A 453547-nucleotide genomic window follows, 5' to 3' on the forward strand; every position below is an offset into this window, starting at 1 on the left:
CCCGCAGACCACCTGTACGATGTCAGTCAGTAATGCGACCGGTGTTGGGATTGCCTGACGTCCCCATCCCACAACACGCCCGCTGCTGAGCAGTGCGACGAATGATCCATTGTTACCCGTTACCGTGCGGATGTCTGTCAATAAGGCGATCGGCTCAGGAACGCTTGCGCCAGCTGAAGGGTACCCCCAAGCAACAACGCTTCCATTGCTGCGTCGTGCGGCAAGGGCTGCTTCGGCCCCACTCAGTTCCACAATGTCTGTAAGCAGTTTGATCTTGCCAGGCACGGATCCCCCGTAACCGTAGTCTCCCCATGCAACTACAGCACCATTGGCACGCAGGGCTGCAAAGGCGTAGCCGGTAGCGACTACATCAACAACGTCAATCAACGCCGCGATGGCCGCAGGCACATTACCTCCATGGGTTTGGTGCCCCCAAGCCACCACCGAACCATTAGCCCGAAGCGCAGCAAAGGCGTAGAGGTTGCCAATCACTCTGACGACATCCCTCAGTGCAGCTACCGGCTCTGGAAGTGCTGCACCCCAAGTAGGGCTTCCCCACGCCACCAGACTCCCATCACGACGTAGCGCGACAAACGCATAACCGTTGCCGCTTACCGCTACGATATCCCGCAAAGGACTGATGGGTTCCGACACCTCTCCTCCGTTTCCACTCAGCCCCCAAGCCACTACCCCACCAGTGGCCTGTCGTGCCGCAAAGGCATAGCCGCAGGCACTCAACGATATGGCATCGGATATGTCCGGTAACGAATCCCCCAGATCCCCACCACGGGCAGGCTTACCCCATGCCACCAGGGCTCCACGCTCAGTCCGTGCCGCAAAGGCCGCGTTGTTTGCTCCCTCGCCGGATATAAAATTCCCGTTCCCGCACAGGTTCTGCGGATTGATCGTCACCTGATCATCACTGATCCGCACATGCAGCAGTCGATCCGGCCGAGTATCACGGAACGTCGTACCACTGACCTCGCCCTCCTCGCCGTTATAACGCCACCAGGCCCTGACCGGCTGCCGGGTGGTTGCATCCAGCGCGGTCAACCACGCAGTCCCGCCGCCATACAGCTGGTAATTACCCCGCGAGCGCGCGCCCATCACCAGCAAGCGTCCCGTTCCCAACGAAACACGCACGTCATAAACCGCCACGCGCGAATACTGGCGACCACCGGGCTGGCGCACCACGGTGCAATCCAGCGAGATCTCCCGCCCGACGTTGGCCAACACCACCGACTGCGGCACGCTGACCAGTTTGTCGCGCCCCGCTTCTCCGCTTTCCACGCGAAACGGCACGATGGCCGTGCCGCCGCCGGCACCGCCGATCCAGCGGATCTCGCCGCTGTCGCCCACCCTCAAGCCATACGCCGCAGCAAGACGCACGGTTGCACCTACCGCTGGCACCGCGCTCGCATCGATCTGGTCGCCGCGCGCGTCGTCAATTGAGGGCGGATCGAAATCCAGCAGGGCATTGCCGACCCGCAAGGTCAGTGGAAAGGAGTAACCCAGGGTTTTGCCGTCACGCACGATGAAATAGTCGATGACAATCCGCCGATTGAGGTTGTTGGTCACAAACTGTTTAGGCACCGTGAACGGCACTTCCCTACCCGCAGTTTGCGCTGTAAGACGCAGTGAGCCACTGGTGCTGCCATTACTGCCTGTACCGCGCCAGCGATAATTCACCAGGTCTTCGGGCTGTGTCTGCAGATACGGCACAATCAATTTACAGCCCAGCGGCGGGACGGCTTCCGGATCGATCAACGACGTGCCAGGCACCGCCTCCTCCACGCGCGGCGTCACGAACAGCGGTTGCACTTCGCCCACCTGCATCTCGAACCGCAACGACTCGCGCACGTTGAGTGTCGCCTCATCATCATTGGCAACGGTGTAAAACACCGAGACCTGCAAGCCGTCGAAACGCTGGATCTCCGCGTTCGAGACATTGCGCAACACCGGCTCGTCATCCGGCACATCGCCAACCGGGCGCGGGTCTTCGTAATAGACGATGCCGCCGCCGGGACGCGTGGCCTCCCAGATCAGCGTCAACAGGTCACTGGCGGCGCGTCCCGCAAACCATGGAATGCGCACGGTGGCCCAATGCTCGTTCGGGTCCAGCGTACCGGCGGGGGCTTCATCCACCGTAGGAGCCGGCAGACGGATGGCCTCCCCCTCTACCGAGATACCGACACTCTTCGACGGCCGATCAGCCTCGCCTGTTCGCTTGAGTACGTAAGAGACACTGGCCCGGCCTTTGGCGATGGCCCACACCTTGTCGTTCGGGACAGTGAACGTCAGCGCAACGCCGACTCGCGTCACCGGCAACTCCAGCGGGCCATGATTGATCGGCGCGCCCTCGGCGTTAGTGCCTTGCCAGGTCAATGCGACAATGTCCTGCAACTTGAAGACGCTAGCGGGGGTATTGACCAGAACGTTCACATCGTCATCTTGCAACTCGTCGAGATCGATGACATTGCTGACAGGATCGGCCTCCAGCACGACAGGCGCATCCAGACGACTTCCTTTCAGATCCACCAAGATGCGGGTTTCCGCCGACCACGGTGACCGTGGATCCGGATAATTGCCACACTCATCGATCACCTGGTACACCACGATCACCCCGGCGCTGTCGCCCGCCTCCTCGATCAGTGCTTGATCGATGGTCACGACCAGCGGGCTGTAGTCAGGGTCGTCAGGGTCGCCAATATGTTTTTGCTCGACAAGGACGTTTTTCTCTACGCTGCCCCACGCCACCTTTACACGGTCGTTGATACGCATGAAGGGGTACGGCAGGATCGTGATCGGCACACCCGCCGCGGCCTCCCCGGGGCCGACGCCGTTGTCGATGATGCTTTGGAGAATGTGGTAGCGCAGGTTCTGGTTGCCGGGCGTTGACTGGTCGTCATCGAAGCCGCCGGGGCGATCCAGTTTGACGAAGAACCTTTGCAGCGGTGTTGACTCAGGTTCCTGAAACGGCCGGGTCACTCGATAAAAAACCGGATAGGCCTCCCCTCTGCGGATATGCCCCTCATCGATAACCCCTTTGATGAGTTCGTTTTCATCTTCCGGCTCGATGTCTTTACTCCAGACCGGCGCCTGCAGGTCGCCCCAGAACACCTCAAGCAGATCACCCGCCTCCATGACCAGCCAGGGAGGAACCAGAAATTCGACGCCTCCCTCCACGGCGGCCACCGGCAAACCACCGTCATAGCCCTGCACGGGAGTCTTGAGTTTGGTGATCCTTATGGGCTTGAGCGCGCTCACGCCTGGATCAGAAGACGTAGAGGCTGATGGTGATTGCGTTTTCATACAAGCAATTCCTCAAGTGACAGAAAGCCCCGGCCTGACGCCTTGGCGACTGCGGTATCCCATCACCCGAAGCTGCCGGCCAGCTACTGTCAGATCTGACAGTAGCGACAGACGGCATCCGCCACGACCTCCTGATCTCTCAAGCCTTTGGGCAAGTCCGCCCGTTTGCCAGTAAACTCCCCCCTCTTTAGCCGCCCATCATTTCCCCGCGGCCATCACCTGTTTATGTAGCGGAGTCCACCTTGCGTCTGTTCCACACCTCCGACTGGCACCTTGGGCAAAACCTGCACGGCCAGGAGCGCGATTTCGAGCATGCGTGCTTTCTCGAATGGCTGCTGCGCCAACTGCAACTGGCGCAGCCGGATGTGCTGCTGATTGCCGGGGACATCTTTGACACGGTCAATCCGCCGGTCAAAGCCCAGGAACGCCTCTACGACTTCATCGTCAGCGCTCACGAGCAGCAGCCGTTGCTGACCATCGTGATGATTGCCGGCAACCACGATTCCGGCTCGCGCATCGAACTGCCCGCGCCGTTGATGCGCCGTTTGCGCACCCATGCGCTGGGGCGGGTGTTGTGGCTGGATGACGGCCAGCTCGACGCCGAACGGCTGCTGCTGCCACTGCCGAATGCCCAAGGCGAAATCGCCGCTTGGTGCCTGGCGCTGCCATTCCTGCGTCCAGCCGAGGTGACCGGTGCGCATCTGGGCGACAACTATCTGCGCGGTATCGGTCAGGTGCATGAATGGCTGATCGAAGCGGCGAATGCCAAGCGCCAGCCGGGTCAGGCGCTGGTCGCCATCAGCCACGCGCACATGGCTGGCGGCTCGGTCTCGGAAGACTCCGAGCGCAGCCTGATCATCGGTAACGCCGAAGCGCTGCCCGCCAGCCTGTTCGGGCCGAGCATCAGCTACGTCGCCCTCGGCCATTTGCACAAGCCGCAGAAGGTCAACGGTGAAGAACGCATTCGCTACAGCGGCTCGCCGATTCCGCTGTCGTTTTCGGAGATCGGTTATCAGCACCAGATTCTCGACGTCACCCTCGATGGCGAAACCCTGGTCAGCGTCGAGCCGAAACTGATCCCGCGCTCGGTCAACCTGCAACGCATCGGCCCGGCGCCGCTGGCGGAGATCCTGCTGCAACTGGCCGACCTGCCGAACATCGATCTGCTCGCCGAAACCCAGCGCCAGCCATGGCTGGAAGTGCGCGTAACCCTCGATGAGCCGCAGCCGGATCTGCGCCATCAGGTGGAAAACGCCCTGCAAGGCAAAGCCGTGCGACTGGTACGGATCGCCGCCGAGTACGCCGGCAACCGTGGCGCCGATGGCAGCGACGACGGCAGCGCGCTGGTCGAACTGGATCAACTCACTCCGCAGGAGCTGTTCAGCCGCGCCTGGCTCGACAATTACGGCAACGAGGTCGATGAGCAGACGCTCAAGGACTTCGCCGAACTGCTGCAGGACGTACAGATGGAGGGCGAGCAGCCATGAAGATTCTCGCCATTCGCTTGAAGAACCTCGCCTCGCTGGCCGGGCCGTTCGAAATCGACTTCACCGCCGAACCACTGGCCAGTGCTGGCCTGTTCGCGATCACCGGGCCGACCGGCGCCGGTAAAAGTACCTTGCTCGATGCCCTGTGCCTGGCGCTGTTTGGCGCCGTGCCGCGGCTGAACAACACTGGCCGTGACGCCAAGGTTCCGGATGCGGACGGCGAAATCGCCACCGGCGACCCGCGCACCTTGCTGCGCCGTGGTACCGGTGAAGGTTATGCAGAGGTGGATTTCGTCGGCGTCGATGGTCGCCGTTACCGTGCGCGCTGGGAAGCCAACCGTGCCCGCGAGAAGGCCGGCGGCAAGTTGCAGGCCAGCCGGCAGAGCCTGCGCGACATCGATCAGGATCAACTGCTCGCCAGCCAGAAAGGCGAATACAAAACCCAACTCGAAGCCGCGCTGGGCCTGAACTTCGAACAGTTCACCCGTGCCGTGCTGCTGGCCCAGAGTGAGTTCAGCGCATTTCTCAAGGCCGACGACAACGACCGCAGCGAACTGCTGGAAAAACTCACCGACACCGCGCTCTACACCCGCCTCGGCCGCCGCGCCTTCGACAAGACCAAAGAGGCCCGCGAAGCGCACAAGCTGCTGCAGGATCAGGCCACCGGCGTCACCCCGCTGACGCCAGAAGCGCGGGCCGAGCTGGACGAACGCTTCAACTCTGCCCAGCAGCAATTGAAGTTGCAACAAGCGCAGCTCAAGCAACTGGAACAACAGCACAGTTGGCTCAAGGATTTGCGCCAGTTGCAGGACGCGCAACAAGCCGCAGCCGAACAATTGCACAGTGCACAGCAACAGTGGGAAGGTCTGGCGGGTGAACGCCTGAAACTGACGCGCCTGGAGCAACTCGCGCCGCAACGCCACCAGTTCGCGCGCAAGACTGAACTGGATGCGCAACTGACGCCGCTGGCGGCACAGATTGCCGCGCATACCCAGCAACACGGCGAGCTCAACGAGCGCCAGACGCAACTGGAACAGGCACTGGATGCGGTGAAAATCGCCCTGAGCGAAGCGCAGCAGCGGCACAGCGAAAGTGCCCCGCTGCTGCGTCAGGCCTTCGACGAGCAAAGCTCCCTTGCCCGCCTCGCCAAGGACACCGCACTCAGCGCCGAGGCCCGGCAGTCCGCCGAGCAAGCCTGCACCGAAGGCCAGAGCGCGATTCAAGCGTTGCAGACGAAACAGGCCGAAGTCGCTGAACGCTTGCAGAAAATCGCCGCCGAGCTGGAACAAAGTGCCGATCTGGCACCGCTCAGCGATGCGTGGAATGCCTATCGCGATCGCCTGCAACAGCTGATGCTGATCGGCAATCGCCTGAACAAGGGCCAGGCCGAACTGGCGACCCTCGAACAGAACGCCGCGCACAGCGCCGACGCGTTGGCCACGCAGAAACAGCAACTGGAATTGCTGTTCAAAGAGGCCGGCGCCGAGCCGGATGCCGTCGCCGAGCAGATCGGTATCCTCGGCAATCTGTTGCAGGACAACCGCAAACAACTGCGCGCCATCGAAGACCTCACGCGGCTCTGGGCCAGTCAGCAGGAACTGGAAAAACGCGGTGCCGAGCTGCAGCAGCGCTTGCTCGATGCGCAACAGGAACGTGAACGTCTGACCCAGGACGGGGTGAAAACCAAGGCCGAGCTGACCGTCGCCGAACAAACCCTCAACGTCACCCGTGAACTGCTCGAGCGCCAGCGTCTGGCCCGCAGCGCCAGTGTCGAAGAGTTGCGCGCGCAGTTGCAGGACGACCAGCCCTGCCCGGTCTGCGGCAGCAACGAGCATCCGTATCATCAGCCGGAAGCGCTGCTGCAAAGCCTCGGCCGTCATGATGAAAGCGAACAGGCCAACGCGCAGCAAGCGGTGGATCAGCTCAAGGAAAAACTCACTGAGCTGCGCGCAGAAGTCGGTGGTGTGATCGCCCGGCAGAAAGAGCTGTTGCAACAGCAGGAGCAATTGACCGTCCAGCTGCAGGCACTGGCGCCGAGTCTGGAGGCCCATCCGCTGGCGCCTCAGTTGCTCAATCAGGACGCCGACAAGCGTGACGCCTGGCTGGCCCGGCAGAACGATCAGTTGAACCAGAGCATCACTCAGGACGAACAACGCCAGAGCGCCCTGCTCACCCTGCAACAGGACGCGGCGCGTCTGACCCAGCAACTGCGCAATGCCGAAACCGCGCATCAGCAAGCGGCGCAGCACCTGAGCAACCAACAACGCGAACTGAGCAGCGACCGTCAGCGCCTCGACGAAGAGCTCACTGCGTTCGCCAGCCTGCTGCCTGCCGACACCCTCGAAGCCTTGCGCGTCGAGCCGGCGGCGACCTTCATGCAGCTGGATCGGCAGATTGCCGAGCGCCTGGCGCAGGTTGATCAGCAGAAAGAAGAATTGGCCGAACAGCAGCAACGCCAGCAGACGCTGGAGAAAGAACAGGATCGCCAGCTCAGCCGCGTACAGCAGTTGCAAAGCGCCGAGCAGCAATTCAGCGCACTGGCCGAGCAGCAACAGGCCTGCCAGGCGAAACTCGCGCAACTGCTGGGCGAACACAGCAGCGCCGAACACTGGCAGCAGCAACTGGAACAGGCTGTGGAGCAGGCGCGCAACGCCGAAACCGGCACGGCTGCGGAACTGCAGAACGTGCGCACGCAACGGGTGCAGATTGGCGCCGAACTCAAGGCTCAGCAAGAACGCTTGCAGGCACTGCAAAGCGAAGACGACGAACTGACGCAGAAGATTGCCGACTGGCGCGCACGCCATCCTGAACTGGATGACGGCGGCCTCGAAGATCTGTTGCGCATCGATGACACGCAGCTCAGTGAACTGCGCCAACGCTTGCAGCACAACGAAAAAGCCATCGAACAGGCCAAGGTGCTGCTGCAGGAACGTGATCAGCGTCTGGCCGATCATCAGGCGCAGCACAACGGCAATGTCGATGCCGAACAACTCGCCAGCGCCCTCGCCGATCTGCAAAACCAGTTCAACCTCAGCGAGCAACAGTGCGCCGAACTGCGCGCCGAACAGGCCGAAGATCAGCGCCGGCAAAACGCCAATCAGGCACTCGCGCAGCAGATCGCCGACGCCTATGCCGAGTACCAGCGCTGGGCGCGTCTGAATGCGTTGATCGGCTCGGCCACCGGCGACACCTTCCGCAAGATCGCCCAGGCCTACAACCTCGACCTGCTGGTACATCACGCCAACGTGCAGCTGCGCCAACTGGTCAAACGCTATCGCTTGAAACGCGGTGGCAGCATGCTCGGCCTGCTGGTGATGGATACCGAGATGGGCGACGAATTGCGCTCGGTGCATTCGCTGTCCGGCGGCGAAACCTTCCTGGTGTCGCTGGCCCTTGCATTGGGGCTGGCATCGATGGCCTCGAGCACGCTGAAAATCGAATCGCTGTTCATCGACGAAGGCTTCGGCAGCCTCGATCCGGAATCGCTGCAACTGGCGATGGACGCCCTCGACGGTTTGCAGGCGCAGGGACGCAAGGTCGCAGTGATTTCCCACGTGCAGGAAATGCACGAACGGATTCCGGTGCAGATTCAGGTGCAACGCCAGGGCAACGGCTTGAGTACGCTGGAGGTGAAATGAACACGCTGTATTCGTTCCGCCGCTGCCCGTATGCGATGCGGGCGCGGATGGCCCTGCGTTATTCGGGGGTGCCGGTGGAGATTGTCGAAGTCAGCCTCAAGGCCAAACCGGCCGCGATGCTGGCGATCTCGCCCAAAGGCACGGTGCCGGTGCTGGATGCCGATGGGCAGGTGATTGATGAAAGTCTGGAGATCATGCGCTGGGCGTTGGCGCAGCATGATCCGGACGATTGGCTGCTCGGTGGTGATTCACGGATTGCCGGGGTGATCGAGGCTAACGATCAGGGGTTCAAGGTGCATTTGAACCGCTACAAGTACGCCGAGCGCTATCCCGAGCAGCCGATGGAGGTTTATCGCGCTGAGGGGGCGTTGTTTTTGCAGCAGTTGGATGAGTTGCTGAGGGATCGCGATTACTTGCTGAGCGATCACTTGAGTCTTGCGGATGTGGCGTTGCTGCCGTTCGTTCGGCAGTTTGCGCATGTTGATCGCGAGTGGTTTGCGCAGACGCCTTATGTGCGGTTGCAGGCGTGGTTGCAAAGTTTTCTTGAGTCCGAGCTGTTCACGGCGATCATGAAGAAGTAACCCGAACTCCTGGTACCGAACTCCTTGTGGCGAGGGGATTCATCCCCGATGGGCGGCGAAGCTGCCCTGAAATCAGACACCTCGGTGTATCAGAATAATCCGGTTCGCCGGGTCTGGGGCCGCTTCGCGACCCATCGGGGATGAATCCCCTCACCACAATGATCGGGTTGTCTAAGCCAAGGCGTTGCACATGCCTAGTGCCATGCAATCCACTTCAAACGGCCCAAGAAAATCGACCTCAGCCTTGATCGGCGGATTACCGGCCAGCAACCCCTGCGAGTTCGCCCTTTCGATATTGTGCGCAATGCTGTGATTGGCCTCTATGGCCCGCGCCAGCGCACCCACCGAGCCTTGGCCGAAGCCAAGTAACGCGGCGCCATTGGTCATCAGTGCCAGCCCGGCGATGACCCAGAGTCTGTAGCCTTTCATGCGCCGCCCACTCCTGCGAGTTCAGCGCGATCAACCAGCACGTCTGCGCGGTGTTCGAACTGGATGCCGGGGTGTGCGACCTGGATCGGTGCGTCGAAGCTGTGTTGGGTTTGCGCGGCGATGCTGACAAACAGCACCAGGGCCAGGTAAAGACCGATGGCCAGGTAGGCGCCGCGCTTGGCTGAGGTAATGATTGAACTGGCCATGATGTGCTCCGTGGGCATGTTTCAGTGCCGTCAGGATCAATCAAAAAAGCCGCGGTAACCACTCAGGGTTTGCCATAGTAAACATCAGCTTGGTTGATTATTTAGCCGGTCTATTTGCGCGGTTCAAGAAACCTATCAGGCTGCGAAAAACACACGCACACGTGTAGGAGCTGCCGAAGGCTGCGATCTGTTGATTTTGCTTTTTAAAAACAAGATCAAAAGATCGCAGCCTTCGGCAGCTCCTACAGGGAGTGGTGCCAAATCAGACTTTCAGTGTTGAGCTTTGTGATCCAGCGCGGCGTAGAAGTTGGCGCTCTGTTGCAGATATTTCTGGGTATAGCTCTGGGTGTGGGATTTTTTGCTGCTGATTTCAGCGTTGGCACTGGCTGGCAATGCGACGGTGGCGGAGATGGCGGAAGCGGCGATGATCGAGAAGAGATTGAAGTTCATGGCGGTAACCCTCGTGTTCGGTTGGCTTGCTTTGCCCGGTTGGGCCGTGAAGCAAACTTAACGCTCGAGGGTTGATCGCTTGAAATGCTTTGTAGCATTACCGGATATCAGCGCGATTAATACAACGAGACAGGCCCCGCAAACCGGGGCCTGTGGCTTATTGTCGCACTATAAACTTCAGGTCGCTGGGGGCGTCCATCGGCAGTTTTTGCACGGTTTTGCCGAGCAGACCGGTCTTGGCATCGCGCTCGACGACGACAATTTCGTTGCTCTTCTGGTTGGCGATCAGCAGAAACTTGCCACTCGGATCGAGGCTGAACTCACGCGGGTGATCGCCTTCCACCGAACGCTTTTGCAGCTCTTTGAGCTGCCCGGTCGCCGGATCGATGCTGAACACCAGCAGTTGATTGGCGGTGCCACGGTTGCTGACGTAGAGGAACTTGCCATCGGCCGAGGCATGCAGCGCGGCGGCGGCTTTGTCCGAGGTCGGCTGACCGGCGGCCAGATCGACCATTTGCGTCTGGGTCAGCACGCCGTCGTGGTAGTCGAACACCGCGACCTGCGCGCTCATTTCCATGGTCAGCCAGGCATGCTTGCCGTCGGCACTGAACAGCAGATGACGCGGGCCGCTGCCGGCCGGCAGGCTCACCGAAGCGGTTTTCGCCGGGGTCAGCGGCAGGTCCGGGTTGGCCTTCGGGTCGAACTGGTAGATGAAGACCTTGTCCGCCCCGAGGTCGTTGGAGAACACGTAGCGACCATCCGGCGAGGACACTGTCGAGTGCACGTGGTTCGAGGCCTGACGCTCGGGGTTGACCCGGCTCGCCGGGTGCGCGCTCATCTGCACCACGGGTTTGAGCTTGCCATCGGCGCCGACCGGCAACACCGCGAGGGTGCCGCCCGGATCTTCCACCACCGAATAGTTGCTGACGAACAGATGGCTGGCATCGCCGCTGAGGCTCGAATGGGTCGGCTCGTTGCCCAGGCTCTGCACTTGATTGATCAGGGTCAGAGTGTGGGTCTTCGGATCGATCGAGTAGCTGCTGACGCGGCCGACCGGATCTTTTTGGCCGGGGCCGTTTTCGTTGACCACGAACAGCCGATGCTGGTCTTTGGACAGGGTCAGCCACGACGGGTTTTCGCTCTTCAGCACTTGCAGCGGCCTGGCAGCGATCTGTCCGGTGGCGCTATCGAAATTCATTCGATAGATGCCTTGGCTGGTGCCAGCGGTGTAGGAGCCCACCAGCAATTGATAGGTCTCGGCGCTGGCACTGGACAGGCCCATCGCACCGACGCTGCCGGCCATCAGCAGTGGCCAGAATTTACGCATGTTCATTGATTGTCTTCCTCGTCATCGCTGCTGCTGACTACATCACCGAGGCAGACCAGACGGTGCTCGCCGGTGGTCTTGGTGTCGTTGGCGTAGCCAATGATCAGCCAGCTCTGCAGATCTTCGTCAAACGTCGCCGCCGTAACCTGCGCCGGGGTGAACTCCCAATGCTTGGCCGTGCGGCCATCGATACATTCGATGTGCAGGTTGTCGTCTTCGTCGAGGGCGAATTCGAAGGCATGCAAGCCATCGATTTCGACCATGCCGCAGTGTTCGAGGGCGTTGAGAAGGGTTGGGGCAGTCATGGCAAACAGTCTTTCTTAGGGGGGAAAGGGCCAATGATAGCTCAATGTGATCCAGAGGCCTTATGGGAACCCTTGTGGGAGCGAGCCTGCTCGCGAATGCGGTGTGTCAGGCCATGAAAGGCTGACTGAAAGAATGCATTCGCGAGCAGGCTCGCTCCCACAGGGATATCGGCTGTCAGTTACAACGCGTCGCGCGAGGGCTTGCCATCCACCAGCCGCTGAATGCGCAACGGGTTGCCATTCTTCAGCGGTTCCGGCAGCAAGCTGTCGGGGTAATTCTGGAAGCACACCGGGCGCAGGAACCGGTCGATCGCCAGCGTCCCCACCGACGTTCCGCGCGCATCCGACGTCGCCGGATACGGCCCGCCATGCACCATCGAATCACACACTTCCACACCCGTCGGATAGCCATTGAGCAGGATCCGTCCGACTTTCTGTTCGAGCAGCGGCGTCAGTTCCGGGAAGCGTTCGAAGTCGTCCGGTTCGCCGATCATCGTCGCCGTCAGTTGGCCGTGCAGCCCCTGCAGCGCCGCGCTCAGCTCGGCCTTGTCGGCCACTTCGACGATCACCGTGGTCGGGCCGAACACTTCTTCCTGCAGCACTTCATCGCCGTTGATCAACAGGCTGACGTCTGCCTTGAACAGTTGCGGCTGCGCCTGACTTCCCTGCTGCACATTACCCGCCAGATGCTCGATGCCGGAATGCGACAGCAACTTTTGCAGACCTTTGCCATAGCTGCCGAGGGTACCGGCGTTGAGCATGGTCTGCGCCGGTTGGTCGCCAATCAGCCCGGCGACTTGCTGGACGAAGGCGCTGAACTGCGGCGAGCGGATACCGATGACCAATCCCGGATTGGTGCAAAACTGGCCGCAGCCCTGCACCACCGAAGCGGTCAGGTCGCGGGCAATGGTTTCCGAGCGCTCAGCCAAGGCTTGCGGCAGAACAATCACCGGGTTGATGCTCGACATCTCGGCGAACACCGGGATCGGTTGCGGCCGCGCCGCTGCCATGTCGCACAGTGCCCGACCGCCCTTGAGCGAACCGGTAAAACCCACTGCCTGGATCGCCGGATGCTTGACCAGCCATTCGCCAACGCCACCGCCGTAGATCATGTTGAAAACGCCTGCCGGCATCGCGGTTTTTTCGGCGGCGCGAATCAGTGCGTCGGCAACAAGTTCAGCGGTTGCCATGTGGCCGCTGTGGGCCTTGAACACCACCGGGCAGCCGGCGGCCAGCGCCGCAGCGGTGTCGCCACCGGCCGTCGAGAACGCCAGCGGGAAGTTGCTCGCACCGAACACTGCGACAGGGCCGAGGCCAATGCGGTATTGGCGCAGATCTGGACGCGGCAATGGCTGACGATCCGGCAATGGCAAATCGATTCGCGCACCGTAGAAATCACCGCGCCGCAGGACTTTGGCGAACAGGCGCATCTGCCCGCTGGTACGCCCGCGCTCGCCCTGAATCCGCCCCGCCGGCAGCGCGGTTTCGCGGCAGACCAGCGCGACGAAATCATCACCCAAGGCATCCAGTTCATCGGCAATCGCGTCGAGAAATTGCGCGCGGCGTTCGCCGCTGAGGCTGCGATAGGCCGGGTACGCTGCTGCGGCGGCTTTGGCGGCGGCATCGACTTCGGCCTCAGTCGCTTGAATGAAATCGTACGGCAGCTGTTCGCCAGTAGTCGCGTCGACGCTTTGCAGTTTCACATTGCCCGCTGCGCTGCGCTGTCCGCCAATGTAGTTGTGGCCGAGAATCTGAGTCATGGGAGCTCCTTAAAGGGTGCCGATGCTGTCCGGTTGAAAAGCCGCTGCTGCCGGGGCGATGCCGTTGACCAGCGGTGCGCCGAATTCGGCCTGGCTGATTTCAAACCGGTCGCCCGGTTGGGTGCGGATGCCATCGGCGAACGACAGGGTTGCGGTGCCGAAAAAGTGGATGTGCACGTCGCCGGGACGCAGGAACTGGCGGTATTTGAAATGGTGGTATTCAAGGTTGGCGAGGCTGTGGCACATGTTGGCTTCGCCGCTGAGAAATTCGTTTTCCCACAGCACTTCGCCGTTACGCAGGATGCGACTGCTGCCGGCCAGATGTTGAGGCAATTCACCGGTGCGCAGTTCCGGGCCGTAGCTGCAACTGCGCAGTTTCGAGTGGGCCAGGTACAGGTAGTTCTTGCGCTCCATGACATGATCGGAGAACTCGTTGCCCACCGCGAAACCGAGGCGATACGGTTTGCCGTCGTGGCCGATGACGTAGAGCCCGGCCATTTCCGGTTCCTCGCCGGCGTCTTCGGCAAACGGCGGCAACGGGAACGCTTCGCCCGGACGCACGACGATGCTGCCGTCGCCCTTGTAGAACCATTCCGGCTGCACGCCCGCCTGCCCCGCCGCCGGTTTGCCGCCCTCCACGCCCCACTTGAAGATGCGCATGGTGTCGGTCATTTGCGCTTCGTCACCGGCCTGCTGGTGCATCTTGTCCCGCGCCGAAGCGCTGCCCAGGTGCGTGAGGCCGGTGCCGCTGACCAGCAGGTGCGCCGGATCCGGGTGATCCAGCGGCGACAGGATGCGCCGGTCTTTGAGCAACAGCGCATAGTCATGACTGATGCCCAGGCCGTGGTTTTGTACTTGCTGCTCCAGAGTGCCGCCGGCCTCAATCGCGGCCAGCGCGAGATCGCGAACGCTGCGGGCGTCCTGCACTTCGCGGATCAGCCCGTTGTCGACCACGCCGACGCGGCGCTCGCCGTTAATCAATTCGAATTGAACCAGATGCATAAATTTCTCCTATTCCCTCAAAAACACCGCCGTTCCCCTGTGGGAGCGAGCCTGCTCGCGAAAGCGGTGTGTCAGTCACCCACAATGTTGAATGTGATGGCCTCTTCGCGAGCAGGCTCGCTCCCACAGGGGCCAGCGTTGTCTAGTCAGGTTCGGGTGGCACCGCGTGCACTGGCGGCGAACTGCTCGACCGGCAGCACGTGTTTGCGCTCAAGCACGCGGTAGACGATTCCGGTAAGAATCAAACCGAACACCATCACCCCGCTGAGGAAATACAGCCCCGAAGCCAGATTCCCGGTGTATTCCTTCAACGCCCCGATCACGAACGGGCCGATGTAGCCACCGAGGTTGCCCACCGAGTTGATCAACGCAATCCCCGCCGCCGCACTCGCACCGGCAAAGAACCGCCCGGGCAAGGTCCAGAACACTGCCGTGCAGGAGAACAGCGCGAACGCCACCAGGCACAGCGCCGCCAGTTGCGCCACCGGCAGGGTCAGCCACGCGCTGAAGAACAGGCCCAGCGCACCCAGTACATAGAGCACCGCCAGATGGCCGTAGCGATCATTCATGCGGTCGGAGCTGCGCGGCACGATCAGCAGACCGACGATGCCAAAGATGTACGGCACCGCCGAGACAAAACCGGTCACCAGATCGCTGCCGCCGAACTGTTTGATCAGCGTCGGCAGCCACAGGCCGAGGCCATAAATACTCAGGGTCACCGGCAGGTAGAACAGCGCCAGCAGCAGCACGCGTTTGTCCTTGAGTGCATGCAGCGGGTTGCCGTGACGGGTCTGGCCGTATTCCTGCAAATCCTTTTTCAGTTCGCCGGTCAGCCAGTCTTTCTCGGCCTGATCCATCCACTTCACGTTTTGCGGGCCATCGGGCAGCCAGCGCAGGACTGGCCAGGTCAGCAGGATCGCCGGGGTGCCGATGACGATGAACAGCCACTGCCAGCCGTGCAGGCCGAGGATGCCGTCCATGCCCAACAAGCCGCCGGACACCGGGCCGGTGATCATCATCGCGATCGGCTGGGAGAGGATGAACAGGCCGAGGATCTTGCCGCGATGGCGCACCGGGAACCATTGGGTGATGTAGTAGAGAACGCCGGGGAAGAACCCCGCCTCCGCCGCGCCGAGCAGAAAGCGCATCACGTAGAAACTGTGCGGCCCCTGGACGAACGCCATGCCGATGGTGATCGCGCCCCAGGTGATCATGATCCGCGCGAACCAGCGCCGCGCACCGAAGCGCTCAAGCATCAGGTTGCTGGGGATTTCGAGAAGAAAGTAGCCGATGAAAAACAGCCCGGCACCGAGACCGTAGGCCGCGTCACCGATGCCGATGTCGGCGCCCATGTGCAGCTTGGCGAAGCCGACGGCGGAGCGATCCACATAGGCGATCAGGTACAGCAGGATCAGGAAGGGAATCAGTTTCAGCGTGATGCGGCGAACAAGCCGCAGTTCCTGGCTCATGGGATCGGTCTCCGATTGTTGTTTTTATAGAACCTCGGGGGACGCCTCTCGTGGAAAACCGCCAGGGCCGATCCCTCCGTCGAAAACGACTATATAGTAATACTAATTACCCAACAACACTTCCAAAGCGGCGATTTTACGCTTATGTTTAGCCGTGACTCGCAAACAATAGTCTTACAATAAGAGAATCGATCATGTCTGAGAAGAAACCCACCCTGCGCTCGGCCCAATGGTTTGGCACTGCCGACAAGAACGGCTTCATGTACCGCAGCTGGATGAAGAATCAGGGCATCGCCGACCACCAGTTTCATGGCAAGCCGATCATCGGCATCTGCAACACCTGGTCGGAACTGACCCCGTGCAACGCGCATTTCCGCCAGATTGCGGAGCACGTCAAACGCGGGGTGATCGAGGCCGGTGGCTTTCCGGTGGAATTCCCGGTGTTCTCCAATGGCGAGTCGAACCTGCGCCCCACCGCCATGCTCACCCGCAACCTGGCGAGCATGGACGTCGAAGAAGCGATTCGCGGCAACCCGATTGACGGCGTGGTGCTGCTGACCGGTTGCGACAAGACCACTCCGGCGCTGCTGATGGGCGCGGCCAGTTGCGATGTGCCGGCGATCGTCGTCACCGGCGGGCCGATGCTCAACGGCAAGCACAAGGGCAAGGACATCGGCTCCGGCACGGTGGTCTGGCAGCTCAGCGAGCAGGTCAAGGCCGGCACTATCACCATTGACGACTTCCTCGCGGCCGAGGGCGGCATGTCACGCTCGGCGGGCACCTGTAACACTATGGGCACCGCGTCGACCATGGCCTGCATGGCCGAAGCACTGGGCACGTCCCTTCCGCACAACGCGGCGATTCCGGCGGTGGATGCGCGACGTTACGTGTTGGCGCACATGTCCGGCATGCGCGCGGTGGAGATGGTGCGCGAAGACTTGCGCCTGTCGAAGATCCTGACCAAGGAAGCCTTTGAAAACGCCATTCGGGTCAACGCGGCTATTGGCGGTTCGACCAACGCGGTGATCCACCTGAAAGCGATCGCCGGGCGCATCGGTGTCGAGCTGGATCTGGACGACTGGACGCGTATCGGGCGCGGCATGCCGACCATTGTCGACCTGCAACCGTCCGGGCGTTTCCTGATGGAAGAGTTTTACTACGCCGGTGGCTTGCCGGCGGTGCTGCGTCGTCTCGGCGAGGCCAATCTGATCCCCAATCCGAATGCGCTGACGGTCAACGGCAAGACGCTGGGCGAGAACACCAAGGACGCGCCGATCTACGGCGAGGACGAAGTGATCCGTACCCTTGACAATCCGATCCGCGCTGACGGCGGTATCTGCGTGCTGCGCGGCAACCTGGCACCGCTGGGTGCGGTGCTCAAGCCGTCCGCCGCCACGCCTGAACTGATGCAGCATCGGGGTCGTGCGGTGGTGTTCGAGAACTTCGACATGTACAAGGCGCGGATCAATGATCCGGAACTGGACGTCGATAAAGACTCGATTCTGGTGATGAAGAACTGCGGGCCGAAGGGTTATCCGGGCATGGCCGAGGTCGGCAATATGGGCTTGCCGGCCAAGCTGCTGGCTCAGGGCGTGACCGACATGGTGCGCATCTCCGATGCACGGATGAGCGGCACTGCGTATGGCACGGTGGTTTTGCACGTTGCCCCGGAAGCGGCGGCCGGCGGGCCGTTGGCGGTGGTGCAGGAAGGCGACTGGATCGAGCTGGATTGCGCCAGCGGGCGTTTGCATCTGGATATTCCGGATGCCGAACTGGCGGCGCGCATGGCGGATCTGCAGCCACCGCAGCAGCTACTGGTCGGCGGCTATCGTCAGCTGTACATCGACCATGTGCTGCAGGCGGATCAGGGCTGTGATTTCGACTTCCTCGTCGGTTGCCGAGGTGCGGAAGTCCCGCGTCATTCTCACTAACCCCGCAGATCTACTGTAGGAGTGAGCCTGCTCGCGATAAAGGTCCGCCAGTTGTTACACATGCTGACTGACACACCGCCATCGCGAGCAGGCTCACTCCTACATTTGCTATGCATCGGCCTCAAGATCGCCGCACGCCTGCTATGATGCGCGGCATCTCCATCGCTCAGGATCGCGCCGTTCCCCATGGATTACCGCAAACCTTCCGACCGTAAAAGCATGCACTCGCGCATTGTCCAGGAACTGGGCATGCAGATCGTCTCCGGACGTTTTTTGCCCGACGACAAACTGCCCGCCGAAGCGCTGTTGTGCGAGGAATACGCGGTGAGCCGGCCGGTGTTGCGCGAAGCCACGCGGGTGCTGGTGGCCAAGGGGCTGGTGTATTCAAAACCGCGCGTCGGCACGGTGGTCAAGGCCCGTCGCGAATGGCACATGCTCGACCCGGACGTGCTGCACTGGCTGATGCAAAGCAGTCCGCAGAATGAATTCTTCAATGTGCTGACCAGTGTGCGCAGCATCATCGAACCGGCCGCTGCCGCCCTCGCCGCCCAGCACGCGACCGAGGCTGACATCGCGGCCATCGGCGAGGCCTATCAACGCATGGAAGCCGCGCCGACGCCGGAAGCCTTGCTGCAACCGGACCTGGACTTCCACAGCCGCATCGCCGACGCGACCCATAACGATCTGCTGGCGAACCTGTGCAACATGCTTTCGGTGGCGATTGCCGAGGCGTTGAAGCATTCCAACCAGCGGCCGAATCTGCATGAACTGGCGTTGCCGCGGCACAAAGCGATTCTTACGGCGATCGAGAACCGTGATGCGCTGGGTGCAAGGCATGCAACGCTGGTGCAGCTGGATGATGCGCGCAGTGCGCTTAGCGTCGTGCTAGGCACCGAGCTCTCCTGACACACCACAAATCCCCTGTGGGAGCGGGCTTGCTCGCGAATGCGGTGTGTCAGTCGGCACAAACTTATCTGACACACCGCATTCGCGAGCAAGCCCGCTCCCACAGGGGGTCAGCGTGAAGTTCAAGGCATGAAAAAGCCGCAACCCCAAGGTTGCGGCTTTGTCGTTTCAGGCATCCGGATCAGTGAGCAAACAGCGAGTTGCCCTTCTGCCCCGCCAGCTTTTCCGGTTTGATCAGGAACTTCGCCAGCGCCGGCAGCAGCCACAGCGCACCGAACATGTTCCACAGCAGCATGAAGGTCAGCATCAGGCCCATGTCGGCCTGGAACTTGATCGCCGAGAAGATCCAGGTGCACACGCCAATCGCCAGGCACAGACCGGTGAACAGCACCGCTTTGCCGGTGGATTTCAGGGTCTGGTAATAGGCTTCCTGCAACGGCAGACCGGCGCGCAGGAAACTCTCCAGACGGCTGTAGATGTAGATGCCGTAGTCGACGCCGATGCCCACGCCCAGCGCCACCACCGGCAGGGTCGCGACCTTGACGCCGATGCCCATGAACGCCATCAGCGCGTTGCCCAGCACCGAGGTCAGCACCAGCGGCAGGACGATGCACAGCGTCGCCGCCCATGAACGGAAGGTGATCATGCACATCACCGCGACGCAGATGTACACCAGGATCAGGATGGTCAGCTCGGCCTGTTTGATCACTTCATTGGTGGCCGCTTCGATCCCGGCGTTACCGGCGGCGAGGATGAATTCAAGACCGTCCTTGTTGTTGGCCTTGGCGAATTCCTGCACCGCGTGTACCGCACGGTCGAGGGTTTCGGCCTTGTGGTCGTTGAGGAAGATCAACACCGGCGCCAGCGAACAGCTGTTGTTGTACAGGCCGTCGGCGCGGGCGATCGAGTTGTTCAGCACGTCCGGATTGCGCGACAGGGTTTCCCATTTCAGGTTGCCCTCGTTCATGCCCTTGATCATCTGCTTGGACACGGTCACCAGCGAGATTGCCGACTGCACGCCCTCGGTGTTCTGCATCTTCCACATCAGTTCGTCGATCGGCGCCATGGCTTCGTAGCGCGAGCAGCCTTCGGTGGCGGTCTTGACCATCACCACCAGCACGTCGGAACTGGTGGAGTAGTTGTTGATGATGAAGTTGTTGTCCTTGTTGTAGCGCGAGTCCGGACGCAGCTCCGGTGCACCCTGGTCGAGGTCGCCGATTTTCAGGTTCTGGCTGTACCAGAGGCCGCCGCCGAAAGCGATCAGCGCCAAAGCGATGGAGATCGGTGCGACTTTCGGGCTGGCGAAGTTCGACAGGAAGCGCCAGAACGGATGTTCGCGATTCGCGTCCTTCTTGCTCTTGGCGATGGCGCGCTTGCTGATGCCGACATAGGAAATCGCTACCGGCAGCAGGATCAGGTTGGTGAACACGATCACCGCCACGCCGATGGAGGCGCCAATTGCCAGCTCGCGGATCACGCCGATGTCGATGATCAGCAGAGTGATGAAGCCGACGGCGTCGGCGAGAATCGCGATCATCCCCGGCAGGAACAGTTGCCGGAAGGTACGCCGCGCCGCGGTCAGAGCGTTGTCCGCTTCACTCGATTGCAGGGCGATCCCGTTGATCTTCTGCACGCCGTGGGAAATGCCGATGGCGAAGATCAGGAACGGCACCAGCATCGAGTACGGATCCAGCCCGAAACCGAAGAAGTGCATCAGCCCGAGCTGCCAGACCACCGCCACCAGTGTGGTGCTCAACACCGCCACGGTACTGCGCAGGCAGTTGGTGAACCACAGCAGCAGGATCAAGGTGATGACGAAAGCGATGCCGAAGAACATCACCACCATCACCAGCCCGTCGATCAGGTCACCGACCTTCTTGGCGAAACCGACGATGTGGATCTTGACGTTGGGGTTCTGCGCTTCGAACTTGTTGCGGATCTTGTCTTCGAGTTCATGGGAGAACTGGCGGTAGTCCAGCGCCAGCAGCTTGCCCTGATCCTGCGGGTCCGGGTAGGACTCCAGCAGCGGAATGTCGACGATGCTCGATTTGAAGTCGTTGGACACCAGACGCCCGACCTGCCCCGACTTGAGGACGTTGTTGCGCAGCATGTCGAGGCTGTCCGGCGAGCCGTCGTAGCTCTGCGGGATCACTTCGCCGCCGGCAAAGCCTTCTTCGGTGACTTCGGTCCAGCGTACGCTCGGACTCCACAGCGACTTGAGGCCGGAGCGGTCGACGCCGGAGATGTAGAACACCTCGTCGTTGATCTGCCGCAGCGTCTCCATGTACTCCCTGGAGAAGATGTCGCCGTCCTTGGCTTCCACCGAAATCCGTACGGTGTTGCCCAGGTTCGCCAGATCGTTGCGGTGCTCCATCATCTTCTCGATGAACGGATGCTTGAGCGGGATCATTTTTTCGAAACTGGTGGACGGCCGAATCAGCGTGGCCTGCCAGAACAGGAAGACGCTGACCACCAGGCAGATCAGGATCACGGCCGGGCGGTTGTTGAAAATCAGACGTTCGAGGAACGTCGCTTTGTCCTGATGATGAGTGCTCAAGGAAGTCATAGCCCCGCCTTCTTATTATTGATCTCGGCGCCGTTGGGCTGCGTGGTGTGCACGCCGCCCTGCCCGGTCAGAATCAGATTGCCGTCGCCGGCCGCAGTGACCGAGGACAGCGAGATGCGGTCCGGGCGGTTGAACACGCTGAAGGTTTCGCCGTTGTCGCTGCTGCTGATCACCGAGCCGCCGTTGCCGACGATCACAATCGAGCCATCCGCGAGCAGGGTCGCGCCGGACAGACCGAACTCCAGCGCACCGCGCGCGGCCTTGAGTTCGACCTGCTGCCAGGTGCTGCCGAAATCGCTGGAGCGGTAGAGGTTGCCGCGCAGGCCGTAGGCCAACAGAGTCTGCGCCTGCGCGGTGCCGATCACGCCGAACAGCGAGCCTTGATACGGGCCCTGGATTTTCTCCCAGGTCTGGCCCCAGTCCGGGGAGCGGAACATGCTGCCCTGCTCGCCGACGATGAACAGCCCGGCGTCCTTGACGGCGGCGATGGCGTTGAGGTGGAACTGATCCTGGTTGTCGAGACGGTCGCTGACGTCTTGCCAGTTCTTGCCGCCGTCGGTGGTTTCCAGCAATGCACCGTAAGCACCGACCGCAACACCGTGATTAACGTCCTGGAACCAGACGTCGAGCAGCGGTGCTTCGCGCTTGAGGTCTTCGAACTGTTTGCTCCAGGTCAGGCCGCCGTCTTCGCTGGCGAGAATCTGCGCGTCGTGACCGACCGCCCAGCCGTGCTTGTCGTCGACGAAATACACCGCCGTCAGCAGTTGCCGGGTCGGCACCTTGGCCTGGGTCCAGGTCTTGCCCTGGTCATCGGAATAGAGAATGTGCCCGCGATCACCCACCGCCACCAACCGGGTGCCGGCGTGGACTACATCGAGTATCAGGCTTTTGGCGGCTTTGGCCGATTCGGTGGAATACACCCCGTCGGCGGGCGCTTCGGCAGCCAGCACGGGTGCCGACAAGGCAGCACAGCCCAGCAGTGTGAGGGCTGTGGCCAGCAACGCGGTGTTGCGAAACGCCGGCGGGCGGCAACGACTCATAGACCTTCCCCTATTTATTATTGTTAGGCCATTGGGCCTTAGGGCGCCGCAAGGGTGCTCGTGGTGACTGACAGGTCACAAGCATAGCCGTGAAACCCGCAGTCCAGAGCGCCTTGGGAAGCTGGCTCATCCTATCGGGCTTTGGAAACGTCTGACAATCGGCGCCACGTTATCTTTTGTTAACCGAAAGCGGCCCCTGTAACGAATGAATTTCCCTGTGGGAGCGAGCCTGCTCGCGAAGATGCCCTTGCAGTCGCCATCTTCATCGGCTGACCCACCGCATTCGCGAGCAGGCTCGCTCCCACAAGGGTTAATGGTGTTTGGGGGAATTGTGGTGGCAGATGAATACAGCGCCATTCGCCTGATGGATGCGGCAAATCTTGCGTGGGGGACTTGCACGATCGGTATTATGGTATACCATCAGACGCACAGACACTCTCAATCCCCCTACGGAGCAGCTCATGAGTTTCGAAATTCGCAAGATCGTCAGCTATGTCGAAGAAACCTTCATCGAAGGCGGCAAGGCCACTGACAAGCCAGTGACCATGGTCGGCCTGGCCGTGGTGATGAAAAACCCGTGGGTCGGCAACGGTTTCGTCGAGGATCTGAAACCGCAGATCCGCGCCAACTGCTCCGACCTCGGCGCCATGATGGTCGAGCGTCTGGTGGGCATCATCGGCGGCGCCGAGAAGATCGAGGCGTACGGCAAAGCGGCAGTGGTCGGCGCCGACGGTGAGATCGAACACGCCTCGGCGGTGATCCACACCTTGCGCTTCGGCAACCACTACCGCGAGGCGGTCAAAGCCAAGAGCTACCTGAGCTTCACCAACAAGCGCGGCGGCCCGGGCACCTCGATCCAGATCCCGATGATGCACAAGGACGACGAAGGGCTGCGCTCGCACTACATCACCCTGGAAATGCAGATCGAAGACGCGCCGCGTGCCGACGAAATCGTGGTGGTGCTCGGTTGCGCCGACGGTGGCCGCCTGCACCCGCGCATCGGCAACCGCTACATCGATCTGGAAGAACTGGCCGCCGAAAAAGCCCAGTAATCACAATAAAAAGGCATTGCAGGAGCGCTCCATGATTCGGCTCACCGCTGAACTCACCCCGGCTGGCACCAGTTACCTGGCGACCGGCCAAGGCCAGCCCGTGGTCTTGATCCACGGCGTGGGCCTGAACAAAGAAATGTGGGGCGGCCAGATCGTTGGCCTGTCTGCCCAATACCAGGTGATCGCCTACGACATGCTCGGCCACGGCGCCAGCCCGCGCCCGGCCAGCGGCACCGGCCTGCTCGGTTATGCCGATCAGTTGCTGGAGCTGCTCGATCACCTGAGTCTGCCTCAGGCTGCGGTGATCGGTTTCTCCATGGGTGGCTTGGTGGCGCGGGCGTTTGCCCTGCACTACCCGGAGCGCCTGCAAAGCCTGGTGGTACTCAACAGCGTGTTCAACCGCAGCGAAGAACAGCGCGCCGGGGTTATCGCCCGTACCGCGCAGGCGGCTGAACACGGCCCGGATGCCAACGCCGAAGCGGCGCTGTCGCGCTGGTTCAGCCGTGAATATCAGGCGGCCAACCCGGCGCAGATCGCGGCCATTCGTCAGACCCTGGCCGGCAACGATCCGCAGGGTTACCTGACCACTTATGAACTGTTCGCCACTCAGGACATGTACCGCGCCGACGACCTCGGCAGTATCCATGCGCCGACGCTGATCGCCACCGGCGAACTCGACCCCGGTTCCACCCCGGAAATGGCCGAGCAACTGGCCCGACGCATCCCCGGCGCGAAGGTTGCGGTGCTGCCCGAGCAACGGCATATGATGCCGGTAGAGTCGCCGCGCCTGGTCAACCAGACGCTGCTGGAATTTCTCGACTACGCACACTCCCGACAAAACCCTATAAAGGGGATCGTTGCATGACACTCGCACGCTTCCAGATGTGCATCGGCGGAGAATGGGTCGACGCCCTCTCCGGCAAGACTTTCACAAGCCTCAACCCGGCCAGCGCTCAGGCCTGGGCCGAGTTGCCTGACGCCGATGAAGCCGACGTCGAACGCGCCGTGCAAGCGGCGCAGACTGCCTTCGACAGCCCGGCCTGGCGCGGCCTCACCGCCACCGCACGCGGCAAACTGCTGCGGCGGCTCGGTGACCTGATCGCAGAAAACAAGGAACAACTGGCGCAGCTGGAAAGCCGCGACAACGGCAAACTGATCCGCGAAACCCGGGGTCAGGTCGGCTATCTGCCGGAGTTCTTCCACTACACCGCAGGCCTGGCCGACAAGCTCGAAGGCGGCACCCTGCCGCTGGATAAGCCCGACCTGTTTGCCTACACCGTGCACGAAGCGATGGGTGTGGTTGCCGCGATCATTCCGTGGAACAGCCCGCTGTACCTGACCGCGATCAAACTGGCCCCGGCCCTCGCCGCCGGCAACACCATCGTGATCAAGCCTTCCGAACACGCCTCGGCGACCATCCTTGAGCTGGCACGTCTGGCCCTCGAAGCCGGGATTCCGCCGGGCGTGGTCAACATTGTCACCGGGTACGGCCCGAGCACCGGCGCCGCCCTCACCCGCCATCCGCTGATCCGCAAGATCGCCTTCACCGGCGGCGCGGCCACGGCCCGGCACGTGGTGCGCAGCAGCGCCGAAAACTTCGCCAAGCTGTCGCTGGAACTCGGCGGCAAGTCGCCGAACATCATCTTCGCCGACGCCGATCTGGACAGCGCGATCAACGGCGCCATCGCCGGGATCTACGCCGCCTCGGGCCAGAGCTGCGTGTCCGGTTCTCGTTTGCTGGTACAGGACGAAATCTACGACGAGTTCGTCAATCGCCTGGTCGAACGCGCCCAGCGCATCCGCATCGGCAACCCGCAGGAAGACCACAGCGAAATGGGTCCGATGGCCACCGCGCAGCAATTGGCGGTGGTCGAAGGTCTGGTGGCTGATGCCCTTGCTGAAGGCGCGCGGTTGCGCACCGGCGGCAAGCGTCCGACCGATCTCGGTGACGGCTGGTTCTACGAGCCGACGCTGTTCGAGTGCGATCGCAACTCGATGAAGATCATGCAGGAAGAAGTCTTCGGCCCGGTGGCATCGGTGATTCGCTTCAAAGACGAAGCCGAGGCGCTGGCAATCGCCAACGACTCGCAATTCGGCCTCGCCGCCGGCATCTGGACTCGCGACCTGGGCCGCGCCCATCGTCTGGCGCGGGATGTGCGTTCGGGAATCATCTGGGTAAATACCTACCGTGCGGTGTCGGCGATGGCGCCGATCGGCGGCTTCAAGAACAGTGGCTATGGACGCGAAAGCGGCATCGATTCGGTGCTGGCCTACACCGAACTGAAAACGGTGTGGATCAATCTCTCTCAGGCGCCGATGCCTGATCCGTTTGTGATGCGCTAGGAGTCCTGCGACATGATCGAACCCGGCATTTACAAAGACGTCATGAGCTCGTTTCCGTCCGGAGTCACGGTGGTCACCACCCTCGACCCGGAGGGCGCCATCGTCGGCATCACCGCCAGCGCCTTCAGCGCGCTGTCGATTGATCCGGCGCTGGTGCTGTTCTGCCCCAACTATGCCTCCGACACCTACCCGGTGCTGCGCGACAGCAAGAAATTCGCAATCCATTTGCTGTCCGCCGACCAGACCGCTGAAGCCTATGCCTTTGCTGGTAAAGGCAAGGACAAGGCCAAGCACATCGAGTGGCATTTGAGCGAACTCGGTAACCCGATCCTCGCCAAGGCCACGGCGATCATTGAGTGCGAGTTGTGGCGTGAATACGACGGTGGTGATCACGCGATCATTGTCGGCGCGGTGAAGAACCTGATCCTGCCCGAGCAACCGGTGACGCCGATGATTTATCACAAGGGCAAGCTCGGGCCGTTGCCGACCCTGGCCTAATTGCCACACACGATTGCCAATGTGGGAGCGAGCCTGCTCGCGAAAGCGGTCGACCATTCAATATTTGCATCGACTGATACGACGCCTTCGCGAGCAGGCTCGCTCCCACAGGAAACAACTGTGATTGGAGGAATGATGAGTAACGAAAAGTACGAAAAAGGCCTGAAAATCCGCACCCAGGTGCTGGGCGAAGCCTATGTGCAGCGCTCGATCGAGAATGCCGACGACTTCACCCGCCCGCTGCAGGAAATGGTCACCGAATACTGCTGGGGCCACGTCTGGGGGCGTGAGGGTTTGTCGCTCAAGGAGCGCAGCATGATCAACCTGGCGATGATCTCGGCGCTCAACCGCCCGCACGAACTCAAGCTGCATGTGCGCGGCGCCTTGCGTAACGGCCTGAGTCGTGAGCAAATACGCGAAATTCTGCTTCAGGTCGGTATTTATTGCGGCGTCCCGGCAGCCGTGGACAGTTTCCGGCTCGCCCGTGAAGCCTTCGCCGAAGCCGACGCCGAGGCCTCCAGTTAACCCCTCGGCTGTTTAGATGCCCGTCTGGCATGGACAGCCAACTTAAAGAGCGGACCCCATGAAACGCCAGCCACTCGACGACAGCTTCAAGGTCAATCGCAACCCCGTTACCCTGCGCGAAATCGTGCTGGATAAACTGCGTAGCGCGATCATGAATTTCCAGCTCATGCCCGGTGATCGTCTGGTCGAACGCGATCTGTGCGATCGCCTCGGTGTCAGCCGCACATCGGTGCGCGAAGCCTTGCGTCACCTGGAGTCCGAAGGTCTGGTCGAGTTCGCCGATGCCAAAGGCCCACGGGTGGCGATCATTACCCTCGCCGATGCGGTCGACATCTATGAGCTGCGCTGCGTGCTCGAAGGTCTGATCGTCCAGCTGTTCACCCTGCGTGCCAAGGCCAAGGACATCAAGGCCCTGGAAAAAGCCCTCGACGAGAACCGCAAGGCGCTCAAGGACGGCGAACTGCAGCAGGTGATCGACTCGGTGCAGGGCTTCTACGACGTGCTGCTCGAAGGCTCGGGCAACCACGTTGCGGCCACTCAATTACGCCAGTTGCAAGCGCGCATCAGCTACCTGCGGGCGACCTCGGTGTCTCAGGAAAACCGTCGCGGCGCCAGTAACCACGAGATGGAAAAAATGGTTGAGGCGATCAAGAGCGGTGATCCACTGGCGGCGCATCAGGCCTGCGTCGATCACGTACGCGCGGCCGCCGCCGTGGCCCTCGACTACCTCAAGCGCAAACAGGAAGAGACCGGCGCCACGCCGAACATCACCCTGCCGATCGCGCTGAAAGAACCGCGCATAGGTCACTGACATGTTCAGCCCGAGCTTTTGCCCGAAATGCGGTGGCCCTGACCTCGGTCAGCAGGTACCGCCGGGCGATACGCACGAGCGCCTGATGTGCCGCGGCTGCGGCTACATCCACTACGTCAATCCGAAGATCATCGCCGGCTGCATCATCGAGCAGGACGGCAAATACCTCTTGTGCCAACGGGCGATCCCACCGCGTCCGGGCACCTGGACCCTGCCCGCCGGCTTCATGGAAAGCGGCGAGACCACCGAGCAGGCGGCGCTGCGCGAAGTCTGGGAAGAAAGCGGCGTGCGCGCGGAAATCGTCTCGCCGTATTCGATCTTCAGCGTGCCGAAGATCAGCGAGGTGTACATCATCTTCCGCGCCATCGCGCTGGAGATCACCGGGCAGTTCGGCCCTGAGACCCTCGACTACAAGTTCTTTGCCCCTGAGGACATTCCGTGGGAGCAGATCTATTACCCGGCGATCCGGCAGATTCTGGAGCGCTATATCGAGGAGCGTCAGGCCGGGGTCTATGGCATGTACATGGGCAATGACGACAGCGGCAAGATTCATTTCATGCGTTGATCAGCCGTCACTTGCAAGAGATACAGAGCCCGGCCCGATTCCTCGGTAGATAGGTGCTCAGTCCGGCATCGCACGAATGATATCCGCCAGATCATCTTTGGTGATTTCATTGGCTTTGAGAGCAGCGGAGATATCTTTTTTGGAGAGCGGGAAACGCTTGAAAATGTCTTTCAAGGTATCGGCATCAATATTGGCCAGCCAAAGAGGATCGATAAATGAACCGCCATATTCAGGCTTCATTGGGACCTCTTCGTGGGCAATGGCACCTTTGTGATTCAGATACACAACATAACGATCGTGCCCTTCTGGAAAGCTTTTATCGTGATATAGCGTTGTCCCCATCGGCAGGACATAGTAATTGTCATCGCCACCTTGCCCTTCGATCAGCAGGGGTTCTTTGGTTTTAATCATCTTCATAGTGTGTTCCTTTGCAGTATCGCCAAAAATCAGAAAAGCCATAAAGACTGCATTTACAAATAAAGCCGCCGTCAGCCAAAAGCCAATCTGCCTATTTGTAAACATTCTTTTTATCATAGTGCGCCTCAGTATTTCCTTCGAGCATGGCTTGTAAATCCGCAGGCATGAAAATCCCGTCCTGAGGTTTAGTCTGCGTGCGCGCAGCTTGCCTTTCCAGGAATGACAATCCACGCATTTCGCTATATTTAGACGGATTCTGCACGATTGGCTTACCCGAAATTTTGGCTCCTGCAATCGTTACAGTCGTGCAGTTATTGGTAGTTGGATGATAGTTGGACGGCAAAACATAGCGCGCAGACGTTGCTGTCTTTCTTCTCAGCTCCTTTTTCTGGGCGACAATACCGTCGAAGTGAGCGATAACGGCCTCAGCGGTTGCACTATCCAAAAAATAAACAAAGCCAGTTGTTGTGCGCCCCAAGCTGTTCTCACCCGAGATGTACGCTTTGAAGGATGTCCAAACGTTCAGCACTCCCTCCCCTTCGCTATCAAACGTCCCCCAGGTTTTTCCATAGCGCCCAAAGTCATAGGTGATGTCTTTAGAACCAACCACTACATGTAAAGCAGCATGCCCGAAAGGATGCTCTTCCTTGTCACGGGTGTAAGGGCCACCCACAAGTATCTCCATATATGCACCCGACACGACGACTTGGTTGGTTTTCGTAGTTTTCCCCGATGCGCCTGTACTTTTTGCTGCCTGTGTTGTGCTGGTAGTTTTAGTAGGCTGAACCATTAAAGATGTTCCGTATCTTCAAGTTTCGGGAATTTTATACTGCAACTTCCCCTTGGAATGTTTGCGACATGCACGAAGCCGTTTTCGTCAAGGACGCCTGTCATCAACGTTCCATCGGGGAGTGTCAGTTCGTACGCCTCGTTGGCGACAGGCTCATCTCTATCGTTCAGCAACTGAAACTCGACAAACGTCTTTTCTTTCAGGAACTGCGAGAAAAAGCTAGTGGGCGCCCCTCCACCGGATTCACCCACGAAGGTATCGGGAGACCCGGCAGTGATCGTCGCTCCGCACGCTGTCTGCGAGCCGACGTGTGCTACATCTTTTCCCAGCCCGAACACGTGAGGAGCACCGGACGTTATGGGATTACTGCCGTGAACAGGGCAGGAATAGGTGTCTCCTACCAAAGCTACAGGCATCGAGTTAACGAAAATTGGGCTCGATCCAGTGGTGATATTTCCGCCGTGACTTCCTGGATCTCCAAGTCGCGCTACTGGCTTTCCTGCCATTGTTTCTCTCCTTTGAACATCACAATGGCTGGATAGTAACCGATCCTTGATCACTCCTGAACGAGCAAAGTACGAAACGGAACCGGCTTACAGGACACGCAGCGTTTTCCGGCGCGACTCTGGTTGACGACCCTAGTCCCACTCCCTATCCTCGCGCCTGTCACGACTCATTCGTGATCGGGTTTGACGGCCCGTAATCTTCTCACGACGTGCATAGCCTTCTCTGCTCGAGCACTCCTGTGTCCGATGCATTCTTAATGGCGACTGTGCGGGGGGCATCTTCGGATGCGCCGGTGTCCGTGAGAGCCGGTCCGTCAACCCACGCACAGTTGCCACCCAATTTCGTTTGACGGCGTTTTTGTGGCAGCTCTACTGGATCTTACGGAGCTACACCCATGACGGAATCGACCATAGAAATCATCCCCTACACTTGCCGCGATCGACTCAGACAATTCCTAGTCGACAATATGTCGATAGCGCTGAGAAGAACCTTCACATGTAATCTTCAGGCAGGTGCTGGCGTATGAATACCCACATTTCTATGACCCACAACGAAGACAGCATTCCAGTGCTCCTGGTCTCAACACAGGCACCGCTGGACATTTTGCACAGCAGCGCGGCGAGCAGGTTTTTGGCAGCTACACAGATGATGGAAAGCCTCGCCAGCCTGGATATCTCAGCTGCCAAGGGTGTCGATGTGCAGCAACTCGCCCACGCAGCAGCGATTTTGCTTCGTGATGGCTGTGATGTAATGGACGTATTAGGGCGGAAGATTCAAGCACAAGGCTGAGCAAAGAATCACAGTCCTTAACCGCTGATAGCTGCGATCTTCTGATCACGAAAAAGAGCATCAAAAGATCGCAGCTGGACTCGTAAACAAGCGCTTACGGCGCCATCCCTTCCACAATAATGATCTCCGCCCTCGCCCACTCCTCGCGGTAGCTTCTCGCCTCCTGATACGCCGCCGAGCGGTAGCACGCCACCGCCTGTTCGTAGTTGTCGAATTCGATCACCACGCTGCGCTGGGGCGTCGTCTGGCCTTCCATCGCTTCGCTGCGCCCGCCCCTGGCCAAGAATTTCGCGCCGAACTTGGCGAACGCTTTCGGCGCGCGCTGGGTGTATTGGCTGTAGTGCTCGGCATCGTCGACATCCACGTGGGCAATCCAGTACGCCTTCATAGTGACCTCTTTGTTGATTTTGTATTATGGTATACCAATATTATTTGCAACCAACCCTGAGAGTCCAGCATGGCCTTCAACAGCATCGAAGAAATCCTCGAAGATTATCGCCTCGGCAAAATGGTCCTGCTGGTCGATGACGAAGATCGGGAAAACGAAGGCGACCTGCTGCTGGCCGCCGATTGTTGCACGCCCGAAGCGATCAGCTTCATGGCCCGTGAAGCACGCGGGCTGATTTGCCTGACACTGACCGACGAGCACTGCCAGCGCCTGGGCCTTGAGCAAATGGTGCCGAGCAACGGCAGCGTGTTCAGTACCGCGTTTACCGTGTCGATTGAAGCGGCGGTCGGGGTCACTACTGGCATTTCTGCGGCTGACCGCGCGCGTACGGTTGCGGCCGCCGTCGCTAAAGACGCCCGCGCCGAAGATCTGGTGCAGCCTGGGCACATCTTCCCGCTGCGCGCCAAGGAAGGCGGCGTGCTGACCCGCGCCGGCCACACCGAAGCCGGCTGCGACCTTGCCCGCCTCGCCGGTTTCACCCCGGCCTCGGTGATCGTCGAGGTGATGAACGACGACGGCACCATGGCCCGCCGCCCGGATCTGGAAGTGTTCGCCCGCAAGCACGGGATCAAGATCGGCACCATCGCTGACCTGATTCATTATCGCCTGAGCACCGAGCACACCATCGAACGCATCGGCGAACGTGAGTTGCCGACGGTGCATGGCACGTTCCGTCTGATCACTTTCGAAGACCGCATCGAGGGTGGCGTGCACATGGCGATGGTGATGGGCGATCTGCGCCGCGAAGAGCCGACGCTGGTGCGTGTGCATGTGATTGATCCGCTGCGTGATCTGGTCGGCGCCGAGTACAGCGGGCCAAGCAACTGGACGCTGTGGGCGGCGTTGCAACGGGTCGCGGCGGAAGGTCATGGCGTTGTGGTGGTGTTGGCCAATCATGAATCGTCGCAGGCGCTACTCGAGCGCGTGCCGCAACTGACCCAGCCGCCTAGGCAGTTCAGTCGCTCGCAATCGCGGATTTATTCGGAGGTGGGTACCGGGGCGCAGATTCTGCAGAACCTGGGCGTCGGCAAGCTGCGGCATCTTGGGCCGCCGCTGAAGTATGCGGGGCTGACCGGGTATGACCTGGAAGTGGTCGAGAGCATCCCCTTCAGCGAATAATCCACGCCAACCACAATTCCAACTGTAGGAGTGAGCCTGCTCGCGATAGCGGTGGATCAGCCAACATCATCGCAGAACGTCACACCGCTTTCGCGAGCAGGCTCACTCCTACAGGGTTTTGCATTTCAATTTAATTCCCTCGAGCTCACAAAAAGCCCATCCGCCAGATAACCGGTAAGGCAAAGTGCTTGCACAAAGTTTGGAATACCATAATATGATATTCCATAGACCGGACGACCTGAAAAACCGTCCGGCTACTGCTCCCGACAGGCGGGCAACAACGCAAGCCCGCTCAAAAACACAACAATGAGGGCGTAAAAATGGTGTTGAACAAAGCTGCAACCGCAATCCTTTTTGCGGGACTGCTGAGCGTGACCGGCCAGGCTGCAATGGCCGCCGAAAGCGTGAACTTCGTCAGCTGGGGCGGTAGCACCCAGGATGCGCAGAAACAGGCCTGGGCCGATCCATTCAGCAAGGCCAGCGGCATCACCGTGGTGCAGGACGGCCCGACCGATTACGGCAAACTCAAGGCCATGGTCGAAAGCGGTAACGTGCAGTGGGACGTGGTCGATGTCGAAGCCGATTTCGCCCTGCGCGCCGCCGCTGAAGGCCTGCTCGAACCCCTCGATTTCAAAGTCATCCAGCGCGACAAGATCGACCCGCGTTTCGTCAGCGACTACGGCGTCGGCTCGTTCTTCTTCTCCTTCGTCCTCGGCTACAACGAGGGCAAGCTCGGCGCCGCCAAGCCGCAAGACTGGACCGCGCTGTTCGACACCAAGACCTACCCCGGCAAACGCGCCCTGTACAAATGGCCAAGCCCTGGCGTGCTCGAACTGGCGCTGCTGGCCGACGGCGTAGCGGCTGACAAGCTCTACCCGCTGGACCTTGATCGCGCCTTCAAGAAACTCGACACCATCAAGAAAGACATCGTCTGGTGGGGCGGCGGCGCGCAGTCGCAGCAACTGCTGGCCTCCGGTGAAGCGAGCATGGGCCAGTTCTGGAACGGCCGCATTCACGCCCTGCAGGAAGACGGCGCACCGGTCGGCGTGAGCTGGAAACAGAACCTGGTCATGGCCGACATTCTGGTAATTCCAAAAGGCTCGAAAAACAAGGACGCGGCGATGAAGTTTCTGGCCAACGCCAGCAGTGCCAAAGGCCAGGCCGACTTCTCCAACCTGACCGCCTACGCCCCGGTCAACGTCGACAGCGTGGCGCGCCTGGACTCGGTGCTGGCCCCGAACCTGCCGACGGCCTACGCCAAGGATCAGATCACTCTTGATTTCGCGTACTGGGCCAAGAACGGCCCGGCCATCGCGACACGGTGGAACGAATGGCTGGTCAAATGAAAATGGCGGCTGCTGCGCCTCGTCCTGCAACGGTGACCGGGAGCGCCACCGGCGTTGCCGGCTCGACCCACACCTTCAGACAACGCTGGAAAGGTGCCGGCAATCTCGCCCCGGCACTATTGTTCCTCGGTTTGTTCTTCCTCGCGCCGTTGATTGGCCTGTTGTTGCGCGGCGTGCTGGAACCGACCCCGGGCCTTGGCAACTATGAACAATTGTTCGCCAACTCGGCGTATGCGCGGGTGCTGCTCAACACCTTTTCGGTAGCCGGGCTGGTGACGATTTTCAGCCTGTTGCTGGGCTTCCCGCTGGCTTGGGCGATCACGTTGGTGCCGCGCGGCTGGGGCCGCTGGATCCTCAATATCGTGCTGCTATCGATGTGGACCAGCCTGCTCGCCCGCACCTATTCGTGGCTGGTGTTGCTGCAAGCCTCGGGGGTGATCAACAAGGCGCTGATGGCGCTGGGCATCATAGATCAGCCGCTGGAAATGGTGCACAACCTGACCGGCGTGGTGATCGGCATGAGCTACATCATGATCCCGTTCATCGTCCTGCCGTTGCAGGCGACCATGCAGGCCATCGACCCGATGATTCTCCAAGCCGGCTCGATCTGCGGCGCCAGCCCGTGGACCAACTTCTTCCGGGTGTTCCTGCCGCTGTGCCGGCCAGGTCTGGCGTCCGGTGGGTTGATGGTGTTCGTGATGTCGCTCGGTTACTACGTCACCCCGGCGCTGCTGGGTGGGGCGCAGAACATGATGCTGCCGGAGTTCATCATTCAGCAGGTGCAATCGTTCCTCAACTGGGGCCTGGCCAGTGCCGGCGCCGCGTTGCTGATCGCGATCACGCTGGTGCTGTTCTACTTCTACCTGAAGCTTCAGCCGGAATCCCCGGTTGGCGCCAGCAATGCGAGGTAAGCCGAGATGCTCCTGACTCCCAATGCCATGAGCCGGCGGATGCGTTTCGGGCTCTACGCAACCACCGGTTTGATCGGCCTGTTCCTGCTGTTGCCGATAGTCTTCATCGTCCTGCTGTCGTTCGGCTCATCGCAGTGGCTGGTGTTCCCGCCGCCGGGCTGGACGCTGAAATGGTACGGCCAGTTCTTCTCCAACGCCGACTGGATGAGCGCTGCGGCGGCCAGCCTCAAGGTCGCCGTGTTGACCACAATCTGCGCCGTGGCCCTCGGTCTGCCAACCGCATTTGCTCTGGTGCGCGGGCGTTTTCCCGGACGGGAAATGCTCTACGGCCTGTTCACCCTGCCGATGATCGTGCCGCTGGTGATCATCGCCGTGGCGGTGTACGCGCTGTTTCTCAAGCTCGGTTACACCGGGACCATGTTTGCGTTTGTGGTCAGCCATGTGATCGTCGCGCTGCCGTTCACCATCATCTCGATCATCAACTCGCTGAAGCTGTTCGATCAGTCGATTGAAGACGCGGCGGTGATCTGCGGTGCCTCACGCCTGCAAGCGGTGTTCAAGGTGACGTTCCCGGCGATTCGCCCGGGCATGGTGGCCGGCGCCCTCTTCGCCTTTCTGGTTTCGTGGGACGAAGTAGTGCTCAGCGTGATGATGGCTAGCCCGACCCTGCAAACTCTTCCCGTGAAAATGTGGACCACCCTGCGCCAGGACCTGACCCCGGTGATTGCCGTCGCTTCGACGCTGCTGATCGGCCTGTCGGTATTGGTCATGGTGATCGCCGCCGCGCTGCGCCGGCGCAACGAAATCCGCGCCTGAGCGCCCAGGAGTACGACATGAGTGCCGTGATCAAAGACGCATCCCAGCAGAACGACAAACCCCTGGTCAGCCTGCGCAATCTGAACAAGCACTACGGCGACTTTGCCGCCGTCGACAACATCTCGCTGGACATCAAGGACGGCGAGTTCCTGACCTTCCTCGGCTCCAGCGGCTCGGGCAAAAGCACCACGCTGTCGATGCTCGCCGGGTTCGAAACCCCGAGCAGTGGCGAGATCCTGGTCAACGGTCAGTCGCTGGTCAACGTGCCGCCGCACAAGCGCGACATCGGCATGGTGTTCCAGCGCTATTCGCTGTTCCCGCATCTGTCGGTGCGCGACAACATCGCTTTCCCGTTGGCGATTCGCAAACTCGCTGCCGCCGAACGTGACAAGCGTGTCGATGCGATGTTGAAACTGGTGCAGCTCGAACAATTCGCCCATCGCCGCCCTTCGCAGTTGTCTGGCGGACAACAGCAACGCGTCGCCATCGCCCGGGCGCTGGTCTACGAGCCACGTATTCTGTTGATGGACGAACCCCTCGGTGCGCTGGACAAAAAACTGCGTGAAGACTTGCAGGATGAACTGCGCCAGCTGCATCGGCGCCTGGGCATCACCATCGTCTACGTGACCCACGATCAGGAAGAAGCCATGCGCCTGTCGCAGCGCATCGCAATTTTCAGTCACGGCAAGATTGTTGGCCTGGGCAGCGGTTATGACCTGTATCAGAATCCGCCGAACGCGTTTGTCGCGTCATTCCTCGGCAACTCGAACTTCCTCAAGCTCAAGGCGCAGGGCAATGCGGCGGCTTCGTTTGAAGGACAGTCATTGTCGATTCGCCTGACCGCCGGGCTGCACACCGATCAGGACGTGTTGTTGATGGTGCGGCCGGAAAAGGCTGTGGCACTGAGCGTGCAGCAGGCGAGCGAGGAGCCGCTGGCAGCGGGTTGGAATGAGGTGTCGGCCAAGGTCGTGGAGGTGCTGTTTCTTGGCGAAAGCCAGACGTGCAGCGTGGTGACGTCGGGCGGTACTTCGATGACGGTGAAAGCGCTGTCGGCGGCGGGCATGCCGCTCAAGGCTGGCGATCCGGTGCGAGTGCGCTGGGCCACGGCGGATGCCTGCGTCTACACCGAATGGGCTGAAAGCGACCTCAACAAAGCGGCCGGTTCTCACTGAGAATCTCGGCAGCACCGCAAATCCCCCCTGTGGGAGCGGGCTTGCTCGCGAAGGCGACGTGTCAGTCACTGTTTATGTTGAATGACACACCGCATTCGCGAGCAAGCCCGCTCCCACAGGGGTCTGGTGGTGTTCAGGCGATCGGGGTGAAACCTTCCATTGCGTCCGGCCACGCCGTGAGAATTTCGAAGCCGGTTTCGGTCACCGCGACCATATGCTCCCACTGCGCCGACAGCGAGCCATCCTTGGTCAGCACGGTCCAGCCATCCGGCATGTTCTTCACATGACGCTTGCCGGCATTGAGCATCGGCTCGACGGTGAAGATCATCCCCGCCTTGAGCTTCATGCCCTGATTGGGGAAACCGTAATGCAGGATCTGCGGTTCATCGTGATACACCTTGCCAATGCCATGCCCGCAATACTCGCGCACCACGCTGAAACCTTCGCTCTCCGCCAGGCTCTGGATCGCATGACCGATGTCGCCCAGTGTCGCGCCTGGACGCACCCTGCGAATGCCGGCGCACATGGCGTCGTAGGTGGTCTTGATCAGGTGTTGTGCTTCAGGCGTCGCCTCGCCGACCACGTACATGCGGCTGGTGTCGCCGAACCAGCCGTCCTTGATTACCGCGATGTCGAGATTGACGATGTCGCCGTCTTTCAACGGTGTGCCCGACGGGATGCCGTGGCACACCACGTCGTTGACCGAGGCGCAGACGGTTTTCGGGAAACCGTGATAACCGACGTTGGCCGGAATGGCTTTCTGCACATTGACGATGTAATTGTTGCACAACCGATCCAGCTCATCGGTCGTCACCCCAGCCTTGACGTGCGGCACCAGCATCGCCAGCACTTCGGCGGCGAGTTTGCCCGCCGCACGCGACTTCGCGATTTCCGCAGGGGTATTGATCTTGATCTGGTTTCTCATGCGCTGACGGCTTCCTGAGTCAGTTGATGCAGATCCAGCCCGCCGTTCTGTTCGGCGCGGATCAGCAAGCGGCAAATGGCGCTGTGGTCGAGGTTGGGGTGCAGCTCGGCGAGCATGCCGATGCGCATCCAGTGCTCGGCCTGCGCGTTGATCGAGCGGCTGAGCGCGGTGCTGGAGATGCGCAGGTTCTCGTGCATGTCTTCTGAAATCTTTACGATGCCCATATCCGAATCCGATACGAAGTGTATATGGATCGTATATTAGCCAAGGGACGCCCACGATTGCAAACCTTGCGCACGGCCTGCCAAATCGCGGGCAAAAAAAAGCTGCCCAAAGAGGCAGCAAAAACTTTAAGAACACGCGATGTATTGGGGTCAGGATAGACGCCGGATAATGACAGTGTCATGACAGTCAACAATTCACTGAACCGCCCCTGCCCCGTCATCAGGATGTCATCAAGCGCATCGCAGAATCCTCGCAAACCGTCTTGACCCTTCGACGGATGTTTCGCAGGGATTCCCATGAAAGAAGACGCCTCGCTGTTTGCCGCCATCGACCTGGGCTCGAATGCGTTTCGCCTGATGATCGGCCAGTCGGTTCGCAGTCGAAAAGGCTTCATGATTCAGGAAGTCAAAACCCTGCGTGAACCGGTGCGGCTGGCCGAAGGCTTCGACGGCGGTGCACTGGACGAAATGGCGCTGGATCGTGGCTGGCAGGCGCTGGCGCGGTTCGGCAAGAAACTGCGCGGCTTCGAGGCCGGCAAGGTGCGGGCCGTGGCGACCAGCGCGGTGCGCGAGGCCGACAATGCGCAGTTGTTTCTGCACAGTGCCGAACGCCATCTGGGTTTTCGCATCGACGTCATCTCCGGCCATGAAGAGGCGCAACTGGTGTATGCCGGCGTCGCTCATACCCTGCCGGGGGCGGAGGACATGCGGCTGGTGGTCGACATCGGTGGTGGTTCCACCGAGCTGATTCTCGGCCAGGGGTCGCAACCGCTGCTCACCGAAAGCATCGCCATCGGCAGCGGCAGCCTGGGCGCACGCTATTTCCCTGACGGACGCATCGCGCCCGGTGCACTGCAGGAAGCCGAGCGCGTGGCGATCCTGCAATTCGAAAAAGTCGCCCGCCGCTATCGCGCGCAGGGCTGGCAACAGACCATTGGTTCCTCCGGCACGGCGCGGATGCTGGCGAAGGTGCTCAAGGCCAATCGCTTGAATGACTTCGGTCAGGATGGCATCACCTATGGTGGGTTGTTGCGTTTGTCGCTGTTGCTGCTGAAGGTGAAGAACGTTCAACAACTGAAGCTCGCCGGTCTGCAACCGCATCGCCAGAGCATCCTCCCGGGAGGGCTGGTGCTGATGCTGGCGGCGTTCAAGGTGTTTGGCATTTCGCAGATGGTGCCGTCGGAACCGGGGCTGCGCCTCGGTGTGTTGCACGGTTTGATGAGCCATCACTGACCGATCACTGAACCCATTGTGGGAGCGAGCCTGCTCGCGAAAGCGGTGTATCAGAGAAACATTATTCGACTGACACGCCGCCTTCGCGAGCAGGCTCGCTCCCACAGGGTTTGGTGGTTGTCTCCTCAGGCCAGTTCTTTGCGCAGTTGCCGGGCAGCGTTGACCATGTGCACCAGCGCCGCTTCCGTCTCCGGCCAGCCACGGGTTTTCAGACCGCAATCCGGGTTGACCCACAACCGTTCCGCCGGAATCCGCTGTGCTGCCTTACGCAGCAGGTTGGCCATTTCCGAAGCATCCGGCACCCGCGGCGAGTGAATGTCGTAGACGCCCGGGCCGATCTCGTTCGGGTAATCGAAGGCCTCGAACGCCTCCAGCAATTCCATGTCCGAGCGCGAGGTTTCGATGGTGATCACATCGGCGTCCATGGCGGCGATGGACTCGATCACATCATTGAACTCGCTGTAGCACATGTGCGTATGGATCTGCGTTTCGTCACGCACGCCGCAGGCGCACAGGCGGAACACTTCGGTGGCCCAATCCAGATAGTGCTGCCACTGCGCGCGGCGTAACGGCAGACCTTCGCGGAAGGCGGCTTCGTCGATCTGCACGATCTTGATCCCGGCGGCTTCCAGATCCACCACTTCGTCACGAATCGCCAGCGCCAGTTGCCGCGCCTGCACTTCACGGGACACATCTTCGCGCGGGAACGACCACATCAGCATGGTCACAGGTCCCGTCAGCATGCCTTTCATGACCTTGTCGGTCAGGCCCTGAGCGTAGCGGATCCACTCCACGGTCATGGCTTGCGGGCGGCTCAGATCACCGAAGATCACCGCCGGTTTCACGCAGCGCGAACCGTAGCTCTGCACCCAGCCAAAACGGGTGAACGCGTAGCCGTCGAGTTGCTCGGCGAAGTACTCGACCATGTCGTTGCGCTCGGCTTCACCGTGCACCAGCACATCAAGGCCCAACTGTTCCTGGATTTGCACAGCGTGGCGGATTTCGCTGTACATGGCTTCGGTGTATTCGGCTTCGCTCAGCTTGCCTTGCTTGAACGACTGCCGCGCCAGACGGATCGACGCGGTTTGCGGGAACGAACCGATAGTCGTGGTCGGAAACAGTGGCAGATCGAGGCCGGCGCGCTGCTTGGCGATGCGCTGGGTAAACGGCGATTGGCGCTGGCTGTCCTGCGCAGTAATGGCCGCCACACGGGCCTGCACTGCCGGTTTGTGAATACGAGGCGAGGCGGCGCGGCTGGTCTGTACCGAGCGACTTTGGGCCAAGGCGCGCAGCACTTTCGGCGCTTCCGGCTCGCTGACCGCCTGCGCCAGCACGGCGACTTCTTCGCACTTCTGCACGGCAAATGCCAGCCAGCTTTTCAGCTCGGCATCGAGCTGGTCTTCGCGGTTCAGATCCACCGGGCTGTGCAACAACGAGCAGGACGGCGCGACCCACAGCCGATCCCCCAGACGTTCATGCGCATGCTGCAACGTCGCCAGCGCATGTTCCAGATCGCAGCGCCAGACGTTGCGGCCGTTGACCACACCCAGCGACAGCACTTTGTAGGCCGGCAGGCGATCCAGGATGGTCGGGTACTGTTCCGCTGCACGTACCAGGTCGATGTGCAAACCGTCGACCGGCAGATTGGCGGCCAGACCGAGGTTCTCTTCCAGACCACCGAAGTAAGTGGCGAGCAGTTTTTTCAGCGGATCACGCTGGATCTGGTTATAGGCACGCTCGAAAGCATTCTTCCACTCCTGCGGCAAGTCGAGCACCAGAATCGGCTCGTCTATCTGCACCCATTCCACACCAAGGGCGGCCAGCCGCGCGAAAATCTGCCCGTACAGCGGCAGCAAACGATCAAGCAATTCCAGCTTGTCGAACTCGGCGCCTTTGGCCTTGCCCAGCCATAGATAAGTCAGTGGGCCGATGATCACCGGTTTAACGTTATGACCGAGGGCACGGGCCTCTTCGACTTCTTCGAACAACTGTTCCCAGCCGAGCTGGAACTGTTGATCAACGCTGAATTCCGGGACCAGGTAGTGGTAGTTGGTGTCGAACCACTTGGTCATTTCCTGCGCATGCGCACCGCCACAGCAACTGTCGCTGACGCCACGGGCCATGCCGAACAAGGTTTGCAGGCTGGCTTTGCCGTCGTGCGGTCGGAAGCGCTCGGGAACCACGCCGAACATCAGCGAATGGGTCAGCACCTGGTCGTACCAGGCGAAATCGCCCACTGGCAGCAGCTCGATGCCGGCGTTCTTTTGCAGGTCCCAGTGGGCCTTGCGCAGTTCACGACCCACTTCACGCAGGCCGGCCTCGTTCAGTTCTCCTTTCCAGAACGCCTCTTGCGCTTTTTTCAGTTCGCGGTCGCGACCAATGCGCGGAAATCCGAGGGAATGGGCCAGTGCCATGACAAACAACTCCAATGTCTTGTTGATGGCGGCCATTGTCAGGATCAGCCTCTAGTGAGACAAACTCATTTTAATCTTGATGATCACAAGTTTCCCTCATGATCAGTTGTCGGCCGTATGCCCGCTGAAAACACGATTCGCCCTGCAGGATATTCCTCCGCAGATCAAGCTTTGAGGGACGCTGGCGACGCCCTTTCAATACTTGATGGCGCCTTGATGTAAACCCTCTGAAACCGCGCCGTTACAGGCTTCGATTCTGTTCTATGGTTAGATCGAAATGGCTGACGCAGCGGCGGGTTAAAGGTTGCGACGGATCATGTCTAAGCCTATGTTGCACGCGAGCTTTTCCCCGCGAATGGAACGCGATCAACACCACTACAAGAGGTGAAGAAATGTCAAAGGATTCACGCCCTGCCGTACTTGGGCTGATCGGCAATACGCCGCTGGTACAAGTTACCCGCTTCGATACCGGCCTCTGCACACTGTTTCTCAAACTGGAATCACAAAACCCCGGCGGCTCGATCAAGGACCGCGTCGGTCTGGCGATGATTGATGCCGCTGAACGCGACGGGCGCCTGCAACCGGGTGGCACCATCGTCGAGGCCACCGCCGGCAACACCGGTCTGGGTCTGGCGCTGGTCGGCCGGGCCAAAGGCTACCGCGTGGTGCTGGTAGTCCCGGACAAGATGTCCACCGAGAAAGTCCTGCACTTGAAAGCCATGGGCGCCGAGGTGCACATCACCCGCTCCGACGTAGGCAAGGGCCACCCCGAGTATTACCAGGACGTGGCCGCACGCCTGGCCAAAGACATTCCCGGCGCGTTCTTCGCCGACCAGTTCAACAACCCCGCCAACCCGCTGGCACACGAGTGCAGCACCGCGCCGGAGATCTGGGCGCAGACCGAGCATGATCTGGATGCGATCGTGGTTGGCGTCGGTTCCGCCGGCACCCTGACCGGCCTGAGCCGTTTCTTCAAACGGGTACAACCGGATCTGCAAATGGTCCTCGCCGACCCGGTCGGTTCGGTGATGGCTCAGTACAGCCGCGACGGCACAATGCCAACGCCCGGGTCGTGGGCGGTGGAAGGCATCGGCGAAGATTTCATTCCGTCGATCACCGACCTCAGCAGCGTGCGTCACGCCTACTCGATCAGCGATGAAGAAAGCTTCGATCACGCCCGCCAGTTGCTCAAGGCCGAAGGCATTCTCGGGGGGTCGTCCACCGGCACCCTGCTCGCCGCCGCGCTGCGTTACTGCCGCGAACAGACCGAGCCGAAACGCGTGGTCAGCTTCGTCTGCGACACCGGCACGCGCTATCTGTCCAAGGTTTACAACGACCAGTGGATGACCGATCAAGGCCTGTTGCAGCGCAAGCGCTATGGCGACCTGCGCGATCTGATCGCCCGGCGCTTCGAAGATGGCCGCGTGATCAGCGTCGGCCCCGACGACACCCTGCTGACCGCGTTCCAGCGCATGCGCCTGGCGGATGTTTCGCAATTGCCGGTGCTGGTTGAAGGCAAACAACTGGTCGGCGTGATCGACGAATCCGACATCCTGCTGCCAGTGCACGAAGACGCTGCGCGCTTCAGTCAATCGGTCTCCAGCGTGATGACCGACAAACTGCAAACCCTCGCCCCCGGTGCCAACCTCGCCGAGCTGGAAGCGGTGCTCAGTCGCGGCCTCGTCGCGATCATCGCCGATGCTTCGGGCTTCCACGGCCTGATTACCCGCACCGACATGCTCAACCAATTACGGAGATCCCTCGCATGAGTCAGCACGACGATAAATCCCAAGGCTTCGCGACCCGGGTGATCCATGCCGGGCAAACGCCTGACCCGACCACCGGCGCGCTGATGCCGCCGATCTACGCCAACTCGACGTACCTGCAAGACAGCCCCGGCGTGCACAAGGGCTTCGACTACGGGCGCTCGCACAACCCGACGCGTTTTGCCCTGGAGCGTTGCGTGGCGGATCTGGAAGGTGGCACCCGCGCGTTCGCGTTCGCTTCCGGGCTGGCGACGATTTCCACCGTGCTCGAACTGATCGATGCCGGTTCGCACGTGATCTCCGGCAATGACCTGTACGGCGGCACGTTCCGCCTGTTCGACAAGGTCCGTCAGCGCAGTGCCGGGCATCGTTTCAGCTATGTCGATCTGACTGACCTGGCGGCGTTCGAAGCGGCGCTGCAGGATGACACCCGCCTGGTCATTGTCGAGTCGCCGACCAACCCGCTGCTGAGCCTGTCGGATCTGGCCGCGATTGCGCGCATCTGCCGCGCACGCGGGATCATCAGCGTTGCCGACAACACCTTCGCCAGCCCCTATATCCAGCGCCCGCTGGAGCTGGGTTTCGACATCGTGCTGCACTCGACCACCAAGTACCTGAACGGTCACTCCGACGTGATCGGTGGTATCGCGGTGGTTGGGCAGAATGCCGAACTGGCGGACAAACTCGGCTTCCTGCAAAACGCGGTCGGCGCGATTTCCGGGCCGTTCGATGCGTTCCTGACCCTGCGCGGGGTGAAAACCCTGGCGCTGCGCATGGAACGTCACTGCAGCAACGCGCTGGAACTGGCCAAGTGGCTGGAGCAGCAACCGCAGGTCAAACGCGTCTACTACCCGGGCCTGCCGTCGCACCCGCAGCATGAGTTGGCCAAACGGCAGATGCATGGTTTTGGCGGGATGATCTCGGTGGATCTGAACAGTGATCTGGAGGGCGCACGGCGCTTTCTGGAAAACGTGAAGATCTTTGCCCTGGCAGAGAGTTTGGGCGGTGTTGAAAGCCTGATCGAGCATCCGGCGATCATGACCCACGCGACCATTCCAGCTGAAACCCGCGCGAAACTGGGCATCGGCGATGGCCTGGTGCGTCTGTCGGTGGGGGTCGAAGATCTCGAAGACCTGCGCGCCGATCTGGCGCACGCACTGACCAAAATCTGACCCTGCAACAACGACAAAGCCCGCAGCAATGCGGGCTTTGGTGTTCGAGTAGGCGGCCAGTGCTGGTCTCTGGCTTACAAGGTTTATCGGGCCTCTCACAGTACAAAAGCAACCATGGAAAAAGAGCGGTGCTTTGCTGCCTCACACGGCATAAGGGCTGGATCTCAGCGCGGAGATCTTTCTAACCGTGTACCCTTCGGAACGCGCCCCACGTCCCCTTGCTATCCGCTTGCGCATCAGTCTGCGTCTTCGCCTACACCTTTGAGGCTAGCAAAAGCCATCGAGTCGCGGGTGGTGTTTTTAGACTGATTTCCTTCAAGCGCCCCTGTGCAAGGAAGTTAACCGACTATCGCTTGCATGTTGTCGCACCTGCGCCTGCATTTTGCCGATCTATACTTTTCAGTTCGCTAACGCGGTTTCATGCAAAAACGTCGACACCCGTGCGCCCATCGAGCGCGCCCGTGCCAATTGCCAACCTGGTCAACCCCGGGCCAACGAATGCTGTGTGGCTGATGGGTCGTGGAGAAAATCATGAAACACACGCTTTTGTCAGGCGCCATTCTTGCGGTCGCGGCGACCGTGATGTTGCCAACGGTTTGGGCTGCGCAGCCGCAGGCGGTGGCCTCTGATGGTTCGGATCATGTCGGAGCCGCTGCAGTGGCATCCGATGGCTCTGATCATGTCGGTGCTGGCGCAGTGGCGTCCGATGGTTCCGATCACGTCGGCGCTGGTGCAGTCGCCTCGGACGGTTCCGATCATGTCGGCGCTGGAGCAGTCGCCTCGGACGGTTCCGATCATGTCGGCGCTGGTGCAGTCGCCTCGGACGGTTCCGATCATGTCGGCGCTGGTGCAGTCGCCTCGGACGGTTCCGATCATGTCGGGGCTGGTGCAGTCGCCTCGGACGGTTCTGATCATGTCGGGGCTGGTGCAGTCGCCTCGGATGGTTCCGATCACGTCGGGGCTGGCGCAGTAGCCTCCGATGGCTCCGATCACGTCGGCGCAGGCGCACTGGCTTCCGACGGCACCGACAAGGTCGGCGCCAATCGCTATGCCTACTCACGCGTCGGCGTCGGTTCTGATCGCGTCGCTTCGGCGCTGATGACCGGCAGCTATTCCGACCAGTTCAACTCCCCTCAGTAATCGGCGCGAGGCGACCCATTGGGTCGCCTCTCCCTCCGCCGCACTAGCACATTTGTGCTAATCGACCGCCCCGCCACCCGGCGTTATATTCCCTCGCAACCCCCGATGCTCCCCAACATTGCCGCTGTGCAGTGCGCGGGATCGTCGTGCCTGGAAATCAGAACAACACCAAGGAAGAAACACCATGAAACTGCATTCCAATCTGTGCAAAGTGGCGATCGTCAGCGCTTTGTTGCTTGGCGCCAGCGGCTGCCAGACCGCCAAACCCACCGAAGCCAGCATGAAAGAGCGCGCGCAGACGGTCATCGGCAAGCCGGTGTCGAAAATCGACAACATCCGCAGCGACAGCACCCTCACCTACTACACCGCGTACACCTCCGCCGGCGAGTACAACTGCGAGTTGCCCAGCGGCGCGATTATCGCCGTGGCGAGCATGGGCATCATGACCCCGCCGCTGTCGTGCCTGCCCAAAGGCGCCTCGCCGATTCCGTTCCAGTAAACCTTCATCCCCGGTAAAGGACTACGTTCCATCATGAAAATCCTGATCGCAACTCTCACTCTCACGGCCCTCGCTCTGACAGGCTGCGCCACGCCCAAACAATGGGAAGCCACCGGTGGCAGCAAGAACGACGGCGTGGTCCAGGTCTCCTACGAATTGGGTCAGTTCGAAAGCGGCCAGACCAACGCCGCACAAGGTCTGACTGTGGCGATGGAGCGCTGCAAGACCTGGGGCTACAAGAACGCCGAGGTGACCGGTTCCGAGAAGAACATCTGCCGCACCATGGGCCAGTTCAACTGCCTGCAAACCACCATCACTCAGGACTACCTCTGCAAGCGTTGAGTCAAACCTGCTCGGCCGGCTCGGTTTGCCGGTCGCGCAGGCTGCGCAAGGTCGCGCGCAGCTCGGCCGGGCGTACCGGTTTGGACAGGATGGCAATTTGGCGGTCGTGCAAGGCCGCCTGTATTTTCTCGATGTCATGCCCGGTGATGATCATCGCTGGCACCGCAAAGCCACGCTGGCGCCGCACCTCGTCAATGCACTCGATGCCCGTGGAATGTGGACCCAGATCGTAATCGGCGACGATGATGTCGCAATCGGTGACCAGCCCCTGCCCGCTCAATTCGCCTTGCACCACGCAGCCCCAGCGCTCGAGCAGCGCCGAGGTCGCCAGCAAGACGTTGCGATCATCCTCCACCAGACACACCTTCAGCCCGGTCAACAGGCCGGCCTGCCGCACATCGTCACGCATGACCGGCAACTGCGGCGCCACGGCCACCGGCAAGCCATACAGGGAGACCGCTGTGCCGCGCCCAAGCTGCGAGCGCAAGGCCACATCGACGCCGATCAACTGCCCCAGACGCTTGACGATCGACAGCCCGAGGCCGACGCCTTCCACGTCCTTGTCGCGCACCTGACGCACCCGATAAAACTCCTCGAAGACCTTCGGCAGATGCTCCTCGGCAATGCCGTTGCCGCGGTCATAAATCACGATGGCCAGCCCGTTGCCACGCTTGCGCACGCCGATCAGTACCGGGCGTTGCGCGCCGTATTTGAAGCAATTGGAAAGCACGTTCTGCACCATGGTCGCGAGCAACGCCGGATCGCTCTGTACCCAGTGCTGGCACGGACGCAGGCGCAATTCCACACCGGCCCAGCGTGCCGCCTCGGCGTTCTGGCGGATCAGGTCGGCCAGCCACTCGCCGAGATTGAACACTTGCAATCTGGGCAGGATGCGCCCGTTGTCGAGGGTGTAGAGGTCAAGAATCGAACGGAACAACTGCGAGACGTTGAGCAGCGAACGGTCGATGTTGTCGACCAGTTGCCGTTCCTGCTCGCCCAGACGCGATTCACGCAGGCACGCCGTGAACAGGCCGATGGAGTGAATCGGCTGGCGCAGATCATGGCTGGCCTGGGCGAGAAACCGCGACTTTTCCAGATTGGCCGCGACCGCCTCTTCGGAGGCCTTGCGCGTGCGCTCCAGCAGCAAGTGCGCGTAGAACGGAATCACGGTGCTGGTGAGCATCAACATCAGCACCATGTACGGCTGCGCCTGCCACACCGGCGTCAACCGATAGACCGCCAGCAACGCCAGCAGCGCCAACCCCGTGGCAATCGCCAGATAGCGCGAGCCGTAGCGCATGCCGTTGCCCAGGTTGACCCAGATGATCACCGCGTACAGCGGCAACGCCGCTTCACCGCCGAGCACCAGGCCGAAACAGGTGCCGGTGTAATCGTGAATCATCGCGAATATTCGTCGCGCCGGGTAATGACCCGGCCAGCGCGCGATGGCCTGGCGCAGGACAATCGACGCCAGCAGAAACAGCGTGATGTAGACCACCACCGGCAGATAGACATCGAAGCGCTGACCCGGCAATACACCGAGCACGCAGATGTAAACCATGGCAATGCTGGCGATGATGATCCGCAGATTGGCCTGATCCAGCTCGGTGTTTTTCTCGAACTTCATGGGCAACGTCCTTGTGCGACAGTCGTCAGATTCAGCAGCGGTCGGCAGGCAATCTGCGCTTGCGGTGCTAAGGTGCATGCCGTAAACCACGCTGATCCAGGGAGGGTCACGTCATGACATGCCGCATCATCATAGCCGACGATCACCCGTTGTTTCGCGAAGCCATGCGGCGCACCGTGCAGCGGTTGTTGCCCGAGGCGACTATCGAGGAGGCCGGCGACCTCGACGCCGTGCTGGCCTTGCTGCCCGACGGCAGCGAGCCGGACACACTGATTCTCGACCTGCGCTTCCCCGGCCTGACCTGCATCAGCCAACTCGCCGAGCTGCGCAAAAAACTGCCGCGCACCACTTTGATCGTAGTGTCGATGGTCGACGACGAGGCGTTGATTGGTGAGGTAATGGCGGCCGGCATCGACGGTTTCATCGGCAAGAACATTGTCCCGGATGAGATCGGTCAGGCCATTCTGGCGATCCGCGAAGGCGAAGTGCTGGTCAGGTTCGCGCCTTCCGGGCTGCTGCCGCTGGAGACCGGCACCGCCCTCACCCCGCGTCAGCAGGATGTGTTACGGCTGATCGCCCAAGGCAAGACCAACAAGGAGATCGCCCGAGAACTGGATATTTCGCCGTTCACCGTGCGCATCCATGTGTCGTCGCTGTTGCGCACGCTCAACGTGCCGTCGCGGGCGGCCGCTGCGGTTAAATATTCGGGAGGCAGCGGCGCAATTTAAATGAACCCTGCGCGTTTGGACTCACCTAACTGAAAGACCATCAGGAGGTAGCCCATGCAAATTGAACCCGTCTGGATCGTACTCGCCGTCGTTCTTGTGATCATCGAATTGTGGGCGATCAACCGCGTGCGCAAGAGCGCAGGCAAAGGCAGCAACAAAGGCGTGTGGATTATCGCCATCGTGTTCGTGCCGTTGTTTGGCCTGATTGCCTGGGCACTGGCCGGCCCGAAACACGTTACGCAGGACTGAAGGATTCTTGCGCTGTAATGCCCTGCGCGGTCAACTGTGGGAGCGAGCCTGCTCGCGATGGCTGACCGCCGGGCATCACTGCATTATGGATCAACCTGCGCCATCAACTCCGGCACCGATTCCGGCCGCTTGGCATAACGCTGCGCCAGCACCGCACAGACCATCAGCTGAATCTGATGGAACAGCATCAGCGGCAGAATCAACACGCCAATCGTGCTGCCGGCAAACAACACCTGTGCCATCGGCACGCCGGTGGCCAGGCTCTTCTTCGAACCGCAGAACAAAATGGTGATGCGGTCTTCCTGGCTGAAACCGAACGCCTTGCCCAACAAGGTCGACGCCAACAGCACCAGCCCCAGCAGGATGCAGCAGACCACCACCAGCCCCAGCAGATCGACTACCGGAATCTGATGCCAGATGCCCTCGTTGACCGCCTCGCTGAACGCGCCGTACACCACCAGCAGAATCGAGCCCTGATCGACAAACTTCAGCCAGTTCTTGTTGCGCCCGACCCACGCGCCGATCCAGCGCCGAGCGATCTGCCCGGCAATGAAAGGCAGCAGCAGTTGTACGCTGATCTTCAGGATCGCATCCAGGGTCGAACCGCCGTCGCCGTGCACGTTCAGCAGCAGCGTCACCAGCAACGGCGTGAGAAAGATCCCGAACAGGCTCGACGCCGCTGCACTGCAGATCGCCGCCGGGATATTGCCTCGGGCCAGCGAGGTGAAGGCAATTGCCGACTGCACGGTGGCGGGCAACGCGCAGAGATACAGCATGCCCATGTACAGCTTGTCACCAATCAGTGGCGACAGCAGTGGTTTCAACGCCAGCCCGAGCAGCGGGAACAGCACAAAGGTCAGGCCGAACACCAACAGATGCAGGCGCCAGTGGCCGGCACCGGCGATGATCGATTCACGCGACAGTTTCGCGCCGTGGAGGAAAAACAGCAGCGCGATGGCGATATTGGTCAGCCAGCCGAACCCCACCGCGACCTGCCCGCTGGCCGGCAGAAAACTGGCCAGCAGCACGACGCCGATCAGGGTCAGGGTGAAGTTGTCGGGCAGGAATCTTGGGCGGGTCATGGTTTGCTCATCCGGGGGTTGCCAGTACGTGATTGCGACTCTAACGTGAGTGGGAATTACCGACTAACGCCGAAGAGCCAACAGATGCCGCCTAAAGGACATGAGAAAAGCTTCCGGCGCAGCATTCCCGGGCTGCCCAGCCTGCCCCGTGCGCTGTACGGGCGCACCGAATCGCTGCCCAATCGCGCACTGACCCGGCGTCACAGCCACCCGTGGGTGCAATTGTCGTACGCGATTCAGGGCGTGCTCGAAGTGCAGACCGGCGCCGGGCGTTTCGTCGCGCCACCCGAGCGCGCGGTGTGGATTCCGGCGGGCGTGCCGCACCGAGTGTTCAGCTCGCCGCACACCGAAATGCGCAGCCTGTACATCGATTGCAGCGTGGCCGGCTGGGCGCTGGAGCGCTGTCATGTGCTGGGCGTCAGCGACCTGCTGCGCGAACTGATCCGCGCGTTCAGTCTGGTCCCGGTGGAATATGACGAGGGTGGCGCACATGGTCGGTTGGCCCAGGTGATCCTCGATCAACTGGCCGAGGCGCCGCAGATCGACCTGATGCTGCCACTGCCCCAGGACAGCCGCCTGCGACAGATCTATCAAAGCCTAGAGCAACATCCGGAACAGCAGACCACACTGCAGCACTGGAGCGAAAAATTCGGCGTCACCGAAAAAACCCTCAGCCGCTTGTTTTTACGCGACACCGGCCTGACCTTCCGCGCCTGGCGCCAGCGCTTGCGTTTGCTAGGTGCGCTGACTCCGCTGGAACGCGGCGAACGGGTCACCGACGTGGCTCTGGCCTGCGGTTATGACTCGACCTCGGCGTTCATCGCAGCCTTCCGCCAACAGTTTGGCGAGACACCGGGGGAATTTTTTCGCTGAGTTTTGTCGATATTTATCGAATTAGCACATGCCATTCGGCAAAGTTCAGGGTAGAGTTTCGCCCATCGGTAATTCTTCACACGTTTCGACGATAACCATAATGACCCACCCCTTTAGCGAACCTGTCGGCGGTAACAGCATGATCGAAGTCACTGAAGTCTCCATTGCTCAATTACGCGCGGCGCTCGAAGCCGGCCAGACCACCGCGGTTGAACTGGTGCAGGCCTATCTGGCCCGGATCGACGCCTACGACGGCCCGAACACCGCCACCGCACTGAATGCCGTGGTGGTGCGCAATCCCGAAGCAATGGCCGAAGCCCGGGCGTCCGACGCGCGACGGGCCAAGGGCGAAATCCTCGGCCCGCTCGACGGCATCCCCTACACCGCCAAGGACAGCTATCTGGTCAAGGGGCTGACCGCCGCCTCGGGCAGCCCGGCCTTCGCCGATCTGGTGGCGCATCGCGAAGCCTTCACCATCGAACGCCTGCGTGCCGCCGGGGCGATCTGCCTGGGCAAGACCAACATGCCGCCGATGGCCAATGGCGGCATGCAGCGTGGCGTCTATGGCCGGGCCGAAAGCCCGTATAACGCTGCTTATCTGACTGCGCCGTTTGCTTCCGGCTCGTCCAACGGTGCCGGCACCGCGACCGCGGCGAGCTTCTCGGCGTTCGGTCTGGCGGAAGAAACCTGGTCGAGCGGTCGCGGCCCGGCATCGAACAACAGTTTGTGCGCCTACACGCCATCGCGCGGAGTAATTTCGGTGCGCGGCAACTGGCCGCTGACGCCGACCATGGACGTGGTGGTGCCGTATGCCCGCACCATGGCCGATCTGCTTGAGGTGCTCGACGTGGTGGTCGCCGAAGACCCCGACACCCGTGGCGATCTGTGGCGCCTGCAGCCGTGGGTACCGATCCCGAGCGTCGATTCGGTGCGCCCGGCCTCCTACGCCGAGCTGGCGGTAAAGTCCGATGCACTGGCCGGTAAACGCCTCGGCGTGCCGAAGATGTACATCAATGCCGACCCCGAAGCCGGCACCAGCGAAGCCCCAGGCATCGGCGGCCCGACCGGGCAGCGGATCAACACCCGCGCTTCGGTGATCGACCTGTGGAACCAGGCCCGCACCGCGCTGGAAGCGGCCGGCGCCGAAGTCATCGAAGTGGATTTTCCGCTGGTTTCCAACTGCGAAGGCGACCGCCCCGGCGCGCCGACCGTGTTCAATCGCGGCATCGTCTCCAAGGAATTCCTGCACCACGAACTGTGGGACCTGTCGGCCTGGGCCTTCGACGATTTCCTGCGCGCCAACGGCGATCCGAAGCTCAATCGCCTGGCCGATGTCGACGGGCCGAAAATCTTCCCGCACGACCCGGGTACCCTGCCCAACCGTGAAGGCGATCTGGCCGCCGGCATGGACGAATACGTGCGCATGGCCCAACGCGGCATCACCCCGTGGGACCAGATCCCGACGCTGCCCGATGGCCTGCGCGGTCTGGAAAAGACCCGCAAGCTTGATCTGGAAGACTGGATGGATGCGCTGAAACTCGACGCGGTGCTGTTCCCGACCAACGCCGACGTCGGCCCGGCAGATGCCGATATCAATCCGGAATCGGCAGACATCGCCTGGAGCAATGGCGTCTGGGTCGCCAATGGCAATCTGGCGATCCGGCATCTCGGTGTGCCGACTGTCACCGTGCCGATGGGGATCATGGCCGACATCGGCATGCCGGTCGGCCTGACCTTCGCCGGTCGTGCCTACGATGACTCGAATCTGTTGCGTCTGGCCTCGGCGTTCGAGGCGACTGACTCGAAGCGTCAGGTGCCGCCGCGTACTCCGGCGTTGGCCCGTGGCAAATAACTAACCCGAGGCGGCAGCTGCAGCCTCCTCGGGCACGCCAGATGACCGATCAGGTGCGCGCACTTGATCGGTCCTGATGCCGACAGTCATGTTATTTCGCGTCGTCATCATCCGGATCGAATTTCATTTTCTTGCTTTCTCCCTTACTTTCAACAAGGCCGGCTTTGGGGAGCTGAAAGGTATAAAACGAAACCTGGGTGTTGTTTTTTGAGTCGCGCTTGAGCAGATACAACATGTCCTCAGACTCTGCGACCTGGCAGGCGGTGTAGCGGTCCAGGCTGCGGAAGGTCAAGGTGCGCTCCTCGCACTTCGCGGCGGTATCCAGGGCAGATTTTCTGCCCGACATCGAGGGTACGTGGACGGTCAGATACCAGGCCAGAATGGAAAATCCGGCCAGGACTGCGGAAAAAGCGAAGAGTTTGAACACGATGTTCAATTCACTTGCACGTTGGCGAAACCTCACAAGCCACAGAGGATTTGTCGGGGATACCGGCAGCCTTCCCGGCCGCTCAGTCAAGGCAATGATCAATGAAACGGCAATGACAAATGCTATGGCGAACAGTAACGCGCCGATCATCGCGCCAAGTCCTGCAGCGCCATACGCAGCAAGCTTTTGACCACTGATATTCAATCGGTCAAACGGCACATCCAGCACCAGATAATATTTTTCCAGATGAGCGTAGCCATTGAGTACGAATGCGCCGAGCATCGCCGCAATGAATAACGAAACCTCGATGCGCAAGTATTTCCGGTAGCGTTCCAACCCCTCTTCTGCACGCAACTCATTGACTGGCTGATTCAATTACGAAACTCCTTTTCGTTGCCGGACAAGGCATTCGCCCGACCCAATGAAGGCGGCGATCATACCGCTATGCGCGCATCATCAGTACAACACTTCGTTTTTCCCGAACTGTCGCTAAGAAATAAGCGATTTTTCTTACATCTAAACTCGCCGCTAGCATGGCCCTGCCTGACCCTAATTCAATAAAAGCCAGGGAGCCAACCATGCCAACCACCAACATCAATATTGGCGAACCATGGATGTGGGGCGCGTTTATCATCTTCGTTCTCGCCATGCTTGCACTGGACCTGTTCGTCTTCGGCGGACGCAAGGCACACCGCGTTTCAGTGCGGGAAGCGTCCTGTTGGGTGATCGCCTGGTGCGCACTGGCCTTGGCTTTCGCCGGGTTGCTCTGGTGGTATCTGCACGGCGAGTTCGGCGCCGAAATTGCCCAGCGCAAGACGCTGGAATTCCTCACTGGTTATCTGATCGAGCAGTCACTGTCGATCGACAACATGTTCGTCTTCGTGATGATCTTCAGCTACTTCGCCGTGCCACCGGAATTGCAGCGCCGGGTGCTGCTGTACGGCGTACTCGGGGCGATCGTGATGCGCGCGGCGATGATCTTCGCCGGGGTGTGGCTGGTGTCGCAGCTCGAGTGGCTGTTGTATGCCTTCGGGGTGTTCCTGATCATCACCGGGATCAAGATGCTGATGTTCGCCGAGCAGCAACCGGACCTCGACAAAAACCCGCTGCTGCGCTGGGTGCGCGGGCACATGCGGATCACGCAGGGCTTTCATGGCGAGCGCTTTTTCGTGCTGCAGAACGGCGTGCGCTGGGCCACGCCGATGTTCCTCGTGCTGGTGCTGATCGAGGCCAGCGACCTGATGTTTGCAGTCGATAGCATCCCCGCGATCTTCGCCGTCACCACCGACCCGTTCATTGTCTTCACCTCGAACATCTTCGCGATCATGGGCCTGCGGGCGTTGTACTTCCTGCTGGCAGACATGGCAGACCGCTTTCATTTGCTCAAGTACGGACTGGCAATTGTGCTGGTGTTCATCGGCGGCAAGATGACGCTGATGCCTTGGTTTCACATGCCGGTGGAGTGGTCACTGGCGGTGGTCGGCGGGGTGATTCTGGGATCGGTGGTGTTGAGTCTGGTGATGAGTAAAAACGCGCCACAAAACCTGTAGGAGTGAGCCTGCTCGCGATGCGTCGTGTCAGCCGACATTGATGCTGGATGTGCCGGCCCCTTCGTGAGCAAGCCCACTCCCACCCTTTGATCTCGGCCAGCTCCGGATCCTCCATCCACTGACTATCACCTGTGGGAGCGGGCTTGCTCGCGAAGGCGTCGGGTCAGCCGACAGCTTTATTGAATGTCGGCTGACACGACGCATCGCGAGCAGGCTCACTCCTACAGGTGACCGCGGCGTTACTTGTCGGACTTGATGCTGGTCCACACTCGCGTGCGCACGCGTTCGAGTTTTTGCGGTAGTGGCTGGACTACATAAAGGGTTTTCAGGGCCTCAGGCGTTGGCGTCAGGTTCGGGTTGCCGGTGATGTCTTTGTTCACCAGCGGCATCGAGTCCTTGTTCACGTTCGGGTAGCCGAGGAAGTCGCTGATCGGCGCAATGACTTTCGGATCGAGCAAGGTGTTGAGGAATTCATGCGCCTCTTCGACATTCTTCGCGCTTTTCGGAATGGCGAAAGTATCAAACCAGATCGGCGCGCCTTCCTTCGGCAAACGCCAATCGACCACCACACCGTTACCCGCCTCTTTCGCGCGGTTGCCGAACTGATAGAAGCTGCCGGAGTATCCGATGGCCACGCAGATGTCGCCATTGGCGATGTCGGTCATGTATTTGGCCGAGTTGAAGTAGGTCACGTACGGACGAATCTTCAGCATCAGATCCTTGGCCTTTTCATAGTCGGCCGGGTTCTGGCTGTTCGGATCGAGACCGAGGTAATGCAGGGCCAGCGGCAGAATTTCCGACGGCGAATCGAGCATCGCCACGCCGCAGGATTTGAGCTTCTCCATGTTCTCCGGCTTGAACACCAGATCCCAGCTGTCCACCGGCGCGTTGTCGCCGAGCGCTGCCTTGACTTTGGCCGGGTTGAAACCGATCAGTACCGTGCCGTACATGTAGGGCACGCCGTACTGGTTGCCAGGGTCATTGGCGTCGAGCAGTTTGAGCAGCGCCGGATCCTGATGACTCCAGTTCGGCAGTTTTGACTTGTCGAGTTTCTGGAATACCCCGGCCTTGATCTGAGTGTCGATGAACTGGTTCGACGGCACCACCAGGTCGTAGCCGGAGTTGCCGGTGAGCAACTTGGCCTCCAGCGATTCGTTGGTGTCGAAGGTGTCCCAGGTCACTTTGATGCCGGTCTTCGCGGCGAAATCCTTGGGCACCGACGGCAGGATGTAATCCGCCCAGTTGTACACCCGCAGCTCGCGCTGTTCGGCGTGTACCGCGCTGGCCAGCAGCGTCAGCCCACACACGGTGGCACCCAGAATGCGTTTCATCGTGACCATGGTTGTTTCCCCGGATTGCGACGTGAGATCGATGGTTTTTATGTTCTGTACACGGCAGCGGCTGTAAAGGTAGCCAAGGGCAAGCAAAGTCCAGCGTTTAGTTATGGCTTTGATTCTTGCCGACCGCGGGGTCGCGGCACAGTGGGGGATGGGCCAAAAGGGGATCGAAATGGCCAATTTGAATGACCACTGGAATGCGGAGGCTGGGCGAGGATCATTTGTGGTGAGGGGATTCATCCCCGATGGGTCGCGAAGCGGCCCCCTTTATATCTCAAAGGGCGCCGCACTCGCTGACTTCACGACTGCTTCGCAGCCGATCGGGGATAAATCCCCTCGCCACGTTGATTCTGGGTCTGCCCACGTGTGGCGAGGCAATAATACAGCGGCACCGTCACCACCAGGCCAAACAGCCACGACAGATCCGCACCGTCCACCAGATTGGCGTACGGCCCGACGTACAGCGAGGTATTGGCGAACGGCAGCTGCACAATGATCCCGATGAAGTAGGCAATGATCGCGTGCAGATTGAAGCGCCCGTAAATGCCGCCGTCCGCGCGAAAAATCGAGCTGATGTCATAGCTGCCACGCTTGATCAGGTAGAAGTCGATCAGGTTGATCGACGCCCACGGCACCAGCACCAGCAGCAACGCCAGAATCAGCCCGATGAACTGCGAAATGAAATCCGCCGAGGCCCCCAGCGCTACCACGCAGCAACCCGCCAGCACCACACTCGACAACGCCACGCGCACTTTGACGCTCGGCGTCCACTGACTGGCAAAGGTCTGGATCGAGGTGATGATCGACAGCACTGCGCCGTACAGATTCAACGCGTTGTGACTGATGATGTTGAGCAGAAACAGCACCATCAGAATCGGCCCGAGCCATCCGGTGGACTGCTTGACCGCGGCCATCGCCTCAGTGCCTTCCGGCGTCGCCAGAACCGCCACCGCGCCAAAGCTGAACGACAGAATCGTCCCCAGCGTCGCGCCCAGATAAGTGGCCCAGAACGGTTTGGCGATACCGATATCCGCCGGCAGGTAACGCGAATAGTCGGACACGTACGGCGAGAAGCTGATCTGCCAGATAATCCCCAGCGATACCGTCGCCAGCCAGCCCGTCAGGTTGAAGCTGCCGCGCGTCAGGAAGTCTGCCGGCAAGTCGTGGGCGAAGATGTAGATGAAACCGGCGAGCAGCGCGCCGCCCATCACCCAGGTGCCGATGCGGTTGAGCGTGTGGATGAAGTTGTAGCCGATCACGCCAATCGCCGTGGCCGCCAGCGCACCGATCAAAATACTCAGCGGTACCGGCACTGACGGTGCGATGCCGACAATCGATTTACCGGCAAGCACGATGTTGGAAATGAAAAAACCGATGTAGATCAGCGCCGCAAAGAACACGATCAACAATGCGCCGTAGCGCCCGAACTGACCGCGGCTCTGGACCATTTGCGGAATGCCCATGCGCGGCCCCTGCGCCGAGGCCAGTGCGATCACCACGCCGCCGATCAGGTGCCCCAGCGCAATCGCCAGCAGCCCCCAGAGCAGATCGAGATGGAACACCTGAACCACCATGGCGCCGGTGACGATGGGCAGTGGCGCGATGTTGGTGCTGAACCATAAGGTGAAAAGGTCGCGGGCCTTCCCGTGGCGTTCCGCGAGTGGGACGTAGTCGACCGTGTGATTCTCGATCAACGGATCTTGCCGGGACATCTGGGACATATGCATGAACTCGAGTTTGTCTGTTCTTATCTTTGTATGAAGCCAAACCGGGGGGACTCTGGGCCGCCCCTCAGATGCAGACCATATTATGGTATTCCAAACATTTCACAAGACTGATCCGTAGTTTGCGGCGCTAGCTGATCCGCCATCCTCACTGATACCGTGGCCTGCAGGCCAGCCGAAAGCCCAATAAACGCTGAGTTTCCGACGAAAGCACCACGTTTATCGGTTCAGCCTAAAAGCCCTTGCAAAGAAAAAATACTGGTATACCATCAGACCAACAAATACATAAAAATCGCGTCACAACACCCGAGGACCGTCCAATGATCGATGCAGCCATCTACAAACAAGTCATGGGCTCGTTTCCGTCCGGTGTCACTGTCATCACCACGCTGGACGATGACGGCCAGATCGTCGGCCTCACTGCCAGCGCCTTCAGCTCACTGTCGATGGACCCGGCCCTGGTGCTGTTCTGCCCCAACTACAGCTCCGACTCCTACCCTGTGCTGATCAAAAACAAGCGCTTCGCAATCCACGTCCTTTCCGGTGGCCAGCAAAGCGAAGCTTATGCCTTCGCCCGCAAAGGCAAGGACAAGGCGCAGGGCATCGAATGGACGTTGAGCGAGTTGGGCAACCCGATCCTGGCCAATGCGACGGCTATCATCGAGTGTGAGTTGTGGCGCGAATATGAAGGCGGCGACCACGCGATCATGGTCGGCGCGGTGAAGAATCTGATCGTCCCGGAGCAGCACACCGGGCCGCTGGTTTACTGCCACGGCAAGATGGGCGCCCTGCCCGTTCTGGCCTGAGCAAAATTTCACCCCCACACAAATTCACTGTGGGAGGGGGCTTGCTCCCGAAGGCGATGTGTTAGCCACCAGAGGTGTCGATTGATCCAGCGCTTTCGGGAGCAAGCCCCTCCCACACAGTTTTGTAGCCTCAACAATAAAAGACCCGAGGAAGCGTCATGAAATTTTCCCTGTTCATCCACATGGAACGCTGGGACGAAAGCGTCAGCCACCGCCAACTGTTCGAAGACCTGACCGAACTGACCCTGATGGCCGAGGCCGGCGGTTTCAGCACCGTGTGGATCGGCGAACACCACGCGATGGAATACACCATCTCGCCAAGCCCGATGCCACTGCTGGCATACCTCGCCGCCAAAACCACCACCATCCACCTCGGCGCCGGCACCATCATCGCGCCGTTCTGGCACCCGCTGCGGGTCGCTGGTGAATGCGCGCTGCTCGACGTCATCAGCAACGGACGTATGGAAGTCGGCCTGGCCCGTGGCGCCTATCAGGTCGAATTCGATCGCATGGCCGGCGGCATGCCCGCCTCCAGCGGCGGCCAGGCCCTGCGTGAAATGGTCCCGGTGGTCCGCGCCCTGTGGCAAGGCGACTACGCCCACGACGGCGACATCTGGAAGTTCCCGACCTCCACCAGCGTGCCGAAGCCGATCCAGAAACCCAACCCACCGATGTGGATCGCCGCCCGCGACCCAGATTCGCACAACTTCGCCGTGGCCAACGGCTGCAACGTGATGGTCACGCCGTTGATGAAGGGCGACGAAGAAGTCGTCGACCTGAAGAACAAGTTCCAGACTGCGCTGGATAACAACCCGGATGTGCCGCGTCCGCAACTGATGGTGCTGCGTCACACCCACGTGCACTCGGCGGACGATCCGGACGGCTGGAAAGTCGGCGCCAAAGCGATCTCACGGTTCTATCGCACCTTCGATGCGTGGTTTGGCAACAAGGAAGTACCGGTCAACGGCTTCCTCGCCCCAAGCCCGGAAGAGAAGTTTGCCGGGCGTCCAGAGTTTGAGCTGGAGAGTTTGCACAAGACAGCGATGATCGGTACGCCGGAAGAGATCATTCCGCGGATCAAGTATTACCAGGAACTTGGGGTGGATGAGTTTAGTTTCTGGTGTGACAACAGTCTGCCGCATGCGGAGAAGAAGAAGTCGTTGGAGTTGTTTATCAGGGATGTGGTGCCGGCGTTTCGATAAACACTTAGCCGGTTCAGCCCGGTAAATGAAAACGCCCCGATAGAGTTCGGGGCGTTTTAGTTTTACGTGGACTCATCGTCCCAAAAATTTCCGGCAGGCGCATATTGTCCATCTCGGAAAACGGCGCACCAACCAAAACTTGGGCAAAACATTTCAAGATCAATGATCTGGTAAAGGCCTTCGCCAATTTTGCTCAAGGTAATCAGACTATTGGCATAGTGGGTATATTGACCACCCGCCCCCGCGACCGCACGTCGCTCCAGCTCCTCACGATTCCAGCCCGATACGATCCCGGATGATTCAGGGACTGTATCCGAGAAGGAAATTTCGAACTGCTTTGAAACCTTGCAAAGGCAGGGAATCCGTTGCTGCCTGAGCAAATCATCGGAGATGAGGTTGTCAGGGAAATGAATGTTTAATTTCAAATGGCTCAGGCTCCGATGAGGCTTCGCTGTCCCGGCTGGCTAACATCGTAAACATGCTGCTCGCATCCCTGCCCGACAAACTGAAACTCCACCAGGTAGACCTTTCTTCGTTCCGGCGTAAAAGTACTGTTCAGCGGCCCGCAGCTATAAGTGTTGCCGGTACCCATTCCGTTGGAACGCCCCGACACCTCGAAGGGTTCGTCGGCATTGGCTTGCGTTTCCAGCTGAGGGAAATGCTTGAAGGTGGCGCTGTTGGCCGCTTCGTTGAGTTTGGCGATCCAGGCGAACACCTTGCCTCGCCCGGAATCCACCACAGTACCCAACACTTCCATTCGCCGATCGGGATCTGAAGCACGGCGGACGGAGAACTCGACAGGGTATGTGTAGCCTGTGGCTTTCATGATGACTTTGGCGTGTTGTTCATCCGTGGTGACTTTTTTTTGCTGAAGTTGGATGCCATCCTTTAAAAGACTGGGGGAAGAGTCTCTGACGTTGGAATGGCAGCCGGTTAATGTGAGCATAATAGACAGCAGCAGTCGAGACAGTTTCATGTATGAAGGCCCTACAAGGGCTATCTAGGTAACAAAAGCCAAACGCCAGGACATCGAACATTTACGCGTCATTAAGCTTAGGGTATGAAAATGCTGAATCAGCTAGCGAATTCAAGTACAACACCAATCCGCCAAATTCGCGGCTTATACGATGCGAACACCATCCGTGTTTACCAAGCTTATTCTGATGTCATTGCCGATGCAGCGCTACATCACGGCACCTTTGTTTCCCCGCCTTTCAAAATGGAACGGATGACATGGATAAAGCCATCCTTCCTGTGGATGATGTATCGGTCGGGATGGGGCTTGAAGGACACAAGACAGTCTCGAATTTTGGCCATCGATATTTCACGAGATGGGTTTGAGTGGGCACTGGCCCATAGCTGTCTCAGCCATCCGGAAGATTCCATGAGTGAGGAAGAATGGCTAAAACTGAAAAAAAAGACACCCGTCCGAATTCAGTGGGACCCAGATCGAGACATACATCTCAAAGCGCAGATAAGCCGTGCCATTCAGATAGGCCTGAGCGGAAAAGCCGTCGAGCTTTATGTCAACGAATGGATCCAGAACATAAGCGATGTCACTCCACTTGCTCATGACATTCACGAGTTGCTGCTAAAGGGCGAGATTGAAAAAGCCAAAGAGCTTACCCCAATCGAAAAACCCTATAATGCAGCAACGAGTGACGTCTAAACTACACCTTACTTTTTCATGGAATTTAGCAATCGCGCTGCAAGTTCGGACATTTCAGGAACGTCGACCTCGATCAACAACTGTAGTTTTTCCCGTGCATTGTCCGTACCTATTTCATATAGCGCGTAAATGCATTTAACTCCAAGCGCGTACTCGGAAGCAATGTACTGGTAGTGAGTCAGTGCTGCTTTAAATAAATAATCAACCGCGCCAGGGTATTTAAACACCTTCAATTCCCTGGCAATATTTTCATGACTGGTGTGCCAATCCTGAATTAACAGGCGACATAAAATATCAGCACAATCCTGTGTAAATCCAAAAACAGAACCGAATATCAGCAGGCATTCAACATTATCAGAATCTTTAATTTCGAGCGAAGCTTCCAACTCACGACGGAGATATCCATCAGGAATTTCGCCCCCAAAAAATATCTGAACCAATCTTTCCTTGGAAATTTTTTTTGACACCAAATCGATAATCAGATCCTGCTGCTCATGATTCATCGTTTAGCCTCCGAGAATGACTTTATATAATAGTTAAACATATCCAACGCGGCCCCCTTACCTAAGCCAATATTTACCTGCCCACCCTCACCTTTAAAATAGGCATTAGTCATCGTCCAACCAGAAGTAGACAACGGCATGTCGGGTTAACGGGGACAGACCACATTTTCGGAGTGCTTTCTAAACGTGGTCTGTCCCCATTTACCTAGCAGCGAAGGACGGGAGGTATTGCAGTAAGCAGATAAAACAACACCGGCGCAGGGCCGGTGTCAAATCGAGGCTGGGATCTACAGATAAATAAGCACCCTGGGTTTCCGGAGATACTTATTAACTATTTCGATTTAATGTATCCAGAAGCTTTTCAAATGCTTTAGGGACAAGATCTTTTTCCTTTGGAGAAAGCAAAATATTCATGACTTGTTCATCACAAGCACAGTCATATATATCAATGCCTATCCAGCCTTCCGACCAAAACTCTACGGTCGCCAGCTTATTAAAGCCTTCCAGCTCTATCCGCTCAAGGTTACCAAAATCCCCGTTGGCGAATGTTGAATACTCTACGGAGTAGCCTTTCAATAGAGGCTTAACTTCTTTATTAAACTGAAAAGCATCCATAACCCATCTCACTTACTATCTAGCACAGTAATATTTTTTACCTCAGGGAGATGTTCTCCACCCTGTTTATTAAGCAAATACTGCTGGGATTTACTTGCGTCCGGACCAATCATTTTATACCAGCCTTCCTTACCACCCTGCAATAATCCACCACTTGGAACATCAAACTCGACATAGACGGAACCTTTAGACGCAGCCCCCTTAAAATCAGCGGCACCGTTAGTTGAGATAAAGGTTTGCCCGCCGCCTCCCTGAACAATTTTGTTACTACTTTGCATCTGTGCCAGCTCATCAGGAGACATCCATCTCCCGACACGAGTCATGCTTACATCATTAATAGTTTGGGTTTCGCCAAGCTTCAATGCGGTATTAGCAGTACCTTTTGCACCAACCCACTTCCCACCAACCCATTCAACGGCTCTACCACCAATATAGACGGTGACAAGCCCGGTGGCCGCATCAAAAGCCATACCGCCCAACTCTTGGGCGGACGCGGTCGCTACTTTATCAAACTGCTTTTCCAACGCATGCGACGGGATCGGACTACTAATCCAGTCCTTGAACCCTAGCGCTAACCCACCTATGCCGCCAGCGATTGCACTAATCGTGTCCAAAGGTGATGACACGGCCTTCCAGATCGATTCCGCTGTCTTGACTGCCTCACCTGGCAGAGCAACAGCGTTTTTACCAACGCCAATCCCCGCTTCTCTTGCCAGAAATCCAGGGTCCATCGAAGGAGGATAAACCGTTGTAAGCTCATTGCGGTCAATGCCCGAGAAAGGGTTAACGGGGACAGACCACATTTTCGGAGTGCTTTCTAAACGTGGTCTGTCCCCATTTACCTATTTTTGGGTCCGCCTCATTAAGCGGACGAGAGGCAGACCATAGGTAGTCAGGGGGGGTGCAAAAGGGGTGCAACTTGAGTCCTGAAAGGATGCACTTGGGAGCAAAAAAGATGTAAATTGATAGAAAAAAGGGTGCAGATCGGGTGCAAAAACACCGGCGCTAGGCCTGTGTCGGAAGTGCCAATACAAGCCAAGACTTCTACAGTTCATTGGCTAGAGATATTCAATTCTGAGAATTTTTTACGAATATACTCAGTTAACCCAACCAAGTCTTCAAAGGCAATAGAGCCAAACTCAGGCTCATACTTGGCAAGATAGCTTTCAGAAGAGCACCCTAAAGATTTGGCTTTAGCCTCTACTTCCTTAATATATGCAGGCTCAACTACCCAATTCATGCCAGAGGACGCATAACGCTCACAACCTGTCAGCACCCAAGAAATCAAGCCATTATATGAACCAATCACCTCATTCAAAATAGAGATAACATATTCATTTTCTTTTTCAAATCGAAAAGCTATATATGGAGGAAATCTCGAACGATCCTCTCTTTCAAAATGATCACCCATCCAGACCTCTGGATTACGTTGCCCATACTTTCTCCACTCAAGTGCATTAAAGTCATGAAGAATATTAAGCAGCTCACCTTCCGAGTCTAAAATCCTAGTCACACCCATTACTTCAACCCCTTCAACTTATCAAAGATCGACACTCCGCCCGGGTTAATATTTTTAATATGCTGTTCCCAATCCCCTTTAGGAATAGGGTTGAACGAGGGGGTTAACGGGTCAACGGGGACAGACCACATTTTCGGAGTGCTTTCTAAACGTGGTCTGTCCCCATTTACCTCGTTTTCGGTTAGATCTGTGACCTTTCCTACCAAAAAACGAGTCTGTGACTTTTACCGTCCCTTTTACTAGTTCAGCAGATCGTTCAGTACGCCTTGTTCCCCAACTGACACAAACCCGTTATCAGGATCATCAAATTCACCAACCCGCATTATCAGCAGTCCTTTTCGCTCACCTACATACGCACACAGCGTCTGGTCTTCAGAGAGCCCGCCGCACCAACCTAGATCCAAGACGCACTCTATGTCAAAATCCTTGGGTAAAATAGCGATATAAGAACATCGTTCAGTTAAAAGAACCTCTATTGATTTACGATCCGAAAAATCGGACAAACACACAGCTCCAAAAAACCTTAACTTCCCATCACGCTCAACGATACGTTCTACCGAACGAGTACCCTGGGGCATTTCGATTCCTCGTGATTTCAACCCACCCCATAATCCCAGGTACCTAACAAGTCTCGTGTTTGGTTGCCAAGCCGAATTACCTAAGAGCAGCCAGAATGCATATTCCGGCATATTTTTAACAGCAGATTTACAAATAAAATCCAAGACTACTACCGATGCTTCATAAGACTTTTCTGACACCGTAAGACTAGCCGCCGACAACTTCAGGTCACCATGTTTGTTATCTTCATGCAGGTTGAATACCTCATTGGGAAGAGAAATATCAGATGTTCTTAAGATTTGAATTTCAGTAGTCATAGTGATTCCCGGCTTCGTCGTTGAAATGAGGCCCCCGATTTTGTGGATCCCCATCTCCATAATCATGCCCAGCAGCATCATCGCGGACTCTCACTATCCGCGTACCGCCTCCTGAAGCGGGAACCTCAAATTCATAGATTTTTCCAGGCTGCGGGTCACCTCGTTTGTCAACGCTCTGAATAACCCGGCTAGGCTGCTGACTTGTCGGAATGCCCGCTTGACGTTTCGCTTCATTAAATGCACCTCGTCGACCAGCCCCAGGAGGGCTCATATTTTCAGGAATGGTACCTTTTTCGTCCGGGCTCTTTATTGTATTCGTGCTTTTCCCGGCAGTCCTCCCAGGAAAGATTCCGGCGCCCATCTCGAAAACCACAGCGCCCAATTTTGCAAAGAAACCGCCTTCCTGTGCATTCACAACAGAAGCCATTGAACCAGCGGAGTTTAGATTCCCTCCTTGAACAGAACCTACCCAAGCGGCATCTCCACCACGTCCCTCGGTCCTCAAGTGCTTGATCAAGTCAGAAAATTTTTCATCATCGCTGGCCAGGTCATTTGCGATCTTGCGGCAAGTGTCCGGTGAGGTTTTACAAACTGCGTCACGCTCCAACTCTCGTTGTTTGTCCAGTGCTTCGTATTTGTCTCTGACCGCCAGCTTTTCCTCATCAGTGGATTTGCTGTCCATTTCGGCCAGCATCTCTTTCACCTCACGGTGATAGAGGTAGTTATAGGTCGTCGCACTCCCGGCGATGGCGGCCCCTAGCTGGGTGTTTCCATCCACTGCGGCAGCCGCTAACACGCCCGTCAGCTGCGACAGCATCACCTGCATCTGATCGTTGCCGCCCGCGAACTTCACAAGAACGTTCATCGCGGCTTCGTTCAGACCAGCGGAAGCTGCACCCGTAGCAAAATCCCCACCCAGTACCTGGGAAATCAATCCACCCATCAACGCATGTGCTACAACTTTTTCTACGCTGCCTTCGGGAAACTTGAGTGTGTTGTCGCCAACAAAATTAAAACCGGTCGCCATAGCGACACTGCTTGCTTCCCCCAGCAAGGCAGCACCAAAATTGTCACCAAAACTTCCACCACCAATGGTGGTGGAAATGCCACTGGAAATGATCGCCCGACCTGTCGTGCGGATAGCGACATCGGTAAAGTTACTGCTGGTCAGGATATTTGCTGTTTTGCTGGTTCCACCCGCAAACCAATTCGCGTCTGCATAGTTCAGTACGCCAGCCGTGAAGCCGGCGATGGCCGCACTCTTGAGGCTGTCAGCGCTGAACGTCTCCTTGAAAGCAGCGCCCAGATTGCCCTTGTTGTTGATCGTGCTGGTCACGGCGGTGGTCGCCAGAGAGGTGGCAATTACACCGCCGGCACCGCCGCTGACCAAAGCCAATCCTCCGGGGCCCATCACGAACGACATCATGATCGCAATTGCGATTTGTGCTGCCGGACCAACTCCCGAGTTCTCGTACTTGAACGACTCGTGAATCTCCTTCACCAGCCGCCAATCAACATCCCCACGCGCCTCGGCATCCTTCAACCACGCCAACTGCGGATCAGCCTTGACCATCGCATCGATGGTCTGGCTGACGGACTGCTGGTTGACATCCTTGATGTCGATCTTCAGGCCATCGACCGCTTTGATGACGATGTTGCCCTTGGCAATCATCTGGGTCTGACGCAGGGTTTCATCGGTATTACCGCGACCTTTGGACGACACCCACGCAGCATTGTTGTTGGTCTTGGTATGGCTTTCGTCATGGAGGTCTTTGACCCCTTCAAACGTAATCGCTCCACCGCTGTCCAGCGTGATGTTGTTCCCACTTTCCAGCTTGGCAACCTGGTAGAGCTGATCGCCTTTGCTGGACAGCGTCAGATCGCCGCCAGCCTTGATCTCGGAGCCGATATGCTTGATATCGGTCACCTCGTCCCGCTTCATTTTGAGCTTGCCGAAGCTGCCCTTTTTCTTCATGTCATACAGCGAGTAGTCCGTGTCCTGCGCTGCAAGAATGTTGAGGTTGTCACCCGCGACCAGATAAGCTTCGTCGCCTGCAGTCACGCGACTGGAGATCACGCTGAGGTCTTTACCGGCACTCAGCTTGACGTCGCCGCCTGCGGTGATCCCGGACATGACCTGGCTGACATGGTCCTCCTGCATCGTGAGTTTTTTGCTTTTGTACAGCGAGTGCTCCTCATCAGCAGCCGAGCCGATGGTCAGGTTCTCGGTCGCAGACATCGACACGTCACGCTTGGCATCGATCTGACTGGCGATGACCGAAAGGTCCCGTCCGGCCGTGATGTTCAGATCACGCCCGGCATCGACGGTTGAGCCGTACTGGGTAACGTTGTCGTTGGTATGCAGTCCACGCTGAGAACTGAAGGCCTTTTCAGCGGAAACCAGATTCACATCGCGACCGGCATTGATCGTGGTATCTGCGCCGCTCTTCAGAACACCACCCGTGTTGATGACGTCTCGTCCAGCCTTGAGCGTCAGATCGTTGGCCGCTTCGATGCGCGCAGCGTTGTCGATGAAGTCCGAACGCTCGTTCATGTCGCCAACACCACTCTCATGGGTGGTGACGCTGCGTTCATTGATGATGTCGCCACGAGTGGCAGTCAGCGAGACGTCACGCCCGGCGATAATGCCGCCAGCCTTGTTTACAAGGTTATTGCCTGCGAGAAGATCAAGACGATTGCCTGCTTCAATCAGGCCACTGTTGACCAGATTGTTGTCGGCGGTGGCTGAAAGGTTGTTTTTGGCGCGCAATGTTCCGGCGTTTTCCAGATCCTTGCCGGCAATGAGCGTGACATCACTGCCTTGAATCAGCGCGCCGTTAGCTGCGAGGCGATTATTGGCATTGGCCAGGTAGAGTACCGGGACAAGCACTTGCTCGCCGTTTACCACGGCGTTTTCCATCCAGACGATATCGTGAGTCAGTGCCGCGACCTGTTCGGATGTCAGGCTGACTCCCACTGCCAGATTGAGCTGATTTTTGCTGGCGATGGCGTTGTCCATCAGGTACTTGTACAGACCCTCATCGGTGGTCTGACCATCGATGAAGCGCTGGCCGGTACGTGCCACAACCGCCTGCTGGACCAAGCGCTGCTCATAGAGCCCGTCGCCCAATCGCTTGGCGCTCTTGTCAGGATCGTACCCAAGGTTCGACAGCAGATAATCCGAACCCATGAACTGCTTGAGGTCAGTCAATACCGGGTTGGTTTCTATCAGATACTTGTGTGCATTGGATGACTTGCTGGTCACCGGCAAGCCTTGTACGCGATTGATCGTGAAGTCGGTGGAGCGGCCAGGCAATGCCGTGCCACTGGTGTCGGCAGCGGGTGTGCTGACGTCGAGAGCGCTGGCCGTCGCACCCGTTTCGCCTGCCTTGTGATCAGCCGTCTTCAAGTCAACCGTACTGCCTGAAGCCTGAGCATTGTTTGCCAGCTGGATGTTCCTTGGCTGGGTATCGGTCAAGGTTTGCTGGCGATTGGCGGGGCTGATCGCGGCGCCACCCATGGTCCAGCTATCCGGACCGGTGGCGGTCGGCGTGCTGTTGCCTTGTCCGCTCAGACGGAACAAGCCGTTTTGCCCGGTGGGCAGACTGAAACCGGGCAGCGCTAACGGGTTGACTTGCTGTTGAGCCAGATCGGGTGGCAGCTGTGCGTTGATGTAAATCGGTGTCGAATAAGCGCTACCCGCACCTGTTTCGGTTTTGTTGCGGCCGGCTGCGACATAGGCGTAGTAAGGCCGTTCGACGCTGTTGCTGATTTTCTGCGTGGCATTGAGTGTGATGTTGCCGCCCGCCTGAATCACCGCATCGTAGGCGTTGGTCGAGCCTGTTACCGTAATCTCCGGGCCGGTGAGCTTGCCCCCGCCCATCAACTTGATAAAGGCACTCAGATCCGCTTCGACGTCGGGTGACGGCGTCCCACCGTTTTTCTTGTTGAACGCATCTGCTGCGGCGACTGCCCCGAAGATCTGCTTCACATAGTTCCAGTACGTGCGCTTGGTGACGATCTCCTGCTCTTGCAAACCGGTGTTATTGATAGTGTCGGCATTGGCCACGATGTTGCCGGTGGCGGCAATCGTGCTACTGGTGTTGTTCAGCGTCGACGCATTGATCGAGATGTCGCCGCCGCTGGTCATGCTGGCAGCCGCACTGCTGGCGTTGACTTTCAAACGATCGGTTTCAGCGATTTCCCACAGGCCATTTCGCCGCCCTCCACTACGGAAGTCACAGCCAACGATAGGAACCAGATTGCAATCAAGTTGCGTGATGACAACTGAACTTTTTTCTTGCTTGGTGTATTCCAGGATCGCCCGAACGTTGTTGATGGTCAGGGCATTGATGGTCAGGTTCTGAGCGCTGTAGATGTCACCGGAAGAGTTATCCAGCAGATCGGCTTTGCCAGTTCCGGAATCCCTGCCGATGTAAACGTTGCTCAGCCCGTAGAGTTGGCCATAGGAGTTATTGAGGTTCGCAACCTGCAGGCGCATGTCGCCGCCGCTGGTGATCAACGCATTGGTGTTGAGCAGTGATCCGCTGGTCAGTGTCAGATTTTGTGCCGCAGCCAGCGTGCCGAAGTTGTTGACCGCTCCGGCATTGATGGTCATGTTGGCTGCCGAGGTCAGACGAGCGCCATTGTCCAGGCGGCCACCGACATTAAGCGTGGTGTCCCCGCCGCCGGCGATACTCGATGTCGCGCTGCTGAGACTCACCTGCGCGGCACTCAGATTCAGAGTACCCAGGCTACTGAGCCGCCCCGCGCCCCAATAAGCGCCACCGAGGCCGACATTCATCCGGCCGTCACTGGCAATCAACCCGTCGTTGAGCCAATTGACGCCATTGCCGGTGAAACTGTCAGACGCCAGCAATTGCCCGGTAGCGGTCTGGGTCAGACTGTTGACATTGACGGTAAGACGCCCGGCCTGGATAACGCTGCTGTTGGTCCAGCTGTCAGCACCGATCGTCAGGCCGCCACGGGTTACCAGCGCCCCCCCTGCATTCATCAGGTTGGCGGTGGATATATCAAACGTGCCGGTGCCGACGTGCAACAGGCTGCCGCCGGTATTGAGGAAGCTGCCGGTGCCGAGCGTCAGGTCGGTGTTGGCGGTTTCCAGCGTGCCGTTGCGGTTGTCGAACAGGCCGCCAATCTGGAAGCTGGTTTTGCCGCCGCTGCCGAGGGCACGCAACTGGCCGGTCTGGTTATCGAGGCTGGCAGCCTTGATGGCAAGGGTGCTGTCGCTTTCGATGATGCCCAGGCGGTTATTCAATGCGCCGGTCAGATTGAGGTCGATCTGCTGGCCGGCAATCTGGCCGTCGTTGTCGCCGCTGTTGTCGAAGTTGTTGCCGGTGACGTTGATTTTGCCTTTGGCGTAGAGGCCGCCATTGCGGTTGTCGAAGTTGCCGGTGGTGATGACTGCATCGCCGCTTTGCGCCGAAATGCGTCCGCCGTAGTTATCGAGTCCACCCGGTGCGACGAGATTCACGCGTTGAGCCTGAATCACACCGCCCTGGCGATTGTTATTCAGGTCGTAGCCATTCTTCAGCGCACCGGTCAGGCGCGCAGAGAACGCAGCTTTCAGGCTGGCGAGGACGCCGCCACGACTATCGAGGTTGCCAGCGTCGAGGGTAAGGTCCCCGGCATCGGCAATGATCCGGCCGCTCTGGTTATCGATGTCGCCGCTGGTGGTCAGGGTCAGTGCGCCCTTGCTTTGCAGAGTGCCCTTGGCGTTGGCCAGACTGGCCGCCCGGATCTGTACATCGCCATTCTGGCTGTAGATCAAACCGTCGGCGCTGTTCTGGATGACGCCAGGCGTGGTGATCGTCAACACGTCATTGGCCGCGACGGTGCCGCGATTGCGGTTGTCCAGGCCGCCACTGAGCAGGGTCATCAAACCCTGACTGGCCAGTTGGCCGCCCTGATTGTTGATCTGTGTGGCGCGTTGCAGCAGCAGTGCGCCACCGCTGGCGAGCTTGCCGTTGGTGTTGGTCAATGCGCCGAGCAGGTCGAGGGTTACGGCGCCATCGCTGGCCGCCATGCCACCGGTGTTATCCAGTGTGGTGCCGACAAAGCTCAGGTCCTGTTTGGCACTGACACTGCCGCCGGCGTTGCCCAGCGTCATCGCCTGCATCGTCAGGGTAGCACCGCTGTAGATCGAACCACCCGCAGCGTTATTCAAAAGACTAGCGACGGTCAGAGCCTGCGCTCCGCCACTGGAAACCACGCCCTTGTCGCTGTTATCCAGGCTCGCGGCGTTGACGTTAAGGGCTTTCTGGCTGACCAGTGCACCGGCACCGCTGTTGAGCAAGTCCCCGCTCAGTGTCACATCGAGGCTGCCGCTTTTGCTGGAGAGCGTGCCGCTGTTGCGGTTGTCGAGGCTCTGGGCATTGACGTCCAGACCTTGCCAACCGGAGATCAGACCGTTCTGGTTGTGCAGTTGGCTGCCCGTGAGGCTCAGCAGGTTGCTGCTGATCAGTTTGCCGCCGCTGTTATCGATGGCCCGGGTTTTAAGGCCGATGCTCTGGCTGCTGGAGATTTCGCCGCTGCGGTTGGTGAGGTCACGCAGGTGCTGAATGCTCAACTGGCCTTCAGTGGTGATCAGGCCGCCTTCGTTGTTCAGATCAGCAGCGGCCGCGCCGAAATCAATGGCGATGGCACTGCCCAGCAGCGAGCCGTTCTGGTTGTTCAAGCCGTTGCTGTTGACAGTCAGGCCAGTGGTGGCATTGATCAGCCCCAAGTTCTGGTTGGTGAGCAGGCCGTCGAGGTTAAGGTCCAGATTCGAACGGCTGGTCAGTGTGCCGCCGCTGTTGTCGAGGCTGGTCGCTTTGACATCCAGCGCAGCCGCGGCAATCAGGCCTTTGATGTTGGTCAGCGCCTGGTCGATGCGCAGCGTCACGGCCTGGTTGCTGAGCAATTTGCCGTTGCTGTTGTCGAGGCTGCGCGCCGTCACTGTGAACGCCTGGGTGCTGGAGATCTCACCGCCGTCGTTGTTGACGTCCTCAAGGTTCTTGAGCATCAGCAACGGCGCGCCGATCAGGCCGTTCTGGTTGTTCAGTTGACCGTGATTGAGGTCCAGGTCCAGCGACATGTTGCTGAACAACTGGCCGCCCTGCTGATCGAGACCGGTGACGTTCGCGGTCAGCGCAGCAACGCTGGCAATACGACCGCCATCCTGGTTGGTCAGTTGGGTCGCCTTCAGGTCCAGCGTATCGCCACTGTTCAACTTGCCGTTGTGGCTGTTATCCAGCGTACCGGTGTGCACCACTACCGCGCCTTTGGCGCTGAGGCTACCCCCGTTGCTGTTGTCGAGGCTGGCACTGCTGAGATTGAGGCTGGCGTCGGTGACGATCTGACCACCGCGGTTGAGCACCACGCCGGTGGTGTTCAATGTCAACGGCCCGGCAACCGACAGGCTGCCGAGATTGTTGGTCAGACTCGCCGCTGTCACGCCAAGGCTGCCCTCGGCGCTGATCAGGCCCTGACTGTTATTCAGGTCACCGCTCAGGTCGAGCTTCAGGTTGCTCTGGCTCAGGAGCGCACCCGCAGTGCTGTCGAGGCTGCGGCCGGTCAGGGTCAGGTCGGTTTTACCCGAAATCAACCCCTTGGCACGGTTGAGCACTTCATCAACGGTCAGGCTCAACGCACCTTGTGCAATCAGCTTGCCGCCGTCGCTGTTGTCCAGACGACTGCCGACCAGCGTTACGTCAGCCTGGCTGGACAGCTCGCCGCCACGGTTATCGACGGCATCGACCGTCAGTTGCAGCGCCTGATTCGCCCCGACGAGACCGGCGTTACGGTTGTCGAGGCTGTTGCCGGTGAGCTTCAGCCCGGCGGTTGCCACCAGTTCACCGTGCAGGTTATCGAGGGTCGCGACGTTAGCGATAACGTCGGCTTTGCCGGCGATATGCCCTTCGCTGTTGTCGACGCTGTCGGCTTTCAGATTCAGTTCATCATCAGCGATCAGCGTACCGCCTTGGTTGACCAGTTGGCCGTCCACCGTCACCCCGAGGGTGCCACGGCTGGTGATCAGGCCGCCGCTGTTGTCCAGGCGAGCGCTTTTGGCATCCACGCTCTGCGCGGAAATCAGGCCCTTGACGCTGGCCAGCAGTTGCTCGATGCGCAGGGTCAGGTCCTGATTGCTGATCAACTTGCCGCTGTTGCTGTTATCGAGGTTTTGCGCGATCAGGGTGAAGGCTTGGGCGCTGGAGATTTCACCGCCCTGGTTGTCGACATCCTTGAGGTTTTTCAGCACCAGCAGCGGCGAATTGATCAGGCCGTTGCGGTTGTTCAATTGGCCGTGGTTGAGGTCAAGGCTCAGGGAGGTTTTGCTGAACAGTTGACCGCCCTGCTGATCGAAGCCGGTGACCGTTGCGGTCAGGGCTTTTTCGCTGGCGATGCGACTGCCGATGCCGTTGCTCACTGCGCCGGCGTTGAGCGTGAGGGTGTCACCGCTGACCAGGCTGCCGCCGGAGGCGTTGTTGACGGTACCGGTGGTCAGCGCGGTGGCTTTCTTGGCGCTGATCAAGCCGCCCTGACTGTTGTCCAGACTCTGCGAAGTCAGGATCAGCCCGCTGTCAGTGGCAATTGAGCCCGCCTGATTGTTCAGGCTACCCGTGGTGGTCAGCGCCAGCGCGCCGGCGCTCGACAAGTGACCGCGTGTGTTATCGAGACTGCCCGCGTTTACAGTCAGCTTCCCTTCGCTGCTGATCAGACCCTCGATATTGCTCAAGGCGTTGTCGAGACGAATGTCCAGATTGCCCTGTCGGGTAACGAAATTACCGCCGCTGTTGTCCAGACTCTGCCCGATCAGCGTCGAGGTACCCACACTGAACAGTTGTCCGAGGGTCTGATTGATGACCCGGGCCACAGTCAGGCCAAGGGTGGTTCCGGCGAGGACTTTGCCGCTGTCACTGTTGTTCAGGCTTTGACCGATGACGTTCACATCGACGGTGCTGGAGATTTCACCGCCGCGATTGTCGATCTCGCCGACCGTGAGTTTCAGCGCTTTTGTGGTACCGACCAGACCGGCCTTACGGTTGTCGAGCGACTGGCCACTGAGCAACAACGAACCTTGGGCGACCAATTCACCACCCTGGTTAACCAATTGCGTCACGTTGGCGTTCAGATCGGCTTTGCTTGAGATACGCCCGGTGCTGTTATCGATGCGCGTCACGCCGAGAATCATCGGCCCTGCCGCACTGAGCAAGCCGCCACGGTTATCCAGTTGTGTGCCGCTGTAGTTGACGGCGGCCTGACCATCGAGCAGACCTTTGTCGCGGTTGTCGAGTGCGCCAACGCTGAGTTGCAGGTCTTTGGTCGCGCGAACTTTACCGCCACGGTTGTCCACGGAATCGCTGCGCAAGGTCAGGCGATCCTTGCCAACCACGCTGCCGCCACGGTTGTCGAGGCTGCCACTCTGGACATCGACCGCACCTTTGGCGCTCAGCTCACCGTTCTGGTTATCGAACAAGCCAGTGATGCGCGCGGTCAGACTGCCGTCGCTGACGAGGCTGCCTTGCTGGCTGTTGTCGAGGCTGGCGGCGGTGATGCTGACATTCCCCCCCGAACCCAACACACCGTTGCGGTTGTTCAGCGCACCGATCAAACCGATGTTCAGCGCTACGTCGCCCGTCACCTGGCCATCGCTGTTGTCCAGCGTGATGGCGTTGATACGGGTGGTGCCGGCGCTGGATATCTCGCCATCGTGATTATTCAGATCGCCGAGATCGGCGCCGAGGCTGCCGTTGCTGCTGATCACGCCCTGGGTGTTGATGACCTTGCTGGCGTTCAACTGCACCGTCGAGTTGCCGAGGACGCTGCCCTTGTTCTGATTGTCCAGAGTGGTGGCTGTGAGGCGCGTGTCCTGCTGGGCGCTCAACGTACCGCCCTGGTTGCTCAGGGTTTGCGCGACGGTCGCCGTCAGGTTGCGACTGGCGATCACGCTTTTGCCGCTGTTGTTGAGGTTCTGCGCACTCAGGTTCACGTCGCCAGCGCTGTTACGGCTGTTGTCGGCGTTGACCCCGGCTTCAATGATGCCGTTGTTGCTCAGGGTTCCACCGGCGCTGAGGCTGATGCTGTCGCGTGCAGCGAGGTTTTGCTGGTTGCTCAGATCGCCTTGGGTTTGCACGTTCAGAGCGGTGCCAGCGTAGACCGGACCTTGGGCACTAAGGCTGTTGGCTTTGATGTTCACAGCAGTGGCTGCCGAGGTCTGCGCCAGGGTCAACTGGCCGTTGGCATCGATCTGGATATCGCCACCACTGGCAGCCAGGTTGCCCGCCAGTTTCACCCCGACCCCGGCCTCGGTGCCAACCAGTTTGATCGCCCCGGCATACATCCCGCCCAGCGCCGAGGAGTCAATCGCCAGTTGCGGTTTGGCGCTGCCGTCATCGGCGCGGGCCGTGACGTTCAAGGTCTGCGCGTTGACGTCGTTGCGCCCGGCAACAATCGTCAGGTTCTGCGCCTGGAGCTCAGCGTTGATCTTCGCGCTGCGGGTGATGATTTCGAAACGGTCAACGTTGTTGGCGTTGAGGCCGGCGCCTTCGATGGCGACGCTGCCCTGATCAACTTGAAAACGATCCAGCCGCCCCGCGCCATCCAGCACCGGTTTGCCGGTAGTCAGCGTCACGCGCGGCGCGTTGATGAAGCCGCAACCATTACAGGTGATGCCATACGGGTTGGCGACTATCACGCGCGCCGACTGCCCTGCCACTTCGGTGTAACCGCGCAACTGGCTCGGGTTGCCGCTGATGACTTCGTTGAGAATCGCTTGCGCCGAGCCGCTGTTTTTCAGGTTCGGGTTGCCAATGATGTGCCCGGCCAACTGGGTGTTCGAGGTCTGCGCCGAGCCGTTGTTGAGGATGACACCCTGCGCGCCGACGTTGTAATCGTGGAACTGGTTATGCGACAGCCCGCTGCCGTTGGGCGTGGCGATGTTGATGATCGGCACGCCATTGCCGGCCCGATCCAGCGCGGTGTTCGGGTTGGCCACGACAATGCCGTCGGCCTGCGCCCACATCGGTTGCCAGAACATGACGTTCGCCAGCAGGAACGCCAGCCCGCGCTTGGGCATGCCCAGAAACGACTCACGGTTTTTTACGGCCGCAGAAGGCTGGCCTGCAAGGAAGGCGAACTGACGAACATCCATGTCGATGGTCTCGAAGAATTTGAATTAGATGAAAAAGTCGAGGCGGAAATAGATCGGCGCTTCACGCTCGGTCAGCACGTCCGGGCGTTCGAGGGAATGCGCAAAGGTCACGCTGGCGGCCACATGCTCACCGCGGGCGAACAGTTCCAGCGAGTTGCTCGACATGCGTCCGTGCTGATCACCGTTGTAACGGTCGCCGCGAATCACGCCTTGGTCGTAACCGAGGCTGGTGCCGTATTCAGCGAACACCGGGCGCAGCCATTCGGCCGTGACCGGTCGGCTCCAGCGCAGATCGTTGCGCCAGTAGCCGCCGCTGTCGCCGGACAACGACTGATCCTTGTAGCCACGGATCGACGCTGACCCGCCAAGGCTGGTGCGCTGCGGACTGAACAGCACGTCTTCGCTGCGCTGGCCGGTCATCAGGCTGCTGAAGCTGAAGGATTCGCCCCATACCTTGAACGGCTGCAGGTAGCTCAGAGTCGCGGTGTATTTGCGGTAGCGTGCGTCGGGCTCGCCGGGGCCTGGATCGTGGCTGCCCTGCGCATCGAACGCGCCGATGCCTTCCTGCATGCCGGCGTCGAAGTTGACGAAGGCGCTGCCGATGCGGCGACCGTGGTTGAAGCCGAACTGCGCTTCGCTGATGCGGTTGCTGCTCAGCTTGAGCTTGCTGTCTTCGATGTAGTTGTTGGTGCGCAGGTAGGACAGCCCGGCGCTGAGCGAAGTCTTGCTCACCGAGTCGCGATGGATCACTCGCTCGGCGCGCAATTGATGGTTTTCGCTGTCGCCGGTCTGCTTGAAGTTGTAGCCGTTGGCGGCGATCTGCGAGCGGTAGTCGCTCTGGCTGTAGGTGTAGCTGAAGTTCCACCAGCCCCACGGCAGGTTGTAATTGAGCATGGCGTTGCTGGAGGTGTGCTGGTGATCGGTCATTGCGTCGTGACCGCCGCGCAGGCTCAACTGATCGGCCAGGCCCAGCGGGCTGTCCCAATCGAAAGTGGTGCCCCACTGCTGTTCACCGGTGCTGCGTTGGCCGTCGTTGCTGCGCGACAGTCCGGCCCGCCATGGCTTCTGCGGATTATTGGTGACCAGCACTTCACTGCCGCCGACGTTCTTGCCCGGCGCCAGCTCCATCTTGGACTGATTGGACGGCAGGCGATTGAGCTGATCGACCATCTGCTCGATCTCGCGCAGGTTGACCAGATCGCCGGACTTGCCGGGAAAGGCCATCGCCAGTTCACGCTCCGAAAGCTTGCTGTTCTCGGCGCCTTTCATGCCTTCAAGTTTGCCCTCGACCACCAGCACTTTCAGGTGCCCGCCGGACAGATCCTGCTGCGGCAGGTAGGCACGGCTGGTGACCAGGCCTTTCTCGATGTAATGGTCGGTGATGACCTTGAGCAACTCGTTGAGTTGCGGCACCCCGAGGCACTGGTCGATGTAGGGCTTGAGCAAGCGAGTTTTGTCGCTGTCGGACAGACTGTCGGCGCCCTTGAGCTCGATGTCCTTGATCGGGAAACAGCGGGTGTCGGTGGGCGCCGCTGGTTGCGCCGGACCGGCCTCTTTGCCGGGCAGATTTTTCAGGTCTTCAAGACGCCGCTGCTGCTCTTCGAGCAAGCGATTCTGGCGATCGCGGATCAGGTCGGTTTCACCGGGAGTGGGTGCAGCGAAGGCAATCTGGAGTGGAGACAGGCACAGCAAAGCTGCGCACAACCTCGCCGCGAGGGCGGGTGGGTACATGTTCGATCCCTCGATACGGAATGACATCAAAATAGTGGCGCGATATTAGATGGCCATCATTTTGACGTCAAACAATCGTTTCATCCTTTTGTCGGGTTTGTAACAGGGATTGAACAATCGACGCGGCTGCGGTTTTCCGGGGGGAATCCTTGGTTCAGTGCGCAACGCCCAACTTCGTCGTCACGTCCTGCGGTGCCAGTAAGCGGCCATCCGCTGAACGCAGTTCCAGTTTCCTGATCGGCTGCCGCTGTTGCGCATCAACCATCACCGAACCCGGCTCACCCGGCGCATACAGGTGCTCCCCGCCCCACTGCGAGAGCGCAACGATCACCGTCTGCAAGGCCTTGCCGCGTTCGGTCAGCACGTATTCCTTATAGGCACCGCCATCGGCGGCCGGCACGGTTTGCAAGATCCCCTGCTCGACCAAGGCCTTGAGCCGGGCGCTGAGCATGTTCTTGGCGATGTCCAGATTCTTCTGAAAATCGCTGAAGCGGCGGATGCCCTCCAGCGCATCGCGAATGATCAGCAGCGACCACCAGTCACCGATCAAATCCAGCGTACGGGCGACCGGGCAGGCGTTGCCGTGCAGGCTTTTGCGCTTCACAGGGTGTTTCTCCATCAAATCCAGCGTGTGGTTGCATCTTACAACTGTGACGCTGGAAAAGAACCACGCCACCCGCCATGGCAATTGAGCACTTGCGTACAAGTGACAGCCGCGATTTGCGCCGATAGTGATGGGCGGCCATTGCGGCATCCGGCCTTCCGAACGATCGCCCACAGCAAGGAGTTCCCATGAGCACATTCACTACCGATGACGGCACACAGATCTATTTCAAGGACTGGGGCAGCGGCAAACCCGTGTTGTTCAGCCATGGCTGGCCGCTGGATGCCGACATGTGGGAATACCAGATGGAATACCTGAGCAGTCGCGGCTACCGCACGATTGCCTTCGACCGCCGTGGTTTCGGCCGCTCCGATCAACCATGGACCGGCTACGACTACGACACCTTCGCCGATGACATCGCGCAACTGATCAACCACCTCGATCTGCGCGACGTCACGCTGGTGGGCTTCTCCATGGGCGGTGGCGACGTCAGTCGCTACATCGCCCGCCACGGCAGCGAGCGCGTTGCCGGGCTGGTACTGCTCGGTGCGGTGACGCCACTGTTCGGCAAGAAAGCCGACTACCCGCAAGGTGTCGACACCTCGGTGTTCGACGGTATCAAGGCAGGTCTGCTCAAGGATCGCGCGCAATTCATCGCGGATTTCGCCGCGCCGTTCTACGGCACCAATCAGGGCCAGAAAGTCTCCGACGGCGTGCTCACGCAAACCCTGAACGTCGCCCTGCTCGCCTCGCTTAAAGGCACCGTGGATTGCGTTACCGCGTTCTCCGAAACCGACTTCCGTCCGGACATGACGAAGATCGACGTACCGACCCTGGTGATCCACGGTGACGGCGATCAGATCGTGCCGTTCGAAACCACCGGCAAGCAAGCCGCCGCCCTGATCAAAGGCGCTGAGCTGAAAGTCTACGCCGGGGCACCTCACGGTTTTGCCGTGACGCACGCCGAGGCGCTCAACGAAGACCTGCTGGGTTTCCTGAACCGCTGATGTTCGTCGGCGCGACAACCTTCTAAGAGTAGTTGTCCGCCTGCTTCAATCTGCCATCAACGCTGCCAGTGCCAACGCGTTACCCAGCGCGGCACCACTGGCAGTGTTGTCGAAGATGCACCAGGCCGCGGCACCCTCTGCTGCCGCGACTTTCATTTGCTCTGCCAGCGCTTGCAGATAGCGCTCATCGTAGGCGCTGTGGTAGATGCGTGGCGAACCGTGTAGCCGCCAATAGCGCAAACCCGCCCAGCCCTGCGCCGAACCATCGGTAGTGATCCGCGACGGATCGACCACGACCTGGGCAATCCGATACGTCTGCAACATCGGCGCCGCCGCCACCCATGACTCATGCCGAGGCTCAAGCATTACGGCACCGGCGAAGCGTTGGCGCAACGCCACGAAAAACGCTTCGACAACTTCAGGTGTGAATGTCAGCGACGGTGGCAGTTGCACCAGCAGACAGCCCAACCGGTCAGTCAGCCCCTCGCATTGTCCGAGGAACTCGTCCAGCGCTTGATCGCAGTTCTGCAGATGCAATTCATGCGTGATCTGCTTTGGCACCTTGACCGAAAAACGAAAACCCGGCGGCACCGAGTCCGCCCAGCGCGCATAGGTCTGACGCCGATGCGGGCGATAGAACGAGCTGTTGATTTCCACACAGTTGAACTGCGCGGCATAACGTTGAAGATGCGTGCCCTCGGCCGGAAACTGCGGCCAATACTCACGCCCCAGACTCCAGCCTGCGCAACCGATGAACATCAAAAAAGCACCCTCGCCGCTTCACGCATGAAAATCTCCACGGTCTTCGTTCACAGATTTCAGGGACGGCGAAATACCTGTGGGAGCTGGCTTGCCAGCGAAGGCGTCGATACATCCACAAACGCTGTGCCTGACACAACGCTTTCGCGAGCAAGCTCGCTCCCACAGGGTTCAGCGGCGCTCACAGATTTGGAGCGCGACGAAGCGCCTACACGATTATTTTTTGCCGGGGAGGACGCTGGCCAGTACCTGTTTGGCGGCTTGCACGATCACGCCCGCTTCGTCGGGGTCGCCCTTGAGCAAGGTCGTGGCAAATTTCTTCGCCTGTTCGAGCTTGATGTGCGGCGGCAATGGCGGCACGTTGGGGTCGGTCTTGAACTCGATCAGCACCGGTACGTCCGAGGCCAGTGCCTGCTCCCAGGCGGCGGCGACGTCTTCTTCGCGGTCGACGAAAATTCCTTTCAGGCCGATGGAAATGGCGAACAGGTGATACGGCACGTCGGGAATGCTTTGCGACGCTTCAAACTTCGGATCGCCCTCCATCACTCGTTGCTCCCAAGTGACCTGATTCAGATCCTCGTTGTTGAACACCGCACAGATCCACTTCGGGCTGCTCCACTGGCGCCAGTATTTGGCGACGGTGATCAGCTCGGCCATGTTGTTCATCTGCATCGCGCCGTCACCCACCAGCGCAATCACCGCGCGCTCGGGGTGGGCGAACTTGGCGGCGATCGCGTACGGCACGGCAGCGCCCATCGAGGCCAGGCCACCGGACAACGAACATTGCATGCCGCGGCGAATTTTCAGGTCACGGGCGTACCAGTTGGCACAGGAACCCGAGTCGCTGGTGATGATCGCCTGATCCGGCAGGCGCGGTGACAGCTCATACACCACCCGCTGCGGATTGATTGGATCGGCTTTGGACATCGCGCGTTTTTCCAGGGTTTTCTCCCAGCTGTTGCGCCAGCCTTCGATTTTCTTGCGCCACTTGTGCGAAGTTTTCTGTTCGAGCAACGGCAGCAGTGCAGCGAGGGTTTCGGCGGAGTCGCCGACCAGATTGACCTCCATCGGATACCGCAGGCTCAGCATGTCGGGCTGCAGATCGATCTGCACGCCACGCGCCCGACCTTCCTTGGGCAGGAACTCGGCATAGGGGAAACCCGAGCCGATCATCAGCAAGGTGTCGCACTCGTGCATCATCTTGTAGCTCGGTTCGGTGCCCAGCAGGCCGATGCTACCGGTGACCCACGGCAAATCGTCCGGCAGCGCAGCCTTGCCGAGTAACGCCTTGGCGACGCCAGCAGCGAGTTTTTCCGCAATGGCGATCGCTTCATCCGTTGCCTGCAGTGCGCCGGCGCCCACCAGAATCGCGACTTTTTCGCCACTGTTCAAAACGTCGGCGGCGCGTTGCAGATCGGCCTCGTAGGGCAGCACTTTCGGCTTGGTGTAACCGACGCCGGAATGCGCGGTGCCGTGTGCCCGCGCCGGTGGCTCGTACTCCAGATCCTGCAGATCATTGGGCAGGATGATCGCCGTCACCCGCCGTTCGCCAACCGCCGTACGCACGGCGCGATCGAGCAGATGGCGCACTTGTGACGGCGCTGAGGCCTGCTGCACAAAAGCCCCGGCCACGTCCTTGAACATCGAGACCAGATCCAGCTCCTGCTGATAGTGACTGCCGAGCGCCGTCCGTGCCTGCTGGCCGACAATCGCCAACACCGGCTGGTGATCCATGCGCGCGTCGTATAACCCGGTGATCAGGTGCGAAGCGCCCGGCCCCGAAGTAGCAATGCACACGCCCAACTCGCCAGTGAACTTGGCGTGGGCCGATGCCATGAACGCGGCCATTTCTTCGTGCCGGACCTGAACGAATTCGATCTTGCCATTGGTTCGGGCGAGCGCGCCGAACACACCATTGATGCCATCTCCCGGATAACCAAAAATCCGCGTGACGCCCCATTGGCTGAGCCGCTCAACCAGAAAATCTCCCACTGTCGTCGTCATCTCGTTCCTCACCTGTCACCGATGCATGAAGCCTGCCCGGCGAGATATCCGCCGGGCGGTACATGGGTCTGGACAGCTTGGGAGCGCGCGAAGTTTCGATTGTTTTTACCCGACGGCGTTGCCGAGCCGCTCCCTGTAGGAGCTGCCGAAGGCTGCGATCTTTTGATCTTCAAAAACAACATCAAAAGATCGCAGCCTTCGGCAGCTCCTACAGGTTCAAGTGGTTCAACTGACAGCGGGCATGGGTGAAGGCCACTCGGCCTCATCGATTTGCGCCAGACTCAGGTGCGCCGTCTCCTTCAGAAGCAACGAGCACAGCGCCACGATGCCCAACGCGATCGCTCCGTAAACCGCCACCCCGAACGCGTTGTGATTGTTGGCGATGAGAATTGCCGTGGCCGCACTGGATGCCGTCCCCCCGCCCAGCGCCGCACCGATCTGATAAGCAGCCGACATTCCCGAATAACGCATGTGTCGCGGAAACTGCTCCGCCAGAAACGCGGGAATCGGCCCCTGCGTTGCGCCCATGAACGCACCGATGGCGACGTAGGCGGCGGTTGAAACCAGCAGGCTCTTGAGGCCGACCAGCGGGAAGAACGCAAAAAAACCGAGGGCCATGATCACCGCGCCGAGGATCATTACCTTGCGGCGTCCGATGCGGTCCGAGAGCAAGGCAAACAACGGCGCAGTGATCACAATGGCGATCGACAGCGACAAGTCGAAAACCAGCGCATCGGTGCTGCCATAGCCCAGTTGCGTGGCGTACGACAGAAAGAACGTGCTGCCGATGTAGGCGATGGTCACGTAGCCGAAAGCGATACCGGTGCACAGCAGCATGGCTCTGGGCCGTGCGCGCAGCGCTTCGAGCAACGGCATGCGCACGTGCGTCTGCGGTTCGGCGGGTTGTTCAAGCGGTTTTTGCAAGCGCGCATACAGACCGATCAGCACCAGCACGCCACCGAGCCAGAATGGAATACGCCAGGCGAATCCGGCCAGGTCATCGTGCGCCGCGACACTGACGATGGCGAACACCCCGGCACCGAGAATCCCGCCGATTCCGATGCCCATGCTGGTGAAGCTGCCCCACAGACCACGTCGCCCGGGCGGCGCCGACTCGATGCCGAACAGCGCCGCACCGCCCCACTCGCCACCGGCGGCAAAGCCTTGCACCAGCCTGAGCAGCACCAACAACACCGGTGCGCCAGCACCAAGGGTCGCATAGCCCGGCAGACACCCGATCAACAAAGTGCTCAGGCCCATCAACAGCAGCGTGATCACCAGCATTTTCTGCCGGCCGAGTTTGTCGCCGTAATGCCCGAATACCATGCCGCCAAGGGGCCGGGCAAAGAACCCGGCTCCAAAGGCGCCGAACGCCACCAGCGTCGCGGTCAGCGGGTCCATCTGCGGAAAGAACACCTTGGGAAACACCAGCGCGGCGGCGGTGCCGTATATCACGAAGTCGTAAAATTCCAGGGCGGTGCCCATGCCGGAGACGAAAAACGTCCTCAGCGCAGACGGGGAACCGCTCGTGCGATCAATCTCGGTAGCCATGTGCAATGCTCGTTTTGTTTTTATTGGAGGCAGCGATTCAGAAGCGCAGATAGCCGTTTCGGGCCAGCTGTTTGGGGTTGCCGGCGGCGTATTCGAGGACGCTGTTCTCGGTGTCGATGCCGATGGTCAGCAGAGTTTCCCAGCGTTCGGTCGCCGGCATGCTCAGATCCGGGTGGAAGCAGATCGGCGCGTCTTCGCCCGCCTCGCCGCACATCGCCTCAGCCCTGCGGCTCAGATTGCCGCTGGCCATGTTTTGCAGCGCTGCGTTGACGTGATCGAAACGCGCGTAAGTCGTCGAGGCATCGGGGGTACGCTCGCCGAGGCTCAGTTCGGGATCGAGAAAGTGGTTGGTGTGGGTGATCCAGCCTTCGGCATCGGGCCGCACCACAGCGGTGAAGACCGGCGACATTTCGATGCTCACCGCACGCGAGGTAGAGTCCTCGCGGGAGAACACGGTCAGTACCGTCGAGGCACTGACCCGTGCCGAACGCGCCAGCGCAATCGCCTCCTCAACGCTGCTGGCTTCTTCGAGGATGCGCCGCGCAATCGCGTGCACCGGCACCCCGGCCGACCCGTTGTCGCTGGCGTGATGCAGGATGTTGAAATGCAAGCCCAGCCCGGCGCTGTTGACGCCGATCTTGCCGAGCATGCCGAACTCGGTGAACAGCTTGACCGTCATACCCTTGGCCGTGGTCAGTTGCAGGATCAACCCGTTGGGCACCAGCGAATCGTGCCAGTCCCAGGTCTGAATGGTGCGTGGCGCCCTCGCGCCATTGGGGGCGAACACGGCGGTCGAGCACTCGCCTTCGGTGGACGCAGGCATCACCGCGAGTATCTCGGTGCGGGCATTCAGGCTGGCGAGCTGCCACAGCGGCACGCCAGCGCCCTCAGCAGTGGCGACGATCTCTTCGGCTAGGCTCGGGCACCAGCTTTGGAGGGTTTGCAGACTGGCTTCGCCGATGGTCTGCACCTGTGCCTGAGGCACACCGACCTGATTGAAGAAATCCAGATAGAGCTCGACGGTCTGGCGGATCTGAGCCGCCCAGGTGGCGCCAATCTGTTGCCCGCGAATCTGTGGGTTGCGGGTGTCGGTGACAAAGCAATGAACATTCACGAAAAGGTTTCCTTGGTTACTTTACAGAGAGATGCCGTCAAGGCTTGCGGCGGTAGATTTCGCGCCCGGCAAACCAGGTATTGAGCACTTGGGTGTCGCGCAGGGCCTGCGGCTCGACACTGAACACATCGCGGTCGAGGACGATCATGTCGGCCTGCTTGCCGGGTTTGAGCGAACCGATCCGGTCTTCCAGGCGCAGCACTTTGGCTGCGTTGAGGGTGTAGGCCTGGAACATCGTCTGGCGGTCGATGTCTTCAGCGGCGTTGAGCACGCCTTTCGGGCCTTTGCGGCTGACGGCCTGATAGATCGCCTTCCACGGTTCGGGGGTGGTGATCGGCCAGTCACTGGCACCGGCGATGGTCGCGCCATTCTTGAGCAGCGAGCGCGCGGGATAGGTGTACATGAAGGCCATCGCGCTGACGTAAGGCTTGACCAGATCCATGCTCGACTCGTCGGCAGCGGCCCAGAACATCTGCATCGAGGCGATCACATTCAACGCCTTGAATCGGGCGAATTCCTTTGGGTTGACCATTTGCAGGTGGGTGATCGAATGGGCGATGCCGCTCTGCCGATCCTTGCGCGCCTGCTCGATGCCGTTGAGCGATTCACGTACCGCACGGTCGCCGATGGCGTGGATGTGCACCAGCCAGCCACGGGCATCGGCGGCACTGACCAGCTCGCCGAAGTGCGCCGGGTCGATCAGCAGCTCACCGGTGTTTTTCGAGTTGCGGTAAGGCTCAAGCATCGCCGCGCTTTGCGCCGGCACTTCGGCCACACCATCGGCGAAGATCTTGATCCCCGGCAGAGTCAGGTTGCTGACCCCGAGAAACTGTTGGCGCACCTTGTCCAGCTCATCGAGGTCGGCCGGTCTGGCCTTGGAGTCCGCCATCAGCAGCGCCGCAACGTGAGCGGTGAGTTCGCCGTTTTCCGAGAGTTTTTTGTAGGTCGGCAGCACGCCGAGCGAGGTGTTGGAAACGTCACTGCCGGGGACTTCGTTGGCGAGCGGATCCAGCCACCCGGTGATCCCCAGGCTCTTGTAGTAGTTCAGCGCCGCGCGCCCGCCCGCCAGCAACTCATCAGCCGTCGGCGGCGGCAGCAGGGCCTGCACCGGGTACAGACCGGCATCGACAAGGAAACCATCCGGGCTGCCGTCGGGGTGGTGGCCGATGGTTGCCTGCTCTTCGCCTTTGAGTGCCTTGATCTTTTCAGCCGTCACGCCAGCGCGGTCGAGCATGGCCCGATTGGCCCAACCGGTGTGCAGATCCCAGCCCAGCAGCAGGATCGGCTGGTTCGCCCATTCGCCCTGATTGAAGCGCTGTTCGAGGCCGGCAATGTCGCTCCAGTAAGTCGACGGCAATCCGCCGACACTGAGGAATTCTCCACGCTGCGCCTTGCCGTCCTGACGCCATTTCCGCAGGTGCTGTTCCAGTTGATCAAGCGGCAACAGTTGCCCGTCGAGGTTGGCCTGCAACATCTGCAGACCGCCCTTGATGGTGTGCGAATGCGAGTCGATGAAGCCCGGCATCAGCACCTTGCCGTGCAGGTCGATCACTTGCGTGGCCGCCGTTTTCAGGCGCATCACCTGCGCATCCGTGCCCACGGCGAGGATCTTGCCGTTTTCCACCGCAACCGCTTGCTGCAAGGCTTGGCCGGGTTCGGCGGTGTAGACCCTGGCGTTGTGCAGGATCAGATCGGCGGACGCGAGACTTTCCAGCGAGGCACAGGCCAGTGCCGATGACACCATCAGGGTCAGTAGCTGTTTCATGAGGCTTCTCGTTATTCTTGTTAGGCTGCGAGCAAGCCTATCCAAGCCCTGGCGATAACTGAATGCCACCTCGCGCACAACTTCTGTGCCCAGCAGGAATAGATCAATGGACAAGATGAGTGCCCTGACCATGTTCGTCGCCACCGCCGAACACGGCAATTTCAGCCGCGCCGCCGATGTGCTCGGCAAGACGCCGTCAGCCCTGACCAAAGCCGTGGCGCAGCTGGAAGACGAGCTCGGCACGCGCCTGTTCGACCGCACGACCAGACGCATGGCGCTGACCGAGGCCGGACGGATTTATCTGGACGGTGCGCGGCAGGCGCTGATGCAATTGCAACTGGCCTGCGAAGGCGTCGAACAGCTCAAGCACGAATTGAGCGGCGGCTTGCGCATCACCGCCCCGCCCTCCTTCGCCCCGGCGTTTCTCAACGAAGTCTGCTGCCGTTTTCTCGACGCCCACCCGCAGGTGCATCTGGAAGTCGACTTGAGCGACAGCTATGACGATCCGGTGGATGGCGGTTACGATCTGGCGCTGCGTGACGGCCCGATCGACCTGCCGGGGGTGATCGCCCAACCTATCGTCGAGAATCAGGTGGTGTTGTGCGCCAGCCCGGCGTACCTGGCGCGCAAGGGCAAAGAGGTGTCACTGGACAACTATCAGCAGCACGAGTGGCTGATCTTCCGCCACCCGCTGCTCAACCGGCATTTCTGGTGGGTCAAGCAAGGGGACCGGCGGATTCGCCTGACCCAGCCGAACCCGCGAGTAGCCAGCGACAATTACGACTTCCTGCTGGCATGTCTGCTGAAGGGTCAGGGCCTGCAGTTTCTGCCGCAATGGAGCGCCGCAGCGTATCTGGCGCGCGGTGAACTGGTAGAAGTGATGCCCGAATACTGGCGTGAGCCAAGCGCGTTCGGCCCGTGGATCTACGTGCTGTACCTGGCGCACCGGCGCAGTACGCGCAAGGTCAAAGTGTTTATCGAATTCTTGAAGGCGCACTGGCGCCCACTGTCACAAGGGACGAATGAAAATGGATCTGCCACAGACATGGCGCCAACGCTTCGCTGATATCCGCTACGAACAACAAACCATCGGTGAATCCCGTGCCGACGTGTTCCGCCTCACGCCCGCTGGATCAGACCCGCTGTTCGTCAAATCGGAACCGCGGATTTCCTTTGCCGAATTGCCCGGCGAAGTGCAGCGCCTGCGCTGGCTGGCGGAGCAGGATCTGCCAGCGGCGCGCGTGCTCGACAGCGTCGAAGAAAGCGAGCGCTTCTGGTTGCTGATGACTGCCGTACCGGGGCGTGACCTCGCCAGCAGCGAGCATCTCGCACCGCAGCAAATTGTCTCGCTGGCGGCTAATGCCTTGCGCACCTTGCATGCGCTCGACATCAAAAACTGCCCATTCGATCATCGCCTCGATGCGAAAATCGCCTTGGCCCGCGAGCACCTGCTGGCTGGTTTGATCGATGAAGAAGATTTCGACGATTCGCGCCTCGGCCAAAGCGCCGAAGCGGTGTTCGAGCAGATGCTGGCCGCGCGCCCGCACAGCGAAGACCTGGTGGTGACCCATGGCGACGCATGCCTGCCCAACTTGCTCGCCGACAACGGTCGCTTCAGCGGTTTCGTCGACTGCGGGCGACTGGGGGTTGCCGATCGGTTTCAGGACTTGGCACTGGCAGCCCACAGCATCGCCTACAACCTGGGCGAGCAATGGCTGCCGGTATTTTTCGAGGCTTACGGAGTGCAACCGGATCAGCAAAAAATCGCCTTTTATCAGTTGCTCGACGAGTTTTTCTGAGGCGTATCTCAGCGATGCGGATGCACCGTCATCGCCACCAGTTTGATCACGATCGGCCGCACCACGAGGATGCAAAGGAAAGCCACCGGCATCGCCAGCTTGTAGGCGTGCAAGGCATTACTCAGGTAGTCGTTATCAATCCCGGAGTTGGCAGCGGTGATCACCAGCGACATCAGGAACGCCATGATCGTCGCCATGTACAACGCAAACACGTACGGCGTTGCACGCGGCGACAGCTTGCGCCTGTTGGGATACAAGGCATCGGTAGTGGTTCTTTGATTCATATGGCTTTTCCATCCATTGACAGGGAGCCGGCACCTTAGCAAAGCCCCCTGCCCTCAACTAGACGGCCCGCCACAGGTACTTTATAAAGCACAACTTACGAATCAAACCCACGCGGCGGGACACGGATGAATCTGTTGGCGGCGATTGCCAGTTTTATCAAAGTGGTCGAAGCAGGCTCCATCGTCGGCGCCGCCAAGACCCTGGGCGTCAGTGCGGCCGCGGTGAGCCAGACCCTCAGTCGCCTCGAAACGCACCTCGGCGTTCGCCTGCTGCAACGCACCACCCGCAGCATGGCCCTCACCGAAAATGGTGCGCTGTATTACGAAAAGGTCCGACGCATCGCGGCTGATCTGGAGTCGGCGCAAAGTGCGATCGTCGGCGATGAAAGCGAACTGCAAGGGCGTTTGAGCATCGCCTCCACCAGTGCATTCGGCCGCCACGTCCTGGCGCCGTTACTCGCCAGTTTCGCCGCGCTGCATCCACGCCTGCTGGTCGAGCTGTCGACCACCAACGGCAAAATCAACCACATCCAGGACGGCATCGACCTGAGCCTGCGGATCAAGCCGCAACTGGAAGACGGCATCGTCGCGCGCCGGATTGTTTCCCTGCCGTTCATCTTCTGCGCCGCTCCCGCCTACCTTGCGCGCGCCGGGGTGCCGCAATCACCGCAAGAGCTGCAACACCACGCCTGCCTCGCGTTTCGCTATCCACTGGATGGACGCTTTCTGCGCTGGGGCCTCATCCGCGACGGCCAACGCTACGACGCCCCGATCAACGCCACCGCCATCAGCGACGACATCGATGCCTTGGCGCAAATGGCAGTCAACGGCGCAGGTGTCACGCGCCTGGCCGAATTCGTCGCTGCGCCCTATCTCGAGAGCGGTCAACTGGTGCAACTGTTCGAAGATCTTCCGGGTGAAACCCACGGGCATGTCGAACCGATGGACATCTATGCATGCGTGCAGGAACGTGCAGCGATGACGCCGAAGGTCAGAGCCTTCATGGATTATTTGACGGAGCACCTGAACAGGCGCTGGCCGATGCAAGCCCGTTGATCATGCCTGGCTGATGAATGCAGCGCTCTGTCTTCAAGGCTGCAGATCACCCCCGAGCCATTGGCTGCACGCACTCATCTGCTGGCTAATCCACTCACGAAAAAGCATGGCATTGGCGCTCTGTTCGAAGGGTCGCGGTGACAGCAGGCAATAACTCGAACCGTCGCGAACGAAGCCGAACGGCGCGATCAACTGGCCGGATTTGAGTTCGTCCTGCACCATCAGAAACGACGCCATACCGACGCCCAGCCCGGCCAGCGCGGCCTGAATGCACAGGTAGAAATGCTCGTAATCGACCCGACTGCCCCCTGCCGCGCTGATCCGGGTCTGTCGCATCCAGTTGTCCCACGCCTGCGGGCGGGTCTTGCTGTGCAGCAGGCAGGCGCCGCGCAAATGATCGCCGTCAGGACGACTGGACAGCACGCAAACCGGACCGATCCACTCTTCACAAACAGTCACGGCGTGCACGGTCTCGTCCCAATGGAAATCGTCGCGGCGGATCGCCAAATCCACGCCTGAACGAGCGAAGTCGATCGGTCCGCCGGCCGTCAGCAATTGCACCTGCAACTGTGGGTGTGCGCTGTGGAAGTCAGGCAAGCGCGGGATCAACCACTTCATGGCGATGGTTGGCTCGCAGGACACCACCAGCACATCGTCGTGGACTTCACGCTGCAGGCGATAAACCGTGTTCTGCAATTGCTCGAACATCGGCGCGGTGACGTTGAACAGCAAGCGTCCCGCGTGATTGAGAAAAATCGCGCGGTTACGCCGCTCGAACAATTCGACCCCGATCGCCTCCTCCAGCAAGCGCACCTGACGGCTGACCGCGCCGTGGGTGACGTGCAGCAACTCAGCGGCCTTGACGAAACTCTGGGTCTGGGCGGCGGTGTTGAAGAAGCGAAAGGCAGCCAGCGGAGGCAGGTTCATATAGACGATGATTTCTCACAGTTTTTCGCGACTATAAATCGTTTTTTTTGCCAAAGACACTTCTCCATCATGTCGCCGCTCAGGGCCTGTTAATTCCATCCACGCTGTTGGCGGCGATGCTGCAGGCTCTGTATCTGTGAATTCAAGTAGCGCAAATAACGCGATGGAGCGTAGGGATGAATGAATTGTTTCTGGTAATCGCCATCACTGTTCTGGCGGTGATCAGCCCCGGCCCGGACTTTGCCATGGTCACTCGCAACAGTTATGCCTACGGGCGGCGCAGTGGTTTGCTGGCTGCGCTGGGCATCGCCTGTGGCGTGCAGGTTCATGTGTTCTACACGGTGTTCGGGGTGGCGCTGATCATCACCCAATCGCCGCTGCTGTTCTGGATGATGAAACTGCTGGGTGCCGGCTACCTGGTCTATCTGGGCATCAAATCCTTCACCAATAAATCTGTACTGACATTTGCCGAGGCGAGCGCTTCGGCACCCCGTGCCTGGAAGGTGTTCTGCTCAGGTTTTCTGACCAATGCACTGAATCCGAAAACCATGTTGTTCGTGGTAGCGGCGTACAGTCAGGTGGTGGAGCCAGGCAGTTCGCTGACGTTGAACTTCGCCTATGGCCTGTTCATGTCGGTCATTCATTGGCTGTGGTTCAGCCTGGTCGCGCTGTTTTTCTCCACCGAACGGTTACGCCGGCGCCTGCTGGAAAAACAGCGGCTCCTCGACAAGGTCATCGGGATCGCGTTGATGGGTCTGGCGGCGTGTTTGATCATTCCGGGGGTTGCGCAGTCTTGAGCTAGAGCGTTTATGCTGTCTGGTCTGATACCCGTCAGGTCATTCTCGGCAAGTTCACCATGAGGCCCATTTCATGAGTAAAGCGCCCTACGTACCGCCCAAAGTCTGGAAACACGAAGCCCCGTCCGGCGGCCATTTCGCCAGCATCAACCGCCCGATTGCCGGGCCGACGCATGAAAAAACCCTGCCCGTGGGCAAACACCCGCTGCAGCTGTATTCACTGGCGACGCCCAACGGCGTCAAGGTGACCATCCTGCTGGAAGAATTGCTCGCACTGGGGCACACCGAGGCCGAGTACGACGCGTGGCTGATCCGCATCAACGAGGGCGATCAGTTCTCCAGCGGTTTTGTCGAGATCAATCCGAACTCGAAGATTCCGGCGCTGCTCGACCGTAGCGCACAGCCGCCGATTCGGGTATTCGAATCCGGTTCGATCCTGCTGTATCTGGCAGAGAAATTCGGCGCCTTCCTGCCGAAAGATCCCGCCGGCCGCACGGAAACCCTGAACTGGCTGTTCTGGCAGATGGGCGCCGCACCTTATCTGGGCGGTGGCTTCGGGCACTTCTACGCGTATGCGCCGGAGAAGCTCGAATACCCGATCAACCGCTTCACCATGGAAGCCAAGCGTCAGCTCGATGTGCTTGACCGGCGCCTTGGCGAGAGCCGCTATCTGGCCGGCGACAGCTACACCATCGCCGACATCGCGGTCTGGCCGTGGTACGGGCAACTGGTGCGCAATAACGTGTATTCGGCGGCCGAATTCCTCGCAGCGCAGGAGTACACCCACGTACAACGCTGGGCAGAAGAAATCGCCGAGCGCCCGGCAGTCAAGCGTGGCCAGCGGGTCAATCGCACCTGGGGTGACGAGGCCAGTCAGGTTGCGGAGCGACATCAGGCCAGCGATCTGGACTGACGCCACATTCCCACAAAGATTTGCGCTGGACAGGGGCATCCCGGTTCACAGCAACCTTTGTGGGAGCGAGCTTGCTCGCGAAGGCGCCAAGTCAGTCAACACTGACATAACAGACCTACCGCTTTCGCGAGCAAGCTCGCTCCCACAGGGTATTTGGGTTGGATATGAGAATTTGTGAACCTCAGCAATTACATTGAGACCACACCACCACTGTCGTCAAAGGATCTGCAATGCCTGCTGGAAAACGAGAACTGGCGCGGATCGAGCGGCGCTTGATTGCCACGCTCACCGACGCATGTGAAGCCGCAAAAGCTGAAATCCAGGGCTTTACCTGGCTGACTCACACCGCTGACCTGAACGCATTGGCGGCGACCCTGAATGTCATTTGGGTGTTCGACACCGAAGCCGACAAAAACCTCGCCCTGACTGACGCCAAGGCACGCCTCTTCGAACTGACGGCCACTGCGCTGAGGGAAGCCGATATCGACCTGTCCCCTTCAGAGCGCAACGTGCGTTTCGACTCCGAGGAGGAATGCCAACGTACGCACGGTGGCAACTGGCGTGAGCGTCTGGCGCAAAATACGCGAGGGCAACGGTGACACCCTGCTTTCGATCAGGTTGGCTATCATCGCTCGCAGCAGGCTTCTCTCAGAGACAGTGAAACCATGGAACAGTCCAGACCAGATCCAGATTCCGATTGGGTAGTGCGCAGCACACAGCCGGGGCGGATAGAACGTATCGAAGCCCGGTTTGGCGGCCATGGCTACCACCCACATCGGCACGATACTTACTCGATCGGTCGCACACTCTCTGGCGTGCAAAGCTTTCACTACAAGGGCAGCCTGCGCCACGGCTTACCGGGAAACACCTTGCTCCTGCATCCTGATGAACTGCACGATGGCATGGCCGGGACCGAAGCGGGGTTTCGCTATCGAATGGCCTATATCGATCCGGCTTTGATTCAGCAGGTGTTGAAGGGTGAACCGCTACCCTTCATCGCCGGCGGTCTGTCCAGCGACCCACGCCTGTATCGCGCCAGCGAAGCATTCGTCCAGGCGATGGATTACTCACTTGATCCGCTGGAAGAACAGGACGCCCTGTTTGATCTGGCAATGGCTCTGCGCGCCGTGGCCGGCAAACCTCGCGGGCGCAAACTGCTCGATTACCCGGCAGCCGAGCGCGCAAGGGAATTCATCATGGCTCACCTGCACCAGAGCATTACGCTGGAAATGCTGGAGCACGCCAGTGGCCGTGAAAGATGGAGCCTCTCTCGGGACTTCAGAGTGCTGTTTGGCACCAGCCCCTATCGCTTCGTGACCCTGCGCCGCCTGGATGTATTGCGCACGCTGCTGCTTGACCGATTCTCACTGGTCGATGCCGCCCTGGCTGCGGGTTTTCACGACCAAAGTCATATGACCCGGCACTTCACCCGCACTTATGGGGTATCTCCGTCGCGTTGGCTGGAACGCGTCCTGGGGCAAAGGCAACTTGCAGGATCGTACAAGCATCGCCAATAACCCCTCCGCTAGGCTGACGACTTCTGTCTGATAGAGGATTTGTCATGCCACATACCAGCAAAGTACCAGCACTGCACGCCATCAATCTGGCGCAGAAATCCGCGCTGATCGATCAGCAGTGGAGCCCCCGTGTGGTCGCCGAACTGAATGACTACCAGTTCAAAGTGGTTCGCATCGAAGGTGAATTCATCTGGCACTCCCACCCGGAAACAGATGAGGCCTTTATTGTGATCGAGGGCACGCTGCGGATCGACCTGCCCCATGGCAGCGTATACGTCGAACCAGGTGAGCTGTATGTCGTGCCGCGCGGGATCGAACATCGGACGGCAGCGGAAGGAGAAGCGCGCCTGATGATGATCGAGCCTCGGGGTGTGCGTAACACCGGGCATGAAGGTGGCGAGCGCACGGCTGACAACGACGTCTGGATCTGAGCAGGAGGCGCCGTCAATCTACGATTTGACGGCGCTTTTTTTGAGTGGCGGGCCGTTGGTTGGCCGCTGATTGTACGGGCGTTTTTGTGCTGGGTTTACTGAGCGAGCGCCGCCTCAGACCACCTCTTCGTCAACCGGCATCGAAGCCAGCATTTCAGCGCGGCACACCTCAAGAATCTCGTCAGCCAGCGCGGAATCATCCGGACAGGCACGCGACAGCACAATCGCGCCGACAGCCCGCGACAACAGGTCGATCATTTTCTTCCTCCCCTCGCCCGCCACGGCGTCCGGCCCGGTTGGATATTTGTCTCCGAGGGTCTGCAGGGTGCGCTCGATCCCTTCGGCAAACGTCGTTTTCACCTCATCCGATTGACGCGCCGCGTCGCCACACAGCGCGGCCATGGTGCAACCGCTGCCACGTCCGTCGCGATGTTCTCTTGTCAAATAGACATCGATGAAGCCAGGCGCGTCGAGCGCTTCGGCACCTGCCAGCGACTTGGCGAGACTGCAGGACGCGGCTTCAGCCATCAGGTCGGCCTTGGAGCCGAAATGCTTGTAAAAACCACCGTGGGTGAAACCGGCAGCCGCCATGAGATCCGCCACACCGACGCCGTCAAAGCCACGCTCACGGAACAGCTCGGAAGCGGTCTCGACGATGTGTTCTCGATTGGCCTGCGCCTGGGCCTTGGTCACTCGCACGTGCAGTACCTCGTGTTCATTGGGAATGCTTGCGCCAATCATACATAGATGCTGGTCATAATCAAAACCGTTGACAGTTTAGATTTCGATCATCATCCTAATTGCACGCACACCGATCTCTACCAACGGGCACGGAAGAAATACCAGATGAGTAACCAGACGCTGTTCACCCCTTACACACTTGGCGACCTGACGCTGTCGAACCGCGTGGTCCTCGCACCGCTGACTCGCAACCGTGCAGGCGCAGGCTTTGTACCCAGCGAGTTCGCGGCCACCTATTACAGCCAACGCGCCAGCGCAGGCTTGCTGATCAGTGAAGCCACGCAGATTTCCCGACAAGGTCAGGGCTATCAGGACACGCCGGGGATCTACACGCCGGCACAGATCGACGGCTGGCGCCTGGTGACCGATGCAGTCCATGCCAAGGGCGGAAAAATCTTCCTGCAACTGTGGCATGTCGGCCGCGTGTCGCACGTTGATCTGCAAGAAAACGGCGCCACCCCCGTGGCCCCTTCTGCGCTACGCGCCGCCACCAAAGTCTTCGTCAACAATCGCTTTGAAGATGTCTCGGCGCCGCGCGCGCTGGAGACCAGCGAACTGCCAGGAATCGTCTCGGATTTTCGCCAGGCTGCGGCAAACGCGATTGCCGCCGGGTTTGATGGTGTGGAAATTCACGGCGCGAACGGCTATTTGCTCGATCAATTCCTCAGGGACAGCGCCAACCTGCGAACCGACGCCTATGGCGGCTCGATTGCAAACCGGGCGCGTCTGTTGCTTGAGGTGACCGCGGCCGTCGTCGATGAAATCGGCGCGAATCGCACCGGTGTGCGCCTGTCTCCGGTGTCGCCGGCCAACGGCGTCTCCAGCAGCGATCCGCAGGCGCAATTCGATTACGTCGCCGAGCAACTCGATGCCCTCGGCGTGGTTTATCTGCACGTGGTCGAAGGCGCGACCGGTGGCCCGCGCGACGTGGCGCCCTTCGACTTCGGCGCACTGCGCCAGCGCTTCAAAAACACCTACATCGCCAACAACGGCTATGACCTGGACCTGGCGACTTCGCAGCTCGCCGAAGACCACGCCGACCTGATCGCCTTCGGTCGCCCATTCATTGGCAATCCGGATCTGGTGGAGCGCCTCAAGCAGGGCGCGCCGTTGTCCGCGTTCAATCCCGCCACCCTCTATGGCGGCGGTGCGGCAGGCTACATCGACTACCCGACGCTGGCTGAATCAAGCGTCAGCGCCAACTGAGCGCGTTCTGTTTCTCACACCCTGAAAGAGAGATCCCCCATGAGCACTCGCCCTACTGTTCTGATCACTGGCGCCTCCACCGGCATTGGCGCGGTCTACGCCGAGCGCTTCGCGCAACGCGGCCATGACCTGGTTCTGGTCGCCCGCGACCAGGCACGCCTGGACGCACTTGCAGCTCGTTTGCGCAGCGAACACGACGTCTCCGTCGATGTGATCCCGGCGGACCTGACCCAACTCGCTGATCTGAGCACCGTTGAAAACCGCCTGCGCGAGGACGCCCGTATCGGCATCCTCGTCAATAACGCCGGCGCCGCCCTCTCCGGTAACTTCATCGACCAAAGCACCGACAGCGTTGCGCAACTCGTCGCCCTCAACACCACCGCACTGGTGCGCCTGGCCAGCGCCATCGCTCCACGACTGGTCAAAGCCGGTGACGGCGCGATCATCAACATCGGTTCGGTGGTGGGTCTGGCACCGGAGTTCGGCATGACCGTCTACGGTGCGACCAAGGCCTTCGTCCTGTTCCTGTCCCAGGGACTGAGCCTGGAACTGTCACCTCAGGGCGTCTACGTGCAAGCCGTACTCCCCGCCGCCACCCGTACGGAGATCTGGGATCGCTCCGGCATCGACATCAACACCTTGAGCGACATCATGGAAGTGGGCGATCTGGTGGATGCCGCTCTGGTCGGTTTCGATCGCCGCGAACCGGTAACCATCCCGCCGCTGCACGAAGCGCAACGCTGGGATGATCTGCAAGGCGCACGTCAGGGCCTGATCGGGCAAATCCGTCAGTCTGCGGTTGCCCAGCGCTACCTGGACCCACAGTGATTGTCTGGTAGCGAACACGCGCGGCGGATTCGATGCAGGCGCAAGTCACTGCTTCGAATCCGGCCCGCGATCCGGAGCAGAAATGAATCAAACCCTGGCAAATAACCACACTGGCGCGTCGACGCCATTCAGCAACGCGGCGAACCAGTCGATCACGGTCAACGGCGTGCGCTTCGCTTACCGCGACATCGGCCCTGCTATCGGCGTCCCTCTGGTGCTGTTCAACCATTGGGGCGCTGTGCTGGACAACTTCGATCCCGCGATCATTGATGGACTGGCACAAACCCGACGGGTCATTACCACTGACTATCGCGGTATTGGCGGCTCTGGTGGAACCGCGCCACTGACTGTCGGTGAAATGGCTGACGATGCCATTCAGTTGATCCGGGCGCTGGGGTTGGAAACCGTTGATGTACTGGGATTCTCGCTCGGCGGCTTCGTTGCTCAGGACATCGTCCTGAAGGCGCCTGATCGGGTGCGTCGCTTGATTCTGACCGGTACCGGTCCGGCCGGTGGCAGCGGTATCGACAAGGTCGGTTCGGTGACGTGGCCATTGATCCTCAAAGGCTTGCTGACCTTGCGCGATCCCAAGGTCTACCTGTTCTTCACCTCGACAGCCAATGGCCATCGATCTGCCGCGCAGTATCTGCAACGCCTGAAAGCACGCAAAAACAATCGCGACAAAGGCCCGACACCGAGCGCTTTTCTGCGCCAGTTGAAAGCGATCACCGCGTGGGGCCAACAACCGCCGCAAGACCTCGGACGCTTGCGCATACCCACGCTTATCGTTAACGGCGACAGCGACATCATGGTGCCCAGCGTCAACTCGATGGCGCTGGCCAAGCGTATTCCCAACGCACAACTGGTGATTTATGAGGATGCCGGCCACGGCGGCATTTTCCAGCACTGCGTTGATTTTGTCGCCAAGGCCCAGGCATTCCTCGACGCCTGACGACACGGCGCAGCAGCACCGCAACGCGCCAGCTACCCTCCTTACAACCGTCAAGAGCCGCACTACGATGAAAGCATTTCTGATTGATCGCTATGGAAAGAACACCGGGCGCATCGGCGAAGCGCCTGCCCCAGTGGTGGGTGCCCGTGACGTCTTGATCGAGGTACACGCCAGCAGCGTCAATGTGCTGGATTCGAAGATCAGCAGTGGCGAGTTCAAGCTGATTCTGCCCTATGCATTACCGCTGATACTGGGCAATGATCTGGCGGGTGCGGTGGTTGAGGTTGGCTCACAGGTGACGCAGTTCAAACCGGGGGACGAGGTTTACGCTCGCCCACCGGAAACGCGGATCGGAACGTTCGCCGAATGGATCGCCGTGGACGAAAACGCGGTCGCCCGAAAACCCGCCAATACCAGCATGGCACAAGCCGCGTCCCTGCCTTTGGTCGCGTTGACAGCGTGGCAAGTACTGGTCGAAACCGCACAACTGAAAAAAGGTCAGAAAGTACTGATTCACGCAGGCTCCGGTGGTGTTGGCAGCATTGCCATCCAGTTGGCCAGACACCTCGGCGCCTTCGTCGCCACGACCACCAGCACCGCGAACGTCGAATGGGTCAAGGCACTGGGGGCCGATCTGGTCATCGACTACAAGCAGCAAGACTTCGAAAGCGTCCTGCACGACTACGACGTGGTGTTGAACAGCCTCGGCGCGGACGTATTGCAAAAATCACTCAAGGTCCTGAAGCCCGGCGGCCAGCTCATTTCCATCTCGGGACCGCCCACTGCACAGTTCGCACAAGAACAAGGCTTGTCCTGGCCATTGCAACAGGTCATGCGCCTGTTGAGCTTCGGTATCCGGCGCAAGGCGCGCAAGCAGGCGGTCAACTACACGTTCGTCTTCATGCGGGCCAATGGTGCACAACTGCAAAAAATTGCCACGCTGGTCGAGGAGGCAATCATCCGACCGGTGATTGACCGCAGCTTCTCGTTTGCCTCGACGGCAGAGGCGTTGAAGTACGTCGAGCAGGGGCGCGCCAAGGGCAAGGTCGTCGTTACGCTCAAATGACAACGTGTCCCTCGTCAGCCGGCCGCGTTCGACTCGACCAGATGAACTTCAGTCGCACTGCGACCGGCGCACCAGGCGAGCACCGACGCAATCACCAACACCGCCGCGCTAAGTTCGAAGGTGGCTTTATAACCGCTCAGATCAAACGCCAGTCCACCGACGATGGCCCCTGCGGCGATGGCCAGTTGCACGATGGCCACGAGCAAGCCTCCGCCGGCTTCGGCATCCTCCGGCAGCGTCTGCGCCAGCCATGTCCACCAGCCCACGGGGGCCGCCGTGGCGACCAGTCCCCAGAGTCCGAGCAGCACCGCAGTCAGCAACGGCGAAGCACCGAAGTTGACCAGCGCCAGTGCAATGACCGCCATTATCAGCGGGATAACTGTCAGCGTGCGGTACAGGCCGGTGCCGAGGAATCTTTCGATCACAAAGGTCCCGATAAAACCGGCAAGCCCCAGCCCCAGCAGCATCAACGACAGGGTTGCAACGCTGACTCCGGTGACCCCCTCCAGAAAGGGCCGCAGGTAGGTGAACAGCATGAACTGCCCCATGAAAAAGACGCTGACAGCGACCATCCCCAAGGCGACCGGCCATTGCTTCATCAGCCGCAGGGCGTTGCCGCTACCGGCCTGACGCTCAAGCTTGAAGGACGGCAGACTGATCAGCAGCCACACGGCCGCCAGCGCGGCGACCGGCACCACACAGAAGAACGCGCCGCGCCAGCCTATCAACGCGCCGAGAAAACTCCCTGCCGGAGCGGCGATTACCGTCGCCAGCGCGTTGCCGCCGTTGACAATGGCCAGTGCCCGGGACACTTGGTCAGGCTGCACCAGACGCATCGCGGTTGCCGCCGACAACGACCAGAAACCGCCAATGGCGATGCCGATCAGGGCCCGCCCGAACATGAACGACGGATAGCCCGGCGCGAACGCGACCACCGTACCCGAAACGATCATCAGCAAGGTCAGACCCAGCAACAGCTTCTTGCGCTCGACACGAGCGGCGACCGCTGCAATCACCAGGCTGGTCACCAAGGCGAATGCTCCGGACACGGAAATCCCCTGCCCGGCCTGGCCCTCGGTGATGTGCAGTTCGGCGGCAATCGGCGTCAGCAGGCTGACCGGCATGAATTCTGAAGCGACTAAAGCGAAAGCGGCCAACGACATGGCCAGCACCGCGCTCCAGCCGCGTTGTTCTGTAGAAAGAGAAGTCATTGAAACTACCTGTATTGCGAGAGGCGTCCGGGCGATTGCCCGGACGCACTGTTTTTCACAGTGCCGGGATCGCATCGTCGAATCGCGTCAATCCCGTAATGGTTTGACACATTCTCCCGGTCGATTCACCTCTGCCCTAGTGCATTCCTCTTGAATGCTTGCCTGATCCTCTGAGGATGCAGGGTGGTGTATAGGAATCGCCTGTGCAGCGGATTAGAGTTCGTTCAACAGGAGTTGCCCGACATGATCCCTACCCCGCTGCGCCACCAATCACCTTTGGCGTTGAACATTGACTCGCGCGTGAGCGTAGCGGGCGACTTCGCCACGTCGATACCCGGCCTGTCGCTGTTTCGTCGCGATCAGCCGGCGCCACCGGCCGTGTGCATGATCGAGCCGAGCCTGATTCTGGTGGGCCGTGGGGAAAAGCGCTTGTGGGTCGGCGGTGAGGGTTACCGCTACGACCCTTCGCGGTTTCTGGTCACCTCGCTGGATCTGCCCGCCAATTCCGAAGTAATGCTCGCCAGCCCCGAACAGCCCTGTGTCGGGCTGGTGCTGAGACTGGATGTCGGCATGCTCGCCGAGATCCTCAGCAAAGGTGGCTTGCCTGCGAAACGGCAGCCGTCGACGAACACCGGCGCTGGCATTGGCAACATGTCTTCCGCTCTGGAAGGCGCGCTCGAGCGCCTGCTGACATTGCTCGACGAGCCTGAGGCGATCCCGGTGTTGGCGCCGCTGGTGCTGCGGGAAATCCACTATCGGCTGCTCCATACCGATCAAGGCGCGCGGCTGCGGCAGATCACGGCCGTCGATGGCCAGGGTTATCGCATCGCCAAAGCCATCGACTGGCTCAAGGTCAACTACACCGCGGCGCTGCGCATCGATGAGCTGGCGGCGCGGGTGCAGATGAGCGCACCGACCTTTCACCATCACTTCCGCCAACTCACCGGCATGAGTCCGCTGCAGTACCAGAAATGGCTGCGATTGAACGAGGCGCGCCGGCTGATGTTGATGGAGCGTCTGGACGTTTCGCGAGCGGCGTTTGCGGTCGGCTATGAAAGTCCCTCGCAGTTCAGCCGCGAATACGCGCGCCTGTATGGCACCGCACCCAGTCGTGATATCGCGCTGCTGCGTGGCGACCCCTTCGCCGCAGAAGCGCTGGGCAATACGGCCAGTTGAGCAAAAGAACACGCTTTACCGGTGAGGCGCCTCGCAGCGTTTCACCGTTTATAAAAATGCACGTCAACCGATGATCGAGCGGGTGAACCATGGAACTACGAATCAACCAGAAAACCTATCAGGTCGATGCCGACGCCGATACGCCCCTGCTGTGGGTGATCCGCGATGATCTGGGCATGACCGGCACCAAGTACGGCTGTGGATTGGCGCAGTGCGGCGCCTGCTCCGTGCTGGTGGACGGCAACGTGGTGCGCTCTTGCGTCACGCCAGTGGCCGGTGTGGTCGGCCGCGAGGTCACCACCATTGAGGCGATCGAGGCCGATGAAGTGGGCAAACGGGTGGTCTCGACCTGGGTTGATCTGCAGGTCGCCCAATGTGGCTACTGCCAGTCCGGGCAGGTGATGGCCGCCACGGCACTGCTCAAGCAGAACCCCAAACCAAGTGATGCGCAGATCGAGGCGGCGATGGTCAACTTGTGCCGCTGCGGCACGTACAACGCCATTCATGCCGCCGTGCATGAACTGGCCGGCAAGGGAGACGCCTGATGAACGTGCGTATCGATCCTGCTCAGGAAGCATCAGCACTGGCTCTGCACGAACCAATCAACGTGTCGCGCAGACGTTTCCTGGCCGGCACCGCTGTCGGCGCACTGGTGCTCGGTTTCGGCCTGCCGCTGGGCACGACTCGGGTGCAAGCCGCAGTGGCGGCCGCGACTGCCGAGCGCGGCACGCAGGTGCCGGCGTTTCTGGAAATTCGCCCGGACAACCGCGTGCGCCTGCTCTGCCCGTTCATGGAAGGCGGACAAGGTACGTTCACCGCGATGGCGCAGATCGTCGGTGAAGAACTGGATGCCGACCCGTCGACATTCCTGGTCGAAGCCGCGCCGCCCGGCGAAGCCTATGTGGTGATGGAGAACGGTATGCGCATCACCGGCGGCAGCATGTCGGTGCGCATGAGTTACCCGGTGATGCGCCGCCTCGGCGCCCTCGCCCGCGCCATGCTGCTGCAGGCCGGTGCGCAGAAACTTGGGGTGCCGGTCAGCGAACTGAGCACCGAACCCGGCAAAGTCGTGCACGCCAAGTCCGGGCGTTCGGTGGCCTACGGCGAACTGGCCGAGCACGCCATGGATCTGCCGGTTCCCGATCCGGCCTCGGTGCAGTTGCGTGATCCGAGCCAGTTCCGCTGGATCGGCAAACCGGTGAAGCGCGTCGATGCCTACGACAAGTCCACCGGCAAGGCGCTCTACAGCATCGACCTGAAGGTCGACGACATGCTCCACGCCGCCGTTCAGCATGCCCCGCGTTTGGGCATGACCGTGGGCAACCTGCGCAACGAAGAACAGGTCAAGGCGATGAAAGGCGTGCATTCCGTGCATCGTCTGCCGGGGGCCGTGGCGGTGGTCGCCGAGCGTTGGTGGCACGCCAAACGTGCAGTGGAAGCAATACAGGTCGACTGGCAAGAGCCAACGGCCGACAGCCAGGTACGCTCGATGCCTGCGGATTTTTCCAGCGACGCCTGGCTCAAGCGTCTGGCTGACGACAAAGGCCCGGCCAGGGATGATGAAAATGAGGGCGACGTGGCTGCAGTTCTGGCCAGCGCCAAGACCCGGATTGACGCTACTTACCACAACCAGTACCTGAACCACGGCCAGTTGGAGCCGCCGTCGGCGCTGGCCCGATTCAATCCCGACGGTTCGCTGGAAGTCTGGCTGCCGAATCAGGCGCCGGACATGTTCCGTGCCGACATCGCCAAACGCACCGGGCTGGATCCGTCGCGCATCACCTTGCATTCGCCATTGCTCGGGGGCTTCTTCGGTCGGCATTTCCTTTACGACGCCGCCAGTCCCTACCCGCAGGCGATCGAGTTATCGAAAGCGGTTGGCCGCCCGGTCAAACTGATCTGGAGCCGCGAGGAAGAGTTTCTGCGCGACGTGCTGCGTCCCGTAGCCGCCGTGAATTTCCGCGCCGCGCTGGACAACGACGGCTGGCCGCTGGCGATCGAAGCAATCAGCGCCACCGAAGGCCCGACCGAGGCGCTGGCCGGCAAACAGGGTGAAAAACTCGACCCGACGGCGCTTGAAGGCTTGTCGGGCAAGTCCTATGCGATCCCCAACAAGCGCATCGCGCAGATCTACGCCAAAGGCCCGGCGATGCTTGGTTATTGGCGTTCGGTGGGCAATTCGCTCAACGACTTCTTCTATGAATCGTTCCTTGACGAACTGGCTGACAAGGGCGGCAAGGACCCGTTCGAATTGCGCCTGCATCTGCTGCGCGACAACCAACGACTGACCACGCTGCTGCAAGCGGTGGGCGAGCTGTCGGGTGGCTGGAAGCGTGGGCCGTTCATCGCGACGGACGGCAGCAAACGTGCGCGAGGCGTGGCGATGGCTTCGCCGTTCGGTACCCAGACGGCGGTGATCGCCGAGGTCTCCATCGAGAGCGGTCAGGTCAAGGTGCACGACATCTGGCAGGCGATCGACCCCGGCAGCATCGTCAATCCGGCGATTGTCGAAGCGCAGGTCAATGGCGCGGTGGCGCTGGGCCTGTCGCAGACCCTGGTGGAGGAAGCCGTGTGGATTGATGGCAAACCGCGCGCGCGCAACTACGACTTGTATCCGATCCTGCCGCCTGCGCGGATGGCCCGGGTCCACGTGCGTGTTGTCGAGAGCGGGGAAAAAATGGGCGGCATCGGCGAACCACCGTTGCCCGCTGTCGCGCCCGCCGTCGCCAATGCGGTGGCAACGCTGACCGGGCAACGGGTGCGCAGCCTGCCCATGAGCCGACACACCTTCACTTGATCAGCGCCGGAGCGTCCATGAATAACAGCCGATTCGCAAGAACCGCTGGCTGGCTGGCAGTGCCGTGCCTGGTCGCGGCAGGCCTGCTGGCCTGGTATGTCACCCGCGAGCCTGTCTCGCGCCTTGAAAACAACCACACCGCCGTGGCCGATATCGACCCGGCGCTGGTCGCTCGTGGCGAATACGTCGCCCGACTCAGCGATTGCGTGGCATGCCACAGCGTGCCGGGCGGTGCGCCGTTCGCTGGCGGCCTGGAAATGGCCACACCACTGGGCGCGATCCACGCGACCAACATCACCCCGGAGCCGGAAACCGGCATCGGCCGCTACAGCCTCGCGGACTTTGACCGTGCGGTGCGCCACGGCGTGGCACCTGAAAGCCGTCGTCTGTACCCGGCGATGCCCTACCCGTCCTACGCCAAGCTCAGTGACGACGATGTGCGAGCGCTGTACGCGTTTTTCATGAAAGGCGTGGCACCGGTCAAGCAGGTGAATATCCCGAGTGCGATTCCTTTCCCGTTGAACCTGCGCTGGCCGATTGCGTTGTGGAACGGTGTGTTTGCCGATACCGAACCTTACGTGGCCAAACCGTCGCAGGATGACGTGTGGAATCGCGGCGCTTATCTCGTGCAAGGCGCCGGGCACTGCGGCAGTTGCCATACGCCGCGCGGTCTGGCGTTCAACGAGAAGGCTCTGGATGAATCCGCCACGCCGTACCTCGCCGGCGCCTTGCTTGATGGCTGGTACGCGCCAAGTCTGCGTGACGACCACAACACCGGTCTGGGCCGCTGGAGCGAACCGGAGATCGTGCAGTTCCTCAAGACCGGGCGTAACAAACATGCAGTGGTTTATGGCTCAATGACCGAGGCGTTCAACAACTCGACGCAGTTCATGAGCGATGACGATCTGACCGCGATCGCCCGCTATCTCAAGTCATTGCCGGGGGACCGTCAGCGCGACGGCCAGCCATGGCAGTACCAAACGGTTTCGGCGACGGAACGTCTGGACGCGCCCGGTGCTCATACCTACGTCACGCGCTGTGCTTCGTGCCACGGTTTGGACGGCAAGGGCCAGTCAGAATGGATGCCGCCGCTGGCCGGCGCCACGTCGGCACTGGCCAAGGAAAGTGCCTCGGCGATCAACATCACCCTCAACGGTTCGCAGCGGGTGGTGGCCGCCGGAGTACCGGACGCCTATCGCATGCCGGCATTCCGTGAACAGTTATCGGATCAAGAGATCGCCGAAGTGCTGAGCTTCATGCGCAGCACCTGGGGCAATCAGGGTGGTGCCGTTGAAGCGCAGGCGGTCAACAAACTGCGTGAACGCACGGATCCGGCCAGCAGCAGCCCGATCATCCTGCAAATGCGTTAGAGGAACGTTTGATGGAAAGCATCGACTTGCTGGTCCTGCGCACCGCGCGGGACTGGCTCGCCGCCGGCGAGCAAGTGTTGCTCGCCACGGTGGCGCGCACATGGGGCTCTTCGCCGCGCCCGACAGGGTCGATGATGGCCTTGCGTAACGACGGTCGCGTGGTGGGCAGCGTGTCCGGCGGCTGCATCGAGGACGACCTGATCCAGCGCTACACCACCGCGCATGGCGGCAGCGGCCTCAAGGACAGTGCGCCCGAGGTGGTGCGCTACGGCGTCAGTGCCGACGAAGCGCATCGTTTCGGTTTGCCCTGTGGCGGCACGCTTGAGCTGATTCTTGAGTTCAATCCCTCATGGCAGATGCTCGACGAACTGCTGGTGCAACTGGATGCCGGGCAACTGGTGCGCCGCTGCCTGGCACTGGACAGCGGTCGCGTCACGCTGGAAACCACGGCCACCCCGGAGCAATTCAGTTTCGACGGCCACCGGATGCTCAATACCCTCGGGCCGGGGTATCGGCTGCTGATGATCGGCGCCGGCGCGCTGGCCGAGTATCTAGCGACCATGGCGCTGTTCAACGGCTTCAAGGTCGCGGTGTGCGACCCGCGTGCGGAATACATCGAAACCTGGGCGGTGAACGGTGTGGAGCGGATCATTGGCATGCCGGATGACGTGGTGCGCGACTTCGCGGTCGATCTGCGCACCTGCATCGTCGCCTTGAGCCATGATCCGCGACTCGACGATCTGGCACTGCTCGAGGCCCTCCACAGCCCGGCGTTTTACATCGGCGCCATTGGTTCGCGGCGCAACAGCCAACTGCGCCGCGAACGTCTGATCGAGCATTTTGGTGAGACCCAGGCATCACTCGAACGGCTGCACGGGCCAATCGGTATCTACATTGGCAGCAAGACACCGGCGGAGATCGCCGTCAGCGTGATGGCCGAGATCCTGGCCGCGAAGAATGGCGCCAGCCTGCCGAAGGCGTTTTCGATTGCCAGAGCCAAGGCGCAACAGGGTCTGGCGCAATCGCATTGAGCCCCGTTGCTTGGCCCTGTGCCTATATCAGGCGACTTTGATCACCACTTTGCCAAACGCGCCCTTCGCCAGATGCTCGTACGCCTCGCGCGCGTTCTCGAACGGATACACCTGATCGATCACCGGGCGAATCTTGTGCTGGTTGAGGAAGACGTTCATCCGGTCGAAGGATGAGCGCGGTGCCACGGCGATACCGCGAATGGTGGTCTGGCGGAAAATCAGCGGCATCAGATTGAGTGCAACGGTCTGCCCGGTCAAAAAGCCGATCTGTGCAATGCGCCCGGAAGCCTTGGTCGCTGCAACCGACTGATTGATGCCGTTGCCACCGGCCACGTCGAGCAGCAGATCCACGCCTTTGCCGTCAGTCAGCCGCAACACTTCATCGGCCCAGTTCGGTGTCGTTCTGTAGTTCACGCCCGCGACCGCTCCCAGTTCCTTCACGGCTTGCAGATTGTGCTCGCTACTCGATGTGGCGATCACTTTGGCGCCCAGCGCCGTGGCGATCTGCACGGCAAAAATCGACATCCCGCCCGTGCCTTGTACCAGCACGGTCTGACCGGGCTGGATCTGTCCAAAGTCGACCAGTGAGTACCACGCCGTGAGCGCAGCAATCGGCAACGTCGCCGCCTCTTCGTCGCTCATGTTGTCCGGCGCGGCAACGGCGCTGTCTTCGTGGATGATCATGTATTCGGCCAATCCGCCGGGCAACGGCGAACCAAAGCAGTAGTCCGGTTCATTCGGCCCCGGCTCGCCATCCAGCCAGCGGGAATACAGATGCGAGTTGACCCGATCGCCGACCTTGAAGCGGCTGACGCCGTCACCCACCGCGACCACGGTGCCCGCTGCGTCGCTCACCGGAATCAACGGTTTGGGCACCATGTGCGGCTCGTAGATGCCGTCAACGATCGCCTTGTCGCGAAAATTGAGGGACACGGCGCCGACCTTTACCAGCAATTCGCCGGACTGTGGTTGCGGGGTCGCTGTCTCTTCCAGGTGCAGATTGTCGAGGCCGAACTCTTTCAGTAACCAGGCTTTCATTGCGAATCTCCAAAAACGGATCAATGGCTGCAAACCACCAAGGGTTTGCCTGGGCACATCTTTCGCTGTTGGGCTCGCGCAATAAATACGCAAAAAGGCACATGATTATTCTATCCTCAAGCAACAATTGAATTCCGTCAGGTCCCGATCATGGAATTGCTGCAATCGATGCGACTGTTCGCTCGGCTTGCCGAGCTCGGCAGCTTCACTAAAGCCGCCGAATCGCTGGACATCGGGCGCCCCCAGGTCACCCGTTACATCCAGGAGCTGGAAACATCCCTGGGTGTGCGTCTGTTTCAGCGCACCACCAGAAAAGTCGCGCTCACCACCGAAGGCCAACTGTTCTATGAGCGAGTGCAGGAAATTCTCGCGGATATCTCGGCCGCCACTTCGATGTTCGACCGCAGCGGAGCAACGCTCGAAGGCCGGCTTCGGGTCGATATCCCGACCGCGTTCGCGCAACTGGACTTCATCAAAAACCTGAAAACCTTCACCAGCGCCTTCCCCGGGATCGACATGGTGCTGGGCGTGACTGATCGGGCGGTCGACCTGATCGGTGAAGGCATCGACTGCGCGTTACGAATTGGCGAGTTACCGGACTCGACCTTGATCGCTCGCCCGATCGCCATGGCAACCATGGTCACGTGCGCAGCCCCCGAGTATCTGCAGGAACACGGCGAACCGCGGACACTCGACGATCTGAATGCCCATCGCGGGGTGAATTTTCTTTCCGGCCAAAACAACAGGACATTGCCCTGGCACTTCTCGGTCAAAGGCAAAGACCGCGCGTTCATCAGCAACGCCGGCATCACCGTCACCGAGTCGAATGCTTACGTGCAGTGCGGCGTAGCGGGCTTTGGAATCATTCAGGCGCCAGGCATCACCGTGGCCGAATATCTGGCCAGCGGCACCCTGGTGGAAATCCTCAGCGCCTATCGGCCCACGCCGCGCCCGGTATCACTGCTGTACCCCAGCCGCACGCACCTGGCTGCGCAAGTTCAGGTATTTGTCGAATGGCTGCAGCAGCACTTTGTGCAAATCTATCCTGATTGGCTGGAACAGTAGCGATCACGTCCGGTGGCGGGTGAATTGCTGTTCCGTCACCACGCTGCCCCACTGACTGCCCTGCTCTTCCATGGTCAATTCAAACCCGGCCGCTTCGTACAGTCGGCGCGCGGCGTCGAGGCCCTTGAAGGTCCAGAGCTGGATCGCATCAAAACCCTGCTGATCGCAAAACTCCACTGCCGCGCTCAGCAGTTGCCGGCCCACGCCACTGCCGCGGCAGCCGTCGTCGAGGATGAACCAGCGCAAATGCGCCTGATTGTTGCCCAGATCCTGGCCGTCGATTGCGATCGAGCCGACGATGCGCTCATCAAGCGTGGCTACCCAGATCTGGTTGCAGGGCTGATCGAGGCGCCCGACAAACTCCGCCGTTTCACGGGCGACGCGGCTTTCAAAGATCGCGCCGAAACCGGAATGCCGCGAATAATAATCCGCATGCATTTGCGCCACGCGGCCGATCAGCCCGGGGCGATAGCCGGCGCTGATGTGCAGGTTCGGCGTGAGTGGCCGGTCGGCGCCCAGACGGATGGTCTTGAGCGCATGCGCGTAGGTTGACAGGCCCTGCGCCACGCTCTGTTGTTGCGACGGATTGAGCGTGTCCAATGCCTTGCTGACCTGGGCCTGGCCATAGGCATGAATGTCGGCGACGGTCTGCCGGCCCTGCGCCGTCAGGTGCAGATGCTTGACCCGGGCGTCCTCGGCAGCACGCTCCTCGATCTCCCCGGCCTTGATCAGTTTGCCGACCATGCGGCTGACACTGGATTTTTCCAGGCCAAGGCTTTGCGCCAGTTGCGCAGCGCTGACGCCGTCCCCGGCCTCGATTTCCAGCAATGCGTGCACGCCGGAGGCTGAATAATCGGTCGCCGCCAAGGTGGCGCGCAGGAAACCGAACTCACGCACCATCGTGCGCGACGCTGTACGGATTTCTTCGATCAAGGCTGAAGGGATACTCATGACACATCACCGCTGAAATTTAGTTGTACCATACAACCATATTTCAATATGACGGCGCAAGAAGCCGACGACTCCGGGCGAGCGGTCGATTGTCGGCGTCGTCACAGCAGCAAACGTCAGACAAAAAAAGCCCCGCAACCGAATGAGGTGCGGGGCAAAGTATTGGTTGGTTGCGGCCAACCAAAGGAGCTCGGTTAAAACGGGTTGCGCAGCCGGGTCAGATGCAGTCCTGGGCGGCGCGTTCAAAACTGGAAGGCAGGAAGTTCGAAGCCAGCAAGTGGCGCTCGTAGATGAACACCTTGCCGCCGTTGCCGGCCTTGTAGGCTTCCAGCACGTTGTCTGCCGACACCTTGCTTGGCACCACGATCCGGTAGCTGCGCTGGGTCTGCGAAACGGTCGGGTTCAGCGCACTGCCCTGCAGCTTCGGCACCACGCAATCGGCGTATTGCGCCGGAGTCTTGTTGGTCTGCAAGGTCAGCGTCGGGTCGTTCGGTGCGGAGGCGCAACCGGCGAGCAGCAAGGAAGCAACGGCCAGGGTCGGGGCAAACAAAGCACGCATCGGGGTCATCCTGAAAATAAAGGTTCGGTTCATCTGGCAGCGATTCAGCGTCACGGCGCCGCCGCTGCCCTTTTGGTTTTGAGTGTTCAGCTGGAAGCCACCAGCGCCTTGAGCGAGGCATCGAACTGCTTCAAGGCATTGAGTTGCAGGTCACGTTGCTGCTCGATCTGCGCGGCAATCTCGTGCGCCGCTTTGTCGTGGACCCAGACCGCCGGGATCTGTTTCTCCACCGAGCCCTCGGCCTTGCCGATGTACTGCAGGTCGGCATCGTAGAAACGCGCGATAAAGTGCGCCTCGTACAGACTGTTCTGCTGGGTCAGCAAGCGGTTGAAGGTGTCCAGTTTCACCACGATGTCCGGATGCGCCAGAATCAGTGCATCGAGGTTGTCGTAAACGGTCACCGACATGAACTGGCGTTGCAGCGAGCTGAGCAACCAGTCGATCGCCAGTTCCGGGTCGGAGCTGCTGACAAAGGCGGCGCGGATTCGCGAATCCAGTGCATCCTTGGCCCCGTGCAGCGCCATGTCGTGGTAGCGCGTCAGGTATTGCAGGTTTTCCCGGGTGTTTTCGCTGTACAACACACCCACGGTCTGTGAATGCTGCAAAGTCGCGCTGCTGCCGGCGATTGGCTGAAGATGACACGCACAGGCGTCGTCGGCGTAAGACGGTGCCGTGGCTACCATGCCGCTCATCAGCAGAGCGGTCAGCGCCAGTCGGGTCAGTGTCTTCATCGCGCAATTTCCTTGAGCTGCGTTTTCAATGAGGGCAATTTTCCGCCTATTGCCAGCAAAGCTGAACTTGCGTTTCGTGATGGTCACTATTACTTCTAGCGATAGTTACCGACGATAAAGACGGGTACACACTCATCCACAATGAATAAAACAACAGTGAGGACGCCGATTTGAGAACCTTTGACCTGATCCGCGACGCGGTTTTGCAGGACTTTCGCGAGCGGGTGGCGGAATACCTGGTGCAGTACGAAAACGTGTTGCTGGACAAGGACATCACCGATGCGCAGCTCAAGCGCGATACCGCCAATCAGTTGCGTGGCTATTTGCGCGGGTTGAACACCACCCGGGTGCTGGGCATGGCGTACTGGGAAGAACTGGATCGGCGGGTCGTCGACACTTGGCTCACGCCTCACGAATGAGCGTGGACGCCGGTCGGTGATGATCGTATGCGGCGCCTGCCAAAACGGCCCCGAACGCTTACAATCGGCGGCCTTACCGACCTTCTGACAGGCTCCCCCGGAAATGCCGCTCGACCCACCAACGATGCTGACCATCTCGATCGCTCTCGCAGCCGCCGCCGCGCTGTATCTGGCGGTCGAGTGGCGCAGCATTCGTGAGCCTTCGCTGCTGTTCTGGAGCGCCGGTTTCGCCACCATCACCATCGGTTCCACCCTGGCCCTGCTGCGCAGCAACGGCTTTTTGCTGATCGGCATCTGGTTCGCCAACGGCTTGCTGGTGACCGCGCACTTCCTGTTTCTGCTGGGGGTGGCGCGCTTTACGCAGATCCGCCTGTCACCGGCCTGGTACCTGATCTTCGTCTGCTGGCTGGTGATGCTGTTGCTGCCGGACGGGCCGCTATGGTCGAAAGTCATGCTCGCCGCCAACTCGCTGCTGGTCGCTGCCTCGACGCTCAAGGCCAGCCTGCTGCTGCGCCCGCATGGCAAATCGCTGAGCGTCGGTGCGGTGCAATTGCGCTACGTGCTGCTCGGGCATGGGATTTTCTATGTGGCCAAGGCCCTGACCGTGGTGAGCCCCGGCACGCTGATCGACCTGGCTGCATTCCGTGGCGTAATCATCCAGATCTCGCTGGTCGAGGGGGCGATGGCGATCATGTTGATCGCACTGTCGATGACCGGCACCGAACGCTACCGGCGCGAGGAGCAGATCGCCCGACTGGCCGCCCGCGATCCACTGACCGCGCTCTACAACCGCCGCGCCCTAGACATGCGCGCGCCGGGCCTGCTGCGGGACGTGTCTGCGGCGCATCCCGGCGCCCTGCTATTGATCGATATCGACAACTTCAAATCGGTCAACGATCAGTACGGCCACAGCGCCGGCGACCGTTTGCTGGTGGCCCTGAGCGAAATGATCCGCGCCGAGACCGCCGATGAAGCGCTGGCCGCTCGCTTGGGCGGCGACGAGTTCGTGATTTTGCTGAGCAACGCGCCGAGTGATCACATCGTCAGACTGGGCGATGCCCTGCGCGATCAGTTTCAACGCAGCGCCGCCCAGGCATTCCCCACCGCCGAACCGGTGACGCTGAGTATCGGCGCCACCCTGTTCAACCAGCCTCCGGCCAGTCTTGCGGCATTGATCGAACAAGGCGACGCCGCGCTCTACGAATCCAAGCGCGGTGGGCGCAACCGCCTGCGCCTGACCGGGCTCACCACTTCAGGATGATCAGACCCATGACCCGTTCCGAAACGCCTCTGCAAGACCTCGCCGCCCCCGAAGGCGTCTGCTACGGCTGCGGCAGCCGCAACCCCCATGGCCTGCACGTCAAAAGCTACTGGCACGAGGACGGCGTGCACGTCATGGCCGAACACCTGCCGGAAGACAAATACTGCGGCTGGCCGGACCTGGTGTACGGAGGCCTGCTGGCAATGCTGGTCGACTGCCATTCCAACTGGACCGCGATGGCTTACCACTACCGCGCCGAACAGCGTGCACCGGGCAGCCTGCCGCGCATCGACTGCGTCACCGGCAACCTCGGCATCAAGTTCATCAAACCCACACCGATGGGCGTCACCCTTACCTTGCGCGCCAGGGTCGAAGGCGACGTCGGGCGCAAGACGCGGGTGATTTGCGAGGTGTATGCCGGGGAGGTGCTGACGGCGGTGGGCGATTCGGTGTTCGTGCGGGTTGATACCGGGCAACTGGCGGACGCGGCGCACGGGCGCTGACTCCTACAGGGCATGGTGCTCGAATTAACCCGGGCGCTGGCCCGAAAGACTGCATAACCGATTTGCGACCCACAGCAGCGATGGCAGACAGACGTCTAAACGCCTCGGCAATCGTAAGATTCACTTACATGTTTTTCCGCTTGTGGTGCACATTGCCAACCCCTTATAAGAGCGGCTCTCACTCGCGAATTGAAGGATGCACCCATGAGCAATGCCTGGAACGAAGGGTATTTCACCGACGAGGGTTACACCTATTCGTACAGCCGGGAAATCAACCCGGTGTTCCAGCGTTTTTGTTTGTTGTTGCGCGGTTTTGCCACCCTGGAAGGCAGCGGCGGTTACCACTGCGAGCTGGGCTTTGGCCAGGGTGTCTCGATCAACATCCACGCCGCCGCCAACCCGGGCAACTATGTCGGCACCGACTTCACGCCATCTCAGGCCGCGCATGCCATCGCACTGGCGAACGACTGGAACAGCCAGGCCCGTCTGTATGACGACAGCTTCGAGCAACTGCTGGCCCGCGATGATCTGCCGGCGTTCGACAGCATCAGCCTGCATGGCATCTGGTCCTGGGTCAGCCGCGACAATCAGCAACTGATCGTCGAGTTCGCCCGCCGCCATCTCAAACCCGGCGGCATGTTGTACGTCAGCTACAACTGCTTCCCGGGCTGGTCGCCTTCGGCGCCACTGCGCAATCTGTTCAGCCTGCACAATCGCTTTGCCAGCCAGACCTCGACCAGCCCGGCCAAACGCATCAATGCCGCGATGGAGTTTTCCGAAACGCTGCTGGCGGCCAATCCGAAGTACGCCAGAGCGGCGCCGGCCCTCGGTGCCCAGTTGCAGAGCATCAAGGGCCAGAACCGTCAGTACGTGGCCCATGAGTATTTCAATCGCAACTGGGACTGCATGTATTTCATCGACGTGGTCGATGCCATGACCGCAGCCAAACTCGACTACGCCACTACGGCCGTACCGCTGGACACCGTGGCTGCGCTGAATCTGAGTGCAGAAGGCATGGACTTTCTGCAAGGTATCGAGCACCCGATCATGCGCGAACAGGCGCGCGACTACTTTATCAATCAGAACTTCCGCCGGGATCTGTACGTACGTGGCGCCAATCGGCTGTCTGCCGCCGAGCAGCGCGATGGGCTGCTGAGAACGCGTTTTGTCCTGCTGCAAGCGATTGAGAGCATTCCCGGCACGGTCACTGGTCCCGCCGGCGAGGCTGCGCTGCAAACAGAGATTTACAGCCCGGTGCTCGAAGCGCTCGCTGCCAGTGCCTACGCACCGAAAACCCTGCAGCAGTTGTCGATGGCCGTCGGCTCCGTGTCTTACGACGACTTGGTGCAGGCTGTCACCGTGCTGATCGGCATGGGCGTCGCCGCGCCGTGCCAGAGCGAAGCCGCCGAAAGGCAGGTGCAGGAACATTGCGACACTCTCAACCTGCAACTGTGCAAACGCGCGCTGTTCAACAACAACATTCAGGTGCTGGCCAGTCCGGTCACCGGCGGTGGCGTACCGATCAGCCGCGTGCAGCAGTTGTTCCTGATTTCGATCAAGCAAGGCATGACCGACCCGCAAGACTGGGCGCAGTTGGCGTGGGCCGTCATCGGTGATCAGGGCGAAGTGCTGCACAAGGGTGACCAGCCGCTGCTCACGGCCGAAGAAAACCTTGCCGAGATGACCGAACAGGCCCGGGCATTTGCCCAGACACCGCTGGACATTCTCATGGCGCTGAAGATTGCTTGATCCAGATATACGCCGGACGACTGACCGCGATAGAACGCGGCCAGTCGTCTGCGTGTATGGCCCTGACTGCCGCCTCCTGAGCAATCCTGCCCCCGCCTGCCACGCAGCGCCCCGTTAAAAAAGCAAAATTGCCATGTGTTTCCGTCGTTCCTTCTTGCGTCGCACTGTTCATTGCCCGTTCCTGTCTGCCTGGAGTTTCTTCGATGCCGTCGCCCAAATCCCTGCCCTCTGCCCTGCTGGGCCTGGCCCTCGCCTGCCCGGTCATGGCCGAGGAACCCCAAAGCATGGAGTTGGAACAGGTGCTGATTTCGGCTGAAGAACAAAGCGGCGTCGACGCCTCTGTGGCCGAGGCCCAATCGCGTCTGGCGCAGGTGCCAGGCGGCAGCAACGTGGTTGACCTGCGCCAGCCGTTGCAGGGCCGGGTGGCGAGCAATCAGGATGTGCTGGCGTATCAGCCTGGGGTCTACGCGCAATCGGCGGGTAATGAAGGGGTGAAAATCTCGATCCGTGGTTCGGGGATCAACCGCGCACCGGGCGCGCACGCTTCGGGGTTGTACACGATGCTCGACGGCCTGCCGCTGACCGGCCCCGGCGGCACGCCCTACGAATTGCTCGAACCGCTGTGGCTCGACCATGTGGAGGTGCTGCGCGGCGCCAACGGTTTTGATCGGGGCGCACTGGCGCTGGGTGGCGCCATCGATTACGTCAGCCACACCGGCTATGACGCGCCGAAATTGCAGGTGCGCTATGCCACCGGCAGCCATGGTTATCAGCAGCGTCAGGTGAGTTCCGGGCAGGTGCTGGGCGACTTCGACTACTACGTGTCGCTGACCGACTCGAACGCCGATGGGTATCAGGATCACACCGCCAGCGAGAGCAAAGGCGTGATCGCCAACTTCGGTTATCGCTTCAATCCGAACCTGGAAACCCGCTTCTATTTCCGCTATCGCGAGACCGACAACGACCTCGCCGGCCGCGTGACCAAACACTCGATCGAGCACACTCCACGGGCGGCCAACCCGGCCTACGTGGCGCGCGACGACAGCCGCAAACAACCGGGCAGCACCTTCATCGGCAACAAGACCACCTACTACATCGACGACGATTCGAGCATTCAGACCGGGCTGGTCTATCACGACTACCCGATGGACCTGCGCGAAGGCCCGAACCGTCTGAAGGTGGCCTACACCGACGTCAGCGGCACGTTCGATTACAAGCGCCGCGACACCCTGTTCGGCATGGAAAGCCGCAGCACTGTGGGCCTGCGCACCACCAAACACCTGCCCAACGACGGCGCCAGTGAGTTCGTGCGCATCCCGTCCGGCAACACCGCCGCGTATGTCCCGGGCATCCGCATGCGCAACTTCACCTATCAGGGTTCGGACACCGTTCTGCACGTGGGCAACGACCTGGAAATCGCCGACGACCTGTGGCTGACCACCGGCCTCGCCGCCATTTACACCCGCCGCGAAAGCGCCGTCACCTACCCGCAAAGCGGCGGCAAGACCAGCATGAACGACTGGGATTACGCGCCACGACTGGGTCTGCGTTATCAGGTCACGCCGGACCTGCAACTGTTCGGCAACCTCAGCCGTTCGGTCGAAGCACCGCACCCGTGGTCGCTGATCTACAGCTCGAACATCCGCTTCCCGGCCGGCAACGGTGCGGCGACCGGCACCCAGAGCGACCCGATCAAACTGCAGAACCAGACCGCAACCACCTTCGAACTCGGCGGTCGCGGCGACAGCACCCTCGGCCAGTGGAGCCTGGCGTGGTACTACGCGCAGGTGCGCCACGAATTGCTGTCGGTACTGCCGGATGCCAACGCCGTCACCCCGTACGAACTCAACGCCAGCCCCACCGTGCACCAAGGCGTGGAAGCCAGTCTGCAGAGCACGCTGTGGTCAGCCGCCGACGGACGTAAATTGAGCCTGCGCCAGGCCTACACCTTCAGCGATTTCCACTACCGCGACGACCAGCGTTTCGGCGACAACCGCCTGCCCGGCCTGCCGATGCACTATTACCAGGGCGAACTGCGCCACGACTGGCCGCAGGGTTTCTTCGCGGCGGTCAACACGCAGCTGGTGTCCAAAGTCGCGGTGGATTACGCCAACAGCTACTACGCCGATCCCTACGCACTGTTCGGCGCCACCGTCGGCTACAACGCGCCGAAAAACGACTGGCAAACCTGGCTCGACCTGCGCAACCTGACCAATAAGCACTACGCCGCGACGGTGACGCCGGGGTATGACGACAAAGGCCTGGATGCGGCGCGGTCTACGCCGGGTGAAGGGCTGGGGGTTTATGTCGGGGTATCGTGGAGTTTGCTCTGACGGCATGCTCTGACCAGACAAACGCAGCGGGTCAAAACGGCCCCTGCGTCATCACCCGCGTCTCGATGATGCTGCGCAGGGCAACGACGCGCTTCTGATACAGGTCAGTCAGACACCCGACCTTCGCGCCACAGGCCTTGCGGTTTTTCAGGAAGGCTTGCTGCTCACCGATCAAAGCATCGCGTCCGCCCATCGGCAGCAGGCGTTTGTCGAGGCTGAACAGCTCGCCCATGGTGACGTCCAGATCGTTCAGCGTGCGGTTGGCGCAGACCGCTTTTTCGTCTGCGGCTTTGGCCTTGGCGCAGTCGAAACTGGCGGCGTGTGCCGAATTGGCAGCGATCAGCAGCGCACAGCCGAGGGCGGCAGCGGTCACCCGTGAAATTTCTCGAACTCGTGTCATGTCGTCGTATCCAACGTTGTAAGTCAATGGAGGTATGAGAAATGAAAAGCACCGACGACAGCAAGCCTGCAACCCCGCATAACGCACCATCGCTCGATTCCTCGGGCAAACCGGTGGATGTGGTGCGCCGCGATCTGCAGGACCGCGACGACGACACCCGCACCGTGGATGAGGTGATTACACCCACGTCCATTCGTGAAAAGGAACAGGATGCCGAGGAGCTCAAGCGTAAGACCGATGAAATCAAGCGCAAAGTCGCCGACGGCAACTGACGCAACACTCCCCGTCCTTGAAGTAGAAATTTTCATTGTCTGTCCCGGGTTTTCCTGCCCGGGACAACCCTCCCCTTGCCCTGCAAGCCGCGGTTTTACTGGCTTCATCCCTTCTGCTTCAGCAATTTGTATTCACATCCCAGCTTAATAATATTTTACCGATACCCCCCTCCTGCCTAGTCTGACCGCAAGCAAAACGGACAAGCCTGAAGCGATCCGAATCCACTTGCCTTGCCAGGAAGGATGTAGAAATGACCACTGAAATAATAAAAACAGACACGCTTGTCGTGGGGGCCGGACAGGCCGGTGTGGCGATGAGCGAGCACCTGAGCAAACTCGGTGTGCCGCATCTGGTGCTGGAACGCAGCCGCATTGCCGAACGCTGGCGCAGCGGGCGCTGGGACTCGTTGGTGGCCAACGGTCCGGCGTGGCACGACCGTTTTCCGGGGCTGGAATTCGATGATGTCGACCCCGACGGTTTCGCCCCCAAGGAGCGCGTCGCGGACTATTTCGAAGCCTATGCGAAGAAATTCAACGCGCCGATCCGCACCGGGGTCGAGGTCAAAAGCGTGGTGCGCAATGTCGGGCGTCCGGGCTTCACCGTCGAGACCTCCGAAGGCGTGATCGAGGCCAGCCGCGTGGTCGCGGCAACCGGCCCGTTCCAGCGCCCGGTGATCCCGCCGATCGCGCCGCAAGACCTACGTCTGTTGCAGATCCACTCCGCTGATTATCGCAACCCGCAGCAACTGCCCGCAGGCGCAGTGCTGGTGGTTGGCGCTGGTTCGTCGGGCGTGCAGATTGCCGATGAATTGCAGCGTTCCGGCAAGCAGGTCTATCTGTCGGTCGGTGCGCATGACCGTCCGCCGCGTGCCTATCGCAACCGTGATTTCTGCTGGTGGCTGGGGGTGCTCGGCGAGTGGGATCAGGCGGCGATGAAACCCGGTCGCGAGCACGTGACCATCGCGGTCAGCGGCGCGCATGGCGGGCGCACCATCGACTTCCGTGGTCTGGCCCATCGCGGCATGACCTTGGTCGGCGTCACCGAGTCGTTCAGCAACGGCGTGGTGACCTTCAAGCAGGATCTGCGCGACAACCTCAAGCGTGGCGACGAAAACTATCTGGCGCTGCTGGATGCCGCGGATGCCTACATCGAACGTAATGGCCTGGATCTGCCCGAAGAACCCGAGGCGCGCGAAACCTATCCGGATCCCGAGTGCGTGAAAAATCCGCTGCTCGATCTGGATCTGGCCGAAGCCGGTATCACTTCGATCATCTGGGCCACCGGGTTCGCCGTGGATTATTCCTGGCTGCAGGTTGCAGCGTTTGACGACAAGGGCAAACCGCAGCACCAGCGCGGCGTGTCCAGCGAGCCGGGGGTGTATTTCCTCGGGCTGCCATGGCAGTCGCGACGCGGTTCGTCGTTCATCTGGGGCGTGTGGCACGACGCCAAACACGTGGCCGATCACATCGCCACCCAGCGTAAATACCTCGACTACAAGGATGCCGAGCAGCGTGAAGCGGCCCTGCACTCGACCGCCAGCACCAAAGCCGCCGATACCGTCGACGCTTGATTGCCCTCTTTCGCGGCGGTGCCCGGTGCGCCGCTGATCACCTCGTCTGGAGCTGTACATGAGCAAGCCAACCCACACCCGCATCCGTATGTTCAACACCAAGGACACTTACCCGAACCAGACCCTGGACAACGATTTGTGCCAGGCCGTGCGCGCCGGCAACACCGTGTATGTCCGGGGTCAGGTCGGCACTGATTTCGACGGCAATCTGGTGGGCCTCGGGGATCCGCGTGCGCAGGCCGAACAGGCGATGCGCAACGTCAAGCAACTGCTGGAAGAAGCCGGCAGCGACATGAGCCATATCGTCAAGACCACCACCTACCTGATCGACCCGCGCTACCGCGAACCGGTGTATCAGGAAGTCGGCAAGTGGCTCAAAGGCGTGTTCCCGATCTCCACCGGGCTGGTGGTGTCGGCACTGGGGCAGCCGCAGTGGCTGATGGAGATTGATGTGGTGGCGGTGATTCCCGAGTAAGTCGGAAGACCGAGTCGCGGCCTTCGCGAGCAGGCTCGCTCCCACATTGAAATGCAATCCCCTGTGGGAGCGAGCCTGCTCGCGAAGAGGCCGGCCCAGACACACAAGGAGTTAGACCATGACCTTTTCAATCGCAGCCCGTTGCCCCGAAACCGGCCAGTTCGGTGTCGCTATCAGTTCCTCCAGCATCGCCGTCGGCGCGCGTTGCCCGTGGCTGTTGCCGGGTGTCGGCGCGGTGTCAAGCCAGAACATCACTCTGCCCTCCCTCGGCCCGGAAGTCCTCGCATTGATGGAGCAAGGCCACGCGTCCGACGCGGCGCTGGACCAGGTGCTGACGCGCAACGGCTACAGCCAGTACCGACAGATCACCGCGATCAACCACCTCGGCCAGACCGCGCATTTCAGCGGCGCGCAAACCCTCGGCGTGCACAACGCGGTCTCCGGCGAACAATGCGTGGCCGCCGGCAACATGCTCGCCGGGCGCTCGGTAATCGAAGCGATGGTCAGTGCCTTTGAGGACGGCGAAGGCCAGTTGGCCGACCGCTTGCTCAAGGCCTTGCACGCCGCCCAGGCCCTTGGTGGCGAGGCAGGTCCCGTGCATTCGGCAGCCGTGGTGGTGGTCGGCGATCAGACCTGGCCGATCGTCAATTTGCGCGTTGATTGGGCAGACGCAGACCCGATTGGCCAGTTGCAAAAACTCTGGGACGCCTATCAGCCGCAGTTGCAGGACTACATCGACCGCGCCCTCGACCCGGCCAAGGCGCCGGGTTATGGCGTTGCCGGTGATGATCGATGAACAGTGTCGGGTTGCTCAGGACGTTGGTGGGCTTCGACACCACCAGCCGCGAATCCAACCTGCAGCTGATCGAGTTCGTGCGTGATTACCTCGCAGGCTTCGATGTGCCGTGCGAGCTGATCTACAACGCCGAGCGCAGCAAGGCCAATCTGTTCGCGACCATTGGCCCGGCCGAGCACCCGGGCATCGTGCTCTCGGGGCACACCGATGTGGTGCCGGTCGATGGTCAACCATGGACAGTAGCGCCGTTTGAACTCAGCGAGCACGACGGCAAGCTGTTCGGGCGCGGCACCGCCGACATGAAGGGCTACATCGCTTGCGTGTTGGAGTTGGTGCCGGCGCTGGTCGCTGCAGAGCTGCGCATGCCGGTGCACATCGCCCTGTCCTATGACGAAGAAGTCGGCTGCCTCGGGGTGCGCTCGTTGCTCGCAGAACTGGAGCAGCGTCCAGTCAAACCTTTGCTGTGCATCATCGGTGAACCCACCGAACTGAAACCGGTGCTCGGCCACAAAGGCAAACTGGCGATGCGCTGCGACGTGCATGGTCATCCGTGCCATTCGGCTTACGCACCGCTGGGGGTCAACGCCATCGAGTACGCCGCCGAGCTGATCGGCGAACTGGGGCGCATCGGCCAGCAACTGAAGGCGCCCGAGCAGCAGGACGCACGTTTCGATCCGCCCTACAGCACGGTGCAGACCGGAGTGATCAGCGGCGGCAAAGCGCTGAACATCGTCCCCGCCGATTGCCGCTTCGACTTCGAGATCCGCACCCTGCCCTCGCAGGATCCAACCCAGGTCGCGCAGCAGTTGCAGGCTTACGCCGAGCAGCAAGTGCTGCCGCGCATGCGGGCAGTGAGTGAGCACAGCGCGATTCGTTTCAGTGAGCTGTCGGCCTATCCGGGCCTGGCTACCGATGCGCAGAGTCAGGCGGCGGAGTTGATCGCGGCGTTCTGCGGTTCGCAGGAGTTTGGCACCGTGGCGTTCGGCACCGAGGGCGGGCTGTTCGATGCGGCGGGTATTCCCACCGTGGTCTGTGGCCCCGGCAGCATGGATCAGGGGCACAAACCTGACGAGTTTGTCAGCCGCGCGCAACTCGATGCCTGCGATGCGATGCTGCAACGGATGCTGGCCTCGATTCGCGCCTGATCCTTTCGGCCTGACTGCCTGCCTTCAAGCGTGCAGTCGGGCCAATTCCTCACGGCAATGATCAACGAACAACTGCACCGGTTTGGTCAGTTGCACCCGACGCAGCCAGGCTGCCGACAAGCCCGAGCCGGTCACGGTTTCCGCCAGCGGCACGCACACCACTTTCTGCCCGTCGTAGGTGTATTCGCCGAACGGCCGGGTCACCAGAATCGAAAAGCCGAATCCACGCCCGACCATGCCGCGCACCATCTCGATCGACGGCGAGCTGAAGACGATATGCGGGGTCAGTCCGCGCTCCTCGAAAATGCTCACGAAGTAGGTACGGCTGGGCACCACGTCGAGCAGGATCATCGGCTCCAGCACCAGATCGTGCAGCGAGACTTTCGCCTGTTGCGCAAAACGGTGGTCGGCCGGCAGCAAGGCGTAAGGCTGCTGCGGCGGCATCAGCGGCGTGGTGTCGATGGTGGTGTCGAGGTCATGTTCGAAGAGCATCGCCACATCGATGCTGCCGGCGGTCAGCGCCTGCACCAGTTCCTGTTGTTCGCCATCGCGAATACGGATTTCCACCCCCGGCCAGCGCTGCTTGAACCCGGCGATCAGGCGCGGCAGGTACAGCGGCGCGACGGTTTCGAAACAGCCGATATCGATCTGTCCGGAAACCACGTCGTTGTCCGCCAGCGCGTTCTGCTCGAACTCATGCGCCACTCGCAGCAACTCCAGCGCCTTGCGATAGAACCGCGAGCCACTGGGCGTCAGCGACACACCCTGGGCGTGATGGCGGATGAACAGCTGCACGCCGAAGCTCTCTTCCAGATGCTTGATCGCGGTGGAGACCGACGGCTGGGCGATATAAAGCTTGCGCGAGGCTTCGGCGACGCTGCCGCAATCGGCGGTGGTGACGAAGTATTTGAGCTGGCGCAGGTTGTAGGCGGCCATATAAAACCTCTGCAAGTGAGACAACGCTTTTGTGGTGAGGAGATTTATCTGTTGTCAGGACATTTATCTGTAGTCAGGAGGCTCTGTGGTGAGGGGATTTATCCCCGATGGGGCGCGAAGCGGCCCCTGTTTCTAAAGTCAAAAGAGGGGCCGCTTCGCAGCCCATCGGGGATAAATCCCCTCACCACAAAACTGTGTAAATCCAGGACAGAGTGAAGCCTGAACATACCGGAGCTACGCATTACACGCGGCATATATTTTTTAAGGTCTGAAGCAACAAACTTACTAATTTATCTATCCCGGGCCTTTGCACATGATCGCTTCAACAAGAAATGCGCCGTCCGTGTCGGCGCTTACCGAAGTACGTCCACGTACTCATCCTTGCCTTGGAGTTCGTCATGTCCACCTCTGCAACAACATCCGCGCCGCTCATTGAAAAACACACGATAGGATACGTGCCCCCCGAAGATCGCCACGGAAAGGTCAGGGATCTGTTCACGCTGTGGTTCGGCGGCAACATCGCGCCGTTGCCCATCGTCACCGGCGCGCTGGGCGTGCAGTTGTTCCACTTGAATCTGGTCTGGGGCATCGTCGCGATTCTGGTCGGTCATCTGGTCGGCGGCGTGCTGATGGCACTGCACTCGGCGCAAGGCCCGCAGATGGGCATTCCGCAGATGATCCAGAGCCGCGCGCAGTTCGGCTCGCTCGGCGCGCTGCTGGTGGTGCTGATTGCCGGGGTCATGTACATCGGCTTCTTTGCCTCCAACATCGTGCTGGCCGGCAAGTCGCTGCACGGCGTGCTCGACAGCGTGCCGGTGCCGGTCGGCATCGTCATCGGCGCTCTCGGGTCGGGGATCATCGGCATCATCGGCTACCGCTTCATCCACGTGCTCAACCGCATCGGCACCTGGGTGCTGGGGATCGGCATCGTCGTCGGTTTCGGCTACATCTTCACCCATATTCAAACCGATGACTTCCTCACCCGCGGCAGCTTCAACCTTTCCGGCTGGCTCGCCACCGTGTCGCTCGCCGCGCTGTGGCAGATCGCGTTTGCGCCGTACGTGTCCGACTATTCGCGTTATTTGCCGGCCGACGTCAAGGTCTCGTCGACGTTCTGGACCACGTATCTGGGTTCGGCGCTGGGCTCGAGTCTGGCGTTCATCTTCGGTGCCGTCGCCGTGCTCGCGACCCCGGTGGGCATGGACACCATGGACGCGGTCAAACTCGCCACTGGCTCGATCGGGCCGCTGATGCTGGTGCTGTTCCTGCTCAGCGTGATCAGCCACAACGCCCTCAACCTGTACGGCGCGGTGCTGTCGCTGATCACTCTGGTGCAGACCTTTGCCTATCGCTGGATTCCGACCGCCAAGAGCCGTGCGGTGATTTCGATCATCGTGCTGCTGGCCTGCTGCTTCGCCGCCGTCGGCGCGTCGAAGGACTTCATCGGTCACTTTGTCGACATGGTGCTGGTGCTGCTGGTGGTTTTGGTGCCATGGACCGCGATCAACCTGATCGACTTCTACGCCATCCACAAGGGCAAGTACGACATCCAGTCGATCTTCCAGGTCGACGGCGGTATCTACGGGCGCTACAACCCGCAGGCACTACTGGCCTATGCGATCGGCATTGCGGTGCAGATCCCCTTCATGAACACCCCGCTGTACGTCGGCCCGGTGTCGGCGCACATCAACGGCGCGGACCTGTCGTGGCTGGTGGGGTTGCTGGTGACGTCGCCGCTGTACTTCTGGCTGGCCAATCGTGACAGCGCCTATCGGCGGCGGATGATGGGCGGGAAACTGGTGGGCAGTCACTGAGATTGATTCGATGTAAAAAGAAGGCCCGCCATGCGCGGGCCTTCTGCGTTGTGGTGTGGTATTTCTTGTTGCCCCGACAGGCACCCACGAGACAGGGAAAACTCATGCTGCGAATTCTGGGCAAGGCGTCATCGATCAACGTGCGCAAAGTGCTGTGGACCTGCGCTGAACTGCAGATCCCGTTCGAGCGTGAGGATTGGGGCTCGGGCTTCAAACCCACCGACACCCCGGAGTTTCTCGCCCTCAACCCCTGCGCCATGGTGCCGGTGATTCAGGACGGCGATTTCACCCTGTGGGAATCGAACACGATCATTCGTTATCTGGCGGGCAACTATGGCGGCGCAGACCTCTACCCCGCCGAGCCGCGAGTTCGTGCGCGGGTCGATCAGTGGATCGACTGGCAGGCCTCGGAGTTGAACCGGTCGTGGTCGTATGCGTTCATGTCGCTGGTGCGCCAGTCAGCGAATTATCAGGACAGCGCCGCTCTGGCCAAGGGCATCGAGCAGTGGTCGCAGACCATGGGCATCCTCGATCAACAGTTGCAGAAGACTGGCGCCTACGTCAGTGGCGACCGGTTTTCCCTCGCCGATATCCCCATCGGGCTGTCAGTCAACCGCTGGTTCGAAACGCCGCTCGCGCATCCGGACTATGCCGCCGTCAGCGCTTATTACGAGCGTCTGAGCCAACGTGAAGGCTTTCGCCTGTACGGCGGAAACGGTACGCCGTGACAATCAGATCAACAGATCTTCATAAAACGCGCCGAACGGTCGCTGCGGGTGGGCGATCTGGATTTCCAGAATCCACACCCCGGCATTTGGCGTCTGGTCGAAATCGCCGAGATTGCCGCCGCGATGGATCGCGTGCGGGAAATCGCTGACGCGGTGGCCCTTGATGTCGAGATTGAGTTTCCAGCCCATGGTTTCAGCCTGATCGCTGGCGTAACGGTACAACTCGACACCGCTCACGCCTTGGCGCCATAACGCCTCGACGCGCTTGAACAGCTCTTTGGACGCCGCTGCACAGGCGATCATTTCCGGATCGGAGCCGGTGGTGAAGGTTGCGCCGGCATCGCCTTCGTGCCCCTGCCAGACCACGCCCATGTCAATGAAGAAAATATCGTTGTCACCGAGCACCGGATCGCCTTCGGAACGCTCCTTGAACGCCTTCAGCGTATTGGCGCCGAAGCGAATCAGCAGTGGATGCCAGATGCGGTCCATGCCCAGTTCGGCGAGAATCTGCTTGCCCCGCTCCTGGGCTTCGGACTCACGCATGCCGGGCTTGATCACCTGGGCGATGGCGTCAACGGCGTTCCAGGTCAGATTCTGCGCGTGGCGCATCGTCTCCAGCACAAACCGCTCACCGACTGCTTCTTTACCGCTCAGGGCTGCACTCATTTGCTTGTTCCTCATGGCTACGCTGTGTAGTTTTTTATATTGCGAAACGCCGATCAAGATACAGCCATGACACAACGTGTCAATTACTCTTCCGCACGCACCACACCGCGCTCCTCCAGCAAACGCACGAACATGCTCAAGCTGCGCGACACCGTGCCCCGGCGCCACACCAGCCAGGTGGTCAGATAGCGAAAATCCGCCGCCAGCGGCCACACGCTCACGGTTGCGCTGCCAGGCATGCTCTGCAGCATTTTGCGCGGCATCAGCGCCAGCCCGGCGCCGGCACTGACGCAGGCGAGCATGCCGTGGTAGGACTCCATCTCGAAAATCTTGCCCGGCACGGCAGCGTCGGTGCTGAACCATTTTTCGAAGTGATGACGATAGGAGCAGTTGGAGCGGAACGCGTAGATGTTCTCGCCGTTCACATCCGCCGCGCGCCGCACCGGGGGGTGATTGAGCGGCGCGATGATGACCATCTCTTCCTCGAACGCCGGCACGCCTTCCAGCGCCGGGTGCAGCACCGGGCCATCGACGAACGCCGCCGCCAAGCGCCCGGCGAGTACGCCGTCGATCATTGTCCCGGACGGGCCGGTCGACAGATCCAGATCGACCTTGGGATGCAACTGGTTGTACGCCGCGAGCAGTTCAGGAATCCGCACCGCTGCGGTGCTTTCCAGCGAGCCAAGAGGAAACGCGCCCTGCGGCTCTTCTCCCGCGACCGTGGCTCGCGCCTCCTGCACCAGATCGAGAATGCGCCGCGCGTATTCGAGAAAACTCCAGCCGGCGGGCGACAGGCGCAGACGGCTTTTCTCGCGAATGAACAGGTCGACGCCCAAGTCCTGCTCCAGCTGTTTGATCCGCGTGGTCAGGTTCGATGGCACGCGATGAATCTGCGCCGCGGCGGCGCTGATGCTGCCGTGCTCGGCAACGGCCTTGAAGATTTCCAGCTGCACCAGATCCACAGTCATTCTCCAATCGTGAAAGAAACGATCTTTATTATTCAGTTTCCAGAAAACAAACGCCACCCTACTCTAGGCCCATCCACTGAACTCGCAGGAGCCAGCCATGAGCCAGATTTCCAGCCAGACCCACGCCATCTCGATCAACCCCGCCACCGGCGAACAAATCGGTCACTACGCCTTTGAATCCGCCGAAGCCCTCGACGCCGCGCTGACCCGCGCCGCATTCGGTTTCTCGAAATGGAAACGCAAGCCGCTGCAGGATCGCTCCCGCGCCCTCACCGCCCTCGCTGGCGCCCTACGCGAAACCGCCGAAGCCATGGCGACCATGATTACCCTGGAAATGGGCAAGCCGATCGCCCAGGCCCGTGGCGAAATCGAGAAATGCGCCAAGCTCTGCGAGTGGTATGCCGAACACGGCCCGGCGATGCTCGACGCCGAACCGACTCAGGTCGAAGGCGGCAAGGCGCGCATCGAGTACCGACCACTCGGCCCGATCCTCGCGGTGATGCCGTGGAACTTCCCGATCTGGCAAGTGCTGCGCGGTGCCGTTCCGGCACTGATCGCCGGCAACACTTACGTGCTCAAACATGCGCCAAACGTGATGGGCAGCGCCTACCTGCTGCGCGACGCCTTTAAACGCGCCGGTTTTGCCGATGGCGTGTTTGAAGTGATCAACGTCACCCCGGAAGGCGTTTCCACCGCCATCGCCGACCCGCGCATCGCTGCTGTAACCCTGACCGGCAGCGTCCGTGCCGGCATGGCCATCGGTGCTCAGGCCGGTGCCGCGCTAAAGAAGTGCGTGCTGGAACTGGGTGGTTCCGACCCGTTCATCGTGCTCAATGATGCGGATCTTGATGAGGCCGTGCAGGCTGCCGTCATCGGTCGCTACCAGAACTCCGGCCAGGTCTGCGCCGCGGCCAAGCGCCTGATCATCGAAGAGGACGTGGTCGAGGAGTTCACCCGCAAATTCGTCGAGGCCACGCGTCAATTGAAAGTCGGCGATCCGCTGTCCGCCGACACCTACATCGGGCCGATGGCGCGTTTCGATCTGCGTGATGAACTCGACCAGCAAGTGCGCGACACCCTCGAAGAAGGCGCCACCCTGTTGCTTGGCGGCGGCAAGGCGCAAGGCCCGGGCAACTACTACGAGCCAACCGTGCTGGCCGATGTCACCGACCGCATGACCTCGTTCAAACAGGAACTGTTCGGCCCGGTCGCCTCGATCATCACCGCCCGCGATTGCGCCCACGCCATCGCCCTGGCCAACGACAGCGACTTCGGCCTGACCGCGACGATCTACACCGCCAACGTCGCACTGGCCCAGCAACTGACCAGCGAACTGGACACCGGCGGCGTGTTCATCAACGGCTACTCCGCCAGCGACCCGCGCGTGACCTTCGGTGGCGTGAAGAAAAGCGGTTTCGGCCGCGAGCTCTCGCACTTCGGCGTGCGCGAGTTCTGCAATGCGCAGACCGTGTGGCTGGATCGCAAATAATCAGGACTCCAACACGCACTGGTGGGAGTGGGCTTGCTCACGAAGGGGCCGGCATGTTCAGCATTGATAGTGACTGACCTGACGCCTTCGCGAGCAAGCCCGCTCCCACACTCGAAAATTCCGCACACACCGCTATAGCAAGTCGGGCGCTGTTTTTTGCGGCTGCGCAACCGCCCGCCCCTTGCTCAACAACCCGAGCACCACCGCCGCCGAGGCCAGGGTAATCAGCGTAAGGATGTGCAACAGGTACTGAAACGCCGTGGCATAACCCTGCACTAGACGCTCTTTGGCCAGCCCCGGAACGGTGTTGAGCGCATGCGCCATGTCCCCCATGGTGACCCGGTGCGCGGTCTCGGCAATCAACGCCGCATCGACACTGCCTGCCACTGCCCCCGTCAGATCGGTATGCAGCAGCGAAGTCAGCACTGCGCCCACCACCGCCAGCGCAATACCCTCACCCGCCACGCGCACGGTATTGAAGATCCCCGCCGCCATCCCCGCGCGCTCTTTCGGTACGACGCTGACCGACAGACCATCCATCAAGCCCCACGGCAAACCGGTGCCAATCCCGATCAACAGCATCGCAATGACCAAGGCGGATTCTGGCTCGCCGACGTTGTACAGGCTCAACCCGTGCAAGCCCACCGCAGCGATCAGAAAACCGATCCCCGACAGGATTCCCGCCGAGACAAACCGGGTCAGCGACGCCGCCAGCATCGGTACCACCAGCATGGGCGCCGACAGCGCCAGCAACAGCAGGCCGGCGTCGATTTCGCTCAAGCCTTCCACGCCGATAAAGCGCAATGGCAACATCACCACCAGCACGATGTAGCAAAAACAGGTGCCGATCGGCAGCATCTGCACGCCGATGAAGCGCGGAAAACGCAACAGGGTCAGATCGAGCATCGGATGTTTGACGCGCTTTTCGATGATCACGAACAACCCCAGCAACAATGCCGAAGCGCCCAGCAGACCGCCCACCAGCGGGCTGCCCCAACCGCTTTCCGGGGCCTGAATCACGCCGACGGTGAACAGCGCCAGCATCGCACTGAAGGTGATCGTGCCCGGCCAATCCAGTCCCGTGGCATCCGGGTTGCGGCTTTCGCGCATGCGGGGCAGGCCGAAGACCATGGCGATCACGCCGATCAGCGCGGTGAAAACAAAAATCGCCCGCCAGTTGAACACCTCGATTAATGCACCGGCCAGCAGCGGCCCGAAAGCCAGACCGATGCCGAATGTGGTACCGAGTACGCTGTACGCGCGGGTCCGCGCATGGCCTTCGAATTCCTGCGCCAGCGACGCTGAACCGCTGGCCAACGCCGCAGCACCGGCCACGCCCTGCACCGCACGCAGCCCATCCAGCCAGTACACCGACGGTGCCAGGCTCTGCGCAATCGATGCTGCGGTGAACAGCAACATGCCGAAGCTGAACAGGCGTTTACGCCCATAGACGTCGGCCAACGCTCCCGCCGCCATCAGCAAACTGCCGAACGACAACATGAACGCATTGGTGATCCAGGTCAGGGCCACGGGACTTCCGCCCAGATCACGGCCAATGGCGGGCGTCGCCACCGCGCCACCGGTAAAACTCAAGGGCAGTACCAATGCCGACAGGCACACGGCCGCGAGGATCAGCAGCTTGTTATGCGCGCCTGGTTGATGAGCGACCGTTGTCATGTATTCATCCTTTAAAGAAATTGCCAGGCTGCGACTTTAAGGCCGTTAGATTGATGCGATAATCCCAGCAATTTTGCATGACTTTGTGAAAGGGATTCACAGATGAAATCACCCTCAGCGGCAGACCTTTGCGTATTTCTCTGTACGGCGCAGCACTTGAATTTCAGCAAGGCCGCCGTCGAACTCGGGCTCACCCCGTCAGCCCTGAGCCATTCGGTAAAGGCTTTGGAGAATCGCCTCGGTGTGCGTCTGTTCAATCGCACCACCCGCAGCGTGGCGTTGACCGAGGCCGGTGAGCGCCTGTACGCGCGCCTGAAACCGGCTTTCCGCGACATTGACGACGCACTGGAAGACCTCAACCATTTTCGCGACAAACCCGCCGGCAACCTGCGTATCACCTGCGGACGCCAGGCGTGCGAACTGGTATTGCTGCCGATCGCCAGCGAGTTCTTGCAGTCGTATCCGGACATTCGCATGGAGGTGGTCGAAAGCGAAGCATTGCTCGATATCGTCGCTGGTGGATTTGATGCGGGCGTGCGCTTTGGCGATCGACTGCAGGCCGACATGGTCTCGCTGCCGATTGGCCCGGCGATGCGTTCGGTGGTGGTCGCTTCGCCGGCATTCCTCGAACGCCATCCTGCGCCGCAAAAACCCGAAGATCTGCACGACTTGCCGTGCCTGCGCCACCGCTACCCCAGTGGCGCCCTGTATCGCTGGGAATTCGAACGCGATGGCATTGCCCAGGAAATCGAGGTCAACGGCCCGCTGACCCTGGGCGACGTCAGCTTGATGGTCGGCCCTGCACTGCAAGGTCTGGGATTGGCGTATGTGTTCGATGACATGGTCAGCGAACACTTGGCATCGGGGCGTCTGGTTCAGCTGTTGGCCGACTGGTGCCCCTACTATCCGGGCCTGCATCTGTACTACCCGAGCAGGCGCCACGTACCGGCGCCGCTCAAGGCTTTTATCGACTTCGCGCGCGAGCGCAGTGGTCACTAGGGCTTACAGATATTTCAGCCAGGCAATATCGCGGCGCCGCGATTTCAGCGCGGAAAACCAGCGCACCGCCGGGTACAGCGCAACCGCCAACAGCACGGATGCCAGCCAGATTGCCGGTACCGAGTCGAATCCGAAATGGCTGCCCTGATTCAGTCCGAACAGCGCCAGCGCCATCAGGTACAGCACCTTCAGCATGTACAGATGCAACAGATAAAAGAACATCGGTGCCGAACCGAAGACCGTCAGCCAGCGAATCCAGCGGCGCGTCTGCAGCCGTTCGAACACCAGCAACAACAGCAATCCGATGCTCACCGTCAGGGTGATGAACAGCAGCGATGGCGGGTACTTGGTGATGTTGAAAAACGCCATCAGCGTTTGCACGGTCGTGTCTTCAACCGCCCAAGGCTTTTCGCCGTATCCGTTGAGCAACCGCAGCCCGACGAAACCCAGCAGTCCGGCGATACCAGCCAGCAACAGGCACTGCTGACGAACTCCGGCGTCGGCCGCACGGGCAAACCACGGGCCCAGCGCATAACCCAGACCGATCACGCCGATCCACGGCAACAGCGGATACGAAGTGCGCAAGCGCAGACTGTCACCGACCTCGATCCAGCCCCGATCATGCAGGATCGCCCATGGCACATGCAGTGCCGACTCCAGCGCGAAATGCAGCCCGTCCAGCAGGTTATGCCCGGCAATAATCGCCAGACTCAGCGTCAGCAACAGCCAGCGCGGCAACCAGACCAGCAGCGACAACGCGATCATGCTCAAGCCAATCGCCCAGATCACCTGCAGATAGATCACGCTCGGCGGCAACTGAAACGTCCATGCAAAATTCACCAACGTGAATTCCAGCACCACCAGAAACAGCCCACGCTTGAACAGGAAGGCACTGACATCGGCCTTGCCCGCGTACTTCTCGCCGAACAGCCACGCAGACAATCCGGTCAGCAACACGAACACCGGTGCGCACAGATGCGCCAACGTGCGACTGAAAAACAACGCCGGCTCGGTGTTGGCGATGTCCATCGGGTCGGACACCTGACGATGCAACAGGAACGTCTCGCGTACGTGATCCAGCAGCATGAACAGGATCACCAGACCTCGTAACGCATCAATGGACAGCAAGCGGCCGGTCGGCAGCGGGTTGGAACGGGTACACACAATCGTCATGGAGATTTCGCCAACGAGCAAATGAATCAGGGGATCGCAACCGCACGCCCCGCCAAAAATTCACGTTACTCTATAACATTAAAATGTCGATTCCCAACCCAAACGACATTTGCCCAATCACGTCAGGCTTCTATAGTGATCAGGCGCCCCCTGCGCTTTGCGCCTGCTGTCGAGCGTTGCCCATGACCTCAACCGAACACCTGATCATCTGCGAGCATTGCGACTGCGTGTACGAAAAGGTCGTGCTCGGCAAACACCAGAAAACCCTCTGCGTGCGGTGCGGCGGCGTGCTGCAGCGCTACAACGGCTTGACCGTCGAGCAGCGGCTGGCCCTGAGTTTCACTGCGGCGATGCTGTGGCTGTTCGCCAATTTCTATCCGGTGATGAGCATCAGCATGAAGGGCCTGAAGAACAGCGCGACGCTGTGGGATTCGGTACTGGCGCTGAGTCAGGGGCCGATCACCTTCATGGCGATGGTCGCGGCGATTTCGATCATCATCGCCCCGGCGTTTCAACTGGTGCTGTTGATCTGGGTGCTGAGTTTCGCCTTGTCATCGCGCCGGGCACCGGGCTTCAAGCTGTGCATGCGCTGGCTGGAAACCCTGCGTCCGTGGAGCATGCTCGAAGTGTGTCTGCTGGGGGCGATGGTGGCGGTATTCAAACTGGCCGGGCTGCTCGATGTGCTGCCGGGTATCGGCCTGTTCGCCCTGGCGGTGCTGAGCCTGATGATGATCCGCATTGCCGGCCGCGACATTCGTGATCTGTGGGACATTCTATGAAGCGACCCGCGACCGCCAGCGAACTGAATCTGTGCCTGTGCCACAGCTGTGGGCTGGCTTGTGACATGACCGACGAGCCGCACGAGTGCCCGCGCTGCGATGCACCGCTGCATCGGCGCAAGACCAATTCCCTCACCCGTACCTGGGCCTATCTGTTTGCCGCGCTGGCGTTTTACGTGCCGGCCAATCTACTGCCGGTGATGAACACGGTGATGCTCGGCAACGGCGCCGACAGCACGATCATGAGCGGCGTGCTGGAGTTCTGGGAGGGCGGCGCATGGGACATCGCGCTGATCATTTTCATCGCCAGCATCGCGGTGCCGGGGATCAAATTCGTCGCCCTGTCGCTGCTGCTGATCACCGTGCAGCGGGGCAGCGACTGGGCGCGCCGTGAGCGTTCGAAGCTGTACCGTTTCGTCGAGCTGATCGGCTACTGGTCGATGCTCGACGTGCTGGTGGTCGCACTGGTCGCGGCGCTGGTGAAGTTCCAGGCGCTGGGCGATATCGAACCACGCCCGGGCATCCTGTTTTTCGGCATGGTGGTGGTGTTCACCATGCTCTCGGCGATGAGTTTCGACCCACGGCTGATATGGGACAATGCCCCGGACGACGAACCGCTCAGCGACGCACCACCTCAAGCAGCACCTGCAACGGATGGCGCAGCGCCCGATCCGACTGGCGCTTGACCTGACTGCGGCACGAATAGCCGGTGGCCAGTGCTTCGCCCTGATCCGCCGGGGCTTCGACCTGCCGCGCCCACGATTGCTCGTAGATCACCGCCGAGGTTTCGCGGTTGCGCGCTTCATGGCCGTAGGTGCCGGACATGCCGCAGCAGCCGGTGGCCTGCGTCGCCAGTTTCAGCCCGACTCGCCCGAACACTTGTTCCCACTGGCGAGTGGCGGCCGGCGCGTTGGTTTTCTCGGTGCAGTGTGCCAGCAGACGGAATGACCGGGCCGCGTCGGCAGCGGCCTGCTCCGGCATCACCTTGAGCAACCATTCCTGCACCAGCGCGACTTCCGGGCAGTGGTCCATGCCGGGCACTTTCAGGTATTCCTGGCGATAGACCAGCGTCATCGCCGGATCCAGCCCCAGCAGCGGTACGCCAACGTCCGCCAGCTCGCGCAGTTGCCGGGCATTGCGCAACGCCGCGCGGTTGAACGCCGAGTGGAAGCCCTGCACATGCAGCGGCTTGCCGTTGGCACTGAAGGGTGCCAGATACACCTGATAGCCAAGTCGTGAAATAAACTCCAGCAGATCCGCCAGCAGCGGCGCCTCGAAGTAACGAGTGAAGGCGTCCTGCACCAGCACCACGCTGCGTTCGCGCTGGGCCGGGGTCAGCGCCGACAGCGTGGAAACCGTCGCCGGCTGCACCTTCCAACGGCGCAGCGCAGCGTGGAAATCAAAGCGACTGAGCAACGGCACATCGACCATGCCGCCAAGACGCTCCAACTGTTTGCGCACAAAGGTTGCGCCCATCAAACCGTTGTACAGCGCCGGAATCCGCGCCATGTACGGAATGCTGTACTCCAGCGAGGCAATCAGATAATCCCGCGCCGGGCGCAGATAACGGCTGTGATACAGCTCAAGGAAACGCGAACGGAATTCCGGCACGTTGACCTTGACCGGGCACTGTCCCGCGCAGGATTTGCACGCCAGGCAACCGGCCATGGCGTCATACACCTCATGGGAAAAGTCTGCATCCTGCGCGCGGCTGTTGCGCCAGCGTGTCCACAGGTTGCGGAAAAATGCCGGACGACGGATCGCCTCCGACAGCACATCCACCCCTGCCTCGCCCTGCAAACGCAGCCATTCGCGGATCAGCGATGCGCGACCCTTGGGCGATTGCGCACGCTCGCGGGTGGCTTTCCACGATGGGCACATGGCGTCGTCGGGATCGAAGTTGTAGCAGGCGCCGTTGCCGTTGCAATGCATGGCCGCACCGTAGCTTTGCCAGACTTTTTCATCGATCTGCCGATCGAGTTCGCCGCGCAGGGTCACTTCGTCGATTTTCAGCAACGCCGCACCGGTATTGGCCGGGGTGGCGATCTTGCCCGGGTTGAACTGATTGAACGGGTCAAACGCAGCTTTCAGTGCCTGCAACGCCGGATACAGCTCACCGAAAAACGCCGGCGCGTATTCCGAGCGCAGACCCTTACCATGTTCGCCCCACAACAGGCCGCCGTAGCGTTGGGTGAGCGCGGCGACACCGTCGGACACCGGACGCACCAGCGCCGCTTGCTGCGGATCCTTCATGTCGAGAATCGGCCGTACGTGCAACACACCGGCATCGACGTGGCCGAACATGCCGTACTGCAAACCGTGGCTGTCGAGCAGTTCGCGCAGTTCGGCGATGTACTCGGCCAGGTGCTGCGGCGGCACTGCGGTGTCTTCGACAAACGGCTGCGGCCGCGCTTCGCCGGCAACGTTGCCCAGCAAGCCCACCGCACGCTTGCGCATGCCATAGACCTTGTTCACCGCCGCTTGGCCGACGGCCAGCGTATGCCCCAAGCGTTCAACTGTTGCGTCGCTGCTCAGATGTTCGAGGAAGGCTTCGACCCGGCGTTGCAGATCCTCTGGATCGTCGCCGCAGAATTCCACCAGGTTGATCCCCAGCGTCGGCCGCTCGGCACTTTCCGGGAAGTACTCGGCGACGCCGTGCCAGACGATGTCCTGCATCGCCAGCAGCAACACCTTGGAATCCACGGTTTCAATCGATAGCGGCTTGAGCGCCATCAGCGCCCGGGCATCGCGCAACGCATCCATGAACCCGGCGTAGCGAATATTCACCAGCATCGTGTGTTTGGGGATCGGCAAAACGTTGAGCTTCGCCTCGACCACAAAGCCGAGTGAGCCCTCGGCGCCGCACAACACGCTGTTGAGGTTGAAGCGGTTGTCGGCCTCGCGCAGGTGCGCCAGGTCGTAGCCGGTCAGGCAGCGGTTGAGATCGGGGAAGCGCTGTTTGATCAGCTCGCCCTGCTCATCAATGATCTGCCGTGCACAGCGGTAGACTTCACCGACGCGATCTTCACGGGCGCACAGCGCTGTCAGTTCGTCTTCCGCAAGCGCTGCGCCGTGCAGGCGTTCGCCGCCACGCAGCACCATGTCGAGTTCCAGCACATGGTCGCGGGTCTTGCCGTAGGTGCAACTGCCCTGGCCGCTGGCGTCGGTGTTGATCATGCCGCCGACGGTGGCGCGGTTGGAGGTCGACAGCTCCGGGGCGAAAAACAGCCCGGCTGATTTCAGCGCGGCGTTGAGCTGATCCTTGACCACCCCGGCCTGCACCCGCACCCAGCGCTCTTCGACGTTGATTTCCAGAATGCGGTTCATGTGCCGCGACAGGTCGACGACGATGCCGTCAGTCAGCGACTGACCGTTGGTGCCGGTGCCGCCGCCGCGCGGAGTGATCACCACTTGCTGATAAGCCGGTTCGGCGATCAGCCGTGCGACTCGCGCCACATCCTCGGCATCCTTCGGAAACACTGCCGCTTGCGGCAGACGCTGATAGATCGAATTGTCGGTGGCGAGCACCACGCGACTGGCGTAATCGGCACTGATCTCGCCACGAAAACCACTGGCTTTCAGGGCTTTGAGGAACTTCTGGTAATCGGCGGTCAATGCAGTGGCGGGCGACAGCTGGGCAATCATCGGTCGGGAAATCTCGGTCAAAATCGGGCCGTGTGGCGGTGAACAGTTGTGCGCAATGAATGATTGCGTCACGCTCCCGCCATCTCATGGCGCTTATGTTCATTGCTTGGCGCTATCGGGACAAACGTAAAATCGACCCGCAATCCATGACTAAAACGAATGAATCCGCGAACCCTCACCCCTTCCATGTCGTTATTGCTGGCCTTCGAGGCTGCCGCACGCCATGAAAGCTACACCCGCGCCGCCCACGAACTGTCGCTGACGCAAAGCGCGGTCAGCCGTCAGGTGCAGATTCTGGAAAAGATGCTCGGCATGCGCCTGTTCAGTCGCGAGGGCCGGCAAGTGGTGCTGACCGATGTCGGGCGCATGTATCAGCGCGAACTGGCCGAAGCCCTCGGGCAGATCCGCAGCGCGACGTTGCAGGCCATGGCGTTCGGTTCCGGCATTCACAGTTTGCGTCTGGCGACGCTGCCGACCTTCGGCTCGAAATGGCTGCTGCCGCGACTCAAGGACTTCTACACCGCACACCCCGGCATGACCGTGCACTTGCATTCGCGCATCGAAGCGATCGACTTCGACACCAGCGAAATCGATGCGGCAATCTGTGTCGGTGCGGGGGACTGGCCGGGGCTGAGCGCCCTGCCCCTGCACACTGAAGAGCTGGTGGTGATTGCCAGTGCGCAGTTGTCGCCGGCCGAACGCGCCGACGCCGAGCAGCACATCGCCGGGCAGTTACTGCTCAATGTCAGCAGCAACGCCCAGGCCTGGGCGGAATGGTTCACACATCATGGTTTGCCACACCGCAGCATGCGCATCGGGCCGAGCTTTGAAATGACCTCGCACCTGATTCAGGCGGTCCGGGCGAATATTGGTGTGGGGCTGGTGCCACGGATTCTGGTGGAGGATGAATTGCTTAACGGCGAGCTGCAGCAACTGGGGGAGCCGATCACCAGCCGCCGCAGCTACTACCTGGTGTATCCGCCGCGTAATGAGGCGTTGCCGTCACTGAAAGCGTTCAGGGATTGGCTGGTACGATCGTTATGACAGATCGTCTCGCCCGAGCAACGTTCACCGCTTGGGAGGTGGTGGAGCGCTAGGACCACGGGCAGTTTGCGGCGAGTTCCTGTCGTTCGAGCCAAGGTAGCGTGCCACATCTGGCGGCATGGGTCTCGGTGCTTCGGCGGTCATGGCTGGCTCTCTTTTATGGTGGTGAATTCAACCCACTGAACTTTCGACGAATCTATCACCAACAGGTCGGCGTCAAAAGGCTTGGCAACGCCATCGTCACCCAACCATTTCGGGCTCTGCATCACAAACTGTCCATTCGCAGGTTCGGCAGGCCATTCACAAGGCCAGCCAAACAGGCGCCTTTCGTCGTTCAAATGCAGCGTAATGAGCCGATCGTGGCGTGCAAAGGTGCTGTACCACTGGCTGGGAAATGACGTTTTTCTGGTTACATTTCGAAACCGTAACCAAGCATGCAACTTGTCATTTGAAGCGAGATTGCAGGAAAGAAATCCGAGCGTCACTGACACAAAGAACGCCCATATTGTCTGCGCCTTGCCATCCCATATTCCTACAGAAAATCCCTTCGTCCCCACCCATAGACAGATTGCACCTATCCCCAATACAGCCCCATGAATCACAAACGTAAAGATCAACGCCTGCACAATCTGCCCAAACGTATCAGGCCGTTTGAACGCGGTGAGCGTGTAAAAAATCCAGGTCGAGACAAATCCGGGAATCAGATACTGCAACAACGGAATAACTTCTTTGACCAGATCATCCATGATCCGTGGCTCCTTGAAAGGCATGCCCCTCCGGTTACCGGGCGGCACTCAAAAGCCTAGCGCACACTGGGGATACGCCTCGTGCCGATCTGTCACAGCGCATTTCGCAAAGCAAAAAAAGCAGAAACCATTGATCCGGTTTCTGCTTTTTGTGGGGCTGGCTTTTGCAGCGGAGGCTGGGCTTTACAGGCAGTCACGCACCGATTTGCGCAACGACCCGGACTTGGCCCATGGCGGTCCCTGATACAGGGAAACGCGGCTGCCGTCCTTGTATTTGATGATGTCGAGAATCTCGTCGGCGGTGACGAGGCTCGGTGCCTTGATCCGGTAGCCGTTGGAAATGGACGTCTGCGTGGTCTTCGGAATGTCCTGCTGCCACAACGGCAACAGGCACGCGGCATAGTCTTTAGGCGCTTTGGTGGTGGTTTTGCTGAGATTTGGCTCGCCCGGCACCAGCGATGCTGGCAATGAGCAACCCGCCAGCAATGCCAACGCCAAACTCCCGATCCATATCCGCATGGTGTTTCCCTGATCTGAAAAAACGCGAATGTAACGTGTAACCGGGTGTACATCCAGCGCGGCACGTCGCCCACAAGGGAGATTGGACAAATATTTACATGCATGCGGCCCGGTGGCAGACGAGCTGCGCATCATCGAAGAAAAATGCGACTACTCTGTTCTACCGAGAATGTTCCGGAGGTGATCATGCGGCTCAATGAATACGAACACGAACTTCAGCGCGACCTGCAAGCCGTTGCATCGGATCTGAGATGGTCGGCGGTCGACCTCAAACGCATCGCCGAACAGCTGCGCAAGAGCGGCAATGAAGCGGATGCCCAGGCGGTACTCAGGTCCTGCGAGGTGCTGCAAAGTGATGAAGAACGCCTGCAGCTGTATGCCAGGGAAGTGAAGACGCGCTCCATCAGCCGGACCAAAGTCCACTGATACCACCCCCTGCCCCCAACAAAAGCCCCGGCAATCACCGGGGCTCTTTCGTTACATTTGCTTCAACTTGCAGTGTGACTTCGCGCTCGCACCGAGCGTTTTCTGTAACCCGGCAACGCAGCGGCATAGGCCAGCGCCTCCTCTCTGCTACCGAACGACGCAAGCCGATCGCCTTGAGTACAAACCCGCCACGGGCCGTTGTTCACGCTGAGTACGTCGTAGCCGTTCATGTGCATTTTGTTCAAGACCGGAATGCTCATGGGTACCTCCTTTTTGCCGACGGTGGATTCAGCTCTGCCTTTTTAACTTACACCCGGATGCCGCAGTTGTGCCGACCGGGTGTCGCCATCGCGATGCGCCAAGGCTCTGGCACTTTCCGCCAGGCCAAACACTCAAAACCCCGAGGGAACATTTGAATCCGGGCCCGGCTCGAATATTGCAGTTTTATTTCATTTATGTGACACGCAGTAAACAGGTAACAGATGAAAGTACGCGCCACCGTTATTTGCGAGCAGGATCGACACGTTCTCCTGGTGCGCAAACCCCGCTGCCGCTGGACATTGCCCGGCGGCAAGGTCGAGCCTGGGGAAACCAAAGCCGGGGCGGCGACGCGCGAGCTGCAGGAAGAAACAGCACTGGATGCCGAGCAGATGTTGTATCTGATGGAACTGCACAGCGGCAGCACCCAGCATCATGTCTACGAGGCGTCGGTGCTCGATCTTGAGCAGTTGCGCCCGCAAAACGAGATCACCGAATGCATCTGGCATCCGCTGGACGCGGTGCAGAATCTACCCACCAGCGAGGCGACGTTACGCATCGTGCAGGCGTTTCAGCGGCGCTTGTAAGGCATCAGCCGGCGAATGCCCGGCGCCCGGCGCTCATTTCCGTACGCAATTCGCCGATGAAATTGGAAATATCACGGATCGTCACCAAGTGTTCCGGTGAGACGCCATTGAGCAACAACTCGACTCGCCCGGAGTCAGGCTCATACACCTTGATCCGCAACAGTCCCTGCTCCACTTGTGTGCATTCGCATTCAAGCGACGGAAAGCCGGATTCGACAATCCGGCAGATGTCGGCAATGGCTAACATGGGCGCACGCCTCGCAGGCGATGAGTCGGTCGACCGATTCAGCATAGATGAGCGATCAATAATCTGCCGCCCAAGCAAGTGCCAACCCGATCACATTTTTCGCCCAGCCTCAGTGCGCGTCATGATCCCAGATCCAGTTCCACATCCCCGGCAACTGCACCGGCTGCGAACTCTGCTGAACCGTGCGCGCCAGCGCCGCTTTCTGCAGCGCCGCGTGATCATCGTAGAACGGTTTGTCCGCCAGTTTCACGCCAGTGGCGGCGGCGCTGTCGAGCAGGATTTGCAGGTATTCGCGGGTATGCCGCGCGGTGTAGCGGTTGAGGTCATGAAAGGTCACCACTACCGGAATCACCCCGTCTACGGTCGGAAATTCGCCGAGGGCAATGCGCTCGCGGACTTCCGATAGCTGGCGCAGCATATTCGCCCGACGTCGGGGACTGGCGTTGAAGCCCCAGATCTTGCCGTCATTGGCGCTCAAATCGGTCAACAACACGTGCAAGCCATGCTGGCGATACGCGACGAAGGTGCGCTTGTCGTAATTCCAGAATGGCGGACGCAGCAGGATCGGTGCTGCTCCGGTGATCGCGGCGATATCCGCCGTGCCGTTGCGCAACGACTGCTCCAGTTCTTGCGGATCGAGCGAGCGATGGTTGGTGTGCCAATGGGTGGCGGTGTGGAATCCGAGGATGTGCCCTTCGGCGTGCTCGCGCCGCATGATGCCGCGACCAATGTCACTGTTACCGGCGCGAGGCGCGCGGGTCTGGACGAAGAACACCGCTTTGATGTCCGGTTGCACCGGGTTGACCTTGAGGCTGTCGAGCACTGTCGCCGACGGATTCCAGAAACTCGAGGCGCTGGGGCCATCATCGAAGGTCAGCAAAAAGCGCACCGGCGCCTGGGCCTTGAGCCGGGTTTCGGTTTGCGCGGTCATTTCGATCGGCGCGGCAATGCAGCCGGCCAGCCCAAGCGCGATGGCCGCTGCACAGAGAAGATTGAACGCGTATTTCATGTTTTGCCTTGCGCCTGGCCGTTGCGGCCCTGTTGTCGACTGGCAAAACTCCCTCGCCCTGATCCATCCCTGCGCCCGGCTCCGCGAGCCAGGTTTGGATAGGTTACACAGGCTTTGGTTCCGGCGCTCGCTCAGTCAGCCAGAGCCTGTTGAAACGAGGTATCGATGACCCCGGCGGTGGCCAGCGGCGCCGGCAGTGCCTTGACCTTGAACAGGAAGTCCGCGGTGCCTTGCAGGTCGACCGCCGCCTGCTGATCCACCGGCCCGACAGTCATGTGCGCCTGACGCAACCAGTGCCGTGAAACCTGCTGATCGAGATTGGCTTTCTTCGCCCACAGGTCCGCGTATTCGTCGGTGTGGCTGTCGACCCAGGCCCGCGCCTGTTTCAAACGCCCGAGAAAATCGGCAATCGCGGCACGCTTGCTGTTGATCGACGGCGCTGACGCGGCAATCGCGCTGAGGCCTGGCATCAGGTTTTTCGCGGTGAGAATCGGCCGCGCACCGGAGAACACGATTTGCTGGGAGATGTACGGTTCCCACACCGGGAACGCGTCGATGCTGCCCTGTGGCAATGCCGCTGCCGCATCAATCGGCATCAATTTGACGAAGTCGACGTAGTTTTCCGGCAGACCGCCCTGCTCCAAGGCGCGCAAGGTCAGTTGCTGGCTCCAGGCGCCGGGCCAGTAGGCGACTTTCTTGCCCTTCAGATCCGCGATGGTTTTCACCGGCGAATCTTTCGGCACCAGCAAGGCGATAGTGTCCGGGTTCTGCCGCGACACACCGATCAGTTTCACCGGCGCCTGTTTGGCGGCGAGAAACAGAAAACCCGAATCGCCAAGAAAGCCCAGATCCAGCGAGCCGGTCTGCAACGCCTCGGCCAGTGGCGCGGCGGCCTGGAAGTGCTTCCAGTCGACGCTGTAAGGCGCGTCTTTCAACACGCCGGAAGCTTCGACCGAAGCGCGGATGTTGTAGTAGTTCTGGTCACCGACATGCAGGACCAACGGCTCGGCGGCGTGGGCAAGCGGTGCGGTGAATAACGCGGTCATCAGTGTGCTGCGGAGCAAACGAGAGAGCTTCATGGGAGGTCCTGCGACGGGATTTTGCATAGACCATAACGCTGTTGATAAACCTATTTTAAATTCGATTAATGCATAAGCTCATCGCCCGGGATGCTCACTGTCCGCTGCGCAACAGTGCCTTGCCACAATGTTTCCCAAGCAACAGTTGAAAGGCGCTAAAACCGGGGAAAACCCCGTAAACATGGGTCGAAACACACATGGCACAGAGCCTGCAATATTCCATTCATGCAGGACGCAGCCGATAAAAATATATTTTTGGACATAACAACCAGTGCCTTTGCCGGAGCGCCCCATGACATCGTTCTTACCGTTTACCCGCCTCAAAACGCTGCTGGTCGCCAGCGCCATGGCATTGAGCCTGCAACCGCTGGCCGAAGCCGCCGAAGCGCCGCCTGCGGAAGTCCATCTGGATTACGCTTACTACTCACCCGTGAGTCTGGTGCTCAAACATTTCGGTTTTCTCGAAAAGGCCCTGCCACAGTCCAAAATCAGTTGGGTGCTGAGCCAGGGCAGTAACCGTTCACTGGAATACCTGAACAGCGGTGGCGTCGATTTCGCCTCCAGCGCCAGCCTTGCCGCTGTGCTGAGCCGGGCCAACGGTAGCCCGATCAAGTCGGTCTACGTCTACAGCCGCGCCGAATGGACCGCATTGGTGGTACGCAAGGGTTCGCCCTACCAGAGCGTCGCCGACCTCAAGGGCAAGAAAATCGCTGCCACCAAAGGCACCGATCCGTACCTGTTCACCCTGCGCAGCCTGCAACAGGCCGGGCTGAAGAAAGACGACGTGGAACTGGTGCACCTGCAACATCCGGACGGGCGCACCGCGCTGGAAAAAGGCGATGTCGACGCCTGGGCCGGACTCGATCCGCACATGGCCGCCAGCCAGGTGCAGGCCGGTTCGCGTCTGCTGTATCGCAACCCGGCGTTCAACAGCTACGGCGTGGTCAGCGTCACCGAGCAGTACGCCAAGGAGCATCCGCAAACCATCGACACCGTGATCAAAGCCTACGAGCAGGCGCGGGACTGGGCGCTGAAAAATCCCGACGAGTTCGCCGCGCTGCTTGCCAAGAAATCCGGTCTGCCGCTGGACGTGGCCAAACTGCAGTTGTCGCGCACCGACCTGAGCAGTCCGCAACTGACCGCCAACGATGTGCAAGCGTCGAAAGCTGCGGCACCGATTCTGGTCTCCGAGGAACTGGTGCGGCGTGGAGTGAATGTCGATCAAGTCATCGATCAGTTGCTCGACAGCGGAGTGCAGCAAGCCGTCGCCCGCCAGTAATCGACCAGACTCACAGCCCATCCGCGCCCGGCGCGGATTCGCTGTGAGCGGAGCCCACGTATGAGCACTCGCAGTAACGAACTGCCCGCGCCGCCTCGCAGCTTGCCGAGGCCGCGTCCTTCATCTCTCAACCCGACATGGCGCCGGCGCCTGAAAGGTCTGGCCCTGCCGCTGCTGATCGTGGTCGCCCTGGAGTTCATCGTGCGTCTCGGCTGGCTTCCGTCCTATCAAATGCCGGCGCCCAGCGAGATCGCCCTGACCCTCACCGACCTCGCCGAAGGCGCCCTGTGGAAACACATCAGCGCCAGCCTGTTGCGGGTGTTGCTCGGTTTTGCAATTGGCGCCAGCCTTGCGCTGGTGTTCGCCGCCTGGGTCGGCCTGAGCCGTGAGGCCGAGGCGTATCTGGAACCGACGTTCGCCGCGCTGCGTTCGATTCCGAGTCTGGCCTGGGTGCCGCTGTTGCTGCTGTGGCTGGGCATCGATGAAACCTCGAAGATCGTGCTGATCGCCATCGGCGCGTTCTTTCCGGTGTACGTCAACGTGGTCGCGGCGATTCGCAACATCGATCGCAAACTGGTCGAGGTCGGGCGCATCTATGGCTTCAGCCGCTGGCAACTGGTGCGGCGGATTCTGCTGCCCGCCGCTCTGCCCGGCCTGTTCACCGGACTGCGCAGCGGCATGAGTCTGGCGTGGATGTTTCTGGTGGCCGCCGAGCTGATCGCCGCGACCAAGGGCCTCGGTTATCTGCTCAGCGACGGCCGCGAAACCTCGCGCCCGGACATCGTGCTGGCGGCGATTATCGTGCTCGCCTTGCTCGGCAAACTCAGCGACGGTTTGCTCGCAGTGCTGGAACGCCGCTGGCTGATGTGGCGCGACACCTTCACCGGTCAGGAGGCGCAGGATTGATTGGCCAGAGCCAACTATGCTGAAAGCGTCCACCCAGAGATTCGGCGCATGTGCGGAAGACTCTCGCAGTACCGCGGCATTCACGACTTCGTCGCGGTGCTTAGCATTCCCGATGCGCTGATCAATCACGTCGGCGACGCTGCGCTGGAGCGCTACAACGCGGCGCCGACCACGTCACTCGCGGTGCTCCATCAACATGATCAACGCCTGTATGCCGACAACCTGCGCTGGGGCTGGCGCCCGCACTGGGCCAAAGACCGCGCGGCGCCAATCAACGCGCGCGTGGAGAAAGTCGCCCATGGGCCGTTCTTCCGGGCGATCTGGCGTCATCGGCTGATCGTGCCGGTCGACAACTGGTTCGAATGGGTCGACGGCCCGGATAAAACCCGACAGCCGTGGCTGATCCGTCGTGCCGATCAAGGGCCGGTTTTCTGTGCGGCCATCGGACAGTTTCCGACACCCGGCAGCGATGGTCGGGACGACGATGGATTCGTGATCATCACCGCCGACAGCGTCGGCGGCCTGCTCGATATTCATGATCGAAGACCCGTGGTCTTTCGCGCCGACATGGCTGCCGAGTGGCTCGACAGCGCCACGCCTGTTGAACGCGCCGAACAGATGCTCCTGTTTGAAGGCGAACCCAGTGATGCCTTCGCCTGGCACAAAGTCGGCAAGGCAGTCGGCAATTCACGCAATCAGGGTGCAGGGCTGATTGAAGAAGTGGCTTAAAGATCCACGTTCTCACGCGTCTACCTTGTAGTTGACGCAAGATCTTTACAGCTGGTGTTTCATTGTTGAGACAGCCCGAGAAAAACAGTCGTTTGAGCGAACCAACCGCCTGTCTGACATTTCAACCGTCATACATACATTTACATGCACTACGGATAGCATGCGCGCCGCATTTCCATTTGGCATACCAGTTGACCAAAGAGTCAGCAAAACCAGGAATCCCCTACAACTTTAACAAGCCTTGCAGAGAACTAAGTTGCGCGACGATTTTGCAATCAAACAGGCCAACGGCCTGGAGTGTATTTATCTGTCCATGACAGAACGCTTTCAACTCGACTGTTTTATCGGCCACTACATCAAGACCCGAAACCTGCGTTCAGTGCCGGACATCGAACGCGTCTTGCGCACGACCCTCCAGAGCTATCCCGGGCACCCACCGGTGATGGTCAACGAGCTCAATGCGTGGCTCGACAAGACCCTGGGCTATCGGGCTTCACACCCGGACTTCCCGCACCTGGAAGACCTCTGAAAAAAAGCAGCCCCGCTATTGCGGGGCTTCTTGCAGATGGCTCTCAGAGTTTCACGTCAGGCCCGGTGAGCTCCTTGCCATCGTCGTGCTTCCACGTCTGTTCCTTGCGTTTCTCACGCTCGATTTCTTCTTCGCTGGGCTCGTCTACTTCTTCATCTTCATCCGCACGCTGTTGCTCGGTCGTCATGTGCACCTCGCTTTGTCGCAACTAGTCATCCAACAAGCGTAGAACAGTTTTTTCCCTCCAACTTACAGCCACCAGCGCAACAAAAAGAAAAACACCATGCTCAAGAGCATGCTGAGCAAGGTATTGCGGGTGTACAGCACCAGCCCGATCGCTACGAGCGAACTCAGCAAATACGGATTATCCCACTGCAAATTCAACTGTTTGTCCGGCATGAACACGATCGGCCCGCAGATCGCTGTGAGCATTCCCGGTACGGCAAACCCGAGAAATTGCCGTGCGTTGCTGCTCAAGCGCAGCGGCAGGCGCGGTTCGAGAAACACGTAACGGTTGAGGAACACCAGAATCCCCATGCCGAAAATCACTGCCCAGACCATCATGCACGCCCCCGATACAACTTGTTGCAGACAAATCCTGCGGTCATCCCAGCCAGGCCCGACAACACCAATGCCGAGCCCCACTGCCAATAACTGAACAGCACCGAGCAGAACAGCGACACCGCCACACACACCACGGTCGGCACGTTACGCACCACCGGGGTGATCAATGCGATGAAAGTGGCGGCAATCGAGAAATCCAGCCCCAAGTGCTCAAGCCCGGGAATGCTGCTGCCCAGCACGATGCCGGCCAGGGTGAACAGGTTCCAGGCGATATAGAACGTCAGGCCGACGCCCAAGGCGTACCAGCGGTTGAACTGCTGACGGTCATGCTGACTGGTCAGGGCGAACAGCTCATCGGTGAGCAAAAAGCCCAGGCCGATGCGCCAGCGCCCGGGCAGCGGCGAAATCACTGAGCGCATGCTCATCCCGTACAACAAATGCTGCGAGGTCAGCAACAGCGTGGTCAGCAGGATCGAGAAAATCCCGGCACCCCCCTTGAGCATACCGATCGCCACCAGTTGCGCGGCCCCTGCAAACACGATGCTCGACAGGCCCTGCCCCTGTAACGGCGTGAGATTGGCTTCGATCGCCATGGAGCCGGCCAGCAGCCCCCACGGCGCCGTCGCCAGTGATAACGGCATGATCGCCGCAGCGCCGCGAAGAAACGCACGGCGCGGCATAAGTGAGTCAGACATAACGCTCTTCAACCGAGGAAACGGTCGCAGACTCTGCCAGCAAGTGCCCCTTCGTGGCTTGAACAATCTTGCGCACTTGCGCTAAATCGCAGCGCCCCAGCGTCGCTGTCGGCGTACCATGGAGGCCTTCACAACCACGTCAGGGAGACGACATGCTGTACCGAATCGCAGCCGACGGGCTGGTGCTGTTCCATCTGTCATTCATTCTGTTTGTGCTGTTCGGCGGGCTGCTGGTGCTCAAGTGGCCACGCCTGATGTGGCTGCATCTGCCGGCCGCTGCATGGGGCGTGGCGGTCGAGGTGTTGCACCTGACCTGTCCGTTGACCTACTGGGAAAACCTGATGCGCCACGCCGCCGGGCAGACCGAATACGCCGGCGGCTTCATCGAGCACTACATCTGGCCGATCATCTACCCCGCAGGTCTGACGCCGCAGATCCAGTTGGCGCTGGGCAGCGTGGTGCTGGTGATCAACCTGCTGGTCTACGGGCGTCTGGCCCGTGCGTGGAAACTGCGCCGCGCCAGCCGTATTCCGTTTTAACGCGCGGCGGGTTTCAAGGTTTCCAGCCAGGCTGGATCCAGGCGCTTCTGGTCGATCTCTAGGCCCAACGCCTGCATCCGCTCTTTGTGCGCTTCGACTTCCCGGTGCAACTGCGCATGATCGCTGGAGTTACCGTCCAGTTCGTGCATCTGGGTCAGCCCCAGATGATAGAAGCGCAGCACCTTCATCGCGGTCGGATCGTTCTGTTCCACCGCAGCGGTCACCTGATGCATCACGTTGGTCACGCTCATCAGACTGCGTTTGAGCCGCCAGCTGTAGACCGCCGGTGCCATCCACGGCTGCTGCCAGAACTGCCCGCGCAGCAGCGCCGCCGTCAGCAGAAACGCGACGAACACCCCGCCGACATTGAACCGCAGGTTATCCCCGCCAGGCTCGCCGAACAGCGCTACCGCCGCCGTCGAAAGCACCATCGCCAGCACCAGGAACAGCACGGCAATGATCAACGTGCTGCGGCGCGTCTGCTGGCGAAACGTTGCTGGGTCCATCGGCTGGATCTCAAACATCAGGCATGACTTCCTTGAGCGATAAAAAGGGCAATGGAAAAAACTCGCTGCGCATTATCGCCTCTCTCGGGGATTTAGCTATGCTGGGGGCCCTTTTCAACTTTTCAGCGTCCAACGGGGACATGGCGGTACAGCGCAGATCTTGCCATCTTCATTCATGGATACACACTATTCGGATGCCATTTGCCTGCCACTGGAATGACATCGTTTTAAGGATCATTGCATGACCCAACGACACGTAATCAACGCCTCGGTCAGCCCGAAAGGCAGCCTGGAAACCCTTTCTCAACGTGAAGTTCAGCAACTGAGCGAAGCCGGCTCCGGCAGCACCTACACCCTCTTCCGCCAGTGCGCCCTGGCCATCCTCAACACCGGCGCGCATGTCGACAATGCCAAGACCATCCTCGAAGCCTACAAGGACTTTGAAATCCGCATTCACCAGCAGGATCGCGGCGTGCGCCTCGAACTGCTGAACGCCCCGGCCGACGCGTTCGTCGACGGCGAAATGATCGCCAGCACCCGCGAGATGCTGTTCAGCGCCCTGCGTGACATCGTCTACACCGAAAACGAACTCGACAGCCAACGCATCGACCTCAGCACCTCGCAAGGCATCAGCGACTACGTGTTCCACCTGCTGCGCAACGCGCGCACCTTGCGTCCGGGTGTGGAACCGAAAATCGTCGTGTGCTGGGGCGGTCATTCGATCAATACCGAAGAATACAAATACACCAAGAAGGTCGGCCACGAACTGGGCCTGCGCAGCCTCGACATCTGCACCGGTTGCGGCCCCGGCGTGATGAAAGGCCCGATGAAGGGCGCGACCATCGCCCACGCTAAACAGCGCATCCACGGTGGGCGCTACCTCGGCTTGACCGAGCCGGGCATCATCGCCGCCGAAGCGCCGAACCCGATCGTCAATGAGCTGGTGATCCTGCCGGATATCGAAAAACGTCTTGAAGCCTTCGTGCGTGTCGGCCACGGCATCATCATCTTCCCGGGCGGCGCCGGCACCGCCGAAGAGTTCCTGTACCTGCTGGGCATCCTGATGCACCCGGACAATGCCGGCCTGCCGTTCCCGGTGATCCTGACCGGGCCGAAACATGCCGCGCCGTATCTGGAGCAACTCGACGCGTTCGTCACCGCCACCCTCGGCGATGCGGCGAAGCAGCACTACGAGATCATCATCGACGACCCGGCCGAAGTCGCGCGGCAGATGACCGCCGGCCTCAAAGCGGTGAAGCAGTTCCGCCGCGAGCGCAACGACGCGTTCCACTTCAACTGGCTGCTGAAGATCGACGAAAGCTTCCAGCGTCCGTTCGATCCGACCCACGAGAACATGGCCAACCTCAAGCTGCACCGCGACCAGCCGCCCCACGAACTGGCGGCCAACCTGCGCCGCGCGTTCTCCGGGATTGTCGCCGGCAACGTCAAGGACAAGGGCATCCGCTTGATCGAAGAGCACGGGCCGTACCAGATCCGTGGTGACGCGGCGATCATGCAACCGCTCGATTCGCTGCTCAAAGCCTTCGTCGCCCAGCACCGGATGAAACTGCCGGGCGGCGCGGCGTATGTGCCGTGCTATAGGGTGGTGGCGTAACACACGTTCAGGCACACCCAAAACCTTGGGAGCTGTCTTGCCAGCGATCAAAGCAAGACTTCCATTGACATGCGGCGCCCTAAACGCCGGATGCCAATGGATTTTCCCGACAGACCTCTAACCTAATGAATAATTTTGTACTCCGTAAAAGGTGCGTCCACTTCATTTCCGCCCAAATTCACCACATAGGCAAACTTAGCGCCCTGCGGGCCTGCATGTTCTAGCAAGTCTTCGCGAGGTACTTTTATCTCGATAGTCTCCGAATAAGGAGTGGTACCGGAAAATCTTTCACCGATCCACGTGCCATCTAAAATAACCTGAACGAAAAATGGAATGTGATCACTCTCCGCCAAAAAACCCGGCGGGATCTGTGCAGTAGCACCCTCAGGGACATCGGTCATTTTTACGATGCCGCCTACAGCTTCTTTGATTACAAGTTGTTCAAGATTCTTAGCCATTTCTTTATTCCTCTAAAAACAGGTTGAGCACGCGAAGGTATCGCTGCGTAGCCATTAGGACCCTGCCGCCGGAGGTCCACAACTGTCAGAAATTACAGGCGGGGCCTTTATTCCGACCAACGGCAACCTCGACTTCACCGCACCAGTCTCAGAGCCAACGCCTTCGCCTGTGACGCCACATCCGTCACCGCCGTACTCTCCCACCACATCCCTCGCAACGGAGGGCCCATGGCGAACAGCCGGTTCGCTACCTGCCCGTGTTCGTTCAGCACCGCACCATCAATCGCAGCCGCGATCCCCAACGCCAACGGCCCCGACCGCACCAGTCCGCGCGCCAACAACTGCTGCGGCAATGGCCGCGCGACCCGACGCCAGTCATATTCAATGCCGCTGGAATTAATCAGCGCTGCGCCATGAACTAAGCAGGTTTCAGCTTCACCACGGCGACGAATGCGAATGCTCACGCCGCCCTCCGCGCCAGGTTCTAACCCTTTGAACGACGCTGCCTGAATCCGCAACCGCCCTTCGCCCTGCAACCGCTCGACCAATTGGGCACTCAGCGGCGGCGACCGGTGATGATGACTCTCCCACCACGGCCGCACATGGCGTACGAATTGTCGACGCTGCACGTCAGTCGCCTGACTCCACAGCCGTCCGATATGGGCCCGCACCGTGTCCAGCGGCGCCTGCCAATCGATGCCCTGAGCGATCGCATCGCGGCAATGCCTGCGCAGCTCGCGCAACAACTGTCGAGGTGTGCGAATGCTCTGATCTTCGGCAAGAAAATCCACCCACGCCGGCGGTTGCCGACGCACATGGGGCAACAGTCCGTGACGGGAAAACACTTCAATCGGCCCGCGATGACCGGCCTGCTCCAGTGAAACCACGGCATCGACCATGGTCAGGCCGGAGCCGATGATCAGCACAGTCGACTGCGGATCGAGCTGACGCATCGCCGCGACATCCCACGGATCAAGCGCTGCGGCATTCAGGCCGCTGGACTCTTTCTGCGGCGTGCGCGCGGCGGGGAACATGCCCGTAGCGAGCACGGCATAGGCGCCGCGCAGAGTCTGCCCATTGCTCAAGCTCATTTGCACCGAATCCGCATCAGTTTGCAGATCGACGACTTCAGCGCGAACGTGCTCGACGGTCGAACCATGCTGCGCACCAACGACGCGCGCCTCGGCCAGACGCCGCTGCACATACACGCCAAACAGCCCGCGTGGAGGGAACAGCTCACTGATCGGCACATCCTGCTCGGCAGATTCCGGCCAGCCACCGGCAGCGATGTGCGCGGTCAGCCATTGAGTCAGGTCATCGGGGTTATCGGGGTCGACACTCATGCGCGCCGCATTGCTGTTGAGCGTGTGGCCCAGTTCGACGGCGCTGTAAGCTTCGCCACGGCCGAGTTCGGCGCGCGGTTCGATGATCAGGATCCGACGCTGGCCGGGCAGTCGCAGCAACTGCACGGCCAGCATCGTGCCGCTGAGGCCACCGCCGATGATCAGGATGTCTGCGTTCTGACTCATTCAAATCACCACATTGCGCACAAAGCGCACCGCCACCGGCCCGTCATTGCGATAGCCATGGGGCTGGTTGCTGGCAAACATGAAAAACTCGCCGCTCGCAATGGTATTGGTCACATCACCCACCGTTAGCGTCAGGCAACCTTCGAACACATAAATCTGCTCGCTCCAGCCATCGGCGTCGGGTTGCGACGGATAGACCTCCCCCGGTTGCAGACACCATTCCCACTGTTCGACTTCACGGGTGGCGGTGGCCTTGGATAGCAGTACCGCTTTGCTCCCGGGAATCACCCCGGCCCACGCCACCTCGTTGATGCGGCTGGTATCGCGTGCGTCTGGGGCCTGGATCAGGTCGCTGAAGGCCACGTCGAGCGCTTCGGCAACGCGATCGAGAGTGGTCAGGCTGACATTCTTTTCCCCGGCCTCGATCGCCACCAGCATGCGCCGACTGACGCCGGACTTTTCCGCCAGCGCGGTCTGGCTCATGTCGGCAGCGTGGCGCAGGCGCCGGACGTTGTGACTGACGTGTTGCAGGACGGACGCCCGTTGGCTGGAATCTTTGTGCACTATATTGCTCACTCGGTGGGGTTGGGCAGTATACTGCGCAACGTTGGGCGCATTGTGCGTCCTGCCTTTTATAGTGCGCAAGGACATGACGTCAGTGAACAGCTCCCCCACGCCTCTTCGCTTCTCCCGTTTCAGCAAGGCCGAGTGCGTGCTGGTGCTGATCACCATGGTCTGGGGCGGTACGTTTCTGCTGGTGCAACACGCCATGACCGTCAGTGGACCGATGTTCTTTGTCGGCCTGCGCTTTGCCGCTGCGGCCGCCATTGTCGCGCTGTTCTCCTGGCGCCACTTGCGTGAACTGACCCTGTTCGAGATCAAGGCCGGATCGTTCATCGGCGTGGCGATCATGCTCGGTTATGGCTTGCAGACGGTTGGTCTGCAAACGATCCCGAGCAGTCAGTCGGCATTCATCACCGCACTGTACGTGCCCTTCGTGCCGTTGCTGCAATGGCTGGTGCTGGGCCGTCGGCCGGGGTTGATGCCGAGCATTGGCATCATGCTGGCGTTTACCGGTTTGATGCTGTTGTCCGGGCCGTCCGGGGCCGCGCTGAACTTCAGCCCCGGCGAAATCGCCACGCTGATCAGCGCCATCGCGATAGCCGCCGAGATCATTTTGATCAGCACCTATGCCGGTCAAGTCGATGTACGCCGGGTGACCGTGGTGCAACTGGCGGCGACCTCGGTGCTGTCGTTCCTGCTGGTGGTGCCGACCGGTGAAACGCTTCCGGATTTTTCCTGGACCTTGCTGGTGACCGCGCTGGGACTCGGCGCGGCGAGTGCGGCGATTCAGGTGGCGATGAACTGGGCGCAGAAAAGCGTTTCGCCGACCCGGGCGACGTTGATCTATGCCGGTGAGCCGGTGTGGGCCGGGATCGTCGGGCGAATCGCCGGGGAGCGCTTGCCGGCGATTGCGCTGGTGGGTGCGGGGTTGATTGTGGCGGCGGTGATTGTCAGCGAGCTGAAGACCAAGGGTAAGGTTGTCGAAGAAGACGCGGAGCTGGAGCGGGAGACCCAAGGTTAATCCGCAATATCTTTAGTGCCTGAACCGTAGCTATCGCGAGCAGGCTCACTCCTACAATTGAAATGCGTTTCCCCTGTAGGAGTGAGCCTGCTCGCGATGAGGCCATTCCAAGCAATATCCATCTACCTGAAACAATGCCAAACAGAAAATTCCAGACTACTTTGTAGGATTCTGAGACATCCTGGCGTTTGGTAATCAGGGAGCTGGCACGTATGATGCTTCACAAACTTCCGCAGATTAGAAGCCTATGTCCCTGATAGTTCTACTGCTTCTGCCATTCATTGGCAGCTGTCTGGCAGCGGTGCTGCCACACAACGCGCGTAATACCGAATCCCTGTTGGCAGGTCTGGTCGCTTTGATCGGCACCGTGCAGGTCGCGCTGTTGTACCCGCAAATCGCCCACGGCGGGGTGATCCGCGAAGAATTCATGTGGCTGCCCAGCCTCGGTTTGAATTTCGTCCTGCGCATGGACGGCTTCGCCTGGTTGTTCTCGTTGCTGGTGCTGGGCATCGGCGCTCTGGTCTCTTTATATGCGCGTTATTACATGTCGCCGGACGACCCGGTGCCGCGCTTCTTCGCCTTTTTCCTGGCGTTCATGGGCGCCATGCTCGGGCTGGTGATCTCCGGCAACCTGATCCAGATCGTGTTCTTCTGGGAGCTGACCAGCCTCTTCTCGTTCCTGTTGATCGGCTACTGGCACCACCGCTCGGATGCCCGGCGTGGCGCTTATATGGCGCTGATGGTCACCGGTGCCGGGGGACTATGCCTGCTGGCGGGGGTCATGATCCTCGGCCATGTCGTCGGCAGCTATGACCTGGACAAGGTCCTGGCCGCCGGCGATCAGATTCGCGCACATGCTCTCTACCCTGTTCTGCTTCCTCTCATCCTCATTGGCGCGCTCAGTAAAAGCGCCCAGTTCCCCTTCCATTTCTGGCTACCGCACGCGATGGCGGCGCCCACTCCGGTTTCGGCCTATCTGCACTCGGCGACCATGGTCAAGGCCGGGGTGTTCCTGCTTGCGCGCCTGTGGCCGTCGCTGTCCGGCAGTGAAGAATGGTTCTACATCGTCAGCGGCGCCGGTGCGTGTACGTTGTTGCTCGGCGCCTACTGCGCGATGTTCCAGAACGATCTCAAGGGCCTGCTGGCCTACTCGACCATCAGCCATCTGGGCCTGATCACCCTGCTGCTCGGCCTGAACAGCCCGCTGGCAGCGGTCGCTGCGGTGTTCCACATTCTCAACCACGCGACCTTCAAGGCGTCGCTGTTTATGGCCGCCGGGATCATCGACCACGAAAGCGGCACCCGTGACATCCGCAAACTCAGCGGCCTGATCAAACTGATTCCGTTCACCGCCACATTGGCCATGGTCGCCAGCGCGTCGATGGCCGGCGTACCGCTGCTCAACGGCTTCCTGTCGAAAGAAATGTTCTTCGCCGAGACCGTGTTCATCAACGCCACCGCGTGGGTCGAAGCGGCGCTGCCAATTGTCGCGACCATTGCCGGTACCTTCAGCGTCGCCTACTCGCTGCGCTTTACCGTCGACGTGTTTTTCGGCCCTACCGCCACCGACCTGCCGCACACCCCGCACGAACCGCCGCGCTGGATGCGTGCGCCAGTCGAGCTGCTGGTGTTCACCTGTCTGGTCGTCGGGATCTTCCCGGCGCAAGTGGTCGGCCCACTGCTCGCGGCTGCCGCGCTGCCGGTGGTGGGCGGGACGCTGCCGGAATACAGCCTGGCGATCTGGCACGGTCTCAACGCGCCGATGATCATGAGCCTGATCGCCATGTCCAGCGGCATCGTGGTCTATCTGCTGCTGCGCAACCAGCTCAAGCGGGGCCGCTTCAAATACACGCCGCTGGTGGGTCGCTTCAACGGCAAGCGCCTGTTCGAGCGCAGTCTGGTGCTGATGATGCGCATGGCCCGTCGGGTAGAACGCCGACTCGGCACCCGCCGCCTGCAAATGCAACTGTTCCTGATGGTCTTGGCGGCAGTGCTCGCCGGCCTGATCCCGATGTTGCACAGCAGCCTGAGCTGGGGCGACCGGCCGAAGATTCCGGGTTCCATCGTGTTCGTCACCCTGTGGCTGCTGGCGATTGCCTGCGCCCTCGGCGCCGCGTGGCAGGCCAAGTATCACCGTCTCGCCGCCCTGACCATGGTCAGCGTCTGCGGGTTGATGACCTGCGTGACCTTCGTCTGGTTCTCGGCGCCGGATCTGGCCCTGACGCAACTGGCGGTGGAAGTGGTGACCACGGTGCTGATCCTGCTCGGTCTGCGCTGGCTGCCGCGACGCATCGAAGAAGTCTCGCCACTGCCGTCGAGCCTGCGCAAGGCCCGCGTGCGCCGCTTGCGCGACTTGCTGCTGTCGATTGCCGTCGGCGCCGGCATGGCGCTGCTGTCCTACGCGATGCTGACGCGGCAAACGCCCAACGACATTTCCTCGTTCTACCTCAGTCGCGCCATGCCCGAGGGTGGTGGCAGCAACGTGGTCAACGTGATGCTGGTGGACTTCCGCGGCTTCGACACCCTCGGTGAAATCACCGTGCTGGTGGCCGTGGCGCTGACCGTGTTCGCCCTGCTGCGACGCTTCCGCCCGCCGAAAGAAAGCCTGCAACTGCCGGCCCAGCAACGCCTGCTCGCGCCGGACGTGGTCACCGATCTGGTCAACCCGCGCAGCGCCAGCGACACCGCGCTCGGCTTCATGATGGTGCCGGCGGTGCTGGTGCGCCTGTTGCTGCCGATTGCGCTGGTGGTGTCGTGCTACCTGTTCATGCGCGGTCACAACCAGCCGGGCGGCGGTTTCGTCGCCGGACTGGTGATGTCGGTGGCGTTCATCCTGCAATACATGGTCGCCGGCACGCAGTGGGTCGAGGCGCAAATGAGCCTGCGACCGCTGCGCTGGATGGGCACCGGGCTGCTGTTCGCCACCGCCACCGGTCTCGGGGCGATGGCGGTTGGTTATCCGTTCCTGACCACCCACACCTGGCATTTCGCCTTGCCGCTGCTGGGCGAGATCCATATCGCCAGCGCGCTGTTCTTCGATATCGGCGTGTACGCCGTGGTCGTGGGCTCGACGCTGCTGATCCTCACCGCCCTCGCCCACCAATCGGTGCGTGGTCACAAGACCGCGTCGCTGCCCAAGTCCGTCGCCAGCAAAGGAGCCGTCTGATGGAAGAAGTCATCGCAATCGCCATCGGCGTGCTCGCCGCGTCCGGCGTGTGGCTGGTGTTGCGGCCACGGACATTTCAGGTGGTCATGGGCCTGTGCCTGCTGTCCTACGCGGTCAACCTGTTCATCTTCAGCATGGGCAGCCTGTTCATCGGTAAAGAACCGGTGATCAAGGACGGCGTGACCCAGGACCTGCTGCACTACACCGATCCGCTGCCGCAGGCCCTGGTGCTGACCGCCATCGTCATCAGCTTCGCCATGACCGCGTTGTTCCTGGTGGTGCTGCTGGCGTCGCGGGGCCTGACCGGCACCGACCACGTCGACGGCCGGGAGCCCAAGGAATGATGGCGATGACTCACCTGATCGCGGCACCGATCCTGCTGCCGCTGCTGACCGCCGCCATCATGTTGATGCTCGGCGAAAAGCACCGACCGCTGAAGGCGAAAATCAATCTGTTCTCCAGCCTCGTCGGCCTGTTCATTTCGGTGATGCTGCTGCAGTGGACACAAACCACCGGCGTGCCCGGTTCCATCGGCGTGTACCTGCCGGGCAACTGGCAGGCGCCGTTCGGCATCGTGCTGGTGGTTGATCGCCTCTCGGCCTTGATGCTGGTGTTGACCGGGATCATCGGCGTCAGCGCCCTGCTGTTCGCCATGGCGCGCTGGGACGGCGCGGGATCGAGCTTCCACGCGTTGTTCCAGATTCAGCTGATGGGCCTGTATGGCGCCTTCCTCACCGCCGACCTGTTCAACCTGTTCGTGTTCTTCGAAGTGCTGCTCGCCGCCTCGTATGGCCTGTTGCTGCACGGTTCGGGTCGGGCGCGGGTATCGTCGGGGCTGCATTACATCTCGATCAACCTGCTGGCCTCGTCGCTGTTTCTGATTGGCGCGGCGCTGATCTATGGCGTCACCGGTACGCTGAACATGGCCGATCTGGCGCTGAAGATTCCGCTGGTGCCGGAAGCCGACCGTGGCTTGCTGCATGCTGGCGCGGGGATTCTTGCGGTGGCGTTTCTGGCGAAGGCCGGCATGTGGCCGCTGAACTTCTGGCTGGTGCCGGCCTACTCCTCGGCCAGTGCGCCGGTGGCGGCGATGTTCGCGATCATGACCAAGGTCGGCGTCTACACCCTGCTGCGCCTGTGGACGCTGCTGTTTTCCAGTCAGGCCGGAGCCTCGGCCTTCTTCGGTGGCGACTGGCTCATCTACGGCGGCATGGCGACCATCGCCTGCGCGGCGCTGGCGATTCTGGCTGCACAGCGTCTGGAGCGCATGGCCAGCCTGAGCATTCTGGTGTCGGCCGGGATTCTGTTGTCGGCGGTGGGTTTCGCCCAGCCAAACCTGATCGGCGCGGCGCTATTCTATCTGGTCAGCTCGACCCTGGCACTGAGTGCGCTATTCCTGCTGGCGGAGTTGATCGAGCGTTCGCGTTCGGCCAACGAAATCCCGCTGGAGGATGAAAGCGAGTTGCTGCCGCGTCCGCAGGAATCGCTGCAACCGCCCAAGGGCATCAACCTCGACGACGAGCAGAAAGCCGTGGTCGGTCAGGTCATTCCGTGGACCATGGCGTTTCTCGGCTTGAGTTTCATTGCCTGTGCGCTGCTGATCATCGGCATGCCGCCGCTGTCCGGATTCATCGGCAAGCTTAACCTGATCGGTGCGCTGCTCAATCCGCTGGGGCTGGGCGGCGAGGCACCGATCTCGAACGCTGCATGGGCGTTGCTGGCGCTGCTGATCCTGTCCGGACTGGCCTCGTTGATGGCATTCGCGCGCATGGGCATCCAGCGTTTCTGGACGCCCGAGGAGCGCCCGTCGCCGCTGCTGCGCAAGCTTGAATGCGCGCCGATCTTCCTGCTGCTGGGATTGAGCATCGCCCTGACCTTCAAGGCCGAGCCGCTGCTGCGTTACACCCAGGCCACCGCGGACGCGCTGAACAACCCGCAGCAATACGTGATGGCGGTGCTCGGCACCCGCGCCGTTCCCAGCCCTGAAGCCAAAGCGGCGATGCTGGAGGTGCAGCCATGAAGCGCGTATTTCCGGCACCGTTGCTGTCACTGGCGTTGTGGGTTTTGTGGCTGACGCTGAACCTGTCAGTCAGCCCGGGCAACCTGCTGCTCGGCGCAATCCTCGGCTTCGCCGCACCGTTGATGATGCGCAAGCTGCGCCCGAAACAGGTGCGCATCCGCCGTCCGCTGACGATTTTGCGCCTGTTCGTGATGGTCGGTCGTGACGTGATCCTCTCCAACCTGATCGTCGCCTGGGGCGTGATCAACGCCGGTCGCCGCCCGCCGCGCTCGCGCTTCGTCAAAGTGCCGCTGGACCTGCGCGACGCCAACGGTCTGGCGGCGCTGGCGATGATCTGCACCGTGGTGCCCGGCACCGTGTGGTCGGAGCTGGCGCTGGATCGCAGCATTCTGCTGCTGCACGTTTGGGATCTGGATGACGAGGCGCACTTCATCCACCACTTCAAGACTGCCTACGAGCAGCCGTTGATGGAGATTTTCGAATGAGCCCGCTGCTGTCGAACGCGATTCTGCTGACGCTGTTCCTGTTCTCGCTGGCAATGGTCCTGACCCTGATTCGCCTGTTCAAGGGGCCGTCGGCACAGGATCGGGTACTCGCGCTGGATTACCTGTACATCGTCGCCATGCTGATGATGCTGACCCTGGGCATTCGTTATTCCAGTGACACTTATTTCGAGGCAGCGCTGCTGATCGCGCTGTTCGGCTTCGTCGGCTCGTTTGCCCTGGCGAAATTCCTGCTGCGTGGCGAGGTGATCGAATGAATGCTGAATTATCGCTGTGGGTGGAGATTCCGGTGGCGATCCTGCTGGTGCTCAGCGGGGTGTTTGCACTGATTGGCGCGACCGGATTGCTGCGCATGAAGGATTACTTCCAGCGCATGCATCCGCCGGCGCTGGCCTCGACAATCGGCGCGTGGTGTGTGGCGCTGGCGTCGATCATCTGCTTTTCGGCACTCAAGTCCGGGCCGGTGATGCATGCCTGGCTGATTCCGATTCTGCTGGCGATTACCGTGCCGGTGACTACGTTGCTGCTGGCGCGGGCGGCTTTGTTCCGCAAGCGCATGGCCGGGGATGATGTGCCGGCTGAGGTGAGTAGTCGCCGCACCGAGAGTGGTAGTTAGTTTCTACATCCAGGGTGTCTGAACTGGCCTCTTCGCGAGCAAGCCCGCTCCCACATTTGGAATGCATTTCCCCTGTGGGAGCGGGCTTGCTCGCGAAGAGGCCGGCATTGCCAACACATGAACCGGGTCAGACCCAAGCCACCGCCAACAACCCCGCCCCCAACACCAGACACAGCGGCGAATACACCCAGGTATCCAGCCGCGCAAACCGCGACCCCTTCACTTCCTTGAAAAACCCCACCAGATTCGAATCGCCGATCGCCCGGGCGAACATCAATAACGCAATCGCACTGATCACCCATTGCAACGCTTTGTGATGCACCGCCGGCATGCCCCAGCCGACCCGCATGCACACCAGCGCGGCAATCACCAACAATGCTGCCGCTACCAGCAAGGTAATCCAGCCTGACGGTTTGAACGCCGGTCGCACCGTCGCCACCAGTCCTCGCACCGGCACTTGCGGTACCGCCGCCACCGCCGCCCATTGCCCACCCAGCGCCCAATACACGTGTACCAGGCTGATTGCCGCAAATATCGTCACCAGCCATTGAGCCAACACAAAGGTCATGGTCGAGAATCCTTTCGAGGGATTTGAACAAAACATCCTAGTCGGCATTTTTTGAAGTGCACGACCGATCAGCGGTACGGTAAAGTGCCGCCCCATGAAATTCACCCGTTCCGATCGTTCACTGCTGGCCTGGATGCTTTATTGCTGCGTCCTGTTCAACGTGTTCGCCTGCAGCATCGGTCACGGGCAAATGGTCGGGATGCAGCTCAACGGCATCGGCGGCCAGTTCTGTACGGTCGACCCGGCCACCCAAGCGCCACTGACCAGCAATCCCGGCGAAGAACAATTGCCGACCCTGTCCAAGGCGTTTGGCTGCCCGCTGTGCTCGGTCGGCGGCGGCATGGGTCCGGCGTTCAACTCCAGCCTGACCCTCGCGGTTCTGCCCGAGCAACACAGCCCGCCGCTGGCGCCCATCGTCAGTGCCGACCTTCCTGCCCGCTTCACCTGGCCTTCGGCCAACCCTCGCGCCCCGCCGCTCGCCTGAGTGTCTTTGCCTTTTTGATTTTTCAGCTCACTGCGCCAACGCGCGGCGTTCGCCTGTGCGCTGATTCCTAGACAAGCATTCAGGATTCAACGATGAAACATATTCCTCTGCTGGCGAGCCTGTGCGGCTGCCTGTCCCTTAACGCCTGGGCGCAATCCACCGTAGACCTGGCGCCGATCACCATCGACGGCGAATCCACCAGCGAACCAGGCCTGAGCCTCGATCAATCCAGCGGCATGGCCTCGCGCCTCGGCTTGAGCGTGCGCGACACACCGGCCTCGGTGGCCGTCGCCAACCGCAACGACATCGAACGCCACGGCGCACAAAACTTTCAGGACGCCGCCAACACCCTGCCTGGGGTCAATGCCAGCGCGCCGCCAGGCTTTGGCGGATTCGTCTCCTATCGCGGTTTCACCAGCAGCCAGATCACCCAGATGTTCAATGGCGTCACCGTCTCCGGCGGCCTCGCCCGGCCGGTGGATTCATGGATCTATGATCGAGTCGAACTGGTGGGCGGCCCATCTTCGCTGATCAACGGCGCAGGCTCGGTCGGCGGCTCGTTGAACTACGTGACCAAACTGGCGACCCGCGACGAACAAGCCGCCGAAGGTCGCGTCAGCTACGGCAGCTACGACACCACCGAAACCGCGTTCGGCCTCAACCACGCGCTGACCGACCCGAGCGCCGACGTGCAGCACTACGCGCGGCTCGATGTCAGCCACAACACCAGCAACGGCTACATCGACCGTCAGGAGCGCGATGCCTGGAGCGTGGCGTTCTCGTTGCTCAGCGACCTCACGCCGGATCTGTCGCACACCCTGGCCCTGGAATATCAGGACGAACACGAAGACAGCCCGTACTGGGGCACGCCGGTGCTCAACCCCAAAGCCGGCGAGTTGAAGATCGACAAACACAATCGCTTCAACAACTACAACGTCGAGGACGGGCGCTACGAACAGCGCACGATCTGGGTGCGTTCGATCATCGATTACCGGATCAACGACAGCACCACTCTGCGCAATACGCTGTATCACCTCGACAGCCAACGCGACTACCGCAACCTCGAAACCTATCAGTACAACGCCGACAACACGGCGGTGAACCGCTCCACCGCCTATCAAGTGCGGCATCAGGGTGAGCAGAACGGCAACCAGTTCGAGCTGCGCCACGACAACACCCTGTTCGGCCTCGACACCACCTGGTTCGGCGGTTTCGAGTACAAGGTCAACCAGACCACCAACTCGCCGTTGAATATCAAAGGCGCAAGCACGGAGGATCCGAACAACTACCGTCCGGGGCATTTCTACGACATTCCCGGCACCAACCCGACACTGATCAGCGACAAGACCAACGAGGTCACCACCAAGGCGCTGTTCGTGGAAAACCGCCTGGCACTGACCGACAAACTGGCGTTGCTCACCGGCCTGCGTTACGACGACATCGACCTCGACGTGACCAACCACCGCACCGTGACGGCCGCCAATCCCAAGCACCTCAAACGCAGTTGGGAACCGGTCACCGGACGCGTCGGCCTGACCTACCAGTTCATCCCATCCGCCAGCGTCTACGTGCAATACAGCACTGCCGCCGAGCAACCGAATGGCACGCAGGACTTCGATGTTTCCACCGGCAAGCAATGGGAAGTCGGCAGTAAGTTCGACTACCTGGAAGGCCGTGGCTCGGCGACGGTTGCCGCCTACACCATCGAGCGCAAGGACTTCGCCGTGACCGATCCGCTGGACCCGACCAGCAGCATCCCGGTAGGTCAGCAAACTTCGAAAGGCATCGAGATCGCGAGCTCCCTGCGGATCACCGACAAGCTGTTGGCCGAAGGCAACTTCGCCTGGGTCGATGCGCAATACGACGACTTCACCGAAAAGAACGCCGCCGGCGCGGTGGTCTCACGCAAGGGCAACACGCCGACCAACGTTCCGGATCGGGTCGGCAATCTATGGCTGACTTACGATTTTTCGCCGCAATGGCAAGGTGGGGTCGATGCGCGGTATGTGGCGTCGGTGTATGCGGACACGGCGAACACCATGACCGTGCCGTCGTACACGCTGTTCGGCAGCTTCCTCAGCTACAAGGTCGACTCGCACACCACCGTCACCGGCCGAGTGCGCAACCTGACCAACGAGGTGTATGCCGAGTTTGCGCATGTGTCGCCGGCTTACTATCTGGGTACACCGCGCACCTTTGAATTGGCGGTGCAGACGAAGTTCTAAAAGCCGGAAAGCTTCGCGAGCAAGCCCGCTCCTACAGAAAAACACGTTCCAATTGTGGGAGTGAGCCTGCTCCCACAGGAGAGCGCGTTCCAATTGTGGGAGCGGGCTTGCTCGCGAAGAGGCCAGCAGTCTCAACGTTTATTTCAGATCAGCCGCCACCTTCTCCGCCACATCCTTCGGCACCCACGCCTGCCACACCTCCGGATGCGCCTTCATGAAGGCCTCAGCCGCCTGCCGTGGCGCGGTGTGCTTCTCGCTCATCTCGGCCAACGCCTTGTTCAGCGGCTCGATCGGGAAATCCACCTTGCTGAAGAAATCCGCGATCTGCGGATACTGCTTCTGGAACGGCGTAGACACGCCAATCGACAGCTTCGATGCCAGCGAACGGGTCGGTTTCGGATTGGGGTTATCGGCATCGGTCAGGGTCTTCCACGCCTCGGCATCGAACGGTGGCTCTTCCAGCTGCACCAGTTTGAATTTGCCCAGCAATGGCGTCGGCGACCAGTAATAGAACAGCACCGGTTTGCCCCGACGGATCGAAGAGCTGATCTCGGCATCCAGCGCCGCACCCGAGCCACTGCGGAAGTTGGTGTAGTCGTCCTGCAGCCCGTAAGCGGTCAGTTTCTGCTTGTTCACCACTTCCGAGGTCCAGCCGATCGGGCTGTTGAGGAACCGACCCTTGCTCGGATTTTCCGGGTCCTTGAACACATCTTTGTATTTCTTCAGATCACTGACACTGCGCAGGTCCGGCGCCAGCGGCTTGATGCCCTTGGCCGGGTCACCCTTGATCACGTATTCCGGCACCCACCAGCCTTCAGTCGCACCCTTGACCGTATCGCCGAGACTGACGACCTTGCCCTCCGCTTCAGCCTTGACCCACACCGGACTGCGCCCGGCCCACTCTTCGCCAATGACCTGAATGTCATTGTTGGCCAGCGCGGTCTCAAGCGTGATGGTGGTGCCCGGCAGCGTATCGGTCGGCAGGCCATAGCCCTTCTCGACGATGATCCGCAGGACATCGGTGATCAGGCTGCCGCTTTCCCAGTTCAGGTCGGCAAAATGAATCGGTGCCTGTGCCGCCGCTGCCGGCTGCGCGGCCGTCAGCACACCGAACGAAACCACGCTGGCGGCCAATAGCCGTCGAATTCCTTTCATGCTTTGCACCTCGTGCTGTTCACAGCAATAGCAGGATGGCCTGGCAGAAGACCGCAAGCCTCTGAATACTCAGTCAACTGACTGTAGCCGAGGTTCCTGCTTTTTCCGGGGGCCAATCCCGGCGAGGTTATGTTTCAGACTTTTCCTGCAAGCTTTGCAGCTCGCGTCTGACCATGCTGGCGTATTCCGCAGGCCGCAAGGTGTAGATCTGCGCTGCCACCCAGTTCAGCCACGCGCCCTGCAATTCGGCTTTGGCGTTGAACAGGCGCAATGCCTCCTCACGCGCACGGTCAAGGTTTTGCGAATGGAAGTCGGCGCGACTCACACCACCAATCACTCGCTGGCCTTAAACGTGATCAGTTCGCCCTTGCGCCACTTCGCCGCTTTACCGGTAACGGCTTTCAGGGTCTTGGTCAGGCCTTCCTGCAGTTGCTGGTTCGCGGCGAACACCGTCACCACGCTGTGGCCTTCCTTGAACAGGATCGCGTGGCCGTCCGCTGTATCGACAAAGGCGTAGTCGCCCAGGCCGTACACCGTGAGTTTGATTTCGCGAAAGCGGATGTCCATCTTGCCGCCTTCACGGCTGGGCAGCACGGCCGCACTGAAATGATCGCCGACCTTGAGCTTGAGCCCCGGTTTGTCATCGACTACCAACGCACTTTCAGTGTCGATCTCGGCCACGTAAATGCCTTCGGCGTTCTGTTCGGTGATGTAAACAAAACGCGACTGGAACAGCTTGACCAGCTTTGCACGCAAATCACCCAACACGAACAAAGCATGCATATCGAGGTTACTGACTGCCAAAGAAACATCCCCACATCTGAAAAAGTACCCGGCGCCAAAACGCGCACGGCAAAAAAACGGCCAGGCCGATGCTGTTACCGAATGACTTCAGTACACCTGAAACAAGCGGAGCGCCCATACATCACAAGTTCGCAAGACTACTGGAAAGTCAGGCGAGAAACTTGCCTCGACGTTCGCCAGGCCTTGAAGGAAAAATCTTCATTGAAGCGCAACGAAGACTGACTACAAACTTTAGGGAAAAAACTGACGAAAAAAAGCCCTTTTCCGACATATCGCCGGTAAAAAATTGCTTTAGATAGGCACCTGTCGCCAGCAGACACTGGCGATTCTAGAGCAGCGATGCTGCTTCCGACTACCCGAACCGACCTGTAACCGTCGGCTATCTCATGAAAAGGACTTCATATGTGCACTCTGACTCACTTTGCCCAGCCCTCCAAACCAGTCATGGATACGCCTTTCGTGCTGCACGGCACTGATTTGCCGGAACTTGCGCAATACGCACAAAGCGTTCAGACCCCACGATTTCAGGTGGTCCCGGCAGGTAACGCGTTCTTTCATATCAAGGAATCTTCCACCGGTCGTGTAAGAGGTTTCCGCGAAGACCACAACGAAGCGTGCGCCCTCGCCCGCTTGCTTGAATCACGGATCGAACTCTTGTCCAACGGCTGCCTCAGATAAAGAGCGAGCGACAGCGCCATTCCGGCACACGCAAAAAGGAGTACACGATGGAACTGCCTGCATATGATCTGAAAACCCTGTTCGACCAACTGGGCCTGCCATCGGAAAACGGGGCCATCGACGATTTCATCGAAGCACATCCGCTGGATGCCAACACCAAGTTGATCGATGCCGAGTTCTGGACGCCGCAACAGGCGCAACTGCTGAAGGAGTGGCTGCGCGCCGACGGCGAAGAAGCGGTGATGGTCGATGAATTGAACGTACGCCTGCACGACGGACGTTAATAAATGTCAGTGCAGGCTGTCGCCAGGCTCGGCCATCAGTTGCGCGAGCCAGGCAGCCTTGCACTCCTCCGCCTCGTCGCGACTGGCGAACGCGGTGCCACGCCGCTCACCATTGAGCAACACCACCCAGCAGACGCTCTGGCCCATCGCGCGCAATCCGGCGGGCACACCACTGCCAATCATCACCGCGACATCGACTCTGCACATACTGACCTCTCGATTTCATTAGCTACCTAACTAACGGCCATGTTAATGACTTCATCGCAGAGGAAACAGCAACGCCCGTGCACAGATTCATTGCGCGAGCGGTAACAATCGATCAGTGCGGATTCTCCGGCTTGTAACCCAGGCGCAGACCGCCCCAATGCCGGCCCTTGACCATGATCGGCACCGACAAGTCGTGCATCAGCTCCCCGGTGTCACGGGTGTAGGTCTGCAGCAACACCGCCTGTTGATGGCTGCCGCAGCGGATCCCGGTGCGGTCGGCGAACTTGCGTTTGGTACGATTACCCACCGCGTCGATCTGCTGGTCACCAGTCAACGGCTGACTGAACGCCAGGTTGTGCGTCGGCACATAACCCTGCGGCGTGCAGGCGATGGCGAACACCAACCCCTCATGGCGCGGCAGCAACGGCTCCTGGATCGCCGGCAGCACCTGATCGGTGTAGCGGTCGAAACGGGTCTGAAACTTCGCCGGCTGCGTCCCGGGAATCGGTTGATATTGACGGTCGAACAAATCCTCAAGACTGATCCGCCCCTGCTCGACATCCGCCTCGAATCGCGCCGCAATCTGACTCGCGCCCTCACGCGCCAGGTCATAGACGCGCTGGTGATAGTCATCCAGACCGACTTCGGCCAGACGCTCGCTGATGGTTTCCGCCTGCCCTTCCATCTGCACAGCGGCCTCGGCCAGACGCCGGGTTTGTTGATCGCTGATCGCCAGATCACTGCGCATCTGCTCGATGGCCTTGAACAGACTGTCGAGCTGCTCGCGATTGGTTTCCGCGCCACGGGCGATTTCACCGACCTGGGTTTCCACCCCAGCCGCCAGCCGCGCGATGTTTTCCAGATGCTGGCCGGTGTTCTCGACCTGCTCGACACCGGTCTGCAGATCGCTGGACAGCTCGCGGATCTGCTCCACCACTTGCGCCGTACGTTGCTGAATATCGGCGACCATCTCCCCGACCTCGCCGGTCGCCGAGGCCGTCCGCGCCGCCAGACCACGCACCTCATCCGCCACCACCGCAAAACCACGGCCATGCTCACCCGCCCGCGCCGCTTCAATCGCTGCGTTGAGGGCCAGCAGATTGGTCTGGCTGGCGATGGACTGAATCACCAGCGTCACCCGTTGAATGTCATCGCTGCGCAGGCTCAGGGCTTCGATCAATTCACGGCTGGCGTTGGCGCGTTGACTGAGTTGATGCATGCGCGCAATCGAATCCACCAGTTCGGTGCGCCCCGCCGCGCTGCTGTGATGCGCTTCGCTGGCGGCGTCCAGCGCTTCACGACTGAGCTGCGAAGTAGCGTGTTCGGTGGCGATCATCACTTCGGCGTTGCTGACAATCTGCGCCGCCGCATCGAGTTGCGATTCGAGTTTGCTCGCCAGTTGCTTGACGGAAAACGCCACACCGGCGGCTGACAGTGCGTTATGACTGGTGGTGTAGGAAAGATCGCGGGTGAGTTCGGAAATCGCGCTGCCGGTATCGACAGGCGCAGCATCAGGGGTGACACGCGATCGCAGGCGCGGCAGCCAGACGATCAGCACCGCCAGCGGCATGCCGATGTACAGCGACCATCCACCCAGCGTCATGCCGGCGAGCAACAGCATCAGGGCGATGCTTTGCAGGGTCGGAGCGATCCAGCGGTTTTTCGGCAACAGCACTGGTGCGGGCAAAGCCCCAACCAGAGATCCATCTCTCGTCATATCAACACCCCACGCTTGTTCTCATTGTTGTGACTGCATTAAACGCCACTAGAACGCCATTATCCATGGTCCGTTAGTCGTGGAGTCTGCAGCAGGTCAATGGAACGGCGCGCAACATATCGCAGACGAGCAAAAGCAAAGATCGCAGCCCCGTCAGCTCGTGTAGGAGCTGACGAAGGCTGCGATCTTTTGCAGGCGCCCCCGATTCAGGGGGCAGCCATGGAATCAGGCCTGACGCTGGTGCTTGTCGATCTGCTCGTGACGCTCTTGAGCTTCGATGCAGTACTTGGTGGTCGGGCTGATCAGCAGGCGTTTCAGGCCGATGGCCTCGCCGCTGTCGTCGCACCAGCCAAAACTGTCTTCCTTGATGCGCTCAAGGGCTTGTTCCAGTTGCGGCAGCATGCGCTGGTCGCGATCGATCGCGTTCACCAGCCAGGTGCGCTCTTCTTCAACCGAAGCCGCGTCCGCCGGGTCGGCCGGAGTGTCCAGGCTTTCGATGGCGATACGGTTTTGCTCAATGCGCTCGTGGGTTTCGACTTTCATGTTCTGCAACAGCTCAGTGAAGAAAGCGTGTTGCTCGGCATTCATGTAGTCATCTGCCGGCATGGCCAGCAACTTGTCCTTTGTCATTGATATCTCTATAAAAAAACGTGCATTAAGGCGAAATAGGGAGCGTTCCGGCGAACCGTGTCCGGTCGACGAAAAGGCATCGTTTATTGCAAACGCCACCCGGCACTCAATTTACGAAGGGGCGGCAGTCTAAGGCCCGTTTGAGGCCTCAGCAACTGTAAATACCGGGAATTTGTCCGACAACAGCCGTAAACAGCTCTGACACAGGCTTCATGGCGGTCATCGGAGTGCGTTTATAGCAAGAAATTCAGTCGAGCGGCTGTATATAGAAGACAAACGGCTAGCCGCTGGTGCCCTCATCGCGAATTTTTCTACTCCCGGTGCATCGTTTCAGCCAAGCAGAACCCCAAAAGCCCTCCTAACATCAGCCACAACCCAGCACTTTGTGTGATTTGATCAGCCTGAAGGAAGACTTATGCCCCGCCCCGATCTGCCGGCCAACGACGAGCGCCCCCTCGCCAGCCCCCCGATCAATGCCGAGCGTCTGCTGCAACTGATCACCGACGAATACGACACCCTGCCGCGCCAACTCAAGCGCATCGCCAGCTACATGAGCCAGCAAAGCGACCGGATCATGGTCGATCGCATCAGCGACATCGCCCGGGAATGCGAGGTGCATCCGTCCGCCATCGTGCGCTTTTCGCAGCGCTTCGGCTTCAGCGGCTTCAGCGAGATGCAGGCGCTGTTCCGCGCCGCCTACACCCACAAAGCCTCGCCGGTGCACAACTACCAGCAACGCATCCGCAGCATGATCGCCAACCAGTCGCAGCAAGCCAGCGACGGCGACCTCGCCCGCGAATGCATCGACGCCACCCGCTCCGGCATCGAACGCCTGGGCCGCGAACTCGACGACGTCGCGTTCGAAAAAGCCGTCGACCTGATCGTCAACGCCGACAACATCTATGTCGTCGGCGTACGTCGCTCCTTCGCCGTCGCCGACTACCTCGTTTACAACTTGCAACACACTCACAAGCGGATTCATCTGGTTTCCGGACTGGGTGGCAGTTATCGCGAGCAGATGCGCAGCGTGCGTAGCGGTGATTTGGTCATCGCCATCAGCTTCACCCCCTACGCCAAGGAAACCCAACACTGCCTGCGCTACGCCCGCCAGCAACAGGCCAACACCCTGATCCTCACCGACAGCCACCTCTCGCCTTTGGCCAAAAACGCCAACAGCCTGCTGCTGGTGAATGAGGGCAGCGCACTGGCGTTCCGTTCGCTGAGTGCGACGTTGTGTTTGTGTCAGGCGCTGTTCGTGGCGGTGGCGTATCGACTGGAATTGAATGTGGATGAGATTCACGAACAAGCCGGTTTTGACGACTGACATTTGCCTCAGGCTCGGCTAGGTTATGCCTTCCCACCGGTTCGACTTGAAGGAACGCGTCATGAAACTGATCGGCATGCTGGACTCCCCTTACGTGCGCCGCGTGGCGATCTCCGCCAAACGCCTCGGCATCGACCTCGAACATGAATCGGTCTCGGTGTTCCGTCACTTCGAGCAATTCCAGCAGATCAACCCGGTGGTCAAGGCGCCCACGCTGATCCTCGACGACGGCGTGGTCCTGATGGATTCCACCCTCATCCTCGACTACCTCGAAGCCGCCAGCGGCAAAAGCCTGCTGCCGAGCGACCTCCAACAACGCGCCCACGCCCTGCGCCTGATCGGCCTCAGCCTCGCCGCCTGCGAAAAAGCCGTGCAGCTCTACTACGAACGCAACCTGCGCCCGGCCGACATTCAATACCAACCGTGGGTCGAACGCGTCGAAGGCCAACTCGCCGCCGCGTTCACCGCCCTCGAACAGGAACTGGAAAAAACCGGCCTGCCCACCGACGGCACCCTCACACAGGCCGGCATCAGCCTCGCCGTCGCCTGGAGCTTCACCGACCTCGTAGTCCCCGACCAGATCGACACCCGCCGCTACCCGCACATCGCCCAATACACCGCGTACGCCGAAACCCTCGAAGCGTTCGTCAGCACCCCGATGACCTGACCATGAGCACCACCGACACCGCCGCCCCGGCGTTAAAGGAAATCTTCAACGCCGAGCGCCTGCAACACATCGCCAGCGAAATGAGCGCCGTGTACCCGGCGTTCAAGGCCAAGGCGTTTCTCAAGCACGCCAACCATGGGCTGGCCGAACTGTCGGTGATGCAACGCATGGCCCGCGTCAGCGAAAGCCTGCACGCCGTGCTGCCACTGGACTACGAAGATTCCCTCGAAGTTCTGCGCGAACTCGCCCCCCGCCTCAACAGCGGATTCGTCAGCATGTGCCTGCCGCACTACGTCGCCAGCTACGGCGGCCACGCCTTCGATACCTCGATGCAAGCACTGAAATACTTCACCACCTTCGGCTCCTCCGAATTCGCCATCCGCCACTTCCTGCGCAGCGACCTCGAACGCTCGCTGGAACTCATGCACGACTGGACCCAAGACCAAAACCACCACATCCGCCGCCTCGCCAGCGAAGGCACCCGCCCCCGCCTGCCCTGGTCATTCCGCCTGGAAGCCGTGCAAGCCAACCCGCAACTGGTTGCCGGAATACTGGATCGGTTGAAAGCCGACGAGAGTCTGTACGTGCGCAAGTCCGTGGCGAACCATTTGAATGACGTGACCAAAGAGCATCCAGAATGGGTGCTGGACACGATTGAAGGCTGGCCACTGGAGAACAAACACACGGCGTGGATTGCCAAGCATGCGCTGCGCAGCTTGATCAAACAGGGCGATCTGCGCGCGCTGACGGTGATTGGCGCGGGGGCCAAGGCTGAGGTTGAGTTGCTGGATGTGCGGGTTGAGCCGGCGGCGGTGAGGTTGGGTGAGGCGATTACGTTGTCGTTTACAGTGAAGTCGACGGTGGCGCATGAACAGCGGTTGGTGATTGATTATGCGATTGACTATGTGAAGGCGAATGGCGGGGTTTCGGGGAAGGTTTTTAAATTGAAGACGGTGGAGTTGGCGGGGTTTGGGGAAGTGGTTGTGGGGAGGCGTCAGGTGATTCGGGATTTTACGACGCGGAAGCATTTTTTGGGGCGGCATGGGGTTAGGGTTTTGGTTAATGGGGAGGTTTTGGGGAGTGCCGCGTTTGACATCGTTGCTGGATGAGGCCGTGTGTGGATTCGTTAATCTGGCAATACTCGGACTGATAGAGAGTTACGGGTGGGGCGGCTTTCGGCCAATAGCCGAACCTCAAGGTATCTAAAAAAATCAGTAGCGACTCAGGCAGACGGTGACAGACGGTGACAGACGCCATCGTTTGCCTCACTCCCGACGACAGCCGGGTGTCACTACAACGGAGGCCCCACGATTCGACAGAAAATTTAGCCTCAATGATTCTTTCTATTCCTGTGGAAATACGCCAGCGGACATGCTACCAAATAGACTTCGACGGGACATTCGGATAACGCTATCTCGCAGAATTTTTACGCATCGTCGCAAGCGTCGACGAAAGGTCTAATTGGCGGCATGGAAAATAGAAATTTAAATGGGTGATTTGGCCGCGCTACCTTAACTATCAAGGATTGAAGTATGGAAACAGAAATTGCTTCCGAAAAGAGCGACGAAATCACCGCCACCTGTGAAAGCGATCAACTTCATCTTACGTTAGACCTGTTGCTGTCAGAGATACAAAACAACAAGACAATACTTAAAGATAATGTGTTTCGAAAAAAACTAAACACACTATTTAAAGAGTCAAACTCTAGAAAGCTTATAGCTTTAGACAGCAAAGAGCCTCTTGAGCTATTAGCCTTCCCAATTGATATCGACGCAGTATTACAACACTTAAATCAAGATATGCGCGATGATTGGTTCGTTGACGTACTGCAGCACCAAGATTTATTTTCTAACAAGTTACAACTGCACGACACACTAAAGTCACTCCTGCTTGAAGAAAATGGATGTTACTTAGGCTGTGAAAGACAGGCGTACGACATCCCCAAAAAAGGGCTAGGAGTTCGTTATTCACTAGAGACCGACTTCTATGATCGCTTCATATATCAAGCTATTTGCTCTTATTTGATGCCATTTTATGACCCGCTATTATCTCATCGGGTACTAGGCCATAGATATAACAAAAGGCGATCGTCCGAAAAATACATATTTAAAAGCCGTATCGATTTATGGAAAACCTTCGAGGGCGTAACGAAAACAGCACTTTCTAACGACCAATCGCTGCTAGTCACCGACCTAATTAACTATTTCGAGAACATTTCCCTAACGGCCATACGTACATCTTTTGAAATAATGCTTAAACAAGTGAGCGCATCAGGACCTGAGAAGACTTTAATTCGAAATGCAATACATACGCTATGTACACTTCTGGCAAGATGGGGATACAACGAGAGACATGGACTCCCTCAAAATAGAGATGCCTCTTCCTTCATTGCCAACGTAGTACTCAACGCAGTTGACCAGAACATGGTGGCTTTGGGATACGACTACTATCGGTATGTGGATGACATCAGGATAATTTGCTCTTCACCGCGAACAGCCAAAAAAGCGCTTACAGATTTAATAAATCAGCTCCGAAAATTCGGAATGAATATTAACTCAGGAAAAACCGCGATTCTTACAAAGGATACTTCAGACTCCGAAATCGCCGAATACTTCCCAACTACCGACGATAGAACACTTACAATCGACAGCATGTGGCGTTCCAGAAGCAGAAGAGTTATAGCAAGATCAGCAAAGTATATATATCAGTTACTAAAAGAATGCATAGACAACAAGCAAACTCAGTCACGACAGTTTCGATTTGCAGTGAATCGTCTAATTCAACTGAGCGAAGCGAAGATCTTTGATATCCACACAGAGATTTCAGACGATCTGAAACTGCTAATAATAGAAACGTTAGAAGATCACGCTGCCTCTACAGACCAATACTGCCGACTTCTTTCAGCCCTAAACTTAACAGAAGATGACCACGGAAAAATCACTCAATATTTGATGGATGATGAAAAATCCATTCATTCCTGGCAAAATTTTCATCTTTGGTTGTTGCTTGCGAAGAACCGCTACAAAAGTGAAAAAATTCTTCAGTACGCATCCGCAAAAATACAGACGGACGTTCTTCAAGCGGAAGCATCCGCGATCTTCATATACCTCCGCTGCGTTGATGAAAGTTCTGCATTAATTCCAGTCATCCCGCAATTCAAAAGTACATGGCCTTTTTACCACCAAAGAAATTTTTTGCTTGCCACTAGCGAATTTGGCAGGGAAGACTTACGACCTTTAATATCAGAGTTAAAAACAAAGATAAAGGGTACTGCCACGCGAGCGAGATCTCATTTCAAAGAAGGACGGCCTCTTACAGAACGCGAACCAAGAAGCCCAATGGAACTATATGAAGAGATAAGCCCATATGACTAAAAAGGCTCTAATTTTCATCAGGGATTACACAGATCAAGGAAAGGACAGGTTCTTTCTTTGGTCTGATAAAGTCCTGAAAGAGGTATCTGCTGAAGATACCTCTTCTCAAACAGAAGAGCTGGTTTGTCATGATTACTGGCTTATAGCCCCAATACTTTTCAGACTAACTGGGAGGCTCCCAAACATAATTACAGACGTTGAAGAGTTGAGGATTTCCATCTCTGGGAAGAGATCCGAGAGAGAGCAAAAAGAAAAGATAGACATCACCAATGCACTTCAAAGTCTTATACCCAAAGAGACCATACAAAAATATCTCGCGATTTTTAACAGGAAAGAAGAAATCTGCGAAGAAACTCTTTCCGTGTTCGCCGATGCTCTCGTATCGTATTCTAACCAAGTTGAAGCCGAGGCAAAACGCGAGCAGGAATGGGACAGGCTAATCCAAGTAGAACAGCCTGTCGCGCGCTACCTGATAGGTTCTGCTGCGGCTGGAATAAATATAAGCACGGAAGTACTCAGAGGCCACAAGAATAAGATAGAATTCGATTTTTACATGGCCCTAAAGCACTTTTCGTCCAAATACAGTGTGCCTCTGGAGGTCCCATCAGATGAGGATGTAGTGGAATACTTAGAGCCTCGCGGCTTTGATTTTTCTGGCGTAAATGTAGATTACGTACTCAATTTTGTCCCAATGCAGGACGAATATGCTGACGACTTATTAAATCTAAGAAAAATTCATAAATCTAGGATGGTATTGGCGGCAATACCGCTTAGCCAGAAAAAAATTTTCCCAATAGTAGATTCATTCGGTTCGATTACCTCGCGCATTTACTTTAAAGACCCATCATTGCAAAATCTTGCTAAGCAACACCGAGACATACTGGTCCCAGATGAAGGAAAACTCTTCTCCTACGTCGATTACGATCAGTACGAGGCCGGAATTATGGCCGCGCTATCCGGCGATTCACTACTTACGAAACTTTATGCGGAAGGTGATCTCTATGAAATAGCGGCGAAATCTATTTTCCGGGATGTAACAAAACGAAAAGAGGCGAAGCGGCTATTCCTATCTTACGCGTATGGAATGAGGCATCGTGACTTAATTGATGCGGCGTACGGGTACGGTGCAGACAGACAACATGCAAAAGTTTTTTTTAAACAATTCTCTGAATTTGAGGATTGGAAATCCAGAGTTTACACTCAATTTGAAACAGAGGGCAAAATTGGAACGACTCTTGGCAACCATATTAAGCGGGAGCGAACGGGAGTTTTAAGTGAAAAGGAGAAAAGATCTTCAATCAGCCAGCAAGTACAAGGTACCGCATCACTTATTTTTAAAAAGGCTTTAATTACGATGAGCGGTGATCCACGAGTCGAGCTAAAAGTGCCAATGCATGATGCCGTGCTTTTCCAGCATCAGGCAGGTTTTGACCCGCAAGTCGTAGTCAAAATTTTTGCAGAGGCTATGTCCAACCACTTTGAACACAAGGTGACAGGAAAAGCATCGTTGGCGCCGTTTGGTCCTCCTCCAGAAGCAGTCCAGATTGCCTAACGAATGAAAATAACAAAGCCTATGCTGGCTCCTTGTTTTTTGTGGCGCCAACAATCGACCGTTTCTGGTGCGGACCTTCGTTGAAGCCAGCGTTGACGCGGTAGCTGTCAAAGATTATTACTCACAACAACGCCACTGAAAGATAGGCAAGAGAAATGTCTCCTGCCGGTCTACTACCAACTCCCGTATGGTATGCCGAATTTATCGACATACCATTTGGACTTTTCACTGACAGGATACGCGTAACGCCCTTGGATCTTACCTTGACCAGGCCCCAGCGGTTCAATCTCTGCCTGTGCTCTGGCGACCTTGACAGGACGATGGCACAAGTCCCGAACAAAGACTTGTACAACGCCCCCTGGAGCCAACCCTAGATAAATAGATGCGCTATAGCTGGCCTGTTCCTCTGGTGTTTCCGGGCAGCGCTGACTGACCGATTGCACCATCAGTTGCCTCGCCTCTTCAGGCACATCCACCCAAACCTCATAGGTCTGCCGCTCGACAATGGATTGCCAGCGCACGTAAATGCGTTTGGGCAAGTCTGCGCCAATCACTGGTTTCGCAGCCGCGCCCACCGCATGCCAACCGCGCGCGGACTCTTTGCCATTCTCTGGTTCACCACCAGCGGCTGTGCCTTCGCCCGTGCGCGTGAATAGCTTGCCGTTTATGTCTTCGACGGCACTGTCCTCAACCCAAACCTTCATGTAATAGGGTTCGGTGAACGCAAGCTCCCATGAATCGGCTTTCGGGTCGTTTTTTACGGAAAGCGGAGAGGCAGACTGGCAGCCGCTCAGTAACAACATGCATACCGCCACAATGCATAGTTTCATTGGTTTACCGCTTACCAACTCCCGTAAGGGATGCCGAATTTCTCGATATATCGCTTGGACTTTTCAGTGACAGGATAAGCGTAACGCCCTTGGGTTTTACCTTGGCTTGGTCCTAGCGGTTCGATTTCAGCTTGGGCTTTAGCCACTTTGATTGGATGGTGGCAGGAGTCTCTAACCCACACTTGTACGACACCTCCGGGAGCCAATCCCAGGTAGACCGAGGATATATAGGTAGCTTTTTGGTCCGGGGTTTTCGCACAGCGCTGGTTGACCGAGGTCAGCATCATTTGTCTGGCTTCTTCGGGTATATCCACCCATGCGCGATAGGTCTGAGGCTCCACGATGGACTGCCAGCGAACGAAAATTCGTTTTGGGAGATCAGCGCCTACCACGGCTTTAGCGGATGCACCCACTCCGTCCCAACCTCGGGCCGACTCTGTACCGTCTTCAGGCTGCCCGCCCGATGCGATTCCACCGCCAGTGCGTAGAAACGTCTTGCCCTTTATGTCTTCCACGGCGCTGTCTTCTACCCAGACCTTCATGTAGTCAGGTTCGGTAAAACCCAGCTCCCACCATGGAGATTTAGGGTCGTTCTTTGCTGAAAGCGGATCGTTTGACTGGCACCCGCTGATCAACAGAACACAAAGCATCGTTGTAAGTAGTTTCATCAGGCGACGATTACCAACTCCCGTACGGAATACCGTACTTGTCGATATAGCGCTTGGCCTTTTCACTCACAGGGTAGGCATAACGACCACCGTTTTTCCCCCGCTCCGGACCCAGCGGGTCGATTTCGCCTTGCGCTCTAGCAACCTTGATTGGTCGGTGGCATGAATCCCTCACCCACACCTGAACAACACCACCCGGAGCGAGCCCCAAATAAACTGAAGCCATGTAACGCGCTGTTCTTTCGGGCCTTTCCGGGCATCGTTGATTTGTGGAGGTCACCATTATTTGTCTGGCCTCCTCAGGGATATCCACCCACGCTTGCCAAGTTTTCTGCTCGACGATCGATTGCCATCGGACATAAATGCGGATGGGTAGATCGGCACCCACCACTCTTTTTCCGCTGCCTCCCACCCCTGTCCAGCCGCGGGCAGACTCAGTACCGTCTTCAGGTTCTCCGCCAGCAGCAGTCCCCCCGCCGGTTCTGAAGAAGACTCTGCCGGTAATATCCTGCACCGAACTGTCCTCCACCCAAACCTTCATGTAATCGGGTTCAGTGAAAGCCAGTTCCCACCATTCGGATTTAGGATCGTTTTTGGCCGAGAGCGGATCAGCAGACTGGCAACCGGTCATGAACAAAGTAAGAAGTAAGGTGACGATTAGTTTCATTACCAGAGAGTCCAGTCAGGTACATGGGGATGTTGCACACGAATCATGTCTTCGGTGGGTGCGTTGATGTAGACGGCTCGGATACCACTGCCATCCCTTCTTCCAAGTGGATGATTCCAGTTAGCTGACATATGAATGTATTTCAACTTCAGCAATTTCTCCTCATCCTGAGTCGTGCTGTAGTCACCCGCCACAAATCGATCACACAGTGCCTGCAGTTCTGAGGGCACCGCCAGAGCGGCCGTTCCGGGAATCTCGTTGAATCGAACACCCTTTTCCTTTGCGAGGCTATACATCACTCGCAGGTACACCCTCGACAACAGACCGCTCACAGGACGTTTGAGTTGTACGGCGGCATAAACACGCTTCCTGCGAGGGCTGAGCCGATCTTGTTGATCTACAGGTAGGAGAAGCGCCTCAGGAGTAACAATCTCCAGCATGTCTTCAAACCAGCCTTTGGAGACCCACTGATTTTTCAAAGCCACAGCATCCCGGTAGATGGACGTGGTAGATACATCGGTAAACTGCGAGACCTCAAGCGTTTGCATCGGACTGACGAGTACACACTCCTCAACCTCATCGCGGTAGCCACCACCAATATCGGAATGCACACCTGGAAGAGTGATTTCCAGGTGATCGGCTTTGACGCGACTCAATGCAAAGTTGGCCCGACACTCATCACGCGCGGACAGCTGAACGACATCAGTAAAAAAACGACGGTCCAGGTAAAGCTTGATGCCCGTGGCGACTGGACTCTTTACATTCCCCAGATTGGACCAGCCAGCAATCGAAGGCACGGTGTCGAACAGACCAATGAATCCCATATTGATACTGCTTTTGTACTGGTCAATGAAGGTTCGACTGAAGTCACTCGCATTGCTGCGGAATATATTCCCTAAGGGGCCCTGTTTTCCGCGAACGACTTCATTTGCAAAGTGCCGTGCCGCCGCGGCGCCTCGACTGAAGCCGAACGTATCGAAAGTCAGAGACGTGATTTCACTGTTTGGATTGTTATCCAGAACATCTTCAATACGCGATTTGATCTCTTCAAAAGAGTGCTGGACACGTCCCGCAACACCCGTATCACCTCGACCTGTGCCAGCGCCGAATTTACTGTCCTCTTCACCTGACCGGGTACCGATCCCCTCGACGTAAATCATGCGGAATGCTTGCTTGTGCGAACCATCGCCCTCCGCCTTCTGAGGTGCGAAATAGAGCTCACTCAGTTTTTGCACATTGCTGATGTCGTTGGCGTAGCTGCTATCCGGATCACTCATGTACGGCTTGCAACTGGCATCGATATCCTGCGGCGCAATGGGATGATGAGCACCGCAGAGCACCCCCGCAGCGGAGTTGTTTGCGTTGTTACCAGTACCATCAAAGAAAACCCCAATCCTCAACGCAATGCCGATTTTCTCGGGCTCGCGCGCAGGTTCTTTCCCGTGCTTCTCATACTCAGCCCAACGCTGGGCATGGATGTCGACGGGTTTGGCTTCTTCGTAGCGGTAGTTTTTCGGGGGGTTGGGAACGTAGCCACTCAATCCTTGATTCCTTGTTCTGATCCTTGAAGAACGGGCCGAAGGGTGACAGCCGAGGCTTGGGGGCGCAAGGCGTGGCTCTGTGCCAGCACAGTTGAGAAAACCGTCTGTGTCGAAGGCTTCGCTGACGTAGGCAAGAATGGATTCGGTGTCGTACTTCAGATCATTTTTTAGCTTCAGAAAAGTCAGCCCAGCCCCCAATTAATGAGACCTACATTTAACGACCACCCACTGGATGACAGCACCATATCTGCATCTATGCCTATAGCAAAATAAATCTCTGCCGATAAGGAGAACTACCGAATTTTCGAAGAACAAAGGAGCACTAACATGGGGTACGATCCGATCATGCAAATGATGTTAATTGCATGCATCATCGCAGTAAGCATAGCCTTTCTATACTATGTTTTTTACTGGTGGCTTGTCAGGAAAACCAAGTACCTTCCGACGCGCCTGGATGATATTGGTTGGAAAAAAGCTGATTATTGGTGGATTACAATTGGAGCTTTTGGATTTGTCATCCAATCAATCCAAGCGGGAACTGCGATCAATCAATCCACTATAAACATGGAAGAAAGCATCGGTCGGCTCACGAGCCAAAATCTCAACATGGCAGCTGCGAGGCTTAGCGACCCCCCGATTTGTCTCCCACCGTCAGCAAACAATCACGTGACAGCTCTTTCCAAAGAGCTGGCTTCGGCGTGCGAGGAGTTTAGAAAAATCAGACCTGATGAGCCGACTAAAACGCAAATTGACTTGAAAATCGTCCGTTATTTTACCGATGAGAACAAAGGAATAATTAGATTTAACAACCCTTTGATAAAAGAAAGATTTGACGACCTAATCCAAGATCACGCCAAATATGTAATACAAAGCGACTCAATTGAGAAAGCAAGATCCGACTTCAGGCACTTCGAAAAAATCTTTGACATAATAAAATACGCAGCGTCAATTTTACTCGGTGCGGCAATCGCGTTGAGACTTGCAAAAGTCACGGGAGAAATAAGACTTAAAACAGACCCGATAAAAGAACAGCCACCCACAGATATAGCACTAAAGCGACCTGAAAAAGAACAAATACAGTTTGATTAATAGCTGACGGACAAAAACAACTTTTAGTAACCGGCAGCACTCCACTGTGGCGACGCTTACACCTTCGCCACAGTTGGCTAATGCCTATCCCTGTAATTCGACGTTGTCGAGGGCCTGGTTTACGGCGAGTTCGCCGAGCATGACGACCTGGGCGATACCCAGTGCGGTTTTGCGGTGGGAGGTGTCGAGTGTGGCGGCGAAGTTGTTGAGCATTTCGCTGGCGGAGCCGAGGGTTTCGCTGGCGTTGGCGAGCAGGGATTCGGTGTCGCACTTCGGGTTGGCGAGGTACATGGGTTCGGGTTTGTGCGGGCTGGCCATGATTTGGGTGGCCGGGGACAGATAGTGATCGAGGGCACGTTCGGCGGCTTCGTGGAGCTTTTTCGAATCGAGGGATTCCTAGGGCGATGCGAGGTCGGTTTCTGGCGGGTTGGGTGTTGGTTTGATCATGGTGAAGCTCCTACGTCAAAAAAAGGGAGCCATCACTCTCGCTACCAAACGAGGGTGGCGGCCATGCGCAGGTTGGTAGACCGGGACGTAGAAAACCGGCGCGCCCGAAGACGCCCTGTGCATGACCACCATGAAGCCGTGTCGAACAGACACTGCGGAACATGATGCTTATGCAATCTACGAGAACTCAGGGCTACCAAACCCGATCACTGTTTTTCAGCGACCGACAGACGATAGAACCCGCGCCCTAGACGCACAAGCCGGCGGATTCTGGCGTACTCGTAGGCGATGGCGCAAGGCGTTGTAGGGCGTCGGTGGTAACCGCAGGCTTCATATAAACATTCCGAATATTTCCTGTTTATCCACCGGTTGAACGGGCTACCGATCCAGCACCCACCCGGCAATGATCGGAATGCACTGTTCCGTTCAAAAAAGTCATTTACGCACCTACCTCGCCATCCCCCATGTCGCTAGAGTGCAGCGCTCTTTTCAACTGGCTGACGTACTGATGAATCTGTGGTTTCGATTGCTCTGCATGCTTTTTCGCCGGCCGTGGCGCAAGCCGGTCAATGCGCTGGAATCCACCGTGATCCCCATGCGCGTGTGGCCGCTGGATCTCGATTTGAATCGGCACGTCACCAATGGTCGCTACTTCACCATGGCTGACGTCGGGCGCATGGATTTTGTGTTGCGCAGTGGCGCGTTTCGGGTGGCGTTGCGCGCTAAAGCGTTGCCGATCGTTGGCGATACCTGGGGCAAATTTCGGCGTGAGCTGAAGCTGTTTGAAGCGTTTGAAATTCACAGCCGGATGCTTGGCTGGGACGACAAATGGAGCTTCATGGAGCATCGCTTCGTGAGCAAGGGACGGGTGATCGGCGTGGTGGTCATGCGTGGGCTGTTTCGTTCGGCGAAAGGCACGATTGCGCCGGGTGAGTTTGTCAGGGAGTTGGGATTGCCTGAACAGTCGCCGGAGATGCCGGAGTGGTTAACGTCGTGGTCGGCGAGTTGTGATCTGATGAGCCGTCAGCTTAGGGGTGAGGAGGTTTGAGTCATCGGGTGCCTGGATGATCGTGTTTATGGATGCAGCGCGGTGTCGTTTGGGCTGGCGTCTTCGCGAGCAAGCCCGCTCCCACAGGTTCGCGGTCAGGCTCGGGAACTCGTTTTGACTGGGCTGGCGTCTTCGCTAGCAGGCTAGCTCCCACAGGTTCTGCGCAAGGCTCGGGAGCACGTCTGGCTGGGCTGGCGTCTTCGCGAGCAAGCCCGCTCCCACAGGTTCGCGGTCAGGCTCGGGACTCGTTTTGACTGGGCTGGCGTCTTCGCTAGCAGGCTAGCTCCCACAGGTTCTGCGCAAGGCTTGGGAGGGTGTCTGGCCGGGCTGGCGCCATCGCGGGCGAGCCCGGCTCCCATAGGAATTGGGGGATGGCTATTGTCGGTGGCGGGTCATGTTGATCAGGGCTGCGCGTCTGCCGCCCGGTGCCGGGTGCTCTTCGATGGAGAACGGCACGAAGCCGAGTTTCGGGTAGAGCAGCAACCCTGCGGTGTTTTCGTTGAAGCAGGACAGCTGCACTTCCCTGGCCTGATACTTTTCAAAGCCGACCGCGGTCATGGTTTCGACGATGTAGCGCGCGACGCCCTGACCACGGGCGTAAGGCGCGACGATGACGTTGCCGATGCAGCAGACGCCGTCGTGCTCGGCACGGTAGAAGTTGGCGAAACCGACGAACTCGCCGTTGGCCAGAAAAGCCGGAGAGTCGAAGCGCTGGCTAATCGCGGTGTGCATCTGTTCTTCCGTCAGCGGGTACTGCGCTTTCGGGAACATGAAGTACAACTCTTGGACGCCCTGGGGAAAGCCGCACAGGGTTTTGACGTCGTCGGCCGTTACGGGCCGGTGGGTGAAGTTCATCGCTGCCCTGCCCTCACTGTTTGCCTGCGGCCAAATGGTGCGCGACCAGCGCATTGGCATGGCCGTGGCCCATGCCGTGTTCTGCCTTGAGCCACGCCACCAGTTCCATGTGTTTCTTGTCGGTGATGCCGGCGAGCAGGTTCAGCCAGTGATCGATGGGCTGGCCGTATTTCTTTTCGATGGAGGGGAAGTACGACGCCGGGCCTTTTACCTTGTTGTCTTCGCTCATGCTGCAAGCTCCCTTGGGTCACGACGGAGGGTCGGCGACGCTCCTTGTCGGCAGATCATAGAGTGGACGCGAAGTACGATTGCGGCAACTTTCCCGTCCTGTCAGACGCCACAAAAAACTGTGGGAGCGAGCTTGCTCGCGAAGGCGGTGTGTCAGTCAGCGATGATGCCGGCTGACACGACGCCTTCGCGAGCAAGCTCGCTCCCACAGGGATTGGGGGTTGAATAGGAAAGAGGTTATTCGGTGCGGCCCGGCAACATCCGAACCAGCGTGTTATCCCGCACCCAGTAGTGGTGAAACAGCCCCGCCGCCGCGTGCAAGCCGATCAGCCAGTAGCCGGCGCTGCCCAGCGTTTCATGCCAGTACTTGAGCTGTTTGGCGAAGTCCGGGTCGATGACGACTGGTGCCGGGACGTGGAAGCCGAAGTACGGGAACGGTTTGTCGGCGGCGGCGAGCATCAGCCAGGCGAGGATCGGCGTGGCGATCATCAGCACGTACAGTGCCAGGTGCATCAGGTGCGAGATGCCGGTCTGCCAGGCTGGCGGCTTGGGAGTGATCGGCGGGCGTGGGCTCAAGCGGCCGAGCAGACGCACCCACACCAGCACGAAAATGCTCGCGCCGAACAGGCCATGGAAGCCCATCAGCAGGCCGCGCGCTTCGCTGCCCTTGGGCATGAAGCCCTTGATTTCGACACAGGCATAGACGCCGACGAACAGCGCCAGCATCAGCCAGTGCAGGGTGATTGAGAGTTTTCCATAACGGGTGACGGCGGTGTCGCGAGTCATAACGTGCCTCGTGATTGTCGTGAGCGACGGTCTCGTCGCAATGGCAGGGCGAACCGATTGCACCACCCTGCCCTTGCAGCTTCAAGACCCTGCAGATTGCCCGCTCATTATCCTCACTTCACCTGCAAATTTTGTGAAAAAAACTTCGCTATCTCATTCAACGCATCGCCTCAGTTGTGCAGCAACGCAGCGGCGGATGACACCACCAGCAACACCGCCAGAATCCGGTTCAGCCACTGCAACTGCGCCGGATTGCTCAACCAGCGCGCAGCACCGCGACCGAGCAACGCCCACAGCGCCAGACACGGCAACGACACCAGAAAGAACGCCAGGCACAACGCGTTCAAGCCCTGCCCTTGCGCGGTAAATACGCTGATCACCGCAATCGCCATCATCCACGACTTGGGGTTGACCCATTGCAACAGCGCGGCGCCGAGCAGGCCCAGTTCGGCTTTTTCCTCGCCGGCGGCGGGATCGATGGCGGTGGCCGGCGCCGTGAAAATCTGCCACGCCAGCCACAGCATCCAGCCCATCCCCAGCACACTGATCACCGGACGCACGCCGGGCAGCATCAGCGTACTGGCGCCAGCGCCGGCCACCCAAACCAAAGACGCAGCGCCCGCCCCCGCGCCGAGAATGATCGGCAGGCACGGCCGCCAACCGCGTCGGGCGCTGGTGCTGAGGACGATGAGGTTGGTCGGCCCCGGTGTGATCGAGGCAACGAAGGCAAAGAGGATGAACGCAAGCATGGTACGGCCCTGTAGAAAGTCAGGGCCTACTCTGGCGGTTGCGAAGTGTGGCGGTCTTGAACGTTTGTTCAGCGTCGAAACGTGCCAATAGCGCGTTGCTGATAGGCGCCCGGCGTGATGCCGTAGGCACGCACGAACCAGCGGCCCAAATGGCTCTGGTCGGCGAAGCCGAGGCGGCTGGCGACTTCCACTGGCTGCATGCCGGCCGCAAGCATTTGCCGGCCACGACTGAGGCGCAGCTGGATCAGCCACGCGTGCGGCGCGAGTCCATAAGCAGCCTTGAACGCGCGGGTCAGGCGAAAGCGGTCGGTGCCGCAGACGTCGGCCAGGGTTTGCAGGCTGATGTCTTGCTCGTGGTAGGCCACCAGATAATCGCGTGCCTGCCGGGCGATCAATGGCGCGCGGTTGGCAGCGGTCGGTTGCGGTCGCCGGTACAGGTGAATCGCCAGTCGCTCCAGCAACGCATCCAGCGCCACATCGCGCACCATGCGCACGTCCTGCTTATGCAGCGCATTGAAGGCAAACAAGGTGGCCCGGGCCAGTTCGGGATCATCGTTGAGCACACTGCCGATTCCCGGCAAGCCGCTGCCGTAACTGCCCAGATGCAAACCGTCCAGCGCCTGCTCCAGCCATGCCGGTTGCAGGTAGAGCATGCGATAGGTGAAACCGTCCGGGCTCGGTGCATCGCCGTCATGGATGTCGCCGGGTTCCAGCATGAAGACCTTGCCCGGCGTGCTGTCATGCCGCGCCCGACGGCTGTTGAAGCGCTGCACGCCTTGCTCGGTGAAGCCGATCAGGTAGGTTTCGTGCCAGTGCGGATCGTAGGCGTGCGCGTGCCCGGCGAAATGCGCGTGCAGGGTTTCGATGCCGGTTTCCCGGTCGCGGGCAAGGTCGATCCAGTTGCTCATGGCGTGCGTACAGTGGTGGGCTGGAGCCAGTAATCCACAATTGGCGCGTTGAGGCTAGAAGGTTTGTGCATTTCAGATCGAGCGTTGATTGACCCGCGCCATAAGTTGCTCGGCACTTTCCTTGCGCTCGGAATAGCGATCCACCAGAAAATCCTGGCGCTCGCGCAGCAGCACGGTGAACTTCACCAGCTCTTCCATCACATCAACCACGCGGTCATAAAACGCTGAAGGTTTCATCCGCCCCGCCTCGTCGAATTCCGTGAACGCCTTGGGCACCGAAGACTGATTGGGGATGGTGAACATGCGCATCCAGCGCCCCAGCACGCGCAGTTGATTGACCACGTTGAACGACTGCGAACCGCCGCAGACCTGCATCACCGCGAGGGTTTTGCCCTGGGTCGGACGTACCGCGCCGAGCTCCAGCGGAATCCAGTCGATCTGCGCCTTGAACACCGCCGACATCGCGCCGTGACGTTCCGGCGAACACCAGACCTGACCTTCCGACCACAGCACCAGCTCGCGCAGTTCCTGGACTTTGGGATGGTCGACCGGGGCGTCATCCGGCAACGGCAGACCGGACGGATTGAAGATGCGCGTCTCGGCACCGAAGTGCTCCAGCAAGCGTGCGGCCTCCTCCACCAGCAGACGGCTGAAGGAGCGTTCGCGGGTCGAGCCGTAGAGCAGCAGAATGCGCGGTTTGTGTTCGTGCGAAGGTGATGTGATCGGGCCTTCGAACAGCGTGTGATCAAGATTGGGCAAGTGCTCTGACATATGTCCTCCGGCTCAGAGGGAGCCGATGCGATCCAGTTCGCGCTGAAGCTCAACGCGGCTGAGTGATTTGAAAGGAAGACCGAGGAAGGTTGCGCAGCGCCGCTCGATGATCGCCAGCGTGGCACGGAACGCGGCATCCACTGCGGCCTCGTCACCGCTCACATCGGAGGGATCTTCCAGCCCCCAATGACATTTGATCGCCGGGCCGAAGTACACCGGGCAGGTTTCGCCCGCTGCCTTGTCGCAGACGGTGATGACGATGTCCGGCGGGTTGCCTTCAAGGGCGTCGTTGCCTTTGCTGTACAAACCGTCGATAGCGATACCGGCTTGTTGCAGCGTCGTCAGGCTGCGCGGCAACACCTGGCCTTTTGGGAAACTGCCGGCGCTCACCGCCTCGAAACCCTCGCGTGCCAGATGATTGAACATGGCTTCGGAAAGGATGCTGCGGCAACTGTTGGCCGTGCACATGAACAGGACACGCATGGATAGCTCCGGGGATAGTTGAAGTTCAGCAGCACGCGGTTTCGCGGGCAGGACGGCCGTCCATGTTGTGCAAGCGACAGGCATTGTCCTTGAGCCAATCGGCGTTGGCCGTGGCCGTGACCTTGAGGATCTGGTGAACCCAATCCGGCAGATCCGGGTTGAGCCGGTAATAGACCCACTGACCCTGACGGCGATCGAGCAACAACCCATTGCTGCGCAGTTGCGCGAGGTGGCGGCTGATTTTCGGCTGGCTGTCGTCGAGGGCGCACATCAGCTCGCAGACACACAGCTCACCCTGCTCGGCAATCAGCAAGGTGGCGCGGACGCGGGTTTCATCGGCCAGGCTTTTGAACAGTTCGGTGGGGGTGAGCATGGGGGGCGGGCTCGAACATATGGAAAACCGAATATACGGATATCCATATATTATTCAACCCCAGATGCGATCCCTTGTAGGAGTGAGCCTGCTCGCGATAGCGGTATGTCTGTGAAGCAGAAGTCGCCTGATACACCGCTATCGCGAGCAGGCTCACTCCTACAAGGGAATTGTGTGGGCAGGATCAGTCGCGCAACAGGCCTTGCTCCGCCTCGCAAAGGCCGACGACATAGTCCCAGACCACCCGCAGCCGCACCGACTTGTGCAGCTCGCGCCGGGTGCTGATCCAGTAACTGCGCTCGATGCTGTCATCCGGCAACAACGCCACCAGATCCGGATCCGACGCGGCCATGTAGCAAGGCAACACCGCAATGCCCAATCCCGAACGTGCCGCTTCCTGCTGGGCGATGACGCTGGTGCTATGGAACACCACGCGCGGGCTGCGGCAGAAGCTGTTGAGGAACATCAGTTCCTGACTGAACAGCAAATCATCGACATAACCGATCCACGCATGCCGCGCGAGGTCTTCGCGGCTGCGCAACGGCGGTGCGTTGTCCAGGTAGCGTTGGCTGGCGTAGAGCGCCAACCGATAGTCGGTGAGTTTGCGCGTGACCAGCATGTCCGCTGCCGGGCGCTCCAGATGAATGCTGATTTCCGCCTCGCGGTTGAGGATGCTGACGAAGCGCGGCACGGCGACCAGTTCCACTTCCAGCCCCGGATAACGTTCGAACAGGCCGATCATCCGGCTGGCGAGAAACTTGATGCCCAGCCCTTCGGTGACGCCGACACGGATCTTGCCCAGCGGTGCGGTGGACTGGGTGATTTCTTCCTGGGCCAGCAGCGCGACGTTCTCCATGGCTTCGGCGTGCTTGAGCAGCGCCTCGCCTGCCGGGGTCATTTCATAGCCTTGGGCGTGCTGGACGAACAGCGCGGTGCCGAGGCTTTTTTCGATGGCCTCGATGTGTCGGGCCACGGTGGCGTGAGTAGTGTTCAAGCGCCGGGCAGCGGTGAGCAGGCGGCCGCTGCGTTGCAACTCCAGAAAGAACCGCAGGTCATTCCAGTCGAACATGGGGGGTCCTTGTCAGCTATCGTCAATCCAGGCTGTTTGAAAACGCACAGCGGCTGCGCAAAAACTAACATTCTTTTAACGAAAGCTAACAACTAGAGTGTCCGACAATAAAAACAAAAAGCGAGGTCAGGGAATGCAGACTTCCCTTGAAGAATACGACTACATCGTGGTCGGCGCCGGCCCTGCCGGGTGCCTGCTGGCCAATCGACTGTCGGCAGACAAACAGCAGCGGGTGTTGCTGCTCGAAGCCGGCGGACGCGACAACTACGCATGGATTCACATCCCCGTGGGTTACCTGTTCTGCATCGGCAACCCGCGCACAGACTGGTGCTTCAAGACCGAAGCGCAACCCGGCCTGCAAGGTCGCAGCCTGAGCTACCCACGCGGCAAAGTGCTCGGTGGCTGCTCCTCGATCAACGGCATGATCTACATGCGCGGCCAGGCTGGTGACTACGACGGCTGGGCCGCCGAGGGCAATCCGGGCTGGGCCTGGAACGAGGTGCTGCCGCTGTTCAAACAGAGCGAAAACCATTTTGCCGGCGCCGCTGAATTTCATGGTGCCAAGGGTGAATGGCGGGTCGAGCAACAGCGGCTGTCATGGCCGATTCTCGACGCGTTTCGCAGTGCCGCCGAACAGAGCGGCATCGCCAGCATCGACGACTTCAACCAGGGCGACAACGAGGGTTGCGGCTACTTTCAGGTCAACCAGAAGGCCGGGGTGCGCTGGAACGCGGCCAAGGCTTTTCTCAAACCGATTCGCGAGCGGGTCAATCTGACGGTGCTGACCGGGGTTGAAGTGGATCGGGTGCTGCTGGAAAACGGCCGTGCTTCAAAAGTCAGCGCGCGTCACGAAGGTCAGGTGAAAAGCTTCAAGGCGCGCAAGGAAATCGTCCTCTGCGCTGGCGCCGTGGGTTCGCCGAGCATTCTGCAACGCTCCGGGATCGGCCCGAGTCCTTTGCTGGAGCGTCTGGGCATCGGGGTGATTCATGAGTTGCCGGGGGTCGGCGGCAATCTGCAGGATCACCTGCAACTGCGCCTGATCTACAAACTGCAAAACGCCCGCACCCTGAATCAGATCGCCGGCAGCGTGTGGGGCAAGATGGGCATGGGCCTGCGCTATCTGTATGACCGCAGTGGGCCGCTGTCGATGGCGCCGAGTCAGCTCGGGGCGTTTGCCCGATCCGGGCCTGAGCAGACTTCCGCCAACCTTGAATACCACGTGCAGCCGCTGTCGCTGGAGCGTTTTGGCGAGCCGCTGCACAGCTTTCCGGCGTTCACCGCGTCGGTGTGTGATCTGCGTCCGCAGAGCCGTGGCCGCATCGACATCCGTTCGGCAGACCCGCAGGACGCACCGCTGATTCAACCGAATTACCTCAGCCATCCCGAGGATTTGCGCGTGGCCGCCGATGCGATCCGCCTGACCCGACGCATCGTCAGCGCCCCGGCCCTGCAAGCGTTCAAACCGGTGGAATACTTGCCCGGCGACAACCTGCAAAGCGAGGAGCAATTGCACGAAGCGGCCGCGCGCATCGGCACGACGATTTTCCATCCGGTCGGCACCTGTCGCATGGGCAATGACGCGGAAGCGGTGGTCGATGCGCAATTGCGCGTGCATGGCGTGCCCGGCCTGCGCATCGCCGACGCCTCGATCATGCCGCGCATCACCTCGGGCAACACCTGTTCGCCTACGCTGATGATTGCCGAGAAGGCGGCGCAGTTGATCCTCAACCCAACCGCTCCGAACTCCACCCTTGTAGGAGCGAGCCTGCTCGCGATGACGGAATAACGTTCAACATTTCCGTTGGCTGATACACCGCCATCGCGAGCAGGCTCACTCCTACAAGAACTGCGTCAATTCAAGACTCACCCGGACACGCAACACCAGTGGAACAACAAAAACAATCACTGTGAGGGATACCGATATGTCAGAACACGCTCAGCCGCTGGACGCCGCGAGCGGCGCCAGCACCAGCAATGCCACGCAGAAAGTCATCTTCGCCTCGTCTCTGGGGACGGTGTTCGAGTGGTATGACTTTTTTCTCTACGGCGCCCTCGCGGCGGTGATCAGCAAGCAGTTTTTCGCCGGGGTCAACGACACCACCGCGTTCATCTTCGCGCTGATGGCATTCGCCGCCGGGTTTATCGTGCGGCCGTTCGGGGCGCTGGTGTTCGGTCGGTTGGGGGACATGATCGGACGCAAATACACCTTCCTCGCCACGATCATCCTGATGGGTATCGCCACGTTCTGCGTCGGCCTGTTGCCGACCTACGCCAGCATCGGCATTGCCGCGCCGATCATTCTGGTGGTGCTGCGCATGCTTCAGGGCCTGGCGCTGGGCGGCGAATACGGCGGCGCTGCGACCTATGTGGCGGAACACGCGCCAATCGGCAAACGCGGTTTCCACACCAGCTGGATTCAGTCCACCGCGACCCTCGGCCTGCTGCTGTCGTTGCTGGTGGTGCTCGGTTGCCGCTACTTCACTGGCGATCAGTTTGAAGTCTGGGGCTGGCGCATTCCGTTCCTGCTGTCGATCGTGCTGCTGGGCATTTCCACCTGGATCCGCCTGAGCCTGCACGAATCGCCGGCGTACCTGAAAATGAAAGAAGAAGGCAAAGCCTCGAAAGCGCCGATCCGCGAATCCTTCGGCAAATGGGAGAACCTCAAGGTTGTGCTGATCGCGCTGTTCAGCATCAACGCCGGGCAAGCGGTGACCTTTTACGCTGCGCAGTTCTACGTGCTGTTCTTCCTCACCCAGTTCCTGAAAATGGACCCGGCGGTGGCCAACAGCCTGCTGATCATCAGTGTGGTGATCGGTGCGCCGTTCTTCATCATTTTCGGCTGGCTGTCGGACAAGGTCGGGCGCAAACCGGTGCTGATGCTCGGCCTGCTGCTGGCGACGGCGCTGTACTTCCCGATTTTCAAATCCCTGGCGCATTACGCCAACCCGGCAATCGATCAGGCCAGCCGTCAGGCGCCGATCACCGTGCTGGCCGATCCGGCGACCTGCACCTTCCAGTTCGACCCGGTGGGCAAGGCCAAATTCGACAGCCCGTGCGACAAGGTCAAGACCTTCCTGGTCAAGCAGGGCCTGCCCTACTCCAGTGTCGCCGCTCCGGCCGGCAGTGGCGTGCAGGTGAGCATCGGCGACGTGAAGATCGACGGCTACGACGAATCCGCCCTGCGCGGCGCGGTGACCCTCGCCGGCTACCCGCAACAGGCCGACCTGCAACAGATCAACAAACCGATGATCGTGGCGCTGATCGTCGCGCTGATCATCATCTCGGCCATGTGCTACGGCCCACTGGCGGCGCTGATGGTCGCACTGTTCCCGACGCGCATCCGCTACACCTCGATGTCCCTGCCGTATCACATCGGCAATGGCTGGTTCGGCGGATTCCTGCCAACGGTGTCGTTCGCGCTGGTGGTGTACACCGGGGATATTTTCTATGGGCTGTGGTACCCGGTGCTGATTACCGGGGTCAGCCTGGTGGTGGGGATGATTTGTCTGCGGGAAACGAAGAATATCGATCTCGATAAGAACTGAATCTGAAACATGATCCTTTGGTAAAAAAACCTGTGGCGAGGGGATTTATCCCCGATGGGGTGCGTAGCGCCCCCCGTGAAAAAGGGGACTACTACGTAGTCCATCGGGGATGAATCCCCTCGCCACAATTAAATCTCTTCCTCCAGGAACTAAGCGTCAGCCTTGATCACCTCGAACTTCACCTGATCCGGATAAAACGCCACATAGTCACGAATCGGCGCGACCGAGACTTTCGGATTTTCGTAAGTCCACACCGCATTCGCCCCCTCATGCCCCGGCACTTGCAGGCTGAAGTAATTGGCATCGCCCTTGTACGGGCAGTAACTGGTGTGGTCGGTGCGGGCGAAGTATTTCTCGTCGATGTCTTCGCGGGGCACGTAGTACACCGGCGGGTAGTTGGCTTCATGGAGAACCAGCACGTGAGAGGACGCCGCGACCTGGATGCCGTGGAATTTCACCAGCAGGCAACCGGGGAGTTCTTCGAGGGTGATGACGGGATTGAGGCCGGTGGTGCTCATTGGGGTTCTCCAGGGACAAATGAACAGTGGCGAGGGAGCTTGCTCCCGCTGGGCTGCATAGCAGACCCAAATCCGGAAATCGCGCTGCATCAGGTATAACGCGATTTCAGGTTTTGCGACGGCTTCGCCGCCGAGCGGGAGCAAGCTCCCTCGCCACAAGCGTCAGGTTGGCCCTGTCATTTCACATCAAACCACGATATCAGTCGCCACCGCCTGCCCTACCACACCCACGGCAAAGTCAACCTGCCCCTGCCCGGTCAGATCGACCAGCAGCCCGGTCTGACCGTTCTGCGCGTAGTAAGTCAGGATCGCATCGCCCGCGTGGCCGGTGAAACTGCTGACAAAGTTCAGTGACGCCGCCCCCGTGGCAAACGCGGCGATGCCCGAGAGGTCGATCTTGTCCACGCCGCTCTTGAAATCCATGATCCAGTCCGCCTGGTTGTCGGTCGAATCGCTGGCTGCGCCGAACACGAAGGTGTCTGCGCCCTCGCCGCCCCACAGCACATCCGCGCCGCCACCGCCGTAAAGGATGTCGTTGCCGGCTCCGCCGAACAGATGGTTGACGGCCGAGTTGCCGATCAGCAGGTCATTGCCCGAACCGCCAACCGCATTCTCCACGGTCACGCCATAGGCAATCGATACGTTGCCGACCAGCCCGCCAACGTCAGAGAACGAACCCTCATTGAGGTTGATCTTCTGGTTTTGGGTGAAGCCGGAGAAGTTCAGCGTATCGTTACCGCCACCGTCCCACACTGAGAACACAACTTTCGACGCCGCCGACGTGGCGCTGTAGAAATCGCGGCCGGCGTTGGAGCCGAAACCGTAGGTGGTGTCATCGGCGCGGGTTGCATAGTTGGCGCCGTAGAGTTTCTGCACCGCCACGATATCGTCGAGCAACGGCGCCGAGGCGTAGGCGCCGCTGCCGTCCTTGCTGAAGTTTTGGTCGGTGTTGGCTTCGCTCCAGTAGCTCATCAGGCTGTAGCCACGGGTGTCTTCGGCGTACTTGGCGTCGTTGTAGGTCGGGCTGCCGTTGCCGGCGTTGTAGGCGCCCGGGTGCGACAGGCCAAGGGTGTGGCCAATTTCGTGGGTCAGGGTCTGACGCCCGTAGTTGTTGGTGTCCGGGGTCTTGTTGACCTGATATTGATTGTTGATCAGGTACCACGACTGACCGTCATAGCTGCCGCCGCTCGGCAGGTAGGCGAACGCTGCGCCGCCGGTGCTGACGTCGTAGTTGCCGAAGGTCATGTGGCCGTCGCCGCCCTTGCCTTCAGTGAACGTGACCTTGGCCACGTCGGCCCAGGATTGCATGGCCAGTATGGCTTGAGCCTTTTGCTGAGCGCTGAACTGGCTGAAGTTGCCGAGGTTCGGGTTGTAGTTCGCCGGTTTCTCGGTGAGGAAGGTGTAGGTCAGGGAGATTTTGCCGTCACCGTTCTTGTCGTGCCACGACAGGTTTTTGCGCAGGATTTCGTCGGCTGCCTGGTCGGCGGTAAACGACGGTTTGCCGTTCACCAGTCCGACGCCACGGTCGTACAGGTGGCTGAAGGCGTTCACTTCGTCATAGGCGCTGCTGGATTTTGCTTTGGCTTGAGCCATGGTGGGACTTCCTTGTTTCAGAGTTGGCAGTACGCGTCGAGCACGGCGATCCACTAGCGAGATCGTCCGGTCACTCGCGTTTCTGAGAAGCCCGTTGAACCTGACACGGGCGTCAACTGCCTTGCCAATCGATTTCTCGATAGCCGCTGGCGACGTCCCGGTAATACCGGTCATCTCCGGCAATGTTTTGATCTGTATATCCATACAGATAAAAGTTGCCCCGAGCGCCAACTGCGGCCATCCTCTGCACCTCCAGTGAACTGATCGACGACGGTGGTTATGCGGCTGTACCTCTGTGAAAAACCTTCCCAGGCCAAAGACATCGCGGCCGTGCTGGGCGCCAGGCGTCGGGGCGACGGCTGCTGGCTGGGAACGGACGTCACGGTGACCTGGTGCATCGGCCATCTGCTGGAAACCGCGCCGCCGGATGCCTACGACGCGCGCTACAAGCGCTGGGTGCTGGCGGATCTGCCGATCATTCCGGACAAGTGGAAAATGACCGTAAAGCCGCGCACCGCCAGCCAGTACAAGGCGGTCAAGCGCCTGCTCGGCGAGGCCAGCGAACTGATCATCGCCACCGACGCCGACCGTGAGGGCGAGATGATTGCTCGGGAACTGGTCGAGCACTGCCGCTATCGCGGGCCGATCCGCCGCTTGTGGCTGTCGGCGCTGGATGAAGCGTCGATTCGCAAGGCTCTGGCCGCGCTGAAACCGGGGGCGGAAACCTTCAGCCTGTATCACTCGGCGCTGGGACGCTCGCGGGCCGACTGGCTGATCGGTATGAACATGAGTCGCCTGTTCACGTTATTGGGCCGTCAGTCCGGCTATCAGGGTGTGCTGCCGGTCGGCCGGGTGCAGACGCCGACACTGCGGCTGGTGGTGGATCGCGACCGCAGCATCGCCGACTTCGTGCCGGTGCCGTATTGGGCGATCGATGTGCAACTGCTGCACGATGGCACGCCGTTCACCGCGCAATGGCGTGCGCCCTCCGACGTTTGCGACGATCAGGATCGCTGCCTGAATCAGGCGCTGGCCCAGCAGGCAGCCGCCGCTCTGAACAGCGCCGCCAGTGCGCGGGTGGTCAAACTGCGCACCGAACGCATGCGTGAAGTGGCACCGCTGCCGTTCGATCTAGGCACCCTGCAGGAGGTCTGCTCGAAGAAACTCGGTCTCGGCGCCCAGGAAACCCTCGACATCGCCCAGGCCCTTTACGAAACCTACAAAGTCATCACCTACCCGCGTAGCGATTGCGGCTTTCTGCCGCTGAGCCAGCACAGTGAAGCGCCGGGGATACTGGCGGCACTGCGTCAGGCCGACCCGAGCCTTGACGTGTTGAACGGTCACCTCGACCCGCAGCGCCGCTCACGGGCGTGGAACGACGCCAAGGTCAGCGCCCACCACGGCATCATCCCCACCGCCGCGGCGAAAAATCTCGAACGCCTGAGCGGCAAACACCGGGCGGTCTACACGCTGATTCGTGCGCGTTATCTGGCGCAATTTCTGCCCAATCATGAATACGATCGCACCCAGGCCGACTTCGATTGTGCCGGTGAAGCCTTGCGCGCCGTCGGCAAGCAGATCATCGAACCGGGCTGGAAGCGCGCCCTGCCCGAAGCCCTGGCCCCGGCCAAGGGCCGCGAAGCGCCAGCCCCGCAAACCTTGCCGGCGCTGAGTCAGGGTATCGATTGCGCCGTGGCCGGCGTGAACCTCAAGGATCTGTGGACCCAGCCGCCGAAGCCCTACACCGAGGGCGATCTGATCAAGGCGATGAAGAACGTCGCCAAACTGGTGGAAGATCCGCTGCTCAAACAGAAACTCAAGGACACCACCGGCATCGGCACCGAAGCGACACGCGCCTCGATCATTCAGGGCCTGCTGGATCGTGGTTATCTGGTGAAGAACGGCAAGGCGCTGGCCGCGACGCCGGCAGCCTTCAGCCTGATCGACGCCGTGCCCCGGGCGATTGCCGATCCCGGCACCACCGCCATCTGGGAACAGGCGCTGGACATGGTGCAGAGTGGCGAAATGAGCCTGGAAGAGTTCGTCACCAAACAGGCGGCGTGGATGAGCAAGCAGGTCAGCCGCTGTTCTGCGCTGAGCCTGACCATCAGCGGCCCGCCACCGGCCGGCAAGGCTGCTGCGCCGTGGAAGAAAAAGCGTAAATCGACCCGAAGCAAAACTGCCAGCGCAGCCAAACGCACAGCGAAGTAATGATCAGTCCTGTGGTGGGGGATTCTGTGGTGAGGGGATTTATCCCCGATGGGCTGCGAAGCGGCCCCAGCTTTTACTTAAACTAGAGGACTGCTGCGCAGTCCATCGGGGATAAATCCCCTCGCCACAAGGTGTGAGTTCACATTATCGGGTTCATCACCGCAGGGAGTTAACCCAATGCCCACCATCGAACTGCACCCCGCCCACCGCGACGAACTGCAAACCATCGAAAACCTCATGCAGTTCTACATGTACGACTTCAGCCAATGGCTACCACTGAAACTCGGCGAACATGGCTTCTTCAGCATTCAGCAGAAAGACGATTACTGGCGCAATCCCGCTACCCAACCGTTCCTGATCCGCGTCGACGGTGAACTGGCCGGCTTCGTGACCGTGGATAACGACACCCACATCGACGGCGCCGAATACAACATCGGCTACTTCTTCCTCACCCGGCGCTTTCGTGGCCAAGGCGTCGCGCAGTTTGTCGTCTCTGCCCTCTTGAGCCGTCTGCCCGGTCAATGGCAGATTTTCCACATCGACGCCAACCTGCCTGCGCAGCGCTTCTGGGCCAGGTTGATCCCCGAATTGACTGGCGGCGCATTCACCCGCCAACAGCGCGCCGTGGACGGTTACCCCTGCACCTTCTACGTCCTGCGCGCCCCCGCATCCGTTGCCTGAACGGAACTTTTCTCATTCCAAAACCGCTTTGTCCGACAATATGTAGTGAGCAAAAATAATCACTACAAAACCGTTGACGGCACCGTTTTGCTTTTGCATGATGAAGACGTTCCCTGATCGGGAACATCGGTAACACGCTTGAGCAAACTCGTCTGACCGCCGAGTTGTTTTTTCCGGATACACGCTGCCCACAAGGCAGATTGAAGAAGCTGACCTGGCCTGAACGTCCAGTACAAGGACGAGAAGCGCTGGCGAAAATTCTCAAGACGCTTGTGGTCGACCCTGAAAACGTCGTCAAGGAGCCTCCCGGTTTTCGCTGCTTCTCCTCGTTGTGACGCTATTGCGTAGCAGTTATTCAACACGACTACATGCAACAGACGCATGACCCCGTACTTCACACGGGCGACCGCTGACGTCCTGGTTTCGGTGCCAGGGATCAACTAACCGATGGGCTACCTGTATTAGCGAATCAACTTTGAAAGATCACCAGACTGGTCAAGGGGCAAACATCATGAATCTGAACAATCAACCTACTATCGAAGAACTGGCTCGTATGTTCGCTGCACAAAAAGACAGCCACGACAGCCACATTCTCTGGATCAGCAAGTCGGGTCAGGTGCATATCGACTGCCTGTCACCCCACGCTGGTGAAGAAGAATTCGACCGCAGCCACCAGAACCTGCTGGCCCGCCTGAAGATGTACCGCCGCGGCCACGGTTATGTCGGCAAGAAAGCTGCGGCCGACAAGGACTTCATCGGCAATGTGCTGCAGACGCTGAAACAGGCGTGGGATTCGATGCAGAACAAGAATGAAGTTCGGGTGATTGACCGGTTCTACTGATTTACAACTTCAATAAATAAAAGGGGCCTGCTTCCAACAGAAGCAGGCCCTTTTTATATCCGCAATTCACCACACAATCCTGTGGGAGCGGGCTTGCTCGCGAATGGGCCGGGTCAGTCACCATCACCTCAACTGAGACACCGCATTCGCGAGCAAGCCCGCTCCCACAGGGGGGCTGTGTCGTTGATCAGGTTTTTGTTTCCAGTATCAGATTCATGAACGCCAGCGCCGCCGCACTGTGGTAATTATTCTGCCGCCGCAACAACGCCGCCCCACGCTGCGGCGCTTCGTTCTCGACGCTCAAGCGACGCAACGCCCGGTCTTCGCTGGCAATCGCTTCGGGCAACATCGTCGCCATCGGCGAATGCCGCACCACCTCCAGCAACGTATTCACCGAGTTCACCTCGATCCGTACCTGCGGCGTGATCCCCTGCTGACGGAAATACTCATCGATCGATAACCGGGTGATGAAATCTGGCGCCAGCAAGGCGAAATCCAGTTGCGCAAGATCACTCGATGTCAGCACCGCGCTGCTGTCGTACAGCGGATGCTCGCGCCCGACCATGATCCCCAGGGTTTCAGTAAACGCCGGAATACACTCGATGTCCGGGTGGCGCACCGGGGTAAAGGCAATCGCGATGTCCAGCGAATCGTCCGCCAGCCCCGCCTCGATGTCGTCCATCGACAGCTCGAAAATCTGCAGATGGATACCCGGATAGCGCGCCGCAAAATCGCGAACCAACGGCCCGACCAGATAGGCCATGAAGGTCGGCGTCATGGCCAGCCGCAGGCTGCCACGGGACAGATCCTTCACGTCATGCAACGCCCGCTTGCCCGCCTCCAGTTCCACCAGCACGCGCCGCGCACACTCAATGTAAGCCTCACCGGCATCGGTGGGTTTAACGGTGCGTGAAGTGCGGTCGAACAGATTCACCCCGAGGCTTTCTTCCAGTTGGCGGATCTGTTGCGACAAGGTCGGCTGCGACACATGCAACGCCTCCGCCGCCCGGGTGAAGCCGCCGTGATCGGCCACGGCCAGCAGATATCGCAAATGTCGCAGCAGCATGGGATCACCATCTATAGGCAGGACTTATGCGAAGTATTGTATATCGGTCTTGGACGCTATGGATCAATCGGCAGAAGATGGCTCCCACACAGCAAGCCAACCTTGAAAGGAGTGACACCATGCAACAGTCCCACGCCTATAACGATGCCAGCCTGGCCCTGACCACGCGCATTCTCGACATCAAGGCCCGCAAGAATTTGTCATGGCAGGATCTTGCCGATGGCACCGGCCTGAGCCTGGCCTACGTCACCGCTGCCCTCCTCGGCCAGCACCCGCTGCCACAAAACGCCGCGCAAGTGGTTGGCGACAAACTCGAGCTGGACGCCGACGCCGTTGCCGCCCTGCAGATCATCCCGCTGCGTGGCAGCCTCAGCGGTGTGCCGACCGACCCGACCATCTACCGCTTCCACGAGATGATCCAGATCTACGGCACCACCCTCAAAGCCCTGGTCCACGAGCAGTTCGGCGACGGCATCATCAGCGCAATCAACTTCAAACTCGACATCAAGAAAGTCGAAGACCCGGAAGGCGGCTCCCGCGCCGTGGTCACCCTCGACGGCAAGTTCCTGCCGCTGCGTCCGTTCTGATCCGCCGCGGCCCGCACCCCGCGTGCGGGCCCATCCAAACCTCAATTGCCAAGTCGTCACCACATCTGCCTGGAGGCTGCCCCATGCACAAAATTCTGTTGACCCTGACCCTGCTCGCCGGCCTTGCCGCCCTGGCCCAGGCTGATGAAGAGGCGATTGCCTACCGATACGGCATGACTCTGGATATTGCTGAAATCGTGAACATCACCCCGGTAGCCGACGTCTGCGGCGTTGTACCGGTCGAGATGACCTACCTCGACAGCCACGGCGCAAAACACATTCTTCAATACAGCGAATTCGGCACCGGCTGTTCGAACTGAGAGGACAACACCATGAAAAACCTGATCGAAGGCTTCCTGAAGTTCCAGAACGAGGCGTTTCCGCAACGCACCGAGCTGTTCAAGCACTTGGCGACCACTCAAACCCCGGGCACCTTGTTCATCACCTGTTCCGACAGCCGCGTGGTGCCGGAACTGCTGACCCAGCAAGAACCCGGCGAGCTGTTCGTGATCCGCAACGCCGGCAATATCGTGCCGTCCTACAGCCCGCATCCGGGCGGGGTTTCGGCAACGGTGGAATACGCGGTGGCGGTGCTTGGGGTGACGGACATCGTGATCTGCGGCCACTCGGATTGCGGCGCGATGACCGCGATTGCCCAATGCAAATGCATGGATCACCTGCCCGCCGTCAGCGGCTGGCTGCAACATGCCGAGTCGGCGAAAGTGGTGAACGAGGCGCGGCCGCATGCCAATGACGCGGCGAAATTGAGTTCGATGGTGCGGGAAAATGTGATCGCGCAACTGGCGAATATTCAGACCCACCCGAGCGTGCGCCTGGCCCAGGAGAAAGGCCTGCTGAATCTGCATGGCTGGGTGTATGACATCGAGACCGGCTCGATCGATGCGCTGGCGGCGGATCGGCGCACGTTTGTGCCGCTGGCTGAGCAGCCGGCGACGTGCGCCGTTCAGGCAAACGCCAGCGCAGCCGCCTGATACAAGTCCGCTGAGGTGAAGAGGAACTTGTGGCGAGGGGATTTATCCCCGATGGACTGCGCAGCAGGCCCGATCTCTTGGGGCCGCTTCGCGCCCCATCGGGGATAAATCCCCTCGCCACAGGGCCGGTGTGCATCAATGGGATAACGCGTTTTCAGCGCTTTACGCTGAGGTCGATCTGGGTCATGCGACTACGCACCGTAAACACCCCATCCCCCGAAAGAATCGCACCGCGCGCAAACAAGCGACCGCTCTCCCAGTTCGAAAGCCCCAGTTCCGGCTTGTTCAGCGCGTACTGGCCATCGACCCAACGGGTAATCCCGTTACCCACAAACGGCGCGTTCACAGCGTTGTAAAAACGCTCTTGCGCAGCAGCATCCTCGCTGATCAGCGACACCGTGAACTGTGGGCTGTAGCGGTTGAACAGTGTGATCGCCTGATCCAGCTCGTCGACAATCATCAGGCTGACTTCCGGGGTTTCTTCCCATTCCCACTCGCGGCCCAGTTCGGATTCCGCCAGCGCTTCGGCCAAAGCTTCGGTCTGATAACCCTCGGCGCGATAGACCTCGACTGTCGCGTTCTGCCACTCGGCCGGCAGGTAACTTTCGCTGCCTGCGACGATGTGCAATTTGCAGCCCTGACCGCGTGCGGTACCGGCCTTCTGCAGCGCATCGAGGAACAGCGGGATCAGCTCGACGGCACGATCACGTTGAATCAGGCAGACGTTCAGCGTGTTGCAGACTTTGCGATCCAGCGAATTACGCACCACGGCGGCGAAGCGCGTGGCGTCGGCGTCACGATCGGCAATCAGCCACGCGCCACCAGTGCCGTGCAGGCTGACCGCCGTGCCCGCCTGCTGGGCGATGCTGCCCAACTGGCTGACCGCGCGGCCCGAACCCCGGGCCACCGCCAGCGACAAACGCCGGTCGGCGAACATCGCCCAACCGGCGGCGTGATTGACGCTTTCCACCAGCGACACCGCACCCGCCGGCAAACCAGCATCGGCCAGCGCCGGATTCAGCGCGTGAGTGACGATTGCTTGCGCGGTGCCCAATGCATCGCTGCCGATGCGCAGCACCGCGGTGTTGCCGGTGCGCAGTACACCGGCGGCATCGGCGAACACGTTCGGCCGTCCTTCGAACACGAAAGCCACGATGCCCAGCGGCGACACCACTTGCTCGACCTTCCAGCCGTCGTGTTCGACGCTGCTGATGACCTTGCCGCGCGTGGCCGGCGCATCCCGCCAGGCGCGCAGACCGGCGATCATGTCGCGGCGCATGCGTTCGTCGGCGAACAGTCGGGTGGTCGAGCGGCCACGGGCCTTGGCGCGTTCGATGTCGGCCAGGTTGGCGGCTTCGATCAGGTTCCAGCACTCCGCGGTTTCCAGGCGTTGCGCGAACAGATCGAAGAAGTGGCTGATGGCTTCGTCGGAGACTGCCGACAATGCAGTGAATGCCGCTTCAGCACGCTCGATTGCCACCGCAGCCGCTTGTTGATCGACCACCGGAATCAGCAACAGCTCGCCACTCACCTGCTCGACCAGCAGGTGGTCACCGGGCTGAAACCGCGCCGCCAGTTCGGGGCTGACCACGGTCACGCGGTTACCAGCGAAAGGGATCGGCGTGCCAGCGACTAGACGTTCGAGCGCAAGAGACATGAAGCGGATTCACCATATGAGGGGCGGCCGGAAAATGTATAGGAACTGCGCTCTCCGAGGCAACACAAAACCCTTGTGGGAGCGAGCCTGCTCGCGAATGCGGTGGGTCAGCGAGAGATGCATCGACAGGCACGACGCTTTCGCGAGCAGGCTCGCTCCCACCGGGTTTTGCAGTGTTTGGAAGATTGGGTCAGAACACCGACCAGCCAATCCGCGAACTGAGCATCTCCAGCGCCGCCATCCCCGCCAGCGAGTTGCCGGCAGCGTTGAGTTCCGGCGACCACACGCACACCGTGAACTGCCCCGGCACCACCGCGACGATCCCGCCGCCTACCCCGCTCTTGCCCGGCAGGCCGACGCGATAAGCGAAGTTGCCGGCCTCGTCGTACAGGCCGCTGGTGGCCATGATCGAGTTGACTTGTTGGGTCTGGCGCCGGGTCAGGACCTGTTCGCCGCTGTGCTTGCAGAAACCGTCGTTGGCGAGGAAGCAGAATGCGCGGGCCAGATCGATGCAGTTCATGCGCAGTGCGCAGTGGCTGAAGTAGCTGCGCAGCACCGCTTCGACGTCGTTGTGGAAGTTGCCGAACGATTGCATCAGGTACGCCATGGCCGCATTGCGGGCGCGATGCTGGTATTCGGACTCGGCGACCTTGCCGTCGACGATCACCTGTGGATTGCCCGACAGGCGCCGCACGAAGTCGCGCATCGACAGGGCTGGCGCGGCGAAACGCGACTGGTTGATGTCGCAGATCACCAGCGCCCCGGCGTTGATGAACGGATTGCGCGGGCGCCCGCGTTCGAACTCCAGTTGCACCAGCGAGTTGAACGGCTGGCCGGACGGCTCGTGCCCCAGGCGCTCCCAGATCGCCTCACCGGAATGCTCGATCGCCTGCACCAGGCTGAACACCTTGGAAATACTCTGCACCGAGAACGGCGTCTCGGCGTCGCCGGCGCAATACATTTCGCCGTCGTTGCCATACACGGCGATGCCCAGCTGATTGGCCGGCACGGTGCCGAGGGCGGGAATGTAATCAGCCACTTTGCCCTGCCCGATCAAGGGCCGGACAGCGTCAAGAATCTCGTTCAACAGCGCTTGCATGCCGGGTTCCGAAGTCTCGCCCCATGGGATTGCGGGGACACTGGGGCTAGACGCTGCGCAAGCTTGCGGAATCACACAAACCCCTTTGTAGGAGTGAGCCTGCTCGCGATAGCGGTGTATTTGTGAAGTTGATCTTTCTGATACACCGCTATCGCGAGCAGGCTCACTCCTACAGGGTTGTATGTATGACTGCGATTCAGTGTGCGCCGTCGAGACCGGCGAGCAGCGCGCTGTCGCGGCTATAGATATCCGGCGCATAGCGCACCTGCCCATCCTTGCCGACCTGCGCCGTCCAGTAGGTCATCAGGATCGGAACCGGTGCCGACAGGCGGAATTCGTGGGTGCTGCCGGTGGCGAGCAAGGTGTCGGTGCGCGTACGTTCCGCCGGGGTCAGCAACAGGTCGCGCAGTTGCATCGGGTGCTCGACCCGCACACAGCCGGAGCTGAAGGCGCGCGGGCCTTTGTCGAACAGGGCCTTGCTCGGCGTATCGTGCAGGTAAACCGCGAATGGGTTGGGGAAGCGGATCACCAGTTGCCCCAGCGGATTACGCGGCCCGGCCTCCTGGCGCAGCATGATGTTGCCGGGGTTGTCCCAGTCGATATCCGCTGCGGCCAACGGCTGGCCATGGGCGTCGAGCACCTGCAGATTCTGCCGGCTGAGGAAGGTCTGATCCTTGCGGATCGCCGGCAGTTTGTCTTCCTTCCAGATGGTCGGCGGCACGGTCCAGGTCGGGTTCAGGGTCAGACGGGTGACCCTTGATTTCAGCAGCGGGGTCTGCCGCTCGGCGCGACCGACCTGGGTACGGGTCTGCCAGACCGGCACGCCGGCCTGATATAGGGTCAACTCGGCGGCAGCGACGTTGACCAGCAAACCGTCGGGCTCCATGTCCTGCGCCAGCCAGCGGAAACGTTCAAGGTTGACGCGCAATTGTTCGCGGCGCGTCAGCGGGCTGATGTTGAGCTCGGCAATCGTCCCCGGCCCGACTACCCCGTCGGCCTGCAACGAATGGTTGGCCTGAAAGCTCTTCACCGCTTCCACCAGCACGCCCTCATAGGCATTGCCGGGCGTACCGATGGCGTGAGTCAGATAGCCTTCGTTGAACAGGCGTTGGGCCAGTTCCGGCACGCGTTTGTCTTCCATCGCCGGGCGCAGCAACGGGCCGTTGCCCACCGACTGCCAGTGCGGCAAGGCCTGCAGCCGCTGGCTGGCGTAGAGGTGGCGCAGGCTCTGGTATTGCGCCAGACGCGGACGCGCCAGATCGAACGCGGTCTTGATGTCGTGCAGACCGGGCACGGCGATCGCCAGCAATTCCGCCTGACGATCACGCGGGGTGTCATCGGAATGCCACAGCGGCTCGAAATGCGATTGCAGCAGACGACCGTAATGCAGGTCCTGCAGCGCTTGCAGATACGAGCGGCTGATATCGATATCGGCACACAACTCGCCGTCCTGCGGCGGATTGGCCGCCACCGGGTAGCGCTTGGGATTGAGGCCATCATCGGCCAACAGCTGCAACTGCGCGCGCAAGGCCGGCAATCGCCCGGACTCGCTGGCCCACACCGGCAGCCAGTCCTGCTGCTGATAAAACGCCTGCAATTGCGTCAGCGCCGCGCCGCTCAGGTGCGCGGCAATCGCCGGGCACGCCTGGGGCAAACCGATCAGCACCGCTTGCAGCGGACTTTGCGGCTCGAGCGGCATTTCCGCCGGCGGCGTCGGCAGGGTCTGCAACGGTGGCAGCGGCTCATCGGCGCAAGCGACAAACGGCGCAGCGAGCAAACAAATGCTCAAGTAGCATGCGTACTTTTTGAACAACTGCTTTACTCCAATCCGTGGCCGTCTGAATGACGGTCAACCTTACATCAGGTGCGCTGAACAGTCAGGCTCGAAACAGGGGTCTGTCGGGTATGACTGGGAGTCAGGAGCCAAAGTGCCAAATAAGTAGCAAGTGAGGACACTTTATAAATGTTGACGTATTTGCGCCGACTTCTGCTGACCACCGCGACCCTCGTCGTCGTGAGCAGCCCAGCTTTCGCCGCCGGCAAACCATCGCCGGTTCTCTTCACCAGCCTCGCCCACGCCGCGCCGGAACTCAATCCCCAAGCGCTGAAAGGTGCCTTGAGCGCCATGCAATGCGCAGTGAACAATGGCGCGAGACCCTCACGCCACTTGGCGATCATCGACTATTCGCAGCCCTCCACCGCCCGCCGGCTGTGGATCTTCGATCTGAACAGAAAGAAACTGGTGCTGCGCGATCTGGTCGCCCACGGTTCAAATTCCGGGGAAAATTTCGCTACCCAGTTCTCCAACCGCGAAGGCAGTTACCAATCCAGCCTCGGTCTGTTCCGCACCCAGGAAAGTTACGAGGGGACCCACGGTTATTCGCTGCGCATGGACGGTCTGGAGCCGGGCTTCAATGACCTGGCCCGCGACCGGGCCATCGTGATCCACGCCGCCGACTACGTGAATCCGTTGTGGAGCAAGCGTCAGGGCCGTATCGGTCGCAGCCAGGGTTGCCCGGCGGTGCGCCCGCAAGTGGCGAAGCAGGTGATCGACAAACTCAAGGACGGCCAGTTCATGTTCTCCTGGTACCCGGACCAGCGCTGGCTGAAGTCCTCGCCGTACCTCAACTGCCAGCCGCAGCAAGTGGCGAGCATCTTGAGTACCCACGCCAGCTGACGATCAGGGCGACGACCATCAGCGCCGCCGCAACCCCGAACGTGTAGTGCAAGCCACTGCCGATGACCTCGGCCGGGGCTTGCGTCGGGTCACCCGTAGCGAAGGCGAACACCGCGCCCATGACCGCCGCGCCGGTGATCAGTCCGAGATTGCGTGACAGCCCGAGCAGGGCCGACACCACGCCGCGCTGATCCTGACTGACCGTCGCCATCAACCCGGTATTGTTCGCCGCCTGGAACAACGCGTAACTGCTGGCAACCACAGCCATCGGCAGCAGATACGCCGGCAGACCGAGACTCATCGGCAACAACGCCAACAAACTGCAACCACCGGCCAACCCGAACAACGCCCCCGGCACCACCCGCCGCGCACCGAAGCGATCCACCAAACGCCCCGCCGGCACCCCGCCGCACGCCGCCAGCAGCGGCCCGACCGACAATGCCAGGCCGACCACGGTGCTGCCCAGTCCCAGGCCCCGGCTCAGGTAAAACGGCCCGACCACCAGCGTGGTCATCATCACCGTCGTTACCAGCAACGTTAGCGCCAGGCTGCTGCTCAGACGTGCGTCGGCAAACAATGACAGGCGAATCAGCGGCGCCCTGGCGTTCATCTCGACCGCAACAAACACCCCTGCCCCGCACAGGCTGACCAGCAGCAACATCAGCGTGTAGCCATCGAGCGTCATCGCCAGCGCGTAGGCGGCCAGCGTCAATACCAGCACCACGGTGCCGAGGTAATCAAACGCGACTGCCGATTTGGCCGGGCGATCCGCCGGCAGATATCGATAAACCAGCCACGCGTTGAGCAGGCCCAACGGCACGTTGAGGACAAAGATCGACGGCCAGCCGACATGCGTGATCAGCAGACCGCCCAGCGATGGCCCGAGGCTGGTGCCGGTGGCCGACATGGTTGCCAGCAAGCCCATCGCACTGCCCGCCCGCGCCTTGGGCACCGCATCCGCCACCAGCGCCACCGTCAAGGCGAACATGATCGCCGCGCCAAGGCCCTGCACGGCCCGCGCGCCGATCAACCAGCCCAGCCCCGGCGCCAGCGCACAGCACAGCGAAGCACTGGTAAAAATGCCGATGCCGATCAGCAGCAGGCGTCGCCGCCCGAACACATCGCCCAGACGCCCGACACTGACAATCAACGTGGTGACCGCCAGCAGGTAGGCCAGCACGATCCACTGCACCTGTTGAAACGTCGCATCGAACGCTGCAGCCAAGGTCGGTAATCCGGCATTGGCGATGCTGGTGTCCAGCGACGGCATCAACATCGACAGCGCCAGACTGGTCAGCGCCCAGCGGGCTTGAGGGGGCAAGGGGGATCCGGGCATCGGGCGCTCCTGGTGCAAAGGTCAGACGGCATAGCCTGCGTCTCGACAAGGCAAGGCGCAAGACGCATGCTTTGCACTTGATACCTGCACGGAACGCCATGTCATGAGCACACCGGATCTGAACCTGTTGATCACCCTCGACGTGTTGTTGCGCGAAGGCAGCGTCGCCCGCGCCGCGCACATTCTGCGGTTGAGCCCGTCAGCGATGAGCCGCGCCCTGGCCCGGCTGCGCGAAACCACTGGCGATCCGTTGCTGGTGCGCGCCGGCCGAGGTCTGGTGCCGACCCCGCGTGCGCTGGAATTGCGTGAGCGGGTCAGCGCTCTGGTGCAGGAAGCCGAGGCGGTGTTGCGCCCCGCCGAAGTGCTCGATCCCGGCCAGTTGCAGCGCACCTTCACCCTGCGCAACACCGACGGTTTTGTCGAAACCTTCGCCGCCGCGCTGCTCGCGCGCATCGCTGAAGAAGCGCCCGGCGTGCGCCTGCGCTTTGTGCAGAAAGCCGACAAGGACAGCACGCCGTTGCGCGAAGGCCGGGTCGATCTGGAGACCGGCGTGGTCGACGACAGCACCGACCCGACGCTGCACAGCCGCATTCTGTTTGAGGATCACTGGATCGGCGTGGTGCGCGAAGGCCATCCGTTGAGCTCGGGCAAGATCAGCAGCAAACGCTTTGCCGGCGGCCAGCACATTCTGATCTCACGGCGCGGGCGCAGCAGCGGCCCGGTCGACGAAGCGTTGCTCGCCGCAGGTCTGACGCGGGATATCGTCACCTCGTTCGGCGGCTTTTCGGCGGCGCTGACGCTGGTCCGCGAATCGGACCTGATCGCCACGGTTCCGGAGCGTCACACCAGCAAGCTGCGCATGGGCCTGCACAGCTTCGCCCTGCCCTTCAGGATGCCGCCGATCAGCGTGTCGATGCTCTGGCACCCGCGTATGGACGCCGACCCGGCGCACCGCTGGCTGCGCAACTGTGTACGGGAAGTCTGCGTCTAACGCGCATCGCCGCCGGCCGGTTTATAGAACAGGAATTTGCCGACCGCGGCGGTCTTTTTGTACTCCTTGGCCCAGCTCGGATGCACCTGGCGATCATGGAAGTACAGTGCGCCATGGGTGCGATCCGGCAACTGGCGGTTGAGCGCCTTACCGGCGATGTCCTTGGCCAGGGTGTATTCGGCGTCTTCCTTGACCTGATCGGCCTTGCCATCGCACCACCAGGAGAACTGGCAGCTCTTGGTTTCCGAACCTTGCTTGACGACTGCACACACGGTGTCGGGGAAGCCGTCATGGCCGAGGCGGTTCATCACCACGTTGGCCACCGCCTCCATTTCCAGCGTGTCACGGCCTTTGGCTTCCCAGTAGATACTGCGTGCCAGGCAGGTGATCGGATCGTCCAGCGGCGCGGTGCCGGCGGGGTCAACCGCCTGCACTTCAGTGGGGGTGATCGCTTCGGATTTGGGTGCTGGCGCCGCGCTGACTTTGTCGGCGGCCTTTTCTTCCAGCACCTGGGCTTTCTCTTCGGCCTTGGCCTTGATCGGGGTCTGATCGGTGGCGTTCACAACGCCGGCCATAAGGGTTAATGCGAAACAGCCAGCCAACCATTTCAATCCCATGTCAGTTCTTCCGGCAACGCCCGTTCCGGGCAAGGTGTTTCGTGGGGGAGACGCCCGGTTCCCGGGGCCTTCGGAGAGTGTAGACGGCAAATACCGACGTAACGTTCCACAGAAAAAACCGCTCGATGAAGAAAAAGACATTGCACTGACCGGGGGCCTTTCGCGCATCATGAGCGCACTCAGCTCAAGGGAGATTTCCATGCGCTTCATGCCATCCGTCTTGCGTTTTGCCGCGCTGTCCGTGGGCCTGGCTGTGGCCGCCTCGGCCATGGCTGCCGACGAGTCGCAACTGATCGAGTCGATCAATGCCTACCGCAGCCAACCGCAGCGTTGCGGCAGCCAGGCGTCCAGTGAACTGCCACCGCTGTCGGCCGATCCACGGCTGAGACTGCCGGCCGCCGGTGCGGTCGATCTGCAACAGGCCATGGCCAGCGCCAGTTACCCGATGGTCAACGTGCAGGCGATCACCCTCAACGGCCCACGGGATGCAGCGTCGGCGATGAAGGCGATTGAGGAAAGTTTCTGCCAGGTGGTGCTGGACCCGCAGTTCGTCGATGTCGGGGTCAGCCGTGCTGATCGTGACTGGCGTATTGTGCTGGCGCGACCTCTACTGTCGGCGAAGCTCGGCGATGCGCAAAGCGAAGGCCAGAAGTTGCTCGAACAACTCAACGCCGCCCGCGCCCAGCCGCGCCAATGCGGCGGCCAGGCCTTTGCCGCTGCCGGGCCACTGGCGTGGAACGCGAGCCTGGGCACGATCTCCCAGGATCACAGCCGCGACATGGCCAACAACAACTATTTCGACCACAAGGACCGCGACGGCCGCACACCCGGTGACCGCGCCGAACTGGCCGGCTACAGCGGGCAACTGGTCGGCGAAAACATCGCCGCCGGGCAAGACACCGTGCGCAAGGTCGTCGACGGCTGGCTCGCCAGCCCCGGCCACTGCGCTAACCTGATGAACCCGCAATACAAAGAACTCGGCGCCGCCTACGCGACCGATCCAAAGAGCAGCGCCGGGATTTACTGGACCGCGATGTTTGGGGCGCAGTAACTCCCAAAAACACTAGTGTTCCCTGTGGGAGCTGGCTTGCCAGCGATGAGGCCAGCACAGTCAACCATCGATGTCGTCTGACCTATCGCCATCGCTGGCAAGCCAGCTCCCACAATGATTGGCAGTGTTCTCACCTCTTCCAATAACCCCCATCCCCTGTGGGAGTTGGCTTGCCAGCGATGAGGCCTGCACAGTCAACCATCGATGTCGTCTGACCCATCGCCTTCGCTGGCAAGCCAGCTCCCACAATAATTGGCAGTGTTCTCACCTCTTCCAATAACCCCCATCCCCTGTGGGAGCTGGCCTGCCAGCGATGAGGCCTGCACAGTCAACCATCGATGTCGTCTGACCCATCGCCATCGCTGGCAGGCCAGCTCCCACAATGATTGGCAGTGTTCTCACCTCTTCCAATAACCCCCATCCCCTGTGGGCGTTGGCTTGCCAGCGATGAGGCCTGCACAGTCAACCATCGATGTCGTCTGACCCATCGCCTTCGCTGGCAAGCCAGCTCCCACAATAATTGGCAGTGTTCTCACCTCTTCCAATCAGCCCCCAGCTCCCACAGGTTAATCAGTCATCCGAAGGATGGGGAGGCACAAAAAAAACCGGAGCCATGGCTCCGGTTTTTCAGGGTCAGTGGGTTCTCATCCCCGCTGCATACATCGCCAGTTTCAGTACACTCGCCACCACGGCGAGTGACACGACACTGCCGAACCAGATCAGCAACAACCAGCCCAGGCGCTTGTACCAGCGGCTGGTTTTGACCTCACGCGAATCAATGGTAGCCATCGCCAATCCTCACTTTGCCGCGGAATACGTAGTAGCTCCAGAAGGTGTACATCAGGATCACCGGCAGGATGAACAGTGCGCCGATCAGGGCGAACAACTGGCTCGATGGCGGTGACGCCGCGGCCCACAGGCTCACCGATGGCGGGATGATGTTTGGCCAGATGCTCAACGCCAGGCCGATGTAACCGAGCAGCATCAACACCAGAGTGAACACGAACGGCCAGTGGGTGTGACGCTGACGCAAGGTACGCAGCAGCCCGAACAACGCCAGCAGTGCCAGCACCACCAACCCGGCGAACACCATCAAGTGCCCGCTGGTCGACCAGCGAGTGGCCAGCTCCGGGTGCAACTTCAGTGTCCACGCACCAATCACCACCACCATCGCCGTCAGCAACCACGCCAGCGGCCGGGTGAACAGACGCATCCGCGACTCGAGCATGCCTTCGGTCTTGACCAGCAACCAGGTGCTGCCCAGCAGCGCATACGCCACCACCAGACCGACGCCGCACACCAGCGGAAACGGCGCCAGCCAGTCCAGGCCGCCACCGGCAAACTGCCGATTCACCACGGGAATGCCCGACACGTAGGCGCCGATCGCCACACCCTGGGAGAACGTCGCCAGCAGCGAACCGCCGATGAACGCCTTGTCCCACCAGTGACGCTTTTGCGCTGACGACTTGAAGCGAAACTCGAACGCCACGCCACGGAAAATCAGCCCGCAGAGCATCAGGATCAGCGGCAGGTACAGCGCCTCCAGAATCACCCCGTAGGCCAGTGGAAACGCGCCATACAACGCCGCACCACCGAGCACCAGCCAGGTTTCGTTGCCGTCCCACACCGGGGCGACGGTGTTCATCATCACGTCGCGCTCCTGCTCATCCGGGATCAGCGGAAACAGGATCCCCAGGCCCAGATCGAAGCCGTCCATGATCACGTACATCATCACCCCGAAGGCGATGATCACACCCCAGATCAACGAGAGATCGATACCTTGAATACCCATGACTCAATGCTCCTTCATCGGGGCGGTCGCCGCTGAAATAGGCCGGCGCGGGGTCTGCAACTGATCGCCCTCCGGCGGATGTTCGTGATGCGGCTGCGGACCCTTCTTCACCAGTTTCATCATGTAGCCGATGCCCACGGTGAATACCGAGCAGTAGATCACCACGAACAGCAACAGCGAGGTGCTCATCTGCGCCACCGAGTGGTGCGACGCGGCGTCATGGGTGCGCATCAGGCCGTAAACCACCCACGGCTGACGCCCGACTTCGGTAGTGATCCAGCCGGCCAGCAACGCGATCAACCCGCTCGGCCCCATCAGCAATACCAGACGCTGGAAGCCGCGATGCTGATAGAGCTTGCCGCCACGGCGCAGCGCCAGACCGAGCACACCGACAAGGATCATCAACATGCCCAGCCCAGCCATGACGCGGAAGCTCCAGAAGATGATGGTCGAGTTCGGCCGGTCCTCTTTCGGGAAGCTCTTGAGCGCCGGGATCTGCTTGTCGAGGCTGTGAGTCAGGATCAGGCTGCCGAGGTACGGAATCTCCAGCGCATATTTGGTCTTCTCCGCCTGCATGTCGGGGATGCCGAACAGCACCAGCGGCGTCGGGCCGTTGTCGGCGTTTTCCCAATGGCCTTCGATGGCGGCGATTTTTGCCGGTTGATGTTCCAGGGTGTTCAAGCCGTGGGCGTCACCGACCACCGCCTGAATCGGTGCCACGATCAGCGCCATCCACAACGCCATGGAAAACATCCGGCGCACCGGCGCGGTATTGTTGCCGCGCAGCAAATGCCAGGCCGCCGACGAGCCCACGAAGAAGGCCGTGGCGACGAACGCGGCGATCGCCATGTGCGCCAGACGGAACGGAAACGACGGGTTGAACACAATCGCCAGCCAGTCCAGCGGCATCACCCGCCCGTCGACGATTTCGAAGCCCTGCGGCGTCTGCATCCAGCTGTTGGAGGCGAGAATCCAAAAGGTTGAAATCAGCGTGCCGATAGCGACCATCACCGTGGCAAAGAAGTGCAAGCCACGGCCGACGCGGTTCCAGCCGAACAGCATGACCCCGAGGAAACCGGCCTCAAGGAAGAACGCCGTCAGCACCTCATAGGTCAGCAACGGCCCGGTGATGCTACCGGCGAAGTCGGAAAAGCCGCTCCAGTTGGTGCCGAACTGGTACGCCATGACCAGCCCCGAGACCACGCCCATGCCGAAGTTGACGGCAAAGATCTTCGACCAGAAGTGGTAGAGATCGCGGTAGGTGTCGTCACGGGTTTTCAGCCACAGGCCTTCGAGTACCGCGAGGAAACTCGCCAGGCCGATAGTGATCGCCGGGAAGATAATGTGGAACGAAACCGTGAACGCGAATTGAATTCGCGCCAGGTCCAGTGCCTCCATGTTGAGCATGATGATGTCCTCATCCAGGCTGAAAAGCGGCAGCACGTCGCCGGGCCACCGCCAGGCGCGAACGCCTGCAGCCAGTGAAATTGTCAGTGTTTTTATAGGTTGCGGGTCAGGCCAGCGATGACGGGATCAGGTTGCTGACCTTGGCCGCTTCGAGGCGAATCGCGACGAATTTCGAGGTCGGCGTGTAGGTCCGGTCGCCGTAGCTTTCCAGCGGCACCAGCGGATTGGTTTCCGGGTAGTACGCCGCGGCCTGACCGGGCGGAATGTCGTAGGCGATCAGGGTGAAACCGCTGACCCGACGCTCGCGCTCGTCATCCCACAGCGCCACCAGATCGACCTTCTGCCCCGGTTCGAAACCGAGGCGCTGGATATCCTGTTCGTTGGCGAAGATCACGTCGCGCATGCCGTAGACCCCGCGATAACGGTCGTCGAGGCCGTACAGCGTGGTGTTGTACTGGTCGTGGGAGCGCATGGTCTGCAGGATCAGATCCGGCTTGACCGGCAGGTTGCGCACGCCTTCGCTGATCAGGTGTTCCGGCAGCACGCACGGGGTGAACTGGGCTTTGCCCGACTCAGTGTTCCAGACCCGATCCGAGGCGTCGTTGCCGAGGTGGAAGCCACCCGGGGTCAGCAGTTTTTCGTTGAAGTTCTCGAAGCCCGGAATCACATCGCCGATCAGATTGCGAATGCGCCCGTAGTCGCCCACCACCCACTCCCAATCGATTGGATGCTTGCCCAACGTGGCGGCGGCGATTCCGGCAATGATCGCCGGCTCGGATTTCAAGTGCGCCGACTTCGGTTTCAACTGACCGAACGACAAATGCACCATGCTGAAGGTGTCTTCCACGGTCACGCCTTGCGGGCCTTCGGCCTGGATGTCGATGTCGGTGCGACCGAGGCACGGCAGGATCAATGCGTCGCGACCGGTGACCAGATGGCTGCGGTTGAGCTTGGTCGAAATGTGCACGGTCAGGTCGAGTTTGCGCATCGCTTCGTGGGTTCGCGGGGTGTCCGGCGTGGCTTGGGCAAAGTTGCCGCCCAGACCGATAAACACTTTGGCTTCGCCACGCTCCATCGCACCGATCGCCATCACCGTGTTGTGGCCGTGCATGCGCGGCACTTTGAAGTTGAAGCGTTTTTCCAGCGCGTCCATCAGCTCCTTCGGCGCCAGTTCGTTGATGCCCATGGTGCGGTCGCCCTGCACGTTGCTGTGACCACGCACCGGCGACAGACCGGCACCCGGACGGCCAACGTTGCCGCGCAGCAGTTGCAGGTTGATGACCTCCTGCAGGGTCGGCACCGAGTGCACGTGTTGGGTCAGGCCCATGGCCCAGCACATGATCACGCTCTTGGCGCGGCCATACATGCGCGCCGCCAGTTCGATGTCGTGCAACGGCACGCCGGACTGCTCGAGGATGTGCTCCCAGGTCGTGGCGTCGACTTCTGCCAGGTAACTGTCCAGACCCGAGGTGTGCTCGGCGATAAACGCATGGTCGAACACCGGTTCGCCACCGCAGGCCTGGGCTTCACGTTCCCACTGCAGAAGGAATTTGACCATGCCGCGAATCATCGCCATGTCGCCACCCAGGGCCGGGCGGAAGTACGCGGTGTTGGTCGCTTCCCAACCGTTGCTGAGCATCTCGATCGGGTTCTGCGGGTTCTGGAAACGTTCCAGGCCACGCTCTTTCAGCGGGTTGATGCACACCACCTGCGCGCCGCGTTTCACCGCTTCACGCAGCGGTTCGAGCATGCGTGGGTGGTTGGTGCCGGGGTTCTGGCCGATGACGAAAATCGCGTCGGCATGATGCAGATCCTCGTAGACCACGGTGCCCTTGCCCACGCCCAGCGTCTCGCCCATGCTCACCGCACTGGCTTCGTGGCACATGTTCGAGCAGTCAGGAAAGTTGTTGGTGCCATAGGCGCGGACGAACAACTGATAGAGAAACGCCGCTTCGTTGCTGGCCCGGCCCGAGGTATAGAACTCGGCCTCGTGCGGCGATTTCAGACCCTTGAGGTGTTCGGCGATCAGCGCGAACGCGTCTTCCCAGGTGGTTTCCACATAACGGTCGATCCGCGCGTCGTAGCGCATCGGGTGGGTCAGACGGCCCTGATATTCCAGCCAGTAGTCGCTCTGCTCGGCCAGGCTCGATACCGTGTACTTATTGAAGAACGCCGGGTCGACCAAACGCCCGGTGGCCTCCCAGTTCACCGCTTTGGCGCCGTTCTCGCAGAACTTGAGCATGCTCGCACCGGGTGCCTCACCCCAGGCACAGCCCGGGCAGTCGAAGCCGCCGTTCTGGTTGGTCTTGAGCATGGCGCGGATGTTTTTCAGGGCGTTTTCACTGCCCAGCCAGCTTTTGGTCAGGCTGATCACAGCCCCCCAACCGGCAGCGGCACCCTTGTAAGGTTTGTAACGGTCGACTTGTGACATGGGACATCTCCATGACGATGCACACAGGCATGAACCTGATCTTGGTTAAACAGCGACGGCCGACTTTGCACAGCAATAAAGTGGTCGTTTCAGTTGCCGGAGCAAGGATATGAACCGTTACAAAACATTGTCTAATCGCTATTTATGACCACATTATCGAAACCCTCTATCACGGCGAAAAACCCTTTATTTACGGGGCGTTGCGAAACTAAAGCGGTAACTTTCCAGAGAAAATAATTGATCATCGACGCGCTCAATCAAGCAGTCATAAACAGTGATTGGACGAGATCTGAAGTTGCCCATAATCTGCGCTAACCGGTTCCGTCCATGCGGACTTCCCACTTCTGCGAGGCTGTCATGTCAGAGCGTGTCTTGATCGATGGTTACAACCGCCGCGTCGACTATCTGCGCATGTCGGTCACCGACCGCTGCGACTTCCGCTGCGTGTATTGCATGGCCGAGGACATGCAGTTTCTGCCGCGCCAGCAAGTGCTGACGCTGGAGGAGATCTATCAACTGGCGCAGAGCTTCGTGGCGCTGGGCACGCGCAAGATTCGCCTGACCGGCGGCGAGCCGCTGATTCGTCCGGGCGTGGTCAAGCTGTGCGAGCAGATCGCCGCCCTGCCCGGCCTGCGTGAGCTGTGCATGACCACCAATGGCTCGCAGCTGGGCAAACTCGCCGCGCCGTTGTTCGACGCCGGGGTCAAGCGGCTGAACATCAGCCTCGACAGCCTCGACCCGGATCGTTTCAAGCAAATGACCCGCACCGGTGATCTGGCGCAGGTGATCAGCGGCATCGATGCGGCGCGCAAGGCCGGTTTCACCCGAACCAAACTCAACGTGGTGGTGATGCAGGGGCGCAACGATCAGGAGATCAACGATCTGGTGAGCTTTGCCATCGACCGCCAGCTCGACGTCTCCTTCATCGAGGAAATGCCGCTGGGGATCATCAGCGAACACAGCCGCGCCGAGTCGTTTTTCTCCAGCGCCCAGGTGCGCGAAAAAATCGCCGAGCGCTACACCCTGATCGACTCCGCCGAGTCGACCCAGGGCCCGTCGCGCTACTGGCGGCTGGCCGAGGCGCCGGACATTCGTCTGGGCTTTATCTCGCCGCACAGCCACAATTTCTGTGGCACTTGCAACCGCGTGCGACTGACCGTCGAAGGGCGCCTGCTACTGTGTCTGGGTAACGAGCATTCGATGGATCTCAAAGCCGTGCTGCGCGCTCATCCGGGGCAACCAGAGCGGCTGGAGAAGGCCATCATCGAAGCGATGAAACTCAAGCCGTATCGGCACAATTTCGAAGTGAACGACGACGTTCAGGTCGTGCGCTTCATGAACATGACCGGCGGCTGAGCCGCCCTCACCCTGCGTAACCGGGATCGCCCAGCATGATCATCAGACCCAAGGTCAACCAATTCGCCATCCTCTTCACCCTGAAGGGTTCGATCGCCAAACGTATCGCCCTGCGCACCTTGATGGTCACCCTGCTGGCTTCTGCCATCGTGCTGATTGAAATGCTCCACCCGAGCAACTTCACCAAGGTCAACGCCACGCCGTTCACCCTGCTCGGGCTGTCACTGTCGATCTTCATGAATTTTCGCAACAACGCCTGCTACGACCGCTGGTATGAAGCGCGCAAGGCCTGGGGCGATGTGCTGGTGCACATTCGTTCGGTAATTCGCGAAACCCATGTCATCCGAGAATCGGCGCAGCGCAAGCCGTTGCTGCTCAACCTCTGCGGGTTTGCTCATGCGTTGAACGCGCGGTTGCGCCGGGAAAGCGAAGCGGCGGCCAGCAGCAAGTGGATCACCCCGCAACACGATGCGCAGGTGCCGGACTACAGCGGGCGGATTCTGCAGCAGGTCGGCCAGCAATGTTCGGATCTGCATCAAAGCGGTGAACTGAGCGAGTGGCGCTACATGCTGCTGGCCAATCACCTGACCAGCCTGACTCAGGCACAAGCGGTGTGCGAGCGGATCAAAAACACCCCGCTGCCCTTCCCCTACACCTTGCTGCTGCACCGCACGATCTACCTGTTCTGCGTCCTGCTGCCGTTCGCCATGGCCGAACCGCTGGGCTGGCTGACCCCGCTGTTCACGGCGATTGTCAGCTACACGTTCTTTGGTCTGGATGCGATTGCCGATGAACTGGAAGACCCGTTCGGCCGCGACGAAAACGATTTGGCGACCGACTCGCTGGTGCGCACCATCGAGCGTGACATTCTCAGCGAACTGGGCGAAACCGACCTGCCGCCGATGTTGCTGCCGGTGGACTATGTGCTGAGCTGAGCTCGCTCCCTCTGTAGGAGTGAGCCTGCTCGCGATAGCGGTCGCCCAGTCAGTAAAGATGTTGACTGTGCCGCCGTCATCGCGAGCAGGCTCACTCCTACAGGTTCCAGGTACACCCCGCAGAATGGCTGATCATCACAAATCCAAATGTGGGAGCGAGCCTGCTCGCGAAGAGTGCCTGTCAGTCAACATTGATGTTGTATGACACGCCGCCTTCGCGAGCAGGCTCGCTCCCACAGTTTTGATTCGTGTTGGGGTCAGAAGAGTTCACTGAAGGGAATGAAGCGCAGCTCATCCCCGATGTTGTGAGTACTGTTTTCCGGCACCTCAACCAGCCCATCGGCCCAGGTCGCTCCGAGCAAAACGCCGGAACTCTGGTTCGGATACAACACCGCACTGCCCGCCTCCAGCCGCACCCGCAGATACTCTCGACGGCTGCCCGCCTTGCTCCAGGCGAACCCGGCATTCACCGTAAAGCTCAACGGCATGACCTCTTCCACGCCTTGAATGCGCAGCAGATACGGTCGCGCCAGCAGGCCAAAAGTTACCAGCGCCGAGGTCGGATTGCCCGGCAGGCCAATCACCGGCACCGTGCCGAAATGGCCCACGGTCAGCGGTTTGCCAGGCTTGATCGCCAACTTCCACAGCAGCGGTTTGCCGTCCTCGCGCAGCACCTGCCCAAGGCAATCGGCATCGCCGGCAGACACCCCGCCGGTGGTCAGGATCAGGTCAGCCGCCACTTGCAGTTGCTCAAGTTTGAGCCGCGTCTGCGCCGGACGATCCGGCAGGATCCCGGCGTCGATCACCTCGCAGCCCAGTTCCCTCAGCCAGTGGCCGAGCAACACGCGGTTGCTGTTGTAGATGCTGCCGGGACGCAGCGGCAGGCCCGGCTCGACCAGTTCGTCACCGGTGGACAGCAGCGCCACGCGCGGGCGACGCACCACGTGCACCTGTGCCAGCCCCTGCCCGGCGGCGACCGCCAGTTCGAACGGCCCGAGGCGTTTGCCGGCGCGCAGCAGGATGTCGCCGACGCGGTTTTCCTGACCCTGCGCGCGAATGTTCTGCCCCGCCTTCAACGGCTGCAAAAAACGCACGCGGCCGTCCTCCAGCACTTCGACGTTCTCCTGCATCTCGACGCAGGTAGCGCCGGGCGGCAACGGTGCGCCGGTAAAGATCCGCGCGCAGGTGCCGGGCAATAGCGCGTCCGGTGCCAGACCGGCGTAGACCTTCTGCGACACCTTCAGCGGCTGACGATGCAGATCGGCCAGGTTCAAGGCATAACCGTCCATGGCGCTATTCGGCCACGGCGGCAAGTCGAGCGAGGCGACCAGATCACTGGCCAGCACCCGCCCACGTGCCTCGTCGAGCGGCAGAATTTCGCTATCGGCCAGACGTTGCTCATTGGCCATGCCGAGCAACTGGTCGAGGGCGTCCTCGACCGGCATCAACCCTGCCTTGCTCATCCGCGCGGCCCACAGGCAGCGACTGATTTGAGGTGCGGCACAAAGTTGCACGGGCGGTGGCGGTTATCCAGTTGCTCGGCGAGGATACCTTCCCACGCTGTGCGACAGGCACCGGTCGAACCCGGCAGGCAGCACACCAGCGTGCCGTTGGACAGCCCGGCCAGCGCGCGGCTTTGCACGGTCGAGGTGCCGATGTCGAGAATCGAAATGGCGCGGAACAACTCGCCAAACCCGTCGATCTGCTTGTCGAGCAGACAGGCCACCGCTTCCGGCGTGCTGTCGCGCCCGGTGAAACCAGTGCCGCCGGTGATCAGCACCACCTGAATGCTGTCGTCGGCAATCCAGTGCGCGACCTGGGCGCGGATCTTGTACAGGTCATCCTTGAGCAGGTTGCGTTCGCTCAAGGTATGACCGGCCTCCAGCAAGCGGCTGACCAGCAATTGGCCGGACGTGTCGCTCGCATAATCGCGAGTATCGCTGACGGTCAGTACGGCTATGTTCAGGGGGACAAACAGGGCATCCGCTTTCGCACTCATGGGAATCTCCGGCAGTAGTCAATCAGATTGCCGAGCAGCCTAAGTGCCACTTATGAGTACTGTCTAATCACTCTGGCCAACCACATTATCGAGCTGCTCTATCGGCGCCGTTGACCTCGGCCAACGCCTTTGAAACCATGGGCGATAGAGCTGATCGATAGGCTTTTCAATTCTTCCGATTGGACGCAGATACAGGCAGGTGAGATCGTCACACCTCGCGTTTTTCGTGCGCTGCGCGCATCTGCGTCAGTACTCCATTCAATTTCTCAACGAGCAGGTGCCTTCGTGGACATCAAACAACTCAAGTTCCTGATCGCACTGGACGAAACCCGACACTTCGGCCAGGCCGCCGCCCGCTGCCACATCACCCAGCCGACCCTGTCGATGCGCCTGCGCAATCTGGAAGATGAGCTGGATCTGGTGCTGGTCAATCGCGGTCAGCGCTTCGAGGGTTTCACCCAGGCCGGCGAACGGGTACTGGCCTGGGCGCGCACCCTGCTGGCCGCGCATGACGGTCTGTTCGCCGAAGCGGCGGCGTGCCGCGGGCAACTGGTCGGTAGCTTGCGCCTAGGGCTGGTGCCACTGAGCAATTTCAACCCGGTCAATTACATTCAGAGTTTGTCCGGGACCTATCCCGAGCTGAAATTCAGCCTGTCGTCGGGGAGTTCCGACGAGATCATCGCCGGTTTGGGCAACAACCAATTGGATCTGGGCGTGTGCTACCTCGACCACGTCAACCCGAACTATTTCGATTTTTTCGAGATCGGCGAAACCCGCGTCGGTCTGCTTTACGACAACCGTCACTACCATTTCGAAGGCTCGGAAATGAGCTGGGAAGACGCCGCCGAACTGCCGCTGGGGATGATCACCACCGGCATGCATTACCGCAAATCCATCGACCTGAGCTTCCGCAGTCGCGGGCTCAATCCGCAGCCGATCATGGAAAGTGATTCGACCTACCAGTTGCTGCAGGCGATTCACCAGGGTTTCTGCTGCTCGATCATGCCACTGGACAGCGGGCTGGAAGAGCCGATCGAACACCTGTCGTTCATGCAACTGCCGGATGCCAGCGTGCTGGCGCCACTGGGGCTGGTAATGCGCAAGACCGAGCCGCGTTCGGCGATAGCCGAGAAGTGTTTTGCCGAGGCGCGCAAGTTGTTCGGGGTTGAGTTGCCGGTTGCTTGAGTGATCTCTCCAGACATTGATGCTGGCTGTCAGACCGTCTTCGCGAGCAAGCCCGCTCCCACAGGTTAAATGCATTTCAATTGTGGGAGCGGGCTTGCTCGCGAAGAGGACCGCCCAGCGAATACACATTTCGGATATAACAGCGGTGATCGACCCACCCAATCACCAGATCAGAACAAGCGATTGGACGCACTTTCACCACCCCCGTAGCCTGAACCCACTTCAGCGCTTCGGGACTTTTCAAGATGCTCTGCCACGTCGAATCCAACACTGAACCCAACGCCCCCGCCCCTCAACCGTCACAGGTGGCGTTTCGCGAATACCTGCCGCACGCCCTGCTCTCGCACGCCGCCCTGGCTGCGGAAATTGCCTTGGCGATCACCTTCAATGGCCTGAGCCAGGCGGTGATGATGGTCTCGCCCGGCAACCTCGAAGACTTCATCCGGGGCTTCGCCCTGAGCAACGCGATCATCGACAGCGTCGACGAGATCTACGACATCCGCTTGAGCCATTTCGATCAGGCCTGCCAGGCCGATGTGCAGATTTCCAGCCGCGCGTTCTGGGCGCTGAAAGATCATCGTCGGCAGATGGCCGGCACCAGTGGTTGCGGCATCTGTGGCGTCGAGGCGCTGGAGCAGGCGTTGCCGCAACTGCAGATCCTGCAACCCTGCGCCCTGCCGCCGGCCGCGCATTTTGACGGTATCCGCCAACGCATCGAACAGGCTCAGCAACTGGCCCGCAGCAGCGGCGCCCTGCACGCGGCGCTGTACTTCGATGCCAGCGGTGAGGCGCTGTTGTGCCGCGAAGACATTGGCCGGCACAACGCCCTCGACAAGCTGATCGGCGCGATGCAAATCGCTGACGTCGATGCGCGCCAGGGCTTCGTGGTGGTCACCAGCCGTTGCAGCCTGGAGCTGATCCACAAAGCCGTGCGCGCCCGACTTGGCACCCTTGTCAGCCTGTCCGCACCCACCGCGTTGACGGTGCGTTGGGCGCTCAAGCATCGACTCAATCTGATCCACGTGCCGCACCGCAACGCCCCCCGAATCTACAGCCCGATCCAGGAGCTTTTGCCATGAGCAACACCCTCACCCACCTTGATGATCAGGGCCGCGCCAACATGGTCGACGTCAGCGACAAAGCCGCGACTCGCCGCGAAGCCACGGCGCAGGCCTGGGTGCAGATGCGCCCGGAAACGCTGCAGATGATCCAGGCCAACGGTCACCCCAAGGGCGACGTTTTCGCCGTGGCGCGCATCGCCGGAATCCAGGCGGCCAAACGCACCCACGAACTGATCCCGCTGTGCCATGCGCTGCTGCTCAGCTCGATTCACGTTGAACTCAAGGCCTGCGAACCGGACCGCGTGCAGATCACCAGCACCTGCCGCCTCACCGGCCAGACCGGCGTCGAACTCGAAGCCCTGACCGCCGCCAGCGTCGCCGCATTGACGATCTATGACATGTGCAAAGCCGTGGACCGGGCCATGGTCATCGGCGACATCCGCCTGCTGAGCAAACAGGGCGGACGCTCCGGGCATTTTCAATGGGAGAACGCGCAATGATCCTGATCAACTACTTCGCCAGCTACCGTGATCGCCTCAATCTGGGCGGGGAAAAAATCCCCCTGAGCGACGATCTGACCTGTATCGAGGACGTGCGGCAGATGCTCATGGCCCGTGGTGAGGAATGGCGCGAAGTGCTTGGCGCCGGCAACCTGATGTGTGCGTTGAACCAAGAGCTGTGCCAACCGAGCGCGGCCATCGAGGACTTCGACGAGATCGCGTTTTTCCCACCGGTCACCGGGGGCTGAGCATGACGGTTCGAGTTCAGTACAAAAGCTTCGACGTCGGCCAGTTGACCGCCGACCTGCATGCGCGCAATCCGCGGATCGGCGCGGTGGTGAATTTCATCGGCTATGTGCGTGATCTGAACATTGGCCAGAGCGTGAACGAGCTGTTTCTCGAGCACTATCCGGGCATGACCGAAAAGGCCCTCGAACAGATCGCCGACGAGGCGCGCGAGCGCTGGCCGCTGCTGGGTGTGGAGATTGTGCATCGGGTCGGCGCACTGGCGGTGAGCGAGCCGATCGTGTTTGTTGGCGTCAGCAGCAAGCACCGGCACATGGCGTTCGAAGCCTGCGCGTTCATCATGGATGTGCTCAAGACCCGCGCGCCGTTCTGGAAGCGTGAGAGCACAGCGCAGGGTTCGCATTGGGTCGAGGCGCGGGAGAGTGACCAGAATGCGGCGTTGCGCTGGAGTCTGGCGCATGCCTGATCCTGCGAGGGAGCCTGGCGAATCATCGCACCGTCCCGCTGGGGCGCTAAGCGGCCTCAAAAAAGCGGGACTGCTTCGCAGCCCGGCGGGAGCAAGCTCCCTCGCCACAGGTTCAGCTTACCGATAGCACTTTTTCATAAAAGCCTGATTAGATAGCGGCTCCGACAGCATCTACCGCAGGAGCCGCGTTTGAACCCCTCATCTGAAGACCTGCCCAAACCCGCTCCCGTCACCCTGCGCCAGGCCTGGCGCTTCTGGCTCAAGCTCGGCTGCATCGGTTTCGGCGGCCCGGCCGGGCAGATCGCGATCATGCATCAGGAACTGGTCGAGCGCCGGCGCTGGATCTCCGAGCGGCGCTTTCTGCATGCACTCAACTACTGCATGTTGCTGCCCGGCCCCGAGGCCCAGCAACTGGCAACCTACATTGGCTGGCTGTTGCATCGCACCTGGGGCGGGGTGATCGCCGGGGCGCTGTTCGTGCTGCCGTCGCTGTTCATCCTGATTGCGCTGTCGTGGCTGTACATCGCGTTCGGCGATGTACCGGTGGTGGCCGGAATTTTCTATGGAATCAAACCGGCGGTGACCGCGATCGTCTTGCACGCCGCGCACCGTATCGGTTCGCGGGCGCTGAAAAACAGTTGGTTGTGGGCGATCGCCGGGGCGTCATTCGTGGCGATTTTTGCCTTGAATATGCCGTTCCCGCTGATCGTCCTCGGCGCGGCATTGCTCGGCTATTTTGGTGGACGCTTGGCGCCACAGCGCTTCAACAATGGCGGGCAGCGCAGCAGTGCCAAATCCTTCGGCCCGGCGCTGATCGATGACGACACACCGACACCTGAGCATGCGCGATTCAGCCTGCCGAAACTGTGGCGTCTGCTGCTGGTTGGCGCAGCGCTGTGGTGTTTGCCGATGGGCCTGCTGACCGCGCTGTTCGGCTGGGATGGCACCTTCACGCAAATGGGCTGGTTCTTCACCAAGGCCGCGTTGCTGACGTTTGGTGGCGCTTACGCGGTGTTGCCCTACGTCTATCAGGGCGCGGTCGGGCACTACGGCTGGCTGACGCCGACGCAGATGATCGACGGCCTCGCCCTCGGCGAAACCACGCCCGGGCCGCTGATCATGGTGGTAGCGTTTGTCGGTTTCATCGGCGGTTATGTGCAACCGACGTTCGGTGCGGAACATGCATTCGCCGCTGGCGCACTGGCGGCGACGCTGGTGACCTGGTTCACCTTCCTGCCCTCGTTCCTGTTCATCCTCGCCGGCGGACCGCTGGTGGAATCGACCCACAATGAATTGAAATTCACTGCACCGTTGACCGCTATCACCGCGGCGGTGGTCGGGGTGATTCTCAACCTGGCGTGTTTCTTCGCTTATCACGTGTTCTGGCCCAACGGATTTGCCGGGCACGCGGATCTGTTTTCGATCGGACTGGCGCTGCTGGCTGCGTTGGCGCTGTTCCTTTTCAAGCGTGGAGTGATCGAAGTGTTGATCGTTTGCGCCCTTGCCGGGCTGGGCTTTCATCTGATGCGCTGAATCCTGGCCTGCGAATCTCCCGTTTACACGCCCGCGAATTCCCCCTTACTATCCGGGCACACCGGTCGGCGGGCCTGCCCCGCCACCGACGTTTTCCGCCAACGGAAACACGCGTTATGAGCACGTCACCACAACAACCAGAAACGTTGAACGTCTCTCGCTCGCGCGCCCTCTCCCACGGGGGCTGCGTATGAATCGTATCGTCAATCTCCCCATGGCCCTGCGCCGTTCCAAGCTGCGTCACTCCGCACGCCCGCCGGATATCGCCTGCTGATTTCCATCAGTCAGAGAAGATCCATTGTGGTGAGGGGATTCATCCCCGATGGACTGCGCAGCAGTCCCTATCTTTTTGGCCCGCTACGCGCGCCGTCGGGGATAAATCCCCTCACCACAGGTTCAGTGTCACTTCCGACTGCCGGGCATTAGCGAAATACTTTTTTCTTTTTGATATCCCTGCCAGGACACCCACGCCTATTTACCGCGTCGTGTCCGGCCCGATTCTGCGCGCCCATGCGGCGCTATCGTGAGTGATTGACCATGAAATTCGCAGCCATCGAAGACGCACGCCTGTTCCTTGAACAGAACCCCGATATCGACATGATCGAGCTGTTCATCCTCGACGCCAATGGCGTGCCACGGGGAAAGCTGTTGCACCGCGAGGAACTGCTCGCCTTATACGAAAGCGGTCGCCCGCTGCCCAGCACCATCCTTGGCCTGACCGTGCAGGGCGAGGACGTGGAAAACTCCGGGCTGGTGTGGGACGTCGGCGACATCGACTGCCGCGCCTACCCGCTCGAAGGCAGTCTGGTGCGCCTGCCGTGGCGGCAGATTCCGACCGCTGCAGTGCAGGTCAGCATGCACCCGAGCGAGGGAATGCCGGCGAGCATCGCCGACCCGCGTCATCTACTGATCAAGGTGATCGACGGCCTCAAGGCCGAGGGTTATCACCCGGTGATGGCGTGCGAGCTGGAGTTCTATCTGCTCGACGCCAAACGCGATCACAACGGTCGCCCGCAACCGGCGCTGGACGCCGACGGTGGCCGACCGCGACACACCCAGGTCTACGGTTTGCGTGAACTGGAGCAGATCGAACCGTTCCTCGCCGACCTCTACGGCGCCTGCAAACTGCACGGCATTCCGGCGCGCACGGCGATCTCCGAATACGCCCCGGGCCAGGTGGAAATCACCCTCGAACACGGCGACGCGTTGCTCGCGATGGATCAGGCAGTGCGCTACAAACGCCTGGTCAAAGCGGTGGCGCACAAGCACGGCATGCAAGCGACGTTCATGGCCAAGCCGTTCGATGATCTGGCCGGTACCGGCATGCACATGCACGTCAGCCTTGCTGATGGCGAGGGGCGCAATCTGTTTGCCGCTGAGGACCCGGCGGGCACCCCGCTGCTGCGTACGGCGATTGGCGGCATGCTCGCCTCGCTGCGCGATACGTTGCTGCTGTTCTGCCCCAACGCCAACTCCTACCGGCGCTTCCAGGCCAACAGCTACGCGCCATTGGCGCCGACCTGGGGCGTCGACAACCGCACCGTCAGCCTGCGCGTGCCGGGAGGCCCGGCCAACACCCGGCACATCGAACACCGCATCTGCGGCGCCGACGCCAACCCGTATCTGGCGGCGGCAGCGATCCTCGCCGGGATCCATCGCGGGATTCGTGAAAATCTTGATCCGGGCGCGCCGGTCGAGGGCAACGGCTATGCGCAGGCCAAGGAATTGCTGCCGACCGATTGGCTGACGTCGCTGCAGGCGCTGGAAAATTCGGTGTGGGCACGGGATGCCTTGGGGCAGGAATTTCTCGGGGTGTACCTGGCGGTGAAGCGTGCCGAGTACCGGCAGTTCATGGCCGAGGTGGGTGAACAGGATTGGCGCTGGTATCTGACCGAAGCCTGAAGCCTCACCACTAACCCCTGTAGGAGTGAGCCTGCTCGCGATAGCGGTGTGTCATTCAGCAATAATGTGTCTGACATGGCCTCATCGCGAGCAGGCTCACTCCTACAGGGGACCGCGTACAACCGAAGAATTTGTGTGGACACCGACATGACCCATCGCTGCAATTCCTACTACACCGCCACCCTCAACCAGGACACCGACTACCCGACCCTGCAGGGCCGGCATCAGGTCGATGTGGTGATCATCGGCGGCGGTTTCACTGGCGTCGCCACCGCCGTCGAACTCGCCGAAAAAGGCCTGAAAGTCGCCATCGTCGAAAGCCACAAGATCGGCTGGGGCGCCACGGGACGCAATGGCGGACAAGTCACCGGCAGCCTCTCTGGCGACGGTGCGATGCGCAAACAGATGCGCCCGAAACTCGGTGATGAAGTCGACGATTTCATCTGGCACCTGCGCTGGCGCGGTCATCAAATCATCCGGCAGCGGGTCGAGAAGTACGGCATCCAGTGCGACCTCAAACACGGCCATCTGCACGCCGCCTACAAGCCAAGCCACATGGACGGTTTGCGCCAGGATTACGACGAAGCCGTGCGCCGGGGCATGGCCGACGAGGTCAGCCTGCTCGACCGCAGCCAAGTGCGCGACCTGCTGCAAAGCGATCTCTACCACGGCGCAATCAAGAATACCCGCAACATGCACTTGCACCCGCTCAACCTGTGCATCGGCGAAGCGCGGGCGGCGGAAAGTCTAGGTGCCTTGATCTTCGAGAACAGTGAGGTGTTGGAGATCATTCACGGCAAAACCCCAGGCGTGCGCACCGCCCATGGCCAGATCGATGCCAATCAGGTGATGCTCGCCGGTGACGTCTATCACAAGCTCGAACCGGGTCAGCTCAAGGGCAAGATTTTCCCGGCCATGGGCGGCATCGTCACTACCGCGCCGCTGGGTGATCTGGCGCGGCAGATCAACCCCGAAGACCTCGCGGTGTACGACTGCCGTTTCGTCCTCGACTACTACCGCCTCACGGCCGACGGGCGCCTGCTGTTCGGCGGCGGCGCCAACTACAGCGGCAAGGATTCACGGGACATCGCTGCCGAACTGCGCCCGTGCATTGAGCAGACCTTCCCGGCGCTCAAAGGGGTGCAGATCGACTACCAGTGGAGCTGCGCGATGGGCATCGTGATCAACCGCATCCCGCAACTGGGCAAGCTCTCGGACAACGTCTGGTATTGCCAGGGTTATTCCGGACACGGCATCGCTACCACCCACATCATGGGCGAAATCATGAGCCGCGCGATCACCGGGCAGATGGAACAGTTCGACACCTTTGCGCAATGCCAACACATCCGGGTACCGATGGGGGATTGGCTGGGCAATCCGTTGCTGGCGGCGGGGATGTGGTATTACCAGATGCTTGAAAAGTTGCGTTGACCGGACTGGCCCCATCGCTGGCAAGCCAGCTCCCACAGTGTCCGTGTCGTACTAAACCTCATGTACACCACCAAAACCTGTGGGAGCTGGCTTGCCAGCGATGGGGCCATCAGCCTCAGCACAAAATCTCAATCAGGCAACTGCTCCACCACAATCCCCAACCGCCGATAATCCTCAACACTCCCCGACGCCAGGTGCCGCTCGGTAATCAGCGTATGCAGGCGCGTGCACGACGCCACCACAAACGGCTCCACCGCGCCGAGCTTGTCCGCCGTGGTCACCGCAATCACCCGCGTCGCGCTGTCGAGCAGCGCCTGTTTCACAGGCACTTCATCGAAGTGCAGCGAGGTGATGCCCACCTCCGGGTGAATCGCACAGACCCCGGTAAACGCCAGATCCGCCTTGATCCCGGCCAGCATGCGCACCGCCTCGTGCCCGCTGGCCGACATCGTGCGCGGGTTCAGTTGCCCTCCGGCCAGAATCACCTTCACGCCCTTGTATTCGGACAAGGCAATCGCTGTCATCGGCGCGGCGGTCACCGCAGTGATCTGGATATCCGCGCGCAACGAGCGCGCCACCTGCAACGCGGTCGAACCGGAATCGAACAGCACAATCTGCCCGTCCTCGACCTTTTGCGCCGCCAACTGCGCCAGCCACACTTTTACCTCATCGGTCTCTTCCAGGCGGGTGAAGTAATCCTTGCCGCTGTCCTTGGGCCTTGGCAGCGCCCCGCCATGCACGCGCTGCACCAGCCCGGCGTTGTCCAGTTCGGCGAGGTCGCGGCGGATAGTGTCTTCGGACACGGCGAAGTGCTGGCTCAACTCGGAGGCCATGACCTTGCCGTCGCGTTCGAGGATCAGGAGGATTTTCTGCCGGCGCAGGGATGGCAGTTCGGTGACCGAATGATCGTGCATGGTTTTGCCTGTTTATGCTTGTAGTTGCAGGTTTTGCCGAGACTAGCGAAAGCTTTGGGCAAACACAAACCGGCGGGTATCAATTGTTTCGATCATTGGAATCAACATGCCGAATTTTTTCTTTGCATTCAGCCTGTTCAGAATGGCCTCACTTTAAAAAGGCTCAGGATGAACAGCTGATGAATCTCAATTTTGCGTTTGCGTGCATGATCGTGGTGTCTTTTGCGATTGCGTTGGGCCACGCCTGATCCGTCACACCGACGCCGCCAGATGCTCACGCAACCATTTGTGTGCCGGGTCGCGATGCGCGCGCTCGCCCCAGAACATCGCCATTTCGTAGCCCGGCACCGGCAACGGCGCATCGACTACCTGCAACGCCGGGTTGTCGCGAACCAAGCGTGACGGCAGCATCGCCACCAGATCGGTACTCGCCAGCACCGACATCACCATCAGAAAATGCGGCACCGACAGCACCACTTTGCGCGCCAGGCCGACCTCGGCCAGCGCCTTGTCGGTCACCCCGAAAAAGCCCCCGCCCTCGCGCGACACCATCACGTGTTCCAGCGCGCAGAATTGTTCGCGAGTCGGCTTACGCTTCAACCCCGGATGCCCGACGCGACCGGCCAACACGTAATGCTCGGTGAACAGCACCCGTTGATGCAGATCCAGCGGCGCCTCTTCGGTGATGTGCAGCGCCAGGTCAAACACGCCCTGCTCCGCCTGCCTGGCCAACTGTGCCGGCATCAGATCGAGCACTGCCAACCGCGTGCCCGGCGCCTGAGTGCGCAAACCGCTGAGCGCTGGCAGCACCACCGTCGATTCGCCGTAATCCGTCGCCGCGACTTTCCAGATGTGGCGGGCCTGAGCCGGATCGAACGCGCTGGCCGGCGCCACCGCGCGTTCCAGTGCTTCCAGTGCCTCGCGCAACGGCTCGCGCAGCTTGGCCAGGTGCACGCTCACTGACGGCTGCGACAGGCTCAACCGCTCTGCGGCGCGGGTTACGTTGTGTTCTGCCAACAACACGTCTAGGGTCAACAGCAAGTTGATATCCAGACGTCGTAAATTATTCATGGCTATACCTGACATATCAGACATTCATTTCCAATATACCGATCAAGGATTGATCCTGCCTGCATTCAACCAAGGAGTTGCCACATGAATGTGCTACTGGTCTACGCCCACCCCGAACCCACTTCGCTCAACGGCTCGCTCAGGGACTTCACCGTCCAGCGCCTGCAAGCCGCCGGCCACACCGTGCAGGTCTCCGACCTGTATGCGATGAACTGGAAAACCACGATCGACGCCGATGATGCCCCCGGTCGCGATGAAAGCCGGCCATTCCACGCCTCGATCGATTCGAAACTGGCTTACCAACAGGGCCGGCAGTCCGCCGACATCGCCCGCGAGCAGGAAAAACTGTTGTGGGCCGACGCGCTGATCCTGCAATTCCCGCTGTGGTGGTTCACCATGCCGGCGATCCTCAAAGGCTGGGTCGAGCGCGTGTATGCCTACGGATTTGCCTACGGTGTCGGCGAACACTCCGATGCGCGCTGGGGCGAGCGCTACGGCGAAGGCAAGATGAAAGGCAAACGCGCGATGCTGCTGGTCACCACCGGAGGCTGGGATTCTCACTACAGCCCGCGCGGGATCAACGGGCCGATTGATGATTTGCTGTTTCCGATTCAGCACGGCGTGCTGTTCTACCCCGGTTTCGACGTGGTGCCGCCCTTCCTGGTGTACCGCGCCAGCCGCATGGATCAAGCGCGGTTTGCCGAGACCTGCGAGGCGCTGGGCACGCGTCTGGATGAATTGTGGAGCACGCGGCCGATAGCGTATCGGCAGCAGAATGCCGGGGATTACGAGATTCCGGCGTTGACGCTCAAGGATGATATTGCTCCGGGTGAGGAAGGCTTCGCCGCCCACACTTTGTAAAGATCACTGAACCTTTGTGGCGAGGGAGCTTGCTCCCGCTCGGCGACGCAGTCGTCGCAAAACCTGCGATTTTGGTACACCTGAAACACCGCGGCATCGGGGTTTGGGGCCGCTGCGCAGCCCAGCGGGAGCAAGCTCCCTCGCCACAGGGGGATGTGCTTCAGACTTCCTCCCGCGCCCGCCGCACCTGCACCAACAACGCCGGCGCAAAGTGCAGCAGCACCATCCGCGCCAAGTGGTGAGTCAGGATAAACACCACATTCAGCCCACCGGCAAACGCGACAATCGCAATCGTCTCGATCGCCCCCGGCATGTACGCCAGCCACAGCGACAGCGGATCACTGCCTAGCCAGCGCGCCGCCACTTCGGCAAACGCCGCCGCGACCACGATCATCAAGCCGACCGACACCAGCGCCGTCCGCCCATGCCGGCCCAATTCCGCAAGACCGAGCCCCTGAAAACGCGAGCCGATCCGCACACCGAGAATCAGCGACGCTAGATTCAGGCTCCAGTCCGGCATGTGGAAGCCGTGCAGCCATCCTGATTTCACAAACACCGCAGTGAGCAGAATTGCCGTCAACATGAACGGCGCAGGCACGCCGATCACCAGCAGCAAGCGCCCGAGCACCACGCTCAGGCCAATCAGAACGAATACGGTCAACGCCATACCCGTGCTCAACGGAGCGCTTTCAACCACTGTCAACGAGGCTTGCCCGGGAATCAAAAAGCTCACCAGCACCGTGATCAGCAACAAGCGCATCAGGTGCACGATGATGACCTTGCTCGAGGCCTTTTCCGACTCCAGCAAATCGAACACTGCCGCCAGTGCGCCGGGGTACACCGCGAGTAGCGCATCGGTGCGATTCCATCCCGCGCCGCGAGTCAGCCACCATCCGGCGAGGGCGATCTGTACAGTCAGGCATAGAAGCAGGACGCCGAGGCTTGGCAACATCGCCGAAGCCGTCGCACTGTCCCACGCTTCGAACATCAGCCCGGTGGCGATGCCCAGCGTGACCTGGATGTAGCCCAAACCATAAGGCGTCGCAGGGGCAAACCCGAACTTGGTGGCGACCAATGCGGTGACAAGAATCGCCCCCAGCAACAGGCCATGAGGAACACCGCTGACCTGCAATGCAGCGCCAACGGCGGCCGCGATCAACAAACACAGAATCGATTTCATATTCTTCGCCTTCCTGGCTATTCAACTGACCCGACATCAATCCCATGTAGGAGCTGCCGCAGGCTGCGATCTTTTGACTTTGATTTTTAGAAGCAAGATCAAAAGATCGCAGCCTTCGGCAGCTCCTACAGGGGGGTATTCCTTCTTACGTGCGCAACCGCCCAATCGCCCGCCGATACTTCTCGACCCGTTCCAGATCCTCCCAATTTGGCGAGGCAATCCGCGACAGGTCGCTGTTCTCTTCCAGATCCGCCAGTTTCACCACCCGGCCAATCGGGTTCTGCGCCGCGCGCTCGACGAAATCCTCGTAGGACTCGCCCGGCACTTTGGTCACCGACTCAATCGCCGTCAGCACCTCTTCGCTGAAACCTTCCTTACGCAAATCATCGAGGCTGATGCCGCAATCCTCGACCACATCGTGCAGCACGGCGACGATGCGTTCTTCCAGCGTGGTCATGCGCAACATGACTTTCAGCGGATGCAGAATGTACGGCGCACCGCCCTTGTCGACCTGCCCGGCATGGGCGGTGGCGGCGATGGAGATAGCGCGTTCGAGAGTCTGGGTCATGGAAGTCTCCGTGGTTTAAACGCCATAGCGGCCGCCAACGTGGATGTTGCGTTTGAGCCAGTTGCGGATCGCTTCAAGCCGTCCGGTTGGCTTCGCTGGCCCGGAATGACGTTGAAGAATCAGCGAGACCACGGTGGACTGATCGGCTTTTGGATGGGCATCGATCAACTCGGCAACCCACGCGCAGTCAGCCTTCCTCAGGTGTTCACGCCACTCGCCCGGCCAAGCGTCCAGCTCATCCAGCGCCAACCACCGCGCACCGCCGTGTTCCATGTGCCCGCCAGACATCGACTGCTCGAAACAGAAAGGCGAGTCTGGCTTTGCAGGGTCAATGTGAAACAGATAGATGTCGTGAAAGGGGTGTTGCGAGGGGAGCGCGTTATTGCGGCTGCCGATTTCGATCATGGGCAATGTTCCAATCCTTGGGCGCTGAATGTTTCCGATTGTTTCGCAGTGTATGCCGCGGGAGCAAATCAAAAACCCGATGGAACCTCCCTCCTCCACGCCTTCTCGAAACTATAAAGCGCCAAAAGCTTCGATCAGACCCGGCGCCCCTGAAGAGGAAACCCCGATGAACGTTCGCCTCCTGCTTCTGATCGCCACCTTCGCCGTCATCCCCACCTGCGTCATGGCCGAGGGCTGCGACGTCCAGACCCAATCCTCCAGCGCTTCGGTGCCAGCGGTGGAAACCCACAGCTGCTACGAATACGAAGGCATGCCCGTCAGTTCCATCGACTGGTCGTGCAGCAATGAAAGCAAAGATATGCTCAACAGTAAGAAAACCAAGGTCGACCACTGTGCCGACCACTATCAGGCCACGTGTATCGCCACGATCACCCAGGAATCCCTGGCCAACCCGCACTCCACCAGCAAAGACAAAAACGCCAAGGCGCTGAACATCCCCGATAACGCCCAAGTGACCACGTATTACTACGACGTGGATCATCTGGCCCAGGCGCGAATTGATTGTGAGAATGGTGGTGGGCATTGGAAAGCAAAGTAAGCGTTTGATATCTGTGTTTGCGACAGGCAAAGAAAAGCCCGGCTCTAAAGACCGGGCTTTTTAGTGCGCGACATCCGTTAACCACCGCCGTTACCCCCACTGCTGCTACCGGACGGTTGACCCGCGGAGCTGGGCTTGGAGGCAGAAGGCACCGGCCCATTGTCGGTCTTGCCACCATCCCCACCTTCAGGTAGCGAATTGGCATCCGGATCGGCATGGGTGGCAGGGGACGCCGGGTCGCGAGTCTGGCTGTTGCCGTCGTTTGCCGTTGGGGTGGGCATATCGCCGGCCGCGATCGCATACAGCGAGCTGCCGGACAGCAACGCCGCGAGGGTAAACACCGCGATTTTATGGTTCAGCATGGTGGCTCTTCCTCTGCGTGGGGAGTTACAGCATTGGAAGAAGGTGTGTGGCGAAGGTGCGGTGTGTCGGACGAATGGTTGTCGCCCAGTCATTTCGCGCAGTTTCGATATCTGAAAACTTCGTAGGAAAACACTTCATGTGGCGAGGGAGCTTGCTCCCGCTGGGCTGCGAAGCGGCCCCAAAACCGGATGGTCCGTTTTGCTAGCGGTACCGTCGAGTCAGTAAACGTGAAGCGTTATAACTGATTAAAAGGCAGATTATTAGTTTTTCATTTAAAAACCTGTCAGTAATGACAGGTTAGAAAAAACGGCTACTGCGATAACCTATGTTTTCGGCAAGATCAATATTTATCGTTCAGGAGATTATCCATGAGTGCGTTATATGCCTACTACAATAAGTCCAACGAGTTTTCTGCCCATTGCATAATAAAAGTTGGACTCATGAGAGGGGCAGAGGCGATGCATTTTGAAGGTGAGAGCGTTTCATGCACGGAGGAAATAAAAGAGGGTTGGTATTACGATGAAAATAGTCAAAAGTTCATCACTGCGCAGGAATTTGAAATCAATCGCGAAAAATACCGGACTTCACCTGATCCCAAGACACTCCCCCCTATAAAAATAAAGTTGCCAGAATACCCCCCTCCATCATCGGATAATAAAGATACTACCTGGAGAAAACCCTAAGCACGAAAAGCAATAACTTCGAACTTACTGATCTATAAAAAACTGCTCTACACGCCTTAAAGAAGTACCGCTGTCTCTTTCGAGTTCAGCGGTACACTTTCAGCAAACATGCTCAAGCACAATTAATTAAATTGAATTTCAAAGTGAAACAAATCAAAAATTCGCCGGCGTATTAGCACTAATAATCTCCGCCTCATCCGCCCCGATATTCCGGAACTTATGCGGCAACGTCGTAGGAAAATAATACCCATCCCCGGCATTCAACACGCTCACCTGCCCATCCACGGTCAACTCAACAGTGCCGCGCGTAACAAGCCCACACTCCTCACCTTCCGCATGCACGATCGGCTCTTCCCCGGAGCTCGCGCCCGGAGCGTACTGCTCACGAAGCAAGCGCATCTGACGGCTCGGCACCGAGGCGCCAATCAGCAGCAGGCGCAGGCCGTGGCGGCCGAGGTCGGGTTGTTCGTTGGCGCGGAACACGTATTGGTGTTCGCGCGGGGGCTGGTCGAAAGTGAAGAAGTCGGCCAGGGACATCGGGATGCCTTCGAGCAGCTTTTTCAGCGAGCTGACGGAAGGACTGACGCGATTCTGTTCGATCAGGGAGATGGTGGCATTGGTCACGCCGCTACGCCGGGCCAGCTCGCGCTGGGAGAGTTTGTAGCTTTCGCGTACTAGTTTGAGTCGAGAACCCGTATCCATGACAGCCTTATGTGAGTAGTACTTAAGGGTAATGGGGGTGGGTGGCGGGTGCCGCGCAAGGCGCGCGGATCACGTTGCTCCCGTGTCCCGGAACCGTGAAAGGCGGCTATTAAATCACGTTTGCCGGTGTTGCTCAGCAGGTTCGATGGACGGTGGGGCAAAAGTCCTTCTGGCCTTGTTAATACAGTCACTGTGGGAGCGAGCCTGCTCGCGAAAGCGGTGTGTCAGTCGACAACGATGTTGGTTGATATGGCCTCTTCGCGAGCAGGCTCGCTCCCACAGTTGGATCACTTTTGTGTCAGTTGGCTTTGTGGCGGTTGTCAGGGAGTCATCGCTGGCAAGCCAGACTCCCACAGGGTTTGCAGTGTTTCTGTGGGAGTGATGGTGCCTGTACTGGCGCCATCGCGAGCAGGCTCACTCCTACAGTGGTCACCTTGGTGTTTCAGGTAAAAAACCGGCGGGGTCTTGGGGGCCGCCGCCGGGGAGGTAACTAGATGCCGAAACGGTCGCGCAGCGAGTAGTAGACGGCGCCGAGGGCGGTCAACGGGGCGGAGAAGGTGCGGCCGCCGATCATTGGCATGTGCGGGAGTGAGGCGAAGGCGTCGAAGCGTTCGGCGTCGCCGCGGATCATTTCCGAGATCAGTTTGCCGGCCAGGTGCGAGCAGGTGACGCCGTGGCCGCTGTAGCCCTGCATGTAATAGGCGTTTTTCTCGATGCGGCCGAACTGCGGCATGCGTGACATGGTCAGCAGGAAGTTGCCGGTCCAGCGGTAGTCGATTTTCACGTCCTTGAGCTGCGGGAAGGTCTTGAGGATCTTCGGGCGGATCAGTTGTTCGATGTCGTCCGGTTCCCGCGCGCCGTAGACCACACCGCCGCCGTACAGCAGACGGTTGTCGGCCGTGAGACGGTAGTAATCCAGCAGGTAGTTGCAGTCTTCGACGCAGTAGTTGTTGGTGATCAGGCTGCGCGCCTGCTTCTCGGTCAGTGGCTCGGTGACGACGATCTGCGAGCCGCAGGGCATGCTTTTCGCGGTCACGCGGTTGTCCAGACCTTGCGGCAGGTAGGCGTTGCCGGCGATCAGCAGATACTTGGCGCGCACCTGGCCTTTGGCGGTGCGCACGACGTTCGGCTCGCCGTACTTGATTTCCACGGCTGCCGATTGCTCGTAGATCTTGCCGCCCAGACGCACGATGGCCGCGGCTTCACCGAGGGCCAGGTTCAGCGGGTGAACGTGGCCGCCCTGCAGGTCCAGCAGACCGCCAACGTAGGCGTCGGAGCCGATTTCGCGACGGATATCAGCGGCATCGAGCATCTTCAGGTTCTTGTTGCCGTAACGTTCCCAGCTGCGCTTTTGTTCCGCCAGGCCGTTGAGCTGTTTCTTGTTCATCGCTGCGAAAATGCCGCCCGGGCGGTAGTCGCATTTGATGTCGTATTCCTTGATCCGCGAACGGATGATGTCGGCGCCCTCGAAGATCATGCTGCCGAGGATTTCCGCCGTCTTGTCGCCGTAGCGTTCTTCGATCACATCGACGTCGCGGCTGTAGGAGTTGACCAGTTGCCCGCCGTTGCGACCGCTGGCGCCGTAGCCGACTTTCGCCGCTTCCAGCACCGTGACTTTATAACCGGCCTCGGTGAGGAACAGCGCCGAGGACAGGCCGGTGTAGCCGGCGCCAATGATGCAGACATCACACTCGACCGACTCTTCAAGGGTCGGGAAGTCGATGACTTCGTTGCGGGTGGCGGCGTAGTAGCTGTTGACGTGTTGTTGTTTCATTTTATTGTTCTCCGAGGGTCGCTCATCAGAAGCGACCACCGCTGTAGAAAATCAGAGCTTGATCCAGGTCGCTTTCAGCTCGGTGTACTTGTCGAACGCGTGCAGCGATTTGTCGCGACCGTTGCCCGACTGTTTGAAACCACCGAACGGCGCGGTCATGTCGCCGCCGTCGTACTGGTTGACCCAGACGCTGCCGGCCCGCAGGCCACGGGCGAAGGTATGCGCCTTGCTCAGGTTACTGGTCCAGACGCCGGCGGCGAGGCCGAAGATGCTGTCGTTGGCGATCTGCAGCGCTTCTTCAACGGTGTCGAAGGTGATCAGCGACAGCACCGGGCCGAAGATTTCTTCGCGGGCGATGGTCATCGCATTGGTCACGCCGTCGAAGATCGCCGGTTGCACATAGAGGCCACCGGTTTCTTCGAGGGTGCGCTGGCCGCCGGCAATCAGCTCGGCGCCCTGCTCACGGCCGATGCTGATGTAGCGCAGTACGTTGTCCAGTTGACGCTGATCGACCACCGCACCGACGGTGGTCGCCGGGTCGAGGGCGTGCCCCGGTTTCCACGCTTGCAGCGCTTCCACCAGCAGCGGAATGAATTGCTCGCGGATCGAACGTTCGACCAGCAGACGCGAACCGGCAGTGCACACTTCGCCCTGGTTGAAGGCGATGGCGCCGGCTGCAGCCTGGGCGGCCGCGCGCAAGTCCGGAGCGTCGGCAAACACCACGTTCGGGCTCTTGCCACCGGCTTCGAGCCAGACGCGTTTCATGTTGCTCTGGCCGGCATAAATCATCAGTTGCTTGGCAATCGCCGTGGAGCCGGTGAAGGCCAGCACGTCGACGTCCATGTGCAGCGCCAGCGCCTTGCCGACGGTGTGGCCGAAGCCCGGCAGCACGTTGAACACGCCTTTCGGGATGCCGGCATCCAGTCCAAGCTGCGCGATGCGGATCGCGGTCAGTGGCGACTTTTCCGAAGGCTTGAGAATGAACGAGTTGCCCGCGGCCAGGGCCGGGGCGAATTTCCAGCTGGCCATGATCAGCGGGAAGTTCCACGGCACGATCGCGGCGACTACGCCGGATGGCTCGCGGGTCACCAGACCGAGTTGATCGTGCGGGGTGGCGGCAACTTCGTCGTAGATCTTGTCGATGGCTTCGGCACTCCAGCGGATCGCGTTGGCGGTCGCCGGGATGTCGATGCTCATCGAGTCGCTGATCGGTTTACCCATGTCGAGGGTTTCCAGCAGCGCCAGTTCTTCCTGGTGTTGCAGGATCAGATCGGCGAAGCGGATCAGGATGCGTTTGCGCTCGGCCGGGGCCTTGTGCGCCCATACGCCGGAGTTGAACGACTGACGGGCGACTTCGACGGCGAGGTTGGCGTCGGCTTCATCGGTGCTGGCCACGGAGGCGAGAAAACGGCCGTCGACGGGGCTCAGGCATTCGAAGGTGGCGCCGCTGATCGCCGGGCGATATTCACCGTTGATGAACGCGCGGGATTCGATGGTCAGGGACTGGAAGCGTTGTTCCCAGTCGTTGCGTGTGGTTGTCATTGTTGTGGCTCGACAAGGGGGTGGATGACGGGCAAACACCCGTCAATCGAATTGGGTAACCGAATCCCCTGTGGGAGCGGGCTTGCTCGCGAAGGCGTCGTTACATCCAACGTCTTCATTGCGAGATACTCCGCTTTCGCGAGCAAGCCCGCTCCCACATTGGGTCGGTGTTGGTCTGCAAATCAGACGGTATGCAGATACCAGTTGTACTCAAGGTCGGAAATCGAGTTCTCGAACTCGGCCAGCTCGCTTTCCTTGCACGCGACGAACACGTCGATGTACATCGGGTCGATGTACTTGGCCATGACTTCGCTGTCGTCCAGCTCGCGCAGTGCGTCGCGCAGGTTGTTCGGCAGGCTCTGTTCGTTCTGCTCGTAGCTGTTGCCTTCAACCGGCGCGCCCGGCTCGATCTGGTTGGTCAGGCCGTGGTGAATGCCGGCCAGTACCGAAGCCATCAGCAGGTACGGGTTGGCGTCGGCACCGGCCACGCGATGTTCGATGCGCACGGCGTCAGCCGAACCGGTCGGTACACGTACCGCAACGGTGCGGTTGTCGATGCCCCAGCTCGGCGAGTTCGGCACGTAGAACTGCGCGCCGAAGCGGCGGTACGAGTTGACGTTCGGGCACAGGAACGCCATTTGCGCAGGCAGGGTCTCCAGCACACCGCCGATCGCGTGTCGCAGCGCGGCGTTCTGCTCGGGATCCTCGCTGGCGAAGATGTTGTTGCCTTCTTTGTCCAGGATCGAAATGTGAACGTGCAGACCGTTGCCCGCCTGGCCCGGATACGGCTTGGCCATGAAGGTGGTGTCCATCTCGTGGTCATAGGCGATGTTCTTCACCAGACGCTTGAGCAACACCGCGTAGTCGCAGGCCTTGATCGGGTCGGAGACGTGATGCAGGTTGACTTCGAATTGCGCCGGGGCGCTTTCCTTGACGATGGCGTCAGCCGGAATGCCCTGCTCTTTCGCGCCTTCGAGGATGTCTTGCAGGCAGTCGACGTATTCGTCGAGATCGTCGATCAGGTAGACCTGAGTCGACACCGGGCGCTTGCCGGACACCGGCGAACGTGGCGACTGCGGACGGCCGTTCACGTTGTCCTGGTCGATCAGGTAGAACTCCAGTTCGAACGCGGCGCAGATGGTCAGGCCCAGTTCATCGAACTTGCGCACCACGTTGGCCAGCACTTCACGCGGATCGGCGAAGAACGGCTCGCCCTCGATCTCATGCATGGTCATCAGCAACTGTGCGGTTGGGCGCTTCTGCCACGGCTCGATGCTCAGGGTGCCCGGGATCGGGTAGCAGATGCGGTCGGCGTCGCCGATGTCCAGACCCAGGCCGGTGCTTTCCACCGTGGAGCCATTGATGTCGAGGGCGAAGAGCGAGGCCGGCAGGTTGATGCCTTTCTCGTAAACCTTGTGAAGACTGGTGCGCTCGATGCGCTTGCCGCGCACCACACCGTTCATGTCTGCAATCAGAAGGTCGACGTACAAAACCTCAGGATGTTTCTTAAGGAATGCGTTTGCTTCGTTGAGTTGAACGGCACGCAGAGGGACCGACATGATGCACCTATTTAGCTGTTAATTATTATGTTCACCGCTGTTTCGCCGAGCCAGTCAATCCGAAAGGCAAAGTGAAGTCAATAGCGAACACCTGGCCGCTCAGCGTTTATTTTTCGGGCTTTTTTTAACACTCACGTGCCAATGCAGGCGCCGCAAGGCCTGAAATCATGAAGATTGGATGAGCGGCGTTTAGAATTTTTTACATGGCAGTTGTTAATTAAAATCAACGAGGCTAAGCTCCGGAAAAGCTCGTTCAAGTGTCAAACTTCGAGGTGAATAAAAATGGCATTCAAGCCATTGATCGGCGTTACTGCGTGCGTCAAACAGATTGGCCTGCACCCCTATCACATCAGCGGCGACAAGTACGTACGTGCTGTCAGCGTTGGCGCTCAGGGTCTTCCAGTGGTCATTCCTTCCCTTGGCAAACTGACTGAAATCGAAGACCTGCTCGGTCAACTCGACGGTCTGTTGCTGACCGGCTCACCCTCGAACGTGGAACCCTTCCACTATCAAGGCCCGGCCAGCGAACCCGGTACGGATCACGATCCGGCGCGGGACGCCACTACCCTTCCTTTATTGCGTGCAGCCATTGCGGCGGGCGTTCCGGTGCTCGGCATTTGCCGTGGCTTCCAGGAAATGAACGTGGCCTTCGGTGGCAGCCTGCACCAAAAGGTGCACGAGCTGCCGGGCATGCTCGATCACCGTGAAGCCGACAGCCCGGACGTGGCCGTGCAATACGCACCGGCGCATGCCGTGAGCGTGTTGGCGGGCGGTGTGTTCGAAGCGCTGGCGTTGCCGGGCGAGTTCCAGGTCAACTCGATTCACAGTCAGGGCATCGACCGCCTCGCGCCCGGCCTGCGTGCCGAAGCGGTGGCGCCGGATGGCCTGATCGAGGCGATCTCGGTCGAGCACAGCCCGACCTTCGCCCTCGGCGTGCAATGGCACCCGGAATGGCAGGTGCTGGACAACCCGAACTACCTGAAGATTTTCCAGGCGTTCGGCGAGGCCTGCCGGCAACGGGCGGCGCGACGCCACCAACGCTGACATAACCCAGGATTTCAAAACTGTTTACTGCCCCCACGGGGTCGGCGGCGGCGCGTGTGCGCATCCGTCATCCGTGACAACAACAAACCGTAATAACAACAAGTACGACCCAGGCAGCCAGGACGGCGGCGCCGAACAAGCCGGATCGGTACGGGTAATGCCAGTCAGTAAACGCATTTCCCCTGTGGGAGCGAGCCTGCTCGCGAAAGCGGTGTATCAGCAAACAATGATGTCGACTGACACTCCGTATTCGCGAGCAGGCTCGCTCCCACAGGTTCTGCGTCCTGGCTGACTGACATCCGTACAGGCTTGCAATCCACTTAAGCCCGGCCACGTTGGCCGAGCGAACGAAACCTGTTGGGAGTTTCACATGGCAAACGCCTCCAGCACTTACCGGAAGGCACTTGAAGGCCACCAGCAACCGAAAAAGGTTCTGGTGAAAGTCGACCGTGTCACCAAGAAGTTCGACGAAACCACGGCAGTGGACGATGTGTCCCTGGAGATCCATCAGGGCGAAATCTTTGCCTTGCTCGGCGGCTCCGGTTCGGGCAAATCGACCCTGCTGCGCATGCTCGCCGGTTTCGAGCGGCCGACTGAAGGGCGGATTCTGCTCGACGGCGTGGACATCACCGACATGCCGCCCTACGAGCGGCCGATCAACATGATGTTCCAGTCCTACGCGCTGTTCCCGCACATGACTGTGGCGCAGAACATCGCCTTCGGCCTCAAGCAGGACCGTTTGCCGGCCAGCGAAATCGACGCCCGCGTCGAAGAGATGCTGCGCCTGGTGCACATGACCCAATACGCCAAACGCAAACCCCATCAGTTGTCCGGCGGTCAGCGCCAGCGTGTCGCCCTCGCCCGCTCCCTGGCGAAACGTCCGAAGCTGTTGCTGCTCGACGAGCCGATGGGCGCGCTGGATAAAAAGCTGCGCTCGCAGATGCAACTGGAACTGGTGGAGATCATCGAGCGCGTCGGCGTGACATGCGTGATGGTGACCCACGACCAGGAAGAAGCCATGACCATGGCCGAGCGCATCGCGATCATGCATCTGGGCTGGATCGCCCAGATCGGCAGCCCGGTCGACATCTATGAAGCGCCGGTCAGCCGCATGGTCTGCGAATTCATCGGTAACGTGAACGCCTTCGACGGCACCGTGGTGGAAGACCTTGAAGGTCACGCGATCATCCACAGCCCGGACCTGCAGCAGAAGATCTACGTCGGCCACGGCGTCAGCACGTCGGTGCAGGACAAGTCGATCACCTACGCGATCCGCCCGGAAAAAATGCTCGTCAGCACGCTCAAGCCAGAGACCCGCTACAACTGGTCCGAAGGCAAGGTGCATGACATCGCCTACCTCGGCGGCCACTCGGTGTTCTACGTCGAGCTGCCCGGCGGCAAGATCGTCCAGTCGTTCATGGCCAACGCCGAACGCCGTGGCGCGCGTCCGACCTGGGACGACAAGGTCTACGTCTGGTGGGAAGACGACAGCGGCGTGGTACTGCGCTCATGAGAACCTTCAATCAGCAATTCCTGCGCCTGGTGCCCAGCGGGCGAAAATTCGTCATCGGCATCCCGTTCATCTGGCTGTTCCTGTTCTTCATGCTGCCGTTCTTCCTGGTGATGAAGATCAGCTTCTCGGAAGCCGCGCTGTCGATCCCGCCGTACTCGGAGATCTACACCTACGCCGAACAGAAATTCCAGCTGATGCTCAACATCGGCAACTACACCATGCTCGGCGAAGACGAGCTGTACCTGTCGGCCTACCTCGGTTCGCTGAAGGTCGCGGCGCTGAGCACGCTGATGTGCCTGGTGATCGGTTTCCCGATGGCCTATGCGATCACCAAAGCGAGCAAGGAAGCGCAAAACGTCCTGCTGCTGTTGATCATGATGCCGACCTGGACCGCGATCCTGATCCGTGTTTACGCGTGGATGGGCATCCTCAGCAACAACGGTCTGCTCAACGCGTTTCTGATGTGGACCGGGCTGACCGATCACCCGATCGAGATCCTCAACACCAACACCGCGGTGTATATCGGCGTGGTGTATGCGTACCTGCCATTCATGGTGCTGCCGCTGTACGCCAACCTGGTGAAACACGATGGCAGCCTGTTGGAAGCCGCGTCAGATCTGGGTTCGAGCAACTTCAACAACTTCTGGAAAATCACCGTGCCGCTGGCCAAGAACGGCATCATTGCCGGCTGCATGCTGGTGTTCATTCCAGTGGTCGGCGAGTTCGTGATTCCGGAACTGTTGGGTGGCCCGGAGACGCTGATGATCGGTCGCGTGCTGTGGCAAGAGTTCTTCAATAACCGCGACTGGCCGGTGGCGTCTGCGCTGGCGGTGGTGATGCTGTTGATCCTGATTGTGCCGATTCTGCTGTTCAACCGCAGCCAGGCCAAAGAGATGGAGGCACGGGGATGAAACGCTTCGGTTTTTCCAAGTTCATGTTGATCTTCGGCTTGATGTTCATCTATCTGCCGATGCTGATTCTGGTGATCTACTCGTTCAACGCCTCAAAACTGGTGACAGTATGGGGAGGCTGGTCAGTGAAGTGGTACGTCGGCCTGCTCGACAACACGCAACTGATGGGCTCGGTGGTGCGCTCGCTGGAAATCGCCTGCTACACCGCGATTGCCGCCGTCGCACTGGGCACCCTCGCCGCCTTCGTCCTGACGCGAGTGACGCGCTTCAAGGGTCGCACGCTGTTTGGCGGTCTGGTGACGGCGCCACTGGTGATGCCTGAGGTGATCACCGGTCTGTCGCTGTTGCTGCTGTTCGTGGCGATGGCGCAGTTGATCGGCTGGCCGCAGGAGCGTGGCATCGTCACGATCTGGATCGCCCACACCACGTTTTGTGCCGCCTATGTGGCGGTGGTAGTCTCCGCCCGCCTGCGGGAGCTGGATCTGTCGATCGAAGAAGCCGCGATGGATCTGGGGGCCAAGCCGTTCAAGGTGTTTTTCCTGATCACCATTCCGATGATCGCGCCGTCGCTGGCAGCGGGCGGCATGATGTCGTTCGCCCTGTCGCTGGACGACCTGGTGCTGGCGAGCTTCGTCTCCGGCCCGGGTTCGACCACGCTGCCGATGGAAGTGTTCTCGGCAGTACGTCTGGGCGTGAAGCCTGAGATCAACGCCGTGGCCAGCCTGATTCTGCTGGCGGTGTCGCTGGTGACCTTCCTGGTCTGGTACTTCGGTCGCAAGGCAGAAGCCAGCCGCAAGAAGGCGATTCAGGAAGCGATGGATCAGACCGCGAACGAGGCGTGGCAGCCTCAGCGCGCAGCCACCGCCTAAGCAACACCGATGAACACTGTGGTGAGGGGATTCATCCCCGATCGGCTGCGAAGCAGTCGCCAAACCATTGCATGCGGTGTCCCTGTTACACCGCAAGTGCCTGGCTTGGGGCCGCTTCGCGACCCATCGGGGATAAATCCCCTCACCACAGCAAGCTCCCTCGCCACAGGTTTTATGTGCACCGATTTTTTATGTTGGGTTTTTGAATAAAAAAAATGGAGTTTCACCGATGAAAATGCTTGGCAGGACTCTGCTGACACTGTCCTTAATGGGCGCAATCGCCACGGGCGTCCAGGCCAACGACAAGGTGCTGCGTGTTTACAACTGGTCCGATTACATCGCGCCGGACACCATCAAGAAGTTCGAAGACGAGACCGGCATCCAGGTGACCTACGACGTGTTCGACAGCAACGAGACCCTCGAGGCGCGTTTGCTGGCGGGTAAATCCGGTTACGACATCGTCGTGCCGTCCAACAGTTTCCTGGCCAAGCAGATCAAGGCCGGGGTCTATCAGCCGCTCGACAAATCCAAGCTGTCGAACTGGAAGAATCTCAACCCGGTGCTGCTGAAAAACGCCGCCGCCAGTGATCCGGACAACGCTCACGCGTTCCCGTACATGTGGGGCTCGATCGGCATCGGCTACAACCCGGACAAGGTCAAGGAAGTGCTCGGCGCCAAGGCCCCGACCAACTCTTGGGACTTGCTGTTCAAGCCGGAAAACGCCGAGAAGCTGAAAGCCTGTGGCATCAGTTTCCTCGACTCGCCGACCGAAATGATCCCGGCCGCCCTGCACTACCTGGGCTACCCGGTGAACGACAAGGACAAGGCGCACATCCTCGAAGCCGAAGCACTGTTCATGAAGATCCGCCCGTACGTGGCGTACTTCCATTCCTCGAAGTACATCTCGGACCTGGCCAACGGCAATATCTGCGTGGCGGTCGGTTACTCCGGTGACGTGCTGCAGGCCAAGGCCCGCGCGGTGGAAGCCGGCAACAAAGTGCAGATCGACTACAGCATTCCGAAGGAAGGTGCCGGCAGTTTCTACGACATGGTCGCGATCCCGCGCGATGCGGCGAACGTCGAGAACGCCTACCTGTTCATGAACTTCCTGATGCGCCCGGACATCATCGCCGAGATCACCAACAGCAACGGCTACAGCAACGCCAACTCGGCGGCGACGCCACTGGTGGACGAAGCGATCCGCAACGACCCGGGTTCTTACCCGTCGCAGGCGGTGATGGCGACGTTGTATGCGGTGCCGGATCAGCCGATTGCCACCCAGCGGATCATGACCCGCGGCTGGACCCGGGTGAAGCTCGGTAAATAACTGACACCGCCCCCTGTAGGAGCTGCCGAAGGCTGCGATCTTTTGATCTTGCGTCTAAAAAACAAAGTCAAAAGATCGCAGCCTGCGGCAGCTCCTACACAGGGATGTGGCGTAGCTTTTCCGTTCACGCAGCGCCTTACCACCGCTGCACCCTGCAATGAACGGCCTCACCTGGCTCCCTCGGCTCAGGTGAATTTCAGGCGCCCTCGGGCGCCTTTTTTTCTGCGCTCAATTCAGCGGCCAATCCTGAAGGATCCGGTAGCGGCCCTTGTGCGATTCGAACAGGGCGAAGCGCTCGGCACGCAGGAAGAATTCCGGCGGTGTGGCGGCTTCCGGTTCCGCTGCGCGGTAGTCCCGGGCCAGGGTCAGGTGCGGGCGAAACTCGCGTGGTGATTCTTCGAAGCCGAACGGCAGCATCGCCTGCTCCAACGCATACACCAGACGCAACAACCCCGGCGGTGCCTGCTCCGGCGCCAAAGACAGAATCCCGGCCCGATGCCAGACCTGCAGACGATCCAGCGCAATCTTCAATGGCTCACCCGGCGTGCGCACCTTGCCAGCGGCTTCGCAGACTTCATGGATCTGCGCCAGCGGTACGGCACCGAGGAACAGCAGCGTCAGGTGAAAGTTATCCGCCGGCACCGCCTTGCCGGTGCGCAACCCCAGCTCGCCGCGCCACTGGGCAATGGCCTTGCGTTGCGGTGGTGGGCAGTCGAGGGCAAAAAACAGTCGCTTGAACGGTTCATCCCTGCGCGCATCATCGGTCATGTGCCAACTCCTTCGCTCGTCGATCAGCCGATTCTACACAGGCTTCTCTGACGACTAGCGACGCCCGGCTATAGTTCAAGGATTGCCATCGAACCGGAGGTCGCCATGCGCGAGATCCTCAGCAAAGAACCGTGGTGGGCCCGGCCACCCAGCCCAGGGCAGGATGAAAGCGAGCTGGAATGGGGCTGGCTGGTGCATTACAGCGAAGGTGAACCGCGTTTCGAATTCGTCCGCGAACGGCCCACGGAAGAAGAAATCCGCCACCGCAAAAGCTGCCGGATCACCCCCTCTCCAGAGTGATCACCCTCCCATGTGGGAGCGAGCCTGCTCGCGAAAGCGTCCGCATTCAGCCTCACATTGCCTGACACGCCGCTTTCGCGAGCAGGCTCGCTCCCACACTGGATTTGTGGCGTGCCCATGATCGTCGCCATCCGCAAAACCCTGTGGGAGCGTGGCTTGCCCGCGAAGAGGCCGGCACATTTTGCAAACCCGCTGACTGACACACCGTCATCGCGAGCAGGCTCACTCCTACACGGAATCTGGTGAGTTTCAGGATTCAAGAAGGTTCTTGAAGCCCCCAAAGATCATCCGCTGCCCATCAAACCCCATTGGGTTGACGTCCGGTTGCATGCGCGGGTCTTCCATCATTTTCGCCATGCCGGCATCGCGGGTGGCTTTGTCGGGCCAGATCAGCCAGCCGGACGACACCGTCTCGCCGTCCTTGAGTTTTACCGCCATCGGGAATGACGTGACTTTGCCTTCCGGCACGTCATCGCCCCAGCACTGAACCACCTCCTTCGCTCCGTATTCCTTGAACAGTTTCGCGGCGATCTCACAGTGTTTTTTGTACTGTTCGCGATTGGCATTCGGCACGGGTGCTACAAAAATATCGATGTAAGCCATGATCACTCTCCTTGCACGTTGGGTTCGATCTGCCGGGTAGTCGATTGCGGCGGTTGCCATTCGACACGATTCACGCCCTGCCCGACCGACGGTTGTTCGCCCCCGCCAAGGCTGCCCTCGACCTGCCCGGCGATATGCAGGGTTCCGGCCATGACCCCGGTGGTCGGGTTCTGCAGCAGTTTCGCCCAGGCCTTGTCGAACGTGCTGCCCAGGCTGCTGCGAATCAGCGCTTCGCTGTCGGGCCGGTCGTTGGCCTGGATGATCGCGCGGATGCCCGCCACGCCGATCGAGATCACCCCGCCGACCAACTTGCCCGCCGCAGCCGCCACGGCGCTGGCGGCACCGCGTGGAGCCATTTCCGCCTCCATCCGCTGGCTGGCGCGTTTGGCCACGGGGGCCATGCCGGCGTCGGTCGAAGCGATGCCCTTGCTGCCGCCTTCGGTGTGGATCTTGTCGATCAGCGCGGCATACGCCGGCAAGGTGTTCAGCGGCTCGGTGCTGATTATTTGATACAGCGACGCATCCCGCGCCGGCGGCGGGCCGAGGGCAATCGCCGGGACCTTCTGCAGACGCCCGTTGAGCTGGGCCACCGGCACACCGTAACGCTGGGCGATGAGCGGCATCTGCCGGGCCATCAGTTGCGCGTAGAACGCCGTGGCCTGACCGAGGATCGCGTCCGGATCGATCTCCACCGCCACCGGTGCCAGCACCCTTTCCTGATATTGCTCAAGCAGATAGCTCGCCAGGCGCTTGGCCGAAGCGTCCTGTTCGCCGCCGGCACTGATGGTGTACCAACTGACCTTCATCGACAGCCATTCCTGGGTCCAGTAGCTGCTGAACCACGGAATGAAATTTTCTTCAGTTTGCTGATAGACGCGAGTGCGCCAATGTTCCATCGAACCCCGGGCAAATACTTTGACTTGCTCGGTGGATTGCTGCGAGGCGCTGACGATGTCGCGATCGATCTGCTGCCAGGTCGCCGGGGACACCACCACCGCTCGCGGCGCCACCGGGGCCCGCGCCGAGGAGGCGCAGCCAGCCAGCAGACACAGTGCGGCGACGACCAGCGCACGCAGGTTCACGGTGGTGGAGTCCTTGAATGGAGGAAAACAGATTTGAGTATAGGTGCGGGTATTGGGCCATTTGTCGGTTGTGGCCAGGCTGGCCCCATCGCGAGCAGGCTCGCTCCCACAGGGGAACGCATTTCAAGGTGGGAGCAAACCCACTCCTACTGGGGAGAACATCAACCATCAACGCCGTCGATATTCACCATCGCCACGATTGCCTTCCGCCCGCCGCCCGGCGAAGGCACGATTCACCCATCCGAGACGCAACGAGGAGTACCCATCATGATTCGCACCATCACCCTCTCCGTGAGCTTCCCGGTGTTCGGCAGCAACTACTACGACCAGCAGGTCGTCTCGCGCAAGACTCAAGCGCTGCTGTTCAACGAAGATTTCGACAATGTGCTGATGCCCGCCGCAAGCAATCACTTCAGCAATGAAGTGGTCGGCATCAACGATCAGTTCCGCTTTCTGAGCGACATACTCGCCACCCATTTGCTGGATCTCGAGGCCACCGCGCCTGCGCATTCCAGCGTCCGGGCGAGCGCTCATTTTTAATCGCCGAGGGCGTTCCCGTTGCGCGAACGCCCTTTTGATTTCTACTCAGTCATCGTCGCGATCACGATCGTAACGACGCCCGTCGCGACGACCATCGTCGCGGTCATCCCAACGCCGGTCATGGTCGTAATAGCGACCGTGATCACGGTCGTAATGTCGTCCGTGGCGATGATCATCATCAAAGTCCGCCACACAGCCAGCCAGCAAAACAGCGGCGGATATCGTCAACAGCAAGGTTGTTGCACGCTTCATTCAAACTTCCCTAACACCAAGGTCTTGACCACGGAACGGCTGTCACTGCCCGCGCCTTCAGGACGCAGTGCGCGCAGCCGCTGATACGACCGGACAAAAGGACTTTGATTCACTGCCCGACCACGACCGTTGATCGGCCCGCCGCCAGCATCCGGGCAGCGGCGAAATGCCACCTATACTGCTGCTTAGCGACTCCCACGCAACGGATCTGCGCCTCGATAACAACAAGCAGAGGTGGACCATGGTCTGGCAGCAAATTTACGACCCGTTCGGCAACCCGTTGATCTCCACGCTCATGGCTGCAGTGCCGGTGGTGGTGATGCTCGCGGCGCTGGCGTTCTTTCACGTCAAGGCGCATCTGGCCGCCCTGTTGGCGTTGGCGTCGGCCCTGCTCATCTCGATCTTCGCCTTCGGTATGCCGGCGAGCATGGCCGGCTCAGCCGCGCTGTTCGGCGCGGCCAATGGCTTGCTGCCGATCGGCTGGATCGTGCTCAACATCATCTTTCTGCATCGCCTGACCACCGAGAACGGCTCATTCAAAGTGCTGCAGGACTCCCTCGCGCGGATCACCGATGACCGGCGTTTGCAGTTGCTGCTGATCGCCTTCTGCTTCGGCGCGTTTTTCGAAGGCGCGGCCGGGTTCGGCACGCCGGTGGCGGTGACCGGGGCGATTCTGATCGGCCTCGGTTTTTCGCCGTTGGCCGCCTCGGGGCTGGCGCTGATTGCCAACACCGCACCGGTGGCGTTCGGCGCCCTCGGCACGCCGATCATCACCTTGGCCAAGGTCACCGGGCTGGACGAGATGGAGCTGTCGATGATGGTCGGTCGGCAGCTGCCGTTTTTCTCGGTGCTGGTACCGTTCTGGCTGATCTGGGCGTTTGCCGGGTGGCGCAAGATGCTGGAGATCTGGCCGGCGATTCTGGTGGCCGGGGTCAGCTTCGCGGTGCCGCAATTCCTCGTGTCGAACTTCCACGGGCCGATGCTGGTGGACGTGATCGCCGCACTGATTTCCATGGCCTGCCTGACCCTGTTTCTGCGGGTCTGGAAACCGGCGACGGTGTACACCTCGGCCGCCCTGTCCGGGCGGGTCGACAACTCCCGGGTCGAGGAAGAAAAAGTCACTGCCAGCGCCGCCTTCCGCGATCAGGCGCGCCCGGCGGTGATGCGTGCGTGGATGCCGTGGATCATCCTCACGGTGTTCGTGTTTGCCTGGGGCACCCAGGGCTTCAAGAACATCTTCGACGTGCGCCCGGCGCTGGATCCGGTAACCCATTCGGTGAAACTTGATGCGCAAGGCAAACCGCTGAATGAGGCCAATCCGATTTTCTCGCCGGCGCTGACCTTTACCACCCTGCACCTGCAAGTGCAGAAAGTCCCGCCGGTGGTGCCGGCGCCGAAAGCCGAAGAGGCGATCTACAAGTTCACCTGGTTCACTGCCACCGGCAGCGGCATCCTGCTGGCGGCGATTGTCGGCGGGCTGCTGATGGGCTATTCGATCCCGCAACTGATCAAGCAATACCTGCGCACGTTGTGGGTGGTGCGCTTTTCGCTGATCACCATTGCGGCGATGCTGGCGCTGGGGTTCCTCACGCGTTATTCCGGACTGGACGCCACCATGGGTCTGGCGTTTGCCGCGACCGGGGTGTTCTACCCGATGTTCGGCACCCTGCTCGGCTGGCTCGGCGTCGCGTTGACCGGTTCGGATACGGCCTCGAACGTGCTGTTCGGCGGACTGCAACGAGTGACCTCGGAACAGCTCGGCATCAGCCCGGTGCTGATGGCAGCGGCCAACAGTTCTGGCGGGGTGATGGGCAAGATGGTCGATGCGCAATCGATCGTGGTCGCCTCCACCGCGACCCGCTGGTATGGGCATGAGGGCGAGATTCTGCGCTACGTGTTCTTCCACTCGATCGTGCTGGCCATCCTGGTGGGCGGGCTGGTGACATTGCAGGCGTATGTGGCGCCGTTTACGCACATGGTGGTTGGCGGGAATTGATCACAAACCCTGTGGGAGCGGGCTTGCCCGCGATGGCGGTGTGTCATTTAAGCGAAAGGCTGACTGACACGACCTCATCGCTGGCAAGCCAGCTCCCACAAGGTTAAGCATTGCCCAGCCAATTGATGAGCCATGCGCATAACTCTATAGCGCAAATCCGCAAAAACCTTTTCCCCTCCGCGCAGGTCATTCCAAGAACGAGACCGGTAAACATGCCGGCGCGCCCGTTTGGGCCCTTCAATCCCTGCCGTCCTGATTAAGCCAGAGAGGAATCGAAGCATGACGATTTCCCGACGAAGATTCCTGATCCTCGGCGCGGTGACCGCCACCGCGTTTGCAATGCCCCCCTTCATTAGCCTCAAGGCCTACGCGGCCAGTCTGGAGCAACCCGCCATGGCCAAACTGACGATCAACGTCAACGGTAAACCCCAAGCCCTTGAGGTGGACAACCGCACCACCCTGCTCGACGCCCTGCGCGAGCACCTGCACCTGACCGGCAGCAAAAAAGGCTGCGACCACGGCCAGTGCGGCGCCTGCACCGTCATCGCCAACGGCCGCCGGATCAACTCCTGCCTGACGCTTGCGGTGATGCATGAAGGCAGCGAGATCACCACCATCGAAGGCCTGGGCATGCCCGACAACCTGCACCCGATGCAGGCCGCGTTCATCAAGCATGACGGCTACCAGTGCGGCTATTGCACGCCGGGGCAGATCTGTTCGGCGGTGGCGGTGCTCAAGGAAATCCGCGAGGGCATTCCCAGCCACGTCAGCCCGAGCCTGACCGAAGCCCCGCAACTGATCGCCAGCGAATTCCAGGAACGCATGAGCGGCAACATCTGCCGCTGCGGCGCCTACTCGAACATCATCGAAGCCATCACTGAAGTCGCGCAGGTGCCAGCATGAGAGCGTTCAATTACAGCCGCGCCGATTCCCCCGCCGCAGCCGCAACGCTGGCGGCGCAGATTGAAGGCGCGAAGTTCATCGCCGGTGGCACCAACCTGCTGGATCTGATGAAACTCGACATCGAAACCCCGTTGCACCTGATCGACGTCAACCACCTGGGCCTCGATCAAATCGAAGCTACACCTGAAGGCGGATTGCGCATCGGCGCGCTGGTGCGCAACACCGATCTGGCCGCTGACAGCCGCGTGCGCAAGGATTACGCGTTGCTCTCCCGCGCCCTGCTCGCCGGGGCCTCGGGCCAGTTGCGCAACATGGCGAGCACCGCCGGCAACCTGCTGCAACGCACCCGCTGCCCGTACTTCTACGACGTCAATCAGGCCTGCAACAAACGCCAGCCCGGCAGCGGCTGCGCGGCGATTGGCGGGGTCAGTCGGCAATTGGGGCTGATCGGCGTCAGCGACGCCTGCATCGCGACCCACCCCAGTGACATGGCGATTGCCATGCGCGCCCTCGATGCGCAGGTTGAAACGGTGAAGCCGGACGGCAGCACACGCAGCATCGCCATCGCCGATTTCCATCAACTGCCAGGCAATACGCCGAACATCGAAACCAGCCTCACGCCCGGCGAGTTCATCACTTCGGTAACCCTGCCGGCCCCGGTTGGCGGCACGCACATTTATCACAAGGTGCGCGATCGCTCGTCGTACGCTTTCGCGCTGGTGTCGGTCGGTCTGATCCTGCAAAAGGACGGCAGCGGCCGTGTGGCGGTCGGCGGTATTGCGCCGAAACCGTGGCGGGTCGAAGACGCCGACGCGTTGCTGCCCAAAGGCGCAAAAGCCGTCAGCGAACGCTTGCTCGACGGTGCCACGCCAACCCACGACAACCAATTCAAACTGACCCTGGTCGAGCGCACGCTCGGCTCGGTGTTGGCGCAAGCGAGGGATGAAGCATGAAGTTCGACACGCCCGCCACCACCAACCCGATTGACCAGCTCAAGGTCGTCGGCAAACCCACCGACCGCATCGAAGGCCCGCTGAAAACCAGTGGCCAAGCGCCCTACGCTTACGAGCAACATCAGGCCGTGGCGAATCAGGCTTACGGTTTCATGGTCGGCTCGGCCATCGCCAAGGGCCGCATCAGCCACATCGATCTCGACGCTGCACAAGCCGCGCCCGGCGTGCTGGCGATCGTCACCGCCGCCAATGCCGGCAAGCTCGGCAAAGGCCAATACAACTCGGCGCCGCTGCTCGCCGGGCCCGAGGTACAGCACTATCATCAAGCCGTAGCGCTGGTGGTCGCCGAGACCTTCGAACAGGCCCGCGCCGCAGCGCAACTGGTCAAGGTCGATTACGTCGCGGCCAAAGGCGAGTTCGAGTTGGCCAACGTGCGCGACCAGGGTGTCGAAGACGACGAATTGCCCGACGTCACCCACGGCGATTTCGACAAGGCCTTCGCCGCCGCGCCGGTGCAGTTCGACCAGACCTACACCACTCCCGATCAGTCCCACGCGATGATGGAACCGCACGCGACCCTGGCCGCGTGGAAAGGTGATCATCTGACCTTGTGGACCTCCAACCAGATGATCGCCTGGAGCGTCGGCGACGTCGCCACGACCCTTGGCCTGCCCAAGGAAAACGTGCGCCTGATCTCGCCGTACATTGGCGGCGGCTTCGGCGGCAAACTGTTCATTCGTGCCGACGCAATCCTCGCCGCCCTCGGTGCGCGCCTGGCCAACCGCCCGGTGAAAGTCGCCCTCGCCCGCCCGCAAATGGCCAACAACACCACCCACCGCCCGGCCACGATCCAGCGCATTCGGATGGGCGCGACGACGGACGGCAAGCTCAGCGCCATCGCTCACGAAGGCTGGTCGGGCAACCTCAAGGACGGCAAGGTCGAAGTCGCCGCGCAGCCGAGCCAGTTGCTTTATGCCGGGGAAAACCGCCGGGTGACCATGCGCCGGGCGCCACTGGATCTGCCCGAGGGCAATTCCATGCGCGCGCCGGGTGAAGCGCCGGGGCTGATGGCGCTGGAAATCGCCATGGACGAAATGGCCGAACAGCTCAAGCTCGACCCGGTGCAGTTCCGCATCCTCAATGACACCCAGGTCGACCCGGTGAAAACCGAGCGTCCGTTTTCCCAGCGACGCCTGATCGAATGCTTGCAGACCGGTGCCGAGAAATTCGGCTGGAACCAGCGCAATGCTACTCCCGGCAGCCGTCGCGAAGGACGCTGGCTGATCGGCATGGGCGTCGCCGCCGCGTTTCGCAACAACCTGCTGCTCAAATCCGGCGCGCGGGTGCGGCTGGAGCGCGACGGCAAGGTCACGGTGGAAACCGACATGACCGACATCGGCACCGGCAGCTACACAATCATCGCCCAGACCGCGGCCGAGATGATGGGCGTGGACCTGGCGGACGTCAGCGTGCATCTGGGGGATTCGACCTTCCCGGTATCGTCCGGCTCCGGTGGCCAGTTCGGCGGCAACTGCTCGACTGCCGGGGTGTATGCCGCGTGCATGAAACTGCGCGAAGCGGTGGCGACGAAGCTGGGCATGAGCGGTAGTGACGTCGAGTTCGCCGACGGTCAGGTGCGCGCCGGCGGCAAGACCCTGCCGCTGCGTGATGCGGCAAAAGATGGCGTGGTCGAGGCCGAGGACAGCATCGAGTTCGCCGACCTCGCCAAGCAGTATCAGCAATCGACTTTCGGTGCGCATTTCGTGGAGGTTGCGGTGGATGCAGCGACCGGCGAAGTCCGCGTGCGGCGCATGCTCGCGGTGTGCGCGGCGGGACGGATTCTCAACCCGAAAGCCGCGCGCAGCCAGGTGATCGGCGCGATGACCATGGGCGTCGGTGCGGCGCTGATGGAAGAGCTGGCGGTGGACAAACGGCTGGGCTTTTTCGTCAATCATGACCTGGCCGGATACGAGGTGCCGGTGCATGCCGACATCCCCCATCAGGAGGTGATTTTCCTCGATGAGACCGATCCGATTTCATCGCCGATGAAAGCCAAGGGTGTGGGGGAGCTGGGGATTTGCGGCGTGAGCGCAGCGGTAGCAAATGCGATCTACAACGCCACCGGGGCGCGGGTGCGTGAGTATCCGATTACGCTGGACAAGATCCTCGATTCGTTGCCGGAGATGACCTGAGCAACCTGGAAAAGCCCCTCACCCTAACCCTCTCCCAAAGGGAGAGGGGACTGACCGAGTTGTCTTATGCGATGCGCCGACATGAGAGATCGCGTCGATTATGGACTCAGCGTAGTGCTCACAGACATCCCCAATCGGCCCCCTCTCCCTCCGGGAGAGGGCTGGGGGGAGGGAACCGCGTGACTCGGATCGCAAATACTGCTCAGCACTCACCTGCTCCATCCACTCCACCACTTCACCGTCCAGCACTTCGGCAATCGCAATGTGCGTCATCGCCGTGGTCGGCGCGGCGCCATGCCAGTGCTTCACCTGCGGCGCGATCCACACCGTATCGCCGGGACGGATCTGTCGAACCGGCTGACCCCACTCCTGCACAAAACCTGAACCGGCGGTGACGATCAGCGTCTGACCCAACGGATGGCTGTGCCACGCCGTGCGTGCGCCGGGCTCGAAGGTCACCGTGGCGCCGCTGACACGCGCGGCATCGCTGCCCTTGAACGGCGCGTCAACACGCACAGTGCCGGTGAACCAGTCTGCCGGGCCTTGGGCCGAGGGTTGCGAGCCGTTGGGAGTAACAATGACGCGCGGGGATTCGTTGGCCTGGGCCTCACCCGCCAGTAAGGACAGGGTCAGTGCAGAAGCGGCAATCGGGTTCATGGCGATGGTCTCCGGTGATCAATAGCCGCACTTTAGCGAGCCGTACTCTTTAGATAATCGACTAGAATTCGAAAAAACTTATGCAGGACACTCATCAATGCTTCGAGAAAACGCCAGTGACCTGCTCGCCTTCCTCGCCGTGGCCCGCGAGCGCAGCTTCACCAAAGCCGCGGCCAGACTCGGCGTCTCGCAATCGGCGCTCAGCCATACCATCCGCGCCCTTGAAGCGCGCCTGGGCCTGCGCCTGCTGACCCGCACCACGCGCAGCGTCTCACCCACCGAGGCTGGCGAACATTTACTGCAGACCATCGGCCCGCGCTTCGAAGAGATCGAACAGGAACTGGCGGCCCTGAGCAACCTGCGCGAAACCCCGGCCGGCCGGATCCGCATCAGTGCCACCGACCATTCGCTGAACTGGCTGTTGCGACCGGTGCTCAAGGAATTCCTGCCCCAATACCCGGACATCGCCGTCGAGGTGATCTGCGATTACGGTTTCGTCGACATCGCCGGACAAGGCTTCGACGCCGGCATTCGGCTGGGCGAAGACGTGGCCCAAGGCATGATCGCCACCCGCATCGGCCCCGACATGCGCATGGCGGTGGTCGGCTCGCCGGCCTATTTCGCCAACCGTACACACCCGCAAACGCCAAGAGACTTGACTGACCACGCCTGCAACAACCTGCGTCTGCCCACCAACGGCGGGCTGTACACCTGGGAATTCGAGAAGGGTGACGAAAGCCTCAAGGTACGAGTGTCCGGGCAAGTCACGCTGAATGGCGTCTACCCGCTACTCGACGCCGCAGTCGACGGTTTCGGCCTCAGCTACATTCCGGAAAACATCGTCGCGCCGTATCTGGCCGACGGGCGTCTGGTGCAAGTGCTGGCAGACTGGTGCCCGACGTTTGCCGGTTATCATCTGTATTACCCGAGCCGACGGCAGGCGGCGCCGGCGTTTGCTCTGTTGGTGGAGGCGTTGCGTTATCGCGGTTGACCGCCTACCCCAGCAGCGCAATCAACTGATGCCGCTGCGCATCGGTGAGCATCGGCCCGAATCCGGCGCCAGCGTTGTCGGCCATGTAGCGCGGATTGCCGGTGCCGGGAATCACGCAAGTCACCGCCGGGTGCGACAGCAAAAACTTCAGCGCCAGTTGCGGCCAGCTGTTGACCTGCACGTCCGAGACCCAGGCCGGCAACGGCTTGACCTTGAGACGGGCGAGCAACCCGCCGCCGCCAAAAGGCCGATTGCAGATCACCGCCACCCCGCGTTCACGGCACAGCGGCAGAATGCGTTTCTCCACGCCACGGTCATCGAGGGCGTAGTTGATTTGCAAAAAATCCAGTTGTTCGGCCTTGAGCACTGCTTCGACTTCATCGTAGGCCGACGGCGTGTAATGGGTGATGCCGATGTAGCGAATGCGCCCCTGTTCTTTCCATTCGCGCAGGATTGGCAGATGGCTCTGCCAGTCCAGCAGATTGTGGATCTGCATCAGGTCGATGCGTTCGGTGCGCAGCAGACGGAAGGATTCCTCCATCTGCGCGATACCTTCCTTGCGCCCTCGGGTCCAGACCTTTGTCGCCAGAAACGCGGGTGAACGCGGTTCGTGAATCGATAGCAGCTCGCCAGTAGTTTGCTCGGCGCGGCGATACATCGGCGAGCTGTCGATCAACGTGCCACCCTTTTTGAACAGCTCGTCGAGCACTGCTGGCAATAGCTTATAAGCCGGATCGCCGGGGGCAACGTCAAAGCCGCGATAAGTGCCCACGCCCACTATGGGCAACAGCTCGGAGCTGGAAGGGATGGCGCGGGTCTGCATGGTCTGGTCTCCTGACTGGCTCGGCGAAGTGGCAGTCGGCGTGATGGCAGTGGCCAACGCCCGGTCAAAGGTCAGGACCGCCGAAACCCCGGCAGCCAGCGTGAGCAAGCGGCGCCGGGAACAACCCTCAGTGTGGCTCATGCGGGTTCCCCTGCTGCGTGAATCTGTTGCACCTTGTGTGCGACGACGGCCAGCCGGATTCGCTGGACTACACTGCGACTGCGAACACCCGCGCCCCGTTAAAGTTAGTCGAATGTCCAGAAAACTGATGTCACTCGTCGCCTTGCTCATCGCCCTCTACCTGTTGCTGTGCGGGGCGCTGTTCATTTTTCAGCGCTCGCTGATCTATTTCCCCCAGCCTGACAACGCCGTGACTACGGAAGATTCGCGGCTGAAACTGGCGATGCCGGAGGCCGATGTGTGGGTGACCACGCGCGCGCATGCCGGGCCAAAAGCGCTGATCTACTTTGGCGGCAATGCCGAAGATGTGTCGCGCAATCTGCCGTCGTTCAGCGAGGCTTTTCCCGACTACGCGGTGTTTTTGCTGAACTACCGGGGCTTCGGTGGCAGCGGCGGCTCACCTTCGGAAGAAGCGATTGCCGAAGATGCGCTGGCGCTGTTTGATCAGGTGTACGCCAGCCATCCGCAGATTGCCGTGATCGGCCGCAGCCTGGGATCGGGGGTGGCGGTGCGGCTGGCGAGTCAGCGTCCGGCGACCAGATTGATTCTGGTGACGCCGTACAACAGCCTCGAAGAAATTGCCGTCCGCCAATACCCGTGGTTTCCGGTCAAATGGTTGCTCAAGGATCGCTTCGAGTCGGGCCGCTATGCCGCGCACATTCGCGTGCCGACGTTGCTGTTGGCGGCCAGCGATGACGAAGTGATTCCACGAGACAGCACGCAGCGGCTGCTGACGCATTTCCCCAAAGGCGTGGCGACGCTGCGCGTGGTGCCGGATTCGGGGCACAACTCGATTTCCGAGCGGGTGCAGTATCTGCAGTGGATGCAGGAAGTGCTTGATCGCTGATAGCCGATTATTGCGTTGGCTGAACTGGCCCCTTCGCGAGCAGGCTCGCTCCCACCTTAATAATGCAATCCCCTGTGGGAGCGGGCTTGCTCGCGAAGGCGCCAGTGCGAACAACACAAAATCCAAGGATCGCCCTCCCCTTCATCACCCACCAAAAAAGCCAGATGGCCAGCATGAACCAAGTGCAAAAAGCCCAGTCCTAGTGGCGCCGTATTCCGCGGCTCCCCACTTCAGCACTGTCCTTTTCCCTGAGTCTGCCGTCCCATGCGCCATGTCGTTCGCTCATCACGCTTCGTTTCGCTGTGCCTGCTGATCCTTGCCCCATTGTTCACCGAGACCACCCACGCCAGCGAGGAGCGGCAGCTGGTGGCCGCGATCAACGACTACCGCGCCCATCCGCAACGCTGCGACCGCCGCCCGGCCCAGCGCCTGGCGCCACTGTCGCTGAAATCGAATCTGGCGCTGCCGATCGGCTATGGCTACGGCGGTGGCTTGCGCGAGAGATTGAAATCTTCGGGGTATTCGGCGGTGGCGGTACGCAGTATCCGCATCATTGGGGCCGGGGATGCCGAGGAAGCCTTCGAACAGCTGCAAGACAGCCACTGCAGCGCACTGCTCGACGCTCAGTACGCCGACATCGGCGTCAGCCGCTCCCGTGGTGAATGGCAAGTGGTGCTGGCGCAACCGGTGCTCGACAGTCGTGTCGGCGACAACCGCAGCGTCGGCAAGGCCTTGCTTGCGCAGGTCAACGCCGCCCGGGTACGACCACGGATGTGCGGGCGCCAACGCTTTGCCGCCGCCCGCCCCCTGAGCTGGAACGCCGCGCTGGGCGCCGCCGCACAAGGCCACAGCAAAGCCATGGCCTACGGCAACTACTTCGCCCACCGCGACCCGGACGGCGATATGCCGGCAGATCGCGCGCGGGCGGCGGGTTATCGAGGTCGGCAGATCGGCGAGAATATCGCCGCCGGCCAGAGTTCACCGGGCAAGGCGATGGCCGGATGGCTGGCCAGCCCCGGCCATTGCGCCAACTTGATGAACCCGATGTTCACTCAGGTCGGTGCCGGGTTCGCCAGTGAGGCGCGCAGTGATGAAGGGGTTTACTGGACGATGGTGTTTGGCGCGCCTTGATTCGCTTGAGAGCTTTTCAGTGACGCTACTGGCCCCTTCGCGAGCAAGCCCGCTCCCACACTGGATCTGTGTTGTTCACAAATCCATGTGGAAGCGGGCTTGCTCGCGAAGAGGCCGGTACAGACACCTCAATCGCTTGCGCCGCCTCCCGGTTCAGTCCAGTTCGGTGTGATGCGAGAAGTTACAGCGCAGTAGAAACAGTTGCGCCCTTCGACAAAAAGGGCGCTGGAGTCTGGTGTAAAACGACCGGGGTTCAGACCGGAGAAATCGTCGCAAGCATTCCGATCAGAATGGTCAACGTCAGAAACCCACCGAGGAAAATCGCCATCTTGTTCATGCTGCTCTCCTTAATGTTGAGCTTGCGGTGCACCGGGCGCTTCGGGATGAAGGGCTGCCGCGGGTGACCGAATTGCCGGGCTATTCTGAGCGCCTGACTGAGCCGGTTACAGAGGCAGATCCAACAGAAAAATACGGATCAGATGCCCATCTGATCCGCTCCGGACATGATCTGGTATTCAGATCGGCACACAACGGTTCGTGATCCGCCGCTTTGAACTAGAGTGATTGCCGTCGCGCGCAGAACAATAACAATCCCAGGAGTGGTCAATGTCCGAACTGAACCTGCACCCCAACGCCGCCGAATCCCTAAAGCACTGGCACGAGATGATCCGCACCGGCAATCTCAAGGCCTTGCCCGAACTGCTCGACCCGAACGCGGTATTCCGCTCGCCCATGGCCCACTCGCCTTACCCCGGCGCGCCAGTGGTGACGATGATCCTCAACACCGTGTTCGACGTGTTTGAAGATTTCAAATATCACCGCGAACTGGTGACTGCCGATGGCTTGAATGTGGTTTTGGAGTTCAGCGCCAAGGTGGGGACGAAAGAACTGAAGGGGATCGACATGATTCGCTTCGATGAGAGCGGGAAAATTGTAGAGTTCGAGGTGATGGCGCGGCCGTTGAGCGGGTTGCAGGCCCTCGGCGAAGAGATGGGGCGGCGGCTTGGTGCGTATCTGGCAAGCGCGAAACCAAAGTAGGATCAGGCGCCACAAAAAAAGCCCACTGACCGTTACCGGTTCAGTGGGCTTTTGCGTATCTGGCGTCTAGTTACAGCGCCATGTCACGTGCAGCATTTTCCTTCGGTGCGTCAGCTTTTTCAGCTGCAGGTGCAGCCGGGGCAGCAGCCTGACCGATCACCGGTGGAGTTGGCAGTTCGAGGATCTTGGCGGTGTACGCCCACTCTTGTGCCACTTTGGCCGGATCGCTGTTCAGCTGAGTGCCGTAGCTTGGAACGATCTGGTGCAGCTTGGCCTGCCACTCAGGGGTGGCGACTTTGTCTTTGAAGACTTTCTGCAGCACGCTCAGCATGATCGGTGCAGCGGTCGACGCGCCTGGCGATGCGCCCAGCAGGCCGGCGATGGAGCCGTCTTGTGCAGCAACGATTTCGGTGCCCAGTTTCAGCACGCCGCCAGCGGCTTCATCACGCTTGATGATTTGCACGCGCTGGCCGGCTTGCCACAGACGCCAGTCTTCGGCTTTGGCGTTCGGGAAGTATTCCTTCAGCGCGTTCAGACGATCTTCATCCGACAGCATCAGTTGACCGGCCAGGTACTCGACCAGCGGGTATTCCTTGATGCCGACCTTGGTCATCGGCCAGATGTTGTGGGTGGTGGTGCTGGTCAGCAGGTCCAGGTACGAGCCTTCTTTGAGGAACTTGGTGCTGAAGGTCGCGAATGGGCCAAACAGGATGACGCGCTTGCCGTCCAGAACACGGGTGTCCAGATGCGGAACCGACATCGGCGGTGCGCCAACCGAAGCTTTACCGTAGGCCTTGGCCAGGTGCTGCTCGGCGATGGCCGGGTTATCGGTCACCAGGAACGAGCCGCCGACCGGGAAGCCAGCGTATTCCTTGGCTTCAGGAATGCCCGACTTCTGCAGCAGGTGCAGAGCGCCGCCACCAGCGCCGATGAACACGAACTTGGCGTCGGTTTCGGTCTTGGTGCCGTCTTTCAGGTTTTTGTAGCTGACGCGCCAGGTGCCGTCGGCGTTCTTGGTGATGTCTTCGACTTCACTCGACAGCTTCAGGTCGAAGTTAGGCTTGGTCTGCAGGTAACCGGCGAACTGGCGGGTGATTTCGCCGAAGTTCATGTCGGTACCCAGCGGGCTCCAGGTGGCCGCGATTTTCTGGTTCGGGTCACGCCCTTCCATCATCAGCGGGACCCACTTCTTGATCACAGCTGGGTCTTCGGAGTACTGCATGCCGGCGAACAGCGGGCTCGCTTGCAGGGCTTCGTAGCGCTTTTTCAGGAACTTGATGTTGTCATCGCCCCACACGAAGCTCATGTGCGGCGTGGTGTTGATGAACGAGCGAGGGTTCTTCAGAACGCCTTGCTGAACCTGCCAGGCCCAGAACTGACGGGACACCTGGAACGCTTCGTTGATCTCGACAGCTTTCGGGATCGTCACGTTGCCTTTGTCGTCTTCCGGGGTGTAGTTCAGCTCAGCCAGGGCCGAGTGACCGGTACCGGCGTTGTTCCAGCCATTGGAGCTTTCCAGGGCGACGCCATCGAGGCGCTCGACCATTTCCATCGACCAGCTTGGCTCCAGCTCATTGATCCACACACCCAGGGTGGTGCTCATGATGCCGCCGCCGATCAGCAGAACGTCGACTTTCTTTGCTTCTGCAGCATTGGCGGACGACATCCCCATCGCCAAAGCCAGCCCGAGCAAGGCTGTGTTCACTTTCTTAAACATCCGTTGCACCTATGATAAAACGCCTTCCGCCCGCCGCTGTTATCTGTATGCGATCCGCTTTGATGACGCTCAGGCTCGCGTCGCAGATTCCGGCACACTTCAATTTTGACGGGTGGGCACACAAGGCCGACGTACCGCATCGACCTCAGTTAATGTCCCTTCTGAACTGACTTCTTATCATTATTGGCTTCAGCTACTTGAGCGACAGGGATTCCGTCAGCCCGCCCCAAAGGCAGGCAAACCGAATAAGGTCAAACCAAGTTGGCGCGAAGAATATCACGTCAGGGCAAACCCGCGCGTCTGTTCCCGACTTGAGAGTCTTTTTCCGCTGTGGGCGTTATCGGCCGGTATGGGCTGAACATGATCCCGAAACCTGTGGTGGCTGGGCTGGCCCCATCGCGAGCAGGCTCGCTCCTACAAGGAATGGGCTGCTCGCGATGGCGGCGTTACAACCGAAACCGATCCACCGACAACGCCAACGCCCCCGCCAGACTCGACAGTTCATCGGTGGTATTGGCCGTCTGCCCGATCACTTTACTGTTGCCCTCGGACATCCCGGCGATCATTTCCACCTGATGAGCGATTTCGTTGCTGGCCTGGCTTTGCTCGCCGATGGTGCGGGTGATGTCGTTGACCAGTTGCGTGGTGCTGAGGGTGGCGTCGAGGATTTCGCGAATCGCCCGTTCGACTTCAGCCGTGACCGCCATGCCCTTGTCGACTTGGGCCACGCCGGCCTCCATGCTGCTGACCGCCTCCCGGGTGCTGTTTTGTATCCGTGCAACCATCGCGGCGATTTCCTGGGTTGAGGCACTGGTGCGTGCCGCCAGGCTGCGCACTTCGTCGGCAACCACGGCAAAGCCCCTGCCCTGCTCGCCGGCCCGCGCTGCCTCGATGGCGGCGTTGAGTGCCAGCAGGTTGGTCTGGTCGGCGATGCTCTTGATCACCTGAATGATGTTGAAGATGCCTTCGGATTCCTGATCCAGCGTACGGATCACCTGCGCCGACTGTTGCGCCGAGCGAGCGATGTCGTCCATGTCGCTGACCACCTGATGGATCACTTGCCCGCCGCTCTTGGCCAGCGACTCGGCCTGATTGGCCATGCCCAGCGCGCGTTCGGCATGACGAGTGATTTCCTCGATGCTGGCGGTCATCTGGCTCGCGGCGGCGGCCATGGTGCCGGCCGCGGCGCTTTGCTGTTGACTGCTGTCAGCGACCTGATGGCAGCCGTGGCTCAGTTGCTCGCTCATGCCGCTGACCCCATGGGCGTTGCGCCGAACGACGTCGATCATGTTGCGCAGGTCGCGCTGCATGGTCGCCAGACTGCGGATCAGCGTACTGGCCTCGTCCTTGCCGGTCGGCTCGCTGATCGGTTCGCTGAGGTTGCCGTGGGCAATGCTTTGCGCGATCTGGTTAGCGGATTTCAGCGGCCCCATGATGCTGCGGGTCACCCAACGCCCTTGCCCCAATAACAGCAACAGACTGGCGAGCAACACCACGCCGAGGGCGATGTTGGCGTTGCGAATGGCGTTTTCGGTGGCCTGGCTGGTGTCACGGGTGTTGCTTTCGATCAGTTCGCTGAGGGCCGCCATCTGCTCTTCGAGCTGACTGAAGGCCGCATTGAACGTGCCCAGCTCCCGTTGCGCGCTGTCCGGGTTGTCCAATGCCAGGCCGACAATGCGCTCGGCCGCTGCAATGTAGGTGTCCAGGCTGGGTTTTATGTGTTCCAGCGCAGACTTGATCGTCGGGTTGACCGGCAATTTGAGGTTTTCTTCCAGCACTTCGCGAAAATGCGTGGCGTGCTCGTTGATCGAGTCCCGCACCTCTGCGGCCGTGCCGGTACTTTTGCCCAGGCCGACCAGCATCGCCGAGTACACGTCGGCCCGCAGCGCGTCGTGCATCATGTCGGCTTCCATGTGATTGCGCAGCGCGGTCATGCTCACCGCGTTGTCGTTCACCGCTGCGGACATGCGCGTATTCCCCACATAGCTGACCAGACTCACGATCAGCGCCGTCAACAGACTGGTGGCAATCAGCAGCAGCAAACGCAATTTGATCGACACGGTGGGTTCCTCCCCTGAGGCGCGCCGGAATGCGCCTTTCAGGATTTCAGTTAAGCTTATTTGTGCAGATGTGCCGCTTCAGAGCGTTTCAGCAAGTATCCGCGTGTTCGGACGGAACTCCGGCAAAGGTCGCACCTCTGAGATTATGTAGTCCTTCCTTTTTGCTTCGCGCTTGTGGAGGAACATCGTCATGCGCAAGTTAGTGCTCATTTCTTCTCTCCTGCTCTGCCTCCCTGTCGGCTCGGCTCTGGCCCGTGTCGACGCCGGCGATGTCGCCACCTCGGCGGGCGTTTCCGCGTCGCTGTACTCGACCTTCAAGGATCACAAAATGGTGATCCCGGCGCGCGACGACCTGTCAGCGTTCGTCGCCAGCGGCGGGGCCATCCGCGGGGTTTATCTTGAGTCGGTACTGCAACAGGTGCGGCACGACAACCCCGGCCTCAATGCCAGAGATGAAGACCTCGCCAACGCGATTCTGGTGCATTACGAAGGCCTGAATCAGTAGTTGCCAGGGACGCAGCGGCCGATGGACGGCAGCTGAGGGCGCATAGGCAAAACCGTCTGACGGCCTCTATGATGGAGGCCATGACGACTCTTGCGCCTCCTGCGCCTTTGCGCTCACCCTGCCCGCCCGGCGCCTGCGATTGCGGGCGCGACGCGTTGCTGGAAACGCCGGGCACGGATCTGCGCATTCTGCGCCTGACCCGCGAGCAGGAAAAAATCCTCCTCTCCCGGCTGGAACAACTTAAAGACCTTGCGGACTTGCGGCATCTGCAACAGCGCATGCACGAACAGTTGGGCCTGCGGGTGGAAATCTCCCCGGGCTTTCATGAAGTGCGCAGCATGCTCGGCATCGAGATTCAGATCGAGGCGCTGCCGGGACTGTGCCGCAAGACCCGCAAGTCAATTCCGGCGGCGATTCGTCGGGGCTTGAACAACCACCCCGAAATCGCCTTCGAACTGCTCAACGCTCACGACTTGCTGCGCGACACCTGATCATTTTTTCATGCCAACCCGTTTGCGCATCTCGGCAGTGATGCTCTGGCGGGTTTTCTTCAGGTCGGCCCACGGCTCATCGCCGACTTCGTTCAGACGCTCATGGACATTGCTGATGTTCCACTGATTGCCACCCTTGATCTCCCCTACTTCTTCGCGAAACAGCGGTACCGACACCGGCAGTCCTTCACGGGTGCGCGCCGCGTAGGCACAAATGGTGGTGGCGCCCAGACCGTTGCGCAGGTAGTCGATGAAGATCCGCCCGACACGATTTTTCGGCCCGGACACCGCGGAAAAGCGTTCCGGCAACAGCTTGGCCATGTGACTGACGATCGCATGGCTGAAATCCTTGACCTCGTCCCAGCCATGCTTGCGGGTCAACGGCACCACCAGGTGAATGCCTTTGCCGCCGCTGGTCTTGAGAAACGCCTTGAGCCCCAGTTCATCCAGCACGGTCAGGGTGAGCGCCGTGGCTTCGACCATGCTTTTCCACGGCAGCGCAGGGTCTGGGTCGAGATCGAGGACGAAGCGGTCAGGCTTGTCCAGATCGACGGTGGTGGCGTTCCAGGTGTGCAACTCGACCGTGCTCATCTGCACTGCGCCGATCAAGGCCTCGGCATTGTTGATCAACATCACCGGTTGCCCGGTAACGTCCTTGTCCAGCGTGGTGATGCCGGGAATCGCCAGGCGCTCGGCGTTTTTCTGGAAGAACAGCTCGCCGGCAATGCCGTCCGGCGCCCGCACCAGCGCAACCGGGCGATCCTTGAGCTGCGGCAGGATCCACTCGGCGACGCTGGCGTAATACTCGGCCAGTTGCATCTTGGTGGCGCCGCTGACCGCATCGATCACCCGGTCGGGGTGGGTGATGCGCACCTTGCCGCTGGCCAGCCCCAGCTGGGACGGCGCCGGTTCGGCTTTCTTCGGCTCAGTGGCTTTCTTTGATTCTGCAGTTTTCTTCGTCGAGGCAGCTTTTTTCGACGGGGTGGCTTTCGCTGAAGTCTTCACGGGTTTCGCGCGCTCCTCGGTAATTGACTTGGCCGGTTTGTCATTGCGCAGCCCATGGAACACAGCGTGGCGCACCGAACCGTCCTTGGTCATTTCGGCGAATGCCACTTCTGCCAACAGATTGGGTTTGAGCCAGTGCACACCTTTGGCCTCGAAGCCGCTGGGCGGATTGACCACGGCAGCCTTCTTCACCTGCAACGGCTTGAGCTGAGCGAGGATGCTTTTCAGTGTGGTTTCGTTGAAACCGGTGCCGACCTTGCCGGCATAGCGCAACTCGCCACTGTCGCGATCATGCAGGCCCAACAACAGCGCACCGAAAGCACTGCGCGCACCTTTCGGATCGGTGTAGCCGACAACCACGAATTCCTGCCGATGCTTGCACTTGAGCTTGATCCAGTCGCTGCTGCGCCGCGACACGTAGGGCGAGCCGAGGCGTTTGCCGATCAGCCCCTCCATCTGCATCTGGCAGGCGCTGTTGAGCAGTGCGTCCGCCGTTTCATCGAAGGCTTCGGAGAAGCGCAGCAACGGCTGCTCATGCCCGCCGAGTACCGTGGACAACGCCGCGCGGCGCTCCTCGACCGGCACTTCGCGCAGGTCAACGCCGTTGAGGTAGGGCATGTCGAACAGGTAGTACATGATGCTGCCGCTGCGCCCGGCTTCGAAGGCGTTTTGCAGCGCCTGAAAGTCCGGCACACCCTGCTCGTTGGTGACCACCACTTCGCCGTCCAGCCATGCCGATTCCAGCCCCAGCTCAGCGAGGGCTTGCGCCTGTTGCGGCAGTTTGTGCGTCCAGTCGTGACCGTTGCGGGTGAAGAGTTGCACCTGGTCGTGATCGATGCGCGCCAGGATCCGGTAGCCGTCGAACTTGATCTCGTAGCTCCACTGCCCTTCGGGTGCGCTGTCGACCAGGGTCGCCAATTCCGGCTTGAGTTGCGCCGGCAGTTTGGCCTTGCGCGCACCAGTGAGTGTCCCGGATGCCGCTTTGCGCGGTTTCGCCGGGGTCTTTTTCACGGGTTTGACTTGTTCGGCGGCGAGCTTGGGTTTGCTGATCAGGGTGCGTTCGCTGAGCACGCTGTCCGGCTCGGCGCTGAGCACATCGTAATCGTCCTGCGGGCGCGCCGCACTGTCCTGATGTTTGATCAGAAACCAGTTTTCCTTCTTGCCCGGCATGTGCGTGCGCACCAGGTTCCAGATCCCGGAGAGCTTTTCGCCTTGCAGCTCGAACTTGAGTTTACCCTTGGCATAGGCCTTGGCCGGATCCTCCTGCGGAATCCATACACCGCGATCCCAGACAATTACATCTCCGGCGCCGTAATGCCCTTCGGGAATGCTGCCCTCGAACGTCGCGTAATCCAGCGGATGGTCTTCGACGTGTACCGCCAGACGCTTGACCTTGGGATCGAGTGACGGCCCCTTGGGCACCGCCCAGCTCTTCAGCGCGCCATCGAGTTCGAGGCGAAAGTCATAATGCAGGTGCGAAGCGTCGTGCTTCTGGATGCAGAACTGCAGCGCATGTTCACTGGCCTTGCTGCGGCCACGGCGTTTGACCGCGGCGGGTTCCGACGTCGCGGAAAAGTCGCGCATACGATTGTAGTCGTCGAGGTTCCTGTTCATGGCGCACCTGCCTTGTGTCAGCCAATGCGGGTCACGGTCAGCGCGACCACGGCGATCCGGTCCACGCGCTGGTAACCGGGGTTCAACAACTCTTCACCGAACACGTCGGGATCCAGCTCGCGATAGGTCCAGCCGAATCGCGTCGAATCCAGGCGCGGCACCACGGTGTCGAAAAAAGGATCGCCGCCATCGACCATCGCCACGCCGGTGTACAGCAACAAGGAGCCACCGGGTGCCAGCCGATTGAGCGCCTGCTCGACGATACGCAGCGACAATCCGGCGCCGAGCGAGCCACCGCCATGCCGATAAGCACGCCCGGCCGGGTCAGCCATGTACGGCGGGTTGGCGACGATCAAGTCGAAGTTGCCTTCGGTGCCCTGCAGCACATCACTGGCCTGCACCTCGACATTCGCGACTTCGGCCAATGCCGCGTTGATCGCAGTCAGGCGCAGCGCGGCGGGATTGATGTCGACCGCCAGCACCTGCGCTTCACGCCGTGCGCGGGCAATCAGGATGGCGCCGACGCCGGCGCCGCAGCCAATGTCCACCGCACGCTGAATCGGCGCGAAGCTCTGTTGCAGATGCGCGTGAATCAGCTGTGCAAACCGGTAAGTGTCCGGGCCGAAAAACACCGAATCGGCGGCATCGGTGGGAAAGCCGGAATGCACGAACAACAAGTCATCAAGACTCGACCAGCGCACCCGGCTTTTCAAGCGGCCGTCGTAGACGTCAATCACTCGCGCATCCTGCAACTGCCGCTGTTCATCGGCGGACAGCAAGCCAGGTTCGAACGGACGCGACCAGCCGAACACGTCGCGCAGGGTATCGGCGACCTGCCCTTCGTCACGCTGGTTTACGCGCTGATGGGTCAAGGGCGTCGGCGTGATGAAACGGTAGCCGTCAGCCTGCAAGCGCCGGCCGAGTTGTAGCAGCGTCAGGTCGTTGGCGGACAGTTGTTCTTCCTGATTCATGGGGATTTCCTTAACGCAGACTGGATTTGAGTTCGATGAAGCGACGCGTCGCCAGAAGCCCCGCCGGGTGGGCATGGCGGGCCGGTGCCAACCATGGGATCAGCGTGGCCATTTGCGCGTGACCGTCCTGACCTTGCAGCGCAGATGTCAGGCGCTGCACATCGGGATCGTGTTCGGGCACGGCGGCGTCCGGGGTGGCGACCTGATGGCTGCGTCGTGGCGCTTTGCGTTGGTCGGATGGGGTCCAGTCACCGGCAATCCAGTCGTGCAGCAGCTGCTTTTCATACGGACTGAACACGCCGAACATCGCCGCACCGTCGCCGTCGATCAACTGCCAGAAACGGCTGGCTTGCGGATCTTCATTGCGTTTGATCCAGCCTTTGTCCTGCATTGCCTGCAGGAAACCCGGTAGCTGTTCGGGAGTGGCCAGCCACTGATTGACCGTTTTGCCTTCGAAACGGCAGTAGTCGGAATGCATGTGCTGACCGAACGGGCGCTTGCGCTCTAGCATCGCCAGCACTTCCTGCTCCAGGTCAAAACCTTCGATGATTGCGCGGCTGCCCTGCCCCAGGTCGTTGAGTCGATAGCCCAGCGATACCCGGCGCAGGAATTCGCCGCGATCGGCTTCCAGCGGCAACAGGTCGAGCACCGACTGCACGGCTTTTTGCGCATGGCCGGTGCTGGCATTGTCGATGGTCACATGCAGGGTGAAGTAGTAAGGATCAATGCCCAACTCGCTAAGTTCATAGGCACTGATCAGCAAGTGCAGCGGCAGTTGTTCGTAGCCGAGGTTGTAGCCGATCACTTCCGGCAGCAAGCTTTCGCCACAGGCGCCAAGTGCCAGTTGCAGTGCACCTTGCAGGTAGCGTTCATCGGCGATGGCGCTGGCGTCCTGCAAACCGTGCTCCGCGAGCAGTTTGCGGTAGATCACTACGTGGTTTTGCGCCGGATTGCCGTCGCCCAATTCTTCCAGATAGGTACACAGCAACCCGTCGAAACGCGGGTCGCGCCACTGCGGCAACAAACCGTACAGCCACGCGCCATCCACCAGTTTGGTCGGCGCCACGGCTTGCAGAAAGTACAACGCGTGAGCCTTGTTGCGGAAGAACTGGCGCGGTCCGCCGGCCTGGCGCTGTTGCAGGTAATCGGCGTACTGCCGGGCAACTTCTGTGCAGTGCTCGGCGACCCAGCCCTGCCACGCCGACGGATCCTGCGGAAGTTCTTCGGGCAACAGCGCGGCGCGCTGCAACTGCTCGGCGAGAAAATCCTGCGCGAGGGTTTCAGGCGCATCCTCAAGCAGCAGTGCCTCATAAATACGCCGCAGGTCACCGTCGGCAGTGATGGGCTGTTGCTGCGCGCTCGGCGCCTGCAGAGGGGTCAGGGCAGTCATGTCAGTGTTCTCGTTCGGTTGGCCGGTCAGGGCGTTGTTTCACGCCTCTACATCAGCAGAGCAACCGCTACGGAAAAAAATTCAATCGACATGAAAATCGCCCTGACGGACGGAGCATCGTGGTCCCGGCAAGGGCTGCCCGAGACCGCGATTTTTGACGGTGCTTCAGGCCCGACCTTTGGCCTGAGCCTCCAGGTGCACCTGCAATTGCGGGTCGATCTGCAGCGCGGCAGCCAGTTCATCCAGGTAGTTGCGTTCGGCGTCTTGCTGATCGTCCACCAGGATCACGCTGACCAGGTACATCTCGGCGGCCATGGCCTGGTCGCCGTTTGCAGCCGTGGCGACTTCGTTGGCGTCCAGCGATTTGGCGACTTCGCTTTCGAACCACTGCTGCAATTGCGGATCGTCGGTGTGCTTGCTGATTTCACTGTTGATCATCTGTTGTTCCCGGGGGTCGATCTCGCCGTCAGCCTTGGCTGCCGCGATCAGCGCCCGCAGCACAGCATGCCCGTGCTCCTCGACTTCGGGCCCGGCCAGCAGATTTGCGGTTGGCGGAATCTGTTGTGGCGCCGCCGACGCCTGACTGCGCTGCCAGGCCTGATACGCCTGGAAAGCCATCATCCCCAGAGAGGCCAGTGCCGCATAATTGGTGCCTCCGGAACGGTTTTGCGTACCGCCGCCGAGTGCTCCGCCAAGTGCACCGCCCAGGCCACCACCGCTACCGCCGCCGAGCAAACCACCGAGCAAACCGCCCAAACCGCCCAGCCCTCCGGACTGCACCGCACTGCCGCCGGGGCCTGCACCGCCACCCAACAGACCGCCAAGCAAACCGCCCAACCCACCCAGCCCACCGCCGGCCGAACCAGCACCTTGTTGTCCCGCCGAGGCCTGGCCCCGCAGCAGTTGTTCGAGCAAATCGCTGGTGTTCATGATCTCGTCCTCAGCCATTGGCAATAAATGCGTCAGGCAACAATAGACCGCCGACGCCGGCGCGCCAGCACCGTCTGGCTGACGCTGGCAGATTTCGCCGAGGTATTTTTTGTGCGGGCAGCTAAGATTCAAAGGTGGTGAACCTTATCCCGGCCAAACCGGTCGATAGCTGCAACCCCGACCCGGTTTGCCGGCGCCCTTTGCCCAAGGGTGATACCCGGCATGCTTCATTTTCTGGAGAACGCCCCTGTGATATCGACCGTACACATCGCCAGGCTCAAAGCATGGGGCGCCCATGGTTTTACCGCGACCGGCGTGGTCACAGCCTTTCTGGCGACCCTCGCCCTGCTGGAAAACCAGCCGACTCACTGCCTGATGTGGCTGGGCGTGGCATTGATCGTCGACGGTCTCGACGGGGCGTTGGCGCGTAAGGTCAATGTGCAGTCGGTGCTGCCGAGTTTCGACGGCTCGATCCTCGATCTGGTGATCGACTACCTGACCTACGTGTTCATTCCGGCGCTGTTCATCTATCGCTACATTCCCCTGCCCGACTACACCCTGCTGCTGAGCGTATCGCTGATTCTGGTGTCGTCGCTGTTCTGTTTCTGCAACGTCAACATGAAGAGCAAGGACAACTATTTCGTCGGTTTCCCCGCCGCGTGGAACGTGGTTGCCCTGTGCCTGTACATCATCGACCCGGGGCCGTGGATCACCTTTCTGACCATCATCGGTCTGGCGCTGCTGACCGTGACCCGAATGAAGTTCCTGCATCCGTTCCGGGTACGCCGGTTCATGCCAATCAACATCGCGGTGACGGCCATCTGGCTGCTGTGCAGCCTGTCGCTGGTGCTTAATCACCCGGTGATCAATCCGCTGGTGATGGGTTTGTGGTTGCTGGCGTCGGCGTACTTTCTGGGGATCTGCATCTGGCGTACGGCGCTGGAATGGTTTGATCGGCCGCACCTGAAATAGGCCTGATCGCCACACCTAAAACCTGTGGGAGCGGGCTTGCTCGCGAATGCGTCTGTCCAGTCGATAACTCTGTCTACTGACCCACCGCATTCGCGAGCAAGCCCGCTCCCACAGGGGTTTGGCATGGTTCTGAACATTCAGCGCTTGGTAATGACCACCTCCAGATACTCGCTCGGCACCACCAGCGACTTCTCTCCCACCCGGTTCGAGCGGTTCAGCAGATCCGCCAGATCACTCTCCAGCGCTTGCCCGCTTTCCGGCGGCAATGCCGCAAAGGCCTTGTGCACCGGCCCGTACCAGTGACGGAAAATGTCGATGAAATGCGCCGCCGAGCGATAGCGGAAATTGAAGGTGCGGCGGGTGACCTGCAGCAGAAATTCGCGCTCATTGAAGTGGCTGTGCAACCACGCTTCAGTGCCCCAGTTCGACGGCGGCTGGGCCACGGCGGGGGGTGGCACGTGGCGACCAAGCACCTTGAACATCTGGCCGACGAAGCCTTCCGGCGTCCAGTTTGCCAGACCGATGCGCCCGCCCCTTCGGCAGACCCGCGCCAGTTCCGCTGCGGCAGTCGCCTGATCCGGGGCAAACATCACGCCAAAGGTCGACAGCACCGCGTCGTAACTCTCGTCGGCGAACGGCAACGATTCGGCATCGGCGACCTGAAAAATCACATCAAGATGCTCGGCCCGCGCCCGATCCTGTCCACGCTCCAGCAGCGCCGCCACATAGTCGGTCGAGGTCACCTGACAACCACGTCGCGCCGCCGCCAGAGTCGCATTACCGTTACCGGCGGCGACATCCAGCACTTCCTCATCGCAGTGCAGGTCGCAGGCCTCGGCGAGGTTTTCGCCGACGATCTGCAAGGTGGTACCGATCACCGCGTAATCACCGCTGGCCCAGGCGACTTTCTGGCGCTCTTTCAGACCCGTCAGATCAATGGGAGTACTCATCAATCGTGCTCCGCAGCAGGTAGAAGGACTTCATTCGGCCGTGGTCGGGTCGATGACCGTCATCACCCGCGCCACGCTGTTGGCCGGGAATCCACCCAGCCTGGCGTGCTCGCGCACCTGCTCTTCGTCAGGGGCGATGTAGACGCAATAGATTTTGTCGGCGGTGACGTAACTCTGCAGCCACTGCACCTGTGGCCCGAGTTCACGCAACACCTGGCAGGAGGTTTGCGATACGGCTTGGAGTTCTTGCGGCGACAGCTTTCCGGCCCCTGGAATCTCGCGTTCAATCACGAATTTCGGCATGGCAACCTCGCGTTCTTTTTATCAGTGACAGGGCCGACAGTGGCCCTGCTCATCCACTATCGCGCCGAGGGTCGATGGCGTCCCTGCCAATCGTCCGAAGAGCCGGCAAAACAACGGCCGGGCCGATGAGTGGCGGTTTTTTGTAAAGGCCTCGAGACACTCCGAGATTGCCATTGCGTGGGGCAATCGGCTTTTATGCCTTCCCGTCTTCCGTGAATGGATTCCATCATGTCCCTGCGTCTTGAATGGCTCGTCGATCACCCGCAGCACAGCGACACTTACGCCGCGTGGATTCACCGCCAGTTCCCCTACGAATATGCCGAGCAACCCTTGACCGATTGGCAACGCGAGTTCGCTGCCGGCCAGAACAATGGCGACTGGTCATGCCTGATTGCGCTGGACGGCGAGCGTCTGCTCGGCGGTGCGGCGCTGGCCCGGGCGGATCTGGCCCTGCGTCCGGATCTCGGCCCTTGGCTGGCGTGCGTGTTTGTCAGCCCGCAAGCTCGTGGCCAGGGGTTGGCAGAGCGGTTGATCGATGGCATCAGCCAGGCGGCGAAACAGCGCGGTTTCGCACGTTTCTATCTGCACACACAGAACAAGCAGGACTACTACGCCAAACGCGGCTGGACAGTGCTGGAGCGCTTTCGCGCCAGGGACAACGAGCAATGGCTCATGGTGCGCGACCTGTGAGCCATTGATATGCGCGGGCGGTGACTGTCGATGCATCTGAGCACTCAGTTCTGGTTGTTACAGCCATCGGCAAATTTGCGGTAATCCAGCACCTGGGTTTTTCCGGCCGAATCCAGGTACGTCATGCGCGCATCGATAATGCCGCAGTTCACCGCGTTGTCCTCGGTCATCGACAGCACTTTCTGGATGTCCAGGTGCGTGCCGTAGGTGTAGGTGTGCGGGCTGACATCGGCTTCGGCCCGGGCCGACAGGGTGCAGATGTTCAGGGCGGCGAACAGGCAGGCGGCGACAACGGTTTTGTGCGTCATGGTGGTTTCCTCAAGGCTTGTATGGGTTGAGCCGAGGCAAACTGTGTGGGCCTCGATGGAGCCTATTTGAGGCGCGTGAGGTATCGCGTCTGTGTCAGGAAACGACCGCTATCAATCACTGTGTATCCCCACCGCCCGGAGATACACAGCGATACAAAACCCTGAAAAAATCGCGTTTTTGCATGTGTGTGTATCCGCCATTACGCCAGATACACTGCAATACAAACCCGGGCAGGCAAGCCGGCGCAGGCTCGATAGACTGCATGGCATTGCCCTTTGATAGAGGTTCTGCACCGATGGAACATGTCGATCACATTCTCATCGTCGACGACGACCGCGAGATCCGCGAGCTGGTCGGCAATTACCTGAAGAAGAACGGACTGCGCACCACCGTGGTCGCCGATGGTCGGCAGATGCGCAGTTTTCTCGAAGCCAACACCGTCGACCTGATTGTGCTCGACATCATGATGCCCGGCGACGATGGCCTGCAGCTGTGCCGCGAATTGCGCGTGGGCAAGCACAAGGCCACGCCGGTGCTGATGCTCACGGCGCGCAACGATGAAACCGACCGCATCATCGGCCTGGAAATGGGCGCCGACGATTACCTGACCAAGCCGTTCGCCGCCCGCGAACTGCTGGCGCGGATCAACGCGGTGCTGCGGCGCACGCGCATGCTGCCACCGAATCTGGTGGTCACCGAAAGCGGTCGCCTGCTGGCCTTCGGCCGTTGGCAACTGGACACCTCGGCCCGGCATCTGCTGGACAATGACGGCACACTGGTCGCCCTCAGTGGTGCCGAATACCGTTTGCTGCGGGTGTTCCTCGATCATCCACAACGGGTGCTCAGCCGTGATCAGTTACTCAACCTGACCCAGGGCCGCGAAGCCGATCTGTTTGATCGCTCGATTGATCTGCTGGTCAGCCGTTTGCGCCAGCGCCTGCTTGATGATGCGCGTGAGCCGGCCTACATCAAAACCGTGCGCAGCGAGGGTTATGTTTTTTCGCTACCGGTGGAAATCCTCGGGGCCTCGGCATGAGCCTCAAGCTGCATTGGCCACGCACCCTGGCTTCGCGGTTGTCGCTGATCTTTCTGATCGGGCTGATCCTGGCCCAGGCCCTGTCGTTTGGCGCGCAGTATTACGAGCGTTTCCAAAGCGCCAGAAGCACCATGCTCAGCAATATGCAAAACGACGTTTCGACGTCGGTTGCCATCCTCGACCGCCTGCCCGCGCAGGAACGCCCCGCCTGGCTGCCACGACTGGCTCGCACCAACTACGATTATCGGTTGAACGACGGCGATCCCGGCGCCCCGCTCGACGCCGAGGAGGTACCGGTGGCCGCGACCTCGATCAGCGGTGCGATCGGCGGCGCCCATCCGCTGTCCTTCAGCCGATTTTCCGCAGAGAAAAAACACTTCCAGGCCCATTTGCGCCTCAGCGACGGCAGCCCGTTGACCATCGATGTGCGTCCGGCCATGCCGCCGCTGTCGCCGTGGCTGCCGGGGGTATTGCTCGGGCAACTGGCGCTGCTGATCGCCTGCACCTGGCTGGCGGTGCGCATTGCCATACGCCCCCTCGCCCGCCTCGCCAATGCCGTGGAATCCCTCGACCCCAACGCGCACCCGGTGATGCTCGACGAACACGGCCCGACCGAAGTGGCCTACGCCGCACGGGCCTTCAACGCGATGCAGGCGCGCATCGCTGCGTATCTGAAGGAGCGCATGCAACTGCTGGCGGCGATTTCCCATGACCTGCAAACCCCGATCACCCGCATGAAATTGCGCGCAGAGTTCATGGACGACTCGGTCGAGAAAGACAAACTGTGGAACGACCTCGGCGAGATGGAGCATCTGGTGCGCGAAGGCGTGGCGTACGCTCGCAGCATCCACGGCTCGACCGAGGAAAGCCGGCGCACCGACCTCGACTCGTTCCTCGACAGCCTGGTGTTCGACTATCAGGACATGGGCAAGGACGTGCAGCTGAGCGGCAAGAGCGCGGCGGTGATCGATACCCGTCCCCAGGCCCTGCGCCGGGTGCTGGTGAACCTGACCGACAACGCACTGAAATTCGCCGGTGCCGCGCAGTTGCAGGTCGATATCGACGATGGTCTTTGCATCAAAATCCTCGATCGCGGGCCAGGCATTGCCGAAGCCGAGTTGCAACAGGTCATGCAGCCGTTCTACCGGGTGGAAAACTCGCGCAACCGCAGCACCGGCGGCACCGGCCTGGGCCTGGCCATCGCCCAGCAACTGGCCATGGCCCTCGGCGGATCACTGACCCTGAGCAACCGCGAGGGCGGAGGCCTGTGCGCGGAGTTGAAATTGCCCCTGCGCTGATCCCCACACCAATCACCTGTGGGAGCGGGCTTGCTCGCGAAAGCGGCGTATCAGCCCCTGATGCATCGACTGACACACCGCGTTCGCGAGCAAGTCGAAGCTTCGTACCGCCGCTCCCACATTGGAATTTGCATGGCGCACAAACACTGCATCTTGCCCCAGCCCGGCTAGACTGATTCATTACCCAGTCGAGGGGGATTGCAGGACGACGTCAGCTGTGCCCTGCCCACTTCTGTGACCACCGCCCAGCGGCCCATGCCTCGACAACGTTTTGCCACCGGACGGTGATCCTGTATCAGGAGCACTCGTGATGGACGAAACACGACTCAACGCCTTCATGGGCAAACTGGTCAACGACATGGGCGGCGCCGCGATGCTGGCGAACGTCATCGTTGGCGAAGAACTCGGGCTGTACCGGGCGATGGCCGACAGTCAGCCGGTCACCCCGCAAGCCCTCGCCGAAAAAACCACCTGTAACCCGCGTCTGGTACGCGAATGGCTCAGCGCGCATGTCGCGTCCGGCTATATGGAGCATCACGATGGCCAGTTTCGGTTGCCGGAAGAGCAGGCGCTGGCACTGGCCGTGGAAGACTCGCCGGTGTACGTCGCCGGCGGACTTGGTGTGGTGGCCTCGTTTTTCCACGACAAGGACAAACTGGTCAAAGCCATGCGCGGCAATGGCGCCCTGCCCTGGGGCGATCACCATCCGTGCATGTTCAGCGGCACCGAACGCTTCTTTCGCCCCGGCTACAAAGGTCACTTGATCGCTGAATGGCTGCCGGCGCTGGACGGCGTGGTCGCCAAACTCGAAAAAGGCGCCAAAGTCGCCGACATCGGCTGCGGCCACGGCGCCTCGACGGTGATCATGGCCCAGGCGTATCCCAACTCGCGCTTCGTCGGTTTCGATTATCACGCGCCGTCGATCACCGTCGCCACCCAGCGCGCCGAAGAAGGCGGCGTCAGCAGCCGGGCAAAATTCTTCCAGAACAACGCCAAAAGCTACCCCGGCGACGACTATGACCTGATCTGCTATTTCGACTGTCTGCACGACATGGGCGACCCGGTCGGCGCCGCACGGCATGCGTTCGAATCATTGAAGGACGACGGCACGGTGCTGCTGGTCGAGCCGTTTGCCAATGATGCGCTGGACGACAACATCAACCCGGTCGGACGCCTGTTTTACGCGGCCTCGACCTTTATCTGCACGCCGAATTCGCTGTCCCAGGAAGTTGGCCTGGGGCTGGGTGCGCAGGCCGGTGAAATGCGCTTGCGCAAGGTGTTTACCGAGGCCGGGTTCAAGCATTTTCGCCGGGCGACGCAGACGCCGTTCAATCTGATTCTGGAGGCGCGCAAATAAATCACCGCTATCACCGGTGGCGAGGGAGCTTGCTCCCGTCGGATTGCAAAGCGAGCCCAAAACAAGCCTGCTGCGCAGTCCAGCGGGAGCAAGCTCCCTCGCCACACGGTTAATGCTAACCTGCGGGCATCGTCCTCCCCGGAGTGCTGACCATGCTCGACAGCCCGACCCGCGAACACCTCGACATCCTGCACCAGGCCATGGCCGATGGCGATTTCCTGGTGCTGACAGGCGCCGGTATCAGCACGCCGTCGGGCATCCCTGATTACCGCGACAGCGAAGGTGTGCGCCGTGGCCGGCAGCCGATGATGTATCAGGAATTTCTCGCCGCTCCGGAATCCCGTCGTCGCTATTGGGCACGGGCCATGCTCGGTTGGCCACGGGTGCGCCAGGCGCGGCCCAATGCGGCGCATACAGCACTGGCCGAGTTGCAGCGCCAGGGGCGAATCAGCGACTTGATCACGCAGAACGTCGACACCCTGCACGATCAGGCTGGCAGTCAGAACGTGATCGAATTGCATGGCAGCCTGCACCGGGTGTTGTGCCTGGATTGCGGCCAGCGCAGCGCGCGTGACGACATTCAGCAGCGGATGGTCGAGCAGAATCCCTATCTGGCCGGGGTCGACGCGGTGCAGGCGCCGGACGGCGATACCCTGCTCGATCCGGCCTTCGAAGCACGCTTCCAGACTCCGCAATGCCCGTATTGCGCCGGTGAGCGGATGAAGCCGGACGTGGTGTTTTTCGGCGAGAACGTAGCGCAACCGACAGCGGCGCGGGCCATGGCGGCGGCAGAGAATGCTGCGGGATTGCTGGTGGTGGGTTCGTCGCTGATGGCCTATTCGGCGTTTCGTCTGTGCCGGGTGATCGCCGATCGGGGCAAGCCGTTGCTGGCGATCAATCTGGGCAAGACTCGCGCCGATGACCTGCTGGATCTGAAGATCGAGGCGTCATGCGAACAGCTGCTGCCGTTGCTGGTGCAACGTCTGACCACCTGAACCGATGATTCCCCTGTAGGAGCGAGCCTGCTCGCGATAGCGTCCTTTCAGCCAAACTTTCCTCGACTGATACCCCGCCTTCGCGAGCAAGCCCGCTCCCACAGGATCAATGTTCGGCTTTGAGAATATCGAACAGTGCCTGCGCCGCCGCCGACAGTTCATTGCCCGGCTCAGTCAGCACACCAATCGCCCGCTCCACTGAATCATTCAAGGTCAGGCAATGCGCGCCCAGCTCCAGCATCTGCTCGGCGCACAACGCTGGCACCGCACTCACCCCCAGGCCACTGGCGACCATGCGCCCGACGGTTGCCAGTTGATGGCTCTCGAATTCCACCGGCAGTTTCATGCCCCGGGCCTGCAAGTGTTCTTCGAGCATCACCCGCACTGTCGACGGCCGTTGCAGGGTAATGAACGGTTCCTGCAGCAAGGTCACCCAGTCGATCTCTGTGCACCCGGCCAACGTGGAATCCTGCGGCACCACCGCGACAAAGCGATCGATGTACAGCGGGGTAAACGTCAGCGAGGTGTTTTGCATCGGTTCGAATGCCACACCCAATTCCACCTGGCGGTCGCGAACCATTTCCAGCACTTGCTCGTTGATCACGTCGTTGACCGTGACATTGACGTTCGGATAGCGCGCGCGAAAGGTCTTGAGGATCGGCGGCAGCAGGTTGCCGGCAAACGACGGCATGGCCGCCAGCGTCACCCGCCCGCGTTGCAGGCTGAAGCGCTGACGCATTTCGTCTTCGGCGTTGTCCCAGTCGGCAATCAGACGCCGGGCCAGCGGCAGCAGCGATTCGCCCTCGGCGGTCAGCGCCACATTGCGCGTGTTGCGACTGAACAACCGCCCGCCCAGCCCCTCCTCCAGCGCCTTGATGGTCAGGCTCAGCGCCGATTGCGACAAGTGCAGACGCTCGCAGGCCACGGCGAAGCTCAGGCTCTGAGCCACAGCGAGGAAAGCACGGATCTGTTTGATGGTCATGAGCGCTATGCTTCCGTATCTGCAATCAGTCAATTGTTGAGCTTTATCAATCAATCAACCTTAAAAATCAACTTAACAAATATATTCTCCAGCGCGACACTCCAGTCATTCGGCTAGCCAGCCGCCCGACAAACAATAAAAGAGGTGCATATGGCAGGTTTCGACAAGCGCGTGAGTTCCTACGAGGAAGCTCTGGCCGGTCTTGAAGACGGCATGACCGTGATCACCGGCGGCTTCGGCCTGTGCGGCATTCCGGAAAACCTGATCGCCGAGATCAAGCGCAAGGGCACCCGCGACCTCACCGTGGTTTCCAACAACTGCGGCGTCGACGGTTTCGGCCTCGGTGTGCTGCTGACCGACCGCCAGATCAGCAAAGTCATCGCCTCCTACGTCGGCGAAAACAAACTGTTCGAAGAGCAACTGCTCAAGGGCGACATCGAAGTCATCCTGACCCCGCAAGGCACCCTCGCCGAGAAAATGCGCGCAGGCGGCGCCGGCATCCCGGCCTTCTTCACCGCCACCGGCGTCGGCACCCCGGTCGCCGAAGGCAAGGAAGTGCGGGAATTCAACGGGCGCAAGTACCTGATGGAAGAGTCCATCACCGGCGACTTCGCCATCGTCAAAGGCTGGAAAGCCGACCATTTCGGTAACGTCGTCTACCGTCACACCGCGCAGAACTTCAACCCGCTGGCGGCCACCGCCGGCAAGATCACCGTGGTCGAAGTCGAAGAAATCGTCGAGCCCGGCGAGCTGGATCCGTCGCAGATCCACACCCCCGGCATCTACGTCGACCGGGTCATTTGCGGCACGTTCGAAAAGCGCATCGAACAGCGCACCATCCGCAAATAATCCAGGCTGACGGAGAATAAAAACATGGCACTTACCCGCGAACAAATGGCTCAGCGCGTCGCCCGCGAAATGCAGGACGGCTACTACGTGAACCTCGGCATCGGCATTCCGACCCTGGTCGCCAACTACATTCCCGAAGGCATGGAAGTCATGCTGCAATCGGAAAACGGTCTGCTCGGCATGGGCCCGTTTCCGACGGAAGACACCATCGATGCCGACATGATCAACGCCGGCAAACAGACCGTCACCGCACGCATCGGCGCATCGATTTTCAACTCCGCCGAATCCTTCGCGATGATTCGCGGCGGGCATGTCGACCTGACCGTGCTCGGCGCGTTCGAAGTCGACGTTGAAGGCAACATCGCCTCGTGGATGATTCCCGGCAAGCTGGTCAAGGGCATGGGCGGCGCGATGGATCTGGTGGCCGGTGCCGACAACATCATCGTGATCATGACCCACGCCTCCAAGGACGGTGAGTCCAAACTGTTGGCCAGGTGCAGCCTGCCGCTGACCGGCGCCGGCTGCATCAAGCGCGTGCTGACCGACCTCGCCTACCTGGAAATCGAAAATGGCGCTTTTGTCCTCAAGGAACGCGCACCTGGCGTCAGCGTCGAGGAAATCGTCGCCAAAACCGCTGGTAAACTGATCGTCCCGGATCACGTACCGGAAATGCAGTTCGCTGCCCAGTGAGGAATTCGAAAATGCAAGACGTCGTAATTGTTGCCGCCACCCGCACCGCGATCGGCAGTTTCCAGGGTTCGCTGGCCAGCGTGTCCGCCGTGGATCTGGGCGCTGCGGTGATTCGCCAGTTGCTCGAACAGACCGGTCTGGACGGTGCGCAGGTCGATGAAGTGATCATGGGCCAGGTGCTGACGGCCGGCGCCGGCCAGAACCCGGCGCGTCAGGCCGCGATCAAGGCCGGCCTGCCCCACGCCGTGCCGGCCATGACCCTGAACAAGGTCTGCGGCTCGGGCCTGAAAGCCCTGCACCTGGGCGCGCAAGCGATCCGTTGCGGCGACGCCGAGGTGATCATCGCCGGCGGTCAGGAAAACATGAGCCTGTCCAACTATGTGATGCCGGGCGCACGCACCGGCCTGCGCATGGGTCACGCGCAAATCGTCGACACCATGATCAGCGATGGCCTGTGGGATGCGTTCAACGATTACCACATGGGCATCACTGCCGAGAATCTGGTCGATAAATATGAGATCAGCCGCGAACAGCAGGACGCCTTCGCCGCCGCTTCGCAGCGCAAAGCCGCTGCGGCCATTGAGGCCGGACGCTTTGTCGATGAGATCACCCCGATTCTGATCCCGCAGCGCAAAGGTGATCCGGTGGCGTTCAAGGTCGACGAACAACCACGTGGCGACACCACCGCCGAATCCCTGGCGAAACTGCGTCCGGCGTTCAAGAAGGACGGCAGCGTCACCGCCGGTAATGCTTCGTCGCTGAACGATGGCGCCGCTGCAGTCATCCTGATGAGCGCCGAAAAGGCCAAGGCCCTGGGCCTGCCGGTGCTGGCAAAAATCGCCGCATATGCCAATGCTGGTGTGGACCCGGCGATCATGGGCATCGGCCCGGTCTCGGCCACCCGTCGCTGCCTGGACAAGGCGGGCTGGAACATCGGCCAACTGGACCTGATCGAGGCCAACGAAGCCTTCGCTGCACAATCGCTGGCAGTGGCCAAGGATCTGCAATGGGATCTGGACAAGGTCAACGTCAACGGCGGCGCCATCGCCCTCGGTCACCCGATCGGTGCGTCGGGCTGCCGCGTGCTGGTGACGCTGCTGCACGAAATGATCAAGCGTGATGCGAAAAAAGGTCTGGCGACCCTGTGCATCGGCGGCGGTCAGGGTGTGGCGCTGGCGCTGGAACGCGCTTAACCCCCGAGTTCACAGCGGGCGGCGGATCCACGACATCCGCTCGCTGCCTGGTTTCATCGCTTTTGTGGCGAGGGGATTTATCCCCGATGGGATGCGCAGCAGCCCCAGTTTTTATTGCCTCGACACACATCTTTGCCAGCGCTTCGCACTGGATCGGGGATAAATCCCCTCGCCACAGGGTGCTTTGAAAATCACACCACCATCTGCAGAATCAACCAGGCATTCGCGCCACTGATCACCGCAAACAAGCCCCACGCCAGCACCCGGGTCGGCAGCCGGTTCACAAACGGCCCCATCAGTTGCTTGTCGCTGGTCATGCGGATCAGCGGGTACAGCGCAAATGGCAGTTGCAGGCTGAGCACCACCTGACTCAACACCAGCAACTTGCCCACCGCGTTATCCCCCATCAGCCACACGCCGATGAACGCCGGGATCAGTGCCAGTCCGCGAGTGATCAACCGCCGCTGCCAGCAGGGAATCCGCAGGTTCAGATACCCCTCCATGATCACCTGTCCGGCGATGGTCCCGGTGAACGTCGAGCTCTGCCCCGACGCCAGCAACGCCACGCCGAACATCACACTGGCCAGCGCGCCGCCGACCAGCGGGTCGAGCAGGTGGTAGGCGTCCTGAATGTCGACCACGTCGGTATGCCCGGACTGGTGAAACGCAGCCGCCGCCAGAATCAGGATCGCCGCGTTGACCAGCAGCGCCAGGGCCAGCGAACCGATGGTGTCGATGCGCGCCAGGTTGACCGCGTCCTGCTTGCTGGCCAGGTCCTTGCCGATCATCCGCGTCTGCACGATCGAAGTGTGCAGGTAGAGGTTATGCGGCATCACCGTCGCGCCGAGAATACCGATCGCCAGATACAGCGGTGCGGCATCGCTGATCGCCGAGAGCGACGGTTTGAAACCGGCGAACACATCCGGCCAGTAGGGTTTGATCAGCACCAGTTCAACGAAGAAACACACGCCGATGGTCGCCACCAGCACCAGCATGATCGCCTCTAGCCGACGGAAGCCACGGTTCTGCAAGGCCAGCACCAGCAGCGTGTCGAAGGCGGTCAGGGCAATGCCGAAGGTCAGCGAACAACCCAGCAATAAATGGAAGGCCAAGGCACAGCCGAGCACTTCGGCCAGATCGGTGGCGATGATCGAGATTTCCGCCAGCACCCATTGCAGGCGAGCAGTCGGGGTGCTGTAGCGCTCGCGGGACAATTGCGCTAGATCGCGACCGGTGGCGATGCCCAGACGCGAGCACAGGCACTGCACGACCATTCCCGCCAGACTTGCGAGCAACACCACGAACAGCAGGCTGTAACCAAAACGCGAACCGGCCTCGATCGCGGTCGCCCAGTTGCCCGGGTCCATGTAGCCGATCGACACCAGCAAGCCAGGCCCGGCAAAACGCAACACGCGTTTGAAGAACGAAGCGCTCGGATCCACCGCGACGCTGCCGGCCACCTCCGGCGGGCAGAACGGCGCGGTGGCGATTTTGGGTAAGCTGAATTTCACGCACACATCCAGAAACAAGTTCGAAAGACGCAGCTTAGAGGTTTCAGTCAGCGCCTTGAAGAACAAAAACTCTATCGGCTCATGCCCAACAGTTGCTCACGCAGTTCGGGATTGCGCGTACGCGGATCCAGCCAGATATCGAAAAATGCCCGGGCAAATTGCGGATCATCGATTTCATGCTGCAACTGCTGACCGACAAAAAACCGCGCGCCCAGCCCCGGCAGATACACGCCCGTAATCCGCGTGCCGGCCTGCACATCGACGAACGATTGCTCCATTTGCCCTTGCCACCTGGCCAGTTGCGCGGGACTGACGCCCGAGCCTGCCAGCCGTTTGATTTCATCGACACTGGCCTGCACCAGATCATCGCGGGAGATCTTGCGCCGATAGATCAGCTCCAGAGCGAAGGGCTGTTCGGTGGACAACGGGCGTGCCGCGCTCCACAACCGGGCGTTGTAGACGTCGAAGCCGAACACACTGAAATCGCCGGTGCCGATGATTTGCGCGCCGGGCACGGCGTCCTGCCAATTGGCCCAGGTCGGCGTCAGCAACAACGCCCACAAGCCGATGCCACAGCACCCACGCAGCAACTTCGATGGTTTGCTCATCGCGGTATCGACTCCGGTAAACCCTGATCTTCAGAGCATAGCGGATATCACTCGCACACTTTGTATACAAAAATTGTCGATCAATGCAGCAATCGGTTACCTTGGCCATCCCATCCCCGGAGGCCTCCCGCGTGCTGATCCTCAAACTGCTGCTGATTCCCGCTTTTCTGCTGCTGATTTCTCTCGCCGGCAAGCGCTGGGGGCCGAGCGTGGCCGGTTGGCTGTCGGGGTTGCCGGTGGTGGTCGGGCCGATTCTGTTTTTCCTCGCCATCGAACAGGGGCCGCAGTTTGCTGCACAATCGGCGGTGGCGGCGCTGTCAGCGATGTTCGCCATGATCGCCTTCTGCATCACCTACGCGCAGGTGGCGCAGCGGGCGAACTGGCCGTTGGCGCTGACGGCGTCACTGTCGGTGTGGGCGGGACTGGCGCTGGTGTTGTCGCTGATTCCGTCGTCACTGACGTTCTCGGTCGCTGCGGCGGCGATTGCCCTGCTCGCCGCGCCGTACCTGTTTCCCGACGTGCAGCCGGTGCTGAACGGCCCGGCGCCGAAGTCGGACAAACTGCTCTGGCGGATGATTGCCGGTGCGGCGCTGACGCTGCTGGTGACCATGCTCGCGAGTACTGTGGGCGAGCGCTGGAGCGGCTTGCTCGCGGTGTTCCCGGTGCTCGGCAGTGTGATGGCGGTATTCTCTCAGCAGACTCGTGGCCCAGCGTTTACCGCGGCATTGCTGCGGGCGACGGCGACCGGCATGTACTCGTTCTCGGCATTTTGCCTGGTGACGGCGCTGACCCTGCCGAGTCTCGGCCTCAGCGGATTCATCGCCGGTGTCGCGGTGTCGGTGGCGATGCTCGGGGTCACCCGCAAGTTGCTGGCCCGACCGACTCCCGCCAAAAGCCCACAACCTCAAGGCTGAGGCAGCCTGACAAACCGCGCTGGAATGCCAGGCATGCTCCGTGGGATCATCGCCGCCCTGGCGCGACCATCCCTCGGAGATTCACATGTCATTGCTCAGCAAGAAAGCCGTCGTCCTGTTGCTTGCGGCGGTCGCCGGCCTCGGCGCCCTCAACGCCCAGGCAGCCAAGCCCAAGGAAAAGGCCTCGACCAACAACGTGTCGATGCTCGACGGCAAGTTCACCTTCGTCCTGCCCAAAGGCTTCACCGCCGACCCGCTGCCGGCCGGGCCAACCGGTGCCAAGGGCACGATGTACACCAATCAGGCGACCAAGACCGTGGTCATCGCCGCGGAAAACCAGATCGCCGGCGGCGCCAGCGTCAAGGACAACGACAACGAATTTCTCGATGGCAGCCTGGCGAGTTTCATCGATGACCAGCGCAAGGCCCTGCCGGACTTCAACAAGCTCAGCGAAAAAAGCCTGACCCAGAAAAGCAGCGGCCTCGGCGTGCGTCAGGTCGACAGCACCGCCACTCAGGGCGGCGGCCAGACCCTCAATACCACCCTGCTCGCCGCCTCCGGCAAGCGCATGGCGCTGGTTCAGGTGATTTCCCGGGCCAGCGACAAGAGCGGTCACGATGCGCTGGTGAAAACCATCCTCAAGGACAAGTGATCCTTACGGATTGAGCTGCTGCAGCCAGGCGTTCAAGTCGCGCAGCTCGGCAGAACTGATGCTGTGGCCGACACCGGGATAAGCGTGAAACTCGGGGCTGTAGCCGAGTTTCTGCAGCCGCGCATTGGCTTCGGTGCCGTCGCGGTATGGCACCCGATCATCGGCGGTGCCATGGCCGATGAAGATCTTCAGCGGCAACGGTTGTTGCTGCGCCTGGAGCTCGGTTTTCAATACCGGCAACAGGCGTCCGCTCAACGCCGCAATGCCGCCGACCGCCACGGGCGGACGCAAGCCCACCTCGTACGTCATCATCGCGCCCTGGCTGAAGCCGATCAGGTACACCTTGTCCGGGCTGGCGTGATATTTCTTCGCCGCCTGGGCGACAAACTCCCGCAGTTTCTGACCGCTGGCCTTCAGATCATCGGTCTCACCGTTGTAGGCGCCTTCGCCTTTTTTGCGAAACCACTGGAAACGCCCTTCGCCCAACGCCAACGGCGCCTGCACCGAAAGGTAGTTGTACTGCGCCGGCAGCTGAAACTTCATGCCGATCAGATCGGCTTCGTTACTGCCGTAACCGTGCAGAAAAATCACCAGCGGCCGAGTGTTCGCGTCCGGGTGAACCTGTTCGATGTATTTCAGTGGCAAATCGCTTTGCAGCGTGGTTTGCGCGTGGACGGCGCTGGACGCCAGCAGGGTTAACAGGGTAAACGCCTTCAACATAGAGCCTTCCTTCACAGAGTGTCGGGTTCGTCGGTGAGCCTAACACTCTCTGAAGAGAGTGGTGCTGGCGAGACCGCTATCGCGAGCAGGCTCACTCCTACAGGGACAACGCATTCCAAATGTAGGAGTGAGCCTGCTCGCGATGAGGCCGGAAAATCCAAGGAAATCTGTCAGTCGTTGATCAGCTTGCCCACCCGAATCGGCTCGCGCCCCGCCACCTTGGCCTGCCAGATCCCCGGCTGGGTGTAACGCCCACGATCGATCGCAAACAACACGCCGCTGGTGCCTGCACAAACAGTGGTGAGGCGGTCATTCAACGGGTCGACCACTTCGAACAGCGCGTCGCCCCGCTCGACCCACTCCCCAGCATTGCGCAGGAAACTGACCACGCCATGGTGCGGGGCGAACAGATATTCGGTGCCTTCGAACGGCATGCCTTCGCAGCACTCGCTCGGTGCCGCCGGCCATTCGCCGCTGATGAAACCCTGCTCGGCGAGAAAGCCGAGAATCGCTTCACAATTGGCCTGCGCCTGATCGACCCGCGTGTCGCCCATGCTGCCCAGCTCAAGGGTGGTGGCGAGGTTCGCCGGGGGAATCGCCGCACTCGGAAACGCTCGCGCCAGACGCAGCCACGGCAACGAGCACGATTCATCGAACGAACTGCCACCGGAGTCTTCGCACAACAAGGCCACGCCGGCCTTCAGTCGCGCCGCCAGCGATTGCCAGCGCGGCCAGTGTTGCGGCAATGCGTAAATGTGAATCGCCGCGTCGAAATCGCAATGCAGATCGAGGGTGATGTCGGCGTCGCAGGCATGGCGCAGCAGCAAGCGGTGCAGCGCTTCCAGTTGCGAGGCCGGGGCTGGCAACTCATCGAGCACCTGGCCCATGGTCTGGCGGATCAGCGCGATGTTGGCCTCGGCGTCGCTGCCCAGTTGCTCACCGATTCGCGCCGCCACCGGCGCACTGAGTTCAACAAACGCGCGGTTGAAATTCTTCCCGCTGCCCAACTCGAAGCGCCCCATGTGGCTGCCTTGCAGATGCTGGTCGAGGCCAATCGGGTTGGCCACCGGTACCAGCTCGATCACGCCTTGCAGACGGCCCTGCTGTTCCAGAGCATTGAGGCGTTGCTTGAGTTCCCACGCGGTGCGCATCCCCGGCAGCTCGTCGGCGTGCAGGCTGGCCTGGATGTACACCTTGCGGCTGCCCGCGCCGTAACGGAAGACGCTGAGGGAACGTTCGCTGCCCAGATGGCTCCAGGGCAGGACATGGTCGATGCGTTGCATGGGTAACTCCTGAATGGCTGGATCACGCAGATCCCCTGTAGGAGTGAGCCTGCTCGCGATAGCGGTGTGTCAGGCACTAAAGCGGCTGAATGTTAAACCGCTATCGCGAGCAGGCTCACTCCTACAGGGTTCTCCTATGAAGCAGAGCATAAAAAAAGTGGCCACCGCGCAAACGGGACCACTTTTTTCTACAGCGTATTAATGGCCGTACACGTCGAAGTCGAAGTACTTGTCCTGGACTTTCTTGTACTCGCCATTGGCGCGGATTTCGGTGATGGCCTTGTTGAATTTCTCGGCCAGCTCGGTATCGCCCTTGCGCACCGCGATGCCCGCGCCGCCGCCGAAGTACTTGGCGTCTTCGTAGGTCGGGCCGACGAATTCGAAGCCTTTGCCGGCGTCGGTCTTCAGGAAACCGTCGCTGAGGTTGACCGAGTCGGCGAGCATCGCGTCGAGACGACCGGATTTCATGTCGAGGTTGGCTTCCTGTTGCGAGCCGTAGCGCACCACTTCAAACCCGGCGTCCTTGGCCATGTCGGTGGCGTAGCGGTCGTGGGTACTGGCGCGCAGCACGCCGACTTTCTTGCCCTTGAGCTCGGTCAGCGGGTCTTTGACACCGGAGCCTTCCTTCATCACGAAGCGCGCCGGGGTGTGGTAGTACTTGATGGTGAAATCGACGTTTTTCTTGCGGTCGTCGGTGATGGTCATCGAGGACAGGATCGCGTCGATCTTCTTCACTTTGAGTGCCGGGATCAGGCCGTCGAATTCCTGCTCGACCCACACGCATTTGACGTCCATCTGTTTGCACAGGGCATCGCCGATATCGACGTCGAACCCGGTGAGTTTGCCATCAGCGGTTTTCATCGAGAATGGCGGGTAAGCGGCTTCGATCCCCAGACGAATCGGTTTGGCATCTTCGGCCACAGCGGTCAGGGACAACATCGACAGTGCCAGGGCACCGAACATCACTAGCTTCTTCATTTATTACTCCTGTGTGCGGAGGCTTTTATTGGCAGCTTTCGATTGGCGTTCGGTCATGGCCATTGAGCAGCAAAAACCGACGTGGCCGGCAGTCTATGGCGGCGCGCACAGGGCAAATTGTGTTTAGGCGACAAATACTTACAGAAAATCGGCGCACGCGTTGACCGGGATCAACAGTGCGCCGACATGGTGCAAAGGCTGTAGGACAAACTCCGATTCTGCTCAGGAAATGGCTGAAAAAACTGTCAGCATTCGCAGGCAATGACAACTCGGGCAGGCTGTTCGACACTCAGCGAAAAACCCTCATCCAGCCAGCCGGTCACGCCGCCGATCATCTCCTTGACCGGGTAACCCAACGCCGCCAGTTTCACCGCAGCCTTGTTGGCGCCGTTGCAGTGCGGGCCGGCGCAATAGACCACGAACAACGTGCTCGTCGAATACTCCGCCAGGCCTTCGGCGGTCAGCAAGCGGGTCGGAATGTTGATCGCGCCCGGCACGTGACCGCGCTCGAACGCCAAAGGCCCGCGCACATCGACCAGGACAAAATCGACTTCACCGGCTTCCTGGCTGCTGTACACGTCAGAACAATCGGTTTCAAACGTCAGACGGTTGCTGAAATGCATCAGGGCAATCGCCGACGGTGCAGCAGGAATGTCGCGAACCAGGCTGGTCATGTTGTGTGGCTCCTTCATCTGTTGGGGTGTGAGCAGACTTTATCGGGCCGGCACTTGGCGCTACAGTGGCGCGCAAGACACTCACCGGGAATTTTCCGCCAAATGCCTGACTCACCTGGATTGGTTGCGATTCTGGCCTACGATGGCCTCTGTACCTTCGAGTTCGGCATTGCCGTGGAGATTTTCGGCCTGCCCCGGCCGGAGTTCGATTTCCCGTGGTACGAGCACTGCATCGTCGCCGTCGATCAAGGGCCGATGCGCGCCATGGGCGGGATTCACGTATTGGCCGACGGCGGCCTGGAGCTGCTGGCGCAGGCGCGCACCATCATCATTCCCGGTTGGCGCGACCGCGCGGCCCCCGTACCACCGGCATTGATCGACGCCTTGCGACAGGCCCACACCCAAGGTGCGCGGCTGTTGTCGATCTGCTCCGGGGTGTTCGTGCTGGCCGCCAGCGGCTTGCTCGATGGCCACGGCGCAACCACCCACTGGCGCTACACCGATGAACTGGCGCGACGCTTTCCGGCAATTGCGGTCGATCCGGATGTGCTTTACGTCGACTCCGGACAGTTGATCACCTCGGCGGGCAGCGCCGCCGGGATCGATGCCTGCCTGCATCTGCTGGCACGGGACTTCGGCACCCAGGTCGCCAATTCAGTGGCCCGGCGTCTGGTGATGTCGCCGCAACGCACTGGCGGTCAGGCACAGTTCATCCCGACGCCGGTCAGCGCGACGCCGCGCAACGACTTGTCGCGGGTGATGCAGTGGGCCCGCGAGCGCTTGCACCAACCGCTGGAAGTGCGCGATCTGGCCAGCGAAGCGGCGATGAGCGAGCGCACCTTTTTGCGCCGTTTCACCGAAGCCAGCGGACAATCGCCCAAAGCGTGGCTGCAACACGAGCGACTGGCCCGGGCGCGGGAATTACTGGAGAGCAGCGTGCACAACACCGAGCAGATTGCCCTGCGCTGCGGTTATCGCTCGGTGGAAAGTTTTCGCGTGGCGTTTCGCAGCGTGGTCGGGGTGCCGCCGTCGGTGTATCGGGAGCGGTTTGGGCGTGGGGTCAAAGCGATTTCCTGAGGTGGCTGTGATGACCCCTTCGCGAGCAGGCTCGCTCCCACATTTGAAATGGGTACCCCTTTGGGAGCGAGCCTGCTCGCGAAGAGGCCAGCCCAGACAGACATAATCTAGGGCTTGCGCAACAGATAGGTATCCATGATCCACCCATGCTCGGCCCGTGCAGCCTTGCGCACCCGCTCGATCTCGGCCGCCACATCCTTGAGCTTGCCGCTGATCAGAATCTCATCCGGCGTGCCCAGATAAGCCCCCCAATAAATCTCGGTCTGCTGATCCGCCACATGGTGGTAGGAATCTTCCGCATCGAGCATCACCACCAGGCTGTCCGTGTCACTCACCTGCCCCGCCGCCAGACGCCGGCCAGTGGTGATTTCAATTGACCGGCCAATGCTGTTCAACGGCACTTTATGCTGCGCGGCCAGCGCCTGAACACTGGTAATCCCGGGGATCACTTCAAACTCGAAAGCACAGCGGCCTGACACCCGAATCGCCTGCAGGATACGAATCGTGCTGTCGTACAACGCCGGGTCGCCCCACACGAGGAAACTGCCGCATTCGTTGTCGGCCAATTCTTCATTGATCAGCCGTTCAAAGGTTTCCTGCTTGGCACGGTTCAGATCATCGACCGCGCGGGTGTAGTCCACGTCGCCGCGCGCGCGCTCGGGGCTGTGGGATTCGACGAAGCGATACCCAGGGTCGGTGATGTAGCGCGCACAGATGTCGCGCCGCAGATCGATCAGTTTGTCCTTGCTCGGGCCTTTGTCCATCAGAAAGAACACGTCGACCTGATTCAGCGCCTTTACCGCCTGCATCGTGATGTAGTCGGGATTTCCGGCGCCGATGCCAATCACTAGCAGTCGTTTCATTACAGTGCTCCCGCAAGATCGATACCCGGCAAGCGTAGCCGCCAGATGCCGTTGAACCGCAGTTCAATCACGGACAACGGTTCAACATCAATGGCGTTGAACGCCGCGCCCTGTAACACCTGCATCAGTGCCGCACGCACCACAAACGGATGGGTGACAGCGACGATGTGCCCCGATACGCCTTGCAGACTGGTCAGCCATGCCGCCACGCGTTCGCTCAACTGCATTACCGACTCGCCACCATGCGGTGCCGCCTGCGGATCATTGATCCACGCCTGCAAGGCCTCGGCCTCGCGCACTTGCAGATCCTTGATCGCTTGCCCGTGCCAGCGCCCCCAATCGCAATCGCGCAGCGCTTCGTCCACTTGCGGCGCCGCACCGAACCACTCGGCAGTCTGGCGCGTACGCAATTCCGGCCCGCACAACAAACGACTGGCGCTGGCGAACTTCGCGGCCAACGCGCCGATCGCGAATGGCGAATTTTCAACAGGCTCGTTCGTAGGAAAGCGCGACAATTTCTGTGCGACGGTTCGCGCGTGGCAAATCAAAGTCAAACGGGTGGACTGCACAGGATTTCACTCGATGAACATCAGCTGAATCGGCGGTAAATCGCCGGTCTTGTGGCAATTGTGCCGTAACCCGGTCGCTTCAGGGGATCTCGTGAACCTCCAGCCCAGTACTCTGAAGTAGAAAAAGCGGCAATGTCTGACACGCTTGGAGGCAATGGACTACAAGAGGCACAGACTCAGGTGTAGCCCTTGTTACTCAGGGTTGTGAGCTTATTTAAACGTCGAATCGCCAACGCTAAAAATTCACTAGACATGTAACCCGAGTTACATAAATACTGTTTTAACGGATTGTGAAACGAATTCAACACCCCCCCCTTCATCCAGCAGGAGCCCGGATGCCCCCTCTCAGAGACTTGATCACCGACCCCGGCCTGGAACTGACGCCGTCGGAGCGCAAAGTGATTCGCGCCCTGCTCGACCAGTATCCACGCAACGGCCTGGGTCCGATGGCGCGTCTGGCCGAACACGCCGGCGTCAGCGATCCGACCATCGTGCGGCTGGTGAAGAAGCTCGGATTTGGCGGTTATGCCGAGTTTCAGGACGCCCTGCTCAGCGACATGGACCACCGCCTGCGTTCGCCGCGCACCCTGTTGCAGCCACGCTCGCACCTCAATAAAGACGATGCCTGGGGCCATTATCTGGCTGACAGCCAACGCCTGCTGGTGGAAACCCAGGTTCTGACGCAACCCGAAGACGTGCGCATTCTGCTCGACTGGCTGCTCGATACCCGGCACCAGATCTACTGCTTCGGCGGGCGCTTCAGCAGCCTGATGGCCAACTACCTGCTCAACCACTTGCGCCTGCTGCGACCCGGCTGCTTTGCGCTGGAAGACAACGCGCAACTGCCCGACCGCCTGTTCGATCTGCAACGCCAGGACGTGGTGCTGCTGTTCGACTACCGCCGCTACCAGTCCCAGGCCCTGCGGGTGGCCTCGGCGGCGAAGAACAACAACGCGCGGGTGGTGCTGTTCACCGACATCTATGCCTCGCCACTGCGTGAACTGGCTGACCTGATCATCAGTGCTCCGGTGGAATCGGCCTCGCCGTTCGACACCATGGTGCCGGCGCTGGCCCAGGTCGAGGCGCTGATTGCCTGCCTGACCCTGCGCAGCCCCGATCTGGCCGATCGCCTGGAAGGCATCGACGCCCTGCGCAACGACTTCAACACCCATCTGCTGGAGGATAAATAAGGATGTTCAGTCTTCCCCACCGCTCGCCGCGGGATTTGCCGTTCGTCACCGGTCACACCGCTCTGTTGCTGGTGGACATGCAGCGTGCCTGGCTCGAACCGCAGTTCGACCCGCACCTGAACGGCCCGGATGCCGAGTATTTCCTGACCCGCGCGCACATGCAGGTGGTGCCCAACCAGCGCCGCTTGCTCAGTGCCTTTCGCGAAGCGCGGCAGAATGTGCTGCACACGATTATCGAAAGCCTGACCGCCGACGGTCGCGACCGCTCGCTGGATCACAAACTGTCGGACATGCACTTGCCCAAGGGCAGCACCCAGGCGCGGATCATCGACGACCTGACCCCGGTGGAAAACGAAATCGTGTTGCCGAAAACCTCGTCCGGGGTGTTCAACTCGACCAACATCGATTACGTACTGCGCAACCTCGAAACCCGCCACCTGATCATTGCCGGCATCGTCACCGACCAGTGCGTCGACATGGCCGTGCGCGATGCCGCCGACCGTGGCTATCTGGTGACGCTGGTCGAAGACGCCTGCGCCACCTACACCCCGGCGCGGCATGACGCCTGCCTGAACGCGATCAAGGGTTACTGCTGGATCACTGACACACAAACCGTGCTCGGCCGCTTGCAGGAGATGCGTCCATGAGTGAGCGCCTGACGCCGTTGCCGATGACCACCATCGTCACCACCGACCTGATCGGCATCACCCGTGGCCGCTCGTTTCCCACCGATCAGCTGGAACATTATCAAGCGGCCGGGTGCGGCTGGGTGCCAGCCAACAGCGCACTGACGCCTCAGGACATCATCGCCTCGACCAACCCATGGGGCGCTTATGGTGATTTGCGGTTGATTCCCGATCTGGCCAGTCGCGTGACGGTCGGTAATGGCCCGGACGCCGCAGCACCGGCGCTGGACTTCATCCATGGCGACATCCGCGAGACCGATGGCCGGCCGTGGAGCGCTTGCCCGCGCACGTTGTTGCGCGATGAAATCGAGCGCTATCGCGACGACCTCGGTTTGCAGGTCAACGCGGCGTTCGAACACGAATTCAACCTGCATGCCGGTTTTGCCGAGCATCTGGCGTTTTCCCTTGAAGCCCAGCGGCAGGGGGCCGAGTTCGGCGGCTGGCTGCTCAGCGCGCTGCGCGCGGGTGGCGTTGAGCCGGAAATGTTCCTGCCCGAATACGGCAAGCACCAATACGAAATCACCTGCCGGCCGACCCTCGGCGTGGCGGCGGCGGATCGTGCGGTCAACGTGCGCGAGATCACCCGCGAAATCGCCCGACAAATGGGCGTCGACGTCAGTTTCGCGCCGAAAACCAAGGCTGACGCGGTGTGCAACGGCGTGCACCTGCACATCAGCCTGCTCGACCTGCAAGGTCTGCCACTGCTCTACGACGCCGGCACCAGCAACGGTCTGTCGACCCTCGGCCAGCATTGGGCCGCAGGGATCCTGCATTACCTGCCGGCGCTGTGTGCGTTCACCGCGCCGACACCGGTGTCGTACGAGCGTTTGCAGCCACACCACTGGAGCGCGTCCTATGCGTGTCTGGGGCAGCAGAACCGTGAAGCGGCGCTGCGCATTTGTCCGACCGTGAGCCTGGGCGGCAAATCCGTGGCGGCGCAGTACAACCTGGAATTTCGTGCCATGGACGCCACCGCCTCGCCGCATCTGGCGATGGCCGCACTGCTGATTGCCGGACGGCTGGGCATCGAACAGCGTCTGGCGCTGAACGCGATCACCGATGAAATTCCCGATTCACTCAACGACGAGCAACGCAAGGCCCGGGGCATTGTGGCCCTGCCCGCCTCGCTGGCCCAGGCGCTGGATTGCCTGCGTGACAGTGCAGCCTTCAATCAATGGCTGCCCAAGCCGTTGCTCGACACTTACCACGCCCTTAAAACCGAGGAACTGGCGCTGACGGAACAGCTCTCGCCCGCTGACCTGTGTGAGCACTATGCACGCCTGTACTGAATCCGCCGAGCTGGGGTTGTACACCCGCCCGGTCTACAACCTGAGCCGCGAAGAGTCATCGCATCCGTTGATCCTGGTGTGCGAGCACGCCAGCCGCTACATCCCCGAGGCCCTGAACAATCTGGGCCTGGACGATGCCGCCGCGCGCGAACACATCGCCTGGGACATCGGCGCACTGCAACTGGCCGAAAAGGTCTCGGAGACACTCGGCGCGACACTGTTGAGCGCCAACTATTCACGGCTGCTGATCGACCTCAATCGGCCCCGGCATGCCCCCGACAGCATTCCGGCGCAGAGCGAGATTTATCAGGTGCCCGGTAACCGCGAGCTGGACGAAGCAACGCGCGAATACCGGCGCCAGACCCTGTTCAAACCGTTTCACGCCCGGCTGCAGACCCTGATCGACCAGCGCGTTGCACAAGGCCAGGCGGTGCGGGTAGTGGGGATTCACAGTTTTACCCCGGTGTATTACGGCCAGCCGCGCCCGCTGGAAGTCGGCGTGCTGTTCGGTCAGGCCGGCGCCTATGCGCAACGGGTGATCGATGGCCTCGGTCAGCACCCGCTGAAAGTCGCGGGCAACCAGCCGTACCGGGTTGATCCGCTGGGCGACATGACCGTGCCGGTGCACGGCGATGCCCGGGGGCTGGAGTCGGTGCTGATCGAGGTGCGCAACGATCTGCTGCGCAGCCCGGAAGCGGTTTCGCTGTGGGCCGAGCGCCTGGCACCGCTGCTGTAAAGAATGCTGCAAGACTGCTGACGCTGTAACGATGGATCGACATAACAACTAAAACGCTGGATAGGCTGACAAGGAGTTGCGCTTCATGGAAATAGAAGAGTTCGGCTACAAACAGGAGTTGAAACGTAGCCTGACACTGACCGACCTGGTGGTGTACGGGATGATCTTCATGATCCCCATCGCCCCCTTCGGCGTGTATGGCTACGTGAATGCCGAGGCGCCCGGAATGGTGCCGCTGGCCTACATCATCGGCATGGTCGCGATGCTGTTCACCGCGCTGAGCTACGGCAGCATGGCCAAGGCGTTTCCGATCGCAGGCTCGGTGTATTCCTACGCACAACGCGGCCTCAATCAACACGTCGGTTTCATCGCCGGCTGGCTGATGCTGCTCGACTACCTGCTGATTCCACCGCTGCTGTACGTCTACGCGGCGATGGCCCTGAACCATCTGTACCCGGACATTCCGAAGGTCGGCTTCATTCTGGCGTTTCTGGTCAGCGCGACATTCGTCAACCTGCGCGGCATCACCTTCACCGCACGGATGAACATCATCTTCCTGCTGGCACAGCTGGTGGTGTTGGGGATTTTCCTGTTCTATGCCTGGAACGCTTTGCACAACGGTGGCGGCAACGGCGAGCTGACCCTGGCGCCGCTGTATCACCCGGAAACGTTCAATTTCGCCCTGCTGATGCAAGCGGTGTCGATTGCCGTGCTGTCGTTCCTTGGCTTCGATGCGATCTCGACCCTCGCCGAAGAAATCAAAGGCGATCCGGGCCGCAGCGTCGGCCGCGCAGCGTTGATCACGCTGGTGGTGATGGGCGTGATTTTCGTCGTACAGACCTGGATCGCCACCGATCTGGCCGCCGGCATGGGCTTCAAGTCCGCCGACACCGCGTTCTATGAAATCGCCGAAATCGCCGCTGGCAGCTGGCTGGCCACCCTGACCGGGGTGGCGACCGCGCTGGCCTGGGGTGTCGCAGTAGCGATCACCTCGCAAGCGGCAGTGTCGCGCCTGCTGTTCGGCATGGCCCGCGATGGCAAGTTGCCAAAAGTCCTGGCCAAGGTGCACCCGAAGCACAACACCCCGTACCTGAGCATTTATCTGGTGGCGGTGCTGTCGCTGGTGATCTGCTACCTGTTCATCAATTCGGTCGACACCCTGACCTCGCTGGTCAACTTCGGTGCCCTCAGCGGTTTCATGCTGCTGCACCTGACAGTGATCAACTACTACTGGCGTCGGCAGAAGTCCGGTCAGGTCGTACGCCATCTGATCTGCCCGGTGATCGGCTTCATCATCGTCGCCGCCATCATGTACAACATGGGCGTCGATGCGCAGAAACTCGGCCTGATCTGGATTGCGCTGGGTCTGGTGTACCTGTTCTTCCTGAACAAGCTCGGCGCCAGCACAGCGCTGCCTGACCCGAGCAATGGCTGACAAGAAAAAGAGCGGCGTCTGACATCAAATCAGGCGACCGCCGCTTTAAAGCGTGGCAACCGACAGTGATAGTCAGGTTCGGTGGGGATCACCGGACCCTTTGATACAGGAGTGCATCCATGCTGGTCTTACGCCCAGTCGAGACAACCGACCTGCCGCAATTGCAGCAGCTGGCCCGCGACAGCCTGGTCGGCGTCACGTCGCTGCCTGACGACAGCGAACGCCTGCGCGAAAAAATCGCCGGCTCCTGTGCCTCGTTCGACAACGACATTCAGGCGCAAGGCCCGGAGAACTACTTCTTCGTCCTGGAAGACCTCGACACTCAACGGCTGGTCGGTTGCTCGGAGATCCTCGCCACGGCCGGTTTCAACGAACCGTTCTACAGCTTGCGCAATCGCCACTTCACCAGTGCTTCGCGGGAACTGAACATCGAGCACGGGGTGCCGGCGCTGTCGCTGTGTCACGATCTCAGCGGACACACGCTATTGCGCGGTTTTCACATCGACAACGCGCTGGTGCGCAGCGCCTTTTCCGAATTGCTGTCGCGGGCACGGCTGCTGTTCATCGCCGCTCACGCACAACGCTTTGCCGATGCGGTGATCACCGAGATCGTCGGCTATAGCGATGAGAACGGTCATTCGCCGTTCTGGGACGCACTGGGCAAACACTTCTTCGACCTGCCCTACGTCGAGGCCGAGCGCCTGTGCGGCCTGCAAAGCCGCACGTTTCTCGCCGAACTGATGCCGCAATACCCGATTTACGTACCGATGCTGCCTCCGGCAGCACAGGAATGCATCGGCCGAATTCACCCGGACGGTCAGGAAGCGTTCGATATCCTCGAACGCGAAGGCTTTGAAACCAACAGCTACATCGATTTGTTCGACGCCGGCCCGACCCTGTATGCGCGCACCGCGAACATCCGTTCGATCGCCCGCAGCCAGACCGCCAGCGTGCGCCAGCAAGCGCCGATCGACGCCCGTGGCCATTACCTGCTGAGTAACGACGCGCTGCAAGGTTTCCGGGCCATCGTCGCCGAACTGGATTACCAGCCCGATCAACCGCTGTCGCTGACGCCGGCCCTGTGCGCGGCGCTGAAGGTCACCGATGGCTGCACGATCAGGCTGACCGCCCTGTGAACCGCGCCCGGTTGCATACCCAACGACAGTGCCCGAACCGGCGCGTACAAGGAGTTACCGCATGATCGTCCGTCCGGTCAAAGTCAGCGACCTGCCAGCACTGATGACTCTGGTGCAACAGGCCGGCCCGGGGTTCACCACCCTCCCGGCCAATGAGGATCGCCTCGCCCACCGGGTGCGTTGGGCCCAGCGCGCGTTTTCCGGACAAGTGGAACGGGCCGACGCCGATTATCTGTTCGTGCTTGAAGATGACGACCTGCGGGTGGTCGGCGTCAGCGCCCTGACCGGCGCGGTAGGCCTGCGCGAGCCTTGGTACAACTACCGAGTCGGCCTGACCGTGAGTTCGGCACCGGATCTGGGCATTTCGCGGCAGATCCCCACACTGTTTCTCAATAACGAGCTGACCGGCCAGTCGGAACTGTGTTCTCTGTTCCTTCAGCATGAGCAACGCCATGGCAACAATGGCCGGCTGCTGTCGCTCGGGCGGCTCCTGTTCGTAGCCGAGTTTCCGCAACTGTTTGGCGAGAAGATGATCGCCGAACTGCGCGGCAGTGCCGATGAACTCGGCTGCTCGCCGTTCTGGGACAGTCTGGGCCGGCATTTCTTCCAGATGGACTTCAGCCATGCTGACCACTTATCGGGTCTGGGCAACAAGTCGTTCATCGCCGAACTGATGCCGCGCCAGCCGTTGTACACCTGCATGCTCACCGAACAGGCACAGGCGGCCATCGGCCAGGCGCATCCCAATACCGAGCCCGCGCTGAAGATCCTGCGCGAAGAAGGATTTGTGCATAAGGGCTACATCGACATCTTCGACGGTGGCCCGGTGATCGAAGCACCGATCGGCAACATTCGTACCGTGCGCGACAGCCTGGCGCTGACCCTGAGTCTCGGCACGCCGGACGATCAGGCACCGTTGTGGCTGATCCACAACCGGCGCCTGGAGAACTGCCGCATCACCGTGGCCCCCGGTCGTCTGGTCGGCAATACCCTGGTGGTCGATCGCCTCACCGCCAAGCGCCTGCAACTGCAACCGGGCAATTCGGTGCGCGCCGTGCTGCTGCCCAGGCAACAGCAACAGGCGGTAGCGGCCTGATCTGCGGTTTAGCCAGTGAAAATCCGCTGACTGCCGATGAAACCTTTCAGCCGCTGGATCCTTCATCAACGCCTCACTCGCAAATTCGTCATGAACCTTGACCCATTCGCGTGATAGCCTTTTCATTCTTCGGCGTTGACACCTTTGCTCAAGCCGTTCCATTCCTTTGTATTGGTGGAACTCGTATGACCAGGCTTTCCCATCAAGATTTGCGCCGTAACTTCCGTCAATTGCTGGCTTCCGACACCTGCTACCACACCGCCTCGGTGTTCGACCCGATGTCCGCGCGCATTGCCGCCGACCTGGGTTTTGAAGTGGGGATCCTCGGCGGCTCCGTGGCCTCGCTGCAGGTGCTGGGCGCCCCCGACTTTGCCCTGATCACCCTCAGCGAATTCGCCGAACAGGCCACCCGCATCGGCCGCGTTGCCCAGTTGCCAGTGATCGCCGACGCCGACCACGGTTACGGCAACGCCCTCAACGTGATGCGCACCATCGTCGAACTGGAACGCGCCGGCGTCGCCGCCCTGACCATCGAAGATACTCTGCTGCCGGCGCAATTCGGCCGTAAGTCCACCGACCTGATCTCGGTCGCCGAAGGCGTCGGCAAGATCCGCGCGGCGCTGGAAGCCCGGGTCGATTCGGAAATGGCAATCATCGCCCGCACCAATGCCGGGATTCTGCCGAATCAGGAAATCATCAGCCGCACCAAGCAGTATCAGGCCGCCGGTGCCGACGGCATCTGCATGGTCGGGGTGCAGGACTTCGATCAGCTCGAGCAAATCGCCGAACACCTGACGGTCCCGCTGATGCTGGTGACCTACGGCAACCCGGCGCTGCGCGACGACAAGCGCCTGGCCGAACTCGGCGTACGCGTGACCATCGATGGCCACGGCGCGTACTTCGCCGCGATCAAGGCCACCTACGACAGCCTGCGCGAACAACGCCAGATCTTCACCCAGGCCTCGGACCTGAGCGCCACCGAACTGACGCACACCTACACCCAGCCTGAGGATTACATCCTGTGGGCGAAGGAATACATGAGCGTCAAGGAATAATCTGCGGTCAGGTCTGGCCCCTTCGCGAGCAAGCCCGCTCCCACAGTGGATCTTCAGTGAACACAGCATTGGTGTTCGGCACAGATCCATTGTGGGAGCGGGCTTGCTCGCGAAGGCGTCAGTTGCAGCACCGCCAATCCGAGGAAGTCAGCGCTTGGCCAGTTCCATGATCATCCGCGACAACAGATAAATCCGCGGCGCCACGCTCGCCACTTCGGCGTATTCCTCAGGCGTATGGATATTGCCGCCGACAATCCCGAAACCGTCCAGCGTCGGCGTACCCACCCCGGCGGACAGGCTGGCATCCGCCGCCCCACCACTGCCCTCCTCGGTCAGCTTGCGGCCGATCTCGCCGTAAATTCCTTGCGCCATGGCCATCAAGCGATCCGACTCCGCCGTTTGCGGCATCGGTGGCAGTCCGCGTTTGAGGCTGGTGGTGACTTCGGTTTCGGCGATCAGCTTGTCCTGCGACACTCGCGCCAGGTCTTTCTCGATCCGGTCGAACTCTTCCGGCACCGCCGCACGCACGTCAGCCTTGGCGGTGGCGTGATCCGGGATCACGTTGGTGCGATCACCGGCCTGGAGCACGGTGAAGTTGATGGTGGTTTTCTTCGCTTCGTCGCCGAGTTTGCCCAGTTGCAGAATCTGGTGCGCCGCTTCCATCGCCGCGTTCCGCCCCAGTTCCGGCGCGACTCCGGCGTGCGCCGCCTTACCCTTGACCTCGACCAGCGCGGTCGCGCTGCCTTTGCGCCACACCACCAGTCCATCGGCCGGACGCCCAGGTTCGAGGTTGAGGGTCACGTCGTGAGCCTTGGCGGTTTTCTTGATCAGGTCGGTGGCGACGTCGGAACCGGTTTCCTCGCTGGCGTCGAGCAAAAAGGTGATTTGCGCGTAATCCTTGAAGTCGAGGTTCTTCAGAATTTTCAGCGCGTAGATCCCGGCGACGATGCCGCCCTTGTCGTCTATCACCCCCGGCCCGTAGGCGCGGCCGTCCTTGATGTGGAACGGGCGCTCGGCCGCGGAGCCTTCCTTGAACACCGTGTCCATGTGCGCCATCAAGAGGATTTTTGCCTTGCCGGTGCCTTTGAAGGTCGCCAGCACGTGGTTGGATTTTTCCGGGGTGTTGGGCACCAGTTCGATGGTGGCGCCGAGCTTCTTCAGCTCATCGATGGCGATCTCGCTGACTTGTTTCAGGCCCGGTTCATAACCGGAACCTGAGTCGATGTTGACCAGCCGTTCCAGCAGTTTCAGAGCTTCGGGTTGATACTGCTCGGCATCGGCCAGTACTTGCTTGTGCGGTTCGGCGAAGGCGCTGGCGGAGCTGAGGACGAGGGACAGGCCGAGGCTGGCGGCCAGCAGCGAGCGGGAAAATGAGAACGTCATGAATCGATCCTTGTTTCGCGTCGGGGGGGATTGAACCGTACCTGACATCGGCGCAAGGCTCTACACCGGATGCGACATCTCTGCGGCCGACACCGAACACCTGTAGGAGGAAATTGTGCTGGGCCGTCAGACCGAATCGAGCAGTTCCTGCTTCGGCAGATCATCACTGTTGCAGATCACCCGATTGCGCCCGCTCGCCTTGGCCTCGTACAGCGCCTGATCCGCATCATTGAGCCAACGGGTCGCGTCGCCGTGCGCCGGTTCGTAAGCCGCCAGACCAATGCTCAGACTGACCTTGAGTGCCGGGTTCTGCTCGTAACCCAAGGTGGCGAAACGCTCGCGCAAGGCTTCCATGGCCTGCGCGGCATTGAACAGCGGCAGGTCAGGCAGGATCACGCAAAACTCGTCGCCGCCATAGCGCCCGGCGACGTCCGCAGCGCGCAGGTTCTGCTTGAGCATTTTGCTCAACTGGCGCAGCACGATGTCACCCGCCACATGCCCGTAGGTGTCGTTGATCGCCTTGAAGTGATCGATGTCGATCAACGCGATCGCTGCGCCCTGCTGCTGCCGGCGGCAACGTTGAAAGGCGATTTCCAGTTGATCCTTCCACGCGCCGTGATTGAGCAGTCCGGTGAGGCTGTCGGTGCGACTCAGGGCCAGTAGCTCACGCTTGTGCAGGCCCAGCGTGTAGGCTTGGCGAAAGCAGATCCAGCCCAGCGCCAGCGGGTACAGCATCAGCAACGGCAGGCAGGCATAAAGCTGCAGAGGCGAGGTTTGCGGGATGAACGCCGGGGCGAAAACCACCAGGCCGACGCCGATACCAAGAACCTGCGCGGCAAGACCCGCCGCGAGAAAACGTAATCCGCCGATGGCGACGTTATTCATCGCCATCATCGAAATGGTGGTGGCACTGGGCAGCGGATTGAACTGCATGGCGGCGACCCAGAAGCCGCCCATAAAGGCGTCAACCAACAGATTGCGGTGTTCCGCATGGTAAGGAACGCTGGCACGACGGGCCCATTGAAACGCCAGGTGCGGCCAGAGCAGGCCATTGAACAGCATCAACGCCCAGACCCACAGCGGCGGGTCTAGCGGGTACATCGCCGCGCTCACGCACAGCAGCCCCAGCACCAGACCGAGGGTTCGCGATGTATAAAGCCTCCTGGCCAATGAAAGTCCCTTTCCCCCCTTGTTTCGCATAAGGGCCTCGACCACTCAACGGAACCTGCGAACACCGTCAGACGGATGTGCTGGAAGTCTAACAGGCAGCCGTTAAATAGCTATCACCGGCCAGCCGCTGAATACCGCGCCATCGCCGTCGCGCACAGCGCAAATTTTTAGCTATACCTGAAAGGACGAAAACGGAAAAACGACTATAAGAAGGAGGCCCATGCAGACCTACCGAGTGTTGATCATCGGCAGCGGATTTGGCGGCCAATGCGCGGCGGTCAACTTGCTCAAGGCCGGAATCGACGATTTTCGCTTGCTGGAAAGAAGGGACTTTTTCGGCGGCACCTGGTGCCAGAACACCTACCCCGGCGCGGCGGTGGATGTGCCGTCACCGCTGTACTCGTTGTCGTTTGCGCCATTTCCCTGGACGCAGATGTTCGCCGCCCAAGCCGAATTGCATCGCTATACCGAACACGTCATCGAGCGCTTCGGCCTGCGCGAGCGCGTGGAGTTGCAAACCAACGTCGAACGCATCGAATGGGACGACGCCGAACAGCGCTGGGCGGTGCACACCAGCAAAGGGATTTTCTACGCGCAGTTCGTGATCAACGCCTCCGGGCCGTTGAGCCAACCGGTGATCCCGCCCTTCCCCGGCCAGGATCGCTTTGAGGGCAAGACTTTTCATACCAACAATTGGGATCACAGCTACGACTACCGCGGTAAACGCGTGGCCATCGTCGGCAGCGGCGCCAGTGCCGCCCAGGTGATTCCGGCGATTGCCGCCGAAGTCGAGCAATTGCACGTGTTCCAGCGCACGCCGCATTGGGTGTTGCCGCGCGCCGATCGCACGTTCGGGCCTTTCCAGCGTTGGCTGCTGGGGGTGAAACCGGCTTACAAGCTGCTGCGCTGGCTGCTCTACTGGCAATTCGAAACCCGGGTCATCGCCTTCAAATATTCGAAACCGGCGATTCACCTGGTCCAGCGTCAGGCGCTGCGTTTTCTCAAGCAACAGGTGCCGGACCCGCTGTTGCGCGAAAAACTCACCCCGGACTTCACCATCGGTTGCAAGCGCATCCTGCTGTCCAGCACCTATTACCCGGCGCTGACCCGGCCCAACGTCACGTTGCACAGCCGTGAGCAAGGCATCGCCGAAATCGATGACACCGGGATCACCACCACGGACGGCCAGCACATCGACGTCGATCTGATCGTCTGGTCGACCGGCTACGACGCCACCGACGGCGTGGTCTCCTACCCGGTGACCGGCAGGCACGGCGTGCAACTCAAGGACGTCTGGGCGCAGTACCCACGCGCCTATCTGGGCACCAGCCTGCCGGACTTTCCCAACCTGTTTATCGTCACCGGGCCCAACACCGGCATCGGGCATACCTCGGCGCTGTTCATCATCGAAGCGCAGATGAACTACATCCTCGACTGCATCCACACCCTGCAGTCAAAAGGCCTGCGCAGCATCGAAGTGCGCCCCGCAGCGGAACGTACCTACACTGCAATGATCCACCGTGAGATGGAACGCACGGTGTGGAAGTCCGGCGGCTGTCACAGTTGGTATCAGAGCAAGAGCGGTCATGTGATCGCGATATTTCCGGGCTTCAGTTTCAGCTACTACCGGTTGACCCGGACGCTGAAACCGGCTGACCACATTCTGTCCTGAACACGTAAAAGGAAGACGTCGATGCTTGTGCTGTTTGTCGCTCTCGCGGTTTTCGTGGCCTGGAGCTGGTTGAGTTATCCAGCAATCGGCCATTGGTTGTACGACCTGAGCACGGCGCTCGAGGCCAAGTTGTACAAGTTGCACAAAATCGAGGTGCCGATTGCCGAAATGACCGTCTCGACCTGGCAGGGTGGTCCCTATGAAGCAGCCAGCGCGATCCTGATGCTGCACGGCTACAGCGCCGAGAAGAATCTGTGGCTGCGCTTCGCCAGGCATTTTGTCCGCCAGTACCGGGTGATCATTCCGGACATCGCCGGTCATGGGGAAACCGGGTTCAAGGCCGGTGGCGGCTACGACATTCCGTTGCAGGCCAAGCGCATGATCCAGCTGCTCGACGTCTGCGGCGTGGAGAAAGTCCACGTGATCGGCAACTCCATGGGTGGCTACATCGCAGCATGGCTGGCCGCAACTTACCCGGAGCGGATTGCCTCGGTGGCACTGATCGACCCGGCCGGCGTCACTGCACCGCAGGCCAGCGACATGGAGCGCCACCTCGCCCGTGGGCATAACCCGTTCCTGATCAACTCCCGGGAAGAGTTCCGCCAGTTTTATGCGATGACCATGGCCTCGCCGCCGTGGGTGCCCGGGCTGGTGCTGGACGCCATCGCCCAGCGATACGAACGCCAGCGTGATGAACTGGAAGAGATCTTCCGCGACTTTCGCGCCAGCCCACCCATGGAGCCGAAACTGGCCGAGATCAAATGCCCGGCGCTGCTGCTGTGGGGGCGCAAGGACCGCTTGATCGACGTCAGCAGCGTGCCGGTGTGGAGCAAGGGCATCGCCAATCTGCGGGTCGAAGTGTGGGATGGCGTCGGGCACATGCCGATGGTCGAACAACCGGGGAATACCGCGCGGTTGTATCGGGAGTTTCTGGGCAATCAGCGATGAGTCCCAACACTATCCTTGTGATGAGGGAATTTATTGTGGTGAGGGGATTCAGCGAAACGTCGCACCGCCCCGATGGGTTGCGCAGCAGCCCCAGTTCCAGCACTAAGCTGAATCAGACACACCGCATTCTCTGGGTTGGGGCTGCTGCGCAGCCATCGGGGATAAATCCCCTCACCACAGGTAATCACGTCCGCCGATGGGGTCGAAATGAACATTCTCTACGACGAACGCCTCGATGGCCCGCTACCGGAGGTGAACAAGGCCGAGTTGCTGAAAACCCTGCAGCGCGCCCTCCCGGACCTCGACCTGCTCTGGCGTGAAGACGAACTCAAGCCTTACGAATGCGACGGCCTCTCGGCCTATCGCACCACGCCGATGCTGGTCGCCCTGCCCCGACGGCTCGATCAGGTGCAGGCCCTGCTCAAGCTCTGCCATCAACACAACGTGCCGGTGGTGGCCCGGGGTGCTGGCACCGGGTTGTCGGGCGGTGCGCTGCCGCTGGAAAAAGGCCTGCTGCTGGTGATGGCGCGTTTCAATAATATTCTGCACATCGACCCGACGGCCCGTACCGCGCGGGTGCAACCTGGGGTGCGCAATCTGGCGATTTCCCAGGCGGCCGCGCCGTTCGGCCTGTATTACGCGCCGGATCCGTCGTCCCAGATCGCCTGCTCGATCGGCGGTAACGTCGCGGAAAACGCCGGTGGCGTGCATTGCCTCAAGTACGGCCTGACCGTGCACAACCTGCTGAAAATCGAAGTGCTGACCATCGAAGGCGAGCGCCTGACACTGGGCAGCGACGCCCTCGACGCGCCGGGTTTCGATTTGCTGGCGCTGTTTACCGGCTCCGAAGGATTGCTCGGGATCATCACCGAAGTCACGGTCAAATTGCTGCCCAAACCGCAGCTCGCCAAAGTCTTGCTGGCCAGTTTCGACTCGGTGGAAAAGGCTGGCCGCGCCGTGGCCGACATCATTGCCGCGGGGATCATTCCCGGGGGCCTGGAAATGATGGACAACCTGGCGATCCGCGCCGCCGAAGACTTCATTCACGCGGGTTACCCGGTCGATGCCGAGGCAATCCTGTTGTGCGAACTCGATGGCGTCGAAGCCGATGTCCACGACGATTGCCTGCGGGTGCGCGAGGTCATGCTCGAGGCCGGCGCCAGCGAAGTGCGTCAGGCCCGCGATGAAGCCGAGCGCGTGCGCTTCTGGGCCGGGCGCAAAAATGCCTTTCCGGCGATCGGCCGCTTGTCGCCGGACTACTATTGCATGGACGGCACCATCCCGCGCCGCGAGTTGCCCGGCGTGCTGCAAGGCATCGCCCGCCTCGGCGCCGAATACGGCTTGCGCGTGGCCAACGTGTTCCATGCCGGTGACGGCAACATGCATCCGTTGATCCTGTTCGACGCCAACCAGCCCGGCGAACTGCATCGCGCCGAAGCGTTGGGCGGGAAGATTCTGGAATTGTGCGTGCAGGTTGGCGGCAGCATCACCGGTGAACACGGGGTCGGCCGGGAGAAAATCAATCAGATGTGCGCGCAGTTCAACAGCGCTGAACTGACCCTGTTCCACGCGATAAAAGCCGCGTTCGACCCGCAAGGCTTGCTCAACCCCGGCAAGAATATCCCCACCCTGCATCGCTGCGCCGAGTTCGGTGCGATGCACATTCATGCCGGGCAACTGCCATTTCCCGAACTGGAGCGTTTCTGATGGCTGATTTCGACGCCAGCGACGCGCTGCTCGATCAGGTCAACCAGGCCCGGGCCAACGCCACACCGCTGAGAATTCAGGGCGGCAACAGCAAGGCGTTTCTCGGCCGCGAAGTGGCCGGTGAAGTGCTCGACGTCCGCGCGCATCGCGGCATCGTGCGCTATGAACCGACGGAACTGGTGGTCAGCGTGCGCGCCGGTACGCCGTTGCGCGAGCTGCTCGCGGCGCTCGACGCGGCCGGGCAGATGCTGCCCTGTGAGCCGCCGGCATTCGGTGACAGTGCCACCGTCGGCGGGATGATCGCCAGCGGACTGTCCGGGCCACGGCGGCCATGGTCAGGTTCGGTACGCGATTTTGTCCTCGGCACCCGGGTCATCACCGGCCTCGGCGAGCACTTGCGCTTCGGTGGCGAGGTGATGAAAAACGTCGCCGGCTACGACCTCTCGCGCCTATTGACCGGCAGTTTTGGTTGTCTTGGGGTGCTGACCGAAGTCTCGCTGAAAGTCCTGCCGAAACCGCGTCAATGCCTGAGCATCCGCCTCGATATCGATTGCGCACGGTCGCTGGCCAGGTTGGCCGAATGGGGCCAGCAACCGTTGCCGATCAGCGGCGCCTGCCATGACGGGCAAAGCCTGTATCTGCGCCTTGAGGGCGGCGAAGGCTCGGTCACCGCCGCGCATCAACGGCTCGGCGGCGAGCCGCTGGATTCGACGTTCTGGCGCGACTTGAACGAGCAACGCCTGAGCTTTTTCGACGAAGGACTGCCGCTGTGGCGCCTGTCGCTGCCGAACAATCTCGGGCCGCAGGACTTGCCCGGCCAGCAGTTGCTCGACTGGGCCGGCGCGCAACGCTGGCTGAAATCCGATCACCAACACATTCAAATCCTCGCCCAGGAACTCGGCGGCCACGCCACCAGCTTTACCCATGGTGCCAGCGACACACCGTTCCAGCCGCTAGCCCCGACGCTCATGCGTTATCACCGGCAACTCAAGGCGCAACTCGACCCGCAAGGGCTGTTCAACCCCGGCCGGATGTACGCGGAGTTCTAGCCATGCAAACCACCCTCAGCGAAGAGTCCCGACAACTGCCGCGCGCGGCCGAGGCGGAAAAAATCCTCCGTACCTGCGTGCATTGCGGTTTTTGCAACGCCACCTGCTCGACCTATCAGTTACTCGGCGATGAGCTTGACGGGCCGCGCGGGCGCATCTATCTGATCAAGCAAGTGCTTGAAGGCGCTCCCGCTACCGAGCAGACACAACTGCATCTGGATCGCTGCCTGTCCTGCCGCAACTGCGAAACCACCTGCCCTTCCGGTGTCGACTATCACAACCTGCTCGACATCGGCCGTGCAGTGGTCGATCAGGCGGTGCCGCGCCCCGCTGCCCAGCGCTTGTTACGCGAGGGTCTGCGCGCACTTGCGCCGAATCCCGGGGTGTTCAAGGGCTTGTTGCGGGTCGGCACGACGTTCCGGCCTTTGCTGCCGCGCCTGTTCGAAAGCAAATTGCCCCAGCGCTCGCCAGCGTCTGGCACACGCCCAGCGCCGCGCCATGCACGGCGGGTGCTGCTGCTCGAAGGCTGTGTGCAACCGGGCCTGTCGCCGAACACCAATGATGCGACGGCGCGGGTGCTCGATCGGTTGGGGATCAGCGTGACGCCGGTGGCCGAGGCCGGTTGCTGCGGCGCGCTGGACTATCACCTCGACGCCCAGGCCAAAGGCCTCGACCGCGCCCGGCAAAACATCGACGCCTGGTGGCCACACCTGCAAAACGGTGCCGAAGCGATCGTGCAGACGGCCAGCGGTTGCGGCGCGTTCATCAAGGATTATGGGCATCTGCTGGCGCAGGATCCGCGCTACGCCGACAAGGCGCGGCAGATCAGCGAACGGACGCTGGATCTGGTACAGATCCTGGCCCGGGAACCCTTGGAGAAACTGTGCGCCGCCAGCCAACGCCGGATCGCCGTGCATTGCCCCTGCACCTTGCAACATGCGCTGAAACTCGGCGGCGCGGTGGAAGCGCTGCTGACCCGGCTGGGCTTCAACCTCACGGCGGTGCCGGACGGGCATTTGTGCTGTGGTTCGGCCGGCACCTATTCGCTGACGCAACCGCCCCTTGCCCGGCAACTGCGCGACAACCGCCTCAATGCCTTGGAGAGCGATCGCCCGGACCTGATCGTCACCTCCAACATCGGTTGCCAGAATCATCTGGCCGGCGCCGGGCGCACCCAGGTTTTGCACTGGATCGAACTGGTGGATCAGTCGTTGGCAGAATGAAGTTCGTAGGATTCTTCGTTTGCCGCCGTCGGCGAAGGCTGCGATCTTTTCCTCCATCCAAACCGTGACCGTGGCAGGAATTTTTTTCATGACCGTGCAGCCTTTCGTCAGCCCCGACTTGATCCGCCAACGCTTCTCCAAAGCGATGTCCGACATGTACCGCGAAGAAGTGCCGTTGTACGGCGCGCTGATGGAACTGGTGGAACAGACCAATCGCGAAGTGCTGGCGGCTCAGCCGGACATCGCACGGCAGCTCGACAGCACCGGTGAAATCCAACGGCTGGACATGGAGCGCCACGGCGCGATTCGCGTCGGTACCGGCAAAGAGCTGGCGACCCTCGCCCGTTTGTTCGCGGTGATGGGCATGCAACCGGTGGGTTATTACGACCTGACCCCGGCGGGCGTGCCGGTGCACTCCACGGCGTTTCGCGCGGTGCATGAAGCGGCGCTGCAGGTCAGTCCGTTTCGGGTGTTCACTTCGTTGCTGCGTCTGGAACTGATCGAAGATCCCGAGCTGCGCGCGTTTGCTGAATCGGTACTGAATCAGCGTTCGATCTTTACCCCTACTGTTTTGCACCTGATCGAGCAGGCTGAGTCAGCGGGTGGGCTGAATGAGCCTGAAGCGGAGGAATTTGTCCTGCAGGCCCTGGAGAGCTTTCGCTGGCACCACAGCGCAACCGTCACCGCCGCGCAGTACCAGACCCTCAGCGCTCAGCACCGTCTGATCGCCGATGTGGTGGCGTTCAAAGGCCCGCACATCAATCACCTGACCCCGCGCACGCTGGACATCGACGGGGTTCAGGCGCAAATGCCGGTGCACGGCATCACCCCGAAAGCGGTGATCGAAGGGCCACCGCGTCGGCACTGCCCCATCCTGCTGCGCCAGACCAGTTTCAAAGCGCTGGATGAGCCGATCACTTTCACCGACCAGCACAACACCCGTGGCAGCCACAGCGCGCGCTTCGGCGAAATCGAACAACGCGGTGCGGCGCTGACTCCCAAGGGGCGAGCGCTGTATGACCGTTTGCTGAATGCCGCCCGCGATGAACTCGGTGACTTCCCCAACGAAGGTAACGCCGCACGCTACAACGAGCTGATGACCCAGCACTTTGGCGAGTTTCCTGACAGCGTCGAAGGCATGCGCGAACAGGAGCTAGCGTATTTTCGCTACTTCCCTACCGAAAAAGGCCTGACAGCGGGTAGCCTCACGTCGGCATCGCTGGAGGATTTGCTCCGCGAGGGTCATGTGAAAGCTGAACCCTTGGTGTACGAAGATTTCCTGCCGGTGAGTGCGGCGGGGATTTTTCAGTCGAACCTTGGAGATGCAGCGCAGACGCACTATGGCGAACACTCGAACCGTCAGGCGTTTGAACAGGCCTTGGGGCGTGCGACCATTGATGAGCTGGGGCTGTATGCCGAGACGCAGCGGCGTTCAATCGAGGAGTGTGCCCAGGTTTTGGGCCTGAAACCGCTCTGACTGTGGCGAGGGAGCTGGCTCCCGCTGGGTTGCGAAGCGGCCCTCGTTTTGGGAGCGCTGCGCACTCCAGCGGGAGCAAGCTCCCTCGCCACAGAATCAAATGTTGCTTCTAGCACAACCGCGACGACAAGACGCAACGCTCGACGCTGGCCCTTGGCCTTACTGCGCAACTTCTTGCGCACTTGATCGGTGAAAAAGGCGACTCATCGCGCTGCAGGCCTTGACTGGCGTGGCTTACAGCCAAGTGCGCAACTTCTTGCGCAGTACTGCGCAAGAAGTTGCGCACTTTCCCTCTCGATTCAGCAAAAAACATCGGCTAAACCGCACGCCAGAGCCACTCCACCCCCGGTTGCCGGGACCTTCGACAAACCTGGCACGCTCCTTGATAACAGTCAGGCACCCACCGGGCGATTTCGCCTCCCGGGCACCCTAAATTTATCCGCAAGGAGAGCACCCCATGGCAACACCAGCGTACATGTCGGTTACCGGCGAAAAACAAGGCCTGATCACTGCCGGCGCCTTCACCGCCGACTCCGTTGGCAACACCTACCAGGAAGGCCACGAAGACCAAGTCATGGTTCAGGCGTTCAGCCACGACGTGATCATCCCGCGTGACCCACAATCCGGTCAGCCAACCGGTCAGCGCGTTCACAAGCCAGTGATCATCACCAAGGTCTACGACAAGGCTTCGCCTCTGCTGCAAGCTGCTCTGACCTCCGGCGAGCGCATGAGCGAAATCGTTATCCAGTGGTACCGTACTTCTGCTCAAGGTACTCAAGAGCACTACTACACCACCAAACTGGAAGACGCGATCATCGTCGCCATCAACAACAAAATGCACAACTGCCAGGATCCAGGCAACTCGCACTTCACCCACCTGGAAGAAGTGCAGTTCACCTACCGTAAAATCACCTGGACCCACGAAGTATCCGGTACTTCGGGTTCCGATGACTGGCGTGCTCCAGTCGTTTAATTACGGCTGATCGTTACAAGCATCGACCAGCCCTGCTGGTCGATGTTGTTTACGCCCCTCCAGAATTTCGCGTACGTTGAGCCGCTTTTTTTGCGGCCGTCGACGAGCGCCGCTGTACAGCACGAGGAACAAGGGATGTTCGCGCCGGCCAATGAAACCCACTTTGCCCTGACCATCGAAGGGCTCTCCGCCGATTTTCAGGTATTTACCCTGACCGGCCGGGAAGCCATCAGCCAGCCTTTTGTGTTTGAGGTGGAGCTGGTCAGTGAGCAGCCGTCGCTGGACCTCGAAACCCTGCTGCACAAACCGGCCTTTCTGCAGCTGTCGCCCGATGGCAGCGGCATCCACGGCCAGATCTATCGCGCCGCGCAAGGCGATTCCGGCAAGCGCCTGACGCGCTATTCGGTGACCCTGCGCCCGCAACTGTCGTACCTGGCGCACCGCGTCAACCAACGGATCTTCCAGAACCTCACGGTGCCGAAAATCATCGGCATGGTTCTCGAAGAGCACGGCATTCAAAGCAACGCCTACGAATTCAAGACCGGTTCGATCTATCCCGAGCGCATCTACTGCGTGCAATACGATGAATCGGACCTGCATTTCATCCAGCGCCTGTGCGAGGAAGAAGGTATTCACTACCACTTCCAGCACAGCGCTACAGCGCACAAGCTCGTCTTCGGCGATGACCAGACGGTGTTCCCGAAACTCAAGCCTGTGGCCTACCAGCAAGACTCCGGCATGGTCGCCAGCAACCCGGTGATCAAGCGTTTCGACCTGCGCCTGGAAACCCGCACCAGCCGCACCACGCGCCGCGATTACGACTTCGAAAAACCACGCCTGACGCTGGAAAGCGAAAACCGCGGCGACGCCCTTCCCGACCTCGAAGACTACGATTACCCGGGCCGGTTCATCGACCGCGAGCGCGGCAAACACCTGGCCAAACGCGCCCTCGAACGCCACCGCAGCGACTTCCAGCTCGCCGAAGGCAAGAGCGATCAGCCGCTGCTGGTCAGCGGCCATTTCCTCGCCCTGACCGAACACCCGAAAGCCAAATGGAACGACCTGTGGCTACTCACCGAAGTCCTGCACGAAGGCAAACAGCCGCAAGTGCTGGAAGAGTCGGTGACCAGCGACACCACTGCCCTTAAAGACGATTTCCATCAGGGCTATCGCAACCGCTTCCAGGCGACCCCGTGGGACGTGCCGAACCGTCCACCGCTGCGCCACCCGAAACCGCGCATCCTCGGTAGCCAGAGCGCAGTGGTTACCGGCCCGAAAGGCGAAGAGATCCACTGCGACCAGTACGGCCGGGTCAAAGTCCAGTTCCACTGGGACCGCGAAGGCCAGGCCGACGACAAGACCAGTTGCTGGCTGCGCGTCTCCAGCGCCTGGGCCGGCGCCCAGTACGGCGGCATCGCCATCCCGCGCATCGGCATGGAAGTGCTGGTCACCTTCCTTGAGGGCGACCCCGATCAACCGCTGATCAGCGGCTGCCTGTACCACAAGGAAAACACCGTCCCGTATGAGCTGCCGGCAAACAAGACCCGTAGCACCTTCAAGACCCTGAGCTCGATGGGTGGCGGCGGTTACAACGAACTGCGCATCGAAGACAAAAAAGGTCAGGAGCAGATCTTCCTCCACGCCCAGCGCGACTGGGACGAGAACATCGAGCACGACCAGAAGATCCGCGTCGGCAACGAACGCCACGACACCGTCGAGCAGAACAGCTACACGGAATTCAAAGCCGAAGAACATCACACCGTCTACGAAGACCGCAAAGTCGAAGCCCGCGCCAACGACCACCTGACCGTGGGCGTCAACCAGCACATCAAGATCGGCACCGGCCAGTTCATTGATGCCGGCCAGGAAATCCACCTCAGCAGCGGAATGAAAGTCGTGCTCGAAGCCGGCGCCGAGTTGACTCTGGTCGGCGGCGGCAGCTTCATCAAGATCGACGCCGGCGGCGTGACCATGAGCGGCCCGACGATCAACATCAACTCCGGCGGCAGCCCCGGCAGCGGCACCGGGGCCGCCCCGCTGATGCCCGGCGTGCTGAAACAGGCCGACGCCGACAAGGCCGGCCAGGTCCTGACCCCGGCCCAGATCAACACCCTCAAACGTAACGCGCCGTTCTGCGAAGAATGCGAAAAATGCAAGGCAGGTGCCTGTGCCATCTGATCGACTGACACCCAAGGACTGGCTGGCACAACAGCCGCTGCAGAGTGGCGAGCGCCTGTACCTGATCGTCAGCGCAGCAAGCGATGCCGACGCGCTGAAAACCCTGTACCTGACCGAACCCACCGCCCAGCTCCTGCCAATCTGGGGCGGCACGCCCTACTCCACTTGGCAACCAGTGATGCCCTACGTCACCGAACTCAAACCGAACTCGGCATTCCTGCCGTGGATCGCCGAAACCGACGCCCTCGACTGGGGCTGGCTGGCCGTCTCACGCGCCGAACCGAACGAGGTGTTCGAGCACCTGCGCAGCCTGACGCAGGTGAAGATGCCCGACGGGACTGAGGTGTTTTTCCGGTTCTGGGATGGGCGGCATATCTACCCGATTCTGAAGGGGCTTGGGGAGAAGGCTGGGGAAGTACTGCCGGTGTTTGAGCGGTATCTGATTAATGAGCAAACGCTGGAGGTTGGGACGCGGGTGTTGCCGAAGGTGAAGGATTGGCCGTGGTGGGAGGTGCCGAAGGATTTGCTGGATGGCTTAGCCAAGGACAACCCGACGACACTGATCAGCAACCTTATGCAGTGGCTGGAAGAAGACCGCCCGGACATTTACAACGCTTGGCCTGAGAACAACCTGAAGCTGAAAGTCAGCCGTTTCGTGCGCCGCCCGGATGCGCCGAAAAACCTTAAAGAAGCACTGTTAAACCACCTGATTCTGGAGCAAGGCTGATGGATCGCGTTGCCTTTGTTGATAAACAACTCTCTACCTTCCCGGACAGTTTGAAGGACTACCGAGAACTGACTGAAAGCAAATATGCGGAATGGCTGGACAAGGGGCCTCAATTTCTCGATAGACCAGCATTTTTTGGGTTGAGCAGATCCATCAAGCTCGGGAGCGCGAACGCTACTGTCAGTGTGAAAGACGATGAGTTCGAATCCACGGTTGCACAGTGCCCCAAGGATGGCAGACTGCTGATCGAAAGTAAGTTTGTCTCCGTCAACGACATTCCCGTTGGCAATATAACGGTCGAGGTCACTCCCAAAGAAGGCGGCACAGCAACTTCTATCACTCTCGATGCTGATGGAAAAGGTGTTTACAAGGGCGTACCAGGAAAAAAATACTTCGTTCGGGTACAAAGCTCAGTAACAAAAAATCAGCTAAATCAGCTATTTAGCTCCTACGACGGGTTCACCGCACAGTTAAAAGACTGGCTCGACTTAGAATGGAGAAAATACAGACCACTTTGGCCGAAGGAAACACTTGCCTCCCCCTACCTCGCCCAGATGAAGGGAACGCTCATTGGAAGTTGGGAGGCGATCAAGGCAGCATTTGACGGCATTAAGCGAATCTTTGAGATCCTGAAGGATCCGAAACAATTCGCAAAGGAATTGGGAGAAAGCGCGAGCGATTTGTTGAGACTAGCGAAAGAAACACCAGCGATGATGGAAAAGCTGATGTTGCTAGCCAGCGACCAAGCGGCACTTTTTCTTATTCTGAAGGCGTCAGGAATCTGGCTACTACAACTCCCTCCCAGCGTAATATCCGGAAAAACCGCAGAACAAATATCCAGCGCCATCGTAACTATTTTAATAGATATTCTTCTGGCGATCGTTCTCACGTTCGCTGCAGAGGGCTCAGGTATTGCCTACCTCGGCGTGCGCTTGGTTAACTACGGTGCAAGAGTTATCGAAGCTGTCTCTGGGTTTGTAAAATCCATATTCAGTATTGTTAAAAAGTTCATGGAAGCGATCGAGCACTACAAAAAACTCGCTACAAGGGCGATCGCTGGGACTTTTGAAAAGGGCAAGGTCAAACTTGGCTGGGACCGACAAGACCATGCAAAAGTTGGCAGTTCAGAGCATGTTGATGACAAATCAAAACAGTCAACCAACCACGACGATAAAAACGTCGCCTGCACCAGGGAAACTTGTGTTAACGGCTGCCCAGTATCGATGGTTACAGGGGAGGAACTGCTAACGCTTACTGACGGCCAGTTAAATGGACTGTTTCCATTCGAATGGACCCGCCTATATCGTACTAGCGCAGCAGAAGTAGACTGTGGACTAGGCTACGGGTGGAGTCACGCTCTTGCGCAGCGAGTCCAAGTGAATGACGACGGGATTGTCTGGACAGATCATGAAAATCGCATCACCAACTTTCCGCTTCCTAGCGAACAACGGTCAGCAATAACCAATAGCCTAGCAAAAGCGGCTATCTTTATTGGTGATGATCCATCTGAACTCATTCTGACCCAGGCAGGCGAGCGCCCGCTGTTCTATCACTTCAGGTACAACAGCGAAGGCGCAACACTTATTGCAATTACTGACCGGTATCGTAATCGGCTTCATATTACTCGCGATATTCATGGACGAATCAAACGTGTAGATAACGGTGCGGGACGAGCATTATTAATTCGCTATAATCGCAAGCATATTGTATCTGTCGATTATCAGCAGTTCATCCCTGCAGACAACCTGGAAGATGCTTGGGCCACCATTCAAACACTTGTCACTTATCGATACGACGAGCACAGTCGCCTCGTGGAAGCGAAAAACGCCGCGGGTGAAAGTGAGCTTTATTCCTATAACCACCAAAACGTAATTCTCGAAAGGCAACTAGCTGGTGGTGCGAGCTTCTTCTGGGAATGGGAGAACGAAGGAAAATCCTCTCGATGCATCCATCATTGGGCAAACTTTACACAGATGGATGCCCGCTATACTTGGGACGATAATGGAAGCGTCACTGTTACTAACGCTGATGGCAGTGAGGAAATCTACACTCATGACGATCACGCCAGACTCATCAGCAAAGTCGAACCGGGTGGAGCGGAACACAGCAACATCTACGACGAAAAGGGCCGTCTTGTTGCCGAAAAGAATCCATTAGGCGCAATCACGGAATACCAGTACAACGACGCGGGTCGATTGGAAGCAGTAATTCCGCCAGAGGACACACCTACACTTTACGACTACAAATTCGGCTTTGTGTCCGAAGTTCGTCGTGGCGATGCGATCTGGAAATATATACGAAACAAACAAGGTGATATCACTCAACAAATTGATCCCGACGGTAATTCAACGTATTACTCTTACGATGATCAAGGTCGTCTTTTAGAGATTCTAAACCAGGATGGCAGCCGCCATAGGTTAGGTTGGAACAACCTCGGCGAATTGCTTGAAGAGCAGTTACCGGATGGTGGGAAACGTAAATACCGTTACGATGCACTTGGGCGGCAAATCACTCGCCAAGATGAAACGGGCGCCATTACTCAATACCAATGGGATGCCGTTGACCGTCTGATTCAGGTGATCCTACCCGGTGGCGCCAGCCGTGCCTTCACCTATAACCCGTATGGTCGCGTCACCGCCGAGCGAGACGAACTTGGGCGCATTACCCAGTACGAATATGCTGACAACCTGCATCTTGTCAGTCGTCGCATCAATCCGGACGGCAGCCAACTGCGCTACCGCTACGACAATGCGGGACTGCTGCTTACCGAAATAGAGAACGAGCGCGGCGAGCAATATCACCTCGACTACTACGCCAACGGCCTGATCCAACAGGAAACCGGCTTCGACGGTCGTCGCACTGCCTACGAGTACGACCTCAACAGCCAGTTGGTCAAGAAAACCGAATTCGGCGATGACGGCAGCGAACTCGTTACCGAATACCAGCGCGATGCTTCTGGCCGCCTGTTGGTAAAAATCCTCGCCGATGGCGAAGAGATTCACTACAGCTACGACGGACTGGGTCGTCTGGTAAATGTCGACGACGGCAATTGGCCACTCGCCTACGAATACGATGTGCAAGATCGCCTGATCACTGAACACCAAGGCTGGGGCACCACACGTTACGAATATGACAGCGTCGGCCAACTGAACCACTGCCGCCTGCCCGATGGCAGCAAACTTGACTACCGTCACCTGCCCGGCGGACGTCTGAGCAGCATCGACCTCAATGGCTCTCGCCTGACCGCTCACCAGTTCAGCGCCGGACGCGAACAGCAACGCCAACAAGGTCTGCTGCTCAGCCAATACCAGTACGATGAGCAGGGTCGCTTGCAAGCCCACACAGTCGGCCAGCGAGACAAGAACCTGTTTCAGCGTCGATACAACTACGACGCCAACGGCAATCTCGCCGGTATCGATGACAGCCGCAAAGGCAAGCGCAGCTACCACTACGACCCGCTCGACCGACTCATCAGCGTGCGCGGCGCCACACCGGAAAGCTTCGCCCATGATCCGGCCGGTAACCTGCTGGGTCAAAACAACGAAGGCACAGCGAACCTGGCCAACGTCAAAGGCAACCGCCTGCTGATGCAGGGCGACCGCCATTACGACTACGATGCCTACGGCAACCTGATCCGCGAACGCCGTGGTGCCGGCCAGAAACTCGTCACCGAATACCGCTACGACTGCCAGCACCGCCTCATCGGCGTCAGCCTGCCGGGCGGCAGTACCGCATCCTACAAATACGACGCCTTTGGTCGCCGTATCGAAAAAACCGTCGACGGCCACACTACCGAGTTTCTGTGGCAAGGCGAACGATTGATCGCTGAAAGCGCGGAAAACCGCTACCGCAGCTACATTTACGAACCTGGCAGCTTCCGCCCTCTGGCAATGCTCGACGGCGAAGGTCCACGCAAAGCTACGCCGTTCTACTATCAGCTTGATCACCTCGGCACGCCGCAAGAACTCACAGATTACAGCGGCGAGATCATGTGGTCGGCGAAGTACCGCGCCTACGGTAATCTCGCCGCGCTGGACGTCAGCGAGATTGATAATCCGCTGCGCTTCCAAGGTCAGTACTTCGATGCCGAGACGGGGTTACATTACAACCGGCACCGCTACTACAATCCGGGTACTGGGCGTTTTTTGACGCCGGATCCGATCAAGCTCGCGGGTGGGTTGAACAACTATCAGTACGTGCCTAATCCTACGGGTTGGGTGGATCCGCTTGGTCTGAGTACTTGTCCAGGCGGCGAGAATTGTACGCCTGGAGTGGGGGCTGACGATGCTGCAACAAAACCACAAGTAAATGAGGGCGATCAAAAAGCACCTGAGACAGGAGGCGCAGCTCGAGCTGCTCAATACTCTGCAAATTGGCCTAAAGCAAATTTAAATAATGCTGTGGAAAAATTCGCCGGCAACAATCCTATAATCAGCACCACTGATAAGGGTAAGAAAATATACAAAAACCCTCAAAACGGAGTAGAAGTAGTAGAAGACATGAATGGAAACTATTTTAGAGTTTACGACCCCTCACTTCCCGGAAAACGTAAATATCTGAACCTTGACGGAATTGTACCTAGCAACAAAACGCTTCCGAACGGAAAGCAAACAGGCAGATCGCAAAGCGAATACAACGAAGTTACGCACTTTAACAAGGAACCATAGAAGTGAAAACAATTTCAGTGCCAGTAACCGTGGAAGCAATGAATCGATTAGACTTTGATGAATGTTTACCGGGAGATCTGGAAGAAATTTTTCTTTCCGAAGATGAATTCTCAACCCTTGTAAAGACCGGAGCAATTGAAAAAATCAACTCAACACTAGGAATACTTATAGACGAGTACGAAGACGAAAAAATACAAGGAATCTCAGAATTACAAACATCTCTCAACATATTTCAAGAAGCATTAAAAACCACCAACACTGAAATAATAAACAAAATCTTAAAGCTTAATGAATCAGCAATAAAACATAATACTGGATTGTTTTTTTACTTCTGAGTTTTTCCCAGAAATATATAAACTGATAAAAACTACAAATCCATATTTAATACTCAACTCAAAGAATATCGAAAAAAACCACTCTTTATTCGATAAAATGGCAACTCAATATAACTGAATGACATAAACACATAAACACTTTCAATTTATAAAAAATAATGGATTTCTATTTCTGGTGAAATCACTCACCAAGAAACTGAGCATACCTATACTGCTTCAGCTTGCCACTTTTTGATCAAAAGGGATTGAACGCCTTCCCTTTGGCCTTCTTTTCAGAAAATAAATCCGCCCCCTTTTTCATTGAAAAATTTCGATGACTGGGAAAATCTTCAATGAAGACCACTTTTGAAACTGCTTTAGACCCTCACGAAATATCTGATTTCTTTAAAGGAAATGGACAATATTTTGCTCGAGGCTCCGACTGGGGAGACCATCTTTTTATTAGCAACTGGCAGGAAATGTGCAGCGTTTTAAAAAATCAGAAAGCCGCACAAAATTTACTCACATCGATATTTGAAGATTACGCAAAATATTTGAAGGAAGATTATTCAGATGCCGAAGGATTATTCTCCAATATAAGCACCTACTACACACTTAAAAATAAAATAGCCTTTTTATCGAGCAATAGTTACGACTTAATCGAAAGTCTTGACGAGAGAAGCAAGAAAAATATAGGAAAACTATTTCGTCTGCTTAGGCAACAGTACGATTTAAAAAACAAAGATCTGCCAAAGTACACATTTGATGAGAAAATCAAACGATTAAAGCTAAAGGGATGCACCCTTAATCTTGAACAGCTTTGAAAAAACATGCAGATCAGGACTTCGGCACAACTGATGATAGCCATTTAAAGAATTCAAAGTTTAAAAACTCTGCTACTCCCATAAAAATATCGCATTAAAATTAGCGAACACCCGACACGATAGAAAAACGAATAAAGGGCACAGATTTTTTGTGTAGGCAGCCCAAAAAAGCAATCAAAATAAATCTGTTCCCTTCCGCTTTGAAAAATAATCCGAATTTATTGGCCAAATCGGTTCTAGGGTCGAAAAATGACAACCCAGAAATGTATCCCACGAAGTGTATGGTTTGGGCTCGACGGAACAGGCTACAACAACATTGCGCAAGAGCTAGAATCCGAAAACCCTTCACTAAGAAAATGGATTTCAGTATACGCCATTTACAAATACCCCTTTACCAATGTTCCATATAACCATTATGACTTCATCCATCAATCAAAAAATTTCCGATATGCAACAGTGATATTTACAATCTCAACCGAAACACTTGAAACAAGTGACGGCGTGGACGACCGAGACATCAACATCTTAAAAATAGAAACCATGAACTCTGAAGCGGAAATCAACGCCTTTCTTGAAAAGCTTAACGTCGATCCAGAACTTTTCACTACTCCATGGCGGTGTGAATATCCTCTCTAGTTGCTGAACTGCAATGAGGAGAGGGACGGATTGTTTTCGTTGAAGGAAATAAATCTGCCCCCTTTTCAGCCCCATTTTCACGCAAACAAATACATAAAAATCACTAAAAACAAAAAATTAATTAGGTCTAAGAATAGCTTTATAAACAAAACTCAACCCAAAACACCATAAAACAACTGATGGCAACCAAATCGATTCAAAAAAACTTGATCAATTTTTTATCGAGAGAGCAAAATGAACTTTTCAATTGACATTACAGAATCCTTTGGCGCTATCGACTTCGATAATGCAGGCGGACTTATCTCGTATATAAACATACCTCCAAACGAAAATATTCAAGACAAATTCCAACTAGAACTATTTAATTTTGTCCTTAACTTAATAGAAAAATCGGTAGTTTCTTCAATAAAAAACCAGAACCCAAGCTTTCTAGAAAAGATGGACGAGGACGGTTTCCTGGTCATTAAGCAAGCCATCATCACATTTGAAAAAATAAAAGGTCACGAAAAATTAATACGCTTATTAAACCAGGACAGTGGCTACTTGACGCACGAATCTTACGGCCCAAAATTAGAGAACAAAGATAAAATATACGATATCGGCGGAAGATCATTCTCAACCCCTGAATTATTAATCAACCTTGCCATCATCTCACCAAAAAAAGTAACCCTCGACTTCACTGCTTCAAACCACACTTATATACCCACATACGACGAACTTCAGAAATCAGTAGGGATATTAAACTCACAGGCAAATCGCGTTCAACCTGAAATTCAGGGTATATTCGATATTAGCTACAGCAATTTGCATACCATATGCGATTTTGATGCAGGCTATCGATTGCACTCAATATAAAATAGTGGCGAATCGGGAGAAAGAAAAATTGTTCAGAATTCCTTGCAGAGATTTTCAATCAAAGAAGCACTCTAGGAAATTGGCCAACATAAAAGAATTGCAGTGCACACAACAAAAACCTCAACCGCTCGATAGAGCTTTCAAAAACAATGAAACAAAATACTTTCCGAAATATGAACAATGAAACTAGACCCCTGCCTCGACATATTACCTTTACTATTACTTCCTATTGAGACAAAAGGGGACAGATTTATTATTTATGACAACCCAAAAGATATTGAAAACAAATCTGGCCCTTTTGCCTCTTTTACCTTCGATGACACTAGAACCTGAAAGGTCCCCGGCACCAAAGAACACTACCCCTTCAAGAAAAAAAAATGAAAACCTGGAATGAACTTGATGGCTACACCTTATTCAATAGAGTGTTCACCAAACCTATTAAAATTAGCACGATAAAGTTATTCCAAATAACAATCGACAACAACAGACCTAACATAACCTTCGAATTCGATATCCCAGAAATCCCCGACTCCGCACCTGAAAAATGGATAAAGATGGGATTCAACACTTGCCGCATTGGCTTGAGCTGCAACGGAGTCAAGGAATTACTCTTAAAAAACATACCTACTCGAGAGAGCCTCACTATCAAAATAGAGAAGATTGACGAGTATTTTTTTATCCGCGCAGAAAATGAAAACTCTCTATTAGAGTTCAAAACAAAATACCCATTACTTTGTGGCCCTTCTGTTTACATGAGCACCCATGAATAAACATCAAATCACACTCGCCAACAACTGGACCGCCACCTTCGAAAACAACGGTGAGTTCCGCATGGGAGCCGAAGGCTGGAGCTTGCTCCTGCAAGGACCTGACGGCAGAAATATCAATTACTTCGCGGACAAGATCATTTTGGTCAACGATGACGACGGCACCCAGGCTAATTCGTGCATTCGTCTATCCAGCGACGGTGTCTACGGTTATTTGAGCACAGCCGTTGACAGCTGCTGGGTGATCGATTTCTCGCGGTGCATGATCGCCCCGCACCGAGTGAGCATCCATCACTACCATGACGCCTATGACGAAAGCGTGGCAGCTTACGAACAACCCGCCTTCAAGCGTGTGAGGCAATACATCAGTGTGGTTGGAAGGCACATCTATCTGACCTTCCCGCTGACCAAAGATGAAGACTTCCCCAAGGTATGGGAAGAGTATCTGTCCATACGCAAACGCCAACTGGATGAGCTTTATTTCAGAAACTGACCAGTGGGCGCCAATATCATGTTGCTATTGGTGCGCCCTACCCGATCAACTCGTCCATCACCTCATACTTAACCACCACCCGATTCCGATACAACCTCACCCTCTCCACCAATTCCCCCACCTGCCCCTTCTCCCGCACTTCCCGCCAGATCTCATTCTCCCGATACACCCGCTCCCCCTCCCGCACAAACCGGTGACCTTTCTGAAACACGTGATACCGATACTCCCGCACCCGATCGCACAACAACTCCCCCTCCAGCTGCGTGTCCCCCACATTCAACTTCAACTGAAACGTCCGATCCGTCGGGTTGTGCAGTACCAGATCAACGTAGTTGTAGAAAATCGCCGCGCCGGAACCGAATGGCAGGACTCGTCCTTCGTCCGGGAAGGGATCGAAGCTGTGGTTGGAGCGTTCAACGACTATCAGTGGCGAGTGAATCGCCATCCAGTGGATCAGGTTGCTCAGTTGGCAGATTCCGCCGCCGATACCCCGTCGTGCTTCGCCGAAGGACAGTTCCATGCCTTCAACGTAGCCGCGTTTGCGGGTTGGGCGGCCGACGAGGCGGCAGAAGGAGAAGTGTTCGCCTGGGGCGATGATGAGGCCGTCGATGGCGGCGACGGCGAGTTTGAGGTTGATGACTTTGTTGTGTTGCAGGGCGAGGTCGGAGTCGCCGAGTTTGCGGATGAGTTTCGAGGTGTGTTTCAGGTAGCGGAATGGCAGACGGTCAGCGCCGGCAACCAGGCGTGCGTAGCGTTTGCTGGAGCAACGCCAGGCGATCTGGCGGAACAGTCTTTTTTGCCACACGCGCAGCCAGTACAGGGCCGGGTGGTAGAGGGAAAGTGGTTTCATCCGTGAGGCAACGGCAGGCGCCGTTTTGTCCTTGAAGCGTGTTAGGGGCGCGCAGTTTAGCCTGTGGGACGGCTTGCGTCGTGCGCGAGATGTCGTGGCTCGACACACTTCGAATTGCTTGCTGAACGGCGAATTAAGCTTCAACTAAGCTTGCGTCGCTAGCATCCCGGCCCGAGAGACACCTGTCGCCGATCAACCGCGGATGAGCTTACCGAATGAGCCAGTTTGATTTACCAGCCGTTACGCAGCCGAATTTCAGTCTTGTATTGGTAAATTACAAAACCCCGGACATCACCCGGATGTGCCTGGAGTTATTGCGTCAGCACGTTCAGGCGCAGCGCATTCCGGTTTGGGTGGTGGACAATGATTCGGCGGATGCCAGCCTGGATTACTTGCGTTCGCTGGACTGGATCAATCTGATCGAACGTCCCTCCCCCGGCAAAGAAGCGGGACATATTGCGCATGGCAAGGCGCTGGATCTGGCGCTGGAAAAAGTTGAAACCGACTATCTGTTTCTGCTGCACACCGACACCTTTGTCTACGACAAGGAAGTCTTCGCGATGATGCTGCGTGAGTGTACAAAGTCTGCGGACATCGCCGCAGTCGGGTGTGTCGAGCAAATCAATCGAGGGATTCTGAGAGACACCTGGCGACTAACTTCGCGGTTTTGCAAACACTATATTCGCCGGGCGAAAACTGCGTTGGGTTTGCGCAGTAAAGAGCCGAAACCTTATCGGGAAACTCACCTCAAGAGTTTCTGCACTTTGTGGAACGCCAAGTTGATGAAGTCCCATGGACTGCACTTTTGCATGGATGACCGAGTGCCCGGTTATACCCTGCAGGATCGAATGGTCGGTCTGGGCTATGGCATCAAGCTGCTGTCACCACGCAAGATTTTCCGCTATCTGGATCACATCCAGGCAGGAACCGTCGCCGCCGCCGGCACGTACGGCAAAAACCACCGCCGCACCAAGATGTATGAAGCCACCCTCAAACGATTTGAGGGGCAGGCATCGGCATAATCGCGAACACAAAAAAGGGCGACTGCAAAGTCGCCCTTTTTTTATCTGAAATTGTATACATCCGCTCCGAAGAGGTGTTCGCCCAGTGTAATGGCCTGGCAATCCATGCACCGGTAAAGAGCCCTGACACTGGGCGAACGGGAAGGATTTTAATAGAAGTTGGCAGATATGTCGTCATACACAAAGGTAAATTTTATGTACGAAAAAGTTAATAGATATTTATCGACGAAATCCTTTCGTGAAACTTTCAAAGCACGGCTCAGCTCATTTCAGATGATTGTTCTCATACAATAATCTGTACAAGAACAATCATCTTGTAGAGTTAATACTCAGCTTTCATGCTGACTGGTCACTTTTAATACATCGGTATAAGTGACAACTACGCTCTGCCCGACTTTCAAATCTTTCAGCTTGGCCTGAATTTCAGGCTTTTTGACGTCGAGGATTTTCGACTTACCTTGAGGGTTTTCCAGGGTCACCTGATTATTCTTCAAATCAATTTTGGTGATTTTCAGTTGCACCTGAATCTGGCGATAAGCCTCGCCGCCCGGGTTTTCGCTGCCCGGTGCCTTGCGCAGCTCGCCGCTACGCTCGACGGTGCCAGGCAGACCTTTATCCACATCGGTATCGAGGTAAGCCGCCACCGAGCGTTGTACTTCGACTTTTACCAGATCGCCGACCTGAAGATTGGCGAGGTTTTTCGCCTTGTCGCTGAGCTGAACGTGAACCTGACGACCTTCGGCGCCTTCGAGCACGACCTGATGGTTGGCCGCATCGACGGCCAGCACTTTGGTGGTGACCTGATCGGCCTCGACGGTAGCAGAAAGCGGAATATCGGCCGCCATGGCGCCGAAGCTGGTGGCGGACAGGACGGTTGCGAGGGTGATGGCCTTGGCCAGAGCGTGGAACTTCATAAGCGGTACTTTCCCTGTAATGAATGGCAGCAACCGGCGCCAACGTGTGATTGGCGCCGAATGTGCCACTGAGCATAGTCGCTGTTCAGGGCTTGGCTTTCGTTTCTGCCGCGGCGGTCTCCTGCGCGGTGGATTCGCCACTGGTGGTGCCCTTGCCGCTGTCCTCGCGCTGTTTGGGGTCGGTCGGGCGCAGGGCGTCGTTGTCGCGCTCGGTTTCTCCCGGTGGCCGGGGTTCGTCGGGGTGTTCGCTGGGGGATACGGGTTTCATGGGAGTGTTCCTCAGGCTTCAGGGTCATCCAGTTCATTGGTGACGTTCGCGGCAGGCGAATCCTTGTGCAGATCGTCGGCCTTGGCACGCAGGATCTGCCACTGCTCCAGATCGATCGCGCCCTGGCCGAGCAGATCGTCGGCGATGCGCTGCAGGTCGAAGTAGTGAGCGTCGGGCGATTGCTGCCAGTAGGTCTGATCGTCGAACAGGCGCTGCCAGGTGGTGAGGTCTGGGGGTTGCAGGTCGTCGCTCATGGGCGGGCTCCTCGCCGGGGTCTCGGAAATGGGCCGGGATTGATCGGTAGAGGGTGGTAGACGGGGCGGAGTTCCGGGCAATTGCTCGGTGGGTGACTGTACCGGCGCTTTCGCGAGCAAGCCCGCTCCCACGGGTTTTGCGTGTGAGCGTCAGTACCCGGTCATTTCCAGATAGCCGCGCCCGCCATGGCTGCCGCTGATCCGCACCGGCCCTTCCCAGTAAGGGATGCGCAGGTTCATCCAGGCGGCGGGATTGAGCGCGTCGAGGCTGATGTCGAGGTGTTTGTCGGGAATGCTGATCGACCAGCGCACCGGCATCTTGCGTCCTGCGACTTTGGCGGTGTCCTGAGGGGTGAGTTTGATCTGCTCGCCGTGCAGGGTTTCGGTCCGGCCGTCGGCGTTAATCCAGGTGCCGGTCAGATACGGCGCGCCGTCGGTTTGCCGGGTGCGGAACAGCATCAGCGACTCACCACTGTCCAGGTGCAGGGAAAACCAGTCCCACCCGGTCTGATTGGCCGCCAGCGGCTGACTGCTCCATTCACGATCCAGCCACGCCGGGCCGTTGACGGTGTAGGTCTGGCCGTCAATTTGCAGGGTGCCGCTGGCCTGAAAAAAAGGCTGACTGTAATAGTACGAAGCCTGGCCTTGTTCGGATTTGCGGCTGAAGCCCTTGTCACCCTGCAACACCAGCGGCCGACTGGAAGTGAGGTGCAGTTGATAGCTGAAAGCTTTGTCGCTGGCACTGAGTTGCAGATCGGTCAGCGGATCCTGCGCCTGACTGGCGAAGCGCCAATCATCGATCCACGCCTCGAACGGCGCGACGTTCACCCCGGCCTGCCCCACTCCGCCTCGGGCATAGCGCTCGGCGGCATGGTGCGCGGTGGCCGACGTCACCGCGGCATGCCCGAGCCAGATCGTCTGATTGCCCCAGCCCGGCTGCTCTGCCGCAGGCTTTAACGCACTGCGAAACAGAGTCCATTGCACACCGAAATCGTGACCCTGCCGGTCCTTGAGATTGGCGGTGACGTACCACCACTCGATACGAAAACCGTCATGCGCGCCGTGATCCGCCGGAAAGCTGAATACCCGCCCCGGCACCACAGCGGTGAACTGCGCAGCCTGATCGCCAAGCCCGGCGAAGCCCTTCTGCTCAGGCACAGGCTGATCGCAACCGGCCAACAGCAGCAGCGCGAACAGCAGCGCAACCCGGTTAATCCTCATGAGCAAACGTCCTCAGCAGATCCGCCGGTTGTGTGCGGTACAACGAATACAGCGGCCACGCCGAGGCCAACAGCGTCGCCAGCAACGCCAGCCCGAGCAACTGCAGCAGTTGCAGCGGAAAAATCCGCAACGGCAGACGCCAGCCGAATGCCTGCACATTGATCACCGCGTCCAGACACCACGCCAACGCGATCCCCAACGGCAACGCCAGCACCAGCGTCAACACCGCCAGCAGCCACGTCTGGCCAAGGTTGAGCAGCATCAACTGGCGGCGCGTCACGCCCAAGGCCCACAGCGGCGCCAGTTGCCCGAGGCGGCTCTGGCTCTGAGTCAGCAGGCTGATGAACAGCGCCACACCGGCCACCGCCAGGGTCAGGCTGTTGAGCGCGGCGGTGGCGGCGAAGGTGCGCTCGAAAACCTGCACCGACCAACCCTTGAGTCGCGCCTGATCGACGATGCGGCTGTCATCAAGCTGAAAGCGCGTTTGCAGTGCGCGCAAAAACGGCGGGATGTCCGGCGGCGCGATGCGCAAGTTGAAACGGTTCGGTGTCAATGATGGCCACAGCCGCAGCAGATGATTGCTGTTGACCAGCACGTGCCCCTTGGGATTGCCGTAGTCGGCGTAGATCCCGACGATCCGCGGTGACCACGCCCCGCCCGGTGTCGGCACGTTCAAATGATTCCCCACCCGCACCTTCAGCCGTCGTGCCAGTTGTTCGCTGAGCATCACTGAATCGTCGTTCGCCAGATGCGCCCACGGATCTCCGGCAATCGCCTCGAGCAACGGCCAGTGCTGCCGGTAATAAGGATGATCGATCACCCCGAAGACATCCGCCGGCCAGCCTTGCAGGGTGACCGCGACTTGCCAGTTGGGCAGCACCGCGCTGACGTTCGGCTGTTGCTTGAGCCAGGCGTACATCTCGCGCGATTGCGCCGGATTGACCGGGTTGAGGTACAGCTCGGCACTGAGGCGTTGTTCGAGCCAGTCGTCGAAGGTCTGGCGAAAACCGGCGGTCATGCTGCCGGCGCCGATGTTGGCCGACAGCGCCAGCAGCAACGCCATCAGCGCCAGACTGAGTGCCGGCAGTTGCTGGCGGCAATCGGCGAGAAACCACTGACCGAGCACCGAACGACTGCGCCCGAGCAAAGGAGTAAGCACTGCGCTGAGCACCACCGGCAACGCCAGCGCGGCGCCGAGCAGCAACCCGGCCATCAACACAAAACCACTGCTCAGGCTGTCGCCGAACAGCAGCGCCAGCAACGCGATCACGCCCAATAGCGCCGCCAGCCACCCCTGACGGCGCAACCAGCGCGCATGCTGCTGATGCCACGCCTGCGGATCCGCCACCGCCAACAGCGGCAAGCGTGCCGCCCGCAACAGACTGTTGGCGCCGGCCAGCAACGCGCCGAGCAGGCTCAAGCCTATACCGCTGAACCACCACCACGGGCTCAAGCGCAACTGCCCCGCCACTTCCGCGCCGTACAGACCGCGCAGGCTGGCGGCGACATCCGGCAGCAACACGCTCGCCAGCCAGTAACCGCTGATGACCCCGAACACCCCGCCAGCCAACGCCAGCACACCGAGCTCGACGACCAGACAGCCGATCAACATCCGCGCACTGACCCCGCAGGCGCGCAACGTGCGCAGCAGACCACGACGCTGTTCCAGCGCCAGACCGATGGCCGCGTGCACGATGAACAGTCCGACCAGAAACGAGAGAAAGCCCAAGGCATCGAGGTTGAGGTGAAAGCTCTCGGTCAGGCGCGCCAGATTGTTTTCCTCGGCGCTGCTTTTGAGCTGCAGCCGGCCATTGAACGCGGCCGGCAGCTCGGCATGAAAATCCTTCGGCAGTAACAAGCGTGACAGTTGCCCGGGCTGTTCGAGCAGGGTTTGCGCAACACCGATGTCCACCAGCAACACGCCCGGTGCCATGTCCTTTTGCGCGTGCAGCGGCGGCAGCGTCTGGCCGCTGGCGGTTTGCGGCGTGGCGCCTTCGGTCAGGCCCAAGGAGTGCAGGGTTTCCGGGGAAATCCAGGTGCTGCCCGGCGGTGAGAAGAACGCGACGATGCGCTCGATCGGCATCGCCTGCCCGGCCACCGCAGCGTCCATCGGCAGCGACACCGGTTCGATGCCCATCAGTTGCAGGCGCTGGTCTTGGTGATCCTTGAGCAGCAGCCGTCCCTGCAGCAGCGGCGACACCGGCCAGCCTGCGCGGCGCAGATCGATGAACCACTGCTGGGTGAAGGTCGCACCGCTCGGTGTGGCCAGACTGGCCTGGGGTTCGCCACCAATCATCTGACTGGCCCGGGCGTAACTGTCGCGGGCCTGACTGTTCAGTGCCTCGACCCCGGTCAGCAAACTGGTGGCCAGCCACAGCCCGGTCAGCACACTGAAGAACTGCACCGGATGCCGCCGCCAGTGGCTGAGCAGCGCACGCAGGGTTTGCCAGAACACGTTCACGTCAGACGGCCATTGGACAACACCACCCGTTGCGCCAGCCGCGCTGCAACCCGCGGGCTGTGCGTGACCATCAACAGCGTGGTCGGCGTGTCATCCAGCAACTCGAGCAACAGGCGCAGCACTTCGTCGCTGGTGGCTTCGTCGAGGCTGCCGGTGGGTTCGTCGGCCAGCAGCAGTTTCGGCCGCGACGCCAAGGCCCGGGCCAGCGCCACCCGCTGCTGCTGACCGCCGGAAAGTTGTTCGGGATAACGCTTGAGCAAATCGCCCAGCCCCAGACGCTGCACCAGATGCGCCTGCCAGCGCGGCTCATGGCGCCCGGCCAGGCGCGCCTGGAACGCCAGATTGTCCTCGACCCGCAGGCTGCCGATCAGGTTGAACTGCTGGAACACCAGACCGATTTCCGTGCGGCGCCAGTCGGCCAGTTGCGCTTCGTTCATCTGCTCCAGCCGATGCTCGCCGCTGTGGATGCTGCCGCGATCAACCTTGTCGAGGCCGGCAATCAGGTGCAGTAAGGTGCTTTTGCCGCTGCCGGATTCGCCCATCAGCGCCAGACTGCTGCCGGCTTCGAGCGTCAAGTCGACGCCTTGCAGCACCGGGAGCGGGCCTTGGGGGGTGAGGTAACTTTTGAACACGCCTTGAACCTGAAGCATGCCGCCATCCGTTGGGTCAGTGTGGGGCAAGGATAGCGGATTGCGGCCTGAGCAGATCAGCGTTGAAACCAATGGCCCCATCGCTGGCAAGCCAGCTCCCACAGGAATTGAGGTTGTCCACAAATATCAGCTTCACCATCAAACACTGTGGGAGCTGGCTTGCCAGCGATGGGGCCATTGAACCCCGCGCAAATCTCACTGCCCGGTCGCCACACTGGTCGCCGCCGCACCCGGTGTGACGATGGTCTTCAAATCAATGTGCTTCCACTCAGGCTTGGCCCCCAGCCGCGCATTGAAGCGGTAGTTGAAGGTGAAGTCGTCCGCCGTCGGCAGCGTCAACGGTTTGCCGTACAGCGCCTCGACTCCAGCCAGGTCATAACCCATCAACTGCAGCAGCGTCGGAAAAATGTTGTAGTGACTGGAGCGATCCTTGTTCGCCGGCAACGCTTGCGCCCAGTCCGGCCCGTGCAGTTGATCGCCCTGAATCACCACCAGTGGCACCAGCCCTTCTTCCTCCACCGGATCGCCGCCGCAGTGGGTATTGAGCCCGGGGTTGCCGCGTTCATGCAGGTCCTGACCGTGATCGGAGGTGTAGATGAGCAGCGCATTGTGCAAATTGGCCTGGGCAAATACCCGGGCGAAGAACTCGCCGACATTCCACAGCACGGTGTTCTTGTAGGCGTTGCGGTACAGCACCCAGTCATCCGGCTGGCCGTTGAAACCGTCGCGTTTGCCGGTGTCGGCGACTTCGGTGAATTGCCCGCGCGGCAAGGTCGGACGGTAGGCCATGAAGGCGTCGGGGTATTTGTCGTGCACCGGGAAATGCGCGCCGACCTTGTTGATCACCACCAGCTCCGGCTGATCATCGTTGAGCAATTCGATCAGCTTGGCGGCGGCAGCCATGTCGCGGTCACGCACGCTGGTCTGGTCAAACTGGACGAATTCATCGATGTCTTTTTTCTCGGTGTCGGTCATCAGGTTCTGCAGATTGCCGGCAGTGCGCTGAGCGTCGATGTACACCGTGCGCAACCCGGCCTTTTTCGCGTACTGCCAGATCGACGGCAGCGTGCTGTTGATGCGCATGTAGTCGGCGCGGGTGCCGCCGTAGCGCAACGTGACGTTGGTGTCGGCGCTGCAATTGGCGATGGATGCGGCGTAGCCGTAGTTGAAAATGTCGACGCCCGGATGCGCCTGATTCAGGTTGCTGTGCACTCCGAACGGCGCGTTGATGTCCAGGTAATTGCCGGAAATGCTTTCGTCGATGATCAGCACGATGTCGTGATTGATCGCCACTGCGTTGCGCGCCAGCGTCACCGGCTCGCGCGGGCCGACCGTGTTGTGCAGCGCTTCATAAGCGAACAGGTTCAGATAGGCCAGCGGCGTGTACATGATCGGCAAACCGCGCGCGCCCTCGCCCGCCCGCAGGAACAACACCGCGCTCAACAGCAGCACACCACACACCGGCGCCGCCACACGCAACGTGTTGGGCACCACCAGTGCATGGCGCGGTTTCAGACCGATGCCGAACAGCAACAGCAGACCACTGAGCGCGCCATGAATGATCGCGTCGCGATACTGGTAGGCGGCCTCCTGAATGAAGCCGCCGGAGTACACCAGCGAGACAAAACTGCTGTAGCTCAGGTAATCCGCGGTGACCCGGGTATAGACATCGAAAAACACCGCCGAGACAAACAGTGTTATTGCGAATAAGTGGCGAATGAGAGCCTGACGAATATAAGCCGTTAGATATAACGCTAAAGTAAGCGCCAAAAACATCGCGCCAAAAAGAAGTACAGCAAAACCGACGCCGATAGCATTTAACCGATCAACGTAATATTCGGAATAAAGCAGCAAATAAACAATTAAAAGTACTTCTTTGGCATATCTGAACATGGCGATACCGCTCGTGCAAAACGGCAGGGAGTCAAAGGTTTGTCGGTCAGAACCTGACACTAGCACCCAGCCATCAAAGCGCAAGAATTGACTGTTTTCTTTAGAAAGCGTCAAAAAACCGGTGACTCAAATCTGACACACACCAAACGCTAGAAGCCTTTAAATTAAAGACTTACAACCGTTTATCGCTTATTTTGAATCTGAACAAATCTGCAAAAAAGCAACAAATCCAATCGCAGCAATGACTTGATGGCCAATCGCCAAAAAGCGCTCAAGTGTTATACAGGTGCAACATGTCATTTTGCTGACACGCTTTCTAAACCCTGCGCTATACCCCTTTTACAGTCTTCTTCCGAACTTCTTCTTTTCGCTCTATCGAGGGTGCGCAGATGGACGTGAGCGTATTTGGCACCGGCTATGTCGGATTAATTCAAGCCGCCGCACTTGCAGATGTAGGGCATCGGGTTTTATGTGTCGATATTGACCCCAACAAGATCAAGCAACTGCAACAAGCTGTGCCACCTATTAGTGAGCCTGGTCTTTCCAGCACCCTCGAAGAAAACATCAAGGCCGGCCGCTTGCTCTTTAGCACTCAGGCCAGCGACGCGGTGGAGCATGCCGAGCTGATTTTCATCGCCGTGGGCACGCCGGCCGATGAAGACGGTTCCGCCGACCTGACCCATGTGCTGAACGTGGCTCGGGAGATCGCCTCGCACATGGAGGCCGATCGCACCCTGATCATCAAGTCCACGGTGCCGGTCGGCACGGCCGACCAGGTCGCCGCCAAGGCCAGCGAAGAGTTGCTCCGTCGCGGCAAAAGTTCCCTCAAGGTCCGCGTGGTGTCCAATCCCGAATTCCTCAAGGAAGGCAGCGCCCTCGCCGATTGCATGCGCCCGGACCGGATCATCGTCGGCACCCGCGATGACGAAGCCCGCGAACAGATGAGCGAGCTGTACGCGCCGTTCTGCCGTAACCACGAAAAACTGATGTTCATGGACAACCGCAGCGCCGAACTGACCAAGTACGCGGCCAACGCCATGCTCGCCACGCGCATCAGCTTCATGAACGAACTGGCCAACCTCACCGAACTGCTCGGCGCCGACATCGAAGCGGTGCGCAAAGGCATCGGCTCCGACCCGCGCATCGGCTACCACTTCATTTACCCCGGTTGCGGCTTCGGCGGTTCATGCTTCCCCAAGGATCTGCGCGCCCTGCTGCACACCGCCGAACACAACGGCATGCCGCTGAAATTGCTGCGCAGCGTCACCGACGTCAACGACAGCCAGCGGCACATCCTCTTCGGCAAACTCAAGGCGCAGTTTCCGCAGGGTCTGGCCGGCAAGTCGATTGCGATTTGGGGCCTGGCGTTCAAACCCAATACCGATGACATGCGCGAAGCCCCCAGCCGCTACCTGATGGACGCGCTGTGGGCCGAAGGCGCCAGCGTGCAGGCCTACGATCCGGAAGCCATGTCCGAATGCCGGCGCCTGTACGGCTATCGCAACGACCTGCACCTGTGCGCCACCCGCGACGACACCCTGGAAGATGCCGATGCGCTGGTGATCTGCACCGAGTGGAAGAATTTTCGCGTAGTGGATTTCGAGCTGCTGGCGAGCAAGCTGCGCTCGAAAGTGATTGTCGACGGTCGCAACCTCTACAACCCGGAACACGTGGCCGCCGCCGGTCTGCATTACAGCGGCATCGGCCTGCGCCACATCGCTCCGGAAGGACTGCGCCCATGAAAATCCTGGTCACCGGCGCAGCCGGCTTCATTGGCGCCCATTGCGTGTTGCGGCTGATGCGCGACGGGCATGCGGTGGTCGGCCTGGATAACTTCAACGGCTATTACGACCCGCAACTGAAACACGATCGGGTGCAATGGGTGCGCGATCAGGTCGGGCATTTCCCGCTGGCGCGGATCGATCTGGCCGATGCCGCCGCGATTGAAGCGCTGTTTGTCCGCGAGCAACCGCAAGTGGTGATCCACCTCGCGGCGCAGGCCGGGGTGCGCTACTCGCTGGAAAATCCGAAGGCCTACCTCGACAGTAACCTCTGCGGTTTCCTGAATATTCTCGAAGGCTGCCGGCACCATCCGGTGGAGCACTTGATCTACGCCTCGTCGAGCTCGGTGTATGGCGCCAACCAGCACACGCCGTACTCGGTGCATGACGGGGTGAATCATCCGCTGTCGCTGTACGCCGCGACCAAAAAAGCCAACGAGCTGATGGCCCACAGTTACAGCCATCTGTTCGGCATTCCCAGCACCGGTCTGCGCTTTTTCACCGTGTACGGGCCATGGGGTCGGCCCGACATGTCGCCCATTCAGTTTGCCCGGGCGATCACCGAAGGCACGCCGCTAAAACTGTTCAACTACGGCGAGCACCAGCGCGACTTCACTTACATCGACGACATCGTCGAAAGCATCGCGCGCCTCACCGACCATCCGCCGCACAGCCACCCGGAGTGGGATCGTGAACATCCCGACGCGGGCAGCAGCATGGCGCCGTGGTGCCTGTTCAACATCGGCGGCCACCACCCGGTGGAGCTGAAAACCTATCTGGCGCTGATGGAAAAACACCTCGGCCAGAAAGCCATTGTCGAGCTCTTGCCCCTGCAACCGGGCGATGTGCTCAACACCTGTGCCGAGACCGATGATCTGGCCCAGGCCACCGGGTTCCAGCCCCGGATCGAGCTGGATGAAGGACTGGGGCGTTTCATCGCCTGGTTTCGCGACTACTACCCCACTGCCTATCGCCCACGCGCCGCTCGCGGCTGAACATCAGCGGAGGACCCCATGACTGGACATGAACAAGGTGTACCGATCAATCAGATGCGCCGCGACAAGCGCATGGATCCCGAGCACCGAATGCGCCTCGATAGCGCCATCCACCGGCAGGGCCGTGGCTGGCTGACCGGCCGCGACGGCGGCCGGCCATGGACGCTGTCACGCACCAACCGGGTATTGGCCTGCTTCGGTGCGCTGCTGATTCTGGTGGTGTTTTCGCCGCTGCTGCTGGGCCTGGCGCTGGCCATCAAATTCACCAGCCCGGGCCCGGTGATGTTCGTGCAGAAACGCACCGGTTATCGCGGCCGCACCTTCGGCATGTACAAGTTCCGCACCATGGTCTGCAACGCCGAAGAACTGAAGGAATCGCTGCGCCACCTCAACAAGCACGGGGTCGACGCCATCGATTTCAAGATCGACAAGGATCCACGCATCACCGGCATTGGCGGTTTCCTGCGGCGTACCAGCCTCGATGAACTGCCCAACCTGTTCAACGTGGTCAGCGGTGACATGCGCCTGGTCGGCCCGCGGCCGACCTCGTTCAACGCCTACCGCTACAAGGACAACCACCTTGCGCGCCTGAGCATCTACCCCGGCATGACCGGCCTGTGGCAGATCTCCGGGCGCAGCAACATCGACTTCGACCAGCGCGTTGAGTTGGACCTCAGCTATATCGCCGAGCAGAGCCTCCTGCTTGATCTGAAGATCTTGTTGAAAACCCCCTTCAAAGTATTCAGCGGCCACGGAGCAAGCTAATGGACGGTTCAACCAACAAAAGCCTGAGCATTGCCAACCCCAGCGAATCGAACCTGATTTCGACCGTGCTGGATCTGGATCTGCGGATCCTGTTCCTGACCGCCGCCAACCCCGGCGCAGGCACCACCACCAGTGCCCTCGCATTGGCCAGCCAACTGGCGCAGATGAGCAGCGGCCAGGTGTTGCTGGTCGATGCCAGCCAGTCGGCAGGCAACCTCACGCAGCAATTGAACCTGGGCAAGGAGCGCGGCCTGCGCGACCTGCTGTTCAACCCGGACAACCCGCCACTGTTGCAGGACTGCGTGGTGCAGGTTTCCAGCCTGCCTTTCCATGTGCTGCCCAACGGCCGGCCGATCCGCACTCTGGAACACCTGACCGCCGAGCGCCTGAGCCCGCTGCTCGACCGACTTGGCACCCAGTACCGCTTCGTGGTGATCGACGGTGACGCGGTGTATTCCGCCGCCGACACGCTGGTGCTCGCCACTCAGGTCGATGGCGTGGTGTTCGTGGTGCGCGCCGAAGACACCCGCTGGGAAGTCGCCCAGGCCGCCGTGCAACGCCTGACCCAGGCCGGCGCGAAAGTAGTCGGCAGCGTGTTCAACCGGCGCAAGTACTACATGCCCAAGTGGCTCTACAAAAACCTGTAAGCAAACGCGAGGGATGACGCCATGAACGCCAAGATACTGGTTCTGCTGATGCTGCCGCTTGCAGGCTGCTCGAGCAATTCCGAAACCCAGAACATGCCGGTGAACATTCTCACCGCCACCCCGGCTAACGCCCAGGCCACCGACATGCCGAAGATCGAGCAGACCTTGCGCCCGCAAGACGTGCTGGATGTGATCTTCCACATCAGCACCAGCGGCTCGGACGCCTACCGCGTGCAGTCGGGTGACCAGATCGGCCTGAACTTCACCGCCGCCAGCCAGCTCAATGGCAACCAGTTGGTGCTGCCCGACGGCACCATCAACCTGCCCGGCGCCAACACCTCGGTGAAAATCGCCGGCCTGACCGCCGATGAGGCGCGCGATGAAATCCAGCGTGCCTACCAGCGCAAACAGCTGTTCCAGCCCAACCGCAATCAGTTGACGGTGCAGGTCATCAGCCCGCTGACCAATGAGCAGAACCTGAAAAGCGCACTGAATCACCCGGCCACCGGCATGAGCCGCGAGATCACCGTGGGCAATGACGGTTATGCGAGTTTTCCGGAAATCGGCGCGGTGCCGCTGCAAGGCATGACCATCAACCAACTGGAAACTTTCCTCAACCAGAAGTACGCGCAATTGCCGGGGCGGATGAGCGTCGATGTGATGCTCAAGTCCACCGCCGGCAACGAGATCTACGTGCTCGGCGAAGTCGGCCAACCGGGTTCCTACCCGATCCGCCGTCCAGTGTCGGTGCTTGAAGCGCTGACCCTGGCGCGCGGCACCAATGTCAAGGCGCGCCTCGACTCGGTGGTGATCATGCGGCGCAACGGCAACCAGGTGCAGGCCGTGCACTACGACGTGGAAAAAGCCCTGTCGGGCGATGCGTCGCAGATCGCCTACCTGCAACCGGACGACATGCTGTTTGTGCCGAAAACCAAACTGGCGAGTGCCGGTGAGCTGGCTCGGCAACTGGCGGACGTGGTGCTGTTCCAGGGCGTGGGCTTCAGCTTCGGCTACCGCGTCGACAACAAAGACAGTAACAACAACTGACTCTCAGGTGACCGATCATGAATCCAAAGGAAAACTACCTGCATGAGTTCTTCAGGATCTTCTTCGCCAACAAGCAATTGGTGAAACGGGTCTTCCTGATCTTTGCAGTCATCGCGTTGCTGCTGCCGCTGGTGCTCAAACAGAGCTTCGATATCACCGCTCAGGTGATCGTGCAGTCGAAAAAACTCTCCCAGGGTGACGCCACCACGTCACTGACGGTCGATAACGCCACCTTCATTCCGCCGTCGCTGGCGGACATGGAAACCGAAAGCAACATCCTGCGGTCCCCGGCGCTGATCCGCCAGACCATCAGCGAGCTGCGCGACAAGGGCGAGTACAACCCGCCGGTGGGCGTGTTCGCCAAACTGGTGAGCGAACCGTTCCGCCGCTATGTCACGTCGCCGCTGCGGCAGTACCTGATCAACCCGCTGCGCAACATGCTCGGGCTGCAAACCGATCCGGTGCGTGACACCGTGCTCGACGGCCTGACGCAAGATGCGATCAACAGCCTGAAGATCGAGACCCTGCCCGGCTCCAACGTGATCTCGATCGTCTACAGCTTCCCCGATCCGCATCAGGGCACGACGTTCGTCGCCACTCTGCTGCAGAACTATCTGGGCAGCCGTCAGGCGCTGCAATCGATCGACTTGCCGCAATCCTTCTACGAAACCAAGAAGCACCTGTATCAGGTGCGTCTCGACGGGCTGGAAGGTAATCGGCAGGCGCTGCTGGAAAGTGTTGCTTCGTCCGATCCGAAGGAAGAAATCACCTTCCGCCTGAACGCGATCAACACCGAAGAGCAAGCCCTGAACCTGTACCAGGATCGTCTGCTACAGAGCCAGCGCTGGCTCGAATACCTGAAAACCGCGCTGACGGCCGCCAGCAGCAACAAGCTCAACGACTACACCTTCCCCTTCACCTTCACCACCACCGTCGATAACGTGGCGTTCGAGGATCGGGAAATCAAACAGTTGGGCGAGCAACTGACCACCCAGGTCAGCCGCTACATGAATGACCTCGCGGTGTTCCAGCCCGGCAGCGAGCCGATGCTGCTGACCCGCGAACAGATCGCCCGCACCCGCCAGCAGTTCCTCAAAGTGGTGAGCAACCGCATTCAGGAACGCACCAACGACCTGGCCGTGGTGCAACAGGTGATCAATCAGAAAACCGCGCGCATCGCCGAGTTCAAGAACCGCATCCACACCTTGCAACAGACCCAGAGCAAGCTGCGGCAGATGGACACGGAAATCGACGCGCTGCACACGGCGTTCTCGACCTATGCGCAACGCTTCGCCGAAAGCAGCACCGCCGGTTCGCTCAACGACGACCTGTCGAACGCCAAGGTGCTCAGCCCGCCGTTCGAGCCGACCGAGCCGGCGTTCCCCAAACCGCTGCTGATCATTCCGTTCGGGCTGTTCACCGGTCTGCTGCTGGCGATTGCCCTGGTCTATGTGCGTGAGTTCTTCGATCACCGTTTCAAACACCCGGCGCAAATCACCCACGAACTGGGCCTGCCGGTGTTGCTGGTGATCAACGACGAAAACGTGCTGCCGAGCAATCCGCACAAGAACTGGACCGTGCCAAGCTTCGTGCACTGGGTGCGCAATTGAACACGCTGTCCACCCCGAACGCCGCGCTGCCGATCATTCACTTGCTCAGCAGCGGCGGCTTCTATGGGGCCGAGCGCATGCTGCTCGATCACTGCCTGGCGACACCGGGGCAGCACCAGGTGCTGTTCCTCGATGCACCACCGGCGTTGATCGCGCGCTTTCGCGAGGCCGGGGTGGACTGTCGTGGTTGCGCCGGGCTCGGCGAGTTGTTGCGCCACCTACGGGCGCGGCGCAGCGAACGGCCGCTGATCAATACGCACAACTTCAAAGGGCTGTTGTTCGGCTGGGTCGGCGCGACGCTGTTGCGTTTGCCGCTGGTCATTACCCAACACGGCTTCACCCCGCGCAGCCGCAAACAGAAGTTCTACACCTGGCTGAGTCTGCAGTTGTGCCGCACGGCGTCGGTGGATCGGGTGGTGTGCGTGGCCGAGAGCATCGCCGTATTGCATCGTCAGGCCAGCGTGCAGGCGGAAAAGCTTCAGGTGATCCCCAACGGATTGCCCGCCGCCGACGCGCTGATCAGCACCGTTGACCGCCAGCGCTGGCTGGCCGGTTACGTCGGGCGCCTGAGCAGCGAGAAAGGTCCGGACCTGTTTCTCGATGCGCTGATTCCGCTGTGTCACCAGCATCCGCAACTGGACGCGGTGATGCTCGGCGACGGCCCGGAACGCGAGGCGCTGCAGGCGCGGATCGACGCCGCAGGTTTGCAGCAACGGATTCGTCTGCCCGGCTACCAGACCGCCATGCAAACGTGGTGGCAGCGCCTGGATGCGCTGGTGATCAGCTCGCGCACCGAAGGCACGCCGATGATTCTGCTCGAAGCGATGCAGAGCGGCGTGCCGGTGGTGGCGTTCGCCGTCGGCGGCATTCCCGATGTGCTCGAGCACCGGCATAACGGTCTGCTGGCGACACCCGCCGACAGCGCCGACCTCGCCCGTCAGCTCGACAACCTGTTGAGCGAGCCGAAGCTGGCCCGGCATTTGTGCGACAACGCAAAGCGTACGCAACAGGATCGCTACGACCTCAAGGCCCTGGCCGAACGCTGGTCGCAGCTGTACATCCGCACGGCACGGGAGGCACGCGCATGATTTTCCCGCTCTCGATCGTCACGCTGCTCGGTCTGGTATGCATCGGACTGCTCGCCAGCCCTTATCCGTTTCTCGCACCCGGCGCGGTCATTGGCCTGGTGGGGTTCACAGTGTTGTATCGCAAGCCGGCCTTGGGCCTGCTGGGCATTGCCGCACTGGTGCCGTTCGAAGGTTTCTTCAAGGACAGCGCATTGTCCGGGAGCAAACTGATCGGCGCCTCGCTGGCGGTGATCCTGATGCTGCAACTGGCCATGCACCAGATTCCGTCCGAGCGCCTGCGCAGCAATATCTGGCGGTTTCTGCTGTGGTTCCTGGTGCTGTATTTCCTCAGCCTGTTCAACACCGATGATCTGGGCATGTCGCTGGGGCATCTGCGTGAACTGAGCGTCGGGCTGATCCTGTTTGTCATCACCCTGCTGATCGGCCGCGAACTGAATCTCGACTTGTTCGCCCGCCTGGTGACCCTGAGTGTCAGCGCCACCTGTGCCATGGCGATGTTTTCAGTCAAATTCCAGGATCAGGGCCGCGCTGCCGGTCTGCTTGAAGACCCCAACGCCTTCGCCCTGCTGATCGCCTTCGCCATTCCGTTGGCGCTGCTGCTGGTGATTCGTGGGCCGAATCTGTTGCACCGCTTGTTCTGGGGCGCTTGCTGCCTGCTGCTGCTGGGCGGCATGACCAAGACCGAGTCGCGCTCGGGACTGGTGGTGGTGGCCTTGAGTCTGCTGATCGGCTGCTGGCACTACCGCGCGCAACTGACCCGCATTCGCCCACGGCACCTGGGGTTCGCCATGCTCGGCGCAGCCATCGTGATTCCGCTGGCGATCTACGCCATGCCCGCCGGTTACCTCGCACGCATTCAGTCCCTGAGCGTGTTGAGCGCCGGCGCCAAGGGCCACGACGACGAATCCCTCGGCCGGCGCGCCTCGTACATCGTGGTCGGCGGGCAGATGATCCGCGAGAACCCGCTGCTCGGCTCCGGCCCCGGCACCTTCCCGCTGCACTACGCGACCACCGGCTACGCCAAGGCGTTTTCCGCCAACCGCAAGATCGGTGACCTGTACCGCCGCGCCCACAACACCTATCTGGAAATTTTCAGTGAGCTGGGGATCCCCGCCGGCCTGCTGTTTGTCGGCATGCTCGGCCTGGGCCTGTACAACCTGATCCGCGCCCGCGCCGCGTGGATGCTGCGGCGCGATTGGCAGCAGGCGGACCTGATGACTCACCTCGGGGTGAGCTTTCTGTCGCTGACCCTGTTCCTGATGTTCCTCAGCGCACCGAACCAGAAGTACGTGTGGATCATGCTCGCGCTGACCAGCGTCCTGCGCCTCAAGGCCGAACAGGCGCCACTGACCGAGGCCAGAACATGAGCCGGATCAGCATCATCATCCCGATGTACAACGAGGCCCGGCACATCGGCCGTACGCTGCTGGCGGCGCAAAAAGCCGCACATGCGGCCGATGTCGAGTGCGAGTTGATTGTGGTCGACAACGGTTCGAGCGACGACGGCCCGCACATCGCCCGCCAGTTCGGTGCACAGGTGCTGGTGCTGCCGGGCCTGCTGATCGGTGCGCTGCGCAATCGCGGTGCGCTGCTGGCAAGCGGCGAGTGGATCGCGTTTATCGATGCCGACGTCGAGATGCCCGAAGACTGGCTCAAGCCCTTGTTCGAGCTGCAAGCCGAGGGTCAGGCCGACGTGTTCGGCCTCGACCTGCACACCCCCGCTGCCGCGCCGTGGTACGCCGCCGCCTGGCAACGGCGCACGCTGCGCCCGTCCAGCCAGAGCTCGCACCCGGTGGACTGGCTGCCCAGTTCCAACCTGCTGATGCGCCGGTGCTGGTTCGACAAGGTTGGCGGCTTCAACGAACACCTGCGCACCGGCGAGGACAAGGAGTTCACCCTGCGCCTGCACGAACAAGGCGCGCGGCTGCTGTCGGTGAACAGCAGCGTGGCCCTGCATTGGGGCTATGAGATGAACTGGCGCGAGTGGATGGGCAAGGAAATGTGGCGTCAGGGCAGTCATCTGCAACTGCTGCGTACTCACGGTTTCAGCCTGCGTCTGTTGCGCTTTCCGCTGCTGTCGATTGCGGTGTGGATCCTCGACTTTCTGGCGATTTCAGCGTTGCTCGACGGCTTCCCGCATCACGCCGCGTTCATGGTCGCGTTGACCCTCCTGCCGGGGCTGGTGCTAAGCGTGCGGCAGAGTATCAAACACCACGACATCGGCCTGACCGTGCAACTGTGGGGCCTGCACTGGGTGCGTCTGCACCTGGCGGGCGCCGCGTTCATTCTCAGTCTGTGTCATTGGAACGCCAGGAGGCCTGCCCGTGGCTGAATTCATTTTCTGGATGTGCCTGTTGCTGCCGGTGTATGCCTACCTTGGCTACCCGCTTCTGCTGACTGTGCTGGCGCCGCTGTTCCCGGCCTGGCGCCACAGCCCGGCGCCGCCGCTGAACATCAGCATCGTGATTGCCGCGCACAATGAGGCGCGGCACATCGAGCACAAGTTGCGCACGCTGCTGGCGCAGGACTATCAGCCGGCCACGCTGCAGATCATTCTCGCCAGCGATGGCTCGACCGACGACACCGTGGCCCGCGCGCACAAAGTGGTTGATTCGCGCATCACTGTCCTCGACCTGCCGCGCCAAGGCAAAGCCGCGACGCTGAATGCCGGCGTAGCCCTGGCGACTGGCGATATTCTGGTGTTCACCGACGCCGACAACCAATGGTCGCGGGAAACCCTCGGCTACCTGCTCGCACCGCTGAGTGACGCGAATGTCGGCGCCTGCGCCGGGCACATGGTGATTCCAGTGACCGGCGGCGGCCTCAGCGTCGGCGACAGCCTGTACCGGCATTACGAAGGCTGGCTGCGTCGGGTGGAGAATCGCACCGGCTGCATGGTCTCGGCCGACGGCGCCCTGCTCGCCCTGCGCCGCGAGCTGTTCCAGAGCGTGCCGGCGGAGGTCAACGACGACTTCTTTCTCAGCACCTGTGCACCGGTGGCCTTCAAGCGCATTGTGTACGTGCCCGAGGCGCAAGTGATCGACCACGGTGTCGACGAAGCGGACAAACAGTTCCGCCGCCGTCAACGCGTCACCGTCGGTGGCCTGCAAAGCCTCGCCCAGCGCAGTGAGCTGCTCAACCCACTCAAACATGGCCTGTATTCGCTGGCGCTGATCAGCCACAAACTGATTCGGCGCCTGGCACCGATCCTCCTGCTGCCGCTGCTGCTGAGCAACTTCTGGCTGTGGGACGACCACGGTTTCTATCGACTGGCCCTGATCGCCCAACTGTTCGGCTACGCCATTGCGCTGGCCGGACTGCTGGACTCGCAACATCGCTTGCCCAAACCGTTTCGTCTGGCCGCGTTCCTGCTGGTCACCCTCGCCGGGATGAGTCTCGGCCTGTGGCAGTTCCTGCGCGGCCACCGATATGCCCAGTGGAACCCTGAACAGAACCGTTGAGAGGACCGAAGCCATGGCGATCAAACAATTAATAAAACGCACCAGTGGCTGGCTTTACCTCAACTCGCCCGTGGGACGAAACCAGTTGCACGGCGCCGGGGTGATCCTGATGCTGCACCGGGTGCTGGCCAACGACCGCGCCGCCGACTTGCCGCACCGCAATGAGCTGTGTGTCGGGCCCAAGGCGTTCGAACACCTGCTGATGTGGCTGCGCCGGCACTTCGATTGCGTGCCGCTGATGGACATCCTCACGCCCACCGTACTGCGCAGCGAACGCCCAAGGGTGGCGCTGACCTTCGACGATGGCTGGCGCGACAACGCGGTCAATGCGTTCCCATTGCTGCAAAAACATCAGGTGCCAGCGAGCATTTTTCTCTCCACCGATTTCATCGGCAGCCGTCAGCGCTTCTGGTGGGAAAGCCTTGGCGAAACCCTGTGGGGCAGCCACGGCGAAAAGGCCCGCATGCATCTGATCGAATGCCTGCACATGATCCACCATCCGGTGCCGGTGCTGGTGGATGACATCGACGTTGATCGCCGCAGCCTGTCGCTGCTGCATTACCTGCAAAGCCTGAAAAACCTTGAACCGGCGATGCTCGAACGCCTCACCGACGAATGCCCGCCCGAAGCGCAGCCGCAAGCGCTGGACTGGCATCAGGTACGGGCGCTGGAAGCCTCGGGGCTGGTGCGCTTCGGCCCGCACGGCGCCAGCCACGCGATCCTCACTGAACTGGACGATGTGCGCCTGAGCGAAGAAATCAGCCGCAGCCGCGACGCCTTGAGCAACGGCTGTAACCGGCCGTTACCGGTGTATTGCTACCCCAACGGCAACAACGACGAGCGAGTAAGAAAACAGATTGCCGCGCACGATTATCCGTTCGCGCTGGGCACCGGCACCGGCATCTATCGCGGTGAAGGCGATCCGCTGAACCTGCCGCGTTTCGGTGTCAGCCAGCGTACTGCGCGCAATCCTGAGCTGCTTTCGTGGCGCATCTTTCGTGGCAACCGCCCATGAGCCGCAGCCATTACCTCAAGCATCTGGCGCTGAGCATGGGCACCAAACTGGCGATGATCGCCTTGCGCCTGCTGCGTAACGTGTTGCTGGCGCGGATCCTAGGGCCGAGTGAGCGCGGGTTGTTCGCGCTGCTTAGCACCCTGCCCGATCTGATCAGCGCTGCCACCAGTGGCGGGTTGAATTCAGCCGTCGGTTATCAGGCCGCCAAACAACGGCCGATGGGCCTGCTGCTGAGTCAGGTGCTGGTGTTCGGTTGCTTGCTCGCGGGTCTGCTGACCCTGCTGGTGGTGGCGCTGGTACGTGAGTTCGGCAGTGAACTGGATGTCACCGTGCAGCTTGGTCTGCTGGCGTGGCTGTTGCTGCTGGCGGTGCCGCTGACCGTGCTGAAAAGCGGCCTGCTGACCCTGCACAACGCCTCCGGCGGCGTGGTCGCGTTCAACGCCTTGCGCCTGACCGAATCACTGGCGCCGTTGCTGCTGTTTCTCGCGCTGTTCTGGATGTGGAAAAGCGCGGCACTGGAAGCGGCGCTGATCAGTTGGCTGGCCGGGATCAGCCTGGTGGTGCTGGCCGGTTGGGTCTGGCTCAAACGCGCGCAACCGCTGCAACTGCAATGGGATCGCGCCAGCCAGAACGAACTGCTGCGCTACAGCGCGCGCAGCCATCCGGATCTGCTATTCCAGCAAGTGATTCTGCGCTCGGATTACCTGTTCATCGGCGCCCTGCTCGGCAGCACCGCGCTGGGTCATTACGCGATGGCCAGCGCCGCCGCCGAACTGCTGCTGATCGTGCCGGAAGCGGTTACCACGCCGCTGATGAAACGCCTGTTGCAACAGGACGAAGGCATGGACAAGGTCACTCCGCTGGCCCTGCGCCTGACCGCCACGGTGATGCTCGGCGCGTGCCTGAGCATGGCCGTGATCGGCAACTGGCTGATCGTCACCCTGTTCGGCATCGCCTACCAACCGGCGTTTCCAGCGCTGCTCGCCTTGCTGCCGGGGCTGCTCGGCCTGTGCTACGCGAGCATCCTGCGTCTGGACCTGCTGGGGAAAAACCGCCCCGACACGGTGTCGCTGCTGATGGGCCTCGGCGCCCTGCTCAATCTGGCGCTGAACCTGGTGTTGATTCCGGCCTACGGCATCGTTGGCGCAGCGGCGGCTTCATCGATTGCCTATCTGGCGGTGACGGTGGCGATGCTGGTGTTGTACTGCCGTCTGAGCGGCGTGGCGTTCTGGCAAACTTTGATCATCCTGCCCAGCGACATCGCGCCGATGTGGCAGATGTTGCAACGGAAGGCCGCATGAAAGGCCTGGTCCTGCTGCTCGGTCTCGGCCTGTCGCTGGATGCCTTTGCCGCGTCGATGCGCTGGGGCGAGATCCGCGACGGCAGCCTGTATCTGCAAACCGACCGCCCGGACACCGTGACCGTGCGCTGGACACCCGCGTGGCAGGCCGACGCCAACGAAGAGCATCTGTACCTGCTCGACGGCCAGGGCAAATTGCAGGGCGAACGCTTGATCAAGGCCAGCGAAACCCGCGGCACCCAGAGCTGGGCGTTGCTGCCGGGTGCCGCCAGTTATCGCCTGGAAATTCCCGGCTACAGCTTCCGCAATTACCGGGTCGAACACGACGAGCACACGGTGGCGCTGTTCGAACCGGCCAAGGTGCATTTCAGCGCGCAGACGCAGAACGGCGACGAGTTGTATTTCAAGGTCGCGCCGGGGGAACACGCGGTACTCGCCGGCAAGTTCCATGGCGGAGTGAATGCTCTGCAAGCGCAACGGGTCGGCGACGATAAGCCACTGACGCTAACGCTCAAACCCTATCGCGCCTACTGGCAGTTCGATCAACTGGCGTTACCGGTCAGCGAGCGCGAACAGGTCTGGCGCCTGCGCCTGCAAGGCAGCGGCAAAGCGGCGTTCTGGCTCGACGGCACGGCCAATCGGTTTGCGCAAACTCCGCAGCAACTCAAACCCGTGCGCGAAGAGACCGGCCAGATCCACTTGACCCTGCACGACAAAATCCTCGGGCGCACCCCGGATCTGGGCATCGCCCTGCCCTACGTGATGCCGCCCGCCAGTAGTCACGCGGTGCTGGATGCGCTGAAAGCGACCGCCGCCAGCTACTACAGTTTTGTCGATGTCACGGCGAAGAATCCGCACTTCGAAGACGCGTTTCGTCTGGCTTATCAGGAGCGCTTCGGCATTCATCAGGACATCACCCTGCTCGCCGGCAGCCAGCGTCAGGCCGATCTGCGCGCCGACGTGCAAAGCAATGGCGGCCTCGATGCATGGCTGGCCGGCACCCGCGCCTTGGGCGGCAAAGGCACGCACTACATCGGTTTTGCCGATGAGCCGAACCTCAACTATTCGAGCTTCGAGCAATACCGGGCAATTTTCGCCAGCATGGCCAGGCAAGTGCGCAGCGATCCGGCGAATGCCAAGGCTGGCGTGCGCATCGCCATGCCGGCCAGTTCACGGCTGGTCAACGGGCCGTTCGCCGATAACGCGGCAGACAAGCGTGGCATCGACTGGGCGCGGCGCTTGCTCGACGAATCCGCCGAGCAGATCGACGCACTGGCGTGGCACGAATGGATGATCCGCGACCTGCTCGCCACCCGGGTCTACCGCGACAGCGTGCACCGCGCCGCCGAACTGGTCGGCCTCGACGCCCACGGTCAGCCGCGCAAAGCCTTGCTGCTGGATCAGACCAATATGTCCAGTGGTTCCAGCCTCAGCCCCTACGATCAGGAGACGCACTACGCCTCGCTGTGGTGGGCGTCGGTGGTGATCAACGCTTCGCAGGACGGTTTGCTGACGATGCTCAACTGGTTTCAGGCCGCCGATGAACCGCAGTATCCCAAGGGCATGATCCGGGTTTTGGGCGATGAGCGTTTTGAGCTGAAACCGGTGGGTCTGGCCCAGCAGTTCATCGCGCAGCATTGGCTGCACCAGGTGCTGTGGCTGGAGAACGATGGCTTTGAAGTCGATGTGCTGGCGATGGCCGGCGACGAGCAGCGGGGCCTGCTCGGTTTGAACAAAGGCACGCGTTTGCAACGTGTTGACCTGAGTGGCGCCAAGTGCCCGCTGAACAACGGTGCGCTGCGTTACTTCGGCACGGACAACCGCAGCCGCGACGCACCATTCGCCTGCCGCGACGGACGCGTCAGCTTCGACTTGCCAGGGGAAACCCTGTTCGCCCTGAGCTGGAGCGCGTCATGAACCCAATTCCGAATATCAGAAAAGGTAAAGCGAACAAAGATTTGTGGGTAGGGAGTTTTTGTGGCGAGGGGATTTATCCCCGATCGGCTGCGCAGCAGTCGTCGCTTTTAGCCTGTAAATGCGGGGCCGCTTCGCAGCCCATCGGGGATAAATCCCCTCGCCACAGAGCCCCTCGCCACAGTTGTTCGCCCTGCCGGAACGCCGGAGTACAGAACATGGGTACCGTCAGCAAACTCAGCCAGCACATCAAACAAAAAGGCCTGCGCGCCACCCTCGCCAAGGCGTGGAAGCACTACGTGTTTTTTCATCAGGAATTGCTGTGGATGGAGCGCGACCTGGTCAGTCCGGTGCCACCGCACAGCCTCAAACCGTATCCGCCACTGCGGGTGGTGAAGATCACCGCCGACAACGCCAGCGCCTTTGCCCGCTACTTCGGCGATCGCGTCGGGACCATGGCCGAGCTGGCCAACGAAGGCCACACCGGACACATGCACCTGGACGATCAGGGCGATGCCGTGGCGTTCATCTGGGGCAGCGCACGGGACTACTTCGACCGGCATTACTACGGCTGCCTGTTCCCGGTGAAACCCGGCGAGTTCTTCGAATTCGGCGGCGAGCTGACCCGTGCCTACTGGGGCACCGAACTCTCGGTGGACCTGCAACTGGAACTGTGGAAAGCCATGGCCGCCCAGGGCTGCGACAAGGTGGTGGACGTCTGCGAGTTCCACAACGTCCCGGCGCTGAAACTGCACTTGCGCATGGGTTACACCGAGCAAGGCCGGATCATGAATGTCTACACCCTGTTCGGTCGCTGGCGCTTCTACCGCGAAACCCGCTACAGCGGTTCGCGACTGGATGCGCTGCGCAAACCGTCCCGTCCACCTGTCACAGCCACGGCGGTCTGAGCCTATGACGGCGCGATTCGAATGGCGCACTTCACTGTGCGCCGCCGACTTCCCGGCAGCCGCCTATGAAGCGCTGCGCCTGCAGGTGACGGATCACACGCCGTTCAACCACCTGGGCTGGTTGTGCGCGGCGGAGCAGGCACTGGGCGCGGGTGAGCGCCTGCACATCCTGCTCGGTTGGGAAGCGGACGAATTGCGCCTGTGCCTGCCGCTGGTAGCGGGCCGTGAGCGCTTTGCCGGCGTGCCGTTTCGTGTACTGCACCACTTGGGATATCCGCTGGCGGACCGGCTGGCGCTGCTGTCATTGCTCAAGGGCGAAGACATGCGCGAAGCCTTGCACCTGATCCGCCGACAGCTGCCGCACGCCCTGCTGCAACTCAACGAATTGTCCGAGCCGGCGGGTGAGGAAAGCGCCCTGACCGAATGGATGGCCCACAGTTCTGCGGGCGAACGCCGCCTCAGTTGCCGGGTGCCGGTGCATCTGATCAGCGACGCAGATCACCAGGAGGTCTCCGGCGACCCGCGCTACAAGCTGCGACGGGCGCGCAAACGAATTGTCGCGTGTGGCGCCCAGGTGCGGCGCATCTGCCCCGACGCGCTGAGCATGGGCCCGCTGTTGCGAGCAATCAGCGAAGTCGAAGCGGTGAGCTGGAAAGGTGACGAAGGCGTGGGGATCTTTGCCAGCGAGCGCAGTCGGCAATGGATCGAACGCGCCTTCACCGCCCTCGCCGGCCAGGGCCTGGTGCGGGTGGTGACGCTGGAACTCAACGGGCGTTGCATCAGCTATCGCCTCGGCTTGCTGGAACAGGGTCGACTCTACGATTACAACCTCGCGTTCCTGCCGCAATACGCCGATCTGGGCAGCGGCCGGGTGTTGCTGGAGGAATGGATTCGCTGGGGGCTGGACGAGCATTGGCGCTGGATCGATGCCTCGCGGGTCAGCCTGGAAAACTCCAGCCACCAACTGCACGAACGCATGACCGGACAACTGGAACACTGGCGCTGGAGCTTCTATTCCTGGCGCCCCAGCGGGATGTTGCTGGGGCTGGGGTTGCGCCTCTGGCAGCGCTTGAAACCGACGGTGCAGCAATGGCGTGCGCGACGTGCGGCCAGACCGGCATCGGCGCCCACACCTGTCGTCATCACCACGGAGGGCGATCATGCCTCGCCAAGTCATAGTCAACGCTGACGATTTCGGTTTGAGCCCGAACGAAAACGCGACGATCTTCGCCGCGTTTCAGGCCGGGGTCATCAGCTCGGCCACGGCCATGGCCAACATGCCGGCGTTCGAAGCAGCCTGCGCGATGGCCCGGCATCCGTCACTGCAAGGTCGGGTCGGGTTGCATTTCAACCTGACCTACGGGCGACCGCTGAGTACCTCGATCCTGCGCAGTCGAACCTTCTGCGACGGCCACGGCGTGTTCGACCTCAGCCTGCCACGGCACAACTTTTGGCTCAGTCGCGAAGATCGCGACGCGGTGCGGGAAGAGTTGCAGGCGCAGTGGCAGCGCTGTGTCGAACATGGCGTGCGACCTAGCCATATCGACTCGCATCAGCACGTACACAACATCTGGCCGATCGGCGAAATCGTCGCGCGCTTTGCTGCCCATCAAGGCGTGCCGATTCGCTTGGCGCGCAACCTGGGGCAGAACCTCAGTCTGCCGAAACGCATATTCAAAAGTTTGCTCAACTGGCGCTTGCAGAGTCTGGCCGGAGCCACGGCGGACTATGTGTGCACGCCGGTGGATCTGCGTAACGACCCCGCGCCGAGCGACGGCGTGCTGGAAGTCGTTGCCCACCCGAATCAGCTTGGCAACGATTTCGGTGATGCCTACCTCAATCCCGGAGAATCCCTGAGCCGCGTGCTGGAGCAGCGACTGCCGGGTGTGCCACGGGTGTCCTATGCCGATCTGCACAAGGATTTTTTACGGGGTGCCGCGGCACTCGATCGACCTACATAACTCGCAATACTTTCGAAGATGGCGCTTCGAAACGGCATTGCAGGTGTGATCTATACCCACAAAAGCAACATCCACTACACCGGGCCTCGGCCACGGAGGGCAACATGAGTGTTATCGAAAAACTGCGCGAACGCATTCGTCAAAAGGGCCTCGGCCGACTCTTCGCCACCCTGTGGAAGCGCTACGTGTTCTTTCACTGGGAGCTGCTGTGGATGGAGCGCGATCTGGTCTCCCCGGTACCGCCACACAAGCTGCGCCCGTACGAAGGCTTGCGCAAAGTCGATATCACACCGCACAACACCGGGGCCTTCGCCAAGCACTTCGGCGACCGCGTCGAAACCATGGCCGAACTCGCCGCCGAGGGCCACACCGGGCACATGTACCTTGATGCCGACGGTCACGCGGTGGCGTTCATCTGGGGCAGTATTCGCGACTACCACGACCGCCACTATTACGGCTGCTGGTTCCCGGTCAAACCCGGTGAGTTCTTCGAATTCGGCGGCGAAATGGCCCGGCCGTATTTCGGCACCAGCCTGTCGGTGGACGTACAAGTCGCCCTCTGGGAAGCCATGGCCGCCCAGGGCTGCCACACCGTCGTGGACACCTGCGAAACCCGCAACATCCCGGCGATGAAACTGCACCTGCGCATGGGCTACCACGAACAGGGACGCATCACCCACGTCTACGGCCTGTTCGGCCGCTGGCGCTTCTATCGCGAAAGCCACTACGAAGGCTCACGCCTGGAAAAGCTACGCAAACCGGAGCGGTCGGTGGTGAGTGCGGTGACGCAGGCTTGACTCAATCTGAGGATTTGTGACGTCTTCAGGCCGCCATCGCTGGCAAGCCAGCTCCCACAGGGTTTTGAGTTGTACCGGTTATTTCTGTATGACACAAAATCCTGTGGGAGCTGGCTTGCCAGCGATGAGGCCAGTGGCAACGACGATGAATTTCAAATCTTGGTGGCGACCAAGGTAAAACACATCGGCATCTGCGCCTCTTGATTCAAATACCGGTCATACACTTCTTCCCGATTCGAATGCGCATATTCCTTGAAATGCGCGATGTTCAGCCCGGCCGCGATGGCGCCGCTGAAAATGGCGCCGAGGGTGTGCACGAACCAGTAGGACTTGGCGGCCTGCTGCTCGACCTTGCCGACGTAGACGATCGGCTCTTGCTGCACGAATGGCTCGGCGCGGAAGTAGGAGCTGGCGAGGCGGTACGGGTCTTCGGCGTCGGGGTCGACCATTTCCAGAAACGGATGGGTTTCGTAGATCACCAGTTTGCCGCCCGGCTTCAGGGTCAACGCCACGTGGCGAAAGAACTCGCCGATGTCCGGCATCCAGTTGAGAACGCCGATGGTGATCAGCGCCACATCAAAACGGTTCTGCAAAGACGTCGGCAAATGATGGATATCGCTTTCGATGAACTCGGCGTTGTGCGGTGAACGCTGGTTCAGCTCGCGGGCCTGTTCGAGAAATGCCGCCGATTGATCGACACCGACCACGTTTCTGGCACCGAGCGCAAACAGAGAGAGACTCTCACGGCCGTTGTTGCAGCCCAGTTGAATCACCTCCTTACCGTCAACCTCCAGCAACCCGCTCAGGGTCTCATCAAGACAAGAGAAATCCGCCTGCGCGACTTCGCTGAGCAGCGCCCGCCAGTCAGGCGAATCCTGATGATGGCGGGCGGAATCGTTCCACGCCTGTCGATTGCTCTCGATAGCGGTTTTATTATTGGGCACTTCCATGGCGCACTCCGGACGAGGCTCGTGATTGAGCGGCCCCGAGTCTAGATCAGCCCGGCAATTGCGGTTGTTGCAAACTTGTAAGCCAATTCGTGTAGGAGCTGCCGAAGGCTGCGATCTTTTGATCTTGTTTTTAAGGATCAAGATCAAAAGATCGCAGCCTTCGGCAGCTCCTACAGGGATCCGATGTGGATCGAGCGTTGGGGGGCGTGGGCAGCTATAGTTAATAGCCTTGGGGAAAACCGCACTCGCAGGTGCCGCCATGCAAATGCTCGACCGGCTGTTGTTGACCGGCTGTCTGCTCGCTGCCACACAGGCGCAAGCGCTGGACAGCAATTTTGTTTACTACGGGCCCAACCAGCCCTTCGCCCACCCTGCTCCGTATTCACTGCAGGCCACGCCGCCGAGGCCTTACGAGGATACGGCGCCACAGGATTTCGTGGTGATCCCGGGCGGCAAAGAGTTCTCCGACTCGCAATTGCCGACGGTGGCGGATGCGACGGTACGGGTGTTTATCCGCACTTACGATGCCGAGCGCGGGATCTATGTGAATGACGAGGTGCTGGATCCGACTTGCGTGCTGGAGTGCCTGAGCCGGCAGCAGCATTGATCCTGATTACCAAGTATTAACCAGACGCCACAAAACCCTGTGGGAGCGGGCTTGCCCGCGATGGCGTCCTGTCAGCCGATCCATCTGGTGACTGACACTGCCTCATCGCGGGCAAGCCCGCTCCCACAGGGTTTTGGGTGTCCAGGCGGTCACCACTTTTACCACTGGCGTTTGTCCGGGCGCGCGAGGCCGAGCTTTTCGATGCGGTAGCGCAGCATGTCGCGGCTCAGGCCCAGCAGGCGCGCGGACTTGGTGACATTCCAGTCGGTCTTGTCGAGCATCTTGCGCACCATGTCGCGCTCGACTTCCGGCAGATTCATCGATTCGGTGTTGCTCGCCGGCCGGGGTTCGTAGTGCATCGGGGTTTCATGAATATGCAGCGGCGGTTCGTCGACCAGGCTCATGCATACGTTGAGTTGATGCGCGGCAATCGTGTCGCTCGGTGCCAGCAGCACGGTTTGCTCGAGCATGTTGCGCAGCTCGCGCACATTGCCCGGCCAGGTGTAACTGAGCAGCAGCTCTTCGGCCTGCTGACTGAAATGCAGGTTCGGTTTGCCATAGCGTTTGCCGTGGCTGGCGAGAAAGTGCCGCGCCAGCAGCAAGATATCGTCGCCACGGGCATACAACCGCGGCACTTTGATCGAGATGATTCGCAGACGGAAAAACAGATCACGACGGAATTTGCCCTGCTGGACCATCTGCTCAAGGTTGCAGTTGGTCGCACTGATCACCCGCAGATTGACCTTGCGCTCCTTCACCGAACCGACCCGGCGAATCGTCCGGTCTTCCAGAAGCTTCAAAAGCTTGGCCTGCAAAAGCAGATCCATTTCGCCGATCTCATCGAGAAACAGCGTGCCGCCGTCCGCCGCTTCCACCAGCCCGACACGACGATCCTTGGCATCGGTAAACGCACCTTTCTCATGCCCGAACAGCTCTGACTCGACCAAGTTCGACGGGATCGACGCGCAGTTGAATTCAATAAACGGGCCTTTGCTCCGTGGCCCATCGAAATGCAGCGCGCGCGCCACCAGTTCCTTGCCGGTGCCGGTCTCGCCTTCGACTAAAACCGGCGGCAGATCGGTGTTGGCCATGCGTCGCTCGGCGTCGAGCAACTGGCCGATGGTATTTTTCAGGTACTGCATCGGCGCCGAGTCGCCGATCAGCGCCTGCACCCCGGATTTCTGCGCCTCGCGGTCCTGATAGAACGACAACGTGCGTTCCATACGTTCGGTGGCCAAGGCCTTGTCGAGCAGCAGTTTCAGCTCCGGCAGCGCCACCGGTTTGGTGACGTAATGAAAGGCGCCCTCCTTCATCGCCACCACGGCATCTTCGACGTTGCCGTAGCCGGTCATCATGATCACTTTCAGATCCGGCGCGCTGATGCGCAGCTTCTGGATCAGGTCGTGACCACTCATGCCCGGCAGCGAGTTGTCAGTCAGCACAATGTCGGGCATGAAGGTTTCCAGTTGCCCCAACGCGTCTTCGGCCGAATGGCAGACCGTCACCTCGAAGTCCTTGCGCTCCAGGTAGGTCTGAATATTTTCGGCCAGCAGTTCGTCATCCTCGACCAGCAGAATGCTGTGTTCCATATTCCCCTCCCGATGCCACTTTGAAGTTGAGACTGACGCGGGTTCCTTCCTGCTCGCGGCTGGTCAGCACGACCGAACCTTCGAAACGCTCCATGATGCGTTTGACCAACGCCAGGCCAACCCCGAGGCCGCCCTGTTTGGTGGTGAAAAACGGTTTGAACACCAACAGTTGTTGCTGCGCGCTCATGCCCTTGCCGGTGTCACTCACGGTCAGGCGCACGCTGTCAGGCTGCGGCGATTCGAATTCGACGCTGAGCACACCGCCCTTGGGCATGGCTTCCAGGGCATTGGCAAACAGGCTATTGAGGATTTGTGTGAGCAACACCTTCTGGCTGACCACCAGCGCGCAATTCTGCGGTGTGAAGCGCACTTCGACGTTGCAGCGTTTGATCAATGCTTCGAAGGCGCCAACGGTGTCTTCGACCGCCATCACCAGGTCCACCGCCTCGCCGTCGTCGTTCATCGGCCGCAGCGACACCAGCAACTCGCGGACCCAGCGCGACATGCGATCAACCTGGCTGATGATGTCGCCGATGTTGCGTTGCGCGCCGGGGCTGGCGACTTCCTGGGCCAGTTCGGCGCTGGAACGGATGGTCGCCAGCGGATTGCGCAGGCTGTGCGCCACCGCCGAGGACATTTCGCCGAGGGCGACAAAAGTTTCATTGCTGATCAACTGTTGCTGTTGGCTCTGCAGCAGCTTCGCCGCGCGGCGGACGATCCAGAACAACGCCAGAAAAATCGCCGCACCGCCGAAACACGTGGCGGCCCAGATCGAGGCAAATCCACGGTCGATGCGGTCGACCAGATCCGCCGGCTCTTTGTAGATTTCGACCATGGCAACGACTTTACTTTTGTCGGCGTTGAACATCGGGATGTAGTTCTCGATGAACAAATACTTCGGTTCGCGCAGTAACTGCTGCTCGGGTTTCTCATCGTCAATCTTGTGATAACTGGAGGACACCGCGACTTTCATCTCGAACGATTCGTCGAGTTCGTCGTCATCCTCGAATTTGATCCCGATCAGTTCGGGATTGGTCGACCAGATCACCGTGCGGTCCAGTGCATACACCGTGGCCAGGAGAACGTCGGGCAGATGTTCGACATGGTCAAGAAACTCGGCGCGGGCCGCTGCATGGGCAACGGGATCGACATCTGGAAAGTTGTCGTCCTGACGCGGATCGAGCATTTCGCCCATGGTCCGCGCCGGGGTGATGCCGGCGTGGCGTATTTCCGCCGAGCCGATGGCTTGAACGAATTGTGCGGTCAGCAAGGCGTCGCGCTCGACACTTTCGGTGACGACAAAGCGCGTCGAGATGTACCCCAGCCCCACTGCCACGGCGGCGATGATGAAAAAGCTCGCGAGCGAGAACCAGCGCAGCAGATTGAACCGTTCGCGCCAACTTTTGCCCATTGCTGCCGGCGTGTCCGGCGCAGGGGATTTTTGTGCTTCCAGTCGCTGCATGGGAGTGCCCTGGAGGTTTTGTATCGAGCCAGTTACAGCCATCAGTGTAGGTGGCTCTGACCGCGACACACGGTTCAATGATGCTATTTCGCCGCTACCGCATCTGACTCACCGTCGCGGCTGGATCGCCCGGTTTTACTGGCGTCAAAGCACCGTCGGCCACAGCCGTGGTGGACGGTTGCTGGCGCTCAGTTTCATCGCTGAGGAAGTCGATGATTGACTGCGCAGACTGTTCGTCGAGGCGCAGATTGGGCATCGGGATTCGCTCGAATTGTTCGTAGAGTTGCAAGGCAATCGGGTCTTTTTCCGCGAGCAGGCGATCCGGTTCGCGGATCCAGCGATTCAGCCACTTGGGATCGCGGTTGCGGGTCACGCCGATCAGATCCGGGCCGATGCTGCGCATGCCAAGGCCCTGGCCATCCTGCGGGCCTAGGCTGTGGCACGAGGCGCAGCGCGTGCGGAACAATTCTTCGCCATTGCTCGGCGGACGAATGTCCGGTGCGTTGGCGTAACTTTCTTCGATGCTCGGCTGTTTCCAGTTCTGCAAAGTGTTGGCCAGTTGGTCGGCGAGGATCCACGGATTCTCGAATGGCGAGGCTTTCATCCAGCGCCCGGTGGTCTGGTTGCCGACGATCAGGCTGAGGTTGTGATCCTTGCTGCGGCCGTTGTCGACGCCTTCAATGAACAGCCCGAGTTTCTTGCGCAAATCGGTGACATCGGCGAATTCGCCAGTGAGAAACTTCCAGCCGGGGCCGACCTTGAAGCGCTGCGCATAGGCCTTGAGCACTTCGGGGGTGTCGCTGAGCGGGTCGATGCTGATCGAGTAGAAGAAAATGTCCTGGCCGACCCGATCTCCGAGCAGTTTTTGCACTTGGCGCAGGCGCGCGGTTTCCAAGGGGCAGGAATCGCTGCACGAAGTGAAGATGAAGTTGATCACCACCACCTTGTCTTTAACCAGATCATCGAAGAAATGCACCTGCCGACCGTCCTGATCGGTCAGCACGGTGTCGGGGAAATAGTCGCCACCCCACGGGGTGGCAGATTCGCTGGTCGCTGCTGCGTCGACGCTGGCCTGGTGCGCCAGCAGCACACGGCTGCCGAGCACGCAGACCACCAGCACCAGCACCAGGTGCATTCCCAGCGCCCGGGAGCGCGGGGTATGCACGGGTTGGCTGTCACCGTGGCGGCGGTTCATGGCTTGACCACCACTTGCGGGCCGTAACCGTCGCCATTGCGGAAGGTTGGCAGCGCGGCGGAGTTGACGTAGCGCACACCGTCCCAGCTCGGCAGAGGCGTCGGCATCAACTGCAGTTGCCCGGGTTTCTCCAGGTCCCAACGCAGCAGCATCGAGTTGTCTTCATGCTGGGTGTTGTGACAGTGCTCCATGTACGTCCCGGCGAACTCGCGGAAGTTGATCGCCATTTCGACGTTGTCCAGGCCATCGGCTTCGGAACCGATCCGGTAGACGTCCTTGCGCGCCCATTTCTCCCATTCCGGTGGTGCCTTGCCGCCGCGACTGAGGATGATCCCTTCTTCGAAGTGCACGTGCACCGGATGGCTCCAGCCCTTGCCGCCGGCCTTTATGTTCCACACCTCCAGCGTGCCGAACCCGGTGACACCGGCATCGGTCGGGCCGCTGGACAGCTGGGTCGAGGCGTTCAGGCGCCGTGGATCCATGTGGTAGCCAAAGCCACCATCGGTCTTGACCGTCCACGGTGCTTCATCGGTGCCGTCGGCGCGGCCAAAGGTGAAGGTGCGGTGACGAGCCTTGGCCAGCAGCGCTTTATCGGCAGCGTTGTCGCGGTGAATTTTCAGCGGGATCATCACCAGCCCTTCAGCCTTGCCCGGTTTGGCCGGTTCGTAGGCCGCCGGGTTCATCGCCAGATCCTGGCCGGTGTAGGCCTTGACGTTGAGCTGCAAGACCTTGCCCACCGCCGGATCGCCCTTGTCCCACTGCGGGCCCTTGCTGGTTTGCTTGATCACCGGCAGGTATTTCTCCGAGAGCACGTCCGCCAGCGGGATCACTTCTTTCGGGCCTTTGCCGTCGTCCTGCGCCTGCAGGTTGAGGAAGAACAGCTTGTCGCCAGGCTTGATGCCGTTTTTCGAGAAGTTGACGATGATGTCGAAGCGCTCGGCGATGCCTTGTGTCGGCAGGATCGCGTTGTGGTTCTGTTTATCGCCGTCGGCGTCGAGGTCCATGCTGCCGTCGAACGGTACGCTGTGTTCCATGATGTTGCCGTCGTTGGCGATCATGTGGAACGGCACGCGGCTGTAGGTCACGCCCGAGTTTTTCGGCCCCTGGAACTCTCCGCCACTGCCTTTGATTTCCCGCACCAGCGCCAGTTTGAAGTAGCGCGACACCGAGCCGTTGAGAATGCGGAAGCGATAGCTGCGTGCGCGCACGTCGAGGGTCGGTTTCCACTGCCAGTTGACCAGCACCTGATCGCCAATAAAGCCATCGGTGTTGAACGGGTTGAACCACAACTGACCTTCCTGATCCCACGCTTTGTCGGCGAACACCAGGTTGACGTCGTAGTCACGGTTGCCCCACGGCAAGGCGCTGCCGCTGGGGAAGCGCAGGTTGACGCCGTCGTTGACCGACTCGTTGCCGCGATCCAGCGCGCTGTAGTAGTTCATCATCGCCGCGTTGCCCTTGTAGACATTCTGCGCGGTGAAATCGAGCATGTGGTCGTGGAACCAGTGGGTGCTCATGGTTTCGCGCCAGTCGCCCCGGATCTTGATGGTGCCGTTATTACAGGTCTTCTTCGCCGGGGTCAGATCGTTGACCCACAGGGTCTCGCCCGGTGCGCAGGGGAACGCAGCGCGCGGGTCTTCGGCCTTGGTGTTGATGCTGTCGTAACCGGCGAGCTGGATCGGCCAGCGGTAATCGTAGTACTGGCCAGGAAAGAAGAACGCGTTGGCATAGCCATCGCTTTCTGCCGGCGCGTGACCGTTGTGCTCGTGGGTGCTGATGGTGTGCAGGCCGAAACCGCGGTTGGCCGACGGGTCGATCGGCAAGCCGTTGTAGTGGCGCATCATCACCGGTTGGCCGTAGCGCACCATCAACAGTTTCGGCGGCAGCGTGCCGTCGAAGGTCCATACCGCGTTGTGGTTCTGCACGGGCATGTTTGGGTGGAAGCGCGGGTCGACGCCTTTGGCGGTGCCATCGGTCGCCGGTACACCGGCGACGTTGTGGTACAGACCGCCGGGGCCGAACTCGCCCATGGCGTAGCCGTGCATTTGCCGACTGTCACGCAGGCCGCCGTTGAGGCGCGCGCCGGTCTGCACGGTTTTGTAGGCGACTTGTGGGTAGAACTCGTTCCAGCGCTGGTGCGACCAGCCTTTTCCTGGCGGCCGTCCTTCAGCGGAGGAGCCAATGTGGCGGTTGAGGAACACTTCGATCTGCGCCTGCCACGGGTTGCGATCGACCACGTTTGAGAACTGACTGGGAAACGGCGTCAGCCCCGGTTGACGCAAGAACGCGTCGAGCACCGTGCCGGGTGGCGCACTGCGAGCGATGTTGTTCGGGTCCTGCGCGGGTGCCGGGCCAATCGCAACCGGCGGAAAGGGCAACGGCGCGGCCGGGGTGGTCGGGTCGAGTTTTTCCGGGCCGAATTCCTCGAACAGCAGCAACTGCTGGCTGAACGGCTGTGCGCCATAGAGCGGGCTGGGTTTGCCGTTGGTGGGGTAGTTGAAACTGGTCTGCACGGTGGGCGGTAGAACGTTTTCGGTGCGGGTCGAGTCCCGCGTACCTTTGACCCCGTCGGGCAAATCGAAGGAATCTTCGTTGGCCTCGGGCATGGTCAGGATGGCGTTGAGTGCGCTCGGTTCATCCGCCGGCTCGTCGTAGTACGCCGACGGGTCGGAGGTTTCTGGCTGTCGCTCGTCATCGATCGGACTGGCATGAACGCCGGCCATGGTGCTGAGGGTCAACATCAGAAAGACGCTCAGTGGCGTCAACCGGAAGGTATTGCTTGGGTCACGCGTTGCTCTGTCCATCACCAGCCGCCTCATCAAGGAAGGGGTGATGGTGTTTAGCAACTAGTGCGCCAAGAATTTATTTCCAGTTGTTACAGGGGCTTGGGGACGCTGTGGGTTCCCCCACTCCCCGGTGACCGGGGCTTGACACCCATTGATGGGGGAAGTTCATAAATTTTTGCGGCGTTTATAAACCTGTGTAGGAGCTGCCGAAGGCTGCGATCTTTTGATCTTGGTTTTTAAGATCAAGATCAAAAGATCGCAGCCTTCGGCAGCTCCTACAGGGGGAAAGTGTGAATCAGGGAACCCGTTGAAAGGCCAGGCGAACGGTAGTGCCCTCGCCTTCGCGGCTGTCGAGGGTCACGCCGCCGCCAAAGCGTTCCATGATGCGTTTGACCAGCACCAGACCAACGCCCAAGCCACCTGATTTGGTGGTGAAAAACGGCCGGAACGCCATGGTCCGTTGTTCTTCGTTCATGCCTTTACCGGTGTCGCTGAGCACCACACACACGCCGCGGTCGTCGCTCGGTTCCAGGCTGACGGTCAACGTGCCGCCCTTGTCCATCGCCTCCAGTGCATTGGCCAGCAGGCTATTGAGGATCTGCGTCAGTTGCACCGGCTGACTGAGCACCATCGGCGTGTGCTGCGGATGAAACACCACTGTCACCCCGGCCCTGGCGATCTGTTGTTCGAAGGCGACGAGGCTTTCGTGCAACGCGGCCACCAGGTTCACCGGTTCCGGGTCATCGTTGAGCGGACGCAACGACTGCAGCAGTTCGCGCACCCATTTCGACATGCGGTCGACCTGGCCGATGATGTCCTTGATGTTCTTTTCGGCCGGGCCGGCATCGAACTCCAGCGCCAGTTCGGCACTGGAGCGGATGGTCGCCAACGGGTTGCGCAGGCTATGCGCGACAGCTGAGGACATCTCGCCCAGCGCAACAAAGGTTTCATTGGCGATCAGTTGTTTTTGCTGGGCGGCGAGCAGGATCGCCGCGCGCCGCACGATCCAGTACAGGCCCAGATAAATCAGCCCGCCGCCGAGCGCAGTGGCCAGCCAGATCAAGGCCAAACCGCGCTCCATGCGCGCGATCAGGTCTTTGGGTTCCTTGTAGATCTCGACCATCGCTGTGACGTTCTTGCCCTCGGCGTCGAACAGCGGAATGTAATTTTCGATAAAGATGTAATCCGGCGGGATGACGAACTTCTGCTCTTCCCGGGCCTTGTCGACGTCGTGGTAGCTGGCCGACACGGGAATCTTTTCATTGAAGGCGCGATCGAGGTCTTCGTCGGCGTGAATGCTGGTACCGACCAGCGCCGGATTGGTTGACCAGATCACCTGCCGGTCCGGCGCGTAAATATTGGCGAGGATCACGTCCGGCAGGTGTTCGATGTGGTCGAGAAATTCACCGCGCGCCCCTGCCCTGGCCTGTGGGTCGACATCGGGAAAGTCCTTGTCCTGACGCGGGTCGAGCAGTTCGCCCATCGTGCGGATATTGGGAATCGACACGTGGCGCACTTCGGCGGACGCGATGGCCTGGATGAACTGCGCGGTGAGCAAGGCATCGCGCTGCACGCTCTCATCGATCACGAAACGCGTTGAAACAGAGCCAAGTGCGATGGCCACGGTGCCGATCACCGCCATGCTGATCAGCGAAAACCAGCGCAGCAGGTTGAACGGTTGCTTGTGCGAGCCCAACCGTAGATTGCCCTCCTCGACCGGTAGCGATTTCGACTGCATGTTCATGGCGGCGACTTCCCGATACGTCCCTATAGGGTTATAGCCCACGGGTGGGGGTTTGCCCGGATGCGGGGAAATCGACCCGATAGCACACCTCCCAAACCCACTCCAGATACCTGTAGGAGCTGTCGAGTGAAACGAGGCTGCGATCTTTTGATCCTGCTTTTGTGAATCAAGATCAAAAGATCGCAGCCTGCGGCAGCTCCTACAGGGGTTCTGCGTACGACGGGCCATTAAGAGCATCCCCACCGTCCCCGATTCTGGGGAATGACGCCCTTTCCCCGCAGGCCACAACCTTCGCCAAAACGCCCGCCAAACCCTCTAAACCGGCCCTCTCCCGCCCATTCACCACACCTTGGCATGGAAGGTGTACAGGCCCTCTGCAACTGACCCACCCCCAAGGGGCAGGTACTTTGATAGAGGGATTAACTCATGCACCCTTTACTGTCCAAAACCGCGACCGTCCTGGTCGTGAGCGCCCTGGCCCAGGGCATTGCCCAGGCCGCTTTGTTTGCTGTTGACCCCGGTCCTTATGCGGCGGCCAACGGCGGTTTCGCCAGCTGGTATCAGGACACCCACGGTCGCACTCTGGATCTGTGCCTGTCCAAAGCGCTCAGCTCGCGCGTGCCGAGCACACCGGGCGCGCCTTCGTATATGTGCTCGTTGCTGCCGACTCCTGGCGTGTTCGACGACACCCAGCCGATCGTCTTCCCGAGCAACTTTCCCGATGAAGCGTTCTGGTTTACCGGCGAGACCACCCTCGTTGACGCCGCGCGCGGAATCGACCTGACTTACGTCAGCGCCGTCGAAGCCGCGTTCGCTGCCGAAGAGCCCGTCGAGGGCGATCAAGTCAGCTTCGCGCGGATCCGCATTCGCGTCGATGTGCCCACCGCCGGCACCTACGTCATCACCCACCCGTACGGCGTCGATGTGTTCAACATCGACACCCCCGGTCGCCGCGCGATCAACATGACACGTGACATCGGCATCGGCACGCCGAAAACCTATGACGGCGCGCTCAAGGGTGACATCGGCCCGTTCCTGCGCAGCGTCAACGGCCCGTACACCGAAACCAACCCGGTCACCGGCGCCGCCGAACAATTTGTCGGCGACCCGAACCTCTCCGAAGCGGTGACCGGCAGCCCGTTCAATACCAACTTCGTGCGCATCGAAGGCCCGAACGGGCTGGACTTGCGCACCACCGCATTCGCCGTCTCCGGCAAATTGTCGACCGTGGTTCGACCCACGCCGATGATCACCCAGCGCAGCACTTACTCGCGCAAAGCGGGGACCAGCGCGCCGGTGGCTCAGCAGGACGTATTCGTCCTCGCACCACCAGCCCCCGGCACCGTCGCGGTGACCAGTTTCACCCCGGTGCTGAACATGACCGAAGCCAACTCCACCGGCGCCTGGTACGCGCAATCGTCGGCCAACCCGAGCGTGCCGAGCGTGCTGCAAGTGACCGCCGACAACCACCTGGCCATCGCCAGCAGCACGCCGACTACCCTGCCCATGACCCTGACCGACCTGGTGGTGATCCAGAGCGCCCAATACAGCTTGAGCTCCGGACAACTGACCGTAGTGGCCTCGACCAGTGACGAAACCTCGCCCCCCGTACTCACCGCCACCTCCGGCAGCGGCGCCGCCATCGGTGCGCTGAGCGGCGACGGCGCGCTGAAAAGCCTGGCCACCGGGATCTCGCCGATACCGCCAGCCAAGGTTCGCGTGACGTCGTCCAACGGCGGCAGCGATACCGAAGAAGTGGTCATCGTGCAATGAACGCTCACATGCCCAGATCCGCATCAGGAGGCATCATGAACAAGTGGCCACGCTTTGCGCTCAACGCGCTCGGGCTCGCTCTCTCGCTGACCGGCAGTGCCTATGCGCAACTCGCCGCCGTCGACCCCGGCCCCTACACCTTCGCCACCGGGAAATTCCCGCTGTGGTATCAGGACAGCAATCAACTGTCGATGGAACTCTGCCAGTCGCGCGCCGCCAGCTCGCGGGTAGCGGCCAGCACCCCACCGGCCTACATGTGCACCCTGCTGCCGGAACCGGGCATCTTCGATGACAGCCTGCCCATGGTGTTCCCGGACAACTGGCCGCCGGAAGCCTTCTGGTTTCTCGCCGAAACCACGATCCCCAACAACGGCGCCGGCTTTGGCATGGACGCTTATGTCGCCGGGATCGAAGCGGCGTTTGCCTCGGAAAACCCGACGGATGGCGATCAGCAAAGCTTCGCGCGGGTCCGCATCCGGGTGAACGTCCCCGTGGCCGGTACCTACACCATCACTCACCCGTATGGTGTGGAAACGGTCAACGTCACCACCCCCGGGCGCCGCGCGATCAACATCACCAAAGACATCGGCATCGGTGCGCCGGGCGATTTCAGCGGCACGCTCAACGGCGCCATCGGGCCGTTCCTGCGCAGCATCAATGGCCCATACACCGAAGTGAACCCGGACACCGGCGGCGTCGAAACCTTCGTCGGCGACCCGAACCTCACCGAAGCGGTGACCGGCAGCCCGTTCGACACCAACTTCGTACGCATCGTCGGGCCGTCCGGCGCCGGTACGATCCAGACCAACCTGTTCACCGTCGCCGGCAAGGTGCTCGACAGCCGTCAGCAAACCCACGTCGACATCGACCGCGCCACCTATCGCCGCACCTCGGCCGGGGTGCGTGCCGAAGTGTTCGCCAAGGCTGACAGCAGCTCGACCCTGTGTTTCCGTGAAACCGTGGCGCTGCTCCCCGGCCCACCGCCAACGCCTTGCCAGACCAGCCTGACCGGTGACAACACCGGCCTGTTCTTCGGCCAGCGCCTGGGCAGCGGTGCCGTGCCGCCCGTCGTGGTGGTGACTGCGACCAACCCGGCCGGCACCACACGTCCGACCTCTGTGTCGGCCAAGCTCACCGACGTGGTGAAAGTGCAGACCGCGCGTTACAGCTGGGCCAATCACAGCCTGCTGATCGAAGCGACATCGACCGATGAAGTGGCAGTTCCGGACATGGTTGCCCAAGGCTACGGACGCCTGTCGAAGACCGGCACCCTGCAGCGCATTACCGTCGCCGACCTGACTCAGCCACCGGCCACCATCACGGTGAAATCCGCCGCCGGTGGCAGCGACACCGAGCCCGTTGTTGTCGTCGGCACCGCACCGGACACCGGCGCCAACCAGGCGCCAATCGCCAACGCCGACACCGGCAGCACCAGCTTCGGCGTGCCGGTGACCGTCAACCTGCTGGCCAACGACAGCGATCCGGACGGCAACACGCCGCTGAGCATCACCGCATTGACTCAACCGCCAGCCGGCCAAGGCACCGTCGTGCTCAGTGGCACCACAGCCGTGGTCTACACCCCGCCAGCGGTGGTCAACGCGCCACTGACCACAACCTTCACCTACAAAGCGCAGGACGCCAAAGGCCTGGCCTCGGCCAATCCGGCCACCGTGACCATCACCGTCGCCCCGAACCAGGCGCCGACCGCCGTCGCCGACAGCATCGCTACGGCTGGCCTGACCGTGCCGATCAGCGTGCTGGCCAACGACACCGATCCGGAAGGCAACGTGCCGCTGGCCGTGGCCAGTGTCACCCAACCGGCACTCGGTCGCGGCAGTGTCACCACCGACGGTACCGTGGTCACTTACACCCCACCAGCCGTCATCCTGACCGCCTTCACCACGACCTTTACCTACGTCGCCCGGGACAGCTTCGGCGCCCTGTCGACACCGGCCACGGTCACCGTGCAGGTGTCGCCAAGAGCGCCAGCGGAGAACTTCGCCGTCACCACCGCCACCGTGACCGCACGGGCCGGTAATCGCTTCACCTGGGACTTCTCGGGAACGTCCTCGGTGATCCTCGGCAACACCGTCACCGTGCAGGTCACCACACCGACCGGACTGGTGACCCTCGGCACCACGACCGTGCCACTGACCGGTCGCTGGAGACTGACCGTCACCAACACCACCGTGGTGCCGTCGGCCAACCCGACCGCAACGATCCGCACGACGCCTGGCACCGTGCGCACCGTCCCGGTCACCGTGCAGTAACCCTCCGCCCCCACCACCCGGTCATCGCGACCGGGCCGGTGGGCCAGTTTTCATGACCCGGGATTTTCGCCATGAACACGCCGACCGCCGCCCTGCTTTGCCTGCTCCTGCTGTGCAGCAATGCAGGCGTGCGCGCCGACGACCTGATGGACAACGACGACCTGGCCCCGACCAGCAGCGACCTCGGCGAACTGCCCCCACCGGTGGGTCAGCAAGCCCTGATCGACCAGCTCGGCCAGGCCAACGTCGCCCTGCTGCAACAGAACGGTCAGTCGCTGCTCGGGCAGATCGTGCAGTCGGGCAGCAATCAGGAGGCGTACATCCTGCAACAGGGCAGCGACCTGATGGCGCTGATCAACCAGAACGGTTCCGGCAACGCCGCCTCGATCACGCAGAACGGCAGCCACAACCGCGCGCAGATTTCGCAAAACGGCAACAACAACGACGCCAGCATCGAGCAGGCCGGCACGGGGCTGCAAAGCGCCGTGACCCAGTCGGGCAACGGCATGAGCGTTTCGGTCAAGCAATACCGCTAAGCACTGCAAATCATCGGAGAGTTCAATCATGTTCAAACTGACGCCCATCACCGCCGCCCTCCTGGTCATGATCAGTGCCCAGGCCATGGCCGACGACAGCCTGTCCAACCAAAGCCAGGCCGGTACCGCCAACATCGCGGATGTGAAACAGACTCAGGCCCCGTTCAGCACCGCCACCCAGACCCAACTGGGCCAAGGCAACGACGCCGCCGCCGTGCAAGACCACGCCACCAGCGTGATCACCCAGGACGCGGTCGGCGACTACAACGCCGGCTACGCCGAACAACTTTACGAAGACAACGCCACCATCACCCAGCAACAGATCGGCGCCTTCAACACCGCCCACGCCAGCCAGTCACTGGGCTTCGGCTCACCCAACAATGCGCTGCAACAGCAGCAAGGCACTGGCAACTTCTCGTTCGTCTATCAGGACTCGCAAAACGGCAGCGAAGGCAAAACCTTCCAGTACGGCGACAGCAACGAAGCCAACATCGAACAACTCTATGAAGGCAGCGGCAACAGCTCGGTGATCACTCAATTCGGCACCGCCAACTACGGCACCGCCGAACAGGTCACCCATAACGGCGGCCAGATCGGCATCAACCAGGCTGGCGAGAGCAACTACGCCTACGGCGACCAACGCAACGGCACCGGCGGCAACATCACCATCAACCAGTTCGGCAACCTCAACGGCACCGAAATCTGGCAAGACTCGCAACTGGCCAGCCAAGCCACCATCAACCAATACGGCGACAGCAACGAAACCGTGGTCGACCAAAGCTTCGGCGAAAACAACAGCGCCGCCGTGACCCAGGTCGGCAACACCAACGCGATCTACGCCGACCAGTTCGAATCGGTCAACTCGACACTGGCGCTCTATCAAGTCGGCAACGGCAACGTGCACTTCACCTACCAGAACGGCGAGGGCCACGTGCTCAGCGCCACCTCCGTGGGCAACGACAACAAGGTCTACGCCAGCAACTGGAAAGGCCCGCAATCGGGCGGACAGTTCGGCAGCAACCAACGCGCGACAGTGACTCAGGCGGGCAATGGCAACATAGCCAACTTCACTCAGGATGGCGTTGGGCATGTGATGACCACGCATCAGACCGGGACCGGCAACAAGACCACGGTCAGTCAGGCCGAGTCGTATAACGAGCTGTATTTTGATCAGAATGGTAGCGACAACATTTTGATCTCGGATCAGCGCGGAACCGGCAACCTGGTGCAGGGTTCTTCGAATGGCACGGGGAACAGCGCCGAATTTGATCAGTCCGGATCCGGGAACCAGGCGTATACCGCGCAGTTGTATGGCAGTGACAACCAGATCACTGTGAAGCAGGCTGACACCATGAACGTGGCGTATGTGACCCAGGGCGGGACGGGGAACATTGCCAATGTCGATCAGAGTGGAGTTACGCAGACGGCGAATATTCAGCAGTTCGGGTCGGCTAACCAGGCGACGGTTTTGCAGCAGTAGGGGTTGGGTGTTGGAAAACCGCGACCTGCTGAGGGTCGCGGTTTTTTTTGCGCTGACGCTTGAGTTGCGTCCTACGGAAAACGGAACGTTTTCAGAAATTCAGGGAGTTTTCTGACAAGTTCTGGCGGTTGGCCGTCGGAAGTGCAGGCTCTAGGATTTGCCGGGACAACTTGATCCTCATGGAGCTTGGCCTACATGCAATTCATCCAGACAGCGACGACATCGATACCGTTAACGAATAGACTTCGAGGTACCAAACCTGGAGGTTCTATGATCGACCCGTCCTTGATCGACCCACTGTGCCCGGTTGTTTCGGATCTTGATCCCGAGGAGCAGGCTGCGAGTTATGACCGTTGGTTTCGGGCCGAAGTACAGGCCTCTCTCGATGATCCGCGTCCGAGTATTCCCCATGAGCAAGTGATGGAGGAAATGGATGCCTTGATGGAATCAATGCGCAAAAGCGCTGATGCAGATTAAGTGGCGACCCAAGGCCCGGGTCGAACTCTCGAAAATCCTTAAGTACATTGGCGAGCGAAATTTTGTAGCGGCGACTGCACTTCACAAGTCCGTCGTAAAAACTACATCTGCGCTTTGTTGGCATCCACACCTGTATCGCAAAGGCCGCTCTCCCGGCACTCGAGAGATTGTGGTAAGCCCGAACTATCTCGTCGTTTATCAAGTGGCGGACCAAATTGAGATTGTGAGCATCTTGCATGCGCGTCAGGAGTACCCTCGACGCGACCCCGGTTGAGATCGCTTCCTCGTCTCAACACAAGAAACCGTGCTTCCCGTGGAGGTACGGTTTTTTTGTATCTCAGTACTCAGTTAATTGAGATGAAATATGCGATTTATTGCAGCTCGAGCCTTCTTGCCGTCAGCCTCGTAAAGCCCCTGTAACAAAACCTGATCGTTTAACCGATGGAGGCGAAAATGGTTGTAGAAGGCTTGTCCCAATCGCTGGTTATCAAAAGAACCCATTTCCCACAGAACTGAGAATTCTGCATAGGCTGCGCTGTCGATTTCGAGTGGTGGTGAAAGGTCCATACGCTCCTCAAAAAATAGTTAGCCGTCAGGAAGCAGTAGAGTAGCCAAAATCGGCATTACGCTTCTCTACTTCTCACATTGCCACCGCCAGGCACTTGCCCCGCTTCATACCTTCTTCGTTTTTCCTCAATCAGGGCCGACATTTGATCGTTCCCACGCGCAGCAACGGAATGCCTCTCGGGACGCTCCGCATTCCAACTCGCGAATCTGACGCAGAGCGTCAACGGCTGCATTCCTTTGCTGCGCGTGGGAACGAGCAATCAAGAGCGATCAGTTCTTGAGTTCGACGTGATCCAAGGCCTGGTTGACGGCCAGTTCGCCCAGCATGACGACCTGTGCGATACCCAGTGCAGTCTTGCGGTGTGAGGTTTCCAGCGAAGCGGCGAAGTTGTTGAGCATTTCGCTGGCCGAGCCGAGGGTTTCGCTGGCGTTGGCCAGCAGGGATTCGGTGTTGTACCTGGGGTTGGCGAGGTACATGGGTTCCGGCTCGTTGGCGCTGGACATGATGTGGGCGGTGGGCTTGAGGTAGAAATCGAGGGCGCGGTCGGCGGCGTCGTGGAGTTTTTTGCTGTCGACTGAGGCGTAGGGGGATGTGGTGTTGTTGTCTGGTTCTGGGGGGTTGGGTGTTGGTTTTTTCATGATTATTTACCCTGTATGAAGGTTATAGCTGGCCCCCCCATTCGGTTTCCAAGCGAATAGGTGGCAGCTGTACGCAGGTTGGAAACCCGGGACAGAGGCAACCCGGCAGACACAAGGTCTCCCACGCACAGCCGCCATAACAAAGTGCACACAGTGAAGGTGCGCAAGGATACGTTATGAATGGCGCTAGTGCGCTCTGTAGTTACTCGGGTTTCCATGCCCGGTCGCTGAATTGGCAGCGACGAACACAGGCTAGAGACCGGACGTCCGACGGACAACCTGAAAACATTGTGGGAAGGTTCCGCAAAATCGAAACAACCTTTAAACATTCCGAATTGAAATACGCATGTGTAGGAGCTGCCGCAGGCTGCGATCTTTGATCTTGATCTTGATCTTGATCTTGATCTTGATATTCATCTTAAAAAATCAGAGTCAAAAGATCGCAGCCTTCGGCAGCTCCTACAGTGAATGTGTGCAACCGGCGGGAATTGGTCGGCTCGTAGATCGCCATCGCTGGCAAGCCAGCTCCCACAAGGATTTGGGTACATCCACAATGGCAACTGAGTCTGAGAGATAGCTATCGCGAGCAGGCTCACTCCTACAATTGAATCGCGCTCTGTCAGCAAGAGATTGGTCGGCTGTCAGGCCGCCTTCGCGAGCAAGCTCAGCGCCTACGAAGATCAAAAGCCGAGCACGCTGTGCTCCTCACCACTCAACAGGATGAGCGTTAGCTCGGCTGCAGCTCTTGATCTTGATCCACGGGCGACGTCGGAAGGCTGAGCGGAGGGATTGATCCGGGCGTGGGAGCGCAGCGACCGTTTGGCGCAGCCAAACACAGCGAGAGGAGGTGCAGCGAAGCAAACCGTAGACGCTGCGCCCGGATCGATCCCGGAGTGAAGGAACCCCGAGCCTCAGCGAGCGGGCCGCACGTAGGAGCAAGCGTTTTTTTGCTTACTTTTTTTAGGCGTTTGTAAAAAAAGTGAGTCGCCGTAAGGGCGAAACCCTAGGTAGCCGTTGCCGCAGAAATGGATATGTACTCAGCCAGAAAGAACCCCACCGCCTGACAAAAAGCCTTCGCGAGCAGGCTCGCTCCCACAGTTGGAACTGAGTACATCTGCCAGAGATTGGTCGGCTATAAGACCGCCATCGCTGGCACGCCAGCTCCCACAAATTTCTGGTACATCCGCAAAAGCATCAGTGTTTGAGAGATAGCTATCGCCAGCAGGGCTAGCTCCTACAGTGGGAACCGAGTACATCGGCAAAACCTGGTCGGCCCGAAGGCCGCCACGTTCACTCGGCATCCGGATCAACCTTGTTCTGACTCAAATACCGATTCAACACATCATCCTGCCCAGGCGTAGAAGCGTCCCCCGCCACCTGCCACAACCGCCGCTCAATCCCCTGCGCCACCATATGCCCCACCGCCGCCTCAATCGCCGACAACACACACAACTGCGCCGGCTCGTTAGTCGTATAACCCACTTCAGCTTCGAGCAACTTCTTGAACTCGATAAATTTGAAAATCCCGGCACTGCGCGCCACCGAATAAATCGTCTTGCTGGTCATCACATTCGCCAGCACCTGCCCACTGCGCACATCCACCGCACGCAAGTTGACGGTCACCTGATCCACCCGATACTCACGCTGCAAATCAATCCCCAGATACCGCGCCCCTTCTCCACCGCTACGCACATTCGTGTCATAAGCGATGATCCCGCCCTCGAGCATCATGTTCGCCGCCTGCAACGGTGGCAGCTCACCCTGAATATTCACCGGGGTATTCGGCTTCTTCTGCGACGCGCGAATGATCTTGCGCTCGGTCAACAGGTTCTGCAGCCCTTCCCGCTCCAACACCACAAACCAGCCACTGGCCTGCATCGCGTCCATCAACATCGACGCCGCGCCCTGGGTCACGCTGGTGGAAAACGAACTCGCCGGCGTCGGCTTGTACTGCCCGGTCTGATCACGGAAGCCGTACACCACCGCCATCAGCCGCCCCTTGGGGCGTGGCATCTTCAGCAAGTCGTAATAAGTCGAGGCCCTTGGAGTCAGGGTCGGGGTTTCAGTGTCCTGCTCGGCCGGCATCGGCTCGCGCAGACTGCACCCTTGTAATGTCGCCAACAGCAGCCCTAACGCGATGATCTTTTTCATGTCCGTTCTCCCCGGAACCGTCAGCCCGTCATGGGTTGAGGCCGTTCACCTGAATTTCCGAAACCTCACCGGTCGCTCGATCGGTCACTTCAATGCTCAGTGCCCCGGAGTCGTCGATGACGTTGACGATAAAAGAGTCGGTGGACAGGCTCCCCGTGTTGCCAGTGGAGATGTTGTCCAGCAACTGCCCTAGCAGCCGCGATTGCAATTGACTGGTGAAGCGCTCCAGCGCCGAGGTGCCGGCCACGCTCGAACGGCTTTTCAGGTCCGGATCGTCGTGATCGTTTTGTGCCTGGGCGTTGTTGAGCAGCCAGGTGCCGTTGAGCGGGTTGCCGCCAAACGATGGATTGACCGGCGTGTAGACCAGTTCAGTGGCCTGGACAGCCGCGGCGCTGGCGAGCCCGATCAACAACCCCGAGATCCAGAATCCGCTGCGCCGTGAGAACGTTGTGCTGTTCATAGTTCGTCCTTCTCAAGGTCGGTGGTGTCCTGCAACAGAGCCTCCAGCTTGCGCTGGACAACCTGGCGTCGAACCCAGTCGGCGGCCGCATAGGCCTCGTCCTTCAGTTCCACGGTGTTCGGCGGCAGGAAGCGCCGATACACCAGGCGTTGCTGATATTCCACGGTCACCAGGCTGCCCCAGCGCGCGTCGGGGCGCTCGCGCACCACCAGGTTGAAATCCATCGGGCTGGTGTCACGCAGGCGTTCACTGAACGAGTAGTAAAAGTCGTGGCCGATGTGCGAGATCGTGTCGTCGACGATGAAGCCCATCATTTCGTCTTCTTCACCGGCGTGGGCGCAAAGCGTCGCCACAGCGAGGACCAGCGCGCAGAACCATTGGCGAGTCATGGCTGCAATGCCTGTGGCAGAACCGATTGCCCTTTGGCCGGGCCATTGGTGCCCTCAAGGAAGGCCTTTTCGGCAACAAACTGCCAATCCGAATAACGCTGCATGCCTTCGAAATCCGACCACTGCGTCGGGAAGTCCGCCTGCTTCAATGGCAGCTCGGTCGACGGGCTGTTGAGGCCGGTGATGCGTCCGTCGAAACCGCGTTGCAGCGCCCATTCGCCCTGACCGATCGGGTCCGGATAGAGCTGACGCAAGTGATGTTTGGCCTCGGGAAAACGCTGATCGTCGAGCAGGTCGACCAGTTCTTTCGGGTACTGCGCCAGCCCCGGCGAACTGCGGTAGTAGCTGCGCAACGCTTGTGCGTATTGAGTACCGACCCAGAGCAACTGGCGCTCCCGGTCACGGCGCGACGCGGTCGACCACAATTCACCAGCACTGGCCAGGCCCATGCCCATCACCACTATCAGGAACAGCACGCCCAAGTAGGTGAAGCCACCCTGCTGCGCGCGGTTACCACTCGGCATACTGACTGCCATCACGCGCCCTCCCGGTAGCACCGCTTTTGATGTCCGCCACGCCACCGGCGACGCCGTCCGGTGGCGCGATCAGCACCCACTGGTCTTTGCGTTCGGTGATTGGGTCCAGTGGTGCGCTGCGCAAGTAACGTTGTTCGATCAGTTGTTCAATGGAATCGGGGTAGCGGCCGGTGTCGCCGTAAAAGTGATCCAGCGCCTCACGCATCGCCGACAGGCTTTGGCGCAGCGTGGTTTCCTTCGACGCTTCAAGGCTGTTGAAGTAGCGCGGCAGCGCGATGGTCATCAGCGTGGCGATGATCGCCATCACCACCATCAGCTCCAGCAAGGTAAAACCTTTTTCCCGGCGCATGAGGTTCACCACTCGCGGTAAGCGACACCGTTGAGGCCCTTGCCGCGGGCGTGGGAGTAGACGTCGAACACGTCCTCGCCATCGCGCGGATTCTGAGCCGAACTGTTGTAGGCGCGTACGCCCCAACCCCCTTCATCGTCACGTTTGGCCGGCACCAGCGGATCGCGTGGGATGCGGCGTAAAAAGTAGAACTTGGCGCCCTTCGCGCTGCGCACATCGCGCACGCCATCGACCAGCACTTTCAGGTTCGGCGGGTAGCCGCTGCTGTTCAGCGACTTCTCGATGTAGCCGGCATCGAACGCGCGTTTATAGGCGTCGATGCCATCGCGAATCTGGTACAGCGCGTTGCGCAATTCCTGCTCCTTGCCACGCCGCACCAGGGTTTCGGTCAGGGGCGCGGCCATGCTCGCCAACAGGCCGATCAGGGCCAGCGTCACCACGACTTCGATCAGGGTGAAACCGCGTTGGGAGGCGTTCATGATCAAGGCTTCTCGACAGTGACGCGGGTGGTGGCCACGGCCGCTTCACCGACTGCACGCGGCTGCGCGGCAGGCGATGGCATCACGTAACTCTGCGAGCGATCCGGGGCCTGGATGTGCATGCTGGTTTCGGTGCCGGTGGAGAACTCCATGTCCGACGGGCTCTGGTATGGCAGGTTGCGCACGATCCGTGGAGTGATCGACAGCACCAGTTCCGATTTGCCGATGGTGTCTTTGTTGCTGCCGAACAAGCGGCCGAGTCCGGGAATGTCCCCCAGGCCGGGAATCTTGTTGCCGGTGGCGCCATGATCGTTGCGCACCAGCCCGGCGAGGATCTGCGTTTCACCGTCGTGCAGACGCAGCGAGGTTTGCGCATTACGGGTGTCGACCTGCACCGGGATCGTGCCCTGGCGGGTCGGCTCCAGCGGCGTGGCGTTACTCACCTCCAGGGCAATCTTGATCGCCACTTCGTTGTTCAGGTGCACGGTGGGGGTCACTTCCAGCTTCAGACCGACATCCAGATAGGTCACGCTTTCGGTGATCACCGGCCCCTGTGTCGACGGCACCGAGGTCGCGCTGATGATCGGCACGCGCTGACCAATGTGAATGCGCGCCTGCTCACGGTTGCTGACGCGAATCACCGGACTGGCGAGGGTGTTGATGTCGTTGTCCTGCGCGTTGATCTTGGCCTGCGGCGATGGGCCGATGGAGATGCGGTCGGAGTTGATGCCCTTGAGTTGCCCGAGCAGCGTGACCGGCGAACCATCGGAGTTGACCACACCGAAGGTGCTCGGCCATTGCAGGCCGAGGTCGAGAATGCGCTGAGTGGCGACTTCCATCACCTCGACTTCGAGCACCACTTCCGGATTGGACTGGTCTTGCGATTGCAAAAGCTTTTCCGCCATGCGGATCGCGTCTTCGGTATCGCGCATGGTCAGGGTGTTGAGGCGTTCGTCGACGAATACATCGCGGGTCTTGAGCATGGTTTTCACCATGTTCAGCGCGGTGTTGGCGTCGATGCTGGTCAGGTAAAAGGTGCGCATCACCAGTTCCTGGTAATCCTTCACTTTCTGCGGCGAATCCGGGTAGATGAGCAAGGTGTTTTCGTTCACCACTTTCTGGTGCAACTGGTTCTGTTGCAGCAGCAGGGTCACGGCGTCTTCGATGCGCACGTCACGCACGAAAATCGTCGCTTTCATGTCCGGGCGCAGGTCTTTGTCGAAGATGAAATTCAGCCCGGCGACTTGCGACAGCACTTCAAAAATGGTCTTCAGGTTGGCGTCGCGAAATTCCAGGGTGACCGGGCGATCGAGCTTGGTGCGCAGTTGCGGGTAGGCAATCACGTTGCGGCTCTGCACCAGGCGGATGTTGCCTTGCAGCTCCAGCGCGCCTGCGTTGGCCGGGTCGAGTTCGAGGATCTGCTTGACCTGACGATCAGCGCCGTAGATGTCGCCGCGACGCAGATCGCCACGGGCCAGCTCGAGTTTTTCGTCCATGGTGCGCAGGTATTCCAGTTGCTTCAGGGCATCCTGGGCGCGGCGGTTGTTCGGTTCGATGGTCAGCACGCGCATGTAGGCGGTGCGCGCCGAAGCAAAGTCGCGGCGCGAACGGTCAGTGTCGCCGGCCGTCAGCAATGCCGTGATCGCTTTGGCGCGGCCGCTGTTGAGCAGCAGGTGCAATTCGGTGTCGCGAGGATTTTCACGCAGACCTTCCTCGATCCGGGCCAGCCCCGCCTCGTACTGCCCCTGATCAATCAGGTCGGCGGCTTCCTTGTTGGCCACCTGCGCGGAACTGCACGCGGCCAGCCCGGCACACAGGCCCAGGCTCATCAGCAAACGGGAACGGTTCATTGCGTACTCCCCACAGACAAGGTCTGCGACAAATGCAAAGGCAGGTAAACCAGGCTCAATTCCAGATCGGAAATGCCGGTGATCTTCCAGGTGTCGTCGATCACATCCCCGTTGCGCACGACGTAGATCTTTTCGCCGTTCTGCAAAAACACTTGCAGGTCGCTGCGGTCATGCAGCCTGCCGACGAACTGAAACGGCACCGGTGGCAGGCTCGGGGCTTGCACCACTGGGGCCGGGTTGATCGCTTGTTCGGTAACCGTGGCCAGGGTCGGCGCGGCCTTCCAGGATTTCGCGGCGAACAGGTCGCCGGCCGGGCTCAGGTCCTTGATCGGCGCGTCTTTGGCCTTGGCGTTGCTCGCCGGCAGCGCGCCACGGCTGGCGGTTGTGGCCGGGACGGCCACCGCCACTTCGTTGGCGTCGGCGTCATCACTTGGCGAGAAATACTCCGGCAACCATGCCAGCGCCGCCGCCACGCCGAAGAACGCCAGCCACCCTGTCACGCGCTTGGTATTCATCACGACCTCGACAGGTAAAGGGTCATACGGATCCGGCCATTGAGGTCGGTGTCGCCAATCTTCTTGCGTTGCAACTCCAGGTCTTCCACCACCACCGCCGGCAACTGGCCGAGCAAGGCGTGCAGAAAGCGGCGCAATTGCGGGTAGCTGCCGCGCACTGGCAGGAGAATCTGATAGCGCGCCAGGTGGGTTTTCGGGTCGACGCCGAGGGCATATTCGCCGCGCGCCAAGGTGATGTGCTCCTGGGCTGCGAGAGCGTAGATGCGGTCGATGGCGACGGTGGCTTGCGGCTGCGCCGGCAGTTTGTTGCGGAAGTCATCGAGTTGCCGTTGTGGGACCACCGGCGGCGCGATGCTGCCGTCTTCAACCTTGGCGAGGTACGCGGTGGCTTCCTGAGTTTGCTGGCTCAAGTGCTGCAACGATTGCCAGCCCGGCAGCAAACCACCGAGTGCCCAAGCGGCTGCGACCAGCAGCAATGCCAGCCCGGCGAGGCCAGGAACGCCGAGGCCTTGCAGGTATTCGTGGACGATCAGCCTAGGGATTCGCATCGCCAATCTCCCAAGTCGCCGACAGGTTGAATTGCACCGGTTGCTCCGGCGATTTGACGACGATCTCGTGGCTCAGCAGCGAGACGTCCGACAGCTCGTCGCTGGCTTCCAGACGCTTGTGGAAGTCGAGCATCGCTTGCAGATCACGTGCTTCAGCGCTGATGCGTACCTGGCCTTTGCGCGCATCCGGGGTCAGGGTCAGTAGCGCGACGTCATCGCGCGGCATCGCTTCGAGCATTGCGAACAGGCGTTCCCACGGCCGGCGCAACTGCTGCGAGACCTTGCGCATCTCGGCGAGGTTTTGCGCCTGTTCGCGGGTTTCCGCCGGGCTCAGGGTGGACTTGCCACCGCTGTCGCCGGTGAGCTGACGCTGGGTAGTTTGCAGGTGACCTTGTTGCTGTTCGGTGTGCGCGTCGAGGTGCTGTTGCACGCTGAAGCACAGCAGCGCCAGCAGCACACCGCCGCCGAGCAGGCTCCAGCCCAACGGGCCGGAACGTGGGCGTGGCTGAAAATCGAGATTGAGCGCGCGCATGTCAGGCCACCGCCCGGGACATGACGTACAAGCCGTCACGCACGCTCATCGCGTCGTCTTCAAGGGTGCGCAGTTGCACCCCCGCCACGTCCGGATGCCCATCCAGGCGCGCCGGTGCATGCAGATAAACGTTGAAGGCGCGTTCGCTGGTCGAAGCTTGCAGCTGCCGTTCGCGACCGATCAATGCGCTGAGTGCCACATCGCTGTCGCTGCCACCCACCGAACGCACGCCGGCCCAGCGCCCTTCCCTTGCCAGCAACAACACACTGCGTTGCGGCTCGGCGACGACGAACAGGAAGTCGCCGGCGTCGAGGCTTTTGTCGAAGCGGTTGAACGCCGCCATCAGATACGGCTGTACTGAGCGCAGAAGCAAACCGCGACCGCTCACCAGCGTGCGCAGGCGTTCGAGCAAGTCTTGCGGCAAGGCGCTGGCGATGCGGTCGTAACCGCCAGGCTCAGCGGACAACACCAGACTCCACGGCTGGGTCGGTGCACCGAACAGGTCTTCAAAACACAGCTGAGCAAAGCCGCGCAGTTCTTCAGGGCTGCTGATCTGCGCGCTCCACGGCACCAGGCAGAAGCGGCTGAAGTGCCCGGAGATGACCACGCTCAATTCGGCACCGGCACGGGCATGTTCACCGAGCAGGCGATCGAGGGTGTCCAGCGCCACCGCGTAGCTCTGGAAGCCTTCATCGATGTAACCGACGCTGCCCAGCCACAAGGTGTCGCTGCCGCGCCGCTGACCAAGGCCGACACCGCTGGCGCCGAGCACGGCGACAAAACGCTCACGAGATAAAAGTGACACGATTGATCTCCTCCAACGTGGTGCGACCTTGTTCCACCAGCTCCAGCGCCGATTCGCGCAGCAGGCGCAAACCACGGGCACAGGCCAGGGCTTTGATCTGGGTGATCGGTTGGCGCTCGACGATCATCTGGCGCAACTCGTCATCGAGGTGCAGCAGCTCGGCAATCGCCGTGCGCCCGCGATAACCGCTGCCCCGGCAGTGGCCGCAGCCCTTGCCGTGGACGAAGTGGTAGTGATCGACTTTCTGTGGATCGAGGCCCGAGGCGCGCAGTTCTTCATCGCTCGGATTGACCGGTGCGCTGCAACTGCTGCACACCAAACGAATCAGGCGCTGAGCGAGAATCGCGTTGAGCGCCGAGACCAGGCTGTAGGGGTCGATTTCCATTTGCGTGAAGCGGCCGATCACGTCGAAGACGTTGTTGGCGTGGATGGTGGTGAACACCAAATGGCCAGTGAGCGCCGATTGCACGGCGATCTGCGCGGTGTCCGGGTCACGGATTTCGCCGACCATGATCTTGTCCGGGTCGTGGCGCAGGATAGAGCGCAGGCCGCGGGCGAAGGTCAGGCCTTTTTTCTCATTGACCGGGATCTGCAGCACCCCCGGCAGTTGATATTCAACCGGGTCTTCGATGGTGATGATCTTGTCCACGCCGTGGTTGATCTCGGTGATCATCGCGTACAGCGTGGTGGTTTTGCCGCTGCCTGTCGGGCCGGTCACCAGCACCATGCCGTAGGGTTCGGCGGCAAGGCGGCGCAACTGGCGCAGGGTTTCGTCTTCAAAGCCCAGCGCCTGCAATTGCACGCCGCAGACCTTGTCGGCCAGATCCTGTTTGTCGAGCACACGGAGTACCGCATCTTCGCCGAAGATGCTCGGCATGATCGATACGCGAAAATCGATCTGGCGACCGCTGATGCCAATCTTGAAGCGCCCGTCCTGCGGCACGCGTTTCTCGCCGATATCCAGTTCAGCCATGACCTTGACCCGCGAAATCACCTGCTCGGCGAACTCGTTGCCCTGGACTTTGCTGATGTTGTTGAGCACGCCGTCGATGCGGTACTTGATCACCAGACCGTGGCCGGTGGTGCCGAGGTGGATGTCGCTGGCGTGCATTTTCAGCGCGTCATACAAGGTCGAGTTGACCAGTTTCACCACGCTGCTGGCGTCTTCGCTGATGCTGGTCAGCGACAGGCTTTGCAGGGTGTCGATTTCGTTGTGGGTGTCGCCCTGGGCGTTCAGTGATTCAACGGCGTGGAAGCTTTCTTCGTGGCGGGCCAGATAGGCCTTTAGGTCATCGGCATGGACCAGATGTAGCGGTGCACCGTGCAGGCAATCGTCGATCCAGGCCAGGCGCGCCGGGTCGAAGGGGTCGGCGAATACTCCGATGACTTCGTCATTGTGGCGCAGCAGGATGAATTCACGTTTCAGGCATTGTGCGAGGGTGACCCGGTCGAATACCGGCGTCGCTTGAAACAGGCTGTCGGTATCGAGCACCGGGTAATGCAGGGTGGCGCCGAGGGTGTGAATGAACGGCATCGGCGCCAGTTCACAGAGCACGCCGAGGGCTTCAAGTACGCGTTCGCCAGAGGTGGCGGCCCGCGCCCGGGCCTGGGCCAGCTGCTCACTGGAAAAGCGCTCGGGGGCACTTGCGGCCGGCAGCGGTTCGACGACAACGGACAGACGTTCCATGGCTTGCTCTCCAACCGGGGCTCAGAGCCCTGTCGGCGCGGCAAACCTTGGCGGCAAGTGCCGGAACGTCTGATCGCGCCATTACTCCCCGGTGAGCATTTGATCGTCGTCCGGTGCCATGGCGTGCGACTGTCGTCGCCGATCCGCCAACACCCAACTGCCATCGTACAACTGCAACGGGAAGCTCTCGGTCCTGCTCTGGCGTCGTTCGACAAACCCTTCGGAAGGGCTCGCACCGGGTTTCGCTTCGCGCTTGATGCCCAGAAGGTCGCAGACCGCCCGCGCCAGTTCCGCCAAGGGAAACGGTTTGAACAGGATGTGGCTGACCCCCAGTTGGCGCGCCCGCTCACAGACTTCGGCGGTCGGGTGACCCGTTATCAGCACAAAATGGCACGTCCTGTTCTGGCGGACCGCGTCGAGCACCTCAAAGCCTTCCATATCAGGCAAGCGGTAATCGAACACCAGCACGTCGGGGGCAAAGGTTTCGGCCAAACCGATAGCCGTCGCTCCGTCATGTGCAATCGTGACGTCCAGCGCCTGCGCCGACAGATAATTCTGAAGGTTTTGCGCAAGCAGCTGTTCGTCTTCGACAACCAGTACTTTGTTAACCAAGGTCGACTCCTTGAAACAGCAGGTCCGATGACCCCGCCCTGAGAGTGCGCCTTACCAGGGGTAACGCACACTTCATGCCAGGCTGAGCGCCGGTAATTTTATGTCTTCATGTCCTTGAATTTAATGACAATGCCCGCTCGTCCCGGCACCCCGTTCCCCAGAAACGGGGAAGCACCTGAATGGGCATCGAAGCCATTCCCCACTATTGGGGGGGAACCTTCAGTCGTCGTCAATTCGTTCGATCCTGTTCTGCACCCGTAATTGCGCGAGCACCTGACGACGAGCCTGGGTCTGTTGCTGTCGGGCGAGCTGCGCCCTGACTGTGTCCAGCCCCTGCAAATCTGGGACATCGGCAGCCTCCAAGTGGTTCGGCAAATAAATCACATGCCAGCCGAACGGTGAACGCACCGGAGCGCTGGCAAACGTCGCCCCGCTGACAATCGCGGCGCGCATTTGCATCAAGCGTAGACGCGCTGCAGCAACTGTGACTGCATCCGCTTGCGCGGGCACGCGCATCAACAGGTGCCGAGGCTGCAAGGTGTTGGCGCGGATCAGTTCGGCGAACATCTGCTGCGCCGCCAGTTCGCGGCGGGTGTACTCGGTGAACGACGCCTCATCGAAACCGGCATCCTGCAATCGACGAAGGAATTTATCCGCGCCGCCGATGGCCATGCGGGTTTGCTCGATCTGCTGACGCAGCGCTTGCTCGTCGATCTGCCGACCGCGCTTCTGCGATTCCTGCCACAGCAATTCTTTGTCGATCAGCATTTGCAGCGCCGCCTGCCGCAGTTCCTTGTAGGCCTTGGGACTGCGAATGCTCGCCACCGCGCGGCCCTGATCTTCCAGGTATTCGGCGAAGAAGCGCTCGAAGCGAAATCCGGAAATCTCCTTGCCATTGACCCGCGCCACGGCCGTTTCGTTATTCGCCCACGCCAGCGGCAGCCAGCAAGTCAGCAGCAAGATCAGCGTTATGCGTTTCATGATCGGGCCCTCCGTTCAGGGGCTGGCAACAATCGGTTTATAGGGTGCGACCAGATAGAAACGCTGATCGGGCAAATCCACGGTAACCACATGCGCGCCGCTCAAACCCAGGCGTCGGCCGGGGCCGAAACTCAGGCGCGGGGTCAAGCCGGTGTCGAAGTCGTGCAGGCCTTCCAGCGCCGCCACCAGTTTCTCGCGGCTGGCGTCGCGGCCGGCCTGCTTCATGCCTTCGCTGAGCAGCAACATCGAGGCGTAGGCGCCGACTTGCAGCACCGCGTGCTGAGCACCGAGACCTTGACCTTCGCGCAACAAGGTCAGGGCCATGCGCCCGGCCTGGGTCCAGTCGCTGGGCACGAACGGATAGGCGAGGAACACCCTTCGGGTGAAGCCGTCGGGAACTTGCAGCAGATCGCCGGCCACCTGGCTGGAGGCGGCAAACAGGTAAGGCACTTGCCCGGCGCTTTGCAGCCGCGACGCCAGCCGACTGAAGCCGCCGCCATTGCCCAGATAGAACACCGATCGCGAGCCTAACGGCAGCCCATCCGCCGTAGAGTCGTAGGCTTGCAGATGGACTTTTTGCCAGCCGTGATCCTGCAAGTACTGGCCGAGGTTTTGCGCGGCCAGCGTTTGTGCCGGGTCATCGGGATAGGCGATCAGCGTCGGCCCTTGCAGCACGCGCAAACTCGCTGTGGCGTAATCGGCCAGCGCGATCAACTGCTCACGCAAGCCGGGCAATGGCTCGAAGATCTGCGGACTGGCTTGCAGGCTGCCGAGGATCGACATCGGTCCTATCAGCGGCACACCGGCCTGTTCCAGGCGCGACCCGAGTTCGCTGTCGAGAGCTGGTGCCAGCGGTGCGATCAGGGCGAACACCTGCTCCTGCTCGATCAACTGCTGCAAGGCTTGCTCGGCACTGGCGCGGTCCGGGCCGGGATCGATCACCGTCAGGCGCAGTTGCCGGCCATGTATGCCGCCGGCCTGATTGATCCGCGCCACACTGCCGTTGAGTACCGCCGCCACCGTCGCGCCCTCCTCGGCCAGCGGACCTTGGCTGGGCAGCAAGGTGCCGAGGTGCAAAGTCTCGGCGTCAAGGCCGGGGTCGCGCTCATCGGCGAGGCGTTTGAGATAGGCGGTGAGGTTGCGCTGATCTTTCATCGACAGCAGAAAGCGCGGCATGCTCGGGTCGAGGCGATTGTCGCCGGGGTCGCGGCCCTGCTCGATAGCCGTGGCCAGACTGCTCTCGCTGTAGGCCGGATAGCTGCGGCCGTTGACCTGTTGCTGGCCGTAGGTGCTGGTCAGTCGCGCCCAGTTCAATTCAGGTGGACGCACGCCACCTTCAGGTCGGCCGAGACCATCGGCGCCATGGCAATTGGCACACGGCAGACGGGTCGCCGGCAGCAACACATCCGCCGCGCCAACTCGCGCCATGATCGCTTCGCCACTGGCCGACAAGCCTTGGCGGTACAAGCGTTTTCCCGCCGCCTCTTCGGGTGTCAGCGGTGCAGCGCCCGCACCCAGGCTGACGCCGGCGAGCAGGATCAGGGCGAGGACGCGGCTCAGGTTCATGGCGCGTACTCAACGGCCAGCCACGGGCATTGTCAGCAACTGCAGGCGCTGGGCAATGGCGGCGGCCGGGGCGTCGGGACGGATTTTGCTCCAGCGTTTATTGGCGACATCGCCGACGATCAACTGCGTGGAGTGTTGCTCGGGCGTCGGCACGATCTGGCCAATGCGGCTCAATACCAGGTCCATCTGCGCTTTGTCGCCGGTAAGAAAAAGCCAATGAGGGTCATCGGAACCCTGCTTCAAGGTGTAAGCCTTGAGCACCGCTGGCGTGTCGCGCAGCGGGTCACTGGTAAGGGAAATGAAGGTGATGTCCTGCGCCTTGTCGCCCAGCAGTTCGCGGACTTCCTTGAGCTTGCGGGTGATCAGCGGGCAGGCATCGTTGCAACTGGTGAAAATCACGTTGAGCAGCACTATGCGATTTTGCAGTGCGTCGCTGTAGAAGCGCAGGGTTTCACCGTTTTGATCCTGCAACGGCGTGTCGGTGAACCAGGTTTTCGCGTCGTGAGTGCCTTTGGCCGGAGCAGCGGCAACCACGGTGGGCGGCTCAGAGACATGGCCTTCGTGAGCGAACGCAACGTTACCGAGAAGCCAGAAACACACGGTCAGGGAGATCCAGTCGAGCAGTCTCATGGCTGTTGCTCCATGGCGATGGCGGTATGTTTGGCGTGGGTGCGCAGGCCGCTGAGTTTTTCCACTTCCTTGGCCAGCAGTGCCGGATCGGTGAAGCCGTAGTAGCGCATCCAGTGGCGGCTATCGCCGTCGCCGACGAGGATCAGCGGCTGATGATTCTTCAGGTCGCCACTGAAACTGCCGAGGCCCTTGAGGGTTTCATTGATCGACTGCGGCGAGCCGGTCAGCCAGCTCCAGCCCGGGCCGCGCTGGAACGTGCGCGCGTAATCCTGCAGACGTTTCGGGTCGTCGCGCTGCGGGTCGATGCTGATCGACACCAGTTGCACTTCTTCGCCGACCCGCGCGCCGAGCTGCTTCTGCACCTTGCCCATGATCGACGAGACCACCGGGCACACCGTGGTGCAACTGGTATAGATAAAGCTCATGACGACGATTTTGCCCTGCACCAGGTCTTGTTCAAGGCGCACGGTTTTGCCGTTCTGATCGAGCAGCGGCACGTTGGCGAACTTCACCTGAGCGTGTTCCTGAGTATTGCTGGCCGGGGCTTTGTGCCCGGCGTGTTCGTCCGCCGAATGGGCGTGGGCTTGTTGGAGGCCGAGGCTCAACAGACACAGGGTCAGCAGGCCAGTGGATGCAAATCGGTTCATGTCGAAACTCCTCTTCAACGGGCCAGGCCGGGGGTTACCCGAACACTGGCAAAGGTCTTGTCATCGAAACCGGCGCCCAGCGATGCCGCACGCACATGCAGGTACCAGGCGCCGCCGCGGTCGAGGGTGATCGGCGCTTCGTACACGCCGTCGGCGACTTCCAGCGCCGCCACTTCACGCGGATGCGAGGTGGGCGCGAGGTAGTAGCGCAATTGCACGTCTTTGACGCCGCTGCGCTGGGTTTTGTCTTTGCCTTGAACGATGCGGAAACGCACGACGTAGGGGTCGTTGAGCGCCACGGCAGTCTTGTCGAGGAGGAACTCGACTTTCGGCTGGCCGAGGTGTTTTTGCTGTTTGCCGTCAGGCTCAATCTGCGCGGTAAAGCAATGAATGATGTTCGGCTGATTGAGCAGAAACGCCACGTCAAACCGCCCTGCCGTCGGCAGCCTCACCCGCGCGCTGTACAGCCCCGGCGAAACCTCGCGCAGGCTGCGGTCGATGACCATGGCGGCACGGGCGATCTGGCCACGGTTGGGGTAACCGGACATCGGTGCGTTCATGCCTTCGGCGTAGAAGTAGGTGGTGTTGTCGACCGGGTTGACCACGAACACCGCGTTGTCGTCCCGTGACACCGCCAGGCTTGAGGCCAGCGGTAAATCCCCGGCCATACGCGGTGGTTGCGGGCCGGCTTCGAAACCCTGACTGATTGGCTGGCGGCCTTCGCCGAGGGAGGACAGGTTGATCATGGTGACTTTCGGTGAAGCCAGTCCGCGGATGTAGGCGTAGGCCTGGGTGAACACCACTTGGTAGGGCTCGGCGGAAACGTCCAGATCATGGATCGCGCTGTTGGTCGCGGCATCAATGATGCTGGCGCGGTTTTCCACGGTGTTGAGCACCACACCGAAGCGGCCGTCGGCGCTGAAGCCCATGGGGCCCAGGCCTTGTTGCAACTGGATCACCCGGCGGATGGCGTGGGTGCTGGCGTCGATCACGCTCACGGTGCCGTCCTTGCCGTCGGCCACATATACCGCGCCGGACAGTGGCGAATAGGCGACCGACAACGGATGCGAGCCGGTTTTGATCTGCTGGACGATGTTCAGGCTGGCGATGTCGACCACGCTGACGGTGCCGTCGTCGCGGTTGCTGACGAAGGCGAAGCGGCTGTCCTTGCTGAAGCTGATTTCGTGGTGGCCGCGCCCGGTCTGCAAGTGTTTGAGGGGTTTGAGGCTTTGGCTGTCGATCACCGAGACGCCGGAGTCTTCGGTTTTGCTGGCGTTGTTGCCAACCCACAGCAGACGCTCGTCCGGTTGCAGCGCCACGCGCAACGGCTGGCTACCAGCGGCGATGACATCGATGACTTTGAATTGCTCGCTGTCGATGACCGCCACTTCGCCGGCCGTCGGCATCGAGACGAATACGCGTTTGTTGTCTTTGGGGGTGACCCAGTCCATCGGCGGTTGCTTGAGTTCGATCCGCGCCAGGGTGCTGGTGATGCCGCCCACTGATACCGATGGATCGACCACGGCGATGCTGGCGTCGCGGTTCATCACCAGCAGGAAATAGCTGTTGAGGTCGAGCAACGGTCGCGCGCCGATGTTGGATTTGAGAAACACCCCGACCCGGGCCTTGCAGCTCTGGTCACGGCCCTGGGCTTGATCGGCGGCGAGGGTTTGCGGATCCACCCAGGCACCCGGCGCCACCCCGGACAACGGCTGGCCGGAGGCGCTGTCAGTGACGCGAAACTGCACATCGGCGAATTCGCCTTCGCGCAGCTTGCCGTCGACGGCCAGTGGCTTGAGGTTGAAATCCACCGCCACACCGTCACGGTTCAGCGTCTGACCCGTACCGGTTTGCGCCAGCGCAATCTCACTCAGCTTCAGCAACGCCCCGGCCAGGGCCAGCGTGCAAATACCGATGATGTTGGTGATCCTGTTCATACCATCCTCCCCTCATTTGCAAACCCATTCCCTGTAGGCCTTCGCCTGCTCGCGATGGCGTCATCTGCATCACCATCCGAAACCGAGTTGCCCCAATCGCGAGCAGGCGAAGGCCTACACGGGATTTGCATTCATCCCACCAACCTCACTGCCAACCACCATCCCCTGTGGGAGCGAGCCTGCTCGCGAAGGCGTCATCTGCCGCACCGTCCAGAATCGAGTCGGGCCCATTCGCGAGCAGGCTCGCTCCCACAAGGTTCTTCGTTCTGCCTACTGCCCCTGCGGCGCCGGTTCCGGTTCGTTGGTCACGCGCAGCAATCCCCACAAACCGGAGGTGTTGCCGTAAGCGGCGTAATCGCGGAACAGGTAATCCCCAGGGATCGCATTGCTGCCGCCGGCGCTGGGGATCATGAAGCTGAAGTGCGCGGCCGGCAGGATGCTTTCGTGGGCACCGATGTACATCGACATCGGGTTGTAACCGAAGCGCACCGAGCCCACGCCCGGCGAGCCCATCGGATAACCCCCGGTGTCGCTTTTCTCGGCCTGGAACGGGTTCACCGACCAGACATGCCCGTCGAGCTGGAACGTGGTGCCGCGACTGCCACCGCTTGGCATCAGAATGTGCGTACGCAATGGCTGCCCGGGTTTGGCATACAGCACCGGCGTCTGCGGATCGCCGCCCACCAACGCGTTGCTGTAGGCCATGTGCGCATTGCTCATGTCGCCGTAACCCGCGCCGTCGGCATGCCCGAACGGTGCGTCCGGAGCGAGGCCGAAGCGATACCACAGCGGCTCGGTCTTGTAGTTGATCGCCATGCTCGAGTTGTCCTGCGGATCAGTCGGCACGCCGAAGCCCTCAGCAGCAATCCCCTCCACCGGCCGGCCATTGGCCCAACGGGTGTTCAACGCCTTGTGCCAGACCATCGCGAAGTCGCGGTAGCTGGTTTGCCCAGGCGCGGTGACCGTGGCGTTGACCTTGCGCGCATCGTCAACCCAGGTAGCGCCGATCGGCAGGATGCTCATCGCTCCGCCAAGACCTTTTTGCGGCTGCTTGATCACGTCCGCCGGGGTGATGTTCAAGCCGCCGAACTCGACCGCCGTGGCGTTGATGTTGTCGACGCTGCGGCCCAGTTGTGTCACCGGTTTGCCTTCACGCTCCAGGTGCCCGGCGTAGTACTGATAGGTCCGGGTCGGGTACGCGCCGCTGTTGCCAACACGCGGTGGCACGGTCTGGATCGGGTTGGCACCGACGTTGGCGCCGTCGGATTTGGTGATGTCGTAGGCCAGCAGTTGCGCGTGCAGACCGACATGGCTGGACGGCCGCATCAGGTTGTTACTGAACGTGGTCGAACCCAGACCGCTGTTGCGATCACGCTTGACCATGCCTTGCATCACGGCAGTCTGGGTCAGGTCAGGCATCACGCTCGGCAGACGGTTTTCCAGGGTGATGTTGATGCAGTCTCCTGCCGCTGCACGCAATACCAGTGGTTCTACCGGGATGCCGGGTTTGAGCTTGCCGCTGAGCGGATCCAGATCGGATTTACGCACGTACAGGATCGCAGTCGGATCATGCAACGGCCCACTCTGACCACCGATGGTGATGGTTTCGCCATCTTCCGGGTCGGTCACGGTAACTTGTGGAATGCTCACCGTGCGCGAGTTCAGCACCAGGGTGCCGCCCGCCGGATTGAGCGGCCCGCCGACATGCTGACCGAGCCCTTGCGGATCGCCGATGGTCAGGCCCAGCGCATTGCCGAGGATGTCGTTGGCCAGCGCCGCGACCACTTCATAGTTGCGCTGCACCGTTGGCCGGGTACCGATGCCATTGGGATTGGCACTGATCCGTGGGCAACTGCCCTCGAACGCCACGGTGTTGCGCATGCCCGCCGGGCTTGGGTTGTTGGGGATGGCGAACAGATCACTGCGCTTGGCGGTGTAGTTGCGCATCACGCCCCAGATACCGCTCCAGTAGCCTTCGATCGAAGCGTCCATCGAGTAGAGATAGTCGCCCGTGGTCGCGGCGGCGCTGGAGAGCATCGACACCGGCGCAATGAAGCCCATCTGCTCGGAGATGCCGATCATCTGCGATGCGCGCCAGCCGGAGTTGGAGCTATTGCCGAAACCGGAACCGCTCTGCAGCCATTTCACGCCGTGCAGGGTGACGTTGTGCTCTTCCTCATGGCCGCCGGCATGCACCCGCAGCCGCACGTTGTCGCCGGTATAGGTGCGCAGCATCGGCGTGAACGGATCACCGGGTTCTGCGCCGCCCTTGTTGATGTGCGGCGGAAACAGCGTGGTGCCGCCGGTGGGGCCGGTCGCCGAGGTGAGCAGATTCGGCGCCAGGTTCATCGCCGGAATCGCCCGGTCGGTACGGCTTTGCATGGCGAACGCCAGATCACCGCCGAGGCCGTCAGCCTGCATGCCGCGCTTGCCGTCCGGGCCGACCTTGTTCGGGTCGTACACGCGCAGGGCCAGCGGTTCGTTGCGATAGTTGACGACGAACATGCCCGGATCATCCACCGAAATCGCCTGCGGACATGGCCGGCTCGGGCAGCCCGGGACCTGACCGCCCTGCACTTCCAGCACCCCTTCAAGCAGATTGCTGGCGTTGTTGCGCACTGGCGGATTGATCGCGTAACGGAAGCTGTCGGCGGTGGCCGGGAACGCTTGCGCATTCGGCACGCCGTTAGGGCCGGCCCCCACATAGACGCCGGCTTCATAGGCGTGCTGGAAGTCGCTGTATTCGAGGAAGAACTCGCGGAAGCTGTCGTTCTTGCCATCGCCATCGAGGTCGCCGGTGTTGATCACCGCCTGCCATGACGTCGGCCCACCGTCCTGGCGCGCGCCGCTATAGAGAGGCTCGCCGGTTTCGGCGTGGAACCAGGTGGAACCGGCCGGTTCGGCCAACACGGTGGCGTACAGACCAATCTGCTGGTGCGTCGATGGGCCTAAGTGGTCGTGGGTGAAGATGGTGCCGAGGCCGCGATCGACGCCTTTGGCGTTGACCACCGGATCGACGAACCAACGCTGCATCGCCGTGCGCGCACCCAGCCAGTCGGCCCGGCCGTACTGGCCGAAGAACGGATGGTTCCTGGCTTTCGGGCAGGCCTGAGTGCCGTCACGCGGATCAGTGCTGGCGCACTGGTTGAACTCGCGAATCGCGTGAATGCGTTCCTGCACGGCGCCAGGCGAGAGCACGCCGTCCTCGTAATTCCAGCCGTTGGACGAGCCGTCCGCCGAGGTCAGATCCCACTTCGGCAAATGAATGTGCTGGCCGATCACGTCGGTCGGCGTGCGCACCTGATAGTCGTCCATCTCGTAGGTGGCCGGCACCAGGTTGGTTTGCTGGTATTGCACGCAATCGAAGGTATTCATGCGCATCACCAGCGGCTCTGGCGGACGCTGTTTGGTGATCACCGGCCAGGCGTCTTCCCACAGCGCGAGAATGCGCGCCTGCGGAAAGTGATAACCGACTTTGTTGTACACCGCGTCGAACTGGATGTTGGCGGCTTTGTAGATCCGTGGGCGGTCGGCGGTGAAGCTCGAGGCGCCGACAAAGGACATGCCGTCGATGCGCTCACCGCTGGCGAACTCGCCGCTGCCGGCGTTGCTGGTCAGACGTTTTTGCCGATCGTCCATGCACGGCTCGTAGTACGGCGCGCCCGCCATCGGCAAGGCACCGTTGGTGCGGAACGCCTTGGCCACCACTTGATTGCCGGGCAGCAAGGCATAGCTTGGGTGATCCTTTTTCGCGTGGAAGGCCATCGCGGCCTGTTCGACTTCGGTGCCTTCTTCCGGCAGGTAAATCGGTTTGGCGCGGGTGACTTCCTTGGAGAAGTCCAGCGAAGTGGTCACGGTGTGTGCCTCGCCACCGGCCGCGACACCGTCGAGTGCGTGCCGCTGCAAGCCGCCATCCCAACCGCCGGACTGTGCCGGGTCGAGGTTGGCCCACAGCGCTTTGCCGCTGGCCTTGAGCGATTGCGCGGTGGCGGCGTCGAGCATGTCCAGTGGCGGCGTTGGCGGACGCTGGCCCACGGAGCTTTCCATGCCGCCGATCCAGAACGGGTAGCCGGGGTTTTTCAGGCTGCCGTCGGCATTGCGGTTGGCTTCACTGCGATCGACCAGCGCCAGCGAGCCGATGGCTTGACCGGCCGCGTTACCGCCATGGTGTTCACCGTCATCATCGCCCTCTTCTTCCTCATCGTCGTCATCATGACCGGCGACCAGGGTTTCACCGATTTTCGGCACCACCACCACTTTGCCGGGCATCGGCGCCATGGCTTTGCCCGGAAGCGGCACGATGGCCGGAATGGGCGTACCGGCGACGATTTCGCCATCGGGCAAGGCCCGTGCACCCGCCGCCGGTTTGCCGCTGCGCAAGGCAAACGGTTCGCTGTGATAGCCATCGGCGCCCTGCTGCGAAACATCGAGGCGGGTGCCTTCTTCGAACACATCGTGCACCCGCCACATGGCCCACATGCCTTGGGCGAAGTGCGGATAGAAATGACAGTGATAGATCGCATCACCGGCCACGCGATTGCGGTTGCCCGAACCACCGTTGGCGATTTCATAGGTATAACCGGCGCCCGGCCCGATTCCTTGGGCGTCGACGTAATCGGAGTTGTCGTCGTTGGGATTGAACAGCCACTGATGGCCGTGCAGGTGGAAGATGTGCTGTTCGTGGCCATTGTGGGTATTGCGGAATTTGACGAAGTCACCGATGTAGCTGTGGTTGACGTTCGACGGCTCCGACGGATACAGGGCCATGGTCGCTTTCACACCGATCTGATCGGCGCGCGGTGTCTGGCCCGGGGCGATGTTCTCAAGCCCGGTGTTGGCCGGCACATCCACCAGCATCGCCACATCACCGACGGTGTGCGAGCTGAGGAAGAATTCTTCGTAGGCACACGACAGGCAGTCGTGCATCGGCCCAACGCCCAAACGGTTGGCGACCACTTCGGCGCCCATGCCGCCGGAGCCATAGTTGATCATGAACGAGTCGCGGGTCGGCTCCAGCACATGGGCCATCACCGGATCGGCCCAGTACGCGGGGAATGCTTGGGTGGCGGCGGTTTCGTCCTGGAACTGCGAGGCAAAATCGCGGAACGGTTCCAACCGGTTGGGGATCGCCGGGTTACGTTTGCCCATCGACTCCAGCGGATAGGTGCTGGACGGGAAACTGCCGTCGGCGTTGCTGCCCATGACGATCGCATCGCTTTCGCTGGAAATGATTTCACTGCCATCGACCATGTTGATGATCGGCGTGCCGGCCTTGCCTTCGCGCAGCCACGGTTCGCGCTGCGGGTAGCGCGCCTGGTAATCGACGATGGGTTGGCCGGTGGGTGCGCGGCCGGTGGTGGCCAGGCGCATTTCTTCTTCGGTGAGGGTGTTGCGATAGCTGCGACCGCCCTTGGGCACGACGACGACCTGGCCGAACAGTCCGTTGGCAACGTTGCCAGCCGCGCCCTCGCCGCCAAACGTCGCGCCACGGCTGCTGACGGCAAACGCGCCTTCACGCTCGGCGAACAAGGTGTAGGAACGGCTCGCGCCCGGTGGCACCAGACTGTTGGCGTTACGCCCGGTGAACGAGGAAATGTCATCGATGCTGTTCACCGCTTGCAGGCCGTTGACCTGGAAACCGACGTGCCGATCAGCCACCTGCTCGTCGACTTTGAAATCCTCCGCGCCGTTGGCGTTGGCGCCCTCCTCCTCGCCCTCGTTTTCAAAGTGCTTGTTCGGGTTGGCCTGATAGTCGAGCAGGTTCTGCAGATTGATCGTCAGGCAATCGCCGGCGGCCACGCGCAACACCAACGGCCGTGGACGCTTGTCCGGGCGCAGCGAGACTTTGCCCGGCACCGCAGCGCCACCGTAAGCCAGCGACTGCTCATGTTCATCGACCACATCGCGGCGCAGGGCGTACATCATGCCGTTGATGTTCTGCGCACCGAGGCGGTTGAACATCAGCGGTTGATCGAAGGCGACGACGTTGGCCACCAGGTTGCGCTCGCAACGTACGGCTGCGCCGGCCAGCTCGACGCTGAGCATCGAGGCCAGAATCAGCAGCCAGTTGAACAGAGACGGAGCGTGATGAATGCCAACCATGATCAGTAACCTCGTAGTGGGTGCTCTTGCGAACACTTCTCGACAAATGCCTTGGAGCAATCCGCGTGCCACAAAAAATCTCATTAGTGTTCAATCAGTTACCGCGAGCACTTGAGAATCCGGGGGATATTCCCCACCCGTTTCCCCCACTTTTCGGGCCTCTGCGGCTTGCCCCGAATGTGGGGAAAACCGGGTTGAGCTCACAACGGCGCATCCATGGCCAGGCCCTGCAAACGCCGGTACTGACGCAATACGTTCGGCACATATCGCTGGGTTTCAGCGAACGGCGGAATCACCCGGCCACGGCTGAGCACTGCGTCGGGGCCGGCGTTGTAAGCCGCCACGGCGAGGGCGATGTCGTTGTCGAACAAGGTCATCAGGCGCTTGAGGTATTTGGCCCCGCCCTGGATGTTGGCCTTGGGGTCGTAGACGTCGGTCACGCCCATTTCCCGCGCGGTGTCGGGCATCAACTGCATGAGCCCGCCCGCGCCTTTGGCTGAGGTCGCGCCGGGGTTGTAGTGGGATTCTGCGTTGATCACCGCGTGCAACAGCGCTTCGGGTAATTGATTGACCTTGGCCGCCGCCGACACCAGTTCCGCGTAAGGCTGGTTGGCGATCATTTGCGGCTGCTGATCAAGGCTGGCCACTGCGGCGTCAGCCTCGTGAATTACCCGTTCGTAGGTGCGTCCGGGTCGGTGAACGTTGGACAGCACATAGCTGCCCTTGGCGTCCACCGAGATGAATACATCGGCCTGCGCGGCGCCGCTGAGCAGCACACAACCGAGCAATCCGCTGGCAAGGAATTTCATGTCGGGCCTCCCCGGATCGACCCCGATAAATTGGGGGAAATGCCCCAATGGCCGATCACGCTTGAGCCATACGCAAGCACTGTGCCGACTCTCGAAACGCCCGGATTACAAGGGTTGCAGCCTAGTCGGTAGTTTTCAGTGGGGACTGAGCATGGCAATTGCATAAGCCCTCCTGGCGACACGGCTGCCACTCACGGGAGGTCATCATGAAGCTGCAATTTCGTCCGCGTGGCCAACGCGGTTTTACCCTGCTCGAATTGCTCGTGGTGCTAGTGGTACTCGGCCTGTTGGCCGGGATCGTCGCGCCGAAATACTTCGCCCAACTCGGTCGCTCCGAAGTGAAAGTGGCCAAGGCGCAGATCGAAGGGTTGAGCAAGGCGCTGGATATCTATCGACTGGAGGTCGGTCACTACCCGTCCACCGAGCAGGGCTTGCAGGCCTTGGTCACCGCACCGAGTGACGAAGCGAAATGGACCGGCCCGTACTTGCAGAAAAAGCTGCCGCAGGATCCGTGGGGACGTAATTACACCTACCGCTATCCCGGTGAAAACAGCGAGTACGACTTGCTCTCGATGGGCAAGGACGGCCAGCCCGGCGGCGAAGGTGAAAACGCCGAAGTGACCAATTGGCAGTGAACGGAGCGCGGTCCATGCGATTTCATTTGAAGGCAGTCGGCAAAGCGGGCGTGGTGTCCTTGAGCGTGGAAGCACCAGGCGACAGCGAAGCGCGGCGCATTGCCGAGGATCAGGGTTTGCGTGTGCTCAGCTCGCACGCCGACAAGCATTGGCGTTCGCTGAAACTGCGTCAGCGCGAGACCTTCAATCTGGTGTTGTTCAGCCAGGAACTGACCACCTTGCTCAATGCCGGCCTGCCGTTGATCGATGCGCTGGAAAGCCTCGCAGAGAAAGAAACCGCCCCCGCTGCCCGCAAAACCTTGAGCGAGCTGGTGCGCCTGCTGTACGAGGGCAAATCCTTCTCGCAGGCGTTGGGCCAGTTGTCGGCAGTGTTCCCGCCGCTGTACGTGGCACTGGTACAGTCCAGCGAGAAGACCGGCGCGGTCGGCGATGCACTGGGCCGCTATGTCAGTTATCGCCAGCGCATGGACGAGGTACGGCAGAAGATCATCAGTGCCTCGATCTATCCCATGCTGTTGCTGATCGTCGGCGGTGGCGTGGTGCTGTTCTTGATGGGTTACGTGGTGCCGCGTTTCAGCCTGGTGTTCGAAGGGCTGGGGAATAACCTGCCGTGGCTGTCGCAGGTGCTGATGAGCAGCGGCATGTTTTTGCATGCGCATCAGGCTGAGTTTTTCGGCGGGCTGGCGGCGCTGGTCATTGCCCTCGCCGTGCTGCAGAAGCAACCGGCGTTTCGCCGTGGGCTGGATCGGCTGGTGGAGAAACTGCCAGCCGTGCATCAACGGATTTTCATGTATGAACTGGCGCGGTTTTATCGCTCGCTGGGGATCCTGCTGCAGGGCGGGATTCCGCTGGTGACCGCCATGAGCATGGTACGCGGCTTGCTCACCGTGGCGTCGCGGGTGCGCCTGGATCAGGCTTGCGAGCGGGTGCGCGAGGGGCAGTCATTGTCTACCGCGCTGGAACTCAATCACCTGGTGACGCCGGTGTCCTTGCGCCTGCTGCGCGCGGGCGAGCAGTCCGGCAACCTCGGACAGATGATGGAGCGCAGCGCCGATTTCTACGACGAGGAAATCAGCCGCTGGCTGGAGTGGTTCGTGAAGTTGTTCGAACCGCTGCTGATGACCTTCATCGGCCTGCTCATCGGGGTCATCGTGATCCTGATGTACATCCCGATTTTCGAACTCGCTTCGAGTATTCACTGACCACGGGAACGGGTCGGCGCCCTGCAACCACGCACTTGTACGTTCCCAAACACAACCACAAAGACGGAGAACGATATGCACATTAAAAAGCTCGTGCTCGCAATGGCCATCGGCGCAGTTCTGTCAGCGTCTACGGTGCTGATTCCGGACAGTTTGTCCGGGGTATCCAGTGCTCATGCCAAGGATGGGGGAAGCGGTGGTGGTAGCGGCGGTGGTGGTGGTGGTGGTGGTGGTGGTCATGGCGGCAACGGCGGCGGGGGTGGCGGTGGTCATGGCGGCAACGGCGGCGGGGGTGGCGGGGGTGGCGGTGGTGGAAGCGGCGGCGGTGGTAGCGGCGGTGGCAACGGTGGCGGTGGCAGTCATGGCGGCGGCAACAGTGGCCACAGCGGCAGCGACCACGGCTCCGGACACTCGGGCGACAGCACCTCATCCGGCCGCAATGGCACGCACGCCGAAGCGGGGGATGACCATGGCGTCCATCGCGCTGGCGAAGTCGGTGATGACCACGGAGTCCACCGTGCCGGTGAAGTCGGTGATGATCGTGGCGCGCATGCAGCGGCTGAAGCCGGCGATGATCGCGGCGTTCATGTCGGCGGTGAGCCGGGCGATGACAAACGCGCCAACTGATCCATCCTGAAACACCACAATCCTTGTGGGAGCTGGCTTGCCAGCGATGAGGCCCGGTCGGGCAAAGCTATATTGCCTGACACACCGCCATCGCTGGCAAGCCAGCTCCCACAGGATTTTGCAGTGTTTGAAAAATCCACTGCAGGGTTCAGAGGGCGACGTGGCTCTCATTCAACCGTTCACGCAAAAACTCGACCAACGCCTGCACCGGACGCGAAGCCTGGCGATGCTGCGGGTACACCGCCGATAACGTCAGCGGTTCGGTGCGGTAGTCGTCGAGCACCGGCACCAGTCGCCCATCCTGCAGCGCCGCGCCGACAATGAACGTCGGCAGATAGGTAATCCCCATCCCCTGCACCGCCGCGTCCCTGAGCAACTCGCCGTTGTTCACGCGCATGCGCCCGGTGACATTCACCAGCAGCGGCTTGCCCTGCCCCGCATTGAACCGCCACTGCACCGAACGACCGTGGCCGTACGGCAGGCAGTCGTGGCCGTGCAGGTCTTCGGGGTTGAGCGGCGTACCGCGTTCGGCCAGATACGCCGGGCTGGCGCAGTACACCCGTTCGATGGAGGCAATGCGCCGGGCGATCAGCGTCGAGTCTTCCAGCACGCCGATGCGCAGCGCCAGGTCGTAGCCTTCGCCGAGCAGGTCCACCGGACGGTCGCTCAAGTCCACTTCCACGGTGACCTCGCGATAGCGCTGCAGGAACAGCGGCAGCAAACAGCCCAGATGCGCCACAGCGAACGACAGCGGCGCACTGATGCGAATCGTCCCCCGCGGCTCGGCGGTCTGCCCGGCGATGCCCTGCTCGACCTGTTCGACTTCGCCCAGCAGGCGCAGCGCCGACTCGTAATAACTCTGGCCCAGTGGCGTGACATCGAGGCGCCGGGTCGAGCGGTTCAACAGCCGCACGCCGAGGCGCTCTTCGAGCTGCATCAAACGGCGGCTGACGAACTGCTTGGACAGGCCCAACTGATCGGCCGCAGCAGTGAAACTGCCGGAGTCCATGACCTGGCAAAAAATACGCATGTCTTCGAACGGGTTCATTGTCACTCTCTGGTAGACAGTCAAACGCTTTATAGCCGCTTTTTCACTTTTCGACAGCTCATTAATCTGTGCTCACGGTTTGAAAACAGCCCGACACAACACCAATAACTTTCGAAAATGGAATTGAGCATGAACATCAAAAAAACCCTGACCGCATCCCTCCTCGCCCTGTCCATCGGCAACGCGTTCGCCGCCGGCAGCCCGGGTGTCGAACACAACACCCAGGCGTTTCTCGAAGCCCTCGCCGCCGGCGGCGGCAAACCGCTGGAGCAACTCAGCCCGAAGGATGCCCGTGCAGTGCTGACCGGCGCTCAGGCCTCGGTGAAGGTTGATCTGTCCGGAGTTGAAGTCAGTGACAAGACAATCAAGGTCGATGGCCAGACGATCAACCTCAAAGTGGTGCGTCCGGCCAAGGTCAAAGGTGAATTGCCGGTGTTCATGTTCTTCCACGGCGGCGGTTGGGTGTTGGGCGATTACCCGACGCACCAACGCTTGATTCGCGATCTGGTGGTCGGTTCTGGAGCGGTCGCGGTGTACGTCGATTACACGCCGTCGCCGGAAGCGCAGTACCCGACAGCGATCAATCAGGCTTACGCCGCGACCCAATGGGTCGCGAAAAACGGCAAGCAGATCGGGGTCGACGGCAAGCGTCTGGCGGTGGCCGGCAACAGCGTCGGCGGCAACATGGCAGCGGTCGTGGCGCTGATGGCCAAAGAAAAGCAGAGCCCGGCCCTGCGCTTCCAACTGCTGATGTGGCCGGTGACCAACGCGCAGTTCGACGACGGCTCGTACCAGCAATTCGCCGAGGGCCACTTCCTCACCAAGGGCATGATGCAATGGTTCTGGGACAACTACACCACCAACCCGGCCGAGCGCGCACAGATCCACGCCTCGCCACTGAACGCCAGCAGCGAACAGCTCAAGGGCCTGCCCGCCGCGCTGGTGCAGACCGCCGAGTTCGATGTGTTGCGTGATGAAGGCGAAGGCTATGCGCGGCATCTGGATGCGGCCGGTGTGCCGGTGACGTCGGTGCGTTACAACGGGATGATTCATGACTTTGGCTTGCTCAATCCGCTGAGCCAGATTCCCGAAGTGAAAGCGGCCGTGCGCCAGGCCGCGGCTGAGCTGAAAACACATCTGAACTAAGCCCCCTCCCTCGCCACACCTGACGGTGTGGCGAGTTTTTTGTCTGCAGGAACCCTTGTGGTGAGGGGATTCATCCCCGATGGGTTGCGAAGCGACCCCGCCGCTAACCAGAAAGGCAGGGGACTGCTGCGCAGTCCATCGGGGATGAATCCCCTCACCACAAAAGCCTCTTCAACACCAACGTTCATGCAGTTCCGGAGATCGCCATGTCCATCCTCCTCACCCATCCACTGTCCTGGAGCGCCGCCCTGCTGCTGCTCGATGCGCTGCTCTGGCACCTCGCGCCGTTCAAGCACCGCGCACCGAGAGTCGGCATTCGCCTGGCGCTGTTTCTGGCGTTCAGCGCACTGATCATCAACGCCGAGATCAGCCCGTTGCAGGCGCCGCTGTTCGCCGATGACCGGGTGATGCAACTGGGCGCGACCGCGCTGGCAATTGTCTGGTGGCTGTACGCCGCGCGGGTGCTCACCGAGGTGATCGGTCTGGCACTGATGCGGCGCATCGGCCACAGCGGTCGGCTGTTGCAGGACGTGATCGGCGCGCTGGTGTTTCTGGCGGCGATCGTCGCGGCCGCCGGCTATGTGCTGGAACTGCCGGTCAAGGGCTTGCTGGCGACTTCCGGGGTAGTGGCGATCGTCGTTGGTCTGGCATTGCAAAGCACCTTGAGCGACGTGTTCTCGGGGATCGTGCTCAACACCACCAAGCCGTATCAGGTGGACGATTTCGTGGTGATCGACGGTGTCGAGGGCAAGGTGCTCGACATCGACTGGCGCGCCACGCATCTGTTGACCAGCAGCGGAACCCTGGCCGTGGTGCCGAACTCGATGGCGGCCAAGGCGAAGATCGTCAATCTGAGTCGCCCGACCAACTTGCACGGGGTGTCGATCAGCATCAAGGTGCCGAATCACATTCGCCCACGGCGGGTGCTCGACGCCCTCGACCGCACGCTGCAGGGCAGCAGCAGTCTGCTGCTCAATCCGCCGCCCAAAGCCGTGTTGAAAGAGGCCGGCGAGGAGATGTCGGAGTACGTCGCCAGCGGCTTCATCAGTGAACTGAGCAAGAAAGGCGAAGTGCGCAATCAACTGTTCGACCTCGCCCATCGGCATCTCGAAGCCGCAGGTATTTCCCGCCATCCCGATGGCGTGATCGAGCCCTCGACCCGCGCCCGGGCGTTGCTCGATGAAGTGAAAGTTTTCCGCTCGCTGAGCCATGAGGAACGTGATCGCCTCGCCGAATCGATGGTCGCGCAGCAATACGCGGCCGGTCAGGTGGTGCTGGGGCTGGATGAAGTGCCCGACAGTCTGTTTGTCATCGCCACCGGGGTGGTCAGTGCGACCGTGCCCGACGGCAACGGCCAGACCGAAGCCGGACGCATGGGGCCGAGCGAGGTCATGGGCGAACAGAGCATCCTCGCCGATACCCCGTCGCAAGCGACGTTCACCGCGCTGACGTCGAGCATCATCTATCGCCTCGACAAAGCGCTGACCCGCCAATGCATGGAGCAGCGCAGCGAAGTCGGCCAGGCGCTGAACAAATTGCAGGCGGTGCGACAGCAGAACAGCCGGCTGGCGTTGATGGCCAAACCGGTGGCGGTGCGCAAGGGTGGTTTTTTGGGTTGGCTGCAAAAGCGCTGATGCGAGAGCAAGATCAAGAGCCCCCCTCACCCCAACCCTCTCCCCCAAGGGGGCGAGGGGGAAAGGGAGCCGATCTCCGTGTACTTCAATTTCGGAGATCGGCTCGGTATTGCAGGTCGGCGTATCGCGAACAAACCCCTCGGTCGGTCCCCTCTCCCTCTGGGAGAGGGCTAGGGTGAGGGGCTTCAGGCATCACTTGGCCGTGAACTTGGTATAGCTGTTGATCAGGTTGCGATAGTTCGGCAGGCGTTCGGACAGCAGATGCGCCAGGCCTTCCATGTCGTTGCGCCAGTCACCTTGCAGCTCGCACGCTACCGAGAACCAGTTCAGCAGGTGTGCACCGGCGGCCGACATGCGCGCCCACGCGGCTTGTTGCACGGTGGTGTTGAAGGTGCCGGAAGAATCGGTGACCACGAACACTTCGAAGCCTTCAGCAATGGCCGACAGGGTCGGGAATGCCACGCAAACGTCCGTCACCACACCGGCGATGATCAGTTGCTTGCGGCCGGTGGCCTTGATCGCCTTGACGAAGTCTTCGTTGTCCCAGGCATTGATCTGGCCAGGGCGCTGAATGAACGGTGCATCGGGGAATTGCTCGCGCAGCTCAGGCACGATCGGACCGTTCGGGCCGGCGTCGAAGCTGGTGGTGAGGATGGTCGGCAGCTTGAAGAACTTGGCGATGTCGCCCAGTGCCAGCACGTTGTTCTTGAACTCGTTGGGGGTGAAATCCTGTACCAGCGAGATCAGACCGGTCTGGTGGTCGACCAGCAGCACGACCGCATCATCTTTGTTCAGACGCTTGTAGGGAACGCTCATGGGAAACTCCTCGGTGGATGGTTGTTGCGTGAGGCGCCGACCGGATGGCCGGCGCTTTTTTGTAGTGATCAGAAAGCGAAACAGGAACAGCCGAACGCGCCCCAGAAACCGGCAAAGTCGCTGACTGGTGCGTTCGACAGTCGAGCCTTTTCATGGCTGTGCGCGTGCACTGCGCAGGCACCGACGCACTGGTGCACTTGCGCCTGCAAAGGCGAGTTCGGGCGCCAGTGGCCCGGCACCTTGACCACCGGCGACCAGTCCGGCAGCACGGGGATCGAGCGTGGGCCGAGGTCTTCGAAATCGCCGGCGGCGTAAACGATCTTGCCGCCGACCACGGTCAGCACCGACTCGATCCACTTGATCGCTTCTTCTTCGACGTGGAAGAAGTCCGCGCTCAGCGCCGCCAGATCCGCCAGTTGCCCGACCTTGATCTGGCCCTTCTTGCCCTGCTCCGACGAGAACCAGGCGCTGCCGTGGGTGAACAGTTCCAGTGCGGTAGTGCGTGGCAGACCTTCTTCGTACAGGGCCAAACCGCCGACGGTGCGACCGCTGACCATCCAGTACAGAGATGTCCACGGGTTGTAGCTGGAAACCCGCGTGGCATCGGTGCCGGCGCCGACCGGTATGCCTTCGGCGAGCATGCGTTTGATCGGCGGCGTGGCTTCGGCGGCTTTCGCGCCGTAACGGTCAACGAAGTATTCGCCCTGGAACGCCATGCGATCCTGAATCGCGATGCCGCCGCCCAGCGCCCGCACCCGCTCGATGTTCTGCGGGGTGATGGTTTCAGCGTGGTCGAAGAACCACGGCAAGCCATTGAACGGAATGTCGCGATTGACCTTCTCGAACACGTCGAGCATGCGGCTGATCGATTCGTTGTACGTGGCGTGCAAACGGAACGGCCAGCGCTGCTCGACCAGATGGCGCACCACCGGTTCCAGCTCCTGCTCCATGGTCTGCGGCAGGTCCGGGCGCGGTTCGAGGAAGTCTTCGAAGTCGGCCGCGGAGAACACCAGCATCTCGCCGGCGCCGTTGTGCCGCAGGTAATCGTCGCCCTGGTGCAACTTGACGCTGCCGGTCCAGTTCTGGAAATCAGTCAGCTCTTCTTTGGGCTTCTGGGTGAACAGGTTGTAGGCGATGCGCACGGTCAACTGGTCGTCCTTGGCCAGTTGCTCGATCACCTGATAGTCGTCGGGATAGTTCTGGAAACCACCGCCGGCATCGATCGCGCTGGTCAGGCCGAGGCGATTGAGTTCGCGCATGAACTGCCGGGTCGAGTTGACCTGATAGTCCAGCGGCAGCTTCGGCCCCTTGGCCAGCGTCGAGTACAGAATCATCGCGTTGGGTTTTGCCACCAGCATGCCGGTCGGGTTGCCGTTGGCATCACGGACGATCTCGCCGCCCGGCGGGTTCGGCGTGTCGCGGGTGTAACCGGCGACGCGCAGTGCGGCGCGGTTGAGCAGCGCGCGGTCGTACAGGTGCAGGACGAACACCGGGGTGTCTGGCGCGGCCTGATTGAGCTCTTCAAGAGTCGGCATGCGTTTTTCGGCGAACTGGAATTCGTTCCAGCCACCGACCACACGCACCCATTGCGGAGTCGGCGTACGGTCGGCCTGCTCCTTGAGCATGCGCAGTGCATCGGCCAGCGACTGCACGCCTTCCCAACGCAGTTCGAGGTTGTAGTTGAGGCCGCCACGGATCAGGTGCAGGTGCGAGTCGTTGAGACCGGGGATCACGCAGCGCCCGTGCATGTCGATCACTTGCGTGGCCGAACCACGCAGGGCCATGGCTTGGGTGTCGTTGCCAACGACGACAAAGCGGCCGTCCTTGATCGCCACGGCACTGGCCAGCGGCTTGCTGCGGTCTACGGTATGAAATTGGCCATTGAACAGAATCAGATCGGCGTTCATCGCAGTTCCTTTCGAGTAGATGAATGGGTGTCAGCGTGACGGCTGTTTCGCCGGCTCGACGTGAGCATGGGCCTGACCGGCTTCCAGCCACGGCGCGAACAACCGGGTCACGCGGGGCATGAACACGTACACCACCGACAGGACGATGGTCAGGGTGATCAGGAACGTGGCGACCACGTAGTTGGAAAGCAGCGGATGCAGCTTGAGCAGCGGCCCCCAGATCAGCGGCACCAGCAGCGTGTGCGGCAGAATCACCAGCAGGGTGATCACCGCTTGCTTCCAGCGCGGCGGCGGCTTCGCGGCATCGGCCAGCGGCGCGAACCAGAATTCGTTGACCGGTGCGACTTCGGTCTGGTCGCCATCGGCGAGCATCGGCGCCGCTTCATCCACCAGCGCCTGACGCTGCGGCGACTCCAGCCACAGTTGCATGGCCTCGGTGGAGGAAAAGCGCAGGACGCAGGTGTACGTGTCGAGACCGGCCAACTTGCCGCGCACCACGTCGACCCCGAGGTGACCGTCGCGCTGCCCGGCGACCCGGACGATGTTGCGCAACCACGCCTCGTATGGCTGTTCAAACCCGGCCTTGACCCGGTGCTTGACGATCAGGGTCACGGTTTCACCGACCCCCGGTGCTTTTGGACTCAGGGCTTCAGGCATAACGCAGCACTCCGGGCAGACGAACATTGAGCGCCAGGCGTCCCGGCCCGGCGATAAACACAGTGGCGAACAGGATCAACAGCAACCAACCGAATTGCCCCTCGGCCACACTCCATTGCGGATGCACGACCAGCAGCGCCACCAGCAGAACAAAAAGAATAGGCAAGCAGGCCAATCGCGCCAGCACCCCGGCGACGATCAGTAGCGGACAGAGGACTTCAGCGAAAATCGCCAGGCAGAGTGTGAGGTGCGCGCCGAGGTGGAACGGATCTTCGATCTGCTGCAATTGCGCGTTGAAGTCCAGCAGCTTGGGCAAACCGTGGACCCACAGCAGGAACAGCCCGCCGCTGACCCGCAGAAACAGCAGACCGATATCCTGTGCCTGTTCATCGTGTTGTGATGCGCTCATGACCCTACCCTTAAATCCTTATCGGGTTGAATCATGCTCGGTGCGGGCGAGGGAAAATTGAATGGATGTGCTCTCTTTCAGGCGAGTCGGATTCCTGTGCGAGCGAGCCTGGTGCGGGCGGCGATCCGACAGTGGCGTCCGGTCAGCCAGCATCATTGTTGAATGACATACCGTTTTCGCGAGCAAGCCCGCTCCCACAGGGAAACTTGGCGCGTCAGGCAGGCGGGATATCCAGCGGCGCCGCCATGAACTGGCTGATCCGCGAGCGCAGCCAGCGCTCGGCCGGGTCGTTGTCGTGTACCCCGCTCCAGGCCATCGACAGCTGTGCGGCGTCGATCGGGAACGGTGGATCTTCAGCGCGCAACGCGCAACCTTCGACCAGCGCACACGCGGCATAGTCCGGCACGGTGGCAATCATTTCGGTGCCGGCGAGCAACGCGCGCAAACCGCTGAACTGCGGCACGCCGAGCACCACGCGCCGACGCCGGCCAACCTTGGCCAGGTCCAGGTCGATGTTGCCGCTCAAGTCACCGGAGAACGAGACCATCGCGTGCGGGCGCTCGCAATATTCGTCCAGCGTCAGCGGCCCGGGGCGGTCGTCGCCGCGTAGCACCTTGCAGGGAATGTCGCGCAGTTTCTTGCGCTTGGCGTTGGCCGGCAGATCAGTGGTGTAACTGACGCCGACCGAGATTTCCCCGGACGCCAGCAGCGCCGGCATCAAGAGATAATTGGCACGGCGCACCACCACGACAATCCCCGGTGCTTCCTGCTGAAGCTGTCGCAGCAGCGGCGGAAACAGACCGAACTCGGCGTCGTCCGACAGGCCGATGCGGAACACGTCGCAACTGCTCGCCGGGTCGAACTCCTTGGCCCGGCTGACCGCGCCGGAGATCACGTCCATCGCCGGTTGCAGCTCCTGCAGAATCGCCAGCGCGCGGGCGGTCGGCTCCATGCTGCGACCGTTGCGCAGCAGCAAAGGATCATCGAACAGGTCGCGCAAACGACCCAGCGCGGCACTGACCGCCGGTTGGCCCATGAACAGTTTTTCGGCGACGCGGGTCAGGTTCTTTTCGAACATCAGCGCTTCGAAAATCACCAGCAGGTTCATGTCGACGCGACGCAGATCGTTACGGTTCATGGGCTCGTGTTCCTTGCTTGAGAAGTCGTGTTCAGTCGGGTGCGATAGCGCCGTACTTTACTTGATCAACGGTACGCTGGCCGCACGTTTGTATGGGCCGTATTTCACCGGCAGCCATTGGAAGTGTTTGTCGATGGCGACGACTTGCAGCGATGTGCTGAGTTCAACGTTTTGCGGCGCAATTAACAACGTTTAACTCGTCAGTCTTCCGGCCCCGTCCAACAATGAAACCCTCTGCGAAACATTGTTTTTTTGACCAGAGGGAAACGTGCCGAGCGTGCGTTACCCCCCCGACACGGACATTGGCCATGGCTCACTTACAACAAACAGTCGCCCTCGCCCCCTTCAGCGAATCCCGCACACCGCGCATCGGCGGCCTCAGTCCGCAACGCGAACGGCGGGCCAAACAGTTGATCCTCGATCGCCTGGGTGAAAGCCTGGAAGTCACCGAACTGGCAGAGGCCTGTTCGTTGTCACGCAGTCATTTTTCCCGGGCGTTCAAATGCAGTACCGGACTCTCGCCACAGGACTGGATCCGCACCCAGCGCATCGCTCGCGCCAAGCAGTTGATCCGGCTCACCCACTTGAGCCTGACGCAGATCAGCCTGGAATGTGGCTTCTGTGATCAGGCACATTTCTGCCATATCTTCACCCGCAGCGAAGGGATCAGCCCTTTCGCCTGGCGGTGTCGTGAGGTGCCGGGCATGAAGGCCGAAAAGCCACCAGCGTCGGCCGCGCCTGTCGGCATACGCCTGGCGGTCTAGACGCTGTCGCGCGCCAAGCTCATTTCCCTGCGCTTCATTGCTGCCTCAACCGCTGCGCCACTTGCGCCACCCGCTCGCCCAGGTGTGCCGCTGTGCGCCGGTCTTCGAGCGGCGGCGCCTGCTCGGGGGGCTGTTCGACATTGGATTGCGACATGGCCCCGAGCGCGCTGCCCAGACGATTCAACTGTCCATCGAAGCAGCCCGCCACCGAGCGCGCCGGGAGCAGGTCGAGCCCCACCCAGATCATCGAATGCTGCGCGGCGAACACCGCCATTTGCAGCAATGTATTGAGCTTGTCCCCGCACAGGCTTCCGGAATTGGTGAACCCGGCGGCAACCTTGTTGCGCCATGGTTTTGCCAGATAGAACGCCGCGCTGGCCTCCATGAAATGCTTGAAGCCCGCCGACGCGCTGCCCATGTAAGTCGGCGCACCGAAAATGATCGCGTCGGCGCGGTGCAACTCATCCCAATAGAACTCGACCTCTTCTACCGCCACCAACCGGCAGGTACTGCCCAAGTGCCGTTCGACGCCCTGCGCCACGGCTTCTGCCATGACGCGAGTGTGGCCATAGCCGCTGTGATAGACCACCACCACGTTGCTCATTGCGCCGTCCTCCGCTCGGGTGCACTCCATTGCAGCCATCAGGTCCTGGCCTGAGGCCAGGCTCGATTCAGCGGATTTTTGGGCTTGAAGCGAACACAGACGAGTTAATCGTTGTTAATTGTCCGCGAGACAAAGCGCTGGTCTGAACATTGCAGCGGGCAAAAATGCCGATCGCAGCATCACTTTCGAGCATTGCCGGCAATCTGCACGTTGCACTGACGCCAGAACCTGCGGAATATGTCGGCAAAACTGCGGATTAGAAGGCTTGCGTGCCGCTGACGCTGATCCGCGCTGCCCTTCACGGAGGCTTCACACGCCGTGGGCAGGATTATAAAAATTTCGCAGGAGTGAGCTGTTGAGTCTTCCCCCGAATCAGGCCCTCGGTTTCGGCCCCTATCGGATTCAGCCCGGCAAACGGCTGCTGCTTGAGGGCGAGCAGCCGTTACGCCTGGGCCGACGTGCCATGGACATTCTGCTGATCCTGCTGGCGCATGCCGGCGATGTCGTGAGCAAGCAGCAACTGATTGCCGGCGTGTGGCCGGACAGCGTCGTCGAAGACATCAATCTGCGGGTGCACATGGCGGCGTTGCGCAAAGCCCTGGGCGATGGTCAGGGCGGGCAGCGATACATCGTCACGGTGGCGCAGCGCGGCTACAGCTTTGTCGCACCGATCAGGCTGCAATCGATCGAACAGCACACCTGCGCAGAGACCGGCACCCGGCATAACCTGCCACTGCGCCGCACGCGAATGATCGGCCGCCAGCCGCTGGTCGACAGCCTGATCAGGCAGTTGCCACGCCAGCGCTGCATCACGCTGGTCGGCCCCGGCGGCATCGGCAAAACCACCGTGGCCCTGCGCGTTGCCGAGCAGATGATCGGCCACTATCGGGACGGTATCCGGCTGCTGGATCTGTCGCCGATCAACGACGCACGAATGATCTGCTCGCACCTGGCGGCCCTGTTGGATGTGGTGCCGCATGACAACGATCCGCTGACCCACCTCGTCAATGCGCTGCGCGAGCGCCAGATGCTGCTGGTAATCGACAATTGCGAACACCTGATCGACGCCATGGCACTGCTCAGCGAGAGCATTTTGCGCGGTGCGCCGCAGATCCACATTCTGGCCACCAGCCGCGAGAGCCTGCGTGCCGAAGGCGAGTATGTGCAACGCCTTGAATCCCTCGATTACCCGCCGCCGATTGCCGTGCTTGATCGTGCGCAGGCGTTGAGTTTTTCGGCACTGCAACTGTTTGCCGAACGCGCCCTGGCCGCGCACGAGGGCTTTGAATTGAGCGATGCCGAGCTGCCCGACGCGCTTGAAATCTGTCGACGCCTGGACGGCATTCCGCTGGCGCTGGAGCTGGCGGCGGCGCAGGTTGGAGAACTCGGCCTGCAGGGTTTGCTCAGCCAGCTGCAAGGGCGTCTGCCGGTATCGGCTGCCGGCAATCAGAGCAGCGTGGAGCGCCACCAGACGCTGCGTGCCACGCTGGACTGGAGCTTCAACCTGCTGACCGATTGCGAACAAACCTGCCTGCGTCGACTCGGTGTGTTTCGGGGTGGCTTCACGCTGGAGTCCGCCGCTGCGGTGATCGGTGGACAGCACATCCAGCCCGGCGAGGTGTTCGGTTCAATCACACAACTGGTCGCCAAATCGTTGCTCAACGTCGAAGTCGGTGACGAAGAAGTGTTCTATCGGTTGCTCGACACCACGCGTCGCTATGCCCTGGAAAAACTCGAGCAAGGCGCCGAACTCGCCGAAACCCGCGAACGCCACGCTGAACGTTGTCTGGCGCTGATGTATCAGGCGCAGACCGATTGGGAAACGACCTCAACCGCCCTGTGGATCGAACGCTACGCACGCGGTCTGGAAGACCTGCGCGCGGCACTCGACTGGAGTCTGAACGGTGCAGGCCCCAATGATGTGGGGATTTATCTGGCCGCGACCTCGGCGCCCCTGTGGCAAGAGTTGTCGCTACTCAAGGAATACGGCGGTTACGTGCGTCAGGCGCTGGCCCTGCTGGAAAACGCTGCCGAACCTTGCCCTCGGGTGAAGATCGCGCTGAAACTGGCGCTCGGCAGCGCCTGCTACCACACCTGGGGTGGTACCCCGGAAACCATCGCCGCATTCGTCGATGCCCATGCGCTGGCGCAAGAGTACGACGACGTGGCCGGCCAGCTGCGTGCGGTGTCCGGGCACATGGCGGTCAACCTCAGCTGTGGCCACTATCGGTCGGCGCTGGAACAGAGCGAACAGTTCGATCGACTCGGCCTGCACGGCGACCCGCAGTTGTCGCTGAGTACACATCGCCTGCGGGTGTTGGCGCTGCATTACGCCGGCGACCAGCAGCAGGCACGCCTGCATGCCGAGCAAGTGATTCAGCACATGGCGCAAAACGGCAATCCCAACCGTTTCACCCATGGCTTCGGCGTGCAGTACGACCAGAGCGTCGCCTCGCTGACGGTGCTGGCCCGGGTGTTGTGGCTGCAAGGTTTCCCTGAACAGGCCTGGCGTACGGCCAGGCAGGCACTGGACATCGCCGTGCAAATCAACCACGGCACCTCGATCTGCTACACCCTGGCGCTGGCCAGTTGCCTGATTGCTCATTACAACGGTGACCCGCAAAACGCCCGTGCTTTGCTGCAGCTGTTGCTGGAGCAGGCGCAGAAGCATTCCGTATTGCTGTTCTATCGCTGGGCACGGCAATACGCGCAGGTCCTCGACGCCGATGCCGCCGTGCCGATAGCGACCGATGACAGCGGTCTGATCAGAGAAATCATGGTGACCCTGGACAGCCGCTTTGTTGATGATGCGTTGCTTGAGCGGGCACACAGCGGAGCTGCAGGCTGGAGCACGGCGGAGATTCTGCGGGCTCGGGCCGATCGCATGTTGCTTGAACAATCGGCTTGCCCCGACAGCAGCACCCGGCAAGCCGAAAAGGTCTTGCTCCAGGCACTGTCGATCGCGCAAACCCAGGGCGCCCTGGCCTGGGAACTGCGCAGTGCTACTTCGCTGGCGCAGTTGTGGCAACGGCAGAACCGCTACCGCGAAGCACTGGAGTTATTGAACCCGATCTATCAACGCTTCACCGAGGGCTACGCCACCCCGGATCTGCGCAAGGTGCGCTGGTTACTCGACGAGTTGGGCCGCCAACTGCGAGCCTGACACCCAACGACTGCGGCTGACGAAGCGCGCATGCCGACGCTCGTACTCGTTGGATTCACCGCTGCGTTCCAGTTGTTCGCGGGCGTAACGACGGGTGGTGTTGAGCATGCGATAGCGCAACCCGGCACTGCCCCGCTCCACCGCCAGCAAAGACTTCTGCGCCAACCGATCAATCATCAGGGCCAACGTCGACGGGGGTAATAGCGCGCAACTGATGACACCCATCGCCGCATCAATGGCAAACGCCGTTTTGAAGACCGACAGGCGTTGCAGCACCCGCTGTTCCTGCTCACTCAGGTGCTGATAGCTCCAGTCCAGCGCGGCTTTCAGGGTTTGATGGCGTGGCACGGCAGTACGCCGACCATGGCTGAGCAGCTGTAAACAATTGTCGAGTTGTGACTGCAAGCCGACCAACGCCAGCGCATCAATGTGCGCCGCCGCCAGTTCAATCGCCAGTGGCAGCCCATCGAGCCGCCGACAGATGTCGCGCACAGCATTGAGATCCTGTTCACGCAGGGTAAAACCCTGCTGCCGGGCTCGGGCACGACTGACAAACAATTGCACGGCCGAATAGCTCATGGTCTCTTCGACACTGCCCAACGCTGAGGACTTGGGAATGGCCAGTGGCGGCAGGGTTTGCACGGTCTCCAGACTGGCCTGCAATGCTTCGCGACTGGTCGCAAGAATCGACAACCGTGGCGCGGCCTCCAGTAAACGTTCAACCAGAGCCTTGCAGGCTTCACGCAGATGCTCGCAGTTATCCAGCACCAGCAAGCTGTGACGCGCTGCCAGCGTGACGAGATCGGTTTCGAGGGTGTGCAACAGATAATCGAGCAGTGGCGTGGCGTCGTTGACTACCGCCAGGTCCACCAGCCAGACCCCGTCGCGAAAATGCTGTAACAGCAACTCTGCAGCACGCAACGCCACCGTGGTTTTGCCGACACCCGCAGGCCCCGTCACGGTCATCAATCGGCACAGTGGCAATTGCCGCACCATCGAGCCCACCACTGAATCGCGACCGGTCACCGGCGTCAGCCGCACAGGCAAGTTGTGTTGTGGCGCTTGCAGGTGTTCCAGGGCCACGTGCTCGAAATTGTCGCCGTGCACCGGAGCAACGAAGCTGTAGCCACATTGCGGCACATTGACGATGTAGCGTTGGCCGTTCTCACCGTCACCGAGCGCCCGGCGCAGGGCGGCAATGTGGACGCGAAGATTGATCTCCTCGACCACCGAAGTGGGCCAGACCCGTGCAATCAACTCTTCCTTTCTGACCACTCGGCCTGCACGCTCGACCAGCACCTGCAGAATGTCCAGCGCACGCCCGCCCATGCGCAGTTGCCGATCCCCGTCGAGGATCAGCCGTTGGCGCAAATGAAAGGCGTAAGGGCCGAAATACAGGACTGACGCCGAGTGCAAATCGTTGAGGCTGTTCATGCCAACTATCTTGGCAGCCTGCGATGACGGCACAACCTTCACACAGGGCGCAGCACGGACATCCGGGTGCGCACAACGGACAGAACCGCTCTAGCTGAACTGTTCGCGGTATTGCACAGGCGTAAGGCCGAGTTTTTCCGCGAACAACAGACGCATGTGCCGAACACTGCCAAAACCACTCTTGTAGGCCACGGTTTTCAAAGGCAGGTCAGTGGTTTCCAAAAGATTTCGTGCGCAGTCGATACGCGCACTTTGCAGGAACTCCATCGGCGTCATATTGATGTCGCGGACAAACGTCCGCGCGAAGTGCCGTGCACTCATGTTGGCCAATCCTGCCATGCGCTCGACAGTGAACACTTCATCGAGATGGTCCAGGACGTAATTCTGTACTCGGGTGATCGGTGTTTCCTGAGGCGCCACCGCCGCCATCAAGGGGCTGAACTGCGCCTGTCCGCCTTGACGTTTCATCACCACCAGCAGCACTTTGGCGACGTCCTGGGCCAACTTCTTGCCGTGATCCTGCGCCACCAGCGCCAGCGCCAGGTCGATGCCGGCCGTGACCCCGCCAGAGGTGATCAGATTGCGATCCTCAATGAAAATCTGGTCGGTGGCGACGCTCGCCTTTGGAAATGCCTTGATCAGGCGTTCGGTGTAGTTCCAGTGAGTGGTCACCCGATAGCCGTCGAGCAACCCGGCATGGCCGAGCACGAAGGCGCCGGTGCAGATCGAACCATATCGCTCGGCACAGGGCACCGCCGCTTTCAGCCAGGCCAGCAACGCCGGGTGTTTTTCGTTGTAAGCCCCCGGCCCTCCTGGCACCAGCAGCAAATCGTAGCGCTCAAGGGCTTGTTCGATATGCCGGTCGGTGTGTACCAGCACACCGTTGGACGCACGCAACGGCCCGCGCTCGGTGCCAAGGGTCGTCAGTTGATAGTGCGACTCCGGTTTCAAATAGCGATTGGCCACCGAAAACACTTCCAGCGGCCCGGCCATGTCGAGCAGCAGAAAGTCGGGGAACAACACCATGGCCACGGTTTTCATGGGGTACACATCACTGATAATGAAAAATGGACGGACAAGACTGGCTGAGCATTATGGCCAACTGCGACACAATCGTCGGAAAAAAATACGTGATCAAGCGCACACAACTGTCAACCAGAAAGGGACAGTATTTCAATTTCCATCTACTTATTACCCCGAAGAGTAAACAGTAACCTTCTCCTCACTCGGACGAATTCACGTCCCCCCAGGAGATTTCATCATGCTGACTCTTCGCAAAGCCTCCGATCGTGGCCTCGCCAATCATGGCTGGTTGAAGTCGTTCCACACCTTTTCCTTCGCCAGCTACCGCGACCCGCGTGAACAGGGTTTTTCCGACCTGCTGGTGATCAACGATGACCGCGTTGCCGCCGGTAAAGGTTTCGGCCAGCACCCGCATCGTGACATGGAGATCTTTTCCTACGTGCTCGAAGGCGCACTGGAACATAAAGACACGTTGGGCACCGGCTCGGTGATCCGCCCTGGCGACGTACAACTGATGAGCGCCGGCAGCGGCGTGGCGCACAGCGAGTTCAACCATTCGGCCACCAAACCCGTGCACTTTTTGCAAATCTGGATTGTGCCGAAGATCAGCGGCGCCAAACCGCGCTATCAACAGGAGCACTTCAGTGCGCAAAAAAAACGCGGTCGTCTGCAATTGATCATCTCGCCGGACGGCAGCGATGGTTCGCTGACAGTGCGCCAGGATGCGCGGGTTTACGCCGGGTTGTTCGACGGCAAGGAAAGCGCCACCCTGAAACTGTCCGCCAACCGTTACGCCTACGTGCATGTGGCTCGCGGCAGTGTTGAACTCAACGGCCAGTTGCTGCAGGAAGGTGACGGCGTGCGGGTTCGCGAGGAACAGGCGTTGACCCTGAGCAATGGCGCGGATGCAGAAGTGCTGGTGTTTGACCTGCGTCCGCAAGAGCTGCCGCAAATGCCATGAGGCAGGGTTTCCAAAGCCAACAAAAACGGCCCTCGATTGAAGGCCGTTTTTTTATTTTGGCAACACCGGTGATGGCTGCTCGGCAGGCTTGGCTGCGCCGACTTCTTTGCCCGCCTGAACCGCCGCCAAGGTTGTTTGTATCGCTGCATACAGGTTGGCCTGACTGGCGAAATAGCCGCCCACGACAATACTGACCACACCAAACAGATGCACAGCCGTTGCCATCCAGACGTTGGCATTCACGGAACCCGCCTTTTTGAGTGCCTCTCTGGACTCGATGGCAATGCCTTGAATCATCGAGTCGTAGCGTTTATCCCGTTCGACCTGAATGCGCTCGTTCGCCTTGTCTCGCTCTGCCTGGGAGCAAAGGAACTCTCGGATATCTGCATGCACTCGCTCTACCCGAGCATCCATCCTTGCCTCGATGGTCTCGATCCTGGCGTTGAATTCTTCACGGCTGATAGCGTTCATGGCTTGTGTGTTACGACCTTTGCTCAATGTGTCGAAGCTTTGATATTGCTCGAATTCCCTGGCTTTCAATCCGATCCCCTTCCCTGGGTTAGCGATACCTTCTCTGGCGCACCGATTTCCTGGCGCTGCGAGTTGCATCAACCTTAGGACTGGCGCTCCAAGCCCACAAGCCGGCAGATTCTGCTGTGGATGTAGGGCGTTTCATCAGACGATGTAGCTTCTCCAAAGCGCTTTGAGCCGTCACTCATTCTCCAGTGCAAACGCCTCGACAATCTGCTCAATCACCGCCCTGACCCGTGCGGTGTGGCGCAAGTCCGCGTGGGTCACCAGCCAGACCTCATAGGGTTGCGGGCGATTGCGCTCCGGCCAAAGCCTTATCAGGCCATCGCGCTCGCCCATGTACACCGGGATTTCTCCTACGCCCAGGCCAGCCGCAATCGAGCGCCGTACCAGCAGACTGGAGCTCAGGCTGGCGACAATCCGCCCGCGATGCAGCGGTTCGCAAACCAGCGTCATGTCCTTGTGCGTCTGCAAATACGGTTGGTAGACCACCAGATCATGGCCTTCGAATGCCGTACCCTGCGGCGGGATGCCATGGGCGTCGATATACGCCTGTGAAGCGAACAATCCCACGGGCCAGCGCGCAATCCGCCGCGCGATCAGATCGGGATTGTCAGGCCGGGTATTGCGCACGGCGATGTCCGCCTCGCGCTTGGCCAGGCTAAGGATCTGAGTGGAGGCGTCCAGTTGCACACGCACGTCCGGGTGCTGCGCGTGCAGGCGGCTAATGGCCGGGATCAGGAAGTCGATGGCCAGCGAGTCGGTGGTGCTGACGCGTACGGTGCCGGTCAGACGATCATCCAGGCCCTGAATCTGCCGCTCAAGTTCCAGCGCCGAATGCTCCATTTTTTCCACGCTTTTGAGCGCGGCCTCGCCGACCGCGGTCAATGCGTAGCCGTCGGAGGTGCGCAGGAACAAGGTCGCGCTCAGGGACTTTTCCAGCGCCGTGATCCGTCGCCCGACAGTCGCCTGATCCACCCCCAAAACCCGCGCTGCGCCGCGTAAGGTCGACTCTCTGCATACCGCGAGAAATACCCGCGCATCATCCCAGTTCATGCTGCCCCCAACCGATGCGAATTTGCATCACTATAAAGCCAAATCGCTGCATTACCGCAGCAAAGATAGCCGATATCCTGAGCGCAATAGACCTTCCTCAGGAATGCTGTCATGCGTACATCCACCTCAGCGTTACCGATTTTCTCGGGACTCTGCGCCAGCCTGGTCGGCATTGGTCTGGCGCGTTTTGCCTATACACCGCTTATTCCCTCGCTGATTCAGGCGCAGTGGTTTTCTGCCAACGACGTGGTCTACCTCGGCGCAGCCAATCTGGTCGGCTATCTGATCGGCGCCCTGCTCGGCCGGCCGATAGCGCGGCAACTGGGCAATAAAAACGCCCTGCGACTGATGATGCTGCTGGTCACCGCAGCGTTTTTTGCCTGTGCATTTCCATTGTCGGTGAGCTGGTTCTTTGGCTGGCGGTTGCTGTCGGGGATTACCGGCGGTGCAATTATGGTGCTGGTGGCGGCGACTGTACTGCCCCATGTGCCGGCATCCCGCAAAGGACTGGCCAGCGGTGCGATTTTTCTCGGTATCGGCTTGGGCATCGCCGCCTCCGGAACCATCGTCCCGCCCTTGTTGAACATGGGCCTGCACGCCACCTGGCTGGGGCTGGGCGGATTGTCCTTGTTGCTGAGCGCTATGAGCTGGTTTGGCTGGCCTGTTGATCTACCACACCCGACCGCCATTCACGCAGGCGCGACGGTTGAGCCAACGCCCTCCGCCGTCTATTTGCTGTTCGGCCAATACGCATTCATGGCCGCAGGTCTGGTGCCGGCCATGGTGTTTCTGGTGGATTACGTGGCTCGCGGGCTCGGGGCCGGGGCGCAGATTGGCGCACTGGTTTGGGTGATGTATGGCCTGGGCGCAATTGTCGGCCCGGTAAGTTACGGCTTTCTCGCAGATCGGCTTGGCGCGCGGATGGGTATTCGGCTGGTATTGCTGGTACAGGCGATTGCGCTGGGACTGCTGGCGGTTTCCCACTCTTTCATGGCGTTGGCCGTGCTGGCAGTGATCATCGGTTCATTCCCGCCCGGCATCGTCCCGCTGGCCTTGGCCCGCGTGCATGAACTGGTGCCGGATCACCATCGCCAGCAAATCGCCTGGAGCCGCGCCACCGTATCGTTTGCCACGTTTCAGGCGCTGGCCGGATTTGCCTATTCGGCGCTGTTCAATGCCACGGGCGGTCAGCACGCAATGCTCTTCGTGATCGCCGCAGGGGCGATTGTCGTGGCGATTTTGTTGGAGCACGCCCTGAAATGGCTGCCCTCAGTGACTGAACCACGCGTCTGTGAAAATTGAAGGGAATCATTGCCCGCGGGCTGCGCTCCCATCTTCAGAACCTCAAGCAACAGGAATCGACATGACTTTGCCCAACGAAATGACCCGGATCGAAATCACTCAACCCGGTGGCCCCGATGTTCTGCAAGCCAAACGCGTGCCGTTGCCGGTCGCTGCAGCCGGTGAAGTACTGATCCGCGTGCATGCCGCCGGGATCAACCGTCCCGACGCCCTGCAACGGGCCGGCAAGTATCCAATGAAGCCGGGGATGAATCCGATCCCCGGTCTGGAAGTGGCCGGCGAAGTAGTGGCGCTGGGTGCCGGTGTCAGTCAGTTTGCCGTCGGAGACAAGGTCTGCGCGCTGACCAACGGTGGCGGTTACGCCGAATACTGCAACGTCCCGGCCGGGCAAACCCTGCCGATCCCCGATGGACTGGATTGGGTGCAGGCCGCCGCTATCCCGGAAACCTTCTTTACCGTGTGGGCCAACCTGTTCGGCCTCGGCGACGCCCAGCGTGGTCAGCGCGTGCTGATCCACGGCGGCACCAGCGGCATCGGCACCACCGCACTGATGCTGTGCCGCGAATTCGGCATCGAAGCCTTTGCCACCGCCGGCAGCGCCGATAAATGCGCAGCGATCAGCAAACTGGGTGGGCAGCCGATCAATTATCGCGAGCAGGATTTCGCCACGGTCATCGCCGAAAAAACTGCTGGCCAAGGCGTTAACGCGATTCTCGACATCATGGGCGCTTCGTACCTCAACGGTAATGTCAGCGCGCTGGCGATGGATGGCCGGCTGGTGATGCTGGGCTTTCTCGGTGGCGGCAAGGCCAACGACATCGACCTGCTGGCGATCATGGCCAAGCGTGCGGTGATCACTGGCTCATTGCTGCGTGCGCGAACCGCTGAGGAAAAGGCCGAAATTGCCGAGCAACTGCGCGAACACGTGTGGCCGGCGCTGGCCGCCGGACGCTGCCTGCCGATCATCGACAAGGTTTATTCGCTGAACGATGCGGCCCAGGCGCATGCGCGCATGGAAGGTGGCGACCACATCGGCAAAATCGTTCTGCGCGTGGGCTGAGCCGCAGCATTTTGTAATCGTTGCGAGTAGACGGTGGTCGAAAAAGTCACGCGCAGACCGAGCCTTCTGGTAAAAAGCCTTCTTTGTCTGCGCTGTGGTGAACCGTTTAATGTTCCTGTCCTTCATGACCCGTTTGCGTCGTCGCCGTCTGGCGTTCGCCTGCACGGCTGCGCTGATCATTGGCGTGCCGACGAGTTGTGCGGTGCTCGAGCACACCGAGCGCAAACTGCTGTTTCGCATCGAACCGGGCACGGCCGGCTGGTATCACGGCTTGCCGGGCAGCGTGCAGGAACTCGACTTGCAGCCCAAGAGCTTCAAGGCCGGGCAGAATATTCATGCCTGGTGGTGGCCTGCGGAACGACCGAACGCTCCGGCGATTCTCTATCTGCATGGCGTGCGCTGGAACCTCACCGGACAGCTGTTCCGCATCGAGCAATTGCGCGCGGCCGGCTACTCGGTACTGGCCATCGACTACCGTGGTTTCGGCCAGAGCAAGGGCGATCTGCCTTCGGAAAGCAGCGTGTATGAAGACGCCCGTGTGGCGTGGGAGCGCTTCAAACTCCTGCAGCCCGACCCGAGCAAGCGCCTGATCTACGGCCACTCACTGGGTGGCGCCGTGGCTATTGATCTGGCCGCCGAACTCGGCCAGGACGCCGCACGGGACAAGACACCGCTGCCGGCCAAAGGTCTGGTGATCGAATCGACCTTCACCTCTCTCGCCGACGTGGCTGCCGCCGTGGCCAACACTTCGCTACCAGTGCGCTGGCTGCTGTCGCAGAAATTCGACTCCATCGACAAGATCGCCGAGATTCACATGCCATTGCTGGTGGTGCACGGCATGGCCGACGCATTCGTGCCGCCACGTTTCAGCGAGCAACTGTTCAACGCCGCCCGACAACCGAAACGACTGCTATTGGTGCCGGGTGCCACCCACAACAACAGCATGGCGCTGGGCGGGCAGAATTATCGCAAGGCGATCGATGCGCTGATGCAGTCCAAACCCACGCCGCGCGTGGCCGGCCCAGCATTGGTGCGCAGCGCGCAGGATTCCTAGCGATAGCCGCGAGCCTGCAGATCGAACAGCTTGGCGTAGTGCCCATTGGCGGCGATCAGGCTGCTGTGATCGCCCTTCTCCAGTATCCGTCCGCCCTCCAGCACCATGATCTGATCGGCATTGCGCACACTGGAAAAGCGATGGGAAATCAACAAGGTCATGCGCCCTTCGGTGTGTTGGCTGAAATGCTCGAACACTGCCGCTTCCGCCGCCGGATCCAGCGCCGAGGTCGGCTCGTCGAGAATCAGGATGTCGGCATCGCGGCGCATGTAGGCCCGGGACAAGGCAATCTTCTGCCATTGCCCGCCCGACAACTCCTGACCGCCAGCGAACCATCGGCCTAATTGCGTTGCATAGCCACGGTCGAGCCCTTCAATGAACGGCGCGGCCATGCCTTCGGCCGCTGCGGCCTGCCAGCGCGATTCATCATTGAACGCCGAGGTATCCCCCACGCCGATGTTTTCGCCCACGGTGAACTGGTAGCGAATGTAGTCCTGAAAAATCACGCCGATACGCCGCCGCAATGTGTTCTCTTCCCAATCCTGCAAATCGCTGCCATCAAGCAGAATCCGCCCCTGATCGGGCCGATAAAGGCGCGTCAGCAATTTGATCAGCGTGGTTTTGCCTGAGCCGTTCTCCCCCACCAGCGCCACACTCTTGCCCGGCACCAGGTGCAGGTCGATGCCTTCCAGTGCTGCACGGCTGGCCCCCGGATAGCGGAAACCGACGTTCTCAAAACGCAGGCCATCACCCGGATGCGCGCCGACGGTGAGATGACCGCAATCAGCCAACACCGGTTCGGCCAGATACTCATACAGGCTCGACAGGTACAGACCGTCCTCGTACAAGCCGCTGATCGCACTCAGGCTGCTGCTGACCGCACTCTGCCCCTGCTTGAACAACACCAGGTACATGGTCATCTGACCGAGACTGATATTGCCGTGCACCGCATCGATCACCACCCAGGCATAAGCCAGATAGAACGCCCCTGTACCGAGCAAGCCGAGACCGAAACCCCAGCCATCACGCCGCAATGTCAGGCGCCGATCTTCGGCGTAGAGCTTGGCGAAGGTGTCCCGATAGCGCTGCAACAGCAACGGCGCAAAGCCGAACAGCTTGACTTCTTTTATATAGGCCTCATGGGACAGCAAGGTTTCGATGTAATTTTGCTGCCGACTCTCCGGAGCGCGGCGGGTGAACAAGCGGAAAGCGTCGCCGGAGAAGTGCGCCTCGGCAAAGAACACCGGCAACGCGCCGATCACCAGCAACAGCAGTGCCCACGGCGAAAAATGCACCAGCAGCACACCGAAGCTGATCAGCATGATCAGGTTCTGGATCAACCCCAGCGACTTCATCACCAACGCCAGCGGCCGGGTCGAGGCTTCGCGGCGTACGCGCACCAGTTTGTCGTAGAACTCGGAATTCTCGAACTGCACCAGCGACAGGGTCTGCGCTTTCTCCAGAATCAGCGTGTTGACCTTCTGCCCCAACTGCACCCGCAACAACGACTGCTGCACCGAGAGCGCCCGTTGCGTTCCGGATAACAGCGCCAACACCCCTGCCTCCATCAGCACATAACGCAACACCGGCCACAGCGGTGCATCGCCCTGCTGCGCGTGCAACTGCATCGCCGTCACCACCGCATCGACAATGCGCTGACCCAGCCATGCGGCCAGCGCCGGCAGCACACCCGCTATCAGGGTCGCCAGCACCAGGCCCAGAAATAACCCGCGTGAAGTTGCCCAGACCAGCAGCAAGGCGCGCCGGGCCTGATCGAACAGGGCGTTGAAGCGGGAAATCAAAGGCATGGCAGAACAAGCTCGATAGGTCGTACAGAGTGTCATGGTACTCCGCAGGTTTTATCCGTGCTGAAGCGCGGCGTTTTCAGAAGAAAAACATCTGGAAAAACTCCGGCCGTTGCGACGTCCAATGCTTTGCTATGGTTTAACCGCCTTTCGCGGAACCTGGCGAACATCGCCTCTCTCCGCGCCTACTGCCAGGAACGCCATCATGCGAATCAATCCCTACCTGATCTTCAACGGCAACTGCCGTGAAGCCTTCACCTTTTATGAGCAAGCGCTGCAAGGAAAACTCGAAGCAATCATGACCTTCGGCGAAACACCCGCCGCCGAACACGTACCGAAAGAGCATCATCATCTAGTGATCCACACCTGCCTGAAAGTCGGCGACCAGATGATCATGGCCTCGGACACTACACCTGACCGGCCGACCGGGGGCATGAGTGGTTGCTCGATCTCGCTCAACGTCGACAGCGTTGCCGAAGCCGAGCGAGTGTTTAATGCGCTGGCCAAGGACGGTCGCGTCGATATGCCGCTAGAGGCGACTTTCTGGGCCGCCCGGTTCGGTATGCTGGTCGATCGCTTCGGTGTGTCGTGGATGGTCAATTGCGAGACTGACAAGTAACGCCGACGCTTCGTCAGGCATGAAAAAGCCCAACCTCTTCAGGTTGGGCTTTTTGATTTATCGTTGGGCCAGCTCATGCCGCACGCATTGTTCGTAATAGGTCTGCTTGACCGCTGCAGGTTTGAGCTTCGACGTGCTGTTGTAGGTCTGCTCGGTAATCCCCATTGCCGTCATGCGCATCCACGGTTGCTGGAACTTGCGCACCTGCAACTGCTTGCGCGCGCCATACAACGAGATCCCCGAGAGCTTCGACTGTTGTGCGCCGGCGGCGATGTCCGAGCCCCACGTACAGGCAAACCGGTGACTCTTGCTCAACTCCCTCGCTTCAATGGCCGAAGCGAAAGCAGCCAGGGAAAGCGTTGCAACGGTTATGACAATCGTCCGCATATAGCCAACCTAACCTTTTGAAAAAAGGCGATTTTGCCGGGGAAGCCCAAGCCTGGGGGCCAGCAAATTGCCGCATTCGCGAGATTGATCCGGGCTTGCGACGTGGTCAGCGACCGTTGCGGACCTCAACCCGCAGACGCTCGGGGCCCGCTTCCGAGCATTCGATAGTGACCGGCAAGAAGCGCTCGATCACCGCGATGTTGCTGTGCAGATGCTCGGTCATTCTTGGGGTAGTGAATGATCCGCCACCGGCCAGCGCCATCGGCAGCAGCAACTGGTCGGCGAGGTGTTCCGCCACCGCTGCGTCACTGCGTAACCAGTCTGTCGCCTGATTGATTGCGCTATCAGCGACCTTCTCCGCCCGTAACAACACCTGGCCAAAGGCACTGAAGACTTCGGTGACCTGCTCGAACACGTACTCCAGTAACAGCACGTTACCGGGGCCACGCGCCGGGTCGAGCGTGATCGGATGCAAAGTTTCCGCTGCCCAGCGCAAGCGTTTCGCCACCTGATTCAGTTCACGCTCGGCGACGCTCGGTGCGAGACCGGCCGTCAGCGCCAAGGCTTGCTGCGACAGCAGCGCCCCACGCTCACACAGGTCCAGCGGCGTCAGTTGCGACGGCTGCACCGTGACGTCGATTTCACCGCCACCGGCCGGGACAAAGCCGTGACGCAGCAGATCCAGCTCAATGCCGGCACCCATGCGCCGCATCAACGGCAACCAACTGCGTGTAAGGAAATCGACAGGCGGCGCCAACGGATTATGCGTACCGCCGCTGATCCGCACGCGACTTGTGCCCGGCGCCTGCAACAGTGCTGGCAGCAGTGTCTGCAACACCAACGTGCAACTGCCGGCCGTGCCGATCGCAAACCGGTAATCACCCGAACGAATCGTTCCCGGCTCGAAATACAGCGCCTGCGAGCCCAGTTCCGCTCCCGCGATCCGTGCGCCGCAGACTTCGGCGGCCGCCATCACTGCCGTCAAATGCTGGCGTAACAATCCCGGCCGACTGCGGCGGGCACGAATCTGTTTAATGCGAAACGCCTGGCCCGTCACCATCGACAGGCTCAGCGCGCTGCGCAACACCTGACCGCCGCCAATCGCGCCGTCCAGTTCAATCACTTGCTGTTCCATTTCATTCCTTATGCGTACAACCCGACGGTCTCCCTGAGGTAGTCATCCAGTCGTCGCGAGTTTTCCTGAGTTCTGAGTAATGTGGGCACATCGCGCTCGAGTTCGGCAGTGATGAACCTGTGCAGCGCCGGACGACGCGGACCGTAGGCGCGCTCGTCGGCATTGCGTTTGAGTGCCAGCAGTTCGTCGACTTCAGCCAGCAGTGCCCGGTCGTCGATTGTGGTCAGCAGGTCGGCGAAGGTCATCGGTGGACGCCCACGCCCCTGATCGATCCAGCGCACCGCCAGCAACGGCCGCAGCACGTAGAAGTACTTCTTGAACCGTACGCTGTCGCCTTGCAGGTACTGGCGAAAGTTGTTTTTCGCCATCGACAGATAGTGGTTGCGGGCTGCCGGCGGGCTGTAGAACGCTTCGGCCAGTTCCCGCAGTTGCGCAACCTGCGCGCTTTCGCTGCGGTACACCAATGGCGAGTCGAGCCACTCCAGCAACGTCGGATTGGACTTGCGCAATAACCCGAGGGTCTTGCGCAGTTCCCAGCCGCTGACGTCCAGCTCGTCGTCCAATGGCCGCTCGATCACCGCGCGCGGCGTGTCGACCTGAACGAACCACTGCGGTTTTTCCACGTACACGAACCGCACGTCGTAGTCGCTGTCGGTCGAAGCAAAGCCCCAGGCCCGACTGCCGGACTCACAGGCGTACAACACCGTGACATTGCGCTCGCGCTCTATACGCGCCAACTCTTCCAGTACCCGCGCACGCATCGTGGCGCACAGCGGGTGGCGTTCTGCAAATTCCATGACTGCTGATCCTTTTATCCTTTGACGCACACCACTTGCCGCAGGGTGTGCAGCACTTCCACCAACTCGCGCTGGGCGTGCATGACTTTGTCGATGTCCTTGTAGGCCATCGGAATTTCGTCGATCACCGCTTCGTCCTTGCGGCACTCGACATGCGCCGTGGCGCGGATCTGGTCTTCGACGGTGAATGTATTCTTTGCCTTCGTTCGGCTCATGGTGCGGCCGGCGCCGTGGCTACAGGAGCTGAACGACTCTTCGTTGCCCAGGCCGCGCACAATGAAACTCTTGGCGCCCATCGAACCCGGAATGATCCCGAGTTCACCTTTCTTCGCCGACACCGCGCCTTTGCGGGTGACCAGGATTTCTTCGCCGAAATGCCGCTCTTTCTGCACGTAGTTGTGGTGGCAGTTGACCGCTTCCAGCGCCACCTCGAACGGCTTGCGAATGATCTGGCGCGTGGCCTGAATCACCGCGCGCATCATCAATTCGCGGTTCTGTCTGGCGAAGTCCTGCGCCCAGCTCACCGCTTCCACGTAATCATCGAAGTGCTGGCTGCCTTCTTCGAAGTACGCCAGGTCACGATCCGGCAAGTTGGCGATGTGTTGCCGCATATCCGCCTGAGCCATCTGAATGAACAGGTTGCCAATGGCGTTGCCGACACCGCGAGAACCACTGTGCAACATGAACCAGACCCGGTTGGCTTCATCCAGGCACACTTCGATGAAGTGGTTGCCGCTGCCGAGCGTGCCCAGATGCCCACGGTTGTTGGTGTTGGTCAGTTTCGGGTACTTGTCGGTGATCAGTTTGAAACGTGGCTGAAGCCCCGCCCAAGCCTGATCGGCTTGCTGCGGAATCTCGTCCCATGCGCCCTTGTCGCGCCGAGAACGGTTCGAACTGCGGCCATGGGGCACCGCTTGCTCGATGGCGCTGCGCAGACCCTGCAGGTTGTCCGGCAAGTCGGCTGCGGTCAGCGACGTGCGTGCGGCGATCATGCCGCAACCGATGTCCACGCCGACGGCCGCAGGGATGATCGCGCCCACCGTCGGAATCACGCTGCCAATAGTCGAGCCCTTGCCCAGATGCACATCCGGCATCACCGCCAAATGCTTGAAGATGAATGGCATCTTTGCGGTGTTCATCAGTTGCTCGCGGGCCTCGTTTTCCACCGGGACGCCTTCGGTCCAGAGTTTGATCGGCTTGCCGTTGGCGACTTCGAGCAGTTTGTAAGTGTGTGCTTTCATTTCTCTATTCTTTATTCGTCGGCCGATGATTCGGCGTTGTTCCGTCATGTGCAGCGACAAAAAAACAGACACTGTGGCTCTGCCAGTCGAGCCCCCGTTGCCGGGGCGGGATTCGAACCCGCGTTCCGATGGAGTACCTGTTGCATTCGCTGCCTTCTTTTTCAATAAGGTGGCACGACAAAAGTTGATGACTGTTGCGCGTCGCCGCGCACCGGGGTTAACCGGCCTCAGATGTACAGCCATCAGGCATTCGTGCCGTCACACACGCTGACAAGGGTTTGATGAGACGTCTTGGATGTAGTCCCACCGGCATTCAGCGCCTGTGACAAATCAATTCATTGCATCTTCTCGATCGCTTCGACCCAGTGCTGGGCACCGTAACGACCGCTGGTGAACTGCTCGACCACATCGAACACCGCATCGCTGAAACCGCCGACATTCAGAATGTCGTCGCGGTCGGCTGCCTGCGTTGCATAACCCGGCTGGATATCGATGCACACCAGCCGTGCCTGCGGGTTGATCCGCTTGATGCGCTCCCACTGGAGCATGGTCTCACTGGCACCACGGCGCCGCGTGTCGATCCAGGACTCGTTGTCCGATACCAGAATCAACGTATCGACCCTGGCCTTGCTATCTGCCAGTTTCTTCAATGGCGCCGAGCAGTTGGTGCCGCCGCCAAAGGCCCTGGCCAGTTTCTCCGCGTTGCTGATCACGCTGTCCCGTGGGTTGAGCTTGATATCCACCACCTTCACTTCGAACGGCATCACCCGCGCCGCTGGCTGTTTGCGCAACACCGCCGCCGCGACCAGTGCCGCCACATCAATGCAACGCACTGCGGTGGTTGCACCCTGACGATAACCGGTCGCTGGGCTGCCCATTGAACCCGATACGTCCGGGCATACCACCACCGCGCCTTCCAGCTTCGGCACGTTGGCCAGCGATAACTCAAGTGCGTCCTGCAATGCCTCGCGGATCTGCAGCGGAACGTTATCGCCAACCATCCGGTAGGCCGCCAGCAACTGGTACGGATAAACCCGCGCCTTGGCCACTTCTTGCGGATCTGCAAGTCGCGCTGCCACGTACTCGACGCAACCCGGAACCTCGAACGCGCCATGCCGCGCCAGGGTGTTGAGGTTGATGCGCAACCCCTGCCAGCCCATGTTGCAGGCCTGCGCCGCCCATTGCTCTTTGCTCAGGGTTTCATTGCCGAGCAGTTGAAACGGTACTGCGGGTACTTCGTGACTCGCACCGCTGCGAAATGCCAACAAATCGCGGGTCAGTTGAGGCAATGCCTGCACATCCACCGGTTTGCCGATCAGCCAGGCGAAGAACGCTTCGCGCCAGGCCTCAGCCGGCTTTGGGTGAACCATCTTCACCACATCAGCCAGCGATGGCTGGTTGCCAATCGACGCTTGTAGCAGTTGACGTTCGGTCGCGCCGTTCAGCCAGTTCTGCACCAGACGTTTGGGTTGCGAACCAAGGGATTTGCGCCCGGTGGCGCCACTGCGCAGGATCTGCACGTAGTTGCGCAACATCTTGCCGCTGTCGATCACTTGTTCAAACACCTCAGGCACCAGCGTCGAACGGTTCGCCGTCAACGCCGCGAGCAACAACGCCGGCATGTCTTTCATGTGGCCCTTTTGGCGAGCGTAGACAGCAGCCTTCGCCACGAAACGGCTGTCGAGTTCAGCCACCAGCTTCAACACTTGATCCAGCTGGCTTTCAGCGCTGGCGTAAAACGTCTGGTTCAGGCAACCGGTGACCGCCAGCTGGGCCAGCTGATGCTTCGGCGTGTAGGCATATGCCGAGGCACCGGAGGCATTCAAAGTGTCGCAGGCTGGCAGCTGTTTCGATTGCGTGTTGAAGAGTTTGAAGTTGGCCATCGTGGCGTCTCACTGTGTTGTCCTGTTCGTTGCGATAGGTATTGCAGCGGCTGTGCCAGTTTTTGAGAGGCGCAAAATTTATTTTTTATCTTATTGATTTATATAGTTTTTTTATTTTTTATCGATTTCTTTGAGCTGAACCGAAGACAAACCCAGCGTGAGAAACCTATCATTTGATATCGTCATTTATCTTTTGAGATAGCCATGCCCAACAAACGCACCGTCGCCATCGGTTTTATCGGCGCCACCCTGGACCGCGTTGGCAAAGGCGCCAATCGCTGGAGCCACTGGCGACCGAGCGTTGGCCTGTGCCAGCAACCGGACGTGTTGATCCATCGTCTGGAACTGATTCACGGTATCGACGCGCGCGACATTAGCCTCGCTGAACGGGTTCGCGCCGATATCCAGCAGGTCTCGCCGGAAACCGAGGTACACCTGTACCCCATGGCACTGCGCAATCCGTGGGATTTCGAAGAGGTCTACGGCGCACTGCATGACTTCACGACGGCCTACAGCTTCGATACCGAGCACGAGGACTATCTGGTTCACATCACCACCGGCACCCACGTCGCGCAGATTTGCTGGTTCTTGCTGACCGAAGCACGCTATCTGCCGGCGCGCCTGATCCAGACCTCCCCCGCCCGACGCAAAAGCGAAGATGAACAAGCCACCGGCACTCACGCGCTGATCGACCTCGACCTGTCGCGTTATGACCGCATTGCCTCGCGTTTCGCCAACAAACGCCTCGAGGGCCTGGAGTTCTTGAAGTCCGGCATCGCCACCCGTAACGCGGCGTTCAACCGCTCCATCGAACAGATTGAACGCGTGGCCGTGCGCTCCAAGGCGCCCATGCTGCTGATCGGCCCGACCGGCGCCGGCAAATCGTTTCTCGCCCGACGCATCTATGAACTCAAACGCAGCCGCCATCAAATGCAGGGCCGGTTTGTTGAGGTGAACTGCGCCACCCTGCGGGGCGACGGTGCGATGTCGGCTCTGTTCGGTCACGTCAAGGGCGCATTCACCGGCGCGCAGAACGCCCGCGACGGCCTGCTGCGCGCCGCGGACGGCGGCATGTTGTTTCTTGATGAAATCGGTGAACTGGGCGCGGACGAACAGGCGATGCTGCTCAAGGCTATCGAAGAAAAGCGCTTCTTTCCGCTTGGCTCCGACAAGGAGGTCGACAGCGACTTCCTGATCATCGCCGGCACTCATCGCGATCTGCGCAGCCGCGTCGCCGAAGGCCTGTTCCGCGAGGATCTGTACGCGCGCATCAACCTCTGGACATTTGATTTGCCCGGCCTGGCCGGCCGCCGCGAAGACATCGAGCCCAACATCGATTTCGAGCTCGAACGTCACGCTCGCGATCACGGCCAACTGGTGCGCTTCAACCTCGAAGCGCGGCGGCGCTACCTCGCCTTCGCCAGCTCTCGCGAAGCGGCATGGCTGGGCAACTTTCGCGAACTGTCAGCGTCGATTACCCGGATGGCCACGCTGGCGGACAGCGGACGAATTGATGAGGCGCAAGTGCAGGAAGAAATTGATCGACTGCGTTATGCGTGGGGACTGGCGCAAGCGGACGGCGTGTCGGATGACCTCCCGGGAGACGCCGATAGCCTCGACCTGTTTGATCGATTGCAATTGAAGGCGGTAATTGAAGTATGTCGGCAAGCGGACAGCCTGTCGGATGCCGGACGCAGACTGTTCGGCGTATCGCGCCAGGCCAAGGCGCAGCCGAATGATGCAGATCGCTTGAGAAAATACCTGAGCCGCTTCGGGATTGAATGGGCCGACTTGCAAGGCCGCTAAATATAGCGCGGTGCTTTCGCGGCGCTCTGTCGCAGTCATGTTTGTGGTCGGCTTGGTAGAAATCTTTCTGCTTTCACATTGGGCCGGGTATCTGTGACCTTACCGCTCGTCCAACGGCCAGCACCTTAAGCCTGTTCATGCCTCCAAAGAGTTACCCCCATCGCGCGGAAGACTCAGATCATGAACAAGTCGATTGCAACCCTGACGCTTGCAAGCCTGCTGTTGACTGGCTCGCTCTTCACGCAGACCAGTTCGGCAGCAACACCGACAGCCTCCTCCGGCACAAATCAGGCGCAAAGCTCAGAGTCCAACGAGGAAAAAGCCAATAAAAAAGGCGAAGAAGCGTCAGGCTCAAACTCCGGCGCCGAACCGCAAGAAACGCAGAAGGACGCCGCAACCTCCAGTGACTCGGAGGATATTCAGCAAGATTCGAAACCTTAACACTTGGGCGACTGCCGTCGCCCCACTTGACTCACCTGACACGAATCACAATTGTTGACGCAAGCATGTCGCCCAGGCGTTTGCGCGAGCCAAAGAAGATGAAAATCCAGTCGAGGATGTTCAGAAACGGCGTTGTGATATTGCGTATGAACGATTGATACAGATTGCAGTTCAAGTAGCTACGCTCATCAATCACCGACATCCCCAGCAGCTTTTTACCCAGGCTTTGCCCGTTGGGCATTGCGTCGGAAAACAGGTAATACGCCACACCCGTACCAAGAGCCAGGACAGCCACCACATTTGGCGGCAAACCAATAAACTCCGCCAGCCGTCCTACGAAGAGGATCAAAAAGTAGGTGATCAACGTATCGATGATCTGCCCACCCCAGCGACGGCCCAGCCCGGCAAGATTTTTCGGCTTTTGATATTCACTGCTGGTATTGCTGATGTCCATGCGCCTTCGCTCGATCGGAATTTAGATGACTGAGTATCGGCACCCGATCGCCAATATTTAGTGGCGCTTCAGAGGCGAGCGCACTGACAGTACGGTCTATCAAACCCCGCAATACTGCTGCACATGGCTCGGCTCGCTGAAGGTAAAGAAGTAGAAGGAAATTTTTTCGTCCTCTACGTCTCTTAATTCATATCTGATTCTGTCGAGCCCACGATCGATTCGGGTAACGACGAGCTCCATGAATTGAGTCAATCCGCCGCCAAATCCACTTAGATCAAGCGCACTGACATCCTGAAAATTTATAGTGATAGCGCTTTCTGCTGCGTCATCGAGCGACGACATCGTCAAGGCCAGGTTGTACTTGAAGTCTTGAATTTCGATATTCAGCGAAACGACCGCATTGTGCTGAATCAAAAGCGAGTTCAAGCGAGATAACTTATCCATTTTCTTATGAACCAATGACGGAAAAGATGTGGCCTGCAACATTCGTGTATTTGAGCGAGCATCTTCAGCCCTGGCAGGCAGAGTATCAACCCGACATCAAATGGCTGCGCAGCCGGACTCCCTTGTCTATCAAGTGATCCAAACTTTTCATCCAGCGACCTTTTTTGCGTGGGTTTTGCGCAGGCACAAAAAAGCCGATCTAGATGATCGGCTTAGATGAATCCCGAAAAACTCCCTACGCATGAAAAAGCCCAACTGGCTAGAGCTGGGCTAAGTCATTGAAATATATGGTCGGGACGGAGTGATTCGAACACTCGACCCCTAGCACCCCATGCTAGTGCGCTACCGGACTGCGCTACGCCCCGACTAGTTTGAAACCCGCCCCTCGTCTCGAAGAGCGCTCAAGAATATATCGCAAGCTTTTGAAAACTGGAAGTATTCAAACGCAGCTTTTTATTTCTTGAGCACCACCAGTACATCTTCAAGCTCAGCGATCATCTGGCGGATCATTTGCTTGTACTGGGTGGTGTCGTCTTTGGCTTCATCACCGGACAGACGCAAGCGTGCGCCGCCGATGGTGAATCCCTGATCGTAAAGGAGCGCGCGGATCTGCCGGATCATCAGCACATCCTGGCGCTGATAATACCGGCGGTTTCCGCGGCGTTTGACGGGGTTGAGTTGAGGAAACTCCTGCTCCCAGTAGCGCAGCACGTGTGGTTTTACCGCACACAGCTCGCTGACTTCACCAATGGTGAAGTAGCGTTTGCCCGGGATGACGGGTAGTTCGTCGTTATGACTTGGTTCCAGCATAAGCCTCAACTCGGGCCTTCAACTTCTGCCCTGGACGAAAGGTGACCACACGGCGAGCCGTGATCGGGATTTCTTCCCCCGTTTTCGGGTTGCGGCCAGGCCGCTGGCGTTTGTCCCGAAGGTCGAAATTGCCGAAACCGGACAATTTGACCTGCTCGTTGTCTTCAAGAGCGTGCCTGATTTCCTCGAAAAACAGTTCAACCAATTCCTTGGCTTCCCGCTTGTTCAGGCCCAGCTCTTCATACAGACGTTCCGCCATCTCAGCTTTCGTCAAAGCCCCCATACGTCACTTCCTTAACGTGGCGTTCAACCTTTGTTCGAGCGAGGTGAGGATATTTTGCGTCGTCGAATTCACCTCATCGTCATTAAGAGTGCGCGATGGATGCTGCCAGGTCAAGCCAACTGCAAGGCTTTTTCTATCAGGATCAATGCCTTTACCCTGATACACGTCAAACAGCCTGAGATCCGTGAGCCATTCGCCTGCATTTTCACGGATTACGTCCAGTACAGCCGAGGCCGCGACGTCTTTGTGCGCGATCAGTGCAAGGTCACGACGCACTTCAGGAAAACGCGACAACTCATGGAATTGCGGCATTTTTCCGGAAGCGACTTCAGCCAGAACCAGCTCGAAGACGAAGACCGGACGATCCAGGCCCAGGGCTTTGGACAGCTCGGGGTGAATCGCACCGATAAAGCCGACTTCACGCCCGTCACGTTCGATGCGCGCGGTTTGCCCCGGGTGCAGCGCCGGGTGTTTACCCGGAGTGAAAGTGAAGGTATCCAGTGCACCGGCAAAGCCCAACACCGCTTCAACATCAGCCTTCACGTCGAAGAAATCGACGGTGTCGCGACCCTGCGCCCAACCTTCCGGCAGACGGCTGCCGCAAACAACACCCGACAGCATCGGTTCTTGCTTCAGACCTTCCAGCTGACCGACGAAGCGCAGACCGCTTTCGAACAGACGCACGCGATCCTGCTGGCGGTTCAGGTTGTGCTGCAACGCCTTGACCAGGCCCGGCCACAGCGAGGAACGCATGGCAGCCATATCATTGGAAATCGGGTTGGCCAGCAACAGCGGCTCAACGCCCGGGTTGAACAGTTCGAACTGTTTCGGATCGATGAAGCTGTAAGTGATCGCTTCTTGATAACCACGGGCTACCAGCAGACGACGCAGCTCAGGCAATTCGCTGCGTGCTTCAGCCTTCGCTTGCGGCGCCAGACGCGCTTGCGGGTAACGAACCGGCAGACGGTTATAGCCGTACAGACGCGCCAGCTCTTCGATCAGATCGACTTCCAGACTGATGTCGAAGCGGTGACTTGGCACTTCTACGCGCCACTGCCCTGCGCCGTCAGCGGAAATCTTCAGACCCAAGGCGCTGAGCAGACGCTCGACCTGCGCCGAATCCATTTCCATCCCCAGCATCTGGGTGATGCGCTGCGCACGCAGGGTGATCGGCGCGATCGACGGCAGGTGCTGTTCAATGACGGTCTCGATGATCGGGCCGGCTTCACCACCGGTAATTTCCAGCAGCAGGCCAGTGGCGCGCTCCATGGCTTCACGGGCCAGTTGCCAGTCCACGCCACGCTCGTAACGGTGCGAGGCGTCGGTGTGCAGGCCGTAGGAACGAGCCTTGCCCGCCACAGCGATCTGATCGAAGAACGCACTTTCCAGGAAAACGTCGCGAGTGGTTGCGGACACACCGCTGTGCTCGCCACCCATTACGCCGGCAATCGCCAGAGCGCGGGTGTGGTCGGCAATCACCAGGGTATCGCTACGCAGGCTGACTTCCTGACCGTCGAGCAAAACCAGCTTCTCACCCTCTTCCGCCATACGCACGCGGATGCCGCCATTGATTTCGGCGAGATCGAAAGCGTGCAGTGGCTGACCCAGCTCAAGCATCACGTAGTTGGTGATGTCGACGGCAGCGTCGATGCTGCGCACATCGGCGCGGCGCAGACGTTCAACCATCCACAGCGGGGTTGGTTTGGACAGATCAACGTTACGGATGACACGACCCAGGTAACGCGGGCAGGCGGCAGGCGCCAGCACTTCTACCGGACGCACTTCGTCGTGCACAGCCGGAATGGTCATGACCACCGGGCGAGTGACCGGCGTGTCGTACAGCGCACCCACTTCACGGGCCAGACCGGCCAGCGACAGGCAGTCGCCACGGTTCGGGGTCAGGTCGACCTCGATGCTGGCATCTTCCAGATCCAGGTACACACGGAAATCTTCGCCCACCGGCGCATCGGCCGGCAGTTCCATCAGACCGTCGTTGCCTTCACCGACCTGCAGCTCGGCTTGCGAGCACAGCATGCCGTTGGACTCGACGCCACGCAGCTTGGCCTTCTTGATCTTGAAGTCGCCCGGCAGTTCGGCACCGATAATGGCGAACGGAATCTTCAGGCCCGGACGCACGTTTGGCGCACCGCACACGACCTGGAAGGTTTCCGCGCCATTGCTGACCTGGCACACACGCAACTTGTCGGCATCAGGGTGTTGCTCGGTGCTCAGCACCTCGCCGACGACCACGCCGCTGAATACACCGGCGGCCGGGGTCACGCTATCGACCTCCAGACCCGCCATCGACAGACGAGCAACCAGCTCGTCGCGACTTACCTGCGGGCTAACCCAACCACGCAGCCATTGTTCACTGAATTTCATCCTGCTCTCCTAAGAATTCGTTACGACTAGCGAAATTGCGCGAGGAACCGCAAGTCGTTGTCGAAGAACAGACGCAAGTCGTTCACGCCGTAACGGAGCATTGCCAGACGCTCGACACCCATGCCGAAGGCAAAACCGGAGAACTCTTCCGGATCGATGCCGGACATGCGCAGCACGTTCGGGTGCACCATGCCGCAACCCATGACTTCCAGCCAGCCGGTCTGCTTGCAGACGCGGCAGCCTTTACCGCTGCACATCACGCATTCCATGTCGACTTCAGCGGATGGCTCGGTGAACGGGAAGTACGAAGGACGGAAACGGACGGCCAGCTCTTTTTCGAAGAACACCCGCAGGAATTCTTCGATGGTGCCTTTGAGGTCGGCGAAATTGATGTCGCGATCGACCAGCAGGCCTTCGACCTGGTGGAACATCGGCGAGTGGGTGATATCGGAGTCGCTGCGATACACACGGCCTGGGCAGACGATGCGGATCGGCGGCTGCTTGGACTCCATGGTGCGGACCTGTACCGGCGAGGTATGGGTGCGCAGCAACATGTTCGCATTGAAATAGAAGGTGTCATGCATCGACCGGGCCGGGTGATGGCCTGGGATGTTGAGCGCTTCGAAGTTGTGATAGTCGTCTTCGACCTCAGGGCCTTCGGCGATGCCGTAGCCGATGCGGGTGAAGAACTGCTCGACTCGTTCCAGAGTCCGGGTCACAGGATGCAGACCACCGGAGGTCTGGCCACGGCCCGGCAACGTCACGTCAATGGATTCGGCAGACAGTTTGGCAGCCAGTTCGGCTTCTTCAAACAGAGCCATGCGCGCATTGAGAACGCCTGTAACACGCTCCTTGGCAACGTTGATCAGGGCGCCGACTTGCGGACGCTCTTCTGCCGGCAAATTCCCCAGGGTCTTCATCACCTGAGTCAATTCACCCTTTTTGCCAAGGTATTGAACCCGGATTTGCTCCAGGGCATTGATATCTTCAGCGCTTTGCACAGCCTCTAGTGCTTGAGAGACCAGCGCATCCAGGTTTTCCATGTACAGACTCCAGATACAAAATAGGGGAAGAGCTTGAAGGCTCTTCCCCTATTTATGACGTTTAACACCTGGCCCCACAGAGGTGAGGCCGGGTGACTGTCGGGGGTACTTAAGCCAAGGTGGCTTTAGCTTTCTCGACAATCGCAGCAAACGCCGCTTTTTCGTTCACTGCCAGATCAGCCAGAACCTTACGGTCGATCTCGATGGACGCTTTTTTCAGGCCAGCGATGAAACGGCTGTAGGACAGACCGTTAACACGAGCACCAGCGTTGATACGAGCGATCCACAGAGCGCGGAACTGACGTTTTTTCTGACGACGGTCACGGTAGGCGTATTGGCCTGCCTTGATTACCGCTTGCTTGGCAACACGGAATACGCGGGAGCGTGCGCCGTAGTAGCCTTTAGCAAGTTTCAGAATTTTTTTGTGACGCTTACGGGCAATGACGCCACGCTTTACACGAGCCATGAGTTACTTCCTCTATTCTTGACTAAAATTAACGAAGGCGCAGCATGCGCTCGACTTTTGCCACGTCAGACGGATGCAGCAAGCTGCTACCGCGCAGTTGACGCTTACGCTTGGTCGACATTTTGGTCAGGATGTGGCTCTTGAAAGCGTGCTTGTGCTTGATACCGTTAGCAGTTTTCAGAAACCGCTTAGCAGCACCACTTTTGGTTTTCATTTTTGGCATGTTCGGATACTCCGCATTCAGTTGATAAACATAATCAGAAGGCCTGCCGTGCCCTGTTGATTACTTCTTCTTTTTCGGGGCGATGACCATGATCAGCTGGCGTCCTTCCATCTTAGGATGCTGTTCGACCGAACCGTACTCGAGCAGGTCAGCTTCAACCCGCTTGAGGAGTTCCATCCCCAGCTCCTGGTGGGCCATCTCACGGCCGCGGAATCGCAAGGATACCTTGGCCCTGTCCCCGTCACTCAGGAAACGTACCAGGTTGCGCAGTTTTACCTGGTAATCCCCTTCCTCCGTCCCTGGACGAAACTTGATTTCTTTTACCTGAATCTGCTTCTGGTTTTTCTTCGCTGCTGCAATCTGCTTCTTCTTCTCGAAGATCGATTTGCCGTAGTCCATCACCCGGCAAACCGGTGGGACTGCGTCAGCAGAGATTTCTACCAGATCAAGCTTTGCTTCTTCAGCAATACGAAGCGCTTCATCAATCGAGACGATGCCAATCTGCTCGCCATCAGCGCCAATTAACCGAACCTCGCGTGCCGAGATATTCTCGTTGATCGGGGCTTTCGGTGCAGCTCGTTTATCTTGTCTCATTTCACGCTTAATAATAATTACTCCGAATCTGGGCGACCACGCCGGGAAACCGCTTGCGCGAGAAACTCAGCGAACTGGGCGACGGGCATCGAGCCCAGGTCAGCACCTTCACGAGTACGCACAGCGACAGTCTGCATCTCGACTTCCTTATCTCCGATAACCAAAAGATAGGGAACCTTGAGCAAAGTATGCTCGCGGATTTTAAAGCCGATCTTTTCATTTCTCAAGTCGGACTTGGCACGAAATCCGCTTTCGTTGAGAGTTTTTTCAACCTGAGCGACGAAATCTGCCTGTTTATCAGTGATATTCATGATCACTGCCTGGGTTGGCGCCAGCCACGCAGGGAATGCACCTTCGTAATGCTCGATCAGAATCCCGACGAAACGCTCGAACGAACCGAGGATCGCCCGGTGCAGCATCACTGGGTGTTTGCGGCTGTTGTCTTCGGAGACGTATTCGGCGCCCAGACGGACAGGCAGGTTGAAATCGAGCTGCAAGGTACCACACTGCCAGACGCGACCGAGGCAATCTTTCAGCGAGAACTCGATTTTCGGACCGTAGAACGCACCTTCACCCGGCTGCAGATCATACGGCAGACCCGCAGAATCAAGGGCTGCAGCCAGTGCCGCTTCGGCGCGATCCCACAGCTCGTCGGAACCTACGCGTTTTTCCGGACGAGTGGACAGTTTCATCTCGACGTCGGTGAAGCCGAAATCGCGGTAAACGTCCATGGTCAGCTTGATGAACGCCGCGGATTCGGCCTGCATCTGCTCTTCGGTGCAGAAAATGTGGGCGTCGTCCTGAGTGAACGCGCGCACACGCATGATGCCGTGCAACGCACCCGACGGCTCGTTACGGTGGCACGCACCGAACTCAGCCAGACGCATCGGCAGCTCGCGGTAGCTCTTCAGGCCCTGATTGAACACCTGCACGTGGCATGGGCAGTTCATCGGCTTGATGGCGTAGTCGCGGCTTTCCGACTCGGTGGTGAACATGTTGTCGGCGTAGTTGGCCCAGTGCCCGGATTTCTCCCAGAGGCTGCGGTCAACCACTTGCGGGGTTTTGATCTCAAGGTAGCCGTTGTCACGCTGCACTTTGCGCATGTACTGCTCGAGCACTTGATACAGAGTCCAGCCGTTCGGGTGCCAGAACACCATGCCCGGCGCTTCTTCCTGGGTGTGGAACAGGCCCAGGCGCTTGCCGATCTTGCGGTGATCGCGCTTTTCCGCTTCTTCGATGCGCTGGATGTAAGCCGCCAGCTGCTTCTTGTCAGCCCAGGCTGTGCCGTAAACGCGCTGCAATTGCTCGTTCTTGGCATCGCCGCGCCAGTAGGCGCCGGACAACTTGGTCAGCTTGAAGGATTTCAGAAAACGCGTGTTCGGCACGTGCGGGCCGCGGCACATGTCGACGTATTCTTCGTGGTAGTACAGGCCCATGGCCTGTTCGTTCGGCATGTCTTCGACCAGACGCAGCTTGTAGTCTTCGCCGCGGGCCTTGAACACTTCAATCACTTCGGCGCGCGGAGTGACTTTCTTGATGACGTCGTAATCTTTGTCGATCAGCTGATGCATGCGCTGTTCGATGGCGGCCATGTCGTCCGGCGTAAAAGGACGCTCGAAGGCGATGTCGTAATAGAAGCCTTCGTCGATAACCGGGCCGATGACCATTTTCGCAGTCGGGTACAGCTGCTTGACCGCGTGGCCAACCAGGTGCGCACAAGAGTGGCGAATGATCTCCAGCCCCTCTTCATCCTTTGGCGTGATGATTTGCAGCGTCGCGTCGCTGTCGATGATGTCGCAGGCGTCGACCAGCTTGCCGTTGACCTTGCCGGCCACGGTGGCCTTGGCCAGACCGGCACCAATGGATGCGGCGACCTCGGCTACGGAAACCGGGTGATCGAATGAACGTTGACTGCCGTCGGGAAGAGTAATAGTTGGCATGGCGCCTCCTCTCCTAGTGGTGACCCCTACCAAAGGTCACGTGGGTTGGGATGAGCCAGTACAAGATCCGATCCAGGCCATTCAATGACGAACGCCTGCCTTACAGCGGCAGGAGCCTTGCGGCCAACCGGAAAACCGAACCAGAGTGACTGGGATTCAAATCAGAATTTTCGCACGCTGACCGCTGCCGGGGCTGAAGGCCATCCGGAGCCTGAGAACGCTTGAGCCCGGCATGCTAGCACAGATGAGCGGTCATCGACGTCATCGAATTGAGGTGTTGCTGATTTGCGCATTTTTGCGGCGCGAAGTGAACTTGGGATATACGCTTTGCCTCAAATAGGCTGAGAATCGTCGCCGATATCAACCCAAGGAGTTTCCGACATGCGCCTCATCCGACTTTTTGCTTTCGCGGCCCCGCTGGCCCTGCTGCTGCCGCTGAGCGCCAACGCGGCCTGGCCTGCCGGCGTCAAAGCCCAATACATGAACGACTGCACCGCCGCAGCCAGCAAGAGCGTCAATCCGGCCGAAGCCAATAAACATTGCGCTTGCGGTGCCGACGTTCTGGAAAAGAAATTCACCACGCAAGAGATCGCGCAACTGATGGACAAGAACACCCCGCCAAGTGGTGAACTGGGTCAGCGCGCACTGAAAGAAATCTCGGTTTGCCGTGTGCAGAAATAAGCGCTGACGAATGTTTTTTCGGGCGTCCAGCAGGCTGAAAACCGCCAAAAAGACCCCGAAATCGATAATTTACGCAGGTTTTATAGCTTTTTTTACACCCTCTTCACTCGGCTGAAAGCCACTGAAACCGGGGCTTGCAGACATTTCAGAGGTTGAAATCGATGCAATATGAAAGCAAACAGCACGTCCGGGGGGCTACCAAAGCGAACATTTCGACTATGATACTCCGGTGTGCCCAGTTGGCCTGAGCAGCACAGTACTACTGAAAATATATGTTTCTTGGAGATACACCATGTCTAATCGCCAAACCGGCACCGTTAAATGGTTCAACGATGAAAAAGGCTTCGGCTTCATCACTCCTCAAGGTGGCGGTGACGACCTGTTCGTACACTTCAAAGCTATCGAATCCGACGGTTTCAAAAGCCTGAAAGAAGGCCAGACCGTCTCTTTCGTGGCTGAGAAAGGCCAAAAGGGTATGCAAGCTGCACAAGTTCGCCCAGAGTAATTTCCTGGCGCACTAAAAAAACCCCGTCCATGTGACGGGGTTTTTTATGCCTGCAACTAAAGCGGTCTGCGATCAGCCGCAGTTGACGCGAGTGACCACCAGGTTGTTGTCGGTGTTCAGATTCAAGCGATCGGAACGGTACTCCAGAGTGATCATGTCAGTTGGCTTGAGGAAGCGGGCGTTTTGCGCGCCAGCCTTGGCACGAGCCTGATCGAGCAGTTCCGGCGAAGCCTTTTTACCGATGGCAAACTCCGCTGCCTTTGCTTCACAGCGGCTATGACCAGCATCGGTCGCCACAGGATCCTTTGCCGACTCGCTGGAGGTTGTGCTGCAACCGGCCAACATGGCAACGGCCATTAGTGCACCCAGAGACGCGAACTTCAAAGGCATGAAGCCTCCTTTTTTCAAATGGTTAAGCTGAGATCGTGCGATCGCCAATCCGGCGTTTGGTTTCACAACAAGTGCTGCCACCCTGCCCCACGATCCGGAAAAACGCCGAGTCTGCCTGAAGTGCGCGCACCGCATCCTCACGCAATCGTCACCGAATATTAACGCAGCTCAATAGATGTCGATGTAATCGAGCGGTGGATTCGGCCAGTTGTCTTTCAGCGCGTTGAAAATCTGCATCACCCAGACTTCATCGCTGGCCGCGACGTTGCCGACATACCCAGAACCCTTGGCCCAAGTCTCCAGGCGAAACAGCAGGCCATCAATATCCTGCCCGCCGGTCACACCAGAAGAAATATAGGCAATCCCACCCTTGGTCACGCGCAGTTGCGTGTGCTCATCATCGCTGGCCGACGCCAGCAACTGGCGCACCGCGTCGAGTGTCAGGCCATCGGCGGTGTTCAAATCGATCTGCACATCACATTCCTTGGATCAGCCGGAAAAGACCAAGTGTCGCATAGCGCCGCGCTCATGCCTAAGTCGCAGTGCCAAACGCCCGCCAAAATGGTTAACTCGGACGCAGACATTCCTGACTTTTCGAGCACATCCATGAGCACTGTAAGCATCACCGCCGACATCAAGGTTCTTTGGCCTAAAGGGCACAGTTCGTATAGCCCGGGCAGTTCGGAGGAGCTGGCGTTGATCAGCATTGATCTGCTGGTCAAGACCATGGGCACCCAAGGTGCGCAGACGTTTATCGCCCAGGTTTTCGAACGCTATCAACACGAGAACAAGGGCGCGCAGGACGCTGAGAGGGAGTAGCGACCCGCAGGCTGGCACCTGCGGGTTCATGCCTTACTTCAAGCGCTTCAGACGCTCGGTCAGCAGATCGAAAAAGCCCTGCGCATCGCCGTTCTCGACCCAGAATGCATTCTTCGGTTGTTTCAGGCCGTCGTACCAGTCAACGACAGTCTGGCCGAAGGTGATCCCTTCACGGCTGTCGATGGCCACGTTCACCGAACGACCGGTGAACAGCTCAGGCTTGAGCAGGTAAGCGATGACGGTAGCGTCGTGCACCGGGCCGCCCGGGATGCCGTAGTGCTCCATGTCACCCTTGATGTACTCGTTGAGAATGTCGCCAACAATCTTGCTTGCGTTGTTGTTCAGTGCAGCGATCTGTTTCAGGCGTGCGTCGCTGGTGAGGATCTTGTGGGTCACGTCCAGCGGCAGGTAGGTCAGTTTCACGCCGCTCTTGAGTACCACTTCCGCCGCTTGCGGGTCGGCGAACAGGTTGAATTCAGCCACCGGGGTGATGTTGCCGCCATTGAAGTGCGCACCGCCCATGATCACCACTTCCTTGATGCCATTGACGATCTCCGGCTCCTGGATCAGCGCCAGCGCCAGATTGGTTTGCGGGCCAAGCATGGCGATGGTGATGCTGTGCGGCTTGGCTTTTTTCAGGGTGTCGATGAGGTAGTTGACCGCATTGCCTTCGGCCAGGCCTTTTTTCGGCTCATGCACGGTGACACCCGACAGGCCTTCCTTGCCATGGATGTTCTCGGCGTAGATCGGCGTACGCATCAGCGGTTTCGGCGCACCGGCATACACCGGAACGTCTTCGCGTCCTGCCCACTCGCGAGCCAGGCGCGCGTTGCGCGATGTCTTGTCGAGGCGCACGTTGCCGGCCACGGTAGTCAGTGCACGAATGTTCAGTTCGTCCGGCGAAGCCAGGGCGAACAGCAAAGCGACCACGTCGTCGGCACCCGGGTCGGTGTCGATGATCAGGTCGATCTTTTCAGCAGCCTGAGCGCCGGTGGCGGTAATAAAAGACAAAAGCAGCAGACTCCGAAGCAATTGGTGGAGTTTTTGAGCATAGCGGTGCATGGCGCATTCCTTGTGCTGATGAAAATGAAAGGGTCGGAACCCGATTAGAACGTTACCCCGGCCACCAGCACGATGTTGCAGTACGGCTGGCATTCGCCTGTACGAACAATCGCCCGTGCCTGTCGGCTGAGAACCTTGAATTGCTCATGCGTCAGCAGATCGCGCCGACCGAGGGCGCCCTCTTCCTGCAACTCGTCCAGCGCGACCAGGGCGGTCGGCTGCTTGTCGAGAATTTCGTTGGCCAGCACATGGCTTTCCACCTGCATCTCGCTGAGCACGACTTTCAGGGTACTGACAAAATCCGGAACGCCGTGGGTCAGCGCCAGATCAATCAATTCAACACCCGGTGGCACCGGCAGTCCGGCGTCACCGATGACCACCATGTCACCATGGCCCAGGGAGGCGATCAGCCGCGACAACGCGACGTTGAGCAGAGGAGTCTTTTTCATGCGGGTTTGAACGCCTGTACGTCGGACATGGTTGGAATGGAAGGTTGTGCGCCGGCCCGGGTCACAGATAGCGCTGCCGCGACTTGCCCGTACCGGATCGCCTCGGCCTCGGATTTGCCACTGGCCAGCGCCGCGGCAAACCCGCCGACGAAGGTATCGCCGGCGGCGGTGGTATCGACAGCCTTCACTTTCGGCGCCGGGAAATGCTCGAAACCTTTGCCATTGGCAAACAGTGAACCTTGCGCACCGAGGGTAATGATGACCTTGCCCGCGCCCATTGCGATCAACTGGTTGGCAGCGCTTTCTGCGCTTTGCAGCGAATCGACCGGCAACCCGCTCAACGCGGATGCTTCACTTTCGTTGGGGATCAGGTAGTCGATGGCGGCAAACCAGTCTGCCGGTAGCGGACGACTGGCCGGCGCCGGATTGAGGATCACCGTCTTGCCCAACGCACGTGCACGCTTGAGCGCATGCCCTACCGTTGCATCCGGGATCTCGAGCTGGCAGATAATCACGTCGGCCGCTTGCAGCACCGCATCAAAACGGTCGATCACTGCCGGAGTCATTGCACCGTTGGCGCCAGCAACGATCACGATGGCGTTCTGACTGTTGTCATCGACCACGATCAGCGCCACGCCACTGGAATCTTCGACCGTGCTCACCGCCTGACAATCGATCTGCTCGGCCAGCAATGCCTCACGCAATTGCACGCCGTAGTCATCGTTGCCAACACAGCCGACCATTGCCACCCGCGCACCCAGGCGCGCAGCAGCGACTGCCTGATTGGCGCCCTTGCCGCCGGACACGGTGGCAAAGGAATGACCGATCAGCGTTTCACCGCCCTTGGGCAGCCGTGGCGCCCGGGTGACCAGATCCATGTTCAGGCTGCCTATTACCACTACATTTGCTGGCATACATCACTACTCGTCAATTCGGTTTCAGCGGTACTCGGTGAATACGCCGGACAGCGACGCAGTCGATTCGCGCAAGACAATACTCGGGGTCACGATCCGTTGATCGGTGACCAGACTCGGGGTAGCAATCCTTCGCAGCAACACTTCGGCAGCCATCTCGCCCAACTGCAGGATTGACTGGCCGACCGTGGTCAGCGCCGGGTACACGTAGCGACTCATCTGGATATCGTCGAAGCCGATCACCGACAGCTCGCTCGGTACGCGGACATTGCGCTCGGCCGCCGCGCGCAGCACACCAATACCGATCATGTCGTTACCGGCGAAGATCGCACTCGGCGGATTGCTTTCAAGCAGGATCGCCGCCGCGTTGTAACCGCCAGTGCTGGTGAAATCGCTTTCCAGCATGCGCTCGGCCCGCACCTTGATGCCCGCCTCCTGCAGCGCCCGACAAAAACCGGCCTGACGCATTTGCGCCACGCTGGTGCTCGACGGACCACCGATGGTGGCGATATCGCGATGGCCCAGCTCCAGCAGATGCCGCGTCGCCAGATAAGCGCCATATTCATGGTCGATACGCACCAGGTCGGCGTCGACGCCATCCAGCCCGCGGTCGACGATGACCATCGGCGTCTTCACCCCGGCCAGCCCTTGCGCGAGCCCGATGTCGCCACCGGCGGAGGCGACGATCAGGCCGTCAATACGCTTCTCCAGCAGCACGCGCAAATAGCTGCGCTGTTTTTCCGGGTTGTCGTCAGAATTGCAGAGGATCACGCAGTAGCCGTTACGCTCGCAGTAATCCTCGATGCCCCGTGCCAACTCGGCAAAATACGGGTTGAGACTGTTGGGCACCAATAAGCCAATGGTCGCAGTGGTCTTGGCTTTCAGCGAACGCGCCACCGCACTCGGCACATAGTCGAGGCTTTTGATGGCCGCCTCGACCTTCAACCGCACTTCCTGGCTGACCGGGCGCGTCTTGTTCACCACGTGAGAAACCGTGGTGTAGGAAATCCCCGCGAGCGCCGCCACATCCTTGATCGTTGCCATCTGTTAGCCCCGTCGACTGGCGCGCTGGCTGCGATAGGTATCGAGCACTACCGCGATGACAATCACCGCGCCGGTGATGATGCGTTTGGTTGGCTCGGTCGCGCCGATCTGCGCCAGACCGGCGGCCAGTACCGAAATGATCAACACACCGAAAAAGGTGCTGATCACCGAACCACGGCCACCCATCAGACTGGTGCCACCGATCACCACGGCGGCGATCACTTGCAATTCGAGACCGGAGCCGGCATTCGGGTCTGCAGCTTCCAGACGGGAAATCTGGAACAGTGCGGCAATCCCGGCCAGCAGCCCCATCAGGCTGAACACCAGAATCTTGTACGGTTTTGGATTGATCCCGGCCAGCCGCACCGCTTCCTCGTTGGTGCCGATACCGATCAGGTAACGACCAAACACGGTGCGGGTCAGCACAGCTTGCGCAATAAATATCACCAGCAAGGCAATGATGAACGACGGCGAAATGCCGAACGCGATCGGGTTCGACAGCCAGGCAAACGAATCACCGATGTAGGCGGTGCGCGAACCGGTCATCTGGTACGCCAGGCCACGGGCCATTTCCAGCACACCGAGCGAAACGATGAACGACGGAATGCGCCACGCCACGGTGACCGAACCGGTCACCGTTCCCGCCAGTGCCGCCACCGCCATACCGAGCAACGCGGCCGGCAACACGCTCCAGCCCCAGCCGAGAATCGCCACGCTGACTGTCGAAGCGGCAAGTGCCAGCACCGAACCGACCGACAGGTCGATGCCGCCGATGATCAGTACAAAGGTCATGCCCACCGCCAGCACCATCAGATCGGGAATCTGGTTGGCCAGCGTGCTGAAAGTGTCATAGGACAGAAAGTGGCTGCTCATCATCGAGAACAGCGCCACCATCGCCAACAAGGCCCCGGCCAGGCCCAGATAGGTGCCCAGACCGTAGAAATTGCCACTACGTTTGCCGGCGGAAGATGCAGTTTTCATGGGAGATCCCTAGGCGCCGCTTCATTGAGCAACGCATCACGTTTTTGGTAGCCGGCGAACGCGGCGGCAAGCAAATCATCCTGGGTCCAGCTGTCGCGCTCGAAGGTATCGATCAAACGCCCTGCCGACAGCACACCAATCCGGTCGCAGATCAGCATCAGCTCGCGCAGGTCACTGGACACCACCACCAGCGCCTTGCCCTGACGCGTCAACTCGCCCAGCAAGGCGTAGATATCGAACTTGGCACCGACATCGATGCCGCGGGTCGGCTCGTCGAACAACAGCACCGAGCAATCGCGCTCCAGCCAGCGGCCGATCACCACTTTCTGCTGGTTGCCGCCAGACAATTCCGACACCAACTGAGTTGGGCTGGAACTGCGGATGCGCATGGCGTTGATCTGACGCTGCGCCAGGGAAATTTCGTCGCTGGCATTGACGATTCCTGCCCTGGAAATCTCCGGCATGTTGCCCAGGGCGATGTTGGCGCTGATCGACTGACTGAGCAGCAAGCCTTCACCCTTTCGGTCTTCGGTGATCAAGGCAATGCCATGGTTCACCGCATCAACCGGCGAACGCACACTGACCACCTGTGCCGGCGAACCCAGCGCAATCGTGCCGCTGTCGGCCAGATCGGCGCCGAAGATCAGTCGCAGCAATTCGGTGCGCCCTGCCCCGATCAACCCGGAGATCCCGAAGATCTCGCCGGCACGCACTTCGAAGGATACATCGCGCACCTTGTCGGAGCGGTTCAGGCCCTTGACCGTCAGGGCCGGGGCGCCGATCTTGCGCGGGCCCATGTCGATGTGTCCGCCCAGTTCGCGACCGACCATCAAGGTGACCAACTGCTCACTGTTGTAGTTGGCCATCGGCTCGACGCAAACCAGATTACCGTCACGCAGCACAGCAATGCGCTGCGCGACGCGCGCCAGCTCTTCGAGGCGGTGCGAGATATAGATGATCGAGACGCCACGCGCCTGCAAACGAGTGATCTGCTCGAAGAGCATTTCCACCTCGCGGGCAGTGAGCATCGCGGTCGGCTCATCAAGGATCAGCACATGGCAATCGCCGATCAGGTTGCGTGCGATCTCGACCATCTGCTGGTGCCCGATCCCCAGCTCACCCACCAGGGTGTCCGGATCAATGGCGTCGAGACCGACCTGCGCCATGGCTTCGATCGCGGCTTTGCGCAATTGCTTGCGACTGATCCAGCCGCCGTTGCTCGGCAGGTTGTCGAGAAACAGGTTTTCCGCCACCGACAGGGTCGGCAGCAGATTGAGTTCTTGCATGACCATGCGCACGCCAAGCTCTTCGGCCTGGGTGCGACTGCCCGGACGGTAGTCCTTGCCCTGGAATTGCATCTGACCGGTGGTGGGCGTAACCAGCCCCCCAATGATCTTCGACAGCGTGCTTTTACCGGCGCCATTCTCACCGGTCAGCGCCAGCACTTCACCGCGCATCAGCGTCAAGTCGATGCCCGTGAGCACCGGTTGCGCATAGGTCTTACCGATACCGCTGACCGAGAGGACAGCGTTCGGGGCGGAAACTGACATAAAAAACTCTCCATGCGCTCGTCCGGACGGACGAGCGCCGTTGTGTCGCCGGAAGACTTACTTAGTGACCAGCTCGACTGGCGTTTCGATCACGCCATTGACGCCGCTGTCGACTTTTTCGCCCTTGAGGATTTTCAGCGCAGTCTCGATACCGAACACGGCCTGCTTGGCAGCGAACTGATCGGCCGTCGCCAGCACACGACCATCCTTGAGCATCGGCTTGATCGCATTGATGTTGTCGTAACCGACCACTTGGACCTTGCCCGCCTTACCGGCAGCGCGCACAGCGGAAACAGCGCCAACGGCCATGCTGTCGTTACCCGCCAGCAGCGCCTTCACATCCGGGTATTCGCTGAGAATCGACGCAGCAACCTTGTTGCCCTTGTCGATCTCCCAGTCACCGGATTGCAAGGAGACAACCTTGATCTGCGCCGCCTCCATCGCATCCTTGAAGCCTGCGGTGCGTTGCTGGGCGTTGGTGGTGGTGGACACGCCTTCGATGATGCCGACCTCGTCACCGGCCTTCAGTTGCTTGGCCAGGTATTCGCCGACCAGACGCGCACCTTTGCGGTTGTCCGGGCCTACGAAAGGCACGCTGATGTTTTTGCTTTTGACGATCTGCGGATCAAGCTGGTTGTCAATGTTGATCACAGTGATGCCGGCATCGACGGCTTTCTTGATCACCGGCACCATGGCTTTGGAATCGGACGGTGCGATAACGAGCGCGTTGACCTTGGCCAGAATCATCTGCTCGACGATACGGGTCTGGCCGGCGGTATCGGTCTCGTCCTTGATGCCGTTGGAGATCAGGTCGAAGTCGGCGGAGTGTTCTTTCTGGTAGGCCTTGGCGCCATCTTCCATGGTCAGGAAGAATTCGTTGGCCAGGGATTTCATGACCAGTGCGACTTTGGGTTTTTCCGGGGACTCGGCGAAAGCCGAAGAGACAGGTAGTGCGGCGGCTGCGGCAGCCAGCATAGCGACAGCAAGAAGACGTCCAGCGAATGGCAGCTTCATGGGTTCACTCCGATCTTATGATTATTGTGAGCAACGCTCGCGCTGGCGTAAGCTTCAGCGCTCTCTTCCGGATAATAGTGCACCGGGGAAGCCGCGCAAACGTTTGCGTAGACCGAACTATGCGAATCCCGCCGACATTTGTCAACAATCAGAAATCGTCGTTGTATTGCGGGGCGCAATCGTCTGATTCACCCCTTACCGCTTAAGCCGTGGTGCTGACCAGGTTGCCGCTGGTGGAATCCTTGGACATTTCCTTGACCAGTGCCGCTGCGACTTCCATCAGCGCGCCGCTAGTTTGCGCGATCTGCCCCTGAACGGACATCACCGCCTGTGACTTGGCCTCGGGCGTCGGATAGCTCGCCGCCTGAGCCGCCGCCAGTTGCTGTTGCTGCTCCTGCAGTTGCTTCTGCAATTCCTGCATGCGCTTGAGCAACATTTTTACGGTCACGCTCAGACTGTCGCCGCTGTCAGCGCTATCCGCCTTGCTGGCTTCTTGCGCGGGACCACCGGTGCGAACTTGATTGCTCGGTTCTTTTTCAACGCCAAGCGCCTCGTCGGCAGCATCTGCTTCCGCCTGGTTCATTGCATTGATTGTCGCTGCGGTTTTACCGCCAATGGTGACTGAGCCGGGATTTGAAAAACCGATCGTCAGTGACATGTGAACTCCCTAAATAAACGTTTCCTTCCACAGCCATCGGCCTGCTGACGGGTTTCTTTAGCGGAAAAACTGAACCGGCAAGCCGTTGCGGTCGCCAGGAGGTGCAGTCCCTTTCGGTGAACCGAACACGAAAGCTTCTTTTGTTCGGAAACCCGGATAAGCCATTCATTCAAGAATCCGCCAACTTACAAAATATTGATATAAATCATCAGGTTAAACATTTCTCTAAAGCAAAGTAGCACTGGTACAGATCCTGCTCCCTAGCCTGCACCCCGGGCATTCAGATCGGCTCGGGGCGCATCTAGATGAACCTGCATCAGCACCGTCTCACTACTAGAGAGAAAAATAATGAAATCTGCTTTCAACACCTTGGTTCCGGGCGCTTTGGCCCTCCTCCTGCTCCTGCCCACTGCCCTTCAGGCAAAAGAAGTCGAAACCCAGACCAAACTCGCCAACGTCGTGGTGCTTGCCACGGGCGGCACCATTGCCGGTGCCGGCGCCAGCGCAGCCAACAGCGCCACCTATCAAGCGGCCAAAGTCGGGATTGAACAACTGATCGCCGGCATCCCCGAACTGAGCAAACTGGCGAACGTGCGTGGCGAACAAGTCATGCAGATCGCTTCGGAAAGCATCACCAACGACAACCTGCTGCAACTGGGTCGCCGCGTATCGGAACTGGCCGACAGCAAAGACGTCGATGGCATCGTCATCACCCACGGCACCGACACCCTGGAAGAAACCGCGTACTTCCTGAACCTGGTGGAAAAAACCGACAAGCCGATCATCGTGGTCGGCTCGATGCGTCCGGGCACCGCCATGTCGGCGGACGGCATGCTCAACCTGTACAACGCCGTCGCCGTCGCCAGCAGCAAAGAAGCGCACGGCAAAGGCGTGCTGGTAACCATGAACGACGAGATCCAGTCCGGTCGCGACGTCAGCAAAATGATCAACATCAAGACCGAGGCGTTCAAAAGCCCTTGGGGTCCGCTGGGCATGGTGGTTGAAGGCAAATCCTACTGGTTCCGCTTGCCGGCCAAGCGTCACACCATGGATTCGGAATTCGACATCAAGAACATCAAGAGCCTGCCTGACGTAGAAATCGCCTACTCCTACGGCAACGTCGATGACACCGCTTACAAGGCCCTGGCCCAGGCCGGCGCCAAAGCCATCATCCACGCCGGTACCGGCAACGGTTCGGTGTCCTCCCGCGTTGTGCCATCTCTGCAAGCCCTGCGTAAAGACGGCGTGCAGATCATCCGTTCTTCCCACGTCAACGCCGGTGGTTTCGTTCTGCGTAACGCCGAACAACCTGACGACAAGTACGACTGGGTGGTCGCTCACGACCTGAACCCGCAAAAGGCCCGGATCCTGGCCATGGTCGCCCTGACCAAAACCAACGACAGCAAAGAACTGCAGCGGATGTTCTGGGAATATTGATTGGCCCTCGCCTGACCCTTTCGGGTCGGGCAACCTGCTCACCACTCGCCCGTGCGGCGGGTGGTGCTGCCACTTACGCTGAGCGCGACTTTTTCATACAAAATAATCGACCCGACCTACACCAAAATCGGAAAAGCGCTGTCAGAGGATTTTCTTGAATTTTAAGCAGTTGCGAAAATGCTTACAGTTAAATACTGTATGCACGTACAGCTTAATAAGGATAACCTCGTGGCCACCTCTCCTGATGCTCCTGACGCTTACGAACGCATGGGCATGCGCGTTCAGAAAATCATCAATTCTCCTACCGCACAAAAAGCCAAAGCCGCACTGATCTTCCGCCTGCCGGACGAGCCTGTGGATGCATGGGAGCAACTGCTCGAGGAAATCGACGAGAACGACAACGTCACACTCGCCTATCGCGACGATGGCGGCGTGCAGATTTTTTGGGTTGTGCCGAAGGAAGATTGATTCAATGAGTGTCCGCTGTTTTGCTTTGCTGCTGCTGTTCATCGCTTTTGGCGCCCAGGCTGGCGCGCCCCGCACCTTTACCGAGGCCAAAAAGGCCGCCTGGAAACTCTATGCACCGCAGTCCACCGAGTTTTACTGCGGGTGCAAGTACACCGGCAACAAGGTGGACTTGAAGGCATGCGGTTACGTGCCGCGCAAGAATGCCAAGCGTGCTTCACGCATCGAATGGGAACACATCGTCCCGGCGTGGGAGTTCGGTCACCAGCGTCAATGCTGGCAGTCGGGCGGGCGCAAGAACTGCACCCGCTATGACCCGAGCTACCAGAAAGCCGAAGCCGACCTGCACAACCTGGTGCCGAGCATTGGTGAGGTCAACGGTGACCGCAGCAACTTCAGTTATGGCTGGCTGCCGGTGCAATCCGGGCAGTACGGCTCGTGCCTGACCCAGGTCGACTTCAAGGCCAAGAAGGTCATGCCGCGTCCGTCGATTCGCGGCATGATCGCGCGCACCTATTTCTACATGAGCAAGCAGTACGGCTTGCGCCTGTCGAAACAGGATCGGCAACTGTACGAAGCGTGGGACAAAACTTATCCAGTGCAGGACTGGGAACGTCAACGCAATCAGAGCGTGGCGTGCGTGATGGGACGCGGCAATGAATTTGTCGGCCCGGTAAACCTGAAAGCCTGCGGCTGATTCTTCAGCGCAAAAGAAAAGGCCTCGAACGTGATGTTCGAGGCCTTTTTTGTTTTTAGCTGCCAGCCTTGTTGTAGCGCCAATAGCCCATCAGATTGAGTGACTCGCGGGGGATACCGCACTCCTTGATCAGGTATTTGCGCAGACGCATGACCGCTGCGCTTTCTCCGGCAATCCAGCCATAAAATCCTTCAGGGGCCGTGTTGGCGATCTCCCAGAGAACGTCTTTGTCGATATCGACTTCGGCGAGTTCGGCAGCTTGCCCGACCGATGAATCCTCTGCCGGCAGGAACGCCTGCTGCACTGCCTCTACCATCAGCGCCCCAGCCACTACTTCTGGCGCCTGATCGCGAACCAGCCACTGCACCGACAGCCCAGACCAATCCGGCACCGGGAGCATGTCTGGCACGCTGTCCACTTCAAAGTACGCCTGAGTCTGAGGCGGTTCAGCCATGGCAGCCAACTCGTCAAGAATGCCCATGGCGGCCGGCAATGCCGTGGCATCGGCCACCAGCAAAACCTCCTTGAGCACCTGCGGCGGTTTCCATTCGAACCCTCCGGCGTCCTGCGCCGAAAACTCTCTGTCGGGAGCGAGAATCTGCAAAGACGCTCCCGGCTGCGCATGCAGCGCCCAGCGCGAAGCGGGGCCGGTCTCGCCATGCAGGACAAAATCGATGTCGACCTCACCTTGTTCGGCGCGCAAATGACGGATGGTGTAAGTGCGCATTGCTGGTCGACGACTCGCGAGAATCAAGCGAAAACGGGCGTACCAGCCCTCTTCCTGCGCAAGATTTGCGGGAGTTCCATCCTCAGCAGGAAAGAACAGCTTGACGCGCTGATCCGGCGCCCAAGTGGCCATGCCACCTATCGAAGGGTCGGCGAGCGTGATCCGCATCATGTGCGGACTCACCAGCGTCTTGCGGTGCAAAACCGCATTGAAGAGTTTGTAGGGAGCGGCGGAGGCCATGCGGAGCTCCTTCGGGAAATCGTGATTGACTCGTATAAGACGAATCGCCCGCGATGTCCTTTAGGCCGCTCCGCTGAAAGTGCTGCTTACGGCGCGAGCGGATGCTCGACGAGCACCGACTCGACGTTCTGCTTCTTGGCCTTCACCAATGCCGCATCCACCTCTACCTTGCGCGCTTGCGCGTCGGCCTGGGAGTTGAACGGACCAATCAGGATCCGCGTCTTGCCGCTGCTGTCCTTGATCACGGTCGGCACGAACGCATGCTCGATCAACCAGCCACTCAGATCACTGACAGCCTGAGGTGTTTCGCCGCGTACTTCGAGGTCCCATTGCGGGGCGGACGCCGCCGCAGGTGCGGCCGCGACGGCCGTTTTCGGCTTCTGCACGTCTACACTCTTGCCTTCACCACATCCCGCCAATGCCAGTGCCGCGACCATCCAGACCAATTTGCGCACAACGCTTTCCTCGAAAATCACAAAGCGGCGATCTTAACATTCATAAATACTTCGCGAGGCCCGCAAAATGGGCACAAAACAACGAGATTGATGATTGCAGCCTCTGTATAGTTACGCCCTGGGAATTAATGCCGCATCTGCGCGTCAGAAAGAGGCACCCAAACCGTGAGACTTCGCACTAATCTATACGTACCACCGACCTCTGCACTGTCTGAATCAGGTGCCCTACAAAGCAATCAAGGAGAAGACCATGCTGATACTCACCCGCAAAGTCGGTGAAAGCATAAATATTGGTGATGACATTACGATCACCATCCTCGGCGTAAGCGGTCAGCAAGTCCGTATCGGCATCAACGCCCCGAAAAACGTTGCCGTGCACCGTGAAGAGATCTATCAGCGCATTCAGGCTGGCCTGACCGCCCCGGACAAGCCACAAACTCCCTGAGCCGCATTGCAGTCAGTAGCCAGTCCGTTTGCCTCTGCGTAATGACTGGCTAAAGATTCACGCGCCGTACTGCCATCCGCTCCCCAGTCCACTGGGCACGGCGCCTGACACATACTCTTCTCCGCTCATTCGCCCCCTTCCCTTTCTCCTGCAACGCGATACTACCTGCGACTACCCAGCCTGGCTGTCAGACATTTCCGAGAGGACACAGGGAATTGCTCCCTGCTAGCCGAACGTCACGCCGCGCGCCATGCCGGTAGCTGCAATCATCATCAGTACCAACAGCAGCGCCTCGACATGGCTGATCCGCGCGAACAGCTTTGCACGTCCGGTATCGAGCACCTTGCCCCGCGCCAATGCGATCCGCCATTTGACCAGCGTGATCATCGGCGCCAGCTCTGTCAGCAGAATCAGCACGAACAACGTCATCTTCAAATGAAACAGCGGCTGGTGCAGATAGTAGTCAGTGCCCTTTTCGAAGCCACCGAAGGCGCGCATGCCACCGGTCACCAGTAGCACCAGCGCAGCAATCCCCCACAGATTATCAGCGAGCAAAACCCGCCTGGCCTCGCCGACGCCAGCCGCCAGACGACTGAACGCCGTGCCACGGGTCAACACGGCCCAGAAGCCCAGTGCAAAAGCCAAGAGATGAATAGCGGCGAGAAACCAGTGAACCAGCATCGACGAACTCCTTTGAGAAATCCCTGGAAAACGCCAGTCAGTAGTAGTCGAAAAAAGCCGGTTGCGCCCGCACACAGCAATGGGGCTGGAAAGCTTCGCGCA

General features: G+C 60.2%; 430 protein-coding genes, 1 tRNA gene and 4 pseudogenes (1 of these 435 running past the window's edge). 219 read left to right on the forward strand and 216 right to left on the reverse strand.

The genetic code is table 11. The features are described from left to right. A protein-coding gene (locus tag HDC30_RS01955) for a hypothetical protein (RefSeq protein WP_183780357.1) crosses the window boundary here: on the reverse strand, positions 1-3312 show its 5' portion. The gene continues 321 nt to the left of window position 1, outside the view; the window shows 3312 of its 3633 coding nt (coding positions 1-3312); its start codon is at positions 3310-3312; its stop codon lies beyond the left edge, outside the window. A 242-nt stretch (positions 3313-3554) separates the two neighbouring features. Here HDC30_RS01955 and HDC30_RS01960 point away from each other — a divergent pair, with 242 nt between their 5' ends. Genes HDC30_RS01960 through HDC30_RS01970 form a run of 3 tightly spaced genes read left to right on the forward strand, consistent with a single transcriptional unit; the run spans position 3555 to position 9018 of the window. After that, entirely contained in the window at positions 3555-4799 is a 1245-nt protein-coding gene (locus HDC30_RS01960; protein ID WP_115989598.1) for an exonuclease SbcCD subunit D C-terminal domain-containing protein, read from the forward strand. Then, positions 4796-8437: an AAA family ATPase gene (locus HDC30_RS01965; RefSeq protein ID WP_183780359.1), complete on the forward strand. Its 3642-nt coding sequence runs from the start codon at positions 4796-4798 to the stop codon at positions 8435-8437. The genes HDC30_RS01960 and HDC30_RS01965 overlap by 4 nt, the downstream gene beginning before the upstream one ends. Continuing rightward, positions 8434-9018, forward strand: coding sequence for a glutathione S-transferase (locus HDC30_RS01970; protein WP_183780361.1), 585 nt, complete (start codon positions 8434-8436; stop codon positions 9016-9018). Before HDC30_RS01965 ends, HDC30_RS01970 begins: the two co-directional genes overlap by 4 nt. A gap of 171 nt (positions 9019-9189) precedes the next feature. On the opposite strand, the gene HDC30_RS01975 is transcribed toward HDC30_RS01970, so the two are convergent. From HDC30_RS01975 to HDC30_RS02010, 8 genes are all read right to left on the reverse strand, one after another. Then, positions 9190-9447: a hypothetical protein gene (locus tag HDC30_RS01975; protein ID WP_047598405.1), complete on the reverse strand. Its 258-nt coding sequence runs from the start codon at positions 9445-9447 to the stop codon at positions 9190-9192. Continuing rightward, positions 9444-9653 carry a hypothetical protein gene (locus HDC30_RS01980; RefSeq protein WP_027613086.1) on the reverse strand — a complete coding sequence of 70 codons (210 nt, stop codon included), beginning with the start codon at positions 9651-9653 and terminating at the stop codon, positions 9444-9446. Before HDC30_RS01980 ends, HDC30_RS01975 begins: the two co-directional genes overlap by 4 nt. 270 nt (positions 9654-9923) lie before the next feature. Beyond that, entirely contained in the window at positions 9924-10103 is a 180-nt protein-coding gene (locus HDC30_RS01985; RefSeq protein WP_097087152.1) for a hypothetical protein, read from the reverse strand. Positions 10104-10260: 157 nt separating this feature from the next. After that, positions 10261-11436 (reverse strand): lactonase family protein, encoded by a 1176-nt coding sequence (locus tag HDC30_RS01990; protein ID WP_183780363.1) that lies wholly within the window; start codon positions 11434-11436, stop codon positions 10261-10263. Beyond that, a complete protein-coding gene (locus HDC30_RS01995) occupies positions 11433-11735 on the reverse strand; it encodes a DUF5629 family protein (protein WP_183780365.1) in 303 nt (100 codons plus the stop codon). Before HDC30_RS01995 ends, HDC30_RS01990 begins: the two co-directional genes overlap by 4 nt. A gap of 179 nt (positions 11736-11914) precedes the next feature. Continuing rightward, on the reverse strand, positions 11915-13495 hold the full coding sequence (locus HDC30_RS02000) for an aldehyde dehydrogenase (NADP(+)) (protein ID WP_183780367.1): 1581 nt from the start codon (positions 13493-13495) through the stop codon (positions 11915-11917). 9 nt (positions 13496-13504) lie between these two features. Then, a complete protein-coding gene (araD1, locus tag HDC30_RS02005) occupies positions 13505-14497 on the reverse strand; it encodes an AraD1 family protein (protein WP_183780370.1) in 993 nt (330 codons plus the stop codon). 146 nt (positions 14498-14643) lie between these two features. Then, positions 14644-15966: an MFS transporter gene (locus HDC30_RS02010; RefSeq protein WP_007968618.1), complete on the reverse strand. Its 1323-nt coding sequence runs from the start codon at positions 15964-15966 to the stop codon at positions 14644-14646. 194 nt (positions 15967-16160) lie between these two features. On the opposite strand from HDC30_RS02010, the gene HDC30_RS02015 reads away from it, so the two are divergent. Both HDC30_RS02015 and HDC30_RS02020 read left to right on the forward strand, forming a co-directional pair. After that, positions 16161-17897, forward strand: coding sequence for an IlvD/Edd family dehydratase (locus HDC30_RS02015; protein ID WP_097087141.1), 1737 nt, complete (start codon positions 16161-16163; stop codon positions 17895-17897). 186 nt (positions 17898-18083) lie between these two features. Then, positions 18084-18803 (forward strand): FadR/GntR family transcriptional regulator, encoded by a 720-nt coding sequence (locus HDC30_RS02020; RefSeq protein WP_007917986.1) that lies wholly within the window; start codon positions 18084-18086, stop codon positions 18801-18803. Between the two features lie 181 nt (positions 18804-18984). Here the strand turns inward: HDC30_RS02020 and HDC30_RS02025 are convergent, their stop codons facing one another. Next, positions 18985-21369 (reverse strand): RND family transporter, encoded by a 2385-nt coding sequence (locus HDC30_RS02025; RefSeq protein WP_183780373.1) that lies wholly within the window; start codon positions 21367-21369, stop codon positions 18985-18987. Then, positions 21366-22409 (reverse strand): YCF48-related protein, encoded by a 1044-nt coding sequence (locus HDC30_RS02030; protein ID WP_027613078.1) that lies wholly within the window; start codon positions 22407-22409, stop codon positions 21366-21368. The genes HDC30_RS02025 and HDC30_RS02030 overlap by 4 nt, the downstream gene beginning before the upstream one ends. Before the next feature lie 461 nt (positions 22410-22870). On the opposite strand from HDC30_RS02030, the gene HDC30_RS02035 reads away from it, so the two are divergent. The 7 genes from HDC30_RS02035 to HDC30_RS02065 all read left to right on the forward strand — a co-directional run bounded on the left by HDC30_RS02035 (position 22871) and on the right by HDC30_RS02065 (position 28203). Further along, positions 22871-23461 carry an amino acid synthesis family protein gene (locus HDC30_RS02035; protein WP_007968626.1) on the forward strand — a complete coding sequence of 197 codons (591 nt, stop codon included), beginning with the start codon at positions 22871-22873 and terminating at the stop codon, positions 23459-23461. A 31-nt stretch (positions 23462-23492) separates the two neighbouring features. After that, positions 23493-24326 carry an alpha/beta fold hydrolase gene (locus HDC30_RS02040; RefSeq protein ID WP_183780376.1) on the forward strand — a complete coding sequence of 278 codons (834 nt, stop codon included), beginning with the start codon at positions 23493-23495 and terminating at the stop codon, positions 24324-24326. After that, positions 24323-25804, forward strand: a complete 1482-nt coding sequence (locus HDC30_RS02045) for an aldehyde dehydrogenase (RefSeq protein ID WP_183780379.1) — start codon at positions 24323-24325, stop codon at positions 25802-25804. The genes HDC30_RS02040 and HDC30_RS02045 overlap by 4 nt, the downstream gene beginning before the upstream one ends. 12 nt (positions 25805-25816) lie before the next feature. Further along, the gene (locus tag HDC30_RS02050) at positions 25817-26302 is read left to right on the forward strand and encodes a flavin reductase family protein (RefSeq protein WP_003225715.1); all 486 of its coding nucleotides are present in this window, start codon (positions 25817-25819) and stop codon (positions 26300-26302) included. Between the two features lie 135 nt (positions 26303-26437). Continuing rightward, positions 26438-26827, forward strand: coding sequence for a carboxymuconolactone decarboxylase family protein (locus tag HDC30_RS02055; RefSeq protein WP_007968634.1), 390 nt, complete (start codon positions 26438-26440; stop codon positions 26825-26827). 58 nt (positions 26828-26885) lie between these two features. Beyond that, the gene (locus HDC30_RS02060) at positions 26886-27638 is read left to right on the forward strand and encodes a GntR family transcriptional regulator (RefSeq protein ID WP_007968636.1); all 753 of its coding nucleotides are present in this window, start codon (positions 26886-26888) and stop codon (positions 27636-27638) included. A gap of 1 nt (position 27639) precedes the next feature. Continuing rightward, entirely contained in the window at positions 27640-28203 is a 564-nt protein-coding gene (locus HDC30_RS02065; protein WP_047293875.1) for an NUDIX hydrolase, read from the forward strand. Between the two features lie 57 nt (positions 28204-28260). On the opposite strand, the gene HDC30_RS02070 is transcribed toward HDC30_RS02065, so the two are convergent. Genes HDC30_RS02070 through HDC30_RS02080 form a run of 3 tightly spaced genes read right to left on the reverse strand, consistent with a single transcriptional unit; the run spans position 28261 to position 29916 of the window. Further along, entirely contained in the window at positions 28261-28737 is a 477-nt protein-coding gene (locus tag HDC30_RS02070; RefSeq protein ID WP_047293872.1) for a hypothetical protein, read from the reverse strand. Next, a complete protein-coding gene (locus tag HDC30_RS02075) occupies positions 28712-29410 on the reverse strand; it encodes a hypothetical protein (protein ID WP_052912742.1) in 699 nt (232 codons plus the stop codon). The genes HDC30_RS02070 and HDC30_RS02075 overlap by 26 nt, the downstream gene beginning before the upstream one ends. Then, complete coding sequence (locus HDC30_RS02080; RefSeq protein WP_080963269.1) at positions 29410-29916, reverse strand: PAAR domain-containing protein; 507 nt, start codon at positions 29914-29916, stop codon at positions 29410-29412. The genes HDC30_RS02075 and HDC30_RS02080 overlap by 1 nt, the downstream gene beginning before the upstream one ends. A gap of 523 nt (positions 29917-30439) precedes the next feature. On the opposite strand from HDC30_RS02080, the gene HDC30_RS02085 reads away from it, so the two are divergent. After that, positions 30440-30706, forward strand: a complete 267-nt coding sequence (locus HDC30_RS02085; protein ID WP_047293867.1) for a hypothetical protein — start codon at positions 30440-30442, stop codon at positions 30704-30706. A 94-nt stretch (positions 30707-30800) separates the two neighbouring features. On the opposite strand, the gene HDC30_RS02090 is transcribed toward HDC30_RS02085, so the two are convergent. Beyond that, the gene (locus HDC30_RS02090; protein ID WP_183780382.1) at positions 30801-31094 is read right to left on the reverse strand and encodes a DUF1330 domain-containing protein; all 294 of its coding nucleotides are present in this window, start codon (positions 31092-31094) and stop codon (positions 30801-30803) included. A gap of 69 nt (positions 31095-31163) precedes the next feature. On the opposite strand from HDC30_RS02090, the gene ribBA reads away from it, so the two are divergent. From ribBA to HDC30_RS29030, 6 genes and pseudogenes are all read left to right on the forward strand, one after another. After that, entirely contained in the window at positions 31164-32273 is a 1110-nt protein-coding gene (gene ribBA, locus HDC30_RS02095; RefSeq protein WP_086790931.1) for a bifunctional 3,4-dihydroxy-2-butanone-4-phosphate synthase/GTP cyclohydrolase II, read from the forward strand. Between the two features lie 320 nt (positions 32274-32593). Then, on the forward strand, positions 32594-33619 hold the full coding sequence (locus tag HDC30_RS02100) for an ABC transporter substrate-binding protein (RefSeq protein WP_150368771.1): 1026 nt from the start codon (positions 32594-32596) through the stop codon (positions 33617-33619). Then, positions 33616-34530, forward strand: a complete 915-nt coding sequence (locus HDC30_RS02105) for an ABC transporter permease (protein ID WP_183781304.1) — start codon at positions 33616-33618, stop codon at positions 34528-34530. The genes HDC30_RS02100 and HDC30_RS02105 overlap by 4 nt, the downstream gene beginning before the upstream one ends. Before the next feature lie 6 nt (positions 34531-34536). Then, positions 34537-35346 (forward strand): ABC transporter permease, encoded by an 810-nt coding sequence (locus HDC30_RS02110; RefSeq protein ID WP_183780385.1) that lies wholly within the window; start codon positions 34537-34539, stop codon positions 35344-35346. A gap of 17 nt (positions 35347-35363) precedes the next feature. Next, entirely contained in the window at positions 35364-36518 is a 1155-nt protein-coding gene (locus tag HDC30_RS02115) for an ABC transporter ATP-binding protein (protein ID WP_150368775.1), read from the forward strand. Next, positions 36515-36646 (forward strand): annotated as a pseudogene (locus tag HDC30_RS29030) (metal ABC transporter ATP-binding protein); the annotation flags it as partial. The gene HDC30_RS02115 and the pseudogene HDC30_RS29030, both read left to right, overlap by 4 nt. A gap of 5 nt (positions 36647-36651) precedes the next feature. On the opposite strand, the gene map reads toward HDC30_RS29030, so the two are convergent. Beyond that, complete coding sequence (gene map, locus HDC30_RS02120; RefSeq protein WP_183780388.1) at positions 36652-37443, reverse strand: type I methionyl aminopeptidase; 792 nt, start codon at positions 37441-37443, stop codon at positions 36652-36654. Beyond that, positions 37440-37667 carry a ParD-like family protein gene (locus tag HDC30_RS02125; protein ID WP_025111624.1) on the reverse strand — a complete coding sequence of 76 codons (228 nt, stop codon included), beginning with the start codon at positions 37665-37667 and terminating at the stop codon, positions 37440-37442. The genes map and HDC30_RS02125 overlap by 4 nt, the downstream gene beginning before the upstream one ends. 297 nt (positions 37668-37964) lie before the next feature. On the opposite strand from HDC30_RS02125, the gene HDC30_RS02130 reads away from it, so the two are divergent. Continuing rightward, a complete protein-coding gene (locus HDC30_RS02130; protein ID WP_183780391.1) occupies positions 37965-38900 on the forward strand; it encodes a Ppx/GppA family phosphatase in 936 nt (311 codons plus the stop codon). A gap of 125 nt (positions 38901-39025) precedes the next feature. Here HDC30_RS02130 and metE read toward each other — a convergent pair whose 3' ends face one another. After that, positions 39026-41314: a 5-methyltetrahydropteroyltriglutamate--homocysteine S-methyltransferase gene (metE, locus tag HDC30_RS02135; RefSeq protein WP_183780394.1), complete on the reverse strand. Its 2289-nt coding sequence runs from the start codon at positions 41312-41314 to the stop codon at positions 39026-39028. Between the two features lie 392 nt (positions 41315-41706). On the opposite strand from metE, the gene HDC30_RS02140 reads away from it, so the two are divergent. The 5 genes from HDC30_RS02140 to yecR all read left to right on the forward strand — a co-directional run bounded on the left by HDC30_RS02140 (position 41707) and on the right by yecR (position 46233). After that, entirely contained in the window at positions 41707-43083 is a 1377-nt protein-coding gene (locus HDC30_RS02140; protein ID WP_097087124.1) for a cystathionine beta-synthase, read from the forward strand. Further along, the gene (locus HDC30_RS02145; RefSeq protein ID WP_183780397.1) at positions 43080-44252 is read left to right on the forward strand and encodes a cystathionine gamma-synthase; all 1173 of its coding nucleotides are present in this window, start codon (positions 43080-43082) and stop codon (positions 44250-44252) included. Before HDC30_RS02140 ends, HDC30_RS02145 begins: the two co-directional genes overlap by 4 nt. Before the next feature lie 531 nt (positions 44253-44783). Next, a complete protein-coding gene (locus HDC30_RS29035) occupies positions 44784-45392 on the forward strand; it encodes a phage infection protein (RefSeq protein WP_260319866.1) in 609 nt (202 codons plus the stop codon). A 184-nt stretch (positions 45393-45576) separates the two neighbouring features. Continuing rightward, complete coding sequence (locus tag HDC30_RS02155) at positions 45577-45891, forward strand: hypothetical protein (protein ID WP_183780400.1); 315 nt, start codon at positions 45577-45579, stop codon at positions 45889-45891. 33 nt (positions 45892-45924) lie between these two features. Then, on the forward strand, positions 45925-46233 hold the full coding sequence (gene yecR, locus HDC30_RS02160) for a YecR family lipoprotein (RefSeq protein ID WP_027613060.1): 309 nt from the start codon (positions 45925-45927) through the stop codon (positions 46231-46233). Position 46234: 1 nt separating this feature from the next. On the opposite strand, the gene HDC30_RS02165 is transcribed toward yecR, so the two are convergent. Then, complete coding sequence (locus tag HDC30_RS02165; protein WP_183780404.1) at positions 46235-47860, reverse strand: hybrid sensor histidine kinase/response regulator; 1626 nt, start codon at positions 47858-47860, stop codon at positions 46235-46237. A 113-nt stretch (positions 47861-47973) separates the two neighbouring features. Here HDC30_RS02165 and HDC30_RS02170 point away from each other — a divergent pair, with 113 nt between their 5' ends. Beyond that, the gene (locus HDC30_RS02170) at positions 47974-48588 is read left to right on the forward strand and encodes a response regulator transcription factor (protein ID WP_183780407.1); all 615 of its coding nucleotides are present in this window, start codon (positions 47974-47976) and stop codon (positions 48586-48588) included. Between the two features lie 54 nt (positions 48589-48642). Continuing rightward, a complete protein-coding gene (locus tag HDC30_RS02175) occupies positions 48643-48837 on the forward strand; it encodes a PLDc N-terminal domain-containing protein (protein ID WP_007965735.1) in 195 nt (64 codons plus the stop codon). Between the two features lie 83 nt (positions 48838-48920). On the opposite strand, the gene HDC30_RS02180 is transcribed toward HDC30_RS02175, so the two are convergent. Then, positions 48921-49919 carry a bile acid:sodium symporter family protein gene (locus tag HDC30_RS02180; RefSeq protein ID WP_027613056.1) on the reverse strand — a complete coding sequence of 333 codons (999 nt, stop codon included), beginning with the start codon at positions 49917-49919 and terminating at the stop codon, positions 48921-48923. Between the two features lie 84 nt (positions 49920-50003). Between HDC30_RS02180 and HDC30_RS02185 the strand changes: the two genes are divergently transcribed. Together HDC30_RS02185 and HDC30_RS02190 are read left to right on the forward strand one after the other, a co-directional pair. Next, positions 50004-50792: a helix-turn-helix domain-containing protein gene (locus HDC30_RS02185; RefSeq protein WP_027613055.1), complete on the forward strand. Its 789-nt coding sequence runs from the start codon at positions 50004-50006 to the stop codon at positions 50790-50792. A gap of 139 nt (positions 50793-50931) precedes the next feature. Beyond that, entirely contained in the window at positions 50932-52644 is a 1713-nt protein-coding gene (locus HDC30_RS02190) for an amidase (protein WP_183781307.1), read from the forward strand. Positions 52645-52735: 91 nt separating this feature from the next. Here the strand turns inward: HDC30_RS02190 and HDC30_RS02195 are convergent, their stop codons facing one another. After that, positions 52736-53446 carry a hypothetical protein gene (locus HDC30_RS02195; protein WP_027613053.1) on the reverse strand — a complete coding sequence of 237 codons (711 nt, stop codon included), beginning with the start codon at positions 53444-53446 and terminating at the stop codon, positions 52736-52738. Positions 53447-53649: 203 nt separating this feature from the next. Here HDC30_RS02195 and HDC30_RS02200 point away from each other — a divergent pair, with 203 nt between their 5' ends. After that, a complete protein-coding gene (locus HDC30_RS02200; RefSeq protein ID WP_183780409.1) occupies positions 53650-54621 on the forward strand; it encodes a TerC family protein in 972 nt (323 codons plus the stop codon). A gap of 239 nt (positions 54622-54860) precedes the next feature. Here HDC30_RS02200 and HDC30_RS02205 read toward each other — a convergent pair whose 3' ends face one another. Further along, the gene (locus HDC30_RS02205) at positions 54861-55961 is read right to left on the reverse strand and encodes a polyamine ABC transporter substrate-binding protein (protein ID WP_047598364.1); all 1101 of its coding nucleotides are present in this window, start codon (positions 55959-55961) and stop codon (positions 54861-54863) included. A 296-nt stretch (positions 55962-56257) separates the two neighbouring features. Beyond that, complete coding sequence (locus tag HDC30_RS02210) at positions 56258-57679, reverse strand: cytosine permease (protein ID WP_183780412.1); 1422 nt, start codon at positions 57677-57679, stop codon at positions 56258-56260. A gap of 323 nt (positions 57680-58002) precedes the next feature. On the opposite strand from HDC30_RS02210, the gene HDC30_RS02215 reads away from it, so the two are divergent. After that, positions 58003-58488, forward strand: coding sequence for a flavin reductase family protein (locus tag HDC30_RS02215; RefSeq protein WP_003225754.1), 486 nt, complete (start codon positions 58003-58005; stop codon positions 58486-58488). Positions 58489-58646: 158 nt separating this feature from the next. Then, entirely contained in the window at positions 58647-59690 is a 1044-nt protein-coding gene (locus tag HDC30_RS02220; RefSeq protein WP_003225757.1) for an LLM class flavin-dependent oxidoreductase, read from the forward strand. Positions 59691-59752: 62 nt separating this feature from the next. Here HDC30_RS02220 and HDC30_RS02225 read toward each other — a convergent pair whose 3' ends face one another. Beyond that, entirely contained in the window at positions 59753-60115 is a 363-nt protein-coding gene (locus tag HDC30_RS02225) for a hypothetical protein (protein ID WP_115989570.1), read from the reverse strand. A gap of 5 nt (positions 60116-60120) precedes the next feature. After that, positions 60121-60666 carry a hypothetical protein gene (locus tag HDC30_RS02230; protein ID WP_183780415.1) on the reverse strand — a complete coding sequence of 182 codons (546 nt, stop codon included), beginning with the start codon at positions 60664-60666 and terminating at the stop codon, positions 60121-60123. 84 nt (positions 60667-60750) lie between these two features. Here HDC30_RS02230 and HDC30_RS02235 point away from each other — a divergent pair, with 84 nt between their 5' ends. Further along, a complete protein-coding gene (locus tag HDC30_RS02235; RefSeq protein WP_225135309.1) occupies positions 60751-61359 on the forward strand; it encodes a DUF4291 domain-containing protein in 609 nt (202 codons plus the stop codon). An 8-nt stretch (positions 61360-61367) separates the two neighbouring features. On the opposite strand, the gene HDC30_RS02240 is transcribed toward HDC30_RS02235, so the two are convergent. The 8 genes from HDC30_RS02240 to HDC30_RS02275 all read right to left on the reverse strand — a co-directional run bounded on the left by HDC30_RS02240 (position 61368) and on the right by HDC30_RS02275 (position 78358). Next, the gene (locus tag HDC30_RS02240) at positions 61368-61862 is read right to left on the reverse strand and encodes a hypothetical protein (protein WP_123467913.1); all 495 of its coding nucleotides are present in this window, start codon (positions 61860-61862) and stop codon (positions 61368-61370) included. A 327-nt stretch (positions 61863-62189) separates the two neighbouring features. Next, complete coding sequence (locus HDC30_RS02245; protein WP_183780419.1) at positions 62190-62477, reverse strand: hypothetical protein; 288 nt, start codon at positions 62475-62477, stop codon at positions 62190-62192. An 8-nt stretch (positions 62478-62485) separates the two neighbouring features. After that, entirely contained in the window at positions 62486-63280 is a 795-nt protein-coding gene (locus tag HDC30_RS02250) for a hypothetical protein (RefSeq protein ID WP_183780422.1), read from the reverse strand. Between the two features lie 248 nt (positions 63281-63528). Further along, positions 63529-63996 carry a hypothetical protein gene (locus HDC30_RS02255; RefSeq protein WP_183780425.1) on the reverse strand — a complete coding sequence of 156 codons (468 nt, stop codon included), beginning with the start codon at positions 63994-63996 and terminating at the stop codon, positions 63529-63531. Positions 63997-64235: 239 nt separating this feature from the next. Continuing rightward, complete coding sequence (locus HDC30_RS02260) at positions 64236-64871, reverse strand: hypothetical protein (RefSeq protein ID WP_183780428.1); 636 nt, start codon at positions 64869-64871, stop codon at positions 64236-64238. Then, a complete protein-coding gene (locus tag HDC30_RS02265; RefSeq protein WP_183780431.1) occupies positions 64861-76023 on the reverse strand; it encodes a filamentous hemagglutinin N-terminal domain-containing protein in 11163 nt (3720 codons plus the stop codon). Before HDC30_RS02265 ends, HDC30_RS02260 begins: the two co-directional genes overlap by 11 nt. Before the next feature lie 24 nt (positions 76024-76047). After that, entirely contained in the window at positions 76048-77754 is a 1707-nt protein-coding gene (locus HDC30_RS02270; protein ID WP_183780434.1) for a ShlB/FhaC/HecB family hemolysin secretion/activation protein, read from the reverse strand. A 154-nt stretch (positions 77755-77908) separates the two neighbouring features. Beyond that, positions 77909-78358, reverse strand: coding sequence for a helix-turn-helix domain-containing protein (locus tag HDC30_RS02275; RefSeq protein ID WP_166497367.1), 450 nt, complete (start codon positions 78356-78358; stop codon positions 77909-77911). Positions 78359-78546: 188 nt separating this feature from the next. Here HDC30_RS02275 and HDC30_RS02280 point away from each other — a divergent pair, with 188 nt between their 5' ends. Further along, a complete protein-coding gene (locus tag HDC30_RS02280; protein WP_183780438.1) occupies positions 78547-79365 on the forward strand; it encodes an alpha/beta fold hydrolase in 819 nt (272 codons plus the stop codon). A gap of 45 nt (positions 79366-79410) precedes the next feature. On the opposite strand, the gene HDC30_RS02285 is transcribed toward HDC30_RS02280, so the two are convergent. The 5 genes from HDC30_RS02285 to HDC30_RS02305 all read right to left on the reverse strand — a co-directional run bounded on the left by HDC30_RS02285 (position 79411) and on the right by HDC30_RS02305 (position 86558). After that, on the reverse strand, positions 79411-80124 hold the full coding sequence (locus HDC30_RS02285) for a DUF72 domain-containing protein (RefSeq protein WP_183780441.1): 714 nt from the start codon (positions 80122-80124) through the stop codon (positions 79411-79413). A gap of 216 nt (positions 80125-80340) precedes the next feature. After that, positions 80341-82128: a thiamine pyrophosphate-requiring protein gene (locus HDC30_RS02290; RefSeq protein ID WP_183780444.1), complete on the reverse strand. Its 1788-nt coding sequence runs from the start codon at positions 82126-82128 to the stop codon at positions 80341-80343. A 225-nt stretch (positions 82129-82353) separates the two neighbouring features. Then, positions 82354-83679, reverse strand: a complete 1326-nt coding sequence (locus HDC30_RS02295; RefSeq protein ID WP_096796441.1) for an MFS transporter — start codon at positions 83677-83679, stop codon at positions 82354-82356. A gap of 37 nt (positions 83680-83716) precedes the next feature. Next, complete coding sequence (locus HDC30_RS02300) at positions 83717-84793, reverse strand: C45 family peptidase (RefSeq protein WP_183780447.1); 1077 nt, start codon at positions 84791-84793, stop codon at positions 83717-83719. A gap of 37 nt (positions 84794-84830) precedes the next feature. Then, on the reverse strand, positions 84831-86558 hold the full coding sequence (locus HDC30_RS02305) for an amidohydrolase (RefSeq protein WP_183780450.1): 1728 nt from the start codon (positions 86556-86558) through the stop codon (positions 84831-84833). A gap of 106 nt (positions 86559-86664) precedes the next feature. On the opposite strand from HDC30_RS02305, the gene HDC30_RS02310 reads away from it, so the two are divergent. Both HDC30_RS02310 and HDC30_RS02315 read left to right on the forward strand, forming a co-directional pair. Then, a complete protein-coding gene (locus HDC30_RS02310; protein WP_115989560.1) occupies positions 86665-87624 on the forward strand; it encodes a LysR family transcriptional regulator in 960 nt (319 codons plus the stop codon). Further along, positions 87587-88357 carry an APH(3')-II family aminoglycoside O-phosphotransferase gene (locus HDC30_RS02315; RefSeq protein WP_027613036.1) on the forward strand — a complete coding sequence of 257 codons (771 nt, stop codon included), beginning with the start codon at positions 87587-87589 and terminating at the stop codon, positions 88355-88357. Before HDC30_RS02310 ends, HDC30_RS02315 begins: the two co-directional genes overlap by 38 nt. Before the next feature lie 8 nt (positions 88358-88365). Here the strand turns inward: HDC30_RS02315 and HDC30_RS02320 are convergent, their stop codons facing one another. Continuing rightward, positions 88366-88641, reverse strand: a complete 276-nt coding sequence (locus tag HDC30_RS02320; RefSeq protein WP_027613035.1) for a DUF2798 domain-containing protein — start codon at positions 88639-88641, stop codon at positions 88366-88368. Positions 88642-88767: 126 nt separating this feature from the next. On the opposite strand from HDC30_RS02320, the gene HDC30_RS02325 reads away from it, so the two are divergent. Then, complete coding sequence (locus tag HDC30_RS02325) at positions 88768-89697, forward strand: LysR family transcriptional regulator (protein WP_103368586.1); 930 nt, start codon at positions 88768-88770, stop codon at positions 89695-89697. Between the two features lie 33 nt (positions 89698-89730). On the opposite strand, the gene HDC30_RS02330 is transcribed toward HDC30_RS02325, so the two are convergent. Further along, entirely contained in the window at positions 89731-90624 is an 894-nt protein-coding gene (locus HDC30_RS02330) for a LysR substrate-binding domain-containing protein (RefSeq protein WP_103368587.1), read from the reverse strand. A 176-nt stretch (positions 90625-90800) separates the two neighbouring features. On the opposite strand from HDC30_RS02330, the gene HDC30_RS02335 reads away from it, so the two are divergent. The 5 genes from HDC30_RS02335 to HDC30_RS02355 all read left to right on the forward strand — a co-directional run bounded on the left by HDC30_RS02335 (position 90801) and on the right by HDC30_RS02355 (position 94282). Next, complete coding sequence (locus HDC30_RS02335) at positions 90801-91421, forward strand: LysE family translocator (protein ID WP_027613032.1); 621 nt, start codon at positions 90801-90803, stop codon at positions 91419-91421. Positions 91422-91494: 73 nt separating this feature from the next. Continuing rightward, a complete protein-coding gene (gene yghU / locus HDC30_RS02340; RefSeq protein WP_183780453.1) occupies positions 91495-92334 on the forward strand; it encodes a glutathione-dependent disulfide-bond oxidoreductase in 840 nt (279 codons plus the stop codon). Positions 92335-92564: 230 nt separating this feature from the next. Then, entirely contained in the window at positions 92565-92933 is a 369-nt protein-coding gene (locus HDC30_RS02345; RefSeq protein WP_096796431.1) for a hypothetical protein, read from the forward strand. A 66-nt stretch (positions 92934-92999) separates the two neighbouring features. Further along, entirely contained in the window at positions 93000-93851 is an 852-nt protein-coding gene (locus HDC30_RS02350; RefSeq protein WP_183780456.1) for an AraC family transcriptional regulator, read from the forward strand. Between the two features lie 44 nt (positions 93852-93895). Further along, positions 93896-94282, forward strand: coding sequence for a cupin domain-containing protein (locus HDC30_RS02355; protein ID WP_183780459.1), 387 nt, complete (start codon positions 93896-93898; stop codon positions 94280-94282). Between the two features lie 114 nt (positions 94283-94396). Here the strand turns inward: HDC30_RS02355 and HDC30_RS02360 are convergent, their stop codons facing one another. After that, the gene (locus tag HDC30_RS02360) at positions 94397-95023 is read right to left on the reverse strand and encodes a TetR/AcrR family transcriptional regulator (protein ID WP_221303320.1); all 627 of its coding nucleotides are present in this window, start codon (positions 95021-95023) and stop codon (positions 94397-94399) included. A 105-nt stretch (positions 95024-95128) separates the two neighbouring features. On the opposite strand from HDC30_RS02360, the gene HDC30_RS02365 reads away from it, so the two are divergent. The 4 genes from HDC30_RS02365 (at position 95129) to HDC30_RS02380 (ending at position 99075) form a co-directional block, all read left to right on the forward strand. Next, on the forward strand, positions 95129-96229 hold the full coding sequence (locus HDC30_RS02365) for an alkene reductase (protein WP_183780462.1): 1101 nt from the start codon (positions 95129-95131) through the stop codon (positions 96227-96229). Between the two features lie 39 nt (positions 96230-96268). Continuing rightward, positions 96269-97057: an SDR family oxidoreductase gene (locus tag HDC30_RS02370; protein WP_115989555.1), complete on the forward strand. Its 789-nt coding sequence runs from the start codon at positions 96269-96271 to the stop codon at positions 97055-97057. 82 nt (positions 97058-97139) lie between these two features. Continuing rightward, positions 97140-98009: an alpha/beta fold hydrolase gene (locus tag HDC30_RS02375; protein WP_183780465.1), complete on the forward strand. Its 870-nt coding sequence runs from the start codon at positions 97140-97142 to the stop codon at positions 98007-98009. A 67-nt stretch (positions 98010-98076) separates the two neighbouring features. Further along, positions 98077-99075 carry an NADP-dependent oxidoreductase gene (locus HDC30_RS02380; protein WP_183781317.1) on the forward strand — a complete coding sequence of 333 codons (999 nt, stop codon included), beginning with the start codon at positions 98077-98079 and terminating at the stop codon, positions 99073-99075. Positions 99076-99089: 14 nt separating this feature from the next. Here the strand turns inward: HDC30_RS02380 and HDC30_RS02385 are convergent, their stop codons facing one another. Continuing rightward, the gene (locus tag HDC30_RS02385) at positions 99090-100286 is read right to left on the reverse strand and encodes an MFS transporter (protein ID WP_183780468.1); all 1197 of its coding nucleotides are present in this window, start codon (positions 100284-100286) and stop codon (positions 99090-99092) included. 243 nt (positions 100287-100529) lie between these two features. Between HDC30_RS02385 and HDC30_RS02390 the strand changes: the two genes are divergently transcribed. The 5 genes from HDC30_RS02390 (at position 100530) to HDC30_RS02410 (ending at position 106660) form a co-directional block, all read left to right on the forward strand. Further along, a complete protein-coding gene (locus HDC30_RS02390) occupies positions 100530-101462 on the forward strand; it encodes an AraC family transcriptional regulator (RefSeq protein ID WP_183780471.1) in 933 nt (310 codons plus the stop codon). Positions 101463-101551: 89 nt separating this feature from the next. Then, on the forward strand, positions 101552-102007 hold the full coding sequence (locus HDC30_RS02395; RefSeq protein ID WP_011333895.1) for a (2Fe-2S)-binding protein: 456 nt from the start codon (positions 101552-101554) through the stop codon (positions 102005-102007). After that, the gene (locus HDC30_RS02400) at positions 102007-104259 is read left to right on the forward strand and encodes a xanthine dehydrogenase family protein molybdopterin-binding subunit (protein WP_183780474.1); all 2253 of its coding nucleotides are present in this window, start codon (positions 102007-102009) and stop codon (positions 104257-104259) included. Before HDC30_RS02395 ends, HDC30_RS02400 begins: the two co-directional genes overlap by 1 nt. A gap of 17 nt (positions 104260-104276) precedes the next feature. Further along, a complete protein-coding gene (locus HDC30_RS02405) occupies positions 104277-105629 on the forward strand; it encodes a cytochrome c (RefSeq protein ID WP_183780478.1) in 1353 nt (450 codons plus the stop codon). 11 nt (positions 105630-105640) lie between these two features. After that, entirely contained in the window at positions 105641-106660 is a 1020-nt protein-coding gene (locus HDC30_RS02410) for an XdhC family protein (RefSeq protein WP_096796419.1), read from the forward strand. A gap of 27 nt (positions 106661-106687) precedes the next feature. Here HDC30_RS02410 and HDC30_RS02415 read toward each other — a convergent pair whose 3' ends face one another. Next, on the reverse strand, positions 106688-107698 hold the full coding sequence (locus tag HDC30_RS02415) for an NAD(P)-dependent alcohol dehydrogenase (RefSeq protein ID WP_183780481.1): 1011 nt from the start codon (positions 107696-107698) through the stop codon (positions 106688-106690). A gap of 168 nt (positions 107699-107866) precedes the next feature. On the opposite strand from HDC30_RS02415, the gene HDC30_RS02420 reads away from it, so the two are divergent. Further along, positions 107867-108763 carry a LysR family transcriptional regulator gene (locus HDC30_RS02420; protein ID WP_177408971.1) on the forward strand — a complete coding sequence of 299 codons (897 nt, stop codon included), beginning with the start codon at positions 107867-107869 and terminating at the stop codon, positions 108761-108763. Between the two features lie 3 nt (positions 108764-108766). Here HDC30_RS02420 and HDC30_RS02425 read toward each other — a convergent pair whose 3' ends face one another. The 3 genes from HDC30_RS02425 to HDC30_RS02435 form a co-directional block, all read right to left on the reverse strand. After that, a complete protein-coding gene (locus tag HDC30_RS02425) occupies positions 108767-109714 on the reverse strand; it encodes a helix-turn-helix domain-containing GNAT family N-acetyltransferase (protein WP_183780484.1) in 948 nt (315 codons plus the stop codon). Between the two features lie 217 nt (positions 109715-109931). After that, positions 109932-110273 carry a hypothetical protein gene (locus HDC30_RS02430; RefSeq protein WP_095136448.1) on the reverse strand — a complete coding sequence of 114 codons (342 nt, stop codon included), beginning with the start codon at positions 110271-110273 and terminating at the stop codon, positions 109932-109934. 86 nt (positions 110274-110359) lie between these two features. Next, on the reverse strand, positions 110360-111004 hold the full coding sequence (locus tag HDC30_RS02435; RefSeq protein ID WP_007960530.1) for a hypothetical protein: 645 nt from the start codon (positions 111002-111004) through the stop codon (positions 110360-110362). A 170-nt stretch (positions 111005-111174) separates the two neighbouring features. Here HDC30_RS02435 and HDC30_RS02440 point away from each other — a divergent pair, with 170 nt between their 5' ends. From HDC30_RS02440 to HDC30_RS02460, 5 genes are all read left to right on the forward strand, one after another. Further along, positions 111175-111423, forward strand: coding sequence for a hypothetical protein (locus HDC30_RS02440; protein WP_047598324.1), 249 nt, complete (start codon positions 111175-111177; stop codon positions 111421-111423). A 103-nt stretch (positions 111424-111526) separates the two neighbouring features. Continuing rightward, on the forward strand, positions 111527-112684 hold the full coding sequence (locus tag HDC30_RS02445; RefSeq protein ID WP_183780487.1) for a GGDEF domain-containing protein: 1158 nt from the start codon (positions 111527-111529) through the stop codon (positions 112682-112684). 8 nt (positions 112685-112692) lie between these two features. Then, entirely contained in the window at positions 112693-113187 is a 495-nt protein-coding gene (locus tag HDC30_RS02450) for a PaaI family thioesterase (protein WP_183780489.1), read from the forward strand. 204 nt (positions 113188-113391) lie between these two features. Continuing rightward, entirely contained in the window at positions 113392-114936 is a 1545-nt protein-coding gene (locus HDC30_RS02455; protein WP_183780492.1) for a class I SAM-dependent methyltransferase, read from the forward strand. A 203-nt stretch (positions 114937-115139) separates the two neighbouring features. Beyond that, complete coding sequence (locus tag HDC30_RS02460) at positions 115140-117269, forward strand: TonB-dependent receptor domain-containing protein (protein ID WP_183780495.1); 2130 nt, start codon at positions 115140-115142, stop codon at positions 117267-117269. 31 nt (positions 117270-117300) lie between these two features. Here the strand turns inward: HDC30_RS02460 and HDC30_RS02465 are convergent, their stop codons facing one another. Next, on the reverse strand, positions 117301-117669 hold the full coding sequence (locus HDC30_RS02465; protein ID WP_183780497.1) for a lysozyme inhibitor LprI family protein: 369 nt from the start codon (positions 117667-117669) through the stop codon (positions 117301-117303). Between the two features lie 41 nt (positions 117670-117710). Between HDC30_RS02465 and HDC30_RS02470 the strand changes: the two genes are divergently transcribed. From HDC30_RS02470 to argE, 5 genes are all read left to right on the forward strand, one after another. Further along, positions 117711-117941, forward strand: a complete 231-nt coding sequence (locus HDC30_RS02470) for a hypothetical protein (RefSeq protein WP_183780499.1) — start codon at positions 117711-117713, stop codon at positions 117939-117941. A gap of 251 nt (positions 117942-118192) precedes the next feature. Next, positions 118193-119512, forward strand: a complete 1320-nt coding sequence (locus tag HDC30_RS02475; RefSeq protein WP_183780501.1) for an NAD(P)/FAD-dependent oxidoreductase — start codon at positions 118193-118195, stop codon at positions 119510-119512. 58 nt (positions 119513-119570) lie between these two features. After that, a complete protein-coding gene (locus HDC30_RS02480) occupies positions 119571-119987 on the forward strand; it encodes a RidA family protein (protein ID WP_003225869.1) in 417 nt (138 codons plus the stop codon). 118 nt (positions 119988-120105) lie between these two features. Beyond that, positions 120106-120783, forward strand: coding sequence for a DUF1028 domain-containing protein (locus tag HDC30_RS02485; protein WP_183780503.1), 678 nt, complete (start codon positions 120106-120108; stop codon positions 120781-120783). Beyond that, the gene (gene argE / locus HDC30_RS02490) at positions 120780-121928 is read left to right on the forward strand and encodes an acetylornithine deacetylase (RefSeq protein WP_183780505.1); all 1149 of its coding nucleotides are present in this window, start codon (positions 120780-120782) and stop codon (positions 121926-121928) included. The genes HDC30_RS02485 and argE overlap by 4 nt, the downstream gene beginning before the upstream one ends. Positions 121929-121952: 24 nt before the next feature. Here the strand turns inward: argE and HDC30_RS02495 are convergent, their stop codons facing one another. Then, positions 121953-122864 (reverse strand): LysR family transcriptional regulator, encoded by a 912-nt coding sequence (locus HDC30_RS02495; RefSeq protein ID WP_095136462.1) that lies wholly within the window; start codon positions 122862-122864, stop codon positions 121953-121955. A gap of 398 nt (positions 122865-123262) precedes the next feature. Between HDC30_RS02495 and HDC30_RS02500 the strand changes: the two genes are divergently transcribed. Continuing rightward, positions 123263-124678, forward strand: coding sequence for a cytosine permease (locus HDC30_RS02500; protein WP_183780507.1), 1416 nt, complete (start codon positions 123263-123265; stop codon positions 124676-124678). 104 nt (positions 124679-124782) lie between these two features. Next, positions 124783-125406, forward strand: a complete 624-nt coding sequence (locus HDC30_RS02505) for a glutathione S-transferase family protein (RefSeq protein ID WP_183780509.1) — start codon at positions 124783-124785, stop codon at positions 125404-125406. A 3-nt stretch (positions 125407-125409) separates the two neighbouring features. Here HDC30_RS02505 and HDC30_RS02510 read toward each other — a convergent pair whose 3' ends face one another. Beyond that, the gene (locus HDC30_RS02510) at positions 125410-126072 is read right to left on the reverse strand and encodes a M24 family metallopeptidase (RefSeq protein ID WP_027612998.1); all 663 of its coding nucleotides are present in this window, start codon (positions 126070-126072) and stop codon (positions 125410-125412) included. 83 nt (positions 126073-126155) lie between these two features. After that, positions 126156-127034 (reverse strand): putrescine utilization regulator PtrR, encoded by an 879-nt coding sequence (gene ptrR, locus HDC30_RS02515; protein ID WP_096796445.1) that lies wholly within the window; start codon positions 127032-127034, stop codon positions 126156-126158. Positions 127035-127137: 103 nt separating this feature from the next. On the opposite strand from ptrR, the gene HDC30_RS02520 reads away from it, so the two are divergent. Continuing rightward, a complete protein-coding gene (locus HDC30_RS02520) occupies positions 127138-128529 on the forward strand; it encodes an aldehyde dehydrogenase family protein (RefSeq protein WP_183780511.1) in 1392 nt (463 codons plus the stop codon). 132 nt (positions 128530-128661) lie between these two features. Here the strand turns inward: HDC30_RS02520 and HDC30_RS02525 are convergent, their stop codons facing one another. Beyond that, the gene (locus HDC30_RS02525; RefSeq protein ID WP_183780514.1) at positions 128662-130206 is read right to left on the reverse strand and encodes an MFS transporter; all 1545 of its coding nucleotides are present in this window, start codon (positions 130204-130206) and stop codon (positions 128662-128664) included. 102 nt (positions 130207-130308) lie between these two features. On the opposite strand from HDC30_RS02525, the gene HDC30_RS02530 reads away from it, so the two are divergent. Beyond that, the gene (locus HDC30_RS02530) at positions 130309-131205 is read left to right on the forward strand and encodes a LysR family transcriptional regulator (RefSeq protein ID WP_183780518.1); all 897 of its coding nucleotides are present in this window, start codon (positions 130309-130311) and stop codon (positions 131203-131205) included. Positions 131206-131208: 3 nt separating this feature from the next. Here the strand turns inward: HDC30_RS02530 and HDC30_RS02535 are convergent, their stop codons facing one another. Then, positions 131209-132378: a DUF1624 domain-containing protein gene (locus HDC30_RS02535; protein WP_183780521.1), complete on the reverse strand. Its 1170-nt coding sequence runs from the start codon at positions 132376-132378 to the stop codon at positions 131209-131211. Positions 132379-132560: 182 nt separating this feature from the next. Here HDC30_RS02535 and HDC30_RS02540 point away from each other — a divergent pair, with 182 nt between their 5' ends. Beyond that, positions 132561-133157 (forward strand): paraquat-inducible protein A, encoded by a 597-nt coding sequence (locus HDC30_RS02540; RefSeq protein ID WP_003225887.1) that lies wholly within the window; start codon positions 132561-132563, stop codon positions 133155-133157. Further along, a complete protein-coding gene (locus HDC30_RS02545) occupies positions 133154-133843 on the forward strand; it encodes a paraquat-inducible protein A (RefSeq protein ID WP_027612991.1) in 690 nt (229 codons plus the stop codon). Before HDC30_RS02540 ends, HDC30_RS02545 begins: the two co-directional genes overlap by 4 nt. Here the strand turns inward: HDC30_RS02545 and HDC30_RS02550 are convergent. Beyond that, complete coding sequence (locus tag HDC30_RS02550; protein ID WP_183781320.1) at positions 133776-136802, reverse strand: FAD-binding and (Fe-S)-binding domain-containing protein; 3027 nt, start codon at positions 136800-136802, stop codon at positions 133776-133778. The two genes, HDC30_RS02545 and HDC30_RS02550, sit on opposite strands and share 68 nt — an antisense overlap. A gap of 159 nt (positions 136803-136961) precedes the next feature. Between HDC30_RS02550 and HDC30_RS02555 the strand changes: the two genes are divergently transcribed. Continuing rightward, positions 136962-137846 carry a LysR substrate-binding domain-containing protein gene (locus HDC30_RS02555; protein WP_183780524.1) on the forward strand — a complete coding sequence of 295 codons (885 nt, stop codon included), beginning with the start codon at positions 136962-136964 and terminating at the stop codon, positions 137844-137846. Between the two features lie 140 nt (positions 137847-137986). Here HDC30_RS02555 and HDC30_RS02560 read toward each other — a convergent pair whose 3' ends face one another. Next, on the reverse strand, positions 137987-138592 hold the full coding sequence (locus tag HDC30_RS02560; RefSeq protein WP_183780526.1) for a DUF6338 family protein: 606 nt from the start codon (positions 138590-138592) through the stop codon (positions 137987-137989). 183 nt (positions 138593-138775) lie between these two features. Beyond that, entirely contained in the window at positions 138776-139111 is a 336-nt protein-coding gene (locus tag HDC30_RS02565; protein WP_003225912.1) for a hypothetical protein, read from the reverse strand. 186 nt (positions 139112-139297) lie between these two features. Between HDC30_RS02565 and HDC30_RS02570 the strand changes: the two genes are divergently transcribed. Beyond that, the gene (locus HDC30_RS02570; protein ID WP_027612987.1) at positions 139298-139537 is read left to right on the forward strand and encodes a hypothetical protein; all 240 of its coding nucleotides are present in this window, start codon (positions 139298-139300) and stop codon (positions 139535-139537) included. A 62-nt stretch (positions 139538-139599) separates the two neighbouring features. On the opposite strand, the gene HDC30_RS02575 is transcribed toward HDC30_RS02570, so the two are convergent. Next, positions 139600-139797, reverse strand: coding sequence for a DUF2188 domain-containing protein (locus tag HDC30_RS02575; RefSeq protein WP_096796397.1), 198 nt, complete (start codon positions 139795-139797; stop codon positions 139600-139602). A 222-nt stretch (positions 139798-140019) separates the two neighbouring features. Here HDC30_RS02575 and HDC30_RS02580 point away from each other — a divergent pair, with 222 nt between their 5' ends. Then, complete coding sequence (locus HDC30_RS02580) at positions 140020-140382, forward strand: NUDIX hydrolase (protein WP_096796396.1); 363 nt, start codon at positions 140020-140022, stop codon at positions 140380-140382. 4 nt (positions 140383-140386) lie between these two features. On the opposite strand, the gene HDC30_RS02585 is transcribed toward HDC30_RS02580, so the two are convergent. From HDC30_RS02585 to HDC30_RS02595, 3 genes are all read right to left on the reverse strand, one after another. After that, positions 140387-140629 carry a DUF1652 domain-containing protein gene (locus tag HDC30_RS02585; protein ID WP_003225919.1) on the reverse strand — a complete coding sequence of 81 codons (243 nt, stop codon included), beginning with the start codon at positions 140627-140629 and terminating at the stop codon, positions 140387-140389. A 109-nt stretch (positions 140630-140738) separates the two neighbouring features. Beyond that, on the reverse strand, positions 140739-141638 hold the full coding sequence (locus tag HDC30_RS02590; protein ID WP_183780529.1) for a polysaccharide deacetylase family protein: 900 nt from the start codon (positions 141636-141638) through the stop codon (positions 140739-140741). Between the two features lie 131 nt (positions 141639-141769). After that, complete coding sequence (locus HDC30_RS02595; RefSeq protein ID WP_183780531.1) at positions 141770-142717, reverse strand: ABC transporter substrate-binding protein; 948 nt, start codon at positions 142715-142717, stop codon at positions 141770-141772. 292 nt (positions 142718-143009) lie between these two features. Between HDC30_RS02595 and HDC30_RS02600 the strand changes: the two genes are divergently transcribed. From HDC30_RS02600 to HDC30_RS02615, 4 genes are all read left to right on the forward strand, one after another. Continuing rightward, positions 143010-143996, forward strand: coding sequence for an aliphatic sulfonate ABC transporter substrate-binding protein (locus tag HDC30_RS02600; RefSeq protein WP_183780533.1), 987 nt, complete (start codon positions 143010-143012; stop codon positions 143994-143996). A 60-nt stretch (positions 143997-144056) separates the two neighbouring features. Continuing rightward, on the forward strand, positions 144057-144902 hold the full coding sequence (locus HDC30_RS02605; RefSeq protein WP_115989524.1) for an ABC transporter permease: 846 nt from the start codon (positions 144057-144059) through the stop codon (positions 144900-144902). Positions 144903-144950: 48 nt separating this feature from the next. Beyond that, positions 144951-145631 carry an SOS response-associated peptidase gene (locus HDC30_RS02610; RefSeq protein ID WP_097090315.1) on the forward strand — a complete coding sequence of 227 codons (681 nt, stop codon included), beginning with the start codon at positions 144951-144953 and terminating at the stop codon, positions 145629-145631. 256 nt (positions 145632-145887) lie between these two features. Beyond that, complete coding sequence (locus tag HDC30_RS02615; protein ID WP_095136479.1) at positions 145888-146160, forward strand: hypothetical protein; 273 nt, start codon at positions 145888-145890, stop codon at positions 146158-146160. A gap of 43 nt (positions 146161-146203) precedes the next feature. Here HDC30_RS02615 and HDC30_RS02620 read toward each other — a convergent pair whose 3' ends face one another. From HDC30_RS02620 to HDC30_RS02630, 3 genes are all read right to left on the reverse strand, one after another. Then, positions 146204-146347: a hypothetical protein gene (locus tag HDC30_RS02620; protein ID WP_166497409.1), complete on the reverse strand. Its 144-nt coding sequence runs from the start codon at positions 146345-146347 to the stop codon at positions 146204-146206. A 62-nt stretch (positions 146348-146409) separates the two neighbouring features. Further along, a complete protein-coding gene (locus tag HDC30_RS02625) occupies positions 146410-146721 on the reverse strand; it encodes an AzlD domain-containing protein (RefSeq protein WP_179353313.1) in 312 nt (103 codons plus the stop codon). Next, entirely contained in the window at positions 146721-147419 is a 699-nt protein-coding gene (locus HDC30_RS02630; protein ID WP_183780536.1) for an AzlC family ABC transporter permease, read from the reverse strand. Before HDC30_RS02630 ends, HDC30_RS02625 begins: the two co-directional genes overlap by 1 nt. 152 nt (positions 147420-147571) lie before the next feature. Here HDC30_RS02630 and HDC30_RS02635 point away from each other — a divergent pair, with 152 nt between their 5' ends. After that, entirely contained in the window at positions 147572-147958 is a 387-nt protein-coding gene (locus HDC30_RS02635; protein WP_027612976.1) for a DUF2784 domain-containing protein, read from the forward strand. Here HDC30_RS02635 and HDC30_RS02640 read toward each other — a convergent pair. Beyond that, a complete protein-coding gene (locus HDC30_RS02640) occupies positions 147955-148482 on the reverse strand; it encodes a DUF3087 domain-containing protein (protein WP_183780538.1) in 528 nt (175 codons plus the stop codon). The genes HDC30_RS02635 and HDC30_RS02640 overlap by 4 nt on opposite strands. A 223-nt stretch (positions 148483-148705) precedes the next feature. Between HDC30_RS02640 and ppnN the strand changes: the two genes are divergently transcribed. Further along, positions 148706-150079 carry a nucleotide 5'-monophosphate nucleosidase PpnN gene (gene ppnN, locus HDC30_RS02645; RefSeq protein ID WP_096796387.1) on the forward strand — a complete coding sequence of 458 codons (1374 nt, stop codon included), beginning with the start codon at positions 148706-148708 and terminating at the stop codon, positions 150077-150079. A gap of 122 nt (positions 150080-150201) precedes the next feature. On the opposite strand, the gene HDC30_RS02650 is transcribed toward ppnN, so the two are convergent. The 3 genes from HDC30_RS02650 to HDC30_RS02660 form a co-directional block, all read right to left on the reverse strand. Continuing rightward, positions 150202-150537 carry a hypothetical protein gene (locus tag HDC30_RS02650; protein ID WP_096796386.1) on the reverse strand — a complete coding sequence of 112 codons (336 nt, stop codon included), beginning with the start codon at positions 150535-150537 and terminating at the stop codon, positions 150202-150204. A gap of 134 nt (positions 150538-150671) precedes the next feature. Then, a complete protein-coding gene (locus HDC30_RS02655; protein ID WP_183780540.1) occupies positions 150672-152066 on the reverse strand; it encodes an FAD/NAD(P)-binding protein in 1395 nt (464 codons plus the stop codon). Beyond that, a complete protein-coding gene (locus HDC30_RS02660; RefSeq protein WP_103368869.1) occupies positions 152067-152630 on the reverse strand; it encodes a helix-turn-helix domain-containing protein in 564 nt (187 codons plus the stop codon). An 85-nt stretch (positions 152631-152715) separates the two neighbouring features. Between HDC30_RS02660 and HDC30_RS02665 the strand changes: the two genes are divergently transcribed. The 7 genes from HDC30_RS02665 (at position 152716) to HDC30_RS02695 (ending at position 159956) form a co-directional block, all read left to right on the forward strand. Next, positions 152716-153651: a DMT family transporter gene (locus tag HDC30_RS02665; protein WP_183780543.1), complete on the forward strand. Its 936-nt coding sequence runs from the start codon at positions 152716-152718 to the stop codon at positions 153649-153651. 247 nt (positions 153652-153898) lie between these two features. Beyond that, positions 153899-156817 carry a monovalent cation/H+ antiporter subunit A gene (locus HDC30_RS02670; RefSeq protein ID WP_183780546.1) on the forward strand — a complete coding sequence of 973 codons (2919 nt, stop codon included), beginning with the start codon at positions 153899-153901 and terminating at the stop codon, positions 156815-156817. Continuing rightward, a complete protein-coding gene (locus HDC30_RS02675; RefSeq protein WP_003225953.1) occupies positions 156817-157161 on the forward strand; it encodes a Na+/H+ antiporter subunit C in 345 nt (114 codons plus the stop codon). The genes HDC30_RS02670 and HDC30_RS02675 overlap by 1 nt, the downstream gene beginning before the upstream one ends. Continuing rightward, a complete protein-coding gene (locus HDC30_RS02680) occupies positions 157158-158837 on the forward strand; it encodes a monovalent cation/H+ antiporter subunit D (protein WP_098964383.1) in 1680 nt (559 codons plus the stop codon). Before HDC30_RS02675 ends, HDC30_RS02680 begins: the two co-directional genes overlap by 4 nt. Next, positions 158834-159322: a Na+/H+ antiporter subunit E gene (locus HDC30_RS02685; RefSeq protein WP_027612968.1), complete on the forward strand. Its 489-nt coding sequence runs from the start codon at positions 158834-158836 to the stop codon at positions 159320-159322. The genes HDC30_RS02680 and HDC30_RS02685 overlap by 4 nt, the downstream gene beginning before the upstream one ends. Then, complete coding sequence (locus tag HDC30_RS02690; RefSeq protein ID WP_003225959.1) at positions 159319-159597, forward strand: K+/H+ antiporter subunit F; 279 nt, start codon at positions 159319-159321, stop codon at positions 159595-159597. The genes HDC30_RS02685 and HDC30_RS02690 overlap by 4 nt, the downstream gene beginning before the upstream one ends. Beyond that, entirely contained in the window at positions 159594-159956 is a 363-nt protein-coding gene (locus tag HDC30_RS02695) for a Na+/H+ antiporter subunit G (RefSeq protein WP_096796380.1), read from the forward strand. The genes HDC30_RS02690 and HDC30_RS02695 overlap by 4 nt, the downstream gene beginning before the upstream one ends. A gap of 127 nt (positions 159957-160083) precedes the next feature. On the opposite strand, the gene HDC30_RS02700 is transcribed toward HDC30_RS02695, so the two are convergent. Beyond that, positions 160084-160524: a DUF3995 domain-containing protein gene (locus HDC30_RS02700; protein WP_097090307.1), complete on the reverse strand. Its 441-nt coding sequence runs from the start codon at positions 160522-160524 to the stop codon at positions 160084-160086. Between the two features lie 94 nt (positions 160525-160618). On the opposite strand from HDC30_RS02700, the gene HDC30_RS02705 reads away from it, so the two are divergent. Continuing rightward, a complete protein-coding gene (locus HDC30_RS02705) occupies positions 160619-161008 on the forward strand; it encodes a DUF2946 domain-containing protein (RefSeq protein WP_097090306.1) in 390 nt (129 codons plus the stop codon). Positions 161009-161100: 92 nt separating this feature from the next. Next, positions 161101-163233 (forward strand): TonB-dependent siderophore receptor, encoded by a 2133-nt coding sequence (locus HDC30_RS02710; protein ID WP_183780549.1) that lies wholly within the window; start codon positions 161101-161103, stop codon positions 163231-163233. Positions 163234-163371: 138 nt separating this feature from the next. Here HDC30_RS02710 and HDC30_RS02715 read toward each other — a convergent pair whose 3' ends face one another. From HDC30_RS02715 to HDC30_RS02725, 3 genes are all read right to left on the reverse strand, one after another. Further along, the gene (locus tag HDC30_RS02715) at positions 163372-164388 is read right to left on the reverse strand and encodes an ABC transporter substrate-binding protein (RefSeq protein WP_097090304.1); all 1017 of its coding nucleotides are present in this window, start codon (positions 164386-164388) and stop codon (positions 163372-163374) included. A gap of 127 nt (positions 164389-164515) precedes the next feature. Beyond that, a complete protein-coding gene (locus HDC30_RS02720) occupies positions 164516-164713 on the reverse strand; it encodes a hypothetical protein (RefSeq protein ID WP_027612962.1) in 198 nt (65 codons plus the stop codon). A gap of 8 nt (positions 164714-164721) precedes the next feature. Next, a complete protein-coding gene (locus tag HDC30_RS02725) occupies positions 164722-165192 on the reverse strand; it encodes a hypothetical protein (protein ID WP_096796375.1) in 471 nt (156 codons plus the stop codon). Positions 165193-165594: 402 nt separating this feature from the next. On the opposite strand from HDC30_RS02725, the gene HDC30_RS02730 reads away from it, so the two are divergent. Both HDC30_RS02730 and HDC30_RS02735 read left to right on the forward strand, forming a co-directional pair. After that, on the forward strand, positions 165595-165870 hold the full coding sequence (locus HDC30_RS02730) for a hypothetical protein (RefSeq protein WP_027612961.1): 276 nt from the start codon (positions 165595-165597) through the stop codon (positions 165868-165870). A gap of 47 nt (positions 165871-165917) precedes the next feature. Continuing rightward, entirely contained in the window at positions 165918-166154 is a 237-nt protein-coding gene (locus HDC30_RS02735) for a DUF2789 family protein (RefSeq protein ID WP_095666879.1), read from the forward strand. Between the two features lie 6 nt (positions 166155-166160). Here the strand turns inward: HDC30_RS02735 and HDC30_RS02740 are convergent, their stop codons facing one another. The 3 genes from HDC30_RS02740 to HDC30_RS02750 form a co-directional block, all read right to left on the reverse strand. Next, on the reverse strand, positions 166161-166361 hold the full coding sequence (locus HDC30_RS02740) for a hypothetical protein (RefSeq protein WP_007966907.1): 201 nt from the start codon (positions 166359-166361) through the stop codon (positions 166161-166163). Positions 166362-166473: 112 nt separating this feature from the next. Continuing rightward, on the reverse strand, positions 166474-168078 hold the full coding sequence (locus tag HDC30_RS02745; RefSeq protein WP_183780551.1) for a methyl-accepting chemotaxis protein: 1605 nt from the start codon (positions 168076-168078) through the stop codon (positions 166474-166476). A 225-nt stretch (positions 168079-168303) separates the two neighbouring features. After that, complete coding sequence (locus tag HDC30_RS02750) at positions 168304-168708, reverse strand: TraR/DksA family transcriptional regulator (protein ID WP_003225981.1); 405 nt, start codon at positions 168706-168708, stop codon at positions 168304-168306. Between the two features lie 415 nt (positions 168709-169123). Here HDC30_RS02750 and HDC30_RS02755 point away from each other — a divergent pair, with 415 nt between their 5' ends. The 5 genes from HDC30_RS02755 to HDC30_RS29040 all read left to right on the forward strand — a co-directional run bounded on the left by HDC30_RS02755 (position 169124) and on the right by HDC30_RS29040 (position 175625). Beyond that, positions 169124-170032 carry a MurR/RpiR family transcriptional regulator gene (locus HDC30_RS02755; protein WP_007966905.1) on the forward strand — a complete coding sequence of 303 codons (909 nt, stop codon included), beginning with the start codon at positions 169124-169126 and terminating at the stop codon, positions 170030-170032. 61 nt (positions 170033-170093) lie between these two features. After that, positions 170094-170699, forward strand: a complete 606-nt coding sequence (locus tag HDC30_RS02760) for a glutathione S-transferase (protein WP_098964391.1) — start codon at positions 170094-170096, stop codon at positions 170697-170699. Positions 170700-170701: 2 nt separating this feature from the next. Continuing rightward, positions 170702-171808, forward strand: coding sequence for a DNA alkylation repair protein (locus HDC30_RS02765; protein ID WP_183780554.1), 1107 nt, complete (start codon positions 170702-170704; stop codon positions 171806-171808). 423 nt (positions 171809-172231) lie between these two features. Next, the gene (locus HDC30_RS02770; protein WP_183780557.1) at positions 172232-174073 is read left to right on the forward strand and encodes an RNA-directed DNA polymerase; all 1842 of its coding nucleotides are present in this window, start codon (positions 172232-172234) and stop codon (positions 174071-174073) included. Beyond that, positions 174066-175625 carry a DNA polymerase gene (locus HDC30_RS29040; protein WP_260319875.1) on the forward strand — a complete coding sequence of 520 codons (1560 nt, stop codon included), beginning with the start codon at positions 174066-174068 and terminating at the stop codon, positions 175623-175625. Before HDC30_RS02770 ends, HDC30_RS29040 begins: the two co-directional genes overlap by 8 nt. 173 nt (positions 175626-175798) lie before the next feature. On the opposite strand, the gene HDC30_RS02780 is transcribed toward HDC30_RS29040, so the two are convergent. From HDC30_RS02780 to HDC30_RS02795, 4 genes are read right to left on the reverse strand one after another with little or no spacing between them, the layout of a single operon-like run. Next, complete coding sequence (locus HDC30_RS02780; RefSeq protein WP_183780560.1) at positions 175799-176455, reverse strand: DUF2931 family protein; 657 nt, start codon at positions 176453-176455, stop codon at positions 175799-175801. Between the two features lie 11 nt (positions 176456-176466). Beyond that, positions 176467-177123, reverse strand: coding sequence for a DUF2931 family protein (locus tag HDC30_RS02785; protein ID WP_183780563.1), 657 nt, complete (start codon positions 177121-177123; stop codon positions 176467-176469). 10 nt (positions 177124-177133) lie between these two features. Beyond that, positions 177134-177790, reverse strand: coding sequence for a DUF2931 family protein (locus tag HDC30_RS02790; RefSeq protein ID WP_123586750.1), 657 nt, complete (start codon positions 177788-177790; stop codon positions 177134-177136). Further along, positions 177790-179331 (reverse strand): DUF2235 domain-containing protein, encoded by a 1542-nt coding sequence (locus HDC30_RS02795; RefSeq protein WP_183780566.1) that lies wholly within the window; start codon positions 179329-179331, stop codon positions 177790-177792. The genes HDC30_RS02790 and HDC30_RS02795 overlap by 1 nt, the downstream gene beginning before the upstream one ends. Positions 179332-179658: 327 nt before the next feature. Between HDC30_RS02795 and HDC30_RS02800 the strand changes: the two genes are divergently transcribed. Beyond that, complete coding sequence (locus tag HDC30_RS02800) at positions 179659-180420, forward strand: hypothetical protein (RefSeq protein ID WP_183780569.1); 762 nt, start codon at positions 179659-179661, stop codon at positions 180418-180420. Positions 180421-180504: 84 nt separating this feature from the next. Here HDC30_RS02800 and HDC30_RS02805 read toward each other — a convergent pair. Next, positions 180505-180867: pseudogene (locus HDC30_RS02805) on the reverse strand (DUF6124 family protein). Between the two features lie 508 nt (positions 180868-181375). Here HDC30_RS02805 and HDC30_RS02810 point away from each other — a divergent pair. Further along, the gene (locus tag HDC30_RS02810) at positions 181376-181915 is read left to right on the forward strand and encodes a thioesterase family protein (protein WP_183781326.1); all 540 of its coding nucleotides are present in this window, start codon (positions 181376-181378) and stop codon (positions 181913-181915) included. Positions 181916-182290: 375 nt separating this feature from the next. Here the strand turns inward: HDC30_RS02810 and HDC30_RS02815 are convergent, their stop codons facing one another. The 9 genes from HDC30_RS02815 to HDC30_RS02855 form a co-directional block, all read right to left on the reverse strand. Then, the gene (locus HDC30_RS02815) at positions 182291-182770 is read right to left on the reverse strand and encodes a GNAT family N-acetyltransferase (RefSeq protein WP_183780572.1); all 480 of its coding nucleotides are present in this window, start codon (positions 182768-182770) and stop codon (positions 182291-182293) included. A gap of 13 nt (positions 182771-182783) precedes the next feature. After that, positions 182784-182999 carry a DUF4287 domain-containing protein gene (locus HDC30_RS02820; RefSeq protein WP_183780575.1) on the reverse strand — a complete coding sequence of 72 codons (216 nt, stop codon included), beginning with the start codon at positions 182997-182999 and terminating at the stop codon, positions 182784-182786. Between the two features lie 236 nt (positions 183000-183235). After that, positions 183236-183784: a cytochrome b gene (locus tag HDC30_RS02825; protein WP_103368885.1), complete on the reverse strand. Its 549-nt coding sequence runs from the start codon at positions 183782-183784 to the stop codon at positions 183236-183238. Positions 183785-183954: 170 nt separating this feature from the next. Continuing rightward, entirely contained in the window at positions 183955-184533 is a 579-nt protein-coding gene (locus HDC30_RS02830; RefSeq protein ID WP_183780577.1) for a LysE family translocator, read from the reverse strand. Positions 184534-184601: 68 nt separating this feature from the next. Beyond that, positions 184602-185441 carry an AraC family transcriptional regulator gene (locus HDC30_RS02835; protein ID WP_095136521.1) on the reverse strand — a complete coding sequence of 280 codons (840 nt, stop codon included), beginning with the start codon at positions 185439-185441 and terminating at the stop codon, positions 184602-184604. 72 nt (positions 185442-185513) lie between these two features. Beyond that, a complete protein-coding gene (arsH, locus tag HDC30_RS02840) occupies positions 185514-186212 on the reverse strand; it encodes an arsenical resistance protein ArsH (RefSeq protein WP_183780592.1) in 699 nt (232 codons plus the stop codon). A 12-nt stretch (positions 186213-186224) separates the two neighbouring features. Beyond that, the gene (locus HDC30_RS02845) at positions 186225-186695 is read right to left on the reverse strand and encodes an arsenate reductase ArsC (RefSeq protein WP_183780596.1); all 471 of its coding nucleotides are present in this window, start codon (positions 186693-186695) and stop codon (positions 186225-186227) included. Positions 186696-186720: 25 nt separating this feature from the next. Continuing rightward, on the reverse strand, positions 186721-187068 hold the full coding sequence (locus tag HDC30_RS02850) for a metalloregulator ArsR/SmtB family transcription factor (RefSeq protein ID WP_095136524.1): 348 nt from the start codon (positions 187066-187068) through the stop codon (positions 186721-186723). Between the two features lie 184 nt (positions 187069-187252). Beyond that, positions 187253-188137 carry a LysR family transcriptional regulator gene (locus HDC30_RS02855; RefSeq protein WP_183780599.1) on the reverse strand — a complete coding sequence of 295 codons (885 nt, stop codon included), beginning with the start codon at positions 188135-188137 and terminating at the stop codon, positions 187253-187255. 133 nt (positions 188138-188270) lie between these two features. Between HDC30_RS02855 and HDC30_RS02860 the strand changes: the two genes are divergently transcribed. Beyond that, complete coding sequence (locus tag HDC30_RS02860) at positions 188271-189923, forward strand: GMC family oxidoreductase (RefSeq protein ID WP_183780602.1); 1653 nt, start codon at positions 188271-188273, stop codon at positions 189921-189923. A gap of 136 nt (positions 189924-190059) precedes the next feature. Next, complete coding sequence (locus tag HDC30_RS02865) at positions 190060-191682, forward strand: MFS transporter (RefSeq protein WP_183780605.1); 1623 nt, start codon at positions 190060-190062, stop codon at positions 191680-191682. Positions 191683-191831: 149 nt separating this feature from the next. Here the strand turns inward: HDC30_RS02865 and HDC30_RS02870 are convergent, their stop codons facing one another. Both HDC30_RS02870 and HDC30_RS02875 read right to left on the reverse strand, forming a co-directional pair. Then, entirely contained in the window at positions 191832-192200 is a 369-nt protein-coding gene (locus HDC30_RS02870) for a DUF427 domain-containing protein (protein WP_103368892.1), read from the reverse strand. Positions 192201-192386: 186 nt separating this feature from the next. Beyond that, positions 192387-193793 carry a serralysin family metalloprotease gene (locus HDC30_RS02875; RefSeq protein WP_183780608.1) on the reverse strand — a complete coding sequence of 469 codons (1407 nt, stop codon included), beginning with the start codon at positions 193791-193793 and terminating at the stop codon, positions 192387-192389. A gap of 279 nt (positions 193794-194072) precedes the next feature. On the opposite strand from HDC30_RS02875, the gene HDC30_RS02880 reads away from it, so the two are divergent. From HDC30_RS02880 to HDC30_RS02890, 3 genes are all read left to right on the forward strand, one after another. Continuing rightward, positions 194073-196004, forward strand: a complete 1932-nt coding sequence (locus tag HDC30_RS02880) for a DNA topoisomerase III (RefSeq protein WP_183780611.1) — start codon at positions 194073-194075, stop codon at positions 196002-196004. Between the two features lie 177 nt (positions 196005-196181). Beyond that, entirely contained in the window at positions 196182-196685 is a 504-nt protein-coding gene (locus tag HDC30_RS02885; protein WP_183780614.1) for a GNAT family N-acetyltransferase, read from the forward strand. A gap of 511 nt (positions 196686-197196) precedes the next feature. After that, the gene (locus tag HDC30_RS02890) at positions 197197-197526 is read left to right on the forward strand and encodes a hypothetical protein (RefSeq protein ID WP_003226040.1); all 330 of its coding nucleotides are present in this window, start codon (positions 197197-197199) and stop codon (positions 197524-197526) included. 187 nt (positions 197527-197713) lie between these two features. On the opposite strand, the gene cynR is transcribed toward HDC30_RS02890, so the two are convergent. Beyond that, positions 197714-198592, reverse strand: coding sequence for a transcriptional regulator CynR (gene cynR, locus HDC30_RS02895; RefSeq protein WP_183780616.1), 879 nt, complete (start codon positions 198590-198592; stop codon positions 197714-197716). A 119-nt stretch (positions 198593-198711) separates the two neighbouring features. Between cynR and cynS the strand changes: the two genes are divergently transcribed. From cynS to HDC30_RS02910, 3 genes are all read left to right on the forward strand, one after another. Then, entirely contained in the window at positions 198712-199179 is a 468-nt protein-coding gene (gene cynS / locus HDC30_RS02900) for a cyanase (protein WP_047597616.1), read from the forward strand. Between the two features lie 83 nt (positions 199180-199262). Next, a complete protein-coding gene (locus HDC30_RS02905; RefSeq protein ID WP_183780619.1) occupies positions 199263-199499 on the forward strand; it encodes a DUF2790 domain-containing protein in 237 nt (78 codons plus the stop codon). A gap of 12 nt (positions 199500-199511) precedes the next feature. Beyond that, positions 199512-200171, forward strand: coding sequence for a carbonic anhydrase (locus tag HDC30_RS02910; RefSeq protein WP_096796352.1), 660 nt, complete (start codon positions 199512-199514; stop codon positions 200169-200171). A gap of 154 nt (positions 200172-200325) precedes the next feature. Here the strand turns inward: HDC30_RS02910 and HDC30_RS02915 are convergent, their stop codons facing one another. The 3 genes from HDC30_RS02915 to HDC30_RS02925 form a co-directional block, all read right to left on the reverse strand. Beyond that, positions 200326-201828 (reverse strand): aldehyde dehydrogenase family protein, encoded by a 1503-nt coding sequence (locus tag HDC30_RS02915; protein ID WP_183780622.1) that lies wholly within the window; start codon positions 201826-201828, stop codon positions 200326-200328. A 190-nt stretch (positions 201829-202018) separates the two neighbouring features. Further along, the gene (gene glsB, locus HDC30_RS02920) at positions 202019-202927 is read right to left on the reverse strand and encodes a glutaminase B (protein ID WP_183780625.1); all 909 of its coding nucleotides are present in this window, start codon (positions 202925-202927) and stop codon (positions 202019-202021) included. A 196-nt stretch (positions 202928-203123) separates the two neighbouring features. Beyond that, complete coding sequence (locus HDC30_RS02925; protein WP_134786707.1) at positions 203124-204740, reverse strand: murein L,D-transpeptidase; 1617 nt, start codon at positions 204738-204740, stop codon at positions 203124-203126. Positions 204741-204890: 150 nt separating this feature from the next. On the opposite strand from HDC30_RS02925, the gene HDC30_RS02930 reads away from it, so the two are divergent. Then, positions 204891-205604 (forward strand): murein L,D-transpeptidase catalytic domain family protein, encoded by a 714-nt coding sequence (locus HDC30_RS02930; RefSeq protein WP_027611721.1) that lies wholly within the window; start codon positions 204891-204893, stop codon positions 205602-205604. Here the strand turns inward: HDC30_RS02930 and HDC30_RS02935 are convergent. Next, positions 205552-206940, reverse strand: coding sequence for an MFS transporter (locus tag HDC30_RS02935; RefSeq protein WP_183780628.1), 1389 nt, complete (start codon positions 206938-206940; stop codon positions 205552-205554). The genes HDC30_RS02930 and HDC30_RS02935 overlap by 53 nt on opposite strands. Positions 206941-207043: 103 nt before the next feature. Between HDC30_RS02935 and HDC30_RS02940 the strand changes: the two genes are divergently transcribed. Beyond that, on the forward strand, positions 207044-207931 hold the full coding sequence (locus HDC30_RS02940) for a LysR family transcriptional regulator (RefSeq protein ID WP_027611719.1): 888 nt from the start codon (positions 207044-207046) through the stop codon (positions 207929-207931). Here the strand turns inward: HDC30_RS02940 and HDC30_RS02945 are convergent. After that, complete coding sequence (locus HDC30_RS02945; RefSeq protein WP_183780631.1) at positions 207928-208548, reverse strand: cell wall hydrolase; 621 nt, start codon at positions 208546-208548, stop codon at positions 207928-207930. The genes HDC30_RS02940 and HDC30_RS02945 overlap by 4 nt on opposite strands. Before the next feature lie 199 nt (positions 208549-208747). Between HDC30_RS02945 and HDC30_RS02950 the strand changes: the two genes are divergently transcribed. Then, complete coding sequence (locus HDC30_RS02950; RefSeq protein ID WP_098964441.1) at positions 208748-209599, forward strand: CAP domain-containing protein; 852 nt, start codon at positions 208748-208750, stop codon at positions 209597-209599. Between the two features lie 633 nt (positions 209600-210232). Here the strand turns inward: HDC30_RS02950 and HDC30_RS02955 are convergent. From HDC30_RS02955 to HDC30_RS02970, 4 genes are all read right to left on the reverse strand, one after another. Continuing rightward, positions 210233-210388: a DUF2474 family protein gene (locus HDC30_RS02955; RefSeq protein ID WP_081730198.1), complete on the reverse strand. Its 156-nt coding sequence runs from the start codon at positions 210386-210388 to the stop codon at positions 210233-210235. Beyond that, entirely contained in the window at positions 210375-211391 is a 1017-nt protein-coding gene (cydB, locus tag HDC30_RS02960) for a cytochrome d ubiquinol oxidase subunit II (RefSeq protein WP_096796447.1), read from the reverse strand. The genes HDC30_RS02955 and cydB overlap by 14 nt, the downstream gene beginning before the upstream one ends. Before the next feature lie 3 nt (positions 211392-211394). Further along, positions 211395-212798: a cytochrome ubiquinol oxidase subunit I gene (locus tag HDC30_RS02965; protein WP_183781329.1), complete on the reverse strand. Its 1404-nt coding sequence runs from the start codon at positions 212796-212798 to the stop codon at positions 211395-211397. Positions 212799-212904: 106 nt separating this feature from the next. Next, positions 212905-215229, reverse strand: a complete 2325-nt coding sequence (locus tag HDC30_RS02970; RefSeq protein WP_183780634.1) for an FdhF/YdeP family oxidoreductase — start codon at positions 215227-215229, stop codon at positions 212905-212907. A gap of 357 nt (positions 215230-215586) precedes the next feature. Here HDC30_RS02970 and moaA point away from each other — a divergent pair, with 357 nt between their 5' ends. Together moaA and HDC30_RS02980 are read left to right on the forward strand one after the other, a co-directional pair. After that, the gene (moaA, locus tag HDC30_RS02975; RefSeq protein WP_183780637.1) at positions 215587-216585 is read left to right on the forward strand and encodes a GTP 3',8-cyclase MoaA; all 999 of its coding nucleotides are present in this window, start codon (positions 215587-215589) and stop codon (positions 216583-216585) included. Between the two features lie 35 nt (positions 216586-216620). Beyond that, positions 216621-217520 (forward strand): bestrophin family protein, encoded by a 900-nt coding sequence (locus tag HDC30_RS02980; RefSeq protein WP_183780640.1) that lies wholly within the window; start codon positions 216621-216623, stop codon positions 217518-217520. Positions 217521-217777: 257 nt separating this feature from the next. Here HDC30_RS02980 and glp read toward each other — a convergent pair whose 3' ends face one another. Both glp and moaB read right to left on the reverse strand, forming a co-directional pair. Next, positions 217778-218983, reverse strand: a complete 1206-nt coding sequence (gene glp / locus HDC30_RS02985; protein WP_183780643.1) for a gephyrin-like molybdotransferase Glp — start codon at positions 218981-218983, stop codon at positions 217778-217780. Next, complete coding sequence (gene moaB, locus HDC30_RS02990; RefSeq protein ID WP_027611709.1) at positions 218980-219519, reverse strand: molybdenum cofactor biosynthesis protein B; 540 nt, start codon at positions 219517-219519, stop codon at positions 218980-218982. Before moaB ends, glp begins: the two co-directional genes overlap by 4 nt. Before the next feature lie 285 nt (positions 219520-219804). On the opposite strand from moaB, the gene HDC30_RS02995 reads away from it, so the two are divergent. The 8 genes from HDC30_RS02995 (at position 219805) to HDC30_RS03030 (ending at position 227843) form a co-directional block, all read left to right on the forward strand. Next, positions 219805-220704: a LysR family transcriptional regulator gene (locus tag HDC30_RS02995; protein WP_027611708.1), complete on the forward strand. Its 900-nt coding sequence runs from the start codon at positions 219805-219807 to the stop codon at positions 220702-220704. 245 nt (positions 220705-220949) lie between these two features. Continuing rightward, positions 220950-221783, forward strand: a complete 834-nt coding sequence (fdhD, locus tag HDC30_RS03000; RefSeq protein ID WP_183780646.1) for a formate dehydrogenase accessory sulfurtransferase FdhD — start codon at positions 220950-220952, stop codon at positions 221781-221783. Further along, positions 221780-222265 (forward strand): cyclic pyranopterin monophosphate synthase MoaC, encoded by a 486-nt coding sequence (gene moaC, locus HDC30_RS03005; protein ID WP_047601713.1) that lies wholly within the window; start codon positions 221780-221782, stop codon positions 222263-222265. The genes fdhD and moaC overlap by 4 nt, the downstream gene beginning before the upstream one ends. Then, positions 222262-222513 (forward strand): MoaD/ThiS family protein, encoded by a 252-nt coding sequence (locus tag HDC30_RS03010; protein ID WP_095136553.1) that lies wholly within the window; start codon positions 222262-222264, stop codon positions 222511-222513. Before moaC ends, HDC30_RS03010 begins: the two co-directional genes overlap by 4 nt. A gap of 2 nt (positions 222514-222515) precedes the next feature. Beyond that, positions 222516-222977 carry a molybdopterin synthase catalytic subunit MoaE gene (gene moaE, locus HDC30_RS03015; RefSeq protein WP_183780649.1) on the forward strand — a complete coding sequence of 154 codons (462 nt, stop codon included), beginning with the start codon at positions 222516-222518 and terminating at the stop codon, positions 222975-222977. Between the two features lie 189 nt (positions 222978-223166). Continuing rightward, entirely contained in the window at positions 223167-224510 is a 1344-nt protein-coding gene (gene chrA, locus HDC30_RS03020; protein WP_183780652.1) for a chromate efflux transporter, read from the forward strand. 537 nt (positions 224511-225047) lie between these two features. Next, complete coding sequence (locus HDC30_RS03025; RefSeq protein ID WP_183780655.1) at positions 225048-226412, forward strand: glutamine synthetase family protein; 1365 nt, start codon at positions 225048-225050, stop codon at positions 226410-226412. 147 nt (positions 226413-226559) lie between these two features. Beyond that, positions 226560-227843 (forward strand): FAD-binding oxidoreductase, encoded by a 1284-nt coding sequence (locus HDC30_RS03030; RefSeq protein ID WP_183780657.1) that lies wholly within the window; start codon positions 226560-226562, stop codon positions 227841-227843. A gap of 128 nt (positions 227844-227971) precedes the next feature. Here HDC30_RS03030 and HDC30_RS03035 read toward each other — a convergent pair whose 3' ends face one another. Both HDC30_RS03035 and HDC30_RS03040 read right to left on the reverse strand, forming a co-directional pair. After that, the gene (locus HDC30_RS03035; protein ID WP_183780660.1) at positions 227972-228757 is read right to left on the reverse strand and encodes a DeoR/GlpR family DNA-binding transcription regulator; all 786 of its coding nucleotides are present in this window, start codon (positions 228755-228757) and stop codon (positions 227972-227974) included. Between the two features lie 252 nt (positions 228758-229009). Then, positions 229010-229828: a LysR family transcriptional regulator gene (locus HDC30_RS03040; protein ID WP_221303322.1), complete on the reverse strand. Its 819-nt coding sequence runs from the start codon at positions 229826-229828 to the stop codon at positions 229010-229012. 84 nt (positions 229829-229912) lie between these two features. Between HDC30_RS03040 and HDC30_RS03045 the strand changes: the two genes are divergently transcribed. Next, a complete protein-coding gene (locus HDC30_RS03045) occupies positions 229913-230689 on the forward strand; it encodes an NAD(P)H-dependent oxidoreductase (RefSeq protein WP_096796459.1) in 777 nt (258 codons plus the stop codon). Between the two features lie 160 nt (positions 230690-230849). Here HDC30_RS03045 and HDC30_RS03050 read toward each other — a convergent pair whose 3' ends face one another. The 3 genes from HDC30_RS03050 to HDC30_RS03060 form a co-directional block, all read right to left on the reverse strand. Continuing rightward, positions 230850-231869 (reverse strand): AbrB family transcriptional regulator, encoded by a 1020-nt coding sequence (locus HDC30_RS03050; RefSeq protein WP_183780666.1) that lies wholly within the window; start codon positions 231867-231869, stop codon positions 230850-230852. A 145-nt stretch (positions 231870-232014) separates the two neighbouring features. After that, a complete protein-coding gene (locus tag HDC30_RS03055) occupies positions 232015-232437 on the reverse strand; it encodes an HD domain-containing protein (RefSeq protein WP_183780669.1) in 423 nt (140 codons plus the stop codon). A 15-nt stretch (positions 232438-232452) separates the two neighbouring features. Continuing rightward, positions 232453-232842 carry a hypothetical protein gene (locus tag HDC30_RS03060; protein WP_027611695.1) on the reverse strand — a complete coding sequence of 130 codons (390 nt, stop codon included), beginning with the start codon at positions 232840-232842 and terminating at the stop codon, positions 232453-232455. 166 nt (positions 232843-233008) lie between these two features. On the opposite strand from HDC30_RS03060, the gene HDC30_RS03065 reads away from it, so the two are divergent. Further along, entirely contained in the window at positions 233009-233440 is a 432-nt protein-coding gene (locus HDC30_RS03065) for a hypothetical protein (RefSeq protein ID WP_183780672.1), read from the forward strand. Between the two features lie 77 nt (positions 233441-233517). On the opposite strand, the gene HDC30_RS03070 is transcribed toward HDC30_RS03065, so the two are convergent. Then, complete coding sequence (locus HDC30_RS03070) at positions 233518-233802, reverse strand: hypothetical protein (RefSeq protein WP_183780674.1); 285 nt, start codon at positions 233800-233802, stop codon at positions 233518-233520. Between the two features lie 369 nt (positions 233803-234171). Here HDC30_RS03070 and HDC30_RS03075 point away from each other — a divergent pair, with 369 nt between their 5' ends. After that, a complete protein-coding gene (locus tag HDC30_RS03075) occupies positions 234172-234486 on the forward strand; it encodes a hypothetical protein (protein ID WP_097088873.1) in 315 nt (104 codons plus the stop codon). Positions 234487-234639: 153 nt separating this feature from the next. Here the strand turns inward: HDC30_RS03075 and HDC30_RS03080 are convergent, their stop codons facing one another. The 4 genes from HDC30_RS03080 to HDC30_RS03095 form a co-directional block, all read right to left on the reverse strand. Continuing rightward, on the reverse strand, positions 234640-235188 hold the full coding sequence (locus tag HDC30_RS03080) for a cupin domain-containing protein (protein WP_003226097.1): 549 nt from the start codon (positions 235186-235188) through the stop codon (positions 234640-234642). A 490-nt stretch (positions 235189-235678) separates the two neighbouring features. Next, positions 235679-236962: an FAD-binding oxidoreductase gene (locus HDC30_RS03085; RefSeq protein ID WP_098964477.1), complete on the reverse strand. Its 1284-nt coding sequence runs from the start codon at positions 236960-236962 to the stop codon at positions 235679-235681. A gap of 51 nt (positions 236963-237013) precedes the next feature. Next, complete coding sequence (locus HDC30_RS03090) at positions 237014-238504, reverse strand: aldehyde dehydrogenase (protein WP_183780677.1); 1491 nt, start codon at positions 238502-238504, stop codon at positions 237014-237016. Positions 238505-238686: 182 nt separating this feature from the next. After that, positions 238687-240063 (reverse strand): glutamine synthetase family protein, encoded by a 1377-nt coding sequence (locus tag HDC30_RS03095; protein ID WP_027611689.1) that lies wholly within the window; start codon positions 240061-240063, stop codon positions 238687-238689. Between the two features lie 282 nt (positions 240064-240345). Here HDC30_RS03095 and HDC30_RS03100 point away from each other — a divergent pair, with 282 nt between their 5' ends. The 5 genes from HDC30_RS03100 (at position 240346) to HDC30_RS03120 (ending at position 245727) form a co-directional block, all read left to right on the forward strand. Next, positions 240346-241107, forward strand: a complete 762-nt coding sequence (locus HDC30_RS03100) for a gamma-glutamyl-gamma-aminobutyrate hydrolase family protein (RefSeq protein WP_183780680.1) — start codon at positions 240346-240348, stop codon at positions 241105-241107. Positions 241108-241477: 370 nt separating this feature from the next. Continuing rightward, positions 241478-242620, forward strand: a complete 1143-nt coding sequence (gene potA, locus HDC30_RS03105; protein ID WP_041073459.1) for a polyamine ABC transporter ATP-binding protein — start codon at positions 241478-241480, stop codon at positions 242618-242620. A gap of 29 nt (positions 242621-242649) precedes the next feature. Further along, positions 242650-243531, forward strand: coding sequence for an ABC transporter permease subunit (locus tag HDC30_RS03110; RefSeq protein WP_171061872.1), 882 nt, complete (start codon positions 242650-242652; stop codon positions 243529-243531). Beyond that, positions 243528-244400, forward strand: a complete 873-nt coding sequence (locus HDC30_RS03115; RefSeq protein ID WP_123588330.1) for an ABC transporter permease subunit — start codon at positions 243528-243530, stop codon at positions 244398-244400. The genes HDC30_RS03110 and HDC30_RS03115 overlap by 4 nt, the downstream gene beginning before the upstream one ends. A gap of 229 nt (positions 244401-244629) precedes the next feature. After that, on the forward strand, positions 244630-245727 hold the full coding sequence (locus HDC30_RS03120; protein ID WP_183780683.1) for a polyamine ABC transporter substrate-binding protein: 1098 nt from the start codon (positions 244630-244632) through the stop codon (positions 245725-245727). Between the two features lie 228 nt (positions 245728-245955). On the opposite strand, the gene thpR is transcribed toward HDC30_RS03120, so the two are convergent. Further along, a complete protein-coding gene (gene thpR / locus HDC30_RS03125; RefSeq protein WP_183780685.1) occupies positions 245956-246495 on the reverse strand; it encodes an RNA 2',3'-cyclic phosphodiesterase in 540 nt (179 codons plus the stop codon). 105 nt (positions 246496-246600) lie between these two features. Between thpR and HDC30_RS03130 the strand changes: the two genes are divergently transcribed. Continuing rightward, a complete protein-coding gene (locus tag HDC30_RS03130) occupies positions 246601-246795 on the forward strand; it encodes a hypothetical protein (RefSeq protein WP_027611683.1) in 195 nt (64 codons plus the stop codon). 249 nt (positions 246796-247044) lie between these two features. Here HDC30_RS03130 and HDC30_RS03135 read toward each other — a convergent pair whose 3' ends face one another. Further along, entirely contained in the window at positions 247045-247398 is a 354-nt protein-coding gene (locus HDC30_RS03135) for a DUF1428 domain-containing protein (protein ID WP_150368970.1), read from the reverse strand. 2 nt (positions 247399-247400) lie between these two features. Then, complete coding sequence (locus HDC30_RS03140; protein WP_183780688.1) at positions 247401-248480, reverse strand: hypothetical protein; 1080 nt, start codon at positions 248478-248480, stop codon at positions 247401-247403. A 267-nt stretch (positions 248481-248747) separates the two neighbouring features. Here HDC30_RS03140 and HDC30_RS03145 point away from each other — a divergent pair, with 267 nt between their 5' ends. Beyond that, the gene (locus HDC30_RS03145) at positions 248748-249020 is read left to right on the forward strand and encodes a hypothetical protein (protein ID WP_183780691.1); all 273 of its coding nucleotides are present in this window, start codon (positions 248748-248750) and stop codon (positions 249018-249020) included. Positions 249021-249065: 45 nt separating this feature from the next. On the opposite strand, the gene HDC30_RS03150 is transcribed toward HDC30_RS03145, so the two are convergent. Then, positions 249066-249272 (reverse strand): hypothetical protein, encoded by a 207-nt coding sequence (locus HDC30_RS03150; RefSeq protein ID WP_183780693.1) that lies wholly within the window; start codon positions 249270-249272, stop codon positions 249066-249068. A 241-nt stretch (positions 249273-249513) separates the two neighbouring features. Between HDC30_RS03150 and HDC30_RS03155 the strand changes: the two genes are divergently transcribed. From HDC30_RS03155 to paoC, 4 genes are all read left to right on the forward strand, one after another. Beyond that, positions 249514-251268, forward strand: coding sequence for an L-lactate permease (locus HDC30_RS03155; RefSeq protein WP_183780696.1), 1755 nt, complete (start codon positions 249514-249516; stop codon positions 251266-251268). Positions 251269-251547: 279 nt separating this feature from the next. Beyond that, positions 251548-252171 (forward strand): aldehyde dehydrogenase iron-sulfur subunit PaoA, encoded by a 624-nt coding sequence (gene paoA / locus HDC30_RS03160; protein WP_027611678.1) that lies wholly within the window; start codon positions 251548-251550, stop codon positions 252169-252171. Next, positions 252168-253124 (forward strand): xanthine dehydrogenase family protein subunit M, encoded by a 957-nt coding sequence (locus HDC30_RS03165; protein WP_183780699.1) that lies wholly within the window; start codon positions 252168-252170, stop codon positions 253122-253124. The genes paoA and HDC30_RS03165 overlap by 4 nt, the downstream gene beginning before the upstream one ends. Further along, positions 253121-255316 carry an aldehyde oxidoreductase molybdenum-binding subunit PaoC gene (gene paoC / locus HDC30_RS03170; RefSeq protein ID WP_183780702.1) on the forward strand — a complete coding sequence of 732 codons (2196 nt, stop codon included), beginning with the start codon at positions 253121-253123 and terminating at the stop codon, positions 255314-255316. Before HDC30_RS03165 ends, paoC begins: the two co-directional genes overlap by 4 nt. Positions 255317-255511: 195 nt before the next feature. On the opposite strand, the pseudogene HDC30_RS03175 reads toward paoC, so the two are convergent. Further along, a pseudogene (locus HDC30_RS03175) lies at positions 255512-255973 on the reverse strand (cupin domain-containing protein); the annotation flags it as partial. 97 nt (positions 255974-256070) lie between these two features. Between HDC30_RS03175 and HDC30_RS03180 the strand changes: the two are divergent. Continuing rightward, the gene (locus HDC30_RS03180) at positions 256071-256964 is read left to right on the forward strand and encodes a LysR family transcriptional regulator (RefSeq protein ID WP_098964496.1); all 894 of its coding nucleotides are present in this window, start codon (positions 256071-256073) and stop codon (positions 256962-256964) included. A 4-nt stretch (positions 256965-256968) separates the two neighbouring features. Here HDC30_RS03180 and HDC30_RS03185 read toward each other — a convergent pair whose 3' ends face one another. Next, complete coding sequence (locus HDC30_RS03185) at positions 256969-257928, reverse strand: aldo/keto reductase (protein WP_183780705.1); 960 nt, start codon at positions 257926-257928, stop codon at positions 256969-256971. 112 nt (positions 257929-258040) lie between these two features. Here HDC30_RS03185 and HDC30_RS03190 point away from each other — a divergent pair, with 112 nt between their 5' ends. The 3 genes from HDC30_RS03190 (at position 258041) to HDC30_RS03200 (ending at position 260983) form a co-directional block, all read left to right on the forward strand. Further along, positions 258041-258814 (forward strand): alpha/beta hydrolase, encoded by a 774-nt coding sequence (locus HDC30_RS03190; RefSeq protein ID WP_103367699.1) that lies wholly within the window; start codon positions 258041-258043, stop codon positions 258812-258814. Between the two features lie 264 nt (positions 258815-259078). Then, positions 259079-259945 carry a CAP domain-containing protein gene (locus HDC30_RS03195; protein WP_183780708.1) on the forward strand — a complete coding sequence of 289 codons (867 nt, stop codon included), beginning with the start codon at positions 259079-259081 and terminating at the stop codon, positions 259943-259945. Positions 259946-260551: 606 nt separating this feature from the next. Beyond that, a complete protein-coding gene (locus HDC30_RS03200; protein ID WP_183780711.1) occupies positions 260552-260983 on the forward strand; it encodes a nuclear transport factor 2 family protein in 432 nt (143 codons plus the stop codon). Positions 260984-261053: 70 nt separating this feature from the next. Here HDC30_RS03200 and mqo read toward each other — a convergent pair whose 3' ends face one another. The 3 genes and pseudogenes from mqo to HDC30_RS29415 all read right to left on the reverse strand — a co-directional run. Continuing rightward, entirely contained in the window at positions 261054-262700 is a 1647-nt protein-coding gene (gene mqo / locus HDC30_RS03205; RefSeq protein WP_135296124.1) for a malate dehydrogenase (quinone), read from the reverse strand. A gap of 446 nt (positions 262701-263146) precedes the next feature. After that, positions 263147-264010, reverse strand: a complete 864-nt coding sequence (locus HDC30_RS29410; RefSeq protein ID WP_409347901.1) for a methyl-accepting chemotaxis protein — start codon at positions 264008-264010, stop codon at positions 263147-263149. After that, positions 264005-264760: pseudogene (locus HDC30_RS29415) on the reverse strand (MCP four helix bundle domain-containing protein); the annotation flags it as partial. The pseudogene HDC30_RS29415 and the gene HDC30_RS29410, both read right to left, overlap by 6 nt. 190 nt (positions 264761-264950) lie before the next feature. Between HDC30_RS29415 and HDC30_RS03215 the strand changes: the two are divergent. After that, entirely contained in the window at positions 264951-265265 is a 315-nt protein-coding gene (locus HDC30_RS03215; RefSeq protein WP_183780717.1) for a DUF2388 domain-containing protein, read from the forward strand. A gap of 68 nt (positions 265266-265333) precedes the next feature. Continuing rightward, the gene (locus tag HDC30_RS03220; RefSeq protein WP_096796484.1) at positions 265334-265756 is read left to right on the forward strand and encodes a hypothetical protein; all 423 of its coding nucleotides are present in this window, start codon (positions 265334-265336) and stop codon (positions 265754-265756) included. Here HDC30_RS03220 and ligD read toward each other — a convergent pair whose 3' ends face one another. The 4 genes from ligD to HDC30_RS03240 form a co-directional block, all read right to left on the reverse strand. Further along, complete coding sequence (gene ligD, locus HDC30_RS03225; RefSeq protein ID WP_183780720.1) at positions 265757-268375, reverse strand: DNA ligase D; 2619 nt, start codon at positions 268373-268375, stop codon at positions 265757-265759. A gap of 17 nt (positions 268376-268392) precedes the next feature. After that, complete coding sequence (locus HDC30_RS03230) at positions 268393-269346, reverse strand: class I SAM-dependent methyltransferase (RefSeq protein WP_183780723.1); 954 nt, start codon at positions 269344-269346, stop codon at positions 268393-268395. Between the two features lie 10 nt (positions 269347-269356). Then, the gene (locus HDC30_RS03235) at positions 269357-270736 is read right to left on the reverse strand and encodes an iron-containing redox enzyme family protein (protein WP_183780726.1); all 1380 of its coding nucleotides are present in this window, start codon (positions 270734-270736) and stop codon (positions 269357-269359) included. A 165-nt stretch (positions 270737-270901) separates the two neighbouring features. After that, complete coding sequence (locus HDC30_RS03240; RefSeq protein ID WP_183780729.1) at positions 270902-271666, reverse strand: tellurite resistance TerB family protein; 765 nt, start codon at positions 271664-271666, stop codon at positions 270902-270904. 249 nt (positions 271667-271915) lie between these two features. Between HDC30_RS03240 and pcsA the strand changes: the two genes are divergently transcribed. Beyond that, positions 271916-272638, forward strand: a complete 723-nt coding sequence (pcsA, locus tag HDC30_RS03245; protein WP_027611662.1) for a phosphatidylcholine synthase — start codon at positions 271916-271918, stop codon at positions 272636-272638. A 137-nt stretch (positions 272639-272775) separates the two neighbouring features. Here pcsA and HDC30_RS03250 read toward each other — a convergent pair whose 3' ends face one another. Together HDC30_RS03250 and HDC30_RS03255 are read right to left on the reverse strand one after the other, a co-directional pair. Beyond that, on the reverse strand, positions 272776-273588 hold the full coding sequence (locus HDC30_RS03250; RefSeq protein ID WP_098964516.1) for a class I SAM-dependent methyltransferase: 813 nt from the start codon (positions 273586-273588) through the stop codon (positions 272776-272778). A gap of 30 nt (positions 273589-273618) precedes the next feature. Further along, on the reverse strand, positions 273619-273891 hold the full coding sequence (locus HDC30_RS03255; RefSeq protein ID WP_007962415.1) for a DUF4242 domain-containing protein: 273 nt from the start codon (positions 273889-273891) through the stop codon (positions 273619-273621). Between the two features lie 228 nt (positions 273892-274119). Here HDC30_RS03255 and HDC30_RS03260 point away from each other — a divergent pair, with 228 nt between their 5' ends. After that, positions 274120-274581, forward strand: a complete 462-nt coding sequence (locus tag HDC30_RS03260; protein ID WP_183780732.1) for a GNAT family N-acetyltransferase — start codon at positions 274120-274122, stop codon at positions 274579-274581. 44 nt (positions 274582-274625) lie between these two features. Here HDC30_RS03260 and HDC30_RS03265 read toward each other — a convergent pair whose 3' ends face one another. After that, the gene (locus tag HDC30_RS03265; protein WP_027611659.1) at positions 274626-274889 is read right to left on the reverse strand and encodes a DUF2790 domain-containing protein; all 264 of its coding nucleotides are present in this window, start codon (positions 274887-274889) and stop codon (positions 274626-274628) included. Between the two features lie 296 nt (positions 274890-275185). Between HDC30_RS03265 and HDC30_RS03270 the strand changes: the two genes are divergently transcribed. The 4 genes from HDC30_RS03270 (at position 275186) to HDC30_RS03285 (ending at position 279576) form a co-directional block, all read left to right on the forward strand. After that, the gene (locus HDC30_RS03270) at positions 275186-275926 is read left to right on the forward strand and encodes a response regulator (protein WP_027611658.1); all 741 of its coding nucleotides are present in this window, start codon (positions 275186-275188) and stop codon (positions 275924-275926) included. Next, positions 275923-277224 (forward strand): ATP-binding protein, encoded by a 1302-nt coding sequence (locus tag HDC30_RS03275; protein WP_150369006.1) that lies wholly within the window; start codon positions 275923-275925, stop codon positions 277222-277224. Before HDC30_RS03270 ends, HDC30_RS03275 begins: the two co-directional genes overlap by 4 nt. 310 nt (positions 277225-277534) lie before the next feature. Continuing rightward, on the forward strand, positions 277535-278581 hold the full coding sequence (locus tag HDC30_RS03280; RefSeq protein ID WP_183780735.1) for a class I SAM-dependent methyltransferase: 1047 nt from the start codon (positions 277535-277537) through the stop codon (positions 278579-278581). 152 nt (positions 278582-278733) lie between these two features. Next, positions 278734-279576, forward strand: a complete 843-nt coding sequence (locus HDC30_RS03285) for an NAD-dependent protein deacetylase (RefSeq protein ID WP_183780738.1) — start codon at positions 278734-278736, stop codon at positions 279574-279576. Between the two features lie 106 nt (positions 279577-279682). On the opposite strand, the gene HDC30_RS03290 is transcribed toward HDC30_RS03285, so the two are convergent. Next, the gene (locus HDC30_RS03290; protein WP_183780741.1) at positions 279683-280558 is read right to left on the reverse strand and encodes a LysR family transcriptional regulator; all 876 of its coding nucleotides are present in this window, start codon (positions 280556-280558) and stop codon (positions 279683-279685) included. A gap of 150 nt (positions 280559-280708) precedes the next feature. On the opposite strand from HDC30_RS03290, the gene HDC30_RS03295 reads away from it, so the two are divergent. From HDC30_RS03295 to HDC30_RS03305, 3 genes are read left to right on the forward strand one after another with little or no spacing between them, the layout of a single operon-like run. After that, entirely contained in the window at positions 280709-281407 is a 699-nt protein-coding gene (locus HDC30_RS03295; protein ID WP_183780745.1) for a CoA transferase subunit A, read from the forward strand. A gap of 24 nt (positions 281408-281431) precedes the next feature. Further along, positions 281432-282097: a CoA transferase subunit B gene (locus HDC30_RS03300; RefSeq protein ID WP_123588357.1), complete on the forward strand. Its 666-nt coding sequence runs from the start codon at positions 281432-281434 to the stop codon at positions 282095-282097. Between the two features lie 11 nt (positions 282098-282108). After that, positions 282109-283290, forward strand: a complete 1182-nt coding sequence (locus HDC30_RS03305) for an acetyl-CoA C-acetyltransferase (protein WP_027611652.1) — start codon at positions 282109-282111, stop codon at positions 283288-283290. Positions 283291-283481: 191 nt separating this feature from the next. On the opposite strand, the gene HDC30_RS03310 is transcribed toward HDC30_RS03305, so the two are convergent. Further along, a complete protein-coding gene (locus HDC30_RS03310; protein WP_183780748.1) occupies positions 283482-284801 on the reverse strand; it encodes an Nramp family divalent metal transporter in 1320 nt (439 codons plus the stop codon). Between the two features lie 71 nt (positions 284802-284872). Continuing rightward, entirely contained in the window at positions 284873-285409 is a 537-nt protein-coding gene (locus tag HDC30_RS03315) for a chalcone isomerase family protein (protein WP_183780751.1), read from the reverse strand. Positions 285410-285540: 131 nt separating this feature from the next. On the opposite strand from HDC30_RS03315, the gene HDC30_RS03320 reads away from it, so the two are divergent. Together HDC30_RS03320 and HDC30_RS03325 are read left to right on the forward strand one after the other, a co-directional pair. Further along, complete coding sequence (locus HDC30_RS03320; RefSeq protein WP_183780755.1) at positions 285541-286323, forward strand: hypothetical protein; 783 nt, start codon at positions 285541-285543, stop codon at positions 286321-286323. 85 nt (positions 286324-286408) lie between these two features. Then, the gene (locus tag HDC30_RS03325; protein WP_086792572.1) at positions 286409-286975 is read left to right on the forward strand and encodes a hypothetical protein; all 567 of its coding nucleotides are present in this window, start codon (positions 286409-286411) and stop codon (positions 286973-286975) included. Positions 286976-286978: 3 nt separating this feature from the next. Here the strand turns inward: HDC30_RS03325 and HDC30_RS03330 are convergent, their stop codons facing one another. The 4 genes from HDC30_RS03330 to HDC30_RS03345 form a co-directional block, all read right to left on the reverse strand. Beyond that, positions 286979-287695, reverse strand: coding sequence for an alpha/beta hydrolase (locus tag HDC30_RS03330; RefSeq protein WP_183780758.1), 717 nt, complete (start codon positions 287693-287695; stop codon positions 286979-286981). Between the two features lie 170 nt (positions 287696-287865). Beyond that, a complete protein-coding gene (locus HDC30_RS03335) occupies positions 287866-288978 on the reverse strand; it encodes a succinylglutamate desuccinylase/aspartoacylase family protein (protein ID WP_183780761.1) in 1113 nt (370 codons plus the stop codon). A 198-nt stretch (positions 288979-289176) separates the two neighbouring features. Next, positions 289177-289956 (reverse strand): ABC transporter substrate-binding protein, encoded by a 780-nt coding sequence (locus HDC30_RS03340; protein WP_003226194.1) that lies wholly within the window; start codon positions 289954-289956, stop codon positions 289177-289179. A 245-nt stretch (positions 289957-290201) separates the two neighbouring features. After that, positions 290202-290630, reverse strand: coding sequence for a rhodanese-like domain-containing protein (locus tag HDC30_RS03345; protein ID WP_027611645.1), 429 nt, complete (start codon positions 290628-290630; stop codon positions 290202-290204). Between the two features lie 102 nt (positions 290631-290732). Between HDC30_RS03345 and ftrA the strand changes: the two genes are divergently transcribed. After that, positions 290733-291707, forward strand: coding sequence for a transcriptional regulator FtrA (gene ftrA / locus HDC30_RS03350; RefSeq protein ID WP_183780764.1), 975 nt, complete (start codon positions 290733-290735; stop codon positions 291705-291707). Between the two features lie 107 nt (positions 291708-291814). Here the strand turns inward: ftrA and cobF are convergent, their stop codons facing one another. Both cobF and HDC30_RS03360 read right to left on the reverse strand, forming a co-directional pair. Beyond that, complete coding sequence (gene cobF / locus HDC30_RS03355) at positions 291815-292570, reverse strand: precorrin-6A synthase (deacetylating) (RefSeq protein ID WP_183780767.1); 756 nt, start codon at positions 292568-292570, stop codon at positions 291815-291817. After that, the gene (locus tag HDC30_RS03360) at positions 292570-293139 is read right to left on the reverse strand and encodes a histidine phosphatase family protein (RefSeq protein WP_183780769.1); all 570 of its coding nucleotides are present in this window, start codon (positions 293137-293139) and stop codon (positions 292570-292572) included. The genes cobF and HDC30_RS03360 overlap by 1 nt, the downstream gene beginning before the upstream one ends. A gap of 335 nt (positions 293140-293474) precedes the next feature. On the opposite strand from HDC30_RS03360, the gene HDC30_RS03365 reads away from it, so the two are divergent. The 8 genes from HDC30_RS03365 (at position 293475) to HDC30_RS03400 (ending at position 301762) form a co-directional block, all read left to right on the forward strand. After that, the gene (locus HDC30_RS03365) at positions 293475-294329 is read left to right on the forward strand and encodes a MurR/RpiR family transcriptional regulator (protein ID WP_027611641.1); all 855 of its coding nucleotides are present in this window, start codon (positions 293475-293477) and stop codon (positions 294327-294329) included. A 2-nt stretch (positions 294330-294331) separates the two neighbouring features. Continuing rightward, positions 294332-294976 (forward strand): isochorismatase family cysteine hydrolase, encoded by a 645-nt coding sequence (locus HDC30_RS03370; RefSeq protein WP_027611640.1) that lies wholly within the window; start codon positions 294332-294334, stop codon positions 294974-294976. Continuing rightward, entirely contained in the window at positions 294973-296304 is a 1332-nt protein-coding gene (locus HDC30_RS03375) for a glutamine synthetase (protein WP_096796505.1), read from the forward strand. The genes HDC30_RS03370 and HDC30_RS03375 overlap by 4 nt, the downstream gene beginning before the upstream one ends. Further along, positions 296288-297040 carry an N-formylglutamate amidohydrolase gene (locus HDC30_RS03380; protein ID WP_183780773.1) on the forward strand — a complete coding sequence of 251 codons (753 nt, stop codon included), beginning with the start codon at positions 296288-296290 and terminating at the stop codon, positions 297038-297040. Before HDC30_RS03375 ends, HDC30_RS03380 begins: the two co-directional genes overlap by 17 nt. Before the next feature lie 85 nt (positions 297041-297125). Beyond that, positions 297126-298475 carry an APC family permease gene (locus HDC30_RS03385; RefSeq protein WP_183780776.1) on the forward strand — a complete coding sequence of 450 codons (1350 nt, stop codon included), beginning with the start codon at positions 297126-297128 and terminating at the stop codon, positions 298473-298475. A gap of 119 nt (positions 298476-298594) precedes the next feature. Further along, positions 298595-299611, forward strand: coding sequence for an arginine N-succinyltransferase (locus tag HDC30_RS03390; RefSeq protein ID WP_183780779.1), 1017 nt, complete (start codon positions 298595-298597; stop codon positions 299609-299611). Between the two features lie 61 nt (positions 299612-299672). Beyond that, positions 299673-300707, forward strand: coding sequence for an arginine N-succinyltransferase (gene astA / locus HDC30_RS03395; protein WP_027611635.1), 1035 nt, complete (start codon positions 299673-299675; stop codon positions 300705-300707). A 185-nt stretch (positions 300708-300892) separates the two neighbouring features. Further along, positions 300893-301762: an oxaloacetate decarboxylase gene (locus HDC30_RS03400; protein WP_007968750.1), complete on the forward strand. Its 870-nt coding sequence runs from the start codon at positions 300893-300895 to the stop codon at positions 301760-301762. A 147-nt stretch (positions 301763-301909) separates the two neighbouring features. Here HDC30_RS03400 and HDC30_RS03405 read toward each other — a convergent pair whose 3' ends face one another. Both HDC30_RS03405 and HDC30_RS03410 read right to left on the reverse strand, forming a co-directional pair. Then, positions 301910-303145, reverse strand: coding sequence for a M20/M25/M40 family metallo-hydrolase (locus HDC30_RS03405; RefSeq protein ID WP_183780782.1), 1236 nt, complete (start codon positions 303143-303145; stop codon positions 301910-301912). 126 nt (positions 303146-303271) lie between these two features. Next, on the reverse strand, positions 303272-304345 hold the full coding sequence (locus HDC30_RS03410; RefSeq protein ID WP_139054630.1) for a diguanylate cyclase: 1074 nt from the start codon (positions 304343-304345) through the stop codon (positions 303272-303274). 190 nt (positions 304346-304535) lie between these two features. On the opposite strand from HDC30_RS03410, the gene HDC30_RS03415 reads away from it, so the two are divergent. The 16 genes from HDC30_RS03415 to HDC30_RS03490 all read left to right on the forward strand — a co-directional run bounded on the left by HDC30_RS03415 (position 304536) and on the right by HDC30_RS03490 (position 324825). Next, positions 304536-305987, forward strand: coding sequence for an NAD(P)/FAD-dependent oxidoreductase (locus tag HDC30_RS03415; protein ID WP_183780785.1), 1452 nt, complete (start codon positions 304536-304538; stop codon positions 305985-305987). 21 nt (positions 305988-306008) lie between these two features. Continuing rightward, on the forward strand, positions 306009-306935 hold the full coding sequence (locus tag HDC30_RS03420) for an alpha/beta fold hydrolase (protein ID WP_139054628.1): 927 nt from the start codon (positions 306009-306011) through the stop codon (positions 306933-306935). Between the two features lie 207 nt (positions 306936-307142). After that, the gene (gene glcD, locus HDC30_RS03425) at positions 307143-308642 is read left to right on the forward strand and encodes a glycolate oxidase subunit GlcD (RefSeq protein ID WP_183780789.1); all 1500 of its coding nucleotides are present in this window, start codon (positions 307143-307145) and stop codon (positions 308640-308642) included. Next, the gene (gene glcE / locus HDC30_RS03430; protein ID WP_183780792.1) at positions 308642-309691 is read left to right on the forward strand and encodes a glycolate oxidase subunit GlcE; all 1050 of its coding nucleotides are present in this window, start codon (positions 308642-308644) and stop codon (positions 309689-309691) included. Before glcD ends, glcE begins: the two co-directional genes overlap by 1 nt. A gap of 2 nt (positions 309692-309693) precedes the next feature. Next, complete coding sequence (gene glcF, locus HDC30_RS03435; protein ID WP_183780796.1) at positions 309694-310914, forward strand: glycolate oxidase subunit GlcF; 1221 nt, start codon at positions 309694-309696, stop codon at positions 310912-310914. Between the two features lie 88 nt (positions 310915-311002). Next, positions 311003-312391 (forward strand): VOC family protein, encoded by a 1389-nt coding sequence (locus HDC30_RS03440; protein WP_183780799.1) that lies wholly within the window; start codon positions 311003-311005, stop codon positions 312389-312391. Positions 312392-312848: 457 nt separating this feature from the next. Beyond that, positions 312849-313364, forward strand: coding sequence for an Hcp family type VI secretion system effector (locus HDC30_RS03445; protein ID WP_003226246.1), 516 nt, complete (start codon positions 312849-312851; stop codon positions 313362-313364). A 135-nt stretch (positions 313365-313499) separates the two neighbouring features. Further along, on the forward strand, positions 313500-315542 hold the full coding sequence (gene tssI / locus HDC30_RS03450) for a type VI secretion system tip protein TssI/VgrG (RefSeq protein ID WP_103367668.1): 2043 nt from the start codon (positions 313500-313502) through the stop codon (positions 315540-315542). Next, complete coding sequence (locus tag HDC30_RS03455) at positions 315532-316269, forward strand: DUF4123 domain-containing protein (RefSeq protein ID WP_183780802.1); 738 nt, start codon at positions 315532-315534, stop codon at positions 316267-316269. Before tssI ends, HDC30_RS03455 begins: the two co-directional genes overlap by 11 nt. Beyond that, positions 316269-320936, forward strand: a complete 4668-nt coding sequence (locus HDC30_RS03460) for an RHS repeat-associated core domain-containing protein (RefSeq protein ID WP_097088784.1) — start codon at positions 316269-316271, stop codon at positions 320934-320936. Before HDC30_RS03455 ends, HDC30_RS03460 begins: the two co-directional genes overlap by 1 nt. 2 nt (positions 320937-320938) lie before the next feature. After that, on the forward strand, positions 320939-321271 hold the full coding sequence (locus HDC30_RS03465; protein ID WP_045122541.1) for a hypothetical protein: 333 nt from the start codon (positions 320939-320941) through the stop codon (positions 321269-321271). Positions 321272-321603: 332 nt separating this feature from the next. Next, entirely contained in the window at positions 321604-322074 is a 471-nt protein-coding gene (locus HDC30_RS03470) for a hypothetical protein (protein ID WP_183780805.1), read from the forward strand. A gap of 249 nt (positions 322075-322323) precedes the next feature. Further along, positions 322324-322710 (forward strand): hypothetical protein, encoded by a 387-nt coding sequence (locus HDC30_RS03475; protein ID WP_097088781.1) that lies wholly within the window; start codon positions 322324-322326, stop codon positions 322708-322710. A 234-nt stretch (positions 322711-322944) separates the two neighbouring features. Further along, a complete protein-coding gene (locus HDC30_RS03480) occupies positions 322945-323565 on the forward strand; it encodes a hypothetical protein (protein WP_003226256.1) in 621 nt (206 codons plus the stop codon). Positions 323566-323942: 377 nt separating this feature from the next. After that, positions 323943-324335: an Imm50 family immunity protein gene (locus HDC30_RS03485; protein ID WP_097088779.1), complete on the forward strand. Its 393-nt coding sequence runs from the start codon at positions 323943-323945 to the stop codon at positions 324333-324335. Continuing rightward, a complete protein-coding gene (locus tag HDC30_RS03490; RefSeq protein WP_097088777.1) occupies positions 324328-324825 on the forward strand; it encodes a hypothetical protein in 498 nt (165 codons plus the stop codon). Before HDC30_RS03485 ends, HDC30_RS03490 begins: the two co-directional genes overlap by 8 nt. Positions 324826-324862: 37 nt before the next feature. On the opposite strand, the gene HDC30_RS03495 is transcribed toward HDC30_RS03490, so the two are convergent. Next, positions 324863-325675: a VanW family protein gene (locus HDC30_RS03495; RefSeq protein ID WP_115989428.1), complete on the reverse strand. Its 813-nt coding sequence runs from the start codon at positions 325673-325675 to the stop codon at positions 324863-324865. 215 nt (positions 325676-325890) lie between these two features. Between HDC30_RS03495 and HDC30_RS03500 the strand changes: the two genes are divergently transcribed. Beyond that, a complete protein-coding gene (locus tag HDC30_RS03500; RefSeq protein WP_135296161.1) occupies positions 325891-326697 on the forward strand; it encodes a glycosyltransferase family 2 protein in 807 nt (268 codons plus the stop codon). A 329-nt stretch (positions 326698-327026) separates the two neighbouring features. Here HDC30_RS03500 and HDC30_RS03505 read toward each other — a convergent pair whose 3' ends face one another. The 7 genes from HDC30_RS03505 to HDC30_RS03535 all read right to left on the reverse strand — a co-directional run bounded on the left by HDC30_RS03505 (position 327027) and on the right by HDC30_RS03535 (position 334358). Further along, on the reverse strand, positions 327027-327611 hold the full coding sequence (locus HDC30_RS03505; protein ID WP_115989426.1) for a hypothetical protein: 585 nt from the start codon (positions 327609-327611) through the stop codon (positions 327027-327029). Between the two features lie 85 nt (positions 327612-327696). Continuing rightward, complete coding sequence (locus HDC30_RS03510; protein ID WP_027611616.1) at positions 327697-327879, reverse strand: hypothetical protein; 183 nt, start codon at positions 327877-327879, stop codon at positions 327697-327699. Between the two features lie 11 nt (positions 327880-327890). Further along, on the reverse strand, positions 327891-328133 hold the full coding sequence (locus HDC30_RS03515) for a hypothetical protein (protein ID WP_115989425.1): 243 nt from the start codon (positions 328131-328133) through the stop codon (positions 327891-327893). Between the two features lie 150 nt (positions 328134-328283). Next, on the reverse strand, positions 328284-329354 hold the full coding sequence (locus HDC30_RS03520) for a lipocalin-like domain-containing protein (protein WP_183780808.1): 1071 nt from the start codon (positions 329352-329354) through the stop codon (positions 328284-328286). Beyond that, complete coding sequence (locus HDC30_RS03525; RefSeq protein ID WP_183780811.1) at positions 329344-331815, reverse strand: FtsX-like permease family protein; 2472 nt, start codon at positions 331813-331815, stop codon at positions 329344-329346. Before HDC30_RS03525 ends, HDC30_RS03520 begins: the two co-directional genes overlap by 11 nt. Beyond that, entirely contained in the window at positions 331812-332465 is a 654-nt protein-coding gene (locus HDC30_RS03530) for an ABC transporter ATP-binding protein (protein WP_027611612.1), read from the reverse strand. The genes HDC30_RS03525 and HDC30_RS03530 overlap by 4 nt, the downstream gene beginning before the upstream one ends. A gap of 195 nt (positions 332466-332660) precedes the next feature. Beyond that, on the reverse strand, positions 332661-334358 hold the full coding sequence (locus tag HDC30_RS03535; RefSeq protein ID WP_115989422.1) for a sulfatase-like hydrolase/transferase: 1698 nt from the start codon (positions 334356-334358) through the stop codon (positions 332661-332663). 389 nt (positions 334359-334747) lie between these two features. Between HDC30_RS03535 and HDC30_RS03540 the strand changes: the two genes are divergently transcribed. The 18 genes from HDC30_RS03540 to HDC30_RS03620 all read left to right on the forward strand — a co-directional run bounded on the left by HDC30_RS03540 (position 334748) and on the right by HDC30_RS03620 (position 353647). Beyond that, entirely contained in the window at positions 334748-336100 is a 1353-nt protein-coding gene (locus HDC30_RS03540; protein WP_115989421.1) for a UDP-glucose/GDP-mannose dehydrogenase family protein, read from the forward strand. Beyond that, positions 336097-337134: an NAD-dependent epimerase gene (locus HDC30_RS03545; RefSeq protein ID WP_097088761.1), complete on the forward strand. Its 1038-nt coding sequence runs from the start codon at positions 336097-336099 to the stop codon at positions 337132-337134. The genes HDC30_RS03540 and HDC30_RS03545 overlap by 4 nt, the downstream gene beginning before the upstream one ends. 28 nt (positions 337135-337162) lie before the next feature. Continuing rightward, positions 337163-337270 (forward strand): ESPR-type extended signal peptide-containing protein, encoded by a 108-nt coding sequence (locus HDC30_RS29420; protein WP_227698836.1) that lies wholly within the window; start codon positions 337163-337165, stop codon positions 337268-337270. Continuing rightward, positions 337225-337899: a sugar transferase gene (locus HDC30_RS03550; RefSeq protein WP_227698837.1), complete on the forward strand. Its 675-nt coding sequence runs from the start codon at positions 337225-337227 to the stop codon at positions 337897-337899. The genes HDC30_RS29420 and HDC30_RS03550 overlap by 46 nt, the downstream gene beginning before the upstream one ends. Next, positions 337899-338546, forward strand: coding sequence for a CpsD/CapB family tyrosine-protein kinase (locus tag HDC30_RS03555; protein ID WP_007961335.1), 648 nt, complete (start codon positions 337899-337901; stop codon positions 338544-338546). Before HDC30_RS03550 ends, HDC30_RS03555 begins: the two co-directional genes overlap by 1 nt. 21 nt (positions 338547-338567) lie before the next feature. Next, on the forward strand, positions 338568-339593 hold the full coding sequence (locus tag HDC30_RS03560) for a polysaccharide biosynthesis/export family protein (RefSeq protein WP_103367654.1): 1026 nt from the start codon (positions 338568-338570) through the stop codon (positions 339591-339593). A 17-nt stretch (positions 339594-339610) separates the two neighbouring features. Then, the gene (locus HDC30_RS03565) at positions 339611-341203 is read left to right on the forward strand and encodes a Wzz/FepE/Etk N-terminal domain-containing protein (protein ID WP_097088755.1); all 1593 of its coding nucleotides are present in this window, start codon (positions 339611-339613) and stop codon (positions 341201-341203) included. Further along, a complete protein-coding gene (locus tag HDC30_RS03570) occupies positions 341200-342291 on the forward strand; it encodes a glycosyltransferase family 4 protein (protein WP_183780814.1) in 1092 nt (363 codons plus the stop codon). Before HDC30_RS03565 ends, HDC30_RS03570 begins: the two co-directional genes overlap by 4 nt. After that, entirely contained in the window at positions 342288-343658 is a 1371-nt protein-coding gene (locus HDC30_RS03575; protein WP_183780817.1) for an O-antigen ligase, read from the forward strand. Before HDC30_RS03570 ends, HDC30_RS03575 begins: the two co-directional genes overlap by 4 nt. Then, positions 343655-344623, forward strand: a complete 969-nt coding sequence (locus tag HDC30_RS03580; protein ID WP_115989417.1) for a glycosyltransferase family 2 protein — start codon at positions 343655-343657, stop codon at positions 344621-344623. The genes HDC30_RS03575 and HDC30_RS03580 overlap by 4 nt, the downstream gene beginning before the upstream one ends. Then, positions 344616-345752, forward strand: a complete 1137-nt coding sequence (locus HDC30_RS03585; protein ID WP_183780821.1) for a glycosyltransferase family 2 protein — start codon at positions 344616-344618, stop codon at positions 345750-345752. Before HDC30_RS03580 ends, HDC30_RS03585 begins: the two co-directional genes overlap by 8 nt. 13 nt (positions 345753-345765) lie before the next feature. Continuing rightward, complete coding sequence (locus tag HDC30_RS03590; protein ID WP_183780824.1) at positions 345766-346767, forward strand: polysaccharide deacetylase family protein; 1002 nt, start codon at positions 345766-345768, stop codon at positions 346765-346767. Then, a complete protein-coding gene (locus HDC30_RS03595) occupies positions 346764-348068 on the forward strand; it encodes a lipopolysaccharide biosynthesis protein (protein WP_183780827.1) in 1305 nt (434 codons plus the stop codon). Before HDC30_RS03590 ends, HDC30_RS03595 begins: the two co-directional genes overlap by 4 nt. Next, positions 348065-349984 (forward strand): hypothetical protein, encoded by a 1920-nt coding sequence (locus HDC30_RS03600; RefSeq protein WP_183780830.1) that lies wholly within the window; start codon positions 348065-348067, stop codon positions 349982-349984. Before HDC30_RS03595 ends, HDC30_RS03600 begins: the two co-directional genes overlap by 4 nt. 215 nt (positions 349985-350199) lie before the next feature. Then, entirely contained in the window at positions 350200-350889 is a 690-nt protein-coding gene (locus HDC30_RS03605; RefSeq protein ID WP_103367646.1) for a GNAT family N-acetyltransferase, read from the forward strand. A 4-nt stretch (positions 350890-350893) separates the two neighbouring features. Next, positions 350894-352078 carry a GNAT family N-acetyltransferase gene (locus tag HDC30_RS03610; protein WP_115989415.1) on the forward strand — a complete coding sequence of 395 codons (1185 nt, stop codon included), beginning with the start codon at positions 350894-350896 and terminating at the stop codon, positions 352076-352078. Further along, the gene (locus HDC30_RS03615) at positions 352050-352850 is read left to right on the forward strand and encodes a ChbG/HpnK family deacetylase (RefSeq protein ID WP_183780833.1); all 801 of its coding nucleotides are present in this window, start codon (positions 352050-352052) and stop codon (positions 352848-352850) included. Before HDC30_RS03610 ends, HDC30_RS03615 begins: the two co-directional genes overlap by 29 nt. 104 nt (positions 352851-352954) lie before the next feature. Beyond that, a complete protein-coding gene (locus HDC30_RS03620) occupies positions 352955-353647 on the forward strand; it encodes a GNAT family N-acetyltransferase (protein ID WP_183780836.1) in 693 nt (230 codons plus the stop codon). Positions 353648-353799: 152 nt separating this feature from the next. Here the strand turns inward: HDC30_RS03620 and HDC30_RS03625 are convergent, their stop codons facing one another. Next, entirely contained in the window at positions 353800-354597 is a 798-nt protein-coding gene (locus HDC30_RS03625; protein WP_183780839.1) for a class I SAM-dependent methyltransferase, read from the reverse strand. Between the two features lie 259 nt (positions 354598-354856). Here HDC30_RS03625 and HDC30_RS03630 point away from each other — a divergent pair, with 259 nt between their 5' ends. Continuing rightward, the gene (locus HDC30_RS03630) at positions 354857-355204 is read left to right on the forward strand and encodes a hypothetical protein (RefSeq protein WP_064588140.1); all 348 of its coding nucleotides are present in this window, start codon (positions 354857-354859) and stop codon (positions 355202-355204) included. A gap of 158 nt (positions 355205-355362) precedes the next feature. Here HDC30_RS03630 and HDC30_RS03635 read toward each other — a convergent pair whose 3' ends face one another. The 5 genes from HDC30_RS03635 to HDC30_RS03655 form a co-directional block, all read right to left on the reverse strand. Continuing rightward, positions 355363-356793 carry a sigma-54 dependent transcriptional regulator gene (locus HDC30_RS03635; RefSeq protein ID WP_064588141.1) on the reverse strand — a complete coding sequence of 477 codons (1431 nt, stop codon included), beginning with the start codon at positions 356791-356793 and terminating at the stop codon, positions 355363-355365. Next, the gene (locus tag HDC30_RS03640) at positions 356762-358255 is read right to left on the reverse strand and encodes a HAMP domain-containing sensor histidine kinase (protein ID WP_183780842.1); all 1494 of its coding nucleotides are present in this window, start codon (positions 358253-358255) and stop codon (positions 356762-356764) included. The genes HDC30_RS03635 and HDC30_RS03640 overlap by 32 nt, the downstream gene beginning before the upstream one ends. Positions 358256-358349: 94 nt before the next feature. After that, positions 358350-359450, reverse strand: a complete 1101-nt coding sequence (locus HDC30_RS03645) for an SCO family protein (RefSeq protein ID WP_183780845.1) — start codon at positions 359448-359450, stop codon at positions 358350-358352. Then, on the reverse strand, positions 359447-362254 hold the full coding sequence (locus tag HDC30_RS03650) for a multicopper oxidase domain-containing protein (RefSeq protein WP_183780861.1): 2808 nt from the start codon (positions 362252-362254) through the stop codon (positions 359447-359449). Before HDC30_RS03650 ends, HDC30_RS03645 begins: the two co-directional genes overlap by 4 nt. 277 nt (positions 362255-362531) lie before the next feature. Next, positions 362532-363980: a sensor histidine kinase gene (locus HDC30_RS03655; protein ID WP_183780864.1), complete on the reverse strand. Its 1449-nt coding sequence runs from the start codon at positions 363978-363980 to the stop codon at positions 362532-362534. Positions 363981-364406: 426 nt separating this feature from the next. Between HDC30_RS03655 and HDC30_RS03660 the strand changes: the two genes are divergently transcribed. The 6 genes from HDC30_RS03660 (at position 364407) to HDC30_RS03685 (ending at position 370790) form a co-directional block, all read left to right on the forward strand. Then, the gene (locus HDC30_RS03660; protein WP_183780866.1) at positions 364407-365753 is read left to right on the forward strand and encodes a hypothetical protein; all 1347 of its coding nucleotides are present in this window, start codon (positions 364407-364409) and stop codon (positions 365751-365753) included. A gap of 35 nt (positions 365754-365788) precedes the next feature. Next, complete coding sequence (locus HDC30_RS03665; RefSeq protein WP_183780869.1) at positions 365789-368023, forward strand: Ig-like domain-containing protein; 2235 nt, start codon at positions 365789-365791, stop codon at positions 368021-368023. 71 nt (positions 368024-368094) lie between these two features. Continuing rightward, positions 368095-368559 carry a curlin gene (locus tag HDC30_RS03670; RefSeq protein ID WP_183780872.1) on the forward strand — a complete coding sequence of 155 codons (465 nt, stop codon included), beginning with the start codon at positions 368095-368097 and terminating at the stop codon, positions 368557-368559. A gap of 28 nt (positions 368560-368587) precedes the next feature. Continuing rightward, positions 368588-370039 (forward strand): curlin, encoded by a 1452-nt coding sequence (locus HDC30_RS03675; RefSeq protein WP_183780875.1) that lies wholly within the window; start codon positions 368588-368590, stop codon positions 370037-370039. A gap of 270 nt (positions 370040-370309) precedes the next feature. Then, the gene (locus HDC30_RS03680; protein WP_064588150.1) at positions 370310-370516 is read left to right on the forward strand and encodes a hypothetical protein; all 207 of its coding nucleotides are present in this window, start codon (positions 370310-370312) and stop codon (positions 370514-370516) included. Continuing rightward, positions 370506-370790 (forward strand): type II toxin-antitoxin system RelE/ParE family toxin, encoded by a 285-nt coding sequence (locus HDC30_RS03685; protein ID WP_016983362.1) that lies wholly within the window; start codon positions 370506-370508, stop codon positions 370788-370790. Before HDC30_RS03680 ends, HDC30_RS03685 begins: the two co-directional genes overlap by 11 nt. 74 nt (positions 370791-370864) lie before the next feature. Here HDC30_RS03685 and HDC30_RS03690 read toward each other — a convergent pair whose 3' ends face one another. From HDC30_RS03690 to HDC30_RS03795, 22 genes are all read right to left on the reverse strand, one after another. Beyond that, on the reverse strand, positions 370865-371083 hold the full coding sequence (locus HDC30_RS03690; protein ID WP_034152590.1) for a hypothetical protein: 219 nt from the start codon (positions 371081-371083) through the stop codon (positions 370865-370867). Positions 371084-371353: 270 nt separating this feature from the next. Further along, positions 371354-371722 carry a DUF6124 family protein gene (locus tag HDC30_RS03695; RefSeq protein ID WP_183780878.1) on the reverse strand — a complete coding sequence of 123 codons (369 nt, stop codon included), beginning with the start codon at positions 371720-371722 and terminating at the stop codon, positions 371354-371356. Between the two features lie 1290 nt (positions 371723-373012). Beyond that, positions 373013-373873, reverse strand: coding sequence for a CsgG/HfaB family protein (locus HDC30_RS03700; RefSeq protein ID WP_183780881.1), 861 nt, complete (start codon positions 373871-373873; stop codon positions 373013-373015). Between the two features lie 28 nt (positions 373874-373901). Next, the gene (locus HDC30_RS03705; protein WP_016987875.1) at positions 373902-374333 is read right to left on the reverse strand and encodes a curli assembly protein CsgF; all 432 of its coding nucleotides are present in this window, start codon (positions 374331-374333) and stop codon (positions 373902-373904) included. Next, complete coding sequence (gene csgE, locus HDC30_RS03710) at positions 374330-374722, reverse strand: curli production assembly/transport protein CsgE (RefSeq protein WP_183780884.1); 393 nt, start codon at positions 374720-374722, stop codon at positions 374330-374332. The genes HDC30_RS03705 and csgE overlap by 4 nt, the downstream gene beginning before the upstream one ends. Beyond that, positions 374719-375258 (reverse strand): type II secretion system protein, encoded by a 540-nt coding sequence (locus HDC30_RS03715; RefSeq protein ID WP_083368632.1) that lies wholly within the window; start codon positions 375256-375258, stop codon positions 374719-374721. The genes csgE and HDC30_RS03715 overlap by 4 nt, the downstream gene beginning before the upstream one ends. After that, entirely contained in the window at positions 375233-375607 is a 375-nt protein-coding gene (locus tag HDC30_RS03720) for a type II secretion system protein (protein ID WP_064588154.1), read from the reverse strand. Before HDC30_RS03720 ends, HDC30_RS03715 begins: the two co-directional genes overlap by 26 nt. A gap of 5 nt (positions 375608-375612) precedes the next feature. Further along, positions 375613-376086, reverse strand: coding sequence for a type II secretion system protein (locus HDC30_RS03725; RefSeq protein WP_183780887.1), 474 nt, complete (start codon positions 376084-376086; stop codon positions 375613-375615). A gap of 2 nt (positions 376087-376088) precedes the next feature. Next, positions 376089-377936, reverse strand: coding sequence for a secretin N-terminal domain-containing protein (locus HDC30_RS03730; RefSeq protein WP_064588156.1), 1848 nt, complete (start codon positions 377934-377936; stop codon positions 376089-376091). Further along, on the reverse strand, positions 377933-378451 hold the full coding sequence (locus HDC30_RS03735; RefSeq protein ID WP_183780890.1) for a hypothetical protein: 519 nt from the start codon (positions 378449-378451) through the stop codon (positions 377933-377935). The genes HDC30_RS03730 and HDC30_RS03735 overlap by 4 nt, the downstream gene beginning before the upstream one ends. After that, a complete protein-coding gene (locus tag HDC30_RS03740; RefSeq protein WP_064588158.1) occupies positions 378451-378999 on the reverse strand; it encodes a GspMb/PilO family protein in 549 nt (182 codons plus the stop codon). The genes HDC30_RS03735 and HDC30_RS03740 overlap by 1 nt, the downstream gene beginning before the upstream one ends. Beyond that, the gene (locus tag HDC30_RS03745) at positions 378986-379531 is read right to left on the reverse strand and encodes a PilN domain-containing protein (protein ID WP_183780893.1); all 546 of its coding nucleotides are present in this window, start codon (positions 379529-379531) and stop codon (positions 378986-378988) included. The genes HDC30_RS03740 and HDC30_RS03745 overlap by 14 nt, the downstream gene beginning before the upstream one ends. A 1-nt stretch (position 379532) precedes the next feature. Then, a complete protein-coding gene (locus HDC30_RS03750; RefSeq protein WP_183780896.1) occupies positions 379533-380336 on the reverse strand; it encodes a hypothetical protein in 804 nt (267 codons plus the stop codon). Continuing rightward, a complete protein-coding gene (locus tag HDC30_RS03755; protein WP_083368629.1) occupies positions 380317-382023 on the reverse strand; it encodes a GspE/PulE family protein in 1707 nt (568 codons plus the stop codon). The genes HDC30_RS03750 and HDC30_RS03755 overlap by 20 nt, the downstream gene beginning before the upstream one ends. Before the next feature lie 81 nt (positions 382024-382104). Next, a complete protein-coding gene (locus HDC30_RS03760) occupies positions 382105-382635 on the reverse strand; it encodes a response regulator (protein WP_064588162.1) in 531 nt (176 codons plus the stop codon). 219 nt (positions 382636-382854) lie between these two features. Beyond that, positions 382855-383616: a SurA N-terminal domain-containing protein gene (locus tag HDC30_RS03765; RefSeq protein ID WP_183780899.1), complete on the reverse strand. Its 762-nt coding sequence runs from the start codon at positions 383614-383616 to the stop codon at positions 382855-382857. 15 nt (positions 383617-383631) lie between these two features. Beyond that, positions 383632-385182 (reverse strand): ABC transporter substrate-binding protein, encoded by a 1551-nt coding sequence (locus HDC30_RS03770; RefSeq protein WP_183780902.1) that lies wholly within the window; start codon positions 385180-385182, stop codon positions 383632-383634. Positions 385183-385191: 9 nt separating this feature from the next. Further along, positions 385192-385812: an SCO family protein gene (locus tag HDC30_RS03775; protein ID WP_064588165.1), complete on the reverse strand. Its 621-nt coding sequence runs from the start codon at positions 385810-385812 to the stop codon at positions 385192-385194. After that, positions 385809-386459: an SCO family protein gene (locus tag HDC30_RS03780; protein ID WP_183780905.1), complete on the reverse strand. Its 651-nt coding sequence runs from the start codon at positions 386457-386459 to the stop codon at positions 385809-385811. Before HDC30_RS03780 ends, HDC30_RS03775 begins: the two co-directional genes overlap by 4 nt. A 14-nt stretch (positions 386460-386473) precedes the next feature. Further along, positions 386474-388396 (reverse strand): YncE family protein, encoded by a 1923-nt coding sequence (locus HDC30_RS03785; RefSeq protein WP_183780908.1) that lies wholly within the window; start codon positions 388394-388396, stop codon positions 386474-386476. Between the two features lie 270 nt (positions 388397-388666). Continuing rightward, positions 388667-394498, reverse strand: coding sequence for a manganese-oxidizing multicopper oxidase MnxG (gene mnxG / locus HDC30_RS03790; protein WP_183780911.1), 5832 nt, complete (start codon positions 394496-394498; stop codon positions 388667-388669). Between the two features lie 200 nt (positions 394499-394698). Further along, on the reverse strand, positions 394699-395307 hold the full coding sequence (locus tag HDC30_RS03795) for a lytic transglycosylase domain-containing protein (protein ID WP_183780914.1): 609 nt from the start codon (positions 395305-395307) through the stop codon (positions 394699-394701). Positions 395308-395513: 206 nt separating this feature from the next. On the opposite strand from HDC30_RS03795, the gene gspG reads away from it, so the two are divergent. The 3 genes from gspG to HDC30_RS29050 all read left to right on the forward strand — a co-directional run bounded on the left by gspG (position 395514) and on the right by HDC30_RS29050 (position 397771). Next, positions 395514-395942, forward strand: coding sequence for a type II secretion system major pseudopilin GspG (gspG, locus tag HDC30_RS03800; RefSeq protein ID WP_064120121.1), 429 nt, complete (start codon positions 395514-395516; stop codon positions 395940-395942). Between the two features lie 14 nt (positions 395943-395956). Beyond that, entirely contained in the window at positions 395957-397144 is a 1188-nt protein-coding gene (locus HDC30_RS03805) for a type II secretion system F family protein (RefSeq protein WP_083368624.1), read from the forward strand. A gap of 75 nt (positions 397145-397219) precedes the next feature. Further along, positions 397220-397771, forward strand: coding sequence for a hypothetical protein (locus HDC30_RS29050; RefSeq protein ID WP_311659014.1), 552 nt, complete (start codon positions 397220-397222; stop codon positions 397769-397771). 148 nt (positions 397772-397919) lie between these two features. Here HDC30_RS29050 and HDC30_RS03815 read toward each other — a convergent pair whose 3' ends face one another. Beyond that, the gene (locus HDC30_RS03815; protein WP_083368622.1) at positions 397920-398819 is read right to left on the reverse strand and encodes a LysR family transcriptional regulator; all 900 of its coding nucleotides are present in this window, start codon (positions 398817-398819) and stop codon (positions 397920-397922) included. Positions 398820-398948: 129 nt separating this feature from the next. Here HDC30_RS03815 and HDC30_RS03820 point away from each other — a divergent pair, with 129 nt between their 5' ends. Further along, complete coding sequence (locus HDC30_RS03820; RefSeq protein WP_183780916.1) at positions 398949-399965, forward strand: alpha/beta hydrolase; 1017 nt, start codon at positions 398949-398951, stop codon at positions 399963-399965. 206 nt (positions 399966-400171) lie between these two features. After that, positions 400172-401599, forward strand: a complete 1428-nt coding sequence (locus HDC30_RS03825; RefSeq protein ID WP_183780919.1) for a mechanosensitive ion channel family protein — start codon at positions 400172-400174, stop codon at positions 401597-401599. Between the two features lie 192 nt (positions 401600-401791). On the opposite strand, the gene ycaC is transcribed toward HDC30_RS03825, so the two are convergent. From ycaC to HDC30_RS29055, 6 genes are all read right to left on the reverse strand, one after another. Then, positions 401792-402415 carry an isochorismate family cysteine hydrolase YcaC gene (ycaC, locus tag HDC30_RS03830; protein ID WP_007961287.1) on the reverse strand — a complete coding sequence of 208 codons (624 nt, stop codon included), beginning with the start codon at positions 402413-402415 and terminating at the stop codon, positions 401792-401794. A 68-nt stretch (positions 402416-402483) separates the two neighbouring features. Beyond that, the gene (locus tag HDC30_RS03835) at positions 402484-404322 is read right to left on the reverse strand and encodes an amidohydrolase (protein ID WP_183780922.1); all 1839 of its coding nucleotides are present in this window, start codon (positions 404320-404322) and stop codon (positions 402484-402486) included. A gap of 30 nt (positions 404323-404352) precedes the next feature. Beyond that, on the reverse strand, positions 404353-404979 hold the full coding sequence (locus tag HDC30_RS03840) for an antibiotic biosynthesis monooxygenase (RefSeq protein WP_095136682.1): 627 nt from the start codon (positions 404977-404979) through the stop codon (positions 404353-404355). Then, a complete protein-coding gene (locus tag HDC30_RS03845; protein WP_096796196.1) occupies positions 404972-405388 on the reverse strand; it encodes a DoxX family protein in 417 nt (138 codons plus the stop codon). Before HDC30_RS03845 ends, HDC30_RS03840 begins: the two co-directional genes overlap by 8 nt. Before the next feature lie 214 nt (positions 405389-405602). After that, complete coding sequence (locus HDC30_RS03850; protein WP_096796195.1) at positions 405603-406526, reverse strand: LysR family transcriptional regulator; 924 nt, start codon at positions 406524-406526, stop codon at positions 405603-405605. Positions 406527-406583: 57 nt separating this feature from the next. Continuing rightward, positions 406584-406715: a hypothetical protein gene (locus tag HDC30_RS29055; RefSeq protein ID WP_260319884.1), complete on the reverse strand. Its 132-nt coding sequence runs from the start codon at positions 406713-406715 to the stop codon at positions 406584-406586. 119 nt (positions 406716-406834) lie between these two features. On the opposite strand from HDC30_RS29055, the gene HDC30_RS03855 reads away from it, so the two are divergent. Further along, positions 406835-407290 carry a helix-turn-helix domain-containing protein gene (locus HDC30_RS03855; protein ID WP_183780925.1) on the forward strand — a complete coding sequence of 152 codons (456 nt, stop codon included), beginning with the start codon at positions 406835-406837 and terminating at the stop codon, positions 407288-407290. A 34-nt stretch (positions 407291-407324) separates the two neighbouring features. Here HDC30_RS03855 and HDC30_RS03860 read toward each other — a convergent pair whose 3' ends face one another. Continuing rightward, the gene (locus HDC30_RS03860) at positions 407325-407894 is read right to left on the reverse strand and encodes a flavodoxin family protein (RefSeq protein ID WP_027611586.1); all 570 of its coding nucleotides are present in this window, start codon (positions 407892-407894) and stop codon (positions 407325-407327) included. A 355-nt stretch (positions 407895-408249) separates the two neighbouring features. Between HDC30_RS03860 and HDC30_RS03865 the strand changes: the two genes are divergently transcribed. Continuing rightward, complete coding sequence (locus HDC30_RS03865) at positions 408250-411057, forward strand: winged helix-turn-helix domain-containing protein (protein ID WP_183780928.1); 2808 nt, start codon at positions 408250-408252, stop codon at positions 411055-411057. Here HDC30_RS03865 and HDC30_RS03870 read toward each other — a convergent pair. Further along, a complete protein-coding gene (locus HDC30_RS03870; RefSeq protein WP_027611584.1) occupies positions 411022-412491 on the reverse strand; it encodes a winged helix-turn-helix domain-containing protein in 1470 nt (489 codons plus the stop codon). The genes HDC30_RS03865 and HDC30_RS03870 overlap by 36 nt on opposite strands. 90 nt (positions 412492-412581) lie before the next feature. Continuing rightward, positions 412582-413532: a GlxA family transcriptional regulator gene (locus HDC30_RS03875; RefSeq protein WP_103367636.1), complete on the reverse strand. Its 951-nt coding sequence runs from the start codon at positions 413530-413532 to the stop codon at positions 412582-412584. A gap of 220 nt (positions 413533-413752) precedes the next feature. Here HDC30_RS03875 and HDC30_RS03880 point away from each other — a divergent pair, with 220 nt between their 5' ends. Next, positions 413753-414475, forward strand: a complete 723-nt coding sequence (locus HDC30_RS03880) for a pirin family protein (protein ID WP_183780931.1) — start codon at positions 413753-413755, stop codon at positions 414473-414475. A gap of 51 nt (positions 414476-414526) precedes the next feature. Here HDC30_RS03880 and HDC30_RS03885 read toward each other — a convergent pair whose 3' ends face one another. Further along, positions 414527-415015 carry a hypothetical protein gene (locus HDC30_RS03885; RefSeq protein WP_260319885.1) on the reverse strand — a complete coding sequence of 163 codons (489 nt, stop codon included), beginning with the start codon at positions 415013-415015 and terminating at the stop codon, positions 414527-414529. 171 nt (positions 415016-415186) lie between these two features. Beyond that, a complete protein-coding gene (locus HDC30_RS03890; RefSeq protein ID WP_103367635.1) occupies positions 415187-416062 on the reverse strand; it encodes a LysR family transcriptional regulator in 876 nt (291 codons plus the stop codon). A 111-nt stretch (positions 416063-416173) separates the two neighbouring features. Between HDC30_RS03890 and HDC30_RS03895 the strand changes: the two genes are divergently transcribed. From HDC30_RS03895 to HDC30_RS03905, 3 genes are all read left to right on the forward strand, one after another. Then, on the forward strand, positions 416174-417364 hold the full coding sequence (locus HDC30_RS03895) for a YbfB/YjiJ family MFS transporter (RefSeq protein WP_183780934.1): 1191 nt from the start codon (positions 416174-416176) through the stop codon (positions 417362-417364). A gap of 61 nt (positions 417365-417425) precedes the next feature. After that, positions 417426-418424, forward strand: coding sequence for an NAD(P)H-quinone oxidoreductase (locus tag HDC30_RS03900; protein WP_166497499.1), 999 nt, complete (start codon positions 417426-417428; stop codon positions 418422-418424). A 109-nt stretch (positions 418425-418533) separates the two neighbouring features. Next, complete coding sequence (locus HDC30_RS03905; protein ID WP_183780937.1) at positions 418534-419478, forward strand: alpha/beta hydrolase; 945 nt, start codon at positions 418534-418536, stop codon at positions 419476-419478. On the opposite strand, the gene HDC30_RS03910 is transcribed toward HDC30_RS03905, so the two are convergent. Continuing rightward, complete coding sequence (locus HDC30_RS03910; protein WP_183780939.1) at positions 419475-421286, reverse strand: ABC transporter ATP-binding protein; 1812 nt, start codon at positions 421284-421286, stop codon at positions 419475-419477. The genes HDC30_RS03905 and HDC30_RS03910 overlap by 4 nt on opposite strands. Positions 421287-421488: 202 nt before the next feature. Between HDC30_RS03910 and HDC30_RS03915 the strand changes: the two genes are divergently transcribed. Beyond that, entirely contained in the window at positions 421489-421902 is a 414-nt protein-coding gene (locus HDC30_RS03915; protein ID WP_183780942.1) for a VOC family protein, read from the forward strand. Positions 421903-421959: 57 nt separating this feature from the next. Here the strand turns inward: HDC30_RS03915 and HDC30_RS03920 are convergent, their stop codons facing one another. The 5 genes from HDC30_RS03920 to HDC30_RS03940 form a co-directional block, all read right to left on the reverse strand. After that, on the reverse strand, positions 421960-422289 hold the full coding sequence (locus HDC30_RS03920) for a hypothetical protein (protein ID WP_007961262.1): 330 nt from the start codon (positions 422287-422289) through the stop codon (positions 421960-421962). Positions 422290-422395: 106 nt separating this feature from the next. Continuing rightward, on the reverse strand, positions 422396-423424 hold the full coding sequence (rtcA, locus tag HDC30_RS03925; RefSeq protein WP_183780946.1) for an RNA 3'-terminal phosphate cyclase: 1029 nt from the start codon (positions 423422-423424) through the stop codon (positions 422396-422398). Between the two features lie 8 nt (positions 423425-423432). Continuing rightward, on the reverse strand, positions 423433-424221 hold the full coding sequence (locus HDC30_RS03930) for a nucleotidyltransferase domain-containing protein (protein WP_183780949.1): 789 nt from the start codon (positions 424219-424221) through the stop codon (positions 423433-423435). A gap of 14 nt (positions 424222-424235) precedes the next feature. After that, positions 424236-425462, reverse strand: a complete 1227-nt coding sequence (locus HDC30_RS03935; protein WP_183780952.1) for an RtcB family protein — start codon at positions 425460-425462, stop codon at positions 424236-424238. A gap of 335 nt (positions 425463-425797) precedes the next feature. After that, positions 425798-427345: an RNA-binding protein gene (locus HDC30_RS03940; RefSeq protein WP_183780955.1), complete on the reverse strand. Its 1548-nt coding sequence runs from the start codon at positions 427343-427345 to the stop codon at positions 425798-425800. Positions 427346-427549: 204 nt separating this feature from the next. Between HDC30_RS03940 and rtcR the strand changes: the two genes are divergently transcribed. Together rtcR and HDC30_RS03950 are read left to right on the forward strand one after the other, a co-directional pair. Then, entirely contained in the window at positions 427550-429151 is a 1602-nt protein-coding gene (rtcR, locus tag HDC30_RS03945) for an RNA repair transcriptional activator RtcR (RefSeq protein ID WP_183780958.1), read from the forward strand. A gap of 180 nt (positions 429152-429331) precedes the next feature. Then, positions 429332-429592, forward strand: coding sequence for a hypothetical protein (locus HDC30_RS03950; protein ID WP_027611570.1), 261 nt, complete (start codon positions 429332-429334; stop codon positions 429590-429592). Between the two features lie 31 nt (positions 429593-429623). Here HDC30_RS03950 and HDC30_RS03955 read toward each other — a convergent pair whose 3' ends face one another. From HDC30_RS03955 to thrS, 11 genes are all read right to left on the reverse strand, one after another. Beyond that, positions 429624-430046, reverse strand: a complete 423-nt coding sequence (locus HDC30_RS03955; protein WP_097088693.1) for an RDD family protein — start codon at positions 430044-430046, stop codon at positions 429624-429626. Between the two features lie 99 nt (positions 430047-430145). Further along, positions 430146-430490, reverse strand: a complete 345-nt coding sequence (locus HDC30_RS03960; RefSeq protein WP_183780961.1) for a hypothetical protein — start codon at positions 430488-430490, stop codon at positions 430146-430148. Positions 430491-430778: 288 nt separating this feature from the next. Beyond that, positions 430779-430855, reverse strand: a tRNA-Pro gene (locus tag HDC30_RS03965). A gap of 88 nt (positions 430856-430943) precedes the next feature. Continuing rightward, a complete protein-coding gene (locus HDC30_RS03970) occupies positions 430944-431300 on the reverse strand; it encodes a MerR family transcriptional regulator (RefSeq protein WP_003179985.1) in 357 nt (118 codons plus the stop codon). Then, complete coding sequence (gene ihfA / locus HDC30_RS03975) at positions 431281-431583, reverse strand: integration host factor subunit alpha (protein ID WP_002553164.1); 303 nt, start codon at positions 431581-431583, stop codon at positions 431281-431283. Before ihfA ends, HDC30_RS03970 begins: the two co-directional genes overlap by 20 nt. A 3-nt stretch (positions 431584-431586) precedes the next feature. Continuing rightward, positions 431587-433965: a phenylalanine--tRNA ligase subunit beta gene (gene pheT, locus HDC30_RS03980; protein WP_183780964.1), complete on the reverse strand. Its 2379-nt coding sequence runs from the start codon at positions 433963-433965 to the stop codon at positions 431587-431589. A 26-nt stretch (positions 433966-433991) separates the two neighbouring features. Beyond that, complete coding sequence (gene pheS, locus HDC30_RS03985) at positions 433992-435008, reverse strand: phenylalanine--tRNA ligase subunit alpha (RefSeq protein ID WP_003226365.1); 1017 nt, start codon at positions 435006-435008, stop codon at positions 433992-433994. Positions 435009-435117: 109 nt separating this feature from the next. Next, positions 435118-435474 (reverse strand): 50S ribosomal protein L20, encoded by a 357-nt coding sequence (gene rplT, locus HDC30_RS03990; protein WP_002553161.1) that lies wholly within the window; start codon positions 435472-435474, stop codon positions 435118-435120. Positions 435475-435502: 28 nt separating this feature from the next. Next, complete coding sequence (gene rpmI / locus HDC30_RS03995) at positions 435503-435697, reverse strand: 50S ribosomal protein L35 (RefSeq protein WP_002553160.1); 195 nt, start codon at positions 435695-435697, stop codon at positions 435503-435505. Between the two features lie 60 nt (positions 435698-435757). Continuing rightward, complete coding sequence (infC, locus tag HDC30_RS04000) at positions 435758-436309, reverse strand: translation initiation factor IF-3 (protein ID WP_170929410.1); 552 nt, start codon at positions 436307-436309, stop codon at positions 435758-435760. Next, the gene (gene thrS, locus HDC30_RS04005; RefSeq protein WP_007961251.1) at positions 436309-438231 is read right to left on the reverse strand and encodes a threonine--tRNA ligase; all 1923 of its coding nucleotides are present in this window, start codon (positions 438229-438231) and stop codon (positions 436309-436311) included. Before thrS ends, infC begins: the two co-directional genes overlap by 1 nt. A 381-nt stretch (positions 438232-438612) precedes the next feature. Between thrS and HDC30_RS04010 the strand changes: the two genes are divergently transcribed. Together HDC30_RS04010 and HDC30_RS04015 are read left to right on the forward strand one after the other, a co-directional pair. Beyond that, complete coding sequence (locus tag HDC30_RS04010; protein WP_003226370.1) at positions 438613-438912, forward strand: hypothetical protein; 300 nt, start codon at positions 438613-438615, stop codon at positions 438910-438912. A gap of 292 nt (positions 438913-439204) precedes the next feature. Then, positions 439205-439417 carry a cold-shock protein gene (locus tag HDC30_RS04015; protein WP_003179963.1) on the forward strand — a complete coding sequence of 71 codons (213 nt, stop codon included), beginning with the start codon at positions 439205-439207 and terminating at the stop codon, positions 439415-439417. Between the two features lie 72 nt (positions 439418-439489). Here the strand turns inward: HDC30_RS04015 and HDC30_RS04020 are convergent, their stop codons facing one another. Then, on the reverse strand, positions 439490-439807 hold the full coding sequence (locus HDC30_RS04020) for an I78 family peptidase inhibitor (protein WP_007961248.1): 318 nt from the start codon (positions 439805-439807) through the stop codon (positions 439490-439492). Positions 439808-439975: 168 nt separating this feature from the next. Next, positions 439976-440281 carry a hypothetical protein gene (locus HDC30_RS04025; protein ID WP_183780967.1) on the reverse strand — a complete coding sequence of 102 codons (306 nt, stop codon included), beginning with the start codon at positions 440279-440281 and terminating at the stop codon, positions 439976-439978. Positions 440282-440413: 132 nt separating this feature from the next. Here HDC30_RS04025 and HDC30_RS04030 point away from each other — a divergent pair, with 132 nt between their 5' ends. Beyond that, a complete protein-coding gene (locus tag HDC30_RS04030; RefSeq protein WP_027611555.1) occupies positions 440414-440626 on the forward strand; it encodes a hypothetical protein in 213 nt (70 codons plus the stop codon). Between the two features lie 33 nt (positions 440627-440659). On the opposite strand, the gene HDC30_RS04035 is transcribed toward HDC30_RS04030, so the two are convergent. The 8 genes from HDC30_RS04035 to HDC30_RS04070 form a co-directional block, all read right to left on the reverse strand. Continuing rightward, on the reverse strand, positions 440660-441688 hold the full coding sequence (locus HDC30_RS04035) for a nucleoside hydrolase (RefSeq protein ID WP_003226378.1): 1029 nt from the start codon (positions 441686-441688) through the stop codon (positions 440660-440662). A gap of 44 nt (positions 441689-441732) precedes the next feature. Continuing rightward, on the reverse strand, positions 441733-442137 hold the full coding sequence (rbsD, locus tag HDC30_RS04040) for a D-ribose pyranase (RefSeq protein WP_027611553.1): 405 nt from the start codon (positions 442135-442137) through the stop codon (positions 441733-441735). Beyond that, complete coding sequence (gene rbsK / locus HDC30_RS04045) at positions 442134-443051, reverse strand: ribokinase (RefSeq protein ID WP_096796175.1); 918 nt, start codon at positions 443049-443051, stop codon at positions 442134-442136. The genes rbsD and rbsK overlap by 4 nt, the downstream gene beginning before the upstream one ends. Positions 443052-443075: 24 nt before the next feature. Next, positions 443076-444095 (reverse strand): LacI family DNA-binding transcriptional regulator, encoded by a 1020-nt coding sequence (locus HDC30_RS04050; protein WP_115989378.1) that lies wholly within the window; start codon positions 444093-444095, stop codon positions 443076-443078. A gap of 3 nt (positions 444096-444098) precedes the next feature. Continuing rightward, positions 444099-445076 (reverse strand): ABC transporter permease, encoded by a 978-nt coding sequence (locus HDC30_RS04055; protein WP_183780970.1) that lies wholly within the window; start codon positions 445074-445076, stop codon positions 444099-444101. Continuing rightward, a complete protein-coding gene (locus HDC30_RS04060; RefSeq protein ID WP_183780973.1) occupies positions 445073-446626 on the reverse strand; it encodes a sugar ABC transporter ATP-binding protein in 1554 nt (517 codons plus the stop codon). Before HDC30_RS04060 ends, HDC30_RS04055 begins: the two co-directional genes overlap by 4 nt. Positions 446627-446683: 57 nt before the next feature. Beyond that, positions 446684-447640, reverse strand: a complete 957-nt coding sequence (locus tag HDC30_RS04065) for a sugar ABC transporter substrate-binding protein (RefSeq protein WP_003226388.1) — start codon at positions 447638-447640, stop codon at positions 446684-446686. A gap of 202 nt (positions 447641-447842) precedes the next feature. Beyond that, entirely contained in the window at positions 447843-448298 is a 456-nt protein-coding gene (locus HDC30_RS04070) for a hypothetical protein (RefSeq protein WP_027611549.1), read from the reverse strand. Positions 448299-448646: 348 nt separating this feature from the next. On the opposite strand from HDC30_RS04070, the gene HDC30_RS04075 reads away from it, so the two are divergent. The 3 genes from HDC30_RS04075 (at position 448647) to HDC30_RS04085 (ending at position 450897) form a co-directional block, all read left to right on the forward strand. Then, on the forward strand, positions 448647-449735 hold the full coding sequence (locus HDC30_RS04075; protein WP_027611548.1) for an asparaginase: 1089 nt from the start codon (positions 448647-448649) through the stop codon (positions 449733-449735). Between the two features lie 177 nt (positions 449736-449912). Next, the gene (locus HDC30_RS04080; protein WP_003226395.1) at positions 449913-450203 is read left to right on the forward strand and encodes a DUF1654 domain-containing protein; all 291 of its coding nucleotides are present in this window, start codon (positions 449913-449915) and stop codon (positions 450201-450203) included. A 4-nt stretch (positions 450204-450207) separates the two neighbouring features. Next, positions 450208-450897 (forward strand): endonuclease, encoded by a 690-nt coding sequence (locus HDC30_RS04085; RefSeq protein ID WP_003226397.1) that lies wholly within the window; start codon positions 450208-450210, stop codon positions 450895-450897. 55 nt (positions 450898-450952) lie between these two features. Here HDC30_RS04085 and HDC30_RS04090 read toward each other — a convergent pair whose 3' ends face one another. Continuing rightward, positions 450953-451864 carry a siderophore-interacting protein gene (locus HDC30_RS04090; RefSeq protein WP_183780975.1) on the reverse strand — a complete coding sequence of 304 codons (912 nt, stop codon included), beginning with the start codon at positions 451862-451864 and terminating at the stop codon, positions 450953-450955. An 86-nt stretch (positions 451865-451950) separates the two neighbouring features. Next, complete coding sequence (locus tag HDC30_RS04095) at positions 451951-452319, reverse strand: hypothetical protein (RefSeq protein ID WP_027611545.1); 369 nt, start codon at positions 452317-452319, stop codon at positions 451951-451953. 250 nt (positions 452320-452569) lie between these two features. Between HDC30_RS04095 and csrA the strand changes: the two genes are divergently transcribed. Next, a complete protein-coding gene (gene csrA / locus HDC30_RS04100; RefSeq protein WP_003179932.1) occupies positions 452570-452764 on the forward strand; it encodes a carbon storage regulator CsrA in 195 nt (64 codons plus the stop codon). A 225-nt stretch (positions 452765-452989) separates the two neighbouring features. Here the strand turns inward: csrA and HDC30_RS04105 are convergent, their stop codons facing one another. Beyond that, positions 452990-453445: a DUF2214 family protein gene (locus tag HDC30_RS04105; protein WP_183781335.1), complete on the reverse strand. Its 456-nt coding sequence runs from the start codon at positions 453443-453445 to the stop codon at positions 452990-452992. Positions 453446-453547 lie beyond the last annotated feature (102 nt).

This window comes from Pseudomonas sp. JAI115 (assembly GCF_014200835.1).
Lineage (GTDB): Bacteria > Pseudomonadota > Gammaproteobacteria > Pseudomonadales > Pseudomonadaceae > Aquipseudomonas > Aquipseudomonas putida_A.

What these genes read in the sequence shown, in the direction of transcription:
- HDC30_RS02535 (WP_183780521.1), bottom strand. Translation starts at nt 132,378, where the DNA reads ATGACGATTGTGTGTACCCGTTCCAACCCGCTGCCGACCGGCCGCTTG.
- HDC30_RS02055 (WP_007968634.1), top strand. Translation starts at nt 26,438, where the DNA reads ATGAGTAACGAAAAGTACGAAAAAGGCCTGAAAATCCGCACCCAGGTG.
- HDC30_RS02640 (WP_183780538.1), bottom strand. Translation starts at nt 148,482, where the DNA reads ATGTTTGAGATCCAGCCGATGGACCCAGCAACGTTTCGCCAGCAGACG.
- HDC30_RS02170 (WP_183780407.1), top strand. Translation starts at nt 47,974, where the DNA reads ATGACATGCCGCATCATCATAGCCGACGATCACCCGTTGTTTCGCGAA.
- HDC30_RS03780 (WP_183780905.1), bottom strand. Translation starts at nt 386,459, where the DNA reads ATGAACCGATTTGCATCCACTGGCCTGCTGACCCTGTGTCTGTTGAGC.
- HDC30_RS02585 (WP_003225919.1), bottom strand. Translation starts at nt 140,629, where the DNA reads ATGTTAGCCATTGCCGACATCTGCCGGATTGTCGAATCCGGCTTTCCG.
- HDC30_RS03615 (WP_183780833.1), top strand. Translation starts at nt 352,050, where the DNA reads ATGCCTCGCCAAGTCATAGTCAACGCTGACGATTTCGGTTTGAGCCCG.
- HDC30_RS03635 (WP_064588141.1), bottom strand. Translation starts at nt 356,793, where the DNA reads ATGGAACACAGCATTCTGCTGGTCGAGGATGACGAACTGCTGGCCGAA.
- HDC30_RS02435 (WP_007960530.1), bottom strand. Translation starts at nt 111,004, where the DNA reads ATGAAGACACTGACCCGACTGGCGCTGACCGCTCTGCTGATGAGCGGC.
- HDC30_RS02085 (WP_047293867.1), top strand. Translation starts at nt 30,440, where the DNA reads ATGAATACCCACATTTCTATGACCCACAACGAAGACAGCATTCCAGTG.
- HDC30_RS02390 (WP_183780471.1), top strand. Translation starts at nt 100,530, where the DNA reads ATGATCCCTACCCCGCTGCGCCACCAATCACCTTTGGCGTTGAACATT.
- HDC30_RS02110 (WP_183780385.1), top strand. Translation starts at nt 34,537, where the DNA reads ATGCTCCTGACTCCCAATGCCATGAGCCGGCGGATGCGTTTCGGGCTC.
- HDC30_RS03910 (WP_183780939.1), bottom strand. Translation starts at nt 421,286, where the DNA reads ATGCCTTTGATTTCCCGCTTCAACGCCCTGTTCGATCAGGCCCGGCGC.
- HDC30_RS02875 (WP_183780608.1), bottom strand. Translation starts at nt 193,793, where the DNA reads ATGGCTCAAGCCAAAGCAAAATCCAGCAGCGCCTATGACGAAGTGAAC.
- ligD (WP_183780720.1), bottom strand. Translation starts at nt 268,375, where the DNA reads ATGAACAGGAACCTCGACGACTACAATCGTATGCGCGACTTTTCCGCG.
- HDC30_RS04075 (WP_027611548.1), top strand. Translation starts at nt 448,647, where the DNA reads ATGAAATCTGCTTTCAACACCTTGGTTCCGGGCGCTTTGGCCCTCCTC.
- HDC30_RS03370 (WP_027611640.1), top strand. Translation starts at nt 294,332, where the DNA reads ATGTTCAGTCTTCCCCACCGCTCGCCGCGGGATTTGCCGTTCGTCACC.
- HDC30_RS02330 (WP_103368587.1), bottom strand. Translation starts at nt 90,624, where the DNA reads ATGAACCTGCCTCCGCTGGCTGCCTTTCGCTTCTTCAACACCGCCGCC.
- HDC30_RS03755 (WP_083368629.1), bottom strand. Translation starts at nt 382,023, where the DNA reads ATGGAACGTCTGTCCGTTGTCGTCGAACCGCTGCCGGCCGCAAGTGCC.
- HDC30_RS03820 (WP_183780916.1), top strand. Translation starts at nt 398,949, where the DNA reads ATGAACATCAAAAAAACCCTGACCGCATCCCTCCTCGCCCTGTCCATC.
- HDC30_RS03250 (WP_098964516.1), bottom strand. Translation starts at nt 273,588, where the DNA reads ATGAGTACTCCCATTGATCTGACGGGTCTGAAAGAGCGCCAGAAAGTC.
- HDC30_RS01970 (WP_183780361.1), top strand. Translation starts at nt 8,434, where the DNA reads ATGAACACGCTGTATTCGTTCCGCCGCTGCCCGTATGCGATGCGGGCG.
- HDC30_RS02695 (WP_096796380.1), top strand. Translation starts at nt 159,594, where the DNA reads ATGAATGCTGAATTATCGCTGTGGGTGGAGATTCCGGTGGCGATCCTG.
- HDC30_RS03970 (WP_003179985.1), bottom strand. Translation starts at nt 431,300, where the DNA reads ATGCTGGAACCAAGTCATAACGACGAACTACCCGTCATCCCGGGCAAA.
- HDC30_RS04090 (WP_183780975.1), bottom strand. Translation starts at nt 451,864, where the DNA reads ATGGCCTCCGCCGCTCCCTACAAACTCTTCAATGCGGTTTTGCACCGC.
- HDC30_RS03595 (WP_183780827.1), top strand. Translation starts at nt 346,764, where the DNA reads ATGAGCCGCAGCCATTACCTCAAGCATCTGGCGCTGAGCATGGGCACC.
- HDC30_RS02025 (WP_183780373.1), bottom strand. Translation starts at nt 21,369, where the DNA reads ATGACTTCCTTGAGCACTCATCATCAGGACAAAGCGACGTTCCTCGAA.
- HDC30_RS03055 (WP_183780669.1), bottom strand. Translation starts at nt 232,437, where the DNA reads ATGACCCAGACTCTCGAACGCGCTATCTCCATCGCCGCCACCGCCCAT.
- HDC30_RS03560 (WP_103367654.1), top strand. Translation starts at nt 338,568, where the DNA reads ATGAACGCCAAGATACTGGTTCTGCTGATGCTGCCGCTTGCAGGCTGC.
- HDC30_RS02710 (WP_183780549.1), top strand. Translation starts at nt 161,101, where the DNA reads ATGAAACATATTCCTCTGCTGGCGAGCCTGTGCGGCTGCCTGTCCCTT.
- potA (WP_041073459.1), top strand. Translation starts at nt 241,478, where the DNA reads ATGGCAAACGCCTCCAGCACTTACCGGAAGGCACTTGAAGGCCACCAG.
- HDC30_RS02375 (WP_183780465.1), top strand. Translation starts at nt 97,140, where the DNA reads ATGAATCAAACCCTGGCAAATAACCACACTGGCGCGTCGACGCCATTC.
- HDC30_RS02780 (WP_183780560.1), bottom strand. Translation starts at nt 176,455, where the DNA reads ATGAAACTATGCATTGTGGCGGTATGCATGTTGTTACTGAGCGGCTGC.
- HDC30_RS03770 (WP_183780902.1), bottom strand. Translation starts at nt 385,182, where the DNA reads ATGAACCTGAGCCGCGTCCTCGCCCTGATCCTGCTCGCCGGCGTCAGC.
- HDC30_RS03730 (WP_064588156.1), bottom strand. Translation starts at nt 377,936, where the DNA reads ATGAACCGTTCCCGTTTGCTGATGAGCCTGGGCCTGTGTGCCGGGCTG.
- HDC30_RS03895 (WP_183780934.1), top strand. Translation starts at nt 416,174, where the DNA reads ATGCGTACATCCACCTCAGCGTTACCGATTTTCTCGGGACTCTGCGCC.
- HDC30_RS02050 (WP_003225715.1), top strand. Translation starts at nt 25,817, where the DNA reads ATGATCGAACCCGGCATTTACAAAGACGTCATGAGCTCGTTTCCGTCC.
- HDC30_RS03565 (WP_097088755.1), top strand. Translation starts at nt 339,611, where the DNA reads ATGAATCCAAAGGAAAACTACCTGCATGAGTTCTTCAGGATCTTCTTC.
- rbsK (WP_096796175.1), bottom strand. Translation starts at nt 443,051, where the DNA reads ATGCCAGCAAATGTAGTGGTAATAGGCAGCCTGAACATGGATCTGGTC.
- HDC30_RS29410 (WP_409347901.1), bottom strand. Translation starts at nt 264,010, where the DNA reads ATGCAGCGCGACCTGCGCAACATGATCGACGTCGTTCGGCGCAACGCC.
- HDC30_RS02365 (WP_183780462.1), top strand. Translation starts at nt 95,129, where the DNA reads ATGAGTAACCAGACGCTGTTCACCCCTTACACACTTGGCGACCTGACG.
- HDC30_RS03295 (WP_183780745.1), top strand. Translation starts at nt 280,709, where the DNA reads ATGGCAGGTTTCGACAAGCGCGTGAGTTCCTACGAGGAAGCTCTGGCC.
- HDC30_RS04010 (WP_003226370.1), top strand. Translation starts at nt 438,613, where the DNA reads ATGCGCCTCATCCGACTTTTTGCTTTCGCGGCCCCGCTGGCCCTGCTG.
- HDC30_RS04080 (WP_003226395.1), top strand. Translation starts at nt 449,913, where the DNA reads ATGCTTACAGTTAAATACTGTATGCACGTACAGCTTAATAAGGATAAC.
- HDC30_RS03860 (WP_027611586.1), bottom strand. Translation starts at nt 407,894, where the DNA reads ATGAGCAACGTGGTGGTGGTCTATCACAGCGGCTATGGCCACACTCGC.
- HDC30_RS03340 (WP_003226194.1), bottom strand. Translation starts at nt 289,956, where the DNA reads ATGAAGAAGCTAGTGATGTTCGGTGCCCTGGCACTGTCGATGTTGTCC.
- HDC30_RS02800 (WP_183780569.1), top strand. Translation starts at nt 179,659, where the DNA reads ATGGGGTACGATCCGATCATGCAAATGATGTTAATTGCATGCATCATC.
- HDC30_RS02385 (WP_183780468.1), bottom strand. Translation starts at nt 100,286, where the DNA reads ATGACTTCTCTTTCTACAGAACAACGCGGCTGGAGCGCGGTGCTGGCC.
- HDC30_RS03480 (WP_003226256.1), top strand. Translation starts at nt 322,945, where the DNA reads ATGAACTTTTCAATTGACATTACAGAATCCTTTGGCGCTATCGACTTC.
- HDC30_RS03375 (WP_096796505.1), top strand. Translation starts at nt 294,973, where the DNA reads ATGAGTGAGCGCCTGACGCCGTTGCCGATGACCACCATCGTCACCACC.
- HDC30_RS02545 (WP_027612991.1), top strand. Translation starts at nt 133,154, where the DNA reads ATGAAGCGACCCGCGACCGCCAGCGAACTGAATCTGTGCCTGTGCCAC.
- HDC30_RS02240 (WP_123467913.1), bottom strand. Translation starts at nt 61,862, where the DNA reads ATGAATCATGAGCAGCAGGATCTGATTATCGATTTGGTGTCAAAAAAA.
- HDC30_RS04020 (WP_007961248.1), bottom strand. Translation starts at nt 439,807, where the DNA reads ATGCCTTTGAAGTTCGCGTCTCTGGGTGCACTAATGGCCGTTGCCATG.
- HDC30_RS03675 (WP_183780875.1), top strand. Translation starts at nt 368,588, where the DNA reads ATGTTCAAACTGACGCCCATCACCGCCGCCCTCCTGGTCATGATCAGT.
- HDC30_RS02530 (WP_183780518.1), top strand. Translation starts at nt 130,309, where the DNA reads ATGAAATCACCCTCAGCGGCAGACCTTTGCGTATTTCTCTGTACGGCG.
- HDC30_RS02810 (WP_183781326.1), top strand. Translation starts at nt 181,376, where the DNA reads ATGAATCTGTGGTTTCGATTGCTCTGCATGCTTTTTCGCCGGCCGTGG.
- HDC30_RS02125 (WP_025111624.1), bottom strand. Translation starts at nt 37,667, where the DNA reads ATGGGCATCGTAAAGATTTCAGAAGACATGCACGAGAACCTGCGCATC.
- HDC30_RS03930 (WP_183780949.1), bottom strand. Translation starts at nt 424,221, where the DNA reads ATGGAATTTGCAGAACGCCACCCGCTGTGCGCCACGATGCGTGCGCGG.
- yghU (WP_183780453.1), top strand. Translation starts at nt 91,495, where the DNA reads ATGAGTAAAGCGCCCTACGTACCGCCCAAAGTCTGGAAACACGAAGCC.
- HDC30_RS03330 (WP_183780758.1), bottom strand. Translation starts at nt 287,695, where the DNA reads ATGTTGAAGGCGTTTACCCTGTTAACCCTGCTGGCGTCCAGCGCCGTC.
- HDC30_RS02270 (WP_183780434.1), bottom strand. Translation starts at nt 77,754, where the DNA reads ATGTACCCACCCGCCCTCGCGGCGAGGTTGTGCGCAGCTTTGCTGTGC.
- HDC30_RS03215 (WP_183780717.1), top strand. Translation starts at nt 264,951, where the DNA reads ATGCGCAAGTTAGTGCTCATTTCTTCTCTCCTGCTCTGCCTCCCTGTC.
- HDC30_RS02355 (WP_183780459.1), top strand. Translation starts at nt 93,896, where the DNA reads ATGCCACATACCAGCAAAGTACCAGCACTGCACGCCATCAATCTGGCG.
- HDC30_RS02320 (WP_027613035.1), bottom strand. Translation starts at nt 88,641, where the DNA reads ATGAATCAAAGAACCACTACCGATGCCTTGTATCCCAACAGGCGCAAG.
- HDC30_RS03475 (WP_097088781.1), top strand. Translation starts at nt 322,324, where the DNA reads ATGACAACCCAGAAATGTATCCCACGAAGTGTATGGTTTGGGCTCGAC.
- HDC30_RS02870 (WP_103368892.1), bottom strand. Translation starts at nt 192,200, where the DNA reads ATGAGCACCACCGGCCTCAATCCCGTCATCACCCTCGAAGAACTCCCC.
- HDC30_RS02035 (WP_007968626.1), top strand. Translation starts at nt 22,871, where the DNA reads ATGAGTTTCGAAATTCGCAAGATCGTCAGCTATGTCGAAGAAACCTTC.
- HDC30_RS03680 (WP_064588150.1), top strand. Translation starts at nt 370,310, where the DNA reads ATGATCGACCCGTCCTTGATCGACCCACTGTGCCCGGTTGTTTCGGAT.
- HDC30_RS03850 (WP_096796195.1), bottom strand. Translation starts at nt 406,526, where the DNA reads ATGAACCGTAACGATCTGCGTCGCGTCGACATGAACCTGCTGGTGATT.
- HDC30_RS03545 (WP_097088761.1), top strand. Translation starts at nt 336,097, where the DNA reads ATGAAAATCCTGGTCACCGGCGCAGCCGGCTTCATTGGCGCCCATTGC.
- mqo (WP_135296124.1), bottom strand. Translation starts at nt 262,700, where the DNA reads ATGTTTAAGAAAGTGAACACAGCCTTGCTCGGGCTGGCTTTGGCGATG.
- HDC30_RS02540 (WP_003225887.1), top strand. Translation starts at nt 132,561, where the DNA reads ATGACCTCAACCGAACACCTGATCATCTGCGAGCATTGCGACTGCGTG.
- HDC30_RS02265 (WP_183780431.1), bottom strand. Translation starts at nt 76,023, where the DNA reads ATGGATGTTCGTCAGTTCGCCTTCCTTGCAGGCCAGCCTTCTGCGGCC.
- HDC30_RS03165 (WP_183780699.1), top strand. Translation starts at nt 252,168, where the DNA reads ATGAGAGCGTTCAATTACAGCCGCGCCGATTCCCCCGCCGCAGCCGCA.
- ftrA (WP_183780764.1), top strand. Translation starts at nt 290,733, where the DNA reads ATGCCTGACTCACCTGGATTGGTTGCGATTCTGGCCTACGATGGCCTC.
- HDC30_RS03505 (WP_115989426.1), bottom strand. Translation starts at nt 327,611, where the DNA reads ATGAAGTTCCACGCTCTGGCCAAGGCCATCACCCTCGCAACCGTCCTG.
- glcF (WP_183780796.1), top strand. Translation starts at nt 309,694, where the DNA reads ATGCAAACCACCCTCAGCGAAGAGTCCCGACAACTGCCGCGCGCGGCC.
- HDC30_RS03935 (WP_183780952.1), bottom strand. Translation starts at nt 425,462, where the DNA reads ATGAAAGCACACACTTACAAACTGCTCGAAGTCGCCAACGGCAAGCCG.
- HDC30_RS03735 (WP_183780890.1), bottom strand. Translation starts at nt 378,451, where the DNA reads ATGAATACCAAGCGCGTGACAGGGTGGCTGGCGTTCTTCGGCGTGGCG.
- HDC30_RS02325 (WP_103368586.1), top strand. Translation starts at nt 88,768, where the DNA reads ATGAATCTGTTGGCGGCGATTGCCAGTTTTATCAAAGTGGTCGAAGCA.
- HDC30_RS02965 (WP_183781329.1), bottom strand. Translation starts at nt 212,798, where the DNA reads ATGCTCAACATGGAGGCACTGGACCTGGCGCGAATTCAATTCGCGTTC.
- fdhD (WP_183780646.1), top strand. Translation starts at nt 220,950, where the DNA reads ATGCTCTGCCACGTCGAATCCAACACTGAACCCAACGCCCCCGCCCCT.
- HDC30_RS02565 (WP_003225912.1), bottom strand. Translation starts at nt 139,111, where the DNA reads ATGCGGATATGGATCGGGAGTTTGGCGTTGGCATTGCTGGCGGGTTGC.
- HDC30_RS03705 (WP_016987875.1), bottom strand. Translation starts at nt 374,333, where the DNA reads ATGAACAGCACAACGTTCTCACGGCGCAGCGGATTCTGGATCTCGGGG.
- HDC30_RS03050 (WP_183780666.1), bottom strand. Translation starts at nt 231,869, where the DNA reads ATGAAATCGATTCTGTGTTTGTTGATCGCGGCCGCCGTTGGCGCTGCA.
- glsB (WP_183780625.1), bottom strand. Translation starts at nt 202,927, where the DNA reads ATGCAAGCGCTGTTGAACGAGATTCTTGACGCTGTCCGGCCCTTGATC.
- HDC30_RS02250 (WP_183780422.1), bottom strand. Translation starts at nt 63,280, where the DNA reads ATGTGGTCTGTCCCCGTTAACCCTTTCTCGGGCATTGACCGCAATGAG.
- HDC30_RS02890 (WP_003226040.1), top strand. Translation starts at nt 197,197, where the DNA reads ATGAATCTGAACAATCAACCTACTATCGAAGAACTGGCTCGTATGTTC.
- HDC30_RS03890 (WP_103367635.1), bottom strand. Translation starts at nt 416,062, where the DNA reads ATGAACTGGGATGATGCGCGGGTATTTCTCGCGGTATGCAGAGAGTCG.
- HDC30_RS03840 (WP_095136682.1), bottom strand. Translation starts at nt 404,979, where the DNA reads ATGCCTGAAGCCCTGAGTCCAAAAGCACCGGGGGTCGGTGAAACCGTG.
- HDC30_RS02175 (WP_007965735.1), top strand. Translation starts at nt 48,643, where the DNA reads ATGCAAATTGAACCCGTCTGGATCGTACTCGCCGTCGTTCTTGTGATC.
- HDC30_RS02970 (WP_183780634.1), bottom strand. Translation starts at nt 215,229, where the DNA reads ATGTCACAAGTCGACCGTTACAAACCTTACAAGGGTGCCGCTGCCGGT.
- HDC30_RS02820 (WP_183780575.1), bottom strand. Translation starts at nt 182,999, where the DNA reads ATGAGCGAAGACAACAAGGTAAAAGGCCCGGCGTCGTACTTCCCCTCC.
- cynS (WP_047597616.1), top strand. Translation starts at nt 198,712, where the DNA reads ATGCAACAGTCCCACGCCTATAACGATGCCAGCCTGGCCCTGACCACG.
- HDC30_RS02650 (WP_096796386.1), bottom strand. Translation starts at nt 150,537, where the DNA reads ATGGCTAAGAATCTTGAACAACTTGTAATCAAAGAAGCTGTAGGCGGC.
- HDC30_RS02500 (WP_183780507.1), top strand. Translation starts at nt 123,263, where the DNA reads ATGTCCACCTCTGCAACAACATCCGCGCCGCTCATTGAAAAACACACG.
- HDC30_RS03590 (WP_183780824.1), top strand. Translation starts at nt 345,766, where the DNA reads ATGGCGATCAAACAATTAATAAAACGCACCAGTGGCTGGCTTTACCTC.
- HDC30_RS03515 (WP_115989425.1), bottom strand. Translation starts at nt 328,133, where the DNA reads ATGAGCGACGACCTGCAACCCCCAGACCTCACCACCTGGCAGCGCCTG.
- HDC30_RS02470 (WP_183780499.1), top strand. Translation starts at nt 117,711, where the DNA reads ATGAAAAGCACCGACGACAGCAAGCCTGCAACCCCGCATAACGCACCA.
- HDC30_RS03785 (WP_183780908.1), bottom strand. Translation starts at nt 388,396, where the DNA reads ATGAACAGGATCACCAACATCATCGGTATTTGCACGCTGGCCCTGGCC.
- HDC30_RS03520 (WP_183780808.1), bottom strand. Translation starts at nt 329,354, where the DNA reads ATGAGGATTAACCGGGTTGCGCTGCTGTTCGCGCTGCTGCTGTTGGCC.
- HDC30_RS03260 (WP_183780732.1), top strand. Translation starts at nt 274,120, where the DNA reads ATGTCCCTGCGTCTTGAATGGCTCGTCGATCACCCGCAGCACAGCGAC.
- HDC30_RS02715 (WP_097090304.1), bottom strand. Translation starts at nt 164,388, where the DNA reads ATGAAAGGAATTCGACGGCTATTGGCCGCCAGCGTGGTTTCGTTCGGT.
- HDC30_RS02245 (WP_183780419.1), bottom strand. Translation starts at nt 62,477, where the DNA reads ATGGATGCTTTTCAGTTTAATAAAGAAGTTAAGCCTCTATTGAAAGGC.
- HDC30_RS03855 (WP_183780925.1), top strand. Translation starts at nt 406,835, where the DNA reads ATGGCTCACTTACAACAAACAGTCGCCCTCGCCCCCTTCAGCGAATCC.
- moaB (WP_027611709.1), bottom strand. Translation starts at nt 219,519, where the DNA reads ATGAGTGCGAAAGCGGATGCCCTGTTTGTCCCCCTGAACATAGCCGTA.
- HDC30_RS03445 (WP_003226246.1), top strand. Translation starts at nt 312,849, where the DNA reads ATGGCAACACCAGCGTACATGTCGGTTACCGGCGAAAAACAAGGCCTG.
- araD1 (WP_183780370.1), bottom strand. Translation starts at nt 14,497, where the DNA reads ATGCATCTGGTTCAATTCGAATTGATTAACGGCGAGCGCCGCGTCGGC.
- HDC30_RS03640 (WP_183780842.1), bottom strand. Translation starts at nt 358,255, where the DNA reads ATGCAGCGACTGGAAGCACAAAAATCCCCTGCGCCGGACACGCCGGCA.
- HDC30_RS03485 (WP_097088779.1), top strand. Translation starts at nt 323,943, where the DNA reads ATGAAAACCTGGAATGAACTTGATGGCTACACCTTATTCAATAGAGTG.
- HDC30_RS04035 (WP_003226378.1), bottom strand. Translation starts at nt 441,688, where the DNA reads ATGCACCGCTATGCTCAAAAACTCCACCAATTGCTTCGGAGTCTGCTG.
- pheS (WP_003226365.1), bottom strand. Translation starts at nt 435,008, where the DNA reads ATGGAAAACCTGGATGCGCTGGTCTCTCAAGCACTAGAGGCTGTGCAA.
- csrA (WP_003179932.1), top strand. Translation starts at nt 452,570, where the DNA reads ATGCTGATACTCACCCGCAAAGTCGGTGAAAGCATAAATATTGGTGAT.
- HDC30_RS02830 (WP_183780577.1), bottom strand. Translation starts at nt 184,533, where the DNA reads ATGCTTGCGTTCATCCTCTTTGCCTTCGTTGCCTCGATCACACCGGGG.
- HDC30_RS03530 (WP_027611612.1), bottom strand. Translation starts at nt 332,465, where the DNA reads ATGCTTCAGGTTCAAGGCGTGTTCAAAAGTTACCTCACCCCCCAAGGC.
- HDC30_RS03620 (WP_183780836.1), top strand. Translation starts at nt 352,955, where the DNA reads ATGAGTGTTATCGAAAAACTGCGCGAACGCATTCGTCAAAAGGGCCTC.
- HDC30_RS03920 (WP_007961262.1), bottom strand. Translation starts at nt 422,289, where the DNA reads ATGCGGACGATTGTCATAACCGTTGCAACGCTTTCCCTGGCTGCTTTC.
- HDC30_RS03685 (WP_016983362.1), top strand. Translation starts at nt 370,506, where the DNA reads ATGCAGATTAAGTGGCGACCCAAGGCCCGGGTCGAACTCTCGAAAATC.
- HDC30_RS02445 (WP_183780487.1), top strand. Translation starts at nt 111,527, where the DNA reads ATGCCGCTCGACCCACCAACGATGCTGACCATCTCGATCGCTCTCGCA.
- HDC30_RS03835 (WP_183780922.1), bottom strand. Translation starts at nt 404,322, where the DNA reads ATGAACGCCGATCTGATTCTGTTCAATGGCCAATTTCATACCGTAGAC.
- HDC30_RS29035 (WP_260319866.1), top strand. Translation starts at nt 44,784, where the DNA reads ATGAAACACACGCTTTTGTCAGGCGCCATTCTTGCGGTCGCGGCGACC.
- HDC30_RS03460 (WP_097088784.1), top strand. Translation starts at nt 316,269, where the DNA reads ATGGATCGCGTTGCCTTTGTTGATAAACAACTCTCTACCTTCCCGGAC.
- HDC30_RS02740 (WP_007966907.1), bottom strand. Translation starts at nt 166,361, where the DNA reads ATGTGCAGAGTCGATGTCGCGGTGATGATTGGCAGTGGTGTGCCCGCC.
- HDC30_RS03535 (WP_115989422.1), bottom strand. Translation starts at nt 334,358, where the DNA reads ATGTTCAGATATGCCAAAGAAGTACTTTTAATTGTTTATTTGCTGCTT.
- glcE (WP_183780792.1), top strand. Translation starts at nt 308,642, where the DNA reads ATGGCTGATTTCGACGCCAGCGACGCGCTGCTCGATCAGGTCAACCAG.
- HDC30_RS02655 (WP_183780540.1), bottom strand. Translation starts at nt 152,066, where the DNA reads ATGAGTCAGAACGCAGACATCCTGATCATCGGCGGTGGCCTCAGCGGC.
- HDC30_RS03095 (WP_027611689.1), bottom strand. Translation starts at nt 240,063, where the DNA reads ATGTCGGTCCCTCTGCGTGCCGTTCAACTCAACGAAGCAAACGCATTC.
- HDC30_RS03100 (WP_183780680.1), top strand. Translation starts at nt 240,346, where the DNA reads ATGGCATTCAAGCCATTGATCGGCGTTACTGCGTGCGTCAAACAGATT.
- ihfA (WP_002553164.1), bottom strand. Translation starts at nt 431,583, where the DNA reads ATGGGGGCTTTGACGAAAGCTGAGATGGCGGAACGTCTGTATGAAGAG.
- HDC30_RS01975 (WP_047598405.1), bottom strand. Translation starts at nt 9,447, where the DNA reads ATGAAAGGCTACAGACTCTGGGTCATCGCCGGGCTGGCACTGATGACC.
- HDC30_RS02290 (WP_183780444.1), bottom strand. Translation starts at nt 82,128, where the DNA reads ATGACGACGACAGTGGGAGATTTTCTGGTTGAGCGGCTCAGCCAATGG.
- HDC30_RS02360 (WP_221303320.1), bottom strand. Translation starts at nt 95,023, where the DNA reads ATGATTGGCGCAAGCATTCCCAATGAACACGAGGTACTGCACGTGCGA.
- HDC30_RS03120 (WP_183780683.1), top strand. Translation starts at nt 244,630, where the DNA reads ATGAAAATGCTTGGCAGGACTCTGCTGACACTGTCCTTAATGGGCGCA.
- HDC30_RS03290 (WP_183780741.1), bottom strand. Translation starts at nt 280,558, where the DNA reads ATGACCATCAAACAGATCCGTGCTTTCCTCGCTGTGGCTCAGAGCCTG.
- HDC30_RS02295 (WP_096796441.1), bottom strand. Translation starts at nt 83,679, where the DNA reads ATGGCTACCGAGATTGATCGCACGAGCGGTTCCCCGTCTGCGCTGAGG.
- HDC30_RS03280 (WP_183780735.1), top strand. Translation starts at nt 277,535, where the DNA reads ATGGACGAAACACGACTCAACGCCTTCATGGGCAAACTGGTCAACGAC.
- HDC30_RS02510 (WP_027612998.1), bottom strand. Translation starts at nt 126,072, where the DNA reads ATGAGTGCAGCCCTGAGCGGTAAAGAAGCAGTCGGTGAGCGGTTTGTG.
- HDC30_RS02480 (WP_003225869.1), top strand. Translation starts at nt 119,571, where the DNA reads ATGAGCAAGCCAACCCACACCCGCATCCGTATGTTCAACACCAAGGAC.
- paoC (WP_183780702.1), top strand. Translation starts at nt 253,121, where the DNA reads ATGAAGTTCGACACGCCCGCCACCACCAACCCGATTGACCAGCTCAAG.
- HDC30_RS03940 (WP_183780955.1), bottom strand. Translation starts at nt 427,345, where the DNA reads ATGGCCAACTTCAAACTCTTCAACACGCAATCGAAACAGCTGCCAGCC.
- HDC30_RS03510 (WP_027611616.1), bottom strand. Translation starts at nt 327,879, where the DNA reads ATGAAACCCGTATCCCCCAGCGAACACCCCGACGAACCCCGGCCACCG.
- HDC30_RS02045 (WP_183780379.1), top strand. Translation starts at nt 24,323, where the DNA reads ATGACACTCGCACGCTTCCAGATGTGCATCGGCGGAGAATGGGTCGAC.
- HDC30_RS02850 (WP_095136524.1), bottom strand. Translation starts at nt 187,068, where the DNA reads ATGCTCACCCCCACCGAACTGTTCAAAAGCCTGGCCGATGAAACCCGC.
- HDC30_RS03500 (WP_135296161.1), top strand. Translation starts at nt 325,891, where the DNA reads ATGAGCCAGTTTGATTTACCAGCCGTTACGCAGCCGAATTTCAGTCTT.
- HDC30_RS04105 (WP_183781335.1), bottom strand. Translation starts at nt 453,445, where the DNA reads ATGCTGGTTCACTGGTTTCTCGCCGCTATTCATCTCTTGGCTTTTGCA.
- HDC30_RS02635 (WP_027612976.1), top strand. Translation starts at nt 147,572, where the DNA reads ATGCTGTACCGAATCGCAGCCGACGGGCTGGTGCTGTTCCATCTGTCA.
- HDC30_RS02745 (WP_183780551.1), bottom strand. Translation starts at nt 168,078, where the DNA reads ATGACGAGAGATGGATCTCTGGTTGGGGCTTTGCCCGCACCAGTGCTG.
- HDC30_RS02750 (WP_003225981.1), bottom strand. Translation starts at nt 168,708, where the DNA reads ATGACAAAGGACAAGTTGCTGGCCATGCCGGCAGATGACTACATGAAT.
- HDC30_RS03030 (WP_183780657.1), top strand. Translation starts at nt 226,560, where the DNA reads ATGACCCATCGCTGCAATTCCTACTACACCGCCACCCTCAACCAGGAC.
- HDC30_RS03385 (WP_183780776.1), top strand. Translation starts at nt 297,126, where the DNA reads ATGGAAATAGAAGAGTTCGGCTACAAACAGGAGTTGAAACGTAGCCTG.
- HDC30_RS02550 (WP_183781320.1), bottom strand. Translation starts at nt 136,802, where the DNA reads ATGATTGCCCAGCTGTCGCCCGCCACTGCATTGACCGCCGATTACCAG.
- HDC30_RS02425 (WP_183780484.1), bottom strand. Translation starts at nt 109,714, where the DNA reads ATGAGTATCCCTTCAGCCTTGATCGAAGAAATCCGTACAGCGTCGCGC.
- HDC30_RS29040 (WP_260319875.1), top strand. Translation starts at nt 174,066, where the DNA reads ATGACTAAAAAGGCTCTAATTTTCATCAGGGATTACACAGATCAAGGA.
- HDC30_RS02415 (WP_183780481.1), bottom strand. Translation starts at nt 107,698, where the DNA reads ATGAAAGCCTGGTTACTGAAAGAGTTCGGCCTCGACAATCTGCACCTG.
- map (WP_183780388.1), bottom strand. Translation starts at nt 37,443, where the DNA reads ATGAGAAACCAGATCAAGATCAATACCCCTGCGGAAATCGCGAAGTCG.
- HDC30_RS02380 (WP_183781317.1), top strand. Translation starts at nt 98,077, where the DNA reads ATGAAAGCATTTCTGATTGATCGCTATGGAAAGAACACCGGGCGCATC.
- HDC30_RS03185 (WP_183780705.1), bottom strand. Translation starts at nt 257,928, where the DNA reads ATGAGCCACACTGAGGGTTGTTCCCGGCGCCGCTTGCTCACGCTGGCT.
- HDC30_RS03490 (WP_097088777.1), top strand. Translation starts at nt 324,328, where the DNA reads ATGAATAAACATCAAATCACACTCGCCAACAACTGGACCGCCACCTTC.
- HDC30_RS03275 (WP_150369006.1), top strand. Translation starts at nt 275,923, where the DNA reads ATGAGCCTCAAGCTGCATTGGCCACGCACCCTGGCTTCGCGGTTGTCG.
- HDC30_RS02070 (WP_047293872.1), bottom strand. Translation starts at nt 28,737, where the DNA reads ATGATAAAAAGAATGTTTACAAATAGGCAGATTGGCTTTTGGCTGACG.
- HDC30_RS02700 (WP_097090307.1), bottom strand. Translation starts at nt 160,524, where the DNA reads ATGACCTTTGTGTTGGCTCAATGGCTGGTGACGATATTTGCGGCAATC.
- HDC30_RS03315 (WP_183780751.1), bottom strand. Translation starts at nt 285,409, where the DNA reads ATGAGCAAACCATCGAAGTTGCTGCGTGGGTGCTGTGGCATCGGCTTG.
- HDC30_RS02285 (WP_183780441.1), bottom strand. Translation starts at nt 80,124, where the DNA reads ATGTTCATCGGTTGCGCAGGCTGGAGTCTGGGGCGTGAGTATTGGCCG.
- HDC30_RS03805 (WP_083368624.1), top strand. Translation starts at nt 395,957, where the DNA reads ATGCGATTTCATTTGAAGGCAGTCGGCAAAGCGGGCGTGGTGTCCTTG.
- HDC30_RS01985 (WP_097087152.1), bottom strand. Translation starts at nt 10,103, where the DNA reads ATGAACTTCAATCTCTTCTCGATCATCGCCGCTTCCGCCATCTCCGCC.
- HDC30_RS03200 (WP_183780711.1), top strand. Translation starts at nt 260,552, where the DNA reads ATGTCCGAACTGAACCTGCACCCCAACGCCGCCGAATCCCTAAAGCAC.
- HDC30_RS02940 (WP_027611719.1), top strand. Translation starts at nt 207,044, where the DNA reads ATGAGCACACCGGATCTGAACCTGTTGATCACCCTCGACGTGTTGTTG.
- HDC30_RS03010 (WP_095136553.1), top strand. Translation starts at nt 222,262, where the DNA reads ATGATCCTGATCAACTACTTCGCCAGCTACCGTGATCGCCTCAATCTG.
- HDC30_RS02560 (WP_183780526.1), bottom strand. Translation starts at nt 138,592, where the DNA reads ATGGATGATCTGGTCAAAGAAGTTATTCCGTTGTTGCAGTATCTGATT.
- HDC30_RS02220 (WP_003225757.1), top strand. Translation starts at nt 58,647, where the DNA reads ATGAAATTTTCCCTGTTCATCCACATGGAACGCTGGGACGAAAGCGTC.
- HDC30_RS03380 (WP_183780773.1), top strand. Translation starts at nt 296,288, where the DNA reads ATGCACGCCTGTACTGAATCCGCCGAGCTGGGGTTGTACACCCGCCCG.
- HDC30_RS04060 (WP_183780973.1), bottom strand. Translation starts at nt 446,626, where the DNA reads ATGTCAGTTTCCGCCCCGAACGCTGTCCTCTCGGTCAGCGGTATCGGT.
- HDC30_RS03495 (WP_115989428.1), bottom strand. Translation starts at nt 325,675, where the DNA reads ATGAAACCACTTTCCCTCTACCACCCGGCCCTGTACTGGCTGCGCGTG.
- HDC30_RS03625 (WP_183780839.1), bottom strand. Translation starts at nt 354,597, where the DNA reads ATGGAAGTGCCCAATAATAAAACCGCTATCGAGAGCAATCGACAGGCG.
- HDC30_RS02885 (WP_183780614.1), top strand. Translation starts at nt 196,182, where the DNA reads ATGCCCACCATCGAACTGCACCCCGCCCACCGCGACGAACTGCAAACC.
- HDC30_RS03900 (WP_166497499.1), top strand. Translation starts at nt 417,426, where the DNA reads ATGACTTTGCCCAACGAAATGACCCGGATCGAAATCACTCAACCCGGT.
- HDC30_RS03345 (WP_027611645.1), bottom strand. Translation starts at nt 290,630, where the DNA reads ATGACCAGCCTGGTTCGCGACATTCCTGCTGCACCGTCGGCGATTGCC.
- HDC30_RS02190 (WP_183781307.1), top strand. Translation starts at nt 50,932, where the DNA reads ATGATCGAAGTCACTGAAGTCTCCATTGCTCAATTACGCGCGGCGCTC.
- ribBA (WP_086790931.1), top strand. Translation starts at nt 31,164, where the DNA reads ATGGCCTTCAACAGCATCGAAGAAATCCTCGAAGATTATCGCCTCGGC.
- HDC30_RS03950 (WP_027611570.1), top strand. Translation starts at nt 429,332, where the DNA reads ATGAACAAGTCGATTGCAACCCTGACGCTTGCAAGCCTGCTGTTGACT.
- HDC30_RS02590 (WP_183780529.1), bottom strand. Translation starts at nt 141,638, where the DNA reads ATGAAATACGCGTTCAATCTTCTCTGTGCAGCGGCCATCGCGCTTGGG.
- mnxG (WP_183780911.1), bottom strand. Translation starts at nt 394,498, where the DNA reads ATGGTTGGCATTCATCACGCTCCGTCTCTGTTCAACTGGCTGCTGATT.
- HDC30_RS03470 (WP_183780805.1), top strand. Translation starts at nt 321,604, where the DNA reads ATGAAGACCACTTTTGAAACTGCTTTAGACCCTCACGAAATATCTGAT.
- argE (WP_183780505.1), top strand. Translation starts at nt 120,780, where the DNA reads ATGAACAGTGTCGGGTTGCTCAGGACGTTGGTGGGCTTCGACACCACC.
- HDC30_RS02105 (WP_183781304.1), top strand. Translation starts at nt 33,616, where the DNA reads ATGAAAATGGCGGCTGCTGCGCCTCGTCCTGCAACGGTGACCGGGAGC.
- HDC30_RS03270 (WP_027611658.1), top strand. Translation starts at nt 275,186, where the DNA reads ATGGAACATGTCGATCACATTCTCATCGTCGACGACGACCGCGAGATC.
- HDC30_RS02370 (WP_115989555.1), top strand. Translation starts at nt 96,269, where the DNA reads ATGAGCACTCGCCCTACTGTTCTGATCACTGGCGCCTCCACCGGCATT.
- HDC30_RS02410 (WP_096796419.1), top strand. Translation starts at nt 105,641, where the DNA reads ATGGAAAGCATCGACTTGCTGGTCCTGCGCACCGCGCGGGACTGGCTC.
- HDC30_RS03390 (WP_183780779.1), top strand. Translation starts at nt 298,595, where the DNA reads ATGCTGGTCTTACGCCCAGTCGAGACAACCGACCTGCCGCAATTGCAG.
- HDC30_RS03090 (WP_183780677.1), bottom strand. Translation starts at nt 238,504, where the DNA reads ATGACAACCACACGCAACGACTGGGAACAACGCTTCCAGTCCCTGACC.
- HDC30_RS02785 (WP_183780563.1), bottom strand. Translation starts at nt 177,123, where the DNA reads ATGAAACTACTTACAACGATGCTTTGTGTTCTGTTGATCAGCGGGTGC.
- HDC30_RS02145 (WP_183780397.1), top strand. Translation starts at nt 43,080, where the DNA reads ATGAGTCAGCACGACGATAAATCCCAAGGCTTCGCGACCCGGGTGATC.
- csgE (WP_183780884.1), bottom strand. Translation starts at nt 374,722, where the DNA reads ATGACTCGCCAATGGTTCTGCGCGCTGGTCCTCGCTGTGGCGACGCTT.
- HDC30_RS01965 (WP_183780359.1), top strand. Translation starts at nt 4,796, where the DNA reads ATGAAGATTCTCGCCATTCGCTTGAAGAACCTCGCCTCGCTGGCCGGG.
- HDC30_RS03265 (WP_027611659.1), bottom strand. Translation starts at nt 274,889, where the DNA reads ATGACGCACAAAACCGTTGTCGCCGCCTGCCTGTTCGCCGCCCTGAAC.
- HDC30_RS03235 (WP_183780726.1), bottom strand. Translation starts at nt 270,736, where the DNA reads ATGACTGCCCTGACCCCTCTGCAGGCGCCGAGCGCGCAGCAACAGCCC.
- HDC30_RS03960 (WP_183780961.1), bottom strand. Translation starts at nt 430,490, where the DNA reads ATGGATAAGTTATCTCGCTTGAACTCGCTTTTGATTCAGCACAATGCG.
- HDC30_RS03285 (WP_183780738.1), top strand. Translation starts at nt 278,734, where the DNA reads ATGCTCGACAGCCCGACCCGCGAACACCTCGACATCCTGCACCAGGCC.
- rtcR (WP_183780958.1), top strand. Translation starts at nt 427,550, where the DNA reads ATGCCCAACAAACGCACCGTCGCCATCGGTTTTATCGGCGCCACCCTG.
- HDC30_RS02815 (WP_183780572.1), bottom strand. Translation starts at nt 182,770, where the DNA reads ATGAACTTCACCCACCGGCCCGTAACGGCCGACGACGTCAAAACCCTG.
- HDC30_RS02180 (WP_027613056.1), bottom strand. Translation starts at nt 49,919, where the DNA reads ATGACCCGCCCAAGATTCCTGCCCGACAACTTCACCCTGACCCTGATC.
- HDC30_RS01980 (WP_027613086.1), bottom strand. Translation starts at nt 9,653, where the DNA reads ATGGCCAGTTCAATCATTACCTCAGCCAAGCGCGGCGCCTACCTGGCC.
- HDC30_RS02400 (WP_183780474.1), top strand. Translation starts at nt 102,007, where the DNA reads ATGAACGTGCGTATCGATCCTGCTCAGGAAGCATCAGCACTGGCTCTG.
- HDC30_RS03365 (WP_027611641.1), top strand. Translation starts at nt 293,475, where the DNA reads ATGCCCCCTCTCAGAGACTTGATCACCGACCCCGGCCTGGAACTGACG.
- HDC30_RS04015 (WP_003179963.1), top strand. Translation starts at nt 439,205, where the DNA reads ATGTCTAATCGCCAAACCGGCACCGTTAAATGGTTCAACGATGAAAAA.
- HDC30_RS03690 (WP_034152590.1), bottom strand. Translation starts at nt 371,083, where the DNA reads ATGGACCTTTCACCACCACTCGAAATCGACAGCGCAGCCTATGCAGAA.
- HDC30_RS02090 (WP_183780382.1), bottom strand. Translation starts at nt 31,094, where the DNA reads ATGAAGGCGTACTGGATTGCCCACGTGGATGTCGACGATGCCGAGCAC.
- HDC30_RS02935 (WP_183780628.1), bottom strand. Translation starts at nt 206,940, where the DNA reads ATGCCCGGATCCCCCTTGCCCCCTCAAGCCCGCTGGGCGCTGACCAGT.
- HDC30_RS03410 (WP_139054630.1), bottom strand. Translation starts at nt 304,345, where the DNA reads ATGCGAAACAAGGGGGGAAAGGGACTTTCATTGGCCAGGAGGCTTTAT.
- HDC30_RS03550 (WP_227698837.1), top strand. Translation starts at nt 337,225, where the DNA reads ATGCGCCTCGATAGCGCCATCCACCGGCAGGGCCGTGGCTGGCTGACC.
- HDC30_RS02980 (WP_183780640.1), top strand. Translation starts at nt 216,621, where the DNA reads ATGATCATCAGACCCAAGGTCAACCAATTCGCCATCCTCTTCACCCTG.
- HDC30_RS02010 (WP_007968618.1), bottom strand. Translation starts at nt 15,966, where the DNA reads ATGAGCCAGGAACTGCGGCTTGTTCGCCGCATCACGCTGAAACTGATT.
- HDC30_RS03085 (WP_098964477.1), bottom strand. Translation starts at nt 236,962, where the DNA reads ATGAAACAACAACACGTCAACAGCTACTACGCCGCCACCCGCAACGAA.
- HDC30_RS03915 (WP_183780942.1), top strand. Translation starts at nt 421,489, where the DNA reads ATGCGAATCAATCCCTACCTGATCTTCAACGGCAACTGCCGTGAAGCC.
- HDC30_RS02865 (WP_183780605.1), top strand. Translation starts at nt 190,060, where the DNA reads ATGTCAGAACACGCTCAGCCGCTGGACGCCGCGAGCGGCGCCAGCACC.
- HDC30_RS02730 (WP_027612961.1), top strand. Translation starts at nt 165,595, where the DNA reads ATGTGCACTCTGACTCACTTTGCCCAGCCCTCCAAACCAGTCATGGAT.
- HDC30_RS02430 (WP_095136448.1), bottom strand. Translation starts at nt 110,273, where the DNA reads ATGCGTGCTTTGTTTGCCCCGACCCTGGCCGTTGCTTCCTTGCTGCTC.
- HDC30_RS03420 (WP_139054628.1), top strand. Translation starts at nt 306,009, where the DNA reads ATGCTTGTGCTGTTTGTCGCTCTCGCGGTTTTCGTGGCCTGGAGCTGG.
- moaC (WP_047601713.1), top strand. Translation starts at nt 221,780, where the DNA reads ATGAGCAACACCCTCACCCACCTTGATGATCAGGGCCGCGCCAACATG.
- HDC30_RS03440 (WP_183780799.1), top strand. Translation starts at nt 311,003, where the DNA reads ATGACCGTGCAGCCTTTCGTCAGCCCCGACTTGATCCGCCAACGCTTC.
- HDC30_RS02395 (WP_011333895.1), top strand. Translation starts at nt 101,552, where the DNA reads ATGGAACTACGAATCAACCAGAAAACCTATCAGGTCGATGCCGACGCC.
- HDC30_RS02845 (WP_183780596.1), bottom strand. Translation starts at nt 186,695, where the DNA reads ATGCGTGTCCTGTTCATGTGCACGGCCAACAGTTGCCGCAGCATCCTT.
- HDC30_RS02525 (WP_183780514.1), bottom strand. Translation starts at nt 130,206, where the DNA reads ATGACAACGGTCGCTCATCAACCAGGCGCGCATAACAAGCTGCTGATC.
- HDC30_RS02835 (WP_095136521.1), bottom strand. Translation starts at nt 185,441, where the DNA reads ATGAGCAACTGGATCGACCTTGCCCGCGACCGGGAAACCGGCATCGAA.
- HDC30_RS04050 (WP_115989378.1), bottom strand. Translation starts at nt 444,095, where the DNA reads ATGGCAACGATCAAGGATGTGGCGGCGCTCGCGGGGATTTCCTACACC.
- HDC30_RS02030 (WP_027613078.1), bottom strand. Translation starts at nt 22,409, where the DNA reads ATGAGTCGTTGCCGCCCGCCGGCGTTTCGCAACACCGCGTTGCTGGCC.
- HDC30_RS02765 (WP_183780554.1), top strand. Translation starts at nt 170,702, where the DNA reads ATGAGCACCACCGACACCGCCGCCCCGGCGTTAAAGGAAATCTTCAAC.
- moaE (WP_183780649.1), top strand. Translation starts at nt 222,516, where the DNA reads ATGACGGTTCGAGTTCAGTACAAAAGCTTCGACGTCGGCCAGTTGACC.
- HDC30_RS02790 (WP_123586750.1), bottom strand. Translation starts at nt 177,790, where the DNA reads ATGAAACTAATCGTCACCTTACTTCTTACTTTGTTCATGACCGGTTGC.
- HDC30_RS29420 (WP_227698836.1), top strand. Translation starts at nt 337,163, where the DNA reads ATGAACAAGGTGTACCGATCAATCAGATGCGCCGCGACAAGCGCATGG.
- HDC30_RS03870 (WP_027611584.1), bottom strand. Translation starts at nt 412,491, where the DNA reads ATGAACAGCCTCAACGATTTGCACTCGGCGTCAGTCCTGTATTTCGGC.
- HDC30_RS02040 (WP_183780376.1), top strand. Translation starts at nt 23,493, where the DNA reads ATGATTCGGCTCACCGCTGAACTCACCCCGGCTGGCACCAGTTACCTG.
- HDC30_RS02255 (WP_183780425.1), bottom strand. Translation starts at nt 63,996, where the DNA reads ATGGGTGTGACTAGGATTTTAGACTCGGAAGGTGAGCTGCTTAATATT.
- HDC30_RS02405 (WP_183780478.1), top strand. Translation starts at nt 104,277, where the DNA reads ATGAATAACAGCCGATTCGCAAGAACCGCTGGCTGGCTGGCAGTGCCG.
- HDC30_RS03955 (WP_097088693.1), bottom strand. Translation starts at nt 430,046, where the DNA reads ATGGACATCAGCAATACCAGCAGTGAATATCAAAAGCCGAAAAATCTT.
- HDC30_RS02705 (WP_097090306.1), top strand. Translation starts at nt 160,619, where the DNA reads ATGAAATTCACCCGTTCCGATCGTTCACTGCTGGCCTGGATGCTTTAT.
- HDC30_RS02685 (WP_027612968.1), top strand. Translation starts at nt 158,834, where the DNA reads ATGAAGCGCGTATTTCCGGCACCGTTGCTGTCACTGGCGTTGTGGGTT.
- HDC30_RS03700 (WP_183780881.1), bottom strand. Translation starts at nt 373,873, where the DNA reads ATGAAAAAGATCATCGCGTTAGGGCTGCTGTTGGCGACATTACAAGGG.
- HDC30_RS02630 (WP_183780536.1), bottom strand. Translation starts at nt 147,419, where the DNA reads ATGTCTGACTCACTTATGCCGCGCCGTGCGTTTCTTCGCGGCGCTGCG.
- HDC30_RS03715 (WP_083368632.1), bottom strand. Translation starts at nt 375,258, where the DNA reads ATGGCAGTCAGTATGCCGAGTGGTAACCGCGCGCAGCAGGGTGGCTTC.
- HDC30_RS02060 (WP_007968636.1), top strand. Translation starts at nt 26,886, where the DNA reads ATGAAACGCCAGCCACTCGACGACAGCTTCAAGGTCAATCGCAACCCC.
- HDC30_RS03135 (WP_150368970.1), bottom strand. Translation starts at nt 247,398, where the DNA reads ATGGCTTACATCGATATTTTTGTAGCACCCGTGCCGAATGCCAATCGC.
- HDC30_RS02235 (WP_225135309.1), top strand. Translation starts at nt 60,751, where the DNA reads ATGAAAATGCTGAATCAGCTAGCGAATTCAAGTACAACACCAATCCGC.
- HDC30_RS02015 (WP_097087141.1), top strand. Translation starts at nt 16,161, where the DNA reads ATGTCTGAGAAGAAACCCACCCTGCGCTCGGCCCAATGGTTTGGCACT.
- HDC30_RS02465 (WP_183780497.1), bottom strand. Translation starts at nt 117,669, where the DNA reads ATGACACGAGTTCGAGAAATTTCACGGGTGACCGCTGCCGCCCTCGGC.
- HDC30_RS02100 (WP_150368771.1), top strand. Translation starts at nt 32,594, where the DNA reads ATGGTGTTGAACAAAGCTGCAACCGCAATCCTTTTTGCGGGACTGCTG.
- HDC30_RS03220 (WP_096796484.1), top strand. Translation starts at nt 265,334, where the DNA reads ATGATGGAGGCCATGACGACTCTTGCGCCTCCTGCGCCTTTGCGCTCA.
- cobF (WP_183780767.1), bottom strand. Translation starts at nt 292,570, where the DNA reads ATGAAACGACTGCTAGTGATTGGCATCGGCGCCGGAAATCCCGACTAC.
- HDC30_RS03815 (WP_083368622.1), bottom strand. Translation starts at nt 398,819, where the DNA reads ATGAACCCGTTCGAAGACATGCGTATTTTTTGCCAGGTCATGGACTCC.
- HDC30_RS02580 (WP_096796396.1), top strand. Translation starts at nt 140,020, where the DNA reads ATGAAAGTACGCGCCACCGTTATTTGCGAGCAGGATCGACACGTTCTC.
- HDC30_RS02350 (WP_183780456.1), top strand. Translation starts at nt 93,000, where the DNA reads ATGGAACAGTCCAGACCAGATCCAGATTCCGATTGGGTAGTGCGCAGC.
- HDC30_RS03115 (WP_123588330.1), top strand. Translation starts at nt 243,528, where the DNA reads ATGAAACGCTTCGGTTTTTCCAAGTTCATGTTGATCTTCGGCTTGATG.
- HDC30_RS04030 (WP_027611555.1), top strand. Translation starts at nt 440,414, where the DNA reads ATGAGCACTGTAAGCATCACCGCCGACATCAAGGTTCTTTGGCCTAAA.
- HDC30_RS03630 (WP_064588140.1), top strand. Translation starts at nt 354,857, where the DNA reads ATGCAAATGCTCGACCGGCTGTTGTTGACCGGCTGTCTGCTCGCTGCC.
- HDC30_RS02555 (WP_183780524.1), top strand. Translation starts at nt 136,962, where the DNA reads ATGAATCCGCGAACCCTCACCCCTTCCATGTCGTTATTGCTGGCCTTC.
- HDC30_RS02475 (WP_183780501.1), top strand. Translation starts at nt 118,193, where the DNA reads ATGACCACTGAAATAATAAAAACAGACACGCTTGTCGTGGGGGCCGGA.
- HDC30_RS03145 (WP_183780691.1), top strand. Translation starts at nt 248,748, where the DNA reads ATGATTCGCACCATCACCCTCTCCGTGAGCTTCCCGGTGTTCGGCAGC.
- HDC30_RS04070 (WP_027611549.1), bottom strand. Translation starts at nt 448,298, where the DNA reads ATGTCACTGACGATCGGTTTTTCAAATCCCGGCTCAGTCACCATTGGC.
- arsH (WP_183780592.1), bottom strand. Translation starts at nt 186,212, where the DNA reads ATGTCAGAGCACTTGCCCAATCTTGATCACACGCTGTTCGAAGGCCCG.
- HDC30_RS03670 (WP_183780872.1), top strand. Translation starts at nt 368,095, where the DNA reads ATGAACACGCCGACCGCCGCCCTGCTTTGCCTGCTCCTGCTGTGCAGC.
- gspG (WP_064120121.1), top strand. Translation starts at nt 395,514, where the DNA reads ATGAAGCTGCAATTTCGTCCGCGTGGCCAACGCGGTTTTACCCTGCTC.
- paoA (WP_027611678.1), top strand. Translation starts at nt 251,548, where the DNA reads ATGACGATTTCCCGACGAAGATTCCTGATCCTCGGCGCGGTGACCGCC.
- HDC30_RS03555 (WP_007961335.1), top strand. Translation starts at nt 337,899, where the DNA reads ATGGACGGTTCAACCAACAAAAGCCTGAGCATTGCCAACCCCAGCGAA.
- HDC30_RS03795 (WP_183780914.1), bottom strand. Translation starts at nt 395,307, where the DNA reads ATGAAATTCCTTGCCAGCGGATTGCTCGGTTGTGTGCTGCTCAGCGGC.
- HDC30_RS04065 (WP_003226388.1), bottom strand. Translation starts at nt 447,640, where the DNA reads ATGAAGCTGCCATTCGCTGGACGTCTTCTTGCTGTCGCTATGCTGGCT.
- HDC30_RS03880 (WP_183780931.1), top strand. Translation starts at nt 413,753, where the DNA reads ATGCTGACTCTTCGCAAAGCCTCCGATCGTGGCCTCGCCAATCATGGC.
- HDC30_RS04055 (WP_183780970.1), bottom strand. Translation starts at nt 445,076, where the DNA reads ATGAAAACTGCATCTTCCGCCGGCAAACGTAGTGGCAATTTCTACGGT.
- HDC30_RS01995 (WP_183780365.1), bottom strand. Translation starts at nt 11,735, where the DNA reads ATGACTGCCCCAACCCTTCTCAACGCCCTCGAACACTGCGGCATGGTC.
- glp (WP_183780643.1), bottom strand. Translation starts at nt 218,983, where the DNA reads ATGAGCAAGGCAGGGTTGATGCCGGTCGAGGACGCCCTCGACCAGTTG.
- HDC30_RS02310 (WP_115989560.1), top strand. Translation starts at nt 86,665, where the DNA reads ATGGACAAGATGAGTGCCCTGACCATGTTCGTCGCCACCGCCGAACAC.
- HDC30_RS02155 (WP_183780400.1), top strand. Translation starts at nt 45,577, where the DNA reads ATGAAACTGCATTCCAATCTGTGCAAAGTGGCGATCGTCAGCGCTTTG.
- HDC30_RS03045 (WP_096796459.1), top strand. Translation starts at nt 229,913, where the DNA reads ATGAATGTGCTACTGGTCTACGCCCACCCCGAACCCACTTCGCTCAAC.
- HDC30_RS03415 (WP_183780785.1), top strand. Translation starts at nt 304,536, where the DNA reads ATGCAGACCTACCGAGTGTTGATCATCGGCAGCGGATTTGGCGGCCAA.
- HDC30_RS02230 (WP_183780415.1), bottom strand. Translation starts at nt 60,666, where the DNA reads ATGAAACTGTCTCGACTGCTGCTGTCTATTATGCTCACATTAACCGGC.
- HDC30_RS02665 (WP_183780543.1), top strand. Translation starts at nt 152,716, where the DNA reads ATGACGTCAGTGAACAGCTCCCCCACGCCTCTTCGCTTCTCCCGTTTC.
- HDC30_RS03745 (WP_183780893.1), bottom strand. Translation starts at nt 379,531, where the DNA reads ATGCGCGCGCTCAATCTCGATTTTCAGCCACGCCCACGTTCCGGCCCG.
- HDC30_RS03720 (WP_064588154.1), bottom strand. Translation starts at nt 375,607, where the DNA reads ATGCGCCGGGAAAAAGGTTTTACCTTGCTGGAGCTGATGGTGGTGATG.
- HDC30_RS02140 (WP_097087124.1), top strand. Translation starts at nt 41,707, where the DNA reads ATGTCAAAGGATTCACGCCCTGCCGTACTTGGGCTGATCGGCAATACG.
- HDC30_RS02670 (WP_183780546.1), top strand. Translation starts at nt 153,899, where the DNA reads ATGTCCCTGATAGTTCTACTGCTTCTGCCATTCATTGGCAGCTGTCTG.
- HDC30_RS02690 (WP_003225959.1), top strand. Translation starts at nt 159,319, where the DNA reads ATGAGCCCGCTGCTGTCGAACGCGATTCTGCTGACGCTGTTCCTGTTC.
- HDC30_RS29050 (WP_311659014.1), top strand. Translation starts at nt 397,220, where the DNA reads ATGCACATTAAAAAGCTCGTGCTCGCAATGGCCATCGGCGCAGTTCTG.
- HDC30_RS02675 (WP_003225953.1), top strand. Translation starts at nt 156,817, where the DNA reads ATGGAAGAAGTCATCGCAATCGCCATCGGCGTGCTCGCCGCGTCCGGC.
- rplT (WP_002553161.1), bottom strand. Translation starts at nt 435,474, where the DNA reads ATGGCTCGTGTAAAGCGTGGCGTCATTGCCCGTAAGCGTCACAAAAAA.
- HDC30_RS03740 (WP_064588158.1), bottom strand. Translation starts at nt 378,999, where the DNA reads ATGCGAATCCCTAGGCTGATCGTCCACGAATACCTGCAAGGCCTCGGC.
- HDC30_RS02280 (WP_183780438.1), top strand. Translation starts at nt 78,547, where the DNA reads ATGAGCACATTCACTACCGATGACGGCACACAGATCTATTTCAAGGAC.
- HDC30_RS03075 (WP_097088873.1), top strand. Translation starts at nt 234,172, where the DNA reads ATGAGTGCGTTATATGCCTACTACAATAAGTCCAACGAGTTTTCTGCC.
- HDC30_RS04085 (WP_003226397.1), top strand. Translation starts at nt 450,208, where the DNA reads ATGAGTGTCCGCTGTTTTGCTTTGCTGCTGCTGTTCATCGCTTTTGGC.
- HDC30_RS02770 (WP_183780557.1), top strand. Translation starts at nt 172,232, where the DNA reads ATGGAAACAGAAATTGCTTCCGAAAAGAGCGACGAAATCACCGCCACC.
- HDC30_RS02450 (WP_183780489.1), top strand. Translation starts at nt 112,693, where the DNA reads ATGACCCGTTCCGAAACGCCTCTGCAAGACCTCGCCGCCCCCGAAGGC.
- HDC30_RS02485 (WP_183780503.1), top strand. Translation starts at nt 120,106, where the DNA reads ATGACCTTTTCAATCGCAGCCCGTTGCCCCGAAACCGGCCAGTTCGGT.
- HDC30_RS03195 (WP_183780708.1), top strand. Translation starts at nt 259,079, where the DNA reads ATGCGCCATGTCGTTCGCTCATCACGCTTCGTTTCGCTGTGCCTGCTG.
- thpR (WP_183780685.1), bottom strand. Translation starts at nt 246,495, where the DNA reads ATGACCGATGATGCGCGCAGGGATGAACCGTTCAAGCGACTGTTTTTT.
- HDC30_RS03335 (WP_183780761.1), bottom strand. Translation starts at nt 288,978, where the DNA reads ATGCAACGCATCGACCATGTCCTGCCCTGGAGCCATCTGGGCAGCGAA.
- HDC30_RS03325 (WP_086792572.1), top strand. Translation starts at nt 286,409, where the DNA reads ATGTCATTGCTCAGCAAGAAAGCCGTCGTCCTGTTGCTTGCGGCGGTC.
- HDC30_RS03775 (WP_064588165.1), bottom strand. Translation starts at nt 385,812, where the DNA reads ATGAGACTGCTCGACTGGATCTCCCTGACCGTGTGTTTCTGGCTTCTC.
- rbsD (WP_027611553.1), bottom strand. Translation starts at nt 442,137, where the DNA reads ATGAAAAAGACTCCTCTGCTCAACGTCGCGTTGTCGCGGCTGATCGCC.
- HDC30_RS03765 (WP_183780899.1), bottom strand. Translation starts at nt 383,616, where the DNA reads ATGAAACGCATAACGCTGATCTTGCTGCTGACTTGCTGGCTGCCGCTG.
- HDC30_RS02625 (WP_179353313.1), bottom strand. Translation starts at nt 146,721, where the DNA reads ATGGTCTGGGCAGTGATTTTCGGCATGGGGATTCTGGTGTTCCTCAAC.
- HDC30_RS03040 (WP_221303322.1), bottom strand. Translation starts at nt 229,828, where the DNA reads ATGAATAATTTACGACGTCTGGATATCAACTTGCTGTTGACCCTAGAC.
- HDC30_RS02610 (WP_097090315.1), top strand. Translation starts at nt 144,951, where the DNA reads ATGTGCGGAAGACTCTCGCAGTACCGCGGCATTCACGACTTCGTCGCG.
- HDC30_RS03575 (WP_183780817.1), top strand. Translation starts at nt 342,288, where the DNA reads ATGATTTTCCCGCTCTCGATCGTCACGCTGCTCGGTCTGGTATGCATC.
- HDC30_RS03650 (WP_183780861.1), bottom strand. Translation starts at nt 362,254, where the DNA reads ATGGACAGAGCAACGCGTGACCCAAGCAATACCTTCCGGTTGACGCCA.
- HDC30_RS02165 (WP_183780404.1), bottom strand. Translation starts at nt 47,860, where the DNA reads ATGAAGTTCGAGAAAAACACCGAGCTGGATCAGGCCAATCTGCGGATC.
- HDC30_RS03580 (WP_115989417.1), top strand. Translation starts at nt 343,655, where the DNA reads ATGAGCCGGATCAGCATCATCATCCCGATGTACAACGAGGCCCGGCAC.
- yecR (WP_027613060.1), top strand. Translation starts at nt 45,925, where the DNA reads ATGAAAATCCTGATCGCAACTCTCACTCTCACGGCCCTCGCTCTGACA.
- rtcA (WP_183780946.1), bottom strand. Translation starts at nt 423,424, where the DNA reads ATGGAACAGCAAGTGATTGAACTGGACGGCGCGATTGGCGGCGGTCAG.
- HDC30_RS02595 (WP_183780531.1), bottom strand. Translation starts at nt 142,717, where the DNA reads ATGAAGCTCTCTCGTTTGCTCCGCAGCACACTGATGACCGCGTTATTC.
- HDC30_RS03400 (WP_007968750.1), top strand. Translation starts at nt 300,893, where the DNA reads ATGACCAGGCTTTCCCATCAAGATTTGCGCCGTAACTTCCGTCAATTG.
- HDC30_RS03305 (WP_027611652.1), top strand. Translation starts at nt 282,109, where the DNA reads ATGCAAGACGTCGTAATTGTTGCCGCCACCCGCACCGCGATCGGCAGT.
- glcD (WP_183780789.1), top strand. Translation starts at nt 307,143, where the DNA reads ATGAACATTCTCTACGACGAACGCCTCGATGGCCCGCTACCGGAGGTG.
- HDC30_RS03725 (WP_183780887.1), bottom strand. Translation starts at nt 376,086, where the DNA reads ATGAACGCCTCCCAACGCGGTTTCACCCTGATCGAAGTCGTGGTGACG.
- HDC30_RS02860 (WP_183780602.1), top strand. Translation starts at nt 188,271, where the DNA reads ATGCAGACTTCCCTTGAAGAATACGACTACATCGTGGTCGGCGCCGGC.
- HDC30_RS03025 (WP_183780655.1), top strand. Translation starts at nt 225,048, where the DNA reads ATGAAATTCGCAGCCATCGAAGACGCACGCCTGTTCCTTGAACAGAAC.
- HDC30_RS03875 (WP_103367636.1), bottom strand. Translation starts at nt 413,532, where the DNA reads ATGAAAACCGTGGCCATGGTGTTGTTCCCCGACTTTCTGCTGCTCGAC.
- HDC30_RS02945 (WP_183780631.1), bottom strand. Translation starts at nt 208,548, where the DNA reads ATGGGATTGAAATGGTTGGCTGGCTGTTTCGCATTAACCCTTATGGCC.
- HDC30_RS02335 (WP_027613032.1), top strand. Translation starts at nt 90,801, where the DNA reads ATGAATGAATTGTTTCTGGTAATCGCCATCACTGTTCTGGCGGTGATC.
- HDC30_RS02680 (WP_098964383.1), top strand. Translation starts at nt 157,158, where the DNA reads ATGATGGCGATGACTCACCTGATCGCGGCACCGATCCTGCTGCCGCTG.
- HDC30_RS02065 (WP_047293875.1), top strand. Translation starts at nt 27,640, where the DNA reads ATGTTCAGCCCGAGCTTTTGCCCGAAATGCGGTGGCCCTGACCTCGGT.
- HDC30_RS02260 (WP_183780428.1), bottom strand. Translation starts at nt 64,871, where the DNA reads ATGACTACTGAAATTCAAATCTTAAGAACATCTGATATTTCTCTTCCC.
- metE (WP_183780394.1), bottom strand. Translation starts at nt 41,314, where the DNA reads ATGGCACTGGCCCATTCCCTCGGATTTCCGCGCATTGGTCGCGACCGC.
- ppnN (WP_096796387.1), top strand. Translation starts at nt 148,706, where the DNA reads ATGACCCAACGACACGTAATCAACGCCTCGGTCAGCCCGAAAGGCAGC.
- HDC30_RS02420 (WP_177408971.1), top strand. Translation starts at nt 107,867, where the DNA reads ATGCGACTGTTCGCTCGGCTTGCCGAGCTCGGCAGCTTCACTAAAGCC.
- HDC30_RS03655 (WP_183780864.1), bottom strand. Translation starts at nt 363,980, where the DNA reads ATGAACATGCAGTCGAAATCGCTACCGGTCGAGGAGGGCAATCTACGG.
- HDC30_RS02080 (WP_080963269.1), bottom strand. Translation starts at nt 29,916, where the DNA reads ATGGCAGGAAAGCCAGTAGCGCGACTTGGAGATCCAGGAAGTCACGGC.
- HDC30_RS02905 (WP_183780619.1), top strand. Translation starts at nt 199,263, where the DNA reads ATGCACAAAATTCTGTTGACCCTGACCCTGCTCGCCGGCCTTGCCGCC.
- HDC30_RS03060 (WP_027611695.1), bottom strand. Translation starts at nt 232,842, where the DNA reads ATGATCGAAATCGGCAGCCGCAATAACGCGCTCCCCTCGCAACACCCC.
- HDC30_RS02115 (WP_150368775.1), top strand. Translation starts at nt 35,364, where the DNA reads ATGAGTGCCGTGATCAAAGACGCATCCCAGCAGAACGACAAACCCCTG.
- HDC30_RS03645 (WP_183780845.1), bottom strand. Translation starts at nt 359,450, where the DNA reads ATGAACCGCCGCCACGGTGACAGCCAACCCGTGCATACCCCGCGCTCC.
- ycaC (WP_007961287.1), bottom strand. Translation starts at nt 402,415, where the DNA reads ATGAGCGTTCCCTACAAGCGTCTGAACAAAGATGATGCGGTCGTGCTG.
- thrS (WP_007961251.1), bottom strand. Translation starts at nt 438,231, where the DNA reads ATGCCAACTATTACTCTTCCCGACGGCAGTCAACGTTCATTCGATCAC.
- cynR (WP_183780616.1), bottom strand. Translation starts at nt 198,592, where the DNA reads ATGCTGCTGCGACATTTGCGATATCTGCTGGCCGTGGCCGATCACGGC.
- HDC30_RS02215 (WP_003225754.1), top strand. Translation starts at nt 58,003, where the DNA reads ATGATCGATGCAGCCATCTACAAACAAGTCATGGGCTCGTTTCCGTCC.
- HDC30_RS02915 (WP_183780622.1), bottom strand. Translation starts at nt 201,828, where the DNA reads ATGTCTCTTGCGCTCGAACGTCTAGTCGCTGGCACGCCGATCCCTTTC.
- HDC30_RS02910 (WP_096796352.1), top strand. Translation starts at nt 199,512, where the DNA reads ATGAAAAACCTGATCGAAGGCTTCCTGAAGTTCCAGAACGAGGCGTTT.
- pheT (WP_183780964.1), bottom strand. Translation starts at nt 433,965, where the DNA reads ATGAAATTCAGTGAACAATGGCTGCGTGGTTGGGTTAGCCCGCAGGTA.
- moaA (WP_183780637.1), top strand. Translation starts at nt 215,587, where the DNA reads ATGTCAGAGCGTGTCTTGATCGATGGTTACAACCGCCGCGTCGACTAT.
- HDC30_RS03905 (WP_183780937.1), top strand. Translation starts at nt 418,534, where the DNA reads ATGTTCCTGTCCTTCATGACCCGTTTGCGTCGTCGCCGTCTGGCGTTC.
- HDC30_RS03610 (WP_115989415.1), top strand. Translation starts at nt 350,894, where the DNA reads ATGACGGCGCGATTCGAATGGCGCACTTCACTGTGCGCCGCCGACTTC.
- HDC30_RS03180 (WP_098964496.1), top strand. Translation starts at nt 256,071, where the DNA reads ATGCTTCGAGAAAACGCCAGTGACCTGCTCGCCTTCCTCGCCGTGGCC.
- HDC30_RS03150 (WP_183780693.1), bottom strand. Translation starts at nt 249,272, where the DNA reads ATGAAGCGTGCAACAACCTTGCTGTTGACGATATCCGCCGCTGTTTTG.
- HDC30_RS02345 (WP_096796431.1), top strand. Translation starts at nt 92,565, where the DNA reads ATGCCTGCTGGAAAACGAGAACTGGCGCGGATCGAGCGGCGCTTGATT.
- HDC30_RS02495 (WP_095136462.1), bottom strand. Translation starts at nt 122,864, where the DNA reads ATGGCCGCCTACAACCTGCGCCAGCTCAAATACTTCGTCACCACCGCC.
- HDC30_RS02315 (WP_027613036.1), top strand. Translation starts at nt 87,587, where the DNA reads ATGGATCTGCCACAGACATGGCGCCAACGCTTCGCTGATATCCGCTAC.
- HDC30_RS03665 (WP_183780869.1), top strand. Translation starts at nt 365,789, where the DNA reads ATGAACAAGTGGCCACGCTTTGCGCTCAACGCGCTCGGGCTCGCTCTC.
- HDC30_RS02455 (WP_183780492.1), top strand. Translation starts at nt 113,392, where the DNA reads ATGAGCAATGCCTGGAACGAAGGGTATTTCACCGACGAGGGTTACACC.
- HDC30_RS03605 (WP_103367646.1), top strand. Translation starts at nt 350,200, where the DNA reads ATGGGTACCGTCAGCAAACTCAGCCAGCACATCAAACAAAAAGGCCTG.
- cydB (WP_096796447.1), bottom strand. Translation starts at nt 211,391, where the DNA reads ATGGGTATTCAAGGTATCGATCTCTCGTTGATCTGGGGTGTGATCATC.
- HDC30_RS02825 (WP_103368885.1), bottom strand. Translation starts at nt 183,784, where the DNA reads ATGACTCGCGACACCGCCGTCACCCGTTATGGAAAACTCTCAATCACC.
- HDC30_RS03130 (WP_027611683.1), top strand. Translation starts at nt 246,601, where the DNA reads ATGCGCGAGATCCTCAGCAAAGAACCGTGGTGGGCCCGGCCACCCAGC.
- HDC30_RS02210 (WP_183780412.1), bottom strand. Translation starts at nt 57,679, where the DNA reads ATGTCCCAGATGTCCCGGCAAGATCCGTTGATCGAGAATCACACGGTC.
- HDC30_RS03540 (WP_115989421.1), top strand. Translation starts at nt 334,748, where the DNA reads ATGGACGTGAGCGTATTTGGCACCGGCTATGTCGGATTAATTCAAGCC.
- HDC30_RS03155 (WP_183780696.1), top strand. Translation starts at nt 249,514, where the DNA reads ATGGTCTGGCAGCAAATTTACGACCCGTTCGGCAACCCGTTGATCTCC.
- HDC30_RS02570 (WP_027612987.1), top strand. Translation starts at nt 139,298, where the DNA reads ATGCGGCTCAATGAATACGAACACGAACTTCAGCGCGACCTGCAAGCC.
- HDC30_RS02735 (WP_095666879.1), top strand. Translation starts at nt 165,918, where the DNA reads ATGGAACTGCCTGCATATGATCTGAAAACCCTGTTCGACCAACTGGGC.
- HDC30_RS02930 (WP_027611721.1), top strand. Translation starts at nt 204,891, where the DNA reads ATGTTGACGTATTTGCGCCGACTTCTGCTGACCACCGCGACCCTCGTC.
- HDC30_RS02950 (WP_098964441.1), top strand. Translation starts at nt 208,748, where the DNA reads ATGCGCTTCATGCCATCCGTCTTGCGTTTTGCCGCGCTGTCCGTGGGC.
- HDC30_RS02600 (WP_183780533.1), top strand. Translation starts at nt 143,010, where the DNA reads ATGACATCGTTCTTACCGTTTACCCGCCTCAAAACGCTGCTGGTCGCC.
- HDC30_RS03035 (WP_183780660.1), bottom strand. Translation starts at nt 228,757, where the DNA reads ATGCACGATCATTCGGTCACCGAACTGCCATCCCTGCGCCGGCAGAAA.
- HDC30_RS02185 (WP_027613055.1), top strand. Translation starts at nt 50,004, where the DNA reads ATGCCGCCTAAAGGACATGAGAAAAGCTTCCGGCGCAGCATTCCCGGG.
- HDC30_RS02955 (WP_081730198.1), bottom strand. Translation starts at nt 210,388, where the DNA reads ATGGCTACCATTGATTCGCGTGAGGTCAAAACCAGCCGCTGGTACAAG.
- HDC30_RS02130 (WP_183780391.1), top strand. Translation starts at nt 37,965, where the DNA reads ATGAAAGAAGACGCCTCGCTGTTTGCCGCCATCGACCTGGGCTCGAAT.
- HDC30_RS03695 (WP_183780878.1), bottom strand. Translation starts at nt 371,722, where the DNA reads ATGAAAAAACCAACACCCAACCCCCCAGAACCAGACAACAACACCACA.
- HDC30_RS03660 (WP_183780866.1), top strand. Translation starts at nt 364,407, where the DNA reads ATGCACCCTTTACTGTCCAAAACCGCGACCGTCCTGGTCGTGAGCGCC.
- HDC30_RS02305 (WP_183780450.1), bottom strand. Translation starts at nt 86,558, where the DNA reads ATGAAACAGCTACTGACCCTGATGGTGTCATCGGCACTGGCCTGTGCC.
- HDC30_RS02880 (WP_183780611.1), top strand. Translation starts at nt 194,073, where the DNA reads ATGCGGCTGTACCTCTGTGAAAAACCTTCCCAGGCCAAAGACATCGCG.
- HDC30_RS03255 (WP_007962415.1), bottom strand. Translation starts at nt 273,891, where the DNA reads ATGCCGAAATTCGTGATTGAACGCGAGATTCCAGGGGCCGGAAAGCTG.
- HDC30_RS02520 (WP_183780511.1), top strand. Translation starts at nt 127,138, where the DNA reads ATGAGCCAGATTTCCAGCCAGACCCACGCCATCTCGATCAACCCCGCC.
- HDC30_RS03065 (WP_183780672.1), top strand. Translation starts at nt 233,009, where the DNA reads ATGAACGTTCGCCTCCTGCTTCTGATCGCCACCTTCGCCGTCATCCCC.
- HDC30_RS02505 (WP_183780509.1), top strand. Translation starts at nt 124,783, where the DNA reads ATGCTGCGAATTCTGGGCAAGGCGTCATCGATCAACGTGCGCAAAGTG.
- HDC30_RS02205 (WP_047598364.1), bottom strand. Translation starts at nt 55,961, where the DNA reads ATGGTCACGATGAAACGCATTCTGGGTGCCACCGTGTGTGGGCTGACG.
- tssI (WP_103367668.1), top strand. Translation starts at nt 313,500, where the DNA reads ATGTTCGCGCCGGCCAATGAAACCCACTTTGCCCTGACCATCGAAGGG.
- HDC30_RS02460 (WP_183780495.1), top strand. Translation starts at nt 115,140, where the DNA reads ATGCCGTCGCCCAAATCCCTGCCCTCTGCCCTGCTGGGCCTGGCCCTC.
- HDC30_RS03845 (WP_096796196.1), bottom strand. Translation starts at nt 405,388, where the DNA reads ATGAGCGCATCACAACACGATGAACAGGCACAGGATATCGGTCTGCTG.
- HDC30_RS02855 (WP_183780599.1), bottom strand. Translation starts at nt 188,137, where the DNA reads ATGTTCGACTGGAATGACCTGCGGTTCTTTCTGGAGTTGCAACGCAGC.
- HDC30_RS03070 (WP_183780674.1), bottom strand. Translation starts at nt 233,802, where the DNA reads ATGCTGAACCATAAAATCGCGGTGTTTACCCTCGCGGCGTTGCTGTCC.
- HDC30_RS03230 (WP_183780723.1), bottom strand. Translation starts at nt 269,346, where the DNA reads ATGAATCAGGAAGAACAACTGTCCGCCAACGACCTGACGCTGCTACAA.
- HDC30_RS02000 (WP_183780367.1), bottom strand. Translation starts at nt 13,495, where the DNA reads ATGACTCAGATTCTCGGCCACAACTACATTGGCGGACAGCGCAGCGCA.
- HDC30_RS02755 (WP_007966905.1), top strand. Translation starts at nt 169,124, where the DNA reads ATGCCCCGCCCCGATCTGCCGGCCAACGACGAGCGCCCCCTCGCCAGC.
- HDC30_RS03300 (WP_123588357.1), top strand. Translation starts at nt 281,432, where the DNA reads ATGGCACTTACCCGCGAACAAATGGCTCAGCGCGTCGCCCGCGAAATG.
- HDC30_RS02575 (WP_096796397.1), bottom strand. Translation starts at nt 139,797, where the DNA reads ATGAGCATTCCGGTCTTGAACAAAATGCACATGAACGGCTACGACGTA.
- HDC30_RS02760 (WP_098964391.1), top strand. Translation starts at nt 170,094, where the DNA reads ATGAAACTGATCGGCATGCTGGACTCCCCTTACGTGCGCCGCGTGGCG.
- HDC30_RS03240 (WP_183780729.1), bottom strand. Translation starts at nt 271,666, where the DNA reads ATGAACACCAGCGATTTGCTCGAACAACTGCTGCGGGGCCAGGCCTCG.
- HDC30_RS02075 (WP_052912742.1), bottom strand. Translation starts at nt 29,410, where the DNA reads ATGGTTCAGCCTACTAAAACTACCAGCACAACACAGGCAGCAAAAAGT.
- HDC30_RS03080 (WP_003226097.1), bottom strand. Translation starts at nt 235,188, where the DNA reads ATGGATACGGGTTCTCGACTCAAACTAGTACGCGAAAGCTACAAACTC.
- HDC30_RS02020 (WP_007917986.1), top strand. Translation starts at nt 18,084, where the DNA reads ATGGATTACCGCAAACCTTCCGACCGTAAAAGCATGCACTCGCGCATT.
- HDC30_RS03405 (WP_183780782.1), bottom strand. Translation starts at nt 303,145, where the DNA reads ATGACGTTCTCATTTTCCCGCTCGCTGCTGGCCGCCAGCCTCGGCCTG.
- HDC30_RS01990 (WP_183780363.1), bottom strand. Translation starts at nt 11,436, where the DNA reads ATGAACATGCGTAAATTCTGGCCACTGCTGATGGCCGGCAGCGTCGGT.
- HDC30_RS03825 (WP_183780919.1), top strand. Translation starts at nt 400,172, where the DNA reads ATGTCCATCCTCCTCACCCATCCACTGTCCTGGAGCGCCGCCCTGCTG.
- HDC30_RS03600 (WP_183780830.1), top strand. Translation starts at nt 348,065, where the DNA reads ATGAAAGGCCTGGTCCTGCTGCTCGGTCTCGGCCTGTCGCTGGATGCC.
- HDC30_RS02605 (WP_115989524.1), top strand. Translation starts at nt 144,057, where the DNA reads ATGAGCACTCGCAGTAACGAACTGCCCGCGCCGCCTCGCAGCTTGCCG.
- HDC30_RS03190 (WP_103367699.1), top strand. Translation starts at nt 258,041, where the DNA reads ATGTCCAGAAAACTGATGTCACTCGTCGCCTTGCTCATCGCCCTCTAC.
- HDC30_RS02200 (WP_183780409.1), top strand. Translation starts at nt 53,650, where the DNA reads ATGCCAACCACCAACATCAATATTGGCGAACCATGGATGTGGGGCGCG.
- HDC30_RS02620 (WP_166497409.1), bottom strand. Translation starts at nt 146,347, where the DNA reads ATGACGACCGAGCAACAGCGTGCGGATGAAGATGAAGAAGTAGACGAG.
- astA (WP_027611635.1), top strand. Translation starts at nt 299,673, where the DNA reads ATGATCGTCCGTCCGGTCAAAGTCAGCGACCTGCCAGCACTGATGACT.
- rpmI (WP_002553160.1), bottom strand. Translation starts at nt 435,697, where the DNA reads ATGCCAAAAATGAAAACCAAAAGTGGTGCTGCTAAGCGGTTTCTGAAA.